The organism is Pseudomonas sp. 9.2(2024), from assembly GCF_039695385.1.
Lineage (GTDB): Bacteria > Pseudomonadota > Gammaproteobacteria > Pseudomonadales > Pseudomonadaceae > Aquipseudomonas > Aquipseudomonas paraglycinae.
In genome coordinates this window covers 5904837-6270960 of sequence record NZ_CP155585.1, presented here as the reverse complement: position 1 = coordinate 6270960, position 366124 = coordinate 5904837, and the positions used below count along the sequence as shown (strand labels likewise).

Annotated in this window: 341 protein-coding genes, 1 other RNA gene and 1 riboswitch (1 of these 343 running past the window's edge); of the genes, 187 read left to right on the top strand and 155 right to left on the bottom strand. The window is 61.6% G+C overall.

Annotation, left to right across the window (positions count from 1 at the left end; all coding sequences use genetic code 11):
• Positions 1-264: 264 nt before the first annotated feature.
• Positions 265-1935, top strand: coding sequence for a bifunctional diguanylate cyclase/phosphodiesterase (locus tag ABFB52_RS28465; RefSeq protein ID WP_085746792.1), 1671 nt, complete (start codon positions 265-267; stop codon positions 1933-1935).
• Positions 1936-1975: 40 nt separating this feature from the next.
• On the opposite strand, the gene ABFB52_RS28460 is transcribed toward ABFB52_RS28465, so the two are convergent.
• A complete protein-coding gene (locus ABFB52_RS28460; RefSeq protein WP_085746791.1) occupies positions 1976-3370 on the bottom strand; it encodes a NorM family multidrug efflux MATE transporter in 1395 nt (464 codons plus the stop codon).
• 157 nt (positions 3371-3527) lie between these two features.
• Between ABFB52_RS28460 and ABFB52_RS28455 the strand changes: the two genes are divergently transcribed.
• Both ABFB52_RS28455 and ABFB52_RS28450 read left to right on the top strand, forming a co-directional pair.
• On the top strand, positions 3528-4448 hold the full coding sequence (locus ABFB52_RS28455; protein ID WP_085746790.1) for a LysR substrate-binding domain-containing protein: 921 nt from the start codon (positions 3528-3530) through the stop codon (positions 4446-4448).
• A gap of 180 nt (positions 4449-4628) precedes the next feature.
• On the top strand, positions 4629-6605 hold the full coding sequence (locus ABFB52_RS28450) for a methyl-accepting chemotaxis protein (protein ID WP_102717317.1): 1977 nt from the start codon (positions 4629-4631) through the stop codon (positions 6603-6605).
• A 105-nt stretch (positions 6606-6710) separates the two neighbouring features.
• Here ABFB52_RS28450 and ABFB52_RS28445 read toward each other — a convergent pair whose 3' ends face one another.
• The 3 genes from ABFB52_RS28445 to ABFB52_RS28435 form a co-directional block, all read right to left on the bottom strand.
• Entirely contained in the window at positions 6711-8204 is a 1494-nt protein-coding gene (locus ABFB52_RS28445; protein ID WP_085746788.1) for a YifB family Mg chelatase-like AAA ATPase, read from the bottom strand.
• Between the two features lie 192 nt (positions 8205-8396).
• Positions 8397-10013, bottom strand: a complete 1617-nt coding sequence (locus ABFB52_RS28440) for an anti-phage dCTP deaminase (RefSeq protein ID WP_129973028.1) — start codon at positions 10011-10013, stop codon at positions 8397-8399.
• 41 nt (positions 10014-10054) lie between these two features.
• On the bottom strand, positions 10055-10228 hold the full coding sequence (locus ABFB52_RS28435) for a hypothetical protein (RefSeq protein ID WP_165369534.1): 174 nt from the start codon (positions 10226-10228) through the stop codon (positions 10055-10057).
• 419 nt (positions 10229-10647) lie between these two features.
• On the opposite strand from ABFB52_RS28435, the gene ABFB52_RS28430 reads away from it, so the two are divergent.
• The gene (locus ABFB52_RS28430; RefSeq protein WP_305955791.1) at positions 10648-10860 is read left to right on the top strand and encodes a HigA family addiction module antitoxin; all 213 of its coding nucleotides are present in this window, start codon (positions 10648-10650) and stop codon (positions 10858-10860) included.
• A 50-nt stretch (positions 10861-10910) separates the two neighbouring features.
• On the opposite strand, the gene ABFB52_RS28425 is transcribed toward ABFB52_RS28430, so the two are convergent.
• Positions 10911-11438, bottom strand: coding sequence for a Bro-N domain-containing protein (locus ABFB52_RS28425; RefSeq protein ID WP_085746784.1), 528 nt, complete (start codon positions 11436-11438; stop codon positions 10911-10913).
• A gap of 395 nt (positions 11439-11833) precedes the next feature.
• Positions 11834-12094 carry an accessory factor UbiK family protein gene (locus ABFB52_RS28420; RefSeq protein ID WP_007920416.1) on the bottom strand — a complete coding sequence of 87 codons (261 nt, stop codon included), beginning with the start codon at positions 12092-12094 and terminating at the stop codon, positions 11834-11836.
• Positions 12095-12492: 398 nt separating this feature from the next.
• On the opposite strand from ABFB52_RS28420, the gene glnK reads away from it, so the two are divergent.
• The 4 genes from glnK to sutA all read left to right on the top strand — a co-directional run bounded on the left by glnK (position 12493) and on the right by sutA (position 15276).
• The gene (gene glnK / locus ABFB52_RS28415; protein ID WP_002555808.1) at positions 12493-12831 is read left to right on the top strand and encodes a P-II family nitrogen regulator; all 339 of its coding nucleotides are present in this window, start codon (positions 12493-12495) and stop codon (positions 12829-12831) included.
• A gap of 37 nt (positions 12832-12868) precedes the next feature.
• Complete coding sequence (locus ABFB52_RS28410; protein ID WP_007951904.1) at positions 12869-14206, top strand: ammonium transporter; 1338 nt, start codon at positions 12869-12871, stop codon at positions 14204-14206.
• A gap of 215 nt (positions 14207-14421) precedes the next feature.
• Positions 14422-14847 carry a secondary thiamine-phosphate synthase enzyme YjbQ gene (locus tag ABFB52_RS28405; RefSeq protein WP_011336526.1) on the top strand — a complete coding sequence of 142 codons (426 nt, stop codon included), beginning with the start codon at positions 14422-14424 and terminating at the stop codon, positions 14845-14847.
• A 102-nt stretch (positions 14848-14949) separates the two neighbouring features.
• Positions 14950-15276 carry a transcriptional regulator SutA gene (gene sutA, locus ABFB52_RS28400; protein ID WP_007951900.1) on the top strand — a complete coding sequence of 109 codons (327 nt, stop codon included), beginning with the start codon at positions 14950-14952 and terminating at the stop codon, positions 15274-15276.
• A gap of 65 nt (positions 15277-15341) precedes the next feature.
• On the opposite strand, the gene ABFB52_RS28395 is transcribed toward sutA, so the two are convergent.
• From ABFB52_RS28395 to ABFB52_RS28370, 6 genes are read right to left on the bottom strand one after another with little or no spacing between them, the layout of a single operon-like run.
• On the bottom strand, positions 15342-16046 hold the full coding sequence (locus tag ABFB52_RS28395; protein ID WP_085746783.1) for an HAD-IA family hydrolase: 705 nt from the start codon (positions 16044-16046) through the stop codon (positions 15342-15344).
• Positions 16043-16942 carry a tyrosine recombinase XerC gene (gene xerC, locus ABFB52_RS28390; RefSeq protein ID WP_129973027.1) on the bottom strand — a complete coding sequence of 300 codons (900 nt, stop codon included), beginning with the start codon at positions 16940-16942 and terminating at the stop codon, positions 16043-16045. Before xerC ends, ABFB52_RS28395 begins: the two co-directional genes overlap by 4 nt.
• A gap of 2 nt (positions 16943-16944) precedes the next feature.
• Entirely contained in the window at positions 16945-17670 is a 726-nt protein-coding gene (locus ABFB52_RS28385) for a DUF484 family protein (RefSeq protein WP_007951894.1), read from the bottom strand.
• A 13-nt stretch (positions 17671-17683) separates the two neighbouring features.
• Positions 17684-18514 carry a diaminopimelate epimerase gene (gene dapF, locus ABFB52_RS28380; RefSeq protein ID WP_011336523.1) on the bottom strand — a complete coding sequence of 277 codons (831 nt, stop codon included), beginning with the start codon at positions 18512-18514 and terminating at the stop codon, positions 17684-17686.
• Positions 18515-18518: 4 nt separating this feature from the next.
• Entirely contained in the window at positions 18519-19766 is a 1248-nt protein-coding gene (gene lysA / locus ABFB52_RS28375; protein WP_007951889.1) for a diaminopimelate decarboxylase, read from the bottom strand.
• 9 nt (positions 19767-19775) lie between these two features.
• Positions 19776-19949: a lipoprotein gene (locus ABFB52_RS28370; RefSeq protein ID WP_007951888.1), complete on the bottom strand. Its 174-nt coding sequence runs from the start codon at positions 19947-19949 to the stop codon at positions 19776-19778.
• Between the two features lie 239 nt (positions 19950-20188).
• Between ABFB52_RS28370 and cyaY the strand changes: the two genes are divergently transcribed.
• From cyaY to rnk, 3 genes are all read left to right on the top strand, one after another.
• Positions 20189-20521, top strand: coding sequence for an iron donor protein CyaY (cyaY, locus tag ABFB52_RS28365; protein WP_007951887.1), 333 nt, complete (start codon positions 20189-20191; stop codon positions 20519-20521).
• 4 nt (positions 20522-20525) lie between these two features.
• Positions 20526-20750, top strand: a complete 225-nt coding sequence (locus tag ABFB52_RS28360) for a DUF1289 domain-containing protein (RefSeq protein WP_045121669.1) — start codon at positions 20526-20528, stop codon at positions 20748-20750.
• A gap of 128 nt (positions 20751-20878) precedes the next feature.
• Complete coding sequence (gene rnk / locus ABFB52_RS28355; RefSeq protein ID WP_102685857.1) at positions 20879-21289, top strand: nucleoside diphosphate kinase regulator; 411 nt, start codon at positions 20879-20881, stop codon at positions 21287-21289.
• A gap of 6 nt (positions 21290-21295) precedes the next feature.
• On the opposite strand, the gene ABFB52_RS28350 is transcribed toward rnk, so the two are convergent.
• The 3 genes from ABFB52_RS28350 to ABFB52_RS28340 all read right to left on the bottom strand — a co-directional run bounded on the left by ABFB52_RS28350 (position 21296) and on the right by ABFB52_RS28340 (position 25055).
• The gene (locus ABFB52_RS28350; protein WP_129973026.1) at positions 21296-24139 is read right to left on the bottom strand and encodes a class I adenylate cyclase; all 2844 of its coding nucleotides are present in this window, start codon (positions 24137-24139) and stop codon (positions 21296-21298) included.
• 194 nt (positions 24140-24333) lie between these two features.
• Positions 24334-24579, bottom strand: coding sequence for a TIGR02647 family protein (locus ABFB52_RS28345; protein ID WP_007951883.1), 246 nt, complete (start codon positions 24577-24579; stop codon positions 24334-24336).
• Between the two features lie 191 nt (positions 24580-24770).
• Positions 24771-25055: a hypothetical protein gene (locus ABFB52_RS28340; RefSeq protein ID WP_007951881.1), complete on the bottom strand. Its 285-nt coding sequence runs from the start codon at positions 25053-25055 to the stop codon at positions 24771-24773.
• Between the two features lie 123 nt (positions 25056-25178).
• Between ABFB52_RS28340 and ABFB52_RS28335 the strand changes: the two genes are divergently transcribed.
• Positions 25179-25838 carry a glutathione S-transferase gene (locus tag ABFB52_RS28335; RefSeq protein WP_102685855.1) on the top strand — a complete coding sequence of 220 codons (660 nt, stop codon included), beginning with the start codon at positions 25179-25181 and terminating at the stop codon, positions 25836-25838.
• A gap of 127 nt (positions 25839-25965) precedes the next feature.
• On the opposite strand, the gene argH is transcribed toward ABFB52_RS28335, so the two are convergent.
• Complete coding sequence (gene argH, locus ABFB52_RS28330) at positions 25966-27360, bottom strand: argininosuccinate lyase (protein WP_011336517.1); 1395 nt, start codon at positions 27358-27360, stop codon at positions 25966-25968.
• Positions 27361-27834: 474 nt separating this feature from the next.
• Between argH and ABFB52_RS28325 the strand changes: the two genes are divergently transcribed.
• The 7 genes from ABFB52_RS28325 (at position 27835) to rsd (ending at position 34234) form a co-directional block, all read left to right on the top strand.
• The gene (locus ABFB52_RS28325) at positions 27835-28581 is read left to right on the top strand and encodes a LytTR family DNA-binding domain-containing protein (protein ID WP_007951875.1); all 747 of its coding nucleotides are present in this window, start codon (positions 27835-27837) and stop codon (positions 28579-28581) included.
• 138 nt (positions 28582-28719) lie between these two features.
• Complete coding sequence (gene hemC, locus ABFB52_RS28320) at positions 28720-29661, top strand: hydroxymethylbilane synthase (protein WP_129973025.1); 942 nt, start codon at positions 28720-28722, stop codon at positions 29659-29661.
• Positions 29658-30425 carry a uroporphyrinogen-III synthase gene (locus ABFB52_RS28315; RefSeq protein WP_129973024.1) on the top strand — a complete coding sequence of 256 codons (768 nt, stop codon included), beginning with the start codon at positions 29658-29660 and terminating at the stop codon, positions 30423-30425. Before hemC ends, ABFB52_RS28315 begins: the two co-directional genes overlap by 4 nt.
• Before the next feature lie 16 nt (positions 30426-30441).
• Entirely contained in the window at positions 30442-31584 is a 1143-nt protein-coding gene (locus tag ABFB52_RS28310; RefSeq protein ID WP_102717325.1) for a uroporphyrinogen-III C-methyltransferase, read from the top strand.
• On the top strand, positions 31581-32819 hold the full coding sequence (locus tag ABFB52_RS28305) for a heme biosynthesis protein HemY (RefSeq protein ID WP_102685852.1): 1239 nt from the start codon (positions 31581-31583) through the stop codon (positions 32817-32819). Before ABFB52_RS28310 ends, ABFB52_RS28305 begins: the two co-directional genes overlap by 4 nt.
• A gap of 219 nt (positions 32820-33038) precedes the next feature.
• Positions 33039-33590, top strand: coding sequence for a disulfide bond formation protein B (locus ABFB52_RS28300; RefSeq protein ID WP_085746773.1), 552 nt, complete (start codon positions 33039-33041; stop codon positions 33588-33590).
• Between the two features lie 185 nt (positions 33591-33775).
• Positions 33776-34234, top strand: a complete 459-nt coding sequence (gene rsd, locus ABFB52_RS28295) for a sigma D regulator (protein ID WP_102685851.1) — start codon at positions 33776-33778, stop codon at positions 34232-34234.
• A gap of 60 nt (positions 34235-34294) precedes the next feature.
• Here the strand turns inward: rsd and ABFB52_RS28290 are convergent, their stop codons facing one another.
• The gene (locus tag ABFB52_RS28290) at positions 34295-34960 is read right to left on the bottom strand and encodes an FKBP-type peptidyl-prolyl cis-trans isomerase (RefSeq protein WP_085746772.1); all 666 of its coding nucleotides are present in this window, start codon (positions 34958-34960) and stop codon (positions 34295-34297) included.
• 192 nt (positions 34961-35152) lie between these two features.
• On the opposite strand from ABFB52_RS28290, the gene ABFB52_RS28285 reads away from it, so the two are divergent.
• Entirely contained in the window at positions 35153-36349 is a 1197-nt protein-coding gene (locus ABFB52_RS28285) for an AlgP family protein (protein WP_129973023.1), read from the top strand.
• On the opposite strand, the gene ABFB52_RS28280 is transcribed toward ABFB52_RS28285, so the two are convergent.
• On the bottom strand, positions 36346-36807 hold the full coding sequence (locus ABFB52_RS28280; protein ID WP_129973022.1) for a TIGR02444 family protein: 462 nt from the start codon (positions 36805-36807) through the stop codon (positions 36346-36348). The genes ABFB52_RS28285 and ABFB52_RS28280 overlap by 4 nt on opposite strands.
• A gap of 50 nt (positions 36808-36857) precedes the next feature.
• Here ABFB52_RS28280 and ABFB52_RS28275 point away from each other — a divergent pair, with 50 nt between their 5' ends.
• From ABFB52_RS28275 to ABFB52_RS28265, 3 genes are all read left to right on the top strand, one after another.
• A complete protein-coding gene (locus tag ABFB52_RS28275; protein WP_129973021.1) occupies positions 36858-38768 on the top strand; it encodes an ATP-binding cassette domain-containing protein in 1911 nt (636 codons plus the stop codon).
• The gene (locus tag ABFB52_RS28270; RefSeq protein ID WP_007951853.1) at positions 38768-39349 is read left to right on the top strand and encodes a mechanosensitive ion channel family protein; all 582 of its coding nucleotides are present in this window, start codon (positions 38768-38770) and stop codon (positions 39347-39349) included. Before ABFB52_RS28275 ends, ABFB52_RS28270 begins: the two co-directional genes overlap by 1 nt.
• Before the next feature lie 115 nt (positions 39350-39464).
• A complete protein-coding gene (locus tag ABFB52_RS28265) occupies positions 39465-40097 on the top strand; it encodes a LysE family transporter (protein WP_102685847.1) in 633 nt (210 codons plus the stop codon).
• Positions 40098-40157: 60 nt separating this feature from the next.
• Here ABFB52_RS28265 and ABFB52_RS28260 read toward each other — a convergent pair whose 3' ends face one another.
• The 5 genes from ABFB52_RS28260 to ABFB52_RS28240 form a co-directional block, all read right to left on the bottom strand.
• Positions 40158-40901, bottom strand: a complete 744-nt coding sequence (locus ABFB52_RS28260) for a penicillin-binding protein activator LpoB (protein WP_102685846.1) — start codon at positions 40899-40901, stop codon at positions 40158-40160.
• 3 nt (positions 40902-40904) lie between these two features.
• A complete protein-coding gene (lpoB, locus tag ABFB52_RS28255) occupies positions 40905-41492 on the bottom strand; it encodes a penicillin-binding protein activator LpoB (protein WP_007951848.1) in 588 nt (195 codons plus the stop codon).
• A gap of 36 nt (positions 41493-41528) precedes the next feature.
• Positions 41529-41903: a YcfL family protein gene (locus ABFB52_RS28250; RefSeq protein WP_011336502.1), complete on the bottom strand. Its 375-nt coding sequence runs from the start codon at positions 41901-41903 to the stop codon at positions 41529-41531.
• Positions 41904-41918: 15 nt separating this feature from the next.
• Positions 41919-43313, bottom strand: a complete 1395-nt coding sequence (locus ABFB52_RS28245; protein ID WP_007951845.1) for a hypothetical protein — start codon at positions 43311-43313, stop codon at positions 41919-41921.
• 206 nt (positions 43314-43519) lie between these two features.
• Positions 43520-44920, bottom strand: coding sequence for a hypothetical protein (locus ABFB52_RS28240; RefSeq protein WP_129973020.1), 1401 nt, complete (start codon positions 44918-44920; stop codon positions 43520-43522).
• Between the two features lie 199 nt (positions 44921-45119).
• On the opposite strand from ABFB52_RS28240, the gene ABFB52_RS28235 reads away from it, so the two are divergent.
• The 4 genes from ABFB52_RS28235 (at position 45120) to ABFB52_RS28220 (ending at position 49183) form a co-directional block, all read left to right on the top strand.
• Complete coding sequence (locus tag ABFB52_RS28235; protein WP_236188245.1) at positions 45120-45833, top strand: isochorismatase family protein; 714 nt, start codon at positions 45120-45122, stop codon at positions 45831-45833.
• 8 nt (positions 45834-45841) lie between these two features.
• Complete coding sequence (locus ABFB52_RS28230) at positions 45842-46741, top strand: LysR family transcriptional regulator (RefSeq protein WP_129973019.1); 900 nt, start codon at positions 45842-45844, stop codon at positions 46739-46741.
• 86 nt (positions 46742-46827) lie between these two features.
• On the top strand, positions 46828-48723 hold the full coding sequence (locus tag ABFB52_RS28225) for an FTR1 family protein (RefSeq protein WP_129973018.1): 1896 nt from the start codon (positions 46828-46830) through the stop codon (positions 48721-48723).
• Positions 48724-48727: 4 nt separating this feature from the next.
• Positions 48728-49183, top strand: coding sequence for a YaiI/YqxD family protein (locus ABFB52_RS28220; protein WP_085654031.1), 456 nt, complete (start codon positions 48728-48730; stop codon positions 49181-49183).
• 139 nt (positions 49184-49322) lie between these two features.
• Here ABFB52_RS28220 and elbB read toward each other — a convergent pair whose 3' ends face one another.
• Positions 49323-49991, bottom strand: a complete 669-nt coding sequence (elbB, locus tag ABFB52_RS28215; protein ID WP_102685843.1) for an isoprenoid biosynthesis glyoxalase ElbB — start codon at positions 49989-49991, stop codon at positions 49323-49325.
• 115 nt (positions 49992-50106) lie between these two features.
• On the opposite strand from elbB, the gene ABFB52_RS28210 reads away from it, so the two are divergent.
• Entirely contained in the window at positions 50107-51342 is a 1236-nt protein-coding gene (locus tag ABFB52_RS28210; RefSeq protein WP_129973017.1) for a sterol desaturase family protein, read from the top strand.
• On the opposite strand, the gene ABFB52_RS28205 is transcribed toward ABFB52_RS28210, so the two are convergent.
• Positions 51323-51979, bottom strand: a complete 657-nt coding sequence (locus ABFB52_RS28205; protein ID WP_085746760.1) for a DedA family protein — start codon at positions 51977-51979, stop codon at positions 51323-51325. The genes ABFB52_RS28210 and ABFB52_RS28205 overlap by 20 nt on opposite strands.
• A gap of 207 nt (positions 51980-52186) precedes the next feature.
• Between ABFB52_RS28205 and hemB the strand changes: the two genes are divergently transcribed.
• Together hemB and ppk1 are read left to right on the top strand one after the other, a co-directional pair.
• A complete protein-coding gene (gene hemB, locus ABFB52_RS28200) occupies positions 52187-53200 on the top strand; it encodes a porphobilinogen synthase (RefSeq protein ID WP_007951836.1) in 1014 nt (337 codons plus the stop codon).
• Between the two features lie 18 nt (positions 53201-53218).
• Positions 53219-55444, top strand: coding sequence for a polyphosphate kinase 1 (gene ppk1 / locus ABFB52_RS28195; RefSeq protein WP_085746759.1), 2226 nt, complete (start codon positions 53219-53221; stop codon positions 55442-55444).
• A 67-nt stretch (positions 55445-55511) separates the two neighbouring features.
• Here the strand turns inward: ppk1 and ppx are convergent, their stop codons facing one another.
• From ppx to ABFB52_RS28170, 5 genes are all read right to left on the bottom strand, one after another.
• Positions 55512-57014, bottom strand: coding sequence for an exopolyphosphatase (ppx, locus tag ABFB52_RS28190; protein WP_129973016.1), 1503 nt, complete (start codon positions 57012-57014; stop codon positions 55512-55514).
• Positions 57015-57248: 234 nt separating this feature from the next.
• Positions 57249-57986 (bottom strand): amino acid ABC transporter ATP-binding protein, encoded by a 738-nt coding sequence (locus tag ABFB52_RS28185; RefSeq protein ID WP_129973015.1) that lies wholly within the window; start codon positions 57984-57986, stop codon positions 57249-57251.
• Positions 57973-58623 carry an amino acid ABC transporter permease gene (locus ABFB52_RS28180; protein ID WP_007951832.1) on the bottom strand — a complete coding sequence of 217 codons (651 nt, stop codon included), beginning with the start codon at positions 58621-58623 and terminating at the stop codon, positions 57973-57975. The genes ABFB52_RS28185 and ABFB52_RS28180 overlap by 14 nt, the downstream gene beginning before the upstream one ends.
• A complete protein-coding gene (locus tag ABFB52_RS28175; RefSeq protein ID WP_085606035.1) occupies positions 58620-59300 on the bottom strand; it encodes an amino acid ABC transporter permease in 681 nt (226 codons plus the stop codon). The genes ABFB52_RS28180 and ABFB52_RS28175 overlap by 4 nt, the downstream gene beginning before the upstream one ends.
• Positions 59301-59321: 21 nt before the next feature.
• Entirely contained in the window at positions 59322-60107 is a 786-nt protein-coding gene (locus tag ABFB52_RS28170) for a transporter substrate-binding domain-containing protein (protein ID WP_102685837.1), read from the bottom strand.
• Positions 60108-60363: 256 nt separating this feature from the next.
• Between ABFB52_RS28170 and ABFB52_RS28165 the strand changes: the two genes are divergently transcribed.
• The 6 genes from ABFB52_RS28165 (at position 60364) to ABFB52_RS28140 (ending at position 66504) form a co-directional block, all read left to right on the top strand.
• On the top strand, positions 60364-61071 hold the full coding sequence (locus ABFB52_RS28165) for an FCD domain-containing protein (protein ID WP_007951828.1): 708 nt from the start codon (positions 60364-60366) through the stop codon (positions 61069-61071).
• Between the two features lie 120 nt (positions 61072-61191).
• Positions 61192-61521, top strand: a complete 330-nt coding sequence (trxA, locus tag ABFB52_RS28160) for a thioredoxin TrxA (RefSeq protein ID WP_003206727.1) — start codon at positions 61192-61194, stop codon at positions 61519-61521.
• Positions 61522-61770: 249 nt separating this feature from the next.
• A complete protein-coding gene (rho, locus tag ABFB52_RS28155) occupies positions 61771-63030 on the top strand; it encodes a transcription termination factor Rho (RefSeq protein ID WP_011336486.1) in 1260 nt (419 codons plus the stop codon).
• A 173-nt stretch (positions 63031-63203) separates the two neighbouring features.
• On the top strand, positions 63204-64670 hold the full coding sequence (gene ubiD, locus ABFB52_RS28150) for a 4-hydroxy-3-polyprenylbenzoate decarboxylase (RefSeq protein ID WP_007951823.1): 1467 nt from the start codon (positions 63204-63206) through the stop codon (positions 64668-64670).
• Positions 64670-65638, top strand: a complete 969-nt coding sequence (locus ABFB52_RS28145) for a CDP-6-deoxy-delta-3,4-glucoseen reductase (protein WP_085746755.1) — start codon at positions 64670-64672, stop codon at positions 65636-65638. Before ubiD ends, ABFB52_RS28145 begins: the two co-directional genes overlap by 1 nt.
• A 197-nt stretch (positions 65639-65835) precedes the next feature.
• On the top strand, positions 65836-66504 hold the full coding sequence (locus ABFB52_RS28140; RefSeq protein WP_085746754.1) for a gamma-glutamylcyclotransferase: 669 nt from the start codon (positions 65836-65838) through the stop codon (positions 66502-66504).
• Here ABFB52_RS28140 and glpT read toward each other — a convergent pair.
• Entirely contained in the window at positions 66480-67829 is a 1350-nt protein-coding gene (gene glpT, locus ABFB52_RS28135) for a glycerol-3-phosphate transporter (protein WP_007951819.1), read from the bottom strand. The two genes, ABFB52_RS28140 and glpT, sit on opposite strands and share 25 nt — an antisense overlap.
• A gap of 326 nt (positions 67830-68155) precedes the next feature.
• Between glpT and ABFB52_RS28130 the strand changes: the two genes are divergently transcribed.
• Positions 68156-68770, top strand: coding sequence for an energy transducer TonB (locus ABFB52_RS28130; RefSeq protein WP_129973041.1), 615 nt, complete (start codon positions 68156-68158; stop codon positions 68768-68770).
• Between the two features lie 61 nt (positions 68771-68831).
• Here ABFB52_RS28130 and ABFB52_RS28125 read toward each other — a convergent pair whose 3' ends face one another.
• Positions 68832-69809 (bottom strand): NADPH:quinone oxidoreductase family protein, encoded by a 978-nt coding sequence (locus tag ABFB52_RS28125; RefSeq protein ID WP_085746752.1) that lies wholly within the window; start codon positions 69807-69809, stop codon positions 68832-68834.
• A gap of 150 nt (positions 69810-69959) precedes the next feature.
• Between ABFB52_RS28125 and ABFB52_RS28120 the strand changes: the two genes are divergently transcribed.
• Positions 69960-70367, top strand: a complete 408-nt coding sequence (locus ABFB52_RS28120) for a flagellar basal body-associated protein FliL (RefSeq protein ID WP_007951814.1) — start codon at positions 69960-69962, stop codon at positions 70365-70367.
• 70 nt (positions 70368-70437) lie between these two features.
• On the opposite strand, the gene ABFB52_RS28115 is transcribed toward ABFB52_RS28120, so the two are convergent.
• On the bottom strand, positions 70438-70890 hold the full coding sequence (locus tag ABFB52_RS28115; RefSeq protein ID WP_085746751.1) for an EVE domain-containing protein: 453 nt from the start codon (positions 70888-70890) through the stop codon (positions 70438-70440).
• A gap of 197 nt (positions 70891-71087) precedes the next feature.
• Between ABFB52_RS28115 and ABFB52_RS28110 the strand changes: the two genes are divergently transcribed.
• Positions 71088-71243 (top strand): hypothetical protein, encoded by a 156-nt coding sequence (locus tag ABFB52_RS28110; protein WP_007911192.1) that lies wholly within the window; start codon positions 71088-71090, stop codon positions 71241-71243.
• Positions 71244-71278: 35 nt separating this feature from the next.
• Here the strand turns inward: ABFB52_RS28110 and ABFB52_RS28105 are convergent, their stop codons facing one another.
• The 4 genes from ABFB52_RS28105 to ABFB52_RS28090 all read right to left on the bottom strand — a co-directional run bounded on the left by ABFB52_RS28105 (position 71279) and on the right by ABFB52_RS28090 (position 72697).
• Positions 71279-71884: a 5-formyltetrahydrofolate cyclo-ligase gene (locus ABFB52_RS28105; RefSeq protein ID WP_129973014.1), complete on the bottom strand. Its 606-nt coding sequence runs from the start codon at positions 71882-71884 to the stop codon at positions 71279-71281.
• 80 nt (positions 71885-71964) lie between these two features.
• Positions 71965-72143: non-coding RNA, 6S RNA (ssrS, locus tag ABFB52_RS28100), on the bottom strand.
• A gap of 30 nt (positions 72144-72173) precedes the next feature.
• Complete coding sequence (locus ABFB52_RS28095; protein WP_007967943.1) at positions 72174-72491, bottom strand: cell division protein ZapA; 318 nt, start codon at positions 72489-72491, stop codon at positions 72174-72176.
• Positions 72488-72697: a TIGR02449 family protein gene (locus ABFB52_RS28090; RefSeq protein ID WP_007940359.1), complete on the bottom strand. Its 210-nt coding sequence runs from the start codon at positions 72695-72697 to the stop codon at positions 72488-72490. The genes ABFB52_RS28095 and ABFB52_RS28090 overlap by 4 nt, the downstream gene beginning before the upstream one ends.
• 125 nt (positions 72698-72822) lie before the next feature.
• Here ABFB52_RS28090 and ABFB52_RS28085 point away from each other — a divergent pair, with 125 nt between their 5' ends.
• From ABFB52_RS28085 to gcvP, 10 genes are all read left to right on the top strand, one after another.
• Entirely contained in the window at positions 72823-73383 is a 561-nt protein-coding gene (locus ABFB52_RS28085) for a YecA family protein (RefSeq protein WP_085746749.1), read from the top strand.
• A 27-nt stretch (positions 73384-73410) separates the two neighbouring features.
• On the top strand, positions 73411-74745 hold the full coding sequence (pepP, locus tag ABFB52_RS28080) for a Xaa-Pro aminopeptidase (RefSeq protein ID WP_039765352.1): 1335 nt from the start codon (positions 73411-73413) through the stop codon (positions 74743-74745).
• Complete coding sequence (gene ubiH / locus ABFB52_RS28075; RefSeq protein WP_129973013.1) at positions 74742-75929, top strand: 2-octaprenyl-6-methoxyphenyl hydroxylase; 1188 nt, start codon at positions 74742-74744, stop codon at positions 75927-75929. The genes pepP and ubiH overlap by 4 nt, the downstream gene beginning before the upstream one ends.
• Positions 75922-76407, top strand: a complete 486-nt coding sequence (locus ABFB52_RS28070) for a DUF4442 domain-containing protein (RefSeq protein ID WP_129973012.1) — start codon at positions 75922-75924, stop codon at positions 76405-76407. Before ubiH ends, ABFB52_RS28070 begins: the two co-directional genes overlap by 8 nt.
• Positions 76408-76416: 9 nt before the next feature.
• Complete coding sequence (locus tag ABFB52_RS28065) at positions 76417-77634, top strand: 2-octaprenyl-3-methyl-6-methoxy-1,4-benzoquinol hydroxylase (RefSeq protein WP_165369535.1); 1218 nt, start codon at positions 76417-76419, stop codon at positions 77632-77634.
• Positions 77635-77741: 107 nt separating this feature from the next.
• Positions 77742-78746, top strand: a complete 1005-nt coding sequence (locus tag ABFB52_RS28060) for an extracellular solute-binding protein (protein ID WP_102717343.1) — start codon at positions 77742-77744, stop codon at positions 78744-78746.
• A gap of 156 nt (positions 78747-78902) precedes the next feature.
• Positions 78903-80519 (top strand): iron ABC transporter permease, encoded by a 1617-nt coding sequence (locus tag ABFB52_RS28055; protein ID WP_085746744.1) that lies wholly within the window; start codon positions 78903-78905, stop codon positions 80517-80519.
• A 157-nt stretch (positions 80520-80676) separates the two neighbouring features.
• On the top strand, positions 80677-81759 hold the full coding sequence (gcvT, locus tag ABFB52_RS28050; protein WP_102685829.1) for a glycine cleavage system aminomethyltransferase GcvT: 1083 nt from the start codon (positions 80677-80679) through the stop codon (positions 81757-81759).
• 49 nt (positions 81760-81808) lie between these two features.
• Positions 81809-82192, top strand: a complete 384-nt coding sequence (gene gcvH / locus ABFB52_RS28045; protein ID WP_085746742.1) for a glycine cleavage system protein GcvH — start codon at positions 81809-81811, stop codon at positions 82190-82192.
• A 134-nt stretch (positions 82193-82326) separates the two neighbouring features.
• Entirely contained in the window at positions 82327-85200 is a 2874-nt protein-coding gene (gene gcvP, locus ABFB52_RS28040; RefSeq protein WP_129973010.1) for an aminomethyl-transferring glycine dehydrogenase, read from the top strand.
• A 55-nt stretch (positions 85201-85255) separates the two neighbouring features.
• Here gcvP and ABFB52_RS28035 read toward each other — a convergent pair whose 3' ends face one another.
• From ABFB52_RS28035 to ABFB52_RS28025, 3 genes are all read right to left on the bottom strand, one after another.
• On the bottom strand, positions 85256-85573 hold the full coding sequence (locus ABFB52_RS28035; RefSeq protein ID WP_007951791.1) for a DUF2388 domain-containing protein: 318 nt from the start codon (positions 85571-85573) through the stop codon (positions 85256-85258).
• A 69-nt stretch (positions 85574-85642) separates the two neighbouring features.
• On the bottom strand, positions 85643-87427 hold the full coding sequence (locus ABFB52_RS28030) for a GspE/PulE family protein (RefSeq protein WP_129973009.1): 1785 nt from the start codon (positions 87425-87427) through the stop codon (positions 85643-85645).
• Between the two features lie 90 nt (positions 87428-87517).
• A complete protein-coding gene (locus tag ABFB52_RS28025) occupies positions 87518-87856 on the bottom strand; it encodes a hypothetical protein (RefSeq protein WP_129973008.1) in 339 nt (112 codons plus the stop codon).
• Between the two features lie 126 nt (positions 87857-87982).
• On the opposite strand from ABFB52_RS28025, the gene ABFB52_RS28020 reads away from it, so the two are divergent.
• On the top strand, positions 87983-88453 hold the full coding sequence (locus ABFB52_RS28020) for an Lrp/AsnC family transcriptional regulator (RefSeq protein ID WP_007951785.1): 471 nt from the start codon (positions 87983-87985) through the stop codon (positions 88451-88453).
• 145 nt (positions 88454-88598) lie between these two features.
• Here ABFB52_RS28020 and ABFB52_RS28015 read toward each other — a convergent pair whose 3' ends face one another.
• Positions 88599-89969 carry a CYTH domain-containing protein gene (locus ABFB52_RS28015; RefSeq protein WP_129972269.1) on the bottom strand — a complete coding sequence of 457 codons (1371 nt, stop codon included), beginning with the start codon at positions 89967-89969 and terminating at the stop codon, positions 88599-88601.
• A gap of 156 nt (positions 89970-90125) precedes the next feature.
• Between ABFB52_RS28015 and argE the strand changes: the two genes are divergently transcribed.
• On the top strand, positions 90126-91274 hold the full coding sequence (gene argE / locus ABFB52_RS28010; protein ID WP_129972268.1) for an acetylornithine deacetylase: 1149 nt from the start codon (positions 90126-90128) through the stop codon (positions 91272-91274).
• Positions 91275-91409: 135 nt separating this feature from the next.
• Positions 91410-92708, top strand: coding sequence for an amino-acid N-acetyltransferase (gene argA, locus ABFB52_RS28005; protein WP_007951778.1), 1299 nt, complete (start codon positions 91410-91412; stop codon positions 92706-92708).
• A gap of 82 nt (positions 92709-92790) precedes the next feature.
• On the opposite strand, the gene tauA is transcribed toward argA, so the two are convergent.
• Positions 92791-93777 (bottom strand): taurine ABC transporter substrate-binding protein, encoded by a 987-nt coding sequence (gene tauA / locus ABFB52_RS28000; protein ID WP_165369519.1) that lies wholly within the window; start codon positions 93775-93777, stop codon positions 92791-92793.
• A 367-nt stretch (positions 93778-94144) separates the two neighbouring features.
• Between tauA and ABFB52_RS27995 the strand changes: the two genes are divergently transcribed.
• The 8 genes from ABFB52_RS27995 to ABFB52_RS27960 all read left to right on the top strand — a co-directional run bounded on the left by ABFB52_RS27995 (position 94145) and on the right by ABFB52_RS27960 (position 101406).
• The gene (locus ABFB52_RS27995; protein ID WP_085746735.1) at positions 94145-95500 is read left to right on the top strand and encodes an OprD family porin; all 1356 of its coding nucleotides are present in this window, start codon (positions 94145-94147) and stop codon (positions 95498-95500) included.
• 295 nt (positions 95501-95795) lie between these two features.
• A complete protein-coding gene (locus tag ABFB52_RS27990) occupies positions 95796-96434 on the top strand; it encodes a peroxiredoxin (protein ID WP_085746734.1) in 639 nt (212 codons plus the stop codon).
• Between the two features lie 296 nt (positions 96435-96730).
• Positions 96731-97324, top strand: coding sequence for an NADPH-dependent FMN reductase (gene ssuE / locus ABFB52_RS27985; protein ID WP_011336454.1), 594 nt, complete (start codon positions 96731-96733; stop codon positions 97322-97324).
• An 89-nt stretch (positions 97325-97413) separates the two neighbouring features.
• A complete protein-coding gene (locus ABFB52_RS27980) occupies positions 97414-98394 on the top strand; it encodes a sulfonate ABC transporter substrate-binding protein (protein WP_007953529.1) in 981 nt (326 codons plus the stop codon).
• 25 nt (positions 98395-98419) lie between these two features.
• On the top strand, positions 98420-99568 hold the full coding sequence (ssuD, locus tag ABFB52_RS27975; protein WP_011336452.1) for an FMNH2-dependent alkanesulfonate monooxygenase: 1149 nt from the start codon (positions 98420-98422) through the stop codon (positions 99566-99568).
• Positions 99569-99577: 9 nt separating this feature from the next.
• Positions 99578-100360 (top strand): aliphatic sulfonate ABC transporter permease SsuC, encoded by a 783-nt coding sequence (ssuC, locus tag ABFB52_RS27970; RefSeq protein ID WP_011336451.1) that lies wholly within the window; start codon positions 99578-99580, stop codon positions 100358-100360.
• Positions 100357-101163: an aliphatic sulfonates ABC transporter ATP-binding protein gene (gene ssuB / locus ABFB52_RS27965; protein WP_102685820.1), complete on the top strand. Its 807-nt coding sequence runs from the start codon at positions 100357-100359 to the stop codon at positions 101161-101163. The genes ssuC and ssuB overlap by 4 nt, the downstream gene beginning before the upstream one ends.
• Before the next feature lie 27 nt (positions 101164-101190).
• Positions 101191-101406, top strand: coding sequence for a TOBE domain-containing protein (locus tag ABFB52_RS27960; RefSeq protein WP_007953520.1), 216 nt, complete (start codon positions 101191-101193; stop codon positions 101404-101406).
• 70 nt (positions 101407-101476) lie between these two features.
• Here the strand turns inward: ABFB52_RS27960 and ABFB52_RS27955 are convergent, their stop codons facing one another.
• Both ABFB52_RS27955 and ABFB52_RS27950 read right to left on the bottom strand, forming a co-directional pair.
• On the bottom strand, positions 101477-102109 hold the full coding sequence (locus ABFB52_RS27955; RefSeq protein ID WP_085746732.1) for a TetR/AcrR family transcriptional regulator: 633 nt from the start codon (positions 102107-102109) through the stop codon (positions 101477-101479).
• 227 nt (positions 102110-102336) lie between these two features.
• A complete protein-coding gene (locus ABFB52_RS27950; protein WP_011336449.1) occupies positions 102337-103713 on the bottom strand; it encodes a glutamine synthetase family protein in 1377 nt (458 codons plus the stop codon).
• Between the two features lie 278 nt (positions 103714-103991).
• Here ABFB52_RS27950 and ABFB52_RS27945 point away from each other — a divergent pair, with 278 nt between their 5' ends.
• The 8 genes from ABFB52_RS27945 (at position 103992) to ABFB52_RS27910 (ending at position 112812) form a co-directional block, all read left to right on the top strand.
• Positions 103992-104348: a gamma-glutamyl-gamma-aminobutyrate hydrolase family protein gene (locus tag ABFB52_RS27945; RefSeq protein WP_129972266.1), complete on the top strand. Its 357-nt coding sequence runs from the start codon at positions 103992-103994 to the stop codon at positions 104346-104348.
• Between the two features lie 94 nt (positions 104349-104442).
• Entirely contained in the window at positions 104443-105801 is a 1359-nt protein-coding gene (locus ABFB52_RS27940; protein ID WP_011336448.1) for a glutamine synthetase family protein, read from the top strand.
• 56 nt (positions 105802-105857) lie between these two features.
• Positions 105858-107222, top strand: coding sequence for an aspartate aminotransferase family protein (locus tag ABFB52_RS27935; protein ID WP_011336447.1), 1365 nt, complete (start codon positions 105858-105860; stop codon positions 107220-107222).
• Positions 107223-107394: 172 nt separating this feature from the next.
• Positions 107395-108507 carry a polyamine ABC transporter substrate-binding protein gene (locus ABFB52_RS27930; protein ID WP_011336446.1) on the top strand — a complete coding sequence of 371 codons (1113 nt, stop codon included), beginning with the start codon at positions 107395-107397 and terminating at the stop codon, positions 108505-108507.
• Between the two features lie 187 nt (positions 108508-108694).
• Positions 108695-109792, top strand: a complete 1098-nt coding sequence (locus ABFB52_RS27925) for a polyamine ABC transporter substrate-binding protein (protein WP_129972265.1) — start codon at positions 108695-108697, stop codon at positions 109790-109792.
• Between the two features lie 73 nt (positions 109793-109865).
• Positions 109866-111008: a polyamine ABC transporter ATP-binding protein gene (potA, locus tag ABFB52_RS27920; protein WP_007953506.1), complete on the top strand. Its 1143-nt coding sequence runs from the start codon at positions 109866-109868 to the stop codon at positions 111006-111008.
• A 35-nt stretch (positions 111009-111043) separates the two neighbouring features.
• On the top strand, positions 111044-111925 hold the full coding sequence (locus ABFB52_RS27915) for an ABC transporter permease subunit (RefSeq protein ID WP_170844921.1): 882 nt from the start codon (positions 111044-111046) through the stop codon (positions 111923-111925).
• On the top strand, positions 111922-112812 hold the full coding sequence (locus ABFB52_RS27910) for an ABC transporter permease subunit (protein WP_007953503.1): 891 nt from the start codon (positions 111922-111924) through the stop codon (positions 112810-112812). The genes ABFB52_RS27915 and ABFB52_RS27910 overlap by 4 nt, the downstream gene beginning before the upstream one ends.
• A 59-nt stretch (positions 112813-112871) precedes the next feature.
• Here ABFB52_RS27910 and ABFB52_RS27905 read toward each other — a convergent pair whose 3' ends face one another.
• Positions 112872-113513: an HD domain-containing protein gene (locus ABFB52_RS27905; protein ID WP_129972264.1), complete on the bottom strand. Its 642-nt coding sequence runs from the start codon at positions 113511-113513 to the stop codon at positions 112872-112874.
• A gap of 190 nt (positions 113514-113703) precedes the next feature.
• Between ABFB52_RS27905 and ABFB52_RS27900 the strand changes: the two genes are divergently transcribed.
• On the top strand, positions 113704-114669 hold the full coding sequence (locus ABFB52_RS27900; RefSeq protein ID WP_085746827.1) for a DJ-1/PfpI family protein: 966 nt from the start codon (positions 113704-113706) through the stop codon (positions 114667-114669).
• 7 nt (positions 114670-114676) lie between these two features.
• On the opposite strand, the gene ABFB52_RS27895 is transcribed toward ABFB52_RS27900, so the two are convergent.
• Positions 114677-117088: a penicillin acylase family protein gene (locus ABFB52_RS27895; protein ID WP_129972263.1), complete on the bottom strand. Its 2412-nt coding sequence runs from the start codon at positions 117086-117088 to the stop codon at positions 114677-114679.
• Positions 117089-117191: 103 nt separating this feature from the next.
• Positions 117192-117770: a DUF6436 domain-containing protein gene (locus ABFB52_RS27890; RefSeq protein WP_129972262.1), complete on the bottom strand. Its 579-nt coding sequence runs from the start codon at positions 117768-117770 to the stop codon at positions 117192-117194.
• A 97-nt stretch (positions 117771-117867) separates the two neighbouring features.
• Between ABFB52_RS27890 and ABFB52_RS27885 the strand changes: the two genes are divergently transcribed.
• Positions 117868-118818, top strand: coding sequence for an alpha/beta hydrolase (locus ABFB52_RS27885; protein WP_085746728.1), 951 nt, complete (start codon positions 117868-117870; stop codon positions 118816-118818).
• Between the two features lies 1 nt (position 118819).
• On the opposite strand, the gene ABFB52_RS27880 is transcribed toward ABFB52_RS27885, so the two are convergent.
• Complete coding sequence (locus ABFB52_RS27880) at positions 118820-119572, bottom strand: DUF2059 domain-containing protein (protein ID WP_011336435.1); 753 nt, start codon at positions 119570-119572, stop codon at positions 118820-118822.
• Between the two features lie 108 nt (positions 119573-119680).
• Here ABFB52_RS27880 and ABFB52_RS27875 point away from each other — a divergent pair, with 108 nt between their 5' ends.
• The gene (locus ABFB52_RS27875; protein WP_085746727.1) at positions 119681-120313 is read left to right on the top strand and encodes a 2OG-Fe(II) oxygenase; all 633 of its coding nucleotides are present in this window, start codon (positions 119681-119683) and stop codon (positions 120311-120313) included.
• Position 120314: 1 nt separating this feature from the next.
• Entirely contained in the window at positions 120315-120800 is a 486-nt protein-coding gene (locus ABFB52_RS27870) for a DUF523 domain-containing protein (protein ID WP_085746726.1), read from the top strand.
• Between the two features lie 11 nt (positions 120801-120811).
• On the opposite strand, the gene ABFB52_RS27865 is transcribed toward ABFB52_RS27870, so the two are convergent.
• Positions 120812-121390 carry a transporter substrate-binding domain-containing protein gene (locus ABFB52_RS27865; RefSeq protein ID WP_085647003.1) on the bottom strand — a complete coding sequence of 193 codons (579 nt, stop codon included), beginning with the start codon at positions 121388-121390 and terminating at the stop codon, positions 120812-120814.
• A gap of 132 nt (positions 121391-121522) precedes the next feature.
• Between ABFB52_RS27865 and ABFB52_RS27860 the strand changes: the two genes are divergently transcribed.
• Complete coding sequence (locus tag ABFB52_RS27860) at positions 121523-121948, top strand: DUF4399 domain-containing protein (protein WP_085647002.1); 426 nt, start codon at positions 121523-121525, stop codon at positions 121946-121948.
• Between the two features lie 61 nt (positions 121949-122009).
• Here ABFB52_RS27860 and serA read toward each other — a convergent pair whose 3' ends face one another.
• Entirely contained in the window at positions 122010-123239 is a 1230-nt protein-coding gene (gene serA / locus ABFB52_RS27855) for a phosphoglycerate dehydrogenase (protein ID WP_007953487.1), read from the bottom strand.
• A gap of 204 nt (positions 123240-123443) precedes the next feature.
• Here serA and ABFB52_RS27850 point away from each other — a divergent pair, with 204 nt between their 5' ends.
• The 4 genes from ABFB52_RS27850 to ABFB52_RS27835 all read left to right on the top strand — a co-directional run bounded on the left by ABFB52_RS27850 (position 123444) and on the right by ABFB52_RS27835 (position 127726).
• The gene (locus tag ABFB52_RS27850; protein ID WP_085746725.1) at positions 123444-124838 is read left to right on the top strand and encodes an FAD-binding oxidoreductase; all 1395 of its coding nucleotides are present in this window, start codon (positions 123444-123446) and stop codon (positions 124836-124838) included.
• A 40-nt stretch (positions 124839-124878) separates the two neighbouring features.
• Positions 124879-125544, top strand: a complete 666-nt coding sequence (locus tag ABFB52_RS27845) for a fumarylacetoacetate hydrolase family protein (RefSeq protein ID WP_085746724.1) — start codon at positions 124879-124881, stop codon at positions 125542-125544.
• Positions 125545-125767: 223 nt separating this feature from the next.
• Positions 125768-126691, top strand: a complete 924-nt coding sequence (locus ABFB52_RS27840; RefSeq protein ID WP_085746723.1) for an SdiA-regulated domain-containing protein — start codon at positions 125768-125770, stop codon at positions 126689-126691.
• Between the two features lie 117 nt (positions 126692-126808).
• Positions 126809-127726: an SdiA-regulated domain-containing protein gene (locus ABFB52_RS27835; RefSeq protein WP_085746722.1), complete on the top strand. Its 918-nt coding sequence runs from the start codon at positions 126809-126811 to the stop codon at positions 127724-127726.
• An 83-nt stretch (positions 127727-127809) separates the two neighbouring features.
• Here the strand turns inward: ABFB52_RS27835 and rpiA are convergent, their stop codons facing one another.
• The gene (rpiA, locus tag ABFB52_RS27830; protein WP_007953476.1) at positions 127810-128484 is read right to left on the bottom strand and encodes a ribose-5-phosphate isomerase RpiA; all 675 of its coding nucleotides are present in this window, start codon (positions 128482-128484) and stop codon (positions 127810-127812) included.
• 146 nt (positions 128485-128630) lie between these two features.
• On the opposite strand from rpiA, the gene ilvA reads away from it, so the two are divergent.
• Both ilvA and ABFB52_RS27820 read left to right on the top strand, forming a co-directional pair.
• Positions 128631-130145, top strand: coding sequence for a threonine ammonia-lyase, biosynthetic (ilvA, locus tag ABFB52_RS27825; protein ID WP_011336426.1), 1515 nt, complete (start codon positions 128631-128633; stop codon positions 130143-130145).
• A 41-nt stretch (positions 130146-130186) separates the two neighbouring features.
• Entirely contained in the window at positions 130187-130600 is a 414-nt protein-coding gene (locus ABFB52_RS27820) for a DUF2269 family protein (protein ID WP_011336425.1), read from the top strand.
• A gap of 105 nt (positions 130601-130705) precedes the next feature.
• Here ABFB52_RS27820 and ABFB52_RS27815 read toward each other — a convergent pair whose 3' ends face one another.
• A complete protein-coding gene (locus ABFB52_RS27815) occupies positions 130706-131362 on the bottom strand; it encodes an HAD family hydrolase (protein ID WP_085605945.1) in 657 nt (218 codons plus the stop codon).
• A gap of 143 nt (positions 131363-131505) precedes the next feature.
• On the opposite strand from ABFB52_RS27815, the gene ABFB52_RS27810 reads away from it, so the two are divergent.
• Together ABFB52_RS27810 and ptsP are read left to right on the top strand one after the other, a co-directional pair.
• Complete coding sequence (locus ABFB52_RS27810) at positions 131506-131985, top strand: RNA pyrophosphohydrolase (protein WP_003229203.1); 480 nt, start codon at positions 131506-131508, stop codon at positions 131983-131985.
• Positions 131986-132007: 22 nt separating this feature from the next.
• Complete coding sequence (gene ptsP / locus ABFB52_RS27805; RefSeq protein ID WP_064600191.1) at positions 132008-134287, top strand: phosphoenolpyruvate--protein phosphotransferase; 2280 nt, start codon at positions 132008-132010, stop codon at positions 134285-134287.
• A 204-nt stretch (positions 134288-134491) separates the two neighbouring features.
• Here ptsP and ABFB52_RS27800 read toward each other — a convergent pair whose 3' ends face one another.
• Positions 134492-135238 carry an NRDE family protein gene (locus ABFB52_RS27800; RefSeq protein WP_085746721.1) on the bottom strand — a complete coding sequence of 249 codons (747 nt, stop codon included), beginning with the start codon at positions 135236-135238 and terminating at the stop codon, positions 134492-134494.
• A 131-nt stretch (positions 135239-135369) separates the two neighbouring features.
• On the opposite strand from ABFB52_RS27800, the gene ABFB52_RS27795 reads away from it, so the two are divergent.
• From ABFB52_RS27795 to ABFB52_RS27785, 3 genes are all read left to right on the top strand, one after another.
• Positions 135370-136152 carry a sulfite exporter TauE/SafE family protein gene (locus ABFB52_RS27795; RefSeq protein WP_085746720.1) on the top strand — a complete coding sequence of 261 codons (783 nt, stop codon included), beginning with the start codon at positions 135370-135372 and terminating at the stop codon, positions 136150-136152.
• Between the two features lie 96 nt (positions 136153-136248).
• A complete protein-coding gene (gene lgt, locus ABFB52_RS27790) occupies positions 136249-137064 on the top strand; it encodes a prolipoprotein diacylglyceryl transferase (protein ID WP_007953463.1) in 816 nt (271 codons plus the stop codon).
• A gap of 50 nt (positions 137065-137114) precedes the next feature.
• Positions 137115-138086: a thymidylate synthase gene (locus tag ABFB52_RS27785; RefSeq protein WP_011336420.1), complete on the top strand. Its 972-nt coding sequence runs from the start codon at positions 137115-137117 to the stop codon at positions 138084-138086.
• 119 nt (positions 138087-138205) lie between these two features.
• Here ABFB52_RS27785 and cadR read toward each other — a convergent pair whose 3' ends face one another.
• Entirely contained in the window at positions 138206-138655 is a 450-nt protein-coding gene (gene cadR, locus ABFB52_RS27780; RefSeq protein ID WP_129972261.1) for a Cd(II)/Pb(II)-responsive transcriptional regulator, read from the bottom strand.
• A gap of 84 nt (positions 138656-138739) precedes the next feature.
• Between cadR and ABFB52_RS27775 the strand changes: the two genes are divergently transcribed.
• From ABFB52_RS27775 to ABFB52_RS27745, 7 genes are all read left to right on the top strand, one after another.
• The gene (locus ABFB52_RS27775; RefSeq protein ID WP_129972260.1) at positions 138740-141049 is read left to right on the top strand and encodes a heavy metal translocating P-type ATPase; all 2310 of its coding nucleotides are present in this window, start codon (positions 138740-138742) and stop codon (positions 141047-141049) included.
• Positions 141050-141065: 16 nt separating this feature from the next.
• Positions 141066-141929, top strand: a complete 864-nt coding sequence (locus ABFB52_RS27770; RefSeq protein WP_085646996.1) for a LysR family transcriptional regulator — start codon at positions 141066-141068, stop codon at positions 141927-141929.
• A gap of 135 nt (positions 141930-142064) precedes the next feature.
• Positions 142065-143141, top strand: a complete 1077-nt coding sequence (locus ABFB52_RS27765; RefSeq protein WP_129972259.1) for a putative 2-aminoethylphosphonate ABC transporter ATP-binding protein — start codon at positions 142065-142067, stop codon at positions 143139-143141.
• Entirely contained in the window at positions 143141-144865 is a 1725-nt protein-coding gene (locus ABFB52_RS27760) for a putative 2-aminoethylphosphonate ABC transporter permease subunit (RefSeq protein WP_129972258.1), read from the top strand. The genes ABFB52_RS27765 and ABFB52_RS27760 overlap by 1 nt, the downstream gene beginning before the upstream one ends.
• Positions 144866-144912: 47 nt before the next feature.
• Positions 144913-145938, top strand: a complete 1026-nt coding sequence (locus ABFB52_RS27755; RefSeq protein ID WP_085746716.1) for a putative 2-aminoethylphosphonate ABC transporter substrate-binding protein — start codon at positions 144913-144915, stop codon at positions 145936-145938.
• Positions 145939-146063: 125 nt separating this feature from the next.
• Positions 146064-147197 carry a TIGR03364 family FAD-dependent oxidoreductase gene (locus tag ABFB52_RS27750; RefSeq protein WP_129972257.1) on the top strand — a complete coding sequence of 378 codons (1134 nt, stop codon included), beginning with the start codon at positions 146064-146066 and terminating at the stop codon, positions 147195-147197.
• Positions 147197-147757, top strand: coding sequence for a phosphonate degradation HD-domain oxygenase (locus tag ABFB52_RS27745; RefSeq protein WP_129972256.1), 561 nt, complete (start codon positions 147197-147199; stop codon positions 147755-147757). Before ABFB52_RS27750 ends, ABFB52_RS27745 begins: the two co-directional genes overlap by 1 nt.
• A gap of 10 nt (positions 147758-147767) precedes the next feature.
• On the opposite strand, the gene ABFB52_RS27740 is transcribed toward ABFB52_RS27745, so the two are convergent.
• A complete protein-coding gene (locus ABFB52_RS27740) occupies positions 147768-149153 on the bottom strand; it encodes a GTPase/DUF3482 domain-containing protein (protein ID WP_102685798.1) in 1386 nt (461 codons plus the stop codon).
• Complete coding sequence (locus tag ABFB52_RS27735) at positions 149146-150519, bottom strand: DUF2868 domain-containing protein (protein WP_129972255.1); 1374 nt, start codon at positions 150517-150519, stop codon at positions 149146-149148. The genes ABFB52_RS27740 and ABFB52_RS27735 overlap by 8 nt, the downstream gene beginning before the upstream one ends.
• An 85-nt stretch (positions 150520-150604) precedes the next feature.
• Here ABFB52_RS27735 and ABFB52_RS27730 point away from each other — a divergent pair, with 85 nt between their 5' ends.
• Positions 150605-151117: a dihydrofolate reductase gene (locus tag ABFB52_RS27730; protein ID WP_039767902.1), complete on the top strand. Its 513-nt coding sequence runs from the start codon at positions 150605-150607 to the stop codon at positions 151115-151117.
• 86 nt (positions 151118-151203) lie between these two features.
• On the opposite strand, the gene ABFB52_RS27725 is transcribed toward ABFB52_RS27730, so the two are convergent.
• Positions 151204-152592 carry an L-cystine transporter gene (locus ABFB52_RS27725; RefSeq protein WP_129972254.1) on the bottom strand — a complete coding sequence of 463 codons (1389 nt, stop codon included), beginning with the start codon at positions 152590-152592 and terminating at the stop codon, positions 151204-151206.
• A gap of 240 nt (positions 152593-152832) precedes the next feature.
• Here ABFB52_RS27725 and ABFB52_RS27720 point away from each other — a divergent pair, with 240 nt between their 5' ends.
• Positions 152833-153894: a phosphorylcholine phosphatase gene (locus tag ABFB52_RS27720; RefSeq protein ID WP_085605918.1), complete on the top strand. Its 1062-nt coding sequence runs from the start codon at positions 152833-152835 to the stop codon at positions 153892-153894.
• Between the two features lie 201 nt (positions 153895-154095).
• Here ABFB52_RS27720 and ilvD read toward each other — a convergent pair whose 3' ends face one another.
• From ilvD to ABFB52_RS27690, 6 genes are all read right to left on the bottom strand, one after another.
• Positions 154096-155937 (bottom strand): dihydroxy-acid dehydratase, encoded by a 1842-nt coding sequence (ilvD, locus tag ABFB52_RS27715; RefSeq protein ID WP_085746710.1) that lies wholly within the window; start codon positions 155935-155937, stop codon positions 154096-154098.
• Positions 155938-156192: 255 nt separating this feature from the next.
• Positions 156193-157410 carry a multidrug effflux MFS transporter gene (locus ABFB52_RS27710; protein ID WP_102716705.1) on the bottom strand — a complete coding sequence of 406 codons (1218 nt, stop codon included), beginning with the start codon at positions 157408-157410 and terminating at the stop codon, positions 156193-156195.
• Positions 157403-158359: a diiron oxygenase gene (locus tag ABFB52_RS27705; RefSeq protein WP_129972253.1), complete on the bottom strand. Its 957-nt coding sequence runs from the start codon at positions 158357-158359 to the stop codon at positions 157403-157405. Before ABFB52_RS27705 ends, ABFB52_RS27710 begins: the two co-directional genes overlap by 8 nt.
• On the bottom strand, positions 158356-159429 hold the full coding sequence (locus ABFB52_RS27700) for a SagB family peptide dehydrogenase (protein ID WP_129972252.1): 1074 nt from the start codon (positions 159427-159429) through the stop codon (positions 158356-158358). The genes ABFB52_RS27705 and ABFB52_RS27700 overlap by 4 nt, the downstream gene beginning before the upstream one ends.
• A 439-nt stretch (positions 159430-159868) precedes the next feature.
• Positions 159869-161065, bottom strand: a complete 1197-nt coding sequence (locus tag ABFB52_RS27695; protein ID WP_129972251.1) for a class I SAM-dependent rRNA methyltransferase — start codon at positions 161063-161065, stop codon at positions 159869-159871.
• Between the two features lie 123 nt (positions 161066-161188).
• A complete protein-coding gene (locus tag ABFB52_RS27690) occupies positions 161189-161728 on the bottom strand; it encodes a type 1 glutamine amidotransferase domain-containing protein (protein ID WP_085746705.1) in 540 nt (179 codons plus the stop codon).
• 227 nt (positions 161729-161955) lie between these two features.
• Here ABFB52_RS27690 and ABFB52_RS27685 point away from each other — a divergent pair, with 227 nt between their 5' ends.
• The 3 genes from ABFB52_RS27685 (at position 161956) to ABFB52_RS27675 (ending at position 164003) form a co-directional block, all read left to right on the top strand.
• Positions 161956-162768 carry an HDOD domain-containing protein gene (locus ABFB52_RS27685; protein ID WP_165369518.1) on the top strand — a complete coding sequence of 271 codons (813 nt, stop codon included), beginning with the start codon at positions 161956-161958 and terminating at the stop codon, positions 162766-162768.
• 29 nt (positions 162769-162797) lie between these two features.
• Positions 162798-163610: a bifunctional DNA-formamidopyrimidine glycosylase/DNA-(apurinic or apyrimidinic site) lyase gene (gene mutM / locus ABFB52_RS27680; protein WP_007953423.1), complete on the top strand. Its 813-nt coding sequence runs from the start codon at positions 162798-162800 to the stop codon at positions 163608-163610.
• 69 nt (positions 163611-163679) lie between these two features.
• A complete protein-coding gene (locus ABFB52_RS27675) occupies positions 163680-164003 on the top strand; it encodes a hypothetical protein (protein WP_007953415.1) in 324 nt (107 codons plus the stop codon).
• Positions 164004-164041: 38 nt separating this feature from the next.
• Here ABFB52_RS27675 and ABFB52_RS27670 read toward each other — a convergent pair whose 3' ends face one another.
• From ABFB52_RS27670 to ABFB52_RS27650, 5 genes are all read right to left on the bottom strand, one after another.
• Positions 164042-164293, bottom strand: coding sequence for a YfhL family 4Fe-4S dicluster ferredoxin (locus tag ABFB52_RS27670; protein ID WP_003195146.1), 252 nt, complete (start codon positions 164291-164293; stop codon positions 164042-164044).
• Positions 164294-164395: 102 nt separating this feature from the next.
• A complete protein-coding gene (gene coaD, locus ABFB52_RS27665; RefSeq protein WP_007953414.1) occupies positions 164396-164875 on the bottom strand; it encodes a pantetheine-phosphate adenylyltransferase in 480 nt (159 codons plus the stop codon).
• A gap of 115 nt (positions 164876-164990) precedes the next feature.
• The gene (locus ABFB52_RS27660) at positions 164991-166586 is read right to left on the bottom strand and encodes a GMC family oxidoreductase (protein WP_129972250.1); all 1596 of its coding nucleotides are present in this window, start codon (positions 166584-166586) and stop codon (positions 164991-164993) included.
• A 42-nt stretch (positions 166587-166628) separates the two neighbouring features.
• On the bottom strand, positions 166629-167174 hold the full coding sequence (locus ABFB52_RS27655; protein WP_085746703.1) for a twin-arginine translocation pathway signal protein: 546 nt from the start codon (positions 167172-167174) through the stop codon (positions 166629-166631).
• Positions 167175-167198: 24 nt separating this feature from the next.
• On the bottom strand, positions 167199-168629 hold the full coding sequence (locus tag ABFB52_RS27650; RefSeq protein WP_129972249.1) for a coniferyl aldehyde dehydrogenase: 1431 nt from the start codon (positions 168627-168629) through the stop codon (positions 167199-167201).
• A gap of 146 nt (positions 168630-168775) precedes the next feature.
• Here ABFB52_RS27650 and ABFB52_RS27645 point away from each other — a divergent pair, with 146 nt between their 5' ends.
• Positions 168776-169447 carry a TetR/AcrR family transcriptional regulator gene (locus tag ABFB52_RS27645; RefSeq protein WP_007953407.1) on the top strand — a complete coding sequence of 224 codons (672 nt, stop codon included), beginning with the start codon at positions 168776-168778 and terminating at the stop codon, positions 169445-169447.
• Between the two features lie 28 nt (positions 169448-169475).
• Positions 169476-170330, top strand: coding sequence for a sulfurtransferase (locus tag ABFB52_RS27640; protein WP_085746701.1), 855 nt, complete (start codon positions 169476-169478; stop codon positions 170328-170330).
• A gap of 4 nt (positions 170331-170334) precedes the next feature.
• On the opposite strand, the gene ABFB52_RS27635 is transcribed toward ABFB52_RS27640, so the two are convergent.
• The 5 genes from ABFB52_RS27635 to ABFB52_RS27615 form a co-directional block, all read right to left on the bottom strand.
• The gene (locus ABFB52_RS27635; protein WP_102716712.1) at positions 170335-171165 is read right to left on the bottom strand and encodes an AraC family transcriptional regulator; all 831 of its coding nucleotides are present in this window, start codon (positions 171163-171165) and stop codon (positions 170335-170337) included.
• A 4-nt stretch (positions 171166-171169) separates the two neighbouring features.
• Positions 171170-172168, bottom strand: coding sequence for a hydrolase (locus ABFB52_RS27630; protein ID WP_085746699.1), 999 nt, complete (start codon positions 172166-172168; stop codon positions 171170-171172).
• Positions 172169-172231: 63 nt separating this feature from the next.
• Positions 172232-172840 (bottom strand): 16S rRNA (guanine(966)-N(2))-methyltransferase RsmD, encoded by a 609-nt coding sequence (rsmD, locus tag ABFB52_RS27625; RefSeq protein WP_007953401.1) that lies wholly within the window; start codon positions 172838-172840, stop codon positions 172232-172234.
• On the bottom strand, positions 172840-174327 hold the full coding sequence (locus ABFB52_RS27620) for a pitrilysin family protein (RefSeq protein ID WP_085746698.1): 1488 nt from the start codon (positions 174325-174327) through the stop codon (positions 172840-172842). Before ABFB52_RS27620 ends, rsmD begins: the two co-directional genes overlap by 1 nt.
• A complete protein-coding gene (locus ABFB52_RS27615) occupies positions 174320-175675 on the bottom strand; it encodes a pitrilysin family protein (protein WP_102685784.1) in 1356 nt (451 codons plus the stop codon). The genes ABFB52_RS27620 and ABFB52_RS27615 overlap by 8 nt, the downstream gene beginning before the upstream one ends.
• 345 nt (positions 175676-176020) lie before the next feature.
• On the opposite strand from ABFB52_RS27615, the gene ftsY reads away from it, so the two are divergent.
• From ftsY to rpoH, 4 genes are all read left to right on the top strand, one after another.
• Positions 176021-177565: a signal recognition particle-docking protein FtsY gene (ftsY, locus tag ABFB52_RS27610; RefSeq protein ID WP_346836111.1), complete on the top strand. Its 1545-nt coding sequence runs from the start codon at positions 176021-176023 to the stop codon at positions 177563-177565.
• The gene (gene ftsE, locus ABFB52_RS27605) at positions 177562-178233 is read left to right on the top strand and encodes a cell division ATP-binding protein FtsE (protein ID WP_007953396.1); all 672 of its coding nucleotides are present in this window, start codon (positions 177562-177564) and stop codon (positions 178231-178233) included. The genes ftsY and ftsE overlap by 4 nt, the downstream gene beginning before the upstream one ends.
• Entirely contained in the window at positions 178230-179255 is a 1026-nt protein-coding gene (gene ftsX / locus ABFB52_RS27600) for a permease-like cell division protein FtsX (RefSeq protein WP_085746696.1), read from the top strand. The genes ftsE and ftsX overlap by 4 nt, the downstream gene beginning before the upstream one ends.
• Before the next feature lie 115 nt (positions 179256-179370).
• A complete protein-coding gene (rpoH, locus tag ABFB52_RS27595; protein ID WP_007953393.1) occupies positions 179371-180225 on the top strand; it encodes an RNA polymerase sigma factor RpoH in 855 nt (284 codons plus the stop codon).
• Between the two features lie 70 nt (positions 180226-180295).
• On the opposite strand, the gene mtgA is transcribed toward rpoH, so the two are convergent.
• Entirely contained in the window at positions 180296-181018 is a 723-nt protein-coding gene (mtgA, locus tag ABFB52_RS27590; protein ID WP_085611980.1) for a monofunctional biosynthetic peptidoglycan transglycosylase, read from the bottom strand.
• Between the two features lie 74 nt (positions 181019-181092).
• Between mtgA and ABFB52_RS27585 the strand changes: the two genes are divergently transcribed.
• From ABFB52_RS27585 to trmB, 4 genes are all read left to right on the top strand, one after another.
• Entirely contained in the window at positions 181093-181473 is a 381-nt protein-coding gene (locus ABFB52_RS27585) for a DUF423 domain-containing protein (protein ID WP_129972247.1), read from the top strand.
• A 72-nt stretch (positions 181474-181545) separates the two neighbouring features.
• Positions 181546-181746: a sulfur carrier protein ThiS gene (gene thiS, locus ABFB52_RS27580; RefSeq protein ID WP_007953386.1), complete on the top strand. Its 201-nt coding sequence runs from the start codon at positions 181546-181548 to the stop codon at positions 181744-181746.
• A 60-nt stretch (positions 181747-181806) separates the two neighbouring features.
• Positions 181807-182601: a thiazole synthase gene (locus tag ABFB52_RS27575; RefSeq protein WP_007953385.1), complete on the top strand. Its 795-nt coding sequence runs from the start codon at positions 181807-181809 to the stop codon at positions 182599-182601.
• Between the two features lie 9 nt (positions 182602-182610).
• A complete protein-coding gene (trmB, locus tag ABFB52_RS27570; protein WP_039767926.1) occupies positions 182611-183336 on the top strand; it encodes a tRNA (guanosine(46)-N7)-methyltransferase TrmB in 726 nt (241 codons plus the stop codon).
• Between the two features lie 143 nt (positions 183337-183479).
• Here the strand turns inward: trmB and ABFB52_RS27565 are convergent, their stop codons facing one another.
• From ABFB52_RS27565 to ABFB52_RS27520, 10 genes are all read right to left on the bottom strand, one after another.
• The gene (locus ABFB52_RS27565) at positions 183480-183803 is read right to left on the bottom strand and encodes a DUF3392 domain-containing protein (RefSeq protein ID WP_074690154.1); all 324 of its coding nucleotides are present in this window, start codon (positions 183801-183803) and stop codon (positions 183480-183482) included.
• Between the two features lie 19 nt (positions 183804-183822).
• Positions 183823-185028, bottom strand: a complete 1206-nt coding sequence (gene hemW / locus ABFB52_RS27560) for a radical SAM family heme chaperone HemW (protein ID WP_102685780.1) — start codon at positions 185026-185028, stop codon at positions 183823-183825.
• A complete protein-coding gene (rdgB, locus tag ABFB52_RS27555; RefSeq protein ID WP_129972245.1) occupies positions 185025-185621 on the bottom strand; it encodes an RdgB/HAM1 family non-canonical purine NTP pyrophosphatase in 597 nt (198 codons plus the stop codon). The genes hemW and rdgB overlap by 4 nt, the downstream gene beginning before the upstream one ends.
• Positions 185618-186052 (bottom strand): DUF4426 domain-containing protein, encoded by a 435-nt coding sequence (locus ABFB52_RS27550; protein ID WP_011336378.1) that lies wholly within the window; start codon positions 186050-186052, stop codon positions 185618-185620. The genes rdgB and ABFB52_RS27550 overlap by 4 nt, the downstream gene beginning before the upstream one ends.
• 26 nt (positions 186053-186078) lie before the next feature.
• Positions 186079-186699 (bottom strand): methionine biosynthesis protein MetW, encoded by a 621-nt coding sequence (metW, locus tag ABFB52_RS27545; protein ID WP_007953362.1) that lies wholly within the window; start codon positions 186697-186699, stop codon positions 186079-186081.
• A gap of 7 nt (positions 186700-186706) precedes the next feature.
• Positions 186707-187846: a homoserine O-acetyltransferase gene (locus ABFB52_RS27540; RefSeq protein WP_007953360.1), complete on the bottom strand. Its 1140-nt coding sequence runs from the start codon at positions 187844-187846 to the stop codon at positions 186707-186709.
• Between the two features lie 189 nt (positions 187847-188035).
• Positions 188036-188323 (bottom strand): DUF167 domain-containing protein, encoded by a 288-nt coding sequence (locus ABFB52_RS27535; protein ID WP_039767931.1) that lies wholly within the window; start codon positions 188321-188323, stop codon positions 188036-188038.
• A complete protein-coding gene (locus tag ABFB52_RS27530; protein WP_011336374.1) occupies positions 188320-188910 on the bottom strand; it encodes a YggT family protein in 591 nt (196 codons plus the stop codon). The genes ABFB52_RS27535 and ABFB52_RS27530 overlap by 4 nt, the downstream gene beginning before the upstream one ends.
• A 10-nt stretch (positions 188911-188920) precedes the next feature.
• Positions 188921-189739: a pyrroline-5-carboxylate reductase gene (gene proC / locus ABFB52_RS27525; RefSeq protein WP_129972244.1), complete on the bottom strand. Its 819-nt coding sequence runs from the start codon at positions 189737-189739 to the stop codon at positions 188921-188923.
• Between the two features lie 23 nt (positions 189740-189762).
• Positions 189763-190449, bottom strand: coding sequence for a YggS family pyridoxal phosphate-dependent enzyme (locus tag ABFB52_RS27520; RefSeq protein ID WP_129972243.1), 687 nt, complete (start codon positions 190447-190449; stop codon positions 189763-189765).
• 56 nt (positions 190450-190505) lie between these two features.
• On the opposite strand from ABFB52_RS27520, the gene ABFB52_RS27515 reads away from it, so the two are divergent.
• The gene (locus ABFB52_RS27515; RefSeq protein WP_039767934.1) at positions 190506-191540 is read left to right on the top strand and encodes a type IV pilus twitching motility protein PilT; all 1035 of its coding nucleotides are present in this window, start codon (positions 190506-190508) and stop codon (positions 191538-191540) included.
• A 116-nt stretch (positions 191541-191656) separates the two neighbouring features.
• On the opposite strand, the gene ABFB52_RS27510 is transcribed toward ABFB52_RS27515, so the two are convergent.
• A complete protein-coding gene (locus tag ABFB52_RS27510) occupies positions 191657-192274 on the bottom strand; it encodes a C40 family peptidase (RefSeq protein WP_007953345.1) in 618 nt (205 codons plus the stop codon).
• A gap of 249 nt (positions 192275-192523) precedes the next feature.
• Between ABFB52_RS27510 and ABFB52_RS27505 the strand changes: the two genes are divergently transcribed.
• Complete coding sequence (locus ABFB52_RS27505; protein ID WP_102716719.1) at positions 192524-192958, top strand: TM2 domain-containing protein; 435 nt, start codon at positions 192524-192526, stop codon at positions 192956-192958.
• A gap of 36 nt (positions 192959-192994) precedes the next feature.
• Here the strand turns inward: ABFB52_RS27505 and ABFB52_RS27500 are convergent, their stop codons facing one another.
• The 7 genes from ABFB52_RS27500 to gshB form a co-directional block, all read right to left on the bottom strand.
• Positions 192995-194266 (bottom strand): dihydroorotase, encoded by a 1272-nt coding sequence (locus ABFB52_RS27500; protein ID WP_085746690.1) that lies wholly within the window; start codon positions 194264-194266, stop codon positions 192995-192997.
• On the bottom strand, positions 194263-195267 hold the full coding sequence (locus ABFB52_RS27495) for an aspartate carbamoyltransferase catalytic subunit (RefSeq protein ID WP_007913665.1): 1005 nt from the start codon (positions 195265-195267) through the stop codon (positions 194263-194265). Before ABFB52_RS27495 ends, ABFB52_RS27500 begins: the two co-directional genes overlap by 4 nt.
• Before the next feature lie 27 nt (positions 195268-195294).
• On the bottom strand, positions 195295-195798 hold the full coding sequence (pyrR, locus tag ABFB52_RS27490) for a bifunctional pyr operon transcriptional regulator/uracil phosphoribosyltransferase PyrR (protein WP_039767937.1): 504 nt from the start codon (positions 195796-195798) through the stop codon (positions 195295-195297).
• 81 nt (positions 195799-195879) lie between these two features.
• The gene (gene ruvX, locus ABFB52_RS27485) at positions 195880-196317 is read right to left on the bottom strand and encodes a Holliday junction resolvase RuvX (protein WP_007953334.1); all 438 of its coding nucleotides are present in this window, start codon (positions 196315-196317) and stop codon (positions 195880-195882) included.
• Positions 196317-196889, bottom strand: coding sequence for a YqgE/AlgH family protein (locus ABFB52_RS27480; protein WP_039767938.1), 573 nt, complete (start codon positions 196887-196889; stop codon positions 196317-196319). The genes ruvX and ABFB52_RS27480 overlap by 1 nt, the downstream gene beginning before the upstream one ends.
• 59 nt (positions 196890-196948) lie before the next feature.
• The gene (locus ABFB52_RS27475; protein WP_039767939.1) at positions 196949-197848 is read right to left on the bottom strand and encodes an energy transducer TonB; all 900 of its coding nucleotides are present in this window, start codon (positions 197846-197848) and stop codon (positions 196949-196951) included.
• A gap of 106 nt (positions 197849-197954) precedes the next feature.
• Positions 197955-198926, bottom strand: a complete 972-nt coding sequence (gene gshB / locus ABFB52_RS27470; RefSeq protein WP_129972241.1) for a glutathione synthase — start codon at positions 198924-198926, stop codon at positions 197955-197957.
• Between the two features lie 224 nt (positions 198927-199150).
• Here gshB and pilG point away from each other — a divergent pair, with 224 nt between their 5' ends.
• The 15 genes from pilG to madM all read left to right on the top strand — a co-directional run bounded on the left by pilG (position 199151) and on the right by madM (position 216496).
• Entirely contained in the window at positions 199151-199555 is a 405-nt protein-coding gene (pilG, locus tag ABFB52_RS27465; protein WP_007953330.1) for a twitching motility response regulator PilG, read from the top strand.
• A 60-nt stretch (positions 199556-199615) separates the two neighbouring features.
• A complete protein-coding gene (pilH, locus tag ABFB52_RS27460; RefSeq protein ID WP_011336365.1) occupies positions 199616-199981 on the top strand; it encodes a twitching motility response regulator PilH in 366 nt (121 codons plus the stop codon).
• Positions 199982-199991: 10 nt separating this feature from the next.
• The gene (locus ABFB52_RS27455; protein ID WP_007953327.1) at positions 199992-200531 is read left to right on the top strand and encodes a chemotaxis protein CheW; all 540 of its coding nucleotides are present in this window, start codon (positions 199992-199994) and stop codon (positions 200529-200531) included.
• 13 nt (positions 200532-200544) lie between these two features.
• Positions 200545-202605 carry a methyl-accepting chemotaxis protein gene (locus ABFB52_RS27450; protein WP_102685771.1) on the top strand — a complete coding sequence of 687 codons (2061 nt, stop codon included), beginning with the start codon at positions 200545-200547 and terminating at the stop codon, positions 202603-202605.
• 35 nt (positions 202606-202640) lie between these two features.
• Positions 202641-208556: an Hpt domain-containing protein gene (locus ABFB52_RS27445; RefSeq protein ID WP_129972240.1), complete on the top strand. Its 5916-nt coding sequence runs from the start codon at positions 202641-202643 to the stop codon at positions 208554-208556.
• Positions 208549-209022 (top strand): chemotaxis protein CheW, encoded by a 474-nt coding sequence (locus ABFB52_RS27440; RefSeq protein ID WP_129972239.1) that lies wholly within the window; start codon positions 208549-208551, stop codon positions 209020-209022. The genes ABFB52_RS27445 and ABFB52_RS27440 overlap by 8 nt, the downstream gene beginning before the upstream one ends.
• Positions 209023-209252: 230 nt before the next feature.
• A complete protein-coding gene (gene mdcA / locus ABFB52_RS27435) occupies positions 209253-210923 on the top strand; it encodes a malonate decarboxylase subunit alpha (RefSeq protein WP_129972238.1) in 1671 nt (556 codons plus the stop codon).
• Positions 210923-211795 carry a triphosphoribosyl-dephospho-CoA synthase gene (locus ABFB52_RS27430; protein ID WP_129972237.1) on the top strand — a complete coding sequence of 291 codons (873 nt, stop codon included), beginning with the start codon at positions 210923-210925 and terminating at the stop codon, positions 211793-211795. The genes mdcA and ABFB52_RS27430 overlap by 1 nt, the downstream gene beginning before the upstream one ends.
• Positions 211795-212094 carry a malonate decarboxylase subunit delta gene (locus ABFB52_RS27425; RefSeq protein ID WP_102716724.1) on the top strand — a complete coding sequence of 100 codons (300 nt, stop codon included), beginning with the start codon at positions 211795-211797 and terminating at the stop codon, positions 212092-212094. The genes ABFB52_RS27430 and ABFB52_RS27425 overlap by 1 nt, the downstream gene beginning before the upstream one ends.
• Positions 212087-212938: a biotin-independent malonate decarboxylase subunit beta gene (locus ABFB52_RS27420; RefSeq protein WP_102716725.1), complete on the top strand. Its 852-nt coding sequence runs from the start codon at positions 212087-212089 to the stop codon at positions 212936-212938. The genes ABFB52_RS27425 and ABFB52_RS27420 overlap by 8 nt, the downstream gene beginning before the upstream one ends.
• Positions 212935-213720, top strand: coding sequence for a biotin-independent malonate decarboxylase subunit gamma (gene mdcE / locus ABFB52_RS27415; RefSeq protein ID WP_102716726.1), 786 nt, complete (start codon positions 212935-212937; stop codon positions 213718-213720). The genes ABFB52_RS27420 and mdcE overlap by 4 nt, the downstream gene beginning before the upstream one ends.
• Positions 213714-214334, top strand: coding sequence for a malonate decarboxylase holo-ACP synthase (locus ABFB52_RS27410; protein ID WP_102716727.1), 621 nt, complete (start codon positions 213714-213716; stop codon positions 214332-214334). The genes mdcE and ABFB52_RS27410 overlap by 7 nt, the downstream gene beginning before the upstream one ends.
• Entirely contained in the window at positions 214331-215251 is a 921-nt protein-coding gene (mdcH, locus tag ABFB52_RS27405) for a malonate decarboxylase subunit epsilon (RefSeq protein ID WP_129972236.1), read from the top strand. The genes ABFB52_RS27410 and mdcH overlap by 4 nt, the downstream gene beginning before the upstream one ends.
• 62 nt (positions 215252-215313) lie before the next feature.
• A complete protein-coding gene (gene madL, locus ABFB52_RS27400; protein WP_007953315.1) occupies positions 215314-215730 on the top strand; it encodes a malonate transporter subunit MadL in 417 nt (138 codons plus the stop codon).
• Between the two features lies 1 nt (position 215731).
• Positions 215732-216496, top strand: a complete 765-nt coding sequence (madM, locus tag ABFB52_RS27395; RefSeq protein WP_007953314.1) for a malonate transporter subunit MadM — start codon at positions 215732-215734, stop codon at positions 216494-216496.
• Positions 216497-216691: 195 nt separating this feature from the next.
• On the opposite strand, the gene ABFB52_RS27390 is transcribed toward madM, so the two are convergent.
• Positions 216692-217612 carry a LysR substrate-binding domain-containing protein gene (locus ABFB52_RS27390; protein ID WP_129972235.1) on the bottom strand — a complete coding sequence of 307 codons (921 nt, stop codon included), beginning with the start codon at positions 217610-217612 and terminating at the stop codon, positions 216692-216694.
• 142 nt (positions 217613-217754) lie between these two features.
• On the opposite strand from ABFB52_RS27390, the gene ABFB52_RS27385 reads away from it, so the two are divergent.
• On the top strand, positions 217755-218372 hold the full coding sequence (locus ABFB52_RS27385) for a hemolysin III family protein (RefSeq protein WP_011336351.1): 618 nt from the start codon (positions 217755-217757) through the stop codon (positions 218370-218372).
• On the opposite strand, the gene ABFB52_RS27380 is transcribed toward ABFB52_RS27385, so the two are convergent.
• Positions 218369-219280 carry a LysR family transcriptional regulator gene (locus tag ABFB52_RS27380; RefSeq protein ID WP_129972234.1) on the bottom strand — a complete coding sequence of 304 codons (912 nt, stop codon included), beginning with the start codon at positions 219278-219280 and terminating at the stop codon, positions 218369-218371. The genes ABFB52_RS27385 and ABFB52_RS27380 overlap by 4 nt on opposite strands.
• 93 nt (positions 219281-219373) lie before the next feature.
• Here ABFB52_RS27380 and ABFB52_RS27375 point away from each other — a divergent pair, with 93 nt between their 5' ends.
• Complete coding sequence (locus ABFB52_RS27375; RefSeq protein WP_346836141.1) at positions 219374-220630, top strand: D-amino acid dehydrogenase; 1257 nt, start codon at positions 219374-219376, stop codon at positions 220628-220630.
• 41 nt (positions 220631-220671) lie between these two features.
• Positions 220672-221574 carry a transporter substrate-binding domain-containing protein gene (locus ABFB52_RS27370; protein WP_129972232.1) on the top strand — a complete coding sequence of 301 codons (903 nt, stop codon included), beginning with the start codon at positions 220672-220674 and terminating at the stop codon, positions 221572-221574.
• Positions 221575-221578: 4 nt separating this feature from the next.
• Here the strand turns inward: ABFB52_RS27370 and ABFB52_RS27365 are convergent, their stop codons facing one another.
• The gene (locus ABFB52_RS27365; RefSeq protein WP_129972231.1) at positions 221579-222298 is read right to left on the bottom strand and encodes a 16S rRNA (uracil(1498)-N(3))-methyltransferase; all 720 of its coding nucleotides are present in this window, start codon (positions 222296-222298) and stop codon (positions 221579-221581) included.
• 151 nt (positions 222299-222449) lie between these two features.
• Entirely contained in the window at positions 222450-223856 is a 1407-nt protein-coding gene (locus ABFB52_RS27360; protein ID WP_129972230.1) for an adenosylmethionine--8-amino-7-oxononanoate transaminase, read from the bottom strand.
• 223 nt (positions 223857-224079) lie between these two features.
• On the opposite strand from ABFB52_RS27360, the gene ABFB52_RS27355 reads away from it, so the two are divergent.
• From ABFB52_RS27355 to ABFB52_RS27345, 3 genes are all read left to right on the top strand, one after another.
• Positions 224080-225861, top strand: a complete 1782-nt coding sequence (locus ABFB52_RS27355) for a flavin monoamine oxidase family protein (protein WP_129972229.1) — start codon at positions 224080-224082, stop codon at positions 225859-225861.
• A 215-nt stretch (positions 225862-226076) separates the two neighbouring features.
• A complete protein-coding gene (locus tag ABFB52_RS27350) occupies positions 226077-226628 on the top strand; it encodes a cytochrome b (protein WP_074692051.1) in 552 nt (183 codons plus the stop codon).
• 32 nt (positions 226629-226660) lie between these two features.
• A complete protein-coding gene (locus tag ABFB52_RS27345; RefSeq protein ID WP_045121911.1) occupies positions 226661-227239 on the top strand; it encodes a YceI family protein in 579 nt (192 codons plus the stop codon).
• Positions 227240-227378: 139 nt separating this feature from the next.
• Here ABFB52_RS27345 and ABFB52_RS27340 read toward each other — a convergent pair whose 3' ends face one another.
• The 5 genes from ABFB52_RS27340 to ahcY form a co-directional block, all read right to left on the bottom strand.
• The gene (locus ABFB52_RS27340) at positions 227379-229253 is read right to left on the bottom strand and encodes a DEAD/DEAH box helicase (protein WP_129972228.1); all 1875 of its coding nucleotides are present in this window, start codon (positions 229251-229253) and stop codon (positions 227379-227381) included.
• Between the two features lie 222 nt (positions 229254-229475).
• Positions 229476-230288, bottom strand: coding sequence for a transporter substrate-binding domain-containing protein (locus ABFB52_RS27335; RefSeq protein WP_102685758.1), 813 nt, complete (start codon positions 230286-230288; stop codon positions 229476-229478).
• An 87-nt stretch (positions 230289-230375) separates the two neighbouring features.
• Complete coding sequence (locus ABFB52_RS27330; RefSeq protein ID WP_129972227.1) at positions 230376-231458, bottom strand: hypothetical protein; 1083 nt, start codon at positions 231456-231458, stop codon at positions 230376-230378.
• A gap of 77 nt (positions 231459-231535) precedes the next feature.
• A complete protein-coding gene (gene metF, locus ABFB52_RS27325; RefSeq protein WP_129972226.1) occupies positions 231536-232381 on the bottom strand; it encodes a methylenetetrahydrofolate reductase [NAD(P)H] in 846 nt (281 codons plus the stop codon).
• A 187-nt stretch (positions 232382-232568) separates the two neighbouring features.
• A complete protein-coding gene (gene ahcY, locus ABFB52_RS27320) occupies positions 232569-233978 on the bottom strand; it encodes an adenosylhomocysteinase (protein ID WP_129972225.1) in 1410 nt (469 codons plus the stop codon).
• 23 nt (positions 233979-234001) lie between these two features.
• A riboswitch (S-adenosyl-L-homocysteine riboswitch) is annotated at positions 234002-234100 on the bottom strand.
• Positions 234101-234297: 197 nt separating this feature from the next.
• Here ahcY and ABFB52_RS27315 point away from each other — a divergent pair.
• On the top strand, positions 234298-234705 hold the full coding sequence (locus tag ABFB52_RS27315; RefSeq protein WP_007959686.1) for a hotdog domain-containing protein: 408 nt from the start codon (positions 234298-234300) through the stop codon (positions 234703-234705).
• 73 nt (positions 234706-234778) lie between these two features.
• On the top strand, positions 234779-235684 hold the full coding sequence (locus ABFB52_RS27310; protein ID WP_129972224.1) for a formate/nitrite transporter family protein: 906 nt from the start codon (positions 234779-234781) through the stop codon (positions 235682-235684).
• On the opposite strand, the gene ABFB52_RS27305 is transcribed toward ABFB52_RS27310, so the two are convergent.
• Together ABFB52_RS27305 and ABFB52_RS27300 are read right to left on the bottom strand one after the other, a co-directional pair.
• The gene (locus ABFB52_RS27305) at positions 235685-236950 is read right to left on the bottom strand and encodes a sodium:proton antiporter (RefSeq protein WP_129972223.1); all 1266 of its coding nucleotides are present in this window, start codon (positions 236948-236950) and stop codon (positions 235685-235687) included. It abuts the gene before it with no gap.
• Between the two features lie 105 nt (positions 236951-237055).
• Positions 237056-238225, bottom strand: a complete 1170-nt coding sequence (locus ABFB52_RS27300; RefSeq protein WP_129972222.1) for an MFS transporter — start codon at positions 238223-238225, stop codon at positions 237056-237058.
• Positions 238226-238444: 219 nt separating this feature from the next.
• Between ABFB52_RS27300 and ABFB52_RS27295 the strand changes: the two genes are divergently transcribed.
• Together ABFB52_RS27295 and ABFB52_RS27290 are read left to right on the top strand one after the other, a co-directional pair.
• Entirely contained in the window at positions 238445-239278 is an 834-nt protein-coding gene (locus ABFB52_RS27295; RefSeq protein ID WP_085746666.1) for an EamA family transporter, read from the top strand.
• A gap of 39 nt (positions 239279-239317) precedes the next feature.
• A complete protein-coding gene (locus ABFB52_RS27290) occupies positions 239318-239701 on the top strand; it encodes an MAPEG family protein (protein WP_085746665.1) in 384 nt (127 codons plus the stop codon).
• Positions 239702-239750: 49 nt separating this feature from the next.
• Here ABFB52_RS27290 and ABFB52_RS27285 read toward each other — a convergent pair whose 3' ends face one another.
• A complete protein-coding gene (locus ABFB52_RS27285) occupies positions 239751-240923 on the bottom strand; it encodes a murein transglycosylase A (protein WP_129972221.1) in 1173 nt (390 codons plus the stop codon).
• A 128-nt stretch (positions 240924-241051) separates the two neighbouring features.
• Here ABFB52_RS27285 and ABFB52_RS27280 point away from each other — a divergent pair, with 128 nt between their 5' ends.
• The gene (locus ABFB52_RS27280) at positions 241052-241501 is read left to right on the top strand and encodes a cytochrome c (RefSeq protein ID WP_007959696.1); all 450 of its coding nucleotides are present in this window, start codon (positions 241052-241054) and stop codon (positions 241499-241501) included.
• Between the two features lie 42 nt (positions 241502-241543).
• Here the strand turns inward: ABFB52_RS27280 and ABFB52_RS27275 are convergent, their stop codons facing one another.
• From ABFB52_RS27275 to ABFB52_RS27260, 4 genes are all read right to left on the bottom strand, one after another.
• Positions 241544-241939, bottom strand: coding sequence for a DUF1090 domain-containing protein (locus ABFB52_RS27275; protein WP_007959697.1), 396 nt, complete (start codon positions 241937-241939; stop codon positions 241544-241546).
• A gap of 98 nt (positions 241940-242037) precedes the next feature.
• Positions 242038-243714, bottom strand: coding sequence for an NAD-dependent DNA ligase LigB (ligB, locus tag ABFB52_RS27270; RefSeq protein WP_129972220.1), 1677 nt, complete (start codon positions 243712-243714; stop codon positions 242038-242040).
• Positions 243715-243857: 143 nt separating this feature from the next.
• On the bottom strand, positions 243858-245048 hold the full coding sequence (metK, locus tag ABFB52_RS27265) for a methionine adenosyltransferase (RefSeq protein WP_027610621.1): 1191 nt from the start codon (positions 245046-245048) through the stop codon (positions 243858-243860).
• Between the two features lie 18 nt (positions 245049-245066).
• Entirely contained in the window at positions 245067-246062 is a 996-nt protein-coding gene (locus ABFB52_RS27260) for a metalloregulator ArsR/SmtB family transcription factor (protein ID WP_129972219.1), read from the bottom strand.
• A 271-nt stretch (positions 246063-246333) separates the two neighbouring features.
• On the opposite strand from ABFB52_RS27260, the gene tkt reads away from it, so the two are divergent.
• The 8 genes from tkt to ABFB52_RS27220 all read left to right on the top strand — a co-directional run bounded on the left by tkt (position 246334) and on the right by ABFB52_RS27220 (position 254222).
• Positions 246334-248331, top strand: a complete 1998-nt coding sequence (gene tkt, locus ABFB52_RS27255) for a transketolase (RefSeq protein ID WP_129972218.1) — start codon at positions 246334-246336, stop codon at positions 248329-248331.
• A gap of 151 nt (positions 248332-248482) precedes the next feature.
• Positions 248483-249535: an erythrose-4-phosphate dehydrogenase gene (gene epd, locus ABFB52_RS27250; RefSeq protein WP_039767974.1), complete on the top strand. Its 1053-nt coding sequence runs from the start codon at positions 248483-248485 to the stop codon at positions 249533-249535.
• Between the two features lie 12 nt (positions 249536-249547).
• The gene (locus ABFB52_RS27245; RefSeq protein WP_011336326.1) at positions 249548-250711 is read left to right on the top strand and encodes a phosphoglycerate kinase; all 1164 of its coding nucleotides are present in this window, start codon (positions 249548-249550) and stop codon (positions 250709-250711) included.
• Positions 250712-250745: 34 nt separating this feature from the next.
• The gene (locus ABFB52_RS27240) at positions 250746-250967 is read left to right on the top strand and encodes a hypothetical protein (RefSeq protein WP_085697808.1); all 222 of its coding nucleotides are present in this window, start codon (positions 250746-250748) and stop codon (positions 250965-250967) included.
• A 57-nt stretch (positions 250968-251024) separates the two neighbouring features.
• Entirely contained in the window at positions 251025-251357 is a 333-nt protein-coding gene (locus ABFB52_RS27235; RefSeq protein ID WP_129972217.1) for an MliC family protein, read from the top strand.
• A 125-nt stretch (positions 251358-251482) separates the two neighbouring features.
• On the top strand, positions 251483-252547 hold the full coding sequence (gene fba / locus ABFB52_RS27230) for a class II fructose-bisphosphate aldolase (RefSeq protein ID WP_007959708.1): 1065 nt from the start codon (positions 251483-251485) through the stop codon (positions 252545-252547).
• 159 nt (positions 252548-252706) lie between these two features.
• A complete protein-coding gene (locus ABFB52_RS27225) occupies positions 252707-252958 on the top strand; it encodes a helix-turn-helix transcriptional regulator (protein ID WP_085746662.1) in 252 nt (83 codons plus the stop codon).
• Complete coding sequence (locus tag ABFB52_RS27220) at positions 252951-254222, top strand: type II toxin-antitoxin system HipA family toxin (protein ID WP_129972216.1); 1272 nt, start codon at positions 252951-252953, stop codon at positions 254220-254222. The genes ABFB52_RS27225 and ABFB52_RS27220 overlap by 8 nt, the downstream gene beginning before the upstream one ends.
• Positions 254223-254323: 101 nt before the next feature.
• Here ABFB52_RS27220 and ABFB52_RS27215 read toward each other — a convergent pair whose 3' ends face one another.
• From ABFB52_RS27215 to ABFB52_RS27205, 3 genes are all read right to left on the bottom strand, one after another.
• Positions 254324-255148: a hypothetical protein gene (locus tag ABFB52_RS27215; protein WP_129972215.1), complete on the bottom strand. Its 825-nt coding sequence runs from the start codon at positions 255146-255148 to the stop codon at positions 254324-254326.
• A gap of 325 nt (positions 255149-255473) precedes the next feature.
• Positions 255474-255836: a DUF6124 family protein gene (locus ABFB52_RS27210; protein ID WP_129972214.1), complete on the bottom strand. Its 363-nt coding sequence runs from the start codon at positions 255834-255836 to the stop codon at positions 255474-255476.
• Between the two features lie 364 nt (positions 255837-256200).
• On the bottom strand, positions 256201-256869 hold the full coding sequence (locus ABFB52_RS27205; protein WP_007959711.1) for a polysaccharide lyase family 7 protein: 669 nt from the start codon (positions 256867-256869) through the stop codon (positions 256201-256203).
• 351 nt (positions 256870-257220) lie between these two features.
• Between ABFB52_RS27205 and ABFB52_RS27200 the strand changes: the two genes are divergently transcribed.
• The 3 genes from ABFB52_RS27200 to ABFB52_RS27190 are packed head-to-tail and all read left to right on the top strand — an operon-like array spanning position 257221 to position 260198.
• Positions 257221-259344, top strand: a complete 2124-nt coding sequence (locus tag ABFB52_RS27200; protein WP_085746658.1) for an EAL domain-containing protein — start codon at positions 257221-257223, stop codon at positions 259342-259344.
• A gap of 41 nt (positions 259345-259385) precedes the next feature.
• Positions 259386-259877, top strand: coding sequence for a M48 family metallopeptidase (locus tag ABFB52_RS27195; protein ID WP_085746657.1), 492 nt, complete (start codon positions 259386-259388; stop codon positions 259875-259877).
• Positions 259878-259901: 24 nt separating this feature from the next.
• Complete coding sequence (locus ABFB52_RS27190; protein WP_007894945.1) at positions 259902-260198, top strand: winged helix-turn-helix domain-containing protein; 297 nt, start codon at positions 259902-259904, stop codon at positions 260196-260198.
• A 209-nt stretch (positions 260199-260407) separates the two neighbouring features.
• Here the strand turns inward: ABFB52_RS27190 and ABFB52_RS27185 are convergent, their stop codons facing one another.
• Positions 260408-260860 (bottom strand): GNAT family N-acetyltransferase, encoded by a 453-nt coding sequence (locus ABFB52_RS27185; RefSeq protein WP_085746656.1) that lies wholly within the window; start codon positions 260858-260860, stop codon positions 260408-260410.
• Between the two features lie 256 nt (positions 260861-261116).
• Between ABFB52_RS27185 and ABFB52_RS27180 the strand changes: the two genes are divergently transcribed.
• Positions 261117-261854: a transporter substrate-binding domain-containing protein gene (locus tag ABFB52_RS27180; protein WP_085746655.1), complete on the top strand. Its 738-nt coding sequence runs from the start codon at positions 261117-261119 to the stop codon at positions 261852-261854.
• A 6-nt stretch (positions 261855-261860) separates the two neighbouring features.
• Here the strand turns inward: ABFB52_RS27180 and yccS are convergent, their stop codons facing one another.
• The 9 genes from yccS to betI all read right to left on the bottom strand — a co-directional run bounded on the left by yccS (position 261861) and on the right by betI (position 275664).
• Positions 261861-264044: a YccS family putative transporter gene (yccS, locus tag ABFB52_RS27175; protein ID WP_074692097.1), complete on the bottom strand. Its 2184-nt coding sequence runs from the start codon at positions 264042-264044 to the stop codon at positions 261861-261863.
• A gap of 265 nt (positions 264045-264309) precedes the next feature.
• On the bottom strand, positions 264310-265488 hold the full coding sequence (locus tag ABFB52_RS27170) for an NAD(P)/FAD-dependent oxidoreductase (protein WP_007959730.1): 1179 nt from the start codon (positions 265486-265488) through the stop codon (positions 264310-264312).
• A 148-nt stretch (positions 265489-265636) separates the two neighbouring features.
• Positions 265637-267022 carry an ATP-dependent RNA helicase DbpA gene (gene dbpA / locus ABFB52_RS27165; protein ID WP_007959732.1) on the bottom strand — a complete coding sequence of 462 codons (1386 nt, stop codon included), beginning with the start codon at positions 267020-267022 and terminating at the stop codon, positions 265637-265639.
• A gap of 57 nt (positions 267023-267079) precedes the next feature.
• Positions 267080-268507, bottom strand: coding sequence for a multidrug transporter subunit MdtD (mdtD, locus tag ABFB52_RS27160; protein ID WP_007959733.1), 1428 nt, complete (start codon positions 268505-268507; stop codon positions 267080-267082).
• A 108-nt stretch (positions 268508-268615) separates the two neighbouring features.
• Entirely contained in the window at positions 268616-269953 is a 1338-nt protein-coding gene (locus ABFB52_RS27155) for a TldD/PmbA family protein (RefSeq protein WP_129972213.1), read from the bottom strand.
• On the bottom strand, positions 269953-271395 hold the full coding sequence (locus tag ABFB52_RS27150; protein ID WP_129972212.1) for a TldD/PmbA family protein: 1443 nt from the start codon (positions 271393-271395) through the stop codon (positions 269953-269955). Before ABFB52_RS27150 ends, ABFB52_RS27155 begins: the two co-directional genes overlap by 1 nt.
• Positions 271396-271678: 283 nt before the next feature.
• A complete protein-coding gene (gene betA, locus ABFB52_RS27145; protein WP_102716751.1) occupies positions 271679-273382 on the bottom strand; it encodes a choline dehydrogenase in 1704 nt (567 codons plus the stop codon).
• A gap of 107 nt (positions 273383-273489) precedes the next feature.
• A complete protein-coding gene (betB, locus tag ABFB52_RS27140) occupies positions 273490-274962 on the bottom strand; it encodes a betaine-aldehyde dehydrogenase (RefSeq protein ID WP_085746649.1) in 1473 nt (490 codons plus the stop codon).
• 108 nt (positions 274963-275070) lie between these two features.
• On the bottom strand, positions 275071-275664 hold the full coding sequence (betI, locus tag ABFB52_RS27135; protein WP_102716752.1) for a transcriptional regulator BetI: 594 nt from the start codon (positions 275662-275664) through the stop codon (positions 275071-275073).
• 483 nt (positions 275665-276147) lie between these two features.
• Here betI and ABFB52_RS27130 point away from each other — a divergent pair, with 483 nt between their 5' ends.
• A complete protein-coding gene (locus tag ABFB52_RS27130) occupies positions 276148-278088 on the top strand; it encodes a BCCT family transporter (protein WP_256656662.1) in 1941 nt (646 codons plus the stop codon).
• 248 nt (positions 278089-278336) lie between these two features.
• On the opposite strand, the gene choV is transcribed toward ABFB52_RS27130, so the two are convergent.
• The 3 genes from choV to ABFB52_RS27115 form a co-directional block, all read right to left on the bottom strand.
• Positions 278337-279515 (bottom strand): choline ABC transporter ATP-binding protein, encoded by a 1179-nt coding sequence (gene choV, locus ABFB52_RS27125; RefSeq protein ID WP_085746648.1) that lies wholly within the window; start codon positions 279513-279515, stop codon positions 278337-278339.
• Positions 279512-280357 (bottom strand): choline ABC transporter permease subunit, encoded by an 846-nt coding sequence (choW, locus tag ABFB52_RS27120; protein ID WP_007959749.1) that lies wholly within the window; start codon positions 280355-280357, stop codon positions 279512-279514. The genes choV and choW overlap by 4 nt, the downstream gene beginning before the upstream one ends.
• A gap of 67 nt (positions 280358-280424) precedes the next feature.
• The gene (locus ABFB52_RS27115; protein WP_085746647.1) at positions 280425-281372 is read right to left on the bottom strand and encodes a choline ABC transporter substrate-binding protein; all 948 of its coding nucleotides are present in this window, start codon (positions 281370-281372) and stop codon (positions 280425-280427) included.
• A 434-nt stretch (positions 281373-281806) separates the two neighbouring features.
• On the opposite strand from ABFB52_RS27115, the gene ABFB52_RS27110 reads away from it, so the two are divergent.
• Together ABFB52_RS27110 and ABFB52_RS27105 are read left to right on the top strand one after the other, a co-directional pair.
• Complete coding sequence (locus ABFB52_RS27110; protein WP_102685741.1) at positions 281807-283183, top strand: L-serine ammonia-lyase; 1377 nt, start codon at positions 281807-281809, stop codon at positions 283181-283183.
• Positions 283184-283628: 445 nt separating this feature from the next.
• Entirely contained in the window at positions 283629-284732 is a 1104-nt protein-coding gene (locus ABFB52_RS27105; protein ID WP_011336300.1) for a GlxA family transcriptional regulator, read from the top strand.
• Positions 284733-284810: 78 nt separating this feature from the next.
• Here the strand turns inward: ABFB52_RS27105 and ABFB52_RS27100 are convergent, their stop codons facing one another.
• The 6 genes from ABFB52_RS27100 to choX form a co-directional block, all read right to left on the bottom strand.
• On the bottom strand, positions 284811-285071 hold the full coding sequence (locus ABFB52_RS27100) for a hypothetical protein (protein ID WP_007959758.1): 261 nt from the start codon (positions 285069-285071) through the stop codon (positions 284811-284813).
• Positions 285072-285344: 273 nt separating this feature from the next.
• Complete coding sequence (locus ABFB52_RS27095; protein ID WP_129972210.1) at positions 285345-286508, bottom strand: gamma-butyrobetaine dioxygenase; 1164 nt, start codon at positions 286506-286508, stop codon at positions 285345-285347.
• 24 nt (positions 286509-286532) lie between these two features.
• A complete protein-coding gene (locus ABFB52_RS27090; RefSeq protein WP_064380221.1) occupies positions 286533-287009 on the bottom strand; it encodes a thioesterase family protein in 477 nt (158 codons plus the stop codon).
• Positions 287010-287247: 238 nt separating this feature from the next.
• A complete protein-coding gene (locus ABFB52_RS27085) occupies positions 287248-288213 on the bottom strand; it encodes an L-carnitine dehydrogenase (RefSeq protein ID WP_102685738.1) in 966 nt (321 codons plus the stop codon).
• Between the two features lie 70 nt (positions 288214-288283).
• Positions 288284-289171 carry a 3-keto-5-aminohexanoate cleavage protein gene (locus ABFB52_RS27080; protein ID WP_064380223.1) on the bottom strand — a complete coding sequence of 296 codons (888 nt, stop codon included), beginning with the start codon at positions 289169-289171 and terminating at the stop codon, positions 288284-288286.
• Positions 289172-289246: 75 nt separating this feature from the next.
• Positions 289247-290191: a choline ABC transporter substrate-binding protein gene (gene choX / locus ABFB52_RS27075; RefSeq protein WP_007959767.1), complete on the bottom strand. Its 945-nt coding sequence runs from the start codon at positions 290189-290191 to the stop codon at positions 289247-289249.
• A gap of 192 nt (positions 290192-290383) precedes the next feature.
• Between choX and ABFB52_RS27070 the strand changes: the two genes are divergently transcribed.
• The gene (locus tag ABFB52_RS27070) at positions 290384-291328 is read left to right on the top strand and encodes a GlxA family transcriptional regulator (RefSeq protein ID WP_011336294.1); all 945 of its coding nucleotides are present in this window, start codon (positions 290384-290386) and stop codon (positions 291326-291328) included.
• Between the two features lie 68 nt (positions 291329-291396).
• Positions 291397-292569, top strand: a complete 1173-nt coding sequence (locus tag ABFB52_RS27065; RefSeq protein ID WP_129972209.1) for a hypothetical protein — start codon at positions 291397-291399, stop codon at positions 292567-292569.
• Here the strand turns inward: ABFB52_RS27065 and ABFB52_RS27060 are convergent, their stop codons facing one another.
• From ABFB52_RS27060 to ABFB52_RS27045, 4 genes are all read right to left on the bottom strand, one after another.
• Positions 292570-292986, bottom strand: a complete 417-nt coding sequence (locus ABFB52_RS27060; RefSeq protein WP_007959772.1) for a DUF3010 family protein — start codon at positions 292984-292986, stop codon at positions 292570-292572.
• 32 nt (positions 292987-293018) lie between these two features.
• Positions 293019-293342 (bottom strand): helix-turn-helix transcriptional regulator, encoded by a 324-nt coding sequence (locus ABFB52_RS27055; protein ID WP_129972208.1) that lies wholly within the window; start codon positions 293340-293342, stop codon positions 293019-293021.
• Complete coding sequence (locus tag ABFB52_RS27050) at positions 293326-293580, bottom strand: type II toxin-antitoxin system RelE/ParE family toxin (RefSeq protein WP_129972207.1); 255 nt, start codon at positions 293578-293580, stop codon at positions 293326-293328. The genes ABFB52_RS27055 and ABFB52_RS27050 overlap by 17 nt, the downstream gene beginning before the upstream one ends.
• A gap of 212 nt (positions 293581-293792) precedes the next feature.
• Positions 293793-294194 (bottom strand): lysozyme inhibitor LprI family protein, encoded by a 402-nt coding sequence (locus tag ABFB52_RS27045; protein ID WP_007959774.1) that lies wholly within the window; start codon positions 294192-294194, stop codon positions 293793-293795.
• Between the two features lie 234 nt (positions 294195-294428).
• Here ABFB52_RS27045 and ABFB52_RS27040 point away from each other — a divergent pair, with 234 nt between their 5' ends.
• From ABFB52_RS27040 to ABFB52_RS27000, 9 genes are all read left to right on the top strand, one after another.
• Positions 294429-295406: a dipeptidase gene (locus ABFB52_RS27040; RefSeq protein ID WP_007959776.1), complete on the top strand. Its 978-nt coding sequence runs from the start codon at positions 294429-294431 to the stop codon at positions 295404-295406.
• 77 nt (positions 295407-295483) lie between these two features.
• Positions 295484-296014 (top strand): DUF5943 domain-containing protein, encoded by a 531-nt coding sequence (locus ABFB52_RS27035; RefSeq protein WP_007926354.1) that lies wholly within the window; start codon positions 295484-295486, stop codon positions 296012-296014.
• A gap of 15 nt (positions 296015-296029) precedes the next feature.
• Positions 296030-298090, top strand: coding sequence for a dimethylglycine demethylation protein DgcA (gene dgcA, locus ABFB52_RS27030; RefSeq protein ID WP_011336289.1), 2061 nt, complete (start codon positions 296030-296032; stop codon positions 298088-298090).
• 111 nt (positions 298091-298201) lie between these two features.
• A complete protein-coding gene (gene dgcB / locus ABFB52_RS27025; RefSeq protein ID WP_129972206.1) occupies positions 298202-300151 on the top strand; it encodes a dimethylglycine demethylation protein DgcB in 1950 nt (649 codons plus the stop codon).
• Entirely contained in the window at positions 300151-301371 is a 1221-nt protein-coding gene (locus ABFB52_RS27020; RefSeq protein WP_007959785.1) for an electron transfer flavoprotein subunit alpha/FixB family protein, read from the top strand. Before dgcB ends, ABFB52_RS27020 begins: the two co-directional genes overlap by 1 nt.
• 9 nt (positions 301372-301380) lie before the next feature.
• Entirely contained in the window at positions 301381-302151 is a 771-nt protein-coding gene (locus tag ABFB52_RS27015) for an electron transfer flavoprotein subunit beta (RefSeq protein ID WP_102716762.1), read from the top strand.
• 1216 nt (positions 302152-303367) lie between these two features.
• Positions 303368-306820, top strand: a complete 3453-nt coding sequence (locus tag ABFB52_RS27010; protein ID WP_129972205.1) for a GMC oxidoreductase — start codon at positions 303368-303370, stop codon at positions 306818-306820.
• Between the two features lie 147 nt (positions 306821-306967).
• Entirely contained in the window at positions 306968-308836 is a 1869-nt protein-coding gene (locus ABFB52_RS27005; protein ID WP_129972204.1) for a hypothetical protein, read from the top strand.
• 26 nt (positions 308837-308862) lie between these two features.
• The gene (locus tag ABFB52_RS27000) at positions 308863-310107 is read left to right on the top strand and encodes a metallophosphoesterase (protein WP_129972203.1); all 1245 of its coding nucleotides are present in this window, start codon (positions 308863-308865) and stop codon (positions 310105-310107) included.
• A 157-nt stretch (positions 310108-310264) separates the two neighbouring features.
• Here the strand turns inward: ABFB52_RS27000 and gbcA are convergent, their stop codons facing one another.
• A complete protein-coding gene (gene gbcA / locus ABFB52_RS26995) occupies positions 310265-311557 on the bottom strand; it encodes a glycine-betaine demethylase subunit GbcA (RefSeq protein ID WP_085746637.1) in 1293 nt (430 codons plus the stop codon).
• Positions 311558-311850: 293 nt separating this feature from the next.
• On the opposite strand from gbcA, the gene gbcB reads away from it, so the two are divergent.
• On the top strand, positions 311851-312951 hold the full coding sequence (gbcB, locus tag ABFB52_RS26990) for a glycine-betaine demethylase subunit GbcB (RefSeq protein WP_011336281.1): 1101 nt from the start codon (positions 311851-311853) through the stop codon (positions 312949-312951).
• Between the two features lie 67 nt (positions 312952-313018).
• Here gbcB and ABFB52_RS26985 read toward each other — a convergent pair whose 3' ends face one another.
• The 5 genes from ABFB52_RS26985 to ABFB52_RS26965 all read right to left on the bottom strand — a co-directional run bounded on the left by ABFB52_RS26985 (position 313019) and on the right by ABFB52_RS26965 (position 317532).
• Complete coding sequence (locus tag ABFB52_RS26985) at positions 313019-313405, bottom strand: hypothetical protein (protein ID WP_085746636.1); 387 nt, start codon at positions 313403-313405, stop codon at positions 313019-313021.
• Positions 313402-314799 (bottom strand): hypothetical protein, encoded by a 1398-nt coding sequence (locus ABFB52_RS26980; protein ID WP_256656661.1) that lies wholly within the window; start codon positions 314797-314799, stop codon positions 313402-313404. Before ABFB52_RS26980 ends, ABFB52_RS26985 begins: the two co-directional genes overlap by 4 nt.
• Before the next feature lie 47 nt (positions 314800-314846).
• Positions 314847-315332, bottom strand: coding sequence for an Hcp family type VI secretion system effector (locus tag ABFB52_RS26975; protein WP_011336278.1), 486 nt, complete (start codon positions 315330-315332; stop codon positions 314847-314849).
• Between the two features lie 90 nt (positions 315333-315422).
• Complete coding sequence (locus ABFB52_RS26970) at positions 315423-316247, bottom strand: NAD(P)-dependent oxidoreductase (protein WP_129972201.1); 825 nt, start codon at positions 316245-316247, stop codon at positions 315423-315425.
• Between the two features lie 244 nt (positions 316248-316491).
• Positions 316492-317532: a low specificity L-threonine aldolase gene (locus ABFB52_RS26965; RefSeq protein WP_007959802.1), complete on the bottom strand. Its 1041-nt coding sequence runs from the start codon at positions 317530-317532 to the stop codon at positions 316492-316494.
• 128 nt (positions 317533-317660) lie between these two features.
• On the opposite strand from ABFB52_RS26965, the gene ABFB52_RS26960 reads away from it, so the two are divergent.
• From ABFB52_RS26960 to ABFB52_RS26920, 9 genes are all read left to right on the top strand, one after another.
• Positions 317661-318371 carry a TraX family protein gene (locus ABFB52_RS26960; RefSeq protein ID WP_129972200.1) on the top strand — a complete coding sequence of 237 codons (711 nt, stop codon included), beginning with the start codon at positions 317661-317663 and terminating at the stop codon, positions 318369-318371.
• Between the two features lie 156 nt (positions 318372-318527).
• Positions 318528-319781 (top strand): serine hydroxymethyltransferase, encoded by a 1254-nt coding sequence (gene glyA, locus ABFB52_RS26955; RefSeq protein ID WP_102685725.1) that lies wholly within the window; start codon positions 318528-318530, stop codon positions 319779-319781.
• A gap of 20 nt (positions 319782-319801) precedes the next feature.
• Positions 319802-321052 (top strand): sarcosine oxidase subunit beta, encoded by a 1251-nt coding sequence (locus tag ABFB52_RS26950; protein ID WP_003206307.1) that lies wholly within the window; start codon positions 319802-319804, stop codon positions 321050-321052.
• Positions 321053-321066: 14 nt separating this feature from the next.
• Complete coding sequence (locus ABFB52_RS26945) at positions 321067-321396, top strand: sarcosine oxidase subunit delta (RefSeq protein WP_011336273.1); 330 nt, start codon at positions 321067-321069, stop codon at positions 321394-321396.
• Positions 321393-324410, top strand: coding sequence for a sarcosine oxidase subunit alpha (locus ABFB52_RS26940; RefSeq protein ID WP_129972199.1), 3018 nt, complete (start codon positions 321393-321395; stop codon positions 324408-324410). Before ABFB52_RS26945 ends, ABFB52_RS26940 begins: the two co-directional genes overlap by 4 nt.
• Positions 324411-324465: 55 nt before the next feature.
• On the top strand, positions 324466-325098 hold the full coding sequence (gene soxG, locus ABFB52_RS26935; protein ID WP_064599941.1) for a sarcosine oxidase subunit gamma family protein: 633 nt from the start codon (positions 324466-324468) through the stop codon (positions 325096-325098).
• A 252-nt stretch (positions 325099-325350) separates the two neighbouring features.
• On the top strand, positions 325351-326208 hold the full coding sequence (gene purU / locus ABFB52_RS26930) for a formyltetrahydrofolate deformylase (protein WP_129972198.1): 858 nt from the start codon (positions 325351-325353) through the stop codon (positions 326206-326208).
• Positions 326209-326306: 98 nt separating this feature from the next.
• On the top strand, positions 326307-327506 hold the full coding sequence (gene fdhA, locus ABFB52_RS26925) for a formaldehyde dehydrogenase, glutathione-independent (RefSeq protein WP_085746628.1): 1200 nt from the start codon (positions 326307-326309) through the stop codon (positions 327504-327506).
• 248 nt (positions 327507-327754) lie between these two features.
• Positions 327755-328312, top strand: a complete 558-nt coding sequence (locus tag ABFB52_RS26920; RefSeq protein WP_129972197.1) for a DUF2780 domain-containing protein — start codon at positions 327755-327757, stop codon at positions 328310-328312.
• Between the two features lies 1 nt (position 328313).
• On the opposite strand, the gene ABFB52_RS26915 is transcribed toward ABFB52_RS26920, so the two are convergent.
• Positions 328314-329201 (bottom strand): acyltransferase, encoded by an 888-nt coding sequence (locus ABFB52_RS26915; RefSeq protein ID WP_129972196.1) that lies wholly within the window; start codon positions 329199-329201, stop codon positions 328314-328316.
• A 193-nt stretch (positions 329202-329394) separates the two neighbouring features.
• Between ABFB52_RS26915 and ABFB52_RS26910 the strand changes: the two genes are divergently transcribed.
• From ABFB52_RS26910 to creD, 4 genes are all read left to right on the top strand, one after another.
• On the top strand, positions 329395-329898 hold the full coding sequence (locus ABFB52_RS26910; protein ID WP_007959815.1) for an ATP-dependent zinc protease: 504 nt from the start codon (positions 329395-329397) through the stop codon (positions 329896-329898).
• Between the two features lie 73 nt (positions 329899-329971).
• A complete protein-coding gene (gene creB, locus ABFB52_RS26905) occupies positions 329972-330652 on the top strand; it encodes a two-component system response regulator CreB (RefSeq protein ID WP_129972195.1) in 681 nt (226 codons plus the stop codon).
• Complete coding sequence (creC, locus tag ABFB52_RS26900) at positions 330652-332067, top strand: two-component system sensor histidine kinase CreC (RefSeq protein ID WP_085746624.1); 1416 nt, start codon at positions 330652-330654, stop codon at positions 332065-332067. Before creB ends, creC begins: the two co-directional genes overlap by 1 nt.
• Before the next feature lie 82 nt (positions 332068-332149).
• The gene (gene creD / locus ABFB52_RS26895; RefSeq protein WP_085746623.1) at positions 332150-333520 is read left to right on the top strand and encodes a cell envelope integrity protein CreD; all 1371 of its coding nucleotides are present in this window, start codon (positions 332150-332152) and stop codon (positions 333518-333520) included.
• A gap of 87 nt (positions 333521-333607) precedes the next feature.
• Here the strand turns inward: creD and ABFB52_RS26890 are convergent, their stop codons facing one another.
• The 8 genes from ABFB52_RS26890 to ABFB52_RS26855 form a co-directional block, all read right to left on the bottom strand.
• Positions 333608-334237, bottom strand: a complete 630-nt coding sequence (locus ABFB52_RS26890; protein WP_085746824.1) for a glutathione S-transferase — start codon at positions 334235-334237, stop codon at positions 333608-333610.
• A 64-nt stretch (positions 334238-334301) separates the two neighbouring features.
• Positions 334302-334481, bottom strand: coding sequence for a hypothetical protein (locus ABFB52_RS26885; protein ID WP_085697754.1), 180 nt, complete (start codon positions 334479-334481; stop codon positions 334302-334304).
• Entirely contained in the window at positions 334478-335608 is a 1131-nt protein-coding gene (locus ABFB52_RS26880) for a PepSY domain-containing protein (RefSeq protein WP_129972194.1), read from the bottom strand. The genes ABFB52_RS26885 and ABFB52_RS26880 overlap by 4 nt, the downstream gene beginning before the upstream one ends.
• Before the next feature lie 74 nt (positions 335609-335682).
• Positions 335683-338121 (bottom strand): TonB-dependent siderophore receptor, encoded by a 2439-nt coding sequence (locus ABFB52_RS26875; protein ID WP_085746621.1) that lies wholly within the window; start codon positions 338119-338121, stop codon positions 335683-335685.
• Positions 338122-338321: 200 nt separating this feature from the next.
• Positions 338322-339293 (bottom strand): FecR family protein, encoded by a 972-nt coding sequence (locus ABFB52_RS26870; RefSeq protein WP_102718887.1) that lies wholly within the window; start codon positions 339291-339293, stop codon positions 338322-338324.
• Entirely contained in the window at positions 339290-339808 is a 519-nt protein-coding gene (locus ABFB52_RS26865; RefSeq protein WP_129972193.1) for an RNA polymerase sigma factor, read from the bottom strand. Before ABFB52_RS26865 ends, ABFB52_RS26870 begins: the two co-directional genes overlap by 4 nt.
• A gap of 110 nt (positions 339809-339918) precedes the next feature.
• Positions 339919-340626: a 3'-5' exonuclease gene (locus ABFB52_RS26860; RefSeq protein ID WP_102685713.1), complete on the bottom strand. Its 708-nt coding sequence runs from the start codon at positions 340624-340626 to the stop codon at positions 339919-339921.
• Entirely contained in the window at positions 340623-342563 is a 1941-nt protein-coding gene (locus ABFB52_RS26855; protein ID WP_129972192.1) for a putative nucleotidyltransferase substrate binding domain-containing protein, read from the bottom strand. The genes ABFB52_RS26860 and ABFB52_RS26855 overlap by 4 nt, the downstream gene beginning before the upstream one ends.
• Positions 342564-342816: 253 nt before the next feature.
• Between ABFB52_RS26855 and ABFB52_RS26850 the strand changes: the two genes are divergently transcribed.
• Positions 342817-343263, top strand: coding sequence for a response regulator (locus ABFB52_RS26850; protein ID WP_108563414.1), 447 nt, complete (start codon positions 342817-342819; stop codon positions 343261-343263).
• A 263-nt stretch (positions 343264-343526) separates the two neighbouring features.
• Here the strand turns inward: ABFB52_RS26850 and ABFB52_RS26845 are convergent, their stop codons facing one another.
• Positions 343527-345704 carry a malate synthase G gene (locus ABFB52_RS26845; protein ID WP_129972191.1) on the bottom strand — a complete coding sequence of 726 codons (2178 nt, stop codon included), beginning with the start codon at positions 345702-345704 and terminating at the stop codon, positions 343527-343529.
• A gap of 454 nt (positions 345705-346158) precedes the next feature.
• Here ABFB52_RS26845 and ABFB52_RS26840 point away from each other — a divergent pair, with 454 nt between their 5' ends.
• Positions 346159-346677 carry a glycine cleavage system protein R gene (locus tag ABFB52_RS26840; protein WP_011336250.1) on the top strand — a complete coding sequence of 173 codons (519 nt, stop codon included), beginning with the start codon at positions 346159-346161 and terminating at the stop codon, positions 346675-346677.
• A 223-nt stretch (positions 346678-346900) separates the two neighbouring features.
• Here ABFB52_RS26840 and rarD read toward each other — a convergent pair whose 3' ends face one another.
• From rarD to ABFB52_RS26815, 5 genes are all read right to left on the bottom strand, one after another.
• Positions 346901-347788 (bottom strand): EamA family transporter RarD, encoded by an 888-nt coding sequence (gene rarD / locus ABFB52_RS26835; protein WP_007959831.1) that lies wholly within the window; start codon positions 347786-347788, stop codon positions 346901-346903.
• A gap of 66 nt (positions 347789-347854) precedes the next feature.
• On the bottom strand, positions 347855-348829 hold the full coding sequence (locus ABFB52_RS26830; RefSeq protein WP_102685708.1) for a serine/threonine protein kinase: 975 nt from the start codon (positions 348827-348829) through the stop codon (positions 347855-347857).
• Between the two features lie 116 nt (positions 348830-348945).
• Positions 348946-350847: a PhoX family phosphatase gene (locus tag ABFB52_RS26825; RefSeq protein WP_129972190.1), complete on the bottom strand. Its 1902-nt coding sequence runs from the start codon at positions 350845-350847 to the stop codon at positions 348946-348948.
• 69 nt (positions 350848-350916) lie between these two features.
• Positions 350917-351681, bottom strand: a complete 765-nt coding sequence (locus tag ABFB52_RS26820) for a TOBE domain-containing protein (RefSeq protein ID WP_085746615.1) — start codon at positions 351679-351681, stop codon at positions 350917-350919.
• Between the two features lie 58 nt (positions 351682-351739).
• Positions 351740-352480, bottom strand: a complete 741-nt coding sequence (locus ABFB52_RS26815) for a ComF family protein (protein WP_085746614.1) — start codon at positions 352478-352480, stop codon at positions 351740-351742.
• Positions 352481-352571: 91 nt separating this feature from the next.
• Between ABFB52_RS26815 and bioB the strand changes: the two genes are divergently transcribed.
• From bioB to ABFB52_RS26760, 11 genes are all read left to right on the top strand, one after another.
• Positions 352572-353627, top strand: a complete 1056-nt coding sequence (gene bioB, locus ABFB52_RS26810; RefSeq protein WP_085746613.1) for a biotin synthase BioB — start codon at positions 352572-352574, stop codon at positions 353625-353627.
• 171 nt (positions 353628-353798) lie between these two features.
• Positions 353799-354977 carry an 8-amino-7-oxononanoate synthase gene (gene bioF, locus ABFB52_RS26805; protein ID WP_129972189.1) on the top strand — a complete coding sequence of 393 codons (1179 nt, stop codon included), beginning with the start codon at positions 353799-353801 and terminating at the stop codon, positions 354975-354977.
• A complete protein-coding gene (locus ABFB52_RS26800; RefSeq protein WP_129972188.1) occupies positions 354970-355701 on the top strand; it encodes an alpha/beta fold hydrolase in 732 nt (243 codons plus the stop codon). Before bioF ends, ABFB52_RS26800 begins: the two co-directional genes overlap by 8 nt.
• The gene (bioC, locus tag ABFB52_RS26795) at positions 355694-356500 is read left to right on the top strand and encodes a malonyl-ACP O-methyltransferase BioC (RefSeq protein WP_102685702.1); all 807 of its coding nucleotides are present in this window, start codon (positions 355694-355696) and stop codon (positions 356498-356500) included. Before ABFB52_RS26800 ends, bioC begins: the two co-directional genes overlap by 8 nt.
• The gene (gene bioD, locus ABFB52_RS26790; RefSeq protein ID WP_007959854.1) at positions 356497-357177 is read left to right on the top strand and encodes a dethiobiotin synthase; all 681 of its coding nucleotides are present in this window, start codon (positions 356497-356499) and stop codon (positions 357175-357177) included. The genes bioC and bioD overlap by 4 nt, the downstream gene beginning before the upstream one ends.
• 106 nt (positions 357178-357283) lie before the next feature.
• Entirely contained in the window at positions 357284-357580 is a 297-nt protein-coding gene (locus ABFB52_RS26785; protein ID WP_007959856.1) for a hypothetical protein, read from the top strand.
• Between the two features lie 275 nt (positions 357581-357855).
• Entirely contained in the window at positions 357856-359661 is a 1806-nt protein-coding gene (locus ABFB52_RS26780; protein ID WP_129972187.1) for a phenylacyl-CoA dehydrogenase, read from the top strand.
• Between the two features lie 261 nt (positions 359662-359922).
• The gene (locus tag ABFB52_RS26775) at positions 359923-362037 is read left to right on the top strand and encodes a cytochrome c peroxidase (protein ID WP_085746608.1); all 2115 of its coding nucleotides are present in this window, start codon (positions 359923-359925) and stop codon (positions 362035-362037) included.
• A 210-nt stretch (positions 362038-362247) separates the two neighbouring features.
• On the top strand, positions 362248-363537 hold the full coding sequence (locus tag ABFB52_RS26770; RefSeq protein WP_007959861.1) for a GGDEF domain-containing protein: 1290 nt from the start codon (positions 362248-362250) through the stop codon (positions 363535-363537).
• Positions 363538-363627: 90 nt separating this feature from the next.
• On the top strand, positions 363628-365424 hold the full coding sequence (locus tag ABFB52_RS26765; RefSeq protein WP_129972186.1) for an acyl-CoA dehydrogenase C-terminal domain-containing protein: 1797 nt from the start codon (positions 363628-363630) through the stop codon (positions 365422-365424).
• Positions 365425-365608: 184 nt separating this feature from the next.
• A protein-coding gene (locus ABFB52_RS26760) for an acyl-CoA dehydrogenase C-terminal domain-containing protein (RefSeq protein ID WP_102685698.1) crosses the window boundary here: on the top strand, positions 365609-366124 show its start. It continues 1263 nt past the right edge of the window; only the first 516 of its 1779 coding nucleotides appear in the window; the start codon lies at positions 365609-365611; its stop codon lies off the right edge, out of view.

The following is a 366124-nucleotide window of genomic DNA, read 5'->3' as shown; positions in this document are numbered from 1 at the left end:
ACGAAAATTCGGGAGTCGTTGACGAAATGGGCCGGCATTTTAACAGGCTCAGCGATTTGTGCTGCTCTCTCCGACTTGTGACGCAACACGCGATTCAAATTTGCCGGTTTTGTTACTTTCACGCAGGATGCGCGGTGATTTTGCGGCTAATGTTCTCATTCGTGACACAAAATAACGTTTTGATAACCGTTGTCGTTTGGTCATTGGTAGCCGCAACGGCATAATGCCCGCCGCCCACATCATTGCAGAGTCTAGGGAGTCAGCTTGACTACGCCTGTCGAACCCTTGCGTTTGCTGCTACTGGCCGAAGAGCCAGCGTGGACAGCGTTATTGCGCGAGTGTCTGGCTCCGTTGGGGAGTGCGGCGGTGCTGATCAGCGCGCCGAGCTGGGAGTCGGTCAGCAGTCTGTTCGAAGACAACCGCCACGCGGTGTTGTTGACCGTTCCCGCGTTGCAGCCGGCGCCCGGCCGTTGCAGCCTGCCGACGGTATTGCTTCTGGAACACGAACCGGCGACCGCGCCCGACGGCGTCAGCGACTGGCTGGTATTCGATGCCCTCGATGCCGGCATGCTACGGCGTTGCCTGCGGCATGTGCGCGAACGCGGCGTGCTGGAAAACACCCTGCAACGCCTGGCCGAGCAGGATCCGCTGACCGGCATCGCCAACCGTCAGGGTTTCCAGACTCTTCTGACGGCGCGCCTCGCCGAAAATGACGGCCGCGGCCTGGCCCTCGGGCATCTTGATCTCGACAACTTCCGCCATGCCAACGACGCCCTCGGCCACCAGGCCGGCGACCGCCTGATCCTGCAAGTCGTCGCACGGCTGAAAAGTCAGCTGGAAGTCGGCGATCAACTGGCGCGCCTCGGCAGCGATGAATTCGCCTTGCTGATCGATACCCGCCGCGCCCCGCAACGGGCGGAATGGATGGCCGAACGCATCACCGAAGCCCTGGCCGAACCTTACTGGGTCGATGGCGAAAGCCTGCTGATCGGTTCCAGCCTCGGTATTGCTCATGCCCGCGCCCAGGGCGGTGCCGATCCGCTGATGTGGCACGCGCACATCGCCATGCAGCAGGCCAAGAGCACGCAAGGCTGCACCTTTCACATCTTCAACGAACGAATCAACCGCAACGCGCGAAGCATGGCCGACCTCGAAAGCGAGCTGCGCCGGGCCTTGCGTCGCGACGAGCTGGAGCTGCACTACCAGCCGCGCCTGAACCTGCAGGACGGCCAGATCGTCGGCCTCGAAGCGCTGGTGCGCTGGCGCCACAGCGAACGCGGCCTGCTACCACCGAGCGAATTCGTGCCGCTGGCGGAGCAGAGCGGTCTGATCGTGCCGCTGGGTTACTGGGTGATTTCCCGGGCCCTGCGCGATATGCAGGCGTTGCGCGAACGCGGATTGCCGGCGCTGCATATGGCGATCAACCTGTCGTTCCGCCAGTTTCAGGACAGCCAGTTGCTGCCGACGCTCAGCCGTCTGATCGCCGAGCGCGGAGTCGAAGCGCAGTGGCTGGAATTCGAACTCACCGAAACCGCTGTGATGCGCCGCAGCGATCTGGTCAAGCAGACCATGGACGCTCTCGGTCGCCTCGGCGTGCGTTTCTCGCTGGATGATTTCGGCACCGGGTTCTCGTCGTTCGTGCACCTCAACAGCCTGCCGATCACCTTGCTGAAGATCGACAAGAGTTTCGTCGGCGGCATGGAGCAGCGCGAAGAGAACCGCAAACTGGTGCACGCGATGATCAACCTTGCGCACAACCTGCACCTGGAAGTGGTTGCCGAAGGGGTGGAAACCCGCGAGCAACTGGATCTGTTGCGCGGGTTCGGTTGCGATCAGGTGCAGGGTTACCTGATCAGCAAGCCGTTGCCGTTGACGGAACTGGTTGATTACCTGGTGGCTGATGCCAGTCAGCCGCCGCTGGGCATTGTGGTCTGACGAACCAGTAAGCGGGAGCAAGGTTGCTCCCGCCGACCTGTCATTCCGGCTGAGCGATCTTGAAGCCTTGAGCTTGCGGTTCGAGCCGAATCATCCGCTTCATCTTCCATTCGAACGCCAGCGTCAGGCTCACCGCCGCACACGCCAGCCCCAGCGCCAGACCCCACCAGACGCCGGTCGGCCCCCAGTGCAAATGGAACGCCATCAGCCACGCCGCCGGCGCGCCGATCAGCCAGTAGCAACCGAGCCCGACCAGAAACGTGGTCTTGGCATCCTTGAGCCCGCGAATGCAGCCCATGGCAATCGTCTGCGTGCCGTCGAACAGCTCGAACCACGCTGCCACGGCGAGCAGGCTCACCGCCAGACGAATCACCTCGGCAAACGCCGGATCGTTATGGTCGAGGAACAAGCCGACCAACTGATTCGGCAGCAGCCAGAACACCATCGCAAACCCCAGCATTACCACTGCTCCGAAGACGATGCCGACCCGCCCGGACATCCGCGCATCGCTCAATTGCCCGGCGCCGTAATGCTGGCCGACGCGCATGGTGATCGCATACGACATCCCCGCCGGAACCATGAACGCCACCGAGACGATTTGCAGAGCGATCTGGTGCGCCGCCAGTTGCGTGCTGCCCATGGTGCCCATGCACAGCGCCGCGAAGGCGAACAGCCCGACTTCCACCGCGTAGGTCCCGCCGATCGGCAGACCCAAGCGCCAGAGCTCTTTGAGGTACTGCCGGTTCGGCCGCGACAGGCCTTCACGCAGCGGGTAAGCGTCGTAGGCCGGATGCCGGCGAATGTGCCAGGCCAGTGCGAGAGCCATGCAGTTGGCGACAATCGCCGTGACCAGGCCGATACCGGTCAGCCCGAGCTGCGGCAGGCCGAACATGCCGGTGATCAGCGCGTAATTGAGCAGGAAGTTGGCCACCGTGCCGGCGAGGCTGATGACCATCACCGGCGTTGCCCGGCCGATGGCGCTGGTGAAACCGCGTAAGGCCATGAAACTCAGGTAGCCGGGCAGGGCGAACGGCAGGGCGACCAGAAATTGCCCGGCGGCGTTGACGTTGGTCTCGGTCTGGCCGAACAGCAACAGCACCGGTTTCAGATTCCACAACAGCAGCCCGGCACCGAGTGCCATCAGCCACGCCAGCCATAGCCCGGCCTGGGTCAGGCGGGCGGCGCCGATGATGTCGCCGGCGCCCTGACGAATCGCCACCAGAGTGCCGACCGCCGCGATCACGCCGATGCAGAAGATCGACACGAACGAATAGCTCGCCGCGCCCAGACCGCCACCGGCCAGCGCTTCGGGACTGAGGCGCGCCATCATCAGGGTGTCGGTCAGCACCATCAGCATGTGCGCCAACTGCGAGGCGATCAACGGCCCCGCCAGCCGCAGGATGGCCCAGAGTTCGGTACGCACAGGACGCTGCATGTTTTCACATCCTTATAAAAGAGGGAGCAAGAAACCGTCGATTCTCAGGGTTTGGCGCGGGTTGCACAAAGGGATAAAAAGGATGGGTAGCATGATTAAAACTCATCCTGTCGCGATTCTGCTAAGTTGGCGCAATCCCCCCATTGGAGCGTTGTGCATGTCCCGTCGTCTTCCACCCTTGTATGCCCTGCGCGCATTCGAAGCGGCGGCCCGCCACAGTTCGTTCACCCGGGCAGCCGAAGAGTTGTCGATCACTCAAAGTGCGGTGAGCCGGCACATCCGCACGCTCGAAGAGCACTTCGCCTGCCGCTTGTTCCACCGCAGCGGGCGCAATCTGCAACTGACCGAGTCGGCACGCCTGCTGCTGCCGGGCATCCGTGATGGCTTTGCCGCGCTGGAACGTGCCTGCAATACCTTGCGCGCCGAAGATGACATCCTGCGCATGAAAGCCCCGTCGACCCTGACCATGCGCTGGTTGCTGGCGCGGCTCAGTCGCTTTCGTCATCTGCAGCCAGGTAACGAGGTGCAACTGACCAGCGCGTGGATGGACGTGGATTCGGTGGACTTCAATAACGAGCCCTTCGATTGCGCGGTGTTGTTGAGTGACGGGCATTTCCCGCCGGACTGGGAAGCCAGCCTGCTGTTTCCGGAGGAGCTGATTCCGGTCGGCGCGCCGAATCTGCTCAACGATCAGCCGTGGGACGTGGCGCGGCTGGCCAGCGCCGAATTGCTGCACCCGACGCCGGACCGCCGCGACTGGCGCAGTTGGCTGGAGCACATGGGGCTGTCGGATCAGGTGTCGCTCAAGGGCGGACAGGTGTTCGATACTCTGGAACTCGGGATGATTGCGGCGGCTCGGGGCTATGGGGTTTCCATGGGCGATCTGCTGATGGTGGCCGAGGATGTCGCGCAAGGACGCTTGAGTCTGCCGTGGCCGACGGCGGTCGCCAGCGGCCTGAATTATTACCTGGTGTGGCCAAAGACTCGTCCGGGAGGTGAACGTTTGCGCCGTCTGAGCGACTTCCTGCAAGGCGAAGTCCGCGCCATGGCGCTGCCGGCGGTCACGCGCTTGAGCTGAAACGTTCGAGCCTGCACAATGCCGGCCTTTCGCCATAACCCTGCTGTTCGCTCAAGTATTCGGTTTTACCGCCGAATACGTGCATGTGGAACCGTCGTGCCGGTGGCCACGATTTACCCCCATTAGAAAATTACCCGAGCTGCGATCAAGGAGGATCGGAAGTTCGGCCAGGAGCTGTCCATGTCTCAACCTCGCGCTCGGATCGCCTCGCAGCTGGGCCTCGCGCTCGCCGTGATACTGGCGATAGTCATCAGCGGCAGTACGGTGTTCGCCCTGCGTTCGCTGGACACCGCCAACCTCGCCACCCGTGAAGAACACCTGGCCAGCGAGGCACGCCTGCTCGCCGACCAGCTGAGCACTTTTCACGGCACGCTGCGCGAAAGCACCCAGCGCCTGAGCGGGTTGTTCGAGAAGCGCTTCATCGCGGGCCTGAGCATTCACCCGAGCGAGCCGGTCAATGTTGCGGGCACCCAGACCCCGGGCCTGCACTTGGGCAGCGAGGTGTTGAACAACAACTTCAAGGAAGTCGACGAGTTCAAGCAGATGACGGCGGGCGTTGCCACGCTGTTCGTGCGCAGCGGCGAAGACTTCATTCGCGTCAGCACCTCTCTGAGCAAACAAGACGGCACCCGCGCCATCGGCACCGTGCTCGACCACGCTCACCCGGCCTATGCGAAATTGATGGCGGGGCAGGGTTACGTCGGTCGCGCCTTGCTGTTCGATCGCTCCTACATGACTCAGTACACCCCGGTGCGTGACAGCAGCGGCAAGGTAATCGCGGTGTTGTTCGTCGGCTTCGATTACACCGACGCGCAGAACGCCCAGTTCGCCAATCTCAAGCGCTTCCGTATCGGCCAGACCGGCTCGCTGGCGCTGCTGGACGAGAAGAACCAGTGGCTGGTGGCGCCGGCCGGTGTGCAGGCGCTGGATCAAGCGGTTCCTGTAATCAACGGTCTGGCGAAAACGCCGGGTAAAGGACAGTTCTGGAGCGACAAGTCCGAAGACTTCTACAGCATCGCCGTGCCGTTCGAGGGTGGCCCGTGGTCGGTGGTGGCGAGCATGCCGAAAGCCGAGATCCGCGCGGTGACCTGGAGCGTCGGCACTCAGCTGGCCATCGGCAGTCTGCTGGCGATGCTGCTGGCGGTCGGCTCCGTGGTCTGGTTGCTGCGCAGCAAACTGGCACCGCTGGGCGATCTGGTCCGCCAGGCTGAAGCCCTGGGCGCCGGCGATCTGAGCGTGCGCCTGAGTGTGTCGAGCAACGACGAGATTGGCCAGTTGGCCCGCGCGTTCAACCAGATGAGCCAGGCCCTGTCGACCATGGTCGAGCACATCCGCCGCGCCTCGGAAGAGGTCAACCGTCGGGCTCAAGCGCTGTCCGGTCTGTCTGGCGGCGCCTATGAAGGCATGGAGCAACAGTCTGGCGAAATCACCAGCATGGCCGGCGCCGTTGAAGAGTTCTCCGCCACGTCGCTGAACATTGCCGACAACATGGGCAACACCCAGCGTCTGGCCCAGGAAAACGCCCAGCAGACCCAGATCGGTCGCACGTCGATGGAAGAAGCGTCTTCCTCGCTGGAGCAGATTGCCGGCGCACTGAACACCACCGCGACCGTGATCAACACGCTCGGTCAGCGCTCCCAGGAAATCGGCGGCATCGTCAGCGTGATCACCTCGATTGCCGAACAGACCAACCTGCTGGCACTCAACGCTGCCATCGAAGCGGCCCGTGCCGGTGAACAAGGTCGCGGGTTTGCCGTGGTGGCCGACGAAGTGCGCAGCCTCGCCTCGCGTACCCGTCAGGCGACGGATGAAATTTCCAGCATGATTCACAGCATTCAGCAGGAAACCGGCAACGCCATCAGCAACATGGAGCAGGGCAACCTGCTGATGCAGGAAGGCCTGTCGCGCAATGCCAATGTGGCGTCGGCGCTGGCGCGCATTGACGAGCAAAGCCGCTCGGCGGGTGAGCAGTTTGCCGCGATCACCACCGCGACTCAGGAGCAGAGCAGCACCGCGACTTTGCTCAGCAGCAACTTGCAGAGCATCGCGATGGCCAACAGCGAGCAGCGCGAAGTGGTATCGAACCTGGCCATCACCGCCAAGGAACTGGAAGGCCTCGCAGCCGACCTGCGCCAGGAAGTCGACCGCTTCCGGTGAGGCGTCTCTGAAATAGCTATCGCGAGCAGGCTCGCTCCCACAGGTTTTTTGTTGGACCTGTGAGAGCGAGCCTGCTTGCGTTTGGGCCCGCCACGACCTCGACACTTACTGAGTCGCCGGCCGATACTGCAACGCTTCGGCCAGATGTTCGCGACTGATATCCGCGCACTTCTCCAGATCCGCCAGCGTCCGCGCGACCTTGAGCAGCCGATGCGCCGAGCGCAGCGACAAGGTCAGTCTTTCGCACGCCGTCTCCAGCCAGGTTTCATCGGCTGTGGATAACTTGCAGTGCTTCTTCAGCCCCGGCAAATCGAGAAATGCATTGGCACAGCCCTGGCGTTTTTGCTGACGATCGCGGGCCTCTGCGACCAATGTGGCCGCGCTGGCGCTGTCCTCTCCCGGTTTCACCGCAGGGTTCAACGCTGTCGCCTCCCGCGCCACCGTCAGGTGCAAATCGATCCGGTCCAGCAACGGCCCCGACAGTTTGTTGCGATAGCGCTGCACCATGTCCGGCGTGCACGAACACTTGCCGCTCGGTTCGCCAAGATATCCACAGGGACAGGGATTCATCGCCGCCACCAGCTGGAATCTCGCGGGAAACCGCACCCTTTCCTTGGCCCGTGCGATGACGATGCAGCCGGATTCCAGCGGTTCGCGCAGAACCTCCAGCACCTTGCGATCAAACTCTGGCAGTTCATCGAGAAACAGCACGCCGTGATGGGCGAGGGTGATTTCGCCGGGTTGCGGTTTTGAGCTGCCACCGACCAGTGCCGGCCCGGAGGCCGAGTGATGCGGCTGGCGAAACGGGCGCTGCGGCCAGTGGGTCAACGGTGCGCCGCTGGCGACGGATTGAATCGCCGCCACCTCCAGCGCCTCACTCTCGGCCAGCGGTGGCAGCAACCCCGGTAAACGACTGGCGAGCAACGTCTTGCCCGTGCCCGGCGGCCCGCTGAACAGCAGGTTGTGCGCGCCGGCGGCGGCAATCAGCAGCGCCCGCTTGGCGGCCAGTTGGCCCTGTACTTCATTCAGGTCGGGATAGGGTTTCGCGGCATGGATCAGCCCATCCGAGACATAAGGCTCGACCGGCGTATGCCCGTTGAAATGCGCCACGGCCTCCAGCAAATGATCCACCGCGATCACCCTCAGCCCAGATGCCAGACAAGCCTCCTCGGCATTCGCCCGTGGCACCACCAGCGTCCGCCCGGCCTTGCGCGCTGCCAGTGCCGCCGGCAACACCCCGCGCACCGCCCGCACGGCACCGGACAACGCCAGTTCGCCAAGGCACTCCACGTCATCCAGCGTCAACGTCGGCACCTGCACACTCGCCGACAGAATCCCCAGCGCAATCGCCAGATCGAACCGCCCGCCATCCTTGGGCAAATCAGCCGGCGCCAGATTCAGCGTGATCCGCCGCGCCGGAAACTGCAGCCCGGAATTGATGATCGCACTGCGCACCCTGTCCTTGCTCTCCTTCACCGCCGCTTCGGGCAGGCCGACCATGGTCAGCGAGGGCAAGCCATTGGCGAGGTGAACTTCAACGGTGACAGCGGGGGCATCCACGCCAATCTGGGCGCGGCTATGGACGATGGCGAGGGACATGGTCGTTCCTTGAGTTGAATCGAGGGGCCGCTTCCTGCGGGTTTTTTAAGGGTAGTAGGGGGCGTGGAGTTTTGCGGGAGATTACGAGGACAAATATAAACCAAATATTACTTGGATTTACTTTATGGAAAAAACGACAAGCGTTTAAGTTTTAAGTAGAAGATGGAGAGATATTCTCACCATCTTCATTTTTTAAGCCGCTCTTGGCGGTGTAGGAGAGGACGGCGGTGGAGGAACATCTATAGGGGGAGTTGGTTGTGTAGAGGGAGATACCTTGGACATTAGGTCTTGAACAACCTTTCCTTCGATTGTTTGATAGGGGTCAAGATACTCTGTTCCAATATGCGTTGCGTCAGTTTTAATTATATCAATTGCCGAACCTGAGCTATCCTTTCTGTTGCCGCGAGCTATGAAGAATGATGCATATTTGCTCGGCGCTACTCCTGAAAATGTTTCAAACAAGGTTTTTCCGACATGGTTTTCATCGGTTGTAATTGCATCTTCATGAAGGTCTAATGCGAGACTTTTTTCGTAAGGCTCAATGTAAACTACACGCTTGATTCCCGCAGCGATGATATGTCTGGCGCAATTGTGGCATGGAAATGTTGTTGTATATAGTACGCAGGAGTCAGTAGAGTTTCCTTGCGAGCGCGCGAGTCCTAATATAGCCTCCATTTCCGCATGAATAGCTCTGGAAAACTCAATGATTGATCCTGCTCTGGTTTCTTTCTGAATGAGTTTTGCTAGCTCGTCTTTTACGTCGTCGGTTACAGTTATTTTTTGGCTAACAATTTTTACAATGTCTTGAATGAGTGCTGACTTATGAATGTCGTTATAGCATTTTCCGCCATGGTAAATACATCTTTGATCGTTTTTAGAGTCTGAAGTGTAGAGCCCTCCTCCAAACTTTGGTACGTCATTCCATCCCAAAGAAATTATGTTGCCCTCTTTGTTCGCTATTGCAGCCCCCACTTGCCTGCTTAAGCAAGCGGACTTCAACGAGGCGGAGTAGGCAGCATACATTCCTGATTCGTCCTTGGTAGGAGTTACACCATTTTTTCCATGGACTAGAGCTACGAAACGTTGGCAGGGATGTAGCAGATTTGAAATAGAGTCCTGATTGTTTCGGATGAAATAATCGGCAAGTTGGACAGTTTTTTCTAATTTTTGCCCATATGAAGTTCTTAACTCGTCCCTGTCCCGATCTATCAGGAACTGTGCGTCGTGACCAGGTATGCGTTCAGTTCTTGTTAAGTAATTGAACCTGACATTCTGCGGGCTCAAAACACCAATAAGATAAAATATGTTTCCATAAACGAGTTTGAATAGTTCAGCTTCTTCGGGGTGTTTTAGCTGGTCAACTATATAGACCGTTTTGGGCGGTTTTTCTATATCATTTTTTCGCATGGCGATGTCGCGGTTTGCGGCTACTTTTGCCATGGCGAGTGCAGCTAATATCTGGGAGTCAAAGCGTTGACGTAAATCATTTCCAAGGTCTTGCAGTGTTGTATACCGCTCTTTACCCGGCGAGGGGTTCAACGACAATTTTGAGAGTCTCGGAGGTAGTCCATTTTCTCTGTAATAGTCTTTAATTATATCGCTGATCTTAATGTGTTCGGTTAGGTACCCGTACTCTTCGAACTGAGCTCGAATAGTTCGTATTACATCGGCAAGGTTACAGCCTACGGGACCGCAGAACGCAATAACTATTTCGTCGCTGCGGCGACCTTCTATGCGCTCCCCAATTGTTCGAATATTTGAATGGCTGTCATTATTTTTAGGATGACTTTCCTTGGGGACTGCTGACATTTTTCGCGCCTTTCCCTGCGCGAGCTAAAGGAGCTGGTGTGTTACCAGTCAACTTTTTGCGCGCGAGCCAAAATGTTATTTATTGCTTTTTTATATTCTTCATCGGCTTTTTTTTCTTTGAAAGCGGCGAAGCCGATAATGTTGGAGCTCTGATTGTTGTCCAGACGTGACGATTTATCATTTTGATAAATTTTTGTGTCATCAGATCTCTTCATTTCGTTTCCCTTCCTCTCAATGCATACGAGGTTTGACTTTAAAAATCGGAGCATTCTACAGTCAATAATCACGAAATCAACGGCTTTGCAAGCCATAGATTAGCTTGTGATGGAGTGATGGCAAGCTGATTGGAAAAATTGACATTTGCATGGTGAAGCTCCACGAGATTTGAAGGCCGCTGGCTTTAAGCAATGCTCGAATCTGATCTGAGGCGTTCTGAGGAGCTCATTTTGAGATTTGCTGCCAGACGGCCGAATCATAGGTTAAAGAGAGAAGAGCTAGAATCAGGCGCGAGAGCTAATCCTTGTAGGACCATGCCCAAATTGCTGAAGGACGTCGGCGAAAGGGTTCGGAGGTCTTGAATAGCTGGATTGGATGTTCCAGTTTGGCCGCTCAATGCAGCTGCTGGAGGCAAAAAATGGACCGCAATGGTATGCGCCCGATTCATCCGGGCGAGGTGCTGAATAAGGAATTCATGGAGCCGTTGGGCATGACTGTCATGGACTTGGCCATGCCCACGAACTGGCCTGAAACCGAGATCGAAAAACTTGTAAAATGCCAGCTCAGGATCTGCGCCGATTTGGCAATCAGGCTGGCCTCCACCTCAACACCACACCTGAGTTCTGGATGAATCTTCAGTCGACTTACGATTTACGCAGGGCTCAGCTCCGGCATGCGGGCCTATAGCGATTGCAGCATCCGCGAAGCCCTCTTCCACCAAGTGCCCGGTTCTGGGCGCTTTAGCTTTTCCCGTTCTACCACCATCAATGGCACATCCTGCAACCGAATCCACGGCTGGTTATTCCAGTGCAGCAAACTCAACGACATCTCGGGCCAATTCAGCAGGCTTAGCTGTGGGCGTTCGTTTGTGGTGGGGTGCTGGGCGTCGCGCAGGGTGGGGATGACTTGATGGGTGAGCCATTCGCGTAGCGCTCGGTATTCGGGGCAGTAGTGGTAGACGAGGAGGGCGTAGATGCCGGATTCGCTGATCAGGAGGGTGTTTTCGATCTGGTTGTGGATCAGGGTTTTGCGGGTTTGGTATTGGTCGGGGTCGAGTTTTCGCAGCATGCGTTCGTTGAGGTAAATGTGCAGCAGGCGGCCCAGGTCGCGGGCAGAGAACCAGGGTTGGTTCTGGATGAGCAGGGCGTGGAGGGGGAGTTTGTGGCGGATGAAAACCTGAGGAGTGAGATACGTATCTTCGTTATTCATTGAACAGCTCCTTTTGCTTTAGGGCTGCCCTCAATTGTCGCCAAACAATTGGGTGGCAGTCGTACGCGGGTTGGCGAACCGGAGCAAAAGGAACCCGGCAGACCCGAAGGTCTCCCACGCACAACCGCCATGACTCGATGTGGCGGTAAACATAGCCGCCATCATGGTTTTCGTGCGCCTTAAGCTTTTCGGGTCGCCAAACCCAGTGCTGAACATTCAGCATTGGGTGAGCTTAGGAATCAGGGCTTCACGGCGCAATCGGACGGCGGGGTTGCAATCTGTAGGATTCTGCCGGGAGTCGATAGCGAATCCTGAATCGCGGGAAGGTCGTTCCGACCTTCATTCGCGGGCAAGCCCGCTCCCACAAGGGACCGCATTCACAAAGACACGAGGTGTTACTCAGCCGGCGGCGTCAGCTTCGCCTCCATCTCCGCCACCTTCGCCTCAAGGCTCTCGAGCCGGGCGCGAGTGCGCGCCAGTACCACCATCTGACTGTCAAACTCTTCGCGGCTCACCAGGTCCAGTTTGCTGAAGGCGCTTTGCAGCAGCATCTTGAACTGGCTTTCTATTTCGGCTTTCGGCAAGGGCGTGTCGCCGCTGAACAGGCGGGAGGCGGTGCCGCTCAGGGCGTCGAGGAAGTCTTTGGGCGCGAGCATGGGATATGTCCTGGAAACAATGGCCGGCAGTGTATCACGCAGTGTCTATAGTCATTGGCGCAGGCACGGATGCACGCTTTTCGCGCAACTGGATGCACGGCCGCGCACCGTTGTTGTGCGTATCCCGAGTGCCATTTGGGTGATGGCATCTGCCGCAGCGGCCAAGGGATTGAAATCAGTGGTTTTTGGCGAGATGGCAAGCTTTCTGCTTAGTCACCTTCGACCCATGCACTGATGCAGTCGCTGTGACGAATGCAGTGCGGCAGACGGAGCGGGGAGTTTCGTCTGGAGCGGTTAGCTGGCGTCGACAACGAAGCGTTACAAAGCCAGGCACTGCGCTTAGACTTGAGTCGGGTTTGTTTTCCTGGGGCAAGTCCACCAATTCGGGAGAGAGTTTCATGAAGCTAGTCACTGCCATCATCAAGCCGTTCAAGTTGGACGACGTGCGCGAGTCGCTGTCCGAAATCGGCGTGCAGGGCATTACCGTTACTGAAGTCAAAGGCTTCGGTCGGCAGAAGGGTCACACCGAGCTGTATCGCGGCGCGGAGTATGTGGTCGATTTTCTGCCCAAGGTGAAAATCGACGTGGCCATCGACGACAAGGATCTGGATCGGGTTATCGAGGCGATAACCAAGGCTGCCAACACCGGCAAGATCGGTGACGGCAAGATCTTCGTGGTCAATCTGGAACAGGCGATCCGCATCCGTACCGGCGAAACCGATACCGACGCGATCTAAACGCCGCCACAAACCCAACGCCCCAGGAGAAAACAATATGACTCTGCGTAAATTCGCAGGGCTAGGAGCCCTGTTGTCTATCGTAATGCCCGGCCTGGCCATGGCGGCAGACGAAGTGGCAGCTCCAGTCCTGAACTCCGGCGACACCGCCTGGATGCTCACCTCCACAGCCCTCGTGCTGTTCATGACCATTCCTGGCCTCGCGCTGTTCTACGGCGGCATGGTTCGGTCGAAAAACATTCTTTCCGTGATGATGCAGTGCTTCGCCATTACCGGTCTGATCAGCGTCCTGTGGGTCATTTATGGCTACAGCATCGCGTTCGACACCACCGGCATGGAGCAGGGCGTCGTCAACTTCAACTCATTCGTGGGCGGTTTCGGCAAGGCGTTCCTGGCCGGCGTCACCCCAGCGAGCCTGACCGGCCCGGCGGCGCTGTTCCCCGAGGCGGTCTTCATCACCTTCCAGATGACCTTCGCGATCATCACCCCGGCGCTGATCGTCGGTGCGTTCGCCGAGCGGATGAAGTTCTCCGCGATGCTGATCTTCATGGGCATCTGGTTCACCCTGGTCTACGCACCGATCGCGCACATGGTCTGGTCCGGCAACGGCGGCCTGATGTGGGACTGGGGCGTACTCGACTTCGCCGGCGGCACCGTGGTGCACATCAACGCCGGTGTGGCCGGTCTGATTGCCTGCCTGGTACTGGGTAAACGCAAAGGCTTCCCGACCACCCCGATGGCGCCACACAATCTGGGTTACACCCTGATGGGCGCAGCGATGCTGTGGGTTGGCTGGTTCGGCTTCAACGCCGGTTCCGCTGCGGCCGCCAACGGCACCGCCGGCATGGCGATGCTGGTGACCCAGATTGCGACCGCCGCTGCGGCACTGGGCTGGATGTTCGCCGAGTGGATCACCCACGGCAAACCAAGCGCACTGGGTATCGCATCCGGCGTCGTTGCAGGTCTGGTCGCGATCACTCCGGCCGCTGGCACCGTGGGCCCGATGGGCGCCCTGGTCATCGGTCTGGCGGCAGGCGTGGTGTGCTTCTTCTGCGCCACCACCCTGAAACGCAAACTCGGTTATGACGACTCCCTGGACGCCTTCGGCGTGCACGGTATCGGCGGTATCCTCGGCGCGATCCTGACCGGTGTGTTCGCTGCACCGTCGCTGGGTGGCTTCGGCACCGTCACCGACATCGCCGCACAAGTCTGGATTCAGTGCAAAGGCGTCGGCTTCACCGTGATCTACACCGCCATCGTCACCTTCATCATCCTCAAGGTGCTGGATGCCGTGATGGGTCTGCGCGTGACCGAGGAAGAAGAATCGGTCGGCCTGGATCTGGCACAACACAACGAGCGCGGCTACAACCTGTAAGCACGCGCCACAAAAAACTTGCCCGGCTCGCCGGGCATTTTTTTGTCTGGAATTTGTCTTCCCTGATACAGCTGAAAGGATTTTTCGTACTGCTTTGGTCGTGTTTACGACGAGTGTTTTTCTGCGGCCAAAGGCTTACATCATTGAAGGAATATTAGGGCCTTTGTTTTTTTCCAGAGCGCGCTAGAATGCGCCCCGAACGTGCGGAGAACTGTATGTGGCAACAGACTCTGATAACCCTGCGGGCACGGCCCCGGGGCTTTCATCTGGTGACGGACGAGTTGCTCGCCGGCCTGCCTGAACTCAAGGCATGCCGGGTCGGTCTGTTGCATTTGTGGCTGCAGCATACCTCGGCGTCGTTGACCATCAACGAGAACGCCGATCCGGCGGTACGTCGCGACTTCGAACGATTTTTCAATCGTCTGATCCCACAAGGAGCAGACGGCTATGAGCATAACGACGAAGGCCTGGACGACCTCCCGGCGCACTTCAAGGCCAGCGTGCTGGGCTGCCAGATCAGTTTGCCGGTAACGGCGGGCCGACTGGCACTGGGCACCTGGCAAGGCGTTTACCTGGGCGAGCACCGTGATCATGGCGGTGCCCGTAAAGTCCTCGCCACCTTGCACGGTGAAGGGGCATAAACCGTTGGTCACCAATGGTTAGCGATTTTTTTCCGGCGACTTTCGACAGTCGCCAAAGCTGGTCTATAACTAATCTGCTTTTCGCAAGTCATGAGGTAGAACATGAGCGACGATGATCTGGAAAACGACGACCTCGAAGTAGGCGACGAAGACGAGGCCGAAGACGGTCTGGAAGCAGCAGCGGAAGACGTTGCTGAAGACGATGGCGGTGACGATACGCCGGCCCCGGCTGCCAAAGGCAAGGCCAAGGCTGCGGTGTCGGTCGACGAGTTGCCGAGCATCGAAGCCAAGAACAAGGAGCGCGATGCCCTGGCCAAGGCCATGGAAGAGTTCCTTGCGCGCGGCGGCAAGGTGCAGGAAGTGGAGGCCAACGTGGTCGCCGATCCGCCCAAGAAGCCGGACAACAAGTACGGCAGCCGCCCTATCTGAGGCGTGTCGCTTGCTTGCTGAAAAAGCCCGCCGTCGCTGCGGGCTTTTTCATGGGCGAAAGAAATCTAGCCGCGGCTGTTCCAGCGAGCGAGTACCGCAGGCAGATCGTTCAGGCTGCGAATCTCGGCATCCGGCAGGCGCTCCGCTTCCCAGTCCTTGCCGGCCGGGTTGAACCAGATCGCTCGCAGACCGGCTTGCTGCGCCCCGGCGATGTCATCCCCCGGGTGATCGCCGATATGCACAGCGGCTTCGGCGCTCACGCCGCCGCGCTGCAACGCTTCATGGAACAGTCGAGCATCCGGCTTGGCTATGCCGATGTCTTCGGCACACAACGCAAACTTGAAGTAATCCGCCAGCCCGAGACGACGGACATCGGCGTTGCCGTTGGTGACCACCCCGAGGGCGTAATGCTTGGCGAGGGTTTCCAGGATCGGCTCCACCTCCGGGAACACTTCGATCTGATGCCGCGCATGCAGAAACACTTCAAAACTCTTGTCCGCCAGATCCGACGCTTCGCCGTGGGCGTACCCGGCTTCTTCCAGCGCATGGAACAGCACGCGCCGGCGCAACGCGCTGATGCGGTGCTTCAGGCCCGGTTCGTTGGCCAGCACCCGCTCGCGGATCGACCACAGATGCTCGACCGGCACCGCGCCCAGATTCGGCGCATGTTCGCTCAGCCATTCGCGCAAAACCGCTTCGGCGCTGACGATCACCGGGGCGGTGTCCCACAAGGTGTCGTCGAGGTCGAAGGTGATCAACTGGATGCTCATGAATCGTCGCCTTTCATGCGTTTGGCCCGTGGGTGGGCGCTGTCGTAGACCGCCGCCAGGTGCTGGAAGTCCAGGTGGGTATAGATCTGGGTGGTCTTGATGTCCGAGTGGCCGAGCAGTTCCTGCACCGCGCGCAAGTCCTGGGAGGACTCAAGCAAATGGCTGGCGAAGGAGTGTCGCAGCATGTGCGGGTGCAGGTTCTGCCCCAGTTCGCGCTCGCCGGCGAGTTTGACCCGAACCTGAATCGCGCGCGGGCCGAGGCGTCGGCCTTGCTGGCTGACGAATACCGCGTCGTCCGCCGGATTGGTCAGCGCCCGCAGCGGCAGCCATTGCTCCAGTGCTTCCCGGGCCTTTTTGCCGACGGGCAACAGACGCGTCTTGCTGCCCTTGCCGAGCACCTGAACCATGCCGTCGGCCAGATCGAGCTGATCGAGATTGAGCCCGGTCAGCTCCGACAGACGCAGTCCGGAGGAATAGAAGAACTCCAGAATCGCCTGATCGCGCCGCGCGAGGAAATCGTCCTCCACGGCACCTTCAAGCAGTTGCAGGGCGCGATCGGTGTCGAGGGTTTTCGGCAGCCGACGTTCGCCTTTGGGCGGTGCCAGGCCGGTGGCCGGATCGTGATCGCAGAGACCTTCACGATTCAGATAGTGATAGAGCCCGCGCACCGCTGAGAGCAGGCGCGCCAGACTGCGTGAGGACTGGCCCTGGGCATGCAGGCGGGCGATCAGGCTGCGCAGGCGCTGGATGTCCAGCGCCTGCCAGCTACCGATGTTCTGTTTGTTGCACCAGCCGAGGACTTTGTCGAGGTCGCGTCGGTAGGCCGACAGCGTGTGCGGCGACACCTGCCGCTCACTGCGCAGGTGTTCGCAGTAAGCGTCCAGTTGTCGTTCCATGCTCAGCGTACCGAGCGCAGGGAGCTGTTGACCCGTGGCAGCACGCGACCCATGACTTCGGCGATGTAGCTGAGGAACAGCGTGCCGACCGAGCTCTTGTAGTGCTGCGGATCACGGCTGGCGATGGCCAGGATTCCGTGGATGCCCTGATGGCTGACGGCGACCACGGCGGTGGAGCCGATCTGCTTGCGCTGTTCTTCGCCGAACAGGAAGTCCAGCTCATGCTCACGCAGGCTGCCGCTGACGCTCTTGCCTTCGGTGAGCAATCCGCCGATGGCGGTTTGCGCGTCGGCGTGGGTCACCCAGCGGCCGACCGGGGCCGGGTTGTCGCCCAGCAGGATCAGGCTGACGAAGGGCACCTGAAAATCCTGACGCAGGCTGTCTTCGACGCTGATCACCACGTCTTCCAGAGTGGCAGCGTCCATCAGCGCGAGGATCAGGCGACGGGTCTTGTCGAACAGGCGATCGTTGTCCCGGGCGACGTCCATCAAGTGCGAGAGACGATGACGCATCTCGATGTTGCGGTCGCGCAGGATGGCCATCTGGCGCTCGACCAGCGAGACGGTATCGCCGCGCTGATGGGGGATGCGCAGGGACGGCAGCAGTTCTTCATGCTCGACGAAGAAGTCCGGATGAGCCTCCAGGTACGCGGCAACCGCTGCCGCCTCCAGGCTCTCGGACGCTGATTCACCGGACTGTCGGGCGGGTACCTGAGGCTTATCGGTCATGGCTTCTGCTCACTCAAAGACGCACTTGTCCTTCGTATACGCGCACTGCCGGGCCGGTCATCAAGACCGGTTGGCCGGGCCCTGCCCACTCAATGGACAGGCGCCCGCCCGGCAGGTCGATCAGCAGGGGCGAATCCATCCACCCCTGACTGATCGCCGCTACAGCAGCAGCGCAGGCACCGGTGCCGCAGGCCTGGGTTTCCCCGGCGCCGCGTTCCCAGACGCGCAGTTGTGCGCGATGGCGGTCGATGACCTGGAGAAAACCGACGTTGACCCGCGCCGGAAAGCGCGGATGGTGTTCGATTTTCGGCCCCAGTTCATGCACCGGTGCGGTGTTGATATCGCTGACCCGCAGCACCGCATGGGGGTTGCCCATGGACACCGCCGCCAGATCGACCGGCGTACCGTCGACATCGACCTGATAACTCAGGGCCTGCTCCGGCGCCTGGAACGGAATGTCCGCCGGCACCAGGCGTGGGGCGCCCATGTTCACGCCGATCTGGCCGTCGTTACGCACGTCGAGTTCGATGATGCCGCCCTTGGTCTCGACGCGGATCTGCCGTTTGGCGGTCAGGCGCTTGTCGAGCACGAAGCGGGCGAAGCAGCGCGCACCGTTGCCGCACTGCTCCACTTCGGAACCGTCGGAGTTGAAGATCCGGTAACGGAAGTCCACATCCGGATTGCTCGGCGCTTCGACGATCAGCAACTGGTCGAAACCGATGCCGGTGTGCCGGTCGCCCCACATTTTTGCGTGCTTGGGCTGAATATGCGCGTGCTGGCTGACCAGGTCGAGAACCATGAAGTCGTTGCCCAGGCCGTGCATCTTGGTAAAACGCAGCAGCATGGGGTTACTCCGGCAGCAGGCTTTCGCCGGCAAACAGCTCGGCCACGGTCTCGCGGCGACGCACTTCAAATGCCTGATCACCATCCACCAGCACTTCGGCGGCACGGCCGCGAGTGTTGTAGTTGGAGCTCATCACGAAACCGTAGGCACCGGCCGAATGCACGGCCAGCAGATCGCCTTCTTCCAGCGCCAGTTCGCGTTCCTTGGCGAGGAAGTCGCCGGTTTCGCAGATCGGGCCGACGACGTCGTAGGTACGCGCAGCGGTCTCGCGTGGCTTGACCGGAGTCACGTCCATCCAGGCCTGGTACAGCGCCGGGCGGATCAGGTCGTTCATGGCCGCGTCGACGATGGCGAAGTCTTTGTGCTCGGTGTGCTTGAGGTACTCGACCTGCGTCAGCAGCACGCCGGCGTTGGCGACGATGAAGCGGCCCGGCTCGAACACCAGCGCCAGATCACGACCGACCAGACGCTCGCGCACAGCCTTGATGTAGTCGGCAGCCAATGGCGGCTCTTCATCGCGATAACGCACACCCAGGCCGCCACCGAGATCGATGTGGCGCAGGTGGATGCCGCAATCGCCGAGACGATCGACCAGATCCAGCAGACGGTCGAGGGCATCGAGGAACGGCGGCAGAGTGGTCAGTTGCGAACCGATGTGGCAGTCGACGCCGACCACTTCCAGGTTCGGCAGGTGCGCGGCACGCACGTACACGTCTTCGGCGTCGGCGATGGCGATGCCGAACTTGTTCTCTTTGAGACCGGTGGAAATGTACGGGTGGGTGCCAGCATCTACGTCCGGGTTCACGCGCAGCGAGATCGGCGCACGAACGCCCAGCTCGGCGGCGACCACTTGCAGGCGCTCGAGCTCGTCGGTGGATTCGACGTTGAAGCAATGCACGCCGACTTCCAGCGCACGGCGCATGTCGTCACGGGTCTTGCCGACGCCGGAGAACACGATCTTGTCCGGGCTGCCGCCGGCGGCCAGAACGCGTTCCAGCTCGCCACGGGAGACGATGTCGAAACCGGCGCCGATACGGGCCAGGACATTCAGGACGCCGAGGTTGGAGTTGGCCTTGACCGCGAAGCAGACCAGGTGCGGCATGCCGGCCAGCGCATCGGCGTAGGCCAGATACTGGGCCTCGATGTGCGCGCGGGAGTAGACGTAGGTGGGAGTGCCGAAGCGATCGGCGATGGCGGACAGCGCCACACCTTCCGCGAACAGTTCCCCGCCACGGTAGTTAAAAGCGTCCATGGCGATCCCTTAGTAAACGTCGTGCTTGTGTGCCTTGGAGACAGGCTGCTTTTGCGAAGACTGGGCTTGCTCGGCCGGGTCCTGATCTTCATCGGGCAGGTACAGCGGGCCTTTCTGACCGCAGGCCGAAACGAGACAGGCAACCGCGACGAGCGCAGCAAGGGAAGAGATCAGGCGCTTCATGGCGAAATCCTTGAAAATGCGTTAATTGCGCCGGAGTATACCGGCCACCCGGCAGCTTGCCTATGCGACGGAACTCCCGTCCGGCGGGGCTCGGGCTGCGGCGCGGAAACTTTTCCCGCGTGGCGGGTGGATATTTCGTCGCCTGGCAGGGCGCTTGGTCGTTATCCTTTGCAATCGGCTGGCAGCGTCCGTATCTTGCGGCGCTTGAGCCTGATCAGACATTTTTTGAGGTTGCCGCAATGAGTTTGTCCGAAGCCCGTTTCCACGATCTGGTCGATGAAACCCAGGAAAAACTGGAAGACATCTTCGACGACAGCGACCTGGACATCGACATGGAGAACTCGGCCGGTGTGCTGACCGTCAAGTTCGAGAACGGCACCCAGCTGATCTTCAGTCGTCAGGAACCGTTGCGTCAGCTGTGGCTGGCCGCGGTGTCCGGCGGTTTCCACTTCGACTACGACGAAGAAAGCGAACGCTGGATGTGCGACAAGAGCGAAGAACAGCTGGGCGAAATGCTCGAGCGCATCGTCAAGCAACAGGCCGGCACCGAATTCGATTTCGAAGGCCTGTGATTTCGTGACTGATACTGCACCCGTCCGTCCGCCGAAGCCGCTTTACAGCAACGTCAGCCCGGCCGTCCCTTCGCCGTGCACCGGAGTGTGCCGGCTGGATGAGCAGAAGGTCTGCCTCGGTTGCATGCGCCATGTCGAAGACATCCGCGAGTGGCGTTCGGCCGATGACGAGCGCCGCCGGGTGATTTGTGCGCAGGCCGCTCAGCGCCGGCAGCTCGCCGGAGCGTAGCTTGTATATTTTTTGAGCTGTGATAGTGTCCGGAAACGCCTCAACCCATCGAGGCCTGGTGAAAACCCCGTCTTTTTTGGCGGGGTTTTGCTTTTTTTGTGTGCAGAAGAAAGGAGTCTGCCCGGATCATGACCGCACCTTCCATCACCCTTACCCGTCTGGACGTGCAACGTCTGGAGCGCCTGATCGACAGCCTGGATGACACGCTGCCGGGCGTGATCGCGCTGCAAACCGAACTGGACCGCGCCGATACCCTGGTCGGTCACGATGAAGTGCCTGCCGATGTCGTGACGATGAATTCCCGTGTGCACTGCCGCGAAGAGAGCAGTGGCAAGGACTACCACCTGACCCTGGTCTACCCGAAGCACGCCAACGCCGACGAAGGCAAAGTCTCGATCCTGGCCCCGGTCGGCAGTGCGCTGCTGGGCTTGAAGGTTGGTCAGCACATCGACTGGCCGGCTCCGGGTGGCAAGATCCTGAAACTGACTTTGCTCGAAGTCGAATCGCAGCCGGCCAACGGCGGTGATTTCCCGGAGTAACCCGCCTCAGACCTGCTCGAGCGCCTCGTTCAGAGAGCGTTCCAGGTCGGCCTTGTAACGCAGATACAGATTGCTCGAACTCTGCCCGTCACCGATCACACCCGACAGGTCCAGGTCGGTGATGTAGCAGCGGTAGCGCTCGCTTTCCCGGCGCTGCCCGACGATCTCCCGGGCGACCACGCTGAACAGCTGGTCGCCATGTTCCAGCTCGCTGAATTCCCGTTGATTGCAATACAGCGTGACCTGCACTTCGCCGGGTGCGGCTTTGCCGACGATCGCCTGCACGTCGTAGAACGGTTTGTTGACCGGCGTCTGCGGCGCCGGGCGCATTTCGACCCGTCGTGCGCGTCCCGGCCCTGATGGCAATAACTGGTAATACAAGATTTCAAGGCTGGCGGCATGGCCCGCATCCATCGGCAGCAGCGCTTCGCGGCGGAACTGGATCGATTGCAGGAACCGCTGCAGCGGCACCAACAGGCTTTGCTCGTCGTGATAGGGCAAGTGCTGTTGCCACAGCGCATTGAACTCGTCGAGTACGTACAGCTCGGCGGTTCGCTCGGTGATCCGGTAGAACACCTGAATGCATTCGGGCTGGCCCATCGGCAGGATCAACGCCAGGTCGTGGTCTTCCAGCGCCATCGGGTCCAGGTGCAGCGGGCTGTAGCGCGGCTGTTCCTCGCCCAGGTAATCGAGCAGCGCCGGCAGGGTGGCGAGGGCGACATGGCTGACCTGGCCCGGCACCAGCTCCAGCACGTGATAGTGCTGCTGCACCTGGATCAGGTAGCGGTGATTCAGATCACTGAGCAACAGGGTCTGCGCGGTGTCGACGATTTCTTCCACCCGGCGGGCGATGAACTGCGCGCGGTTGTGACAGAAACAGCGCACCCGCAGCGACGGCTGCTGCGATCCACGCGGCAGGTTGTTGAGGTAATCGCGCAGGCAGTCCATCAAGGCATGCGGGCCGTCGAAGCGATTGACCAGCACTTCGTTCCAGCTGTTGAGCGTGACCTGATCCAGGGTCAGCACCAGGTTTTCGCGTACGCCGGCGTAGCTCAGGGAGTCCGTGCGTTCGGTGGTCATCAGGATGTTGAGGTCGCGGTGATGTTTGAGCGGGTCGACCCCGACATTCACCAGCATCAGCACTTCGCTCGGCACGGCGGCGCGCAGCAGCGGTTCTTCGGCGACGGTCGACAAGGGCAGGGCGATGCTTTGTTGCAGGCTGCCGAGCAGGTTGAACAGCTCGAACTCGCTCAAATCGCTGGTGCCGGGGTGCAGGGCCAGTCGGGTGCTGCTGTCGATCACGCCGTTGCGGTGGCACCAGGTCAGCAGTTCGAGCAACTCGCGGCTGCGCTTGATCGGCGCGAAGTGTTCCCACTCCAGCGCCGTCAGGCTGCCGTTGTACAGGCCCCACTGGGTTTGTCCCGGTTCCTTTTTGTTCGGCGATTGCACCAGGGTCAGGGTGTCTTCGGCCAGGTCCGGGGCGATGCCGGGGTTGATGAACTCGACCTTGTCGGCCTTGCGTTCGAATGCTGCATACAGGCGCCGGCCTAGAACGTTGAGGTCGCGCTTGTTGATCAGGCTGACAGTCTGTTCGGTGCGGGCGAACTGGGTCAGGAAGCGGTAGCTGTAATTCAGTTCGTTGACCAGCGCCCGGCGCTCGGCGCTGACCTGGCGGACTTTCCACTGGCTGCGGCTGTCGAGCAGCGCCAGTTGCCGCTGATCCCAGTGCCATTCGCTGGCCAGTCTTTCCAGCAGTGAACGCTGCCAGCTCTGGGTGCGGGTGTTGCCGGTGAGCTTGCGGTTGACCTTGAGGTACAGCGCGCGGCGTACCAGCTCCAGGCGCTCCGGCTCGTTGCGCGCAGTGAGGTATTCCTCGATCCGCCGGTAGACCACCATGTACGGGTCCAGCTCGTCGAGATCCAGCCGGTTGGCGAACACCGCCTGCTTGAAGCGCAGGCTCAGACATTGCACCTGCGGATGTTCGCTGGCGTAAACCTCGGTCAGCAGCAGCTTGAGCACCGATTTGTAAGGTGACTCGATGCCTTTGAACAGTTGCCACAGCCCGGCGCCGACGAACTCGCCCGGCGGAATGTGCGCCATCGGCCCCAGGTCGAGGGTTTCATCATTGCGGATGAAACGTTTGGAAATCAGCGTGTGGGTGTACGCGTCGTAGGCACGTTCTTCGTAGACCGGCACCAGCCACCAGATCGGCGTGCGCCCGGCGAGCCAGATCGCGGTGCGGTAGAACTCGTCCAGCAGCAGGTAATGCTGGGTGGTGCCGCAATCTTCGGAGCTGAGCTGGGTGTCGCGTTCGCCTTTGACGAAACGCACCGGGTCGATCAGGAAAAAGTGCGCCTCGGCCCCCTGGCTGGCGGCCCAGGTTTCGAGCACCTGGCATTTCTTGCGCAGCTCGGCCAGTTCACTGTCGCTCAGGTCGGGGGCGTGGCAGACCCACACATCCATGTCGCTCTGGTCGGCCTGGGCCAGCGTGCCGAGGCTGCCCATCAGGAACAGTCCGTGAATCGGCCGTGGCGGGTTGCTGCCGTGACGCGGCTTATAGGAGAACGAGCGCGTCAGGCGCTGAGCTTCGGCCAGCACATCGGCGTCGGGTTCGTAATTCGACAGCCCGGCCGGCGTACTGCCCGAGACATAGCCGGGCAGCAGCGGATGATTGACGTGGAAAAACAGTGGCAGCAGCGTGAGCACGCTTTGCTGGCGCGTCGACAGACCTTCCAGCGCCCGGTTCAGGCGGCCTTCATTGAGTTTCAGAAAACGTGCACGTAGCTGGCTGAGTACCTTGCGGTCGATGCCTTCGTCCAGGTCGGGGCGGATTTCATGGGTGCGGGTCATGTCGGCTCAAACCGGCGCGCAGGGCTCGGAGGCAAATGGTCTCGGGTGTCCGGGAGTTTAGCGCCTGAGCGACAGGAGTTTTAAGCTGAATTTGTTTTTTGACGTCAGATTTCTATCGCGCGGCGATGGTCGACGTTCATGGCTGGCCCGCGGAAATCCCGTGGCAGGGGTTTCCGTGGGCAAAGTCGGGAGGATCAGGCGGTTTGTTGCTCTTTGAGAATCGTCAGTACGGTTTGCACGTTCTGTGCGGCATCGCGACCGAGGCTGGTCAGGTAACCGCCATCAGGCTGGTCTGTCAGTTCTTTTTCGAACAGGCGTTGTGCGGCGGCAATGTGCTTCGGGGCAGCGGTCTGATGAATTTTCAGACCTTCCTGGGAACTGTCCAGGTTGAAGAGTGCGAGGACTTCCAGTTCGGCAACCAACTCAGGGGTAAGCGACATAAGGACTCCAGACTTTCTAGGAATTGGACGACAGCGCCCCTAAGGTGAACCTGCCGGCGCGGCCTGTCCAGTGCGCGTGTCAGGGTTTTTATCCCGGGGTGGATTCCAGTGTAGTCAGGGGGCGGCAGAAGGCCGCGAAGATGGGTGACAAATTGTGTGGGAGCAGGTCTGCTCCCACAGCGAGGGGCCGTTTACTGCTTTTCCGGTGGCAACTCGGGCAGTGCGCGCAGCGCGGTTTCGTACCACTCGGTATCGAAAGCACGGTCTTCGTCGAGCATCGCGTCGATTTCACAGGCCAGCACGTGGGCCATCAGATTCAGGATGTCATCACGCTCGTAACCGACCAGCGTCAGCTTGTTGAAGGTTGCCTTGGCCGCTGGCGGGTTGTCGCTTTCGATCTGGTTCTCGATCGCTTCGATCAGCGTCGATTCGGTGAACTCTTCTTCATCATTGTCGATGTCAGTCGGCTCGCTCATGGCAGGCTCCTCAAGGAAAGGCGCCAGTTTACCCGCATTCAGCAGCGTGATGCTGCTGGCGCGAATCCCTGGTGCGATCTATAAACAGGCACTGCCCACCCCGCACGGCCTGGAGGCTATGTGATGTTCAAGCTCTATGGATTCTCCGTCAGCAACTACTACAACATGGTCAAACTGGCGCTGCTGGAAAAAGGCCTGCCGTTCGAGGAGGTCACGTTCTACCCGACGCCTACGCCTGAGTCTCTGGCCATCAGCCCGCGTGGCAAGGTGCCGGTGCTGGGGGCCGAAGGTGGTTACATCAACGAAACGATGGTGATGCTCGAATACCTCGAAAGCAGTCAAAAGGGTGTCCCGCTGCTGCCGACCGAGCCGTTTGCCCGCGCTCAGGTGCTGGCAGTGGCCAAGGAAATCGAGCTGTATATCGAGCTGCCGGCCCGAGCCTGTTACGGCGAAGCGTTTTTCGGTACGGCGCTGCCGGAGGCGATCAAGGAAAAAACCAAGGCTGAATTGCTGCTGGGTTTTGCGGCGCTGGGGCGCCACGGCAAGTTCGCTCCGTATGTGGCGGGCGACAGCTTGAGCATTGCGGATTTGTACTTCCTCTACAGCGTGCCGTTGGCAGTTGCGGTGGGGCACAAGCTGTTCGGTCTGGATTTGCTGGCGCAGATGCCGAAGGCCAAGGCACTGCTGGAGCGACTTGAGCAGAATCCAAATGTGCAGAAGATTGCGGCGGACAAGGATGCGGCGATGCCGGCGTTTTTGGCGATGATCGCAGCCAAAAAGTAGCATTTTGTAGCGTTTTGAAATCAGTCATCGCGGGCAAGCCCGCTCCCACAGGGTTTTCGGTTGAAACACAATTGCATGTTCGACACTGAACCTGTGGGAGCTGGCTTGCCAGCGATGTTTTTGGCTTTTAGCGGCTGGCGATCAGCGCCTGACCACGAACCACGGCAGCCTTGACCTGCGCCGGCGCAGTGCCGCCGATGTGGTCACGGGCATTCACCGAGCCTTCCAGGGTCAGCACGGCAAACACGTCCTGCTCGATCTGGTCGCTGAACTGGCGCAGTTCTTCCAGGCTCATTTCCGCCAGATCCTTGCCGGTGTCGACGCCGTACTTCACGGCATGACCGACGATCTCGTGGCAATCACGGAACGGCAGGCCACGGCGTACCAGGTAGTCGGCCAGGTCAGTGGCGGTGGAGAAGCCGCGCAGCGCCGCTTCACGCATGATCGCGTGTTTCGGCTTGATCGCCGGGATCATGTCGGCAAAGGCGCGCAACGAGTCGCGCAGGGTGTCGGCGGCGTCGAACAGCGGTTCCTTGTCTTCCTGGTTGTCCTTGTTGTAGGCCAGCGGCTGGCCTTTCATCAGGGTCAGCAGGCCCATCAGCGCACCGAACACTCGGCCGGTCTTGCCGCGTACCAGCTCTGGCACGTCGGGGTTTTTCTTTTGCGGCATGATCGAGCTGCCGGTGCAGAAACGGTCCGGCAGATCGATGAACTGGAACTGCGCGCTGGTCCACAGTACCAGCTCTTCGGAGAAGCGCGACAGGTGCATCATCGCGATGCTGGCGGCCGAGCAGAATTCGATGGCGAAGTCGCGGTCGGACACGTTGTCCAGCGAGTTGCCGCCGACGGCGTCGAAGCCCAGCAGTTGCGCGGTGTATTCGCGGTCGATCGGGTAAGTGGTGCCGGCCAGCGCGGCGCTGCCCAGCGGCATGCGGTTGGTGCGCTTGCGGCAGTCGACCAGACGCTCGTAGTCGCGGCTGAGCATTTCGAACCAGGCCAGCATGTGGTGCCCGAAGGTCACTGGCTGAGCGGTCTGCAGGTGGGTGAAGCCCGGCATGATGCTGGCGGCTTCACGCTCGGCCTGCTCCAGCAGGCCTTTTTGCAGGCGGGTGATTTCGCTCAGGATCAGGTCGATCTCGTCACGCAGCCACAGGCGGATGTCGGTGGCGACCTGGTCGTTGCGGCTGCGGCCGGTGTGCAGCTTCTTGCCGGTGACGCCGATGCGGTCGGTCAGGCGTGCTTCGATGTTCATGTGCACGTCTTCGAGGTCGACGCGCCAGTCGAACTGGCCGGCCTCGATTTCGCCCTGGATGGTCTTCAGGCCATCGATGATGCTGTCGCGCTCGGCATCCGTCAGCACGCCGACCTTGGCCAGCATGGTGGCGTGGGCGATCGAGCCCATGATGTCGTGGCGATACAGGCGCTGGTCGAAAGTGACGGAGGCGGTGAAGCGGGCGACGAAGGCGTCGACGGGTTCACTGAAGCGGCCGCCCCAGGACTGATTGGTCTTGTCAGTGCTCATGAATTCGCTCGTATCGGCTTGAAGAAAGAAGGCGTGAAACGCTGGCGCGGATAATAACAGGGTTGCCAATCCTGTCGCTGACACTGGTCGATACGTTTTTTTCTCATGGCCTGATCCATAGTCGCCGGTGTCGCCGGGGGATTTGCGCAAGGATATTTTTCGTTTGAGCAATATCGGCCCGACGAGCGTCTACAGTAGGACATAGGGGTCGACGTGGCGGCGGATCGCGCAAAGGTCCGGCCACCGACTATAAGAAGAGAGAGGGGTGGGTGTATTGGCCATTGGCATACCCTGCGTAAAACGCAGTCGGCGACGGGCGTCAGGCGGTACGTTGCAGGTGTCGGCAAATATTGCCGGCCGACGTACGGCACTTTTTGGCGCTCGCGCTAGTCTTAGCGTGGATCGCGGTGACGGACGTCACTCCACTTGTCTACGCTATCCTTGTGCGAGACTCACGCAGGAATCCAGCGCAATATGAATGTCCTGATCGTTGATGACGAACCACTGGCCCGCGAGCGACTCAGCCGAATGGTGAGCGAGCTCGAGGGCTACACAGTCCTGGAGCCCAGCGCCACCAATGGCGAAGAGGCGTTGGCGCTGATCGACAGCCACAAGCCGGATATCGTGCTGCTCGATATCCGCATGCCGGGCCTCGATGGCCTGCAGGTGGCTGCCCGTCTGTGCGAACGCGAAACCCCGCCAGCCGTGGTGTTTTGCGCAGGTCCCGATGAATTTGCCGTGGAAGCCCTGCAGGCCAGCGCCGTGGGCTATGTGGTGAAACCCGTGCGAACCGAACATCTGCATGACGCCCTGAAACGGGCTGAACGTCCCAACCGGGCCCAACTCTCGGCCCTGACCCGTCCTGCCGCCGAAAGCGGTAACGGCCCGCGCAGCCACATCAGCGCCCGGACCCGCAAAGGCATCGAATTGATCCCGCTGGATCAGGTGGTGTACTTCATTGCCGACCACAAATACGTGACCTTGCGCCACGAAGGTGGCGAAGTCCTTCTGGATGAACCGCTCAAGGCGCTGGAAGACGAATTCGGCGAGCGCTTCGTGCGGATCCACCGCAACGCGCTGGTCGCCCGCGACCGCATCGAGCGATTGCAGCGCACACCGCTGGGCCACTTCCAGTTGTTCCTCAAGGGCCTCAACGGAGATGCGCTGATCGTCAGCCGCCGGCATGTGGCGGGCGTGCGCAAAATGATGCAGGGGCTTTAGTCCGCAGGCTCCGGGCGGTTCTTCGTTTCATTCACCAGGCATCGCAGGCCAGGGAGGCCACGCCGTTTCTGATTCAGGTCAAAGTGGATTTGGCTGAGCTGTTATTATCCGCCGTATCTATTCAGTACGGATTGATCCATGTCCTCTCGCGAAATCCGCATCGCCACCCGCAAAAGTGCTCTGGCCCTCTGGCAGGCCGAATACGTCAAAGCCCGTCTGGAAGCAGCCCACCCGGGCCTGCTGGTGACGCTGGTGCCCATGGTCAGTCGCGGCGACAAGCTGCTTGATTCGCCCCTGTCGAAAATCGGCGGCAAGGGCCTGTTCGTCAAGGAACTGGAAACCGCGCTGCTGGAAAACGAAGCAGACATCGCCGTGCATTCGATGAAGGACGTGCCGATGGATTTCCCCGAAGGCCTCGGTCTGTTCTGCATCTGCGAGCGCGAAGATCCCCGTGACGCGTTTGTCTCCAATACGTATTCCAGCCTCGATGCGTTGGCAGCCGGCAGCATCGTCGGCACCTCCAGCCTGCGTCGCCAGGCACAGTTGCTGACGCGCCGTCCGGATCTCGAGATCCGTTTCCTGCGCGGTAACGTCAACACCCGTCTGGCCAAGCTCGACGCCGGCGAGTACGACGCGATCATCCTCGCGGCAGCCGGTCTGATCCGCCTCGGTTTCGAAGACCGCATCACCTCGGCCATCAGCGTCGACGACAGCCTGCCGGCCGGTGGCCAGGGCGCCGTCGGTATCGAATGCCGCAGCGCCGACGCTGAGATTCATGCCTTGCTCGCGCCCCTGCATCACGCCGACACCGCCGACCGTGTCACCGCCGAGCGTGCCCTCAACAAACATCTGAATGGCGGCTGCCAGGTGCCGATCGCCTGCTACGCCGTACTCGAAGGCGATCAGTTGTGGCTGCGCGGTCTGGTGGGCGAGCCGAGCGGCGGCAAGCTGCTCAGCGCACAGGCTCGTGCACCGCGTGCCGCAGCCGAGACGCTGGGTGTGCAGGTGGCCGAAGACCTGCTCAGCCAGGGCGCCGACGATATTCTCAAGGCAGTCTACGGCGAGGCAGGTCACGAGTGACCGCCTGGCGCCTGCTGCTGACGCGCCCGGCGGAGGACTGTTCGGCGCTCGCCGCCGTGCTGGCCGAGCAAGGGTTTTTCAGCAGCTGTCTGCCGCTTTTGGAAATCGCGCCCCTGCCGGTCTCTGACACAATGCGCCGCACGATCACGCAACTGCCGCGTTACAGCGCGGTGATCGTGGTCAGCAAACCGGCGGCGCGGATCGCGGTGGATCTGCTCGACTCTTTGGGTCTGGCGACTCCGACGATGCCGTGGTTCAGCGTGGGTGCAGCGACCGCCGCTATCCTTCGGGATCGGGGGCTGGATGTGAGCTTCCCGGACGCGGGCGACGACAGCGAAGCCTTGCTGCAATTGCCGCGTCTGCTGGCGGCGGTGGCAGAGCCCGGCTCGCAGGTGTTGATCCTGCGCGGGGAGGGCGGACGCGAGCTGCTGGCCGAGCGCCTGCGCGCGCTTGGTGCTAGTGTCGAATACTTGGAGTTGTACCGTCGCGACCTGCCGGACTATCCGCCGCAGGAGCTGCCCCGCAGGATTGCAGCGGAACGCCTGAACGGGCTGGTGGTCAGCAGTGGACAGGGTTTCGAGCACCTGCGCCAACTGGCTGGCGACAGCTGGCCTGTACTTGCGCAGTTGCCGTTGTTTGTTCCAAGCCCAAGGGTTGCCGAGCAGGCCAGTGCCGCCGGGGCCCGAACAGTTGTGGATTGTCGCGGCGCGAGTGCCGCGGCCTTGCTGACGGCGTTACGGGAGCATCCCGTGCCCGTTCTCTAATGCAAAGGATGGATACGTGAGCGAAACAGCCTTGCCTAAAGATGACGTTCAACCTGTGATCGATGCACCGGTTGATGCACCGCCACCGGCCGCGGAACCGCGCCGAGGCAACGGATTGGCCATTCTCGCGCTGCTGCTCGGCGCCGCCGGTGTTGCGGTGGGTGGCTGGGGTGTCTGGCAGGTGCGACACCTGCAGACCAGCACTCAGAATCAGTTGAGCCAGGTCCAGGCGTTGAACGATCAGGCCCAGACCCTGAAGCTCAATGAGCAACGACTGACCGAGCGCCTCGCGCAATTGCCCGGCGCCGATGAACTTGCCGATCGCCAGCGTCTGGTGTCGCAACTTCAGGGCGATCAGCAGCGCCTCAATCAACGTCTGGAAACCGTCCTTGGCGCCAGCCGCAAGGACTGGCGTCTGGCCGAGGCCGAGCACTTGCTGCGTCTGGCCAGCCTGCGTCTTTCCGCCCTCCAGGACATCAGCAGCGCCCAGGCGCTGGTGCAGGGTGCCGATGAAATCCTGCGCGAGCAGAATGATCCCGGCTCGTTCGCCGCTCGTGAGCAAGTGGCGAAAACCCTGGTGGCGCTGCGCAGCACCGAGCAACCGGATCGCACCGGGCTGTTCCTGCGCCTGGGCGCCTTGCGTGATCAGGTCGTCGGCCTCACCGAGCTGGCGCCGGAATACAAGGATCGCGGCGATTCGCTGCTGGGCCTGACCTCCGATGGCGACGGCGCCAGTCGCTGGGCGCAGTGGTGGGATCAGATCTCGCGCTACATCCGCATCGATTTCAACGCTGACAAAAATGTTCGGCCGCTGCTTGCTGGCCAGAGTCTGAGCCAGGTGCGTCTGGCCCTGAGCCTTTCGCTCGAACAGGCGCAATGGGCCGCGCTCAACGGTCAGGCGCCGGTGTACACCCAGGCCCTTGCAGAAGCGCGTGACGTCCTCACGGGCAACTTCAATCCGGACAACCCGCAGAGCAAGATCATGCTCGAGCAGGTCGCGGAATTGAGCAAGCAACCGGTTACCGTCAACACGCCGGATCTCGCTGGAACCTTGAGTGCGGTTCAGGCGTATCTGGAGCGCCGTAACGTCAACGCCGAAGACTCGGTGAAACCCTTCGCCAAACCAGCCGCCAGCACCGCGCAGGAGGCGACACCATGAAGCGCCTGTATGTGATCGTGTTTCTGGTGATCGCGGCAACGGCGGCGCTGGGCCTGGCGATTGCCGAGCATTCCGGATACGTGCTGGTCGCCTACAAAAGCTTTCGTTATGAATCGAGCCTGTGGGCGACCCTGGCGGTGGTGGCGGTGCTGTGGCTGCTGGTCTGGGGTATCAAGGCGCTGGTCGAACTGGTGCTGACCTCGGGCGGCGTGGTCAATCCCTGGTCGCGTCGCAACCGCAGCCGTCGCGTGCAAGTGGCGATCGAGCACGGTCAGCTCGATCTGGCCGAAGGTCGCTGGGCCAGTGCCCAACGTCACCTTTACCGGGCCGCCGAAGCCGAGCGTCAGCCGTTGCTCTATTACCTGGGTGCCGCCCGCGCCGCCAACGAACAAGGCAACTACGAGGAAAGCGATCGCCTGCTGGAACGCGCCCTCGAGCGTCAGCCGCAGGCCGAGCTGGCGATCGCCCTCAGCCATGCGCAGTTGCAGACCGATCGTGGTGATACCGATGGGGCGCTGGTCACCTTGCAGGCGATGCACGAGCGCCATCCGCACAATGTCCAGACCTTGCGTCAATTGCAGCGTCTGCATCAGCAGCGCGGTGACTGGTCGTCGGTGATCCGGCTGTTGCCGGAGCTGCGCAAAGACAAAGTCCTGCCACCGGCCGAACTGTCCGAGCTCGAGCGTCGTGCCTGGGGGGAAAACCTTTCCCTGGCGGCCCAGCGTGAAGAGGATGGAGCCGTCGGTTTGCAGTCGCTCAACCGCGCCTGGCAGCAACTGACTTCTGCCCAGCGCCAGGAGCCGGCGCTGGTGTTGGCCTATGCCGAGCAATTGCGTCAGTTGGGCGCTCAGGTCGAAGCGGAAGAAGTGCTGCGCACGGCGCTCAAGCGCAAGTACGACAGCCATCTGGCGCGCCTTTACGGTCTGGTGCGCGGCAGCGATCCGGCGCGTCAGTTGCAGACGGCCGAAGGCTGGCTCAAGGATCATCCGGGTGATGCCAGCCTGCTGCTGACGCTGGGGCGCCTGTGCCTGCAAGCCAGCCTGTGGGGCAAGGCACGGGACTATCTGGAAAGCAGCCTGCGAGTACAGCGCAATCCGGAAGCGTGCGCCGAATTGGCGCGCCTGCTGGCCCGGCTGGGTGACACCGAGCGCAGCAACCTGCTGTTCCAGGAAGGACTCGGTATGCTGGATGAACGACTTTTGGCTTCGCCATTGCCCGTAGCCGTTCGGGCGTGATCAGAAAGGAGGAGCGTGCTCCTCCTTTTCTTTCCGATGACGGAATAGTTACCGTTAAATCTCCTCCAGAGCAACGTCCTACAGAGGGCTACACCGAATCCTTCGGTGCCTGTCGGGATTTCCCTACACTTCTGCTGAAGTGTCGCCAGTGACCTGCCTTGAAAGCCCGAGGCCCTTTCCTCTACCGTAACTGCCTGTCTTTATTGTTACGGATAAGCCATGTCGTTGGCCTGCTCACGCTCCCTGTTCTTTATGGCTTTTACTGCGGGGATTCTGGCCCTGGGAGCTTCCTATTACCTTGAATATGCGGTCGGTCTGGTGCCTTGCAGTCTGTGTCTGGTCCAGCGTCTGTTCATGAGCGTCCTCACCCTTTGTTGTGGTGTGGCTGCGATCCATGGGCCGCAACGTGTCGGTCTGTCGCTTTACTGGATGATGGCGTTGCTCACCAGTCTTGGCGGGACGACAGCGGCGTGGCGGCAAGTGCTGCTGCAAGGTGATTCCCTGCAAAGGTTGGCGCATTGCGCGCCGGGTCCGGAAGAAATGTTCAGCAGCCTGCCGTGGTTATGCGCGCTGATGCGGATGTTCAACGATACGGCCGATTGCGCGGAATTGTCCTGGACGCTGTTCGATCTGAGCATTCCGGAGTGGAGCCTGCTGTTTTTTGTGGGGATGTCGATCCTGGCCGTTTACCAGTTGCTGCGGCAGGTCTGGATGGCGTTGCAGCAACCGCTCAGCGGCCAACCGTCGCACCCGGTGCTGGTCAGGGATTAAACACTTGTATGAACTTTCTCTCCTGCGTACCTTGAAGCCATAGGCGTGCGGGCATAATCTGGCCCGCACGTGTCATTGGAATTGTGTTGCTCGATGACGCTCTGCCTGGCCGCCTCTCAAAGCAATATTCACAAGAAGGGGCGCGGGTGTAGAGCAGCATGACCCACAAGGGAAGAGAGATCGCCATGCTCGAAAGTTGTCAGAATGCTCAGGAACGTTGGGGTGGAGTTCATCTGCTGATCGACCGCTGGCTGCAGGAGCGTGAGGAATTGATCGCGGCCTATGACAAGCTGGGCGCCAAACCTCAGGCACTGTCCGAGGATCGAAAGCCCTTGCAGGAATTCTGCGGCGTGCTGGTCGATTACGTCTCGGCCGGCCACTTCGAGATCTACGAACAGCTGACGGGCGAGGCCAAGGCCTTCAACGACAAGCGCGGCCTGGAACTGGCCGAGACGATCTATCCGCGGATCGATGTCATCACCGAAAAACTGCTCGCGTTCAACGACCTTTGCGATGAAGGCAGATGCGTTGCGGAGAAATTCAAGGAGCTGGGCGGCCTGCTCCACGAGCGCTTCGAACTGGAAGACTGCCTGATCGAAGTGCTGCATACCGCACACAAGGAAGAGGATTCGGTTCAGGCCTGAATCGGACTTCGCAAGACACAGAAACGGTGCGCCCACAGCGCACCGTTTTTTATTGGGCGATCAACTGGTCGCGCCGCGCAATTCCACTTCGAACACCAGCGGTGTGAACGGCGCGATCAAGTCGCCGGCACCGTCGGCGCCGTACGCTTGATCCGATGGAATCACCAGACGCCACTTCGCGCCGACCGGCATGTTCTGCAACGCGGTGCGCCAGCCGGCGATCACGCTGTCGAGATTGAACCACTGCGGCTGGCTGTTCTGATCGAACACGGTGCCGTCGGGCAATCGACCGATGTACAGCACCTGCACTTTTCCATCCGGACCGGCCTTCGTGCCATTCCCCGGCGCCAGCTCGGTCAGCAGGATGCCGTCGGCCAACTCCTTCACACCCGGTTTGGCTTTTTCGGCGGTGAGAAAACGTCGCTCGCTTTCCATCGCCGCTTCAGTCGAAGGCATCGCCGCCTGCTCGGCTGTCTGCGATTCGTGATCGGCGAGGATCTGCTCGATGCGTGCTTCGCTCAATGCCAGCGGCTTGCCTTGATAGGCCTGTTGCAGGCCTTCGATCAACGCCTGAATCTGGAGCTGCGGCACTTCCTGACGCAGCCGTTCGCCGAGGCTGGCACCAAGGCTGTAAGCCAGATCGTGAGCGTCATTCGCGGTGGTTTTTTCGTCGGCCTGAGCCACGGAAAAAATCATGCAGAGGGATAAAAAAAGGTAGCGCGACATGGGCACTCTCCGTCCTGAATTGCGGTGGATTATGCCAGCGCGAACGTCTGCAACGGTGAACTGCTTTTGCCAATGCGCAGAAGTTTTTCGCAAGCCTGCAACCGAGTGCTTTCGATACTGTCAACATGCCCTAGCGGCGGTAGCAGCAGAGGTCTAGTATGAGCCGCACTCACGTCAGCCAGGAGGTAAACCATGTCGGCCACCAAGAAGCCTGTAAACACTCCGTTGCATTTACTCCAACAACTCTCGGGCAGCCTGCTCGAGCATCTGGAAAACGCTTGCTCCCAAGCCTTGGCTGATGCTGAAAAACTGCTCGCCAAACTGGAAAAGCAACGCGGCAAGGCGCAAGAAAAACTGCACAAATCCCGCACCAAATTGCAGGACGCAGCAGCAGCCGGTAAAGCCAAGGCGCAGACCAAGGCCAAGGCTGCCGTGAAGGAACTCGAAGACCTGCTCGATGCGCTGAAGGATCGTCAGTCCGATACCCGCAGCTACATTCTGCAACTCAAACGCGATGCCCAGGAAAGCCTGAAACTGGCCCAGGGTGTCGGTCGTGTTCAAGAGGCTGTCGGCAAGGCGCTGTCCCTGCGTTCGGCTAAACCTGCAGCGGCACCTGCGAAAAAAGCGGCCGCCAAACCTGCTGCAAAAGCACCGGCCAAATCGCCTGCCAAAGCGCCAGTGAAAGTCGCTGCAAAACCAGCCGCGAAGAAACCCGCAGCCGCCAGCGCTGCCAAACCTGCGGCTAAAACCACAGCGGCCAAACCAGCTGCCGCCAAGCCGGCTGCTGCAAAACCAGCTGCCAAGCCTGCGGCGAAAACCGCTGCTGCGAAAGCGGCTCCGGCAAGAACTGCCGCTGCAAAACCAGCTGCCAAGCCAGCCACCAAAGCAGCCGCCAAGCCGGCAGCAAAACCAGCCGTTAAAGCCGCCGCTAAACCAGCCGCTAAAACTGCTGCTGCCAAGCCTGCGGCGAAAACCGCTGCCAAGCCGGTTGCTGCCAAACCTGCAGCCAAAGCGGCGGCTAAACCAGCGGCCAAGCCTGCGGCAAAACCCGCTGCAAAACCAGCGGCCAAACCGGCTGCTGCAGCGAAGCCTGCAACGACCGCCGCCAAGCCAGCGGCCGCTGCAAAACCGGCCGCCAAGCCAGCCGCGAAACCTGCTGCAAAACCAGCAGTGAAAAAACCTGCCGTTGCCAAGCCAGCTGCCGCCAAGCCAGCAGCAAAACCAGCTGCAGCAAAACCGGCCACTGCACCTGCTGCCAAACCTGCCGCACCGGCAACCCCGGCTCCGACCGCAGCACCGGCATCCGCCGCCACTACCTCGACCACCGCAACCACGCCATCGTCGGCGCCGGTGTCGAGCGTCACCAGCAACCCGTCCAGCGCTTCCTAAGTGTCGGTCGCCGCGACGCGCAGCACTTGCAGCGCGTCGCGGTTCAGGTTGGCCGCAGGGCCGGCCAGCACTTCCAGCCAGTCACTCGATTCCTTCGAATGACGCTTCCAGCCTTGCGCGGCACCTTCCAGTCGTGACAGCAGCGCACGCTCCGCCTCCAGCTCCAATCCCTTGATCTGCTCGCGCATCCCCTTGAGCAACGGATCGGTTTCGGCCAGGGCTTTCCACTGCATGCGCAATGTGCGCAACGGTTGCACCACCTCCCGGTCCCAAGGCTCTGTCAGTTCCAGAAGCTGTCGCGCACGCGCCTCGTCACAGGTGGCATCGCGTTGTTCCAGCCATAAACCGCACAGCATCAGGCACACGTTGGCCCCCGCCGATTGCAGGCGCAGGCAGGCATCCTCCACGCCGGGACGGGCGTAGACGGCAAGGGCAAAGCTCCACAGGTCAGAGGACATCGTGCTACTCGCGCCAGTTGCGGGGGAAGCTGGTAGACTCCGCCGCCATTATGATCCGACTTCAGAACCTGACTTTACAGCGTGGTCCGCAACGTCTGCTAGAAGACGCCGAGCTGACCCTGCACGCCGGCCACAAAGCCGGCCTCATCGGTGCCAACGGCGCCGGCAAATCCAGCCTGTTCGCCTTGCTCCGCGGTGAGTTGCACCCGGACTCGGGCGACTGCCTGTTGCCGGCCGACTGGCGTATCGCCCACATGCGCCAGGAGGTCGACACGCTCGAACGCCTGGCGGTCGACTATGTGCTCGACGGCGATCTGCGCCTGCGCGAAGTGCAGCGTGAGCTCGCGGCAGCCGAAGAGGCCCACGACGGCACCGCGCTGGCCCGCCTGCACGCCGAACTCGACAGCGCCGACGGCTACACCGCCGACGCGCGGGCGCGCAAGTTGCTGGCCGGCCTCGGTTTCACCAACGAGCAGATGGATCGTCAGGTAGGAGATTTCTCCGGTGGCTGGCGGATGCGTCTGAACCTTGCACAGGCTTTGATGTGCCCATCAGACCTGTTGCTGCTCGACGAACCGACCAACCACCTGGACCTCGATGCCATCATCTGGCTCGAAGAGTGGCTGAAAAGTTACCCCGGCACCTTGCTGCTGATTTCTCACGACCGAGACTTCCTCGATGAAGTGGTCGACCACGTGGCCCACGTCGATCAGCGCAAGTTGACGCTCTACCGTGGCGGCTACACCGCGTTCGAACGCGCCCGTGCTGAACGTCTGGCCCAGCAGCAACAGGCCTACGAAAAGCAGCAGGCGCAGCGTGCGCACATGGAAAGCTACATCGCCCGCTTCAAGGCCCAGGCCACCAAGGCCCGTCAGGCCCAGAGCCGGATCAAGGCCCTCGAGCGCATGGAAGAACTGTCGGCGGCCCACGTCGATTCGCCGTTCGACTTCGTGTTCCGCGAGTCGACCAAGATCTCCAGCCCGCTGATCGACCTATCTGATGCGCGTCTGGGTTATGGCGAGAAAACCGTGCTGGAGAAGGTCAAGCTGCAACTGACCCCCGGCGCGCGGATTGGCTTGCTCGGCCCCAACGGCGCGGGTAAATCGACCCTGATCAAGAACCTCGCCGGCGAGCTCGAACCGCTGGCCGGGCGCCTGACTCGCGGTGAGAACACCGTGGTCGGTTACTTCGCCCAGCATCAGCTTGATTCGCTGGATGCCAAGGCCAGTCCGTTGCTGCACTTGCAGCGTCTGGCGCCGACCGAGCGCGAGCAGACCCTGCGCGATTTCCTCGGTGGTTTCGACTTCCGTGGCGCACGCATCGATGAGCCGGTACTGAATTTTTCCGGTGGCGAAAAGGCCCGTCTGGCCCTGGCGTTGATCGCCTGGGAACGGCCGAACCTGCTGCTGCTCGACGAACCGACCAACCACCTCGACCTGGAAATGCGCCTGGCGCTGACCATGGCGTTACAGGAATTCAGCGGCGCAGTGCTGGTGGTTTCTCACGATCGGCACCTGCTCAAGAGCACCACCGACAACTTCTTCCTGGTCGCGGACGGCAAGGTCGAGGAGTTCGATGGCGACCTCGAAGACTACGCCCGTTGGCTGGTCGAGTACCGTCAGCGCAATGCCCCGGTCAGCAACACACCGGTCAATCCGGACAAGACTGACAAGAAGGCCCAGCGTCAGGCTGCCGCTGCGTTGCGGCAGCAACTGGCGCCGCACAAGCGCGAGGCTGACAAGCTCGAAGCCGAGCTCGGCAAGCTGCACGAGAAACTGGCGAAGGTCGATGCCAGCCTTGGCGACAGCGACCTCTACGAGCCGGCGCGCAAGAACGAACTGCGTGACCTGCTGGCCGAACAGGCCAAGCTGAAAGTTCGCGAAGGCGAACTTGAAGAAGCGTGGATGGAAGCCCTGGAAACGCTGGAAAGCATGCAGGCGGAGCTGGAGGCGTTGTCCTGATGGACGCCTTCAAACTTCCATTGCCGGCGATGTGGGTCGAGCCGATCTGGCTCGGCGTGCAGATTCTGCTGATCCTGCTGGCCGGCTACTTCGCCCAGCGCGTCGTCGCCCGATTCCTGACCCGCCTGGGCGAGAAGTATCCGTTTCCGCCGCAGCTGCTGATGCCGCTGCGCGGCGGACTGCGCTGGCTGATCATGGGCAGTGCGCTGATCTTCGTGCTGGAACGCCTCGGGGTCTCGGCCACAGTGCTGTGGACTGCGTTGTCGGGCTTCGTCGCGGTGGCGGCGGTGGCGTTCTTCGCCATGTGGAGCGTGCTGTCGAACCTGCTCTGCGCGATTCTGATCTTCACCGTCGGCCCGTTCCGTCTCGGCGACGTGGTCGAACTGGTCGACACCACCGACAAGCCCGGCGTCAAAGGCCGGGTGGTGGCGATCAATCTGCTCTACACCACGTTGATCGAGGCTGAAGAACTCGGCACCGGCAGCGCCATGGTGCAAGTGCCCAACAGCCTGTTCTTCCAGCGCTCGGTGCGCCGCTGGCGCGGCACGGATATCTTCCCTTCCAGCGGTTTCGAAAAGTGATCGGACGCCGGCCACGTTGGTCGGCGGCCGCAACATCCTGCAAAAAATCGGTAGTCATCCAGCCAAATCCGCATTAGCTTTGAGGATTGTCACGAGTCCGAAGTCGAGGTGTGCGATGGAGCTTCAAACATGGCTGGCGTTTTTTGCCGCTTGCTGGGTGATCAGTCTTTCTCCGGGTGCCGGCGCCATTGCGTCGATGTCCAGCGGCCTGCAATACGGTTTCTGGCGCGGCTACTGGAATGCCCTGGGCCTGCAGATCGGGCTGGCTGTGCAGATTGCCATCGTCGGCGCCGGTGTCGGCGCGATCCTCACGGCTTCGGCCACCGCGTTCCATGCGATCAAATGGTTCGGTGTCGCCTACCTGGTTTATCTCGCGATCAAGCAGTGGCGCGCATTACCTATGGACATGAGCGATGACGCAGCGGTACGCCCGATCGGCAAACCGCTGGCTCTGGTGTTCCGTGGCTTTCTGGTGAACATCAGCAACCCCAAGGCGCTGGTGTTCATGCTCGCGGTGCTGCCGCAATTCATCAATCCGCATGCGCCGCTGCTGATCCAGTACGTGGTGATCGGCGTGACCATGATCGCGGTCGACCTGATCGTCATGGCCGGCTACACCGGTCTGGCGTCGAAGGTGCTGCGCCTGTTGCGCACACCGACACAGCAGCGACGCATGAACCGCACGTTTGCCGGACTGTTCATTGGCGCCGCGGCGTTCATGGCGACGTTGCGCAAAGCCGCCGTGTAAAGCGTACAGGCACAAAAAAGGCGACCTTCTCAGGTCGCCTTTTTCGTTTCCGGCAGTCGGTCAGTGAAGAATCACTGGCGCCGTATCACGCGGCAGATTGTTGCGCTGCTGCGGTTCGCGCGGCTGCTCGTAACCGCCACCACCGAGCTGCATGCTCAGCTGTCCGGCCACGTCTTCGCCCAGTGCCTTCGAGACTTCACGCACTACCCGCGGGCGGTTGAGTGAGATCTTGATGTCGCGGTGGTTCACCAGTTTGGTGTCCTGCGCTTCACCCATCGCCGTGAAGGCCGAGGTGATTTCGTAGGTCTTGGTATTGATCAGGCTGAAGTCGGCCACCAGCGTCAGGCCCAGCACGGCCGAATAGCTGTCGGTGTGCGCCAGCTCGTTCATGTCCTGAGTGAAGTCGATGTCCGACACGGTGCCGAACAGCACGTAGTCGGCACCCTTGAAGTTGCCGGCCTTGATCCGCTTGATCACATCGTAGATGTCACCCTTGGATGACGCTGTGTACGGCGTGCCCTGCACCAGCTGGAACATGCCGGTACGCAGGATTTCACCCTTGATGTCGCCGGTGAACTTACGCAGTTCGGTCTGTTCGATGTAGCTGGTGTTGGCTTCGAATTCGTCGTAGCTCGAAGAACCGCTGGAGCTGTAGTAGCCCTCGCGGTAGTTGTTCTTCGACGAAACGATGTGGATGTATTGCTCCACACGTTCCTGGTACGCCAGATCCGTTACCGCGACTTTCGGGGCCGCTTGCACGCTGAACGCGCAAGCCAGGGCCATCATGCCAATCCATGTGCGCATCGATTAACGCTCCGTGGTTTTGCGGATCTCTTTCTCGTCCATCCACTCGGCCAGACCGCTTTCAACGTCGATCAGTTGCAGGCTGAATTTGTAGAAGACGTCCTTGTAGTCGCTGCTGCGCTTGACGATCGAGCTGATCGAACCTTCAAGACGGTATTTGGCAGCGATCATGTTGCCAGTCTTGGCCACGGTGCTCTTCTTGTACAGGCCGCTCTGGTTTTGCAGTTTGAGCTGGTCGACCTGGCTCTGCATCGCGGTGTTGTCGCTGGCGAAACGGGCGGTACCGGACTTCATCAGCTGGGTCTTGATGCTGGTGGTGATTTCGCGGGTGTCGATGTATTCGCTGGTCTTGTTCTTCACGTCGTAGACCTGGACCACAGGGCGACCCTGCAGAATGCCGGACTGGGCCAGGGAACGGGTCATCGACTCGGCGATCATCTGCAGGTCGGTCGAACCGAACTCGTTGGTCACGGTTTCAACGGCCTTGGTGTCGCCGTAGCTGATGTTCTTGCTGCCCAGGGTCGGCGAAGTGTTGGCGCAACCGGAGGCCAGCAGGGCGAGGACGGCGATGAAGGAAAAGCGTGCAAACATGGGAATGCTCTCTGAATCGGGAATAGGGTGTCGGGCTTAAGGCGTCTTGAGTTCCAGACGGAAATCCACGGCTTTCGGCGTCGGGGCGATGCCCTGGATGAAGCTGGTCTGGGCGCCGTACATCATCTGGCTCTTCCAGACTTCTTCTTCGGCGATCGGGAAACCTTCCGGCCCGAGCCAGGCGAAGCGGTAGTAGAACGTCTTGTTGCTGTTGAGGGTGTTGCTCAACTGCACGTTGACGGTCATGAAGCCGTTTTCGCGGGCCACGCGCATCGCGCCGACCACGATGTGTTTCTGCGGGCCCATGGCCACGACCTTGCTCGCGGCACTGCCCGGCTCCGGTGGTGGCGGGGTGGCGCAACCGCTCGCCAACAGGGCGAGGGCGGCGACGGCGATGAGTTTGAAGCGCATGCAAAGACTCCGTTCTTAAGGTTGTTTGAGGCTGGCCACGGCGGTGGCGCCAGCGCTCGGGGTCACGTGGGCGGCGAGGCCTGCGGCGAACACCTGATTGCCGACGGCGCGCAGGGTGATCACCTGATAACGCTGATCGACGGTCACCTTGACCTGAGAGCCACCGACGGCGCTCGGCAGAGTGACTTGGTGCTCACCTTTCTTCAAGCGCAGACGTACCACTTGAGTGGTGTCCGGCAGGGTGCGCCACGTACGGGTATCGGCACCTTCGAGCACAGCTGAAGAAATACCGACCGCCAGACCGGCCAGCGGGTTGGTTTCGTTGATCTTCTTCTGGGCCACACCTTTGGTGATTGCGCGCACGGTGGTGCGCAGGATGATCCCCGGCATGTCATCGCGCAGGGCGCGGCGGGACATGGCGGTGGTGCTGTTCAGCGCGGTCAGGTCGACCTGTTGGCCATCGACACCGATCTGCGCGAATGGCGCGGTGGAGGTGTCAGGTTTGATGATCGGGAACGACAGCGGAGTGATCACTACGTTGTTGGAGATTGGCAGCGGCAGCGGCACGCGGATCGAATCGCGGGCCGGCGCCAGACCGCTTTGCACCACGATCAGGATGTCGCTGTCGTCGCTCTTGACCGGCTTGTCGAGGTTGACCAGCGCCTGCTCCAGCAGCGGCGTGTTCGGGCGCAGTTCGGCAGCCTTGCGATAGCCCGGCGCAGCGAGGTCTTTCTCGCCCAGGGCTTCATAAACGAAACCGGCCAGGTAATGGCTGAACGCACTCTGGTAGCTGTTTTTCAGGCCGACCACTTCCGGCGCGTCGAGGCTGGCGACCGGGTAGCCCTGCAAGTCCTTGTATTCGGTCTTGATGCCTTCTTTCTCGGCTTCCTCTTCGCTCTTGAGGTATTCCTTGTCGCGCAGGTCGGCGATCACCGCTTCACGTTCGTGCGTCTTCTTGATCGCGGTACGGGCGCCGTCGAAATCGTTGACCGCCAGCAGGTTCAGGGCCATCTGCGTGGTCAGCATGACTTTTTCGTAGTCGTAGCCTTCGTAGCGGCGCACCTTGTCGTTGACCAGGAAGCTGCCGAACTGGGCCAGGTATTTGTCGGTGTCGAGCTTGACCGAATCTTCCCACTTGCCCACCACCTGGTCGGCGCTGGTCCAGGCATTCTGGCTGCCGGACAAATCGCCCTTGGCGCGCAGCAGCTCACCCTTCTCGAAGTAATAGAGCAGGTCCTTGTCCGGGCCGGTGTTGTTCTTTTCGAGCAAGGTCAGGGCGGCGTCGACGTTGCCGGTGGCCAGTTGCTGGTTGGTCTGGGCCAGTTCGGAATCGTAGTTGCGAAACGCCGAACAGCCGGACAGCAGGGTGACAGCGCTGAGCGCGATCAGAGTGGGAGCGCGGAATGCCATGGGGTACTTCTTCCATGAGTAGCGACAGCCTCGGGTGCGGGTCGGGCTGCTGGGACCGATCGACAGTGGCGCTGGCCTCCTGCCAATTCCTCATAACAAGAGGAGCTTTAATGCCGCAACGCGATAGCGCGGGCGCGGCATTATAAGCGGGCGGTGCTGGCTATGTAATAGCTTTTTAATTGCACCGGTTGGTAAGGTGCCATTACTTATTTCAGGCCGGATACCACGCGGCTTTCCGGCGATGTGGAGGCCTGGAAAGCGCTGCCGTTGGCATAGATTCTGTCGCCCAGGGCGCGCAGGCCGATGATCTGACGATCCTGATCGATGCGGATTTTAAGCGGTGCGACACCGGGTGCGGTAGGCAGATTGATCATGTGCTCGCCTTTCTTCAGCCGTAGGCGCAGTACCTGGGTGAGGTTGGGCAGGGTGCGCCAGGTGCGGGTGTCTGCGTGCTCGAATCCATCGTAATGGGTCACATAGGACGCCTTGGCCGGGTTGCGCCGATTGTCGGTGCCCTGGACGTCTGCCGCCAGGAACGCGCGATACTTGGTGCGCTGGATGATCCCGGGCATGTCGTCACGCAGAGTGCGCAAGGACATGTCGGTAATGTTGTTGACCGTGATCAGCTTCTTTGGACGACCGTCGAGGCTGATCTGATCGAAGGGTGGGGTGGACGTGTCGGGCACCATCACCGGAAACGACACATTGGCCACGATCACCTGACCGTCCTCAAGCTTCACCGGATACGGCACTCGCACCGAACTGCGAGTCGGCGCCAGCCCGCTTTGCACGATGATCAGCACATCGCTTTCGCCCGCCTTGAGCCCGGGGCTGTCGAGGTCATGCAATGCCTGTTGGAAGAACGGCATGTCAGGACGCAGTTCTATGGCCTGACGGTAACCGGGTGCGGCCAGATCCTTTTCACCCAGGGCTTCATAAGTGAAGCCGGCCAGATAGTGGCTGAACGCACTTTGATAGCCGTTCTTCAGAGCGATGACCGCCGGCGAGTCCAGCATGACCACCGGGTAACCTTGCAGATCCTTGTAATGCACACGCGCGCCTTGGGCCTTGGCGGCGTTTTCAATGCGCTCGTATTCCAGCTCCCGTTGCCGGGCGATCATTGTTTCGCGTTCGTGGGTTTTCTTGATGTCCGCACGGGCACCGTCGAAGTCATTCACGGCCAACTGATTCAAGGCCATTTGCGTGGTCAGCATGACCTTTTCATAGTCGTAACCATCGTAGCGACGAATCTTGTCGTTGATGATGCTGCCCCATTGATTGCCCAGGGCGGACAGCAACTTGTCGCCGGCGGTTTCTATGGTGTCCTGACGCTGGATCACCATCTGTTCGGCGCTGCGCCAGGCGACCTGACTTTGCGGCAACTCCCCGGCAGCGCTGAGTACCGCGCCTTTCTCGAAGTAATACAGCAGGTCTTTTTCTTCATCCGGGTTATGCGCCTCGATCAGGGCCAGCGCACCGTTGGTGTCGCCCGCTTTCAACTGATCGGTGGTCTGTTGCAGTTCCAGGTCGTAATTGCGGTAGGCCCCGCAACCGCTCAACTGCAAGACGATGCTGAACAACAAGGAAAACAGCAGGCAATGGCGCATGGCGAGGGGTTCTTCCTTGAACAGAAGGGCGGCTGAAGTGGCGCATTATAGTGGGAGATGATGGCTAATTGCCGGGCAGATTTTTTGACATGGTCTGTGCAAAAGTTGCACAGATCATGTGCCAATACTGCCGTGGTCAGGCCGTTTGCGGATTTCTAGACTTGGCCCGACTTATACGCCTCTCTACAGGAACCGCGTCATGACTCTCTCGCAAACGTATCGCTGCAGCTCAGTTTTCAGAATCCTGTTCGCCAGTCTTGGTCTCGCTGCGGTCAGCAGTGCGATGGCCAGTACTGCACCGGATGCTCATCCAACCCTTCGTGCAATATCCGGCGCGGCGCCGATCGAACGCCTCGACCCGAAGACCACCGCGCTGGTGGTGATCGATTTCCAGAACGAGTACTTCAGCGGACGCCTGCCGATTCCCGACGGCATCGCAGCCATGAACAAGGCCCGTGAGCTGATCCGCTTTGCCGATCAGGCGAAGATTCCAGTGTTCCAGGTCCAGCACGTCGCGCCCGCCGGTTCGCCAGTGTTCGCACAGGGCGGCGAGACCGTGAAGTTTCATCCGCTGATGCAGCCGAGGGCGCAGGATCACGTGCTGCAAAAGACAACGGTCAGCGTGTTCGCCAGCACCGACCTCGATCGGCAGCTCAAGCAGGCCGGCATCAAGACCGTGATTTTCGCCGGGCTGATGACCCACGCCTGCGTTGCCGGCGGTGCCCGGGACGCTGCGCCGTTGGGCTATCAGGTCGTGGTAGCATCCGATGCTTCGGCGACCCGGGCGATCACCCGCGTCAACGGCGACACCGTCGACAAGGACAGCCTGCACCGCGCGGCGCTGGCCGAAATCGAAGACACCTTCGGTGACGTCATGACCACGCAGCAGATCGTTCGCCTGCCACTCGACTGAGGGCTTCGATGAATCAGCTGTTGGCCATGCGCGCGTTCCGTTGCATCGTCGAGTGTCGCGGCTTCACTGCCGCCGCCGAGCGGCTCGACACCACGCATTCGACGATCTCCCGCCAGCTCCAGCAACTGGAGGCGGAGCTCGGCACGCGCCTGATCAACCGCAACACCCGGCGCTTCAGCCTGACCACGGCCGGGCAGCAGTATTACGCCGCGTGCGTGGACATTCTCGATCGCCTCGATCAGGCCGCACTGGCGGTCGGGCAGGCCCGTGAGACACCCAGTGGGCTTTTGCGCATCAGCGCGCCGGTGGTGATCGGCACGCTGGAGCTGGCGTGCTGGTTGCCGGCGTTTCAGCAGCGATATCCGGAGGTTGAGGTCGATCTGTCCTGCGATGACCGTTTTGTCGACCTGATCGCCGAAGGCTTCGATGTCGCGCTGCGCATCTGCGGGCTGCTGGCGGATTCATCCCTGGTGGCGCGGCTGCTGACGGTGTCCGAGCTGGTGCTGGTGGCCTCGCCGACCTACGTCGCGCGACACGGTCTGGTGCGCCAGGTCAGTGAGCTGGCCGAACATCAATTGCTCGCGTTCGCCGGCGGTGGCGACTGGTCGCTGACCGATGCGCGCGGGCTGACGACAGCGGTGCGGGCTCAGGGGCGGTTCAAGGCGGACTCGATCAGCTCGCTGCATGCGGCGGCGCTGGCCGGTGTGGGGATTGCCGCGTTCACCCGGGCCACGGTGCAGGACGATCTGTTGCGTGGCCGGCTGGTGCAGATCCTGCCCAACTACAGCCTCGGTCAGCGGCATTACTACGCGCTCTATCCTCACGCCCGGCATGTGGCGCTGAAGGTGCAGGTGTTCGTCGAATTCATGGCCGAACACTACCGCAAGGCGGGTGCACCCTTGCGCTAAAAGCCGTCGGGCCGCCAAGAAAGCTTGAGGGAAACGCGCTCGACGTGAACAATATGTAACTTCGCATTTCCACTTGAGACTCATTCATGACTGCCGCGTCCCGATTTCTGGCCTGGCTGGTGTTCCCGTTGTGCGCCCTGAGCAGCTTCAATCTGCTGGCCGACACCGTGGAAGGCGCGCCGCAAGCGCTGCACCTGCTCGATTACATCAGCGCCGATTACCCGCCGACGGTACAGGCAGGCAAGGTCATCGACGACGGCGAGTACCGCGAGCAGCTGGAGTTCACCCAGGTGCTGCAAGGGCTGATCGCCGGCCTGCCAGCCAAGCCGGAAAAAGCGGCGCTGGAACAAGGCGTGACTGCCTTGCACGCCGCGATCACGGCGAAACAGGACGGCGCGGACGTCGCCCGTCAGGCCCGGCAACTGGGGGCGAAACTGGCGGTGGCTTATGAAGTCAGCCAGGCCCCGATCATCACCCCTGATCCGACCCGTGGTGCGCCGTTGTACGCGCAAAACTGCTCGGTGTGTCACGGCGACACCGGTGCCGGCGACGGCCCGGCGGGTCTCGGCATGACGCCGACGCCGGCCAATCTGCGCGACGCTGCGCGGATGGATCACCTGAGCCTGTACGCGATCTACAGCACCCTCGGCCAGGGCGTCGAAGGCACTGACATGCCGGCGTTCGCCGATCAACTGGATGACCGTCAGCGTTGGGACCTGGCGACCTACATCGCACAGTTCAGCGCCGATCCGGCCACGGCCAAATCCGACAAGACCTACAACATCGCCGACCTGGCCCGCCAGACCCCGGCCGAAGTGCAGGCTGCCGAAGGCGCTGAAGCCGCCGCGATCTTCCGTGTACAACGGGCGCAGCCGCCGCAGGTCAAGCGCGGCCCGGCGCAGTTGCTCGACTACACCGCCGCGACGCTGGACAAGAGCCTGGCGGCGTACCGCGCCGGTGAGCACGATCAGGCCTATGACCTGTCGGTGGCGGCGTATCTGGAAGGCTTCGAACTGGTCGAAAGCTCGCTGGACAACGTCGACGCCAACGTGCGCAAGGACACCGAAAAATCCCTGATGGCTTACCGGCAATCGCTGCAGGATGGTTTGCCGGTGGAGCAGGCCGAGCAGCGTCTGGACGCGGCCAAGGCCAAACTCAAGGAATCCGCCGGCCTGTTGGGCAGCGATGGTCTGAGCTGGTCGCTGAGCTACATCTCCGGTCTGCTGATTCTGCTGCGCGAAGGTCTGGAAGCGATTCTGGTGCTGGCAGCGATCCTCGCGTTCCTGCGCAACACCGGCCAGCAATCGGCGGTGCGCAGCGTCAACGTCGGTTGGGGGCTGGCGCTGCTGGCCGGCCTCGGCACCTGGGCACTGGCGGCGTATGTGATCGACGTCAGCGGTTCCCAGCGTGAACTGCTCGAAGGCGCCACGGCGCTGTTCGCCAGCGTCATGGTGTTGTGGCTCGGGGTGTGGATGCACGACCGTCGGCACGCGGCGGCCTGGCAGGATTACATCAAGCAGAGCCTGGTTGGCGGAGGCGGGCGTTTCGGTTTCGCGATCCTGGCGTTCTTCTCGGTGTACCGCGAACTGTTCGAAGTGATCCTGTTCTACGAAACCCTTTGGCTGCAGGCCGGCCCTGCCGGGCATAACGCGGTACTCGCCGGCGGCGCGACGGCGCTGGTGCTGCTGTTCGGTCTGGCGTGGGTGATTCTGCGCGGCTCGGCGAAACTGCCGCTGACGCTGTTCTTCAGCATCAACGCAGCGCTGCTCTGTGCGTTGTCGGTGGTATTCGCCGGCCACGGCGTGAAGGCGTTGCAGGAAGCCGGGATCTTCGGCACCCGGCCGGTGGCGTTCTTCGATTTCGACTGGCTGGGCATTCATGCCGATGCCTATTCGCTGACGGCGCAGGCCGTGGCGATTGCGGCGATTATCGTGCTGTACGGTCGCAGTTGGGTGGCTGAAAAGCGCCGCATGGCGGCTTGAGATGATGCGCGTATGGATCGATGCCGACGCCTGCCCGAAGATGGCCAAGGAGCTGGTGGTCAAGTTCGCCCTCAAGCGTCGCTTCGAAGTGGTGCTGGTGGCGGGGCAGCCGCAGAGCAAACCGGCGCTGGCGATCGTCAAGCTGATCGTGGTGCCGAGCGGCCCGGATGCGGCGGATGATTATCTGGTGGAACACGCGGTGCCGGGTGAACTGGTGATCTGCAGTGACATCCCGCTGGCCGACCGGCTGGTGAAGAAGGGCGTGGCGGCGCTGGACCCGCGAGGCAAGGAGTTCGACGCGCAAAACATGGGTGAGCGGCTGGCGACACGCAACCTGTTCACCGACCTGCGTGAACAGGGCCAGGTCACTGGCGGCCCGGCACCATTCGGTGACCGCGAGAAGCAGGCGTTCGCCAATGCGCTGGACCGGATCCTCACCAGGCTCACCCGCAAAACCTGAACATTGATCGTTCCCACGCTCTGCGTGGGAATGCCTCTCGGGACGCTCCGCGTCCCAGCCTCACCGCCGATGCAAGGCAGACGCGGAGCGTCCAAGGCTGCATTCCCACGCGGAGCGTGGGAACGATCACTATCGCCGGTCAGGCGTCGTTTTCGTGGGTCAGTTCCAACACCCGATCCACCAGCTTGTTGATCCCCGAAGCCGCCTCGCTGATCGACTGCGCCAGCATATACGCTGGGGTGGTCACCAGTTTGCGCGCCTTGTCTTCGACGATATCGGTCACCGCGCAGTCCTCGTGGGTGGCGCCCATCTTGTTCATGGCGGCGGCCGTGTCGGCATCGTTGCCGATGGTGCAGGTCACGCCCGGGCCGTAGATCTTCGCGGCCAGTGCCGGCGAGATGCAGATCAGGCCAACAGGCTTGCCCGCTTCGGCAAAGGCTTCGGCCAGCGCCAGCACTTGCGGCTGTACGGTGCAGCCGGCGCCTTCGATGGCGAAGTTCGACAGATTCTTCGCCGCACCGAAACCGCCTGGCACGATCAGCGCATCGAAGTCCTCGACATCGGCCTCACGCAGATCCTTGACGTTACCCCGGGCGATGCGTGCCGATTCCACCAGCACGTTGCGCGATTCGGGCATTTCTTCACCGGTCAGGTGGTTGATCACATGCAATTGCGCGATGTTCGGGGCGAAGCACTGCACCTGTGCGCCGCGCTGGTCAAGGCGTAACAGGGTAATGACGCTTTCGTAGATCTCGGCGCCGTCGTACACGCCGCAACCGGACAGGATCACTGCAACTTTTTTGCTCATGGGTTTCTCTCCAGATTCATGGCGCTAAATGTCCTCTAATTTGTCGTTCGTTGCCATAGGATCAAGCCGCGGCTACACCTAGGATCTGTGCTACAGATTCCGACCAGGGCGCGACATGAACTTCATTCTGTATGCGGTGCCGTTTTTCTTCGTATTGATGGCGGCGGAGCTCATCGCCGACCGCTGGCGCGGGGTGAGCAACTATCGCCTGGCCGATGCGGTGAACAGCATTAGCACCGGGGTGTTGTCGACCACCACCGGCCTGTTGACCAAGGGCGTGGGCCTGGTGACCTATGCGTTTGCCCTTGAGCATCTGGCGCTGGTCAGGTTGCCTGCGGACAGCGTCTGGGTCTGGGTGTTTGCCTTTGTCTGCTATGACTTCTGCTATTACTGGCTGCATCGCATGGGCCATGAACGTAACATCCTCTGGGCCGCGCATTCGGTGCATCATCAGAGCGAGGACTACAACCTTTCCACGGCCTTGCGCCAGACCAGCACCGGGTTCCTGCTGAGCTGGATCTTCTACCTGCCGATGGCCGTGCTCGGGGTGCCGCTGCTGGTGTTTGTCAGCGTTGCGGCGCTGAATCTGCTGTATCAGTTCTGGGTCCACACCCGGCACATTCCCAAGCTCGGCTGGTTCGAGTGGTGCTTCGTCACGCCATCCAATCATCGGGCCCACCATGCACAGAACGCTCTCTACATGGATCGCAACTACGGCGGGGTGTTCATTATTTGGGACCGTCTGTTCGGCTCGTTTCAGGAAGAGGATGACAACGAACCGGTGATTTTCGGCGTGACCACGCCGCTGGCGAGCTGGAATCCGTTATGGGCCAACCTGCAGTTCTACGCGCAGCTGTGGGGCGACGCGCGCCGGGCCGAGCGTACGTGGGACAAGATCCGGATCTGGTTCATGCGCACCGGCTGGCGTCCGGCGGACGTCGCGGCGAAGTACCCGATGAGCAAGCCGGACCTGAGTCAGTTCCGCAAGTTCGAGGTGCCGCTGGACTGCCGTCAGCAGTGGTACGTGGGGTTGCAGTTCGGCGTCTATGTCGCGCTGGGCAGTTATCTGATGAATCTGGAACACAGCCTGCCCACCGGCGCATTACTGCTCGGCTGGGGCGCGGTGGCCTTCGGTTTGTTCGTGTTGGGCGTGGCCCTTGAGAATCGCCCGTGGGCGGGGAGGCTGGAAGTGCTGCGGCTGGCATCGAATCTGCCGCTGGTGTGGCTGGCGCCGCTGGTCGGACTCTGGCCGGCCAGCCCGGGAATGTGGGTCGGCCTGCTCAGTTACAGCCTGCTCAGCGGCATCGGGCTGTATTGCTGCCGCCAGCGACTTACTCGGCTGGCGTCTTAGGGTCGGCGGTCTTGGCCATTTCGGCTTTGTGCCGTTCGGCCTTGGCCAATTGCTCGGCCTGTTCTTCTTCGTAGACCTTTTTCGCCAGCCGGGCATTCTTGAACCGGCGGCGCAGCCACAGGCCCAGGCCAAGCACCAGCAGCGCGCCCAGTACCCACAACTCATACTTCTTGATGCTGCCGAGCATGCCTTCGAGCACGGCGCCGAAGTGGTAGGCGGCAGCGGCCAGGGCGGTGGCCCAGATCGCAGCGCCGATACCGTTGAGCAGCAGATAACGTCCCGGCGGATAGCCCGACAGGCCGATCGCCACCGGCATCACCGTGCGCAGGCCGTACACGAAGCGAAAGCTCAGGACCCAGATGTCCGGGTGCTTGCGGATGTGTTCCAGCGCGCGGTCGCCCATCATCTGCCAGCGCGGTTTGCGCGCCAGCAATTTGCGCCCGTGTTTGCGGCCCAGGAAGTACCACAGCTGATCGCCGGCATAGCTGCCGAAGAACGCCACGACCACCACCAGTTTGATGTCCATGTATTCACGGAACGCGAGGAAGCCCGCGAGCACCAGGATGGTTTCGCCTTCGAAAAACGTCCCGAGAAACAGGGCAAAGTAGCCGAAGTCATGCAGAAATTGTTGGAGCATTGTCTGGGTGCTGGCGAAATGAACGCGCAGCCTAACCCTTCGGACACATTCAGGAAAGTGTCGAAATGTGTCTCGACGTGAACATTTCCTACGCTGAGAATGGAATGCGGCTACACGTCACAGGTCTCACACAACTGTCATCTGTTCGTCATAATGGCCGTCTATAACTGTCACGCTCGCCCGTTTGCGCGGGCTCAGGAGTCTGCCGTGAGCTTTACCCCAGCCAACCGTCTGTTCCCTGCCACCCGCCTGCGTCGCAATCGCCGTGATGATTTTTCCCGTCGGCTGGTGCGTGAGAATGTGTTGACGGTCGATGACCTGATCCTGCCGGTGTTCGTGCTCGACGGTGAAAACCGCCGCGAAGCCGTGGCCTCGATGCCGGGTGTCGAGCGCCTGACCATCGACCTGCTGCTTGAAGAAGCCGCCAAATGGGTCGAACTGGGAATTCCGGCGCTGGCGCTGTTCCCGGTCACGCCACCTGAACTCAAATCCCTCGATGCCGCCGAAGCCTGGAATCCCGAAGGCATCGCCCAGCGCGCCACCCGTGCCCTGCGTGACCGATTCCCCGAGCTGGGCGTGATCACCGACGTCGCCCTCGACCCGTTCACCACTCACGGTCAGGACGGCATTCTCGATGAAGAAGGCTACGTGCAGAACGACATCACCGTCGATGCACTGGTCAAGCAAGCCTTGTCTCACGCCGCTGCCGGCGCCCAGGTGGTTGCCCCGTCGGACATGATGGACGGCCGCATTCAGGCGATCCGCGAAGCTTTGGAGCTGGCCGGGCACGTCAACGTGCGGATCATGGCCTACTCGGCCAAGTACGCCAGCGCCTATTACGGCCCGTTCCGCGATGCCGTGGGTTCGGCCGCGAACCTGGGCAAGGCGAACAAGGCGTCCTATCAGATGGACCCGGCCAACAGCGACGAAGCGCTGCACGAAGTGGGCGCGGACTTGTCTGAAGGCGCGGACATGGTCATGGTCAAACCCGGCATGCCGTATCTGGACATTTTGTTCCGGGTAAAAGATGCCTTCAAAGTGCCGACCTTCGTCTATCAGGTCAGCGGCGAATACGCCATGCACATGGCGGCGATCCAGAATGGCTGGTTGAGCGAAGGCGTGATCCTCGAATCCCTGACCGCCTTTAAACGTGCCGGCGCTGATGGCATCCTGACTTACTTTGCTGTCCGTGCCGCTCAATTGTTACGAGAGCAGAAATAGCCCTCCCAGGAACATTCGATGAATACCGAAGGACTCACTGAAGTTGCCGTAAAAGAAGCTCAACCCGTGGTCGAGCAGATTACCGAAACCCCGCCGGAACTGGAGCCTGCGCCACCCGCGCCGGCAACCGAGCCTGCCACGGCGGTTCCGGCGATCGCGATTCCCGGCCTGGATGACAGCAGCCTGTACATCCACCGTGAGTTGTCGCAACTGCAGTTCAACATCCGCGTGCTGGAACAGGCGCTGGACGAGTCCTACCCGTTGCTGGAGCGGCTGAAGTTCCTGCTGATCTTCTCCAGCAACCTCGACGAATTCTTCGAAATCCGCGTCGCCGGCCTCAAGAAACAAATCACCTTCGCCCGTGAACAGGCCGGCGCCGACGGCCTGCAACCGCATCAGGCCCTGGCCCGCATCAGCGAGCTGGTGCACGGTCACGTAGACCGTCAGTACGCAATCCTCAACGACATCCTGCTGCCGGAGCTGGAAAAGCATCAGGTGCGCTTCATCCGTCGCCGTAACTGGACGACCAAGCTCAAGACCTGGGTGCGCCGCTATTTCCGCGACGAGATCGCACCGATCATCACCCCGATCGGTCTCGACCCGACGCACCCGTTCCCGTTGCTGGTGAACAAGAGCCTGAACTTCATCGTCGAGCTCGAAGGTATCGACGCCTTCGGCCGCGACTCCGGTCTGGCGATCATCCCGGCGCCGCGTCTGCTGCCGCGGATCATCAAGGTGCCGGAAGAAGTCGGCGGCCCTGGCGACAACTATGTGTTCCTTTCGTCGATGATCCACGCCCACGCCGATGACCTGTTCCAGGGCATGAAGGTGAAGGGCTGCTACCAGTTTCGTCTGACCCGGAACGCCGACCTTGCGCTCGACTCCGAAGACGTCGAAGACCTGGCCCGCGCCCTGCGTGGCGAGTTGTTCTCCCGTCGTTACGGTGACGCCGTGCGCCTGGAAGTCGCCGACACCTGTCCGAAACACCTGTCGGACTACCTGCTCAAGCAGTTCAACCTGAGCGAGACCGAGCTGTATCAGGTCAACGGCCCGGTGAACCTGACGCGTCTGTTCAGCATCACCGGTCTGGACAGCCATCCGGAGTTGCAATACACGCCGTTCACGCCGCAGATTCCGAAACTGCTGCAAAACAGCGAAAACATTTTCAGCGTGATCAGCAAGCAGGACATCCTGCTGCTGCACCCGTTCGAGTCGTTTACCCCGGTGGTCGACCTGCTGCGCCAGGCCGCGAAAGACCCACACGTTCTGGCCGTGCGCCAGACCCTGTACCGTTCCGGCGCCAACTCGGAAATCGTCGATGCGCTGGTGGACGCCGCGCGTAACGGCAAGGAAGTGACGGCGGTCATCGAGCTGCGTGCGCGCTTCGACGAAGAATCCAACCTGCAGCTGGCCAGCCGTCTGCAAGCGGCCGGTGCGGTGGTGATCTACGGCGTGGTCGGCTTCAAGACCCACGCCAAGATGATGCTGATCCTGCGCCGCGAGGCCGGCGAGATCGTGCGTTACGCGCACCTCGGCACCGGTAACTACCACGCCGGCAACGCCCGTCTGTACACCGACTACAGCCTGCTGACCTCCGACGACGCCTTGTGCGAAGACGTCGGCAAACTGTTCAGCCAGTTGATCGGCATGGGTAAAACGTTGCGCATGAAGAAGCTGCTGCATGCGCCGTTCACCCTGAAGAAGGGCATGCTCGACATGATCCTGCGCGAGACGCAATTCGCGCTCGACGGCAAACCGGCGCACATCATCGCCAAGTTCAACTCGCTGACCGATCCGAAGATCATCCGCGCGCTGTACAAGGCCAGCCAGTCCGGCGTGCGCATCGATCTGGTGGTGCGCGGCATGTGCTGCCTGCGTCCGGGCATCGCCGGGGTTTCGCACAACATCCACGTGCGCTCGATCATCGGCCGCTTCCTTGAACACACTCGGGTTTTCTACTTCCTGAACGGCGGCGAGGAGCAGATGTTCCTGTCCAGCGCCGACTGGATGGAGCGCAACCTCGACAAGCGCGTCGAGACCTGCTTCCCGGTGGAAGGCAAGAAGCTGCTGACCCGGGTCAAGAAAGAGCTGGAGCTGTACCTGACCGACAACACCCACAGCTGGAGCCTGCAATCGGACGGCCGCTACATCCGCAATACGCCGACCGGCAACCAGAACCCGCGCAGTGCCCAGGCGACGTTGCTGGAGCGATTGGGCAGCCCGATTCTGCCGGTGAGCAGCTGACCGCAGATTTCATAGCCATAAAAAAGGCGATCCACCCGGATCGCCTTTTTTTGTGCCTGCCCGTTACTCAATGCACGGTCAGAACAACCCCCACCCGAGTCAGCCACTCCGCCTCAAGCCCGAAATCCGCCTGGGTCAGCTGGTTTTCATCCAGCCAGTTCTCCGGGAATTCCACGTCGAGGTTGTTGCCGTTGGCATGCAGTGTCACTTGCGGCATCGCCTGGGTACCACGGATGTGGTGGAACAGGATGGCGAAACGCAGCAGCACGCACAGGCGGATCAGCTTGTCGCCGTCGTCGCCGAACTCGGCAAACTTGTCCTTGGGGATGTTGCGGCGGTGGCCACGCACCAGCAGGGCGAGCATTTGCTGATCTTCGCGGGAGAACCCGGCGAGGTCCGAGTGCTCGATCAGGTAAGCGCCGTGCTTGTGGTAGTGATAGTGAGCGATGTCGAGCCCGACTTCGTGCACTTTCGCCGCCCAGCCCAGCAGTTCGCGCCAGATGCCGTCGTCCAGCTCCCAGTCCACGGCCACTTGATCAAACGCGTGCAAGGCTTTGCGCTCGACGCGCGCGGCCTGTTCCAGGTCGACGTGGTAGCGCTCCATCAGCGAGGTCAGGGTGCGTTCGCGCACGTCTTCGTGGTGATGGCGGCCGAGCAGGTCATACAGCACGCCTTCACGCAGCGCGCCTTCGCAGTGATCCATGCGTTGCAGTTCTAGGGCGTCGAAGATCGCTTCGAGAATCGCCAGACCTGCCGGGAAGATCGCCCGACGATCCGGCTTGATGCCTTCGAAATCGATCTTGTCGACATCGCCGAGCTTGAAGAGGCGGCGCTTGAGCCACGCCAGACCTTCGGCATTCACTTCGCCGGTGCCGTGACCGCCGGCCTTCAGCGCCAGGCCGATGGCGCGGATGGTGCCCGAGGAGCCGATGGCTTCATCCCAGGTCAGGCGGTGCAGGGCGTGTTCGATGCTCATGATTTCCAGACGCGCCGCCGTGTACGCCTGGGCGTAGCGCGCCGGGGTGATCTTGCCGTCCTTGAAATAGCGCTGGGTGAAGCTCACGCAGCCCATTTGCAGGCTTTCGCGCAGCAGCGGTTCGAAACGCTGGCCGATGATGAATTCGGTACTGCCGCCGCCGATGTCGGCGACCAGGCGTTTGCCCGGGGTGTCGGCGAGGGTGTGGGACACGCCAAGGTAGATCAGGCGGGCTTCTTCACGGCCGGAGATGACTTCCACCGGATGGCCGAGGATTTCTTCGGCGCGGCGGATGAATTCGCCACGGTTGCGCGCCTCGCGCAGGGCGTTGGTGCCGACGATCCTCACGGCGCCCAGTGGCATGCCGTTGATCAGTTGAGCAAAGCGCTTGAGACAGTCGAGGCCGCGCTGCATGGATTCTTCGTTGAGCTGACGCTCATCGTCGATGCCGGCGGCCAGCTGAACCTTTTCACCGAGCCGTTCGAGAATACGGATTTCGCCGTTCTGGGCCTTGGCCACGACCATATGGAAGCTGTTGGAGCCCAGGTCGATCGCGGCGATCAGGGACAGATTCTTGGCTTGGGATTGCGGCATGGTGTGGGGGTCTCGGTCGATAACCCCGACATCGTGCCACGATCAAACGCTGCCGCCAACGCGCATGGTTCAAACCCTTGATTCAGCGCATAAAGTCTCAAGACCGCGGCGCGGCCATTCGCGGGCAAGCCCGCTCCCACAGGTTTTGTGTCGAACACAAAACCGTATCCCGCTAGAGAACCCTGTGGGAGCGGGCTCGCCCGCGATGAGGCCAGAAAAGTCTCTGAAAATCCTTCAGGCTGTCGCTTCGACGCTGCCAATAAAATTCGCCAGCTCCGGAGTCTGCGGATCGGCAAACAGCACTTTCGGATCCCCCACCTCGTGAACCTTGCCTTGGTGCATGAACACCAGCTTGTCCCCAACCTCGCGGGCGAAGCGCATTTCGTGGGTGACCATGATCAGCGTCATGCCTTCTTTCGCGAGCTGGCGGACCACGCTGAGCACTTCGTTGACCAGCTCCGGGTCCAGCGCCGAGGTGATCTCGTCGCACAGCAGCACCTTGGGCGACATCGCCAGCGCCCGGGCAATCGCCACCCGTTGCTGCTGACCACCCGAGAGGCGTTCCGGGAAGGCATCGAATTTCTCGTCAAGACCGACGCGCTCGAGCATCTGCCGCGCCAGTTCTTGCGCCTTGGCCTTGGGTACTTTCTGCACCACCTGCGGCGCGAGCATCACGTTTTCGCCCACCGTCAGGTGCGGAAACAGGTTGAACTGTTGAAACACCATCCCGACTTTCTGCCGCAGGCTGCGCAGATCGGCGCGGGCGGCGTCGAGGTATTCGCCGTCGACTTCGATCACGCCGTCGTTGATCGACTCCAGGCCGTTGAGGGTGCGCAGCAGGGTGGACTTGCCCGAGCCGCTGCGGCCGATGATCGCCACCACCTGGCCTTCCTCGACGCTCAGGTCGATGCCTTTGAGCACGTGGTGATCGCCGTAGTATTTATGCAGGGCGGAAATTCTAAGCAGAGGCATGCAGTCTCCTTTCCAGATAGCGCGCACTGAGGGACAGGGGGTAACAGAGCAGGAAGTAGCCCAGGGCAACGAGGCCGTAGACCATGAACGGTTCGAAGGTGGCGTTGGCGAGCATGCCGCCGGTCTTGGTCAGTTCGGTGAAGCCGATGATCGAGGTCACCGCGGTGCCCTTGACGACTTGCACCGAGAAACCCACGGTCGGCGCTACGGCGATGCGCAGCGCTTGCGGCAGGATCACGTAGCGCAGTTGCTCCAGCGGATTCAGCGCCAGGCTCGACGAAGCTTCCCACTGACCATTGGGAATCGCCTCGACGCAGCCGCGCCAGATCTCCGCCAGATAGGCGCTGGTGAATAGCGTCAGGGCAATCGCCGCCGCCATCCACGGCGAAATCTCCACCCCGGCCAGCGCAACGCCGAAAAACACCAGAAACAGCTGCATCAACAGCGGTGTGCCCTGAAACAGTTCGATCCAGGTGCGTGCGATGCTGCTGGGCAGCGGGTTTTTCGAGATGCGCATGATCAGGATCAGCAACCCGACGATACCGCCGCCGATGAACGCCACCAGCGACAGCGCCAGCGTCCATTGCAGGCCGGTCAGCAGATTGCGCAGGATGTCCCAGAACGTGAAGTCGCTCATTGGCTGCTCCTTGCGCTGCTTTTAGACAGATAACGCCGACCGAGCCAGTTCAGCAACTGGCGGATCAGCAGCGCCATGCACAGATAGATGAGAGTGGTCAGTGCATAGGTTTCAAACGCGCGAAAGTTGCGCGACTGAATGAAGTTGGCGGCGAAGCTCAACTCCTCGGTGGCAATCTGCGAACACACCGCCGAACCGAGCATGACGATGATGATCTGGCTGCTCAGAGCCGGCCAGACCTTGCCCAGCGCCGGTAGCAGCACCACGTGGCGAAACGCTTCGAACCGGCTCATCGCCAGCGCAGCAGCGGCCTCCAGCTGCCCACGCGGAATCGCCTGGATGCCGGCGCGGATGATCTCGGTCGAATACGCACCGAGGTTGATCACCATCGCCAGCACCGCCGCTTGCCACTCGGAAATCTGCACGCCGAGGGACGGCAGGCCGAAGAAGATGAAGAACAGTTGCACCAGAAATGGCGTGTTGCGGATCAACTCCACATAAACGCCGAAGATCGTCGAGAACGGGCGGATGTTCCACGCCCGCACCAGCGCTCCGACGATGCCCACGCCAACCCCGAGCAGCGCGCCGATGGCCGTCAGCTCAAGGGTAAACAACGCCCCACGCAACAGCAGGTCGGTGTTTTCCACCACCGGCAAGAAATCGAACTGATAGGCCATGAAAGTCTCCCGCGTCGCCGGTCAGAGGTCGGCCGGCAGCGGCTCTTTAAGCCACGTCTGCGCGTTCTTTTCCAGCGCGCCGTCAGCCTTGGCGGTGGCCAGGATCTCGTTGACCTTGCCCAGCAGCGCCGGCTCGTTCTTGTTCACGCCGACGTAGACCGGCGAATCCTTGAGCTTCACTTTCAGCGCGGGTACGCGTTTCGGGTTCTTTTCGCTGATTGCGACCATTACCACGTTGCCGCTGGCGATCAGGTCGACCTGGCCTGCGAGGTAGGCGGCGATAGTCGAGTTGTTGTCTTCGAAGCGTTTGATGGTCACGCCTTCAGGGGCGACCTTGGTCAGCTCGATGTCTTCGATGGCGCCCCGGGTGACGCTGATGGTCTTGCCCTTGAGGTCGTCGAGGGTGCTGACGGCTGCGTCCGGCGGGCCGAACACGGCGAGGTAGAACGGCGCGTAGGCGCGGGAGAAATCGATGACCTTCTCGCGCTCGGGATTCTTGCCGAGGCTGGAAATCACCAGATCGACCTTGCCGGTGGTGAGGAACGGAATGCGGTTGGTGCTGTTGACCGGGGTCAGTTCGAGTTTGACCTTGAGCTGCTCGGCCAGCAGTTTCGCCGTATCGATATCGAGGCCGCGCGGCTTCATGTCCGGGCCGACCGAGCCGAACGGCGGGAAGTCCTGAGGCACCGCGACTTTCAAGGTGCCGCGTTTGACCACGTCATCCAGACCGTCGGCATGGGCAGGGGCCTGGTTCAGCATCAAACCGGCAAACAGGGCGGCGAGGAGGGCGCTGTAACGCTTCGTCATGGACAATCTCCGGATCGGCGGGAAGTGAATTCTGCGATCGGACAGAGCATGGGCCGTGCCAAGACTGAGGTTCGGCCCCGCAAAGCCACGGGTTTAGCGGGTTTGTTCGGTCTTACTGGTCTGAACAGTCGGTTCGGGTTTCGCACTGCGATAGCGCATCGACGCGCACCGTCGAACCCCGCTGGGGCACGACTTGCCTGATGCCTCGAATAGCATTACAACTGGCCGCACCTTGGCCTGGTCCGTCTGGAAAACCATGAACTCGATCTCCCGCGCCGTACCCGAAGTGGCGCTGCAAGCGATCCGCAAACTGATTACCGAGCAGGGCTTCGGCCCCGGCGATGCGCTGCCTTCGCAACGGGATCTGGCGGTTCAGCTGGGTGTCAGCCGCGCGTCGTTGCGTGAGGCGTTGTCGTCCTTAAGCGCGCTGGGTGTGGTCAGCATTCAGCCGGGCAAGGGCGTGTTCGTGCAGGCGCCGGTGGAATTGCCGCGCGGCGAGGGCGCTCCGGCCTGGCCGTTTGCAGCCCAGGCTTCGCCGCTGGAAATCTTTCAGTTGCGCTATGCGCTGGAAGGGTTCGCGGCCGGTCTGGCGGCGGTGACGCTGAGCACCTTTGATCTGGACGAACTGGAAGACAATGTCGCCGCCATGCGCGAACAACTGCGCGCCGGCGACTTCGAGGCCGCGGCGAAACTGGATTTCGAATTCCACCGGCGGATCCTGCTGGCCAGCGGCAATCAGGCGATGCTGAGCATCCTCACCGCCAGCGCCGACATCTTTCTGGAGAGCCAGAAACTACCGTTCATCCGCGCCGAGCGGGCCATGGAAACCTGGCAAGAGCATCGCAAGATCCTTCGCGCACTGGCCCGTCGGGCGTCAGCCGCTGCACAGAAAGCCATGCAGGAGCACGTGCGCAACGCGGCCCTGCGCACCGGAATTTCCTTCATCGCCCCCGCCAGCGCGTGACTTGAGCTATACCCAAACTCATGGAGTGCCATAGCAAGACTCAATCATCTGCGGCTTCCTGAACAAGGGAAGGGCGGCTATGATGGGCCACGTTTTTTTGCTTACAACCTGGAGAATTCCATGAGCAGCGATCTGATCAAACACGTTAGCGACGCTAGCTTCGAAGCCGACGTACTCAAGGCCGAAGGCGCTGTCCTGGTCGACTACTGGGCTGAATGGTGCGGCCCTTGCAAAATGATCGCTCCGGTTCTGGACGAGATTGCAGAGACTTACAAAGGCAAGCTGACCGTCGCCAAGCTGAACATCGACGAAAACCAGGAAACCCCTGCCAAGCACGGCGTACGTGGTATTCCGACCCTGATGCTGTTCAAGAACGGCAACGTTGAAGCGACCAAGGTCGGCGCTCTGTCGAAGTCGCAACTGGCTGCTTTCCTCGACGCCAACATCTAAGCGTCGCTGTAAAGATTGTCCTCAAAAAGCCCCGCAAATTGCGGGGCTTTTTGCGTATTCAGGGCTAGACGCTCCGAAACTCAGGTGATACATTCGGCCCCGCACTGGTTTCTCCACTGCCCCCTGCTAGCCGTCGCCGACGCACTCCTTTTCGAATAAGTACGCGATCCTGTCGCCTTCTCCGCGGCGCGGCCTCATTAAGCCAAAAGCTTAATTTCCCCCCTCCATAAATGATTACGTCATTCCTATATGAATCTGACTGAACTCAAGCAAAAGCCGATTACCGAACTGCTCGAATTGGCCGAACAGATGGGCATAGAAAATATGGCCCGTTCGCGCAAGCAGGACGTGATTTTCTCCCTGCTGAAAAAGCACGCTAAAAGCGGTGAGGAAATCTCCGGTGATGGCGTGCTGGAGATTCTCCAGGACGGCTTCGGCTTCCTGCGCTCCGCTGACGCTTCCTACCTCGCCGGCCCTGACGACATCTACGTCTCGCCGAGCCAGATCCGCCGTTTCAACTTGCGCACCGGTGACACCATCGTTGGCAAGATCCGCCCGCCGAAGGAAGGCGAGCGTTATTTCGCCCTGCTCAAGGTCGACACGATCAACTTTGATCGTCCTGAGAACGCGAAGAACAAGATTCTCTTCGAGAACCTGACCCCGCTGTTCCCGACCGTGCGCATGAAGATGGAAGCCGGCAACGGTTCCACCGAAGACCTGACCGGTCGTGTGATCGACCTGTGCGCCCCGATCGGCAAAGGCCAGCGCGGTCTGATCGTTGCACCGCCGAAAGCCGGTAAAACGATCATGCTGCAGAACATCGCAGCGAACATCGCCCGTAACAACCCTGAAGTTCACCTGATCGTGCTGTTGATCGACGAACGTCCGGAAGAAGTGACCGAAATGCAGCGCACCGTGCGCGGCGAAGTGGTTGCCTCGACCTTCGACGAGCCGCCGACCCGTCACGTGCAAGTGGCTGAAATGGTGATCGAGAAGGCCAAGCGCCTGGTCGAACACAAGAAGGACGTGGTGATCCTGCTCGACTCCATCACCCGTCTGGCCCGTGCCTACAACACCGTGATCCCGAGCTCCGGCAAGGTGCTGACCGGTGGTGTCGATGCCCACGCCCTGGAGAAACCGAAGCGTTTCTTCGGCGCTGCGCGCAACATCGAAGAAGGCGGCTCGCTGACCATCATCGCCACCGCGCTGGTTGAAACCGGCTCGAAGATGGACGAAGTGATCTACGAAGAGTTCAAGGGCACCGGCAACATGGAGCTGCCACTGGACCGTCGTATCGCCGAGAAGCGTGTGTTCCCGGCCATCAACATCAACAAGTCCGGTACCCGTCGCGAAGAGCTGCTGACCGCCGACGACGAACTGCAGCGTATGTGGATCCTGCGCAAACTGCTGCACCCGATGGATGAAGTTGCCGCCATCGAGTTCCTGGTCGACAAGCTGAAAACGACCAAGACCAACGACGAATTCTTCCTGTCGATGAAACGCAAGTAATATCGCTGGTCGGTTCAGAAAAATGGCGCCCCTGGAGGGCGCCATTTTTTTTGCCACGGTTCGGCTGCCCCGACCTTCCGGGAGACACTGATTGCTGTTTGCAGAGCCACGATAGCTGCCAGCGGCCGACAGAGCAGGTAGGATGTACGCCTATTTTGAGGGTGCCATCGTCAATGAAATTCAAGGATCTTCGGGATTTCGTGCAGCAGCTTGAGCAGCGCGGAGAGTTGAAACGCATCCAGATTCCCGTCTCGCCGGTGCTGGAAATGACCGAGGTGTGCGACCGCACGCTGCGGGCCAAGGGCCCGGCGCTGCTGTTCGAGAAACCGACCGGTTATGACATCCCGGTGCTCGGCAACCTGTTCGGTACTCCCGAGCGGGTGGCCATGGGCATGGGCGCCGAGTCGGTCAGCGAACTGCGCGAAATCGGCAAGCTGCTGGCGTTTCTCAAGGAACCGGAGCCGCCGAAGGGCTTGAAGGACGCGTGGTCGAAGCTGCCGATCTTCCGCAAGATCATCGCGATGGCGCCGAAAGTCGTCAAAGACGCGCCGTGCCAGGAAGTGGTCATCGAAGGCGACGACGTCGATCTGGCGATGCTGCCGGTACAGACCTGCTGGCCGGGCGACGTGGCGCCGCTGATCACCTGGGGCCTGACCGTCACCAAGGGCCCGAATAAGGACCGGCAGAATCTCGGCATCTACCGCCAGCAAGTGATCGGTCGCAACAAGGTCATCATGCGCTGGCTCAGCCACCGTGGCGGCGCGCTGGACTTTCGAGAGTGGTGCGAGAAGCATCCGGGTCAGCCGTTCCCGGTGTCCGTGGCCCTTGGTGCGGATCCGGCGACCATTCTCGGCGCCGTTACTCCGGTGCCGGACAGCCTCTCCGAATACGCCTTCGCCGGTCTGCTGCGCGACAGCCGCACGGAACTGGTGAAGTGCCGTGGCAACGACCTGCAAGTGCCGGCCACGGCAGAAATCATCCTTGAAGGCGTGATCCATCCGGGCGAAATGGCCGATGAAGGCCCGTACGGCGACCACACCGGTTATTACAACGAAGTCGACAGCTTCCCGGTGTTCACCGTCGAGCGCATCACCCACCGGATCAAGCCGATCTACCACAGCACCTACACTGGCCGTCCGCCGGATGAGCCGGCGATTCTTGGCGTGGCGCTGAACGAAGTGTTCGTACCGATCCTGCAGAAGCAGTTCCCGGAGATCACCGACTTCTACCTGCCGCCGGAAGGCTGCTCGTACCGCATGGCCGTGGTGACGATGAAGAAGTCGTATCCGGGGCATGCCAAGCGCGTGATGCTGGGTGTCTGGTCGTTTTTGCGACAGTTCATGTACACCAAGTTCGTTATCGTCACCGACGACGACATCAACGCGCGGGACTGGAACGACGTGATCTGGGCCATCACCACGCGCATGGACCCCAAGCGCGACACGGTGATGATCGACAACACGCCGATCGACTACCTCGACTTCGCCTCGCCGGTGTCGGGGCTCGGCTCGAAGATGGGCCTGGACGCCACCCATAAGTGGCCGGGCGAAACCACTCGCGAGTGGGGCCGCGTCATCGTCAAGGATGACGCCGTCACCCAACGGATCGATGCCATCTGGAATCAGTTAGGAATAGATTGATGCGTGTAACCCTGCAGCCCTCCGGAGCGGTACTCGAGATACGGCCCGGAGAGCGGATTCTCGATGGTGCGCGGCGCCTGGGCTACGAATGCCCGCAAAGCTGCCGCAACGGCAATTGCCATGTGTGTGCGGCGCTGCTGGTGGAAGGCCGGGTCGAACAGGCCGGCAAGGTGCACGACCACGGTGAGTTCTACACTTGCATAGCGGAGCCGCTGGAAGACTGCATCGTGCTGTGGGATGGCGTGCTCGCGCTGGGAGAACTGCCTGTGCGCAGCGTGTCGTGTCAGGTCATCGAATGCCGGGACGTCGGTGGCGATACCTTTCGTGTGCGCCTGCGGGCACCAGCCGGCAAGCCGCCGCGCTACCACGCTGGCCAGTATCTGATGATCGAGCGCGAGAACGGCGAGAAGTCGGCGTTCTCCATGGCCTCGGCGCCCCACGGCGGGCGCGATCTGGAAATCCATGTGCTGGCGCGCGAATCCAGTGCGCTGAACCTGATCGATCAGCTCACGCGCAACCCGATGGTGCGGGTCGAACTGCCATTCGGCGATACCCACCTGGCGGAACTGCCGGACGGGCCGCTGGTGCTGATCGCCGCCGGCACCGGCATGGGCCAGATCCATAGCCTGATCGAACATTGCCGGGCCAGCGGCTTCAAGCATCCGGTGCACTTGTACTGGGGCGTGCGTCGTCCGGAAGATTTCTACGAAATCGAACATTGGGACGAATGGCTGAAGTTGCCCAATCTGTTCCTGCACAAGGTCGTCAGTGACCAGTGCGGCTGGGAAGGGCGCTGTGGCATGTTGCATGAGGCGGTGTGCGAGGATTTCCCTGATCTGAAACCGCTGCACGTCTATGCCAGCGGCTCGCCGGCCATGGTCTACGGCACGCTGGATGCGCTGGTGGAAGCAGGGATGGATGCCCATCAGATGCGTGCGGATGTGTTTGCTTACGCACCCCGCGCCTGAGTTCGTTATAACTCGTCATATAGCCGATCGGTATTTATGTAATTGCATAAATGCCGGTAGGTTATATATCCATCAGGCAATCAATTAAGAACTGTGCCATGGCACTCAAATTGCCTTAAAACATATGTGCCTTATTGTTACAGCGGTGCGTTCTATTAAGTAATTCTTCACCCGCGGGGAGCTGAACGCTATTCGCCATGAGCGCCATTGAAAACGCTTTTCTGAACCTGGCTTACCCTCCGCGGCTCGATCTTGGGCCGCAGCTGACGCACGAACAACTTCTCGCTTCCATGCAATCGACCATGGCGCGCCACAAGGGCGGGCCGGTGTGGCTGTTCGCCTACGGTTCGCTGATCTGGCGGCCGGAATGCACAGCCGTGGAGCGGGTGCGTGGGCGCGTGCATGGCTATCACCGTGGCTTGTACTTGTGGTCCCACGAGCATCGCGGCACGCCGGAAATGCCGGGACTGGTCTTTGGTCTGGATCGTGGCGGCTCGTGCAGCGGCTTCGCCTACCGGTTGCCGGAAGACAATCTGGACAGCGCGCTGTATGCGTTATGGAAGCGCGAGATGCCGTTCCCGTCCTATCGGCCACACTGGCTCAACTGCCGACTCGAAGATGGCAGCCAGGTTCAGGCCTTGGGATTCGTATTGGAGCGACACCTGCCCAGCTATGCCGGCAACTTGCCGGATCATGTGCTGAGCCAGGTGTTCGAAAGCGCTTGCGGGCGTTACGGCACCACTCGCGATTATGTCGAGCAGACCGCCCACGCCCTGCGCAGCCACGCCATGCCAGACCGGAATCTGGAGGCGCGGCTCAAGCGCTGTAAGTCAAAGACCGATCAGGCGACTGCTTCGCGGCTCTGACTGGCGACTTGCTTGTGCCACAGGGTCGGGGCCAGGAAGGCCATCGACAGCAGGCAAGCGCCCACCAGCAGCACGAAACCGCCATCCCAGCCGAAGTGGTCCACGGTGTAGCCCATCGCTGCACTGGCCGCGACCGAACCACCCAGATACCCGAACAGACCGGTGAAGCCTGCGGCAGTGCCGGCGGCTTTCTTCGGCGCCAGTTCCAGCGCCTGCAGGCCGATCAGCATCACCGGGCCGTAGATCAGGAAGCCGATGGAGAACAGCGCGATCATGTCGACGGTCGGGTTGCCGGCCGGGTTCAGCCAGTACACCAGCGTCGCCACGGTCACCAGTGCCATGAACACCATGCCGGTCAGGCCACGGTTGCCACGGAAGATCTTGTCCGACATCCAGCCGCACAGCAGCGTGCCCGGAATCCCCGCCCACTCGTAGAAGAAATAGGCCCACGAGGTTTTATCCACGGTGAAACCCTTGGCTTCCTTCAGGTAGGTCGGCGCCCAGTCCAGCACGCCGTAGCGCAACAGGTAAACGAAGACGTTGGCCATGGCGATGTACCAGAGCATTTTGTTGCGCAGCACGTATTTGACGAAGATTTCCTTGGCACTGAATTCGTCTTCGTGGCTGGCGTCGTAGCCTTCCGGGTAGTCGTTCTTGTACTTCTCGATCGGCGGCAGGCCGACCGATTGCGGGGTATCGCGCATGGTCACGAAGGCGAACACCGCTACCGCCAGGGCCACGGCAGCCGGGACGTAGAACGCCGCGTGCCAGTCGTTGAACAGGCCCATGCCGATCAGGAACAGCGGGCCGATCAAACCACCACCGACGTTATGCGCCACGTTCCACACCGATACCACGCCGCCACGTTCCTTCTGCGACCACCAGTGCACCATCGTGCGTCCGCTCGGCGGCCAGCCCATGCCCTGGGCCCAACCGTTGATGAACAGCAAGATAAACATCATGGTCACGCTGGAGGTTGCCCAAGGCGCGAAACCGAAAATGAACATCACCCCGGCCGATACCAGCAGGCCGAATGGCAGGAAGTAACGCGGGTTGGAGCGGTCGGACACCAGGCCCATGAGGAACTTGGACAGACCGTAGGCAATGGCGATGGCCGACATCGCCAGACCCAGATCACCACGGCTATAGCCTTCGTCGATCAGGTACGGCATGGCCAGCGAGAAGTTCTTGCGCAGCAGGTAGTAACCCGCGTAGCCAAAGAAGATGCCGGCGAAGATCTGCCAACGCAGGCGTCGGTAGGTGCTGTCGATTTTTTCTTCAGGCAATGGAGCCTGATGTGCGGCAGGACGAAAGAAAGCAAACATTCAAGAGCTCCAGATTTCTTGTTTTGACTGCGGATGCGAATGTTACAGTTTCGTTACCGAAAATAGCACCGCTTCCCATCGGCAAAACAGCGGAAATGTTGGAAGTCGCGCGTTCCTTTATGAACATGTCGCTCAGATATAAGTGCGGGGCGTTGTGGGAAAGGTTACTTCGGCGTCTTCCTGCCGGGTTTCAGGGCTTTGTAGGGCGCAGGTTTGGGAAATGTCCTGCGAACAATGCAGAAGGCGCGGCGTTCTGTTTCAGGCTGCCGGGCTCTACCCTTTTGATGGTGCCAATCGGGCATTCGAGCGGTAAAGGGGGAGGGCTCATGCGGTGGTGTGTGTTGCTGTTTTTGCTGATGGCATCGGGAGGTGCGTGGGCGTCAGAGGTGCTGCTGATTCCGGAAAACAACCCGAGGCCGGTCTATCCGCGAGGGCTTTTCAGGGCTGGCGTGGTCGGTGAAGTGGGCGCCGAGTTCACCGTCCATGCCGACGGTTCAGTCGACCGGATCAGCTTTGCGCCAAGCAGCCATCCGGAGCTGATCGAAGCGGTCAGGGCGGCTGTCGAGCAATGGCGTTTCAAACCGTGTATCGTCGAGGGCGACAAACCGGCACAGACGCGGGTCTTCGCACCGATGGTATTCAGGCTGGATCTGGATCAACCCATCCACATCAACCAGCAACTGAAAGCCTTGAAGTGCCGCACCTTGAACGAATACCTCGGCAACATTGCGGAGCAATCATGGATCGATACCAAGGTGTTCGTTTACACCAGGGCCTACCTTTCCAATGTGTTCCACAAAGCGCAGCTGCCGGACGAACAGCGGCTGGCGATGATCGCCAGACTGAACAAGCGGATTCCATCGATTGTAAGGAGTTGCCGTAGTAGCCCGGTCCGGACGTACATGAGCCTGTTGCCGGAGGATATTCGCAGTTTGATGTAGGGCTGGAGTGCTCTGAAGAGCGATCCGGAAGTGGCCATCAATTCCGGATCGCCCGATCAGCTCAGCGCACTTGCACTACGACTTTCCCGACAGCCTTGCGCTGCCCGAGATCATTGATCGCCTGCGCGGCATTGCCCAGCGGATAGACCTGTGACACCAGCGGCTTCAGCTTGCCCTCGGCAAACCAGCCGAACAGTTGCTGGAAGTTCGCCGCGTTGTCCTGCGGCTGGCGCTGGGCGAAGGAGCCCCAGAACACGCCGAGTACCGCGGCGCCCTTGAGCAGGGCGAGGTTGACCGGCAGTTCGGGAATGCGGCCGCTGGCGAAACCGACCACCAGCAGGCGGCCGTTCCAGGCGATGGCGCGGATGGCTTGATCGAACAGGTCGCCGCCGACCGGGTCGTAGATCACGTCGGCGCCCTGGCCGTCGGTCAGGCGCTTGATCTCGTCCTTGAGGCTGGTTTCGCTGTAGTTGATCAGTTCGTCGGCACCGGCAGCCTTGGCCACGGCGAGTTTTTCCGCGCTGCTGGCAGCGGCGATCACCCGGGCGCCCATGGCTTTGCCGATTTCCACGGCGGCCAGGCCAACACCGCCAGAAGCACCGAGCACCAGCAGGGTTTCACCCGGTTGCAGGTTGCCGCGCTGTTTGAGGGCGTGCATCGACGTGCCGTAGGTCATGCTGAAGGCGGCGGCGGTGTTGAAATCCATCGACGGCGGGATCGGCAGCACGTTATAGCCCGGAACCGCGACCTGCTCGGCGAAGCTGCCCCAGCCGGTCAGGGCCATGACCCGGTCGCCGACCTTCAGGTGACTGACTTTTTCACCCACCGCGCTGACCACGCCGGAGGCTTCGCCACCCGGGGAGAACGGGAAGGGCGGCTTGAACTGGTATTTGCCCTCGATGATCAGCGTGTCCGGGAAGTTGACCCCGGCGGCGTGCACGTCCAGCAGGATTTCGTTCTTTTTGGCGACAGGACTGGCGACGTCTTCCAGCACCAGCGATTCGGCAGGGCCGAAGGCTTTGCACAGCACGGCTTTCATCAGGGCTATTCCTTTGGGAGTGATGGCCGATAAGTGTAGGTGTGGCAGTCAACGGGTCAACGAGCATGCCCGGCCCTGATAGTCCGCCATAAGCTTGTGCTTGCGCGGCGGGTCGTTATGCTAGGCCGCAAACCGGATAAGGAGCGAATTGTGAAAGCGTGGATCATGTTGTTGCTGGCCCTGTCTCTGCCTGTGGCAGCGCTGGCCGAAGAAGCCAAAGAAGGCGAGGCGCCGAAGGTCAACTACATCACCCTGAGCCCGCCGTTTGTGGGCAACTACGGGCTCGATGGCACCCCGAAGCTCAAGGTCTACAAGGCCGACGTGGCACTGCGGGTGACCGGTGAAGAGGCGACCAAACTGGTCAAGGCCAACGAGCCGCTGATCCGCAATCAACTGGTGGCGCTGTTCACCCAGCAGACCACCGATGCGATGGGCAGCATCGAAGGCAAGGAAAAACTGCGTCAGGAAGCCTTGAAGCAGACCCAGCAAGTGATGAATGACGAGACCGGCAAGCCGGTGGTTGAAGATCTGTTGTTCAACAACCTGATCATTCAATAAGACATTCGTTGTCCGGGCGGTCCCCATCGCTGGCTTGCCAGCGATGGCATTTTGTCAGGCGACAAATGACTCAGGGTTTGAGCGCGATCACCGCCGCCCACTGCTCGGCCGTCACCGGCATCACCGACAGTCGCGAACCCTTTTGCACCAGCGGCATCTCGGCCAGCGCGGTCTGCTGTTTCAGGTAATCCAGCTTCAAGACCCGGCTGAAAGTTTCGACGTGGGCGACATCAATCGCGCTCCAGGCGTTCTTCTCCGGCGTGGCTTTCGGATCGAAGTAATGGCTTTCCGGTTCCAGTGCGGTGGGATCCGGGTACGCGGCTTCGATTATTTTGCCGATTCCGGCAATCCCCGGCTCCGGGCAGCTGGAATGGTAGAAAAAGAACTGGTCCCCAACTGCCATGGCCCGCAGGAAATTGCGTGCCTGATAGTTGCGAACCCCGTCCCAGCGCGCTTTGCCGAGCTTTTCCAGGCCCTTGATCGAGAGTTCGTCGGGCTCGGATTTCATCAGCCAGTAGGCCATGGTTTTTGCTCCTCAAGCGGTCATTGGGCAGGTTGTCCGGCAATTTTATGACAAACCGACGGTCGGTTGACGCCAGCATTTGCGCAGAGGTTCACGTTGTCGCAAAATGCCGGCCTTTAAAGCTTGACGCTGCTGCACGGCCTACGAATGGAAACCGCTGCTGTCATCGTGATGATGTGCCTTGAGGGGGGCAATCGATGAAACGCAAACCGGATTTGCTGTGGACTTTGGTGATTTTGTTCGGTCTGGGCGTCGTGACCACCGGTTATGCGCAAAGTCTGTGGGCCAACAAGGCCGATGCACCGATTGAAGTAGCGCAACAAGTACAACAGTCGACAGCCTTCAAACGCTGAAACTGCCTTCTCGACGCCGCTGATCCGCGCGGCGTCTATCCCGCGAAATACCACGCCTTGTCTGTCACCGTTCCCTGCAACGGTACATCCCAGCTCGCTTGCGCGAGACGTTCGACTTTCTGACATTCATGGGCCAGCCCCAACAGCGTCGGCTTGCGCCAGTTCTGGCGTCGGGCCAGATACGCCAGACTGCGATCGTAGAATCCGCCGCCCATGCCCAGGCGTCCGCCGACATCGTCGAATCCCACCAGTGGCAACAGCACCAGATCCAGCGCCCAGACCTTGCGTTGACGGGCCATATTGGCGCGCGGCTCAAGGATGCGGAAGCGGTTGGGTTTGAGTTTTTCGCCGGGACGGATCTGCTGAAAGACCATTTTGGTCCGCGGCCAGGCACTGAGCACCGGCAGGTAGGTTTTCTTGCCCCGACGCTGGGCCGCGCGCAGCAACAGGCGCGGGTCGATTTCACCGTCGGTGGGCAGGTACAGGGAAATGTGTTTCGCCCGGCGAAAGTGCGGGTCTTGTGCCAGTTGCTTGTACAGACCTTCGGCGGCCTGGCGTTGTTCGCTTCGCGTCAGCGAGCGGCGGGCCTTGCGCAGCAGGCGGCGCAGTTGGGGACGGGGCAGCAACGCGGGTTCGGTCATGGTTCGGCTTCGGCAGGGTGGGGCGAAAACGTACGCATAAAAAATCCGATGCCGGCATGCACCGGCATCGGATTCGAATCAGGCTCCCCGGATGAGCCGCTGTCGACTTAGCCCTTGAACCCGAGAGTTCAAGGTGGAGGATGCAGTAGGCTTTAAGGCTTTCCGTCTGGCGGACATGCACACCAGCCCAACGTGCAACCCCCAGGGTAGTGCAAATCGGCTCAGGGACATCGTCAACTGGCAAGCACCCCAGGGAGTGCGGCGAGTATAACTCAAGCGGCCTGGCGAATCAGCCCTTGCTGATGTCCGGATCGTCGGCCAGCACCAGATCGACACGATCGAGCAAGTCACGCACCTGTTCACGGGTCGAGCCGCTTGCCTGGATGTCCGGACGCTCTTCTTTGTGCAAGAGATCGTGGGTGATGTTCAGCGCGGCCATCACGGCGATGCGGTCGGCGCCGATGACTTTGCCGCTGCTGCGGATTTCGCGCATCTTGCCGTCCAGGTAACGCGCGGCACTGACCAGATTGCTGCGTTCTTCCTGGGGACAGATGATCGAATATTCTTTGTCGAGGATCTGCACGGTAACGCTATTGCTTGAACTCATGAGTCTTGCTCCAGGGCCTTGAGGCGCGAAATCATCGATTCGACCTTACGCCGGGCGATTTCGTTTTTTTCAATGAGGTGCGCGCGTTCCTCGCGCCAGGTCTTTTCCTGAGCAAGTAAGAGTGCATTTTGACTCTTTAGTTGCTCGACTCGGGTAATCAGCAGTTCGAGTCTGGCCATCAGCGCTTGCAGGTCGGTGTCTTCCATTGTGTCCACTGATTCGGTCTGATGGGTTTGGCTGGCGGACAGCCTTTAATGGTCTTGGCGAGTCTGTCGATGTAGGATACAAGGCCTTCATTCTAGACATAGCGCCGTCTGGCGCCTAGCTGCCCATGCCCATTCAGAATTCCCCGTACCAAGGCTTTGCCACCCTGCTGAACTCCAGCGGTCACTCCGTTTCGCCTGCCGAACTGCACGGCCTGTTGCTGGGCCGCAGTTGCGCTGGCGCCGGCTTCACTGCCGAAGAATGGCTGATCGATGCCGCCGAGCTGCTCGAAAGCGAGCCGCAGGACAACGTCCGCAACGCGCTGATCGGTCTGCAGGAGATGGTCAAGAGCGAACTCACCGGCGATGACGTCACCGTGGTTCTGCTACTGCCGAACGATGACGCGCCACTGGCCGAGCGCGCCGCCGCACTGGGCGAATGGTGCCAGGGCTTCCTTACCGGTTTCGGCCTGAACTGCCGCGACAGCAGCATGCTGAGCACCGAAGCCACCGAAGTGTTGCAGGATTTGGCAGCGATCTCCCAGGTGCAAGACGCACTGGAAGAATCCGAAGACGGCGAAAGCGACTATATGGAAGTCATGGAGTACCTGCGTGTCGCTCCGCTGCTGCTGTTCTCCGAAACCAAAAAGGCCGACGTGCCGCCAGCGGCCAAGCCGTCGCTGCACTGATCGCGTGCCAGGGAAAGCCATCTGCCCATGATCCATATCCCGAAAGCGGAATACGCCCGGCGCCGCAAGGCGCTGATGGCGCAGATGGAACCCAACAGCATCGCGATCCTGCCTGCCGCCGCGGTCGCCATCCGCAACCGTGACGTCGAGCATGTCTATCGCCAGGACAGCGATTTCCAGTACCTGAGCGGTTTCCCCGAGCCACAGGCGGTCATCGTCCTGATGCCCGGTCGCGAACACGGCGAGTACGTGCTGTTCTGCCGTGAACGCAACGCCGAGCGCGAACTCTGGGACGGCCTGCGCGCCGGCCAGGAAGGCGCGATCCGCGATTTCGGCGCCGACGACGCCTTCCCGATTACCGACATCGACGACATTCTGCCGGGCCTGATCGAAGGCCGCGACCGGGTGTATTCGGCGATGGGCAGCAACCCGGAATTCGACCGCCACCTGATGGACTGGATCAACGTGATCCGCTCCAAGGCGCACCTCGGCGCCCAGCCGCCGAACGAATTCGTTGCCCTGGATCACCTGCTGCACGACATGCGCCTGTATAAATCGGCGGCAGAAGTGAAGGTGATGCGCGAGGCCGCGCGGATTTCCGCCCAGGCCCACATCCGGGCGATGCAGGCCAGCCGTGCCGGGCTGTACGAGTACAGCCTCGAAGCCGAACTGGATTACGAATTCCGCAAGGGCGGGGCGAAAATGCCCGCCTACGGTTCGATCGTCGCCGCTGGGCGCAACAGCTGCATCCTGCATTACCAGCAGAATGACGCGCTGCTCAAGGACGGCGATCTGGTGCTGATCGACGCTGGTTGCGAGATCGACTGCTACGCCAGTGACATCACCCGCACCTGGCCGGTCAACGGCAAGTTTTCCGCTGAACAGAAAGCGATCTACGAACTGGTGCTGGCTTCGCAGGAAGCCGCGTTCGCCGAAATCGCCCCGAACAAACACTGGAACCAGGCGCATGAAGCCACGGTTCGGGTGATCACCACCGGGCTGGTGAAGCTGGGGCTGTTGCAGGGCGAAGTGGACGAGTTGATCGCCTCCGAAGCCTACAAGGCGTTTTACATGCATCGCGCCGGGCACTGGCTCGGGATGGATGTGCATGACGTCGGCGAATACAAGGTCGGCGGTGAATGGCGAGTGCTGGAAGTCGGCATGGCGCTGACCGTGGAGCCGGGCATCTACATCGCCCCGGACAATCAGAACGTAGCGAAGAAATGGCGCGGCATTGGCGTGCGCATCGAGGATGACGTGGTAGTGACCAAAAGCGGTTGTGAAATCCTGACCGGCGGCGTGCCGAAAACCGTCGCCGAGATCGAAGCGCTGATGGCGCAAGCACGGACCTGCGCGGCATGAGTCGGGTCAATCTGGCAATCATCGGTGGCGGTCTGGTCGGCGCCAGTCTGGCGTTGGTCTTGCAGGCCGGCGCCAGGGCCCGTGGCTGGAAGATCGTGCTGATCGAACCGTTCGCCCCCGGTGACACCTGGCAACCAAGCTACGACGCGCGCTCCTCGGCGCTGTCCTTCGGCTCGCGGCAGATTTATCAGCGGTTGGGCGTGTGGCAGGAAATCTCCCGCCGCGCCGAACCGATCAAGCAGATTCATGTATCCGACCGTGGTCGCTTTTCCACTGCTCGCCTGTCGGCGATGGAAGAGGGCGTCCCGGCGCTCGGCTATGTGGTGGAAAACGCCTGGCTCGGCCAGTGCCTGTGGCAGCACCTCGACAAAGACGTGATCAGTTGGCGCTGCCCGGCGGAAGTTTCCCGCATGGAGCCGCTGCCCGACGGCTATCGGCTGACCCTCAACGATGAAATCACGGTCGAATGCGATCTGGCGGTGCTCGCCGATGGCGGCCGTTCCGGTCTGCGCGAGCAACTGGGCATCAACGTGCGCAAGCGCCCGTACAACCAGAGCGCGCTGATCGCCAACATCACCCCGAGCGAAGCGCACAATGGCATGGCCTTCGAGCGCTTCACCGACGAAGGCCCGATGGCGCTGCTGCCGCTGCCGGAAAACCGCTGCGCGCTGGTCTGGACCCGTCTGGGCATGGACGCGCAACGTCTGGCCGACCTGAGCGAACGTGATTTCCTCAGCGAGCTGCAAGGTGTGTTCGGCTACCGTCTCGGTACGTTGAAACAAGTTGGCGCGCGGCATCTGTATCCGCTGTCGCTGGTGGAAGCCGAAGAGCAGGTGCGCTCGCATCTGGCCGTTCTCGGCAACGCCGCCCACAGCCTGCATCCGATTGCCGGGCAGGGTTTCAACCTGTCCCTGCGCGATGCCGATGCCTTGGCCGCCGCGCTGCTGGCCAGCGACAAACCGCTGGGGGATTTCGCCACGTTGCAGGCCTATCGCGAGCGTCAGCGTCTCGATCAGGATCTCACCGTGGGTTTCTCCGATCAGGTCACGCGCCTGTTCGGTAGCACTCAGCCGCTGGTGTCGCTGGGGCGCAACATCGGCCTGCTCGGCCTCGATCTGCTGCCGCCGGCCAAGCGCTGGTTCGCCCGTCAGGCCATGGGGCTGGGGACGCGACCGGATGCGTGAGTGGCTGATCAAAAGGTTTGGCAAGGCGCGGCTGATGCGCTGGATCATGACGTTCTACCCGCCGTACTTCGGCGCCGGTGTCCGGGTGCAGCACATCAGCGATGACTTTCGTGACATTCAGGTCTCGATGGGCCTGGGCTGGTACAACCGCAATTACGTCGGCACCCAGTTCGGCGGCAGTCTGTATTCGATGGTCGATCCGTTCTTCATGTTGATGCTCATGGAGAACCTCGGCTCGCGGTACATCGTCTGGGACAAGGCCGCCGACATTGATTTCATATCGCCGGGCAAAGGCCCGGTGTTCGCCCGGTTCAACATCGACGACACCCTGCTCGACGAGATCCGTCGGCAGACCGCCAATGGCGAGAAGTACCTGCCGCAGTTGCAGGTCGACATTCATGACGGCGCCGGCAATCTGGTGGCGCGGGTCGGTAAAACCCTTTACGTGCGGCTCAAGCCGCCAGCGAGACAGGCTTAAAGCATGGAAATGCGCGCGGATGTGCTGATTGTCGGAGCCGGAATGGTCGGCAGCGCCCTGGCGCTGGCGTTGCAGGGCAGCGGGCTGGAAGTCCTGCTGCTCGACGGCAGTCCGTTGAGCGTCAAACCCTTCAATGGCGACGCACCGTTCGAGCCACGGGTGAGCGCACTGTCGGCGGCCAGCCAGCGGATCCTCGATCGCCTCGGCGTGTGGGATGGCATCGTCAACCGACGCAGCAGCCCTTACACCGACATGCACGTCTGGGACGGCAGCGGCACCGGCCAGATCCATTTCTCGGCCAGCAGCGTGCACGCCGATGTGCTCGGCCATATCGTCGAAAACCGCGTGGTGCAGGATGCCTTGCTCGACCGTCTGCACGATTGCGATATGGGTCTGCTGGCCAACGCGCGACTGGAGCAGATGCGCCGTTCCGGTGACGACTGGCTGCTGACCCTGGCCGATGGCCGCACCTTGCGTGCGCCGCTGGTGATCGCGGCGGACGGTGCCAACTCCGCTGTGCGCCGTCTGACCGGCGTTGCCACTCGCGAGTGGGATTATCTGCATCACGCCATCGTCACCAGCGTGCGCAGCAGCAAACCGCACCGCATGACCGCGTGGCAGCGCTTCACCGATCACGGGCCGCTGGCGTTTTTGCCGCTGGAGCGTGACGGTCAGCAGGACTGGTGCTCGATCGTCTGGTCGACCACACCAAGCGAAGCCGAACGGCTGATGGCGCTGGATGAAGCGGACTTCTGCCGGGAACTGGAGCGCGCTTTCGAAGGTTGCCTCGGCGACGTCATCAGCGCCGACCCGCGCCTGTGCGTGCCGCTGCGTCAACGCCACGCCAAACGCTACGTGGCCGAAGGGCTGGCGCTGATCGGCGATGCCGCGCACACCATCCATCCGTTGGCGGGGCAGGGCGTGAACCTCGGCTTTCTCGACGCCGCGGTGCTGGCCGAAGTGCTGTTGCAAGCGCACGAACGCGGCGAACGCCTGGCGGACGTGAAAGTCCTGAGCCGCTACGAGCGTCGACGCATGCCGCACAACCTGGCGCTGATGGCCGCGATGGAAGGCTTTGAGCGGTTGTTCCAGGCTGACCCGCTGCCGCTGCGCTGGTTGCGCAACACCGGGCTGAAAATCGTCGAGCAGATGCCCGAGGCCAAGGCGCTGTTTGTGCGTGAAGCATTGGGGCTGACCGGGGACTTGCCGGCCCTGGCCAAGGCCTGACGACGGTCGTGCAACATCTGGTAACTCCTTGGGAAAGTGATCGATTGAGCTGGTAAATGTGAGTCCTTATCATTTGGGCCACTTTTCCCGACCGAGAGACCGCTCCCATGTTGGCATCCAAGCGTGTTCTGACCGCACTGGCCCTGACCCTGATCGGCAACACTGCCGCCCAGGCCGCCGACGAGGTGGTGGTCTACTCCTCGCGTATCGATGAGCTGATCAAGCCAGTGTTCGATGCCTACACCGCCAAGACCGGGGTGAAGATCAAGTTCATCACCGACAAGGAAGCGCCGCTGATGCAGCGGATCAAGGCCGAGGGCGAGAACGCTACCGCCGACCTGCTGCTGACCGTCGATGCCGGCAACCTCTGGCAGGCCGAGCAGATGGGCATTCTTCAGCCGTTCACCTCGAAAACCATCGACGCCAACATTCCTCTGCAATATCGCTCGTCCAGCCACGCCTGGACCGGCCTGAGCCTGCGCGCGCGGACCATCGCCTATTCCACCGAACGAGTAAAACCGGGCGAACTGACCACCTACGAAGCACTGGCCGACAAGAACTGGGAAGGCCGCCTGTGCCTGCGCACGGCGAAGAAGGTCTACAACCAGTCGCTGACCGCCACCATGATCGAAGTGCATGGCGCCGAGAAGACCGAGCAGATCCTCAAGGGCTGGGTCAACAACCTGTCCACCGACGTGTTCTCCGACGACGTCGCGGTGCTGGAAGCGATCAATGCCGGCCAGTGTGACGTCGGCATCGTCAACACCTACTATTACGGCCGCCTGCACAAGCAGAAGCCGGAACTGCCGGTAAAACTGTTCTGGCCGAATCAGGCGGATCGTGGCGTACACGTCAATCTGTCGGGCATCGGCCTGACCAAACATGCACCGCATCCGGAAGCCGCCAAGGCACTGGTGGAGTGGATGACCACGCCTGAAGCGCAGAAGATCTTTGCTGACGTGAACCAGGAGTTCCCGGCGAATCCGGCGGTGAAGCCTTCGGAAGAAGTGGCGGCGTGGGGGCAGTTCGTGGCTGATACGTTGCCGGTTGAAGTGGCGGGCAAGCGCCAGGCTGAAGCGATCCGGATGATGGATCGGGCGGGTTGGAATTGAGTCTTTCCTGACAGCACTGTTTGATCGTTCCCACGCTCTGCGGGGGAATGCAGCCCTCGACGCTCTGCGTCGCATCATCGACAGCGTGACGCGGAGCGTCACAGAATGTGTGCCCACGCAGAGCGTGGGCACAATCATTTGAACGAGACTGTTTCCTTGGCCCACCCCGCCCAACGCCGCTGGTACCCCATCGTCTTCGCCATCGCCGCGTTGGTGCTGCTCCCCCTCAGCGTGCTCCTGCTCTCATGGCAAACCATCGACCACCAGATCTGGTCGCACCTGTGGGAAACCCAGATGCCGCGTCTGCTGGGCAACACACTGACGCTGGTCCTCGGCGTAGGCATCGGTGTAACGCTGATCGGCGTAAGCCTCGCCTGGCTCACCAGCCTCTGCGAATTCCCCGGCCGCCGCTGGCTCGACTGGGCGCTGATGCTGCCATTCGCAATCCCGGCCTACGTGCTGGCGTTCGTGTTCGTCGGCCTGCTGGACTTCGCGGGCCCCGTGCAAACCCTGCTGCGCGAATGGTTCGGCACCGGCCTGCGCCTGCCGCGAGTGCGCTCCACCGGCGGGGTGATTCTGGTGCTGGTGCTGGTGTTTTATCCCTACGTCTACCTGCTGGCGCGCACCGCGTTCCTGGCCCAGGGCAAAGGACTGATGGAAGCCGCGCGGGTGCTCGGGCAGTCGCCGTGGCAAGCGTTCTGGCGCGTGGCACTGCCGATGGCGCGGCCGGCCATCGGTGCCGGCGTGGCGCTGGCGCTTATGGAAACCCTGGCGGATTTCGGCGCGGTGTCGGTGTTCAACTTCGACACCTTCACCACCGCGATCTACAAGACCTGGTACGGCTTCTTCAGCCTGCCCAGCGCCGCACAACTGGCCAGCCTGTTGCTGCTGGTGGTGATGCTGGTGCTGTACGGCGAACGTCGCGCGCGTGGCGCGAATCGGGCAAGTAATGAACGGCCACGGGTCAAGGCGCTGTATCACCTGCGCGGGCCCAAGGCCTGGGCGGCGACCGGCTGGTGCAGTCTGGTGTTCGCCTGCGCGTTTGTCATTCCTGTGCTGCAACTGGTGGTGTGGTTCTGGCAGCGCGGGCGATTCGATCTGGATGAGCGCTACGCCGGGCTGATTCTCCACACGTTGTATCTGGGCGGCATGGCGGCGTTGATCACGGTCAGCGTGGCGATGTTGCTGGCCTTCGCCCGGCGTCTGGCGCCTACCCGGGCGATCAATTCTGCGGTCGGTCTGGCCAATCTCGGTTATGCCTTGCCGGGTTCGGTGCTGGCGGTGTCGATCATGCTCGCGTTCAGTTATCTGGATCGGGAGCTGGTGATTCCGCTGTCCGGCTGGCTTGGCGGTGCGGGCAAACCGCTGCTGCTGGGCAGTCTGGCGGCGTTGCTGTTGGCGTATCTGGTGCGGTTCGTGGCGGTGACCTATGGGCCGCTGGAAAGCAGTCTGGCGCGTATACGGCCCTCTTTGCCTGAAGCGGCACGTAGCCTGGGCGTCAGCGGGCCGCGACTGTTTTTCAAAGTGTATCTGCCGCTGTTGCTGCCCGGCACGCTCAGCGCCGCGTTGCTGGTGTTCGTCGATGTGCTCAAGGAAATGCCCGCAACCCTGCTGATGCGCCCGTTTGGCTGGGACACGCTGGCGGTGCGGATCTTCGAAATGACCAGCGAAGGCGAATGGGCGAGGGCGTCGTTGCCGGCGCTGACCCTGGTGCTGGTCGGCTTGTTGCCGGTCATCGGACTTATTCGCCGTTCGGCGCATCGAAACACTTAGTCGTCAGTCCTGAATCATGCGGCTACAATGCGCGGCATTCGGTGCGGTCCGTCTGACAGACCCTGTCGCTGAAATCGGCTGAAAGCCCTTTTTTACAGGGCTTTCCGATCCGTGCAGCAGCGCTCCGCACCTTCGCCACGCCCGGAAGGAGAAACCCATGGGACAGCGTACGCCTCTGTATGACCTGCATCTCGCCCTCGGCGCGAAGATGGTCGATTTTGGCGGTTGGGACATGCCCCTGCATTACGGCTCGCAGGTCGAGGAACACCATCAGGTGCGCCGCGATTGCGGGGTGTTCGATGTTTCCCACATGACCGTGATCGATGTCACCGGCCCCCAGGCCAAGGCCTGGCTCCAGCATCTGCTGGCCAATGATGTCGAACGCCTGCACAGCCCAGGCCGTGCGTTGTACAGCACCATGCTCAACGAGCGCGGCGGCATCGTCGACGACATGATCGTCTACCGCCTCGAAGACGGTTATCGTCTGGTGGTCAACGCCTCCACCCGCGATCAGGACCTGGCCTGGATGCAGGCACAGCTGGGCAGCTTCGATGTGCATATGCACGAACGCTCCGAGCTGGCGATGCTCGCCATTCAAGGCCCCCATGCCCGGCACAAGATTGCCGAACTGGTGACCCAGTCCCGCGCCAACCTGATCCAGATGCTCAAGCCTTTCGAAGGTCACATCGACGGCGACTGGTTCATCGCGCGCACGGGTTACACCGGTGAGGACGGTCTGGAAATCGCCCTGCCAGCCGATCAGGCCCCCGGCTTCTTCAACGATCTGGTGGGCGCCGGCATTTCCCCCATCGGCCTCGGTGCCCGCGACACACTGCGGGTCGAAGCCGGCATGAACCTCTACGGTCAGGACATCCACCAGGACGTTTCGCCACTGGCCTCGAACATGGCCTGGAGTATCGCCTGGGAACCGGCCACGCGCCGCTTCATCGGTCGCGACGCGCTGGAAGCGGAAAAAACCGCCGGCGTGCAGCACAAACTGGTCGGCCTGGTGCTTGAGGAACGCGGGGTTTTGCGGGCCCATCAGGTGGTTCGTATCGCTGATGTTGGCGAAGGGGAGATCACCAGTGGTAGTTTCTCTCCTACGCTTAGCAAGTCGATTGCCCTGGCGCGTGTACCGATGGCGACTGCCGACCGCGCCGAAGTGGAAATCCGTGGCAAGTGGTATCCGGTACGCGTGGTCAAACCGACCTTTGTCCGTCACGGCAAAACCTTGATCTAAACCTTTTCCGGCGGGCACGACCGCTGACAATTTCTTGAGGACACCGAGCATGAGCAACATCCCAGCTGAACTGCGTTTTGCCGAAAGTCATGAATGGGCGCGTCTGGAAGCCGACGGCACCGTCACCGTGGGCATCAGCGATCACGCCCAGGAAGCGTTGGGTGATGTGGTGTTTGTCGAGCTGGCAGAAGTGGGCAAGGTGTTCGCCGCCGGTGATGCTGCCGGTGTCGTCGAGTCGGTAAAGGCTGCTTCCGACATCTATTCCCCGGTCGGTGGCGAAGTGATTGCCGTCAACGAAGACCTGGCCAACGCGCCGGAAGAGCTGAACAACGATCCGTACGCCGCGTGGATCTTCAAGCTCAAGCCAAGCGACAAGGCCGAGCTGGACAAGCTGCTCGACGCTGCCGGCTACAAGGCTGCCATCGGCGAATAAGCTGCAGGCCAGACCCCAAAGCCCCGACCCGTCGGGGCTTTTTTCTGCCCGGGACTTTTGCCGTCGGGGTGGCTGCTATGCTGGTTTGACCGTGTTGCATTGACGCCGAGCCGCCAGCCAAGAGAGAGCCCGTCATGTCCCAGTTGCCATCCCTCAGCCAGTTACGCGACCCCCATGCCTTTCTGCGCCGCCACCTCGGCCCCGATGCCGCCGAGCAGCAGGCGATGCTCGACAGCCTCGGCCTCGGCAGCCGGGTCGAGCTGATCGAACAGACCGTGCCGCCGGGCATTCGCCTCAACCGCGAGCTGGACCTGCCGCCGGCGCTGGACGAACAGGCGGCGCTGGCAAAGCTGCGCGGTTATGCCGAGCAGAACCAGGTCTGGACCAGCCTGATCGGCATGGGCTACCACGGCACCCTGACCCCGACCGTCATCCTGCGCAACGTGCTGGAAAATCCCGGCTGGTACACCGCCTACACGCCTTACCAACCGGAAATCGCCCAAGGCCGGCTCGAAGCGTTGCTCAACTTTCAGCAACTGACCATCGACCTCACTGGCCTTGAACTGGCCAATGCTTCGCTGCTCGATGAAGCCACCGCTGCGGCGGAAGCCATGGCCCTGGCCAAGCGCGTGGCGAAGTCGAAAAGCAATCTGTTCTTCGTCGACGAAAACTGTCATCCCCAGACCATTTCCGTGGTGCAGACCCGTGCCGAAGGTTTCGGCTTCGAGCTGATCGTCGACGCTGTGGACAACTTGAAGCAGCACCAGGTGTTCGGCGCACTGCTGCAATACCCCGACACCCACGGCGAAGTCCGCGACCTGCGGCCACTGATCGATCACCTGCACGCGCAGCAGGCGCTGGCCTGCGTGGCGGCCGATCTGCTCAGTCTGTTGCTGCTGACCCCGCCGGGCGAACTGGGTGCCGACGTGGTGTTCGGTTCATCCCAGCGCTTCGGCGTGCCGATGGGTTACGGCGGCCCGCACGCGGCGTTTTTCGCCAGTCGCGAGGAATACAAACGGGCGATACCGGGGCGGATCATCGGCGTGTCGAAAGATGCCCGCGGCAACGTCGCGCTGCGTATGGCCCTGCAAACCCGCGAACAGCACATTCGCCGGGAGAAGGCCAATTCGAACATCTGCACCGCCCAGGTGTTGCTGGCCAACATCGCCAGTTTCTATGCGGTCTATCACGGCCCGGAAGGTCTGAAACGAATCGCCCAGCGGGTGCACCGGCTGACCTGCATTCTCGCCGTCGGGCTCGAACGCCATGGCATCAAGCGCCTCAACCAACATTTCTTCGACACCCTCACGCTGGACGTGGGCGGCGCGCAAACCGCGATCATCGAAAGTGCCCAGTCCGCGCAGATCAACCTGCGCATCCTCGGTCGTGGCCAACTCGGTCTGAGCCTCGACGAGGCCTGTGATGAAAACACCGTGGCCAGACTGTTCGATGTGCTGCTGGGCGCCGATCACGGGTTGAGCGTCGATGAGCTCGACGCCGAGACGCTGGCTTCCGGCATTCCCGACACGCTGCAGCGCAGCACGCCTTACCTGCGTCACCCGGTGTTCAACGCCCACCACAGCGAAACCGAGATGCTGCGCTACCTCAAACAACTGGAGAGCAAGGATCTGGCGCTCAACCAGTCGATGATCCCGCTGGGCTCCTGCACCATGAAACTCAACGCCACCAGCGAGATGATCCCGATCACCTGGCCGCAATTCGCCAACCTGCACCCGTTCGTGCCCCGGGAGCAGGCTGTCGGTTACACGCTGATGATCGAGGAGCTGGAGCGCTGGCTGTGCGCGATTACCGGGTTCGATGCAATCTGCATGCAGCCCAACTCCGGCGCCCAGGGCGAGTACGCCGGGTTGCTGGCGATCCGCAAATACCACGAGAGCCGCCAGCAGGGCGGGCGGGATATCTGCCTGATTCCTTCTTCGGCCCACGGCACCAACCCGGCCTCGGCGCAGATGGCCGGGATGCGCGTGGTGATCGTCGAGTGCGATGAGGCGGGCAACGTTGATCTGGAGGATTTGAAAGCCAAGGCGTCCGAGGCCGGGGCCAAGCTGTCGTGCCTGATGGCGACCTATCCGTCGACCCACGGCGTGTACGAGGAAGGCATCAGCGAAATCTGCGAAGTTATCCACCAGCACGGCGGCCAGGTGTACATGGACGGCGCCAACCTCAATGCTCAGGTCGGGCTGGCGCGGCCGGCGGACATCGGCGCCGACGTGTCGCACATGAACCTGCACAAGACCTTCTGCATTCCCCACGGCGGAGGCGGGCCGGGTATGGGGCCGATTGGCGTGCGTGCGCACCTGGCGCCGTTCGTCGCCAATCATCCGGTGGTGCCGATCGAAGGGCCGCAACCGCAGAACGGTGCGGTCAGTGCCGCGCCGTGGGGCAGCGCAAGCATTCTGCCGATCAGCTGGATGTACATCGCGATGATGGGGCCGCAATTGGCGGATGCCAGTGAGGTGGCGATCCTTGCTGCGAATTACCTGGCACAGCATCTGTCCGGTGCTTTCCCCGTTCTGTACACCGGTCGCAACGAGCGGGTCGCCCACGAATGCATTCTGGATCTGCGGCCACTCAAGGCTGCCACCGGCATCAGCGAGGAAGACGTCGCCAAGCGCCTGATGGATTACGGCTTCCACGCGCCGACCATGTCGTTCCCGGTGCCGGGCACTTTGATGGTCGAGCCGACCGAAAGCGAGTCCAAGGCCGAACTGGATCGTTTCATCGGCGCGATGCTGAGCATTCGTGCAGAAATCACTGAGGTGCAAAACGGCAACTGGCCGGCCGAGGACAACCCGCTCAAACGGGCGCCGCATACCCTGGCCGATATCACCGGCGTGTGGGAGCGGCCGTACAGCATCGAGCAGGGCATCACGCCGGATGCGCACACCAAAGCGCACAAATATTGGCCGGCAGTGAACCGGGTCGATAACGTCTACGGCGACCGCAACCTGTTCTGCGCCTGCGTGCCAGTGGACGATTACCGCTGAACAGCGGGCAAAAAAATGCCGCTCGTGTGAGCGGCATTTTTGTCTGTCCGGAAGGTTATTCCGACGCCACGGCGTTCTTCGCCAGAATCGCGTTCGCCAGTTCCATGTCCGTTGCCTGCAGGCCCGGGTTGTCGGCGCGGACTTTCTGCATCGCGGCTTCCAGGTACGGGCCACGGATACCGCCGTCGCTGGCGACGAAGCTGCCGGCATCGTCCTGGGCGGCAACGATCAGTTTGTGATCCTTGAAGGTCAGGTAGGTCGAGCCGGTGGTGGCACCGGACGAAATGACGTTACGCCAAAAGCTGTCGGCCATTGCCGAACCGACGGGCAGAGACAGCAGGGCAAGGGTGGCGACAGCAAGTTTGAGACGCATGTTGGGTGACTCCACTGGTGTTGAATAACCGGTTGGATCGCCGTTTCCCCGATCCGGTTCCGTGAGCGGCTATTTCTGCTCGCTCTGTGGCGTCACCCGCAGCACTTCCTCAAGGGTTGTCAGCCCCGCAGCAACTTTCTGCGCGCCGGACAATCGCAGGCTGCGCATGCCTTCCTTGAACGCCTGTCGGCGGATCGCGGTGAGATCGGTGTCGGAGCTGATCAAGGCCTTGAGGCTGTCGCTCAGTTGCATGATTTCGTAGACCCCGGCGCGCCCGTGATAACCGGTGTCGCGACACTCCAGGCAACCGATGGCCCGTTGCGCATTACCGGGCAGCGGCGCCTGCCACGGTCGGGTCAGGGTTTGCCAGTCTTCTTCATCAAGAGTCAGCGGCGCCTTGCAGTGCGGGCACAGGGTTCGCACCAATCGTTGCGCCATCACGCCGAGCACGGTGGCCTTGATCAGGTAATGAGGCACGCCGAGTTCCAGCAGACGGCTGATGGCGCTCGGCGCATCGTTGGTGTGCAGGGTCGAGAGCACCAGGTGCCCGGTCAACGCCGCCTGGATCGCCATTTCGGCGGTCTCCAGGTCACGGATCTCGCCGATCATGATGATGTCCGGATCCTGCCGCATCAGCGCGCGCACACCGGCGGCGAACGTCAGGTCGATGTTGTGCTGGACCTGCATCTGGTTGAAGGCCGGCTCGACCATCTCGATCGGGTCCTCGATGGTGCAGAGGTTGACCTCCGGAGTCGCCAGTTTTTTCAGTGTGGTGTACAGCGTGGTGGTCTTGCCGGAACCGGTCGGGCCGGTGACCAGGATGATGCCGTTGGGCTGACGGGTCATGTCCTGCCAGCGCCTCAGGTCGTCGGTGGAAAACCCCAGCTGATCGAAATCCTTGAGCAGCACTTCCGGGTCGAAGATCCGCATCACCATTTTTTCGCCGAACGCGGTGGGCAGGGTCGACAGGCGCAACTCGACTTCGCCGCCGTCCGGGGTCTTGGTCTTGACCCGGCCGTCCTGGGGTTTGCGCTTCTCGGCGACGTTCATCCGGCCAAGGCTTTTCAGGCGGCTGACGATGGCCATCGTCACCTGGGGTGGAAATTGATAGACGTTGTGCAGCACGCCGTCGATGCGAAAGCGAACGGTGCCTTGATCGCGCCGGGGTTCGATGTGGATGTCGCTCGCCCGCTGCTGGAAGGCGTACTGGAACAGCCAGTCGACGATGTTGACGATGTGCGCGTCGTTGGCGTCCGGTTCCTGATCGCTGGCGCCGAGGTTGAGCAGTTGTTCGAAGTTGCCGAGGTTGCCGCTCTGCGCATCGGCATTGCTGGCGCCGCTGACCGATTTGGCGAGGCGGAAGAATTCGACGCTGAAACGCTGGATGTCCGCCGGGTTGGCCACCACCCGTTTGATCGGCAGTTTCAGGACGTGAGTCAGGTCCGCCTCCCAGCCGCTGACATAGGGCTGGGCGCTGGCCACGGTCACCGCGTCGCGGTCGACCGACACCGCGAGAATCTTGTGGCGCTGGGCAAAGGCATAGGACATCAGCGGCGTGATGGCCGCGACGTTGATCTTCAGCGGATCGATCCGCAGGTACGGCTGGCCGGCCTGCTGCGCCAGCCACAGGGTCAGGCTTTCCAGGTCGAGGTGTTTGCCCGGACGGCTGAGGTCGTCCAGTTGCTGGCTGGCGATGAATTCCAGCGGATGCTTCTGGCCGTGGGCGGCATGTCGGCGCCGGGCATTCAGCGCTTGCTCGGCCGAGTCCTGGCAGATGAAACCCTGGGCGACCAGTTCACGCAGTACCTCATTGAGATCCAGCCAGCGGTCCTGAGTGGCGAGTTGAACGGACATGCGGGCTCCTTTTGAACGACAGTGCGCAAAGGATAGTCGTGGCCCCGCCGACCGTTGGGCCACTACCCGACGAAGACGTTTCGGTTCTTGTCAGCCGGCCGCCTGCGCCGGTGCATCCCACGCCGCGTCGGGGTTTTGCAGGTTCACCGAGCAGACGCTGATCAGGTTACGAAGTTTTTCCGCGATCACTTGGGCGCGGTGCCAGCTCAGGCCGCTCATGACGATGTCGATCGACAGCAGATCGTCCAGCCGCTGGACATTCACCTGTTCCGGGGTGAGGCACTGCAAGGCGAACAGGTTCAGGACACGCACCAGCAAATCCGGCTCGGCCTCGGCCAGGATCTGATACTGCGCAAGGCAATGGGCGTTGCTGGCGTTCCACACATCGGCACGGGGCGCAGGGGTGTTGACGGCTTCGAGGTGTGGCATGGGAGGTCTCCGGAATCAGTGGGGGAATTTTTACATCCGATGCCGGGCATTTCTTGTCTAAGATGAGCTGATCAGGCGGTTGATTGGTGGAATCAATTCGCTATTGGCTTCTTTTGAGGATTATTTATGCACAGCGAGCTGGACAGCTACGACCGGCGCATTCTCGCCCTGCTGCAAGAGGACGCTTCCTTGTCCAGCGCACAGATCGCCGAGCAGGTGGGGCTGTCGCAATCGCCGTGCTGGCGACGGATTCAGCGGATGAAGGAGGAGGGGATCATTCGTGGCCAGGTGACTTTGCTCGATCGCAAGAAGATCGGTCTGAACACGCAGATTTTTGCCGAGATCAAACTCAACGCCCACGGCCGTTCGAACTTCACCGAATTCACCGAGGCGATTCGCGGTTTTCCCGAAGTTCTGGAGTGTTACGTGCTGATGGGAGCGGTGGATTTTCTGTTGCGGATTGTCGCGGCGGACATCGAGGCGTATGAGCGGTTCTTCTTCGAGAAGCTGTCGCTGGTGCCGGGGATTCAGGAAGTGAACTCGATTGTGGCGCTGTCGGAGATCAAGTCCACGACCAGTTTGCCGGTACTGCGCTGATCACGCGGGGGATGATCGTTCCCACGCTCCGCGTGGGAATGCCTCAATGGACGCTCTGCGTCCGCTTTGGGACGCGGAGCGTCCCGGGCTGCATTCCCACGCAGACGGTTCGACGCCTCGACGTGGGAACGATCTTTCGCCGGTGTTACATGCGCAGCAGCATTTTCCAGGCGCGATTCTGGTACACCGCAATCGCCTGATGCTTGCGCGCATCGAGCAGTTCATCGGTGATGGTCGGCTCGTTGGCCAGTTGCGCCAGTTTGTTCAGCTCGCCATACAGACGATCCATTTCCGGGATCTCCAGCACGTTGCGCGCGTGGTGCAACCAGACCTGGATGCGCTCGATGCGCGGCAGTTGCTCGGCCAGATCTTCCGGCTGCTGCTGATAGCGCTGCAATTGCAGCGAAGTGGCTTCTTCGCCCAGCAGGCGCGGCAGCCAGCTTTGCAACTGCGCGGCACCCTGGCGATTGCCACGGGTGTTGCGGTCGGCAGCCCAGGTGCGGGCCAGCAACCAGCGCGAAGCGTTCAGCGAGAACAGGCCCCAGCGCGGGTCTTCCAGCTCTTCGAGGAACTGTTCCGGCGCGGCTTTGCGCACGTCTTCGTCTTCGATGCCGACCTGTACCAGCGGACGCCAGTCTTCCAGCAGGGCATCGAGGGCAACACGCAGGTCATGGGTCGACGGACGTGGTGCGGCCTGGCCGAGGCTGCTGAGCAGGGCACGCATTTCCGCGAGGTTCTCGACCCAGTCCTGCAGCAGGCGCCAGTGGCCGTTGAAGCGATACTGTTCGGCCAGACGCTGGCTGCTGCCGAGCAAGTGCCAGGCCAGGGCGGCGAAGGCGTCGTCCAGCGGGGTTTCGGCGGTGATGGCCGGCGCCGGCAGGCTCAGCGAGTAGCTGTTGGCGTCGTATAGACGATAGCCGCGCTCGGCCTTGCTGATGTCGCACGGCATCAGGGCCAGGGTTTCGGCCAGTTCGGCGGCCAGTTCCAGCAGCGCGGCAGGCTCGCCTTCGCGCAGTTCCAGTTCCAGCTCGCAGATTTCTTCTTTCTGTTTGCCGACTACCACGTGGCCCAGATCCAGCGCGGCTTCGATGACCACTTTGGTCTTGCCACGGCCCCACGCGATTTCGGCGCGTTCGCGGACGAAATCGGTGGTGAAGATCGGCTTCAGGGTTTTCTTGTCCAGCTCGGCGAGGGACTCGGGCCAGCATTCGCCGTCGAGTTTCTTCACGTCGAGCTTGGCTTTGGGCAGGTTCCAGTCGTACTCGTTACGCTCGGACAGACCGGCGACGCTCTGGCCACGGGTCTTGAGGGTCTGAATCACCTCTTCGCCGTCCTTGCGCAGGCGCAGGGCAACCTTGGCCCGGGCCAGGTCACGCTCGGGCGTGTCGAAGTACTGATTCATCAACTCACGGCGTTCCCAGCCACTTTTGTTGCGTTTTTTCAGGAGAGGGTGCTCGCGCAGGGCGGCGAGGGTTTCGCGGCTGACGCGGAGTTTGATTTCGGTTTCTTTCTGCATGGCCGGAAAATCCAGGATCGGGAGCGCAGCCGGGGGAATGTGTGGCTGCCAAGGCCGTGCAGTGTACAGGACTGAACCTTCCTACGCTTTGCGGCGGTTTATTCTCGGCGCCGGATGGTTCTATGATGAACCTCAATCCGGGAGTTGGAGTCAGCGATGCCTTTGCCGTCCATGCAAGACCAGTTCGCTGCACTGATCGCCGCGCCGTCGGTCAGTTGCACTCAGCCGCGGCTCGATCAGTCCAACCGGGCGGTGATCGATCTGCTCGCGGGCTGGCTCGGCGACCTCGGTTTCAGCTGCGACATCCAGCAGGTCAGCTCCGGAAAATTCAACCTGCTCGCCAGTTTCGGCAGCGGACCCGGCGGGCTGGTGCTGGCCGGGCACAGCGACACGGTGCCGTACGACGATGCGCTGTGGAAAACCGATCCGCTGAAACTCACCGAAGTCGACGGCCGCTGGGTCGGCCTCGGCAGCTGCGACATGAAGGGCTTTTTCGCCCTGATCATCGAAGCCGTGCAACCGCTGCTCGATCAGCCGTTCAAACAACCGCTGCTGATCCTCGCCACCTGCGATGAAGAAAGCTCGATGTCCGGTGCCCGTGCGCTGGCCGAAGCGGGGCGACCGCTGGGCCGGGCTGCGGTGATCGGCGAGCCGACCGGGCTCAAACCAATCCGCATGCACAAAGGCATCATGATGGAGCGCATCGATATCCTTGGGCAGAGCGGCCATTCGTCGGATCCGCGCCTGGGGCACAGCGCCCTCGAAGCGATGCACGATGCCATCGGCGAACTGCGCGGCCTGCGCCTGCTGTGGCAGCGCGAATTCAACAACCCGCAGTTCAGCGTGCCGCAGCCGACCATGAACTTCGGCTGCATCCACGGTGGCGACAACCCCAACCGCATCTGCGGTCAGTGTTCGCTGGAGTTCGACCTGCGGCCGTTGCCGGGAATGGACCCCAAGCTCTTGCGCAGCGAGATTCTGCGCAGGCTCAACCCGGTCGCCGAACGCCATCAGGTGAAAATCGATTACGCGCCGCTGTTTCCCGAAGTGCCGCCGTTCGAGCAGGCCGAAGACGCGGAACTGGTGCGAATTGCCGAAAAACTCACCGGCCATACGGCCGAAGCGGTAGCGTTCGGCACCGAAGCGCCTTATCTTCAGCGCCTTGGCTGCGAAACCATCGTGCTCGGCCCCGGCGACATCGCCTGTGCGCATCAACCGGGCGAGTACCTCGAAATGTCACGTTTGCAGCCTACCGTGCATCTATTGCGGCAGTTGATCGAACATTACTGTCTCAAAGCTGTATAAATTGCCCAAACACCCACCCGTATTCATGAGGAGAGCGCGCGTGTCGCCAAGCCTGTTCCGACGATAACCATCAGCCCGCTGTGCGTTTTCCGTTCTGCCCTTTTTCCGGCTGCTATTTATTACAGGCCCAGGTTCATGCCCGAATACGTCAATTGGCTTCGCCACGCGTCTCCTTATATCAATGCTCACCGCGATTGCACCTTCGTTGTCATGCTTCCGGGCGACGGCGTGGAGCATCCGAATTTCGGCAACATCGTCCATGACATCGTGCTGCTGCACAGCCTCGGCGTGCGGCTGGTACTGGTTCATGGTTCCCGTCCGCAGATTGAAACCCGTCTTGCCGCCCGCGGCCTGACCCCGCATTACCACCACGGCATGCGCATCACCGATGCCGCGACGCTGGAGTGCGTGATCGATGCGGTCGGCCAGTTGCGCATCGCCATCGAAGCGCGGCTGTCGATGGACATGGCCTCGTCGCCGATGCAGGGCTCGCGTCTGCGGGTGGCCAGCGGCAACCTCGTGACGGCCCGGCCGATCGGTGTGCTGGAAGGTGTCGACTATCACCACACCGGCGAAGTGCGCCGGGTCGACCGCAAAGGCATCAACCGTCTGCTCGACGAGCGCTCCATCGTGCTGCTGTCGCCGCTGGGTTATTCGCCTACCGGCGAGATCTTCAACCTCGCCTGCGAAGACGTCGCCACCCGCGCCGCCATCGATCTGGGCGCCGACAAGCTGCTGCTGTTCGGCGCCGACCTCGGTCTGATCGACGAAAACGGCAAACTGGTGCGCGAACTGCGTCCGCAACAGGTGCCGGCACATCTGCAGCGTCTGGGCAGCAACTATCAGGCGGAACTGCTGGATGCCGCCGCCGAAGCCTGTCGTGGCGGCGTGGCACGCAGCCATATCGTCAGTTATGCCGAGGATGGTGCGCTGCTGACCGAACTGTTCACCCGTGACGGTGGCGGTACGCTGGTGGCCCAGGAGCAATTCGAACTGGTGCGCGAGGCGGCGATTGAAGACGTCGGTGGCTTGCTTGACCTGATCAGCCCGCTGGAAGAGCAGGGGATTCTGGTGCGTCGCTCGCGCGAAGTGCTGGAGCGTGAGATCGAGCAGTTCAGTGTGGTCGAGCGTGAAGGGATGATCATCGCCTGCGCGGCGCTGTATCAGATTGCCGATTCGGATGCCGGTGAACTGGCGTGCCTGGCGGTGAATCCCGAGTATCGCCATGGCGGTCGCGGCGACGAATTGCTCGAGCGCATCGAGACCCGTGCCCGGGCGCAGGGCCTGAAGACTTTGTTCGTCCTCACCACCCGCACTGCCCACTGGTTCCGCGAGCGCGGTTTCGAACCGAGCAGCGTCGAGCGCCTGCCGGCAGCTCGGGCTTCTCTTTATAACTATCAGCGCAATTCGAAGATCTTCGAAAAGTCTCTGTGATGTGACGCCCTCATCGCGAGCAGGGCCGCTCCCACAAAGGTTCACTGAGCCTGTGAGGGAGCGAGCTTGCTCGCGATAGCGTTTATTCGGCTACAAACTTCGCACTGACATACGGCGAGTAGTCAGGCAGAACACTTTCGACCTTGCCCTGTTCCTTCAAGAATTTCGCCGTCTCACCAATCGCCCTCGCCGTGCCGCCGTCCAGCAGCGCCGTGGTCTGTTGTGCCTTGGCGTCCGGGAATGCCGAACCCGCGAGCAATTCCGGAACGTCGGCAGCATTGGCACCGGTCAGTTTGGCGATTTTCTGTACAGGTACGGAATCGGCCGTCCAGCTGTCTTTATGGGCGGCGTAATCGGCGAACGAGTCCAGAGTCACCTTGGCGAACTTGGCCACGACCTCAGGATGCTTCTCGGCAAAGTCCTTGCGCGCGACCCAGACTTCGAAGGTCGGCGCGCCCCACTGGCCGACCTGCGCGGCATCCGTCAGGGTCTTGCCGGTCTTGCGGATTTCACCCAGCGCCGGCGACCAGACAAAGGCACCGTCGATGTCGCCACGCTTCCAGGCCGCCGCGATTTCTGCGGGTTGCAGGTTCACCACTTTGACTTTCGAGGTGTCCAGGCCCCAGTGCTTGAGCGCACCGAGCAGGCTGTAGTGGGAGGTGGAAACGAACGGGGTGGCGATGGTCTTGCCGATCAGGTCTTCGGGCTTGTTGATACCGCTGCCGTTACGCACCACCAGTGCTTCGGCGGCATTGATCTGCGCCGAGACGATAAAGGCCACGATCGGCAGATTGCGCGAAGCAGCGGCCGCCAGCGGGCTGGAGCCGAGGTTGCCGATCTGCACATCGCCGGAGGCGATGGCTGTCACAACTTCCGGGCCGCTGTTGAACCGACGCCAGTCGATTTTCTCGCCGATGGCCTTCTCGTACACGCCGTCGGCCTGGGGGACTTTGCTCGGGTCAATACCGGTCTGGTAGCCGACGGTGAGGTTGGCGGCATGGGCTGAAAAAGAAATCAGCGCCGACACACAAACTGTAACAAATTGACTAGATAGTGCGCGTTTGGCCATCATGGCGTCGCCTTTTCGATAGGGTTTGACGAATCGGGGTTGCGTCAAAGCTAATCGATCTAAAAAAAGGCTAACAAATACCATTTAGTAATGAGCTTAGTCGCCGATACGCTGTATCCGGTAAGGATGGCAAATGGCTGGCCATATAGCTGAAAGGTATCAAAAAGAATTAATAAATTCTTTTTGGGTTTATCAGGAAGTCTTTACCCTGCAGGGACCAAATCACTGCGATTAGACCTTGGTCGTAGACATACAAGGTTACGATTGACTTGTCAGTCACGGTCTGGCGCTAATCGCGCATCTTAGGATCCAGGGGCATCAGACCCCGGACCAGGAACACAAGAATTAGAAACGAGAGGAGCGAAACATGAACAAGTCCACCTTGGCCCTGGCCGTGGCCGTAGGGGTTTTGGCGCAGCAGGCAGGCGCCGCCGGTTTCATCGAAGACAGCAAGGCCACCTTGGGGCTGCGTAACTTCTACATCAACACTGACAACCGTAGCGGCACTGCCGAACCAAGCCGCAACGAAGAGTGGGGCCAAGGCTTCGATCTGCGTTTCATCTCCGGCTACACCCAAGGCACCGTAGGCTTCGGTATCGACGCCATCGGCCTGCTGGGCGTACGTCTGGATTCGGGCGGCGGCACCAACGGCAACGTTGCTGCTAACGGTAATCCTGGCACCGCTTACGGCGGCACTGTTTTCCCAAGCGAATCCAATGGTCAAGCGGTTGATAACTTCTCCAGCCTGGGCCTGACTGCCAAAGCCAAGATTTCCCAGACTGAACTGAAGCTGGGTACCCTGCAGCCGAAGAACCCGGTCATCGTGACCAACGACGGTCGCCTGCTGCCACAAACCTGGCAGGGTGGCCAGATCACTTCCGGCGAAATCAAGGACCTGACCCTGGTCGGTGGTCAGATCGAGCACGCGAAGGGTCGTAACTCCAGCAACAATGAGCAGCTGTCTATCAACGGCGCGGCACCGCGTACCGTTAACAGCAACAAGTTCATTTACGCCGGTGGTGACTACAAGATCACCAAAGACCTGACTGCCCAGTACTACTACGGCAACCTGGAAGATTTCTACAAGCAACACTTCCTGGGTCTGGTCCACAACTGGGCAATCGGCCCGGGCGTATTGAAGTCTGACTTCCGTTACTTCAACAGCTCTGACGACGGCCGCAACGGCAACACGCCTGCTTACTTCAGCAGCGGTAACTACTCCGGTGTTGCCAGCGGTCGCGGTAAAGTCGACAACAACCTCTACAGCGGTCTGTTCCTGTACACCGTTGAAGGTCACACTTTCGGTGGCGGCTACCAGGTTTCCAACGGCAGCAGCGACTTCCCTTGGCTGAACCAGGGCGACGGTTCGTCGAACTACACCATTACCGACATGCAGATCCAGAAGTTCGGCCGTGCCGGCGAACGTACCTGGCAAGCTCGCTACTCGTATGACTTCGCCAAGGTTGGCGTACCGGGCCTGACCGCCGGTATGGTTTACCTGCGTGGCGATAACATCGACACCGTAACTTCCACCGGTCGTGAAAACGGCAACGGCGACACCGAGTGGGAACGCGACCTGACCATCGGTTACGTCGTGCCGGAAGGCCCGCTGAAAAACGTCGGCTTCATGTGGAAAAACGCTACCTGGCGTACCAACATCGCCGGTGTTCGCGACCAGGACGAAAACCGTCTGATCCTCAGCTACTCGATCCCGCTGCTGTAATAGCGCGCTCAGGTAACTGACGAAAAAAAGCCCCGTCCGGCATCGCGCCGGACGGGGCTTTTGCGTTTTCGGGTCCGGCTCACCCCCGTAAGCCTTTCCCGATGTTCCCCTCTTTACAGCAACTCAAGGCCTTCTCGAACCTTGAGGGCGATGTTCGTCGCGATGCTGCGGGACGTCCAGTGAACAGATGTTTAATATTCAATAAAGATATAAATATCTAGTTATTTATTCTTTTTAAGAAGATCGAATCCCGAGCTACAGTTGAGGTCTCCAACCACTCATCAGGAGCCGCACCATGAGCCTCAGACTTGGCGATATCGCCCCCGATTTCGAACAGGATTCCAGCGCCGGCAAGATTCGTTTCCACGAATGGCTGGGCGATAGCTGGGGCGTGCTGTTTTCCCACCCGGCGGACTTTACCCCGGTCTGCACCACCGAGCTGGGCTTCACTGCCAAGCTCAAGGACGAGTTCAACAAGCGCGGCGTGAAAGCCATTGCCCTGTCGGTCGACCCGGTGGACTCGCACCACAAGTGGATCGAGGACATCAACGAAACCCAGAACACCATCGTCAACTTCCCGATCCTGGCCGATGCCGATCGCAGGGTGTCCGATCTGTACGATCTGATCCACCCGAACGCCAACGACACCCTGACCGTGCGTTCGCTGTTCGTGATCGATCCGAACAAGAAGATCCGCCTGACCATCACCTACCCGGCGAGCACCGGGCGCAACTTCCACGAGATCTTGCGGGTGATCGATTCGCTGCAGCTCACCGACAACTACAAGGTGGCCACCCCGGCCAACTGGCAGGACGGTGAAGAAGTGGTGATCGTGCCGTCGCTCAAGGACGAAGACGAAATCAAGCAACGCTTTCCGAAGGGCTATCGCGCGGTGAAGCCGTACCTGCGCCTCACCCCACAGCCGAACAAATAAAGTCCAATCGCCAGCAGGCTGGCTCCCACAAGTGGGCATTCCATGTGGGAGCCAGCCTGCTGGCGATGGCGGCGTCGAATGCGCCGCGCGCATCCAATTTGTAACCACGATGCAGGGTTTCAGGCCGCTTTGACGGCCTGTTTTTTTGCCGCAAGAAAATGAAATACATATCTCCATAAAGAATAACCAAATGAATAAATATGATTTATGGATATATGAATCAACTGGTAAGGTCACTGACATCGAAGCGAGATCGCAACCCGCGAATCGCCTGTAACGCGCAAGGAATCGTCTGAATGCTGGTCGTCTCACTCGGTGGCAGTCCCAGTCAACGTTCCCGCTCCGGGGTGTTGCTGGAGCGCTCGCAACGCTGGTTGCAGCAGCAAGGGGTGGAAGTGGTGAGTTATCAGGTGCGGGACTTCCCGGCCGAAGACCTGCTCCACGCCCGCTTCGACAGCCCGAAGGTGCTCGACCTGCTGCAACAGATTGAAAACGCCGATGGCCTGCTGATCGCCACGCCGGTGTACAAGGCGTCGTTTTCCGGCGCCCTGAAGACCGTGCTGGATCTGCTGCCCGAGCGTGCGCTGAACCACAAGATCGTTTTGCCGATGGCCACCGGCGGCAGCATCGCCCACATGCTGGTGGTCGATTACGCCCTCAAGCCTGTGCTGTCGGCGTTGAAGGCCCAGGAAATGCTGCAAGGGATTTTTGCCGAGGACAGCCAGATCGCCTACGGCGAAGGCAGTGCCCAGGCGCAGTTGGCGCCGGCGTTGGAGCAGCGGTTGCATGAAGCGCTGGACCAGTTTGTCAGCGCCATGGCCCGCCGGCCGAAGCCGCTGGAGCCGGGGCTGTTGAACGAACGTTTGTTGAGTGCTCGCTGGAGCATTTGAACCACACCGAAACTTGAAGTACTCACCTTACTCAGCCGCCAACGGCCAAGCAGGTGCAGCCAAAACCCAACAGCAAAAAGGAGAGCGCTATGCGCACTGTATTTTTGCGTCGTGGTCTGGTCGCTCTGTTTGCTGCGGCTGTGTCCTTCGGCGCCATCACTCAAGCTCAAGCCGAAACCCTGCGTATCGGTTATCAGAAATACGGCACGCTGGTGCTGCTCAAAGCCAAAGGCACGCTGGAAAAGCGTCTCGCTGCTCAAGGCGTCGACGTGCAATGGACTGAATTCCCCGGCGGCCCGCAACTGCTGGAAGGCCTGAACGTCGGCTCGATCGACTTCGGTGTCACCGGCGAAACCCCGCCGGTCTTCGCCCAGGCTGCCGGTGCCGATCTGCTCTACGTGGCTTACGAGCCACCAGCGCCGAACAGCGAAGCGATCCTCGTGCCGAAAGACTCGCCGATCAAATCGGTGGCGGATCTCAAGGGCAAGAAAGTCGCCCTGAACAAAGGCTCCAACGTCCACTATTTGCTGGTGCGTGCGCTGGAAGACGCCGGCCTCAAGTACACCGACATTCAAACCGTATTCCTGCCGCCGGCCGATGCCCGCGCCGCGTTCGAACGTGGCAGCGTCGACGCCTGGGTCATCTGGGACCCGTACCAGGCCGCCGCCGAGAAACAGCTGCAAGCGCACACGCTGCGTGACGGCAAAGGCATCGTCGACAACCACCAGTTCTACCTGGCGACCAAACCCTACGCACAGAAAAATCCAGAGGTGATCAAGACCCTCGTGGAAGAAGTGCGCGCCGTCGGCGAGTGGTCCAAGGCCAACCCGGAAGACGTGACCCAACAGGTGTCGCCGCTGCTCGGCCTGCCGGCAGACATCACCCTGACCTCGGTGAAACGCCAGGGCTACGGCGCGCTGTTCCTGACCCCGGAAGTGGTCGCCGCACAACAGAAAATCGCCGACACCTTCTACCAGCTCAAGCTGATTCCCAAGCCGTTGAGCATCAAGGATGTGATCTGGACCCCACCGGCCGCTGTGGCCCAAAGCTCGGTCACCCAAGCCCAGTAAACCGAATCCCCAAGGAGACCACTCCATGAGCCTCAACATTTTCTGGTTCCTGCCAACCCACGGCGACGGCCATTACCTTGGCACCGCCGAAGGCGCTCGCGCCGTCGACCACGGCTATCTGCAACAGGTCGCGCAAGCGGCGGATCGACTGGGTTTTGGCGGCGTGCTGATTCCCACCGGCCGCTCCTGCGAGGACTCGTGGCTGGTGGCGGCCTCGCTGATCCCGGTGACCCAGCGTCTGAAATTCCTTGTCGCCCTGCGCCCCGGGATCATTTCCCCGACGGTGGCGGCGCGTCAGGCGGCGACTCTGGATCGCCTGTCCGGCGGTCGTGCGCTGTTCAACCTGGTGACCGGTGGCGATCCGGAAGAGTTGGCCGGCGACGGTCTGTTCCTCGATCACGAAGCGCGCTATCAGGCCTCGGTGGAATTCACCCGGATCTGGCGTCGGGTGCTGGAAGGCGAAACCGTGGATTACGACGGCGAGCACATCAGTGTGAAGGGCGCCAAATTGCTCTATCCGCCGATCCAGCAGCCGCGTCCGCCGCTGTATTTCGGCGGTTCGTCGGAAGCGGCGCAGGATCTGGCCGCCGAACAAGTGGAAATGGTCTTGACCTGGGGCGAGCCGCCGGCGGCAGTGGCGGAAAAGATCGAACAGGTTCGCGCCAAAGCAGCCAAGCTCGGGCGCACCGTACGCTTCGGCATTCGTCTGCATGTGATCGTGCGGGAAACCAACGCTGAAGCCTGGCAGGCGGCGGATCGCCTGATCTCGCATCTGGACGACGACACCATCAAACGTGCCCAGGCTTCGCTGGCGCGGTTCGATTCGGTCGGCCAGCAACGCATGGCTGCGCTGCACGGTGGCAGCCGCGACAACCTCGAAGTCAGCCCGAACCTGTGGGCCGGCGTCGGCCTGGTGCGCGGCGGTGCCGGTACGGCGCTGGTCGGCGATGGCCCGACCGTGGCGGCGCGCGTGAAGGAATACGCGGATCTGGGCATCGATACCTTCATCTTCTCCGGTTATCCACACCTCGAAGAATCGTATCGGGTGGCCGAGCTGCTGTTCCCGCACCTTGACGTCGAGCGTCCGGAACTGCCGAAAAGCGCAGGTTACGTCAGCCCGTTCGGCGAGATGGTGGCCAACGACATTCTTCCCAAAGCCGCGTCCCAGAGCTGAGGCGCCGCCATGAAGAAATTTATCCACAGCCTCGCGCCCTGGGCGTTGCCGGTGTTGTTGCTGGCGGTGTGGCAGTTGTCGGTGTCGGCGGGTTGGTTGTCGACGCGGATTCTGCCGGCGCCGGTGGCGGTGATCGAAGCCGGCGTGAGCCTGGTGCGCAGCGGCGAAATCTGGACGCACCTGGCGATCAGCGGCTGGCGCGCCGCGCTGGGCTTCACCATCGGTGGCAGCATCGGTCTGGTGCTGGGCTTCATCACCGGCCTGTCGAAGTGGGGCGAACGCCTGCTCGACAGCTCGGTGCAGATGATCCGCAACGTGCCGCACCTGGCGCTGATTCCGCTGGTGATCCTGTGGTTCGGCATCGATGAGTCGGCGAAGATTTTCCTGGTGGCATTGGGCACGCTGTTCCCGATCTACCTCAACACCTATCACGGCATCCGCAACGTCGACCCGGCGTTGGTTGAGATGGCGCGTAGTTATGGCCTGTCCGGTTTCAGCCTGTTCTGGCAGGTGATTCTGCCGGGTGCGTTGCCTTCGATTCTGGTCGGCGTGCGTTTCGCTCTGGGCTTCATGTGGCTGACCCTGATCGTGGCGGAAACCATCTCTGCCAGCTCCGGCATCGGTTACCTGGCGATGAACGCCCGCGAGTTCCTGCAGACCGACGTGGTGGTGCTGGCGATTCTGCTGTACGCGGTGCTCGGCAAGCTGGCCGACCTCGCGGCCCGTGGCCTTGAGCGTGTGTGGCTGCGCTGGCATCCGGCGTATCAAGTGGCGAAAGGAGGTGCGGCATGACCGCTCAACAACCTCCACGCCTGCTGCGCGGGATTCCGCTGGCGGTGCGCAACCTGCAAAAGACCTTCGGCTCGCGGCAAGTGCTGCGTGACATCGATCTGCACATTCCGGCGGGGCAATTCGTCGCTGTGGTCGGGCGCAGCGGATGCGGCAAAAGTACTTTGCTGCGCCTGCTCGCCGGTCTCGATCAACCCACCGGCGGCGATTTGCTGGCCGGGGCTGCACCGCTTAGCGATGCGCGGGATGACACCCGGTTGATGTTCCAGGAAGCGCGGCTGCTGCCGTGGAAAAAGATCATCGACAACGTCGGTCTCGGTCTCAAGGGCGACTGGCGTCCGCAAGCTTTGCAGGCGCTGGATGCGGTCGGTCTGGCCGATCGCGCCAATGAATGGCCGGCGGCGCTGTCCGGCGGGCAGAAGCAGCGTGTGGCGCTGGCCCGGGCGCTGATCCATCAACCGCGTCTGTTGCTGCTCGACGAGCCGCTGGGCGCGCTGGATGCGCTGACCCGGATCGAGATGCAGCAACTGATCGAGCGTCTCTGGCAACAGCATGGTTTCACCGTGCTGCTGGTGACCCACGACGTCAGCGAAGCGGTGGCGATTGCCGACCGGGTGATTCTGATCGAGGACGGCGAAGTCGGCCTCGACCTGCAAGTGGAGCTGCCGCGCCCTCGGGTGCGTGGCTCCCATCGCCTGGCGGCGCTGGAAACCGAAGTGCTCAACCGTGTGTTGTCCCTGCCCGGCGAACCGCCGGCGCCGGAACCCGTTTCACCCTTGCCTACGCAACTGCGTTGGGCTCAATAACTCAAGCAAACGACAGGAATCAATGCCATGACTATCAAAGCCATCAACGTACGCAACCAGTTCAAAGGCGCGATCAAGGAGATCGTTCTCGGCGACGTGCTGTCGGAAATCGACGTGCAGACCGCTTCCGGCATCGTCACGTCGGTGATCACTACCCGTTCGGTCAAGGAGCTGGAACTGGAGGTCGGCAGCGAAGTGATCGCCTTCGTGAAATCCACCGAGGTGTCCATCGCCAAGTTGTAAGGGCGTGGGACAAAAACAACCCCGAAGGGTGTGAGCCCTTCGGGGTTTTTTGTGCCTGTCGCGTGCCGCGCTAGAGAACCCGCTTGGGCAGATAGGGCGGCAGATACAGCCCGATATAGGCATCGAACACCCGCATGCCTTCCTCGGCCATGCGCGGTGTGATCTGTCCATGCTGCTGCACCGAGCGGGCGTAGACGCGGTCGCCCAGCTCCATGGCCAGCGCGAACACGTCCACATCGTCCGGCAGGCGCGGCAGCTCGAAGTGATGATCGAACAACTTGTGCATCAGGTCGCCGAGTTCGAGGTCGTGCTGGCGGTCGGCCTGGGTGACTTCGGTGAGGCCGTGCTGCGCGAGGATCAGCTGGCGGGCGGCGGCATCCTCGCCGTAGATCTCCAGCATCCGCTCCTCGACCAGTCGCGACAGGTCACGCCAGTCGCGCAGGGCATCGTGATCGATCGGCGCTTGCAGGCAGGCACGGAAGGCCGCGTGCACATCGGCGGTCAGCGCTTCGAGCAGCGCCGGGACGCTGGCGAAGAAGTGGTAGACCGAGGAGGGCGGAATCTGCGCGCGCTCGGCCACGCTGTAGATCGACAGGCTCGCCACGCCCTCGGCGGCCAGCAGCGTGCGCGCGGCGTCGAGTATCGAATCGATCCGTGCCTGACTGCGGGCACGGGGTTTGCGGACGGGGGCGGGACGCGTCATGAAAGTCTCCTGCGGGGCAGCGGGCATTGTACGAGCCGGCTCTTGCGTTGTCTTGTCGGCCGCCATCGCTGGCAAGCCAGCTCCCACAGGTATCTGTGTCGAACACAAGATTTGAGTACACAACAGAACCCTGTGGGAGCTGGCTTGCCAGCGATCCGCCGCAGGCGGCCATAAAAAAACGCTGCGGGCTGATGAAGCCGGCAGCGCTTTTTATTCCTGCAATCCGCTTAAACGGTGTGCAGGTACCAGTTGTACTCGAGGTCGGAGATGGAGTGTTCGAACTCCTCCAGCTCGCTCTCTTTGCAGGCGACGAAGATATCGATGTATTTCGGATCGATGTACTTGGCCATCACTTCGCTGTCGTCCAGCTCGCGCAGGGCATCGCGCAGGTTGTTCGGCAGGCTCTGCTCGTTCTGCTCGTAGCTGTTGCCTTCGGTCGGAGCCGGTGGCTCGATCTTGTTGGTCAGGCCGTGGTGCACGCCCGCCAGGACCGAAGCCATCAGCAGGTACGGGTTGGCGTCGGCGCCGGCAACGCGGTGTTCCAGGCGGACCGCGTCGGCGGAGCCGGTCGGTACGCGCAGGGCCACGGTGCGGTTGTCCAGGCCCCAGCTCGGCGAGTTCGGCACGTAGAACTGTGCGCCGAAACGACGGTAGGAGTTGACGTTCGGGCAGAGGAAAGCCATCTGCGCGGGCAGGGTCTCGAGCACACCGCCGATCGCGTGACGCAGCGCGGCGTTCTGCTCGGGATCCTCGCTGGCAAAAATGTTTTTGCCTTCTTTGTCGAGAACCGAAATGTGGACGTGCAGACCGTTGCCTGCCTGGCCCGGGTACGGCTTGGCCATGAAAGTGGTGTCCATTTCATGGTCGTAGGCGATGTTCTTGATCAGACGCTTGAGCAGGACCGCGTAGTCGCACGCCTTGATCGGGTCGGCGACGTGGTGCAGGTTCACTTCGAACTGCGCCGGGGCACTTTCCTTGACGATGGCGTCGGCCGGGATGCCTTGCTCTTTGGCGCCTTCCAGAATGTCCTGGAGGCAGTCGACGTATTCGTCGAGGTCGTCGATCAGGTAGACCTGGGTCGAATGCGGGCGTTTGCCGGAGATCGGCGAGCGTGGCGGCTGAGGGCGGCCGTTCACGTTTTCCTGGTCGATCAGGTAGAACTCGAGTTCGAATGCGGCGCAGATGGTCAAGCCCAGCTCGTCAAACTTTGCAACAACTTGACGGAGCACTTCGCGCGGGTCGGCGAAGAAAGGGTCACCTTCGAGTTCGTGCATGGTCATCAACAGTTGCGCGGTCGGGCGCTTCTGCCATGGCTCGTTGCACAGGGTATCGGGGATTGGATAGCAGATACGGTCGGCGTCGCCGATGTCCAGGCCCAGGCCGGTGCTTTCCACCGTGGAGCCATTGATATCCAGAGCAAATAGAGAGGCCGGCAGGTTGATGCCTTTCTCGTAAACCTTGTGGAGGCTGGTGCGTTCGATGCGCTTGCCGCGCACCACACCATTCATATCCGCAATCAGAAGGTCAACGTACAGAACCTCAGGATGTTCCTTAAGGAACGCGTTCGCTTCGTTAAGCTGAACGGCACGCGGGGGTACCGACATGATGCAACACCTTTGTTGTTAAAAATATCAATCATTGATCTTTTCTGGTTTCAGTCAACCCGAACGGCCTGCCGAAGTCAAGCGAGGCCTTTTCTGCCCTGAAAAAGCGCCACGAGGGCATTTATGGGGCACTTTGGGGCATTTTTTTATCCGTGAAGGACGCGCCACCCGCAGGCTTGAGCAGGCCGTGTTGTATTTTTTACGGGGGTGTTGTGTAAAAAAATGAACAAGGCTAAGCTCGGATCAAACCCATAACAGCAATAATACCGGGGTGCTTCATGTCTCGCCTGCCGTTAATCGGCGTCACCGACTGCTCTTTGCAGTCCGGTCTGCATGCTTATCACATCAGTGGCGACACGTCCGTCCGCAGCGCGGCCAGCAAGGCCTGCAACGTGCCAGCGATCTCCCAGCCCATGGCAGATCGAGCGCCAGCGTCCGATATTCTGGACGTGTGCGAGGGCATCCTCTTTAGCGGTTCTCCTTTCAATATAGATCTCTTTCCTGCTCCCGGCCTGCACCGCGTCCGTCGCCGTGCCCGTGATTCTGCACGCCCGGGATGTGCACAGGAAATGCAACGCCAGCGTAAAGGGCAGGTAAGCTCCTCCTTCATTGTCTATGCGCGGTGCCGGGCGTAAGCCGGCACTGCGCGCAAGCAAGGCCCTTTAACGCGACGCCTGGTGCGTCAAACATTGCCTGACATCTGTCAGGAGACTCAGCCCAGAGGCATTTATGAGTAACAACCTCGACCAGCTCACCGATTGGTTGAAAGACCACAAGATCACAGAAGTCGAATGCATGATCGGCGACTTGACCGGTATCACCCGGGGCAAGATCTCGCCGACCAACAAGTTCATCGCCGAAAAAGGCATGCGCCTGCCAGAGAGCGTTCTGTTGCAGACCGTGACCGGCGACTACGTCGAAGACGACATCTATTACGAACTGCTCGACCCGGCCGACATCGACATGATCTGCCGTCCCGACCAGAACGCCGTGTACCTGGTGCCATGGGCCATCGAGCCGACCGCCCAGGTGATCCACGACACCTACGACAAGCAAGGCAACCCGATCGAGCTGTCGCCGCGCAACGTCCTCAAGAAAGTCCTGAAACTCTATGCCGACAAGGGCTGGCAGCCGATCGTGGCGCCGGAAATGGAGTTCTACCTGACCAAGCGCAGCGACGACCCTGACTATCCGTTGCAGCCGCCGGTCGGCCGTTCCGGGCGTCCGGAGATCGGTCGCCAGTCGTTCTCCATCGAAGCGGCGAACGAATTCGATCCGCTGTTCGAAGACGTCTACGACTGGTGCGAATTGCAGGAGCTGGACCTCGACACGCTGATCCATGAGGACGGCACGGCGCAGATGGAAATCAACTTCCGTCACGGCGATGCCCTGTCGCTGGCCGACCAGATTCTGGTGTTCAAACGCACCATGCGCGAGGCCGCCCTCAAGCACAACGTGGCCGCGACCTTCATGGCCAAGCCGATGACCGGTGAGCCGGGCAGTGCGATGCACTTGCACCAGAGCATCATCGACATCGAGACCGGCAAGAACGTGTTCTCCAATGACGACGGGACCATGAGCCAGCTGTTCCTGCACCACATCGGTGGCCTGCAGAAACTGATCCCTGAGTTGTTGCCGCTGTTCGCACCGAACGTCAACTCGTTCCGCCGCTTCCTGCCGGATACCTCGGCACCGGTGAACGTTGAGTGGGGCGAAGAAAACCGCACCGTGGGCCTGCGCGTCCCGGATGCCGGCCCGCAGAACCGTCGGGTGGAAAACCGTTTGCCGGGCGCCGACGCCAACCCGTACCTGGCGATTGCCGCGAGCCTGCTCTGCGGCTACATCGGCATGGTCGAAGGCATCAACCCGAGCGCACCGGTTGTGGGCCGTGGCTACGAGCGCCGCAACCTGCGCCTGCCGCTGACCATCGAGGACGCGCTGGAGCGCATGGAAAACAGCGCGACCATCGAGAAATACCTGGGCAAGACCTTCATCACCGGCTACGTCGCGGTGAAGCGGGCCGAGCATGAAAACTTCAAGCGCGTGATCAGTTCCTGGGAGCGTGAGTACCTGCTCTTCGCCGTCTGATACGCCGGGCGCGGTGGCCAGCCGCCGCGCCTTCACTGATAACAAGGAGAATTGGCATGACCAGCAACAACCCGCAAACCCGTGAGTGGCAAGCCCTCAGCAGCGATCACCACCTGGCCCCGTTCAGCGACTTCAAGCAGCTGAAAGAAAAGGGTCCACGGATCATCACCAACGCCAAGGGCGTGTACCTGTGGGACAGCGAGGGCAACAAGATCCTCGACGGCATGGCGGGTCTGTGGTGTGTGGCGATCGGTTATGGACGCGATGAGCTGGCGGATGCTGCCGCCAAACAGATGCGCGAACTGCCTTACTACAACCTGTTCTTCCAGACCGCGCACCCGCCGGCGCTGGAACTGGCCAAGGCCATCGCCGACGTGGCGCCAGAAGGCATGAACCACGTGTTCTTCACCGGCTCCGGTTCCGAAGGCAACGACACCATGCTGCGCATGGTTCGCCACTACTGGGCGATCAAGGGCCAGCCGAACAAGAAAGTCATCATCAGCCGCAAGAACGGCTACCACGGTTCCACCGTGGCCGGCGCAAGCCTGGGCGGCATGACCTACATGCACGAACAGGGCGACCTGCCGATTCCGGGCATCGTCCACATCGCCCAGCCGTACTGGTTCGCCGAAGGCGGCGACATGACCCCGGAAGAGTTCGGGATCTGGGCGGCCAATCAGCTGGAAGAAAAGATTCTGGAAGTCGGCGTGGACAACGTCGGTGCCTTTATTGCCGAGCCGATCCAGGGCGCCGGCGGCGTGATCATTCCGCCAGACACCTACTGGCCGCGCATCAAGGAAATCCTCGCCAAGTACGACATCCTGTTCGTGGCCGATGAAGTGATCTGCGGTTTCGGCCGTACCGGCCAGTGGTTCGGCAGCGATTTCTACGACCTCAAGCCACACATGATGACCATCGCCAAAGGCCTGACGTCCGGCTACATCCCGATGGGTGGCCTGATCGTGCGCGACGAAGTGGTGGCGGTGCTCAACGAGGGCGGCGATTTCAACCACGGCTTCACCTACTCCGGTCACCCAGTGGCGGCGGCGGTGGGGCTGGAAAACATCCGGATTCTGCGCGAAGAAAAAATCATCGAACGCGCCCATGAAGAAACGGCACCGTATTTGCAGAAACGTCTGCGCGAACTGAACGATCACCCGTTGGTGGGTGAAGTGCGCGGAGTCGGTCTGCTGGGGGCCATCGAGCTGGTGCAGGACAAGGCCACTCGCAAGCGTTACGAAGGCAAGGGTGTGGGCATGATCTGCCGCCAGTTCTGCTTCGACAACGGGCTGATCATGCGTGCCGTGGGCGACACCATGATCATCGCGCCGCCGCTGGTGATCAGCAAGGCGGAGATCGACGAGCTGGTGACAAAGGCACGCAAGTGCCTGGACCTGACCCTGAGTGCGTTGCAGGGCTAAGTGCTAGGCTCTGAGCGATGGAGCTGTTGCGCTGTCGCTCGGAGCTGTCAGAAAGGCTGGTCTTTTCTTGAAAGACCGCCTCGGATCTTGCCAGACTAGCCGCGGTTCCAGTTGTCCGGGTTCGGCCGCTGAACAAAGTGGTTCAAAAAAGAAAAATTTGGAGCATTAACGCATGAAGGCATTAGGCAAAAAGCTCGCTGGCAAGACTCTGCTCGCCATGTCCCTGATGGGCGTGATGGCGGGTGCGGTTCAGGCGGACGACAAGGTGTTGCACGTTTACAACTGGTCCGACTACATCGCGCCGGACACGGTTGCCAATTTCGAAAAAGAGACGGGCATCAAGGTCGTCTATGACGTTTTCGACAGCAACGAAACCCTGGAAGCCAAGCTGCTGGCCGGCAAATCCGGTTACGACATCGTGGTGCCTTCCAACAACTTCCTGGCCAAGCAGATCAAGGCCGGCGTTTATCAGGAACTGGACAAGTCCAAGCTGACGAACTGGAAGAACCTCGACGAAGACCTGCTCAAGGCCGTTGGCGACGCCAGCGACCCGGGCAACAAGCACGCGTTCCCGTACATGTGGGGTTCGATCGGCATCGGCTACAACCCGGCCAAGGTCAAGGCTGCACTGGGCATCGACAAGATCGATTCCTGGGACATCGTGTTCAAGCCTGAAAACATCGAGAAGCTGAAAAGCTGCGGCGTGAGCTTCCTCGATGCGCCGACCGAAATGATTCCCGCGGCTCTGCACTATCTGGGCAAGCCGACCAACAGCAAGGACAAGGCTGACCTGAAAGCCGCCGAAGACCTGTTCCTCAAGATCCGTCCTTCGGTGGCTTACTTCCACTCCTCGAAGTACATCTCGGACCTGGCCAACGGCAACATCTGCGTGGCGGTCGGCTACTCGGGTGACCTGGAACAATCCAAGACCCGCGCCAAGGAAGCCGGTGACAAGGTCAAACTGGCCTACACCATTCCGAAAGAAGGTGCCGGTACTTTCTACGACATGGTCGCCATTCCCAAGGATGCCGAAAACGTCGAAGCCGCCTACAAGTTCATGAACTACCTGCTCGAGCCGAAAGTGATGGCCGAAATCACCAACGCCGTGCGTTTCCCGAACGGCAACAAGGCGGCCACCGCCTTGGTGGACAAGGAAATCACCAGCGATCCGAGCATCTACCCTTCGGCTGAAGTGAAGAAGCAGCTCTATGCGATCAGCGATCTGGACGCGGCCACCCTACGCCTGATCACTCGCAGCTGGACCAAGATCAAATCCGGTAAATAAGCCGGTTTGAAGCAGTCACCGCTGGCCGTCGCCTTCATCTGGGCGGTCAGCGGTGCAATTAAATGACAGAAAGTTTTGCTGGAACGGTTTTTCGAAGGTAAGTTGCGCGCCGGTTTTGTTGCCGGGCAACCGTGACTGTCATGCAGCACGGGGCAACTTGGGCCCAACTAAATTAGAGGACCTCCACTTGCCTATTTTTTCTTCTTTGCGCAATGCCCTGCTGGCCGCTGCCGGCCTGACGTTCGCTGTCGGTGCCCAAGCCGCCGGTACTGTGCATATTTATAACTGGTCGGATTACATCGGCGAGACCACCCTGGCCGATTTCCAGAAAGAAACCGGGATCAAACCGGTCTACGACGTGTTCGATTCCAACGAAACCCTGGAAGGCAAACTGCTCGCCGGGCGTACCGGTTACGACGTGGTCGTGCCGTCGAACCACTTCCTCGGCAAGCAGATCAAGGCGGGCGCGTTCCAGAAGCTCGACAAGGCGCAACTGCCGAACTATTCCAACCTCGATCCGGTGCTGCTCAAGCGCCTGGAACAGAACGATCCGGGCAACCTGTACGCCGTGCCGTACCTGTGGGGCACCAACGGCATCGGCTACAACGTCGATAAAGTGAAGGCCGTGCTCGGCGTCGACAAGATCGATTCCTGGAGCGTGCTGTTCGAGCCGGAGAACATCAAGAAGCTGCACAGCTGCGGCGTGGCGTTCCTCGATTCGGCCGATGAAATGATGCCGACCGTGCTCAACTACATGGGCCTGAACGCCAACAGCACCAATCCCAAGGATTACGAGAAGGCCACGACCAAGTTGCTGGCGGTGCGTCCTTACGTGACCTACTTCCATTCGTCGAAATACATCGGTGATCTGGCCAACGGCGACATCTGCGTGGCCATCGGTTTCTCCGGCGACATCTTCCAGGCCAAGAATCGCGCCGAAGAAGCCAAGAAGGGCGTGAACATCGCCTACTCGATCCCGAAAGAGGGTGGCGCGCTGTGGTTCGACATGCTGGCGATTCCGAAGGATTCGGCCAACGTCAAAGAGGCCCACGCCTTCATCAACTATTTGCTGAAACCTGAGGTGATCGCCCAGGTCAGTGATTACGTCGGTTACGCCAACCCCAACCCGGGTTCGGACAAGCTGATGGAGCAGTCCATCCGCACCGACGAGTCGGTTTATCCACCGCAGGCCGTGCTCGACAAGACCTATGTGTCGATCGAGTTGCCGCCGAACATTCAGCGTTTGATGACCCGCAGCTGGACCAAGGTCAAGTCGGGTAAATAGCTTCAACGTACAAACTATCCTGGGTTCGTCTTGCGTGGGCGAACTGCACTCTTTTTTTCTGGGAGTTTTGTAAATGGCAGTTGCCTCCGGCGCCTATAAGAAAGCCCTCGAGGGCGACCAGACACCGAAACAGGTGCTGGTCAAAATCGACCGGGTCACGAAGAAGTTCGACGAGACGGTTGCCGTGGACGATGTGTCCCTGGAAATCAAGAAGGGCGAGATCTTCGCCCTGCTCGGCGGTTCGGGATCGGGCAAATCCACTCTGTTGCGGATGCTGGCAGGGTTTGAACGGCCCACGGAGGGGCGCATTTTCCTCGACGGCGTCGACATCACCGACATGCCGCCGTACGAGCGACCGATCAACATGATGTTCCAGTCCTACGCCCTGTTCCCGCACATGACCGTGGCGCAGAACATCGCGTTCGGCCTGCAACAGGACAAGATTCCCAAGGCCGAGATCGACGCCCGTGTGGCCGAGATGCTCAAGCTGGTGCAGATGAGCCAGTACGCCAAGCGCAAGCCGCACCAATTGTCCGGCGGCCAGCGTCAGCGTGTGGCGCTGGCGCGTTCTCTGGCCAAGCGGCCGAAGCTGTTGCTGCTCGACGAGCCGATGGGCGCACTGGACAAGAAACTGCGTTCGCAGATGCAGCTCGAGCTGGTTGAGATCATCGAGCGCGTAGGCGTGACCTGCGTGATGGTGACCCACGACCAGGAAGAGGCCATGACCATGGCCGAGCGCATCGCGATCATGCACCTGGGCTGGATCGCCCAGATCGGCAGCCCGATCGACATCTACGAAACCCCGACCAGCCGTCTGGTCTGCGAATTCATCGGCAACGTGAACATCTTCGAAGGCGAAGTGATCGACGACGCCGAAGGCCACGCGACCATCACCTGCAAGGACCTCGACCGGCAGATCTACGTCGGCCACGGCATCAGCACCTCGGTGCAGGACAAGTCCGTGACCTACGCGATCCGTCCGGAAAAACTGCTGGTCACCGCCGACCAGCCGACCTGCGAATACAACTGGTCGAGCGGCAAGGTGCATGACATCGCCTACCTCGGCGGTCACTCGGTGTTCTACGTCGAATTGCCGAGCGGCAAGCTGGTGCAGTCGTTCGTGGCCAACGCCGAACGCCGTGGCGCACGTCCGACCTGGGGCGATCAGGTTTACGTGTGGTGGGAAGACGACAGCGGCGTGGTACTTCGCTCATGAACATGCGCAAATTCAAACGCCGGCTCAATCGAATAATTCCCGGTGGCCGCCAGTTGGTCATCGGGGTTCCGTTCATCTGGCTGTTCCTGTTCTTCATGCTGCCGTTCTTCATCGTTTTGAAGATCAGCTTCGCCGAAGCGGACGTGGCCATCCCGCCGTACACCGAGATCTACACCTACGCCGAGCAGAAGCTGCAACTGCTGCTGAACCTGGGCAACTACGCAATGCTCGGCGACGACGAACTGTACATCGCCGCCTACCTCGGCTCGCTGAAGATGGCGTTTTTCAGCACGCTGCTGTGCCTGTTGATCGGTTACCCGATGGCCTACGCCATCGCCAGCGCCCGCAAAGAGCTGCAAACGGTGCTGGTGCTGCTGATCATGATGCCGACCTGGACCGCGATCCTGATCCGCGTCTATGCCTGGATGGGCATCCTCAGCAACAACGGCCTGCTCAACGGTTTCCTGATGAGCATGGGCTTGATCGACGAGCCGCTGCAGATCCTCAACACCAACCTGGCGGTGTACATCGGCGTCGTCTACTCGTACCTGCCGTTCATGATTCTGCCGCTGTACGCCAACCTGGTGAAGCATGACACCAGCCTGCTGGAGGCCGCTTCCGACCTGGGTTCGAGCACCTTCAACAGCTTCTGGAAAATCACCGTGCCGCTGTCCAAGAACGGCATCATCGCCGGCTGCATGCTGGTGTTCATCCCGGTGGTGGGCGAGTTCGTGATCCCGGAACTGCTGGGCGGTCCGGAAACCCTGATGATCGGTAAAGTGCTCTGGCAAGAGTTCTTCAACAACCGTGACTGGCCGGTGGCGTCCGCCCTGGCGGTGGTGATGCTGGCTATCCTGATCGTGCCGATCATCCTGTTCAACCGCAGTCAGGCCAAGGAAATGGAGGGTAAAGAATGAAGCGCTTCCGTTTCTCCAGCCTGATGCTGGTGCTCGGCCTGTTGTTCATCTATCTGCCGATGCTGATTCTGGTGATCTACTCGTTCAACGCCTCGAAACTGGTGACGGTGTGGGGCGGCTGGTCGGTGAAGTGGTACGTCGGCCTGCTCGACAACTCGCAACTGATGGGCTCGGTGGTGCGCTCGCTGGAAATCGCCTGCTACACCGCGATTGCCGCCGTGGCGCTGGGTACGCTGGCAGCCTTCGTGCTGACCCGTATCACCCGCTTCAAGGGCCGCACGCTGTTCGGTGGCCTGGTCACCGCGCCGCTGGTAATGCCTGAAGTGATTACCGGTCTGTCGCTGTTGCTGCTGTTCGTGGCGATGGCGCAGATGATCGGCTGGCCACAGGAGCGGGGCATCGTCACCATCTGGATCGCTCACACCACGTTCTGTGCGGCGTATGTGGCGGTGGTGGTGTCGGCGCGTCTGCGCGAGCTGGACCTGTCGATCGAAGAAGCGGCGATGGACCTCGGCGCGCGTCCGTGGAAGGTGTTCTTCCTGATCACCATCCCGATGATCGCGCCGTCGCTGGCAGCGGGCGGCATGATGTCGTTCGCGCTGTCGCTGGACGACCTGGTATTGGCGAGCTTCGTGTCGGGGCCGGGTTCGACGACCCTGCCGATGGAAGTGTTCTCGGCGGTGCGTCTGGGCGTGAAGCCTGAGATCAACGCCGTGGCCAGTCTGATTCTGCTGGCGGTGTCGCTGGTGACCTTCCTGGTCTGGTTCTTCAGCCGCCGTGCCGAAGAAGCTCGCAAGAAAGCGATTCAGCAGGCCATCGAAGAAGGCGCTGCGGATTCGTGGAAGCAACCGGACGTGCGCCGGGCGCCGACGCCGGAAGCGGCGTAAGCCTCCCGGTACAAAAAAACCTCGCGACCGATAACGGTCGCGAGGTTTTTTTATGCCGGTCAGGAAACCCAGGGCGACTGGCGAATCACTTCGACGAAGTTCATCGGCTTGAATCCCGGCGCTTGATCCTTCAACACATCGGTCTTCACATTGCCGAACGTCGTCTGCGGACGATGACGCAAGCCATCAGCGAACGCGCAGATGATGCACTCCTTGAAACCTTCGCCCCGTGGATGCGCATGCACCACCGCCTCGCGCTGCACCGTGGTGAACGCCGCGTAGTCCATGCCCAGCACGTCCATCTCGACACCTGCGGTCACCAGCGCCACGGTCGGACGCAGATGCTTCGGTATGCCCGGCGTGGTGTGCAGGGCGATCGACAGCCAGACCTGCTCGATGTCGTCATCGCTCAACCCGTACGGCTTGAGAAACGCGGCGGCTGCGTTGGCGCCATCGACTTCGAAGCGCTCGTCATCGCTGCGGTGACCTTCGACCAGACCCAGGTCGTGGAACATCGCGCCGACGTACAGCAGTTCCGGATCGTAGGCCAGTTGCTGGCGCTCACCGCTCAAGGCGCCGAACAGAAATACCCGGCGCGAGTGGTGGTAAAGCAGGTCGGATTCGATGTCGCGGATGTACTCGGTGGTGGCCCGGGCGAGGGCGCTGTCGGGGATCCGGATACCGGCGATGGTCGTGGTCATGTTGAGCTTCCTCGTCGAAAACGCCGTCGCGGCGCTGATGGGGAAAGTCTGTTCCCGGGGGCAAAACCGGACAATCGATCCATGGCTGCGATCCTTGCCATTCCACCTGCAAATCGTGCCAGCTCGCTTCTGCGGCGAGGATTGGCTAGGGTTGGCGCTGATCCGCCATTCCCCGGGAGCCGAGATTGCCATGAACAGAACCGTCGCCATCGTGGTGTTCCCCGGCGTGCAGGCGCTGGACGTCAGCGGGCCCATGGATGTGTTCGCCGAGGCCAACCGCTTCCTGGCGCCGGAGGATCATTACCGGCTCGACGTGATCGGTGTCGAGCGCGGGTCGATGGCGTGTTCCAACGGGCTGACCCTGAGTGCTCACCAGTATTTCAGCGAAGCGCAGGAGGCTTATGACTTGCTGCTGGTGGCGGGTGGGCCGCAATTGCCGTTTCTGGATTTCGGCGAGACGTTTGATGCCTGGCTGTGTGAGGCCTGTGGGAGGGCGCGGCGATTCGGCTCGATCTGCAACGGCGCGTTCATGCTCGCCCGTGCAGGATTGCTGGACGGGCGTACGGTCACCACCCACTGGAACGACGCCGAAGCGCTGGCGCAGTTGTGCCCGTCGAGCCGGGTCGAGGCCGATCGGTTGTACGTCGAGGATGGCCAGCTCTACACCTCGGCGGGGGTGACGGCGGGGATCGATCTGTCGCTGTACCTGCTGGCGCGAGATTACGGGGCCGAGGTGGCGCTGAGCGTGGCCAAGCGGCTGGTGGTGTTCACCCAGCGCTCGGGCGGGCAGTCGCAGTTCAGCCCGTTCCTTACGTCTCATGCCGAACCGACGTCAGCGGTGGCGATGGTGCAGCTGTATGTGCTGGCCAATCTCACGGGCGACCTGACCATCGCCGATCTGGCGAACGCGGCGAACATGAGTGCGCGAAATTTCTCTCGGGTGTTTGCCCGCGAAGCGAAAGTCACCCCGGCGGAATTCGTCGAGCGGGCGCGGGTGGATGCGGCACGGGTGATGCTCGAAAGCACCACGGCGCCGCTGAAGACTGTGGCGTATCAGTGCGGGTTTCGCGATGCGCAACACATGCGCAGCGTGTTCAACCGGCGGCTGGGGGTGACGCCGCAGCAGTTTCGGTTGAATTTTGCGGCAATGGTTTGAGCGGCGCCTATTGAGCCGCTCGCGCCGGCAACAGCTTCAGCGTACTCCGCGTATTCGCCGTCACCTCTTCCTCACTGAAATGCGCCTGCACATACATCCCGTCCACATACGCTTCCGCCTGATCGTCATAGTGACTGTCGAACGGCACGCCGCTCTGGCCGACCGGGTTGATGGTCAGGCTGTGAGCCGGGTCGACGAAGTCCACCAAGCGCCGGGTCGACGGGCCGTAGGTCACCGGCCACGGCGCGGGGCCGATCTTCGCCGAGAGGTTGTTCGGCACTTCATGAGAGCCCGGTGCGGCGAACGGGCCGACGTTGAAAATGCGATCCAGCGGTTTCTGCTGACCCAGTGGATGACCATGGGTCAGCGTATGCGCCTTGCCCCATTGCCAGCCGGAAGCGTCGTCGCCGAGGCTCGATTTCAGGTGCGCCATGCTCGCTTGCCACGCTGTGCGCACAGTGTCGGCGCGGGTTTCCTTGTTCGGCGTGCTGCGGTTGTCCCACCACGGTGAATCGGCATTCGCCGCGAGCCGGGGCAGGGCCGCATCGATGACCCGGGTCGACAGCAAAGTGTCGAAGAAATCATTGCCCAGTTCATCGCGCATCGCCGCGTCGGCGAAGTTGAACAGGAACTGGTTGAACACCGTCGCACTGACCGAGTCCAGCGGATAGTCGCCTTGCCATTGGGCCAATTGTTCGATCAGCTTCTGCTCGGCGGGATTGCCCGCCACTTCACGCAGCACCGGCAGCAACGGCGCCAGCAGACGCGGGCCATAACCGGTGGTGGTGCCCAGTTGCAGTTTCTGGTTGGCCTCGTTGTCCCACTTCACGTTTTTGTCGGCGAGCTGGCGGTTGAGCTGTTGGCCACGGTCAGCGAGGTTGTAGTAACCGGGAATCTCCATGCCGGTCGGCGACACGGGCTGGAAGTTGGCCGAGACGATATAGCCCCGCGCCGGGTTCTCTTCCTGCGGGTTGGCGCTGAACGGGAAGTAGCCGTCCTTGTCCGCCTGATTGCTGCTGCCGTCGAGAATGAAGCCAGGCTTCACCCCGGCCGGCCGCTTGGGCAATAGCGCCGAGGCCCACCAGGCGATATCGCCCTTGGCGTTGGCATAAACGATGTTCAGCCCCGGCGCCTGCACCTTGGCGGCTGCGGCACGAGCCTTGGCCAGGGTGTCGGCGCGGTTGAGCTGGTAGAAACCTTCGAGGATCGGGTTCGGTGTTTCGAGGAACGCCCACCACATCGCAATCGGGGTTTTCCCGGCGGCGCTGCCGAGGGCGTCGTTGACGATCGGGCCGTGGGGCGACTGGCGCAGGGTTATGGTCACCGGCGTCTGGCCTTTCACCGCGATCTGTTGCTCGGTCTTGACCATGTCGGTCCACTGGCCGCGATACCAGACCTGATCCGGGTTATCCGGATTGACCTTCTCGGCGATCAGGTCCAGATCATCGTTCTGAAACATGGTCAGGCTCCAGCCGAAGTCCAGGTTGTGCCCCAGGAACGCAAATGGCACCAGCGCCTGATGATGGCCGTAGAGTTCAAAACCCGGCGCCGACAGCTGCGCCTCGTACCACACCGACGGCACCGAAAAACGAATGTGCGGATCGCCCGCCAGCAACGGCTTGGTGCTCTTGCTGTGGCTGCCGGCGATCACCCAGGCGTTGCTGCCTTCGAACTGCGGCAGACCGTTGTCGATCAATGCCTGTTCGCTGACGCGGGCGAGGGTGTTCAGGTCTTTCCAGTCTTCGGCGGCGAGGGCCGGTGCGGTGCCGGCGTGGCCTTTGGCGAGCACGCCCTTGGGTTGCCAGTCGAGGTCGAAGACGTTGAGGTAATCGGCGCCCAGTTGATCGCGCACGTAGGTCAGCAACGGTTCGGTGCGAAACGCGGCGGCAAAGCTGTAGGCCATGTAGCCGGCGACGCTGATGCTGTCTTCGGCGGTGAACGGCCGCTTGGGGATGCCCAGCACGTCGAACTCGACAGGGGTGGCGTGCGAGTCCTGATATTGATTGATGCCGTCCAGATAGGCTTGCAGGGCCTTCCACGCCGGTGACTGCTTGTCGAGGCCGGCCACGTAACTGGCGGCCCGCTCGCGGATGCGCAGGCTGCGGAACAGCTTGTCGGTGTCGAGCAGTTTCGGCCCGAGCACTTCGGCCAGTTCGCCCCGGGCCAGACGGCGCATGGCTTCCATCTGAAACAGGCGATCCTGGGCGTGCACATAGCCGAGGGCGCGGTAGAGGTCGGTCTCGTTTTCGGCACGGATGTGCGGCACACCGCGCTCGTCATAACGCACGGTCACCGAGCCTTGCAGGTTGCGCAGTTCTACCTGGCCCTGACGCGTCGGTTGCTTGCTGTAGACATACCACCCGCCGGCGGCGAGCAGGACAACGATGAGCAAGGCAAGAACGGTGAAGACGCGTTTCATGGTGACTCCTTGTGCATTCGGGGTTGCCGCCCGTGCGGGCTGCAAACAATTAGCACACGCCTCGTGTGCTGCGCATCGCCGTCCTTGAAATGTCCGGAATGCCTTACTTCGTCTCGGCCGGCCACGGGCAGTAACAACCGACCGCCAACGTATGAGTCGCATTGACCGGACGATCATCACTCAAGGCTTGCAGGATCGGTTCGATAAAACTGTTGCTGGAGTTGCACGTCAGGCCTTCGCTGTAGGGGCCGAAGTACGCCAGTCTGCCGCTGCGGTCCCAGATCGCCACGGCCGGGCTGGCGGGAATCTGTTCGGAGCCGGGCAGGACCGCGATGGTTTTGAGATTGCTGAGGGTTGCCGGCAACTGGCCGTGGCTGCCGGCCTTCTGCACCGCAAAGAACTCCACGCCCTTGGGGCCGAACTGTTCGACCATCTCGCTCAGGTGCTGTTGATTGCCGACGTTGCACGGGCAGGCGGGATCCCAAAAGTGCACCAGACGGATATTGCCGGGGCCGGCGAGGTCGTCGGGCAGGCGCAACGGGTCGCCGGAAAACACAGCGGTGTGTTCGCTGAACGCCCGCAGGTAGCGGCCCTGAAACCAGTCGTACGCGGCCCACAGCACGCCGGCACACACGATGGCGAGCAGGCTGGCAAACAGTGCGGTGCGGTAGGGCGAACGCATGGTTTTGATTCCTTGAGAGCGCGCTAGCTTGCCATGCTTGCCGCGACAGATGAATATCGCAGGCCGATAAAGTCCGTTTACCGTTCTGGAATTGCCCATGTCTGTTGCCTTCGATCCCGATCATCTGCGTGCGAGCCTCAAGCCTCTGGCCGAGTGGCAGCCGTTGTCCGAGGAGGCGAAGGCGTATCAGCGGTTCTACAAGACTGACTTTCCGGAGCGCGATGTCTGGCGTGGGATGGGCCGGTTCGACATCGATGGCTATCAACTGGTCAGTCATTGCTGGTGGCCGGCAGAAACCGCCAGGGCCACGCTGTTTCTGGTGCACGGTTTTTATGATCACACCGGTCTTTACCGGCATGTGATCGAGTGGGCGCTGGATCAGGGCTTCGCGGTGATTGCCTGCGATCTGCCGGGGCATGGTCTGTCCAGCGGCGAGCGGGCGAGCATCCGCGACTTCTCCGAGTATCAGGATGCGCTGCAAGGCCTGTTCGCCGAGGCGCGCTCGATTGCCCTGCCGCAGCCGTGGCACTTGTGCGGGCAAAGCACCGGCGGGGCGATCATTGTCGATCACGTGCTCAACCATGGTGAAAACAGCCCGGCGCAGGGACAGTTGATTCTGCTGGCGCCGTTGGTGCGTCCGCGTGCCTGGGGCTGGTCGCAGTTCAGTTATTACCTGCTGCGGCCCTTTGTCAGGGGCATCGCCCGACGTTTCAGCGAGAACTCCAACGATCCGGATTTCCTGCCGTTCCTGCAGGCCGATCCGTTGCAGCCCAAACGCTTGCCGACTGCCTGGGTCGGGGCGTTGTCACGCTGGATCAACCGGGTCGAATACGCGAAGAAAAGTTCACGCCGGCCACTGATCGTTCAGGGCCAGGCGGACATGACCGTGGACTGGCAGCACAACCTGCAAGTGATGAAGTGGAAGTTCGACCGGCCGCAGATTCTGTTGCTGGCCGAGGCGCGGCATCACCTGGCCAACGAGACGGCGGAAATGCGCGAGGAGTATTTCGAGTTCCTGAGCAAGCGGATCAAGGGCCGCAACCCCTAGATCACTGACTGAGGTTCGAGGTGCTCTGGCCGACGGCCAGCCCTGCGCGAATCGCGGCCAGCGCGGCCTGATAGTAGGCTTTGCCTTCGGTGGATTCGGCAAAGGTCGCGAACTCTTCCAGTTCTTCATCCGACAGATCGCGATAAACGTACAGCAGCGTGTTGTTCAGGTCGGCACCGATCTGATCCATCAGGCGCTGGCGTTGACCATTCAACATGCCTTGGGCCTGACCGCCGCCGAGCAGGCCGGGGATCATCGAGCTCAGGCTGTCCGCCGCCACGCCGGCAATCGCCAGGCTGACTTCGGCACCGGCTTCACGGGCGGGCAGGGCCTGGGCGAGGTGGCCGATGATCAGCAAACGACTGTCGCTGGCCGGCATCTTCGGCAGGCCCTTGGCGTTCTTTGCCAATTGATCGCGACGGGTCGCCAGCAGTTCGGCGGCGACGATCTTCTTGCCCAGCGGTGACTGAAAGAACGACAGGGCCGGTTGCGGATCGGCGAGGTTCTTGCGCAGCTGCGCTTCGGCGCGTTGATCCACGGCCTGGGGGGCGAAGCGCTGGTTGCTGTTATTCACCAGCGCCTGAAACACCGCCGGCGGCAGGCTGTTCTGGTAACGCTGCTGCGCGGCACTCAGGGCGTCGTTGAAATGCGCGCGTTGTTCTGGCCAGCCGGCGACCTTGTACAACTGGTCATGGCCGTCCGCCCAGGCGGGCAAAACGCAGAACATCAACAGTGAAAAAAGCAAACGGCGCATAAGGACTCCTGTCGGCAGCCGACTATTCTCCGTGCGGTGCCAGTACTTGTCGAGAATTCGTATCAAGCCGCCGCGTGGCTCTGTCGGATTTCTTGCCGCAGGCATACTATGCGCGCCATGCAAATATCCTCTGATCACCCGCTGCTGTTACGTATCGTCGACGACCTGGCCGAGCGCGGCTGGTCGCAGCAGAACATTTTCCTGCCTGCGGATTTGACCCGCGCACTGGCGGCCGAGTGCCGCAAACGTGACGCCGAAGGTGAACTGGCGCCGGCGGGGGTCGGACGTGGCCCGTTTTCGGAGATCCGCGAGGGGATTCGTGGCGACCATATTCAGTGGATCGACCCCGGTCAGGCCGAGGCCAGTGACCGCTACCTGAACCTGATGGACAGCTTGCGCGAAGCGCTCAACCGGGGCCTGTTCCTCGGGCTTGAAGACTTCGAGTGCCACTTCGCCCTGTACCCGCCGGGTGCGTTCTACCGCAAGCACGTCGACCGTTTCCGCGACGATGACCGGCGCATGGTCTCGGCGGTGATCTACCTCAATGACGGCTGGCTGCCGGAGGATGGCGGGCAACTGCGCATGTACCTGGAGAATGAGCGTGTTCACGACGTACAGCCTACAGGCGGGTGTCTGGTGGTGTTTCTCTCCGGCGAAGTCCCTCATGAAGTGTTGCCGGCCAATCGCGAGCGGCTGTCGCTGACAGGCTGGTTCCGCCGCCGTGGCAACGAGCCGTTCTGAGATGCACAGGATTCTTGTGAGCCGCTGCCTGCTTGGCCATCGCGTGCGTTATGACGGTGGAGCCAGCGGGCCGTTCGATCTGCTGGAGCAGTGGATCAGCGAAGGCCGGGTAGTGCCGCTGTGCCCGGAAGTCGCCGGTGGTTTGCCGACGCCACGGGCAGCGGCAGAGATTCCGGGCGGGCAGGGCAGCGAAGTGCTGGACGGACTCTCCTCGGTGATCACTACCGAGGGCGAAGACGTCAGTGCGCAGTTTCTGGATGGTGCGCGGCAGGCGCTGGCGCTTGTGCAGAAGCACGGGATTCGGGTGGCGGTGCTCAAGGCCAACAGCCCTTCGTGCGGGAATCTGTTGACCTATGACGGCACGTTCAGTGGGGTGAAGGTGAGTGGCGAGGGCGTTACCGCCGCGTTGCTGAAGCGCCATGGGGTGCAGGTCTTCAGCGAACTCGAACTGCCGCAAGCCGCACAGGCCCTCAGCTTGCTCGACTAGTCACGTTCACTTCAGTTTTCCGTAGCCTGCACACTCAACCACTTCTTCGACAACGCCTCCAGCCGCCCATCCGCCCTGATCCGCTGCAAGGCATTTTCCAGACTCGCGTGAAACGCCGGGTTGCCCTTCTGAAACGGAATCGCCAGATCCACCGGCGGCCCGACCTTCGGTTTCTCCTCGGTCAGCGTCTGCACCAGCACCATCGGCCGAGGTTGCTCGTCCTTTTTCGCCAGCAACTGCGCATTGACCTGCGTGTAAGGCTCGCTCACGTCGAAACGATCCTTGAGCTCGGGTGTCAGTGCTATGTGGTTGAGCGCGACGTCGTACTTGCCGCTTTCAACGCCCTGGAGCAGATCGGCTTCGTCAGTGACGATGAAGTCGGCGCGCACATCCAGTTCGTTGGCCAGCAGTTGCCCAAGCTCGACCTCGAACCCCGTGAGCGTGTCGCCGTCCTTGAAATTGAAGGGCGGTGTATTAGCCTCAAGGGCTATGCGCAACTCGCCACGGTCGTAGACGTCATCAATCAGTTCGGCGTGAGCCAGAGGGCTCAGAAGGGGAAGCAGGCAGATCAGGCCAGGCAGAAAACGCATGGTCACTCCTTTGAAATCGATATCGGCCTGTTTTCCAGGCTCGCTTTGCTATGGTTGTCGAGTGCCTTCGACAACGAATGGTCATGAAGTTGTCATGACCGTGCGGATTTTACGGAAAAACTGGAGAAGAAAATGAAAAGCTTTATGTCACGTGCAGCGTTGGCCGGTGTGCTGATGGGTGTTTCGGTACTGGCCAGTGCGGCCACACCGGCACCGAAGGGCGCCGAAGTGTTCATCGTTTCTCCCGAGGACGGAGCCACGGTTTCGCAGACCTTCACGGTCAAGTTCGGTGTAAAGGACATCGCGCTGGCACCGGCCGGTGATGTCACCAAGAACACCGGTCATCACCATCTGCTGATCGATGCCAAGGAAATCGTTCCGGCCGGCTCCGTCGTGCCGACCGACGCCAACCACATGCACTTCGGCAAGGCGCAGACCCAGGCCGACATCAAGCTCGCGCCGGGCAAGCACACCCTGCAGCTGGAGCTGGGTGACAGCGGCCACATGGCGTTCGATCCGCCGATCGTGTCGAAGAAGATCACCGTCAACGTCGAATGATGTTTTCGCGTGCATGAAAAAGGGAGCCCGAAGGCTCCCTTTTTTGTCGCTCAGCGTCGGATCAGAACAACACGCGGCTACGGATGGTGCCGTTGACGTGTTGCAGCTTCTCTTGCGCCAGCTCCGAGTACTCGGCGTCGACGTCGATCACCACGTAGCCGACCTTCTCGTTGGTCTGCAGGAACTGACCGGAGATGTTGATGCCGTTTTCGGCGAAGACCTTGTTGATCTCGCTCATCACACCCGGGATGTTCTCGTGGATGTGCAGCAGGCGGTGCTTGCCAGGGTGAGCCGGCAGGGCCACTTCCGGGAAGTTCACCGACGATACCGAAGTACCGTTGTCGCTGTACTTGACCAGTTTTTCTGCCACTTCCAGACCAATGTTGGCCTGCGCTTCAGCGGTGGAACCGCCGATGTGCGGGGTCAGGATCACGTTATCCAGGCCACGCAGCGGGCTTTCGAACTCTTCGTCGTTGGAGCGCGGCTCGACCGGGAACACGTCGATGGCGGCGCCGATCAGGTGCTTGTCCTTGATCGCAGCAGCCAGGTGATCCAGCTCGACCACGGTGCCGCGTGCAGCGTTGATCAGGATGCCGCCCTTCTTGATGGCACGGATTTCCTTCTCGCCGATCATCCACTGGGTCGCAGCGGTTTCCGGAACGTGCAGGGTGACGATGTCGGACATGCCCAGCAGCTCGTGCAGGTTGCCGACCTGGGTCGCGTTGCCCAGTGGCAGCTTGGTCACGGTGTCGTAGAAGAACACCTGCATGCCCAGACCTTCAGCCAGGACCGACAGCTGAGTACCGATGGAGCCGTAGCCGACGATGCCCAGTTTCTTGCCACGGATCTCGAAAGAGTTGGCTGCGGACTTGATCCAGCCGCCACGGTGGCAGGAAGCGTTTTTCTCAGGGATGCCGCGCAGCAGCAGGATCGCTTCGGCCAGCACCAGCTCGGCCACGGAGCGGGTATTGGAGTACGGCGCGTTGAACACGGCGATGCCGCGCTCGCGGGCCGCTTCCAGGTCAACCTGGTTGGTGCCGATGCAGAAACAGCCGACCGCGACCAGCTTCTTCGCGTGATCGAAGATCTCTTCGGTCAGCTGGGTGCGCGAACGAATGCCGATGAAGTGAGCGTCAGCGATCTTTTCCTTGAGCTGGGCTTCCGGCAGGGAGCCTGTCAGGTATTCGATGCTGGTGTAGCCCGCCGCCTTGAGGACGTCGACAGCCGATTGGTGGACGCCTTCGAGAAGAAGGAACTTGATCTTGCTCTTATCGAGAGAAGTCTTGCTCATCTGCGTAAACCTGTATCCCGGAGAAAAATGGCAGGAAATGGTCAACAGACATTGACCTGGACGACAAGAAAGCCGTCACCGCAGAACCGGCCTTGGGCACTGGCCTGCGGGGTCGGTATGCTAGCATAGCCACCCCGCTAAACACTCATTCCTGCGACGTGAAGCGTTCTCAGGATGACCATGAATTGTTCGAGAGTTCCGTCGATGACCAATCCTGCCCTGATTGATGAACTGAAGACCCTGGTCGAGCCTGGCAAGGTCCTGACCGATGCCGACTCCCTGAACGCTTACGGCAAGGACTGGACCAAGCACTTCGCCCCGGCGCCCAGCGCCATCGTGTTCCCCAAGACCATCGAGCAGGTGCAGGCCGTCGTCCGCTGGGCCAACGAACATAAAGTGGCGCTGGTGCCGTCGGGCGGGCGTACCGGACTTTCCGCCGCGGCCGTGGCCGCCAATGGCGAAGTGGTTGTGTCGTTCGACTACATGAATCAGATTCTCGACATCAACCTGACCGACCGCACCGCCGTCTGTCAGCCGGGCGTGGTCACCGAACAATTGCAGAACGCCGCCGAAGAACATGACTTGTACTACCCGGTGGACTTCGCTTCGGCAGGTTCCAGTCAGATTGGCGGCAACATCGGCACCAATGCCGGCGGGATCAAGGTCATTCGCTACGGCATGACCCGCAACTGGGTGGCGGGCATGAAAGTGGTGACCGGCAAGGGCGACGTGCTGGAACTGAACAAGGACCTGATCAAGAACGCCACCGGTTATGACCTGCGCCAGCTGTTCATCGGCGCCGAAGGCACCCTGGGTTTTGTGGTCGAGGCCACCATGCGCCTGGATCGCTCGCCGAAAAACCTGACCGCGATGGTCCTCGGCACCGCCGATTTCGATTCGATCATGCCGGTGCTGCACGCCTTTCAGGGCCGACTCGACCTGACCGCGTTCGAGTTTTTCTCCGACAAGGCCCTGGCCAAGGTCATGGGCCGTGGCGATGTGCCGGCGCCGTTCGACACCGACTGCCCGTTCTATGCCTTGCTGGAATTCGAGGCGACCACCGAAGAAGTGGCCAACACCGCCCTGGAAACCTTCGAGCACTGCGTGGAGCAGGGTTGGGTACTGGACGGTGTCATGAGCCAGAGCGAAACCCAGTTGCAGAACCTGTGGAAGCTGCGCGAGTACATCTCCGAAACCATCTCCCACTGGACACCGTACAAGAACGACATCTCGGTCACTGTCTCGAAAGTCCCGGCGTTCCTGCGGGAAATCGACGCGATCGTCGGCAAACACTATCCGGATTTCGAAATCGTCTGGTTCGGCCACATCGGCGACGGCAACCTGCACCTGAACATTCTCAAGCCGGACAACCTGAGCAAGGACGATTTTTTCGCCAAGTGCGCCACCGTCAACAAGTGGGTGTTCGAAACCGTCGAGAAGTACAACGGTTCGATTTCCGCCGAACACGGTGTGGGCATGACCAAACGCGATTACTTGACCTACAGCCGCTCGCCGGTGGAAATCGAATACATGAAAGCGGTCAAGGCGGTGTTCGACCCGAACGGCATCATGAACCCGGGCAAGATCTTCGCGGTTTGATTGGCAATCCCTGATGAATCAATGAAGGCAGGAGTCGGTAATGAGCTATCAGCACCAGTATGTCGACGGTACGCGGATTCATTTTCCGCTGGGGAAAGTGGTGTGCATCGGGCGTAACTACGCCGAACACGCCAAGGAACTGGACAACCCGGTGCCTACCGAGCCGTTGCTGTTCATCAAGCCGGGCAGTTGCGTGGTGCCGCTGGAAGGCGGTTTCAGCATTCCGACCGAGCGTGGCTCCGTACATTACGAGGCGGAAATCGCCGTGTTGATCGGCAAGCCGCTGTCGACCAACCCGAGCCGCGAAGAAGTGCTGGACGCGATCTCCGGTTTCGCCCCGGCGCTGGACCTGACCCTGCGCGACAAGCAGGCCGAGCTCAAGTCCAAGGGCCTGCCGTGGGAAATCGCCAAGTCGTTCGACGGCGCGGCGGTGATTGCGCCGTTCGTGGTCGGCAGCACTTTCGCCGACCTGACCGACATCGGCATCCGCCTGACCATCAACGGCGAAGTGCGCCAGGACGGCAACAGCAGCGCGATGCTCAATCCGATCGTGCCGATGATCCAGCACATGGCCGGCTGCTTTTCGCTGCAGGCCGGTGACGTGATCCTGACCGGCACGCCGGTGGGCGTCGGCCCGCTGAACGTTGGTGATGAGATCGTGCTGGAGCTGCCGGGCGCCAGTCGCTTCACCAGCAGCGTTCGCTGATCCGTACATCGCGTTCCCGAGCGGGAGATTGCAGATTTGAGCTCAGCCCTCAAGTCTGCAATCTCCCGTTTTCGTTTTGTGATGCGACCTGCAAAGACGCAGGGCATTCCGGCCATTTGCCGTTTTTTTCACATTCTGTCCGGATAATTCCGGTCATTCTGGCGTCTGAGCCGGCCTCTTTGTGCTATTACCCGTAGCCTGAATTTTCGGAACGCGTCCTTTGATGTCATCTCAAACTCAGCTCAAACCCGCCCGCCGTTCGCGCTTCGCCCTGCGCTGGTATTCCTGGATTGTGTTGGCAGCCGTCGCTGCGTACGGGCTGGCGTTTGCCATGCATTGGGATGACCGTGGCCTGTTGTGGGTGCTGGAGCGTTTTGAAAGCCCGGCCGAGAAACAGGAAAGCGTCTGGCTTCCGGACTACCGCGTGGTGATCGACGCCAAGCTGCTGCCGGGGATGGAAAAGGACGAAGCTTCGGACCTGTCCTATAACCCGCAGACCAAAACCCTGTTTTCGGTGATGGGCAAGAATCCGTTCCTGGTCGAGCTGACCCTGCAGGGTGACGTGCTGCGCAAGATGCCGCTGGTGGGCTGGAGCAATCCCGAAGGCCTGACGGTGATGGAAAACGGCTTGATGGCGATTGTCGATGAGCGCGAGCACCTGCTCTCCATCGTCAAGGTCGATGCCGAGACCCGCGAACTCAAGCGCGACGATTTCCCGAAATACGACTTGGGGCCGTCGAAAGACCAGAACAAGGCTTTTGAAGCCATCACCTGGGACGCCCGCAACCAGCAACTGCTGCTGGGCGAAGAGCGTCCGCCTGCGCTGTTCACCTGGAAAAGCGACGGCAGCCAGACGCTCAAGGGCGACAAGCAGAAACTCGACAGCGACGAACTGGACCTGCGCAACCTCTCGGCCCTGGCAATTGACCCGCGCACCGGCCACACCCTGGTGTTGTCCGCCGATTCGCATTTGCTGCTGGAGCTGGACGAGAAGGGCGAGCAGGTCAGCTTCATGACCCTGCTTGGTGGTTTCAACGGCTTGAAGAAAACCATTCCCCGCGCCGAAGGCGTGACCATGGACGAGGCGGGCACGCTGTACATGGTCAGCGAGCCGAACCTGTTCTACCGCTTCGAAAAGCAGAAGTAACGACTCCTACAGCAATTGCAGATCTGTGCAGTTGTGGCCTGAGGCAAGTGGCCATTAAGCTTCAGTTCAGACAGGCGTGATATTTCATCCGCCTGTTTTGACTCCGAGCCTGCCCGAATGCGTCGACTTGCCCGTCCCAAGCCTCTGTTCATCATCCTGTCGGTGATTGCCCTGATCGCGTTGATTGCGATCGGCCAATACATGCGCCTGTTCGAGCGTGCCTGGTTCAACCTGCATACGCTATGGCAGCCGATGAGCAGCGAGGCGATCGGGCTGGATCAATACCGGGTGGAGATTGAAGCGAAGGTCATCGACGGGCTGAACGACGATGTCTCGGCGCTGACCTACGATCCGGTGCGCAAGAGCCTGTTCACCGTGACCAACAAGAATGCCGAACTGGTCGAGCTGTCGCTGGACGGCACGATCCTGCGCCGTGTCGCCTTGATCGGCTTCGGTGATCCGGAGGCGGTGGAGTTCATCAGCGCCGACACCTACGTGATCACCGATGAACGCCAGCAACGCCTGATCAAGATCCATCTGGAACACGGCACCACGTTCCTCGATGCAGCGGACGCCGAGCAAATGACCCTCGGTGTGCACATGAGCGGCAACAAGGGCTTTGAAGGCCTGGCTTACGACTCGGTGGGCAAGCGCCTGTTCGTGGCCAAAGAACGGGATCCGATGCTGATCTATGAAGTGCACGGGTTTCCGCACTTCAATCCGGAAAAATCCTACGCGGTACACGTGATCAACAATCCCAAGCGCGATGCCGGGATGTTCGTGCGCGATCTGTCGAGCCTGCAATACGACGAGCGCAGCGGCCATTTACTGGCGCTGTCCGACGAGTCACGGCTGATTCTGGAACTGGATGTGGACGGGCGCCCGTTGAGCACCATGTCATTGAGCGGTGGCCGGCAGGGCCTGAAGAAAACCGTGCCGCAGGCGGAAGGTATCGCGATGGATGACGACGGGACGTTGTATCTGGTGAGCGAGCCGAATCTGTTTTATGTCTTCAGGAAGCCTGCGCAGAATTAACCAACACCACAAAACACTGTGGGAGCGAGCAAGCTAGCTCCCACAGGTTTTTCATCTGCCCACAAATATGTGGGCAGCCTGGTTTATTCAGCTTTGAGGGTCTTCACACCTTCGCTGGTACCCAGCAACAGCAGATCCGCCGGACGCGCCGCGAACAAACCGTTGGTGACCACGCCGACGATCGCGTTGATCTGCGCTTCCAGCTCCACCGGATTGGTGATCTGCAGGTTGTGCACGTCGAGGATGATGTTGCCGTTGTCGGTCAGCACGCCTTCGCGGTAGACCGGGTCGCCGCCCAGCTTCACCAGCTGGCGGGCGACGTGGCTGCGAGCCATCGGAATCACTTCCACCGGCAGCGGGAACGCGCCCAGCACCGGCACCAGTTTGCTGGCGTCGGCGATGCAGATGAATGTCTGGGCCACAGCCGCGACGATCTTCTCGCGGGTCAGGGCTGCGCCGCCGCCCTTGATCAGGTTCAGGTGCTCGTCGCTTTCATCGGCGCCGTCGACGTAGAACTCCAGGTTGCTCACGGTGTTCAGCTCATACACCGGAATCCCGTGGCCCTTGAGGCGCGCAGCGGTGGCTTCGGAGCTCGCGACCGCGCCATCGAACGCGCCCTTGTGCTGGGCGAGGGCGTCGATGAAGCAGTTGGCGGTGGAGCCGGTGCCGACGCCGACGATGCTCTTGTCGTCGAGTTTCGGAAGGATGAAGTCGACGGCGGCCTGGGCAACGGCCTGTTTGAGTTGATCCTGGGTCATGCGGGCTCCGGAAGCGGGCAAGGTAAGAACGGAAAGGCCGGCATTATAGCCTCAAGCCGGGCTAAAACCTCTGGATTCGTGTGGTCGTGCGCCCAAAAGGCGGGTTAGACTCGCTGGTCCCGCCCAACCGCCAGTGATGCTTTCCGATGCTCGAACAGTACGTCAAGAAGATCCTCACCTCGCGCGTTTATGACGTTGCCGTAGAAACCCCGCTGCAGAACGCCCGCCAGCTCTCCGAGCGGCTGGGCAACGACATCTGGCTCAAGCGCGAAGACTTGCAGCCGGTGTTCTCGTTCAAAATTCGCGGCGCCTACAACAAGCTGACCCAGTTGAGCGACGAAGAGCGCGCTCGCGGCGTGGTCACCGCGTCGGCGGGCAACCATGCGCAAGGCCTGGCCCTGGCGGCGAAAGTGCTGGGCGTGAAAGCGACCATCGTGATGCCCAAGACCACCCCGGAGATCAAGGTCGAAGGCGTGCGCTCCCGTGGCGGCAAGGTGGTGCTGCACGGCGATTCCTTCCCGGAAGCCCTGGCCTACTCGCTGAAACTGGTCGATGAAAAAGGCTACGTCTACATCCACCCGTACGACGATCCGCACACCATTGCCGGGCAGGGCACCGTGGCGATGGAAATCCTGCGCCAGCATCCGCAGCCGCTGGATGCGATTTTCGTTCCGGTGGGCGGCGGCGGTCTGATCGCCGGTATCGCGGCGTACGTGAAATACCTGCGGCCGGACATCAAGGTCATCGGCGTCGAGCCCGATGACTCCAACTGCCTGCAAGCGGCGATGGCGGCGGGCGAACGCGTGGTGCTGCCGACTGTAGGCATCTTCGCCGACGGCGTGGCGGTGGCGCAGATCGGCCAGCACACCTTCGACATCTGCAAGGATTACGTCGATGAAGTGATCACCGTCAGCACCGACGAAATCTGCGCGGCGATCAAGGACATCTACGACGATACCCGCTCGATCACCGAACCGGCCGGCGCGCTGGGCGTGGCCGGGATCAAGAAGTACGTCGAGCAGCGCGGCGTCAGCGGCCAGACCTTCGTGGCCATCGACTCCGGGGCCAACGTCAACTTCGACCGCTTGCGCCACGTCGCCGAGCGCGCCGAGCTGGGTGAAGGCCGCGAAGCGATCATCGCCGTGACCATCCCCGAGAAGGCCGGCAGCTTCAAGGCCTTCTGCGAGGCCATCGGCAAGCGCCAGATCACTGAATTCAACTACCGCTACAACAATGGCAGCGAAGCGCACATCTTTGTCGGCGTGCAGACCCACCCGGACAACGACCCGCGTAGCGCACTGCTGGCGAGCCTGACCGAACAGGGGTTCCCGGTGCTCGACCTGACCGACAACGAACTGGCCAAGCTGCACATCCGTCACATGGTCGGCGGTCGCGCGGCGCACGTGGTCGATGAAGTGGTGCTGCGCTTCGAGTTCCCGGAGCGTCCGGGCGCGCTGTTCAACTTTCTCAACAAGCTCGGCGGTCGCTGGAACATTTCGATGTTCCACTACCGCAACCACGGCGCAGCGGACGGCCGCGTAGTGGCGGGCCTGCAAGTGCCCCACGACGAACGTCATCTGGTGCCCGCAGCCCTTGAGGAAATCGGCTACCCGTACTGGGACGAAAGCGACAACCCGGCCTATCAGCTGTTTCTTGGCTGAACGGCTACGCTGATGGGTATGGCCCAAGGAAAGAGAAATTCATGGAAACCCTGACCACCCTGAAAGTCCTTCACGTCGCGGCGACCGTGGTGATACTGGCGAGCGGGCTGGGGCTCGCCGCTGTTTCCTGGCGTAATCGCAGCGAGGGGCCGGCCAGCACGATGCAGCGACCCTGGTTGTTCGTCTGGTGTCTGATGCTGATCGGCGTGCTCAGCATGCCTTTCACCGGCTGGTGGTTGGTGCACCTGATTGGCTGGCCGTTGGGACAGTTTTGGATTCTGGGGTCCAGCGTGATCTATGCCGTGGCCACATTCAGCGCGGTCTGGCTGCTTGTTCGGCTTAATCGGCTATGGACCAGCGGGGTCGGCAACCGGAAATTCAATCTGGCGCTGGCCATTGTCAGCGGCGTCGGATTTCTGGCCATTGCGGCGTTGATGGGGGCGAAGCCGGTTTAAGGCTTGGGACCGCTTCGACCCCGTTCGCGAGCAGGCTCGCTCCCACATTGATCTGACGCGTTCACAAATTCTTTGTGGGAGCTGGCCTTGCCAGCGATGGCAGTATCAGTCGCGAAGGCTTATGACGGGCCAGCCACGTTTCTCGGCTTCGGCCCGCAGGTTCGGATCCGGGTCGACCGCCACCGGATTCGCCACCTGTTCCAGCAGCGGCAGGTCATTCATCGAGTCGCTGTAGAAATAGCTGCCTTCCAGCGAATGCCCGGTTTCTTCCAGCCAGCGGTTCAGGCGCGTCACCTTGCCTTCGCGGAAGCACGGCACATCGGTGCTGCGCCCGGTGTAGCGACCGTCCTGCATCTCGCACTCGGTAGCGATCAGGGTTTCGACGCCCAGGCGCACGGCGATCGGTGCGGTGACGAAGCGGTTGGTGGCGGTGATGATCACCAGTTTGTCGCCGGCGTCGCGGTGCTTTTTCAGCAACTCAAGCGCTTTCGGCAGCATGATCGGCTCGATGCAGTCGCGCATGTAATCGTTGTGCCACTGCTCAAGCACGGCCATCTCGGTGCGGCCGAGGATTTCCAGGCAGAAGTTCAGGTAGGCAGCGTTATCCAGTTTGCCGGCCAGGTAATCCTGATAGAACTCGTCGTTGCGCGCCTTGTAGGCGACCGGGTCGAGGAAGCCGCGTTCGCACAGATAATCGCCCCAGGCGTGATCGCTGTCGCCGCCCAGAAGGGTGTTGTCCAAATCGAATAAAGCCAGGCGCATTGCAGTTACCCGCTGAAAAGTCAGTAAAAAGGCCACAAGAATACGGTCTTTTCACAAGAGTGCACATAAGCTCGGAACCCTCGTTGCCGCCTTCACAACCTTTGTGGAACAATGCGGCGACATGCGTTTGCGAGGTTGTTGCCGTGATCGACCCCGATGGTTTCCGCCCTAATGTCGGGATCATTCTGACGAATGACGCCGGCCAGGTGCTATGGGCTCGCCGTATCAATCAAGATGCCTGGCAGTTTCCACAAGGGGGAATCAATCCCGAGGAGACGCCGGAAGACGCCTTGTACCGCGAGCTGAACGAAGAAGTTGGCCTGGAACGCGAAGATGTTGAAATACTGGCCTGCACCCGGGGCTGGTTGCGCTATCGTTTGCCGCAACGTCTGGTGCGAACCCACAGCCAACCGCTGTGCATCGGCCAGAAACAGAAATGGTTTCTCCTGCGCCTGATCTCCAACGAGCAGCGGGTGCGGATGGATTTGACCGGTAAACCGGAGTTCGATGGCTGGCGCTGGGTCAGTTATTGGTATCCGTTGGGCCAGGTGGTGACATTCAAGCGCGAAGTGTATCGCCGCGCTCTCAAAGAGCTTGCCCCGCGCCTTTTAGCGCGCGACTGACGACGGAGTTCGACCCCGAGCCATGCTCAATACGCTGCGCAAGATCGTCCAGGAAGTTAACTCCGCCAAGGATCTCAAGGCGGCGTTGGGGATTATTGTGTTGCGCGTCAAAGAGGCCATGGGCAGCCAGGTCTGCTCGGTCTACCTGCTTGATCCGGAGACCAACCGCTTCGTGCTGATGGCCACCGAGGGCTTGAACAAGCGCTCGATCGGCAAGGTCAGCATGGCACCCAACGAAGGTCTGGTCGGCCTGGTCGGCACGCGTGAAGAACCCCTGAACCTCGAAAACGCCGCGGATCACCCGCGCTACCGCTACTTTGCCGAAACCGGCGAGGAGCGCTACGCCTCGTTCCTCGGGGCGCCGATCATTCACCACCGCCGCGTCGTCGGCGTGTTGGTCATCCAGCAGAAAGAACGCCGCCAGTTCGATGAAGGTGAAGAAGCCTTCCTCGTGACCATGAGCGCGCAGCTCGCGGGCGTAATCGCCCACGCCGAGGCCACAGGTTCCATCCGTGGCCTCGGCCGTCAGGGCAAGGGCATCCAGGAAGCCAAGTTCGTCGGCGTACCGGGTTCGCCGGGCGCGGCGGTCGGTACCGCGGTGGTCATGCTGCCACCGGCGGATCTGGACGTGGTGCCGGACAAGACCATCACCGACATCGACGCGGAACTGGCGCTGTTCAAGACCGCCATCGAAGGCGTGCGCGCCGACATGCGCGCGTTGTCGGCCAAACTGGCGACCCAGTTGCGTCCGGAAGAGCGCGCGCTGTTCGACGTCTACCTGATGATGCTCGACGATGCCTCGTTGGGCAGTGAAATCACCAACGTGATCAAGACCGGTCAATGGGCCCAGGGCGCGCTGCGCCAGGTCGTGACCGATCACGTCAACCGTTTCGATCTGATGGACGACGAGTACCTGCGGGAGCGGGCGTCGGACGTCAAGGACCTGGGCCGACGCCTGCTCGCCTATTTGCAGGAAGAGCGTCAGCAGAACCTGGTCTACCCGGAAAAAACCATTCTGGTCAGCGAAGAACTGACGCCGGCGATGCTCGGCGAGGTGCCGGAAGGCACGCTGGTCGGTCTGGTGTCGGTACTCGGTTCGGGCAACTCCCACGTCGCGATCCTGGCCCGGGCCATGGGTATCCCGACTGTAATGGGTCTGGTCGATCTGCCGTACGCCAAGGTCGACGGCATCGAAATGATCGTCGACGGCACACGGGGCGAGGTTTACACCAACCCCAGCGAAGTGCTGCGCAAGCAGTTCACCGAGGTGGTGGAGGAAGAGAAGCAACTGGCGCTGGGGCTCGATACCCTGCGCGACCTGCCGTGTGTGACCCTGGACGGCCACCGCATGCCACTGTGGGTCAACACCGGCCTGCTGGCGGACGTGGCGCGAGCGCAGAAGCGCGGCGCCGAAGGTGTCGGTCTGTACCGCACCGAAGTGCCGTTCATGATCAACCAGCGCTTCCCGAGCGAGAAGGAACAACTGGCGATCTACCGCGAGCAGCTCGCCGCGTTCCATCCGCAACCGGTGACCATGCGCAGCCTGGACATCGGCGGCGACAAGTCGCTGTCGTACTTCCCGATCAAGGAAGACAACCCGTTCCTCGGCTGGCGCGGGATCCGCGTCACTCTCGACCACCCGGAAATATTCCTGGTGCAGACCCGTGCGATGCTCAAGGCCAGCGAAGGCCTGAACAACCTGCGGATCCTGCTGCCGATGATCTCCGGCATCCACGAGCTCGAAGAGGCGCTGCACCTGATTCACCGGGCCTGGGGCGAAGTGCGCGACGAAGGCACCGACGTGCCGATGCCGCCGGTGGGCGTGATGATCGAAATTCCTGCGGCGGTTTACCAGACCAAGGAACTGGCGCGGATGGTGGACTTCCTGTCGGTCGGCTCCAACGACCTGACCCAGTACCTGCTGGCGGTGGACCGCAACAACCCACGGGTGGCAGATCTTTACGACTACCTGCACCCCGCGGTGCTGCAAGCCCTGCAAACCGTAGTGCGCGACGCCCATGCCGAAGGCAAGCCGGTGAGTATCTGCGGCGAGATGGCTGGTGACCCGGCGGCAGCGGTGCTGTTGATGGCGATGGGTTTCGACAGCCTGTCGATGAACGCCACCAACCTGCCGAAGGTGAAATGGATGCTGCGCCAGATCAACCTGAGCAAGGCCAAGGATCTGCTGGCGGAACTGATGACCATCGACAACCCGCAGGTCATCCACAGCTCGCTGCAACTGGCGTTGAAGAATCTTGGGTTGGCGAAGATGGTCAATCCGGCGGCGGTCAAACCCCTCTAGATTAGTGGCGATCCCGAAAAGCCCCTCACCCTAACCCTCTCCCAAAGGGAGAGGGGACTGATCGCGGGATGCTGCAGATATGCATCGACCTGAACGAGTTGTATTGAATCCATAATCGACTCGATCTTTCAGGTCGATGTAAGGCTCAAGACACCTCGGTCGGCTCCCTCTCCCTCCGGGAGAGGGCTGGGGTGAGGGTGGCTTTTAAATTTTGATCTCCACTTCCCCCAAATGCCCGCCATACGGCCCGAAACTGCGCTCGACCATCCGCCGCGTCCCGTCCGCCTGCACGATCAACGCCGTACTCGCCCGCGTCCCGTAACTCTGGCTGGCAATAAACACACTCGACAACAACGACTCGGTCGCCAGCCCCACGCCGGTGTCCGGCAGCTCGGCAAACGGTGCCGTTTGCGCATCGCTCAATAAAGCCAACAACCGCTCGGGCTGCGGATCATCCAGCACGGCACTCAATGCCGCCTTGGCCTTGAGCAGTTTCGGCCACGGCGTATCCAGCCCGGCGTTGGACAGACCATAGACGCCGGGCTGCAACATCACCGGTTCCGAAGACCGCGCATTGAAGTGCCACAGCTCGTTGGCATTGCCCAGCAGCAGATTGAACCCGGCATATTCCGGCGAACGGGCGACAACGTCAGACAAATAGTCATCGATCGACAGGTTTCCGGTCAGAAAACCCGCCACCAGTTCACCCCGGGAGCGCCGGGCCGGCGGCTGATGCGGATCGCGAATGTTGGTCAGCGCCGCAAAACGACCGTTGGCGCCCAAGCCGAGCCAGGTTCCCCCGGCCTCAAGATCACGGCCGGCGTGAACATGCGGCGACTCGGGCCACTGGGCCAGCGGCAGGCTCGGCCGGGCGTAGAATTCGTCACGGTTGGCCGCGACGATCAGCGGCTGGGCATGCCCCGGTCGCCAGGCGAAAACAATCAGGCACATAAGGTGGTCCTTGTGTGTTTTTTGCCCACTCTACGCAGACATCGTCCGTGCATCCATCGCCAGTGGAGCCGAAGGGTATCCATCCGTTACCATGCCGCTCCGGTTTTGGGGACGTGCCTTGGGAGGCAGTCATGGAATTTCTGCTCTATCTGGCGCTGGGCGCCTGTGCGGGCGTACTGGCCGGGCTGTTCGGGGTGGGCGGCGGGATCATCATCGTCCCGGTGCTGGTGTTCAGTTTCACCTTGCAGGGCTTCGATCCGTCGATCCTGACCCATCTGGCGGTCGGCACGTCCCTGGCGACGATCATCTTCACGTCGGTCAACGCGGTGCGCGAGCATCATCGACGCGGCGCGGTGCGCTGGCCGATCTTCAAGTGGATGACCGTCGGCATCCTGCTCGGCGCCGGTTTCGGAGCGCTGACCGCCGAAGCGATCTCCGGGCCCAACCTGCAAAAGATCATCGGTGTGTTCGCCCTGGTGATCGCGGCGCAGCTGGCGCTGGACGTCAAACCCAAGGCCAGCCGAACGGTGCCGGGTAAACTCGGTCTGACCGTGGCCGGCAGTGTGATCGGCTGGGCATCGGCGATTTTCGGGATTGGCGGCGGCTCGCTGACCGTGCCGTTCCTGACCTGGCGCAGCGTGCCGATGCAGCAGGCGGTGGCGACCTCGTCGGCCTGCGGTCTGCCGATTGCTGTGGCCAGTGCAATAAGTTTCATGATTCTGGGCTGGCATGATCCGTTGCTGCCGGCCCATAGTCTCGGTTTTGTGTATTTGCCGGCGCTGCTTGGCATTGCGCTGACCAGCATGGTGTTCGCCCGTCTCGGCGCGCGGCTGGCGCACAAGTTGTCGCCGAAGTTGCTGAAACGGCTGTTCGCGGCTTTGCTGTTTTGCGTGGGCCTGAGCTTTCTGTTCTGAGCCGTGTGTTTTGGCAGGTCGCAATCCTGGCTTAATCCTGAGGTGACAGCGTCGCCCGGGAATTTTTGAAGATTTGAATGCTAACGAGGAGTCGCAATGCTGCCTTACCCGCAGATCGATCCGGTGGCCCTGGCCATCGGTCCGCTGAAAATCCACTGGTACGGCCTGATGTACCTGGTCGGCATCGGCGGCGCGTGGCTGCTGGCATCGCGCCGGCTCAACCGTTTCGACCCGACCTGGACCAAGGAAAAACTCTCCGACCTGGTGTTCTGGCTGTCGATGGGTGTGATTGTCGGCGGGCGTCTGGGCTATGTGCTGTTCTACGACCTGAGCGCCTACATCGCCAACCCGACGCTGATTTTCGAAGTGTGGAAGGGCGGCATGTCGTTCCACGGCGGTTTCATCGGCGTGATGCTGGCCGCGTTGTGGTTCGGCAAGCGTAACGGCAAGTCGTTCTTCCAACTGATGGACTTCGTGGCGCCGATGGTGCCGATCGGTCTGGGCGCCGGACGCATCGGCAACTTCATCAACGCCGAGCTGTGGGGCAAGGCCACCGACGTGCCGTGGGCCATGGTGTTCCCGCCGTTCAGCGACCCGGCGCAACTGCCGCGTCACCCGTCGCAGCTGTATCAGTTCGCTCTGGAAGGCGTGGCGCTGTTCCTGATCCTCTGGCTGTTCTCGCGCAAGCCGCGGCCGACCATGGCGGTCTCGGGCATGTTCGCGCTGTTCTATGGCATCTTCCGTTTCATCGTCGAATTCGTCCGCGTGCCGGACGCGCAACTGGGCTATCTGGCCTGGAACTGGCTGACCATGGGTCAGGTACTCTGCGTACCGATGATCATCGGCGGGCTGTTCCTGATCTGGCTGGCCTACCACCGCGCCCCGGCGGCGCCGGTTGCACCGACAGCTTAAATATTCGAACCCCGGCGACGTTTGCCGGGGCTCAAGGACACAGGTAACTCATGAAGCAATATCTCGATCTGGTGTCGCACGTCATCAACAACGGCACCAAACAGGCCAACCGTACCGGCGTGAACACCATCAGCTTTCCGGGCGCCATGCTGCGCTTCGATCTGCAGGAAGGATTCCCGGCGATCACCACCCGCAAGATGGCCTTCAAATCGGCCATCGGCGAGATGTGCGGCTTTCTGCGTGGTGTGAACAACGCTGCGGAATTCCGTGCGCTGGGCTGCAAGGTCTGGGATCAGAACGCCAACGAAAACGCCCAGTGGCTGGCCAATCCGTTCCGTCAGGGCGAAGACGACCTCGGCGAAATCTACGGCGTGCAATGGCGCAAATGGCCGGCGTACAAGCAGATCCCGTTGAGCAACACCGCCGCCATCGAACAAACCCTGAGCAACGGCTACAAGCAGATTGCACAGGGCGAAGAAGACGGCCAGGCCTATGTGGTCTTGTACAAAGCCATCGATCAGGTGCGCCAGTGCGTCGACACGATCATCAAGGACCCGGGCAGCCGCCGCATCCTGTTCCACGGCTGGAACTGCGCCCAGCTCGATGAAATGGCCCTGCCGCCGTGCCATCTGCTGTACCAGTTCCACCCGAATGTCGAGACCAAGGAAATTTCCCTGACCCTCTACATCCGCTCCAACGACCTGGGTCTGGGCACGCCGTTCAACCTCACCGAAGGCGCCGCGCTGCTGAGCCTGATCGGTCGCCTGACCGGCTACACGCCGCGCTGGTTCACCTATTTCATCGGTGACGCCCACGTCTACGAAAACCACCTGGACATGCTCAACGAACAGCTCAAGCGCGAGCCGTTCGCCATGCCGAAACTGAAGATTTCGGACCGCGTGCCGGAGTTTGCCAAGACCGGTGTTTATCAGCCGGAGTGGCTGGAGCTGGTGGAGCCGAGCGACTTCTCGCTGGAAGGCTACGAGCACCATGCGCCGATGACCGCGCCGATGGCGGTCTAGTCGGCAGGATCGTTCCCACGCTCTGCGTGGGAATGAATCCCGTGACGCTCCGCGTCACTTTGGACGCGGAGCGTCCATGGCGACATTCCCACGCGGAGCATGGGAACGAGCGTCAATCGTTAGTGGCCGTGGCTTCTGCCCACATGGGAATGTTCGACTTCGGTTGCCACAACCCCGCCAGTGACTTCCAGCCTCTGCAAAATCCCGCACTGATCCGCTTCCGGCCCTTCGCCACAGCGCTGGCGCAGCTCGAGCAGTTGCGTCTGCAGCGCCAGTAGCCCGTCGATCCGCGCCTTGACGTGCTGGATGTGCTCGTCGATCAGCGCATTCACGCTTTCGCACTGATCCTGCGGGCTGTCGCGCAAGGCGAGCAGGCTGCGGATTTCTTCGAGGGTCATGTCGAGGGTGCGGCAGTTGCGGATGAAGGTCAGGCGCTCGGCGTGGGCCTGAGTGTAGACGCGGTAGTTGCCGTCGCTGCGGGCCGGTTCCGGCAGCAGGTTTTCGCGTTCGTAGTAGCGAATGGTTTCCACGGCGCAATCGGTTTGTTTCGCCAGTTCTCCGATCTTCATGACGGCAATCTCCAAAAGGGTGCTTGACCCTATAGTGGCTACAGGGTCTTTACTTGGCAACAGGCACCTTCATGGACGCGACCAATGAGCGATTCCCTGCACACCCACAAGCCCGGCGACGGGCACGATCACAGTCACAAACTGCAGCCTGTGCATAAACATGCCCACGCCGGCGACTCCTGCTGCGGGTCGAAAACCGTTGCGCCTGCGCCGGTTCATTCGAGTGAAGACTCGTGCTGCTCGTCGAAAGCCACCGCGCCGTCACTGGTGAAACTGAGCGAGGCAAAAAGCGCTGACGCCCGGCTGAGCAGCTTCCGCATCGAGGCGATGGACTGCCCGACGGAGCAGACGCTGATCCAGAACAAGCTCGGCAAACTGGCCGGGATCCAGCAACTGGAATTCAACCTGATCAACCGCGTGCTCGGTGTGACACACAATCTGCCGGACACCGCGCCGATCATCGACGCGATCAAATCCCTGGGCATGCAGGCCGAGCCGCTGGAGGCGGGCGTCGAAGCGCCAACGACGGCGCCGGTGAAAAAACACTGGTGGCCGCTGGCGCTGTCCGGCGTCGGTGCGCTCGCTGCCGAAGTGATCCACTTCACCAGCGCCGCCCCGACCTGGGTGGTGGCGATCATTGCGCTGATTTCCATCCTCAGCGGCGGCCTCACCACCTACAAGAAGGGCTGGATCGCCCTGAAGAACCGCAACCTCAACATCAACGCCCTGATGAGCATCGCCGTGACCGGCGCCGTGTTGATCGGCCAGTGGCCGGAAGCGGCGATGGTGATGTTCCTGTTCACCGTGGCCGAGCTGATCGAAGCGCGCTCGCTGGACCGCGCACGCAACGCCATCAGCGGCCTGATGCAGATGACGCCGGAGCAGGCGACGGTGTTGCAGGCGGACGGTAACTGGGTCGAACTGGACGTCAAAAGCATCGATCTCGGCGCCCGCGTGCGGGTTAAACCCGGTGAGCGCATTGCGCTGGACGGTGAAGTCGTCAGTGGCAGTTCGACTATCGATCAAGCGCCGATTACCGGTGAGAGCCTGCCGGTGGAGAAAACCGTCGGCGACAAGGTCTTTGCGGGCACCATCAACCAGGCCGGTTCGCTGGAATACGCGGTAACGGCAGCGGCGAACAATTCGACTCTGGCGCGGATCATCCACGCCGTGGAACAGGCGCAAGGCGCGCGAGCGCCGACTCAGCGCTTCGTCGATCAGTTTTCGAAAATCTACACCCCGGTGGTCTTCGTCCTGGCGCTGGCCGTGGCGATCATCCCGCCGCTGTTCATGGGCGCCGCGTGGTTCGACTGGATCTACCGCGCCTTGGTGCTGCTAGTGGTCGCGTGCCCTTGCGCACTGGTGATTTCCACCCCGGTGACCATCGTCAGCGGCCTCGCGGCTGCGGCGCGCAAAGGCATTCTGGTCAAGGGCGGCGTGTACCTGGAGGGCGGTTTCAAGCTCGACTATCTGGCCCTCGACAAGACCGGCACCCTCACCCACGGCAAACCGGTACAGACCGATTACCTGTCCCTCGACCCGACCGCCGACGCCACGGCCCCGGCGATTGCCGCCGCGCTGGCCGGTCGCTCCGATCACCCCGTATCGCTGGCCATCGCCAATGCGGCTGTGGATAAAGGGTTCGCGGCTCTGCTTGTGGATAACTTCGAAGCGCTGGCCGGCCGTGGGGTAAAGGGCGAGGTCAACGGTCAGGTCTACCACTTGGGCAACCACCGTCTGGTGGAAGAACTGGGCCTGTGCTCGCCGCAACTGGAAGAAAAGCTGTTCGCGCTGGAGAAACAGGGCAAGTCCGTGGTGTTGCTGCTCGACCGTTCCGGCCCGCTGGCATTGTTCGCCGTGGCCGACACGGTCAAGGAAACCAGCCGCGAAGCGATCCGCCAACTGCACGAACTGGGCGTGAAAACCCTGATGCTCACCGGCGACAACGTCCACACCGCGCAGGCGATTGCGGCGCAGGTCGGGATCGACCAGGCCAAGGGCGACTTGCTGCCAACCGACAAACTGCAAGCCATCGAAGAACTGTACGCGCAGGGCCGTCGAGTCGGCATGGTCGGCGACGGCATCAACGACGCACCGGCACTGGCTCGGGCCGAGATCGGCTTTGCGATGGCGGCGGCCGGCACCGACACCGCGATCGAAACCGCCGATGTCGCCCTGATGGACGACGATCTGCGCAAGATTCCGGCCTTCATCAGCCTGTCGCGCCATACCGCCACTATCCTCAAACAGAACATCGCGCTGGCGCTGGTGATCAAAGCGATCTTTCTTGGGGTAACCTTCGCCGGGCTCGCCACCATGTGGATGGCGGTGTTTGCCGACATGGGCGTGAGCCTGCTGGTGGTGTTCAACGGTTTGCGCCTGCTGCGCAAATAGAGGAAGAGGGGCGGTTGTGCTGAGTGCCGAGCTGAAAGCGTTTTACATGGTGGCCCGTCTGGGCAGCATCACGCTGGCGGCGAAAAAGCTCGGCCTCAGCCAACCGACCGTGACCACCCAGATCCGCAATCTGGAAAGCCAGTATTCGGTGGAGTTGTTCTACCGTGGCGGCCGGCGCTTGAGTGTCAGCGACGAAGGTGCGCGACTGTTGCCGATGGTCAAAGCCTTGTTGCAGCAGGAAGCCGATATCGAGTTCTTCCTGCGTAACAGCGGCCAGGTGCAGGGCACCCTGCGCATCGCCGCCACCGCGCCGTATTACATCCTTGATCTGGTTAAGACCTTCCGCGAGCGTTTGCCACAGGTAGAAGTGTCGGTGGAAATCGGCAACTCGCAGCAGGTGCTCGAAGCGCTGGAGGATTATCGGGTGGATGTCGCGGCCTCGTCGCAATTGCTCGACGATGCGCGGCTGATCCGTAGAGTGCTAGGCAGCGATCCGCTGGTGCTGGCGGTGCATCGCAATCATCCGCTGGCGGCGCACGAGCATGTGACGCTGAGTGCGCTGGCCGGGCATACCTTGTTGATGCGTGAATCCGGCTCAACTACCCGTCGCCTCACCGAAGAATTGCTGGCCAGCGCCGGCGTCAGTTTCGGCCCGTTGCTGGAGATCGGCAGCCGCGAATCGATTCGCGAGGCGGTGCTGCGCAACATCGGCATCAGCATCATTGCACGTCAGGAAGTGCCGCACGATCCGCAGTTGCGGGTGCTGACCCTCGAAAATGCGCCGCAGATTCCCGAATACCTCTACTGCCTCAAGGAACGCAAGAACGCCCGCTTGCCGGCAGCGTTTCTCGGACTGGCGCAGGAAATGTCCCCGGCCTGATCGTAATGATCGTTCCCACGCTCTGCGGGGAACCAAAATCCCTGAATACCACTATCGGTCGATTTTGCCTTGTTGCCATATGACCGACGCATTACAACTCTAGGATTCGTCTCATCTGCTTGATGAGGCCTGTCCATGATCCCTGCAATTGCAACTGCCCTGACCAACCCCGGCGCACCGATGAAAGTGCGCGGCGTGCAGAAGCGCTTCGGCGCATTCACTGCGCTGGATAACGTCTCCCTCGATGTCGCGGCCGGTGAACTGGTGTGCCTGCTCGGCCCGTCGGGCTGCGGCAAGACCACGTTGCTGCGTTGCATCGCCGGTCTGGAGAAGCAGGACAGCGGCGAGCTTTACCTCGGCGAGCGCGATGTTTCCCACCTCGCGCCGCAGGCCCGCGACTACGGCATCCTGTTCCAGTCCTACGCGCTGTTCCCCAATCTGACCGTCAAAGCGAACATTGCCTACGGCCTCGCCGGCAGCGGTCGCGATGAAGTGCGCCGTCGCGTCGGTCAGATGCTGGAACTGGTCGGCCTCACCGGCAGTGAGAAGAAGTACCCCGGCCAATTGTCCGGCGGCCAGCAGCAACGGGTGGCACTGGCCCGGGCTCTGGCACCGGCGCCGTCGCTGCTGTTGCTCGACGAACCGATGTCGGCCCTCGATGCCCGGGTTCGCGAGCATCTGTGCACCGAGCTGCGTCAACTGCAACGCAACCTCGGCATCACCACCCTGATGGTCACCCACAATCAGGATGAAGCCATGCTGATGGCCGACCGCATTGCCGTGATGAACAACGGCAAGGTCGAGCAGTACGCCACCCCGCAGGAAATCTACAACCGCCCGGCCACGCCGTTCGTGGCCGAGTTTGTCGGCCAGGGCAACTGGCTGCCGTTCCAGCGCAGCAGCGACAGCCACGCCAAGGTCGGCGGGATGAACCTGCGCCTGGCCGACGGCAGCGTCCACAGCCCGTCGGGCCGGCTGTTCTGCCGCCCGGAGGCGATCAACGTCAATCCGCTGGTGCACGAAGAAAACCTGTTCCCGGCCAAAGTCCGCGAGATCACTTTCCTCGGCAACCGCTGCCGCATGAGCTTCGAGCTCGATCAATTGCCTGGCCACGCTTTGCTCGCCGAACTGGCACCGGAAGCCATGCCGCGCCTCGGCGCCCAGCAGATCATGGTCGCCTTGCCGCCACGCAGCCTGCAGGTGTTTGCCTGATGAACAGCAACCTCGCACTGCCGCTGCCGCAAAAGCAAGCGCGGCAGGTGTCCGGGGCCGAGGTCGGCGACCGGATCTTCGTCCTCGGCGGCAAACTCCTGCTGCTGGTGCTGCTCGGTGTGGCGGTGCTGTTGCCATTGCTGGCGATCTTCTGGCGCGGCTTCAGCAGCGAAGCCGGGCAGGGCGGTGGCTGGCTCGCTGCGAAGGAACTGGTGACCAGCGACAATTTCCACTGGCTGCTCGGTAACAGCCTGAAAGTTTCCCTCAGCGTCGCGGCGATCGTCGTACCGCTGGCCTACCTGTTTGCCTACGCCTTGCAGCGCACGTTGATTTCCGGCAAAGGCATCTGGCGTGGGATTTCCCTGCTGCCGCTGATGGCGCCGTCGATGCTGCCGGGGATCGCGCTGGTCTATCTGTTCGGCAATCAGGGGATGTTGCGCGGGCTGCTGTCCGACAACATCTACGGTTTCTGGGGGATTGTTCTGGGTGAGGTGATCTACACCTTCCCACACGCCTTGATGATTTTGCTGTCAGCCCTGTCGCTGGCGGATGCGCGATTGTTCGACGCTGCGTCGAGCATGGGCGCGGGGCCAGGGAAAGCCTTCCGCAGCATCACCTGGCCGGCGACCCGTCAGGCCGTGTTTGCCGCATTCTGTCTGGTGTTCACCCTGACCATCACCGATTTCGGTGTGCCGGTGGTGGTCGGTGGCGACTATCAAGTGCTGGCGCTGGAAGCCTACAAAGCGGTGGTCGGCCAGCAGCAATTCGGTCGCGGCGCGTTGATCGGCATGGTTCTGCTGCTGCCGGCGCTGTTCAGTTTTGGCGTCGATGCCTGGCTGCGTCGGCGTCACGGCGACTCCATGAGCGGTCGCGCCCAGGTGTTCAAACCGGCGCCGTCGAAGAAGCGCGATGCCTTTTATCTCAGCGTGGTCCTGCTGATCAGCGCCGCGTTGCTGCTGGTGTTCGGCATGGCGGTATTCTCGTCGCTGGTGAAGTTCTGGCCGTACAACCTGTCGCTGTCGCTCAACCACTATCAGTTCAACGAAACCGCCGGCGGTGGCTGGCTGGCCTACGGCAACAGTTTGAAGATGGCGCTGGGCACGGCGCTGATTGGCAGTGTGCTGATCTTCACGGGCGCCTACCTGATGGAAAAGACCCGCAACCAGCGCGGGCTGAATCTGACACTGCGCATGCTCAGTTTCGTACCGATGGCGGTGCCGGGGCTGGTGCTGGGTCTGGGTTACGTCTTCTTTTTCAACCTGACCGGCAACCCGCTGCACGTGCTGTACGGGACCATGACCCTGCTGATCGTCTGCACCATTGCTCACTATCTGACCACCGCGCAGATGACCGCCACCACCGCGCTGCGCCAGCTCGACGCCGAGTTCGAAGCCGCCGCGCTGTCGCTCAAGGCGCCGCTGTACCGGCATTACCTGCGGGTCACCGTGCCGATCTGCCTGCCGGCGCTGCTGGACATCGTGCGCTACCTGTTTGTCTCGGCCATGACCACCGTGTCCGCCGCGATCTTCCTCTACAGCCCCGACACCCTCCTCGCGGCGGTGGCGGTGCTGAACATGGATGACGCCGGCAACGTCGGCGGCGCGGCGGCGATGTCGACCCTGATTCTGTTCACCTCGGCGGGCGTGTCCTTGCTGCTGGCGTGGGCTTCGCGCGGCTTGCTGCGCCGTTCCCAGGCCTGGCGGCAAACCGCGCCCGGTCACTGATCCACGACTTATCCCTTCAGCCTCAACTCACCGACAGGAAAACGATCATGTTCAAGCCTATGGCCCTGGCCGCTGCTGTGCTCGCTACTTTCAGCCTGAATGCCTTCGCGGCAAAAACCGAGTTGACGGTGTACACCGCCCTCGAAGCCGAGCAGTTGAAGTCCTACAAAGAGGCCTTCGAAAAGGCCAACCCGGACGTCGAGATCAAGTGGGTGCGCGACTCCACCGGGATCATCACCGCCAAACTGCTGGCCGAAAAGGATCGCCCGCAGGCTGACGCGGTCTGGGGCCTGGCGGCGTCGAGCCTGGCGATCCTCGATCAGCAAGGCATGCTGCAAAGCTATGCGCCGAAGGATCTGGGCAAGATCGGCGCGAACTACCGCGACGCCGCCAACCCGCCAGCCTGGGTCGGCATGGACGTCTGGGCCGCGACGATTTGCTTCAACACCGTCGAAGCCGAAAAGCAGGGCCTGAGCAAACCGGTGAGCTGGCAGGACCTGACCAAGCCTGAGTACAAGGGCAAGATCGTGATGCCGAACCCGGCCTCGTCCGGCACCGGTTTCCTCGACGTCAGCGCCTGGCTGCAAACCTTCGGCGAGAAACAGGGCTGGGCCTACATGGACGGTCTGCACCAGAACATCGGCCAGTACGTTCACTCCGGTTCCAAGCCTTGCAAACTGGCGGCAGCGGGCGAATTCCCGATCGGGATTTCCTTCGAATACCCGGCCGTTCAGCTGAAGCGTCAGGGCGCGCCGCTGGACATCATCCTGCCGAAGGAAGGCCTCGGCTGGGAGATCGAAGCCACCGCCGTGATCAAAGGCACGCCGCACGAAGAAGCTGCGAAGAAACTGGCCGACTTCTCCGCCAGCGCCCCGGCGATGGATCTGTACAAGGAAAACTTCGCTGTCCTCGCCCAACCGGGCATCGCCAAGCCGCAGACCGAACTGCCGGCCGACTACGAGCAGCGCCTGATCAAGAACGACTTCGCCTGGGCCTCGAAGAACCGCGACGAGATCCTGACCGAATGGCGCAAGCGTTATGACGGCAAGTCCGAGAAAGTCGCTGCCAAGTAAATCTTCTTACCCGATCGTTCCCTGACGGAGCATTGATCGTTCCCACGCTCCGCGTGGGAATGCAGCCAAGGACGCTCCGCGTCCTCTGTGACGCAGAGCGTGGGAACGATCATTGAGGTAGCTGCATGACACAACACAAAGACTTGCTGATCGTCGGCGCCGGCATCCTGGGTCTGTCCCACGCCTGGGCCGCCGCCCGGCGCGGTCTCAAGGTCACGGTTTTCGAGCGCACCGCCACGCCCATTGGCGCCTCGGTACGCAACTTCGGCCAGGCCCTGGTCACCGGCCAGCCACCAGGCCCGATGCTCGAACTGGCCAAAGCCAGCCGCGACATCTGGGGCCAGTGGGCGCAGCTCGCCGGCCTGCAACTCAAGCGCAACGGCTCGTACCTGTTCGCCCGCACCGAAGCCGAAGAGCACTTGCTCGAAGCCTTCTGCGCCGGACGCGCCGTCGAGCACGACTACCGCGTCGAACTGCTGCGCGGTGCCGCGCTGCGCGATCTGTACGGCGGCCAGTTCAGCCATCACCGCGCCGCGCTGCACGGTATGGACGACCAACAGCTGTATTCCCGGGAAGCGATTCCGGCGCTGATCGAATACCTGCGCCGCGAGCTCGACGTCGAGTTTCACTTCTCGACGCTGGTTCGCGACGTCGAGCCTGGGCGCCTGCAAAGTACTGCCGGCACATTCTCCGCCAAGCAGATCATCGTCTGCTCCGGCCACGATTATCAGACCTTGCTGGCCGAGCCGATTGCCGCCCTCGACCCGCAAATCTGCCGACTGCAAATGCTCCGCGCCCGGCCGCAGATCGACCTGAACCTGCAACACGCCTTGCTCACCGGCCTCAGCTGCGTGCATTACGGCGCCTTCGCCGATCTGCCGGAAGCGGCCGCAGTGCAGGCGCAAATCCTGCGCGAGCAACCGCACCTGCAGGAAAACGGCATTCACCTGCTGATCAGCCCGACGCCGTATGGCGAACTGATCATCGGCGACTCGCACCATTACGGCAGCGATCCATCACCGTTCAACGCCGAGCAGGTCGACAACTGGATGCTCGAACTGGCCGAACAGACTCTCGGTTGCAAGGTGCAGGTGGTCGAGCGCTGGCAGGGCGTCTATGGTTCCCGGGGTCCGGGGCCGTTTTCGTTCCTGCGTCCGGCGCCGGGGCTGAGTGTGGCGCTGATGCACAGCGGCGTCGGCATGAGCGTCGGCCCGGCCATGGCCGAGCGCAATGTTGCACAGCTTTTTGGAGAGCACTGATGTTGAGTCACGAGCAAGTCATCGACCGGGTGTTCGGCCTCTATGAGCGCTTCGGCGCCAGCGACTACATCGGCGAACCGGTGTCGCAGATCGAGCACATGTCCCAGGCGGCGCAACTGGCCATCGCCGAAGGCTTCGACGACGAAGTGGTGCTTGCCGCGTTCTTCCACGACATCGGCCACTTGTGTGCCGAAGGCGCAGAGAACATGGGCGGTTACGGCGTGGTCAGCCACGAACGCCTCGGCGCGGATTACTTGCGTGAGGCCGGCTTCAGCGAACGCCTGGCGCGACTGGTGGAATATCACGTCCAGGCCAAGCGCTATCTGACGCTCAGGGAATCGGGCTATTACGACCGCTTGAGCGAAGCCAGCCGCCGCACCCTGGAATATCAGGGCGGGGTGATGACCGAGGCTGAAGCGGATGCGTTCGAGCAGGATCCGTTGTGCGCCGTCAGCCTGCGAATGCGCCAGTGGGATGAACTGGCGAAGGAAATGGCGGTGCCGGTGATGGATCTTGCCGTTCTCAAGCGCAAGGCTGAAGTTTTGTTGTCGACCGGGTGAGGGCGCGGATCTAAAGCTCAAGCACCTTCCCGACCAACGACTCAATCTGCTCCTGCCGCTCCGCCTGATTCAGCTTCGGATGCGGATTCAGCGAAGACCATTGCGGATGCGCCCGCGCCTTGTTCAGTGCTTCCGGCAACTTGCCCTCGCGCCAGGTCTTGTCCTGCGGCGTCGCCACCTGAACGGCATCCATCGCCGCATGGCCGCGGGCATTCAGCGCTTGCAACAGTTGCCGCTGACGCAGGGCCAACAGGCGCAACACGTTGTCGTCGACCGTCAGCTCCCGCTGCCCCTTGATCTTGCCGATCAAGCGGTTGCCATAGCTGCGGGCGGTTTGCAGGGCGCCGCCGGCAATGGCGCCGGCCAGCGCGGCGGCGCCTAGGGTGATGCCGCCGACCAGCAAATCCACACCCGCACCGGCCGCTGCACCGGCCGCAATCCCGCCGCCGACCCGCACGCCGAGTTGCTTGAGGGTTTCCGGGTTGAACAGGTCATCGCCCCAACGTCCGTCGAGCAACGGTAGATCGCTGGCGGCGGCGTCCTGCGGGCGGAAGGCGTAGAGCTTCAGCAGCGCCTCGACGCACTTCTGTTCGCGTTGACGCACGGCTTTGCGCAGTTCGCTGATGGCCTGTTGTTCCTGCTCGGCGTTGCTCGCCACACTGCGTCGGCACGCAGCGCAGTCGATCAGCAATTCGGCAATCAGGCGTGCGGCGCTTTGCTCGCGGGCGAGGCGCTGGGCCTGTTGATCGGCGATCAGGCGTTCAAGTTGTGGGCGGGCGTTTTCCAGCAACAGTGCGAGGCTTTCATACAGCCGCCGCTCACCGTCCTCGGGCGGGGCGACGCTGTCGAAACGCACCAATGCATGCAGGCCGAGACGCGCCAGTGCTTCGCGCCAGTCCGGCTCGCGGTGGTTGGCGCTGCTGACGAAATTCAGCACCGGCAGCAGCGGCTTGCCGCAACTGGCCAACACTTCCAGTTCATCGCGGTACTTGGCCAGCACCGGTTCGCGGGCGTCGATCACGTACAGGCCGGCATCGGAATCGAGCAGTTGCCGCAGGACTTTGGCTTCCTGTTCGAAACGCTGGCGCGCTTCGCTGCCGTCGAGAAACCGCGCCAGCCGTGCCGGGCCGTCGAGGCGTTCGCCGGGGCGCTCCAGACGTTCCAGAAAATCCAGCAGGGCGATGGCGTCTTCCAGACCGGGCGTGTCGTAGAGGTCGAGCAACGGCTCGCCATCCACCGACAACCGCGCGCCTTCGACATGCCGCGTGGTACTCGGTCGATGGGAGACTTCGCCGAAGCCGACGTCGCGGGTCAGGGTGCGCAACAGCGAAGTCTTGCCGACGTTGGTGTGGCCGACCACCGCCAGTTTCAGCGGCGCTTTCCAGGCATCAGTCATGTCCGTGCTCCAGCCAGTTCAACGGGGCGCAATCGGCGAACGGCAGTTCCAGCTGTTGCAACGCCACATGCCAGTCACCGAGGCGTTCGGCATCCAGCGCTTGTCCTTGCGGCGCCTGCAACAACCAGACACGGGTCGCAGTGGCATTGCGCGCCAGCTCGGCGATCAGCGCCAGGCTGCCGCGATCCGGCGAACGTCGTGGGTCGCAGGCAATCGCGAGGCGCGCCGGCGGGAAGCGGCTGAGCTGTTCGAGCAGTTTGTTGCGCGATTCACGGCTGTCGAGGATGCCGGCGTTGCTGACGTTTTTCGGCAGCGTCGGCGGCCATGAGTGTTGATCGTCGAGTTCGATCGCCACCAGCAACGCGCCATCGCTGGCGTGTTCGCCGACGGTGCTTTCGACGCGGTGCAATTGCGCAGGTTCTGGATCGGTGATGCCGAGGCGTTCGCTGGTCGGCATCAGGCGCTCGCGCAGTTGGGCGTAACCGGGCAGGTTCAGGTCCAGACGCAATGCGGCTTTGCCGCTGTTCCAGCGCCAGAAGCAAAACAGCGCCAACAGCAGACGCGGCAGCACGCCGTACACCACCAGCACGCCGACCAGCCAGGTTGCCCAGGCCTGACGGGCGCTTTCGATGTTCAGCGCGGTGTCGCCGCTGGCGCGGATCATGTCCACGGTCGGCACGTTGAAGCCCAGCAGCGCCGGCAATGCGCCGAGGGCCTGGGTCATGTTGATGAATGTGTCGGCGCTGAGAATCGTGGTTTCCCAGACGAAGCCGTAGCGCCGGGTCGCCATCAGCGTCAGCAGCAAAACCAGCGCGCTGAACATCGCCAGCAACCACAGGCCGTTGACCAGCGTGCCGAGCGCCCAGCGATTGAGTTTCTGGCGTTGCAGCATCAGCAGCAGCGCCGGTGCGAGTTGAGCAGCCTTGGCGTCGCGGGCGAGTTTTTCACTGAGCCACAGCCACAAGCGGCCGAGTGTAGCGTCGTGTTCGCCAGCGAAGATCAGCCCCAGCGCCCAGCTCAACAGCAGAATCAGATTCAACCCCAGCAGACTGCCCAGGGCCCAGAACACATTGACCGGCGTCTGGCCCAGTGCGGCGAAAGCCAGACCGGCACCGCTTAGTACCGCGAAGATCGCCAGCAGCACCAGCGCCAGGCGTGCGCCTTGCAGCCAGTGCTTGAGCGCAGAGGTCAGACCATCGCGCTCGGCCAGCCACAGGGCGCGGCGTTGAATGCGTCCCGGCAGATCGCCGCCGGCCGCGCGGGCCAGGCGATTGGCTTCCAGATCCTCCAGCGGGCCTGCGTGTTCTTCGCGCAGGCGCACGGTTTCGGTGAGCCAGAGGTTTTGCAGTGGAGTCAGTTCAGTCACGCGGCATCCCGTTGCTTGATTGAGCCGTGAGCATAACCGCTGTGGCGCTTATCGGGGTAAGGGCGGCTCTGGTATCCTCGCCGGCATGACTAAATCACTCCCCCTCAGCCTGATCGCAGCCCTCGGTGAAAACCGCGTGATCGGCGTCGACAACAGCATGCCCTGGCACCTGCCGGGGGACTTCAAATACTTCAAGGCCACGACGCTCGGCAAGCCGATCATCATGGGCCGCAAGACCTGGGATTCGCTGGGTCGTCCGTTGCCGGGCCGTCTGAATATCGTGGTCAGCCGTCAGGCCGGTCTGGTGCTGGAGGGCGCGGAAGTCTATCCGTCGCTGGAAGCCGCCGTGGTTCGCGCCGAAGCGTGGGCGAAAGAGCAGGGCGTCGACGAGTTGATGCTGATTGGCGGGGCGCAATTGTATGCGCAGGGGCTGGCGCAGGCGGATCGTTTGTATCTGACCCGTGTGGCGTTGAGCCCGGAAGGGGATGCGTGGTTTCCGGAGTTCGATCTGAACCAGTGGACACTGGTGTCGAACGTGCCGAATCCGGCTGAAGGCGACAAACCGGCTTACAACTTCGAAGTCTGGGAAAGAAGATAGCTACAAGCTTCGAGCTGCAAGCCGCAAGTAAAAGCTGGAATGCTCTTCTTGCAGCTTGCAGCTTGCAGCTTGCAGCTTGCAGCTGGCTAGCTCGCTAGCTGCGCATGCTCATCGGCATCCAGCAGTGCCTTGTCGGTCTGCTGCATCACCTGGCTGGTAATCGCGCCAGCGGTGATCGAACCGCTCACGTTCAGCGCTGTGCGACCCATGTCGATCAGCGGCTCGACCGAAATCAGCAACGCCACCAGCGAAACCGGCAAGCCCATGGCCGGCAGCACGATCAGCGCGGCGAAGGTCGCACCGCCACCCACGCCGGCCACACCGGCCGAACTCAGGGTCACAATCGCCACCAGCGTCGCGATCCACAGCGGATCCAGCGGGTTGATGCCGACGGTTGGCGCAACCATCACCGCCAACATCGCCGGGTACAGACCGGCGCAGCCGTTCTGGCCGATGGTCGCGCCGAACGAAGCAGCGAAGCTTGCCACCGATTGCGGAATGCCCAGACGACGGGTCTGCGCTTCGATGCTCAGCGGAATGCTCGCGGCGCTGGAGCGGCTGGTGAACGCAAATGTCAGCACCGGCCAGATCTTGCGGAAGAAACGCAGCGGGTTGATCCCGGCCGCCGACACCAGCAGACCGTGTACCAAGAACATCAGGCCCAGACCGAGGTACGACACCACCACGAAACTGCCGAGCTTGATGATGTCCTGCAGGTTGGAACCGGCCACCACTTTGGTCATCAGCGCCAGCACGCCGTACGGGGTCAGCTTCATCACCAGACGCACCAGACGCATCACCCAGGCTTGCAGGGTGTCGATGGCGTTGATCACTTTCTGACCTTTCTCGACGTCATCCTTGAGCAGTTGCAGCGCGGCAACCCCCAGGAACGCAGCGAAAATCACCACGCTGATGATCGAGGTCGGCTTGGCCCGCGCCAGGTCGGCGAACGGGTTCTGCGGGATGAACGACAGCAGCAGTTGCGGCACATTCAGGTCGGCGACCTTGCCGGCGTAGTCGGTCTGAATGGTTTGCAGACGGGCCATTTCCTGCGTGCCGGCGACCAGACCTTCGGCGGTCAGGCCGAACAGGTTGGTCAGGCCGATGCCGATCAGCGCCGCAATTGCGGTGGTAAACAGCAGCGTGCCGATGGTCAGGAAGCTGATCTTGCCCAGCGACGATGCGTTGTGCAGACGGGCCACGGCGCTGAGGATCGAGGCGAACACCAGCGGGATCACGATCATTTGCAGCAGTTGCACGTAACCGTTGCCGACCAGATCGAACCAGCCGATCGAGGCTTTCAGCACCGGGTTGCCGGCACCGTAAATCGTGTGCAGCGCGACGCCGAACGCCACGCCCAGCACCAGCGCGAGCAGGACTTTTTTCGCCAGGCTCCACGAGGTATGACGGGTTTGCGCCAGGCCGAAGAGCAGGGCGAGGAACACCAGCAAGTTGAGAATCAGGGGCAGATTCATGAGGACTCCAGAAAAGACTGTGCCAACAACCTTCCGGGGCTGTTGCGAACCGGCAAGCCTAACAGTTTGATTTCCAATGATTTAATACCGAAATCAAAGGTCGTCCGTCGTTTTTGGAATAAGCGGGTGTCGTTCTCGGGGATGCAACTGGCGCGAAACGGACGTGGACGGTCGCTGACAGACGGGGACTGTCACATTTATTTGTTAGCGTCGATTTCTTTGACCCAGGGAGAAGCGCCAATGAAGTTTGCACCGAAATTTCTGGCTGTCGCACTGACTGTGGGGATGGGCTTGGCCACTCAGGCGTTCGCCACCGACCTGAAACACTGGCCCGCGGATCAGGCCAAGGCACTGGACGCGATGATCGCCGCCAACGCCAACAAAGGTAACTACGCGGTGTTCGACATGGACAACACCAGTTACCGCTACGACCTCGAAGAGTCGTTGCTGCCGTTCATGGAAAACAAGGGCCTGATCACCCGGGACAAGCTCGACCCCTCCCTGAAACTGATGCCGTTCAAGGACACCGCCGACCACAAGGAAAGCCTGTTCAGTTACTACTACCGCCTCTGCGAAGTCGACGACATGGTCTGCTACCCATGGGTGGCGCAGGTGTTTTCCGGCTTCACCCTCAAGGAACTCAAGGGCTACGTCGATGAGCTGATGGCCTCGGGCAAACCGGTGCCGGCGACTTATTACGAAGGTGACGTGGTCAAGAATCTGGATGTGAATCCGCCGAAGATCTTCACTGGCCAGAAAGAGCTGTACAACAAACTGATGGAGAACGGCATCGAGGTCTACGTGATGACCGCCGCCTCCGAAGAACTGGTGCGCATGGTCGCGGCCGATCCGAAGTATGGCTACAACGTCAAACCGCAGAACGTGATCGGCGTGACCACGTTGTTGAAGAACCGCGAGACTGGCGAACTGACCACCGCGCGCAAGCAGATCACCGCCGGCAAATATGACGAGAAGGCCAACCTCGGCCTCGAGTTGACTCCGTACCTGTGGACCCCGGCGACCTGGATGGCCGGCAAGCACGCGGCGATCCTGACCTACATCGACGAATGGAAAAAACCGGTACTGGTGGGTGGCGACACGCCGACCAGCGACGGCTACATGCTGTTCCACGATGTGGACGTGGCCAAGGGCGGCATTCACCTGTGGGTCAACCGCAAGGACAAGTACATGACCCAGATTCAGGGCATGATGGCCAAGCACGCGGCGGCCCAGGCGAAAGAAGGTCTGCCGGTGACGGCGGACAAGAACTGGGTGATCGTCAAACCTGAAGAAATCCAGTAATTGCTACGGTGATTGCTCCCGAGCAGAGCGCGATGATCGTTCCCACGCTCTGCGTGGGAATGCAGCCCGTGACGCTCCGCGTCACTGGACGCAGAGCGTCCCTTGAGGCATTCCCACGCGGGAGCGTGGGAACGATCAAAACCTGAAGGCAAAAAAATGCCCCGCACTTGGCGGGGCATTTTTATGCGCGACGGTTAAGCATTACAGCCCGTCGAGCATCGCCTTGTTGCGCACGGCACCCTTGTCGGCGCTGGTCGCCAGCAGGGCGTAGGCCTTGAGGGCGGTGGTCACTTTGCGTGGACGCTGTTCGACCGGTTTCCAGCCTTTCTTGTCCTGCTCGACCCGGCGTGCCGCCAGTTCTTCATCGCTGATCAACAGGTTGATCGAGCGGTTCGGAATGTCGATCAGCACCTTGTCGCCGTCCTGTACCAGACCGATCGCGCCGCCGGCCGCAGCCTCTGGCGAAGCGTGGCCGATGGACAGACCGGAAGTGCCGCCGGAGAAACGGCCATCGGTCAGCAGGGCGCAGGCTTTGCCCAGGCCTTTGGATTTCAGGTACGAGGTCGGGTAGAGCATTTCCTGCATGCCCGGGCCGCCTTTCGGGCCTTCGTAGCGAATGATGACGATGTCGCCTTCCTTCACTTCGTCGGCGAGGATGCCGCGCACGGCGCTGTCCTGGCTTTCGAAGATCTTGGCGTTGCCTTCGAACACGTGGATCGACTCGTCAACACCGGCGGTTTTCACCACGCAGCCGTCCAGGGCGATGTTGCCGTACAGCACGGCCAGGCCGCCTTCTTTCGAATAGGCGTGTTCAAAGCTGCGGATGCAACCGTTTTCACGGTCGTCGTCCAGGGTTTCCCAACGGGTCGACTGGCTGAACGCGGTTTGCGTCGGAATGCCGGCCGGGCCTGCCTTGAAGAAATGGTGCACGGCTTCATCGTCGGTCTGGGTGATGTCCCACTTGGCGATGGCTTCTTCCATGCTGCGGCTGTGCACGGTCGGCAGGTCGGTGTGCAGCAGGCCGCCACGGGCCAGCGAACCGAGGATGCTGAAGATGCCGCCGGCGCGGTGCACGTCTTCCATGTGGTACTTCTGGATGTTCGGCGCGACCTTGCACAGCTGCGGCACCTTGCGCGACAGACGATCGATGTCGCGCAGGTCGAAGTTGATCTCGGCTTCCTGGGCCGCGGCCAGCAAGTGCAGGATGGTGTTGGTCGAACCGCCCATGGCGATGTCGAGCATCATCGCGTTCTCGAACGCCTTGAAGTTGGCGATGTTGCGCGGCAGTACCGACTCGTCGTTCTCGCCGTAGTAGCGTTTGCACAGTTCGACGATGGTGCGGCCGGCCTGCAGGAACAGCTGCTCGCGATCGCTGTGGGTGGCCAGGGTCGAACCGTTGCCCGGCAGTGCGAGGCCCAGGGCTTCGGTCAGGCAGTTCATCGAGTTGGCGGTGAACATGCCGGAGCACGAACCGCAGGTCGGGCAGGCGCTGCGCTCGTACTCGGCAACCTTCTCGTCAGAAGCGCTGGAGTCGGCGGCGATCACCATGGCGTCGACGAGGTCGAGACCGTGGCTGGCCAGTTTGGTCTTGCCGGCTTCCATCGGGCCGCCGGAGACGAAGATCACCGGGATGTTCAGGCGCAGGGCGGCCATCAGCATGCCGGGGGTGATCTTGTCGCAGTTCGAGATGCAGACGATGGCGTCGGCGCAGTGGGCGTTGACCATGTACTCGACGGAGTCGGCGATGATCTCGCGGCTCGGCAGCGAATAGAGCATGCCGTCGTGGCCCATGGCGATGCCGTCGTCAACGGCGATGGTGTTGAATTCTTTTGCAACGCCGCCAGCGCGTTCGATCTCACGGGCAACCAGTTGGCCCAGGTCCTTCAGGTGAACGTGGCCCGGTACGAACTGGGTGAAGGAGTTGGCAATGGCGATGATCGGCTTCTTGAAGTCGTCATCTTTCATCCCGGTGGCGCGCCACAGTGCGCGGGCGCCGGCCATGTTGCGGCCGTGGGTGGATGTTTTCGAGCGGTAATCTGGCATGGAGCACTCCGGGCGGCTAATCAGGTATCAAAAGGGAGTGAGCTTCTATTGACGTCTGGAACACTCAGAAATGGCCGTGTGTCCTGATGTTGCCGATGACGTTGCGGGATCGCCGCTGGTCTCAGCCTGAGCTCATAAACCCGCCGGGGATGAATGGCGATGAATCTCGCGATTCTACACCGCTGGCGTCAGGAGGGAATGGCGCAAAGCGTTGTTCCAGTGCTGACGAAGCGTGCGGGATGACGACCGGCAGGATTAATCGCTGTCCGGTTGCCCCACGAGATCGCTGCGGCGACTGATCCGCGCGTTCAACGCCAGTGCCACCCCGCTGAGTATCACGAAGCTGTAGCCCAGCGTGGATTGCAGATTGGTCGGGCTCAGGCTGATCAAGGCACTGATCAAGCCGCCGCAGATGAAAATGATCGTGCTGCCGGCCGAGGCCGACGTGCCGGCGTTTTCCGGAAACAGACTCATGGCCCGGGACGTGGCGGCCGGCCGGGCAATGGTGGTGCCGGCGGTGCAGATCAGCATCGGGATCAGCACGGTCGCCGGAGCCAGTGCAAAGTTCGACGACAGGTACAGCATGGTCACGCCGGCGAACAGGATCAGGCTCAGGCCGACGACCATCTGCTGGCCGCTGTTGATGCGCCTGCTCAGCACGCTGGCGAGGATCCCCCCGGTGACGTAGGCCGCACCGTAGATCAGCAGGATCAACGAAAATTCGTAAGCGGACAGTTGCAGCCGATCCATGAAGATCAGCGGCGAGATCACGATGAATGAGAAATGGCAGGCGAATGCAAACGCTGAAATCAGCCAGTAACCGACGAAGTCGAAATCTCCCAGAACCCGTCGATAGGCCGTGAGGAAGTTCGTACGTGTGCCAGTGGCGGTAGGTCGGGTGTTCTCCAGAAACAGCCAGGCCTTGAGCAGCACTGCGGCTGATAATGCGATGAACACCCAGAAGCTGCCGCGCCAGCCCAATGTCGCCTGAAGAAAGGTGCCAGCCAGCGGCGATATCGAGATGAAAATCCCGCCGGCGGTGACCATTAAAATCCGTAGGCGGTCACGTTCTTCGCCTTCGAACAGGTCCTGCACCAGCGCCTGTGACAGCACGAAGCAACCGCAGCCCAGCGCCTGCAACACCCGGAACATCAGAAACAGCGAATAGTCCGAGGTCATCACGCAACCGAGGGCGCCGAGTATGGAAACGCTCATGCCGGCGAGCAGCAGCCCCTTGCGTCCGATCACATCCGACAGCGGCCCGATCAGCAACTGGGCGAAGGCAATTCCGACCGCAAACAGGCTGATCGACAGGGCGATGTCCGCCGGGGTGCGGCGAAAGTGTTCGGCCAGTGCCGGGAACGAAGGCAGCAGGACATCCAGTGGAAAGACGCCGAGCAACACCATTGCCAGCAAAAGACTGACAGCCCCGCGCCGCTGTCGTCGGGTCACCACAGATTGTCCGTCATCCATCGATCAGTCCCGCCCTGGCAAATAGTGTCTGGTTTTGAGGTTCGGCGAAAAATCCGGCTTTCTTCAATGCGTTCAACGTAGCGAGGCTGCCGGCGCGTGCCCGCCGTCGACTGGCCTGGGTCGATGTCATCGTGCCGAGAATGTCCGTCACCGTCGTATTTGCAATGCCCGCGCCACAGAGGCTTTCCTGCAGCCAGTGCTCATCCACTTCGAAGAAGATTTCCAGAATGTCGAGCAAGGTCGTCGCGGTGAACGTTCGCTGTCGCGGGTTCAGGTGCAACCAGAGGTAGTGGAACACTTCGGTGAAATAGCGGCTGTGGCGCGCTTCGTCGGTGAGGTGATCGCGCAACATGTCGTTGACGCCGGACACCAGGCTGTCGCGGCAGACATCCAGCAGTTCACGGGCAATGATGGTTTCCGAGACGAAGCCCAGAAGAAAGCACGCCAGCGGCCGTTGCTCCTGCCTTGTGCGTGCGACCAGCAGGTTCATCCGGGTGATGCGTCTGGGCATCACGGGTCGCCCGGTGATGGCGTAGAGGCTGGCGATCTGCTCTGCCACCTGACTGGAAAACAGGGCGTGATAGCCCTCGTCGGTGTAGAGCTGGAGCGCGGCGGTTTTCATCGACGTCGGTACCTCGACCGGCAGTTCGCCATGCACGATGGTTTCGACGGAGCGATTGACGATCCGGTGTTCGAGCAGCGTGGTGTAGTCGAGAAAGTGCACCAGATGCCGGGCCGTAAGCCGGTGCAGCATCGAACGGCCCGCTGCTTCAATCGCCGGGTGGGTTAGATAAGGTAGGAATGCCGGCGGAAACCAGTGCCGGGTCTCCAGTTGTTCCTGCACGTTTTCCGGCAAGCGGTAATCGTGGGGGCTGGCGCGAACGGAGGCGCGGCTGTTCCAGTCGCTCAGGGTGAACTGAAAGACCGGTTCCGGGGCCAGGGCGCTCATGGTTGTGCCTCACGCAGCAGGTCACGCATTTCCTGACACATCGCCTGACCGTCGCTTTCCCCGCAACCGACAAAGAACAAGGGTTGTTCCGCACTGTTTTCGAGCTTCAGCAACGCTTCGACCTGCTCATCGGAAAACGCGCCTGTGAGCCAGGTGTTCATGCCGAGCGCTGTCGCCACCAGTTGAAACGTTTGCGAAAGGTGCCCGGCTTCGATGAACGCCATTCGATAGGCGCGCGAGTGCGGGTATTTCCACCAGAGCCGGTCGAAGCGGGCGGTGATGAACAGCCCCAATGGCAGGTTGTTGATGAAATGCTGCCCCCCCAGCAGATTGCCGGGCGCGGTGTCGGGCAAAGGGTTGATGAAGCTCAGGGCGTGATCGGCGGGGTGGTAGGCATACACGCCGGGTGCCAGTCCGTCGACGTTCTGTACAAACACGAACCCGGCGCAGGCATTAAGGCCACCGCCGGAAGGGCTGCTGCGCCGCGCGCCCAGTCCTTCGGCGATGCTGTCGTCGCAGTCGGTTTCGCGTTCTCCCAGGTAACCGAGTGAAAGGTAAAGCGAGGTGCCCACATCATCCAGCGGCACGGCAGCGCCAGTGAAGGATCGGCAGGTCTTTCGCCGGGTCAGTGAATTCGACAGGCTGTCGTCATTCAGTGCCAGCGGCTTGGGCAGGGCGATGAGTGCGTTCGGACGGGTATCCACAGGGATGTCGGCTGGCGGGGGAGTGGCAAGCACTTTGTTGCAGTGTTCGAGATATTGCCTGGACCATTCCTGAATGTTTCGGGGAGTGTGTTCGCAAGGAATGTCCCGAGTCCCGATATGGTAGATCCTGGACAGTTCATCCCAGCCCCAGGCAGGCGCCGGGATTTTATAAGAAGTCAGTATTCCTGCATTTAAAAGCTGTGTATCTATTATGTTGCTGTTGTCGTATAAGTCAGGGTTGTGGACAAGTTGCGCCAGTCGGGAGGAATATTCAAGATCAAGTTCATGTTGAGTATGGTCTTTGTAGTTCCAGACTATCTGGCCGGGCGTTCGTGGCAGTATGAATAAATAAGGATTTATATGCATGTTGGGGCACGCTGCTCTGGATAGGTGCTTTGTCAGAGGCGCTGGGTAGCCGGCTATACCCAGCGCCCACCTTACTTAACGGGCTTTAGGTGCGACCAGAAAAGCCAGATTTGCGAGGGTGCGGGATTCCAGAGTAATTGCTTTCATGATTGAACTCCTTGTTCGTTGCTGCTTCGTGGTTAGTTGGTGTCACCTCCGTGGCGACGACTTAATAATAGTTTGTAATGGATTAATCGCAAGCAAATATTAAGTAGGAATAATCCAGTAATTTTGTCGGAGTGATCTTTGGCTGGAAATGGGTGTGTAAGTTAAATTTCAGTAAATAAAGTATTCGCGGAAATATCCTGCAAGTCTGCAGGACAATAAGTGTAGGAAAGCAACGTTAAAGGCAAAAAGAAGGGGAGCCCCAGGCTCCCCTTCTTTATACGCATCGATACCGTTAGCTGTTCGGCAGCAGGCGGCAGGTGATGCTCTTGATGTAGCGGGTTTCCGGGATGGCCGGGTGTACCGGGTGATCCGGACCCTGACCGCCACGCTCCAGCAGCTGGATATTGCGGTCCAGGTGACGGGCGCTGGTCAGCAGGATGTTCTGCAGGTCGTCTTCCGGCAGGTGCATCGAGCACGAAGCGCTGAACAGGATGCCGTCCTTGGTGAGCAGGCGCATGGCTTGCTCGTTCAGGCGACGGTAGGCGCCTTCACCGTTCTTCAGGTCTTTCTTGCGCTTGATGAACGCAGGCGGGTCGGCAACGATCACGTCGAAGCGCTCTTCGCTGGCCTTGAGTTCTTTCAGGGCTTCGAACACGTCGCCTTCGATACAGGTCATCTTGTCGGCGAAGCCGTTCAGTGCGGCGTTACGCTCAACGCCGTCGAGGGCGAAGCCCGATGCGTCGACGCAGAACACTTCGCTGGCGCCGAATGCGGCCGCTTGCACACCCCAGCCACCGATGTAGCTGTAGAGGTCCAGTACGCGTTTGCCTTTGGCGTAAGGGGCCAGGCGGGCGCGGTTCATGCGGTGGTCGTAGAACCAGCCGGTTTTCTGACCTTGAACCACTGGCGCTTCGAACTTCACGCCGTTCTCTTCCAGCGCTACCCACTCCGGCACCACGCCGAACACGGTTTCGGTGTAACGCTCGAGGCCTTCGGCATCGCGCGCGGCGGAGTCGTTCTTGAACAGGATGCCGCTTGGCTTGAGCACCTGGGTCAGTGCCGCGATCACGTCATCTTTATGGGCTTCCATGGTCGCCGAGGCGATCTGCACCACGAGGATGTCGCCGAAACGGTCGACCACCAGACCCGGCAGCAGGTCGGAATCGCCGTAGACCAGACGATAGAACGGCTTGTCGAACAGGCGCTCGCGCAGCGACAGGGCTACGTTCAGGCGATGCACCAGCAGCGACTTGTCCAGCGGCAGCTTGATGTCGCGCGACAGCAGACGCGCGCAGATCAGGTTGTTCGGGCTCATGGCGACGATGCCCAGCGGCTTGCCGCTGGCGGCTTCGAGGATCGCCTGGTCGCCGGCCTTGAAGCCGTGCAACGGGGTCGCGGCCACGTCGATTTCGTTGCTGTAGATCCACAGGTGACCGGCGCGCAGGCGACGGTCGGCGTTGGCTTTGAGGCGCAAGCTAGGCAGGGACATGACGTCGCTCCGGAAAAAAGAGCGGGAGTATACCGTGTTGCGCCTTATGCCGGGTTTGGCGTGCGATGAAACGCGGCTGACCTCATCACGAGCAGGCCCGCCCCGTATCCATACGCTTATGCTCTATGCCGACAGCGCGTCGATCAGCGCATTGCTGAACGCCGGAATATCGTCCGGCTGGCGGCTGCTGATCAGGTGGCCGTCTTTTACTACCTCCTGATCAACCCAGTTCGCCCCCGCATTCACCAGATCGTCCTTGACGGTCTTGTAGCTGGTCATGGTCTTGCCATTGACCAGCCCTGCCGAAATCAGCAGCCAGCTGCCATGACAGATCACTGCGATCGGCTTGCCGGCGGACGCACCGGTCTTGACCAGGTGCTGGGCGTCCTGGTCGATGCGGATGGTGTCAGAGTTCTGCACACCGCCCGGGAGCACCACGGCATCGTATTGATCGATGCTTGCGCCCTGGAAGGTCTGGTCGACCTTGAAGTCGTCCGCAGGTTTATCGTGATTCCAGCCTTTGACGCTGCCGGCTTCGGCGGAGAGGATGTCAACCTGCGCTCCCGCCTGCTCCAGTGCCTTTTTGGGGCCAGTCAGTTCAACCTGCTCGAAACCGTCGGTTACCAGAAAAGCGACGCGCTTGCCGCTGAGAGAAGTGGCCATCGTTAAGCTCCTGAGTCTGTTGGAATTACTGCCCGCGACAGATGGGGAACTGCTCCGGGCACTACAGATTCCGAAGGCTGGTGGAAAGTGAAAGTTCCTGCGAATTGCCCACTGGTGTGTCGTCCGTCGGTTTTTAGAGGTTAGAATCGCGGCCTGTCCCAGAGTGTGTACTTATGTCCCAAGAGCTGACCACCGAACAGATTCAACAGTCCCTGCAAGGCATCAGCGTGCCCGCGCAGCCGCAGATCATGGTGGATCTGCAAATGGAGCAGTACATGCCCGACCCCGACCTGGAGACGATCGCCAAGCTGATCTCCCAGGATCCTGGCCTGTCCGGCTCGCTGCTGAAAATCGTCAATTCGCCCTATTACGGCCTGAGCAACAAGATCACCTCGATCAAGCGCGCGGTGAATCTGTTGGGCAGTCGCTCGATCATCAATCTGATCAACGCGATGTCGATCAAGGGCGAAATGAACGATGACACCATCGTCACCCTCAACCGTTTCTGGGACACCGCCCAGGACGTGGCCATGACCTGCCTGACCCTGGCCAAGCGCGTTGGCACCGAGGCGAGCGACGAGGCTTATGCCTTGGGTCTTTTCCATGATTGCGGCGTGCCGCTGATGCTTCAGCGTTTCCCCGACTACATGACCACGCTGGAGACGGCCTATGCCAATGCGAGTGCCGAGCGCCGGGTCGTGGACACCGAGAACGACGTCTACAACACCAATCACTCGGTGGTCGGTTACTACACCGCCAAGTCGTGGCGCCTCCCGGAACACGTCAGCGCTGCGATCGCCAACCATCACAATGCCTTGGCGATCTTCAACGACGAGACCTCGCGCAACAGCCAGATGAAAAACCTGCTGGCGATCCTGAAAATGGCCGAGCACATCTGCGCGTCCTACCGGGTGTTGGGCAACCAGACCGAAGATTTCGAATGGCAGGCCGTCGGGCCGCTGGTACTGGAATACATCGGCCTCTCGGATTACGACTTTGAAACGTTGAAGCAGACTATCCGCGAACTTGGCGCGCACTGATTTAAAAAGACCCTTGATTCGAGACACTCATGCCTGAATTGCCGGAAGTCGAAACCACCCGCCGCGGTATTGCCCCGCACCTGGAAGGCCAGCGTGTCAGCCGGGTGATCGTGCGTGACCGGCGTTTGCGCTGGCCGATTCCCGAAGACCTTGATGTGCGGCTGTCCGGGCAGCGCATTGTGCTGGTCGAGCGGCGCGCCAAGTATCTGCTGATCAACGCCGAGGTCGGCACGCTGATCAGCCACTTGGGCATGTCGGGAAACCTGCGGCTGGTTGAGGTCGGGATGCCGGCGGCCAAGCATGAGCATGTCGATATCGAACTGGAGTCGGGCCTGGCCCTGCGCTACACCGATCCGCGGCGTTTCGGGGCGATGCTCTGGAGCACCGACCCGCTCAATCACGAATTGCTGATTCGCCTGGGCCCGGAGCCGTTGACCGATCTGTTCGATGGCGAGCGCTTGTATCAGCTGTCGCGCGGGCGTTCGATGGCGGTCAAGCCGTTCATCATGGACAACGCGGTGGTGGTGGGGGTCGGCAATATCTACGCGACCGAAGCACTGTTCGCCGCCGGTATCGATCCGCGTCGCGAAGCCAAAGGCATTTCCCGGGCGCGCTATTTGAAGCTGGCGATCGAGATCAAACGCATCCTCGCTGCCGCCATCGAGCGCGGCGGCACCACGTTGCGTGATTTCATCGGTGGCGACGGGCAGCCGGGGTATTTCCAGCAGGAACTGTTTGTCTACGGTCGCGGCGGCGAGCACTGCAAGGTCTGCGGAACGGGCCTGCGGGAAATGAAGCTCGGTCAGCGCGCGAGCGTCTGGTGCCCGCGCTGCCAGAGCTGAGCAAAGACTCCGAAAAAGTCCTACGGTCTATAGTGAGTTGTCTCACTGTTCAGCTCGAAGGATCGTGCCATGAAGTCCTTGCAAACCCTCATCGTCGCCCTGCTGCTGTGCTTCAGCCTGACCGTTCAGGCCACGGAAGGCGGCAGCGGTGATCCGCGTTACGCCATCCAGAATCCGCCGGCCTACGCCATGCTCGGCGATCTGCTGATTGCCCGACCATTGCTGGTGGTGGCAACGGTGATCGGTGCCGGGGCGTTCGTGGTGTCGTTGCCGTTCACCGCGCTGGGTGGCGGGATTGGCGATGCGGGGGAGGCGCTGGTGGTGGCGCCGGCGAAAGCGGCGTTCGTGCGATGCCTGGGCTGCACAGGGGAGGGATTCGAGCAGCGCGAATGACGCGATCGCAGCCGGGAGCTGCGATCGTATTCAGTGGCTCAAGCCTTGCCGGTGATCTTGCGGTACTTCTCCATCAACTGTTCTTCAGTCTCCGGATGAGCTTCGTCCAGTGGAATGCAATCCACCGGGCAGACCTGCTGGCACTGCGGCTCGTCGTAGTGGCCGACGCACTGGGTGCACAGGTTCGGGTCGATCACGTAGATCTCTTCGCCTTGGGAAATGGCGGCGTTCGGGCACTCGGGTTCGCAGACGTCGCAGTTGATGCAATCGTCGGTGATGATCAGGGACATGCTAACTCCAGCCGGGGCGGGGAGCCCGGGCGCTATGAATCAATGCGCGCAATTGTGCCGCATTGGCGCCCGTAGTGCACGCGGGCGCCGTTTGAACGGTCGTTACTTCTTGAAGCGCAGGGTCAGGGCTTCGGCCACCGCCGGGTGGACGAACTTGCTGATATCGCCGCCCAGGGCCGCGATTTCCCGCACCAGGGTCGAGGAAATGAACGAATAACGCTCGGACGGGGTGAGAAACAGGCTCTCCACATCCGGGGCCAACTGGCGGTTCATGTTGGCCAGCTGGAATTCGTATTCGAAGTCCGACACCGCGCGCAGGCCACGCAGGAACACGTTGGCGTTCTGCTCTTTGGCGAAATGCGCCAGCAGCGTCGAGAAGCCGACCACTTCCACGTTCGGCAGGTGTTTGGTGACCTCGCGGGCCAGCTCGACCCGTTGTTCCAGCGGGAACAGCGGATTCTTCTTGGGGCTGGCGGCGACGGCGATGATCACGTGGTCGAACAGGCGCGAGGCGCGTTCGACCAGATCGCCATGGCCCTTGGTAATAGGGTCGAAGGTACCTGGGTACAACACTCGGTTCATCGCGTCGTCCTGGCGGGAATCCGTTGGGGAGTCGGATGGTATCGCAGCCGTCCCGGTCGGGAAAGTCGCCTGTTGGGTAAGAAAGCACTATAGACGATCGGAATTTTCGCCTTTTTCACGGGTTTCTCAACCGTTCGCCGAGAGATGTCGCCAGTTGCGCCGTCAGACCATACACCGACAACTGCGGGTTGGCGCCGATGCTGGTGGGGAACAAAGAGCCGTCATGAATCGACAGATTGCTCAGTTGATGATGGCGGCCGAGGCTGTCGGTGACGGCTGTTTTCGGGTCCTCGCCCATGGCGCAACCGCCCATGACGTGAGCGCTGCCCAGGCGGGTGCGATACAGCTCCAGACTCAGGCTGTCGATCAACGAGCGGGCCTCGGCCAGGCTGTTCACGTAGCGGGCATCGGCGTGCATCGGCATCACCGCTTTGGCGCCGCCGGCGAACTGGATCTCGGCCATGCTGTGGAAAGACCGGCGCAAACCCTCCCAGGTGTAAGGCGACACCTGATAGTCGAGCACCGGCGAGCCGTCACCGCGCAATTCGACGCTGCCGCCCTGGCTATCCGGGTGAAAACCGTCGCGCAGCAGGGCGAGCATCGCGTGGGTATGCGGCAGGTTCGCCATGTGTTGCGCGCTTTCCTGACCGAAACCACCGAGCAACGTGGCGGCCAGCGCCGGGTGCAGCGGCGGTACTTCGAGTTTGTAGGCCATCGGGCCGGTAGTGCCGTCCTTCCACTGGAAATGGTCCGAGTAGATCGACTGCGGCGCACCGTAGAACGGGTTGATCACCTCGTCGAAACGCCCTGCGGACATGTTCACCAGATGCAGGAAAGTGCGCTTGCCCAGCCGTTTGTGCGGATCCGGTGCATCCGAACGCATCAGCAGCGCCGGGCTGTTGATCCCGCCGCCGGCCAGCACGTAATGCCGCGCCTTGACGGTGATCGTGCGTCCAGTCGGCTCGACGCAACGTTCGTCCATCGCCATGCATTGCAGGCCGGTGACCTTTTCGCCGCTGATCAACAGCTTTTCGGCCCGGGCCAGATAAAGCAGCTCACCACCCTTTTCCAACGTTGCCGGAATGGTCGTGACCATCATCGATTGCTTGGCGTTGGTCGGGCAGCCCATGCCACAGTAGCCGAGATTCCAGCAGCCGCGCACGTTGCGCGGGATCACGTGCCAGCTGTAGCCGAGCTGTTCGCAGCCTTTGCGGATCACGTCGTTGTTGGCGTTGGGCGGCACCATCCACGGGGCGACGCCGAGACGCTGCTCCATTTTTTCGAACCACGGCGCCATGTCGGCGGGGCTGTGGCCTTTGACGTTGTGTTCTTTGGCCCAGTGTTCGAGGGTCGGCTCGGGCGTGCGAAAACTCGATGTCCAGTTGATCAGCGTGGTGCCGCCGACCGCGCGGCCCTGAAGGATGGTGATCGCGCCATCCTTGCTCATGCGGCCGATACCTTCCTGATAGAGGCTGCTGTAGGCCTGGTCTTCCAGCAGTTTGAAATCGCTGCTGGTCTTGAGCGGGCCTTCTTCGATCAGCAGCACTTTATAGCCGGCGGCGCTGAGGATTTCCGCGGTGGTGCCACCACCGGCGCCGCTGCCGATAATGGCGACGTCGGCTTCCAGGGTCAGGTCATCGGTGAGTTGCGCGCCGTTGTAGGTTTTCCAGCCACGGGCAAGGCCTTCGCGAAACGGGTCGGGTACGGGCATCGATCAGGTTCTCTTATTATTGTTTTGCGTGGGTCGCCAGGCTCAAACGGCGGGCGGGCCGGGGTAACCGCAATGGGCCCAGGATTCGGCGCGGGTGTACCAGGCCATCATCACCATTTGCAGCAATGAGCTGTGGCCCATGCGCAGCAGGCTCAGCGAGCTGTTTTCCCAGCGTTCTAGAAAGTGACGGATCGCCTCGGGGCTGGCGTTTTCCCAACTGCCCCAGATTCCGGTCAATGGCCCGCGCGTCACCGCCATGCCCAGCACATCGAACAGTTGCCGGGTGAGCTTGAGCATTTCCGGCGACAGGTGATCGAGGCTGTAATCCAGCGACTTCAGGGTTCCATCGACAGCGGCGGGCAGCTTTTCCGCAGCAACGGCGCCATCCAGCATCACCGGAATCAGCGCGCGCAGAAACAGCAGATCACCGCTGCGCAACGTGGTGAATCCGTTGGCCGATACGCTCGACGAACAGCCACTCAGGCTGGCACCAAGGCCGGCGGTGGCGAGAAAAGCCGTGGCGCCCAGGCTGAATTTCAGCAGGCCACGGCGCGACAGGGCAGGTGTTTCGGTCAGGCTTGGGTGCATTGTTGTTATTACCCGGCGGTGACGTTAGCGAATGAACAGTTTCTGGATCAGTTTCTGAATCGATTTGCCGTACGGCGGGTAGATCAGCTTCGCCGCGTTGAAGCGCTGTTTGACCAGCACGCCCTTGGCCTTGCTGAACGTCAGGAAACCTTCGTGCCCGTGATAATGGCCCATGCCAGACGGGCCGATGCCGCCGAACGGCATGTCGTCCTGCGCCACGTGCAGCAGCGTGTCGTTGAGGCAGACGCCACCGGAATGCGTTTCGCTGAGTACGCGCTTCTGTTCGCGCTTGTCGTAGCCGAAGTAGTAAAGAGCCAGAGGACGTGGCCGCTGATTGATGTAAGCAAATGCCTGATCCAGATCCTGATACGGCATGATCGGCAGCAGCGGGCCGAAGATTTCGTCCTGCATCACCGTCATCTCGTCGCTGACATTCAGCAACAGGCTGTGTGGCATGCGCCGGCCCTGGCCCTGGTCGAACAGCGGAATCAGCAGCGCGCCCTTGCTGGTGGCGTCGCTGAGGTAGCTGTTGAGCCGCGCCAGTTGGCGCTCGTTGATGATGGCGGTGTAGTCCGGGTTGTCGGCAAGCGTCGGATAAAACCCGCGCACCGCCTGGCGATAGGCTTCGACGAAACCGCCGATGCGCTCCTCCGGTACAAGCACGTAGTCCGGAGCCACGCAGGTCTGGCCGGCGTTGAGGGTCTTGCCGAAAGCGATGCGTTCGGCGGCGTCCTTGAGCGGTACGTCGTGGGAAACGATGGCCGGGGATTTGCCGCCCAGTTCCAGGGTCACCGGTGTCAGGTTTTCTGCCGCTGCGCGCATCACATGCTTGCCGACGCTGGTGGAGCCGGTGAACAGCAGGTGGTCGAAGCGCATCTTGGAAAACGCCACGCCGACATCGGCCTCGCCGAGCACCACGCACACCAGATCTTCGGGGAAGATCCGCGCCAGCAGTTCCTTGAGCAGCAGGCCGGTGGCCGGGGTCGATTCGCTGAGTTTCAGCATCACCCGGTTGCCGGCCGCGAGCGCGCCGGTCAACGGGCCGATGGCCAGGAACAGCGGGTAGTTCCACGGCACGATGACGCCGACAACGCCCAGCGGCTGATACACGACTTTCGCCGATGCCGGCTGGAAAGCCACACCCACTTTGCGCCGCGAAGGTTTCATCCACTGGCTGATGTGCCGGCTGGCGTAGTGAATGCCGTGCAGGCTCGGCATCAGTTCGGCGAGCAGGGTTTCATCGGCGCTGCGGTGGCTGAAGTCGGAGCTGATGGCGTCGATCAGGGCCTGCCGTTCGCTGCTCAGCAAATCGCACAGGGCCTTGAGCCATTGCTGGCGCTGGGCTGCAGGTGGCATCGGGTTGGCGGCGTAGGCGGCACGCTGCGCGTTGAACAGCCGGTTGAGCTCTTCCAGCGGCTGTTGCAGCGTTTGCAGGTAGGCAATATCGGCAGTCATTGTCAGCTCCGGAGATGTTGTTTTGAGGAACTTTTTAGAGTCTATGCTCTAGAAAGTCAAATGGCTTCCTTGCGCATCCTGGTTTTATCCCGTTCCGGATAGGTCGTAAGATGCCCCCCAACGCACTCTGAATTAAAGCTCAAGCCATGGCCCCACGGATCAAAACCAGCGAGCGCATCGTGCAGAACAGCCTCGAGCTGTTCAATCAGCAGGGCGAGCGCAGCATCAGCACCAATCACATCGCCGCCCATATGGAGATTTCTCCGGGCAATCTGTACTACCACTTCCCCAACAAGCAGGCGATCATCGCCGTATTGTTCAGTGAGTACGAAAGCCTGGTGGACAGCTTCCTGCGTCCGCCCCAGGGCCGTGCCGCGACGGTCGAAGACAAGCGTTTCTATCTCAAGGAACTGCTGTCGGCGATGTGGCGCTACCGTTTCCTGCACCGCGATCTCGAGCACCTGCTCGACAGCGATCCGGACCTGGCCGGGCGTTATCGGCGCTTCTCCCAGCGCTGCGTGATCCAGGGCGCGGCGATCTACGAAGGCTTTGTTGCCGCCGGGATCCTGAAGATGGACCGCGTGCAGATCGAATCCCTCACCCTCAACGCGTGGATCATCCTCACCTCTTGGGTGCGCTTCCTGTGCACGACCCGGGAGAATTCCAATCACCTCAGCGAGCAGGCCATCAAGCGTGGCGTGTATCAGGTGCTGGTGCTGGAAGCAGGGTTCGTCACCGAGCAGGCCCGCGATGAAGTCAACGCCTTGTTCGAAGAGTTCTACGTGCCGCTGGCCCAGGCCCTCGAAGAAAGACCGTAATTCCATTTCCTCACTGGAGTCGTTCGCTATGCCGATTGCGCAACTGATCAGCCCGACCGCACTGGATGCCCGCAAGGCGCAACCGGGGCTGGTGATTCTCGATTGCCGTTTTGCCCTCGAAGACCCGGATTACGGCCAGCGCAGCTACGCCGAGGGGCACATTGCCGGGGCACATTTCGCCGATCTTGAACGCGACCTCAGCGGCCCGGTGACCAAGGGTGTGACCGGTCGCCATCCGCTGCCGGAGCCGGCGGCGCTGATCGAACGCCTGCAAGCCTTCGGCATCAATAACGACAGCGACGTGGTTTTGTATGACGACGGCCCGGGCGCCTATGCGGCGCGGGCATGGTGGTTGCTGGCGTGGCTGGGCAAGCGCGACGGCGTGTTCATTCTCGATGGCGGGCTCAAGGCCTGGCATGCGGCGGGGCTGCCGTTGAGTCTTGATCCACCGTCAGCGGCCCGGGGTAATTTCAGCGGCCAGCCGGACATGAGCCTGCTGCTCAGCGCCGAGCAATTGCAGCAGCGCCTCGGCCAGCCGGCCCTGACCCTGCTCGATGCTCGCGCCTTGCCGCGCTTCAAGGGTGAAGTGGAACCGATCGACCCGATCGCCGGGCACATTCCCGGCGCACAATGCGCGGCGTTCACCGACAACCTGGGCAGCGACGGGCGTTTCCTGCCGGCCGATCAGCTCAAGCAGCGTTTCGCCGCGAAACTCGGCGAGCGTTCCCCGAACGATCTGGTGGCTTACTGCGGCTCCGGGGTGACGGCGTGTCACAACCTGTTCGCCCTGTGCCTGGCGGGTTATCCGTTGGGTTCGCTGTATGCCGGATCGTGGAGCGAGTGGATCAACGATCCTGCGCGCGGTATCGCTACGGGCGAATAAGCGCTCAGCGATCCAGCCGCGCGCTGCGATAGGCCGCCGGCCCCACGCCGTAAACCTGTTTGAATTGCCGGCTCAGATGGCTCTGGTCGGCAAATCCCAGCTGCGTGGCGACCTCCACCGGCAGGCAGCCGCTCTGCAACAAGCCACGCGCGCAGGCGATCCGCTGCTGCATCAGCCAGCTGTGCGGCGGCATGCCGGTGGCGCGACGGAACACCCGGGCAAAGTGGAAGGGCGAGAGGTTCACGGCCGCCGCCAGTTCTTCCAGCGAGGGCGGCGCCGCCAGTTGCGCGTGCAGCAACTCCTTGGCCATCGCCACCGCGCGGTGCTCTTTGCCGGGATTGCCGTTGATCTGCACCGCTGCGTGACGCTGTAACAGCAACATCATCATTTCGCGCCACACCGTTTGCTGTTGCAGCGCGGTGGCGGGGCTTTCCAGCAAGCGATGCAACTGACAGAAACCGTTGACCAGGTCCGGATCGCGATACAGCGTCGCGCCGAAAGCCGGCATCGGTGCGGTCGGCAGTTCCAGCTCATTCAGCAGCGCGACGATCTGCCCTGTGTCGGGATAAAACGCCCGGTACAGCCAGCCGTCCTCCGTGCCTTTGTGGCCGTTATGCACTTCGTCCGGATTGATCAGCACCAGCGTGCCGCTGCCCGCCAGGTGTTCGGCGCCGCGATAACGGTAGCGCTGGGCGCCGGCCATGATCATGCCGATCACATAACCGTCGTGGACGTGCGGGGCGAAACGATGCTCGATGTAGCGCGCGGTCAACAGCTCGACCCCGGCCAGAGGCGCGGCCTGCCAGAAACGGATCGACTCGCCCTGATCGCTCATGACTTCACCCGCGCCCCGCGTCGGCCAGCCACTGCGGAATCCGTCGCTCCAGGTAATAACCCGGTTGGCGGAGCGTGCCGTCAACGAAACCGACGTGTCCGCCCTTGTTCTGCAATTCGAATTGCGTCGTGGCCGACAGCTCACTGGCCTGCGGCAGGCTGTGGGGAAACACGAACGGGTCGTCCGCCGCCTGAATGATCAGGGTCGGCGTGCGGATCTCACCGAGAAAATAGCGGCTCGATGCCCGGCGATAGTAATCCTCGGCATCGGCGAAACCGTGCAGCGGCGCGGTCACCCGGCCATCGAAATCCCAGAACGTGCGCATGTTTTCCAGCGAGCCGAGAGCAGCCAGTGCGGCGAGACCGTCCTCGCGCCCATCGTGCTGGAACTGGCGCTGCTTGTTCTTGATGTAAGCGACCATCTCGCGCATGAAGTGCGCCTGATAGACCTTCGAGAAACCCTGGCCGATACGGTCGGCACATTGATCGAGGCGAAACGGCACCGACACCGCCACTGCACCGAGCACGCCGCTGGCGCTGCCGGTTTCCCCCAGATGCTTGAGCAGCACATTACCGCCCAGGGAATAGCCGACCGCATACAACGGCGCCAGTGGCCGCTTGGCTTTCAGGTGGCGAATGGTTTCGGCGAGGTCTTCGCTGGCGCCGGAATGGTAGCTGCGCGGCAACAGGTTCGGTTCGCCGGAGCAACCGCGCCAGTTCAGCGCAACACTGGCCCAGCCTTGCGCGGCGAGCGCTGCCTGGATTCCCGCGACGTAAGGTGAATTGGAAGAACCGGTCAGCCCGTGCAGTACCAACACCAATGGCGCCTCGGCGCTGTGCGGGCCGTGCCAGTCGAGGTCGAGGAAGTCGCCGTCGTCCAGCCACAGGCGTTCGCGCTGGCGATCAAGGTGCACGGTTTTGCGCCACAGCGGCCCCCACAAGGTTTGCAGGTGCGGATTGCCGAGGCCGAAGGCGGGGATGAACGGTTTAGACGAAGGGGACACGATTGCTCTCGATGCAGCGCAGCGAGCCTCGGCTGAGACTCGCCGCTTTTTCAGGCCGGTCGGTTAACCGGCGATCACTGCCATACGTTGCCACAACGCGTAGTACACCCGCCCGGATTTCTGCTCGCGGTGCAGGCGCCAGTTGCCTGGCAGGCCGAGGGTCGATGGCGCGGTTTCGCTTTCAGTGTAGATCCACGAATCATCGGCCAGCCATTGGCGCTCTTCCAGCAGCGTGCACACGGCGGGCAGCAGGTTCTGGTTGAACGGCGGGTCGAGGAACACCAGGTCGAACGCGGTCGCGGTCTGGGTTTCCAGATAGCGCAGCGCGTCGGCGGTTTGCACGTGGCCGTTGGTGCAGCGCAGGGTGCCGAGGTGTTCTTTCAGGCTGGAGACCGCGACATGGCTGGCATCCAGCGCCTGACCCATTGCCGCGCCACGGGACAGCGCTTCCAGAAACAGTGCGCCGCTGCCGGCGAACGGATCGAGCACCTTGGCCCCGGCGACGTATGGCGCGAGCCAGTTGAACAGGGTTTCGCGCACCCGGTCTGGCGTCGGGCGCAGACCCGGCGCATCAGGAAAGCTCAGCTTTCGGCTGCGCCATTCGCCGCCGATGATGCGCAACTGGTTCACACCGTTGTGCAGTTTTTGTACAGGTTTCTTTGGACTGGCCATTAATGCTCCGGAACCCCGAGCGGCTGCTCGGCAGGTTTATCAGATGGGGCCGGTAACGGCTTTTGCGGCACGGTCGGGCCAGCGCTGACGATGACCAGTTTGTCCGTGCTCAAGTGTTTGTTCAGGACGTCGCGAACCTGCTCGACTGTCAGGCTCTGGGACTGACGCATGAAGTCATCGAGATAGCTCAGCGGCAGGTTGTAGAAACCCATGGCGCCGAGCTGGCCGACGATATCGGCATTGCTCGCGGTGGACAGCGGGAAGCTGCCGGCCAGTTCGCGCTTGGCGTCGTCGAGTTCTTTCTGGGTCGGGCCGGTCTTGAGGTAGTCGGCGAGCACGTCCTGCACCAGTTTCAGGGTGCCTTCGCTCATTTCCGCGCGGGTCTGCAGGTTGATCATGAACGGGCCGCGAGCCTGCATCGGGCTGAAGGCCGAATACACGCCGTAGGTCAAGCCGCGCTTCTCGCGGACTTCGCTCATCAGCCGGGTGCCGAAACCGCCACCGCCGAGGATCTGGTTGCCCATCGATAGCGCGGCGTAGTCCGGGTCATCACGGTCGATGCCCAGTTGCGCGATCATCAGGTTGGTCTGCTTGGACGGGAACTCGATGTGACCGACGCTGGCCTTCGGTTCCTGCGGCTGGGCGATCTTCGCCAGCGCCGGGCCTTTTGGCAGCGCAGCGGACACCTGATTGGCAATCGCCTCGGCTTCACTGCGGGACAGATCGCCCACCAGCGCGATCACCACGTTGCCGGCCGCATAGGCCTTGGCGTGGAACTCACGCAGTTGCGCCAGCGTGATCTTCGGCACGCTTTGCGCGTTGCCGTCGCTGGAATGGGCGTACGGGTGATCGCCGTACAGGCGCTTCATCAGTTCCAGGCTGGCGAGCTTGCCGGGGTTCTGTTTCTGGTACTCGAAACCGGCGAGCATCTGGTTCTTTATGCGCGCGAAGGAGTCGGCCGGGAAGGTCGGTTTACCCACCACTTCCGAGAACAGCTTCAGCGCTGGCTCGCGTTTGTCGGCAGCACTGAGGCTGCGCAGCGACGCGATGGCCATGTCTTTATAGGCGCCGTTGCCGAAATCAGCACCCAGGCCTTCGAAACCTTGGGCGATGGCGCCGACATCCTTGCCCGCCACACCTTCGTTGAGCATGGCGTTGGTCAGCAGGGCCAGCCCCGGCGCGTTGCCGTCCTGGCTGCTGCCGGCGGAGAAGATCAGGCGCATGTCGAACATCGGCAGTTCGCGGGCTTCGACGAACAGCACCTTGGCGCCTTCGGCGGTGTTCCAGGTCTGCACGTCGAGCTTGCGACTGGCCGGGGCCTTGCCGTCGAGTTCGGCCAGCGATTGCAGCTTCTGGCTGGACTTGGCGTTATCCAGCGCTTCGCTGGCCTTGGTGTTGTCGCTCGGCACCAGATAGAACGCGGCGGAGCCGATGATGGCCACGGCGATCAGGCCGAGCAGCAGGCGTGGGGTTTTGCGCTCACTCATGAGTCGTCTCCAGTGGCAGGACGTGGGCGACGCTGAGACGTTCGCGGGTGAAATACAGCTTGGCGGCGTTCTGGATGTCTTGCGGGGTGACGCTTTCCAGATCGGCCAGTTCGGTGTCCATCAGTTTCCACGACAGACCGACGGTCTCCAGCTGGCCGATGGCAGTGGCCTGGCTGGTGATCGAGTCGCGCTCGAAGACCAGACCGGCGATGACCTGCGCACGCACGCGCTCCAGTTCTTCGGCGGACGGTGCGGTGGTTTTCAGCTGTTCCAGCAGTTTCCACAAGCCGGCTTCCGCCTGGGCCATGGTTTTTTTCTTCTGGGTGTTCGGTGTGGCCGACAGGGTGAACAGGCTGTCGCCGCGGGTGTAGGCGTCGTAGCTCGACGAGCCGCCGGATACCAGCTCTTCACCGCGCTCCAGTTGGGTCGGGATGCGACCGCTGTAGCCGCCGTCCAGCAATGCCGAAATCAGGCGCAAGGCGTTGACCGAACGTTTGTCTTCGGCGGTGGCGATACTCGGGACGTTGAAGCCGAGCATCAGGCTCGGCAGTTGGGTCTGCACGTGCAGGGTGATCTGGCGCTCGCCGGGTTCGGCCAGTTCCAGCGGCGTTTTCGCCGGCGGCACGTCGCGTTTCGGGATCGGCCCGAAGTAGCGCTGGGCGAGGGTCTTCACCTCGTCCGGAGTCACGTCGCCGACCACCACCAGCGTGGCGTTGTTCGGCACGTACCAGGACTGATACCAGTGACGCAGTTCTTCGACCTTCATCCGCTCGAGGTCTGCCATCCAGCCGATGGTCGGCGTGTGATATCCGCTGGCCGGGTAGGCCATGGCCTTGTAGCGCTCGTAGGCCTTGGACATCGGCTTGTCGTCGGTGCGCAGACGGCGCTCTTCCTTGATGACTTCGATTTCCTTGGCGAACTCGTCAGCCGGCAGGCGCAGGTTGGCCATGCGGTCGGCTTCCAGTTCGAAGGCCACGCCCAGACGGTCGCGGGCCAGCACCTGGTAATAAGCAGTGAAGTCGTCGCTGGTGAACGCGTTCTCTTCGGCGCCGAGGTCGCGCAGGATCAGCGAGGCTTCGCCGGGACCGACTTTCTCGCTGCCCTTGAACATCATGTGCTCGAGGGCGTGGGACAGACCGGTCTGGCCCGGGGTTTCGTAGCTGGAACCGACCTTGTACCAGACCTGCGACACCACCACCGGCGCGCGATGGTCTTCGCGCACGACGACCTTCAAGCCGTTGTCGAGGGTGAATTCGTGGGTCGGTTGCGGGTCGGCCGCCAGGGCCGAAAGGGGCAGGCAGACTGTGCTGAGCAGCAGGCCTGCGGCGCGGCGGGCTAGAGCATTCATTCGTTTTTAAACCTGTTGGGCTGCCCGCTTGGTCTTAGCGTCGGCGGGCGAGAGGGTGCTAGGATACTGATCCGTTTTACTGGCGGCCACGCCTATCAGGCCACTGATCGGTCTATAGGTTGTACGGGTTACCGGCAGAAGCTTTGAGTTTCTCAGCTAAACTCTGCGTTTTCGCCGACGATGCCGTTCCAGTCCTTCGTATTTAATGACCTTTGAGGTGCTTTTGGCGCCTCGACAAAATGTTGCGCGTGAACAAGCTGGGTGAAACACAGTCTGTTCTGCATCGAATATTTATTTGCCGGGGCGCCCCTGTGGCGCGTCGCTACCGTGAGATAGCCGTCCTCCATGTTTGGTTCCAACGACGACAAGAAGACCCCAGCTGCGGCTGGCGAGAAGAAAAGCCTGTTCGGATGGCTGCGCAAGAAACCGCAGGAACCCGTCGTCGAACAGCCGACTGCCATTCCTGAGCCGGCCCCCGCGCCCGCTCCGGTAATAGAAGAAGCGCCGGCACCGGTTGTGCTGCCGATCGCCGAGCCGGTGCTGCAACCAGTGGTCGAGGCCGAGCCTGAAGCGCCGGCTGCCGCTGAGTTGCCGCTGACCCCGGCCAGCGAGCCGTGGCTGACCTTGCCAGTGGCGGAAGAGCCGGTGGCGCTGGTTGAAGAGGCTGCGCCGCACGTTACGCCGCTGATTCCTGCGCCGGTTGCGTTCGCCCCCGAGCCTGTTCAGGCGCCGGTGGTGGAAGCTGCTCCGGTCATTCCAGAACCTGTGGTTGCTCCGGTTGCCCCGATTGTCGAAGCGCCCGAGCCTGCACCTGCACCTGCACCTGCACCTGCACCTGCACCTGCACCTGCACCTGCACCTGCACCTGCACCGGTCGCCGTAGCGCCAGTCGCGCCAGTCGCTCCTGTGGAAATCCAGGTTGAAACCCCGGTCGAGGCCCCGCGCACCGAAGAAACCAAGGCCGGCTTCTTTGCCCGTCTCAAGCAAGGCCTGTCCAAGACCAGTGCCAGCATCGGCGAGGGCATGGCCAGCCTGTTCCTCGGCAAGAAAGCCATCGATGACGATCTGCTCGACGACCTCGAAACCCGCCTGCTGACGGCCGACGTCGGCGTCGAGGCGACTTCGGTGATCATCCAGCGTCTGACCCAGAAGGTCGCACGTAAAGAGCTGGCCGATTCCGACGCCCTGTACAAATCCCTGCAGGCCGAGCTGGCCGCAATGCTCAAACCGGTCGAGCGGCCGCTGAAGATCGCTTCCCAGAACAAGCCGTTCGTGATTCTGGTGGTCGGCGTCAACGGCGCCGGCAAGACCACCACCATCGGCAAACTGGCGAAAAAACTGCAGCTGGAAGGCAAGAAAGTCATGCTCGCTGCCGGTGACACCTTCCGTGCCGCGGCTGTCGAGCAGTTGCAGGTCTGGGGCGAGCGCAACAAGATTCCGGTGATTGCCCAGCACACGGGCGCGGACTCGGCTTCAGTGATCTTCGACGCCGTGCAGGCCGCCAAGGCCCGTGGCATCGACGTGCTGATCGCCGACACCGCCGGTCGTCTGCACACCAAAGACAACCTGATGGAAGAGCTGAAGAAGGTTCGCCGGGTGATCGGCAAGCTCGACGCCGATGCGCCGCACGAAGTGCTGCTGGTACTCGACGCCGGCACCGGCCAGAACGCCATCAACCAGGCCAAGCAATTCAACCAGACCGTCGAACTGACCGGCCTGGCGCTGACCAAGCTCGACGGCACCGCCAAGGGCGGGGTGATTTTCGCCCTGGCCAAGCAGTTCGGCCTGCCGATCCGCTACATCGGCGTCGGTGAAGGCATCGACGATCTGCGTACCTTTGAAGCCGAACCCTTTGTCCAGGCACTGTTTGCCGAGCGGGAGCGTTCATGATTCGTTTCGAACAGGTCGGTAAGCGCTACCCGAACGGTCACGTCGGCTTGCATGAGCTGAGCTTTCGAGTCCGTCGCGGCGAGTTCCTGTTTGTCACCGGCCACTCCGGTGCCGGTAAATCCACGTTGTTGCGCCTGTTGCTGGCGATGGAGCGTCCGACCAGCGGCAAACTGCTGCTGGCCGGGCAGGACCTGAGCACCATCAGCAATGCGCAGATTCCGTTCCTGCGTCGGCAGATCGGGGTGGTGTTCCAGAACCATCAACTGCTGTTCGATCGCACGGTGTTCAACAACGTCGCGCTGCCGTTGCAGATTCTCGGGCTGTCCAAGGTCGAGATCGCCAAGCGCGTCGACTCGGCGCTGGAGCGCGTGGCGCTGTCGGACAAGGCCGAGCTGTATCCGGGCGACCTGTCCACCGGTCAGCAACAGCGCGTCGGCATTGCCCGGGCCATCGTTCACCGTCCGGCCCTGCTGCTGGCGGACGAACCGACCGGTAACCTCGACCCGCGTCTGGCGGCCGAGATCATGGGCGTGTTCGAAGACATCAACCGTCTGGGCACCAGCGTGCTGATCGCCAGTCACGACCTGGCGCTGATCGCGCGCATGCGCCATCGCATGCTGACCCTGCAACGCGGCCGATTGATCGGCGACGGGGAGGCCGGCGTATGAGTGCAACACGCAGTCCGAAGGTTTCCGAGCGCGTGGCCCCGAAGGCCGCCGATCCGCAACCGCCAAAGAAGAAAAAGCACGACGATGACGACGGCCCGGATTTCGCCACGTTGTTCCGTGCCTGGATCGAAAGCCATCGCGCCAGCTGGATCGACAGCCTGCGCCGTCTCGGCAAGCAGCCGATCGGCAGCTTCTTCACCTGCATGGTGATGGCAGTTGCGCTGAGTCTGCCGATGGGCCTTTCGTTGTTGCTGAACAATGTCGAGCGCCTGGGCGGCTCGTGGCAGCGCGCGGCGCAGATCTCGCTGTACCTGGAGCTCGAGGCCAGTCCGGCTCAGGGCGAAGCGTTACGTGATCAGATCAAAGGCATGCCGGGCGTAGCTGATGCTGAATATGTCGGCCGCGACCAGGCGCTGGAAGAGTTCCAGCAGCAGTCCGGCTTGGGCGAAGCCCTGCGCGAGCTGCCGGAAAACCCGCTGCCGGGCGTGGTACTGGTGACGCCGAACGAGGTCGACAAGTCGACCCTGGAAGCATTAAGACAAAAACTTTCCGAGCTGCCCAAGGTACAACAGGCGCAACTTGATCTAGTCTGGGTCGAGCGTCTGGCCGCCATCCTCAAGCTCGGCGACCGTTTCGTGTTCGGTCTGACGGTGTTGCTGGTTTCCGCATTACTTCTGGTGATAGGCAATACCATTCGTCTTCATATTGAAAACCGCCGCACCGAGATAGAAGTGATTAAACTCGTCGGCGGCACCGACAGCTATGTGCGTCGTCCCTTTCTTTATATGGGCGCGCTGTATGGCTTCGGTGCGGGTCTGCTGTCCTGGGGTGTTTTGGCGTTCGGCCTGAATTGGCTGAACGACGCGGTGGTCGGGCTGGCCGGCTTGTACGGCAGTGATTTCGCACTGGCTGGAGTGCCAGTTGCCGATGGTCTGTCGCTCTTGCTTGGCGCGGTGCTGTTGGGTTATATCGGTGCATGGATTGCAGTCGCACGTCATCTCAGGGAGCTGGCGCCGAAGTAGAATCTTTTTTGCGCGTGATTGACCTTTCAGTGGTTAAGGAAACTTTCATTTGAGTTTCCGGTCAATTTTTCGCAATGCTGAAAAGCATGAGTATGTAAGTCGGAGGTTTTTCCGTATGTCCAATTCTTTGCAACCTGCGTATGCATTGGTTCCAGGCGCAAACCTGGAAGCCTACGTGCACACCGTCAACAGCATTCCATTGCTGACGCCGGAGCAGGAGCGTGAACTGGCCGAGAGTCTCTACTATGAGCAGGATCTGGGGGCGGCTCGGCAGATGGTGCTCGCCCACCTGCGGTTTGTCGTACACATCGCCCGTAGCTATTCCGGCTACGGTCTGGCTCAGGCTGACCTGATCCAGGAAGGTAACGTCGGCCTGATGAAGGCCGTGAAGCGTTTCAACCCGGAAATGGGCGTGCGTCTGGTGTCCTTTGCGGTGCACTGGATCAAGGCCGAGATTCACGAGTTCATCCTGCGCAACTGGCGGATCGTGAAGGTCGCGACCACCAAGGCCCAGCGCAAGCTGTTCTTCAACCTGCGCAGCCAGAAGAAACGTCTTGCCTGGCTGAACAACGAGGAAGTCCACCGTGTGGCGGAAAGCCTCGGCGTCGAGCCGCGTGAAGTGCGTGAGATGGAAAGTCGCCTGACCGGCCATGACATGGCCTTCGACCCGGCTGCGGAAGCAGACGACGACAGCGCTTTCCAGTCGCCGGCCAACTACCTGGAAGACCACCGGTACGACCCGGCCCGTCAACTGGAAGATGCCGACTGGAGCGACAACTCCAATCACAACCTGCACGAAGCGCTGGAAGTGCTGGACGAACGCAGTCGCGACATCCTCTACCAGCGCTGGCTGGCAGAAGAGAAAGCCACGCTGCACGACCTGGCGCAGAAGTACAACGTGTCGGCCGAGCGGATCCGTCAGCTCGAGAAGAGCGCGATGAACAAGCTCAAGTTGTCGATTGCCGCATAACCGGCAGTCCGGCAATAAAAAACGCCCCGATCAGTGATGATCGGGGCGTTTTTGTTTGCCTGTCAGGCAGTCATTGGGCCCAGGGCGCGCGGCGCGAATCATTGAGTGTCAACAAATAGCTGTCGCCACCCAGCTGGCTCATTTGCTGGCGAATCCAGCCGGCCCGACGCGACACATAAGCGGTCGGATGACTGGCGCTCCAGACCCGCGGATTCGGCAGCACAGCCGCCAGATAGCTCGCCTGTTGCCGGGACAGCGACCTGGCGCCTACGCCAAAGTGATGCCTTGCCGCCGCTTCGGCACCAAACACGCCGTCATCCCACTCGACGCTGTTCAGGTACACCTCGAGAATCCGCTGCTTGGGCCAGAACACTTCGATCAGCGCGGTAAACCACGCTTCCAGCCCTTTGCGCAGATAACTGCGGCCAGACCACAAAAACAGGTTCTTCGACACTTGCTGGCTCAAAGTGCTGGCGCCGCGAATCGAACCGCCGAGTTCGTTGTGGGCCAGTGCGGCCTTGATCGCACTCAGGTCAAAACCCCAGTGCTCGGGGAATTTCTGGTCTTCGCCGGCAATCACCGCGACCTTCAGGTCATCGGAGATCTCGTCCCACGGTTTCCAGGTGCGTTGCAGATCGATCGGCTCGCCGTCGACCCAGGATTCGATCTTGCGCTCGACCATCAGCGCCGTGAACGGTGGCGGCACAAAGCGAAACACCAACACCAGCAATACGCTGCCGCCCGCGAACCAGAGCAGGGCCTTCGTGAAACGACGGAGAAATAAACGCAGCATAGAGATGGCTTGGCCGAACCGTTTGAGCGGGCCATTATACAGACCCTGCCGATCGAGTCTGACTGGAGTTCTACATGCTGCGTAGCTTTCTGATGCTGGCCGCCTTCTTTGGTTTCACCGGTGTCGGCCTCGGCGCATTCGCCGCCCATGGCCTGAAAAACCGCCTGACCCCGGAGTATCTGGCGATCTTCCACACCGGCGTCACCTATCAACTGGTGCACGCGCTGGCGCTGTTCGGCGTGGCGCTGCTGGCGACGCAGCTTCAGGGGCGTCTGGTCGCCTGGGCCGGCATCTCGTTCACCGTCGGTATTCTGCTGTTCTCCGGCAGTCTGTACCTGCTGACCACCCTCGGCATCAGCAAGCTCGGCATCATCACCCCGTTCGGCGGCCTGGCGTTCCTGATCGGCTGGCTATGCCTCGGACTCGCCGCCTGGCGCCTGCACCCAACCGCTTGACGCTTGGTGCTGACCTTTAGGTCATGATCGGGCTAGAATGCCACCCCCTAAAAAGTGATGGCGGCGTTGCGCATGCGCATTCAGTTGAACGGTGAATCCTTTGAACTGCCCGACGGTGAAACCGTTGCGGCCCTGCTGACGCGTCTGGATCTGACCGGACGCCGCGTCGCGGTCGAACTCAATCTGGATATCGTCCCGCGCAGCCAGCATGCCGACACCACTTTGAACGACGGCGACAATGTCGAAGTCGTGCACGCGATCGGCGGCGGCTGATCGCCAGGCCTGCATGGGCCGAGAATTCTGCAAGACCCTCACCCCAACAGAGGATTCCCCATGAGCATCGTTCGTAGCGACAAGCCTTTCGTTCTGGCCGGTCGTACTTACCAGTCGCGTTTGCTGGTCGGTACCGGCAAGTACCGTGACATGGAAGAAACCCGCCTGGCCATCGAAGCCTCGGGTGCCGAGATCGTCACCTTCGCCGTGCGCCGCACCAATCTGGGCCAGATCGAAGGCGAGCCGAACCTGCTCGAAGTGCTGTCGCCGGATCGCTACACCTTCCTGCCGAACACCGCCGGTTGCTACGACGCGGTCGAAGCCGTGCGCACCTGCCGCCTGGCCCGTGAGCTGCTCGACGGCCACAATCTGGTGAAGCTGGAAGTGCTGGCCGACCAGAAAACCCTGTTCCCCAACGTGATCGAAACCCTCAAGGCCGCCGAAGTGCTGGTCAAGGAAGGCTTCGACGTGATGGTTTACACCAGTGATGACCCGATCATCGCCCGGCAACTGGCGGAAATCGGCTGCATCGCGGTCATGCCGCTGGCCGGTCTGATCGGTTCGGGCCTGGGGATCTGCAATCCGTACAACCTGCAGATCATCCTCGAAGAAGCCAAGATCCCGGTGCTGGTGGATGCCGGTGTCGGCACCGCTTCCGACGCGACCATCTCGATGGAACTGGGCTGTGACGCCGTGCTGATGAACTCGGCCATCGCCCACGCCCAGCAGCCGATCATGATGGCCGAAGCCATGAAACACGCGATCGTCGCGGGCCGCCTGGCCTACCTCGCCGGCCGCATGCCGAAAAAACTCTATGCCAGCGCCTCTTCGCCGCTGGATGGTCTGATCAAGTAAGAGCTATTGATGACTGAATCGAACGACACGCCAATCCAGACGGAAGAAGGCGACGAGCGCCAACACCGCCGCATCAAGAGTTTCGTGATGCGCGCCGGGCGCATGACCGAAGGCCAGCAGCGCGGCCTGGATCAGGGCGCGCCGAAGTTCGTCCTGCCGCTGGCCGATGCGCCGGTGGATTACGACCAGGTGTTCGGCCGTTCCGCGCCGCGTTCGCTGGAGATCGGTTTCGGCATGGGCCACTCGCTGCTGGAAATGGCCGCCGCTGCGCCGGAACAGGATTTCATCGGTGTCGAGGTTCACCGTCCGGGTGTCGGCGCGCTGCTCAACGGCGTGCTGACTCAGGGCCTGACCAACCTGCGGGTCTACGACTGCGACGCGATCGAAGTGCTCAACCGCTGCATCGCCGACAACAGCCTCGATCGCCTGATGCTGTTCTTCCCGGATCCGTGGCACAAGAGCCGCCACCACAAGCGCCGCATCGTTCAGGCGTCCTTCGCTGAACTGGTGCGCAGCAAGCTGAAAGTCGGCGGCATTCTGCACATGGCCACCGACTGGGAGCCGTACGCCGAATACATGCTGGAAGTGATGAACGTCGCCCCGGGCTATCGCAACCTCGCCGAAGACGGCAAGTGCGTACCGCGTCCGGCCGAACGCCCGATCACCAAGTTCGAACGCCGCGGCGAACGTCTTGGGCATGGCGTGTGGGATCTGAAGTTCGAAAAACAGTCGTAAGTACTGCGCAGTGATCGTTCCCACGTCGAGGCGTCGAACCGTCTGCGTGGGAATGCCTCAATGGACGCTCCGCGTCCGCTTCAGGGACGCAGAGCGTCCCGGGCTGCATTCCCACGCGGAGCGTGGGAACGAGCACTTGGAGATCAGCGGCGGTCGGCGACCACGCCAATCAACACCAGCACCACCAACAACACCGGCGCCAGGCTGTAGTTGTTGAACTGGCTCAGCCCCTTCACTACCCACGGCGTCGCGTAGATCAGTGCTGCGCCGCTGCCGATCAGGCACAGCAGGGCCATCAGCGGCACGCGCAGAGCGCCGGCGATGCTGCCCAGGCGTTGCTCGACCCAGCCTTTGAAGTCAGCGCCGAACAGCACCAGCAGGCAACCCACCAGGGCCAGAGCGATTTCCGAGAGGTTGCTGCGACTCCAGCGGGACACGGTGGCGAGCAGGTCGAGTATCAAATCCATGCGGTTTCCTTAAGAGCGGTCAGCTCAGAAATTTCTGCAGCAAGTCGTTGAGGAACAGTTGTCCGCGCTCGGTGGCCGCCAGACGTGACGGTTCGACCTGCAACAGACCGCTTTGTTCGGCCTCGCGCCGGTGTTCGTCGAGGCTCTCCAGCGGCAGGCCGGTGCGCTCCGGGTACAGGCGCGATTCGACGCCGGCGGTCAGGCGCAGGGCGTTCATCAGGAATTCGAACGGCATCTCGTCGTTGGTCAGGGCTTTCTCGCCGGCCTGGAAGCTTTTGGCCGGGTTGAGGTAGTCCTTCGGCAGGCGCGTCTTCCAGGTGCGCACGATGCGCCCGTCCGGATGGCTGAGCTTGCCGTGGGCGCCGGCGCCGATGCCGATGAAGTCGCCGAAGCTCCAGTAATTCAGGTTGTGCCGCGCCGGGCGACCCGGTTGCGCGTAGGCCGAAACTTCGTACTGCGCGTAACCGTGCTCGGCCAGCAGCGCCTGTCCGGCCTCTTGAATGTCCCACAGCGTGTCGTCTTCCGGCAGCACCGGCGGCTGGTTCCAGAACACGGTGTTCGGCTCCAGTGTCAGCTGATACCAGGAAATGTGCGTCGGCTTCAGCTCGATCGCCTGGCGCAGATCGCTCAGGGCATCTTCCAGCGACTGGTCCGGCAAGCCGTGCATCAAGTCGAGGTTGAAGTTATCGAACCCGGCCTGGCGCGCCATGCCTGCCGCCCGCACGGCTTCATCGCCATTGTGGATACGGCCGAGAGCCTTGAGCTTTTCCTGCTGGAAGCTCTGGATGCCGATCGACAGGCGATTGATCCCCAGTTTGCGGTAGGCGACGAACTTTTCTTGCTCGAAAGTTCCGGGGTTGGCTTCCAGGGTGATTTCGATGTCATCGGCAAACGGGATGCGTTGTTTGACGCCTTCCAGCAAGCGACCAAGGGCTTCGGCACTGAACAGGCTCGGCGTGCCGCCGCCAAAGAAGATCGAACTCAACTCACGGCCGTACACCGCGTGCAGATCCTGATCAAGGTCGGCCAGCATCGCGTCGACGTATTCCTGCTCCGGCAGCACCGGGCTGGCGGTGTGGGAGTTGAAGTCGCAATAGGGGCATTTGCGCACACACCACGGGATGTGGATGTACAGCGCCAAGGGCGGCAGCGTCGGCAACGGCGCCCGAGGCGAGGAGGCGGCGCCGCCGATAATCAGCGACGACGCGCAGGAGCTATCGGTCATTTCAAGCCCAGACGCTGGCGCAGCAGATCCATTGCACGGGCGCGGTGGCTGATCTGGTTCTTGTCGCTCGGGCTCAGCTCGGCGCTGGACACGTTACGCTCCGGCACCCAGAACAGTGGGTCGTAGCCGAAACCGTGCTCACCGCTGGCAGCGGTCAGTATGCGCCCGTGCCACAGACCTTCGCAGAGGATCGGCAGCGGATCGTCGGCGTGACGCACCAGCGCCAGCACGCAGACGAACTGCGCGCCGCGCTCGGTTTCAGGCACATCCTTCAAGGCGTCTAGCAGTTTGGCGTTGTTCGCCGCGTCGCCCTTGCCGTCGGCGTAGCGCGCCGAGTAGATGCCCGGCGCACCGCCGAGGAAATCCACCGCCAGCCCCGAATCGTCGGCCAGCGCCGGCAGCCCGGAAATGCGAGCGGCATTGCGCGCCTTGAGGATCGCGTTCTCGACGAACGACAGACCGGTTTCTTCCGGCTCCACACTGCTGAATTCGCCGATCGAGCGCAGTTGCACCGAATCGCCGAGCATGGCCTGGAGTTCCTTGAGTTTGCCGGCGTTATGGCTGGCCAGTACGAGTTGCTTGAGATTGATCATTGGCCAGGGAAAAGCTCTTGGTTGAAATTGAGGGTGTTGATCTTGTCGCCGGTCTGCACCTTGATTTCAAAGGTGCGGGTTTCCTGCTGCTCCACCGGGTATTGGGCGATGTAGTAGATCGCGCCCTGTTCGGTGATCTGGCGGAAAGTCAGCGGCACGCTCTGACTGGTCAGATCCTTGACGGTGCCGGTGACCTGGGCGATCAGCGGTTTGCCGTCCTTGATCACCGAGACATTGATCACGCCCTGGTTCTTGCTGCGGATCAGCTCGGCAGCCTTGGCGATGTCCGGCGTCAGGAAGGTCGAGTTGAAGGTGTTGTAATGCACGGTGACATCACCGAACACTTCCTTGCGTTCGCCCTTGATGGCATCGGCGGCCACGGCCGACAGGCTCAGGCAGGCGGCCAATAGCGCGGTAATCAAGCGTCCCATGTTCGTTCTCCTCGCAATGTCGTGGTTCAGACCGCGATTCTGTGATCCGCAAGCCCTGGGCTGCTGACGCGGTAGATACCGATCTCACCTAACAGATTAGGCCATAGCTTACTGGCCCACCCGTGGCGGTGCTGTTGATCCACGGCAAGCCGATCAATGACCTTCGCCTCACGTTCGCGACAAAGTTCTTCAAAGTCTTCGAAGGTGCAGAAGTGGATGTTCGGCGTGTTGTACCAGGTGTACGGCAGAAATTCCGACACCGGCATCCGGCCTTTGCTCGCCAGGTACCAGCGGCAGCGCCAGTGACCGAAATTCGGGAAGGTGATGATGCACTGGCGACCGACCCGCAGCATTTCGTCGAGGATCTTGTCCGGGTAGTGCACGGCTTGCAGGGCCTGGGTCATCACCACGATGTCGAAGCTGTTGCTGGCGAAGTTGCCCAGGCCCTTGTCCAGATCCTGCTCGATGACGTTGACGCCCTTGGCCACGCACTGCGCGATGTTGTCGGCGTCGTTTTCCAAGCCGTAGCCGGTGACCTGCTTGTGGTCGCGCAGCCAGGTCAGCAACTCGCCGTCACCGCAGCCGAGGTCGAGCACGCGGCTGCCGGCGGGGATCCATTCCTGGATGATTTCCAGATCAGCTCTCATGGCTTTCTCACAACGTAATGCGGTTCATGTAATTGCCGAACGCCTGCAAATAACGCGGGATCGGAATCAGGAAGGCGTCGTGGCCCTGCGGCGCGTCGATTTCCAGGTAGCTGACGTCCTTGCGCGCAGCCATAAGCGCATCCACCAGTTCCCGCGAGCGGGCCGGGGAGAAACGCCAGTCGGTGGTAAACGACATCACGCAGAACCTGGCTTTTGCACCTTCGAAGGTTTTCGCCAGGTTATCGTTGAAGTTCGCTGCCGGATCGAAGTAGTCCAGCGCCTTGGTCATCAACAGATAAGTGTTGGCATCGAAGCGCCCGGAGAACTCTTCGCCCTGATAGCGCAGGTAGCTTTCGACCTGGAACTCGACACTGTGGAAGTCGTAGTTGAGCTTTTCGCTCTTCAGGCCACGGCCGAATTTCTCGCCCATGGAGTCGTCGGACAGATACGTGATGTGTCCGACCATCCGCGCTAGCATCAGGCCGCGTTTGGGGATCACGCCCTGTTCCTGGAACGAGCCGCCGTGGAATTCCGGGTCGGTGAGGATCGCCTGGCGCGCCACTTCGTTGAAGGCGATGTTCTGCGCCGACAGCTTCGGGGCCGAGGCGATGGCCAGGCAGTGGCGAACGCGATCCGGATACGTGATGGTCCATTGCAGCGCCTGCATGCCGCCCAGGCTGCCGCCGATCACCGCGGCCCACTGGCCGATGCCGAGCAGGTCGGCCAGGCGTGCCTGGCTGTGCACCCAGTCTTCCACGGTCAGCACCGGGAAGTCGGCGCCGAACGGCTTGCCGGTTTCCGGATTGAGGCTGCTCGGGCCGGTGGAGCCGTTGCAACCGCCGAGGTTGTTCAGGCTGACCACGAAGAACTTGTTGGTGTCGATCGGTTTGCCGGGGCCGATGCAGCTGTCCCACCAACCGGGCTTGCGGTCGTCGACGCTGTGATAACCCGCAGCGTGGTGGTGGCCGGACAAGGCGTGGCAGATCAGCACGGCGTTGCTCGCTTGCGCGTTCAGCGTGCCGTAGGTTTCGTAGATCAGGTCATAATCGGCCAGCGAACGGCCGCAGGCCAGGGCCAGCGGTTCGCTGAAGTGCGCCGTTTGCGGCGTCACCAGACCAACAGAATCGGGGGGAAAGGCAGCTGGCATCGACCCTGCTCTCGTTGAAATGAGGCGTAAGTCTAAAGACCGGTGGGGTTAGCGGCAAGCAACGATCAGGCCTGATTTGCGCTCGTTCCCACGCTCCGCGTGGGAACGCCTCATTGGACGCTCCGCGTCCGCTTCGGCGGGGGACGCGGAGCGTCCCGGCATGCATTCCCACGCAGAGCGTGGGAACGATCAGCTGACTAGTCCGGGCAGATCCGGCAACTTCTTCGGCGAGCAGATCTTCACCCGCTTCTGCCGGTTCAACTCGCCGCTGAGCAAACTGACCTGGCTTTTGGAAACCCCAAAAGCCTTGGCCAGAAACCCCATCAGATAGGCATTGGCCTTGCCCTCGACCGGCGGCGCGGTCAGGCGGATCTTCAGGCGATCACCGTGCAGCCCGCAGAAATCATCGCTGCGGGCGGCCGGTTGCAGGTGACATTCCAGAATCAGGTCGTCACCGTCCCAGCGAAACCAGCTCACATCAGCAGGCGCAGGATTTCCGGCATCATCGTCATCGCCGCGAGGTTGTTGATCACCAGCATGTCGATCAGCTTCAGCACGAGGAAGGCGAAGATCGGCGACAGGTCCAGACCACCGAGGTTCGGCAGGATGCGGCGGAACGGCGCCAGGGCCGGTTCGCAGATCTGGTTCACCAGTTCGGCGCCCGGATTGTGGCTGCCCGGTGCGACCCAGGACAGGATGATGCTGATGATCATGGCCCAGAAGAAAATCTTCAGGAACAGCGCCGTCACGCCGATCAGCGACCAGATCAGCAGTTGCAGCGGGTTACCGGTAGTGCCATAGGTCAGCAGCAGGGTCAGCGCCATCAGCGCCAGTTGCACGAGAATCGCCAATACCAGCGACGACATGTCGAGGCCGAACAGGCTCGGGATGATCCGGCGCAGTGGCTTGAGCAGCGGCTGCGTGGCCTTGACCACAAACTGGCACAGCGGGTTGTAGAAGTTCGCCCGCACCAGTTGCAGGACGAAGCGCAGCAGCACGATCAGCAGGTACAGGCTGCCAAGGGTTTGCAGCACGTAGACCGCTGCGGTGTTCAATCCAATCATGTAAGGCTCCTTATATGCCCAGTTGTTCGGCCATTTCGGCCGAGCGGTGCGCGGCGGCGCCGAGTGCTTTTTCCACCAGGGCTTCGAAGCCTCCGGCCTGGAACGATTTGATCGCAGCTTCCGTGGTGCCCGCTGGCGAGGTCACGCGGCGGCGCAGTTCGGCGGCGTCGACGTCGCTGGACACCGCCATGTGCGCGGCGCCCAGAGCGGTCTGCAAAGTCAGCTGCTCGGCGGTTTCCTTCGGCAGGCCGAGTTTGACGCCGGCGGCGGTCATGGCTTCGATAAGCAGGAAGAAGTACGCCGGGCCGGAACCGGAAACGGCGGTGACCGCGTCCAGTTGCTGCTCTTCGTTCAGCCACAGGGCGATGCCCACAGCGGACAGCAGTTCTTCAGCCTGTTGGCGTTGTTCGGCGCTCACTGCGCTGGTGGCATACAGGCCGCTCACGCCCTGACGCAGCAGTGCCGGGGTGTTCGGCATGCAGCGCACGATCGGCTGCTCACCCAGCCATGCAGTCATGCTGGCGCAGGTGATGCCAGCGGCAATAGAGACCACCAGTTGATTCGGTTTCAGGCTTGGGCGAATCGCTTCGCACACAAGCTTCATGGCTTGTGGCTTGACCGCCAGCACGACAACGTCGGCACCGTCGATGGCCTGGGCGTTGTCGGCGAAGGTTTCGATGCCGTGTTCGGCGCTGACTTTGGCGCGGGTTTCTTCACCCGGATCGCTGGCGCGAATGTGTGCAGCTTCCAGACCCTTGGCCCGCAGGCCGCCGATCAGGCTGGCGGCCATGTTGCCGGCACCGATAAAGGCAATACGTGTGTTGCTCATGTCAGGTCCTTATCTGGAAATGTTCAAGATTGGGAATAGTCGCGGGCGCCGAACAGGGCCGTACCGATACGGACCCAGGTCGCGCCCTGGGCAATGGCCGACTCGAGGTCGTGGCTCATGCCCATGGAAAGTGTGTCGAGCGGCAGATCGAGGCTGGCCTGCAACTTCTGAACGGCGGCGAATGCAGCATCCTGCTCGGCGCGATCTTCAGTCGGTTCGGGAATCGCCATCAACCCGCGCAGCTTCAGGCGTGGCAGGGCGCTGATGGCCTGGGCCAGCGCCGGCAGGTCTTGCGGCGTGCAGCCGGACTTGCTGGCCTCACCGCTGACGTTGACCTGAATGCAGATGTTCAGTGGCGGCAGATGCGCCGGGCGTTGTTCGGACAGGCGTTGGGCGATTTTCAGACGATCCACGGAGTGCACCCAGGCGAAATGCTCGGCGATCGAGCGGGTCTTGTTCGACTGAATGGGGCCGATGAAGTGCCAGATCAAGGGCAGGTCGGCCAGTTCGAGCTGTTTGCCCAAGGCCTCTTGCAGGTAGTTCTCGCCAAAGTCGCGCAGGCCGGCGGCGTACGCTTCGCGCAGGGCTTCGGCCGGTTTGGTCTTGCTCACGGCCAGCAGCTGGACGCTGTTTTCATCGCGTCCGGCGGCAGCGGTGGCGGCATGAATACGCGAACTAACCTGGAGAATGTTGTCTGCTATCGTGGACATCAAGAGGCGCCAGCGGTCTGAAGGTTCGCGGCATTCTACTGGAATTGAGGGACGCTATGGATATCACTGAACTGCTGGCCTTCAGCGCCAAACAGGGCGCTTCCGACCTGCACCTGTCGGCCGGTCTGCCGCCGATGATCCGCGTGGATGGCGATGTACGGCGGATCAATCTGCCGGCGCTGGATCACAAACAGGTGCACGAGCTGATCTACGACATCATGAACGACACCCAGCGGGTGGACTTCGAGAAACATCTGGAGACCGACTTTTCCTTCGAAGTCCCCGGCGTGGCGCGCTTTCGGGTCAATGCCTTCAACCAGAACCGGGGCGCCGGGGCGGTGTTCCGGACCATCCCGTCAAAAGTGCTGACCATGGAAGACCTGGCCATGGGCGACGTCTTTCGCAAGATCACCGATGCGCCGCGCGGGCTGGTGCTGGTGACCGGGCCGACCGGCTCCGGCAAGTCGACGACGCTGGCGGCAATGATCGATTACCTCAACACCCATCGTCATCACCACATCCTGACCATCGAAGATCCGATCGAATTCGTCCACGAATCGCGCAAATGCCTGATCAATCAGCGCGAAGTCCATCGCGATACCCGCAGTTTCGCCACCGCATTGCGTTCAGCGCTACGCGAAGACCCGGACGTGATCCTCGTGGGCGAGATGCGTGATCTGGAAACCATCCGCTTGGCACTCACCGCCGCCGAAACCGGGCACCTGGTGTTCGGCACCTTGCACACCACGTCGGCAGCCAAGACCATCGACCGGGTGGTGGACGTGTTCCCCGGGGACGAAAAATCCATGGTGCGCTCGATGCTTTCGGAGTCCTTGCTGGCGGTGGTGTCGCAGACGCTGATCAAGAAGATCGGCGGTGGCCGGGTGGCGGCGCATGAGATCATGCTGGGGACGTCGGCGATCCGTAACCTGATCCGTGAGGACAAGGTGGCGCAGATGTACTCGGCGATACAGACCGGCGGGTCGCTGGGGATGCAGACACTCGACATGTGCCTGAAGGATCTGGTGACCAAGGGCTTGATCAGCCGCGAGCATGCGCGGGAAAAGGCGCGTACGCCGGATAACTTCTAGGCAAAAAAAATCGCAGCCCGTGGGCTGCGATTTTGATCGTTCCCACGCTCTGCGTGGGAATGCCTCAATGGACGCTCTGCGTCCGCTTTGAGACGCGGAGCGTCAAACGAACTAGCTCAGCGCTGAACGACGCGCATCTGCCCCTGTTCTTTCGGCAATACGCGTTTGGCCACCACGTAATGCTTTTCCCAGTACGGCTTGTTCAGTGTGTCGATGCTCACCGACTTGCCGCGCCGTGGCGCATGGATGAAACGGTCGTTGCCCAGGTAGATGGCAACGTGATTGACCCGACGGCTCTTGATGTTGAAGAAAATCAGGTCGCCCGGCTTCAGGTCCTTGCGTTCGACTTTCTCGCCGTGACCGCTGGCCATGGCGTTCGAGGTGCGTGGCAGGTCGAACGTGGCGTCGTTGAACGCGTACTTCACCAGACCGCTGCAGTCGAAGCCTTTACTCGGGCTGCTGCCGCCCCAACGGTAGGGTGTACCGAGGACGTTTACCGCGCGACTCAGGACGTTGCTGCTTTCCTTGGTCGCCATCGGTGGCACCAGCTTGCTGCGGCCGTTGCTGCTCAGCGTGGTGTGTTTGACCTGTTTGCCTTTGTTCGAAGGAGCAGAGGCATGGGATTTAGGGGTGAAACCGTTAACGTTTGGAAGACGTTGCTCACGATTGGTGGCGTGGGCGGCCAGTGGCATTAATAGGCAAATGGTTAGCCATGTCTTGAAAAATGGACGCATTAGGCAGGGCTCTTGGTGTGTTAGCGCGCAACTTTATAACAGCTTTTTTGTCACTTCCGAGGCCGTTGGTCGATTCAATCGGGTGCCAACGGAACCAAATAAGCGGCAAAAAGACGCAATTGTCGGACAGAACTCCGGTGCTATAAGGCTTTGACGGGAGACACGGTAGCATTTGCCATACGTCGGCTACCTGTAAAAAAGTCACAAAGAATTAAAGAATATTTATCTATCGCGTGAATCGAGGTCTTAATGAACGGCTATCAACTGCCCCGTGTGAAGGAAAAAGACACCCATAGCAAGGTGATCGGCTACCTGTTGTGGATTTTCGGTTTCACAGGCTCACACCGTTTCTATTACGGCAAGCCGGTGACCGGCACGATCTGGTTTTTCACCTTCGGGTTGCTGGGGATCGGCTGGCTGATCGACGTGTTCCTGATCCCGGCGATGGATCGAGAAGCCGACCTGCGTTTCGTGGCGGGCCCTATTGAATACAACGTGGCGTGGATTCTGCTGACCTTCCTCGGCGCGTTCGGCGTGCACCGGATGTATCAGGGCAAGTGGATCACAGGTTTGCTGTACCTGCTGACCGGCGGGTTGTTCTTTCTGGGGGTGCTGTATGACTTCTGGACGCTGAACGATCAGGTGTCGGTGCGTAACGCCGAAGGTCGGGGCGCCTTTCAGTAAGTGATGGCGAGGGAGCTGGCTCCCTCGCCATTTTTGTTACGCCTGGTGGCTGATCCGGCCATCCACCAGCGTGTAACGCACCACGCCCGGCAGGCTATGGCCGAGGAACGGGCAGTTCTCGCCCTTCGACAGCCAGGTTTCGCCGGCAACGGTCGAAGCCTTCGGATCGAACAGCACGATATCTGCCGCGCCACCCACCGCCAGTTTACCCGCCGGCAGGCGCAGGGCCTCGGCCGGGCCGGCGCTCAGGCGGGCCAGCAGGGTCGGCAGATCCAGCAGACCATCCTCGACCAGCGTCATCGCCAGCGGCAGCAACAGCTCGACGCTGCTGATGCCGGGCTCGGTCGCGCCGAACGGTGCCAGTTTGGCATCGCGTTCATGGGGCTGGTGATGGCTGGAAATCGCCGAGACCACGCCGGACTTCACCGCCTCGCGCAGACCATCGCGGTCGGCGCGGGTGCGCAGCGGCGGTTGCACGTGATACAGGCTGCTGAAGTCGATCAGCGCTTCGTCCGTCAGGATCAGCTGATACAGGGCGACATCTGCCGTGACTTTCAAGCCACGGGCCTGGGCCTGAGCGATCAGGGCCACGCCGCGAGCGCTGGTCAGCTGGCTGAAGTGCGCACGCACGCCGGTCTGCTCGACCAGCAGCAGATCCCGGGCCAGCGCCACGGTTTCAGCGGTTTCCGGGATGCCCGGCAGGCCGAGGAAGCTGGCGGTGGCGCCTTCGTGGGCCAGGCCGCCGTCGGCCAGGTCGTGATCCTGCGAGTTGAAGATCACCGTCAGGTCGAAGGTCGCCGCGTAATCCAGCGCCCGGCACAGGGTGCGGGTGTTGCGGAAACTCTCCAGACCGTTGCCGAACGCTACGCAACCGGCGTCGCGCAGGGCGACCAGCTCGGCCAGTTGTTCACCATCCAGACCTTTGCTCAGCGCGCCGATCGGGAACACCTTGGTGTTGCCGGCCTCGCGGGCGCGGTCGAGGATCAGTTCGGCCACGGCCGAGGTGTCGAGTACCGGTCTGGTTTTCGGCGGGCAGCACAGGCTGGTCACGCCGCCGGCCGCAGCCGCGCGGGTTTCGCTGGCGATGGTGCCTTTGCGGCTGTAGCCCGGCTCGCGCAGGGCGACGTTCAGGTCTACGAGGCCTGGAGCGGCGACAAGACCTTGGGCATCAATGGTTTCGACGGCGGTGAAACCGGCCGGTGCGGCGCCGAGGGCGACGATCTTGCAGGCTTCAACGTGAATATCAGTGATTTGATCCAGGCCGCTGCTTGGATCAATGACGCGGGCGCCGAGAATGCTGAGCTTCACTGGGCGTTCTCCTGCTCGAATTGACGCTGCGCTGTTTGTCCGCTCATGGCCATCGACAGCACGGCCATACGGATCGCGATGCCGTAAGTGACTTGATTGAGAATCACCGAGTGCGGGCCGTCGGCCACCGCCGACTCGATTTCCACACCACGGTTGATCGGCCCCGGGTGCATGACGATGCAATCGGGCTTGGCGCCTGCCAGGCGCGCGGTGGTCAGGCCGAACAGGCGGTAGAACTCGCCTTCGCTCGGCAGCAGACCGCCAGTCATGCGCTCACGCTGCAGGCGCAGCATGATCACCACGTCGACGTCTTTCAGGCCTTCGGTCATGTCGGTGTAGACCTTCACGCCGTATTGCTCGATGCCGATCGGCAGCAGGGTTTTCGGTGCGATCACGCGGATGTCCGGGCAACCGAGGGTCTTCAGGGCGAGCATGTTCGAGCGCGCCACCCGCGAGTGCAGGATGTCGCCGACGATGGCCACCGAGAGGTTCTCGAAACCGCCCTTGTGACGGCGGATGGTCAGCATGTCGAGCATGCCTTGGGTCGGGTGCGCGTGCCGGCCGTCGCCGCCGTTGATGATCGCCACTTGCGGGCAGACATGCTCGGCGATGAAGTGCGCGGCGCCCGAGTCACCGTGGCGCACGACGAACATGTCGGCGGCCATGGCTTCCAGGTTGCGCAGGGTGTCGAGCAGGGTTTCGCCCTTGCTGGCCGACGAAGTCGACACGTTCAGGGTGATCACGTCCGCCGACAGTCGCTGGGCCGCCAGTTCGAAGGTGGTGCGGGTGCGGGTCGAGTTTTCGAAGAACACGTTGCACACGGTCTTGCCGCGCAGCAACGGGACCTTCTTCACGGCCCGGGCGCCGACTTCGAGGAACGAGTCGGCGGTGTCGAGGATTTCCGTCAGCAACTCGCGGCGCAGGCCGTCGAGCGAGAGGAAGTGGCGCAGCTGGCCCTGATCATTGAGCTGCAGCGGGCGCTTGGTATCTAGAGGCGTCATCGCGAGGGGGACTCTCAATAGGGCGGATTAAAGGGCAAGGTCTTGCAGTTCGAGGGCCAGCTCCGGCCCGGACAGCTTGACCCGCTCGTGGGCGGCCAGCGACAGGGTCGCGCCGACCACGTTCGGGCGGATCGGCAATTCGCCGGCGTCCAGGTCCAGCAGGCAGACCAGCGTCACGCTGGCCGGGCGGCCGTAGTCGAACAGTTCGTTCATGGCGGCGCGGATGGTCCGGCCGCTCATCAGTACGTCGTCGATCAGCACCAGATGCTGGCCTTCGATTTCGAAGGGCAGGGCGGACGGGCGCACCTGCGGGTGCAGGCCGTTCTGGCTGAAGTCGTCGCGGTAGAAGGAAACATCCAGCGTGCCCAATGGCGCGTCGCTGCCCAGCTCTTTGAGCAGGGCCTGGGCGACCCAGACGCCGCCGGTGCGGATGCCGATGTAACGCGGTTCGCTGATATCACGCTGGGCAAGGTGCGCCTTGAGGCGGGTCGCCATCTGGCTGATAAGATCGGCGGGATTGGGCAGGCTCATGGTTGCTCCTTCTTGGGGTCGAGCCGGTTCTCGCGAACCGGAGCTCGGGTTGTAACCAAAAGAAAAGCGCCGTAGCGCTTGTCAGGATTCAAATAGTGCGGTGTTTTCGTCGAGCCAGCCTTGCAGCAGCAGGGCGGCGGCGATGGCGTCCACCGGGTTGTCGCGGTAGCTGCCTTTCTGCCCACCGCGCACCAGTCGCTCGCCCTTGGCTTCGAAGGTCGTCAGGCGTTCGTCGTGGGTATAGAAAGGCAGGTTGAAGCGGCCGTTGAGGCGGCGGGCGAATTTCTCGGCGCGGGCGCACATCTCGCTGGGCGTACCGTCCATGTTCAGCGGCAGGCCGACCACCACGGCGTCGGGCTTCCATTCCTTTATCAGGGCTTCGACCTGATTCCAGTCCGGCACACCGTTTTGCGCCTTCAAGGTGCACAGTTCGCGGGCCTGGCCGGTAATCACCTGGCCGACCGCCACGCCGATCTGTTTGGTGCCGTAGTCGAAGCCGAGGATCAGGCGCAGGGCCATCAGGCGTGTCCTGCCTGGCTGGTCAGCAGGCTGAGGTTGATTCCCAGATGCTTGGCCGCCGCTTCCAGGCGCAGTTCACTGCTGGTGTTGAACAGGATGTCGGCGTCGTACGGGCAGGTCAGCCAGGCGTTGTCGGCCAGTTCGGCCTCCAGCTGACCGGCTTCCCAACCGGCATAACCGAGGGTGATGACGCTTTTGGCCGGGCCCACGCCGTCGGCGATGGCGAACAGCACATCCTGCGAGGTGGACAGGGCCAGATCGCCCTCCAGCTCAACGGTAGCCTGGAACGTCTTGCCCGCCGGGTGCAGGACAAAACCGCGATCGGTCTGCACCGGGCCGCCGATGAAGATCGGCACATGCTGGCACAGCGCCGGCGGATCGATGTCCGGGCGCAGTTGTTCGAGGATGTCGGCCAGATTCAGCTCTTGCGGTCGGTTGACCACCAGCCCCATGGCGCCATTGGCCGTGTGCTCGACGATGTAGGTCAAGGTGTGGGCAAAGTTCGGGTCGGCCATGTGTGGCATGGCGATCAGGAAGTGATGCTTGAGGTAGCTGGGGCTGACGTTTTTCATGTGCGCTAGTGTGGCGTTCGGGGGGCGAACTGACAAGCTGGAGCGGGCAAAAGATCGACTCAGTTACTGGACAACCGGTCGCCCCGGGCGAATTTCCAGGTGCGGATGATTTCCAGTCGGTCGATGTCCGACAGGTCCCCGGTAAACGGTGCAAACGGTGCCGCCAGACGCACGATCCGCTGCGCCGCCTGATCCAGCAGTGGCTGGCCGGAAGACTCCAGCACCAGCACTTCATACAGCGAGCCGTCGCGGTTGATCGACACCATCAGGCGCAGATTGCCGTAGATCTGCTTGCGCCGGGCTTCGTCGGGGTAATTGAGGTTGCCGATGCGCTCGACCTTCTTGCGCCACTCGTCCTTGTACCAGGCGCCCTTGTCGCGCATGGTCGAGGCGGCGCTGAGGCGGTGGATACGCGGGCGCTTGGCGTACAGCTGTTGTTCGTTGGCCAGTTCGGCTTCAAGGCTGGCGATGTCGCTGGAGAGCTGCGAACTGTCGAAGGTCGGGGCGTCGACCGTCGGTTTGGTCTCGGTCCTGGCTTCTTCTTTCTTGGTCGGCGCCTTTTTCGGTTTCGGCGCCACGGTGGTCACGGCCGCCTTGGGCGCGGCTTCCTGCACTTCCGGCTTGGCGGCGGGCGGCGGGGTGACTTTCTTGACTTCGTTTGCCTGAAACGGCGCGACCTCGGTGGTCTTGGGGATCGCCTTCTTGTCGAGGGTGCCGCTGCCTTCCTGGTTTTCCTGGGCGAGGAAATCGGCCTTCGCCGGCTTCTTTTCGCTCTTGAAGGTAGCGAGGGTGATTTCCAGGGTTTTGCTGATCTGCTTGGGCTCCACCATGGTGAAACCCACGCCGAGCAGCAGCGCCAGATGGATCAGCGCCGCGAGAAACAGGGTAAATCCGAGGCGATCGACCGGGCGCACGCCTTTATGGGCGAGTTCAGCGGGCAGATCGGACGGAAGTGTCATTCGAGAAAAACCAACATCGCGTTTTTACGGGCTCGGCATGATAACGCAATGTTGGTTTTTAGCTGCAAGCTTGAAGTCTCAAGCGACAAGCTGCACACCACTGGCTTTAAGCTTGCGGCTTGCGGCTCGACGCTTGCAGCTTGCCTTCGATCGCATCCATCAGCATCCTGCCGATGTCGGTGCCGAAGGCATTGTCGATTTCGCGGATGCAGGTCGGGCTGGTGACGTTGATTTCGGTCAGGTGCTCGCCGATCACGTCCAGGCCGACGAACAGCAGGCCCTTCGCGCGCAAGGTCGGGCCGACCTGGGCGGCGATCCAGCGATCCTTGTCGGTCAACGGACGAGCTTCGCCACGACCACCGGCCGCGAGGTTGCCACGGGTTTCGCCCTGGGCCGGAATCCGCGCCAGGCAGTAATCCACCGGCTCGCCGTCGATCATCAGGATGCGCTTGTCGCCGTCCTTGATCGCCGGCAGGTAGGCCTGACCCATGATCTGCTGGGCGCCGAGGGCGGTCAGGGTTTCCAGGATCACCGACAGGTTCGGATCGCCGGCGCGATGACGGAAGATCGAGGTGCCACCCATGCCGTCCAGCGGCTTGAGGATCACGTCGCCATGTTTGGCGGCGAATTCACGCAGCACGTCGGCGCGGCGGCTGACTACGGTCGGCGGCGTGCACTGCGGGAACAGGGTGGCGAACAGTTTTTCGTTGCAGTCGCGCAGGCTCTGCGGCTTGTTGACCACCAGCACCCCGGCGGCTTCGGCCTGTTCGAGCAGGTAGGTGGAGTAGACGAACTCCATGTCGAACGGCGGATCCTTGCGCATCAGGATCACGTTCAGGTCGCTCAGCAGCGAATCCTGCTCGGTGCCCAGTTCGAACCATTTTTCCGGGTTGGCGAAGACTTTCAGCGGCTTCATCCGCGCCCGTGCCTGGCCTTCACCCTGATAAAGGTCTTTCTGTTCCATATAGAACAGTTCCCAGCCGCGCTTTTGCGCCGCCAGCAGCATGGCCAGCGAGCTATCCTTTTTATAGGAAATGCTGGCGATAGGGTCCATGACAATCCCGACGCGAACGCTCATTGGGTTTTCCTCGAAAATTGGCTACCGGATCGGTATGAAAAAAGTGCCGCCAGAGTGGCGCCGGGCGGGTTTTCGGTCAAGGAAAAACCCGTCGATAGATTGCGTCTGGAGACTGTGCTAAAAAGGCTCCCAGCCGTGCTGGCCCTTGAGCATCAAGGGTTTCCAGCCATCAGTCATCGCAAAACGGACAAATTGATTCGCAAAGGCGACGGTAGAGCCCCCTTATGGAACAGCAGTCCAGCGCCTTGAAGGTCATGGTGATCGACGACTCGAAAACGATTCGTCGCACCGCCGAGACCCTGTTGAAAAATGCAGGGTGCGAAGTCATCACCGCGATCGACGGTTTTGACGCCCTGGCGAAGATCGCCGACCACCACCCCGGGATCATCTTTGTCGACATCATGATGCCGCGTCTGGATGGTTATCAGACCTGCGCTTTAATCAAGAACAACAATGCGTTCAAGGGCACGCCGGTGATCATGCTGTCGTCCCGGGACGGGCTGTTCGACAAGGCCAAGGGGCGGATTGTCGGTTCCGATCAATTTTTGACCAAGCCTTTCAGCAAGGAAGAACTGCTCGACGCGATTTCGGCCCATGTTCCGGGCTTCGCTGCCGCTTTGCCGCAGTAAGACACGCACAGAGACGCTCGGCCAGCGGGCCCGGTGTCGACAAGAAAAATGGGGAAGACCATGGCACGTATCCTGATCGTCGATGATTCGCCGACCGAAATGTACAAACTCACCGGCATGCTGGAAAAGCACGGGCACGAAGTGCTGAAAGCCGAAAACGGCGCCGACGGCGTGGCCCTGGCCCGCCAGGAAAAACCCGATGCGGTGCTGATGGACATCGTCATGCCCGGCCTCAACGGCTTTCAGGCTACCCGTCAGCTGACCAAGGATGCGGAAACCAGCCACATCCCGGTGATCATCATCACCACCAAGGATCAGGAGACCGACAAGGTCTGGGGCACCCGCCAGGGCGCCAGGGACTACCTGACCAAACCGGTCGACGAAGACACGCTGATCAAGACCCTGAACAACGTGCTGGCCGGTTGATCGCGCCGCCATGAGCGAGTCGCTGACCGCGTTCGAACTGTTGTGGCAGATCGACCAGCGCTGTCGCCTGCTGGCGGCGGACCTGCCGTCGCAACCGGCGCGCCAGGATCGCTGGAGCGGCATCGGCTTTCGTCTGGGCGAGCACTGGTACGTCACGCCGATGGGCGAAGTCAGCGAAGTGCTGCCTGAACTGCGCGTCACCCAGCTGCCGGGCGTCAAACCGTGGGTCAAGGGCGTGGCCAACCTGCGTGGGCGGCTGCTGCCGGTCATGGACCTGTGCGGATTCTTCGGCCATGAGCTGTCACCGATGCGCAAACAGCGGCGGGTACTGGTGGTAGAGCATCAGGACGTGTTTGCCGGGTTGCTGGTCGATGAAGTCTTCGGCCTGCAGCACTTCGAGCAGGACAGCTTCGAATCCGTCTCGATCAGTAAACGGCAAGGCTCCAAGGGCGAGTTCATCAAGGGCTATTTCCGGCGCGAGCAGAACTGGCGGGTGTTCAGCCTGTTTGCGCTGGCGCAGTCACCGAGTTTCATGCACGTCGCGGTTTAACAGGCGAGGACCGATGATCAAAGCAAAAACAGGCAAGCCCGCAGAAGGCTCGCGCAGCCGCTCACAGATCATCGTGCTGTTCATCGCACTGATCGTGTTCATCATGCTGCTGTTCGCCAACTTCGCTTACCTCAACACCCAGGCCAACTACGACAAGCAGTACATCGGCCACGCCGGCGAGCTGCGGGTGCTGTCGCAGCGGATCGCCAAGAACGCCACCGAAGCCGCCGCCGGCAAGGCCGCCGCGTTCAAGCTGTTGAGCGATGCGCGCAACGATTTTGCCCAGCGCTGGGGTTACCTGAAGAAAGGCGACCCGGCCACCGGCCTGCCGCCGGCTCCATCCGTCGTGCGCCCGGAAATGCGCGCCGTGCAGCTGGACTGGGAACGCCTGCTGAAAAACACCGACGCGATTCTCTCCAGCGAACAGACCGTGCTGTCGCTGCATCAGGTGGCCGCGACCCTGGCTGAAACCGTGCCGCAATTGCAGATCGAATACGAAAAGGTCGTGGAAATCCTCCTGCAACGCGGTGCGCCGGCGGCGCAGGTGGCGATGGCTCAGCGTCAGTCGCTGCTGGCCGAGCGGATTCTCGGCGCGGTGAACACCGTGCTGTCGGGCGATGAAAACTCCCAGCAGGCCGCCGACGCGTTTGGTCGCGATGCCGCGCGCTTCGGTCAGGTGCTCAATGGCATGTTGCAAGGCAACCCGGCGCTGAAGATCAGCCAGGTCGAAGACCGCGACGCCCGCGCTCGCTTGAGCGAAATTTCCGAACTGTTCCAGTTCGTCTCGGGTTCGGTGGATGAAATCCTCGAAACCTCGCCGGAGCTGTTCAAGGTCCGTGAATCGGCCACCAATATCTTCAGCCTGTCGCAAACCCTGCTCGACGAGGCCTCGCACCTGGCCACCGGTTTCGAAAACCTCGCCGGCGGGCGCAATACCGACACCATCGGCGGCTACGTGCTGGGCCTGCTGGCGCTGGCCTCGATCATCCTGATCGGCATGGTCATGGTCCGGGAAACCAACCGTCAGTTGCGCGAAACCGCCGAGAAGAACGAGCGCAACCAGAACGCGATCATGCGCCTGCTCGACGAGATCGAAGACCTCGCCGACGGTGACCTGACCGTGACCGCCTCGGTGACCGAAGACTTCACCGGCACCATCGCCGACTCGATCAACTATTCCGTCGACCAGTTGCGCGATCTGGTCGCCACCATCAACCTCACCGCCGGCCAGGTCGCCGCTGCGGTGCAGGAAACCCAGGCCACCGCCATGCACCTGGCCCAGGCCTCGGAGCATCAGGCCCAGCAGATTTCCGAAGCCTCGACCGCGATCAGCGACATGGCCCAGTCCATCGATCAGGTGTCGGCCAACGCCGCTGAATCCTCGGCGGTTGCCGAGCGGTCGGTGGAGATCGCCAACAAGGGCAACGAGGTGGTGCACAACACCATCCACGGCATGGACAACATCCGCGAACAGATCCAGGACACCGCCAAGCGCATCAAGCGTCTGGGCGAGTCGTCCCAGGAAATCGGCGACATTGTCAGCCTGATCGATGACATTGCCGACCAGACCAACATCCTCGCCCTCAACGCGGCAATTCAGGCCTCGATGGCCGGTGACGCCGGGCGCGGTTTTGCCGTGGTTGCCGACGAAGTGCAGCGGCTGGCCGAGCGTTCGTCCGCCGCGACCCGGCAGATCGAAACGCTGGTGCGGGCGATCCAGACCGACACCAACGAAGCCGTGATTTCCATGGAGCAGACCACCACTGAAGTGGTGCGCGGCGCGCGGCTGGCGCAGGATGCCGGTGTGGCCCTGGAAGAAATCGAAGGCGTGTCCAAGACCCTTGCGGCGCTGATCCAGAGCATTTCCAACGCGGCGCAGCAGCAGACGTCTTCGGCCGGGCAGATTTCCCTGACGATGAACGTGATCCAGCAGATCACCTCGCAGACCTCGTCCGGCTCCACGGCCACCGCCGAGAGCATCGGCAACCTGGCGAAAATGGCCAGCCAGTTGCGTCGCTCGGTGTCCGGGTTCACCTTGCCGGCGGCGCCTGCGCCCGTCGCGGACAAGGCGTGAGGCCTGCGGGCGAGTCCATGTCGAGCGGAGTGGTTATGGGTGACCGGCACGACTACGTGGCCCTCGAATGGGTCAAGGGTGAAATAGCCGAGACGCTGAGGCAGGCGCATCAGGCCATCGAAGCCGTGCTCGACGATCCGCAGTCGGTGCCGGGGCTGGACGAATGCCTGGCCTGCATCCATCAGGTGCACGGCAGTCTGCAGATGGTCGAGTTCTACGGCGCGGCACTGCTCGCCGAAGAGATGGAACACCTGGTCGAAGCGCTGCAGAACGAGCGCGTCAGCCACCGCGACGAAGCGCTGCACTTGCTGTTGCAGGCGCTGGGTCAGTTGCCGATTTACCTGGACCGCGTGCAGGGCGCCCGCCGTGACCTGCCGCTGGTGGTGCTGCCGCTGATCAACGATTTACGCAGCGCCCGGGGCGAAAGCCTGTTGTCGGAAACCAGCCTGTTCAGCCCGCAGTTGCCTGAACTGGCGCCGTTGGGCGAGGAAACCCTGGCGCTGCTGGAACCGGCGGAGCTGCCGAATGTGCTGCGCAAGTTGCGTCAGATGCTGCAAATGGCGTTGGTCGGATTGCTCCGCGAACAGGACGATCAGACGCACCTCGGTTATCTCGCCAAAGTCTTTACCCGGCTTGAAGCACTCAGCGGTAACTCGCCGCTGAGCCCGTTGTGGCAGGTCGCCTCGGCACTCGTCGAGGGCATGCGCGAAGGGCGGATCGCCAACAGCCCGGCTCTGCGCAGCCTGTTCAAGGATGCCGACAAGGAACTCAAGCGCCTGCTCGAACAGGGCATGCCCGGCCTCAACCAGCCGCCACCGCCTGAACTGCTGAAAAGCCTGCTGTTTTATATCGCCAAAGCCGAACATCCCACCGGGCAGATGCTGACCATGAAAGATCGCTACTCCCTGGACGACGCGCTGCCCGACAGCGCGATGGTCGACGAAGAACGCGCGCGCCTGGCCGGCCCCGATCGCGATGCCATGCGCTCGGTGCTCGCGGCGCTGTGCGAAGAACTGGTGCGGGTCAAGGAACGCCTCGACCTGTTCGTGCGCAGCGACCGCCAGCACGCTTCGGATCTGGACAGCCTGCTGGCGCCGCTGCGGCAGATCGCCGACACCCTCGCGGTGCTTGGTTTCGGCCAGCCGCGCAAGGTGATCATCGATCAACTGGCGGTGGTGCTCAGCCTCGCGCAGGGCCAGCGCGAACCGAACGACGCCACGCTGATGGACGTCGCCGGCGCCTTGCTCTACGTCGAAGCGACCCTGGCCGGGATGGTCGGCACCGTCGAGCCGGAGAGCCCGGAAGACTCGCGCCTGCCGACCACCGACCTGACGCAGATCCATCAGATCGTGATCAAGGAAGCACGCATCTGCCTGCAACAGGCCAAGGACATGATCGTCGACTACATCGACGCCGACTGGGATCGCCAGCAACTGCAAAGCCTGCCGGCACTGCTGACCCAAGTTCGGGGCGCGCTGGCGATGATTCCGCTGGCGCGCGCGGCAAGTCTGCTCGAAGCCTGCAACGGATTTATCCGCGAGCATCTGTTGCTCGACCCTCACGAGCCGGGCTGGCAGCAACTCGACAGCCTCGCCGACGCCATCACCAGCCTTGAGTACTACCTCGAACGCCTGACCGACGACCCGCAGGCACCCAGCGAACACTTGCTGGATATCGCGCAGAAAAGCCTCGCCAGTCTCGGCTTCTTTCCTGACGAACAGCCCGGCGAGCCGCACGTGCCGGTGCTCGATGATGTGCTCAGCCCCAGCGAAGCACTGGTGATGCAGGATTTGCAGGAGCTGGACGATCCGCAGATCGTGCAGTCGTTGGCCGAAGTACTGGCCAGTCCGGTGTCGGCGGTCAACCCGCCGGCGCTGACCACGCCGGGCAGCCTGCTGCCGCCACCGGCCGATGAAGAACCGGTGGATGACGAGCTGCGCGAAGTGTTCCTCGAAGAGACCGGGGAAGTGCTCGAAGTGCTGAGCGAATACCTGCCGCGCTGGTCTGCCGAGCCCAATGACCGCGCCGCCCTGAGTGAACTGCGCCGCGCCTTCCACACCCTCAAGGGCAGTGGTCGGATGGTGCGGGCGCTGGTCCTCGGCGAGCTGGCTTGGGCGGTGGAAAACCTGCTCAACCGCGTGCTGGAACACAGCGTTGAACCCGGCCCGGCGGTGCGCCAGTTGCTGGCCGACACACTGCTGCTGTTGCCGGACCTGATCGCCGAATTCGCCACCAACGGTCAGCGTCAGCGCCACGATGTCGATCAACTGGCGGCTCGCGCCCACGCGCTGGCCAAGGGCGACACGCCGCTGCCGGCCGAAGACGTGGAAGACGTCGCGGCCCTCGATCCGCTGTTGCTGGAGATTTTCCGCAACGAAGCCGAAACCCACCTCGCCAGTCTCAACCGTTTTCTCGATCAGGCTGCCGAGCATGTGCCGTTACAGGCCAGCGACGAATTGCAGCGAGCGCTGCACACCCTCAAGGGCAGCGCCTCGATGGCGGGGGTGTCGCCGATTGCCGAACTGGCGGCGCCGCTCGATAAGCTGGCCCGGGAATTCAAGGCCCATCAGCTGGCGCTGGATCTGGACGAAGTGGAACTGCTGCTCGAAGCCGAGGGCCTGTTCCGCGTCGGTCTGCGTCAGCTCAAACACGATCCACTGGCGCCGATTGTCGGTGCGCAGTCACTGATCAAACGCACCGAAACCCTGCTCGGCGAGCGTCTGGAATTGATCCTCAATGCCCCGAGCAGTGCGGTGCGGGTCAAGCGCGATCCGCAACTGATCAACAACTTCCTGGCCCAGGGCATGGACATCCTGCTCGACGCCGAAAACCTCTTGCAGCGCTGGCAGCAGCACCCCGGTGAACGTCAGGAACTCAGTGCATTGCTGGATGAGCTGACCACCCTGGGCGAAGGCGCGCACCTCGCCGATCTGCTGCCGGTGGATGTGTTGTGTGAAGCCTTGCTCGACCTGTACGGCGCCGTCGAAGAGAGCAGCCTGGCGGTCAGCGAGCGGTTTTTCCATGAGGCGCAGCAGGCCCACGAAGCGCTGATCAACATGCTCGACGAACTGGCCGCCGGCCAGGAAATCACCCCGCAACCGCAACTCATCCGCGCCTTGCACGAACTGCTCGACGAGAGCCTCGATCCGTCGGCCATGGGCCTGATCCGCAGCGACGGCAGCCGCACCCTGAGCATCCGCGAACTGGGCAGCGCCACCGCCGAACTGCAACAACACAGCGTCGACAGCGGGCCGGACGACGAGATCGTCGAGATCTTCCTCGAAGAGGCGGTGGACATTCTCGACAGCGCCGGCCAAGCCTTGCAGCGCTGGCTGAAGGATCCGGAAAACGGCGCACCGCTGTCGTCGCTGCAACGGGATTTGCACACGCTCAAGGGCGGTGCGCGAATGGCCGAGGTTGCAGCGGTCGGCGATCTGGCCCATGAGTTGGAAGGCCTTTACGAAGGGCTGGTGGATCGTCGTTACAGCCACAGCGAAGCCCTCGACCGATTGCTGCGTCAAAGCCACGAGCGTCTGGCACAGTTCCTCGAACAGTTGCACCGGCACCAGCCGCTGGATCCGGCGCAGGATCTGATCGAGGCGATCCGCCGTTTCCGTCAGGGCTCGGCCGCCAACCCTGAAACGCCACCAACCAGCGTCACGCAGGACGGCCCCGGACACGATCCGGAGCTGCTGGAAATCTTCCTCGAAGAAGGTTTCGACATCATTGAAAACTCCGGCGCCGCGCTGCTGCGCTGGCAGGCCGAGCCCGGCAATCGCCAGGAAGTGGAAACCCTGCTGCGCGACCTGCACACCCTCAAGGGCGGCGCGCGGATGGTGGAAATCGGCCCGATTGGCGACCTCGCTCATGAGCTGGAAAACCTTTACGAAAGCTTGTCCGCCGGCACCCTGCAAGGCAGCGCCGAACTGTTCGCGCTGTTGCAGCGCGGCCAGGACCGCTTGGCGCAGATGCTCGACGCGGTGCGCGCCGGCCAGCCGTGCCCACCGGCAGACCGGTTGATCAGCGCGATCCAGAATTTCAGCCATCCGCTGGTCGTGCAAACCCCGGCGCCCGTGCCGTCGGTGGCGGTCAAGGCCGAGCCTGCTGCCCCGGCGCCCGAGGCCGGGGCAGACATGGTCAAGGTCTCCGCCGAGTTGCTGGATGACCTGGTCAATCTCGCCGGCGAAACCTCGATTTTCCGTGGGCGTATCGAACAGCAAGTCAGCGATGCGCAGACCGCCCTGCACGAGATGGAAACCACCATCGAACGCATGCGCGATCAGTTGCGCCGGCTCGACACCGAAACCCAGGGGCGGATCCTCAGCCGTCAGCAAGTGGATGCCGAGCGCCTCGGCTACGAAGATTTCGACCCGCTGGAAATGGACCGTCATTCCCAGTTGCAGCAACTGTCACGGGCGCTGTTCGAGTCCGCTTCCGACTTGCTGGACTTGAAGGAAACCCTCGACCGGCGCACGCACGACGCCGAGAACCTGTTGCAGCAGCAGGGGCGGATCAACACCGAGTTGCAGGAAGGCCTGATGCGCACGCGCATGGTGCCGTTCGAGCGCATGTTGCCGCGTCTGAAACGCATCGTCCGCCAGGTCGCCGAAGAGCTGGGCAAGGACGTGGCGTTCAGCGTCGGCAACGCCGAAGGCGAGATGGACCGCAACGTCCTCGAACGCATGGCCGCACCGCTGGAACACATGCTGCGCAATGCCGTCGACCATGGTCTGGAGTCCGCCGAAGTCCGGCTGGCGGCGGGCAAACCGGCACAAGGGCAGATCAGCCTCGACCTGTCCCGCGAGGGCGGCGACATTGTGTTCGACATCCGCGACGATGGCGCCGGTGTGCCGCTGGACGCCGTGCGGCGCAAGGCGATCAAGCGTGGCCTGCTGGCGCCGGACGCCGACATCAGCGACCGCGAAGTGTTGCAGTTCATCCTCCAGCCAGGTTTTTCCACCGCCGAGAAAATCACCCAGATTTCCGGGCGCGGCGTGGGCATGGATGTGGTGCATGAAGAAGTCCGGCAACTGGGCGGCACCATGAGTATCGATTCGGTGCCGGGGCAGGGCGTGCATTTTCGCATTCGCCTGCCGTTCACCGTGTCGGTCAACCGTGCGCTGATGGTGCAGTGTGGCGAGGATCAATACGCGATTCCGCTGGACACCATCGACGGCATCGTCCGCGTACTGCCGAATGAACTGGACGGGCATTTCCGTCTCGACCCGCCGACTTATCAGTATGGCGGCCAGTGTTATGAGCTGTGCTATCTGGGCGAGCTGCTGAAAACCGTGCCACGGCCGAAACTGTCCGGCCAGAGCCTGCCGGTGCCGGTCTTGCTGGTGCAGTGCAACGACCGGCACATCGCGGTGCAGGTCGACACGATGGCCGGCACCCGCGAGATTGTGGTCAAGAGCCTCGGCCCGCAGTTCGCCTCGGTGCAGGGCGTTTCCGGGGCGACGATTCTCGGCGATGGCCGGGTGGTGCTGATTCTCGACCTGCTGGCGCCGATCCGCGCGATGCAGGCGCGGTTGCCGCAGCGTCCGGCCGGCCATGAAATCGAGAGCGAACCGCACAAGCCGTTGCTGGTGATGGTGGTCGACGACTCGGTGACGGTACGCAAGGTCACCAGCCGTCTGCTCGAACGCCACGGTATGAACGTGCTGACCGCCAAGGACGGGGTCGATGCCATGCTGCTGCTGGAAGAACACATGCCGGACCTGATGCTGCTCGACATCGAAATGCCGCGTATGGATGGCTTCGAAGTGGCGACCCAGGTACGCCGCGACGAACGCCTGCAACACCTGCCGATCATCATGATCACCTCGCGCACCGGCCAGAAACACCGCGACCGCGCGATGGCCATCGGCGTCAACGACTACCTCGGCAAGCCGTACCAGGAATCGGTGCTGCTCGAAAGCATCGCCCTGTGGAGCAAAAAACATGCATGAGCGCCAGCACAATCAACGCGCCAGTCAGCTCACCGGGCTGCTGCTGCCGCTGGCGGATCGCAACCTGATCCTGCCCAACGTCGCCGTCGCCGAGCTGATCGACTACCAGTCCAGCGCCTTCGATCTCGACACACCGCCGTGGTATCTCGGTCGGGTGACCTGGCGTGAGCGGCAGATTCCGTTGCTGAGCTTCGAGTCGGCGTGCGGCAACAAAAAAATCGTCATCGGCGAACGGGCACGGATCGTCATCCTCAATGCCCTCGGCGGGCGGCCGGAGTTGAAGTTCATCGCGCTGCTGGTGCAGGGGATTCCGCGCTCGTACAAGCTCGACAGCCAGTTGAGTTATGTTGACGTACCGCTGTGTGCGCTGGAGCAGGCGGCGGTGCAGGTGGGGGAGCAGGTGGCGAAGGTGCCGGATTTGTTGGCATTGGAGAAATTGTTGGTGGATGCCGGACTGGTTCACTGAACCAGGGTCTGCGGCGATCTCACTGGCCTCATCGCTGGCAAGCCAGCTCCCACAAAGTTCTAGGTCGTTCACAAAAGCTTGGATCACCACACTCACTGTGGGAGCTGGCTTGCCAGCGATGAGGCCAGCATTCATTACGCTCACCGTAACGGTTCGCCACCGCGCTTGATTGATGCCCCTCGATCACACTCCTAAGGTAGCTCCACGACAGCGAACCCCGTGGAGTGAGCATGACAATAACCAATTCCCCCGACTCGCGCTGGACGCGGCGGCGTGACGAGAAGCAGCGGCGCCTCGACAAGGTGCGCGGGCTGGCCGACGGTGCGGTGTTGCCCACCGACAAAATCGTCGCGGCACTGGAAGCGCTGATTCATCCGGGCGACCGTGTGGTGCTGGAGGGCAACAACCAGAAGCAGGCGGATTTTCTTTCCCGTGCGCTGGCCAAGGCCGATCCGGAAAAGCTCCACGACCTGCACATGATCATGCCCAGTGTCGGTCGCTCCGAGCATCTGGACCTGTTCGAACGCGGCATCGCCCGCAAGCTCGATTTCTCCTTCGCCGGTACACAGAGCCTGCGCATCAGCCAGTTGCTCGAAGACGGTCTGCTGGAAGTCGGTGCGATCCACACCTACATCGAGCTTTACGCCCGGCTGGTGGTGGACCTGATCCCCAACGTCGTGCTCTCGGCCGGGTTCATGGCCGACCGTGCCGGCAACATCTACACCGGCCCGAGCACCGAAGACACCCCGGCGCTGATCGAACCGGCTGCCTTCAGCGACGGCATCGTCATCGTCCAGGTCAATCAGCTGGTGGACGACGTCAGCGAACTGCCTCGCGTGGACATCCCCGCATCGTGGGTGGATTTCGTGGTGGTGGCGGACAAGCCGTTTTACATCGAGCCGCTGTTTACTCGCGACCCGCGTCACATCAAGCCTGTGCACGTGCTGATGGCGATGATGGCGATCCGCGGGATCTACGAAAAACACAACGTGCAGTCGCTGAACCACGGCATTGGTTTCAACACCGCCGCCATCGAACTGATCCTGCCGACCTACGGTGAATCACTCGGCCTCAAGGGCAAGATCTGCCGTAACTGGACGCTCAATCCGCACCCGACCCTGATCCCGGCGATTGAAAGCGGCTGGGTCGAAAGTGTGCATTGCTTCGGCACCGAACTGGGCATGGAAAACTACATCGCCGCCCGCCCTGATGTGTTCTTCACCGGGCGTGACGGCTCGCTGCGTTCCAACCGGATGTTCTGCCAACTGGCCGGGCAATACGCGGTGGACCTGTTCATCGGCGCGACCCTGCAAGTCGATGGCGATGGTCATTCTTCAACCGTAACCCGAGGCCGCCTCGCTGGTTTCGGCGGCGCACCAAACATGGGCCACGACCCGCGAGGACGCCGTCACGGCACCCCGGCCTGGCTCGATATGCGCCACGACGACTCGCAGCAACCGATGCTCGAACGCGGCAAGAAGCTCGTGGTGCAAATGGTCGAGACCTTCCAGGAGGGCGGCAAACCGACCTTCGTCGAAATCCTCGACGCAGTAGAGGTGGCAAAGAAAAGCGGGATGCCGCTGGCGCCGATCATGATCTACGGCGACGACGTCACCCACTTGCTCACCGAAGAAGGCATCGCCTACCTGTACAAGGCGCGCTCGCTGGAAGAGCGTCAGGCGATGATCGCTGCGGTCGCCGGCGTCACCGCCATCGGCCTGCGCCACAACCCGAAAGACACCGAACGCATGCGCCGTGAAGGCCTGATCGCCTTGCCCGAAGACCTCGGCATCCGTCGCACCGACGCCACCCGTGAATTGCTCGCGGCGAAAAGCGTGGCCGATCTGGTCGAGTGGTCCGGCGGCCTCTACAACCCGCCCGCCAAGTTCAGGAGCTGGTAATGCACGCACTCAACCTGCAACCGAAAACCATCACCCTCGCCGAACGGCTGGCGGATCTGGCCGTGGACGCGCTGATCGACGAAGCCGACCTGTCGCCGAAACCGGCGCTGGTCGACCGGCGCGGCAACGGTGCGCACACCGATCTGCATTTGGGATTGATGCACGCCTCGGCGCTGGCGCTGTGGCCGGCGTTCAAGGAAATAGCCGAAGCCGCGCTCGAGTTCGGCGAGATCGGCTTGCCGCTGCGCGAAGCGATCGGCCGCATCGGCCGGGAAGGCGAGCAAGCGATGCTCGCCACCACCCACGGTGTGAACACCCATCGCGGGGCGATCTGGGCGTTGGGCCTGTTGGTCACAGCTGCTGCGCTGGATATGAAGTCCACCAGCGCTGGCGCCGTCACCCTGCGCGCTGCGCGTCTGGCGTTGCTCGATGACCGTTATGCGCCGCGCCCGCTGAGCCACGGCGCACAGGTCGCTCAACGCTACGGCGCTCGCGGTGCTCGGGAAGAAGCGCAACTCGGCTTCCCGTCGGTGATGCAACGCGGCCTGCCGCAGCTCAAACGCAGCCGCGCCACCGGTCATGGCGAACAGAACGCTAGGCTCGACGCCTTGCTCGCAATCATGACCGACCTCGCCGACACCTGCGTGCTGTACCGCGCCGGCGAACCGGGCCTGCACGCCATGCAGCACGGCGCCCAGGCAGTGCTCGACGCCGGTGGCAGCGCCAGCCTTACCGGTCGCCGCCGCCTGCACGAACTGGATCAACAACTCATCGCATTGAATGCCTCGCCCGGTGGCGCCGCCGACTTGCTCGCCGCCACTCTGCTGCTTGATCGAATCGAGCGCGACGGCATCCTTCAGGGAGCGTTTTGATGGAAACCTTATCCTTTGAATTCCCCGCCGGGCAGCCGCCGCGTGGTCGGGCTCTGGTCGGTTGTGTCGGCTCGGGCGATCTGGAAGTGCTGATCGAACCGGGCCTGGCCGGCAAGCTGACGATCAATGTGCAGACCTCGGTCAATGGCGCCGAGCAGCGCTGGCAGCATCTGTTTGCGCGGATGTTCGACGGCACCACACCGCCAGCGATGGCTATCGATATCCACGACTTCGGCGCGACCCCGGGCGTGGTGCGTCTGCGTCTGGAGCAAGGCTTCGAGGAGCTCGGCCATGACTGACACCTCGGCACTTTTGCACAAACATTCGTTCGTCGAACTCGGCGCACGGCAGCGGGCGAAAGCCTTGCTCGACGCCGGCACCTTCCGCGAACTGCTCGACCCGTTTCAACGCGTCATGTCGCCGTGGCTGGAACGTCAGGGCGTGGTGCCGCAGGCCGATGACGGCGTGGTGATCGCCAAGGGCCGCCTCGATGGTTTGCCGGTGGTGATCGCGGCGATTGAAGGCGCGTTTCAGGGCGGCAGCCTCGGTGAAGTCGGCGGCGCGAAGATAGCCGGCGCACTGGAACTGGCCGCCGAGGACAACCGCAAAGGCATCCCGACCCGCGCCATCCTGCTGCTGGAAACCGGCGGCGTGCGCTTGCAGGAAGCCAACCTCGGGCTGGCGGCGATTGCCGATATCCACGCGGCGATTGTCGATCTGCAGCAGTACCAACCGGTGGTCGGCGTGGTGGCCGGCAGCGTCGGTTGCTTTGGCGGGATGTCGATTGCCGCCGCGCTATGCAGCTATTTGCTGGTGACCCAGGAAGCGCGCCTCGGCCTGAACGGTCCGCAGGTGATCGAGCAGGAAGCCGGGATCGAGGAATACGACTCCCGCGACCGGCCCTTCATCTGGAGCCTGACCGGTGGCGAGCAGCGTTTCTCCAGTGGTCTGGTGGACCGTTATGTCGCCGATGACGCGGCGCAGATTCGCCAGCAGGTCGGCGAGTTGCTGCAACAAGGCCTGCCGGCGCAACCGCGCAGTCAACGGGCCGAGTGGTTCCTGCAACGCCTGACGAGCCTGGACACTGACAAGCAAATCGAGCCTTCGGTGGTTCGCGATCTGTATCAAGGAGAGCGCTCATGAGTGGTTATTCCGTGCGCGGTTTGAACTGGTTCAACGCCTTGAGTGCTGGCGCGAATGCGGTTGAAGGTTTGCCGCCCTCGCTGAAGGTCGCCGACGGGCCACTCGGGCGTTTTATCGCGGTGGTCGCCGATCCGCAAAACCGTTTCCCTCGCGCTCGCAATGGCGAAGTCGGTTTGCTCGAAGGCTGGGGTCTGGCCAAGGCGGTGGATGATGCGATCACCGCCGACCGAGACAAAACGCAAAAACGCCCATTGATTGCCATCGTCGATGTGCCGAGCCAGGCCTATGGTCGTCGCGAAGAAGCCCTCGGCATTCATCAGGCCCTGGCCGGCGCGGCGGACGCTTATGCCCGCGCGCGTCTGGCCGGGCATCCGGTGATTGCGCTACTGGTGGGCAAGGCCATGTCCGGGGCGTTTCTCGCTCACGGATATCAGGCCAATCGCTTGATCGCCCTGCGTGATCCGGGGGTGATGGTGCATGCGATGGGCAAGGCTTCGGCGGCGCGGGTGACCTTGCGCAGCGTCGAAGAACTGGAAGCCCTGGCGTCCAGCGTGCCGCCGATGGCCTATGACATCGACAGCTATGCCAGCCTTGGATTGCTTTGGGAAACCCTGTCGGTGCAGCAGATCGAACAGCCGACGGCGGAGGATCTGGCGCGGGTGACCGAGTGCCTGACCCAGGCCATCGGCGATGTTGGCGCGACGGATTTGAGCAATCGTCTCGGCGCGAAAAATCGCGAAGCCTCCAGCCGTGTACGTGAACTGCTGAGGGCGCAGTGGTGAACAGCGTTCTCGCCCACGACTTGCTGTGGGGCATGACGCCTGAGCAATTGCCGGCGGATGCGTCGCAGTGGGCGATTGATTCGCTCGCTGCCGGGCAACCGGTGGTGGTGCGGCGGGCGTTGAGTGAAGACGGATTCGTGGCGGTGGGCGTGCGCGGTCTGTTGCGCGAGCAGCGGCTGGCGGCGTTCATGGCGATCGATTCGATTGCCTGTCGGGTCAGCCCGGAAGCGCTTTGTCAGGTCGAGAGCGAGCGTGATTTGCCGGTCATGCAGGCGCTGCGGCAATTGCGGCCGGTGCTCGATGATTGCGGCTGGATCTGGGGTGTCAGTGGCAGTGCCGGGTTTGAATTGGCGAGCGGGTTTGCAGCCATGCACGAGGCCAGTGATCTCGATTTGATCCTGCGTACGCCACAACTCATCACCCGTAATCAGGCACGTAAATTGATCGCGGTTTTCGATCAGGCAATCTGCCGGGTCGACCTGCAATTGCAGACACCATTCGGTGCCGTCGCTCTGCGCGAATGGGCCGGAAATGCTTCGAGGGTGCTGCTGAAAAACGCCCATGAAGCCTGTCTGGTGTCTGATCCGTGGAACCCGCAGGAGCAGGCAGCGTGAGCAGCCTGCTGGTGTTTCCCGGTCAGGGCGCGCAGCAGCCCGGCATGCTCCAGCGCTTGCCCCGGGAAACGCTGATCGAGGCCAGCGATAGCCTCGGTGAAGATGTCTTGCGGCTGGATTCCAGCGAAGCGTTGCGCAGCACCCGGGCGGTTCAGCTGTGTCTGCTGATCGCCGGCGTTGCAGCCTCGCGACAGTTGTTGCAGGACGGACTTACCGCAGATTACGTCGCCGGCCTGTCCATCGGTGCCTACCCGGCAGCGGTGGTCGCCGGAGCGTTGAGCTTCAGCGATGCGCTGCATCTGGTCAGCCTGCGCGGTGAGTTGATGCAGCAGGCTTATCCACAGGGCTTCGGCATGACCGCGATCATCGGCCTGCAATTATCCACAGTCGAAACGCTGCTGGCACAGGTGCACGGCGCAGAAACACCGGTGTACCTGGCCAACATCAACGCCGATAACCAGGTGGTGATTGCCGGCAGTGACCAGGCGATGCAAGCGGTCGCCGAGCTGGCGCGCGGTCGTGGCGCCGGTCTGGCAAAACGTCTGGCGGTCAGCGTGCCGTCGCACTGCCCGTTACTGGATGAGCCTGCGCAAACCCTCGCCGAAGCGTTCGCCAGGGTAGAACTGAAAACACCGAAAATCGCTTACCTGAGCGGCAGCCGCGCAAGGCCTGTGACCCAGGTAGAAGCGTTGCGCGACGACCTCGCCTTCAACATGTGCCGCGTGGTGGACTGGCGCGGCACCGTGCAAAGCGCTTACGAGCGCGGCGTACGTCTACAGATCGAACTGTCGCCCGGTGCGGTGCTGACCGGGCTGGCGCGCCGGGTGTTCGAACAGGGGACTGTCACTGCCTTCGACAGTGCCCGGCTCGACACCTTGCAGGCGCTGTTGCGTGAAGAGGAGGGCCGACGACCCTAAATCACCGACTCAGGCTTCGAACAACAAAAACAATTCGACGATGCACTTTGAGGACTACAACAATGATTATTTACGGTGTGGCGCTGCTGGCGATCTGTACGCTGGCAGGGGTGATCATGGGTGACCTGCTCGGCGTGCTGCTGGGGGTCAAATCCAACGTCGGCGGGGTCGGCATCGCCATGATCCTGTTGATCTGCGCGCGGTTGTGGATGCAGAAACGCGGCGGCATGACCAAGGATTGCGAGATGGGCGTCGGCTTCTGGGGCGCCATGTACATTCCGGTGGTGGTGGCTATGGCCGCGCAACAGAACGTCGTCACCGCCCTGCACGGCGGCCCGGTGGCGGTGCTGGCGGCGATCGGTTCGGTGGTGGTCTGTGGCTGCACGATTGCCTTGATCAGCCGCACCCACAAGGGCGAGCCATTGCCCGACGAACCGGCGGAAATCTCCCCGGTCGGCACACCGGTAGGAGGTCGCTGATATGTGGGATCTCATTGAAAAAGGTCTGGAACACAACGGTCTGATCACCGCGTTCGCCTTCGTCGGCGTGATCATGTGGGTCTCGGTGATTCTCTCCAAGCGGTTGACGTTCGGGCGGATTCACGGCTCGGCGATTGCCATCGTCATCGGCCTGGTGCTGGCCTGGGTCGGCGGGACGATGACGGGCGGGCAGAAGGGGCTGGCGGATCTGACGCTGTTCTCCGGCATCGGTCTGATGGGCGGCGCGATGCTGCGGGATTTCGCCATCGTTGCCACGGCGTTTGAAGTGCAGGCGACCGAGGCGAAGAAGGCCGGGATGATCGGCGTGATTGCGCTGCTGCTGGGCACGATCCTGCCGTTCATTGTCGGCGCGTGCATGGCTTACGCGTTCGGTTATCGCGATGCGGTGAGCATGACCACCATCGGCGCGGGTGCGGTGACTTACATCGTCGGGCCGGTGACCGGTGCGGCGATTGGCGCGACGTCGGATGTGATGGCGCTGTCGATTGCCACCGGGTTGATCAAGGCGATTCTGGTGATGGTCGGCACGCCGGTGGCGGCGCGCTGGATGGGCCTGGATAACCCGCGCTCGGCGATGGTGTTTGGCGGGCTGGCCGGGACGGTGAGCGGCGTGACGGCGGGGCTGGCGGCGACGGATCGGCGGTTGGTGCCTTATGGCGCTTTGACCGCGACCTTCCACACCGGGCTTGGGTGCCTGCTTGGGCCATCGCTGCTGTTCTTCATCGTTCGCGGGATTGTTGGCTGAACGTCAAAAGCCCCTCACCCTAACCCTCTCCCCGAGGGAGAGGGGACCGACCGAGTTGGATGGGTCAGCTTTATCGACCTGAAATTTCCGTGTCGAACTCAGGACTCGAAACCGATGGAGATCTGCTCCCTTTCCCCCTCGCCCCCTTGGGGGAGAGGGCTGGGGTGAGGGGGTAAGCTTTTGATCTGCTTTTAATCACACCGCCAACTGGCGATTCGCATACATCCGACACTCCGCCAACAACGCCAGCAAATTCGGATCCCGCTCCTTGGCCTTCAAAAACACCACCCCGATGTGCTGCTGCAACCGGTACTTCTCCTGCAACGGAATCAGCTTCACCCGGTTCTCGTACACCACCGCAATCCTCCCCGGCAGCAACGCGTAACCGACCCCGGAACTGACCATGCTCAGCAGGGTGAAGATGTCGTTGACCTGCATCGCCACCTTCGGCTCGAACCCCGCCTGCCTGAACACCCGGATACCGTCCTGATGGGTGGCGAAGCCTTGGGTGAGGGTGATGAAGGTTTCGTCGCGCACCTCCGCCAAGTCCACTTCGCTGCGCTGGGCGAAGCGTGAGTCCGCCGGGGTGGCGAGGAAGATGTCGTCGGAAAACAGCGGAATCTGCTCGCAGTCCGGGTCGTTGACGGTGTCGTCCAGCGACACCAGGATTGCATCGACTTCCATGTTTTTCAGCTTGTAGAGCAGGTCGATGTTCGAGCCGAGGATCAGGTCGATGTTGAGTTCGCTGCGGCGGATTTTCAATCCCATGATCAGCTGCGGCACGGTTTTCACCGTCAGCGAATACAGCGAGCCAAGCTTGAAGCGCTCGGCCGAGAACCCGGCGGCTTCGCGGGTCAGGCGCACGCTTTCGACCACGTCCTGAATCAGCTTCTGCGCCCGCTCTTCGAGCACGTAGGCGCTTTCCAGCGGCGTCAGGTTGCGCCCTTCGTGTTTGAATAACGGGCAGCGCAGGGCGCTTTCCAGCGAATGGATCGCGCGGTGCACGCTGACGTTGCTGGTCTGCAACTCGGCGGCGGCGCGGGCGAGGTTGCCGGTGCGCATGAAGGCGAGGAACACCTCGAGTTTCTTCAGGGTCAATTCTTCGTCGATCAGCATGGCGCGGACTCTTCTTGGTATCGCTCGATTGTGCCCAAATATCAGGACAGGTGCCTGCCTGCGTTGAACGGAAACATTGCGCTTTTACGCTCAAGGCCCGAGCCTTGCGCGCTGCGGTAAATGAAATCGAGGTGTGCGACACATGTATCACGGAGAAAAACTGAACGCCTGGACGCATCTGGTCGGGGCGGTAGCGGCGTTTGTCGGGGGCGTCTGGATGCTGGTGATTGCCAGCCTCGACGGCAGCCCCTGGAAGATCGTCAGCGTGGCGATTTACGCCTTCACCTTGCTGGTGCTCTACAGCGCGTCCACCGTTTACCACAGCGTGCGGGGGCGCAAGAAAGCGATCATGAAGAAAGTCGATCACTTTTCGATCTACTTGCTGATCGCCGGCAGTTACACGCCGTTCTGCCTGGTGACTTTGCGCGGGCCGTGGGGCTGGACGTTGTTCGGGATTGTCTGGGGGCTGGCGCTGATAGGCATTCTGCAAGAGATCAAGCCGCGCTCGGAGGCGCGGATCCTGTCGATCGTGATCTACGCGGTGATGGGCTGGATCGTGCTGGTGGCGGTCAAGCCGCTGATAGCAGCGCTCGGGACGGCGGGGTTTGCCTGGCTGGCGTCGGGCGGCGTGCTTTACACCGTGGGGATCATCTTTTTTGCCCTCGACCATCGGTTGCGGCATGCCCACGGGATCTGGCATCTGTTCGTGATCGCCGGGAGCCTGCTGCATTTTGTGGCGATTCTGTTTTACGTCCTTTAAGCGCCCATCAGGCGACCGAGTTGTTCGCCGGCGCGCTGACTGAAGATCTGCAGCAAATCATGCAGCGTATGCGGCGGTGGCTCGGTGGCGCGGGTCACGGCGTACAGCGTGATCGGCAGCGGCGGGGCGAGTGGGCGGATTACGGTGCTGGTCGGCGAGGCACCGAGGGCGGTGAACGGATCGATCACGGCCACCCCGGCGCCGGACTCCACCATCGCTCGCGCCAGTGAATACGTCTGCACGGCGATCCGCACCCGAGGCGGCGGTTCGACCGCTTCGAGATAACTATCGAGTCGCGCTGCCAGTGGATCGGCGCTGGACAGCCCGATCAGCGGCGCTCCGGCCAACGCCATCAGCGGCAACGGCTGACCGGCATCTTCCTCCGGCCAATAACCTTTCGGCGCCAGCGCCACCAAAACCCCCGAGGCCAAAGCCTGGGCCTTCAGCCCCGGATGGTCCGGCAACTGCAACGTCAGCGCCACGTCCACTTCGCGCATCAGCAGGTTCTGCATCAGCTCGCGGCTGTGGGCGCTCGACAGTTCGCAGGCGATGTCCGGGAATTGCGCCGTCCATTGCTGGATCGCCGGCGGCAGCAACGACAGCGCCAGCGCCGGAGTCGCGCCGATCCGCAGGCTGCGGCCGGGTTCGCGGCGCAGGCTCTGGGCCAGACGCCGCACGCCTTGCAGGCTTTCGGTGACCTTGTCGACTTCGCGTTCCAGCTCCAGCGCTTCCGGGGTCGCCTGCAACTTGCCGCGCACCCGCAGAAACAGTGGAAAGCCCAATTGCTGCTCGGCGTGCTGCAGCACCTTGGTCACCGCCGGTTGTGAGACGTGCAGCAATTGCGCAGCGGCGCTGACCGAGCCGGTCTGGCGAATGGCCTGGAAAATCTCGATGTGACGAAGGCGCATGACGATCCCATAACCTTTGTTTATAGGTTTGACATCTTTATTCATTGTTCGGCGCCTGTCACCTCACCCTAACCTCGGCCTCGTCTTCAAGAACTGTTAAGGACGGACATGGCTCAGCGTGTGTGCATCATTGGCGGCGGCGTGATCGGGTTGGCAACGGCCTGGGCGCTGGTGCGCGACGGTTTCGAAGTGACAGTGGTCGAGGCGCGGCAGTCGCTGGGCAGCGAAACCAGCTTCGCCAACGGCGGCCAGTTGTCCTACCGCTATGTTGCGCCGTTGGCCGATGCCGGCGTGCCGTTGCAGGCGATCGGCTGGATGCTGCGCGGCGATTCACCGCTCATGCTGCGCCCGCGCCTGGACCCGGCGCAATGGCGCTGGATGGCCTCGTTTCTCGCCGCGTGCCGCACCTCGGTCAACCGCGAAAACGCCGCGCATCTTTTGCGTCTGGCGCTGTTCAGCCAGAGCACGCTGAAACGCTGGCGCGAGGACGACGGACTGGTCGGTTTCAACTGGCGGCGCAACGGCAAACTGGTGACCTTCCGCAACGCCGCCAGCTTCGAGCATGCACGCAAAGGCCTGGCCGATCCGCAGCAACAGCAGGTTTTGTCCGCCACCGAATGTGCGCAACTGGAACCGGCACTGGCCGATGCGCCGTTTGTAGGCGCGATCTACACGCCGGATGAAGAAGTCGGCGATTGTCACGGCTTCTGCCAGCAGTTGGCGGCGCGATTGAAGGCGTCGGGTCGCTGCGAGTTTCGCCTTGGTCAGGCAGTCACCGGCATTCGTCACAGCCACGGCGTCGTCACGGCGATTGAGCTTGACGACGAAACCCTGCCGGTCGAACAACTGGTAATCGCCGCCGGCCATCGCAGCCCGTTGCTGGCGCTTCCCGGCCTGCGCCTGCCGTTGTACCCGCTGAAGGGCTACAGCCTGACCGTGCCGATCGGCGACGAGCATCGAGCACCGGACGTGAGCATCACCGACTACGACCGCAAGATCGTCTACGCGCGTATCGGCGAACAACTGCGCGTAGCGGCGATGGTCGACATCGTCGGTTTCGACCCGGCGGTGGATCCTGAGCGGCTGGCGCTGATCAAACGTCAGGCGCGCGACACCTTTCCCGACGCCGGCAACTACGACGCGGCCGTGGAGTGGGCCGGCATGCGCCCGGCCACCCCCACCGGCGTTCCGCTGCTGGGCGCCACGGCGTATCGCAATCTGTGGCTCAACCTCGGCCACGGCGCGCTGGGTTTCACCCTGGCCTGCGGCAGCGGGCAGTTGCTCAGCGAACTGATCGGCCAGCAGCGCACATCCATTGATCTGCACGGGTTCAATCCCCGTGCGGCGTGACGGTTTCTGCTAAAACACCCCACCCACAACGGAGAATAACAATGCAAAAAATCACGTTGCTCGGCTGCACTCTGGCGCTGGTTTTCGGCGCTCAGGCGCAGGCCAATGAAGTGCCGCTGACCGGTACGCTCGGCAAGATCGCCAGCGCCAACAGCATCACCCTGGGTTATCGCGATGCGTCGGTGCCGTTCTCATATGTGGGCGATCACACCGGGCAGCCGATGGGGTATTCGGTGGCGCTGGCGGACAAGATCGTCGAGCGCATCCAGCAGCAACTGGCGTTGCCGGAGCTGAAGGTGAAGTACAACCTGGTGACCTCCCAGACGCGGATTCCGCTGGTGCAGAACGGCACGGTCGACCTTGAATGCGGCTCCACTGGAGTGACCGCCGAACGGCAGAAACAGGTCGCGTTTTCCTACGGTTTCATCTACGTCAAAGGGCAGCTGCTGACCGCCAGGGACAGCGGCATCCACAGCTTCGATGACCTGCGCGGCAAGAACGTGGTGACCACCGCCGGCACCACCAACGAGCGTTATCTGAAGAGCTACAACCTCGACCACAAACTGAACATGTTCGTGATTAGCGCCAAGGATCACGGCGAGGCGTTCCAGATGCTGCAATCGGGACGCGCGGCGGCGTTCTACATGGACGATGCGCTGCTCTACGGCGAGCGGGCCAAGGCGCGCGACCCGCATAACTGGGTCGTGGTGGGGGAGGAGCAATCGCGGGAAATCTACAGCTGCATGGTGCGCAAGGATGATCCGCAATTTCTCGCGCTGGTCAACGGTGTGCTGGCCGACCTGTACAGCTCGGGGGAGATCAACGGCATCTACCGCAAGTGGTTCGAACAACCGATCCCGCCGAAGGGCCTGAACCTTGAGTTCCCGATGACCAGCGAACTCAAGGCAATCATCGCCAGACCAACCAGTGATCCGGTGCAGTGACAGGTTAGAAATCACCCCACAGTTGCTGCGCCACCGCCAGCGCCACAACCGGCGCAGTCTCGGTGCGCAGCACGCGCGGGCCGAGGCGGGCGGCGTGGAAGCCGCCGGCCTTGGCTTGCTCGACTTCGGCGTCGGACAAACCGCCTTCCGGGCCGATCAGGAACGCCAGGGTCAATGGTTTTGCATGGCTGACCAGCGGCTCGGCCACCGGGTGCAGCACCAGTTTCAGTTCGGCTTCGGTCTGTTTCAGCCAGTCGGCCAGCAGCACCGGCGGATGGATCACCGGTACTCGCGAACGACCGCATTGCTCGCAAGCGCTGATCGCCACCTGACGCCAGTGCAGCAGGCGTTTGTCGGCGCGTTCGTCCTTGAGGCGGACTTCGCAGCGCTCGCTGAAGATCGGGGTGATTTCGGTCACGCCCAGTTCGGTGGCTTTCTGGATTGCCCAGTCCATCCGCTCGCCCCGGGACAGGCCCTGGCCGAGGTGGATTTGCAGCGGTGATTCGACCTGACCGGCGAACTGCTCGTCGATCTGCACCACCACGCGTTTCTTGCCGACTTCCACCAGCGATCCGCGAAACTCGTGGCCGGAACCGTCGAACAACTGCACCGCATCGCCCTCGGCCATGCGCAGCACGCGGCTGATGTAATGCGCCTGGGCTTCCGGCAGTTCGTGTTCGCCGGTGCTGAGCGGGGCGTCGATAAAGAAGCGGGACAGTCTCATGGTGGTTCTCTTTAAGTAGATCGTTCCCACGCTCTGCGTGGGAATGCCTCGTTGGACGCTCTGCGTCCGCTTTTGGGACGCGGAGCGTCCCGGGCTGCATTCCCACGCAGACGGTTCGACGCCTCGACGTGGGAACGAGTACGAGTCGTGCTTAGCCCGGATCACGGAACCCGGGATGGAAATCCTTCGGCACCGCCACACTGACGCTGTCACGGGTGGCGATGTCGATGCCTTCGCTGGCGACTTCGGCGAGGAAGTCGATCTGCTCCGGGGTGATCACGTACGGCGGCAGGAAATACACCACGCTGCCCAGCGGACGCAGCAACGCGCCACGCTCCAGCGCATGCTGGAACACCTTCAGACCGCGACGTTCCTGCCACGGATAAGCCTCTTTCGTGGCTTTGTCCTTGACCATCTCGATCGCCAGCACCATGCCGGTCTGACGCACTTCCGAAACATTCGGATGATCCACCAGATGCGCTGTCGCCGACGCCATGCGCTGGGCCAGCGCCCGGTTGTTCTCGATCACGTTGTCCTGCTCGAAAATATCCAGGGTCGCCAATGCCGCCGCACAGGCCAGCGGGTTGCCGGTGTAGCTGTGCGAATGCAGGAAGGCGCGCAGGGTCGGGTAATCGTCGTAGAACGCGCTGTACACCTCGTCGGTGGTCAGGCACGCCGCCAACGGCAGATAACCGCCGGTCAGGGCTTTCGACAGGCACAGGAAATCCGGGCGGATGCCGGCCTGTTCGCAGGCGAACATCGTCCCGGTGCGGCCGAAGCCGACGGCGATTTCGTCGTGAATCAGATGCACGCCGTAGCGGTCGCAGGCCTCACGCAGCAACTTGAGGTACACCGGGTGATACATGCGCATGCCGCCGGCGCCCTGGATCAGCGGCTCGACGATCACGGCCGCGACGCTGTCATGGTTCTCGGCCAGGGTCTGCTCCATCGCCGCGAACATATTGCGCGAGTGTTCTTCCCAGCTCATGCCCTGCGGGCGCAGGTAGCAATCCGGGCTCGGCACCTTGATGGTGTCCATCAGCAGGGCTTTGTAGGTTTCGGTGAACAACGGCACGTCACCGACTGACATCGCCGCCATGGTTTCGCCGTGGTAGCTGTTGGTCAGCGTGACGAAGCGCTTCTTGTTCGGCAGGCCGCGGTTGAGCCAGTAGTGAAAGCTCATTTTCAGCGCGACTTCGATGCAGGACGAACCGTTATCGGCGTAGAACACCCGGTTCAGACCTTCCGGCGTCATCTTCACCAGACGCTCGGACAGCTCGATCACCGGCTGATGGCTGAAACCGGCCAGAATCACGTGTTCCAGCTGATCGACCTGATCCTTGATGCGCTGGTTGATGCGCGGGTTGGCGTGGCCGAACACGTTGACCCACCAGGAGCTGACCGCATCCAGATAACGCTTGCCTTCGAAGTCTTCCAGCCAGACGCCTTCACCGCGCTTGATCGGGATCAGCGGCAGCTGTTCGTGGTCTTTCATCTGGGTGCAGGGATGCCACAGCACCGCGAGATCGCGTTGCATCCACTGGTTGTTCAGGCCCATGTTCAGTCTCCTCGAGGCGGCTCGCGTCAGGCGCGGGCAAACAATCGCGCAAGCCTATGCAATGCGTCGCGGCGGGACAACCCATTGTGTCGATTGAGCTACTTTGTATGGGCCGATAGACGTCGCTGGCGGCGTTTTGATGGCTGACGTATTCTTCGCGGTTCTTTGGGTCGTCTGACCCGCAAAACTGCATTTTCCTACGTGTTTATCCGGAGTTCGCTGAATGTCTGTCGGTTGGCTGCGCGCCTGTGCGCTAGTGGTGTTGGGGCTGTTTAGCGTTACGGCGCTGGCCAAGGATAAAACCGCAATCGTGATCGGCGGCGGCCTGTCGGGCCTGACGGCGGCTTACGAACTGCAGAACAAGGGCTGGCAGGTCACGCTGCTCGAAGCCAAACCGAGCCTGGGCGGTCGCTCGGGCATGGCCACCAGCGAGTGGATCGGCAACGACAAGACTCAACCGGTGCTGAACAAATACGTATCGACCTTCAAGCTGAACACCACGCCGGCGCCTGAATTCGTACGGACTCCGGGTTACCTGATCGACGGCGAGTATTTTTCCGCCGCCGACCTGACCGCCAAACAGCCTGCCACGGCCGAAGCGCTCAAGCGCTACGAGAAAACCCGTGACGATCTGGCGCGCTCGATCGACGATCCGCAGAACCCGGCGGCGACCAACACCCTGCACGCTCTGGATCAGATCAACGTCTCGAGCTGGCTCGACAAGCAGAACCTGCCGGCCACCGCACGTCAGCTGATCAACCAGGACATCCGCACCCACTACGACGAGCCTTCGCGCCTGTCGCTGCTGTACTTCGCACAGCAGAGCCGGGTGTATCGCGGCGTGTCCGACCGTGACCTGCGCGCTTCGCGTCTGGTCGGTGGCAGCCCGGTGCTGGCCCAGGCCTTCGTCAAACAGCTGAAAACCATCAAGACCAACTCGCCAGTATCTGCCATCACCCAGGACAAGGACGGCGTGACCGTCAAGGTCGGCAGCGTTGGCTACCAGGCCGATTACGTTGTGCTGGCGGTGCCGTTGCGCGCCCTCAACAAGATCCAGCTGACTCCGGCGCTGGACGCCCAGCACCTGGCCGCGATCAAAGGCACCAACTACGGCTGGCGCGACCAGATCATGCTGAAGTTCAAGACGCCGGTATGGGAAAGCAAGGCGCGGATGTCCGGCGAGATCTATAGCAACACCGGCCTGGGTATGTTGTGGATCGAGCCAGCCCTGAAGGGCGGCGCGAACGTGGTGATCAACCTGTCCGGCGACAACGCCCGCGTCATGCAGGCCTTCGGCGACAAGCAGATGGTCGATCAGGTGCTGATTCGTCTGCACACGTTTTATCCACAGGCCCGTGGCTCGTTCACCGGTTATGAAATCCGTCGCTACAGCACCGATCCATCGACCGGTGGTTCCTACCTGGCCTTCGGCCCTGGCCAGATCAGCAAATTCTGGCGCCTGTGGGAGCGTCCGCTGCAGCGCGTAGCGTTTGCCGGCGAACACACCGACACCTTGTACCCGGGCACCCTGGAGGGCGCACTGCGCACCGGTCAGCGCGCGGCCAGTCAGGTTGAAGACCTGGCGGCGGGCAAATCCTTCGAACCGGCCAAAGTCGGCCCGGCAGCAGCCACCGCCGCAGCGGCAGGTGCAGCGGGTGCGGCAGTGGCGGCGAAGAAAGGCAACTTCTTCACCAACCTGTTCGGCGGTTCGGACGACGATAAGAAGCCAGAGCCAGTGAAAGCGCCAGAGCCGGCACCTGCTCCAGCCGCTCCAGCGCCTGCACCGACCCCGGCTCCTGCGCCAGCCCCGGTGGAAGCACCGAAGCCAGCAGTTCCGGTAAAAGCCGAGCCAGCCAAGAAAGCGGCAGCCAAGCCAGCAGCGAAGAAACCGGCGGCGAAGACCGAAGCGAAAAAAGCTCCGGCCAAACCAGCGGCGAAAAAAGCTGAACCGGCGAAGAAGCCAGCGGCTAAACCGGCGGCAACCACCGAGACCAAAGCGCAGTAAGGCTTTGCGGTAAATGAAAAAGCGCGGCTTTCAGGCCGCGCTTTTTTTTGCCCGTGATTCACAACATCCCGCCACACTTTTGTCTTTAATCTTTCCTTAACTCCCCTGTTCAAGACTCTTGATCGTATTTCTCGATATTTCAAAGCAAAATTTTCCGCTTTAATTCGATAGATAACTCGCTAGTCTTGGTTTGCAGTTCTCACAGGATTTGGGCAATGCAGCTACGTAACTCTTCTTCGCGCTACGGTTGGGTCAGCATCTTCATGCACTGGGGTGTGGCGCTGGCGGTCTTCGGGCTGTTCGCGCTGGGTCTGTGGATGGTGGGGCTGGATTACTACAGCACCTGGCGCAAAGACGCGCCGGATCTGCACAAGAGCATCGGTCTGGTGCTGCTGGGTGTGATGGTGTTGCGGGTGTTGTGGCGCTTTGTCAGTCCACCGCCGCCAACGTTGCAAAGCTACAGCCGCATGACCCGCATCGGTGCGAAGTTTGGCCATGGGTTTCTGTACCTTGCGCTGTTCGCCGTGATGATTGCCGGTTACCTGATTTCCACCGCAGACGGTGTCGGGATCCCGGTGTTTGGCCTGTTTGAAGTTCCTGCACTGGTTTCCGGACTACCGGATCAGGCAGATACCGCCGGTGTGATTCATCTCTGGCTGGCATGGGCGCTGGTAATTTTTTCCGGCCTTCATGCGTTGGCAGCATTGAAGCACCACTTTATCGATCGTGATGCGACCCTGACACGAATGCTGGGACGCAAAGCCTGATGTTCAACCTCGACTCCAAAGGAAAACAAAGCATGTTGAAAAAGACTCTGGCCGCTCTGGCAATCGGCTCTGCCGTCCTGTCCGCCAACGTGATGGCCGCTGACTACGTGGTTGACAAAGAAGGCCAGCACGCCTTCGTCGACTTCAAGATCAGCCACCTGGGCTACAGCTTCATCACCGGTACCTTCAAGGACATCGATGGCAAGTTCAGCTTCGACGCTGCCAAGCCTGAAGACAGCAAGATCGAGTTCAACGTGAACACCGCCAGCGTGTTCACCAACCACGCCGAGCGCGACAAGCACATCGCCAGCGCTGACTTCCTGAACGCCAGCAAGTTTGCCAAGGCGACCTTCGTCTCCACCAGCGTCAAGTCCACCGGTGCCAACACCGCTGACGTGACCGGCGACCTGACCATCCTGGGCGTCACCAAGCCAGTGGTCGTGAAGGCGACCTTCCTGGGCGAAGGCAAGGATCCATGGGGTGGCTACCGTGCCGGCTTCGAAGGCACCACCACCATCAAGCGTTCCGATTTCGGCAAGCAGAAAGACCTGGGTCCGAAGTCCGACGCGGTCGAGCTGTACGTTTCGTTTGAAGGTGTGAAAGCGAAGTAATTTTCGCCGGCCACACAAAAACGCCCCCGGTCTTGCGACCGGGGGCGTTTTTTATTGCTTGTCGTAAATCTCGTCTGAGCAACGCGCAAAAAAATGCCCCGGTTTTCAGGCCGGGGCATTTTTCATTGCGGTGGAAAACTCAGCGATTGCGGGTCAGCAAGGCCGGTTTTTCACCGCGTGGGCGGCTTGGCAGTTGATCCAGCTGCTCAGGCGTCGGGAAGCGGTCGGCTTTCGATTCCTTGTGCATGATCTTCGGCCCGCTGCTGCGCGGGTTCTGCACGGCCGGTTCAGCGCGTTGCTGATCGTCACGGGCCGGGCGGCGGTTGCGCGGGTTTTCATCGCGACGACCCTGACCGTCACGCGGAGCACCGTTGCGTGGGCCGCTGCGCTTGCCTGGCGGAGTGCCGGTGCTCGAACCGTTGCTGTTGCGTGGGCCGTTCTGGCGACCTTGTGGCTGACCGCCGCGGGGTGCGCCCGAACCTGCGCCTTGCGCCGGAGCGCCTGGACGACGGTTGCGACCACCGGCCGGAGCCTGCTTCGGCACGTAATCGACGCGGTTACCGAAGTTATCGATATCGTCGTCGAGGAATTCGTCCGGAGCACGGTCAGCAGCGGCGCGTGGCGGCTGGCTTGGCTGGCGCTGTTCGCGGGCCGGGGTGCCTTCACGCGGCTTTTGTTGACGGGCTGGACGCTCGCCACGCTCACCGCGTTCGCCGGCCGGTTTTTCCTTGCCCTTGTCTTTGCCTTTGTCTTTACGACCGCCACCGCCGCCGCCATTCGGGCCGTCGCCGCGTGGGCCACGGGCATTGCGCGGGTTGCGCATGTCCGGACGCTCACGGGCTTCGGGCTTCTCGGCCTCGATGGTGCTGGCATCGAAGCCCATCAGGTCGCCGTCGGCGATTTTCTGCTTGGTCATGCGTTCGATGCTTTTCAGCAGTTTTTCTTCGTCCGGTGCGACCAGCGAGATCGCCTCGCCCGAACGACCGGCACGGCCAGTACGGCCGATACGGTGCACGTAGTCTTCATCGACGTTCGGCAGTTCGAAGTTGACCACGTGTGGCAACTGGTCGATGTCCAGACCGCGCGCCGCGATGTCGGTGGCAACCAGGATGCGCACTTCACCGGCCTTGAAGTCGGCCAGAGCTTTGGTGCGGGCGTTCTGGCTCTTGTTGCCGTGGATCGCCACAGCCGGCAGGCCGTGCTTGTCCAGGTACTCGGCCAGACGGTTGGCGCCGTGCTTGGTGCGGGTGAACACCAGCACCTGTTCCCACGCGCCGGCGGTGATCAGGTGGGCCAGCAGCGCACGCTTGTGGCTGGCTGGCAGGCGGAATACGCGTTGTTCGATGCGCTCGACCGTGGTGTTCGGCGGCGTCACTTCGATGCGTTCCGGGTTGTGCAGCAGCTTGCCGGCAAGATCCGTGATGTCTTTGGAGAAGGTCGCCGAAAACAGCAGGTTCTGACGCTTGGCCGGCAGACGCGCGAGGACTTTCTTCACGTCGTGGACGAAGCCCATGTCGAGCATGCGGTCGGCTTCGTCGAGCACGAGGATTTCCACGTGGGACAGATCGACGCTGCCCTGGCCGCACAGGTCGAGCAGACGACCCGGGCAGGCAACGAGGACGTCCACGCCACGGGACATGGCCTGAACCTGCGGGTTCATGCCGACGCCGCCGAAGATGCAGGCACTGACGAATTTCAGGTCACGGGCATAGATCTTGAAGCTGTCGTGAACCTGGGCCGCGAGTTCGCGGGTCGGGGTCAGGACCAGCACGCGCGGTTGGCGCGGGCCGTGACGCTGGGATTTGTCCGGGTGGCCGTTGGGGAACAGCCGCTCCAGGATCGGAAGGGCGAAACCGCCGGTTTTACCGGTACCTGTCTGTGCCGCAACCATCAGGTCGCGACCTTGCAACACGGCGGGAATGGCCCGCTGTTGCACCGGAGTAGGCTCGGTATAGCCCGCATCTTCGATAGCGCGGACCAAAGCCTCGGAGAGACCGAGGGAAGCAAAGGACATGAGTAATCCTGTTTCAGTTAGGGCTTGGCCCAATGGGAGTCTTGCCTGGCGCGAATGGCGTTTAAGAGGACGCAATCCCGTCCGGTCCTGCTGCGGTTCCGAAGGCACGTCCGGAGCGCTCGCGCGGGCTGAAAAGCTGCGCTGTAGCGGGTCGGGAGGCCTGTTACGGTTCCGGGCGTCCGGGCGTGAGCCTGGCGGGAACGCCGGAGTATAACAGAGCAATCACTGCGCGCCGCTTTCCTGCTGCTCAACGGTTTTGCCGCTGGCGGTGGCGTTGCCCAGTGGCGCCGTCAGGGCGGGGGCCGCGCCGTAGCGGGCGCTGAGCTCGGCATAGGCCGGTTCGCGCTTGAAACGCTTGAGTTCGGCGCCGAAGCGCTGCACCAGCAAATCCATCCCGGCATTGCGCCGCACGGCCAGAAACTGGCTCTGGCGGCTGATGACCGTGGGGTTTTCCGTGATCTTGTCGCGAATGCCCAGTTCATCGAGCAAATGCTGACCCACGCGGCGATCAGTGATCAGCAGGTCGATGCGCCCGCGCACCAGTTTGCCGAAATTGGCTTCGTGGGTCGGGGCCGGCTCGCGGGTGAACAGGGTCGATTCGCGAAAGTCGGGGCTGTACAGATAGCCCGGCGAGGTGCCGACCGTCAGGCCTTTGAGGTCTTCAAGGCTGTGAAAAGGGTGCGGACGCTCGTTGGCGTAGAACATCACGAACTCGACGTCCGACAGCGGTTCGCTAGGGTAGAGCAGGGTGGCGTCGCGTTCGTCGCTGTGGAAGATGTCCAGCGCGCCGTCGGCCTGGCCGGTTTCGAGCATCGACAGGCAGCGTTTCCAGGGCAAAAACTGCCATTCGACTTCGATGCCCAAGCGCTTGAATACGATGGCAGTGGTTTCGTAGTCCAGCCCGAGATTCTTGCCGCCTTGTTCATAGACATACGGCGCCCATGGCTCGGTGACAATGCGCAACTTCTCGCCCCGAGCAGCGAAGCTCAGGCAAGTAAACAGCAAAACGCTCAGCAACTGGACAATGACAGGCATGGCCTGAGGTTAGTACGCGAATCGCCTGATGAGAAGCTCTGGCATGCATGTTTAACGCTGCAAGCGAAGAGTTTCGATGCGATGCCGCTATTTGCCGGATGAATTGAGCAGGTGCTGATGAATTGTCGTGTAGCGCGAGCCCAGAACCAGTCTGACCAGTCTTCTGCTGAACCATTCTTCCAGCAAATGCTGACAAACTTTCTTGCCAATCCTTTCCTGCTGGTTTTTCAGTGCCTTTTCCCACCACACCGGTGCGCAGGCCTGGTCGAATTCGTTGGGGTGCTTATAGCAACCGTAGAGAATTTCGCGAATGAACTGGCGAAGGTGCGCGGGCAGCATCAGGGTGATGACTTTGTAAAGCATGCGCTGCATACGTGGCGGACGTGGCAGTCGCGCGGAAACGAGACGGGTGTCATCCAGTGCAGCCTGACAGGTCGGGTTGTCGCCATGCTTGGCGACCCAGGCCTGAACCTTGGCCCTGAACAGCTGCTTGCGGCTCCAGTAGTGATGAATCAGGTCCGGACACTTCTTGATGTCCAGTGTGCGATAGGCTGCCACTGACAGGCAGAACTCTTCCAGGGTGTAGGCACCCTGGGCGAGCGGGAACAGCTCGTCGATCAGCGCAATCGAGCGATCAAGCACTTGCGCATCCTGGCGATGCAGGCCGATGACGCCAGAGTTGAGCAGCATCATTTGATCGTCAGCCAGGCCTCTCTCCAGCAGGGTTTTCGACAGAGCGCTATAGAGCAGGTTTTCCTTGTTGGTGCCGTATTGCGAGTAGTAGTCATTGCACAGCAGCGTGCCGGGTTGCACCCGTTCGAACAGTTTGACTGGCGAGCAATGAAAAAAAGTGTCGGTGTCGATCAGCAAGGCTGTCTCGGACTCTTCGAGCACCGTTCGCAAGGCAACGTGTTTGGTGCGGAAGTGGTAGCCGTGAGGTTCGCTCCAGCGCTGACGGGTAGCAGCATCGAGGGGACGCACTCGTACCGGGAGTTTTTCGTAAGGCTGCGGATTGTCACTGAACACCTGGATATCAATCGTCACATCCGGTGATTCACGAAGCCAGGCCAGGGCACTCGCGATGCTGAACACGGCTTCCTGGTGATAGGTTTCAGAGCCAAAAACCAGGTAGACGAGTTGAGGGCGTGGGTTCGAAGAATCGCAGATCATTGACGACAACATTCCATTGGTACTTTTAAATGTAAAAAGGCCCTCTGAAGAGGGCACTTTTTACTGTCTTGAATCGTTTAGCGCGGCAACTTCAGATTATTCCAGATCGCCAGGCTCGGTTCCGCCTGGTTCATGGAATAGAAGTGCAGGCCAGGCGCGCCGCCTTGCAGCAGGCGTTCGCACATCTCGCTGACGACCTGTTCACCAAAGCGCTGAATGCTCTGGCTGTCATCGCCGTAGGCTTCCAGTTGCTTGCGGATCCAGCGCGGGATTTCCGCACCGCAGGCATCGGAGAAGCGTGCGAGTTTGCTGTAGTTGGTGATTGGCATGATGCCCGGAACGACCGGAATGTCCACGCCCAGCGCCTGCAACCGGTCGACAAAGTAGAAGTAGCTGTCGGCGTTGAAGAAGTACTGGGTGATCGCGCTGTCGGCGCCGGCACGGGCCTTGCGCACGAAGTTGTCGAGATCGTCCTCGTAGTTGCGCGCTTGCGGATGCATCTCCGGGTAGGCGGCGACTTCGATGTGGAAATGATTGCCGGTTTCTTCACGAATGAATTCAACCAGTTCATTGGCGTGACGCAGCTCGCCGCTGGTCATGCCCATGCCGGACGGCAGATCACCGCGCAGGGCGACGATGCGCTTGATGCCGGCAGCCTTGTACTCGTTCAGCAGGCCGCGCAGGTCGTCCTTGCTGTCGCCGACGCACGACAGGTGCGGGGCGGCGGGGATTTTGACTTCGCTTTCCAGCTGCAACACGGTGTTCAGCGTGCGGTCACGGGTCGAGCCGCCAGCGCCGTAGGTGCAGGAAAAGAAGTCGGGGTTGTAGGTGGCCAGCTGACGGGCAGTGGCGAGCAGTTTTTCATGCCCAGCATCGGTCTTGGTCGGGAAGAACTCGAAGCTGTAGCGACGGTCTTGGGACATGGAGGAAGCCTCCAGTTACGAGCGGCAAGCTACAAGCTGCGAGAGAAGCGGTGGTGCGCTGATCTATCGAGCGTGAAACCTGCTGCCTGAAACTGTTCTGAAATAGGGGCAGAGCTCTCAAGCTTCGTACGGCAAGTCCGGCTTTTGACCTTGCTTGCCGCTTGAAGCTTGAAGCTCGCAGCTGCTCTTAGTAGCGGTAAGCGTGCGGCTTGAACGGGCCTTCGACGGTCACGCCGATGTAGTCAGCCTGTTGCTTGGTCAGTTGAGTGACCACGCCGCCGAAGCCGCGAACCATTTCCAGGGCCACTTCTTCGTCGAGTTTCTTCGGCAGTACTTCAACGGTCAGGCGCTCGGCTTTCTGGGCTGGCGACAGGTCGGCGTACTTCTGGCCGAACAGGAAGATCTGCGCCAGAACCTGGTTGGCGAACGAACCGTCCATGATGCGGCTTGGGTGACCGGTAGCGTTGCCCAGGTTCACCAGACGGCCTTCGGCCAGCAGGATCAGGTAGTCGTCGTTCTGAGCGTCGAAAGCGCCCGGGCCGGTACGGTGGATCTTGTGTACCTGTGGCTTCACTTCTTCCCATGCCCAGTTCTTGCGCATGAAAGCGGTGTCGATTTCGTTGTCGAAGTGACCGATGTTGCAGACAACGGCGCGCTTCTTCAGGGCTTTGAGCATGTTTGCGTCGCAAACGTTGACGTTACCGGTGGTGGTCACGATCAGATCGATCTTGCCCAGCAGCGCTTTGTCGATGCTCGCTTCAGTGCCGTCGTTGATACCGTCGATGAACGGCGAAACCATTTCGAAACCGTCCATGCAGGCTTGCATGGCGCAGATCGGGTCGACTTCGGAGACTTTGACGATCATGCCTTCCTGACGCAGGGACTGGGCCGAGCCCTTGCCCACGTCACCGTAACCGATGACCAGCGCTTGCTTGCCGGACAGCAGGTGGTCGGTACCACGCTTGATCGCATCGTTCAGGCTGTGACGGCAGCCGTACTTGTTGTCGTTCTTGGACTTGGTCACCGAGTCGTTGACGTTGATGGCCGGGATTTTCAGCTCGCCCTTGGCCAGCATGTCCAGCAGACGGTGTACGCCGGTGGTGGTTTCTTCGGTCACGCCGTGAACGCGGTCCAGAACCTGTGGGTACTTGTCGTGCAGCAGCTGGGTCAGGTCGCCGCCGTCGTCGAGGATCATGTTGGCGTCCCATGGCTGGCCATCTTTCAGGATGGTCTGCTCCAGGCACCACTCGTACTCTTCTTCAGTTTCGCCTTTCCAGGCGAAAACCGGGATGCCGGCAGCAGCGATGGAAGCAGCGGCCTGATCCTGAGTCGAGAAGATGTTGCAGGACGACCAGCGCACTTCGGCACCCAGGGCAACCAGGGTTTCGATCAGCACGGCGGTCTGAATGGTCATGTGGATGCAACCGAGGATTTTTGCGCCTTTCAGAGGCTGCTCGGAAGCGTACTTGCGACGCAGACCCATCAGGGCCGGCATTTCCGACTCGGCGATGATGGTTTCGCGACGGCCCCAGGCAGCCAGGGACATGTCGGCAACTTTGTAATCGTTAAAATCTGCAGGCGTGATAACAGCGCTCATGAAGAGCCTCCATTCGTAATGTATGCGAATGGGCGCCGTTGTGCGTTTAGTGTCCGGCCTGGGCCGGTCAACGCCCCATCCGAGCCTGACAGGTTGAACCTGCTGCAGCGCCCCTCGGACAGGTGGCGGGAAAACGGTAGCAAGTGAAGGTTACCGTTTTGAAACGGGGGCGATTATAGCCGTCTAGACTGATCTTCCAAAGGGTTTCTGTCGGCCAGATGAAGATCGCTAATCGCGACCATAGTAGAAGCCTCATGGAGAGTGACCGCTCAGTCTGCCAAGATGGCGCCATCATTCGGCAAGACGCTCAGGAGTGAAGATGAATTTCCACACCCGCAAGTGGGTAAAACCCGAAGACCTCAACCCTAACGGCACTCTGTTCGGCGGCAGCCTGCTGCGCTGGATCGACGAAGAAGCCGCGATATACGCCATCGTTCAACTGGGCAACCAGCGCGTGGTGACCAAGTACATTTCCGAGATCAACTTCGTCAGCGCCTCGCGCCAGGGCGACATCATCGAACTGGGCATCACCGCCACCGAGTTTGGCCGCACCTCGATCACCCTGACCTGCGAAGTGCGCAACAAGATCACCCGCAAGAGCATCCTGACCGTCGAGAAGATGGTCTTCGTCAACCTCGGCGAAGACGGCCTGCCGGCGCCGCACGGGCGGACCGAGATCAAGTACGTCAAAGACCAGTTCAAGGATGAAACACCCGTTACCGAGTAATCGCACCACCCCGGCGAACGGAAGCCGAGCGGCGCGTGTCGTAGCCTTATGACCCCGCCACCGGTTTCCCGCCATGACCACCCCAACAGACGGCAAGACCCCCGACCTCTCGGCCAAGGAACAACACGAAGTCGAGAAAAACCAGCCGCCCCGGGCGGCAGTCCTGCATGAAATCATCCGCAAACAGGGCGACCAGGAACTGGAGCGCAGCATCGCCGCGCTGTGGTGGTCGGCGCTGGCTGCCGGGCTGACCATGGGCCTGTCGCTGATGGGCATGGGCCTGCTCAACTCGCGTCTGCCCGAGGGCGACGAATTCAAGGTGATCGCCAGCTTCGGCTACTGCGCGGGTTTTCTCGCGGTGATCCTCGCCCGCCAGCAACTGTTCACCGAAAACACCCTGACTGCCGTGCTGCCGGTGATGACCAAACCGACCCTGGCCAATTTCGGACGGTTGATCCGGCTCTGGACCGTGGTGCTGTTCGGCAACCTGTGCGGGACGATTCTGGTGGCGTACGTGATGCTCGAACTGCCGATCTTCGACAGCAAGACCGACGAGGCCTTCCTCGAAATCGGCCGCAAGGTCATGGAGAACCATGCGAGTCAGATGTTCGCCAAGGGCATCGTCTCGGGCTGGATGATTGCCACCATGGTCTGGATGATCCCGTCCATGGAGAGTGCGAAGATGTGGATCATCATCCTCATCACCTATCTGATGGCGCTGGGCGATTTCACGCACATCGTGGTGGGGTCGGCGGAGGTGTCGTATCTGGTGTTTGCGGGCGAGCTGCCGTGGAGTGATTTCTGGGCGGTGTTTGCCGGGCCGACCCTGGCGGGGAACATCATCGGCGGCAGTTTCATCTTCGCCCTGATCAGTCATGCGCAGATCCGCAGTGAAAGCGGCGCGCCGAAAGAAACGGACGGGCCGAAAGAGTCTGCGGATCAGGCCGAAAAGCCCGATCCGCAGCAGATCAAAAAATGATCAGTGCTGCACGGGCTCGGCAGCGGTTGCTGGCTCGTCGCGCGTTGCGTGCTTGACCAGTTTGCCGATGGTCAGGCCCTGCAACAGGATCGATGACAGCACCACGATGTAAGTGATGCTCAGCAGCAGATCGCGCTCTGGGCCCAGCGGCAGGGCCAGTGCCAGTGCCACCGAAACTCCGCCGCGCAAACCACCCCAGGTCAGGATCCGGATAGTGCCGCGAGGCACGGTGCGCCAGCGGCGCAACAGGACGATGGCCGGGGCCACGGTGAGCAGGCGCGACAGCAGAATCGCCAGCGCCAGCAGACTTGCTGCCGCCACGTGCAACCAGTTGAACGGCAGCAGCAACAGCTCCATCCCGATCAGCGCGAACAGCAGCGCGTTGAGCATGTCGTCGAGCAATTCCCAGAAACCGTCCAGGTATTTGCGCGTCATGTCGTTCATCGCCAGGTTGCGACCGAGGTTACCGATGATCAGACCGGCGACCACCATCGCAATCGGTGCCGAGACGTGCAGCTCGGTGGCCATCGCTGAACCGCCAATCACCAGCGCCAAAGTCAGCATGACTTCGATCTGGTGCTGCTCGATGCTTTTGATCATCAGGTACACCAGATAACCGATCAGCCCGCCGAACAGCACGCCGCCGATGGCTTCGTGGGCAAACAGCATGGCCGTGGCGCCGACGGTCGGGGTTTCGCCCAGTTGCGCGATGCCAAGCAGCACGGTGAACACCACCACGGCGGTGCCGTCGTTGAAAAGACTTTCGCCAACGATGGTGGTCTTCAGCGGCTTCGAGGCGTTGGCCGTACGCAGCACGCCGAGTACCGCGATCGGGTCGGTCGGGGAAATCAGCGCGCCGAACAACAGGCAGTAGAGGAAGCTCACGTGCCAGCCGAACAGGGCAAAGATGTAATAGGCGAGGCTGCCGATCACGGCGGTGGCGATCAGTACGCCAAAGGTCGCCAGCAGGCCGATGGGCCAGCGGTAGCTTCGCAGGTCGTTGAGGTTCACGTGCAAGGCACCGGCGAACAGCAGGAACGAGAGCATCCAGTTCATCAGCAGATCGCCGAAGTCGATCTGGCCGATCAATTGCTGCACGCGCTCTTCGAGGCCGGGGTAGCCGAGCAGGCTCAGGCCTTGCAGCAACAGGGAAAACATCAGTGCGGTAACCATCACGCCGATGGTCGGAGGCAGGCCGATGAAGCGGAAATTCACAAAGGTGAGGAGGGTGGTGAGGCAGATGAAAGCGGCGACGAGTTCAAGCATCCGGGGTCCTTTGGATGGGGGTGGAAAGACAGCGCGCCCGTTCATGGACGCAAGGGTTGGATGGGCTGACGCCGGGTGGGGACACAATTGTGTCCCCCGGGAAAATCAGCCGGACACATTGACCGCAGCGACACCCCGACGTTGCAGGTAGATGAAAAACAACGCCGTCAGCACGGTCAGCACACCCACCAGCGCGCCCGTCCAAGGCAAGTCCGCCAGGTCCGCGCCGCTGGCCACCACCAGCCCGCCAATCCAAGCACCGGCGGCATTGCCGAGGTTGAACGCGCTCTGGTTCAGGGTCGAGCCGAGGTTCGGTGCTTCGTGCGCCTGATCGATGATCAGCAGTTGCAGGATCGGGCACAAGGCGAAGGCAAAAATCCCCCACAGCACCAGCGTGATCGCCGCCGGAACCACCGAGCGACTGGTCTGGCTGAATGCCGCCAGAATCACTACCACCGCCAGTGCGACACCCACCAGCGACGGCAACAGACGGCTGTCGGCCAGGCGTCCGCCGAGCATGCTGCCGCCGGTCAGACCGACGCCGAACAACAGCAGCATCACCGTCACGCCGTGAGGGCTGACGCCGGTGATGTCCTGCAGAATCGGCGCGATGTAGGTGAACACGCTGAACAGGCTGGTGGAGGCCAGCACACTCATGCCCAGCGCCAGCAACACGTTGACCTTGCCCAGCACCTTGAATTCGCTGACGAGGTTGGCCTTGTCCATCGGGATATGTTTCGGCAACCACAGCCATTGGGCGAGGGCGGCGATCACACCGATCACCGAGACTGCCCAGAAGGTCGAGCGCCAGCCAGCGTACTGGCCGAGCGCGGTGCCCAGCGGTACGCCGAGAACGTTGGCCAGGGTCAGACCGGTGAACATCATCGCAATCGCCTGCGCCCGTTTGTTCGGCGCGACCAGCCCGGCGGCCACCACCGAACCGATGCCGAAGAACGCGCCGTGGCACAGCGCGGTGACCACTCGCGCGGCCATCAGCGTCGCGTAGTTCGGCGCCAGTGCGCACAGCACGTTGCCGAGGATGAACATCAGCGTCATGCCCAGCAGCGTGGCCTTGCGCGGCATGTTGGCGGTGCCGATCGCCAGGATCGGCGCACCGAACACCACGCCCAGGGCGTAGCCGGTGATCAACAGGCCAGCGTGGGGAATGCTCACGGCGAGGTCGCGGGCGACATCGGGCAGCAGGCCCATGATGACGAATTCAGTGGTGCCGATGCCGAAAGCGGCAACAGCGAGTGCAAGCAAGGCGAGTGGCATGCGCAAGGTCTCTGTCGGTAGTCTTGACGCTTTGATCAGGCATACGCAGGCCGGCGACCGGTCTCGGACGAGAACGGGGCAGGCAGGAATTATTGGAATTTATCTGTGCGCAACTGAGTGCGGCGTGGTCGCTTGCAGTATAAACAGCTGCTGACACATCGCGAATCAATAATCTGACTAATTGGCTCAGGTTCAACAACAAGAATCAGGGAGTGGCACGTGCTGGCGACAGCTCTGGTGTTGGTGGCGGCGCTGTTGCACGCAGCGTGGAATACGTTAATCAAGTTCAGCGCCGAACGGCTGCTGGTGGTGGCCTGCATGGACACCGTGGCGCTGTTGTTCGTCGCGCTGGCGTTCCCTTTCATCAGCCTGCCGCCGCCGGAAATCTGGCCTTGGATTCTGGCGTCGGCGGCGTTCGAGCTGCTCTATCGTTATCTGCTCATCCAGGCCTATCGGGTCGGCGATCTGGGGCTGGTCTATCCGTTGATGCGCGGATTGTCGCCGCTGGTGGTGCTGGCGCTGACCCTGATCTTCGCCGGTGAAGTGCTGACCACCCAGCAGATCTTCGGGATCCTGCTGATCCCGCTGGGCATGGCTTGCCTGCTCTGGCAGGGCGGCGGCGGGAAACACTTGCCGTGGTCGATGCTGCCGGTGGTGGCGCTGATCGGCTTGTGCATCGGTTGCTACACCTACATCGATGGCCAGGCGCTGCGGCGCTGGTCGCATCCGCTGGATTACCTGGTCTGGGTTACGCTGCTCAGTGCCTGGCCTTTCCCGATGCTGGCGTGGGTGGCCAAGCGTCCGGCGTTCAAGCTGTTCTGGCGCGAGCAATGGAAGCTGGGACTGGCGGTCGGGTTCTGCGTGTTGTTCAGCTACGCTCTGGTGCTGTGGGCGATGCAGTTGGGCTCGATTGCCGAAGCGGCGGCGTTGCGTGAAATCAGCGTGATTCTGGTGGTGCTGTTCGGTATGCGTTACCTGAAAGAACCTTTCGGCCGGCCGCGGCTCTTAGCCTGTGGGCTGGTGCTGATCGGCATGTTGGTGATGAAGTTCTGAGCGCCCGGCAACTCTAAAACTCGAAAGAAGGACGGTGTTATGACGGTGGCTTTGTGGTGTGTGTTGATCGCGATCTTTCTGCCCTATCTGTGCACCGTCGTGGCCAAGGCCTCGGGTGGTTTCAGACTGCGGGACAATCATGATCCCCGGGACTTTCTGGACAGCGTGGATGGCGTGGCGCGCCGTGCCCATGCGGCGCAACTGAACAGTTTTGAAGTGACCCCGGCGTTTGCGGCGGCGGTGATCGTCGCGCACCTGGTGGGCACGGCAGAGCTGGTGACGGTCAATGTGCTGGCGGTGCTGTTCATCACCAGTCGTCTGCTTTACATCATTTGCTATCTGGCGGACTGGGCGGCTTTGCGCTCGTTGGTCTGGTTTGTCGGGATGGTGCTGATTGCCAGCTTCTTCTTCGTTTCGGTCTGAACCTGAAAAGATCGCAGGCTGACGAGGCCTGCGATCTTTTGCATTGTACTTACGGCTTGTCGGCCACCTGCGGTACTTGCGGCAGTGCCGCGCCTTTCGGCCAGAGCATCCAGATCTGCCCTTGCTGCTTCATGTCGCCGGCCAGTTGTCCGGCGGCATCGCCGGTGCCCCAGAACAGATCCGCACGAACCTCACCGGCAATCGCGCCGCCAGTGTCCTGCGCAGCCACCGGGCGTACCAGCGGCGTGCCGTCGGGGCGAGTGGTCGACAGCCACAACAGGCTGCCCAGCGGAATCACCTTGCGGTCCACAGCCGCGCTGTAACCGGCGGTCAACGGCACGTTGAGCGAGCCGCGCGGCCCTTCGTTGCTGTCCGGGTTGCGGGTGAAAAACACGTAGCTCGGATTGCTCGCCAGCAGTTCCGGAATGCGCGACGGGTTGGCCTTGGCCCAGTTGCTGATCGCGCCCATGGTCACTTCTTCTTTTTTCAGCTCGCCCTGTTCCACCAGCCAGCGGCCGATCGGCCGGTACGGATGACCGTTCTGGTCGGCGTAGGCGATGCGCAGCTGGCGACCGTCATCGGTCTGGATCCGCCCCGAACCCTGAATCTGCAGGAATTGCAGGTTCATCGGGTCGGTCAGCCACGCCACGACCGGCGCCTTGACGCCCTGGCTCTCGATGGTCGCCGCGTCGTCATAAGGCTTCAGCACACGACCTTCGAGGCGGCCGCGCAGGCGCTTGCCTTTCAGTTCCGGGTAAATGCTGTCCAGCGACACAATGATCATGTCTTCGGGCACGCCATACACCGGCACGTTGGCGCTGGCGGTTTGCGTCAGGCTGCCGGGATAGACCGGTTCGTAATAGCCGGTGATCAGACCGTTGGGGTTGTCGTTCTCGGCGCGAAGGCCGAAGACGTCGAGGTTCTGCTTGAGGAACGTGCGAATGTCGCCGGCTTTTTGCGGCACGTTGGCGGCTGCCGCACAGGTCGCGCCCCAGACCGGGTCAGCCTTGAGCCGGGTGCAGGCGCTGCGCCACGAACCGAAACCGGCCACCAGGTCGCTATCGGACACCGCAGGCAATGCTTCCCAGGTGGCGCTGGAATACGTGGCCAGGGCGTGGGTTTTCGGCTTGGCGCTGTCGCCACCGGTGCAGCCGGCGAGTATCGCCAGCAGCGGGAGGGTCGCGATGAGCGGATGACGCCAGGCCTTGAAACGGCTGTTCATGGAGAATTTCCTGTGCCGGTTGCAGAAGTGCTCCATGCGCTCAAGCAACCCTTATTGTTAATAGGGCTATTGGTGTTTGGCGGTGACCCGAGGATACTGGCCGCCGATTTCCGTGACCTGAAGCCACCATGACTCTTAAAAGAATTTCTGTTGTATTGCTGGCCTGTCTGACCTTGTCCGCCTGTGGCGGTGTCGACCCGAATTCCCCGCTGGGTCAGCGCAAGGCGATCTTCAAGCAGATGCTCAAGACCGGCGAAGACCTGGGCGGCATGCTGCGCGGACGCATCGCCTTCGACGGGCCGAAATTTGCGGAAGGTGCGGTCAAGCTCGATGCGTTGTCCCATGAGCCGTGGAAACATTTCCCGCAGGTGCGTGAGGAAGATCACACCAGCGCCAAGGACGATGTCTGGCAGAAACAGGCCCGCTTCCAGGAAATGGCCCGCACCCTTGAAGCGGCCACCGGTGAACTGGTGATCGCCAGCAAGGTTCAACCTTACAAGGCCAGCAACCTGGGGCCGGCCGTGCAGAAAGTCGAAGATGCCTGCAGTGCCTGCCATAAAGAGTTTCGCGACCACTGATGTTCAAGGGATCACGGTTTTTGGCTGTGATCCCCGGCTTTCTTACTTGTCGAGTTCGTCCAGCGCGTCCTGCAATTCCTTGCGCGATTCGGCGAGCTTGTTCTTGCGCTTGTCGATCTTCTCCGGATCGCCTTTCTTCATGGCCTTGTCCAGATCAGCCTGACGCTTGCTCACTTCGTGCTTGGCGTCGAGCACCTTGTTTTCGCGTTCTTTCTTCAGGCCGGCGTCGGTGCAGTGCTCGGTGACTTCGCGCAGGGCGGTTTCGAGGCCGGCCTGCTGGTCGGCGTTGCCGCGGGACTTGGCCTGTTCGATCTGGTTGATGATGCCCTGCTTCTTGGCGGCACAACCGGTCAGGCCCGGCGCGTCTTCGTCGGCCATCACGGGGGCGGCGAGGACTGCGCAGAATGAAAGCAGGGCGAGCGGTGCGAGAAATTTCATAAAAGCTCCATGTGCAAAGGCAATCGGGTCGGTGAAGCACTGCGCTGTTGGAGCGCTCCGGCGGACATTGGGTTCCCGGCGGGCCGGGGATTGCGTGTTCAGAAGCCGTCGACGCCGGCGGCTTGCAGGGTTTCACTCAGGGCCAGTACCTGCGGGTCGCGAAAAAAGGCGCTCAATTGCGCCGCGCGACCCGGGCCGATTCCGGCTTCTGCCTGCCATTGTTCGGTGTTGCGTTGTGCCAGTGCCTGCCATGAATCGGCGAGTGTTGCCTGACCGGTCGGTGGCAGCCCCAGGGCTTTGAGCCACTGCAGGAACGGCCGTTGGCGGGCGCTGTGAAAACTGTGCAGCAGGCGGGCACTGCTGCGCTCGCCGAGACCGGCAATGTTAGCAAGCTCCGGCCCGTCGAGGGTCAACCAATCCAGCAGGCTGTTCAGGCGGCCTGTTTCCAGAAGTTTCTCCCAGGTGCCGCGACCGACATGCGGTAGGGCGAGACCTTGCTTGCCGCTCAGCCAGGTGAGGCGTGCGAGGAACTGGCTTTCGCAGCCTGGCGTCGGTTGCCAGCAGCTCAGGGCGTGAAAGTCGCTGGCGAGCGGAATGGTCAAATCGGCGCGTTCGGTACTCCGCAGTACCACGCTGTCGAGGCGCGGGATCGTCAGCCCGGCCAGGCTGATTGCGACCTGATCGCCGGGGCGAATGTCCAGTTCCTGCCAGCGTCTGAGCGAACTGACGCTGACCCGTTTGATCTGCCGGTCATCGAGCATAACCGGCGACAGTTCAAGCACCGGCGTGATGCGCCCGGTGCGGCCGATCTTGAAGTTCACCTTGCGCACATCGGCCAGCGCCTGGGCGAAAGGGTACTTCCAGGCGACGGCCCAGTAGGGCGGACGAGCCTGCCAGCGTTCGGCGGGCGGTCGCAGGCTCTGGCGCAGAACCACTCCGTCCGTGGCGAATGGCAATGGCGAGCGATACCAGTGATCGCGCCAGTGTTGCGCTTCGTTCAGGCTGGCGACGGCCTGGCTGTAGGGCTCGGTGGTGGGAAAACCGAACTGCGTCAGCGCCGCGATTCGCTCCGGCAAGTCCTTCGGCCCTTGCGGCCAGTCCCAGACAAACAGCCCGATGCCGGCAGCGTGTTCCGCGTCGAGATCCTTGCGCCCCAGCAGCCCGGCCACGGTGGCTCGAGCATTGGCGCTGCCGGCACGTGCCTGCATGTGTCCGTTCAAGCGCCAGTAGAGTTCGCCTTGCACCAGCAGATCCTGCGGTTGCGTCAGCTGTTGCGGAATGGCTCCGATCTTTTTTGCCGACGCGGTCCAGTCCTGCCCGCGAACGCCGTCCCCGCGACTGATCGCCTGATGCAGTCGGCCGTTGCGATAGATCAACGTCACCGCCACGCCATCGACCTTGGGTTGTACCCAGACATCCTTTCGGTCGCGCAGCCAGGTCGCGATGTCCGCCGCGTCATGAAGTTTGTCCAGGCCAGTGTGAGCGACCGGGTGCGCAACCGGGCCTGATGCGGTGCGCAACGGCTCGGGCGGTGAGGGAAGTTTGAAGCACCGGCGCCATTGGTTCAGACGCAAGCGGGACTGATCGTAGAGCTCATCGGCGATCACCGAGCGGCCTTCGCGATGATAGGCGTCGTCCCAGCGGTCGATCTGTTGCTGCAGGGCGACGACTTCGCTCGAAGCCCGGGCGGCGGTCCAGTCGGGGCAGTCGGCAGCGAAGGTGTTGAGGTGGAAAAACGGCAGGAAAAACAGAAACAGGCGCAGTGTGGCAAGCATTGTGAGCGTCCTTGCTCAGAGAGATACCTGAAGGCTAGCCGGGATTTTGAAGTGGGCCGGGCGGCTGTTTTGCCGGTTGTTTCGCGGCCATGAAAAAGCCCCGCACGGCGAACCGTGCGGGGCTTCTCGTACCGCCAGGAAAATTACAGGCCGGCGGCGGAACGCAGAGCGTCGGCGCGGTCGGTTTTTTCCCAGGTGAACGTGGAGAAGGTGTCTTCGCCAACAGTCTTGGTCTGCGGAGCACGGCCGAAGTGGCCGTAGGCTGCGGTTTCCTGGTACATCGGGTGCAGCAGGTCCAGCATGGTGGTGATCGCGTATGGACGCAGGTCGAACACTTCGCGGACCAGTTTGATGATCTTGTCATCGCTGATCTTGCCGGTGCCGAAGGTGTTCAGCGAGATCGAAGTAGGCTGGGCCACACCGATCGCGTAGGAAACCTGGATCTCGCAACGCTCGGCCAGGCCGGCAGCCACGATGTTCTTGGCAACATAACGGCCAGCGTAGGCAGCCGAACGGTCAACCTTGGATGGATCTTTACCGGAGAACGCGCCACCGCCGTGACGGGCCATGCCGCCGTAGCTGTCGACGATGATCTTGCGACCGGTCAGACCGCAGTCACCTACCGGGCCGCCAATGATGAACTGGCCGGTCGGGTTGATGTGGAACTGGGTGTCCTTGCTCAGCAGTTCGGCAGGCAGCACGTGCTTGACGATCAGCTCCATCACGCCTTCGCGCAGGTCCTTGTACGACACTTCAGGGTTGTGCTGGGTCGACAGAACAACAGCGTCGATACCCACAACCTTGCCGCCTTCGTAACGGCAGGTCACTTGGGACTTGGCGTCCGGACGCAGCCAAGGCAGCAGACCCGATTTACGGGCTTCGGCCTGACGCTGAACCAGTTGGTGCGAGAAGGTGATCGGTGCCGGCATCAGCACGTCGGTTTCGTTGCTGGCGTAACCGAACATCAGGCCCTGGTCGCCGGCGCCCTGATCTTCAGGCTTGGCACGGTCAACGCCCTGGTTGATGTCAGGGGACTGCTTGCCGATGATGTTCATCACGCCGCAGGTAGCGCCGTCGAAGCCGACTTCGGAGCTGGTGTAACCGATGTCGCAGATCACGTCACGAACGATCTGCTCCAGGTCGACCCAGGCGCTGGTGGTCACTTCACCGGCAACGATGGCCACGCCAGTCTTGACCAGGGTTTCCACGGCAACGCGTGCGTGCTTGTCCTGGGCGATGATGGCGTCCAGCACTGCATCGGAAATCTGGTCGGCGATTTTGTCCGGATGTCCTTCAGACACGGACTCGGAGGTGAAGAGGGAGTATTCGCTCATCTCGATGTTTTCCTGAATTTACCGATGGTGAGTGTCGCCAGCCGGTCGCTGAAAATGGCGAACCTGGATCTGGAAACCATTACGTAAGCCTACATAGAGGCTTTCCCCGGGAACGAGTCCCGCAGCGGTGGCCCAACGGGCCAGATCGTCCTGTTCAAACCCCAACCACAGATCACCGCAGGCCTCCCTGGCCCAACTCTGGTTGTGGCTACATAACTCTGTCACGAGCAGGCTACCGCCCGGTTGCAGCAGGCTGGCCATGTGCTTGAGCGCTTCGGCCGGCGCGGCGAAATGGTGCAACACCATGTTCAACACCACGCAATCGGCCTGAAGGCTCACGCCATTCAATGCATCGGCCAATTGCAGGCTGACGTTAGCCAGCTGTTCACGTTCACATACCTGACGGGCCAGTTCGAGCATCGCCGCGCTGTTGTCCAGTGCGGTTACGGTGCCGAAGCGACGCGCCAGTTCCGGCAGGAAAGCTCCATCGCCGGGGCCGACTTCAATGGCCGTGGCAGCGCCATTGAAGTTCAGTTTGTCGAGCAGGGCCAGCACGCTTTCACGGTACTGCGGCAGGCCGGCAATCAAATCCTGCTGGGCGCGGAATTTCTCTGCGATCCGGGCGAAAAAGTCCTGGCTGTTGGCCGCACGTTGCCCGTGAACCTGTGCGATCCGGGTTTCCACGTCAGCCGGCAGCGCCAGATTGTCGACTTCTTCTAACAATGCCGCGTGCAACTTGCCGCCCAGCAACTCGGTGTGGGGCAGGGCGCGGCGATAGAACACCGCATTGCCTTCGCGGCGAGTCGCCACCAGATCCGCCTGCGCCAGCACTTTAAGGTGATGGCTCATGCCGGACTGGCCGATATCGAAAATCTGCGCCAGTTCCAGTACGCCGAACGAGTCGTTGGCCAGGGCGCGCAATACATTCAGCCGCAGCGGATCGCCGCCGGCCTTGCACAGGGCCGCCAGCTCGTCGCAATCGTCATGGCGAATGGAAGGCACGCGTAAGTTCATAGGGCTGGCAGTCTAGTGACGGCCTGAAGGCATCGCAAGGTCTATATCAAAAAGTTTTGATATTGCTCGATGGATGGCGCATTCGATTGCACTTCTCACCGCCCGGTTAACTCTACAAACGAACAGCGGAAAGGTTTCACCAACCGAAACCGGTGTTATCCATTGGAAAAACGCCTCCGGATGACTATCTGTCATTGCCCCGAGGCGCTCGGGTGAGGGAAAATGCCCTCCTTTTTTCCGTTTCAATCTATTCACACCCAGGAGATCAGCGATGCCTAGCCGTCGTGAGCGTGCCAACGCCATTCGTGCCCTCAGCATGGATGCCGTGCAAAAAGCCAACAGCGGCCATCCCGGTGCCCCTATGGGTATGGCAGATATCGCCGAAGTGCTTTGGCGCGACTACCTCAAGCACAACCCGAGCAATCCATCGTTCGCCGACCGTGACCGCTTCGTGCTGTCCAACGGCCACGGCTCGATGTTGATCTACTCGCTGCTGCACCTGACCGGCTACGACCTGTCGATCGACGACCTGAAGCAATTCCGTCAACTGCACAGCCGTACCCCGGGCCACCCGGAATTCGGTTACACCCCGGGCGTTGAAACCACCACCGGCCCGCTGGGTCAGGGCCTGGCCAACGCCGTGGGCTTCGCCCTGGCAGAAAAAGTACTGGGCGCGCAGTTCAACCGTCCTGGCCACAACATCGTCGACCACCACACCTACGTGTTCCTGGGTGATGGCTGCATGATGGAAGGCATTTCCCACGAAGTCGCTTCCCTGGCCGGCACTCTGGGCCTGGGCAAGCTGATCGCCTTCTACGATGACAACGGCATTTCCATCGACGGCGAAGTCGAAGGCTGGTTCACCGACGACACGCCGAAGCGTTTCGAATCGTACAACTGGCAAGTGATCCGCAACGTTGACGGTCACGACCCGGAAGAGATCAAGACCGCCATCGAGACCGCTCGCAAGAGCCCGTTGCCGACCCTGATCTGCTGCAAGACCACCATCGGTTTCGGTTCGCCGAACAAGCAAGGCAAGGAAGATTGCCACGGCGCCCCGCTGGGTGACGCGGAAATCGCCCTGACCCGTCAGGCGCTGAACTGGAACCACGGTCCGTTCGAAATCCCGGCCGACATCTATGCCGAGTGGGATGCCAAGGAAAAAGGCCGCGCCGCCGAAGCCGAGTGGGATCAGCGTTTCGCTGCCTACTCCGCCGCGTTCCCGGCCGAAGCCAACGAACTGATCCGTCGCCTGAGCGGCGAACTGCCGGCCGACTTCTCCGAGAAGGCCGATGCCTACATCGCCGACGTTGCCGCCAAAGGCGAAACCATCGCCAGCCGTAAAGCCAGCCAGAACGCCCTGAACGCGTTCGGCCCGCTGCTGCCGGAAGTGCTGGGCGGTTCGGCTGACCTGGCCGGTTCCAACCTGACCCTGTGGAAAGGCTGCAAAGGCGTCAGCGCCGAAGACGCCAGCGGCAACTACATGTACTACGGCGTGCGCGAGTTCGGCATGACCGCCATCATGAACGGCGTTGCCCTGCACGGCGGTCTGGTGCCTTACGGCGCGACCTTCCTGATGTTCATGGAATACGCCCGCAACGCAGTGCGCATGTCCGCTCTGATGAAGCAGCGTGTGATCCACGTCTACACCCACGACTCCATCGGTCTGGGCGAAGACGGCCCGACGCACCAGCCGATCGAGCAACTGACCAGCCTGCGCAGCACGCCGAACCTCGACACCTGGCGTCCAGCCGATGCCGTTGAATCGGCCGTGGCCTGGAAAAACGCTCTGGAGCGCAAGGACGGCCCGTCGGCGCTGATCTTCTCGCGTCAGAACCTGCAGCACCAAACCCGTGATGCCGGCCAGATCGCCGACATCCGTCGTGGTGGTTACGTGCTGAAGGACTGCGCAGGCGAGCCTGAGCTGATCCTGATCGCGACCGGTTCGGAAGTCGGTCTGGCCGTTCAGGCCTACGACAAACTCACCGAGCAGGGCCGCAAGGTGCGCGTGGTTTCCATGCCATGCACCAGCGCGTTCGACGCTCAGGACGCCAGCTACAAGCAATCGGTCCTGCCGTTGCAGGTTGGCGCACGTATCGCGATCGAAGCGGCCCACGCCGACTTCTGGTTCAAGTACGTGGGTCTGGAAGGTCGCGTGATCGGCATGACCACCTACGGCGAATCGGCTCCGGCTTCGGCACTGTTCGAAGAGTTCGGCTTCACCCTGGAAAACATCCTGGGTCAGGCTGAAGAGCTGCTGGAAGACTGATCCAGATCAGGTGTCGTCTTAACTGACGCCATCGCGGGCAAGCCCGCTCCCACATGGGCGATGTAGATCCCTGTGGGAGCGGGCTTGCCCGCGATGGCGGTCGGTCAGGCAACATCGCTTTGACTGATACACCACGGTAATCGAGAACCCCATGCCTCAACCGCGTCCCTACAAAGTTGCACTCAACGGCTACGGCCGGATTGGTCGTTGCGTCTTGCGTGCGTTGTTCGAGCGAGGCGAGAAGGCCGGGTTTGAGATTGTCGCGATCAACGATCTGGCCGACATGGCCAGCATCGAATACCTGACACGCTTCGACTCCACTCACGGCCGGTTTCCGGGCGAGGTGAAGGTCGACGGCGATTGTCTGCATATTAATGGCGACTGCGTGAAGGTCCTGCGCAGTGCCACTCCCGAAGGCATCGATTGGGCGTCGCTGGGCGTCGATCTGGTGCTCGAATGCTCCGGCGCCTGGCACACCCGCGCAGACGGCCAGCGTTTCCTCGACGCCGGCGCGCCGCGTGTGCTGTTTTCGCAGCCGATGGCCAGCGAGGCGGATGTCGACGCCACCATCGTTTACGGCGTCAATCAGGATTGCCTGACCGGCGACGAACTGCTGGTGTCCAACGCCTCCTGCACCACCAACTGCGGCGTGCCGCTGTTGCGTCTGCTGGATCAGGCGGTCGGCCTGGATTACGTGTCGATCACCACGATTCACTCGGCGATGAACGATCAGCCGGTGATCGACGCCTATCACCACGAAGACCTGCGCCGCACCCGTTCGGCGTTCCAGTCGGTGATCCCGGTGTCCACCGGTCTGGCGCGTGGTATCGAGCGCCTGCTGCCGGAACTTGCCGGGCGAATTCAGGCCAAAGCCGTACGCGTGCCGACGGTCAACGTGTCCTGCCTCGACATCACGATGCAGACCGCGAGCGACACCGACGCCGGCGAGGTCAACCGGATCCTGCGCGACGCCGCCACCAGCGGCCCGCTCAAAGGTCTGTTGGCCTACACCGAATTGCCTCACGCAAGCTGTGATTTCAACCATGACCCACATTCGGCCATCGTCGATGCCAGTCAGACCCGCGTTTCCGGCCCACGGCTGGTGAACATCCTGGCCTGGTTCGACAACGAATGGGGTTTTGCCAACCGAATGCTGGATGTTGCAGAGCACTATCTGCAAACAGCGACTTCAAAAAAACCGTAGGAAGTGCGACCCATGACCGTGTTGAAGATGTCCGACCTCGATCTGCAAGGTAAGCGCGTATTGATCCGCGAAGACCTCAACGTCCCAGTCAAGGACGGTGTTGTCACCAGCGATGCGCGTATCCTGGCTTCGCTGCCGACCATCAAGCTGGCCCTGGAAAAAGGCGCGGCCGTGATGGTCTGCTCGCACCTGGGTCGTCCGACCGAAGGCGAATTCTCCGCCGAGAACAGCCTCAAGCCTGTCGCCGACTACCTGAGCAAGGCCCTGGGCCGCGAAGTGCCGCTGGTGGCCGACTACCTTGGCGGCGTTGACGTCAAGGCCGGCGACATCGTGCTGTTCGAAAACGTGCGCTTCAACAAGGGCGAGAAAAAGAACGCCGACGAACTGGCCCAGCAATATGCCGCCCTGTGCGACGTGTTCGTGATGGACGCTTTCGGCACCGCTCACCGCGCCGAAGGTTCGACCCACGGCGTCGCCAAGTTCGCCAAAGTCGCCGCGGCCGGCCCGCTGCTGGCCGCTGAACTCGACGCACTGGGCAAAGCCCTGGGCGCCCCGGCCAAGCCGATGGCGGCCATCGTTGCCGGTTCCAAGGTCTCGACCAAACTCGACGTCCTGAACAGCCTGAGCCAGATCTGCGATCAACTGATCGTCGGCGGCGGCATCGCCAACACCTTCCTCGCGGCGGCCGGTCACCCGGTCGGCAAGTCGCTGTACGAGCCGGACCTGCTGGACACCGCGCGCGCCATCGCCGCCAAGGTCAGCGTGCCGCTGCCGGTCGACGTGGTGGTTGCCAAGGAATTCGCTGAAAGCGCTGAAGCGACCGTGAAGCTGATCGCTGACGTGGCTGCCGACGACATGATCCTCGACATCGGCCCGCAAACCGCGGCCAACTTCGCCGAACTGCTGAAGTCGTCGAAAACCATCCTGTGGAACGGCCCGGTCGGCGTGTTCGAATTCGACCAGTTCGGCAACGGCACCAAAGTGCTGGCCGAAGCCATCGCCGAAAGCGCGGCGTTCTCGATTGCCGGTGGTGGCGACACCCTGGCGGCCATCGATAAATATGGCGTGGCGGAAAAGATCTCCTACATTTCCACCGGCGGTGGCGCGTTCCTCGAATTCGTCGAGGGCAAGGTGCTGCCGGCCGTTGAAGTCCTGGAAAGCCGGGCCAAGGCCTGAGGCCGCCCGATTGGCCAGGCAAAGGAGTGTTCAGATGGTCAAGTCGTTAGCGCTGTTGTTGCTGACCGGTACATTGGCAGCCTGCGGGAGTAACCCGAAGGCTGCGCCGGAGCCGGCACCCGGCGAGGCACAGAAAGGCTGCTACCAGGCCGACTGGCAGGCCGAAACCAACCCGGTGCTGAACAAGCGCTCGGGCCCGGACGGTCTGGACAAATACGAGACGCAAACCCCGGCCAAGGAACATGGTTGTCCTTGACCGGTCTGACTCTTTAACTCAGGGCCGGCGGCTTGCGCTGCCGGTCGAGGAACACGGATGAAAGGCTTGATCGCCGTTGCGGCACTGGGATTGTTGGGTGGTTGCGCGCAGTGGAACCCGTTCCAGTCATCCGCACCTGTGGATAACTGGACCACCTGGACCTGCGACAGCCAGGCCAAGGTGCTGTGGCGCTACACCGATGCCGCCCGCAACGAAGTCGATGTGCGACTGGGCGGCGGCGATCAGGTCTATCGCCTGAAAGAAGAGCCGGGCGCCTCGGGCGCGCTGTACAGCGACGACATGCTGGCGTTTCACATCAAAGGTGAGGAGGGCCTGGTCTACTGGGTCGCCACCAATGATCTGATCGGTCGGGGCTGCAAAGCCGAATAAAACAGAATTTGCTTTATCGAATCACCAGGCCGGGCCTCAACCCCCGATCTGCAATCACTTGAATAGCCGCCGCCGCTCCGGCAGGCTGGCACGATTAACGACCCAAACCGGGAGAGACACACACAATGGCACTTATCAGCATGCGCCAGATGCTGGACCACGCAGCCGAGTTCGGCTACGGCGTTCCAGCCTTCAACGTCAACAACCTTGAGCAGATGCGCGCCATCATGGAAGCCGCTGACAAGACTGACTCCCCGGTGATCGTTCAGGCTTCGGCCGGTGCCCGCAAATACGCCGGCGCCCCGTTCCTGCGTCACCTGATCCTGGCGGCGATCGAAGAATTCCCGCACATCCCGGTGTGCATGCACCAGGACCACGGCACCAGCCCTGACGTCTGCCAGCGCTCGATCCAGCTGGGCTTCAGCTCGGTCATGATGGACGGCTCCCTCGGCGAAGACGGCAAGACCCCGACCGACTACGAATACAACGTCCGCGTGACCCAACAAACCGTCGCCATGGCTCACGCCTGCGGCGTTTCGGTTGAAGGCGAGCTGGGCTGCCTGGGTTCGCTGGAAACCGGCATGGCCGGTGAAGAAGACGGCATCGGCGCCGAAGGCGTTCTGGATCACAGCCAGATGCTGACCGACCCGGAAGAAGCCGCTGACTTCGTCAAGAAGACCCAGGTTGATGCCCTGGCCATCGCCATCGGCACCAGCCACGGCGCCTACAAGTTCACCAAGCCACCTACCGGTGACGTGCTGGCGATCGACCGCATCAAGGAAATCCACAAACGCATCCCGAACACCCACCTGGTGATGCACGGCTCTTCCTCGGTCCCGCAAGAATGGCTGGCGATCATCAACCAGTACGGCGGCGACATCAAAGAAACCTACGGCGTACCGGTTGAAGAAATCGTCGAAGGCATCAAGCACGGCGTGCGCAAGGTCAACATCGACACCGACCTGCGTCTGGCATCCACTGGCGCCATGCGTCGTCTGATGGCCACCAACCCGAGCGAATTCGACCCACGTAAATTCTTCGGCGAAACCGTCAAGGCGATGCGCGATGTATGTATCGCTCGTTACGAGGCTTTCGGTACTGCCGGCAACGCTTCGAAGATCAAGCCGATCTCGCTGGAAAGCATGTATCAGCGTTATCTGAAGGGTGAGTTGAACGCCAAGGTCAATTGAGACTGGGTGTTGAACTGATTTGAAAGAAACCCGCCGTGAGGCGGGTTTTTTTTGCCTGGAGTTTTATCAAGCAGTCGACTGACGTAAGGCGCTTGAAATGTCACCCATAACGGACATAATCGATTCCAGATTATAAAAAGTCCCATATGGGTGACATTTATGCTGCTCCCCAATCCCGCTGTTTTCGGTGAAAGAATTCGGCAATTGCGTCGGGCCAAAGGCTACAGCCAAGCGATATTGGCCCACAGAGCCAAATGCAGCCGCAAAACCATCATTGACCTTGAGGCCGGCGAGAATGTCGCGCTCTACACCGCGTTCAGGGTGCTGGCAGCGCTGGGCATGGCGCTGGAAATTGTTGATAACCGCATTGACCTCAAATCCCTGGCCGATCTGGTAGAGCACGATGAGTAAAGTCAAAAGGCTCAACGTCACCACGCCGCAAGGCTTCGCTGGTGCGCTGTCCAAGGGATCGCAGTTTTCCTTTGTTTATGAAACCGCCGATGCAACAAGGGAAGTCTCACTTGTCATGCCCTATGACCCGACGCCCTCGGTGAGCAACGTGCTGCATCCGATCTTCGATATGAATGTGCCTGAAGGGTTTCTGGCGGATCAGATCAAGCGCCGGATGGCCAAGCACATGCAAGTCGATGAGATGCGCCTGTTATCGGTCATCGGCGGGAACCAGATCGGACGCCTCACCTACCAGAATCCGATAGAAACTCCGGTATCCGTGCGTGCGCAAGTTGGATTGCAGGAGATCCTGTCCGCCGATGTTTCGCAGGGCGTTTTCGAGTTTCTGGTCGACACCTATTTCGAGTCGGGCATTTCAGGTGTACAGCCCAAGGTGCTGGTTCCGGACCTGGACAAGCTCACCGGCAATCGAAAAACCATGCTCAGCTCCGACCTGATCGTCAAATCAGGCGCGGATGAGTACGCACATCTGGCTCAGAACGAGTTTCTCTGCTTGGAAGCGGCTCGCATCGCCGGACTTGAAACACCGCCGTTCTGGTTGTCCGAAAACGGCGATTTGTTTGTGATGGAGCGTTTTGACCTGACCGAGGCCGGTCGCCTCGGGTTCGAAGACATGGCGGTTCTGTTGGGACTAAACAAGGATCCCCATGACAACTACAAGTATTCGCAGAGCTACGAAACTCTCGCGGCCGTGATTGGCCAGGTCTGTCGGCATGGTGATGCGCTTCGGGAGTTGGAGCGTTTTTTCGCTTCGGTCTGCCTTTCGGTCATGGTTCGAAACGGCGATGCGCATCTGAAGAACTTCGGCGTGATTTATACCCATCCAGAAGCTCTGGAAACTGTGCAATTGGCTCCCGTTTTTGATGTCACCACCACAACGGTCTACGAAAACTACAATCCCAAATCAGGCCGCTCCTTGGTTGATCGCACGTTGGCAATCAAGATGAACAAGGTGAAAACCTATCCGGATCGCCAGCAACTGATCGAGTTTGGTCGCAAGCATTGTTCAGTGGAGAAGCCAGCCTTGATCATCGAGCGTATTGCTGAGGCGATGACTCAAGCGTTGGCGAATCATCAGGCGCGAGTGAACGGCGAGTTGTTTGCTGATATGCAGCGGGAATGGGATGCGGGGCGGGTAGTGGCGTTGAATGACTCCGTCGGCTCAGGAATGAAGCGAAAGCCAGTCGGCACGACCCGTATTTGATATACGTAGGTCGAGTTGAAAATAAAGGAAAGCGGGGGCAGATTGATTTAATCGAGCAGCAGATAAATAAATCTGTCCCTCTGATTGATGTCGGAGTGGAATCAGCTTGCGCGGCGCACTGGCTTTATCGCAGTCAAAAAATCATTGATCACTTTTAAAACCCACTCTTTGGCCTTTTGAGTATTTGCCAACGGCGCTTCGCCTGCGCCCTCGATAAAGCCCGGAATATGTTCGGGAGCAAGTTTGACGATAAATGCAGCGGCGTCATCTGCTGCAGATTTATTATTGAACTCGTTCTCCAAACGACTCATTGACGCTGCGAATATTGAGCTCTTCATCAATTGCTTACTGTGTTCCGTCAGTTCAGTGATGTTGTTCGACTGATTGATGACGAGGAATATATCGAAGGCATCCCGCAAGCGTTTCCCAAAACCAACCGAGCGCCCCTTGGCAGAAAGGAAGCCAGCTTCGGTGGCGAAGGGGATCTTCAGCGAGGTCTCCGTACCGTCCATGGCCTGCCCCGATATCAACTGATGCCTGGCTTCCTTTTCAGTGAAGATCACGTCCGTTCCCGGGGTCGCGATGGACTCATAACGCCCCCACTGCATAATCAGGTCGGCTGAATCATCTGCATATTTCCTGTGCAGGAAATCCACATGAAAAATCATTGGTTCATCATTGACCACCAGCTTTCTGTACACCTGGAACGCATTCTTTGGCGCCCGCATGTACCCCGAGTCCTTAACCATTGAGTCCAGAGCCCGAATAACATGCTCTTTACTCAGCGCCGCATTCAGAATGATGTCGACGTCATAGGTGCCCGTGTGGGGAATGGGCTTGGAGTTAAACAGGTAAGGAATCCATCCACCAATCACCGCGTAGTCGATAGTTTGACGATTTAGTAACCCGGCTACTTCCAGCAGCATGGCCCGTGCTGCTTCTTGTTCGCTTGCAAAGCTTTAAGTCATGTTCAGTCGTTCCTTCTTTTACTTGGTAGGTGTTATTTCTGAGGGGCCTGCGCCAAGCGCGGGGCGCCTCAATGTCTCAGGCCGGGCATCGGCGCTGCAGTAGTCGGCTTTTCTAGCTCCACCTCTTCCCTGCAAAGTCAATTGATCCGAGTGTAACTCGTTCATTTAAGAAACCCGCTATGGCGCGGATTTCTTGTAGGCGATGGTCTATCGGTAAGGGGCAAGAACGTCGCCAATTGCGGACATTTCTGAGATTCCGCGATGAGCGAGCCGTTATGGGTGGCTATTCCTTTAACTCGACGTGATCCAGCGCCTGATTCACCGCCAGTTCCCCCAGCATCACCAACTGCGCGATGCCTATCGCGGTTTTGCGGTCGGCGGGGGCGAGGGTGGCGGCGAAGTTGTTGAGCATTTCGCTGGCGGAGCCGAGGGTTTCGCTGGCGTTGGCCAGCAGGGATTCGGTGTTGTAGGCGGGATTGGCGAAGTACATGCGGTCGGGTTCGTTGACCGTGGCCATGATGCGGGCGCCGGGGCAGAGGTAGTGGTCTAGGGCGCGTTCGGCGGCTTCGTTGAGTTTTTTGGGGTCGATGGAATCGTAGGGAGAGGCCGGGTCTGTGACCGGCGGATGAGGCGTAGATTTAATCATTTGCTCGAAACCTGAATGGAGTGCCCCCGCTCTGGCTACTAATCAAAGTGGAGGCAACTGTACGCAGGTTAGTAGACCGGGGTTTCGAGCAAGCCGGCGCACCCGAAGATGCCCTGCGCACAGTCGCCATCAGGTGCAGGAATCGAAATTCCTGACTGACAGATGCTTGTGCACAAGCTCGAACCCTCGGGCTACTAAACCCGATCACTGCGAATCAGTGACCCGAATCAAGTTACCGATGGCCCTCCAGGCGCACAAGCTGGCGGATTCTGGCGTAGTGGTAGGCAGCGACGCAAGCCGTTGTAGGCTTCGGGACGTTACGCGCACTGCCTTTAAACAGCAGCCTTAAACGAACGCATCGCGGCTATTTATCGTGATCAATATCCAGCTTGCTGAACGTCACCTGCCCACCCTCACTGGTGTACCCGGTGTTGTCCTGCACATACACGCCAGCCTTGAAATACAGCGGTTTGTTGCGCCACGTCGCGCTGATCTGCGAATCCCACTGATACCCGGCCGCACTCACACCCAGCGCACCGCCGGGGCTCAGGTGAATGAGGTAGTTGAATTCGCGATTGAGTTTGATCCCGGTGGCGAGGGTGATGACGCGGCTTTCGTCCTGATCCGGATGGGTGCGCAGTTTGATCACCAGGTTGCCGGTCTCGGTTTTGTCTTTGTACTGGTACTCAAGCTTGAGCATCGGCTTCTGGCTTTCATAGGCGTGGATCTGGCCGATGACGATCTTGCCGGAGCTGGGCACCTTGTTGACCGAAAGGGTCGCGCGCAGCAGGTTGTCGGCGTCCGGGTAATACCAGTTGCGCAATGTTCCGTTGCTGTAGGTCTCACGCAGTTCGGTGCGCGGGTAGATGGCGTTTTCGGTTTTCGAGCCGGTCACCGGGGACCAGAAGAACAGGGTGCCGGTGTCGGAATGGAAGTACTGATCCTTGAAGCCGTTCACCAGTTTGGAGGTTTCGACGGTGTAGGGCGGGCTGCCAACGGGAACGCTGAGGTTCCAGGTTGCGAGATCAATCATGTCGGTTCTTCCACTCTATTTCTCTTGCACGCGCGTGCCAGAAGCTCTAGCCCGCGCCTCTTGGGGGCGGCCTTTATAAGCGTAGAGGGATTTTTTGTTAACGGCCGTCTGGCGGATGATTGGCGTCAACATCCTGTCGAAATGCCACCTTTCCCGGTTTTCGGGGGCTTCAGCGGTGACCGTTAGTCGGCTGCCTATCGGTTTGGTTAAATGATGGCTGGATGACAGCTATTGCTTTTACAGATCCCGGACTAGAGTGAAGACTCGGTGACTGTATGGTTTTCACGAGAAGCCGCCCGGAACACTGACCCGAGATGCCCCGACACGAGTTGTCCCGACAAGAGAAGCAGCATGGAATGCGCGCAACCCCAGCCAGGTGAAGGCAGCTCAGTCCTTTTGATCGTTGATGATTACCCTGAAAACCTGATCAGCATGCGCGCGTTGCTGCAGCGCCAGGACTGGCAGGTATTGACCGCCGCTTCCGGTTACGAAGCCCTCAACCTGTTGCTCGAACACGACATCGACCTGGTGCTGCTGGATGTGCAGATGCCGGGCATGGACGGTTTCGAAGTCGCGCGGCTGATGCGCGGCAGCCAGCGCACGCGCCTGACCCCGATCATTTTCCTCACTGCCAACGAGCAGTCCCAGGACGCCGTGATCAAGGGTTATGCCAGCGGTGCGGTGGATTACCTGTTCAAACCGTTCGATCCGCAGATTCTCAAGCCGAAAGTCCAGGCGTTGCTGGAGCACCAGCGCAATCGCCGGGCCTTGCAGCGTTTGAGTCAGGATCTGGAATCGGCGCGGGCCTTCAATGCCTCGGTGCTGGATAACGCGGCCGAAGGCATTCTGGTGTTGGGCGAGGATGGTTTGATCCGCTTTGCCAACCCGGCGATTTCCCGGTTGCTCAATGCGCCGGTGAAGGAGCTGGAAGGGCAGGAGTTTCTCGATTACCTGCAGAAACCGCACATTCCGCTGTGGGCCGATTCCGAGTTTTACGCCGGGTACAAACGTGGCGAGACGCTGCGTCTACACGATGCGTCGCTGCGCACCGCACCGGGGCAGCAGGTGCCAGTGGCCTTGTCCTGCGCGCCGCTGCCGAGTGAACAACATGCGATGGTGGTGACGGTGCTGGACATGTCGGTGGTGCGTCATCTGCATCAGCAGCTGGAATTTCAGGCTGTCACCGACCCGCTGACCGGGCTGCTCAATCGCCGGGGTTTTTACCAGACTGTGGAAAACCTGCTGTTGCGCGGCGAGCGCACGGATAGCAGTTGGGTGTTGATGTATCTCGATCTCGACGGTTTCAAGAGGGTCAATGATTCCCTCGGCCATGATGCCGGGGACCGGGTGTTGCGCTGGGTCTCCGAACAATTGAAAGCGTGCCTGCGGCCATTCGACATTCTGGCGCGGATGGGCGGCGATGAATTCACCGCGCTGCTGGATCTGGAATTCCCCGAACAAGCGGCGAAGATTGCTGAAAAACTCATCGAGCGGGTGTCGATCTGTCAGCAGATCGAAGGCCTCGATATTGCTCTGGGCGCGAGTATCGGCATTGCCACCTACCCCGACTGCGGCAACAACCTCGACGGTCTGCTGCGCGCCTCGGACATCGCCATGTACGAGGCCAAGCGTGCCGGGCGTCAGCAATATCGTTTCTACGATCATGAAATGAACGGCCGTGCGCGGTCGCGGCTGATGCTGGAAGAAAGCGTGCGTAATGCCATCGAGAACCGCGATTTCAATCTGGTGTATCAGCCGCAGGTGGCCATTGGCGATGGTCGCGTTCGTGGTTTCGAGGCGTTGCTGCGCTGGCAGCACCCGAGCGTCGGCGATGTGCCGCCGGGGTTGTTCCTGCCGTTGCTGGAGGAGGCGACGCTGATCAGCCGGCTCGGCAGCTGGATCTATCATCGCAGCGCCGGGCAGCGTAAGGCTTGGGAGTCCGAGTTCTCCAGGGATCTGGTGATCGGCGTGAGCCTGAGCAACACCCAGTTCGGCCTGCCGAATCTGGTCACTGAATTGCGCCAAGTGCTGGAGCGCCATGGTTTGCAGCCACACCAGATGGAAGTGGAAGTCACCGAAGAGGCGCTGACGATCAACCCGGACGAGACCCGCAAGCAGCTGAAGCTGCTGCGCAATCTCGGGGTGCGGGTGGCGCTGGACGATTTCGGTTCCGGGGCCTGCTCGCTGGCGCATTTGCGCGATCTGGAACTGGATACCCTCAAACTCGATCGCCACCTGATTGCCCGATTGCCGGACTCGTCCCGCGACGCTTCGCTAGTGCGCACGGTCATCGACTTATGCAAGGAATACGGCTTGCTGGTGATTGCCGAAGGCGTGGAAACCGTCGAGCAATACCAGTGGCTGCAAGCCCATGGTTGCGAGTACGTGCAAGGCTTCCTGGTGGCGCGGCCGTTGGTCGCCGAGGACACCGCACGCTTTACCGAGCCGTTCGACTGGAGCGCGTTGGCCGGTTGAATTCGCTACACTGGCGGCCTTTTCATGACCTGTGCCGCCCCATGACTGCGTTGAAATACCTCCAGGCCTATCCCGCGCAATTGCAGGATCAGGTGCGCCAATTGATCGCCGACAACCGCCTCGGTGATTACCTGAGCCAACGCTATCCGGGCCGCCACGATGTGCAGAGCGACAAGGCGTTGTACGGCTACGCGCTGGACTTGAAGCAGGAATACCTGCGCAACGCCCCGGCCATCGACAAGGTCCTGTTCGACAACCGTCTCGATCTGACCCACCGCGCCCTCGGCCTGCACACCACGGTGTCGCGGGTGCAGGGCGGCAAGCTCAAGGCCAAGAAAGAAATCCGCATCGCCTCGCTGTTCAAGGACGCCGCGCCGGAGTTTCTGAAGATGATCGTCGTGCACGAGCTGGCGCACTTCAAGGAGTCGGATCACAACAAGGCGTTCTATAAGTTATGTGAGCACATGCTGCCGGGCTACCACCAGGTCGAGTTCGACCTGCGGGTGTACCTGACGTGGCGCGACATGCAATAAGACATCAAACAACGGAGCGCATGCATGGACGTGAGCAAGACCAAGAGCAGTTTCTACCGGCGCTTGTACGTGGCGTACCTGATCGACAGCGGCCTGGCCAGCAGCGTGCCGGCGCTGACCGAGGTCACCGGCATGCCCCGGCGTACGGCGCAGGACACGATTGCGGCGCTGGCGGATCTGGATATCGTCTGCGAGTTCGAACAGGAAGAAGGCGCGCGCAATCATGCGGGGCGCTATCGGATTCGTGAGTGGGGGGCGATTGATCGGGGGTGGATCGAGCGGAATTTGCGGCAGATCAAGGCTGTTCTCGAATATCCCTGAGTTTGGGTGTTCGCCTTTAGATTGTTGCCCTCACCCCAGCCCTCTCCCGGAGGGAGAGGGAGCTGACCGAGGTGTCTTGCGTCATACATCGACCTGATCAAGTGTGGCGATTATGGATTCAACAACGCTCGTTCAGGTCGTTGTATCTCCCGAATATTCCCCAATCAGTCCCCTCTCCCTCCGGGAGAGGGTTAGGGTGAGGGGGCTTTTCAGGAACGCCGCATCCCGATGTGCGGAATGTCATCCTCCAGATATTCCTCACCCGCCACCACAAACCCATACCGCCCGTAATACCCCTGCAAATGCGCCTGGGCCGACAGATAGATCGGCACTTCCGGCCAACGCCTCTCGGCCTGTTTCAGCGCCTGCTCCATCATTTCATGCCCCAGTCCTTTGCCACGCCCGGCCGGTGCGGTCAGCACGCGGCCGATCACCACGTCGCCACCCTGGGATTCCGGGTCCAGCAGGCGCAGGTACGCCACCAGCTGATCATCGTCCCAACCCATCAAATGGCAGGTGTCACCGTCCAGATCCTGGCCGTCCGGATCCAGGTAAGCGCAGCGCTGTTCGACCACGAACACTTCCGAGCGCAATTTCAAAATGGCGTACAGCTGCTCCAGTCCCAGATCGCTGTGATGTTTGCAGACCCACTCGATTGTCATCTTCCGATTCCTTGAACAACGTCGCCCGATACTAAGCGCCCCGCCGAAATATGTCTGTATGGCTGAGAAATCTGTGACAAAGGCCAAAATGCCATCATTCCAATATCGCGGCCCGCCGTACTTTGTGTAATCTGCTGGGAAGCGCTGTGCAATGGCTTCAATGAGCTAAGGTTAGGGCCTGGGATTCGCCGGTAAGGGGCCTTGGGGTTTTGACTGAAAACACGCCGGGCGGCCCGCCCGCTAAGGATTTTCAAGCATGCCGCGATTGCATCGAGCCTTTGCTTTGATCGGATTGCTGTTGCTGGGTCAAAGCGCGGCAGCGGAGAAATTGCGTCTGGTGTTCGACGTCTGGCCGCCCTTTACCGATGACACACTGGTCAACGGTGGGCTGGCGACCGACATCGTCAGCACGGCCCTGGCCCGTGCCGGTTATGCCAGCGGTTATGAGCAGGTGCCGTGGGCGCGGGCGTTGATGGGGGTTGGCGAAGGACGTTACGACGTGCTGGTCAACGCCTGGTACAACGACGAGCGCACGAAGATCGGGCAGTTTTCCGCTGAGTACCTGCTCAATCGCGTGCGCTTCCTCAAGCGCAAAGACGCGCCCATCGAATACAACAACCTGCAGGAACTGCACACCTATCCGGTTGCGGTCGTGCGCGGCTACGCCTATTCGGCGCCGTTCGATGCCGACACCGCGTTGCAGAAAGTCCCTGTGCATAACTTCGCCATGGCCGTGCGCATGCTCGCGGCGGACCGGGTCAAGCTGACCCTGGAAGACGAATACGTGGCCCGCTATTACCTGGCCCGGGAATCACCGAAGGTACGCAACGCAGTGGAGTTTCTGCCCAAGCCGCTGAGCGAGAACAGCCTGCATATTCTGGTCAGCCTGAAGAACCCGCAGCACGAACAGATCGTGGCCGGGTTCGACAAGGCGATTGCATCGATGAAGGCCGATGGCAGCTATGACAAGCTGCTCAGGCAGCATGGAATGTGAGGCGGCTCAGTCTTCGGCTGTGTCTTTGATCAGATGCGCCGCGAGCGTGCGCAACGGCCCGAGTTGACGGCAGATCAACGCCAGTTGCGTCTGCACCAGCCGCTGGCCTTCGTCGATTTCGTCCGGCATCTGCTCAAGCTCGTTGGCCAGCGCTTCTTCCTCATCGCTCTGAATCGCAATCGGCTGTTTGCTCGCCAGCCCCTGGGCGATTTCATCGATGCTCGCCGCCAGACTCACGCCGGCGCCGTCGATCAGGTGTTCGCGCACCTCGGCCGGCAGCTGGGTTTCCCGGTGCGCGCCAAGCCCTGACAGATAGCTGAGCAAGGTGTGCGACAGCACCAGGAAGCGAAAGCCCACGTCGGCTTCCTTCCGGAAATGCCCCGGCTCCATCAGCATGTTCGCCAGCGTCGTGGAGAGTGCGGCGTCAGCGTTGTGCGCGTTGCGCCGGGCCAGGCGATAGGCGAGGTCGTCGCTCTTGCCGGCGGCGTATTGCTGCATGATCTGGCGCAGGTAAATGCTGTTGCAGGTGAGAGTGTTGGCCAGCACTTTGTTCAGGCGTCGGCCCTGCCAGTCCGGCAGGAACAGGAACACCGCCAGCCCGGCAATCAGGCTGCCGAGCAAGGTATCGAACAGCCTCGGCACAAACAGCCCGTAGCCGTCACCGACCTGGTTGAAGCAGAACAGCACCATGATCGTGATCGCGGCGGTGGCCACGGTGTAGCGGGTGGTGCGGTTGGTAAAGAACACCACGCCGGCGGCGATGGCGAAGCACGACTGCACCAGCGGGCTTGGGAACAGATCGAACAGCGCCCACGCAATCGTCAGGCCGATCGCCGTGCCGAAAATCCGCTGGCCGAGTTTGCGCCGGGTCGCGCCGTAGTTCGGCTGGCAGACGAACAGTGTGGTGAGGATGATCCAGTAACCCTGCGACGGGTGAATCAGGTGCACCATGCCGTAGCCGATGCTCAACGCCAGCGGCAAACGCAGGGCGTGACGGAACAGCAGCGAGGTCGGCGTCAGCTGCGTGCGCAGACGAATCCACACGTCCTTGAAGTTGCGCGGCGAGCGGTCGAGCAGGCTGCTGTCGGTGGCATCGGCCAGGGCGTCAGGGTTGCTGGCGTCACTGAGCAAACGGTCGAGGGTGCCGAGGTTGGCCGCCAGTGCGCGCAATGAACGCAGCAGCCCGCGCCAGGCCGGGTTGCTCTGGATGCGCAGGTGTTCGAGGGAGGCGTGCAGGTCGCTCAGGGCTTCGGCGAAACTCGCGTCGTAGATGAACGGCTGACGCATCTGGATCGATTCGGCCAGCGCCCGACAGGCCTTGCCTTGCTGGCGCAGCAGGCGCTGGCAGCGGAACAAGACATCGCTGTGGAAAAACGCATCGGCCAGGGCGTTGTAGGGGTAGTGGGAAGAACTGGCGCGTTCGTGGATGTCTTGCGCCAGGAAGTACAGCTTCAGGTAACGGCTGACTTTCGAGCCAGGACGACCGTTGCCGACCCGGTGCAGGATGATTTCCTTGGCGCTGTTCAGGGCTGCGACGACCCGGCCGTTTTGCTGGGCCAGTTCCAGTCGCCGGGCTTCGACGTCCATCTGACGGATCGGCTCGAACAGCGAGGATTTCAGCTTCAGGTAATAGCCGAGTTCGCGGAACAGCCGCGCCAGACTCTGCTGCACCGGCTGATTGGAAAACATCGCCTGCCACAGCACCGACAGCAGGCCGTACCACGCGGCACCGGCCACCAGCAGCATCGGCTCATGCCAGAAATCCGTGACCGCGCCACCGCGCTGATCCACGCCGATCATGGTGTAGACGGAAAGAATCAGGGTCGCCGAAGCAATCGCGCCATACCGTTCGCCCAGCGCACCGAGCATGGTCAGGCCGAAACTGGCCAGTGCCAGGGCGATGACGAACACGATGGGGTAGGGGAATAACAATTCCACCGACAGCGCCGCGACGCTGAAACACACCAGCGTCACCGCCAGTGCGTTGAGGCGGCCCTGCCAACTGTCATCGGTCTCGGCCAGGGCGCTGGCGATGATCCCGAGGAACAGCGGGATCAGCAGCCCCATTTCATCCTGATACCAGCACAGCGCCATGCTGCCGGTCAGGGCGATGAACACCCGCACGCTGTAGCTGAATTTATCCAGCGCCCACAGGCGCCGCAAAGACTGACGAAACGAGGTCGAGGACATGAAGTGCGAAGGCCTTCCGAGGCGATGCCGCTAAATTGAGCCAGTAATGACGCCGACGCAATGGCGCCGATCACATCTGACAGCAAAAAGTGTTCCTTTGGGTTCCTGCGCCGACTTCAAATTTTGAATCTTGCACACAAACCTGTGGGAGCTGGCTTGCCAGCGATGAGGCCAGTACACCCAACATCATTGCTGACTGTCAGGCCGCCATCGCTGGCAAGCCAGCTCCCACAGGGATTGCATTTCAAATCTAAAAAAACCTGGGTCAGACGTACTGCGCGGCAGCGTAACCAGAGGCCCACGCCCACTGGAAGTTGAATCCGCCCAGATGTCCGGTGACGTCGAGCACTTCGCCGACAAAGTAGAGGCCCGGGCTTTTCAGCGATTCCATGGTCTTGGACGACACTTCACGAGTGTCGACGCCACCGAGGGTGACTTCGGCGGTGCGATAGCCCTCGGTGCCGGCCGGGACGACTTTCCAGCTGCCGAGCTTTTCGGCGATGTCCGCCAGTTCGGCGTGGGTGTACTGCTTCATCGGTTTGGAGACGAACCAGTTGTCCGCCAGCAGGTTGGCCATCTTCTTGGTGAAGATTTCGCCGAGCAGGGTTTTCAGTTCGCTGTTCGGACGTTCGGCGGTTTGCTGTTGCAGCCAGCTCGCGGCGTCGTGATCCGGCAGCAGGTTGATCTCGACCGTGTCGCCCGGCTCCCAGAACGAGGAAATCTGCAGAATCGCCGGGCCACTGAGGCCACGGTGAGTGAACAGGATGTTCTCGCGAAAACTCTGGTCGTTGCAGCTGACCAGACAATCCACCGAGGTGCCGGACAGTTCGGTGCACAGCTCCTTGAGCTGATCGGTGATGGTGAACGGCACCAACCCGGCGCGTGTTGGCAGCAGGTCGTGGCCGAACTGCTTGGCGACTTGATAACCGAAACCGGTCGCGCCGAGGGTCGGGATCGACAGACCGCCGGTGGCGATCACCAGCGACTGGCACTGGATCTGGCCGAGAGTCGTGTCGAGCAGGTAACCGCCCTCGACCTTCTCGATGGTCTGGATCGACGTGTCGAGGTGCAGGTTGACGCCGACCTGATCGCACTCGTCCAGCAGCATGCCGAGGATGTCGCTGGATTTGTTATCGCAGAACAGTTGGCCGAGCTTTTTCTCGTGGTACGGCACGCCGTGCTTGGCGACCATGCCGATGAAGTCCCACTGGGTGTAGCGGGCCAGCGCGGATTTGCAGAAGTGCGCATTCTGCGAGAGAAAATTGCTCGGTTCGGTGTACATGTTGGTGAAGTTGCAGCGCCCACCGCCGGACATCAGGATTTTCTTGCCGGCCTTGTTCGCGTGGTCGAGCAGCATCACCTGACGCCCGCGCCCGGCGGCGGTCAGTGCACACATCAACCCTGCGGCGCCAGCGCCAATGATCACGACTTCGGTAGAGCGCAAAACGGTGTCCTCACACAATCATCACGTAGATCGTTCCCACGCTCTGCGTGGGAATGCCGCCATGGACGCTCTGCGTCCGCTTTTGAATCGTGACGCGGAGCGTCACAGGATGCATTCCCACGCAGAGCGTGGGAACGATCAAGCGTTCTTACAAAACGCGAACGCGCAGCGAACGACCCTTGATCTTGCCGTTGTTCAAACGCTGCAGCGCCTGCATGACCACGGTACGTTCAACCGCCACATAGGACTGGAAGTCGAAGATCGCGATCTTGCCGACCTGGGCGCCCGGAATGCCGGCCTCACCGGTCAGTGCGCCCAGAATGTCGCCCGGACGCACCTTGTCCTTGCGCCCGCCAGCGATGCACAGCGTGCTCATCGGCGGTTGAAGCGGGGCACCGCCCTGGGACTTGAGGTTGTCCACCTGATCCCAGTTCAGCGGGGTTTTCTGCAGTTGCTCGATGGCTTGCGCGCGGTGCGCTTCGGACGGCGCAACGAGGCTGACCGCGATGCCTTTCTCGCCGGCACGACCGGTGCGGCCGACGCGGTGAATGTGGATTTCCGAGTCGCGGGCCAGTTCGACGTTGATCACCATGTCCAGTGCATCGATGTCCAGACCACGGGCGGCAACGTCGGTGGCAACCAGTACCGAAGTACTGCGGTTGGCGAACATCGCCAACACCTGATCGCGGTCACGCTGCTCCAGATCGCCGTGCAGGCCGACGGCGGAAATGCCTTTGGAGGTCAGGTGATCGACGGTTTCCTGCACTTGCTGCTTAGTGAAGCAGAAGGCCACGGTGGAGGCCGGACGGAAGTGGTGCAGGACCTTGGTCACCGCGCTCATGCGCTCTTCCGGGGAAATCTCGTAGAAGCGCTGTTCGATCTGGGTGTCGTCGTGGAACGCTTCGGCCTTGACCGTTTGCGGGTCGCGCATGAACTTCGACGCCAGTTGCTTGATGCCCACCGGATAAGTAGCGGAGAACAGCAGGGTCTGACGACGGGCCGGGGTCTGCTCGATGATGTCTTCGATGGCGTCGTAGAAACCCATGTCGAGCATGCGATCGGCTTCGTCGAGGATCAGCGTGTTCAGGCCGTCGAGGACCAGCGAACCCTTGCGCAGGTGCTGCTGGATGCGGCCCGGGGTGCCGACGATGATGTGCGCGCCGTGCTCCAGCGAGCCGATCTGCGGGCCGAAGGACACGCCGCCGCACAGGGTCAGGACCTTGATGTTGTCTTCGGCACGGGCCAGACGACGGATTTCCTTGGCGACCTGGTCAGCCAGCTCACGGGTCGGGCAAATCACCAGCGCCTGGCAACCGAAGTAGCGCGGATTGATCGGGTTCAGCAGGCCGATGCCGAACGCGGCGGTCTTGCCGCTGCCGGTCTTGGCCTGGGCAATCAGGTCCATCCCCTTGAGGATCACCGGCAAGCTCTGCGCCTGGATCGGCGTCATCTGGGCATAACCGAGGGAGTCGAGGTTAGCCAGCATGGCGGCGGACAGCGGCAAAGTATTAAAAGCGGTGGCGATGGTGGTCACGGGACTGGCCTGCAAAACAAAATGTCGCGCAGTGTACCAGCCCGGTGGCCAATAGCCCTAAGACTCGATGTGCTCTTCCGGACGTCTGACTCGCCGTCCGTCATTCTTTGAAAGTTGAGAAAAAATGGTTGCGGCCAACATGGCCATGATCCCAACAGTCACGAACGTGAGCTGAAACGCGCCCAACACGGTCTCAACGCCGTCATTGCCGATCTCCGCCGTAAAGCCACCGAGCAGCGCACCGGCGCACGCCACGCCAAGGCTCAGCGACAACTGCGCCACCACCGACAGCAAACTGTTGCCGCTGCTGGCGCTGGCGTCGTCGAGGTCGATCAGGGTCACGGTGTTCATCGCGGTGAATTGCAGCGAGTTGATCGCCCCGAGAATCGCCAGCAGGCACAGCAGCAGCCAGTATGGCGTCTGCTCGCTGACCAGGCCCATGCTCGCCAGCATGATCCCTAGAAACAGGGTGTTGCCGGTCAGCACGATGCGATAGCCCAGACGCTCGATCAGTGGCCGCGCGCCCCACTTGGCGACCATCGCGGCTGCGGCCAGCGGCAGCATGCTCATCCCGGCCTGGGACGGCGAATACCCCAGCGCCACTTGCAGCAGCAGCGGCACCAGAAACGGCAGGGCGCCGCTGCCCAGACGGGCGAACAGGTTGCCGAGAATGCCGACCGCGAAGGTGCGGGTCTTGAACAGCGACGGCGCGAACAGCGGGTTTTCAATGTGCCCGGCGCGCAGCCAGTACGCCGCCAGACACGCCATGCCGCCGAACAGCAACAGCATCACCCGCAGGTGCGGCAGGTGCAGTTCGCCGAGGCCTTCCATGGCGATAGTGATCAGCACCATCGCCGCGCCGAACAGCAGGAAACCCAGGCTATCGAAACGCGTGCGCTCGGTGCCGCGCAGGTCGGGGATGAATTTCCACACCGCGTAGCAACCGATGACGCCGACCGGCAGGTTGATCAGGAAGATCCAGTGCCACGTCAGGTATTCCACCATCCAGCCGCCCATGGTCGGGCCGATCAGCGGGCCGAGCAGGCCGGGAATGGTGATGAAACCCATGATCCGCACCAGTTCCGAGCGCGGGTAGGCGCGCAGCACCACCAAACGCCCGACCGGCAGCATCAGCGCACCGCCGAGGCCCTGGATCACGCGCGCGCCGATCAGCATGCTCAGGCTGCTCGACAAGGCACAGAGCAGCGAGCCAAGGCTGAACAGCAGGATCGCACCGAAGAAGATTTTCTTGGTGCCGAAGCGGTCGGCGATCCAGCCTGAGGCGGGAATCAGCAGGGCCACGGTGAGCATGTAGGCGATGATCACGCCCTGCATGCGCAGCGGGTCTTCGGCCAGATCCCTGGCCATGGCCGGCAGGGCGGTGTTGAGGATGGTCCCGTCGAGGGACTGCATGAAGAAAGCGATGGCGACGACCCATGGCAACCAGCGGGCGGTGATGGCGTCGAGAGGCGGGCGGTTGGGCATGGAACCTCTGGTGATGGGCGCAGTAAATCCGGGGTGACTTCATCGCGAGCAGGCTCGTTTCCACATGGACTGCGCGAACCTGTGGGAGCGAGCCTGCTCGCGATGCTTTTACAAGGTCAAGGTCAATCGGCTCACCAATGCCCCCGGCAGCAATGCCGACGAGGTATTGCGCTGGCTGTAAGTGCTCGCCGACAGCAGCAATTCCCGTTCGGCGGTCAACGCTTCCAGATGCGAACCCAGCAGGCTGTAGGCACTGTCGTCGAAACGCATGGTGCTGACCGGCGCCTGAATCTCGCCATTCTCGACCCAGAACGTGGCAAACCGGGTCATGCCGGTAAGGCGTGCCGCTGGTTGATCGGAGAAGTTCAGGTACCACAGGTTGCTTATGTACAGGCCGGTGCCCAACTGTTTGAGGATCTCGGCCTGCGGCAGATCACCGGCGCCCATGTTCAGCGCGCTCGGCGATTCGCCACCGCCGGCGCCGTTGGCCGTCAGACCGTACTCGGCGGCACTGCGCGAACCCACCAACTGATCACCCGCTTTGCCTTCGATGATCAACCGCAGATCGCTGCGCGGGTAACCTTCGCCGGAGAATGCCGGGCTCAGCGAGTCGCTGACTTTCTCGTCGAGGGACACCAGCGGACTGAATGCCTGATCGCCGGCATACAGCTTCTGCAGCGGGCTGCTTTTGCTGGCAATCGACTGCGCCGAGAAACCGCCCCAGCACAGCATGCCCATGATTTCCTCCAGCGCCGCCGGCGCCAGATAGGCGCGGTATTGGCCGGGCGGCAGGGTGCGCAGTGGGCGACCGAGAAACTCGAGTTGTTCGCGGGCCTGCTGGATGCGTTTGGCGAAGTCTTCGCTGTTCCAGTCATGCCCGGCGTAGCTGGCCTTCACCGCTTCGCCGTTCTCGTGGAACAGGCTGAAATCGAAGTTGAAGCTGTTGGCCTGATGCCAGCCGAATGCGCCGGAAGAGCTGGCGAAACCACGGCTGATCGGGCCGGCAGCGTAGAAACCGACCAGATCCAGACCTTCGGCCGCCTGGGCGATTTGCGCCACGACCTGCTCGGTGTCCGGCAGCGGATGCTCCTGCACACTCTGGCTCTGCCAGCCGTTGTGGTTGAGCAACAGGTACGGATCCTGCGGCAGCAGCGGCAGGGTTTCGCGCAGTTGCTGCAAGCCTTCGGCAAGACGTTGCAGGTCGGTGGCCTGCTCGCCGGACAGGGTGATGTGCAGGTCGGCATGGCGACCGTCGTCGATCAGTTTCAGACCAATACCGGCTTGCTGCACCTGCCCGGCCTGACGCACCTTGGCGTGGTTGAAACGGACGAAGGCCGACGATTCGGCGTCGTAACTCAGGGTGAACTGTTCCGGCTCGCGCACGGCATCGTGCAGCCAGTTGACCAGCAGCTTGAACGCCTCGGACTGGCTCTTGGAAATACTCATCAGGCGTCTCCCCCAAACACATCAACATTGCTGAACACGCAGGCCGGTGAAGCGTGGCCGACGCGGATCACCTGGTTCGGTTCGCCCTTGCCGCAGTTCGGCGTGCCCAGCACCTGAGTGGTGCCGGCGTTGCCGACGGCGCGCAGACTCTTCCAGAAGTGCGCGGAAATGCCCCGGTAGTTCGGGTTTTTCACCACGCCCTTGAGTTCGCCGTTTTCGATCAACTGGCCCCATTCGCAGCCGAACTGGAATTTGTTGCGGGCATCGTCGATCGACCATGAGCGGTTGGTGCTCATCAGAATGCCGTTTTCGATGCCGCCGATCAGTTGCTCCAGCGGCTGGTCGCCCGGCTCGATGTTGAGGTTGGCCATGCGGTCGATCGGCGGGCGGTTCCAGCCGCAGGCGCGGCTGTTGGCGACGCCGTCCAGCCCCGCGCGGAACTGCGACAGTGCACCGCCCAACGGACGGACCAGCAGGCCTTCGTGAATCAAAAATTGCTTGCTGGCCTTGGAACCGTCGTCATCGTGACCGTAACTCGCCAGTTCTTCGGGAATGCCCGGATCGAACGTCACGTTGAGCAGTTTCGAACCGTATTGCAGGCTGCCGAAATCCGAGGCTTTGACGAAGCTTGTGCCGGCGTAATTGCGCTCGTCGCCGAGGATCCGGTCGAGCTCCAGCGGGTGGCCGATGGATTCGTGGATCTGCAACATCATCTGGTCGGGCATCAGCAGCAAATCACGCGGGCCTTGCGGGGTGTTCGGTGCGAGCAGCAGTTGCAGCGCCTGATCGGCGACTTGCGGGCCAGCACCGATCAAACCGCAGCGGCTGATCACGTCGGCGCCGCCCTGCTGGCCGAAGTTCTCGCGGCCGAGGCTGCGGGTCTGGCTGTCGTTGCCGTCGTAGGCGGTGACGCTCAGGCCCGGATAGACGAAACGCTGGGCCTGGCGCAATTCGGCGCCGGCGCTGCTCAAATAGATCTGTTCGACGTGGGTGATGCCGATGCTCACTTCCCAGTTCACCAGGCGCTCATCCTTTGGCACCGAGGCGGATTCCGCGCCGAGCAGCTCGAAGCATTCGCTCAGGGACGGAAAGGGTTGTTCCAGATTGGGTGAAAAGTAGTCGGCGCGGTCGCTGGACACCGGCTGCTGGCTCAGGTCAAGCAGGGCGTGGGGTTTGATCCGCCGGGCCTGCTGCTCGGCGCGCTCGAGGGCGGCTTGCAGGCCTTGTTGCGACAGGTCATTGGTCGCGGCGTAGGCTTCGACGCCGTTGACCCGGACGGTGAGCATCGCGCCTTCGTCGCGGCTCAGGCTCGGCGGTTCGGCGACGTTCTTGCGCACCGACAGGTACTGGCCGGACTCGCGCACATACCGCAAGGAAAAAAATTCGGCGCCCGTGCGCAAGGCAGCGAAGCGCTGCTTGAGCTGGGAGTGGAAATCGAACATCAGGGAAACCTCCTTGTTATGGGAGAAACGGCGAAGCGGATTCGGCGGGAGGGGGTGAAACGATTGGGCGAGGACTAGAGTAGGCCTGCGTGGGGTGTAGGATCAAGTGAAGAGGGGGTGTCGGAGGATTTACTGTGAAGCAGGAGAATTTGCGGTGAATTGCATGGCCTCATCGCGGGCAAGCCCGCTCCCACAGGTTTTTTGGTGGTCACAGAATCTGTGAACGACGCAAAACCTGTGGGAGCTGGCTTGCCAGCGATTAGCCGTGACGCGGTATTACGGTTTACTGAGCAACAGCACTCACATCACGCAGTGCCTTGCCTTTCACCGGCGCATCGCCAGCGACGTAGTAAGGTGCGTTGCTGCGCGGCAATGGCTGGCGGCCACGGATCTTGTCGGCGATTTTCTCGGCGATCATGATCGTCGGCGCGTTCAGGTTGCCGGTGGTGATGATCGGCATGATCGAGGCATCGACCACACGCAGACCCTGCATGCCATGCACGCGGCCTTCGCCATCCACTACCGCCATGTCGTCGGTGCCCATCTTGCACGAGCAGGACGGGTGGAACGCGGTTTCGGCGTGCTCGCGGATGAACTTGTCCAGCTGCTCATCGGTTTGCACTTCGATGCCCGGGCTGATTTCACGGCCACGGAAAGCGTCCAGTGCAGGCTGTTGCATGATTTCACGGGTCAGGCGGATGCCGTCGCGGAATTCCTGCCAGTCCTGCTCGGTGGCCATGTAGTTGAACAGGATGCTCGGGTGCTGGCGCGGATCCTTGGATTTGACCTGGATGCGACCGCGGCTCGGCGAACGCATGGAACCCATGTGCGCCTGGAAGCCGTGCTCTTTCACACCGTTGCTGCCGTTGTAGTTAATCGCGACCGGCAGGAAGTGGTACTGAATGTTCGGCCATTCGAACTCTTCGCGAGTACGGATGAAACCGCCGGCTTCGAACTGGTTGCTGGCGCCGATGCCGGTGCCGTTGAACAGCCACTCGGCACCGATGGCCGGCTGGTTGTACCAGAGCAGCGACGGGTACAGCGAGACCGGTTGGGTGCAAGCGTATTGCAGGTACAGCTCGAGGTGATCCTGCAGGTTTTCACCGACGCCCGGCAGATCGTGAACGACCGGGATGTCGAGGCTTTCCAGCAGTTTTGCCGGGCCGACGCCGGAGCGTTGCAGCAGTTGCGGCGAAGCGATCGCGCCGGAGCAGACGATGACTTCTTTACGGGCGCGGGCTTCAACGCGTTCTTCAGCGGCGCCGACCAGGTAACGCACGCCAACGGCACGCTTGCCTTCGAACAGAACCTTGTCGGTCAGGGCGTGGGTGACGATGGTCAGGGTCGAACGCTTCTTGGCCACGTCCAGGTAACCACGGGCGGTGGAAGCACGACGGCCGTTCGGCGTCACGGTGCGGTCCATCGGGCCGAAGCCTTCCTGCTGGTAGCCGTTCAAGTCTTCGGTACGCGGGTAACCGGCCTGCACGCCAGCTTCAACCATGGCGTGGAACAGCGGGTTGTTGCCCGCTTTCGGAGTGGTCACGCTGACCGGACCGTCGCCGCCGTGGTAGTCGTTCGGGCCGATGTCGCGGGTTTCCGCTTTGCGGAAATACGGCAGGCAATCGAGGTAGGACCAGTCTTCCAGGCCTGGCAGTTTCGCCCAGCCGTCGTAGTCCATTGCGTTGCCGCGGATGTAGCACATGCCGTTGATCAGCGAGGAACCGCCGAGGCCCTTGCCGCGACCGCATTCCATCCGGCGACCGTCCATGTGTGGCTCCGGATCGGTTTCATAGGCCCAGTTGTAGCGGCGGCCTTGCAGCGGGAATGCCAGGGCTGCCGGCATCTGCGTGCGGAAGTCGAGACGGTAGTCCGGGCCACCGGCTTCGAGCAGCAGGACGGTGACGCCTTCGTCTTCAGTCAGACGGGTCGCCAGGGTGTTACCGGCAGAGCCGGCACCGACGATGATGTAATCGAATTCTTGGGACATTGAATGCACCCTCTTTGAAGTTGGTCAGGTCAGACAGCCAGCGCTTCCCTTGTGGGAGCGGGCTTGCCCGCGAAGGCGGCTCCGCGGGCAGCACACGATGGCGGGTCTTAGAACACCGAGACGTAATCGCCCAGCTCGACCTGTACCGATTTGATGCGAGTGAAGTTGTTCAGCGAGCTGATGCCGTTCTCACGGCCGACGCCCGACTGCTTGTAACCGCCAACCGGCATTTTTGCGTCGGACTCGCCCCAGGCGTTGATCCAGCAGATACCGGCTTCCAGTTGATGAATCACGCGGTGGGCGCGGTTCAGGTCGCGGGTGACGATACCGGCGGCCAGGCCGAAGTCGGTGTCGTTGGCGCGACGGATCACTTCTTCTTCGGTTTCGTAGGTCAGGATCGCCATTACCGGGCCGAAGATTTCTTCACGGACGATGGTCATGTCGTCGGTGCAGTCGGTGAACACGGTCGGAGCCACGAACGCGCCCTTGGCGAATTCGCCGTCGGTCAAACGTTCGCCACCGCACAGAACGCGGGCGCCTTCTTCTTTACCTTTGGCGATGTAGCCCAGCACGCTTTCCATGTGCGGGAAGCTGACCAGCGGGCCGAAGTTGGTGTTTTCGTCTTCCGGGTTGCCAACGCGGATGCGCGCAACGCGCTCGACGATCTTGGCTTCGAAAGCGGCTTTCAGGTGGCTCGGCACGAACACGCGAGTGCCGTTGGTGCAGACCTGACCGGAGCTGTAGAAGTTGGCCATCATGGCGGTGTCGGCGGCGCGATCCAGGTCGGCGTCGTCGCAGATGATCAGCGGGGACTTGCCGCCCAGTTCCATGGTCACGTCTTTGAGCGACGAAGCCGAAGCGCTGGCCATGACCTTCTTGCCGGTGTCGGTGCCGCCGGTGAAAGAGATCTTCTCGATGCGCGGGTGCTCGGTCAGCCAGGTGCCGACTTCACGGCCGCTGCCGGTCAGTACGTTGAACACGCCGTTCGGAACGCCGGCTTCGGTGTAGATTTCGGCCAGTTTCAGGGTGGTCAGCGAGGTGACTTCGCTTGGCTTGAAGATCATCGCGTTACCGGCCGCCAGGGCTGGAGCGGATTTCCACAGAGCGATCTGAATCGGGTAGTTCCACGCGCCGATACCGGCGACAACGCCCAGCGGCTCGCGACGGGTGTAGACGAAGGAAGTGTCACGCAGCGGGATCTGCTCGCCTTCGATGGCGGGCACCAGGCCTGCGTAGTATTCCAGCACGTCGGCGCCAGTGACGATGTCGACGTACTTGGTTTCGGAGAAGGCTTTACCGGTGTCCAGGGTTTCCAGGGCAGCCAGTTCATCGTTGCGCTCGCGCAGGATGTCGACGGCACGACGCAGGATGCGCGAACGCTCCATGGCGGTCATCGCGGCCCAGATTTTCTGGCCCTTTTCGGCGCTGACCACAGCACGCTCGACGTCTTCCTTGGTCGCACGTTGCACTTGTGCGAGGACTTCACCGTTAGCCGGGTTGATGGCTTCGAAGGTGGCATCGCTGCCGGCGTCGGAGTACGCGCCATCGATGTAGAGTTTTTGCAGTTCGAAACGGGCCATAGTGTCCTCGCAAGTGCATTAGTGGTTGGCGTTGGTCACCGGGTGAGCCATGTAGCTGTGGCATCACTGGTCAGTGACAGTTCAGGGGCCGAGCGTTTTCTCTGTGCTCTAGCTCACCTGCTTGGCCAATTGGAAATCCATGTATTCGTAAGCGATCTGTTGCGCCTGCGCAGTGTCGAAAGCGTCTCCCGACAGCGCGCCGCGCAACCACAAACCGTCGATCAGAGCTGCCAGTCCACGGGCGGCGGTGCGCGCATCTTCGAGCGGCAACACACGGCGGAACTCGCAGCACAGGTTGGAATACAGACGGTGATCGTTGATCCGCTGCAACCTGTGCAAAGACGGCTGGTGCATGCTGGTGGCCCAGAAGGCCAGCCAGGTTTTCATTGCCGGGCCATTGACCTGGCTGGCGTCGAAGTTTCCTTCGATGATCACCTGCAGATGCGCCCGGGGGCTGTTGTCTGCCAGCGCCTGACGGCGCGCGGTGACGCTCTCGCTGAGGGCGGTCATCAGATACCGCATCGTGGCGGCGATCAGGCCATTCTTGTCCTGAAAATAGTGACTGATGATGCCATTCGAGACACCGGCCAAACGGGCGATCAGCGCAATGCTGGCGTCCCCCATTCCGACCTGATCAACCGCCTGCAAAGTGGCTTCGATCAGTTGTTGGCGGCGGATGGGTTGCATACCGACCTTGGGCATCTTGCACATCTCCTTAGGCCTTCCGACGGGCGAATGACGCCTATCGGATTGAGGGCCAGTCTATTTTGTTTTGATTGAACGTTCAATCAACAAAGAATAAGATCTGCGACAAATCGTCGCTGCCTACAGATTTTTCCTACGTGTAAGTGGCGATAAAACCGACATCCGAAAAGGCTCGAAACCTGCGCGGGGCAAGGCGCGGTTCGATGTTCGATGGACGTGTTGAATGGGCAAGACGCTCAAGGCCAGGTTTCGGATGAACGTCCATGCCTCGGCCACGACGGCGATTCGCGATGCCATCTCTGCAGGTTCGGGCTTTTTTCGGGGTGTCTTTATATCACCCGCCGGTCGGCTGCCAACTAACCGATTGGTCGGGTTCCGTGTTGCCTTGTGTTCTTCTCTCGCACTGCCTGGAGCATTTGTGCCATGAGTTCTGCCTCGCTTATAAAGACCCCGCCCGAGAAGGTGACGGTCAACGGTTGGGTGTTCTACACCTCTACCGCGCTGATTCTGTTGTTGACCGCCATTCTGATCATCGCCCCGCAAGAGGCCGGCAGAATGCTGGGAGTGGCTCAGGCCTGGTTGTCCCGCAGCTTCGGCTGGTACTACATGGTGGTGATCGCCGCTTACCTGGTTTTCGTGGTCGGCCTGGCGTTTTCCTCCTACGGCAAACTCAAACTGGGTAGCAAGGACGACACCCCGGATTTCAGCTACGGTGCCTGGGCGGGGATGCTGTTCTCGTCGGGTATCGGTATTTCGCTGCTGTACTTCGGCGCCTCCGAGCCGCTGGATCACTACTTCAATCCGCCGGAAGGTGCGTCCGCGACCAACATGGCGGCACGTCAGGCCGTTCAGCTGACTTTCCTGCACTGGGGCCTGCACGGCTGGGCGATCTATGCGCTGGTCGGTCTGGCCGTGGCTTATTTCGCTTATCGTCATAACCAGCCGCTGGCCCTGCGTTCGGCGCTGTACCCGCTGGTGGGCGAGCGTTGGGTCAAAGGCGCTGCCGGTCATGCGGTGGACGGCTTCGGCATGTTCGTGACCCTGCTGGGTCTGGTGACCAACCTGGGGATCGGCTCGCTGCAAGTGTCTTCTGGTCTGGAAAACCTGTTCGGCATGGAACACAGCAACACCAACCTGTTGATCGTGATCATCGTGATGAGCACCGTGGCGACTATCGCTGCCGTGTCCGGCGTGGAAAACGGCATCCGTCGTCTGTCCAACCTCAACATCATCCTGTTCAGCGGCCTGTTGATTTTCGTCCTGCTGTTCGGCCCGACCCTGCACCTGCTCAACGGCTTCGTGCAGAACATCGGCGACTACCTCAACGGCGTTGTGCTGAAGACTTTCGACCTGTACGTCTATGAAGGCGACAGCGAGAAGTCCGACCGCTGGCTGGGCCTGTGGACTCTGTTCTACTGGGCGTGGTGGATTTCCTGGGCCCCATTCGTCGGCATGTTCATCGCGCGTATTTCCCGTGGTCGTACAGTGCGTGAACTGGTGGCTGGCGTGCTGCTGATTCCGCTGGGTTTCACCCTGGCGTGGCTGTCGATCTTCGGTAACTCGGCGCTGGATCTGGTGATGAACCAGGGCGCGGTGGAGCTCGGCAAGACGGCGCTGGAACAGCCGTCGATGGCGATCTATCAGTTGCTGGAACACTACCCGGCGTCGAAAGTCGTGATCGGCGTGTCGATCTTTGTTGGTTTCGTGCTGTTCCTGACCCCGGCCGACTCCGGTGCGGTGATGATGGCGAACCTGTCCTGCAAGGGCGGCAACGTCGACGAAGACGCCCCGCACTGGCTGCGGATCTTCTGGTCGGTCGTGATCACCCTGGTGACCATCGGCCTGCTGTTCGCCGGTAACTTCGAAGCCATGCAGACCATGGTGGTGCTGGCCGGTCTGCCGTTCTCGGTGGTGCTGGTGTGCTTCATGTTCGGCCTGCACAAGGCGATGCGCCAGGACATGCAGATCGAACAGGAGCAGGCGCAACTGGCTGAACGCGGTCGTCGTGGTTTCAGCGAGCGCCTGACCCAGCTGGATCTGCAACCGAGCCAGTCGGTGGTTCAGCGCTTCATGGACAGACACGTCAGCCCGGCGCTGGAAGATGCCGCTGCGCAGATGCGTGCACAGGGTCTGGAAGTGCAGACGCTGCTGGGCAAATCCAAGCGCTGCATGGGCGTGCGGGTCGAGATGGAAGAGGGCAACCCTTTTGTCTACGAAGTGAGCCTGGACGGCTACCTGGCGACCCCGAGCGAGTCGGTTCAGTCTGATGAAGCGCGCCAGCGTTTCTACCGCGCCGAGGTGTACCTGCACAACGGCAGCCAGGACTACGACCTGATGGGCTTCACACAGGATCAGATCACACGCGATGTGCTCGATCAGTTTGAAAGCCATCGGCAGCTCCTTGGCCGGGTGTATAGCTAAAGTCAAAAGCTCCCTCACCCCCGCCCTCTCCCGGGGGGAGAGGGAGCCGACCGAGGTGTCTTGCGTTGTACATCGACCTGAAAAATCGAGTCGATTATGGATTCGGTGAAGCAAGATCAGGTCGACGTATATCTGCAGCATCCCCCAATCAGTTCCCTCTCCCTCTGGGAGAGGGTTAGGGTGAGGGGACTTTCCCTGACCCAATAAAAAAGGGATCGCTCACCGCGATCCCTTTTTTTCATCCCGCCTTACCCCAGGTTCTTGCCGAGCAGTGCGTGATACAGCTCGCTGTCCCCGAGGATCCCCACCACATGGTTGTTGTCGTGCAGCACCAGTTTGTTGCCGGTCTGGTAACGGATCTGCAAGGCGTCGCGCATGCCGATGTTCGAGTCCACCAGCGTCGGTTTGCGCTCCAGCCCTTCCACGGCTTGCCCCGGTGCCCAGTTCTGCAGGTTCAGCACCGAACCGTTCTGCCGCGCACCCTTGATGGTGTTGCCTTCGGCCAGGTCCAGCCACGAATCGCCACCCGGATCCAGGCACACTGAACCGTTGATGCGTTTGCAGTTGTCGAGGGTGCGCATCAGGCTGCGACCGCACAGCACGTTCAGCGGGTTGGTGTGGGCGACGAAGGTGCGCACGTAATCGTCCGCCGGGTTGAGCACGATCTCTTCCGGCACGCTGTACTGGATGATCCGGCCGTCTTTCATGATCGCGATGCGGCTGCCGAGTTTCAGCGCCTCGTCGAGGTCGTGGCTCACGAATACGATGGTCTTGCTCAGCTTGCGTTGCAGTTCCAGCAGTTCATCCTGCAGACCCTGACGGATCAGCGGGTCGAGGGCCGAGAACGGTTCGTCCATCAGCAGAATGTCGGCGTCCATCGCCAGCGCGCGGGCCAGGCCGACACGCTGCTGCATGCCGCCGGACAGCTCGTCGGGCTTCTTGTTGCGCCATTGGGTCAGGCCCACCAGTTCGAGTTTTTCATCGACCAGCTTGCGCCGTTCCTTCTCCGGACGACCCTGCATTTCCAGACCGAAACTGATGTTCTCGCGCACCGTCAGCCACGGCATCAGAGCGAACTTCTGGAACACCATGGCGATGCGTTTGGTGCGCATCATTTTCAGCTCGGCCGGGGTGCAGGAGGCGATGTCGATCTGCTTGCCTTCGTGTTCGACGAACAGCTTGCCGCGGCTCACGGTGTTGAGGCCGTTGATGCAGCGCAGCAGGCTCGACTTGCCGGAGCCGGACAGGCCCATCAGCACGCAGATTTCGCCTTTGTTGATGTCCAGGCTGGCCTTTTCAACGCCAACGATCTGCCCGGTCTTTTTCAGGATCTCACTGCGGGTCAGGCCTTGATCGAGAAGTTTCAGTGCTTCGCGCGGATCCCTGGTGAAGATCACGTCAACGTTATCGAAGCGAATTATGCTCATGCGTCACCCCCTACTTTGGCGTCGGGTTGTTTGCAGATACGGTCGAGCATGATCGCCAGCAGTACGATCGCCAGGCCCGCTTCGAAGCCCAGGGCGATATCAGCAGTGTTCAGTGCGTTGACCACCGGTTTGCCGAGTCCGTCGGCGCCCACCAGTGCCGCGATCACCACCATCGACAGCGACAGCATGATGCACTGGGTGATGCCGGCCGCGATGCTCGGCATGGCGTGAGGCAGTTCGATCCGTGAAAGCAGTTGGCGACGCGAGCAGCCGAAGGCCTTGCCGGCGTCCATCAGTTCTTGCGGGACATCGCGGATGCCCAGGTAGGTCAGGCGGATCGGCGCGGCGATGGCGAACACCACCGTCGAGATCAGGCCCGGCACCACACCCAGCCCGAAGAGGGTCAGGGTAGGAATGAGGTAAACGAAGGTCGGTACGGTCTGCATCAGATCGAGTACCGGCCTCATCAAAGTGTAGAACATCGGTTTGTGCGCGGCGACGATGCCCAGCGGCACGCCAATGACCACGCAGACCAGGGTCGCGAACATGACCTGGGCGAGGGTTTCCATGGTTTCCTGCCAGTACCCCAGGTTGAGGATCAGCAGAAAGGAGGCTACCACGAACGCGGTCAGGCCCCATTTGCGTTGAATGAAGTGGGCCAGCAGGGCGATGAGGCCGATCAGCACCAGCGGGTTGAACCAGGTCAGCGCAAACGTCACGCCGTGGATCATCGTTTCCAGTGTCACGGCGATTGCGTCGAAGGTGTTGGCGCCGTGTTGCGTCAACCATTCAACGAAGCCCGCGATGTACTGGCCTAAAGGGATTTTCTGATCAATCAGCATGGTAGTGAACGTCCGCATGCAAGGAAATAAACAGCCCGGACGGGACTAGCCCGCCCGGCATAAGCGATTACTGGGCAATCTTGGCTTTCACGGCCTCCAGGCCAGGTTTACCGTCAATGGTGGTCACGCCAGCGAGCCAGGTATCGAGCACCTGTGGATTCTTTTTCAGCCAGGCCTTGGCGGCCGCGTCAGGCTTCATCTTGTCGTCCAGGATGTTGCCCATCAGTTCGCTTTCCATGTCGACGGTGAACTCCAGGTTTTTCAGCAGCTGGCCTACGTTGCTGCATTCCTCGGCGTAGCCCTTGCGGGTGTTGGTCGCCACGGTGGCGGCGCCGAAATCCGGGCCGAAGAAGTCATCGCCGCCGGTCAGGTACTGAATCTTGAAGCGCTTGTTCATCGGGTGCGGCGCCCAGCCGAGGAACACCACGGCGGTGTCGCGTTTCTGCGCGCGGTCGACCTGCGACAGCATGCCCGCCTCGCTGGATTCGACGACCTTGAAGCCGGCGTCTTTCAGGCCGAAGGCGTTCTTGTCGATCATGCTCTGGATCAGACGGTTGCCGTCGTTGCCCGGCTCGATCCCGTAGATCTTGCCGTCGAGTTCTTTCTTGAATTTGGCGATGTCGGCGAAGTCGTGCAGACCCTTGTCATACAAGGCTTGCGGAACGGCGAGGGTGTACTTGGCGCCCTTGAGGTTGGTGCGCACGGTTTCCACGGTGCCGGCGTCGCGGTAGGCCTTGATGTCGTTTTCCATGGTCGGCATCCAGTTGCCGAGGAACACGTCCATGTTCTTGCCGTCGGCCAGCGACTTGTAGGTCACGGGGACGGAAATCATGGTGGTCTTGGTCTTGTAGCCGAGGGCCTGAAGCACGACGGAGGTGGTGGCGGTTGTTGCGGTGATGTCGGTCCAGCCGACATCGGAGAAGTTCACGGTACTGCACTGCGCCGGTTCTGCGGCTTGAGCCAGTAACGGCAGACTCAGCATGGCGGCCAACAACAACGACGGGGAACCTTTCATGAATGGACTCCTTGGTGTTTTTTTTGGCAGTGTTCCGATTGGACCACCGCACTTATGGGTTGCGGTTGGATGGCGTTCTGGAGACAGCTCTACCGCAGCGCCTTGCAATCGAGTCGATACGATCATGTACCAGTGAAAATCTGACGCCTACAGGGTGCGTCGTATCCAGTACAGGGATGGTCGCATCCAGTGTCAGTGACGTCGTTTACAGCTTTTTTCTGCCCTGTCTGGCCATCTGAACCGCATAAAAACGGCGAAAACACGGGCTGAAACCGGCACGGCGTTAGTGGGCATGAGTACGTCGGTGTCAGACGCCGAACGACCCGGGAAAAGCCCGATGATGCGGGCATTCCGGCGGATCGCAGCTTGAGCGTAGCAGCTCCGCCAGCGGGCGCTTCACGCCCCGGACCGGCACTCTCAGGAGCTCTGCAGCAATGGCTATCAGCGTTTTCGACCTGTTCAAAATCGGCATTGGCCCTTCCAGTTCCCACACCGTCGGGCCCATGCGCGCCGCCGCCCTGTTCGTCGAGTCGTTGCGCGACAAACATCTACTGGAGCAGGTGCGCCGCATCGAGGTGCAGCTGTTCGGTTCGCTGTCGGCCACCGGTGTCGGTCACGGCAGCGACAACGCGGTGATCATGGGGCTGATGGGCGAGTGGCCGGACGCGATCGACCCGTCGCAGATCGGCCCGCGGATCCAGGCCTTGCGTGAAACCCACACGCTGTTGCTCGACGGTCGTTTGTCGGTGCCCTTTATATGGGGCCGCGACATGCGCCTGATCGACGAGAACCTGCCGTTCCACCCCAACGCCATGACCCTGGTTGCCGAAGGCGATCACGGCGAGCTGCATCGCGACACCTACTATTCGGTCGGCGGCGGTTTTGTGGTGGACGAGGCGCAAGCCTCCAGCGGTGTGGTGGATCTGGATCGCACCGAGTTGCCTTACGACTTTTCCAGCGCGGTGGAACTGCTGGAACTGTGCAAGATCCACAACCTGCGCGTGGCCGAACTGATGATGGCCAACGAGAAGGTCTGGCGCAGCGAAGAAGAAATCCGCGCCGGCCTGATGAAGCTCTGGCGGGCGATGCAGGATTGCGTCGAGCAGGGCCTCAAGCACGAAGGCATCCTGCCCGGCGGCCTCAACGTGCGCCGCCGCGCGGCGAAGTTGCACCGCAGTCTTCAGGAATTGAACAAGCCCAATGTGATCGGCTCGACCCTCAGCGCGATGGAGTGGGTCAACCTGTTCGCCCTCGCGGTGAACGAGGAAAACGCTGCTGGCGGACGCATGGTAACGGCGCCCACCAATGGCGCGGCGGGGATCATTCCGGCGGTGCTGCATTACTTCATGAAATTCAGCGAGGCAGTGACCGACGCCAACGTGGTCGATTACTTCCTCGGGGCGGCGGCGGTGGGGATTCTGTGCAAGAAGAACGCTTCGATTTCCGGCGCTGAAGTCGGCTGTCAGGGTGAAGTCGGTTCGGCCTGCGCAATGGCGGCGGCAGGGCTGGCGGAAATCCTCGGTGCGAGCCCTGAGCAGTTGTGCAACGCGGCGGAAATCGGCCTGGAACACAACCTCGGTCTGACCTGCGATCCGGTGGGTGGCCTGGTGCAAGTGCCGTGCATCGAGCGCAATGCGATTGCGGCGGTGAAGGCGATCAACGCGGCGCAGATGGCCTTGCGTGGGGACGGTCAGCATTTTATTTCGCTGGACCGGGTGATCCGCACCATGCGCGATACCGGCGCCGACATGCATGACAAATATAAAGAGACATCGCGGGGCGGGTTGGCGGTCAGCGCGGTTGAATGCTGATTCCTTCGATAACCTCGGACCAGTCAAAACTGCGCACCAAGTGAGCATCGGTAATAAAACGCGCCACCTTTTGGCGCGTCGCTATCAGATAAGAGTCTTTCCCACCTCCAGCGCCTGATTTGCAGGCGCTACCGTCCGTCACCCGTGCCTGCGGTGACACTGTAGGACAATCGTGCGCAGGCCAGTTCCCACAAGTGCTACCGATTTGCTCACACGCTCCGGGGCAGGGCTTTTGCGGCCGCTGATGGCACTTCGAATTACCCTCCGTTGGAGCGCTTGTATAGACGCGTCGCGACGTCGTTTTCAGGAGTTATTGAACAGCCATTCAATTTTAGGCATGGCAATTGCTCTGTCATAACAAAGCCCGTCTCACGCAAGAGAACGATGGCAATAACAAGAGCCTCCGCCTGAGGCCATCACCCGCTTTGTGTGAGGAGATACCGCGATGACGTCGTTCAACTCCGGGGCTCAACCCCAGAACCGTGCGCCTCAATCCATCGGCTTTCTGCTGCTGGACAATTTCACGCTGATTTCCCTGGCATCCGCAGTCGAACCCCTGCGCATGGCCAACCAGTTGTCCGGTCGCGAGCTGTATCGCTGGACCACCCTCACTGTCGATGGCGGCCAGGTCTGGGCCAGTGACGGTCTGCAGATCACCCCCGACGCCTCCATGCACAAAGCCCCGGCCCTCGACACCGTTATCGTGTGCGGCGGGATCGGCATTCAGCGCACCGTTACCCGTGAACACGTCTCGTGGCTGCAAAGCCAGGCGCGTCAGTCCCGTCGCCTCGGCGCCGTGTGCACCGGCAGCTGGGCCCTGGCCTGCGCCGGCCTGCTCGACGGCTTCGATTGCAGCGTGCACTGGGAGTGTCTGGCGGCGATGCAGGAAGCTTTCCCGCGCGTTGCGATGAGCACCCGGCTGTTCACCCTCGACCGTAACCGTTTCACCAGCTCCGGCGGCACCGCGCCGCTGGACATGATGCTGCACCTGATCAGCCGCGATCACGGCCGTGAACTGTCCGCCGCGATCTCGGAAATGTTCGTCTACGAACGTATCCGCAACGAGCAGGATCACCAGCGTGTGCCGCTCAAGCACATGCTCGGCACCAACCAGCCGAAACTGCAGGAAATCGTCGCGCTGATGGAAGCCAACCTGGAAGAGCCGATCGACCTCGACGAACTGGCGGTGTACGTCGCCGTGTCCCGTCGCCAGCTCGAGCGCCTGTTCCAGAAATACCTGCATTGCTCGCCGTCGCGCTACTACCTCAAGCTGCGCCTGATCCGCGCGCGGCAACTGCTGAAGCAGACGCCGATGTCGATCATCGAAGTGGCGTCGGTCTGCGGGTTCGTGTCGACACCGCACTTCTCCAAGTGCTACCGCGAATACTTCGGCATTCCGCCGCGTGACGAGCGCGTCGGCTCCAACACCACCCAGCAGGTGGCGATGATGCCGCTGCCGCAGGCCATCGTGATGTCGCCGTTGTCCGGGCCGATGTCGGCGTTGAGCCAGGCACGCAACGAGTCGACCTTCGCCAGCGTGCGCCTCTAAAACGAAAGATCGCAGCCTGCGACAGCGCCTTCAGGAAGGGCACTGTCGCAGGCTGCGATCTTTTTTTTCGGTCAGATGTCAGGCGCGGGTTTGCTGATACTGCGCCAGGGCCGGCAGCAACTGCTTGTCGATGGCTTCGCGCACGGTCGGCTGAATGCTCGCGCTGCTGGTGTACATCTGCTTGACCATGGTGCGCAGCGTGTTGGCCCGCACATCGTCCAGACCCCGCACCGCGCACTCGCAGGCCTGCTGGGCAGTGGAGCCCGACGGTACTTCGAATCCCAACGACTTGAGCTGGCCCAACAGGTCTTCCTGATCGATCAAATCGGCATACATCATGACGCGAATCCTTCTTCGGCAACGGAGGTCGTGGCTCGATTCTGGTAGGCCTGCCCAGGCACGGCAAGGGCGATTTGTCGCAGTGTCCACATTGGCTATGAGCATGTCGTTTTCGGCTAACTTGCCGGCAAGGGGAGTGGGCACACTGGCCTCAGCTCGCTTCACGAAGGTTTGGTCACCCTCGCCACGGCAGCTCCTCAACAGTACCCTCGCCCCGATCCTGTCACGGCTTGTATCGGGGCTTTTTTTACCTGCGAATTACGATGATGCGGTCTAGCGTTGCAACACCAGAATCCGCGACAGCAACTCGTCTCGATCGATGTAGCAGCCCTGAAAATGCCGGGCCCCGGTGGTCGGGTCGAACGCATTGCGCGCGTGCAGGGTACGCCGGTTATCGAAGCACCACAGCTCGCCCGGATTGAGTCGTTGCATGACCCGGAAACGTGGCTCGCGCGTCATGGCGATGAAGCGCCGGTAAGCGCGATACAGCAAGGGCATTTGCTCCACAGACGTGTCGAACGCCCCGCGCAGAAAGTTGGCCATGCGGATTTCCGCGACCCGGCCCAACGCGTCCAGGGCGATGATCGGCGCCAGGCAGCGATAATCGCTGTGGCGGTCCTTGTTGCGAAACTCCACCGGGATCTCGCACAGCGCCTGAAACGACGCGGGGTCTTCCTGACGCAACGCTTCGGCAATCGCAAAACCGTCGACGAAAATGCTCTCGCCACCCTCGGCGTCGTTCACCAGACAATGCAGAAATTGCAGCCCCGGTTGCAGCTCGCGGGTCGGCAGATCCGTGTGCAATGGCAGGTTGAAAGCGGTGTAGGCATTGCTGTCGGCATCGGCCTTGGATTGAACGTTGAACAGCACACCGAAGTTGCTCTCGCGGATGAACGAAATGCGCTGGGCGATCAGCTTCAGCGAGCCGGGTTCGGTGGGCACGCCGCGCACCTGGGTCAAGCCGATGTCGCGTACCGCCAGCAACCATTGCAGCAATGCGGCGTTGTCGTTCATCAGGGCTGAATAGTCGAACACCGGCAATTGCAAATCGCTGCGCCACAGGAAGGGTTTAGGTTTGGCGGCGAGGCGTTCAGCGCGGGATTCGTCGTCATAGGCGTGGGCCCGCAGCCAGCCGGCATCGAAGCGGCTGAGGTGGCCGTCCTGCCAGTCGATACGCAGGCAGCCATCGGTGTCGATGTGCGCGGCGGAGGGCGACAGATCCTGCGCCGCATCGACGATCTCGAACACCTGCTCGCGGGTGACGCTGTAGACGCAGTGCGGACACGGACAGTTGTCCCGCAGCCACACGTAGTGGAACGGGCTGACGCGCCCGTCAGCCCATTCGATCAGGACGCGATCCGCCAGGTTCTGCACGCCGTTCAGCGCGCTGATCAACGGATAAGTACGAAAATCGGCAACTGCAGCGGCGGTGTGCATAGTGGCTCCTTGCGATGGATGAGTTTACCGGGCTGGGGGCAGGGCGATGACCCGGCCGATGTAAGCCGGGGCGGGCAGGTCGGCCTGCTCGGCGACGATGGCTTGCAGACGGCCCAGGGTGTCCGGGGTAAATGGTGCGGAGCGCGGCCCGGCGAGGTCGACGTGCAACAGCATCTGTTCGTTGCCGGCCAGCTCCTTGTCACCGCCGGCCAGGTGCAGGCTGTGATAGAGGTGCAGGCGTTTCTGATCGTGGCCGATGATCTGCGTGCGCACTTCGACTTCGGCGTCGAGCTTCACTTCGTGCAGGTAGTTGAGGTGCAGTTCGAGGGTGAACAACGAGTGACCGCTGGCTTCGCGGTTGTTGCTGTCCATGCCGAGACGATCCATCAGAGCGTCGGTGGCGTAGCTGAAAATCAGCAGATAGAAGGCGTCGCGCAGGTGGCCGTTGTAGTCGACCCAGTCGGGGATGATGCGGGTCTGGTAGGTGGTGAGGGTGGGCATGATTGGGTTCCGCTGGAAGTTGGTGTTCAAGATCAAAAGCTACCCCCTCACCCCAGCCCTCTCCCTCAGGGAGAGGGGGAAAGGGAGCCGATCTTCAAGCTTTTCGAGAGCTGAGTTCGACTTGGGATTTTCAGGTCGGCGTAGCTCGTACATTCACCGCGGTCAGTCCCCTCTCCCCTTGGGCGGTCCGACGTTTCGGGAGGGTTAGGGTGAGGGCAGCGGTTTCAAGCCAGACACATCACTCGCTGAAACTCATTCCATGCTTTTCTTTGGTGGTCTTCACCGCCTCAAGCACCGCCAGCAAGCAATCATCACGATAGCGCTCCAGCGCCGAAATACTGTGCCGGCCCAGTTGATCGCTGGTGCCGTCCACCACATCGTCGATCAACTTGTCGGTCAGTTCCGGTGCCGGCAGGTACGTCCACGGCAACTGCAACGCCGGGCCGAACTGCGACATGAAGTGGCGCATACCGGCATCGCCACCGGCCAGGGTGTAAGTCAAAAACGTACCCATGAACGACCAACGCAGACCGGCGCCAAAGCGGATCGCATCGTCGATTTCACCGGTGGTCGCCACCCCGTCGTTGACCAGATGCAGCGCCTCGCGCCACAGCGCTTCGAGCAGGCGGTCGGCGATGAAGCCCGGCACTTCCTTGCGCACATGCAGCGGGCGCATGCCAAGGGATTCGTAGACTTTCAATGCCGCTTGAACCGCTTCCGGCGCGGTGTTTTTGCCGCCGACCACTTCCACCAGCGGCAGCAGGTAAACCGGGTTGAACGGGTGACCGACCACGCAACGTTCCGGGTGGGTCGAGCTCTCGTAGAACTCGCTTGGCAACAGACCCGAGGTGCTGGACCCGATCAGGGCATTCGGCTTGGCTGCCGCACTGATTTTGCTGTGCAGATCCAGTTTCAGTTCGAGGCGTTCCGGGGCGCTTTCCTGGATGAAGTCCGCATCGCGCACGCATTCTTCAATGGTCGCGACAAAGCGCAGGCGATCCTGCGACGCGCCCGGCGCCAGACCGTTTTTCTCCAGCGCCCCCCAGGCGTTGGCCACGCGTTTGCGCAGCGCCGCTTCGGCACCCGGCGCCGGGTCCCAGGCCACCACGTCGAGGCCGTGGGCGAGGGCGCGGGCGACCCAGCCGCTGCCGATGACGCCGCTGCCCAGTGCTGCGAAGGTTTTGATTTCGGTGATAAAGCTCATGGTCACTTCCTGGAATGAGGCAAAAAAACGGTGGGCGTCAATGGCCCGCCCACCGGGGGAAAGGGTGATTTCAGCCGCGCTGGGTCAGGCCCATCTTCTTGCGACCTTCAGCCGGGGTCAGCACGCGGGCGCCGAGGCGGCTGAGAATTTCAGTGGCGCGTTCGACCAGTTGGCCGTTGGTCGCCAGCACACCTTTGTCCAGCCACAGGTTGTCTTCCAGACCGACCCGCACGTTGCCGCCAAGCAGCACCGCTTGCGCGGCCATCGGCATCTGCATCCGGCCGATGCCGAACCCGGCCCACACCGCGTCGGCAGGCAGGTTGTCGACCATAGCTTTCATGGTGGTGGTGTCGGCTGGCGCACCCCACGGGATGCCCAGGCACAGCTGGAACAGTGGATTGTCGAGCAGGCCTTCCTTGATCATCTGTTTGGCGAACCACAGGTGGCCGGTGTCGAAAATCTCCAGCTCCGCCTTCACGCCCAGCTCGGTGATGCGCTTGGCGCCAGCCCGCAGCTGGGCCGGGGTGGAGACGTAAATGGTGTCGCCGTCGCCGAAGTTCAGGGTGCCGCAATCCAGGGTGCAGATTTCCGGCAGCAGTTCTTCGACGTGGGCGAGACGGGTCAGCGGGCCGACCAGATCGGTGTTCGGGCCGAACTCCATCGGGTTCTCGCCGGGGCCGATTTCCAGGTCACCGCCCATGCCGGCGGTGAGGTTGACGATGATGTCGACGTCGGCTTCGCGGATGCGCTCCATGACTTCGCGGTACAGCGCCACGTCACGGCTGAACTTGCCGGTCTGCGGGTCGCGGACGTGGCAGTGCACGACCGTGGCGCCGGCCTTGGCCGCTTCTACAGCGGCTGCGGCGATCTGTTTCGGGGTGACCGGCACGTGAGGGCTCTTGGCGGTCGTGTCGCCAGCACCGGTGAGTGCGCAGGTGATGATGACGTCGTGATTCATGGTGCGTTTTCCTTCAGGCGTGATGGGTCTGTTCGCAGCCCGTGGCGGGCTGCGAAGTGGTTCATTCGTTGCGGTTTATTTGCTGGTGAGCTGGAGGTTTTCAGCCGCCGGTTTGCCATCGAAAGTGGTAACGCCTTCGAGCCAGCGCTGTTTGTCCTGCGGGTGATCCTTGAGCCATTGTTTGGCCGATTCGAAAGCGTCCTTGTGATCGAGCAGCGGCTGCATCATCCGGCTCTCGTCTTCGGCGGTGAACGTCAGGTTGCTCAGCAGGCGGCTGACGTTCGGGCATTGTTCGGCGTATTTCGGCGCGGTGACGGTCCACACGGTGGCCATGCCTTCGTTCGGGCCGAGGGCATCGTCGCTGCCGGTCAGATAGGTCATCTGCACGTTGACGTTCATCGGGTGCGGCGCCCAGCCGAAGAACACCACGGCTTCCTTGCGGCGCACGGCGCGATCGACGGCGGCGAGCATGCCGGCCTCGCTGGATTCCACGAGCTGGAACTTGCCGAGGCCAAACTGGTTCTTGGCGATCATTGCCTTGATCTGGGTGTTGGCGCCCGAGCCTGGCTCGATGCCGTAGATCTTGCCGCCCAGCTCCTTCTCGAATTTGGCGATGTCGGCGAAGGTTTTCAGGCCCTTGTCCGCCAGGTAGGTCGGCACGGCGAGAGTGGCGCGGGCGTCCTTGAGGCTTGGCGCTTCAAGCACCTTGACCTGATTGGCGTCGACGAACGGGGTGATGGTCTGGGTCATCAGCGGGTTCCAGTAGCCGAGGAACAGATCCAGGCGCTGGTCGCGTATACCGGCGAAGACGATTTGCTGAGAGGCGCTGGTCTGTTTGGTGCTGTAGCCGAGGCCGTCGAGCAGAACCTGGGCCATGGCGCTGGTGGCGATCACGTCGGTCCAGTTCACCACGCCCATGCGCACGTTCTGACACGATGCGGAATCGGCCGCCATGACACTGGCGCTTAAAAACGCGGTACCGCTGAGTGCGAGAACACAGCTGCTGATCAGTCGTTTCATGTCGGGTTCCTCGGCAGGTCGTTATTGTGGGTTCCGGCGTCTGTGCGCCGGTGATGCTCAAATTACGCAGCAATGCCCCCGCAAAAACGCACTGCGGCGACCAGCTCTTGCACTGCAGCGACCTGTGCTCTTGAATGCCGCTCGCAACTGGCGTATCAACGTTGCACGCTACCCGCTGACCGAGTGCGCGCCATGTCCCAGGATTTCTACTTTCTGTTGATGCCGGGTTTTTCCGCCATCGGTTTCATCTCGGCAATCGAACCGCTGCGGGTGGCCAACCGCTTTCGCGGCGAGCTGTATCGCTGGCACGTCTTGAGCGCCGATGGCGGGGCGGTGCTGGCGAGTAACGGGATGTCGGTCAACGCCGATGCGGCGCTGGAACCGCTGAAGAAAGGGGCGACGCTGCTGGTGGTCGCCGGTTTCGAACCGTTGAAATTCGCCACACCGGCGCTGGAGCACTGGCTGCGACGGCTGGACAACGAAGGCGTGACCCTCGGCGCCATCGATACCGGCAGCTTCGTCCTTGCCGAGGCGGGCCTGCTCGATGGTCATCGCCTGACCCTGCACTGGGAAGCCATCGACGCCTTCAAGGAATCTTATCCACAGCTCAGCGTCACCCAGGAGCTGTTCGAGATCGACCGTCGGCGCATCACTTCTGCCGGCGGTACCGCGTCCATCGACCTGATGCTCGACCTGATCGCCCAGGCCCACGGCCCGCAACTGGCGATCCAGGTCAGCGAGCAGTTTGTATTGGGGCGGATTCGTCCGCGCAAGGACCACCAGCGCATGGAGGTCGCCACGCGCTACGGCATCAGCAACAAGAAGCTGGTGCATGTCATCGGCGAGATGGAGCAGCACAGCGAACCTCCGCTGACCACTCTGGAACTGGCGGAATCGATCAAGGTGACGCGTCGGCAACTGGAGCGCCTGTTTCGCCTGCACCTGAACGACACGCCGAGCAATTTCTATCTGCGCTTGAGACTGGAAAAGGCCCGACAGCTGTTGCGCCAGACCGACATGAGCGTGCTGGAAGTCAGCATCGCCTGCGGGTTTGAATCACCGTCGTATTTCACCCGCAGCTACAGGGCGAAGTTTGCCCGGTGTCCGCGGGAGGATCGGCGACGGGAGGCCGTTTGACGGACGATTATAGTTAATTATACTTTCAGGTATAAATTACAGTCGTTTGAATAATTGAGTGTAAAACCATGTCCCGAAACAACGGCTTCGTTTTCCGCCGCCCCGCTCTGGCCCGCAGCGTTGCCGATGGTCTGGTGGGTGCAGGTCTGCAGGATTTCACCTCCGGCCTTTTTTTGGCAGCGCCGCGTCGCACAGGCAAAAGCACCTTCCTGCGCGAGGACCTGATCCCGGAATGCCAGGCCCGAGGCTGGTTGACGGTTTACGTCGACCTGTGGGCCGACAAGGAAAAAGACCCTGCTGACTTGATTGCCAGTGCCATTGCAGGCGCGTTGGTCCCCTTTGAAAAGGGCATCCGCAAACTGGCGAAGAATATCGGCATCGAAAAACTCAGCTTTCTGCGCACCTTGTCCTGGGATTTCACCAAGCCGCAACTGCCTTCGGGCGCGACCCTGACTCAAGCGCTGGAACTGCTCCACAGTGCCGCCGAAAAATCCGTAGTGCTGGTGATCGATGAGGCTCAGCACGCGCTCACCACCGCCGCGGGCATCAACGCGATGTTTGCCCTGAAGGCTGCGCGGGATCAGCTCAACCAGGGACGGGAAGGCGAGGGCAGCGGTTTGCATCTGGTGTTCACCGGTTCCAATCGCGACAAACTCGCCCATCTGGTGCTGGGCAAGAGCCAACCGTTTTTCGGCTCGAGCATCACGCCCTTTCCGCTGCTGGGAAAAGAGTTCACCCAAGCGTACACCTTGCACCTCAACGCCCATCTGGCCGAGACCAACCAGTTCAGTGCGGCCGATATCGATGACGCCTTTGAATTGGTGGGGCGACGCCCGGAAATGTTGCGCACCATCATCGGCGAAGTCGCGCTGGAGTTGGGCGAGGCCAGCAATCTGGGGCAGTTGCTGCAAAGCCGTGCCGAATTGTTGCGCGCAGGCGTGTGGACCGAGTTCGAAAGCGCCTGGAACGCGCTGACCATCCCTCAGCGCGCCGTGCTGGAGGTGATGGTGGAGCGCTCACAGAACAACGAGCCTTTTGCACCGTTCACTGACAGCACACTCATGGCAGTCGGCAAGGCACTGGAAAACATGGGCAGCGACGTGGTGCCGGGCACCCAGACCATTCAGGCCTGCATCGATGCCCTGCGCGACAAGGAGCTGGTGTGGAAGTCGAGCCGTGGGGGCTATGCGCTGGAGGATAAGTCCTTCGGTGATTGGCTGAGCGCACGTAAAGCGCGCTAGCTACTTCTTCACCAATGCCGAGCACGCTGCCTTGTAGGCTTCATGCTGATACTTGTTCAGCGTCCCCGGCAGCTCGAAATTGTGCTTCTTGGCCTGGGCATTGATCGTCTGCGGCGACAGCAGCGTCACCTCGCAACCGTCCAGCAACTGAAACACGCCCTCGATCTTGAACGTGGTCGGCCCACCGGCAAACTCGCCCTTCTTGCTGCGCTTCTTGATCGCGATGCGATCTATCGAGTTCTCGCGCACGAACGACGCCACCTGAGCGGCGAACAGCTTCACGTTGGCCGCCTCGTCGTCATCGTCCAGCGCGATTTTCTTGGTGTTCAGCGCGACATGGCTCAACACCGAACCGTCGAGGGACGCCACGGCGATGATCGCTTCACTGCCTTTGATTTCGATACCGCAGATGTTCATGTAAATCCCTTGATTGGCTGAAGAGGTGCAGCTTACAGCTCAAGCTGGTTGGCGGTGATGCCAAATGCCGCTGCAATCTTCTCGCGAGTGGCCTTGCGCGGCTTTGCAACGGTTTCCTGCTGGGCAAAAGCCGGCTGTGAAATGCCCATGCGCCGAGCTACTTCTTCCTGGGTCAGGTTGAGATGTTCGCGCCAGGCCCTGATCGGAGTTGCCCCGTCGACAATGCGACTGACCACATCATGGGGAATCAGGTCAGGCTCCATTTTCTGCGCCACATATTGCGCGTACGGAATGACTACGAAAGCGGGTTTGCCCTCGGAATCATTGATGATTTGGATGTCAGTAAGTGCGTTCATCGCGTTTTTTTACCTCTTGAATACTGACCACTTTGATCGCGCCATCCCAGTCAAACATGACTCGGTAACTACCGACGCGCAGCCGATAGGCGTAGTCATGACCAACCAGTGCTTTCACATTGCCCACATCAGGCATATCACCGAGCACCGTGATGGCATCTCTGACCTGACGCTGATGAGCGGAATGCAATTTCAGGAGTTGCTTAACGGCCTTTCGAGTCCAGTGGATGCTGTTCATGGCAGAATATAAGTCTTTTATAAGATTTGCGAATCTTTGCTTATATTTTTCAGGTGGCCAATAAACAAAACTTGACGCTATGTTTCATGAATAGCCCCGAGAACAGAGGCTTCAGACAGGATTTGTAGGGCAAATCTGATCGCTTTGTGGGAAAAGGTTCTTTTGCATCAGAAAGCTGAAAATACTTCCAGCTTTCTCCGGTGAATAAGCGATTACTCTTGTCCGATCGACTCCAAAAACTCCGACCGCTCGTCACTCATCCGCGCCACACAATCATTCTGCGCAATCTTGAACGCTTTGCTGCCGTCCGTCGCCGGGAAGGCTTCAACGGCGCAGTCGGCGTCGCGGGTTTTCAGCCATTGTTGCTGGGCGGCCTTGAGTTTGGCGGTGATGTCGGCCAGTTGCGCCGGGTTCTTGCCGTAGGTGGTCTGCATGCGCTCGTTCAGGCTGGCGTAGTTGTCCTTGAGCAGGTCCTCGGCGGTGGTGCGGCTGTAGGTCGAGCATTCCAGGGTCTGGATGTCGTTTTCCACCGCGTCGCACGGGTTGTTGTCGGACTCTTCGGCGGCGTGTACGCCGGTCGCAATCAGGGCCAGGGCCAGGAAGATCGATTTCATTGATGTCGCCGCTCTAATCCAGTGGTGTTTCCGGGATGCGGCAGATTCTGGCTCAAGCTCGCGGGGTTGAACAGGTGGCCGGTCGGACCGGTTGGCGACCCTTTGTCGCGGATTGACGCTTTCGGCAATTCCCCTGTCGTTTTTGCACCCGGCTGGTCGCGCACCGAGGCATATGCTGGCCCCAAAGCGCCGGCAGACGATTCGGCGCATGAATCGCCAATAAGGGGACGCCTGATGAGCCCAGCCGAATTACACGCCGACAGCATCGTTATCGACGGTCTGATCATTGCCAAATGGAACCGCGAGCTGTTCGAAGACATGCGCAAGGGCGGTCTGACGGCGGCCAACTGCACCGTGTCGGTGTGGGAGGGCTTTCAGGCCACGGTCAACAACATCGCTGCCAGCCAGAAACTGATTCGCGAAAACAGCGACCTGGTGATCCCCGTCCGCACCACCGCCGACATCCGCAAGGCCAAGGAGCAGGGCAAGACCGGCATCCTCTTCGGCTTCCAGAACGCCCATGCGTTCGAAGACCAGATCGGCTATGTCGAGGTGTTCAAGCAGCTCGGCGTCGGCATCGTGCAGATGTGCTACAACACCCAGAACCTGGTGGGCACCGGTTGCTACGAACGTGACGGCGGCCTGTCGGGCTTCGGTCGCGAAATCGTCGCCGAGATGAACCGTGTCGGCGTCATGTGCGACCTGTCCCACGTCGGCTCCAAGACCTCTGAGGAAGTCATCCTCGAATCGAAAAAACCGGTCTGCTATTCCCACTGCCTGCCGTCGGGGCTGAAAGAGCACCCGCGCAACAAATCCGATGAAGAGCTCAAGTTTATTGCTGACCACGGCGGTTTCGTCGGCGTGACCATGTTCGCGCCGTTCCTGGCCAAGGGCATCGATTCGACCATCGACGACTACGCCGAAGCCATCGAATACACCATGAACATCGTCGGCGAAGACGCCATCGGCATCGGCACCGACTTCACCCAGGGTCACGGTCAGGACTTCTTCGAATACCTGACCCACGACAAGGGCTACGCCCGCCGTCTGACCAACTTCGGCAAGATCATCAACCCGCTGGGCATCCGCACCGTCGGCGAGTTCCCGAACCTGACCGAAACCCTGCTCAAGCGCGGCCACTCTGAACGAGTCGTGCGCAAGATCATGGGCGAAAACTGGGTGAACGTCCTGAAAGACGTCTGGGGCGAATAAGCCGCCGCTTCCCGAATACTTCCCCCCGGCCGTCCGCGCCGGGGGCAACACCAAAATTTTTCTGGAGTTAAGTTTCCATGGCCAAGATCGCCCCGCAATTGCCAATCGAAGTCGACAGCGAGACCGGTGTCTGGACCTCCGACGCCCTGCCGATGCTGTACGTGCCACGGCATTTCTTCGTCAACAACCACATGGGCATCGAGGAAGTACTGGGCGCTGACGCCTATGCCGAAATCCTCTACAAGGCCGGCTACAAATCCGCCTGGCACTGGTGTGAAAAAGAAGCCGAGTGCCACGGCCTGGAAGGCGTCGCAGTGTTCGAGCACTACATGAAGCGCCTGTCGCAGCGCGGCTGGGGCCTGTTCAAGATCCAGGACATCGACCTCGACAAAGGCACCGCCAGCGTCAAGCTCGAACACTCGGCGTTCGTCTACGTCTACGGCAAGGTCGGGCGCAAGGTCGACTACATGTTCACCGGCTGGTTTGCCGGTGCCATGGACCAGATCCTCGCCGCTCGCGGCAGCAAGATCCGCACCGTGGCCGAGCAGGTCTACGGTGGCTCCGAAGAAGGCCACGACGACGGCCTGTTCACCGTCAAGCCGTTGTAAGTCGAGGAACCCGCCATGGCTTTCGAAGCAATGTTCCAGCCGATCCAGATCGGCAAACTGACCATCCGCAACCGCGTGCTCAGCACCGCGCACGCCGAGGTCTACGCGACCGACGGCGGCATGACCACCGAGCGGTACGTCAAATATTACGAAGAGAAAGCCAAGGGCGGCATCGGCCTGGCGATCTGTGGCGGTTCGTCCGTGGTGGCGATCGACAGCCCGCAGCAATGGTGGAGTTCGGTGAACCTGTCCACCGACCGGATCATCCCGCACTTCCAGAATCTCGCCGACGCCATGCACAAGCATGGCGCCAAGATCATGATCCAGATTACCCACATGGGCCGTCGCTCCCGTTGGGACGGTTTCCACTGGCCGACCCTGATGTCGCCGTCGGGTATCCGCGAACCGGTGCACCGCGCCACCTGCAAGACCATCGAGCCGGAAGAAATCTGGCGGGTGATCGGCAACTACGCGCAAGCCGCGCGCCGCGCCAAGGCCGGTGGCCTGGACGGCGTCGAACTGTCGGCCGTGCACCAGCACATGATCGACCAGTTCTGGAGCCCGCGCGTCAACAAGCGTACCGACGAATGGGGCGGCACTTTCGAGGGCCGGATGAAGTTCGGTCTGGAAGTCCTGAAAGCCGTGCGTGCCGAGGTCGGTGACGACTTCTGCGTCGGCATGCGCATCTGCGGTGACGAGTTCCACCCGGACGGTCTGTCTCACGAAGACATGAAACAGATCGCCAAATATTACGACGACACCGGCATGCTCGATTTCATCGGCGTCGTCGGCTCGGGTTGTGACACCCACAACACCCTGGCCAACGTGATTCCGAACATGAGTTATCCACCGGAGCCGTTCCTGCACCTGGCGGCCGGGATCAAGGAAGTGGTCAAGGTTCCGGTGCTGCACGCGCAGAACATCAAGGACCCGAACCAGGCCACGCGGATTCTTGAGGGCGGTTACGTCGACATGGTCGGTATGACCCGCGCCCACATCGCCGACCCGCACCTGATCGCCAAGATCAAGATGGGCCAGATCGACCAGATCAAGCAGTGCGTCGGCGCCAACTACTGCATCGACCGTCAGTATCAAGGTCTGGACGTGCTGTGCATCCAGAATGCTGCGACTTCCCGTGAATACATGGGCGTGCCGCACATCATCGAGAAATCCACCGGGCCGAAACGCAAGGTGGTGATCGTCGGTGCCGGCCCGGCGGGGATGGAAGCTGCCCGTGTGGCGGCCGAGCGTGGCCACGACGTGACCCTGTTCGAGAAGAAGGAATTCATCGGCGGCCAGATCACTACGGCCTCGAAAGCGCCGCAGCGTGACCAGATCGCCGGCATCACCCGCTGGTTCCAGCTGGAACTGGCGCGGCTGAAAGTCGACCTGCGCCTGGGCACTGCCGCAGATGCCGACACCATCATGGATCTGCGTCCGGACATCGTGGTGCTGGCCGTTGGCGGGCATCCGTACCTGGAGCAGAACGAACACTGGGGCGCCGCCGAAGGGCTGGTGGTCAGCAGCTGGGACGTGCTCGACGGCAAGGTCGCGCCGGGCAAGAACGTGCTGGTCTACGACACCATTTGCGAGTTCACCGGGATGTCGGTGGCCGACTTCCTCGCCGACAAGGGCAGCCAGGTCGAGATCGTCACCGACGACATCAAGCCGGGCGTGGCCATCGGCGGTACGTCGTTCCCGACCTACTACCGCAGCATGTACCCGAAAGAAGTGATCATGACCGGCGACATGATGCTGGAGAAGGTCTACCGCGAAGGCGACAAGCTCGTCGCGGTGCTGGAGAACGAATACACCGGCGCCAAAGAGGAGCGGGTGGTGGATCAGGTGGTCGTCGAGAACGGCGTGCGCCCGGACGAAGAAATCTACTACGCCCTCAAGGACGGCTCGCGCAACAAGGGCCAGATCGATGTCGAGGCACTGTTTGCGATCCAGCCACAACCTTCGTTGAGCAGCACCGGCGACGGTTACTTGCTGTTCCGCATCGGTGACTGCGTGGCGCAGCGTAATACCCACGCCGCCATCTACGACGCACTCCGGCTCTGTAAGGATTTTTGACGGCTCAGCTGCGAGCCCAAGCTGCAAGCCGCAAGTAAAAGCACTGCAGTTTCCACTGCTCTTTCTTGCAGCTTGTAGCTTGTAGCTTGCACCTCGCCAGAGGTGACTCTGATGTTGAACACCCTTCTTCCAATCCTGTTGTTCGCAGCCCTGGCCCTCGCGGTGCTGGGTGCGTTGCGGCGGGTGGCCATGTGGCGCCGGGGCCGGGCCTCGAAGGTCGATCTGATTGGCGGCCTGTTCGCCATGCCCAAGCGTTACATGGTCGATCTGCACCACGTGGTGGCGCGGGACAAATACATCGCCAACACCCACGTCGCCACGGCGGGCGGTGCGGTGGCGTCGATCGTGCTGGCGATTCTGGTGCACGGTTTCGGTTTGCATAACCGCATTCTCGGCTACGCGTTGCTGCTGATGACGGCGGTGATGTTCGTCGGGGCGATCTTCGTTTACCGGCGTCGGCTCAACCCGCCGTCGCGGCTGTCGAAAGGCCCGTGGATGCGCCTGCCGAAAAGCCTGCTGGCGTTCTCGGCCTCGTTCTTCCTGGTGACCTTGCCGGTGGCCGGGATCCTGCCGGAGAACTTCGGCGGCTGGGTGCTGGCGGCGATTCTCGGGGTTGGTGTGCTGTGGGGCGTGTCGGAACTGTTCTTCGGCATGACCTGGGGCGGGCCGATGAAACACGCCTTCGCCGGGGCCCTGCACCTGGCCTGGCACCGTCGCGCCGAACGTTTTGGTGGTGGTCGTTCCACCGGTTTGAAACCGCTGGACCTGAACGATCCGACCGCGCCACTGGGCGTGGAGAAACCCAAGGATTTCACCTGGAACCAGTTGCTCGGTTTCGACGCCTGCGTGCAGTGCGGCAAGTGCGAAGCCGCGTGCCCGGCGTTCGCCGCCGGCCAGCCGTTGAACCCGAAAAAGCTGATTCAGGACATGGTCGTCGGCCTCGCTGGCGGCACCGATGCTAAATTCGCCGGCAGCCCGTACCCCGGCAAACCGGTGGGCGAACACGGCGGCAATCCACATCAACCGATCGTCAACGGTCTGGTCGATGCCGAAACCCTGTGGTCTTGCACCACCTGCCGCGCCTGCGTCGAGGAGTGCCCGATGATGATCGAGCACGTCGACGCCATCGTCGACATGCGCCGCCACCTGACTCTGGAAAAAGGCGCGACCCCGAACAAGGGCGCCGAAGTCCTGGAAAACCTGATTGCCACCGACAACCCCGGCGGTTTCGCCCCGGGCGGACGGATGAACTGGGCGGCGGACCTGAACCTCAACCTGCTCAGCGAGAAGAAGTCCACCGACGTGCTGTTCTGGGTCGGCGATGGAGCCTTCGACATGCGCAACCAGCGCACCTTGCGTGCGTTCGTCAAAGTGCTGAAAGCGGCCAAGGTCGACTTCGCGGTGCTCGGTCTGGAAGAGCGCGACAGCGGCGACGTGGCCCGACGTCTGGGTGACGAAGCGACCTTCCAGTTGCTCGCCAAACGCAATATCCAGACCCTGGCCAAATACAGCTTCAACCGCATCGTCACCTGCGATCCGCACAGCTTCCATGTGCTGAAAAACGAGTACGGCGCGTTCGATGGCAACTACCTCGTGCAGCACCACAGCACTTATCTGGCGGAAATCATCCAGGCCGGCGCGCTGAACCTCGGTCAGCACAAAGGCAACAGCGTGACCTATCACGACCCGTGCTACCTCGGCCGCTACAACGGCGAGTACGAGGCGCCGCGCGAAGTGCTGCGCGCTCTCGGCATCGAGATCAAGGAAATGCAACGTTCCGGCTTCCGTTCGCGCTGCTGCGGCGGCGGTGGCGGGGCGCCGATCACCGACATTCCGGGCAAGCAGCGGATCCCCGACATGCGCATGGAAGACATCCGCGAGACCGGCGCCGAGCTGGTGGCCGTGGGTTGTCCACAGTGCACGGCGATGCTCGAAGGCGTGGTCGAACCGCGTCCGCTGATCAAGGACATCGCCGAACTGGTGGCCGACGCGCTGCTCGAAGACGCCGCGCCGAACAAGCCCGCCACCCCGGCCAAACGTGAACCTGCGGAGGCCCACTGATGAGCGACATTATCCGCCGTGACCCCCGCGCCGAATGGATCGCACGCAACCGCCTGCACCCGCTGCACGCGGCCATGCAACCGGCGCAACACAGCTGGATGGGGCCCAACGGGATCATCCGCAAGAACCTGCACGGCATCGGCTTCATCGGGCCGAACGGCATCAAGCGCATCGACCGCAGCGGCGCTCAACAGGGCGGGGCGGTCAAACGTTCGGCCGCGGTCGAAGTGCAATTGCCGCTGCATCAGGTGCCGGCCCCGGCGTTCTACATCAGCGTGGTGCCGGACATGGTCGGCGGCCGCTTGAGCAGCCACGACCGTGATTTGCTCGGCCTGGCCCATCAACTGGCCGGCAGCGACGGCGCGGTACTGGCCGTGGTGTTCGGCGAGCACAAGGAAAACGCTTTCGCCACCGCAGGCGTTGACCGCTTGCTGGTGCTGGAAGGCGAAGAATTCAGCGGTTATGCACCGGAACAACGGATCCAGGGCCTGCGGGCTGTGGATAACCAGTTCAACCCGCGTCACTGGCTGCTGCCGGACAGTCGCAGCGGTGGCGGCGAACTCGGTCGGCGCTTTGCCGCTGCACTGGGTGAGCGCCCGGCCACACGGGTCTGGCAGGTCAAGGATCAGGAGTGCATCGGCCGCGCCGGTGCGGGGTTACAGGATCTGGCCCGCCCGGTGGCGCGTTTGATTCTGGCGTCCGCCGAATGTGCAGAACCGGTCAGCGAAACCCGTCACGAAGCGCTGCCGGTTGAGTTATCCACACCCGTCGCGCGCAGCCTGTCGCGGATTGAGGATCTGGGTGCGGTAGCGGTGGATCCGGCAGCGATTCCGATGGCCGAAGCCGAGTTCATCTTCTCCGGCGGCAACGGAGTCAAGGACTGGGAGCTTTTCCACAGGACTGCCGCCGCCCTCGGCGCCACCGAAGGTGCTTCGCGGGTGGCGGTGGACGATGGCTTCATGGCTCGTGATCGTCAGGTCGGCGCGTCCGGCACCTGGGTTACGGCGCGGGTTTACGTGGCCGTGGGGATTTCCGGGGCGATCCAGCACCTGCAGGGCATCGGTGCCTGCGACAAGGTGGTGGCGATCAACCTCGATCCGGGTTGCGACATGATCAAGCGTGCCGACCTGTCGGTGATCGGCGAGAGCGCGGAAATTCTTCAGGCCTTGATCGCGGCGGTAGAGGCTTACCGCAACGAAGCCAAGCGCGATGCGGCTTAAGGAACGGTTATGAGCACAAAGATCATCAGTCTGGTTTCAATCGGCGCCCACCCGACCTCCGGCCGTCCACGCCGCGCCGATCAGGACGCCCGCGCGGTGGAACTCGGCCTGCAACTGGCAGGGGATAACCTGCAAGTGCTGCACGCCGGTGACATCGCCGAACCAGCGCTGCGCGCCTATCTGGGCATGGGACTTGCGCAGATGCATGTGCTGGAACAACCGGCGGGCGCCGATGCGCTGCCGGCGTTGACCGAGTATCTGCGTGATGCCGGTGCACAAGTCGTGTTGACCGGCAGCCAGGCGGAAACCGGCGAAGGCTCGGGGATGCTGCCGTTCCTGCTGGCCGAAGGGCTGGGCTGGCCGCTGGTGGTGGGGTTGGCTCAGGTTGAGTCGATCAACGACGGTTCGGCACTGGTGCTGCAAGCGTTGCCCCGTGGGCAGCGGCGCCGGCTGAAGGTGCGCCTGCCGTTTCTGGCGACTGTGGATAACGCTGCGCCCAAGCCTCGGCAGAGTGCTTATGGCCCGGCGCGACGTGGCGTTCTCCAGGCTGAGGACGTGGAAGTGGTGGACGACGAATTGCTGGCGGTGGCGACCCTGCAACCGGCGAAGCCCCGACCGAAACGGTTGAAGGTGATCAAGGCCAAGAGCGGGGCGGACCGGATGAAGGCGGCGACGGCCAAGGCCAGTGGGGGTGGTGGGCAAGTACTAAAAGGTGTGACGGCGCAGGCCGGTGCTGAAGCGATTTTGAAGTTGTTGATCGAAGAAGGTGTTGTCCGCTAGAAGCCCCCTCACCCTAGCCCTCTCCCGGGGGGAGAGGGGACTGACCGAGTTGGGCCGGCCACTTACATCGACCTGCGACTCCGGTGGTGACCTTGGTTCGCCAAGACTCGATCACTCTCTCGCCAGATTTGAGAAAACCTGAGGTCACGATAAACGCTCAGGTCGATGTACCTCGCGAGATCACCACCGTAGGCTCCCTCTCCCCCCGGGAGAGGGCTGGGGTGAGGGCAGCGGTCACAAGCCATCCACTCCTCAGAATTTACACACAATCCCTGTTAACCACTCTGTGGATAACATGTTCGCCCCTCTCCCAACCCCATACAAACCAAGTCCTTCAGCCCTCAGATCAAAAAACAACCAGCCTAACTCGCGGTTTTTTCTGAGTTTTTCCCCAGAACAACTCTCAGACTTGCCCCCAATCTCTGTTGGCGCTTCTGTGGATAAGATGTTCGCTGTACGCTGCAAGCCATATAAACCGTGGCTTACAAAGATCTGATCAAAAAACGCTCAATTCAGTCTTTTAACCCGCCAATCACCACGCAAACCCCTATTTATCAACGCCTCCAGCGCTTTTCCACAGCACCCGACAAGTTACCCCCGAACTCTGTTGGCGCTTCTGTGGATAAGGTGTTCGCCATCCTCTACAAGCCACGTAATCCTTGACATGTAGACGATTGATCAAAAAACAATCAATCGCCAATGGAAACCCTGCTTCTGGATAAGTCACGAATTTTCTTCACAAAATCCCGATTTTTTTTCCAGGTCATCCACAGTTGTCCCCATTAGCTGTGGGTGTCTATGTGGATAACTTGTTCGCCAAACCCTGCAACCCCCGGCGGGCTTAGTCCAAAAGGCAATTGATCAGATTTCATACAGTTCTAAGAGGCTGCCTTGACTTCGATCCGGTGCCTGTCTTCACTGCAATGGCACAAGGACAGCCTTCACTTATCCACATCTGGTTCAGGGAGAACGCGTGATGGATACCCGGCCCCACCGCTTACCCCTCAATCCCTGCACGCTCCGTGCTCTGCCGGCAGCTTCGCCACGCAAGCGCACGTTGCGTCGTGCCGCCAATCAGCACGCCCGTCTGTAGCGCCTGATTCCTGCCCAAACCGTTGTACTGCCGTCGGGATTTCCCGGAGGCCAGGTGCCCGTTCGCCCATTGATTGCAGGCAACCGCAGAGTTGCCCCATCTGCCTGAGAGAGGAACCACCTCATGACACGGATCGCAACGCCCATCAGCGAAATCAAGGAACACTACGACGTCATCGTCATTGGCTCCGGGTACGGCGGCGGCATTGCCGCGTCGCGCCTGTCCCGGGCCGGTAAAAAGGTCTGTCTGCTGGAACGCGGTCGGGAGATCCAGCCCGGCGAATACCCCAACACCATGATCGCCGCGACCGAGGAATTGCAGGTGCACGATCCGGACGGCCACATCGGCTCGCGCACCGGGTTGTTCGACTTGCACGTCAACGCGCAGCAGAACGTGGTGGTCGGTTGCGGCCTCGGCGGCACGTCGCTGATCAATGCCAACGTTTCCCTGGAGCCGACCGTCGATGTTTTCCAGGATCCGCGCTGGCCACTGGCGGTACGTGAGGACCACGACGGCTTGCTCAAGGAGGGTTACGCCAAGGCCCGGGAGATGCTCAAGCCCAATCCCTACCCGAGCACCTCGCCGAACCTGCCGAAGCTTGATGCCAACAAAAAATCCGCAGATTTCCTCAAGCAAGGCGCGCACTTCTACAAGCCGCCGATCAACGTGACCTTCGACAAACTGCCCAACAACCTCAACCACGTCGGCGTCGAGCAACTGCCGTGCAACCACTGCGGCGACTGCGTTTCGGGCTGTAACAACAAGGCCAAGAACACCACGCTGATGAACTACCTGCCGGACGCCACCAATCATGGCGCGGAGATTTTCTGCCAGGCCCAGGTGCGGCATCTGGAGCGCGACGGCAATGGCTGGATCGTGCACTTCCAGTACCTCGACAGCGGCCGCGAGAAATTCGACGCGCCGACCTTGTTCGTGAAGGCCGACATCGTCGTGGTCTCCGCCGGCACCCTCGGCTCCACCGAGATTCTGCTGCGCTCGCGGGACAAAGGCCTGGTGATGTCCGGGCAGCTCGGCGAGAACATGAGCGGCAACGGCGACATCCTCGGCTTCGGCCATAACTGCGAGCAGACCATCAACGGCATCGGCTTCGGCGCGCACTCGGCCAAGGAACTGCAACCGGTCGGCCCGTGCATCACCTCGATCATCGACATGCGCACCGAGGGTGACCGCAGCAGTCGCATGGTCATCGAGGAAGGTTCGATCCCGGGCGCCCTTGGCCGGCCGATGGTGCCGGCAATGGCCGGGTTCGCCGAGATGATCGGCAAGCCCACCGACGACAGCTTCAGCGGCAAAGTGAAGTACAAGGAGCGTGAAGCCGAAAGCTTCCTGCGTGGCCCGTATCACGGCGCGCTGCACAACATGCAGACCTACCTGATCATGAGCCACGATAGCGGCCAGGGACGCATGGTCCTCGACAGCAAGGATCAACTGCGCATCGACTGGCCGGGCGTCGGCGAGCAGGAAAACTTCAAGATCGGCAACGAGCGGCTGTACCAGAGCACCAAGGCCCTGGGCGGGATCTGGGTCGAGAATCCGATCTGGACCAAGCTGCTCAAGCACAGCATCGTCTCGGTGCATCCGCTGGGCGGTTGCGTGATGGGCGAAGACGCCGCGCAAGGCGTGGTCAACCACAAGGGCCAGGTGTTCAGTGGCGCCAGTGGCACCGATGTCTACGCCAACCTGTACGTGACCGACGGCGCGGTGATCCCGACCTCACTGGCAGTCAATCCGCTGCTGACCATCTCCGCCGTGAGCGAGCGCAACATGGGCCTGCTGGCCGCCGATCGTGGCTGGACGATCGACTACACGCTGCCGTCGGCGCCGCGCAAACAGACCGCGCCGCCGACCCTTGGCGTGCAGTTCACTGAAACCATGAAGGGCTACTTCTCCCGCGCCTTCACCGCCGCGCAAAGCACCGACCTCAAGGTTTATGAGGCGGCCGCCAAACGCGGCGAGGCGGACAACTCGCCGATCGACTTCACCCTGACCATCACCGCCAACGACCTCAACCGGATGATCAAGGAGCCGGAACACGCCGCGACCATCGTCGGCACGGTGATCGCCCCGGCGCTGTCGCCGGAACCGCTGACCGCCAGCAACGGTGTGTTCAACCTGTTCGAGCAGTTCGAGCAGCAGGTCGACACGCGCCACATGAAGTACGACATGAAGCTGACCGCCGAGGACGGCCACGACTATTTCTTCAGCGCCTTCAAGACCGTGCCGGAAGACAACGGCGTGCTGAATATCTGGCACGACACCAGCACCCTCTACGTGACGCTGTATCGCGGGCCGGACAAGTCCGGTGAGGTGATCGGCTCCGGGGTGATGCACATCAAACCGACCGATTTCGCCAAGCAGATGACCACCATGAAAGTCCTCAATGCGCGCAACGAGCGTGAGCGCATCGAAGGGCTGGCGCGGTTCGGCAAGTTCTTCGCCGGGATTCTCTGGGAGAGTTATGGCGGGGTGTTTGCCGGTGACAAATACTTCAATCCCGACGCGCCGCCACGGCTGAAACGGCCACTGGATGCACCGACGCCGGCCGTGCATTTCTTCCCTACTGAAGACGGCGTGCAGTTGCGCCTGACCCGCTATCAGGCTGGCAGCAAAGGCCCGGTGATGCTGGTGCATGGTCTGGGTGTGGGCTCAAATATCTTCTCGACCGATACGATCCAGACCAACCTGCTGGAGTTTCTGTGCAAGCACGACTACGACGTGTGGCTGCTGGATTTCCGGGTGAGCATCCTGCTGCCGGCAAGCAAGAAGGAATGGAACGGCGACCAGATCGCCCAGTACGACTTCAAGGCCGCCATCGCACAGATCCAGCAGGAAACCAGAGCCAGGGACGTGCAGTGCGTGGTGCATTGCTACGGCGCGACCACGTTCTTCATGTCGCTGCTCGCCGGTTTGCAGGGCGTGCGTTCGGTGGTCTGCTCGCAGATTGCCGCCGACACGGTGGTCGCGACCGCAACGGGATTGAAGGCCGGTCTGCACTTGCCGGGAATGCTCGACGCGATCGGTATCAAATCCATGACCGCCTACGCCGACAGCAAGGAGAACTGGTTCAACCGGCTCTACGACAAGGCGCTCAACGGCTACGCGCGGATCGAAGCCCAGGGCTATTGCACCAACCCGGTGTGCCACCGCATCACCTTCATGTACGCCTCGCTGTATCGCCACGACACCCTCAACGAAACCCTGCACGACAACCTGCACGAGCTGTTCGGCGAGTCGAACATCGAGACCTTCGAGCACCTGGCGCTGATCGTGCGCAAAGGGCATCTGGTGGATTTCAAAGGGCGCGACGTGTACATGCCGCACTTTGATCGGCTGACCATGCCGATCTGCTTCATCAGCGGCGCCGACAACCAGTGTTATTTGCCGGAGAGCACGCTCAAGACCTATCAGCGGGTTTGTGAGAAGTACGGGCCGGAGCGTTACAGCCGGCATGTGGTGCCGGGTTACGGCCATATCGATTGCATGTTCGGCAAGAACGCGGTGGTCGATGTGTATCCGATCATCCTTGAACACCTGGAGAAAACAGCCCTCGGATAGCCCCGATCGTGTCGATCGTTCCCACGCTCTGCGTGGGAACGCCGCCATGGACGCTCTGCGTCCGCTTTTGTGACGCGGAGCGTCACGAGATGCATTCCCTCGCGGACGGTTCGACGCTTCGACGGGGGAACGATCTGGGGAACTGATATGGACAGCTACATCCGCTGGTTTCAACGCTTCATCTGGCTCGGCATTGCGATGAACATGGTGTTCGCGATCCCGGCGCTGTTCGCGCCGGGGTTGCTGACATCGGTGGTCGGCCTGCCGCCGCAACTCTCCGACCCGTGGCTGGAAAACGCCGGGATGCTGCTGGTGTGCATCAGCGTGTTCTACATGCCGTCGGGCTTCAACGCGCCGCGCTACGTGGTGCATTCCTGGCTGTGCGTGCTGACACGGCTGATCGCCGTGGCGTTCTGGATCTACCTGATCAACACCAGCAGCCAGGGTTCGGTGTTCGTACCGATGTTGATGGGCGACCTGAGTTTCCTCCTGATCCTCGGCATCCTGCTGTACCTCGGCACCACCCCTGAAAACCGACCGCTGACGCTGCTCTGTGACGGCTGGCGCGAATGGCGCGCAGCGTGGGCGCGGCAGTGGCAGAGTCACGCGTTCAAGGTCGGCACGCTGGTCGTGGTGGCGCTGCTGGCGTTCATCGGTTACCAGACCTGGTATCAGATGCTGCGCGTGGTGCCGGAGCAGGATTACGCCTCCGACGAAGATCACTATAAATACGCCGCCATCGGTCTCGGTATCGAAGCGCGAATTCCGTATTACCTGTTCTCCGTGCTGCCGCAGATGTGCCCGGAAAAACTGCCGAAACCCGGTGGCTGGGAAGTCTTCGGTTTCCTGTTCGAGAACGGCAAGGACCTGCCGATCGGCATGGCCAAACGACAGATCGGCTACCCGACCGTCGAGCCGAACTGCGCGCTGTGCCACACCGGCTCCTACCGGGCGAATGCCAGCGACGTTGCCGTCAATGTGCCGAGTGCACCGGCCAACACCCTGCAACTGCAAGCCTTCCAGTGGTTCGCCTACGATTGCGCCAGCGATCCGAAATTCACCACCGACGCAGTGATGGCGGCAATCAACAGCAAATTCCAGCTGGGCTTCTTCGAGAAGATCTACAACCGTTACCTGATCATCCCGATGGCCAAGACCGCGCTGCTCGAACAGAAGCAGGCCTACGCCTGGCAGAAACTGCGCCCGCAACAGGGACCGGGGCGCACCGACACCTTCAACCCGACGAAAATGGTGGTGTTCGGCTTCCCGGATGACTCGACCATCGGCACCGTCGACCTGCCGCAAGTGTGGAATCAGAAACCCCGGGAATCGATGTACCTGCACTGGGACGGCAATAACAACAAGATCCACGAGCGCAACTACGCGGCTGCGATGGCCGTGGGCGCGACGCCGGAATCGGTGCTGCCGCCGAGTTTCAACCGGGTGACCAACTGGCTGCTTGGGCACAAGGCGCCGGCGTGGCCGTGGGCACTGGATCAGGCCAAGGTAGCTCAGGGCAAACCGGTGTGGGAGGCTAACTGCGCGGGTTGTCACGATTTCGGTCGCGTCGACACCGGGCAGGTCACCACCAACATCGACCAGCTCGGCACCGATCCGCACCGGCTGAACTCGTTCACCACCGGGCTGGTGGCGGCCTTCCACACCTTCAAGAAACCGCCGTTCGATTTCGGCGCCTACCGCAAGACCCAGAGCTACAGCAACACGCCCACCGACGGCATCTGGTTGCGCGCGCCGTACCTGCACAACGGTTCGGTACCGACCTTGTGGGACTTGCTGCAACCGCCGGAAAAACGTCCGCAGGTGTTCATCACCGGCTCCGATGTCTACGACCCGGTCAACGTCGGCTTCGTGACCAGCGGCGCCCAGGCCAAGGCCTCGGCTGACTTCACCTACGACACGCGTCTGGAAGGCAACCACAACAGCGGTCACCTGTACGGCACGACGCTGTCGGACGACGACAAGCGTGCGCTGATCGAATTCATGAAAACCCTGTGAACCCCCTACGGATAGAGGATTACGCCATGTCAGCGGTCGGTCATCTGAAACACGAATACGACAAGGTCAAGGTGCGCCTGCACGGCTTGTTCACGCGCATCGAAATGGCCTGGATGAAGCTCATCAGCGAGCTGGAGCCGCAGGAGTTTCAAGCCATCATCAAGTTGCTCCAGCGCGGTCACGATCAGGCGCAATACGTGCTCAAGCACGGCGAGTTGCCGACCGACGAGCCGGCCGTGCCGTGGGAGTTGGCCCACGGTTTGTCGATCCTGCGTATCGGCAACGCGACGCCGCTGCCGCAATCGCCCGATCAACTACAAACCAAGGTACTCAAGGACGGCACGCTGCTGGGCTGTCGCAAATGGGAGCTGCTGGATCTGCTGTGGAGCGAGGCGCTGCTCAAGTGGATCGAAAACCTGCGCCATCACGCGACCTTCGGCACCGATCCGGCGCTGGTGACAATGGATCGCGAAGTGACGCTGGCAATTGCCGGCGACTGGGGCACCGGGCCGTTCAACAGCCATGCGCCGGCGGTATCGGTGGCCAACCAGATGCAACTGGCCAATGCCGATTTCACCATTCACCTGGGGGACGTTTATTACGCCGGCACCCACTCCCAGGAAGACACCGACATGGCCGGCTGGCCGATGGGCACCCATGGTTCGTTCACCCTCAATTCCAACCACGAGATGTACAGCGGCGCCCACGGCTATTTCAAGGAACTGGCCGCGCGTTTTCCGGGGCAGCAGGGCACCAGCTACTTTGCCCTGATCAACGACGACTGGCTGATTGTCGGACTGGACACGGCGTACGCCTCGGACGTCATGAACCTGTACATGGATGGCACCCTGAACAAGCCGCAGATCGAGTGGATGAAAGGTCTGCCCAAACGCAACAAACTCATGGTGCTCAGCCACCATCAGGGCTTCGACATCACCGGGCACAACAAGACCGCGCTGTATCAACCGGTGTGCGATGCGCTGGGGCGTGAGCCGGATTACTGGTATTGGGGGCATCTGCACAATGGCATCGTCTATGCGCCGCAGGGTGGGCTGCATGCGCGCTGTGCCGGGCATGGAGCGATTCCCTATGGCACCACCAGCGAACTGAACGGGCATTCGCGGGTGCTGTTTTCGGAGACGCAGGATGCCAACGATCCGGACTATCCGCTGCGGGTGTTGAATGGGTACGCGAAGATCAGGTTGGTGGGGGAGGAGATTTTCGAGGAGTTTATCGGGGAGGATGGCTCGGTAAGGTGGTCATCGCAATGATGCGGTTGCTATAAGGACGCCATGATCGTTCCCACGTCGAGGCGTCGAACCGTCCGCGTGGGAATGCCTCAATGGACGCTCTGCGTCCGCTTTTGGGACGCAGAGCGTCCCCGGCTGCATTCCCACGCAGAGCGTGGGAACGATCGGTCAGATGCAATCAGCCTTGGACCGGCACGCCTTTGAGGTACGGTGCAGGCTCGGCGCCGAGATTGCTCAGCATCCGCTCGCTGTACCAATCCACGAAATTGACCACGCCGAACTCATAGGTCTTGGAGTACGGGCCCGGCTGGTACGCGGTGGAGTTGATCCCGCGCTGGTTCTCTTCGGCCAGACGACGGTCCTGATCGTTGGTCGCGTCCCACACCTTGCGCATGCGTTCGACGTCGTAATCCACGCCTTCGACCGCATCCTTGTGCACCAGCCATTTGGTGGTGACCATGGTTTCCTGAGCGCTGATCGGCCACACGGTGAATACGATGATGTGGTCGCCCATGCAGTGGTTCCACGAGTGCGGCAAGTGCAGGATGCGCATCGAGCCCAGGTCCGGGTTCTTGATCCGGCCCATCAGTTTGGCGCAGCCCTGTTTGCCGTCCATGGTCATCGACACGGTGCCCTTGAGCAGCGGCATGCGCACGATGCGGTTGCGCAGGCCGAAACTGGCGTGGGCGTAAGGGATCTTCTCGGCTTCCCAGGCAGCGGCGGAGGCGGCGACGTGATCCTTGAACGCCTGATCGGCACGCGGGTCGGTGACGTCGTCCCATTCCAGCAGGGTTTTCAACAGTTCCGGGTGAGAGCCGCTGCAGTGGTAGCACTCGCGGTTGTTTTCCAGCACCAGTTTCCAGTTGGCCTTTTCCATCAAGGTGGTGGTAATCGCCACCTTGGTGTTCTCCATGTCGTACGGTTCCATGTAGTGGTTCAGGGTCGACAGGAAGTCATCGATGGCCGGCGGGTTCTCCGCCAGGCTGATGAAGATGTAGCCGCCGGCAGTCTTCACGTTCACCGGTTTGAGGCCGTACTGCTTCATGTCGAAGTCGGCGCCCATTTCGGTGCCGGCGAACAGCAGGCGACCGTCCAGCTCATACGTCCACTGGTGATAGTGGCAGACCAGTTTGGCGACCTTGCCCTTGTCGCTGGTGCACAGGCGCGAGCCTCGGTGGCGGCAGACGTTGTGGAACGCGTGCACCACGCCTTCGGCGCCGCGAATCACGATGATCGGGTTCTTGCCGATCTGCAGGGTGATGTAGTTGCCCTTGGCCGGGATTTCGCAGGTCATGCCGGCGATCAACCACTCTTTCTGGAAGATCTCCTGCATGTCGATATCGAACAGCCGCTCGTCGCTGTAGAACGGCTGCGGCAGGGAGTAGGTGCGCTCGCGTTCCTGCAGCATTTGTGCGGTGGCCTTGCGTGCGGGTTCCAGCGGGTCGCCCAGGCTGATTTTTGCGGTGTCCATCGATGTAATCCTCAAGGCCATCTGCGTGGCCGCGAAAGTGGCTGATCGGGTGTGCGGCTAAGGGGTGCTACGCAAGGTGTAAAGAATCTGTTTGTGTTGGGGCGAGTGTGGGGCCGCCGCTGCCCGGAACCTTATCCATGGGCGACATGGTGCAATCTGTTCCCGACGCGCAACCCCCGGTGGTTGGGGGCTGGTCGCGATAAGTATGTCAATGTCGCGGATAGGTAAACGGGGCGTTCGCGCTATACGCAGAATCGCCACATGAAGGCCGACAGTCGGCCGTGGAGAACAGCATGTCGAACAGCTTCCTGAATCCGGTCACCACCCAGACCTGGGCCAATGGCCGACACATCGTCCGTTGCGTCAAAGTCATCCAGGAAACCTGGGATGTGCGCACCTTCTGCTTCATGGCCGACCAGCCGATCCTGTTCTTCTTCAAGCCCGGACAGTTCGTGACCCTGGAGCTGGAGATCGAAGGCCAGCCGATCATGCGTTCGTACACCATCTCCAGCTCGCCGTCGGTGCCGTACAGCTTTTCGGTGACCATCAAGCGCGTGCCGGGGGGCAAGGTGTCCAACTGGCTGCACGACACGCTGCATGAAGGCCAGGAGCTGGCGGTACACGGCCCGGTCGGGCTGTTCAACGCCATCGATTTCCCGAGCCCGAAAGTGCTGTACCTGAGCGGTGGTGTCGGCATCACACCAGTGATGTCCATGGCGCGCTGGTTCTACGACACCAACGGCAACGTCGACATGACGTTCATTCACAGCGCTCGCTCACCGAAAGACATCATTTACCACCGCGAGCTGGAACACATGGCGTCGCGGATCGACAACTTCAGCCTGCACCTGATCTGCGAAAAGCATGGGCTGGGCGAGCCGTGGGCCGGCTATCGCGGCTACCTCAACCACAAGATGCTGGAACTGATGGTGCCGGACTTCCTCGAGCGCGAAGTCTTCTGCTGCGGCCCGACGCCGTACATGACGGCGGTCAAACGCCTGCTGGAAAACGCCGGCTACGACATGAAGCGCTATCACGAGGAATCCTTCGGCGCCACGCCACCGGAAGCCCGCGCCGATGCGGTGGAGCAGGCGGAACAGGCGGCGGAAGCACCGGAAGTCCCGGCGGCGGATCTGCACCTGGTGGAATTCACCTCTTCGGACAAGAGCATCCGTGTGGCCCCGGGCGAGACCGTGCATGCGGCGGCTGCGAAGGTCGGCCTGATGATCCCGAAAGCCTGCGGCATGGGGATCTGCGGGACGTGCAAGGTGCTCAAGCTGGGCGGCGAGGTGGAGATGGATCACAACGGTGGGATCACCGAGGACGACGAGGCGGAGGGGTACATTCTTTCTTGCTGCAGTGTGCCGAAGGGGGATGTTCGGATCGAATATTGAATTCAGTTTGCAGGCTTGGGGGCGATCTCTCGTAGGGGAGATCGTATGAAGTCATTAGTTGCTGTTTTTAAATAATTTCTAATGCGGCGAGAAGTCCAAAGAGCAAAAAAGTTAAGCCGGAAATTCTCTGATATTTATATAGTGTAAGTAGCGTGCGTTTGAAGTCTGGCGGAAAATTTTTAATATCTTTTGCGCTCAGTTTCCCTTGGTAAAGGTAGATTTCTGGACGTTTCAGGAAGCTAAAAATTTCCCCCATCATGTAGATCCGCCCCCGCACGCCTCCATGCCATAGCATCATAAGGCCTCCGGCGATCGAACTGTTTTGAAGGCTGTTCATTATTAGTTCTATTTTTGTTTTTGCGATATATAAAACGATGCAGTTGATTATTATGAGTGCGGCGACGTTTATGATGTTTAGAATGATAAAGGCATCTCTTGCAGTTTCATAACTCATCGGGTTTTCTCGTAAATCAATTCACCGGCGATTTCGCCGCCTTTTTCGCCCATATAGCCGACCGTAAAGGATCCGGCTCCCGCAACCACGATCCCGCACAGTGCCCCACCGATTCCTGCACTGGATACCCCGAGTGCTACGCAAATGGTGGAGGCCGTGCTTGCACCTACAGCAGAACCGACAGCTCCACCCAGAAAACTTCCGGTTTCGGTGAATTTAATCTTTTCGCACTCCTCGGCGTTCTCGTTCGTACAGACATCCTGAACCTTCATTGCCGAGGCTCCGCCAGCCACGGCCGTACCAATCCATCCGCCATATTTTACGTATTGCGAGGCTTTCACCACGCCTTGAATGTGAGTGGCGTACCCGGGCGGCTGGCCGATGCCGCCAGCCTTCCTCCAGCGGTGCACCAGGTGCGGATGCTCGATTCCTAGAGCGATCTTGAGGTTTGGGTGATCAGGGAGGCCAATGACTTTCTTCGTCAATCCGGTTAGCTGTCCGTCCAGCCGTTGAAGTAATTCGGCGCGCCGCTTTTTGAATGCTTTTGAGTTCAGGCTGCCATTGGTCTCGATAGTGCTGATATGCAATGCCTCAATGTCTTTCAAAGCGGCTTTTATGCCATCCAGATGATTAGCCGCCATGGCAGTACCAACCCCAATAACTTTTGACCCATCTGAAAGCGTCCTTCTGATGACCTCATAGTGCTGGGCAAAAAAGTCCGCCTCTTCCACCGTCAACGGCGCCAGCGCCATGCTGACGATGTGCGCGGTTTCCATCAGCAGTGATTCTTCATAAGTGCATTGCTGATTGTCTGGATCACTCAGAACAATCATCGATCCGGCCTTCACCACGTCCTCCAGTGGATTCAGGCTTTTGAATTTGGCGATGACACTCGGGTTTGGCGACGCAAACAGCTGCGCCTGAAGTTTCTCGGCGGACACGCTTTTCGGCACGATGTAGAACCCCGGCTCTTCGGGCGCCGGCAGCTCCTGCGGCCAATGCTCGCGGGGAACCATTCGCAAGTCGTTGACCGGACGCGGAGAGGAGGGCGGGGCTGAGTTCGGGCGTGTCACTTTCAGGTTCTGCTGGTGAGCGGCCCGCAGCAGACGTTCCGGATCGGGAGTTGCTGCAGGCTGTGGGAGCATCGACAAGCGTCGTGCCTTGGCCGTGCCGGTGATCGCTCCGTGCCTGTTTTGCTGCAGGATCCGAGACTGGTTCAGCAGGTTGTGTTGTTCCTGCACAAGCGCAAGGATTCCCTGCTCCGGAGTCAGGCGTCCGGCGGCAACCTCATCGGTGATGTGCTTGGCGAAATATGCGACTTGTTGATTGAACTGCACCCGCGCGATGCCGAACGCCAGATGGCGAGCACTGGCGGTCAGCGCCTGGCTGAGCAAGTTGCCTGCGGCATCCTCAACGCCGCAGGGATCATGTGATCGAGGGTTCAATCCTGGCTGCCCCACGAGGTATGGCCGGTGGTGCCCGCAATGTGGTGTACCCAACTGATGCCGCGGTAACGAATGGCCAGTTGTTCTTGAGGTTGAGCGTCGTTTTGCAGAATGACGTGGGGCACTTCCTGCGAGAGTTCAGCCAGAACGGCCCCATCGAGGGAAATTGAATAAAACTTCTCCTGCTGACCTTGAGGCGAGGTTCGGTAAAGGCTGATCGTGCATTCGAGTTCTTCGCTGTTCGAATGCGCCTGGGCCAGCAAGGGGGAAGATTTGTCGACCGCTTTGGTGATGATGACCGGTTGGTGGACGGCTTTGCCGAGGTTGTTGTCGCGGCGCATTTCATGGCTCAAGGCGAACACCATGATTTCATCGGTATGGGCTTTCTGGTATTTGTTGCCGACCGATTCCGGGGTCGAACACCCGGCTGAAATAAGGCCTTGAGTCTTGCCGGTAATGGTCATGTAGGCAGGGTTCGCCATAGTCAGCACTCCTCGAAAAAGGAGCAGGCAGTCTATGGCGAAGCCTGTTTGGTTTATGTAGGTCCTGGTGTAGGTCTATTCTGAAAATGCTCAGTCGATAAACAGATCCGTCATCAACTTCGCGTCACTCTTCGGCTCAAACCGATAGTGGTCGAATTCGCTCACGCCGCTTTCGCGCAAGATCTCTTCATCAATCAACAACCGCCCGGTAATCCGCCGCCCGCTGCTGCTCAGAATCACATGCGCCGCATCCGCCATGATCGCTGGCGTGCGCGCATGCTTGAACGACTCCCGATTGCCCAGCTGAAACTCGATGGCCGCCGTGGCAATCATGGTCTGCGGCCACAGCGAATTGACGCTGATGCCGTAGTTGGCAAACTCCTCGCTCATCCCGACCGTCAGCATGCTCATGCCGTATTTGGTCACGGTGTAGGGGCTGTACTGGGCGAACCATTTACTGGCCAGATTCAGCGGCGGTGAAAGGTTGAGGATGTGGCCGGAGGACTTCTTCAAATAGGGCAGGGCGGCCTGGCTGCACAACAACACCGCGCGGGTGTTGATCTGGTGCATCAGATCGAAACGCTTGAGCTCGATGTGCTGCACGCCGGTCAGTTTGATCGCCCCGGCGTTGTTCACCAGCGCATCGATCCCGCCAAAATGTTGATTGGCCTGGGCCAGCGCCTGTCGCACCGCCTCCTCATCCCGCACATCCAGTTGCAGCGCCAGGGCCTTGCCGCCGGCCGCTTCGACTTCAGCGGCGACGCTGTGGATGGTGCCGGGCAACTTGGCGTGCGGCTCGGCGCTCTTGGCCGCGATCACGATATTGGCCCCGTCCTGTGCAGCCCGCAGCGCAATCTCGCGCCCGATGCCACGGCTGGCGCCAGTGATGAACAAGGTTTTGCCTTTAAGCGACATGCGCAAGCTCCTGCTTATTGTTATGTGAGTGATGGCTCGACAGACAATGTAGACGATGGAGCTGAAACAGGAGGGGGAGGAGCTGTGGCGTGAGATCGTTCCCATGCTCCGCGTGGGAATGCAGCCTTTGACGCTCCGCGTCATGACGATGCCTGGCGTTGCATCGGCGGTGCGGCAGGAACGCGGAGCGTCCCGGGAGGCATTCCCACGCAGAGCGTGGGAACGATCAGGAGGAGGGGATAAATCAGGCCGACATGACTTCGCGGATGTCGCGCGCCAGTTCGCGTACGCGTTCCTCTTCGGTGTCCCACGAGCACATGAAGCGCGCGCCGCCCTTGCCGATGAAGGTGTAGAAGCGCCAGCCGCGCGCGGTCAGGGCGGCGATGGCCGGTTCCGAGAGTTGCAGGAACACGCCGTTGGCCTGGACCGGGAACATCAGTTCCACGCCCGGGATGTCGCTGACCAGTTCGGCCAGCAGTTGCGCGCAGTGGTTGGCGTGGCGGGCGTATTTGAGCCAGGCGTCGTTTTCCAGGATGCCGACCCACGGCGCCGACAGAAAGCGCATTTTCGAGGCCAGTTGCCCGGCCTGTTTGCAGCGGTAATCGAAGTCTTCGGCCAGTTTGTGGTTGAAGAACAGGATCGCCTCACCCACCGCCATGCCGTTCTTCGTGCCGCCGAAGCACAGCACGTCGACGCCGGCCTTCCAGGTCAGGTCCGCCGGCGAGCAGCCGAGGAATGCGCAGGCGTTGGAGAAACGCGCGCCGTCCATGTGCAGGTTCAGGCCCAGTTCCTTGCAGGTATCGCTGATGGCGCGGACTTCTTCCGGGGTGTAGACGCTGCCGACTTCGGTGGCCTGGGTCAGGGTCACGACGCGCGGTTTCGGGTAGTGGATGTCCTGGCGCTTGAGCGCGACTTCGCGGATCGAAGCCGGGGTGATCTTGCCGTTTTCAGTCCCGGCGATCAGCAGTTTCGAACCGTTGGAGAAGAATTCCGGAGCGCCGCATTCGTCGGTTTCGACGTGGGCGGTTTCCGAGCAGATCACGCTGTGGTAACTCTGGCACAGCGACGACAGCGCGAGGGAGTTGGCGGCGGTGCCGTTGAAGGCGAAGAACACTTCGCAGTCGGTCTCGAACAGCTTGCGGAAATAATCGGAGGCGCGTGCTGTCCACTCATCGTCGCCATAGGCGCGCTGGTGGCCGTGGTTGGCCTGTTCCATGGCAGCCCAGGCTTCAGGGCAGATACCGGAATAGTTGTCGCTGGCGAATTGTTGGCTCTTGTCGGTCATGGCCGGCTTCCGTGATCGAGGCGCTTGTGGCGCTTCGTGGGGTCAATGATGGTGCGCACTGTACCGAAGATCATCCGGGGAGCACACGGGATGTCGCTGTCAGAACTTTACAAGGATGCGAGCCGATTATGCACCTGAGCCGGCGCGACGGCGCACTCGATCTGCTCAAGTGGCTGGCGCTGCTGAGCATGCTGCTCGATCACTTGCGATATGTCGGGATCAGCGCCGATTGGCTGTATGTGCCGGGACGGCTGGCGTTCCCGTGGTTCTGCCTGGCGATGGCGGCGAACCTGGCCCGTGACGGCGCGCGCAAGACCGAATGGCGTTATCTGGGCTGGTTGTTGCTGTTCAGCGCCGTGAGTGAAATTCCCTACCGTTTGTACATTCCAGAGCCCGACACGTTGAACGTGATGCCGACGCTGGCGCTGGGCCTGCTGGTGGCGCGGGGCTGGCAGGCGCGAGCGCTGATTTCGCGATTGCTGGCCGTCGGCGCGCTGCTGTTGGCGGCGATGTTCCCGGAGCGACTGATGTTCGGTCTGTTCGGCGTCCTGCTGCCGCTGGCGATGTTGCTGGTGTTTCGTCGGCCCTGGTATTTCAGCTTGCTGCCGGGCCTGCTGTGTCTGGCCGCGAATCAATGGCGGACGCTCTACGAATCCGCGCAGTTCGGCAACATTGTCGCCATCCTCGGGATTGTGACTTGCCTGATCGCGCCACTGCTCGGAATGTTCCTGTTGCGACAAGCCACTTACCTCCACGCGCCACCCATGCGGCGCTGGGCGTATGCGCTCTATCCCGCGCATTTCATGGTTCTTCTGGCCTTGCGCCAGCTACTTGTTTGAGTCCGTCGCCGCCGCCATGTCGTAAACGCACCTTTGCGTGGCGTCCGTAGGCATTTGACCTCCCTGCGCCGGCCATACCATCGCATCAAAGGGCATTGGCTGAACGCCGTGCCTTACCGAGACGAATGGCGCACAGATGCCGCTGGGAGAGACGCGATGTTCAGCAAGCAAGACCAGATCCAGGGTTACGACGATGCACTGCTGGCGGCGATGAATGCCGAGGAGCAACGTCAGGAAGATCACATCGAGCTGATCGCGTCGGAGAACTACACCAGCAAGCGCGTGATGGAAGCGCAAGGCAGCGGCCTGACCAACAAATACGCCGAAGGCTATCCGGGCAAGCGCTACTACGGAGGCTGCGAGCACGTCGACAAGGTCGAAGCCCTGGCCATCGAGCGCGCCAAGCAGCTGTTCGGCGCCGATTACGCCAACGTCCAGCCGCACTCCGGTTCCTCGGCCAACAGCGCCGTGTACCTGGCCCTGTTGCAAGCGGGCGACACCATTCTGGGCATGAGCCTGGCCCACGGCGGTCACCTGACCCACGGCGCCAAGGTTTCGTCTTCGGGCAAACTGTACAACGCCGTGCAGTACGGCATCGACACCAAGACCGGCCTGATCGATTACGACGAAGTCGAGCGTCTGGCCGTCGAGTGCAAACCGAAAATGATCGTCGCCGGTTTCTCGGCCTACTCGAAAACCCTCGACTTCCCGCGCTTCCGTCAGATCGCCGACAAGGTCGGTGCGCTGCTGTTCGTCGACATGGCTCACGTCGCCGGTCTGGTGGCTGCCGGTCTGTACCCGAACCCGCTGCCGTACGCCGACGTGGTCACCACCACCACTCACAAGACCCTGCGCGGTCCGCGTGGCGGGCTGATCCTGGCCAAGGCCAACGAAGAAATCGAGAAGAAGCTCAACGCGGCGGTATTCCCCGGCGCCCAGGGCGGCCCGCTGATGCACGTCATCGCCGGCAAGGCCGTGTGCTTCAAGGAAGCACTGGAGCCTGGCTTCAAGGCCTATCAGCAACAAGTGATCGACAACGCCCAGGCGATGGCGAGCGTCTTTATCAAACGTGGCTACGATGTAGTGTCCGGCGGCACCGACAACCACCTGTTCCTGGTCAGCCTGATCCGTCAGGGCCTCACCGGTAAGGACGCCGACGCCGCCCTCGGTCGCGCGCACATCACCGTCAACAAGAACGCCGTACCGAACGACCCGCAGTCGCCGTTCGTGACCTCCGGCCTGCGCATCGGCACCCCGGCGGTGACCACCCGCGGCTTCAAGGTGACCCAGTGCGTGACGCTGGCCGGCTGGATCTGCGACATCCTCGACAACCTCGGCGATGCCGATGTCGAGGCCAACGTCGCCCAGCAGGTTTCGGCCCTGTGCGCTGACTTCCCGGTTTATCGCTGAGCGTTCTGGAGTACATGACTATGCAACGCTATTCGGGCTTCGGCCTCTTCAAACACTCCCTCAGCCACCACGAAAACTGGCAGCGCATGTGGCGCACGCCTACCCCGAAAAAGGTCTACGACGTGGTCATCGTCGGTGGCGGCGGGCATGGTCTGGCGACCGCCTACTATCTGGCCAAGGAGCACGGCATCACCAACGTGGCCGTGGTCGAAAAGGGCTGGCTGGGCGGCGGTAACACCGCGCGCAACACCACCATCGTTCGCTCCAACTACCTGTGGGACGAGTCGGCGCACCTGTACGAACACGCGATGAAACTGTGGGAAGGCCTGTCTCAGGACCTGAACTACAACGTGATGTTCTCCCAGCGCGGCGTCTACAACCTGTGCCACACCCTGCAGGACATCCGTGATTCCGAGCGTCGGGTCAGCGCCAACCGCCTCAACGGCGTCGACGGCGAACTGCTCAACGCCAAGCAGGTCGCGGACGAAATTCCGTACCTCGACTGCTCGAAAAACACCCGCTACCCGGTGATGGGCGCGACCGTTCAGCGTCGCGGCGGCGTGGCCCGTCACGATGCCGTGGCCTGGGGCTTTGCCCGTGCCGCCGACGCCCTCGGTGTGGACTTGATCCAGCAGACCGAAGTAATCGGTTTCCGCAAGGAAAACGGCGTGTGCATCGGTGTTGAAACCAACAAGGGCTTCATCGGCGCCAAACGCGTCGGTGTGGTCACCGCCGGTAACTCCGGGCACATGGCCAAGCTCGCCGGTTTCCGTCTGCCGATCGAATCCCACCCGCTGCAAGCGCTGGTGTCCGAGCCGATCAAACCGATTATCGACAGCGTGATCATGTCCAATGCCGTGCACGGTTACATCAGCCAGTCCGACAAGGGCGACCTGGTGATCGGCGCCGGTATCGACGGCTACAACGGCTACGGCCAGCGCGGTTCGTACCCGGTGATCGAGCACACCATCCAGGCCATCGTCGAGATGTTCCCGGTGCTGTCGCGAGTGCGCATGAACCGTCAGTGGGGCGGCATCGTCGACACCACGCCGGACGCCTGCCCGATCATTTCGAAAACCCCGGTACCGAACATGTTCTTCAACTGCGGTTGGGGCACCGGCGGCTTCAAGGCCACACCTGGCTCGGGCAACGTGTTTGCCGCGAGTCTGGCCAAGGGTGAAATGCACCCGCTGGCCGCACCTTTCTCCATCGACCGTTTCCACAACGGTGCGTTGATCGACGAACACGGCGCTGCGGCTGTCGCCCACTAACAGGAGAAATCCCCATGTTGCATATCTTCTGTCCTCACTGCGGCGAACTGCGCTCCGAAGAGGAATTCCATGCATCCGGTCAGGCGCACATTCCGCGTCCGCTGGATCCGAACAGCTGCACCGACGAGGAGTGGGGCGACTACATGTTCTTCCGCGACAACCCGCGCGGTCTGCACCACGAGTTGTGGGATCACGTCGCCGGTTGCCGCCAGTACTTCAACGTCACCCGCGACACCGTGACCTACGAGATTCTCGAAACCTACAAGATCGGCACCAAGCCGCAATTCACCGACAAGGCTGACACTGCGAAAACAGCCACGACGGCGCTGGGAGAGAAGGTATGAGCCAGACCAATCGCCTGTCCAACGGTGGACGGATCGACCGCAACAAAGTGCTGAGCTTCACCTTCAACGGCCAGACCTACAAAGGTTTTGAAGGCGACTCGCTGGCCGCAGCCCTGCTGGCCAACGGCGTCGACATCATTGGCCGCAGCTTCAAGTATTCGCGTCCGCGCGGCATCTTCGCCGCCGGTGCCGAAGAGCCGAACGCGGTGCTGCAGATCGGTGCTACCGAAGCCACCCAGATTCCTAACGTGCGCGCCACGCAACAGGCGTTGTACCAGGGCCTGGTCGCCACCAGCACCAACGGCTGGCCGAGCGTCAACAACGACATGATGGGGATTCTCGGCAAGGTCGGCGGCAAGCTGATGCCGCCGGGTTTCTACTACAAAACCTTCATGTACCCGCAATCGTTCTGGATGACTTACGAGAAATACATTCGCAAGGCCGCAGGTCTTGGTCGTTCGCCGACCGAAGTCGATCCGGACACCTACGACTACATGAACCAGCACTGCGACGTGCTGATCGTCGGCGCCGGCCCGGCCGGTCTGGCCGCAGCACTGGCTGCTGCCCGCAGTGGTGCGCGGGTGATCATCGCCGATGAACAGGAAGAGTTCGGCGGCAGCCTGCTCGATTCTCGCGAAAGCCTCGACGGCAAACCGGCGATGGAATGGGTGGCCGGCGTCATCGCTGAATTGAAGAGTACTCCGGACGTGCTGCTGTTGCCGCGCGCCACGGTCAACGGCTACCACGACCACAACTTCCTGACCATTCATGAACGCCTCACCGATCACCTCGGTGACCGCGCGCCGATCGGCCAAGTGCGTCAGCGCATCCACCGCGTCCGCGCCAAGCGTGTGGTGCTGGCAACCGGCGCTCACGAGCGTCCGCTGGTCTACGGCAACAACGACGTGCCGGGCAACATGCTCGCCGGCGCGGTGTCGACTTACGTGCGCCGTTACGGCGTGGCACCGGGCAAGAAGCTGGTGCTGTCGACCAACAACGATCACGCCTACCGCGTGGCGCTGGACTGGCTCGATGCCAGCCTGCAAGTGGTCGCCATCGCCGACGCCCGCAGCAATCCGCGTGGCGCATTGGTCGAAGAAGCGCGCGCCAAAGGCATTCGCATCCTCACCGGCAGCGCCGTGATCGAGGCCCGTGGCAGCAAGCACGTCACCGCTGCCCGCGTGGCGGCGATCGATGTCAAAGGCCATAAGGTCACCAGCCCCGGCGAATGGCTCGACTGCGACCTGATCGCCAGCTCCGGCGGTTACAGCCCGGTGGTTCACCTGGCGTCGCACCTCGGCGGCAAGCCGATCTGGCGCGAAGACATCCTCGGCTTCGTACCGGGCGAAGCACCGCAGAAACGCGTGTGCGTCGGTGGCATCAATGGCGTCTACGGTCTTGGCGATTCTCTGGCTGACGGTTTTGAAGGCGGAGTGCGCGCTGCGTCCGAAGCCGGTTTCCAGACCGTTGAAGCCGTGTTGCCGAAAGCCCTGAGCCGTCTGGAAGAGCCGACGTTGGCGCTGTTCCAGGTGCCGCACGAGAAGGGCACTTCGCGGGCGCCGAAGCAATTCGTCGACCTGCAGAACGACGTGACCGCCGCGGCCATCGAGCTGGCGACCCGCGAAGGTTTCGAGTCGGTCGAGCACGTCAAACGCTACACCGCGCTGGGCTTCGGCACCGATCAGGGCAAGCTCGGCAACGTCAACGGCCTGGCGATTGCCGCCCGCTCGCTGAACGTGACCATCCCGCAGATGGGCACCACGATGTTCCGTCCGAACTACACGCCGGTCACTTTCGGCGCGGTAGCCGGTCGTCACTGCGGGCACATCTTCGAACCTGTGCGTTACACGGCACTGCATCAATGGCACCTGAAAAACGGCGCCGAGTTCGAAGACGTCGGTCAGTGGAAACGTCCGTGGTACTTCCCGAAAAACGGCGAAGACATGCATGCCGCCGTCAAACGCGAATGCAAGGCTGTGCGCGACAGCGTCGGTCTGCTGGACGCTTCGACCCTGGGCAAGATCGACATCCAGGGCCCGGACGCCCGCGAGTTCCTCAATCGCGTGTACACCAACGCCTGGACCAAGCTCGACGTGGGCAAGGCCCGTTATGGCCTGATGTGCAAGGAAGACGGCATGGTCTTCGACGACGGTGTGACGGCGTGTCTGGCCGACAACCATTTCGTCATGACCACAACCACCGGCGGCGCGGCTCGCGTCCTGCAGTGGCTGGAGCTGTACCACCAGACCGAATGGCCGGACCTGAAGGTGTACTTCACCTCCGTCACCGATCACTGGGCGACCATGACCCTGTCCGGCCCGAACAGCCGCAAGCTGCTCAGCGCCGTGACCGACATCGACCTGGCCAACGAAGCGTTTCCGTTCATGACCTGGAAAGAAGGTCTGGTCGGCGGTGTACCGGCACGGGTGTTCCGCATCTCGTTCACCGGTGAGCTGTCGTACGAAGTCAACGTCCAGGCCGACTACGCGATGGGCGTGCTGGAAAAAATCGTCGAGGCGGGCAAGCAGTACAACCTGACCCCGTACGGCACTGAAACCATGCACGTCTTGAGGGCGGAGAAGGGCTTCATCATCGTCGGCCAGGACACCGACGGCTCGATGACCCCGGACGACCTGAACATGGGCTGGTGCGTCGGTCGCACCAAACCGTTCTCGTGGATCGGCCAGCGCGGCATGAACCGTGAAGACTGCGTGCGTGACCAGCGTAAACAGCTGGTGGGCCTGAAGCCGATCGATCCGAACGTATGGCTGCCGGAAGGTGCACAGCTGGTGTTCAACACCAAGCAGTCGATCCCGATGACCATGGTCGGCCACGTGACCTCCAGCTACGCGCACAACTCCCTCGGCTATTCGTTTGCCATGGGCGTGGTGAAGGGCGGTCTCAAGCGCATGGGCGAGCGGGTGTTCGCACCGCTGGCGGATGGCAGCGTGATCGAGGCGGAAATCGTTTCTTCGGTGTTCTTCGATCCGAAAGGCGATCGCCAGAACATCTAATTGATCGCTCCCGCGCCTGGCGCGGGAGCGACACCGAATTCAGGAAGGGTGCTTTATGACCGCAGCCAACGTTTACCAACAACGCCCGACCACCGGGGCCAAGGCCGAGTCGTCGCTGCATCACGCCGACCTCGCCAGCCTGGTCGGCAAGGGCCGCAAGACCGCCGGCGTGACCGTGCGCGAGAAGAAACTCCTCGGCCATCTGACCATCCGTGGCGATGGCCACGATGCCGCGTTCGCCGCCGGTGTGCACAAGGCGCTGGGCATTGAATTGCCGGGCGCCCTGAGTGTGATCGTCAAAGGCGAAACCAGCCTGCAATGGATGGGCCCGGATGAGTGGCTGCTGATTGTGCCGAGCGGTGAAGAGTTCGCCGCCGAGCAGAAACTGCGCGAAGCGCTGGGCGATCTGCACATCGCCATCGTCAACGTCAGCGGCGGCCAGCAAGTGCTTGAATTGAGCGGCCCGAACGTGCGTCAGGTACTGATGAAATCCACCAGCTACGACGTGCACCCGAACAACTTCCCGGTCGGCAAGGCGGTCGGCACGGTGTTCGCCAAGTCGCAGCTGATGATCCGCCACACCGCTGAGGACACCTGGGAACTGCTGATCCGTCGCAGCTTCTCGGATTACTGGTGGTTGTGGTTGCAGGATGCGTCCGCAGAATACGGCCTTAGCGTTCAGGCTTGAGGTGAATTGCGTCGATCTTGCTTGCGTGTAGGGCCTGAGATTTTTGCCCCCTCACCCCAACCCTCTCCCCCAAGGGGGCGAGGGGGAAAGGGAGCTGATCTCGGTTGGTTTCAAAGCCTGAGTTCGGCTCGGTATTTCACGTCGGCGTAGCTCGAAAGAACAACCCGGTCAGTCCCCTCTCCCTCCGGGAGAGGGCTAGGGTGAGGGGAAAACTCCCTGACACCCCGCACAAAGAACAGGAGTCACCGCACCATGAGCCGCGCCCCAGACACATGGATTCTGACCGCCGACTGCCCCAGCGTTCTCGGCACCGTGGACGCGGTGACGCGTTTTCTGTTCGAGCAGGGCTGTTACGTCACCGAACACCACTCGTTCGATGACCGCCTCTCGGGGCGTTTCTTTATTCGTGTGGAATTCCGTCAGCCCGACGGTTTCGACGAGCAATCCTTCCGCGCCGGCCTCGCCGAACGCGGTCAGGCGTTCGGCATGATCTTCGAGCTGACCGCGCCGAACTACCGGCCAAAAGTCTTGATAATGGTCTCCAAGGCCGATCACTGCCTCAACGACTTGCTCTACCGCCAGCGCATCGGCCAGCTGTCGATGGACGTGGCGGCGGTGGTGTCGAACCACCCGGACCTCAAGCCGCTGGCCGACTGGCACCAGATTCCCTACTACCATTTCCCCCTCGACCCGAACGACAAACCGGCCCAGGAGCGGCAGGTGTGGCAGGTGATCGAGGAGGCTGGCGCCGAACTGGTGATCCTCGCCCGCTACATGCAGGTGCTGTCGCCGGAGCTGTGCCGCAAGCTCGATGGCAAGGCGATCAACATTCATCACTCGCTGCTGCCGGGCTTCAAGGGCGCCAAGCCGTATCACCAGGCCTACAACAAGGGCGTGAAACTGGTGGGCGCCACCGCGCACTACATCAACAACGACCTCGACGAGGGGCCGATCATCGCCCAGGGCGTCGAGGCCGTGGATCACAGTCATTACCCCGAAGACCTGATCGCCAAGGGCCGCGACATCGAAGGCCTGACCCTGGCCCGGGCCGTGGGGTATCACATTGAGCGGAGGGTGTTCCTGAACGCCAATCGCACCGTCGTTCTTTAAGTCATAACAACGCAAAACCAACAAGCAATAACCCGAGCACTTAACGTGCTGCCTGCCTGGGCGGCGCGGTTCCATAAAAACAACAGCGAGGTGAAAGCATGTCTGGCAATCGTGGTGTGGTGTATCTCGGCGCTGGCAAGGTCGAAGTACAGAAAATCGACTATCCGAAAATGCAGGATCCGCGCGGCAGGAAGATCGAGCACGGTGTCATCCTGCGTGTGGTTTCAACCAACATTTGCGGCTCCGACCAGCACATGGTGCGCGGCCGTACCACCGCTCAGGTCGGTCTGGTGCTGGGACACGAGATCACCGGTGAAGTGATCGAGAAGGGCAGCGACGTCGAAAGCCTGAAAATCGGCGATCTGGTGTCCGTTCCGTTCAACGTGGCTTGCGGGCGCTGCCGTTCCTGCAAGGAGCAACACACCGGCGTCTGCCTGACCGTCAACCCGGCCCGCGCCGGCGGTGCCTACGGTTACGTCGACATGGGCGACTGGACCGGCGGCCAGGCCGAATACGTGCTGGTGCCGTACGCCGACTTCAACCTGCTGAAACTGCCGGACCGCGACAAGGCCATGGAGAAAATCCGTGACCTGACCTGCCTCTCCGACATTCTGCCGACCGGTTACCACGGCGCCGTCACCGCTGGCGTTGGTCCGGGCAGCACCGTTTACATCGCGGGCGCAGGCCCGGTCGGCCTGGCCGCTGCTGCTTCGGCCCGTCTGCTGGGCGCGGCGGTGGTGATCATCGGCGACGTCAACACCATCCGCCTGGCCCACGCCAAGGCTCAGGGTTTTGAAGTGGTCGACCTGTCGAAAGACACCCCGCTGCACGAACAGATCGCCGCGCTGCTGGGCGAACCTGAAGTGGATTGCGCGGTGGACTGCGTGGGCTTCGAAGCCCGTGGTCATGGTCACGACGGCGTCAAATCCGAAGCTCCGGCCACCGTACTCAACTCGCTGATGGGCGTGGTGCGCGTAGCTGGCAAGATCGGCATTCCGGGCCTGTACGTGACCGAAGATCCGGGTGCCGTGGACGCTGCCGCGAAAATGGGCAGCCTGAGCATTCGCTTCGGCCTCGGCTGGGCCAAATCCCACAGCTTCCACACCGGCCAGACCCCGGTGATGAAGTACAACCGCCAGCTGATGCAGGCGATCATGTGGGACCGCATCAACATCGCCGAAGTGGTGGGCGTGCAGGTCATCAGCCTCGACCAGGCGCCGGAAGGCTACGGCGAGTTCGATGCCGGCGTGCCGAAGAAGTTTGTGATTGATCCGCACAAGTTGTTCAGTGCGGCGTAAGCGGTGAGGCAATAAAAAAACGGCGACCCTGGGTCGCCGTTTTTTATGAGGTTTATATAACTGTCCCTCGCGTTCTAAAACCGCGGATGTGCCATTCATCGCCCGGCGTTCGGACTTTCACGTTTCATGCACGCCTTCGGTATGAAAATGGCTGGCCCGCGCCGGAACATGCCGGCGGATGCCCGGTCAAACCGGGCAGTTTGACCCTCCCTTGACGGAAGGTCTTCACGCCACAAGAGGATGTCTGAATGAAGATTTCACGCGGTTTTGCCCTGGCATCGCTCCTGACCCTGGCGGCAGGGCCGGTGTTTGCCGGTTTCAGTTTGAATGACGTGGCCGGTGCAGTAGCGGGCATGCAGGGCGGGGACAAGGCCGCCGCCGCGGCGCCGACGTCGGAAACCGCCGGTCTGTTGAGTGCCTTGAGCGCGCTGAACGTCACGCCGCAGCAAGCGGTCGGCGGTACCAGTGCCATGCTGGGCCTGGCGAAGAACCAACTGAGCAACACGGACTATTCCGAGCTGGCCAAGGAAGTGCCGGGCATCGACAAGCTGTCGGGCGGCAGCGGTAATCTGGCGGCGTTGAGCGGCTTGCTCGGCTCGTCGGGCAAGTCCGCCGGGCTGGAAAATGCGCTGGGCAACGTCAAGGACACCAATGACCTGAACAACGCCTTCGGTGCGTTGGGCATGGACAGCGGGATGGTCGGCCAGTTTGCCCCGATCCTCCTGCAATACCTCGGTCAGCAGGGTGTCGGCGGTTCGTTGCTGCAAAGCCTGGGCAGCATCTGGGGCACCGGCACCAACGGGTGACTCAGCGGCGCTCGCCCTTGAGTTCGGCGATGCGCTGATCCTTGAGGGTCCAGAGCTGGTTGACCCAGTTCTGGACCTTCTCGCGAAACGCCGGATCGTTTTCGTAATCGCCCTGCCACAGGGCCGGATCCAGCTCGCGGGTCTGGATGTCGATGATCACGCGCGGCACGTTGCCGCTGATCAGGTCCCAGAACCCCGGAATCTTCTGCTGTGGATAAACCACGGTCACGTCGAGAATCGCGTCCAGCTGTTCGCCCATCGCCGCCAGTACAAACGCCACGCCGCCCGCCTTGGGTTTGAGCAGGTGACTGAACGGCGATTGCTGCTGAGTGCTTTTGGCAGCGGTGTAACGCGTGCCTTCCAGATAGTTCACCACCGTCACCGGCTGGCGCTTGAACAGCTCGCAGGCGGCCTTGGTGATTTCCAGATCCTTGCCGGCCAGTTCCGGGTTCTTCGCCAGAAACGCCTTGGTGTAACGCTTCATGAACGGGTAATCCAGCGCCCACCAGGCCAGGCCCAGGAACGGCACCCAGATCAGCTCTTTCTTGAGGAAGAACTTGAAGAACGGCGTGCGCCGGTTGAGGGTCTGGATCAGCGCCGGGATATCGACCCAGGACTGATGGTTGCTGATCACCAGGTAAGACGTGTCGCTGCGCAGGTCTTCGCCGCCGCGAATGTCCCATTGGGTGGGGATGCACAGGCGAAAGATCAGCTTGTCGATTTCCGCCCAGGTTTCGGCGATCCACATCACCGCCCACGAGGCGTAGTCGCGAAAGCGCCCCGGCAGGATCAGCTTGAGCAGGGCGAACACCATCAGCGGTCCGAACAGCACGAGGGTATTGGACAACAGCAGCAGGGTGACGAAACAGCCGGTGAGCAGGCGGCGCATAAGCAACTCTTGGAAAACGGATGGGCGCGCCATGATAAGTGGCTTCGGCCGACAGGCCAAATCCGCCGGTGACGAATGTTTCACCTGTGGCGCGTTAGTCTGATCGTTCCCACGCGGAGCGTGGGAACGATCAAGTAAACAACGGTCTAAAATCTCGCGTCTGACGCCCCCATTTCCCAAGGAAGCCCTTTACGTGAAATCCCTCCTTGCACTGCTTTCCCTCGTCGCCCTGCCGGTGCTCGCCGCCGAACCGACCCTGTACGGTCGTTACGAATACATCGCGCTGCCGGAAATCGGCGGCGAAGTGCTCAAGGCCAAGATGGACACCGGCGCGCTGACCGCCTCGTTGTCGGCCAAGGACATCGAGACGTTCAAACGCGACGGCGAAGACTGGGTGCGTTTCCGTCTGGCCACCAAGGACGCCAGCAACAAGGTGTACGAGCACAAGGTCGCGCGGATCAGCAAGATCAAGAGTCGCTCGGATGAAGAAGACGAGGGCGAAAGCACCGAAGTGGCCAAGCGTCCGGTGGTCGATCTGGAGCTGTGCCTGGGCGACGTCAAGCGTACCGTGGAGGTCAACCTGACTGACCGCAGCAACTTCAACTACCCGTTGCTGATCGGGGCCAAGGCCCTGCGCGAGTTCGGCGCGGCGGTGAACCCGGCGCGACGCTTCACGGCGGACAAGCCGGACTGCTAAACCAAGTGGTCTCATTGACGTAACGCCGGGCTTGGGGCACCGTTCGCGCACTTAACCCACAGGCTCGGACGCCATGCCTCATATCCTGATTGTCGAAGACGAAGCGGCGATTGCCGACACGCTGATTTTTGCCTTGCAGGGCGAGGGCTTCACCACGACCTGGCTGAGCCTGGGCGCGGCGGCGCTGGAGCATCAGCGCCAGACCCCGGCGGATCTGATCATCCTCGACATCGGCCTGCCGGACATCAGCGGCTTCGAGACCTGCAAACAGCTGCGTCGCTTCAGTGAAGTGCCGGTGCTGTTCCTCAGCGCGCGCAATGCCGAAATCGACCGCGTGGTGGGCCTGGAAATCGGCGCCGATGATTACGTGGTCAAGCCGTTCAGCCCGCGCGAAGTGGCGGCACGAGTCCGGGCGATTCTCAAGCGCATGGCGCCACGTCCGGTCATCGAGGCGTCCTCGGCGCTGTTTCGCGTCGATCCCGAACGTGTGCAGATCAGCTATCGCGGCCAACCACTGAGCCTCACCCGCCACGAATTCCGTCTGCTGCAATGCCTGCTCGAACAACCCGAGCGGGTGTTCAGCCGCGAGCAACTGCTCGATGCGCTGGGCGTGGCGGCGGATGCCGGTTACGAGCGCAGCATCGACAGCCATATCAAAAGCGTGCGCGCCAAATTGCGTCTGGTGCGCGCCGAGGCCGAGCCGATCCAGACCCATCGCGGCCTTGGCTACAGCTACAGCCCGGGGCACAGCTGATGTCGCTGGGGCTGCGGATTTTCCTGGTGTATGTGCTGTTCATCGGCCTCACCGGTTACTTCGTACTCAACACAGTGATGGAAGAAATCCGCCCCGGCGTGCGCCAGTCCACCGAAGAAACCCTGGTCGACACCGCCAACCTGATGGCGGAAATCCTGCGGGATGATTTCAAGGCCGGCACCCTCAACCAGAATCGCTGGCCGGAGCTGCTCCGCGCCTATGGCGATCGCCAGCCGAAGGCGACGATCTGGGGACTGGCGAAAAACCAGGTCAACCACCGCATCTACGTCACCGACGCCAAGGGCATCGTGGTCCTGGACTCCAGTGGTCTGGCCGTCGGTCAGGACTACTCGCGCTGGAACGACGTCTACCTGACCCTGCGCGGTGAATACGGCGCACGTTCCAGCCGCAGTGACCCGAATGATCCGAATTCTTCAGTGATGCACGTCGGCGCGCCGATCCGCGACAACGGCGCGATCATTGGCGTGGTCACCGTGGCCAAGCCCAACAGTTCACTGCAACCCTACGTCGATCGCACCGAACGCCGTTTGCTCGGTTACGGCGCCGGATTGATCGGCCTCGGCCTGCTGCTCGGCGCCGTGCTGTCGTGGTGGCTGAGCCGCGCGTTGCACCGCTTGACCGTGTACGCCCAGGCGGTGAGCGAGGGCCGTCGGGTGGCGGTGCCGCACTATCGCGGCGGCGAGCTGGAACAGTTGGCCACTGCCGTGGAACAGATGCGCACCCAGCTCGAAGGCAAGGCCTACGTCGAGCGTTATGTGCACACCCTGACCCATGAATTGAAGAGCCCGCTGGCGGCGATTCGCGGTGCCGCCGAGTTGTTGCAGGGCGAGATGCCGGCGGATCAGCGATTGCGCTTTGTCGGCAACATCGACAGTGAAAGTGCCCGGATGCAACAGTTGATCGAGCGCCTGCTGAACCTTGCGCAGGTCGAACAGCGGCAGGGTCTTGAGGAACGCGTCGCAGTGCCATTGGCGGCGCTGGTGGATGAGCTGTTACAGGCTCAAATGGCACGCATCGAAGGCCGGCAACTGCGTATCGAGCAAACCATCGCGGCGGATCTGGCGTTGATCGGCGAGCCATTTCTGCTGCGACAGGCGCTGGGCAATCTGCTGGAGAACGCACTGGATTTCACGCCGTCACACGGTCTGCTGCGCTTTGGTGCCGAGAGAATCGGCGAGCAGGTCGAGCTTCGCCTGTTCAACGAAACCACGCCGATTCCCGACTATGCCTTGCCCCGTTTGAGCGAGCGTTTCTACTCCTTGCCACGCCCGGACAGCGGACGTAAAAGCACCGGACTCGGGCTGAACTTCGTCGAGGAGGTGGTCAAGTTGCACGGTGGATCAATGCGCATCGGCAACGTTGAAGGTGGGGTGGAAGTCGTTCTGCAGTTGTAGTTTCCACACAAACTCCACATTCCTCCCATAAAACCCCCACATCCCCTTTGCAGACTCTGCCCATCGAAACAGGGAGAGTCCCATGAACAAAAGTCTGACGATAAAACTCGGGGCCATTGCCCTGCTGATCCTGGTATTGCTGGTGCCGCTGCTGATGATCGACGGCATCATCGACGATCGCCAGCAACTGCGTGACGGTGTGCTGGAAGACATTGCCAGAAGCTCAAGCTACAGCCAGCAACTCAGCGGGCCGGTGATGGTTGTGCCGTATCGCAAAGTGGTGCGCACCTGGAAAACCAAGGAGAAGAGCGACGAGCGCTACCAGGAAATCGGCGAAGAGCGCGGGCGCCTGTATTTTCTGCCGGAGCGTTTTGAACTCGACGGCCAGGTGCAGACCGAACTGCGCGCCCGTGGCATTTACGAGGCGCGGCTGTTCCATGCCGATAACCGTATCAGCGGGCATTTCTCGCTGCCGGCGCAGTTGGGGATCAAGGAGGATTTTGCCGATTACACCTTCGATGCGCCGTTCCTGGCGGTCGGCATCAGTGATATTCGCGGTATCGAAAATGCGCTGAAGCTGGAGCTTGGCGCGCAACGCCTGGACTTCGTTCCGGGTACTCAGGTCGGCTGGCTGGGCGAGGGTGTGCGAGTGACGCTGCCGGCGCTGGACACCAGCAAGACCACGGAACTGGCCTTCGGCTTCGACCTGCGCCTGCAAGGCACCGGCTCGTTGCAGGTGCTGCCGGTGGGCAAGACCAGCCGCGTGAACCTCGCTGCCAACTGGCCGCACCCAAGCTTCATCGGTAACTTCCTGCCGGCCAAACGCGAGATCACCGATCAGGGTTTCACCGCCGATTGGCAGACCTCGTTTTTCTCCACCAATTTGCAAGAGGCGATGAGCCGCTGCGTGTCGGGCAATGATTGCGAGACGTTCAACGGGCGCAGTTTCGGCGTGAGCTTCATCGATCCGGTGGATCAGTACCTGAAGAGCGATCGGGCGATCAAATATGCGTTGTTGTTCATCGTCCTGACGTTCGCCGGTTTCTTCCTGTTCGAAGTACTGAAAAGCCTGGCAGTGCACCCGGTGCAATACGCGCTGGTAGGTGTGGCGCTGGCGTTCTTTTATCTGTTGCTGCTGTCGTTGTCGGAGCACATCGGTTTTGCCCTGGCGTATCTGTTGTCGGCCAGCGGTTGTGTGTTGTTGATCGGGTTCTACGTCTGCCATGTGCTGCGCAGCGTGCGGCATGGCTTGAGTTTTTCGGCGGGGCTGGCGGCGTTGTACGGTTTGCTCTACGGCTTGCTGAGCGCCGAGGATTACGCGCTGCTGATGGGCTCGCTGCTGCTGTTCGGTCTGCTGGGTGTGTTCATGGTGCTGACCCGCAATCTGGACTGGTACGGGATCGGGCAGAAACCGGCCAAACCGCTGGAGTTCGATATCGGAGCGGTGCAATGAGCCGGTTTGTGGGGTTGCGTGAGGAGCAGCGGGAGGCCGAAGTGTTGATGACGCTGATCTTTGCGTCGTTGCCTCCCGCCCGGTGCGTCAAGCCTTCGGCATCGTCGCAATCATCGACGGCCGCTGGCTCACTTCAAAGAACCAGTTGGCCAGTTGCGGGTTGGCGTCACGCCAGCCCAGATCCGGGAAGCGCAGATCCAGATAACCCAGCGCACAGGCCACGCTGATCGAAGCGACGTCGAAGTGGCAGGTCAGTTCGGCAATCGCGTCGCGCTCCAGCAGGGCGAGGGCGCGGCGGATCTTCTCGCGCTGGGCCTCGAGCCATTCGTCCCAGTGCTTTTCCGGGGCACGCAGCACTTGCTCGTAACGCACCATGACCGAGGCGTCCATGATCCCGTCGGCCATCGAGGCCAGGGTCAGGCGCCGCCAGCGGGCCGCGCCGTCGCGAGGGATCAGCGGGTTGCCGACGTGCTGGTGGTCGAGGTAATCAAGGATCACCCGGCTGTCATGGATGACATTGCCGTCGGCCAGGCGCAGGGCCGGGATCTTGCCCAGCGGGTTGTCTTCGTTGAGGGCGGCGTCCGGGCTGACAGGGCTGAGTACGCAGTCCTGCAGCGCGACGCGATCCTGCTGGCCGGTCTCGTGCAGCAGCACCATGACTTTGCGCACGAACGGGGACAGGGTGTTGTGAAACAGGGTCATGCTGGGAGCGGACATTGGCAGGGTCTCGGTCAAGGGCAAGACGGGCAGCATAGCGCGTTGCCCGTCAGGCTCAAGCCGTTCAGCGACGTTGCAGCAGTCCACGCAGGGCAATGGCGGCCGGAACGCCCAGACCAATCCAGCTCAAGCCATCCCAGATCCCGTCGCCCAGCAGCGCGGCGAACAGGCCCGCCGCACTCAGCAGCGCGATCACCAGCGGTGTGCTGAAGACCTTCCAGAAATTCGACTGACGCGGCTTCATGCTGCGGCCTCCGCCGGTTCCAGTACCGGTTTCGCGGCCTTGCGCCTTACCACCCACAAGTACACGCCGCTGGCGAGGACGATGATGGTCAGCACGTCCAGCGTGGCCCAGAGGATTTTCATCGGCATGCCGCCGTAGTCACCGAAGTGCAGCGGCTGAGACATGCCCATGGCGTCCATGTACCACGGTCGTTCTGCCACCGCCGTGACCTGCAGGGTGCTGGCGTCGATCAGCACCGGGGTCAGCAGGTGCGAGGTCAGGTGGGTGCCGCCCTTCATGAACACCGAGTAATGGTGCTCGCTGGAGAAACGGGTGCCGGGGAAGGCGATGAAGTCCGGTTTCATCCCCGGTGTGACGCTGCCGGCGATGTCCAGCACCCGGGTGGCCGGGGCCAGTTGCGTCAGCGGCGGGGCATCGCGATAGGGCGCGATCATGGCGTTGAGCGAATCGCTGCGCCAGGCGGCGATGATCAGGTCGGCACAGGCGCTGATCACTCCCGTAACGCCGACCACCAGTGCCCAGGTCAGGGTGACCACGCCGATCAGGTTATGCAGGTCGAGCCAGCGCAGGCGGGTGGATTTGTCCTGGCGCACGGTGCCGAACTTCAAGCGGCGCATGAACGGCAGGTACAACACCGTGCCGGACACGATCGCGACCACGAACAGCAAACCCATGAACGCCAGCAGCAACTTGCCCGGCAGGTCGGCGAACATGTCGACGTGCAGGCGCAGGATGAACAGCATCAGCCCACCGTTGGCCGAAGGCATTTCCAGGGCTTCGCCGGTGCGCGCATCGAGCATGAAGGTGTGCGAGGAGTTGGGCTCGGTGCCGGCGGTCTTGGCCATGATCGTCAGCACGGCATTCGGTTCGTCGTCTTCGAAGCCGAAGTACTGCACGACTTCACCGGGCCGATGCTTCTCCGCCGCTTCGACCAGTTGCGCCAGGTTCAGATGCGGCGTATCCGCCGGCATCACCCGCAACTCGGGCGCATCGCCCAGCAGGTGGTCGATCTCGTGATGGAAAATCAGCGGCAGGCCGGTCAGGGCCAGCAGCAGCAAAAACACGGTGCAGATCAGGCTGGTCCAGGTGTGGACGAAGGACCAGCGGCGAATTGTTTTACTTTTCATTTCATGACCTTCAAAAACACCAAAGCCGTCCACGAGGGACGGCCTGGTTGCAGGGCCTGTTTCAGCTCAGGCGCTTACCACTTGTAGGTGGCGCTGGCGATGACGCTGCGCTGGTCGCCGTAGTAGCAGTAGAAACCGTCGCAGGTGGAAATGTAGTCCTTGTCGAACAGGTTGGTCGCGTTGAGTGCCAGCGACGCCCCTTTGAGGCTGTTGTCCAGACGGCCGAGGTCGTAATGCACGGCGGCGTCAAACACGGTGTAGGCGTCCGCCTTGCCCAGCCAGGTGTTGGCCTTGTCGCCGTAGGTGTTGCCGGTGTAGCGCACGCCGCCGCCGATGCCGAAGCCGTCGAGCACGCCGCTGTGCCAGGTGTAATCGGTCCACAGCGAGGCTTGCTGGTTCGGCATCAGTTGCAGACGGTTGCCCTTGTCGACGCCTTTCTGCACTTCGGACTTGGCCAGGGTGTAGGCGGCGATGACTTTCAGGTTGTCGGTAACGTCGGAGACGGCTTCCAGCTCCAGGCCTTTGACTTTCACTTCGCCGGTCTGGCTGGTGATGGTCACGTTGTTGACGATGGAGTTGACCGAGACGTTCTTCTGGGTCAGGTCATACACCGCTGCGCTGAGCAGGGTCTTGCTGCCCGGTGGCTGGTACTTGATGCCCAGTTCCCATTGCTTGCCCTCGGTCGGTTTGAACGAGTCGGTGGCAGTGGCATCGGCGCCGCTGGTTGGCTGGAAGGATTCGGCGTACGACAGGTACGGCACGAAACCCGAGTCGAACACGTAGCTGATCGCCGCGTTACCGCTGAACGCCTTGTCACGCTGGGTGTTGGTGGCGTCGCCCTTGTTGAAGAACTTGGTGCTGGTGTGCACCCAGTCTTCACGACCGCCCAGGGTCAGACGCCATTGGTCCAGGGCCATCTGGTCCTGCACGTAGAGGCCGCTCTGGTAGGTTTTCTGGTTGTAGTCATAGAACGCCGAGGAACGAGGTGGACGAATGATCGTCTGGCCGTAGACCGGGTTATTGACGTTGATGTCCGGTGCGGAGCCGAAGATCGAGGTGTAGTTGTCGTTGCTGCGCTGATGATCGAGACCGAGCAACAGGGTGTGACGGATATCGCCGGTGGCGAAGTCCGCCTGGAAGTTGTTGTCCACGGCGAACTGGCTGATGTCCTCATCGACGTTGGTGGTGCCGCGGCCGACATTACCCTGATCATCGACGGTGAAGCCGGCGAAGGATGGGTTGTAGCTGTTGACGGTCACCGTCTGGAACGACAGATCAGACTTGGTGTAACGCAGATTCTGTTTGAACTGCCACACGTCGTTGATGCGATGTTCGAAGGCATAGCCGAGCGCGTAGTAGGTACGGTCGTAGAAGTCGTAGTCAGGATCGCCCAGGTTCTTGTGATGGGAAATCTTGCCGAACGGCATGTCGATCCTGGTGCCCTGGATCGGGTAGAACTGGCTGGTGACACCGGTATCGTCGCGGGTGAACTGCGAGAGCAAGGTCAGCTTGGTGTCTTCGTCGATGTTCCAGGTCAGGCTCGGGGCGATGTTGTAGCGCTTGTTTTCGATGTGGTCGATCTGCGTGTCGCTGTCACGCACCACGCCGCTGATGCCATACAAAAACTGACCCGCTTCATCGATCTTGCCGGTGCTGGCGAAGTTGATCTGGCGGTGATTGTCGCTGCCGTACTGCAACTGGATTTCGCTGCTTTGCACATCGCTCGGGCGACGGCTGACCATGTCCAGCAGGCCGCCCGGCGGGGTCTGGCCGTACACCGAAGAAGCCGGGCCGCGCAGCAGGGCGAGGCGATCGAGGTTCCAGGTTTCCGGTTTCGGGTTGGCGTAGATGCCGCGTGGCAACGGCAGGCCGTCGAGGAATTGGGTCGGTTCGAAACCGCGCACGCGCAGCCAGTCGATACGGGTGTCGCTGCCGTAGCTGCTGGCGGTGATGCCAGGCATGTAGCGCACGGCGTCATCGAGGCTGTGCACGCCACGGTCGTCCATTTGCTGGCGAGTGGCGACCGAAATCGAACGCGGCGCTTCGACCAGCGCGGTGTCGGTCTTGGTGCCGGCGGCGGTGCGGGTGGCGGTGTAGCCTTCGACCGGGCCCCAGGCGCTTTCATAGTTTTCCACGCCGATCACCGAAGTTTCCGGCAGGGCCATCACGCCTTCCGGTACGGCGACCAGGGTGTAAGTGCCGGCGCTGCTCTGTTCCAGTTGCAGACCGGTGCCACGCAGGGCCGCGCGCAGGGCGCCGGCCGCGTCATATTGGCCGTTGACCGGCGCCGAAGTCTTGCCCGCCGCCAGCGACGGGTTCAGCGACAGCGTGAGGCCGCCCTGGCTGGCGATCTGGTTCAGGGTGGTCGACAACGGAGCCGCCGGCAGGTTGTAGGCGCGTACGCTCGACGCCTGTTCAGCGGCGATCAGTTGGCTGCTGGCCAGCGGGGTGCAGAGGGCAATGGCGACCGCCAGCAAACTGGGGCGCAACAAGGTGTCTAGCGAACGGGACATACGGCGGCTCCTGAATGGAAATATTTCTCAATTGCCTGTGTGCCGGACGAGATTCGAAAAGTGATAGGGCTGGATGAAAATAATTTCGATTAACGAACGACAACGCTGCACAAGTCAGCAGAAAGTCCGTTTTCATGGGGTGTGATGGGGGGGCTGTCGCGACCTGCTCGCGACAGCGATTGCTCAGGAAGCGCTGAATGTCAGGGCTTCGGATCAGCCTTGGCCACGGTCACCCACCATGGCGTGTGCTGTTCGATCTGCACCGGCAGGGTCGGCAGCAGGGCGTTCAGCGCCTTGTCGGTGTCGTGCAGCGGGAAGCTGCCGGTGATGCGCAGGTCGGCGACTTCCGGCGCAATGCCCAGATGGCCGCGACGATAGCGACCGAGTTCATGCACCAGGTCTTCCAGGCGCGCGTTGTCCACCACCAACATGCCGCGGGTCCAGGCATCGGCGCCGGGGTTGAGCGCCACTACCGAATCCAGACCGTTGTGGCGGATCAGCACTTGCTGGCCTTCGCGCAGGATCTGTTCCTGCGGATCGGATTGCGGATGCGCCGCCACCGCCGACTGCAACACGCTAAGGCGCGTGCCGGCGTCTTCGCGCTTGACCAGGAACCGCGTACCCAGGGCGCGCATGCTGCCCTCGGCGGTTTCGACGATGAACGGCCGCGCATCGCCGTGACCGGTTTCGACGAGGATTTCGCCTTCCTGCAACACGATCAGCCGCTGCTTCTCATCGAAGCGGACATCCACCGCGCTATGGGTATTCAGATTGAGTACGGTGCCGTCGGCCAGGCGCACGGTGCGCTGTTCGCCGGTGGCGGTGCGTTGGTCGGCGAGCCAGTAATCCAGCGGCAGATAACGTTCGCCGGCAAACAGCGCCAGACCGACCACCGCCACGACACTGGCCAGCCCGCTGCCGAGCTTGCGCACGCGGCGGCGGATGCCTTCGCGCGATTGCAGCAATGCGGTGCGTGCCGGGCCGTTGGCCACGCTGAAACGCTGGTCGAGCATGCCCAACTGGCGCCAGGCGCGAGCATGTTCTTCGTTGGCCGCGTGCCATTTGGCGAACTCTTCGCGCTCCAGCGGCGTGCTGGAATCGAGGGTCAATTGCCAGGCAATCGCCGCGTCCAGTACATGGGCCGGGACCGGTCGGGAACTGGCCGGGCTCATGTGGGCTCACCGTACAGTGCGATGTAGCACTGGCGGATGCCCTGGGCCAGGTACTGGCGCACGCGCGGGACAGACACGCCGAGTTTGTCGGCGATCTCGGCGTGGGTCAGGCCGTCGAGGCGGTTATAGAGGAAAGCGGCGCGGGCCTTGGTCGACAGCTTGCCGAGCATGCGGTCGATGGCCTTGAGGTCTTCGAGGATCAGTTGCTGTTCTTCGACCGAGGGCTGTTCGCCCTCGGGGACCAGCATCAGTTCGGTCAGATACGCCTGTTCCAGCGCCGCCCGGCGGAAGTAGTCGAACAACAAGCCTTTGGCGATCGCCACCAGAAACGCCCGGGGTTCGCGCGGGGTCAGCAGTTCGTCGCGGCCGAGCAGGCGGACGAAGGTGTCCTGGCTCAGGTCTTCGGCGCGTTGCGGGCAAGCCACGTTGCGGCGCAGCCAGGTCAGCAGCCAGCCGCGGTGGTCGCGATACAACGCACCGACGAGCTCACTGTGAGGGCTTTGGGCTGAAGACACGACGACACCGACTGGGAAGTGTTAACTAACGAGAATTGTTCGCGATTGTGGCAGAGGTGGGAATGGTTAGCAATTGGCCACCGGTCGGGTTGTCGGGCGACAACCCGGATTCAGAACGAATGCGTCTGCTGGCGGCGTTTCCACTGACTCAGGCGTTGCTGCAGATTCAGCGGGCTCTGGATCTGCTGCTGGCGTGCCCGGCTGAACAGGATCAGCGCCAGTTCCGCCGTGGCCAGAGCATCGGCGCTCGCGTGGTGGCGTTCGAACACTTCGAGCTTGAACCAGTCGATCCACTCGTCCAGCCCCGCTTCGCGAATGTGCGCCTGCGGGCAAACCAGCGGGGCGATCTGCGCCACATCGAGAAACACCGTCTGCAACTTGTGCCCGAGATGTTCCTTCAGTGCGCGGCCGAGCATGTGCTGGTCGAACGAAGCGTGAAACGCCAGCACCGGACTGTCGCCGATAAACTCCAGCAGCTCGACCAGCGCTTCCGTGGGCTCGCTGCCGGCGGCAATCGCGCTCGGGGCCAAGCCGTGAATCAACACGCTCGGACCGAGTTTCAACTCGTGACATTGCAGGGTGCGTTCGAACTGCTGACTGAAGTCGATCGCACCGTCCTCGATCGCCACCGCACCAATCGACAGCACCCGATCCTTGTTCAGGTTCAGCCCGGTGGTTTCCAGATCCAGTACCACCCAACGCTGTTCGCGGAGGCTGCATTCACGCAGCTCACCGATGGCCGGCAGTTTCGCCAGGCGCTGTTGCAGATCGTCCGGCACGACGGGACTGGCCGGACGCAGCCACGAAAACAGGCTCATAGCTGATACCGCAGGGTCAGGCTGCTTTGCAGGCGCTGGGCCTGGCGCAGGGATTCACGCAGGATGCGCCGGTCCAGATGATTGAGGCTGTCGGGATCGACCCGGTTCGAATACGGCAGGTTTTCCCGGGTCTGCAGTTGATGCTGCTGCATGCGCGTCTGCTGAATGAAGTGGTAAGCCTCTTCGTACGCGGCGCCATCCAGGCGGTCGATGACTTCTTTATCCACAAGCTGGCGGAAGCGTTCGAGGGTGTTGTTGGCATCGACGCCATGGGCCAGCGCGAGCAGGCGGGCACCGTCGACAAACGGGGTCAGGCCCTGAATTTTCAGGTCCAGCGTGGCTTTCTCGCCGTTCTTTTTCGTCAGCACGAACTCACGGAAACGCCCCACTGGCGGGCGATTGCGCAAGGCGTTCTCGGCCATCATTCGCTGGAACAGTCGGTTATCAGCGACCTGATCGAGAATTCCCCGGCGCAGTTGCTCGCATCCCTGTTCATCGCCCCAGACCACCCGCAGGTCGAAATAAATGCTTGAGCCCAACAGGTTCTCCGGCGTCGCCTCGCGAATGAACGCGGCAAAGCGTCGGGCCCATTCGGCGCGGGACAGGCACAGCTGCGGATTGCCGGCCATGACGTTGCCCTTGCACAGGGTGAAGCCGCATTGCGCCAGACTGTTATTGATCTGCTGGGCGATGGGCAGCAGCTTGCCGCGAATCTCCGCCGCGTGGGCCGCATCCCGCGCGTCGAACAGAATGCCGTTGTCCTGATCGGTGTGCAGGGTCTGCTCGCGTCGGCCTTCGCTGCCGAAGCACAGCCAGCTGAATGGCACACCAGGATCGCCTTTTTCGGCGAGGGTCAGTTCGATCACCCGGCACACGGTGTGATCGTTAAGCAGGGTGATGATGTGGGTGATCTGGGTCGACGATGCGCCGTGAGCGAGCATGCGCTCCACCAGTTGGCCGATCTCGCCGCGCAGGGTCACCAGTTGTTCGACCCGCTGGGCACTGCGAATGGTCCGCGCCAGGTGCACCAGATCGACCCGTTGCAGCGAGAACAGATCGCGCTCGGAAACCACGCCGCACAGGCGTCGATCCTTGACCAGACACACATGGGCGATGTGCCGTTCGGTCATGGCAATCGCGGCGTCGAAGGCGCTGTGATCCGGCGACAGATGGAACGGCGAGTGCGTCATGTGCCGTTCGATCGGCTCGCTGAAATCGCCAACCCCTTCAGCCACTACATGGCGCAGGTCGCGCAGGGTGAAAATCCCCAGCGGCGCCTTGTGTTCGTCCACCGCGACGATGCTGCCGACCTGTTGTTCGTGCATCAGCTTCACCGCTTCGCGCAGTGGGGTGGAAGGGCTGCAGGTCACGGGATGGCGCATGGCCAATTCGCCGAGGCGGGTGTTCAGCGAGTATTGGGTGCCGAGGGTTTCCACGGCTTTCTGCTGGACTTGCTGATTGACCTGATCGAGCAGGCTGCTGACCCCGCGCAGGGCGAAATCGCGGAAGGTGTTGGAGAGGGCGAACAGCTTGATGAACGCCAGTTTGTTCAGTTGCAGGCAGAAGGTGTCTTCGCCGGCCAGATGCTCGGTGCGGGTCGCCCGTTCGCCGAGCAGCGCAGCGAGGGGAAAACACTCGCCGGTGGTGATTTCAAACGTGGTTTCGGTGCCGCCCTTGGCCGTGTGCGGACGCTCGCCGACCACCCGGCCCTGCTTGACGATGTAGAAGTGTTCGACCGGCCCGTCGGCGGGTTTGATGATGCTTTCGCCCTGACCGTAGAAGCGCAGCTGGCATTGTTCCACCAGGTACGCCAGGTGGGCGTGTTCCATTTGATTGAAAGGGGGGAAGCGCTGGAGGAATTGCAAAGTGCCCTGAATGTTCTGCAACACCGCGGTTTTCCCTGCCTGGGTGAAGGCGTCCGCTTTACTCATAACCATTACCGCAGTCTTTTTCGAATTGTTGTTGTCGGATCGTTGCAGCCATGGTCGGCCCCATCGCGCGGGGTGCCCATTGGACGTAAGTCTAGGTTGGGCATGCCGTTGGGTAGTTTTCGGATATGCCCTACAAAATCAGTCGGAAATTCTTCGGTTCGCCCCTTGGAAAAAAATCCGACGAAGTGCACATTGAAGCTCTGCCCAGCGATGTCTGACCACTGTGCCAGGGGATCGAATTGAAAACGTAGAGAACGCCATGTCCGACCACGATATTTTGAGCGACGCCGAGCGGGAAGCGCTCAGCGCTGTAATGCTCGAACCCGATCTGCCACCGCAGCGTGTATTGATCGTCGATGACGACAAGGACGCCCGGGAGCTGTTGTCGGAGATTCTGGGATTGGACGGTATCCGTTGCATGACCGCCGCCAGCGGCGAAACCGCGCTGAAAATGCTCGCGGAAAAACCTTCGATCGGGTTGGTGATCACCGATCTGCGCATGGGCAACGTCGATGGCCTGGAGCTGATCCGCCAGGTGCGCGAGTCAGTGCGGGCGGCAATGCCGATCATCATCGTTTCGGGCGATGCCGACGTGAAGGATGCGATTGCGGCGATGCATTTGAGCGTGGTGGATTTTTTGCTCAAGCCGATTGATACCGCCAAATTGCTTGGACTGGTCAAGCATGAGCTGGGCATCGAGCCTTAACGCCAAAGCCCCCTCACCCTAACCCTCTCCCGAAGGGAGAGGGGACTGACCGAGGTGAATGTTAGAGATACGCCGACCTGAAATATTGAGTCGAACTCAGGTTCTGAAAAGCCCCCTATTTGCTCCCTTTCCCCCTCTACCCCTTGGGGAGAGGGTTGGGGTGAGGGGGCGATCCAAAGCCCTTCACCAATCTCAAATTCACGAGCACAAAAAAAGCCCTGATCAAAAGATCAGGGCTTTTTCATGTCCGGCATCAGCGCAGGTTAAAGGCCGTTGGCAGCCTTGAACTCGCGGCGACGACGGTGCAGGACCGGCTCGGTGTAGCCGTTCGGCTGTTTGGTGCCCTCGATCACCAGTTCGACCGCCGCCTGGAAGGCAATGTTGCTGTCGAAGTTCGGGGCCAGCGGACGGTACAGCGGGTCGTTGGCGTTCTGACGGTCAACCACCGGCGCCATGCGCTTGAGGCTTTCCATCACTTGCGCTTCGGTCACCACGCCGTGGCGCAGCCAGTTGGCGATGTGCTGGCTGGAGATACGCAGCGTCGCACGGTCTTCCATCAGGCCGACGTCGTTGATGTCCGGCACCTTCGAGCAACCCACGCCCTGGTCGATCCAGCGCACCACGTAACCGAGAATGCCCTGGGCGTTGTTGTCCAGTTCGTTCTTGATCTGCTCCGGGGTCCAGTTCGGGTTGACCGCCAGCGGGATGGTCAGGATGTCATCGACCGAAGCGCGGGCACGTTTGGCCAGCTCGGCCTGACGGGCGAACACGTCGACCTTGTGGTAGTGCAGCGCGTGCAGCGCAGCGGCGGTTGGCGACGGAACCCAGGCAGTGTTGGCGCCGGCCAGCGGGTGAGCGATTTTCTGTTCGAGCATCGCCGCCATCAGGTCGGGCATCGCCCACATGCCTTTACCGATTTGCGCACGACCTTGCAGGCCGGTGCTCAGACCGATATCGACGTTCCAGTTCTCGTAGGCGCCGATCCATTTCTCGGCCTTCATGTCCGCCTTGCGCACCATCGGGCCGGCTTCCATGGAGGTGTGGATTTCGTCGCCGGTGCGGTCGAGGAAACCGGTGTTGATGAACACCACGCGCTCGCTCGCTGCCTTGATGCACGCTTTGAGGTTGACCGTGGTACGGCGTTCCTCGTCCATGATCCCGACTTTCAGGGTGTTGCGCTTGAGGCCCAGCGCGTCTTCGATGCGACCGAACAGCTCGTTGGTGAACGCCGCTTCTTCCGGGCCGTGCATCTTCGGTTTGACGATGTAGACGGAGCCGGTGCGGGTGTTCTTGCGCGAAGTGTTGCCGTTCAGGTTGTGCATCGCCGCCAGGCAAGTCACCAGACCGTCGAGGATGCCTTCCGGCACTTCGTTGCCGTGCTTGTCGAGGATCGCGTCGATGGTCATCAGGTGACCGACGTTACGCACGAACAACAGCGAGCGGCCGTGCAGGGTCAGTTCGCTGCCGTCGACCTTGGTGTAGGTGCGATCCGGGTTCATGGTACGGGTGAAGGTCTGGCCGCCCTTGGACACGGATTCCGCCAGATCGCCCTTCATCAGGCCGAGCCAGTTGCGGTAGATCACAACCTTGTCGTCGGCATCGACGGCAGCGACGGAGTCTTCGCAGTCCATGATGGTGGTCAGCGCCGCTTCCATCAGGATGTCTTTGACGCCAGCGGCATCGGTCTGGCCGACCGGGGTGCTGGCATCGATCTGGATTTCGAAATGCAGGCCGTTGTTCTTCAGCAGGATTGCTATCGGAGCCGACGCATCGCCCTGGAAGCCGATCAGCTGAGCTTCGTTGCGCAGGCCGCTGGTGCTGCCGCCCTTGAGGGTGACCACCAGTTTGCCGTCAGCAATCTTGTAGCCGGTGGAATCGACGTGGGAGCCGGTCGCCAGTGGCGCGGCTTCGTCGAGGAACGCACGGGCGAAGGCGATGACTTTGTCGCCACGCACCTTGTTGTAGCCTTTGCCTTTTTCCGCGCCGCCGGCTTCGCTGATGGCGTCGGTGCCGTACAGGGCGTCGTACAGCGAACCCCAGCGGGCGTTCGAGGCGTTGAGGGCGAAGCGGGCGTTCATCACCGGAACCACGAGTTGCGGGCCGGCGGTACGGGCGATTTCGTCATCGACATTTTGCGTCGTTGCCTGGAAATCAGCCGCTTCTGGCAGCAGATAACCGATCTCTTGCAGGAAGGCTTTATAGGCCACGGCGTCGTGCGGCTGACCGGCACGGCTCTGGTGCCAGCCATCGATACGAGCCTGGAAGTCATCGCGTTTGGCGAGTAGGGCTTTGTTCTTTGGCGCCAGGTCGTGAATGACCTTGTCGGCACCTTCCCAGAATTTGTCGGCGGTGAGGCCGGTACCGGGAATGGCTTCGTTGTTCACGAAGTCGAACAGGACTTTGGCGACCTGCAGGCCACCGACTTGAACGTGTTCAGTCATTGCTTGCCTCACTCTGCTCAGCTATTTCGCTTTTCAGCTCTTCAATTTAACAATGAAGCCTCTGGCCATTTAAACCACAAACCCCTCGACCAGTACATGCCATCGCTGGCGGCTGGGCTGGGACCAATCAACGGCTTGGGGGCCTTGCTGACGGGGCTTTCAGGGTTGCGAACGTGCCTTGGGCAGACATCGATCCAGCGTTATGTAGTGCGCGCTGCGGCATACTACATGATGAGTTGCGGTTGTGAAAATCAGACTAATTACGTCGTTCTGCGACCCCATGACGCATTGCGGTCACGGCGCGGAACGGGATGTTCTCAAAAAACCAATGGATTGTTCCAGTTAAATATAAAAAGTTGTACACGATTTGTGATTTCGAGCGTCTGAGGCGTCTGTCGAACGCTTGCCTATACTTGCTTTTCTATAACAAAAGTCATGACAAGAGGGCTGCGCCATGGATCACCTCGTACTCACCGTCTTCGCACCGGACAAGCCCGGGCAGGTCGAGCGCATCGCCCAATGTATCGCCGAACACGGCGGCAACTGGCTGGAAAGCCGCATGTCACGCATGGCCGGGCAGTTCGCCGGGATCCTGCGGGTCGGCGTGCCAGCGGAGGCTTACGACGAATTAGTCGATGCCCTACAAGCTTTGTCGGCACAGGGCATCCGCGTGCTGGTGGCCGAAAGCGGTATCGAGCAGGCCTGCACGTGGAAGCCGATCGCCATGGAGCTGGTGGGCAATGATCGTCCGGGCATCGTGCGTGACATCACCCGGTTGCTGAGCGAGCAGGGCGTAAACCTGGAGCGGCTGGTGACCGAGGTGCGCCCGGCACCGATGAGCAGCGAGCCGCTGTTCCACGCCGAGGCGATTCTGGCGGTGCCGCTGACCCTGTCGCTGGACGTGCTGCAATCGCGCCTGGAAACCTTGGCCGATGACTTGATGGTGGAATTGGTGCTGCGCACCGACCTGTGAAGAGGGATCGGGTTATCCAGTTTAAACGTGCACCTGCCTGTGGATAACCTGTAGAGACTGACCGCCAGGCCACGTCCGCCGTGGCTTGGCGAAGATTGATCAAAAAAACGCCAGCATTCAGTGACTTGCGCACAAACGGCGGGGATCACGCTGTGGATAACCTTGGGAAGGAACGATACAGGCCACGAGAACCGTGGCCTGTGGAGGTTTGTGCGTTTTTTGATCAGCTGCGCCGGCGCAGACTCAGCCACGCATCGACGCTGTAGACCGCCAGACCGGCCCAGATAAACATGAAGGCGATCAGCGTGCTGGACGACAAGTGCTCGCCGAACAGCAGCACGGCTTGCAGCAGCACCAGCGTCGGCGCCAGGTATTGCAGGAAACCGAGGGTGGTGTAGGGCAGGTGCCGTGCCGCCGCGTTGAAGCAGACCAGCGGCACCAGCGTCACCGGACCGGCCGCCACCAGCCACCAGGCTTCGGAGGTGGTCCAGAACTCGGCCTGAGCACTGGTCGCGGTCGGATTGAACAGCAGCCACGCAAGGGCGATCGGCACCAGCATCCAGGTTTCCACCACCAGCCCCGGCAACGCCTTGACCGGTGCCTGCTTGCGGATCAGCCCGTAGAAACCGAAGGTCAGCGCCAGCACCAGCGACACCCACGGCAGGCTGCCGACCTGCCACACCTGCTGCGCCACGCCGACCGCCGCCAGACCGACCGCCAGCCACTGCATGCGCCGCAGGCGTTCGCCAAGGATCAGCATGCCCAGCAGCACGTTCACCAGCGGGTTGATGTAGTAACCGAGGCTCGCTTCCAGCATCCGGCCGTTATTCACCGACCACACGTAAGTCAGCCAGTTGGCCGCGATCAAGGTGCCGCTAAGCGCAAGAATCGCCAGGCGTTTCGGGTTGTCGCGCAGTTCCTGCCACCAGCCGGGATGCTTCCACACCATCAACAGCAGCGCGCCGAACAGCGCTGACCACAGCACCCGGTGGATGATGATTTCCACCGCCGGCACTTCGGCGATGGCTTTGAAGTAGAGCGGGAACAGTCCCCAGATAATGTAGGCGCTAAGGCCCAGAATGTACCCGCGACGCGGGTTGGCGGCTTGCATGCAGAATCCTTGCTTAGGCAGCTAACAAAGCAGCGATTGTACGGGCAGTTGTATAGACGTGTCGTGTCAGAAAAGCTTCAACGGCTCTTCGTTCAGCGCCGACAGTTGCTCACGCAACGCCAGCACCTGATCGCCCCAATACCGCTCGCTGCCGAACCACGGAAAGCTGCGGGGGAACGCCGGATCGTCCCAGCGTCGGGCCAGCCACGCGCTGTAATGCATCAGGCGCAGGGCGCGCAGCGGTTCGATCAGCGCCAGTTCACGCGGGTCGAAGTCATGGAATTCGTTGTAGCCGTCCATCAATTCCGACAACTGTCCCAGACAATCCTGACGATCGCCGGCGAGCATCATCCAGATGTCCTGTACCGCCGGCCCCATGCGGCAGTCGTCGAGGTCGACGATGTGGAACATCTCGTCGCGGCACATCATGTTGCCGGGGTGGCAGTCGCCATGCATGCGGATGTTCTGGTGCGGCGTGTTGGCGTAGACGTCTTCCACACGCTTGAGCAGATCGCGGGCGACAGACTCGTAGGCCGGCAGCAGGCTCTTGGGAATGAAGTTGCCTTCCAGCAAAGTGGCCAGCGAGTCATGGCCGAAGTTCTTCACCGCCAGCGCTTCGCGGTGCTCGAACGGTTTGGTCCCGCCGACCGCGTGCATGCGCCCGAGCAATTGGCCGAGGCGATACAACTGGTCGAGATTGCCCGGCTCCGGCGCCCGGCCACCGCGACGGGGAAACAGGGTGAAACGAAAACCGGCGTGTTCGTGCAGGGTTTCGCCGTTGTGGATCAATGGCGCCACCACCGGGATTTCGACGTCGGCCAGTTCGAAGGTGAACTGGTGTTCTTCGAGAATGGCTTCGTTGGTCCAGCGCTGCGGGCGATAGAACTTGGCGATCAGCGGTTCCGAGTCTTCGATGCCGACCTGATAGACGCGGTTTTCGTAACTGTTGAGCGCCAGAATGCGCGCGTCGCTCAGGAAGCCGATGCTTTCGACGGCATCGAGCACGAGGTCTGGGGTGAGGGTTTCAAACGGGTGGGCCATGCTGACTCCTGCGCGCAGCAGGCTGCCGCGTCCGGCTCAGCATGGTAGCGCAGACGGGCTGTCTTGAGTGGGATCGTTCCCGTGCAGCGCACGGGAACGATCAGAGCGTCGCCCGATCAGGCGCCGACGATCCCGCCATCCTCACGGGTAATCGCCATCACCGATGACCGCGGCTTGCCGTTCGGCAGGTGCTCGGGGAAGGTCGAACCGCCGTTCTCGCCCGGGTGCTGAATCCCGACGAACAGGGTTTTCTGATCCGGCGAGAAACTGATCCCGGTGACTTCACACCCGATCGGCCCGACCATGAACCGGCGAATCTCACCGGTCGCAGGATCGGCGCAGAGCATCTGGTTGTTGCCCATCCCGGCGAAATCACCGGCGTTGCTCGAGTCGCCGTCGGTGAGAATCCACAACCGTCCGGCCTTGTCGAAACCGAGGCCGTCCGGGCTGTTGAACATGTTCTGCGGCGTGATATTCGACGAACCGCCCTTCGGCGTACCGGCGTGGACGCCCGGGTTGCCGGCGACCACGAACAGATCCCAGGCGAAAGTCTTCGACGCGTGATCGTCGCGGTCGGTGCGCCAGCGCAGGATCTGACCGTAGACGTTCTTCTCGCGCGGGTTCGGCCCGCCCACCGGTTGGCCGTCTTCGCCCCGCTTGGCGTTGTTGGTCAGGGTGCAATAAACCTGGCCGTCTTTCGGGCTGACCACGATCCATTCCGGACGGTCCATGCGCGTGGCGCCGACCACACTGGCTGCCAGACGCGCGTGAATCAGCACTTCGGCCTGATCGGCGAAACCGCTGCTGGCGTCGATGCCGTTCTTGCCGTGGGTCAGTTCGATCCACTGGCCCTGGCCTTTCGGGTGATCCGGATTGCCGTCGCCGGCATCGAACTTGGCCACGTACAGCGTGCCGTGATCGAGGATGTCGCGGTTGGCCTTGGCGTTGCGGTGGTTGATCTTGTCGCGGCTGACGAATTTGTAGATGAACTCGCCGCGTTCGTCGTCGCCCATGTACACCACGGCGCGACCGTCGTCGGTCTCGGCCAGTGCGGCGTTTTCATGTTTGAAGCGGCCCAGCGCGGTGCGTTTGACCGGGGTTGATTGCGGGTCGAACGGATCGATTTCCACGACCCAGCCGTGACGGTTGAGTTCGTTCGGGTTCTTCGCCATGTCGAAGCGCGGATCGAACGGATGCCAGTTGATCTCGCGGCTGGCGGCCGACACGCCGTAGCGTTTCTGCGCCGGGTCGAACTGTTGCTGGGCGTTGCTGCTGCCGAAGCAGTCGGTGAAGTTTTCTTCGCAGGTCAGATAGGTGCCCCACGGCGTCTTGCCGTTGGCGCAGTTCTGGAAGGTGCCGAGAACTTTCTTGCCGTGCTTGTCGGCGCTGGTTTTCATCAGCTCGTGGCCGGCAGCCGGGCCGCTGAGGCGGATCGGCGTGTTGCCGTGGATGCGCCGGTTGTAGCGCGAGCCCTGGACGAACTGCCACTGGCCGTTCTTGCGCTGCACCTCAATCACCGACACGCCTTCGCAGGCCAGGGCCTTGCGCACGTCCTCGGCCGATTGCGGCATGCCGCCGTGCGGATAGAGGTAGCGGTAGTTGGTGTATTCGTTGTTGATCGCCATCAACGCACGGTTTTTCTCGCCCGGGAATTCAAACAGGCTCATCCCGTCGTTGTTGTCGCCAAACTGCACTTCCTGCGCAGCCGCTGTGCCGTTGCCGCTCGGGTCGAAGGCCGGGCCGTTCTTTTGCAGCGGCTGGCCCCAGCTGATCAGCACCGACGACTTGTAGCCCTTGGGCAGGCTGATGGTGTCGGTGGTGGCCGCCGGAATGCTGTCGAAGCCGAGCAGACGGCTGTTGCCGGCGCTGACACTGGCGGCCAGTACGCTGCGGCTCAGCAGGTTGCCGCCGAGGAACATCGCCGCGCCGCACAGCGCGCCGGCGCTGATGAAACCGCGACGGCCCAGGCCGACTATTTTTTCCAGGTCTGTGGATTGGTTTTCTTCTAATAGGCTCACATCAGGCTCCCTGCATGGTTTTGGCAGCCACCTTAATGCGGGTCGATGACGCTTTCGTTGCAGCGCTGTTTAGAGCGGTGTTCCGAGCAGCACATTGGACGGGGAAAACTGCACCTGCACCGCTTGCTCGACCGTCAGGCCACGGGTGCGCAAGTCCAGCGGTTCGGCCAGCGCACACAAGGTCTGGCCGTTGGGCAGGGCGATGCGCACTTCGCTCGGGCCGTCCTCGGCGTCGAGAATCGCATCGATCCGACCGCTCAAAAGGTTGTGGCCGACGGCAGGCGTGGCCTCTGGCGCGAGCAGTTCGAGCCAGCCGGCCTTGATCAGCGCCACCACTTCGGTGCCCGGTTGCAGCTCCAGATGCACGGTGCTGTCGTGGGTGATCTGCGCATCGATCGACAGACCTTCGGCGAGTTCGAGGCGGATCAGGTCGTTGCGGCCCTGACCTTCGATCAGCACGACTTTGCCGTGCAGTTGATTGCGCGCGCTGGTCCTGAGCATCAGCCGACCGAGCAGGTCCAGATCGCTGGCGTCCTCGGCCGCTTCCAGCACCTGGGCCTGCAAGGCTTGCAGCTTTTGATAGAGGCGTAGCACCCGCTCGCCCTCGCTCGACAGTTTGGCGCCACCGCCACCCTTGCCGCCGACCGCGCGCTCGACCAGAGGCTTTTGCGCGAGGTTGTTCAGCTCATCGATGGCATCCCACGCCGCCTTGTAACTCAGACCGGCGCTTTTTGCGGCGCGGGTGATCGAACCCTGTTCGGCGATGTGTTGCAGCAAGGCGATGCGCTGCGGACGGCGGACGATGTGCTGGGACAACAGAGAGGGCAGGGACATGGCGGACGCTTTGTGCTGAAAGGTTGAGGGAGGACGTTGGCGGCTCGAGGCGTATCCGTCAAGCCGCGTCGCCGGGTTTTGGCGTGCGGGCCAGGCAGTAAACATCCACCCGCGCGGCGCCGGCGTCCATCAGCAACCGGGCCAGCGCCTGGGCGGTGGCGCCGGTGGTCAGCACGTCGTCGACCAGGGCCAGGTGCCGGCCTTTCACCTGGGCATCGGGGCTCAAGGCGAAGGCGTGACGCAGATTGCGTTTACGCGCCTTGGCGTTCAGGGCCTGCTGGGCGTCGGTATCCTGCACGCGCAAAAGGCTGTGTTCCTCGCAAGGCAGGTCGAGTGACTTGCCCAGCCACTGCGCCAGCATCGCCGCTTGATTGAAGCCGCGCTGGCGCAGGCGTTTTGGTGCGAGCGGCACTGGCAGCAATGCGTCCGGGCGAGGCAGGTCTTCTTCGAAGCGATGTTGCAGGAACTCGCCGAGAACGTCGGCGAGCAAGTGGCCAAGCGGCCATTTGGCGTTGTGCTTGAAGCGGGTGATCAGCGTGTCCACCGGAAAGCTGTAAGTCCATGGCACGGCCACCTGTTCAAAGGCCGGTGGATCGTTCAGGCAGCCCCCACAGGTCAGGCCGCCAGCTGGCAAGGGCAGGGCGCAGGTCAGGCATTGATCGCCCAGCCACGGCAGATCGGTTTCGCAGGCGGTGCAGATCGGGATTTGCGCGTCTGCCGGTTCATCGCACAATAAACAGTTCTGTTTGTTTTTTAACCAGATGTAAACCGGCCTTTCGTAGTGTGGTTGACAGCGCATGACTCTTCCTTAAATATGCCGAACATCCGTGTCGTGCCTGTGGGTATTCCGTTTCCCCAGGCGCCAGCCAAGCATAACCAAGGAAACGCCCATGAGCGCCAGCACCACTGCCACCCTGCGTCACGACTGGACTTTGGCCGAAGTCAAAGCACTCTTCGTTCAGCCATTCAACGACTTGCTGTTCCAGGCGCAGACGGTGCACCGCGCGCATTTCGACGCCAACCGCGTCCAGGTTTCCACCCTGCTGTCGATCAAGACCGGTGCCTGCCCGGAAGATTGCAAATATTGTCCGCAGTCCGGTCACTACAACACCGGGCTGGAAAAAGAAAAGCTGATGGAAGTGCAGAAGGTCCTCGAAGAGGCTGCCCGCGCCAAGGCCATCGGTTCGACCCGTTTCTGCATGGGCGCGGCGTGGAAGCACCCGTCGGCCAAGGACATGCCGTACGTGCTGAAGATGGTCGAAGGCGTGAAGGCCATGGGCCTGGAAACCTGCATGACCCTCGGTCGTCTCGATCAGGATCAGACCGAAGCGCTGGCCAAGGCCGGGCTCGACTACTACAACCACAACCTCGACACCTCGCCGGAGTTCTACGGCAGCATCATCACCACCCGCACCTATGCCGAGCGTCTGCAGACCCTGGCCTACGTGCGCGACGCGGGGATGAAGATCTGCTCCGGCGGCATCCTCGGCATGGGCGAGTCCCTCGATGACCGCGCCAACCTGCTGATCCAGCTGGCCAACCTGCCGGAGCATCCGGAGTCGGTGCCGATCAACATGCTGGTGAAAGTCGCCGGTACGCCGCTGGAAAATGCCGACGACATCGATCCGTTCGACTTCATCCGCATGCTCGCCGTGGCGCGCATCCTCATGCCGCAATCCCACGTGCGCCTGTCTGCCGGCCGCGAAGCGATGAACGAGCAGATGCAGGCCCTGGCGTTCTTCGCCGGCGCCAACTCGATCTTCTACGGCGACAAACTGCTGACCACCGCCAACCCGCAGGCCGACAAGGACATGCAGCTGTTCGCACGTCTGGGCATTCAGCCGGAAGCCCGCGAAGAGCATGCCGACGAAGTGCATCAGGCTGCCATCGAGCAGGCGCTGGTGGAGCAGAAGAGCAGCGAGCAGTTCTACAACGCGGCGGTCTGAAACTCGCCCCGATTTGCTGAAGGAACACTCCCCTGTGGGAGCTGGCTTGCCAGCGATAGCGGACTGACAGTCGACACTGATGTTGAATGTGGCGCCGCCATCGCTGGCAAGCCAGCTCCCACAAGGTCGGTGCCCATCCTGATTCATGTGATTTGACTGTTCGAGGCTTGCATGTCTTTCGATCTCGCCGCACGCCTTGCTGCCCGTCGTGCCGACAATCTCTATCGCCAGCGACCGCTGCTTGAAAGCCCACAAGGGCCGCAAGTGGTGGTCGACGGTCAGCCGTTGCTGGCGTTCTGCAACAACGATTACCTGGGCCTGGCCAATCATCCGCAAGTGATCGAAGCCTGGCGCGCCGGTGCGTCGAAGTGGGGCGTCGGCGGCGGTGCCTCGCATCTGGTGATCGGCCACAGCGGCCCGCATCACGCGCTTGAAGAGGCTTTGGCGGATCTCACCGGACGGCCGCGTGCGCTGTTGTTCACCACCGGTTACATGGCCAACCTCGGCGCGGTCACCGCATTGGTCGGGCAGGGCGATACGGTGCTGGAAGACCGGCTCAATCATGCGTCGTTGCTGGATGCCGGATTGTTGTCCGGCGCGCGCTTCAATCGTTATCTGCACAACGACGCCGACAGCCTCGCCAAGCGTCTGGAGAAAGCCACCGGCAATACGCTGGTGGTCACTGACGGCGTGTTCAGCATGGACGGCGACCTCGCCGATCTGCCGGCGCTGGCCCGGGAAACTAAAGCGAAAGGCGCCTGGCTGATGGTCGACGACGCCCACGGTTTCGGCCCGCTGGGGGCGAACGGTGGCGGCATCGTCGAACATTTCGGTTTGAGCCAGGAGGATGTGCCGGTGCTGGTCGGCACGCTCGGCAAAGCGTTCGGTACGGCGGGTGCGTTCGTCGCCGGCAGTGAAGAGCTGATCGAAAGTTTGATCCAGTTCGCCCGTCCGTACATCTACACCACCAGCCAGCCGCCGGCGCTGGCCTGTGCGACCTTGAAGAGCCTCGAACTGCTGCGCAGCGAGCGCTGGCGTCGCGAGCATTTGCAGACGCTGATCCGCCAGTTCCGCCACGGCGCTGAGCAGATCGGTCTGGAGCTGATGGACAGCTTCACGCCGATCCAGCCGATCCTGATCGGCGATGCCGGTCGCGCTGTGCGTCTGTCGCAGATGCTGCGCGAGCGTGGGCTGATGGTCACCGCGATCCGTCCGCCGACCGTGCCTGCCGGCAGCGCGCGGTTGCGGGTGACGCTGACCGCCGCCCACAGCGAGGCGCAGGTGCAGCTATTGTTAGAAGGACTGGCCGATTGCTTTGCGCAACTCAAGTCGGAGCCAAGCCATGCGTGATCGCCTGATTCTGCTACCGGGCTGGGGCCTCGGCGTTTCGCCGCTGGAGCCGCTGGCCGCTGCGTTGCGCGGACTCGACGAACACCTGCAGGTCGACATCGAGCCGTTGCCGGAGCTGGACTCCAGCGATCTGCAAGACTGGCTCGACGAGCTCGATGAGCGCATCTCCGAAGATACCTGGCTCGGTGGCTGGTCACTGGGAGGCATGCTCGCGTCCGAGCTGGCGGCGCGGCGTGGCGAACATTGCTGCGGCTTGCTGACCCTGGCGAGCAATCCTTCGTTTGTCGCCCATGAACAGTGGCCGAGCGCGATGCCCGGCGAGACCTTCGATGCGTTTCTGGCCGGCTGCAGCGTCGATCCGCGCACGACCCTCAAACGATTCTCTCTGCTGTGCGCCCAGGGCGCGCAAGACGCGCGCGGCTTGTCGCGGCTGTTGCTCGGCGGCGCGCCGAATACCTCGCCGGCCGCGTTGATGGCCGGTCTGGAATTGTTGGCGCAGATCGATACGCGCGAAGCCTTGCAGGCGTTTCGTGGCCCGCAATTGCATCTGTTCGGCGGGCTGGACGGGTTGGTGCCGGCGGAGGCCGCGGGTGAGCTGTTCGCGTTGCTGGCAGATGTCGAGGTCGGTCTGATCGAGCAGGCCAGCCATGCGTTTCTTCTGGAAGATCCCCACGGTGTAGCGGGTGCGATCCAGGCGTTTTTAAGTGAGTGCGGTGATGACTGATTTGTCTGTTGCGGCGTTGCCCGGCGGCTTGCCTGACAAGCGCCAGGTCGCGGCTTCTTTTTCTCGTGCAGCGGCCAGCTATGACAGCGTCGCCGAGTTGCAGCGTGATGTCGGTACGCAGTTGATGAATCGCTTGCCGGCGGATTTTCGGCCGGCACGCTGGCTGGATCTGGGTTGCGGCACCGGGTATTTCACTCGGGCACTGGCCGAGCGATTTGGTGAGGGGCTGGCGCTGGATATCGCTGAGGGCATGCTCAATCACGCGCGGCCGTTGGGCGGGGCCACGCACTTCATTGCTGGCGATGCCGAACGTTTACCGTTGCAGGATTCTACGTGTGATCTGATCTTCTCCAGCCTCGCCGTGCAGTGGTGCGCGGACTTTGAAGCTGTGCTCGGCGAAGCGTTTCGGGTGCTGAAACCGGGGGGGATTTTCGCGTTTGCTAGTCTTTGTGCAGGGACGCTGTACGAATTGCGCGACAGCTGGCGTCAGGTCGATGGTCTGGTGCACGTCAACCGCTTCCGCGAGTTCGCCCGCTACGAGCAATTGTGCGCGGCCAGTGGTTTGCGCAGTGTTTGTCTGGAGAACCGGCCGCATGTGCTGCATTACCCGGATGTGCGCAGCCTGACCCATGAACTCAAGGCCCTGGGTGCGCATAACCTGAACCCCGGCCGGCCGGGCGGATTGACCGGTCGGGCGCGGATTCTGGGGCTGGTCGAAGCCTATGAGCAGTTCCGTCAGCCGCAGGGCTTGCCGGCGACTTATCAGGTGGTCTACGCCGTGTTGGAGAAACCCTTATGAGCGCAGCCTATTTCATCACCGGAACCGACACTGACGTTGGCAAGACCACCGTCGCCGCCGGGTTGCTGCACGCTGCGCGGTCGGCGGGGCTGAGTACGGCGGCGGGCAAACCGGTGGCGTCCGGTTGTGTGGTGACGCCCAGAGGTTTGCGCAATTCCGATGCGCTGGCGTTGCAGGCCGAATGCTCGTTGCCGCTGACGTATCAACAGGTCAACCCGGTGGCGTTCGAGCCGGCGATCGCGCCGCATCTGGCAGCGCGCGAGGCGGGTGTGGCGCTGACCGTGCAATCGTTGCTGGCGCCGATGCGCGAGATTCTGGCCATGAATGCCGACTTCACGCTGATCGAAGGCGCGGGCGGCTGGCGGGTGCCGTTGGCGGATCAGGACAATCTGTCGGATCTGGCGATTGCGCTGAAGCTGCCTGTGATTCTGGTGGTCGGCGTGCGTCTGGGTTGCATCAGCCATGCGTTGCTGACGGCCGAGGCGATTGCCCGGGACGGGCTGCAACTGGCGGGATGGGTGGCGAATATCATTGATCCGAAGACGTCGCGGCTGGAGGAAAACCTGGCGACACTGGCCGAGCGGATTCCGGCGCCGTGCCTGGGCCGGGTGCCGAAGCTGAAGGCGGTCAGCGCCGAAGCGGTCGCCGATCACTTGCAACTGGATCTGCTCGACTGATTTTGGCTATGACAAGGCACTGTGCCATTAGTGTTTTTGACGGGTGTTTTTCTGATGCCTCTGGTTCAATGGCACCCATTGATCCCTCCCAAGGATGAGAGCTCCCATGGAAATCTCCGGAAACACAGCTTTTTATGCAGGTCTGAGTACCATTCAGACCGGGCAGAACCGCGTCGATCAGGCCGCCAGCCAGATTGCCAGCAGCACCATCGAGCGTTCGGTCACCAGCCAATCTTCGGAAGTACAGGTCGATCGTCTGCGTTCCGTGGATCGCGCCCAGCAATCGGATCTGGCAAGCAACATGGTCGAGATGGCTCAAGGCAAGTTTCAGGCGGAACTGGGCGTGAAAGTCGCCAAGGCTTCCGATGAAATGCTCGGTACGATCATCGATACCTTCGCCTGATTTTTTGATCTGCGCTTTGCCAGACGCCGCGACTGTTCGCGGCGTTTTTCGTTGTAAGTCCTTCTCCCTCAACTAATCTTTTTTCAGTGCACATGGCTCGGTCGGGCGTATGTCGTGTTGCTGTGTCCGGCGTTCGGAAAATGTGATGACGAATGGCAAAAGAACGACGCTTGACAAGATTTCGGCGTAAACGTATGTTTCAAACAACTGTTTGACCGTCACAACAAATCAACGCGGTCGTTCATTCCCGGTTACATCAGCAGAGGTTTATCGCTATGCCTGACTACAAGGCCCCCTTGCGTGATATTCGCTTCGTTCGTGACGAACTGCTCGGCTACGAAGCGCACTATCAGAGCCTTCCAGCGTGTGCAGAAGCAACGCCGGACATGGTTGACGCCATTCTCGAAGAGGGCGCCAAGTTTTGTGAGCAGGTGCTGGCACCGCTGAACCGCGTGGGTGACACCGAAGGCTGCACCTGGAGCGAGTCCGGCGTGAAAACCCCGACCGGCTTCAAAGAGGCCTACAAGCAATTCGTCGAAGGCGGCTGGCCAAGCCTGGCCCATGACGTCGAGCACGGCGGTCAGGGCCTGCCTGAGTCGCTGGGTCTGGCAGTCAGCGAAATGGTCGGCGAAGCCAACTGGTCCTGGGGCATGTACCCAGGCCTGTCGCACGGCGCGATGAACACCATCTCCGAGCACGGCACCCCAGAACAACAAGAAGCCTATCTGACCAAACTGGTCTCCGGTGAGTGGACCGGCACCATGTGCCTGACCGAGCCGCACTGCGGCACCGACCTGGGCATGCTGCGCACCAAGGCCGAACCTCAGGCCGACGGTTCCTACAAAGTTTCCGGCACCAAGATCTTCATCTCGGCCGGTGAACACGACATGGCCGACAACATCGTCCACATCGTGCTGGCCCGCCTGCCGGACGCACCGGCCGGCACCAAAGGCATTTCCCTGTTCATCGTTCCGAAGTTCATGCCAAACGCTGACGGTACTGTTGGTGCACGCAACGCCGTGACCTGCGGTTCGATCGAACACAAGATGGGCATCCACGGCAACGCGACCTGCGTGATGAACTTCGACGGCGCGACCGGTTTCCTGATCGGCCCGGCGAACAAAGGCCTGAACTGCATGTTCACCTTCATGAACACCGCACGTCTGGGTACCGCGCTGCAAGGTCTGGCCCACGCCGAAATCGGCTTCCAGGGCGGCCTGAAGTACGCTCGCGATCGCCTGCAAATGCGTTCCCTGACTGGCCCGAAAGCGCCGGACAAGGCCGCTGACCCGATCATCGTTCACCCAGACGTACGCCGCATGCTGTTGACCATGAAAGCATTCGCCGAAGGCAACCGTGCGATGGTGTACTTCACCGCCAAGCAGGTCGACATCGTCAAATACGGCGTGGACGAAGAAGAAAAGAAGAAAGCCGACGCACTGCTGGCCTTCATGACTCCGATCGCCAAAGCGTTCATGACCGAAGTCGGTTTCGAATCCGCCAACCACGGCGTGCAGATCTACGGCGGCCACGGCTTCATCGCCGAGTGGGGCATGGAGCAGAACGTTCGCGACAGCCGCATCTCGATGCTGTACGAAGGCACCACCGGCATCCAGGCACTCGACCTGCTGGGCCGTAAAGTGCTGATGACTCAAGGCGAGGCTCTGAAAGGCTTCACCAAGATCGTCCACAAGTTCTGCCAGAACAACGAAGGCAACGAAGCCGTTAAGGAATTCGTCACCCCGTTGGCTGCACTGAACAAAGAGTGGGGCGAGCTGACCATGAAGGTCGGTATGGCGGCCATGAAAGATCGCGAAGAAGTCGGCGCGGCCTCCGTGGATTACCTGATGTACTCCGGTTACGCCTGCCTGGCCTACTTCTGGGCTGACATGGCGCGTCTGGCTGCTGAAAAACTGGCTGCCGGCACCACCGATGAGGCGTTCTACACCGCCAAGCTGCAAACCGCGCGCTTCTACTTCCAGCGCATCCTGCCGCGTACCCGTACGCACGTGGCAACCATGCTGTCGGGCGCCAACAACCTGATGGACATGAAAGAAGAAGACTTCGCACTGGGCTACTAAGCCTTAACGCAGTCTTTCAAAAAAACCGCTGCTCTTCGGGGGCAGCGGTTTTTTTTGTGCCCGGATTTCCCCAATCCCGGGGCTGATTCCCCAGCATTGATGAGGGCGCTGCTCAGCCGACCCCTTGCGGTTATTGATTCAAAATGTTTCCAGAAGAGTGGCCAATTAATTGCACTGCCCGATTTACCGGTGCTAACCAGAACTGCCTGCTCAAAGAAGCAAGACGCCCGGCACTTAACAACAACAGTCAGGGTGAAGCCTATGAACATCAGTCGACTCGCTCGTTTGACCTTCTGGTTACCTGTTGCGCTATCAGTCCAAAGCGCATGGGCCGCCGACCCCGCCGAAGTCGATCCTCCCGTGCCGGAGGTTCCCTCGCTGCAATCGTTGCGCGGGATGGTGCCCCCCGATCCGTCCGGGACAGAAGGAGGTCGAAAGGTCGACTTGATGACCGACTACGTGCTCAATCGCCAGGCTGCGATTTTGCTGGGCAAGGCGTTGTTCTGGGACATGGAGATCGGCAGCGACGGCTCCACGGCATGCGCTTCCTGCCACTACCACGCCGGCGTCGACCACCGCATCACCAACCAGCTCAACCCCGGCCAGGCCCATACCAACGCCAATGTCGCGTCGATCTTCAACAAGCCGTTTGTAGCCTCGGACATTCCCGGTGATGTGGCGTCCTACGCGACGTTGTCCGGAGGCAAGGGCGGCCCGAACTACACGCTGAAGAAAACTGACTTCCCGACCCACGTGCTGAGCAATCCGCTGGAGCGCAACTCGCCCATCGTGTACTCGACGGACGATGTGGTCGGCTCGCAAGGCGTGTTCGACGCCAACTTCGTCAAACCCAATCAGGCGCGTTTCGACAAATGTACTCAGCAGCCGGACGGTATTTTCCAGGTCGGTGGCATCAACGTGCGTCGCAGCACCGGGCGCAACGCGCCGTCGGTAATCAATGCCGCGTTCAACGTGCGCAACTTCTGGGACGGTCGGGCCAACAACGTGTTCAACGGCTTCTCGCCGTTCGGTAATCGCGATCCGGATGCCGGGATCTACGTGACCAGCGAACGCAGCACGGTTGCGACCAAAGTGCGGCTGGCGCTCAACGACGCCTCTGCCGCCTCGCAAGCCGTCGGCCCGCCCGGCAGCCCGGTGGAAATGTCCTGCGGTGGCCGTACCTTTGCCGACATCGGCCGCAGGATGCTCGACACGTTGATGCTCAAGCAGCAACGAATTTCGTCTACCGACTCGGTGCTGGCTCCAGTATCCGGCGCGCGGCGGCCAACCTACCGCGAGCTGATCAAGAACGCCTTCCAGCCCCGGCTGTGGAACGCCACGCAAAACGTTCTGGTGGGCGGTGCGCCGTACACCCAGATGGAGGCCAACTTCCCGCTGTTCTTCGGCCTGGCGATCCAGATGTATGAGGCCACGCTGGTGTCCGATCAGGCGCCGATCGATGCTTACCTGCAGGGCGATCACACGGCAATGAACGCGCAACAGGTGGAGGGCATGAACCTGTTTCTCGGCAAGGGCAAATGCGTCAATTGCCACGGCGGGCCGGAGTTGACTAACGCCGCCAGCCGCCTGCTGATGCATCCGCGCGAACGCATCGAACGGATGGTGATGGCCGACAACCTGACCACTCTTTACGACAACGGCTTCTACAACACCGGTGTGCGTCCGACCTCGGAAGATCTGGCACTTGGCGGCGCGGATGCGTGGGGCAATCCTTGGTCGTTCACCCGGCAGTACAACAGCGTGCTGCAGGGCGGCCGGTCGGTGGATCCGCTGGACGTCGATGTCTGCACGTTCGAGGCGCCGTTGAGCGCGGCGATTCCGTGCGATGCCACGCTCAAGCCGAATGTCGGGTTCCGCGATTCGGTCGATGGCGCGTTCAAGACGCCGACCCTGCGCAACATCGCCCTGACCGGCCCGTATTTCCACAACGGCAGCCGCTCGACGCTTAAACAGGTGATGGAGTTCTACAACCGTGGCGGTGACCGGCGCGGCGAAGACGCCAACAACACCAGCGGCTTCGAGCATCCGGCGGTGAACCAGCACAACACGTCCAACCTCGATCCGGACATGACGGCGCTGAACCTGACGCCTGCCGAAATCGATGCCGTGGTGAAATTCATGGAAGTCGGCCTGACCGATCCGCGCGTGGCCTGGGAACGCGCACCGTTCGATCATCCATCGCTGGTGATCCCGCAGGGCCATATCGGCGACGAGAATGCCGTGACCCAGCGCCCGGCCAGTCCGAAAGTCACGACCCGTCAGGCGATGGACGCATCGCTCAATCTCAAGCCTTACGGTGCTGAAGGCCGGCCGGCGGCAGAGGGGCCATTGCAGCCGTTCTACAACGATCTCTGAGCAGAAAAACGCACCATGGCTATCAAAGATGATGGCCATGGTGGCCGTCTAGCGACCATTGCATAAAAAACCTGACTAAATCCCTCAGCAACCGCAGATTTCGGCCGTTAAAGAGACAGCCTGTGATCTGGATCACATTGTGTGTGCTTAACTGGCCACATTGCAGGCACAATGCCATCTCTTTGCCATGACGGGTCGGAGCTTTTACCCTTGCCGCGTTCTTCCGCTGTACGTTTCAGTCATTTCCTACCTTCACTGCTGTTGTTGCTCGCGGGGTTGGCGGCTGCGTACGTCAAAGACCTCAACGTGTTCTTCACCTCGCTGTTTAACGTGTTGCCGACCTTGGTGCTGCTGTTGGGCGGTTCGTACTGTGCGGTTTACCGACGCCAGCGCGAGCTGTTTCTGATGGTCACGGTGTACATCGCCTACTTCCTGCTCGACACCCAGACCGACTATTACCGCGACAACGGCAAGGTGCGTGAAGACGCGGCCGTGGTGTTCCACCTGGTCTGTCTGCTGTTGCCGCTGTTGTTCGGACTATTCGCCGCGTGGCAGGAACGCACGCACCTGTTTCAGGACATGGTTGCGCGCTTCGCCGTGCTGCTGGCCTTTGGCAGCGTGGCGCTGGGGCTTGAGCAAAGTTACCCGCAGGCGTTGCTGATGTGGCTTTCCGAGATCCGCTGGCCGGCGCTGCACGGCGCTTGGATGAGCCTGATCCAGTTGTCGTATCCGGTGTTCATCTCGGCGTTCCTGCTGCTGGCCTGGCAATACTGGCGCAACCCGCGTCCGCTGCACGCGGCGCAACTGGTGGGGTTGCTCGGGGTGTTCTGGATGCTGCCGAAAACCTTCATCCTGCCGTTTACCCTGAACATCATGTGCAGCCAGGTCATGCTGATGATTGCGGCGGCGGTAGCGCACGAGGCTTATCAAATGGCCTTCCGCGACGAACTCACCGGCCTGCCGGGCCGCCGTGCACTCAACGAGCGCATGCAGCGTCTGGGGCGCAACTATGTGCTGGCGATGAGCGACGTCGATCACTTCAAGAAATTCAACGACACCCACGGCCACGACGTGGGGGATCAGGTCCTGCGGCTGGTCGCCAGCAAGCTGTCCAAAATCAGCGGCGGCGGTAGGGCTTATCGCTATGGCGGTGAGGAATTCGCCTTGGTGTTTGCGGGCAAGACTCTTGAAGAGTGCATGCCGCACCTGGAAGTCATCCGTGAGTCGATTGCGTCCTACAACATTCAGCTGCGAAATCAGGAAAGCCGCCCGCAGGATGATCAGCAGGGCCGTCAGCGTCGCTCGGGGTCGGGCGCGTCCAGCGTGTCGGTCACCGTCAGCATCGGCGTGGCCGAACGCCTGGAACAGCGCACCCCGGAAGAGGTGCTGAAATCCGCCGACCAGGCCCTCTACAGCGCCAAGGGCGCAGGCCGTAACTGCGTGATGGCGTTCGGTCAGAACCGCCGTGGCGCGGTGCGCATGGACAACGCCGCAGGTTGAGTGATGACGGCGCATTCAGCGTCTGGACAGTGATTGTGGGGCAGGGTGGCCGGCAGTAGGTTGAAGCAATCTGCTGAAGGAGAAGCCACCATGCCCGAGTACAAAGCTCCCCTGCGCGACATGCGCTTTCTGATCGACCACGTCTTTGACTTTCACACTCAGTACGCGGCCCTCGGCGCCCACGACGCCAGCCCGGACATGATCAACGCGATCCTCGACGAGGGCGCAAAGTTCTGTGAGAACGTTCTGGCACCGCTCAATCGCAGCGGCGACGAAGAGGGCTGCCATTTCGACAATGGTGTAGTGACAACGCCTACAGGCTTCAAGCAAGCCTTCGCACAATACGTGGAAGGTGGCTGGCACGGTCTGGCGGCAGATCCGACCTACGGCGGCCAGGGCCTGCCGAGTTCACTGGGACTGGTGATCAGCGAAATGGTCGCCTCCAGCAACACCTCCTGGGGCATGTACCCGGGCCTGACCCACGGCGCCATGTCGGCGATCCACGCCCACGGCACCGAAGAACAGAAAAACACCTATCTGCGCAAACTTACTGCGGGCCAGTGGACCGGCACCATGTGCCTGACCGAAGCCCATTGCGGCACCGATCTGGGCATCATCAAGACCCGCGCCGTGCCTCAGGCCGACGGCAGTTATGCAGTGACCGGCAGCAAGATTTTCATCTCCGCCGGCGAGCACGACATGAGTGACAACATCATTCATCTGGTGCTGGCCAAACTGCCGGACGCACCGGCCGGGACCAAGGGGATTTCGCTGTTCATCGTGCCGAAATTTCTCCCGGACACATCCGGTGAGGCGGGCGAGCGCAACGGCGTTTCCTGCGGTTCGATCGAACACAAGATGGGCATCAAGGCTTCGGCCACCTGTGTGTTGAACTTCGACGACGCCAAAGGCTTCCTGATCGGCGAGCCGAACAAGGGCCTGAACTGCATGTTCACCATGATGAACCACGCGCGTCTCGGCACCGGGATGCAGGGCCTGTGTCTGGGCGAAGCGAGTTTCCAGGGCGCAATCAAATACGCCAACGATCGCCTGCAGATGCGCGCCCTGACCGGCGCCAAAGCACCGGAAAAACCGGCGGATCCGATCATCGTCCACCCGGACGTGCGGCGCATGTTGCTGACCATGAAAGCCTTCAACGAAGGCAATCGTGCGCTGACCTATTTCACCGCGCAGATGCTCGATGTCGCGCACCTGAGCCTGGACGCTGAGGCGCGTCAGGAGGCCGAAGACCTGTTGGCGTTCCTGACGCCGATCTGCAAGGCGTTCATGACCGACACCGGGCTGGAAGTGACCAACCACGGCATGCAGGTGTTCGGTGGCCACGGATTTATCCGCGAGTGGGGCATGGAACAACTGGTTCGCGATTGCCGGATCGCGCCGATCTATGAGGGAACCAACGGCATTCAGGCGCTGGATCTGCTCGGGCGCAAAGTGCTGGGCAGTCAGGGCAAGCTGCTGCGCAACTTCACCAAGATCGTCCACAAATTCTGCGCGGCCAACGCCGGGCATCCGCAACTTGGCGAGTTTGTCGCGCAGCTCGATGGCCTCAATCAGCAGTGGGGCGAGCTGACCATGAAGGTCGGCATGGCCGCGATGAAGAACCCGGATGAAGTCGGCGCCGCGTCGGTGGATTACCTGATGTACAGCGGTTACATCGTTCTCGGTTACCTGTGGCTGCGCATGGCGCTGGTCGCCCGGACGCAGCTGGAGTCGGGCGAGGGGGACGGCGATTTCTGCCAGGGCAAACTGGCGACGTGCGAGTTTTACTTCAAGCGTCTGTTGCCGCGCACCGCGGCGCATCGTTCGGCGATCGAGGCGGGCAGCGATTGCCTGATGAAACTGCCGGCCCAGTTGTTCTCCCTGTAACACGCCACTGTTAAACAAAAGAGCCCGCAGATTGCGGGCTTCTTTATGGTTGATTGTCAGTGACTAAAAATAACAAAACAGTCACTGCCTGACCCTATGTGTCGCAAAAGTTGTTGGGTTACACTCCAGCTCAACGAAAACACCCTTCCACGAATCACCTGTTTAGATCTTTGCGAGGTTTGCCATGGCTGACTACAAAGCGCCGCTGCGCGATATGCGCTTCGTCCTCAATGAAGTGTTCGAAGTCGCCAAACTCTGGGCCGAACTGCCGGCCCTGGCCGAGACCGTGGACGCGGAAACCGTTGAAGCCATTCTCGAAGAGGCCGGCAAGGTCACCAGCAAAAGCATCGCGCCCCTGAGCCGTGCCGCCGACGAAGAAGGCTGCCACTGGGCCGACGGTGCCGTCACCACGCCGGCCGGTTTCCCACAGGCCTATCAGACTTATGCCGAAGGCGGCTGGGTCGGTGTTGGCGGTGATCCGGCCTACGGCGGCATGGGCATGCCAAAAGCTGTTTCCGCTCAAGTTGAAGAAATGGTCAACTCCGCCAGCCTGTCCTTCGGTCTGTATCCGATGCTGACCGCCGGCGCGTGCCTGTCGATCAATGCCCACGCCAGCGAAGAGCTGAAAGCCGCTTACCTGCCGAACATGTACGCCGGTGTCTGGGCCGGCTCCATGTGCCTGACCGAGCCGCATGCCGGC

Bases quoted from the DNA above. Each gene is read 5' to 3' on its own strand.
- ABFB52_RS28460 (WP_085746791.1), bottom strand. From the start codon at position 3,370: ATGCAGCGTCCTGTGCGTACCGAACTCTGGGCCATCCTGCGGCTGGCG.
- ABFB52_RS28455 (WP_085746790.1), top strand. From the start codon at position 3,528: ATGTCCCGTCGTCTTCCACCCTTGTATGCCCTGCGCGCATTCGAAGCG.
- ABFB52_RS28450 (WP_102717317.1), top strand. From the start codon at position 4,629: ATGTCTCAACCTCGCGCTCGGATCGCCTCGCAGCTGGGCCTCGCGCTC.
- ABFB52_RS28445 (WP_085746788.1), bottom strand. From the start codon at position 8,204: ATGTCCCTCGCCATCGTCCATAGCCGCGCCCAGATTGGCGTGGATGCC.
- ABFB52_RS28440 (WP_129973028.1), bottom strand. From the start codon at position 10,013: ATGTCAGCAGTCCCCAAGGAAAGTCATCCTAAAAATAATGACAGCCAT.
- ABFB52_RS28435 (WP_165369534.1), bottom strand. From the start codon at position 10,228: ATGAAGAGATCTGATGACACAAAAATTTATCAAAATGATAAATCGTCA.
- ABFB52_RS28430 (WP_305955791.1), top strand. From the start codon at position 10,648: ATGGACCGCAATGGTATGCGCCCGATTCATCCGGGCGAGGTGCTGAAT.
- ABFB52_RS28425 (WP_085746784.1), bottom strand. From the start codon at position 11,438: ATGAATAACGAAGATACGTATCTCACTCCTCAGGTTTTCATCCGCCAC.
- ABFB52_RS28420 (WP_007920416.1), bottom strand. From the start codon at position 12,094: ATGCTCGCGCCCAAAGACTTCCTCGACGCCCTGAGCGGCACCGCCTCC.
- glnK (WP_002555808.1), top strand. From the start codon at position 12,493: ATGAAGCTAGTCACTGCCATCATCAAGCCGTTCAAGTTGGACGACGTG.
- ABFB52_RS28410 (WP_007951904.1), top strand. From the start codon at position 12,869: ATGACTCTGCGTAAATTCGCAGGGCTAGGAGCCCTGTTGTCTATCGTA.
- ABFB52_RS28405 (WP_011336526.1), top strand. From the start codon at position 14,422: ATGTGGCAACAGACTCTGATAACCCTGCGGGCACGGCCCCGGGGCTTT.
- sutA (WP_007951900.1), top strand. From the start codon at position 14,950: ATGAGCGACGATGATCTGGAAAACGACGACCTCGAAGTAGGCGACGAA.
- ABFB52_RS28395 (WP_085746783.1), bottom strand. From the start codon at position 16,046: ATGAGCATCCAGTTGATCACCTTCGACCTCGACGACACCTTGTGGGAC.
- xerC (WP_129973027.1), bottom strand. From the start codon at position 16,942: ATGGAACGACAACTGGACGCTTACTGCGAACACCTGCGCAGTGAGCGG.
- ABFB52_RS28385 (WP_007951894.1), bottom strand. From the start codon at position 17,670: ATGACCGATAAGCCTCAGGTACCCGCCCGACAGTCCGGTGAATCAGCG.
- dapF (WP_011336523.1), bottom strand. From the start codon at position 18,514: ATGCTGCTGCGTTTTACCAAGATGCACGGCCTGGGCAACGACTTCATG.
- lysA (WP_007951889.1), bottom strand. From the start codon at position 19,766: ATGGACGCTTTTAACTACCGTGGCGGGGAACTGTTCGCGGAAGGTGTG.
- ABFB52_RS28370 (WP_007951888.1), bottom strand. From the start codon at position 19,949: ATGAAGCGCCTGATCTCTTCCCTTGCTGCGCTCGTCGCGGTTGCCTGT.
- cyaY (WP_007951887.1), top strand. From the start codon at position 20,189: ATGAGTTTGTCCGAAGCCCGTTTCCACGATCTGGTCGATGAAACCCAG.
- rnk (WP_102685857.1), top strand. From the start codon at position 20,879: ATGACCGCACCTTCCATCACCCTTACCCGTCTGGACGTGCAACGTCTG.
- ABFB52_RS28350 (WP_129973026.1), bottom strand. From the start codon at position 24,139: ATGACCCGCACCCATGAAATCCGCCCCGACCTGGACGAAGGCATCGAC.
- ABFB52_RS28345 (WP_007951883.1), bottom strand. From the start codon at position 24,579: ATGTCGCTTACCCCTGAGTTGGTTGCCGAACTGGAAGTCCTCGCACTC.
- ABFB52_RS28340 (WP_007951881.1), bottom strand. From the start codon at position 25,055: ATGAGCGAGCCGACTGACATCGACAATGATGAAGAAGAGTTCACCGAA.
- ABFB52_RS28335 (WP_102685855.1), top strand. From the start codon at position 25,179: ATGTTCAAGCTCTATGGATTCTCCGTCAGCAACTACTACAACATGGTC.
- argH (WP_011336517.1), bottom strand. From the start codon at position 27,360: ATGAGCACTGACAAGACCAATCAGTCCTGGGGCGGCCGCTTCAGTGAA.
- ABFB52_RS28325 (WP_007951875.1), top strand. From the start codon at position 27,835: ATGAATGTCCTGATCGTTGATGACGAACCACTGGCCCGCGAGCGACTC.
- hemC (WP_129973025.1), top strand. From the start codon at position 28,720: ATGTCCTCTCGCGAAATCCGCATCGCCACCCGCAAAAGTGCTCTGGCC.
- ABFB52_RS28305 (WP_102685852.1), top strand. From the start codon at position 31,581: ATGAAGCGCCTGTATGTGATCGTGTTTCTGGTGATCGCGGCAACGGCG.
- ABFB52_RS28300 (WP_085746773.1), top strand. From the start codon at position 33,039: ATGTCGTTGGCCTGCTCACGCTCCCTGTTCTTTATGGCTTTTACTGCG.
- rsd (WP_102685851.1), top strand. From the start codon at position 33,776: ATGCTCGAAAGTTGTCAGAATGCTCAGGAACGTTGGGGTGGAGTTCAT.
- ABFB52_RS28290 (WP_085746772.1), bottom strand. From the start codon at position 34,960: ATGTCGCGCTACCTTTTTTTATCCCTCTGCATGATTTTTTCCGTGGCT.
- ABFB52_RS28285 (WP_129973023.1), top strand. From the start codon at position 35,153: ATGTCGGCCACCAAGAAGCCTGTAAACACTCCGTTGCATTTACTCCAA.
- ABFB52_RS28280 (WP_129973022.1), bottom strand. From the start codon at position 36,807: ATGTCCTCTGACCTGTGGAGCTTTGCCCTTGCCGTCTACGCCCGTCCC.
- ABFB52_RS28275 (WP_129973021.1), top strand. From the start codon at position 36,858: ATGATCCGACTTCAGAACCTGACTTTACAGCGTGGTCCGCAACGTCTG.
- ABFB52_RS28270 (WP_007951853.1), top strand. From the start codon at position 38,768: ATGGACGCCTTCAAACTTCCATTGCCGGCGATGTGGGTCGAGCCGATC.
- ABFB52_RS28265 (WP_102685847.1), top strand. From the start codon at position 39,465: ATGGAGCTTCAAACATGGCTGGCGTTTTTTGCCGCTTGCTGGGTGATC.
- ABFB52_RS28260 (WP_102685846.1), bottom strand. From the start codon at position 40,901: ATGCGCACATGGATTGGCATGATGGCCCTGGCTTGCGCGTTCAGCGTG.
- lpoB (WP_007951848.1), bottom strand. From the start codon at position 41,492: ATGTTTGCACGCTTTTCCTTCATCGCCGTCCTCGCCCTGCTGGCCTCC.
- ABFB52_RS28250 (WP_011336502.1), bottom strand. From the start codon at position 41,903: ATGCGCTTCAAACTCATCGCCGTCGCCGCCCTCGCCCTGTTGGCGAGC.
- ABFB52_RS28245 (WP_007951845.1), bottom strand. From the start codon at position 43,313: ATGGCATTCCGCGCTCCCACTCTGATCGCGCTCAGCGCTGTCACCCTG.
- ABFB52_RS28240 (WP_129973020.1), bottom strand. From the start codon at position 44,920: ATGCGCCATTGCCTGCTGTTTTCCTTGTTGTTCAGCATCGTCTTGCAG.
- ABFB52_RS28235 (WP_236188245.1), top strand. From the start codon at position 45,120: ATGACTCTCTCGCAAACGTATCGCTGCAGCTCAGTTTTCAGAATCCTG.
- ABFB52_RS28230 (WP_129973019.1), top strand. From the start codon at position 45,842: ATGAATCAGCTGTTGGCCATGCGCGCGTTCCGTTGCATCGTCGAGTGT.
- ABFB52_RS28225 (WP_129973018.1), top strand. From the start codon at position 46,828: ATGACTGCCGCGTCCCGATTTCTGGCCTGGCTGGTGTTCCCGTTGTGC.
- ABFB52_RS28220 (WP_085654031.1), top strand. From the start codon at position 48,728: ATGCGCGTATGGATCGATGCCGACGCCTGCCCGAAGATGGCCAAGGAG.
- elbB (WP_102685843.1), bottom strand. From the start codon at position 49,991: ATGAGCAAAAAAGTTGCAGTGATCCTGTCCGGTTGCGGCGTGTACGAC.
- ABFB52_RS28210 (WP_129973017.1), top strand. From the start codon at position 50,107: ATGAACTTCATTCTGTATGCGGTGCCGTTTTTCTTCGTATTGATGGCG.
- ABFB52_RS28205 (WP_085746760.1), bottom strand. From the start codon at position 51,979: ATGCTCCAACAATTTCTGCATGACTTCGGCTACTTTGCCCTGTTTCTC.
- ppk1 (WP_085746759.1), top strand. From the start codon at position 53,219: ATGAATACCGAAGGACTCACTGAAGTTGCCGTAAAAGAAGCTCAACCC.
- ppx (WP_129973016.1), bottom strand. From the start codon at position 57,014: ATGCCGCAATCCCAAGCCAAGAATCTGTCCCTGATCGCCGCGATCGAC.
- ABFB52_RS28185 (WP_129973015.1), bottom strand. From the start codon at position 57,986: ATGCCTCTGCTTAGAATTTCCGCCCTGCATAAATACTACGGCGATCAC.
- ABFB52_RS28180 (WP_007951832.1), bottom strand. From the start codon at position 58,623: ATGAGCGACTTCACGTTCTGGGACATCCTGCGCAATCTGCTGACCGGC.
- ABFB52_RS28175 (WP_085606035.1), bottom strand. From the start codon at position 59,300: ATGGCCTATCAGTTCGATTTCTTGCCGGTGGTGGAAAACACCGACCTG.
- ABFB52_RS28170 (WP_102685837.1), bottom strand. From the start codon at position 60,107: ATGACGAAGCGTTACAGCGCCCTCCTCGCCGCCCTGTTTGCCGGTTTG.
- ABFB52_RS28165 (WP_007951828.1), top strand. From the start codon at position 60,364: ATGAACTCGATCTCCCGCGCCGTACCCGAAGTGGCGCTGCAAGCGATC.
- trxA (WP_003206727.1), top strand. From the start codon at position 61,192: ATGAGCAGCGATCTGATCAAACACGTTAGCGACGCTAGCTTCGAAGCC.
- rho (WP_011336486.1), top strand. From the start codon at position 61,771: ATGAATCTGACTGAACTCAAGCAAAAGCCGATTACCGAACTGCTCGAA.
- ubiD (WP_007951823.1), top strand. From the start codon at position 63,204: ATGAAATTCAAGGATCTTCGGGATTTCGTGCAGCAGCTTGAGCAGCGC.
- ABFB52_RS28145 (WP_085746755.1), top strand. From the start codon at position 64,670: ATGCGTGTAACCCTGCAGCCCTCCGGAGCGGTACTCGAGATACGGCCC.
- ABFB52_RS28140 (WP_085746754.1), top strand. From the start codon at position 65,836: ATGAGCGCCATTGAAAACGCTTTTCTGAACCTGGCTTACCCTCCGCGG.
- glpT (WP_007951819.1), bottom strand. From the start codon at position 67,829: ATGTTTGCTTTCTTTCGTCCTGCCGCACATCAGGCTCCATTGCCTGAA.
- ABFB52_RS28130 (WP_129973041.1), top strand. From the start codon at position 68,156: ATGCGGTGGTGTGTGTTGCTGTTTTTGCTGATGGCATCGGGAGGTGCG.
- ABFB52_RS28125 (WP_085746752.1), bottom strand. From the start codon at position 69,809: ATGAAAGCCGTGCTGTGCAAAGCCTTCGGCCCTGCCGAATCGCTGGTG.
- ABFB52_RS28115 (WP_085746751.1), bottom strand. From the start codon at position 70,890: ATGGCCTACTGGCTGATGAAATCCGAGCCCGACGAACTCTCGATCAAG.
- ABFB52_RS28110 (WP_007911192.1), top strand. From the start codon at position 71,088: ATGAAACGCAAACCGGATTTGCTGTGGACTTTGGTGATTTTGTTCGGT.
- ABFB52_RS28105 (WP_129973014.1), bottom strand. From the start codon at position 71,884: ATGACCGAACCCGCGTTGCTGCCCCGTCCCCAACTGCGCCGCCTGCTG.
- ABFB52_RS28095 (WP_007967943.1), bottom strand. From the start codon at position 72,491: ATGAGTTCAAGCAATAGCGTTACCGTGCAGATCCTCGACAAAGAATAT.
- ABFB52_RS28090 (WP_007940359.1), bottom strand. From the start codon at position 72,697: ATGGAAGACACCGACCTGCAAGCGCTGATGGCCAGACTCGAACTGCTG.
- ABFB52_RS28085 (WP_085746749.1), top strand. From the start codon at position 72,823: ATGCCCATTCAGAATTCCCCGTACCAAGGCTTTGCCACCCTGCTGAAC.
- pepP (WP_039765352.1), top strand. From the start codon at position 73,411: ATGATCCATATCCCGAAAGCGGAATACGCCCGGCGCCGCAAGGCGCTG.
- ubiH (WP_129973013.1), top strand. From the start codon at position 74,742: ATGAGTCGGGTCAATCTGGCAATCATCGGTGGCGGTCTGGTCGGCGCC.
- ABFB52_RS28070 (WP_129973012.1), top strand. From the start codon at position 75,922: ATGCGTGAGTGGCTGATCAAAAGGTTTGGCAAGGCGCGGCTGATGCGC.
- ABFB52_RS28065 (WP_165369535.1), top strand. From the start codon at position 76,417: ATGCGCGCGGATGTGCTGATTGTCGGAGCCGGAATGGTCGGCAGCGCC.
- ABFB52_RS28060 (WP_102717343.1), top strand. From the start codon at position 77,742: ATGTTGGCATCCAAGCGTGTTCTGACCGCACTGGCCCTGACCCTGATC.
- gcvT (WP_102685829.1), top strand. From the start codon at position 80,677: ATGGGACAGCGTACGCCTCTGTATGACCTGCATCTCGCCCTCGGCGCG.
- gcvH (WP_085746742.1), top strand. From the start codon at position 81,809: ATGAGCAACATCCCAGCTGAACTGCGTTTTGCCGAAAGTCATGAATGG.
- gcvP (WP_129973010.1), top strand. From the start codon at position 82,327: ATGTCCCAGTTGCCATCCCTCAGCCAGTTACGCGACCCCCATGCCTTT.
- ABFB52_RS28035 (WP_007951791.1), bottom strand. From the start codon at position 85,573: ATGCGTCTCAAACTTGCTGTCGCCACCCTTGCCCTGCTGTCTCTGCCC.
- ABFB52_RS28030 (WP_129973009.1), bottom strand. From the start codon at position 87,427: ATGTCCGTTCAACTCGCCACTCAGGACCGCTGGCTGGATCTCAATGAG.
- ABFB52_RS28025 (WP_129973008.1), bottom strand. From the start codon at position 87,856: ATGCCACACCTCGAAGCCGTCAACACCCCTGCGCCCCGTGCCGATGTG.
- ABFB52_RS28020 (WP_007951785.1), top strand. From the start codon at position 87,983: ATGCACAGCGAGCTGGACAGCTACGACCGGCGCATTCTCGCCCTGCTG.
- ABFB52_RS28015 (WP_129972269.1), bottom strand. From the start codon at position 89,969: ATGCAGAAAGAAACCGAAATCAAACTCCGCGTCAGCCGCGAAACCCTC.
- argE (WP_129972268.1), top strand. From the start codon at position 90,126: ATGCCTTTGCCGTCCATGCAAGACCAGTTCGCTGCACTGATCGCCGCG.
- argA (WP_007951778.1), top strand. From the start codon at position 91,410: ATGCCCGAATACGTCAATTGGCTTCGCCACGCGTCTCCTTATATCAAT.
- tauA (WP_165369519.1), bottom strand. From the start codon at position 93,777: ATGGCCAAACGCGCACTATCTAGTCAATTTGTTACAGTTTGTGTGTCG.
- ABFB52_RS27995 (WP_085746735.1), top strand. From the start codon at position 94,145: ATGAACAAGTCCACCTTGGCCCTGGCCGTGGCCGTAGGGGTTTTGGCG.
- ABFB52_RS27990 (WP_085746734.1), top strand. From the start codon at position 95,796: ATGAGCCTCAGACTTGGCGATATCGCCCCCGATTTCGAACAGGATTCC.
- ssuE (WP_011336454.1), top strand. From the start codon at position 96,731: ATGCTGGTCGTCTCACTCGGTGGCAGTCCCAGTCAACGTTCCCGCTCC.
- ABFB52_RS27980 (WP_007953529.1), top strand. From the start codon at position 97,414: ATGCGCACTGTATTTTTGCGTCGTGGTCTGGTCGCTCTGTTTGCTGCG.
- ssuD (WP_011336452.1), top strand. From the start codon at position 98,420: ATGAGCCTCAACATTTTCTGGTTCCTGCCAACCCACGGCGACGGCCAT.
- ssuC (WP_011336451.1), top strand. From the start codon at position 99,578: ATGAAGAAATTTATCCACAGCCTCGCGCCCTGGGCGTTGCCGGTGTTG.
- ssuB (WP_102685820.1), top strand. From the start codon at position 100,357: ATGACCGCTCAACAACCTCCACGCCTGCTGCGCGGGATTCCGCTGGCG.
- ABFB52_RS27960 (WP_007953520.1), top strand. From the start codon at position 101,191: ATGACTATCAAAGCCATCAACGTACGCAACCAGTTCAAAGGCGCGATC.
- ABFB52_RS27955 (WP_085746732.1), bottom strand. From the start codon at position 102,109: ATGACGCGTCCCGCCCCCGTCCGCAAACCCCGTGCCCGCAGTCAGGCA.
- ABFB52_RS27950 (WP_011336449.1), bottom strand. From the start codon at position 103,713: ATGTCGGTACCCCCGCGTGCCGTTCAGCTTAACGAAGCGAACGCGTTC.
- ABFB52_RS27945 (WP_129972266.1), top strand. From the start codon at position 103,992: ATGTCTCGCCTGCCGTTAATCGGCGTCACCGACTGCTCTTTGCAGTCC.
- ABFB52_RS27940 (WP_011336448.1), top strand. From the start codon at position 104,443: ATGAGTAACAACCTCGACCAGCTCACCGATTGGTTGAAAGACCACAAG.
- ABFB52_RS27935 (WP_011336447.1), top strand. From the start codon at position 105,858: ATGACCAGCAACAACCCGCAAACCCGTGAGTGGCAAGCCCTCAGCAGC.
- ABFB52_RS27930 (WP_011336446.1), top strand. From the start codon at position 107,395: ATGAAGGCATTAGGCAAAAAGCTCGCTGGCAAGACTCTGCTCGCCATG.
- potA (WP_007953506.1), top strand. From the start codon at position 109,866: ATGGCAGTTGCCTCCGGCGCCTATAAGAAAGCCCTCGAGGGCGACCAG.
- ABFB52_RS27910 (WP_007953503.1), top strand. From the start codon at position 111,922: ATGAAGCGCTTCCGTTTCTCCAGCCTGATGCTGGTGCTCGGCCTGTTG.
- ABFB52_RS27905 (WP_129972264.1), bottom strand. From the start codon at position 113,513: ATGACCACGACCATCGCCGGTATCCGGATCCCCGACAGCGCCCTCGCC.
- ABFB52_RS27900 (WP_085746827.1), top strand. From the start codon at position 113,704: ATGAACAGAACCGTCGCCATCGTGGTGTTCCCCGGCGTGCAGGCGCTG.
- ABFB52_RS27895 (WP_129972263.1), bottom strand. From the start codon at position 117,088: ATGAAACGCGTCTTCACCGTTCTTGCCTTGCTCATCGTTGTCCTGCTC.
- ABFB52_RS27890 (WP_129972262.1), bottom strand. From the start codon at position 117,770: ATGCGTTCGCCCTACCGCACCGCACTGTTTGCCAGCCTGCTCGCCATC.
- ABFB52_RS27885 (WP_085746728.1), top strand. From the start codon at position 117,868: ATGTCTGTTGCCTTCGATCCCGATCATCTGCGTGCGAGCCTCAAGCCT.
- ABFB52_RS27880 (WP_011336435.1), bottom strand. From the start codon at position 119,572: ATGCGCCGTTTGCTTTTTTCACTGTTGATGTTCTGCGTTTTGCCCGCC.
- ABFB52_RS27875 (WP_085746727.1), top strand. From the start codon at position 119,681: ATGCGCGCCATGCAAATATCCTCTGATCACCCGCTGCTGTTACGTATC.
- ABFB52_RS27870 (WP_085746726.1), top strand. From the start codon at position 120,315: ATGCACAGGATTCTTGTGAGCCGCTGCCTGCTTGGCCATCGCGTGCGT.
- ABFB52_RS27865 (WP_085647003.1), bottom strand. From the start codon at position 121,390: ATGCGTTTTCTGCCTGGCCTGATCTGCCTGCTTCCCCTTCTGAGCCCT.
- ABFB52_RS27860 (WP_085647002.1), top strand. From the start codon at position 121,523: ATGAAAAGCTTTATGTCACGTGCAGCGTTGGCCGGTGTGCTGATGGGT.
- serA (WP_007953487.1), bottom strand. From the start codon at position 123,239: ATGAGCAAGACTTCTCTCGATAAGAGCAAGATCAAGTTCCTTCTTCTC.
- ABFB52_RS27850 (WP_085746725.1), top strand. From the start codon at position 123,444: ATGACCAATCCTGCCCTGATTGATGAACTGAAGACCCTGGTCGAGCCT.
- ABFB52_RS27845 (WP_085746724.1), top strand. From the start codon at position 124,879: ATGAGCTATCAGCACCAGTATGTCGACGGTACGCGGATTCATTTTCCG.
- ABFB52_RS27840 (WP_085746723.1), top strand. From the start codon at position 125,768: ATGTCATCTCAAACTCAGCTCAAACCCGCCCGCCGTTCGCGCTTCGCC.
- ABFB52_RS27835 (WP_085746722.1), top strand. From the start codon at position 126,809: ATGCGTCGACTTGCCCGTCCCAAGCCTCTGTTCATCATCCTGTCGGTG.
- rpiA (WP_007953476.1), bottom strand. From the start codon at position 128,484: ATGACCCAGGATCAACTCAAACAGGCCGTTGCCCAGGCCGCCGTCGAC.
- ilvA (WP_011336426.1), top strand. From the start codon at position 128,631: ATGCTCGAACAGTACGTCAAGAAGATCCTCACCTCGCGCGTTTATGAC.
- ABFB52_RS27820 (WP_011336425.1), top strand. From the start codon at position 130,187: ATGGAAACCCTGACCACCCTGAAAGTCCTTCACGTCGCGGCGACCGTG.
- ABFB52_RS27815 (WP_085605945.1), bottom strand. From the start codon at position 131,362: ATGCGCCTGGCTTTATTCGATTTGGACAACACCCTTCTGGGCGGCGAC.
- ptsP (WP_064600191.1), top strand. From the start codon at position 132,008: ATGCTCAATACGCTGCGCAAGATCGTCCAGGAAGTTAACTCCGCCAAG.
- ABFB52_RS27800 (WP_085746721.1), bottom strand. From the start codon at position 135,238: ATGTGCCTGATTGTTTTCGCCTGGCGACCGGGGCATGCCCAGCCGCTG.
- ABFB52_RS27795 (WP_085746720.1), top strand. From the start codon at position 135,370: ATGGAATTTCTGCTCTATCTGGCGCTGGGCGCCTGTGCGGGCGTACTG.
- lgt (WP_007953463.1), top strand. From the start codon at position 136,249: ATGCTGCCTTACCCGCAGATCGATCCGGTGGCCCTGGCCATCGGTCCG.
- ABFB52_RS27785 (WP_011336420.1), top strand. From the start codon at position 137,115: ATGAAGCAATATCTCGATCTGGTGTCGCACGTCATCAACAACGGCACC.
- cadR (WP_129972261.1), bottom strand. From the start codon at position 138,655: ATGAAGATCGGAGAACTGGCGAAACAAACCGATTGCGCCGTGGAAACC.
- ABFB52_RS27775 (WP_129972260.1), top strand. From the start codon at position 138,740: ATGAGCGATTCCCTGCACACCCACAAGCCCGGCGACGGGCACGATCAC.
- ABFB52_RS27765 (WP_129972259.1), top strand. From the start codon at position 142,065: ATGATCCCTGCAATTGCAACTGCCCTGACCAACCCCGGCGCACCGATG.
- ABFB52_RS27760 (WP_129972258.1), top strand. From the start codon at position 143,141: ATGAACAGCAACCTCGCACTGCCGCTGCCGCAAAAGCAAGCGCGGCAG.
- ABFB52_RS27755 (WP_085746716.1), top strand. From the start codon at position 144,913: ATGTTCAAGCCTATGGCCCTGGCCGCTGCTGTGCTCGCTACTTTCAGC.
- ABFB52_RS27750 (WP_129972257.1), top strand. From the start codon at position 146,064: ATGACACAACACAAAGACTTGCTGATCGTCGGCGCCGGCATCCTGGGT.
- ABFB52_RS27745 (WP_129972256.1), top strand. From the start codon at position 147,197: ATGTTGAGTCACGAGCAAGTCATCGACCGGGTGTTCGGCCTCTATGAG.
- ABFB52_RS27740 (WP_102685798.1), bottom strand. From the start codon at position 149,153: ATGACTGATGCCTGGAAAGCGCCGCTGAAACTGGCGGTGGTCGGCCAC.
- ABFB52_RS27730 (WP_039767902.1), top strand. From the start codon at position 150,605: ATGACTAAATCACTCCCCCTCAGCCTGATCGCAGCCCTCGGTGAAAAC.
- ABFB52_RS27725 (WP_129972254.1), bottom strand. From the start codon at position 152,592: ATGAATCTGCCCCTGATTCTCAACTTGCTGGTGTTCCTCGCCCTGCTC.
- ABFB52_RS27720 (WP_085605918.1), top strand. From the start codon at position 152,833: ATGAAGTTTGCACCGAAATTTCTGGCTGTCGCACTGACTGTGGGGATG.
- ilvD (WP_085746710.1), bottom strand. From the start codon at position 155,937: ATGCCAGATTACCGCTCGAAAACATCCACCCACGGCCGCAACATGGCC.
- ABFB52_RS27710 (WP_102716705.1), bottom strand. From the start codon at position 157,410: ATGGATGACGGACAATCTGTGGTGACCCGACGACAGCGGCGCGGGGCT.
- ABFB52_RS27705 (WP_129972253.1), bottom strand. From the start codon at position 158,359: ATGAGCGCCCTGGCCCCGGAACCGGTCTTTCAGTTCACCCTGAGCGAC.
- ABFB52_RS27700 (WP_129972252.1), bottom strand. From the start codon at position 159,429: ATGCATATAAATCCTTATTTATTCATACTGCCACGAACGCCCGGCCAG.
- ABFB52_RS27695 (WP_129972251.1), bottom strand. From the start codon at position 161,065: ATGTCCCTGCCTAGCTTGCGCCTCAAAGCCAACGCCGACCGTCGCCTG.
- ABFB52_RS27690 (WP_085746705.1), bottom strand. From the start codon at position 161,728: ATGGCCACTTCTCTCAGCGGCAAGCGCGTCGCTTTTCTGGTAACCGAC.
- mutM (WP_007953423.1), top strand. From the start codon at position 162,798: ATGCCTGAATTGCCGGAAGTCGAAACCACCCGCCGCGGTATTGCCCCG.
- ABFB52_RS27675 (WP_007953415.1), top strand. From the start codon at position 163,680: ATGAAGTCCTTGCAAACCCTCATCGTCGCCCTGCTGCTGTGCTTCAGC.
- ABFB52_RS27670 (WP_003195146.1), bottom strand. From the start codon at position 164,293: ATGTCCCTGATCATCACCGACGATTGCATCAACTGCGACGTCTGCGAA.
- coaD (WP_007953414.1), bottom strand. From the start codon at position 164,875: ATGAACCGAGTGTTGTACCCAGGTACCTTCGACCCTATTACCAAGGGC.
- ABFB52_RS27660 (WP_129972250.1), bottom strand. From the start codon at position 166,586: ATGCCCGTACCCGACCCGTTTCGCGAAGGCCTTGCCCGTGGCTGGAAA.
- ABFB52_RS27655 (WP_085746703.1), bottom strand. From the start codon at position 167,174: ATGCACCCAAGCCTGACCGAAACACCTGCCCTGTCGCGCCGTGGCCTG.
- ABFB52_RS27650 (WP_129972249.1), bottom strand. From the start codon at position 168,629: ATGACTGCCGATATTGCCTACCTGCAAACGCTGCAACAGCCGCTGGAA.
- ABFB52_RS27645 (WP_007953407.1), top strand. From the start codon at position 168,776: ATGGCCCCACGGATCAAAACCAGCGAGCGCATCGTGCAGAACAGCCTC.
- ABFB52_RS27640 (WP_085746701.1), top strand. From the start codon at position 169,476: ATGCCGATTGCGCAACTGATCAGCCCGACCGCACTGGATGCCCGCAAG.
- ABFB52_RS27635 (WP_102716712.1), bottom strand. From the start codon at position 171,165: ATGAGCGATCAGGGCGAGTCGATCCGTTTCTGGCAGGCCGCGCCTCTG.
- rsmD (WP_007953401.1), bottom strand. From the start codon at position 172,840: ATGGCCAGTCCAAAGAAACCTGTACAAAAACTGCACAACGGTGTGAAC.
- ABFB52_RS27620 (WP_085746698.1), bottom strand. From the start codon at position 174,327: ATGAGTGAGCGCAAAACCCCACGCCTGCTGCTCGGCCTGATCGCCGTG.
- ABFB52_RS27615 (WP_102685784.1), bottom strand. From the start codon at position 175,675: ATGAATGCTCTAGCCCGCCGCGCCGCAGGCCTGCTGCTCAGCACAGTC.
- ftsY (WP_346836111.1), top strand. From the start codon at position 176,021: ATGTTTGGTTCCAACGACGACAAGAAGACCCCAGCTGCGGCTGGCGAG.
- ftsE (WP_007953396.1), top strand. From the start codon at position 177,562: ATGATTCGTTTCGAACAGGTCGGTAAGCGCTACCCGAACGGTCACGTC.
- ftsX (WP_085746696.1), top strand. From the start codon at position 178,230: ATGAGTGCAACACGCAGTCCGAAGGTTTCCGAGCGCGTGGCCCCGAAG.
- rpoH (WP_007953393.1), top strand. From the start codon at position 179,371: ATGTCCAATTCTTTGCAACCTGCGTATGCATTGGTTCCAGGCGCAAAC.
- mtgA (WP_085611980.1), bottom strand. From the start codon at position 181,018: ATGCTGCGTTTATTTCTCCGTCGTTTCACGAAGGCCCTGCTCTGGTTC.
- ABFB52_RS27585 (WP_129972247.1), top strand. From the start codon at position 181,093: ATGCTGCGTAGCTTTCTGATGCTGGCCGCCTTCTTTGGTTTCACCGGT.
- thiS (WP_007953386.1), top strand. From the start codon at position 181,546: ATGCGCATTCAGTTGAACGGTGAATCCTTTGAACTGCCCGACGGTGAA.
- ABFB52_RS27575 (WP_007953385.1), top strand. From the start codon at position 181,807: ATGAGCATCGTTCGTAGCGACAAGCCTTTCGTTCTGGCCGGTCGTACT.
- trmB (WP_039767926.1), top strand. From the start codon at position 182,611: ATGACTGAATCGAACGACACGCCAATCCAGACGGAAGAAGGCGACGAG.
- ABFB52_RS27565 (WP_074690154.1), bottom strand. From the start codon at position 183,803: ATGGATTTGATACTCGACCTGCTCGCCACCGTGTCCCGCTGGAGTCGC.
- hemW (WP_102685780.1), bottom strand. From the start codon at position 185,028: ATGACCGATAGCTCCTGCGCGTCGTCGCTGATTATCGGCGGCGCCGCC.
- rdgB (WP_129972245.1), bottom strand. From the start codon at position 185,621: ATGATCAATCTCAAGCAACTCGTACTGGCCAGCCATAACGCCGGCAAA.
- ABFB52_RS27550 (WP_011336378.1), bottom strand. From the start codon at position 186,052: ATGGGACGCTTGATTACCGCGCTATTGGCCGCCTGCCTGAGCCTGTCG.
- metW (WP_007953362.1), bottom strand. From the start codon at position 186,699: ATGAGAGCTGATCTGGAAATCATCCAGGAATGGATCCCCGCCGGCAGC.
- ABFB52_RS27540 (WP_007953360.1), bottom strand. From the start codon at position 187,846: ATGCCAGCTGCCTTTCCCCCCGATTCTGTTGGTCTGGTGACGCCGCAA.
- ABFB52_RS27530 (WP_011336374.1), bottom strand. From the start codon at position 188,910: ATGATTGGATTGAACACCGCAGCGGTCTACGTGCTGCAAACCCTTGGC.
- proC (WP_129972244.1), bottom strand. From the start codon at position 189,739: ATGAGCAACACACGTATTGCCTTTATCGGTGCCGGCAACATGGCCGCC.
- ABFB52_RS27520 (WP_129972243.1), bottom strand. From the start codon at position 190,449: ATGTCCACGATAGCAGACAACATTCTCCAGGTTAGTTCGCGTATTCAT.
- ABFB52_RS27515 (WP_039767934.1), top strand. From the start codon at position 190,506: ATGGATATCACTGAACTGCTGGCCTTCAGCGCCAAACAGGGCGCTTCC.
- ABFB52_RS27510 (WP_007953345.1), bottom strand. From the start codon at position 192,274: ATGCGTCCATTTTTCAAGACATGGCTAACCATTTGCCTATTAATGCCA.
- ABFB52_RS27505 (WP_102716719.1), top strand. From the start codon at position 192,524: ATGAACGGCTATCAACTGCCCCGTGTGAAGGAAAAAGACACCCATAGC.
- ABFB52_RS27495 (WP_007913665.1), bottom strand. From the start codon at position 195,267: ATGACGCCTCTAGATACCAAGCGCCCGCTGCAGCTCAATGATCAGGGC.
- pyrR (WP_039767937.1), bottom strand. From the start codon at position 195,798: ATGAGCCTGCCCAATCCCGCCGATCTTATCAGCCAGATGGCGACCCGC.
- ruvX (WP_007953334.1), bottom strand. From the start codon at position 196,317: ATGGCCCTGCGCCTGATCCTCGGCTTCGACTACGGCACCAAACAGATC.
- ABFB52_RS27480 (WP_039767938.1), bottom strand. From the start codon at position 196,889: ATGAAAAACGTCAGCCCCAGCTACCTCAAGCATCACTTCCTGATCGCC.
- ABFB52_RS27475 (WP_039767939.1), bottom strand. From the start codon at position 197,848: ATGACACTTCCGTCCGATCTGCCCGCTGAACTCGCCCATAAAGGCGTG.
- gshB (WP_129972241.1), bottom strand. From the start codon at position 198,926: ATGAGCGTTCGCGTCGGGATTGTCATGGACCCTATCGCCAGCATTTCC.
- pilG (WP_007953330.1), top strand. From the start codon at position 199,151: ATGGAACAGCAGTCCAGCGCCTTGAAGGTCATGGTGATCGACGACTCG.
- pilH (WP_011336365.1), top strand. From the start codon at position 199,616: ATGGCACGTATCCTGATCGTCGATGATTCGCCGACCGAAATGTACAAA.
- ABFB52_RS27455 (WP_007953327.1), top strand. From the start codon at position 199,992: ATGAGCGAGTCGCTGACCGCGTTCGAACTGTTGTGGCAGATCGACCAG.
- ABFB52_RS27450 (WP_102685771.1), top strand. From the start codon at position 200,545: ATGATCAAAGCAAAAACAGGCAAGCCCGCAGAAGGCTCGCGCAGCCGC.
- ABFB52_RS27445 (WP_129972240.1), top strand. From the start codon at position 202,641: ATGGGTGACCGGCACGACTACGTGGCCCTCGAATGGGTCAAGGGTGAA.
- ABFB52_RS27440 (WP_129972239.1), top strand. From the start codon at position 208,549: ATGCATGAGCGCCAGCACAATCAACGCGCCAGTCAGCTCACCGGGCTG.
- mdcA (WP_129972238.1), top strand. From the start codon at position 209,253: ATGACAATAACCAATTCCCCCGACTCGCGCTGGACGCGGCGGCGTGAC.
- ABFB52_RS27430 (WP_129972237.1), top strand. From the start codon at position 210,923: ATGCACGCACTCAACCTGCAACCGAAAACCATCACCCTCGCCGAACGG.
- ABFB52_RS27425 (WP_102716724.1), top strand. From the start codon at position 211,795: ATGGAAACCTTATCCTTTGAATTCCCCGCCGGGCAGCCGCCGCGTGGT.
- ABFB52_RS27420 (WP_102716725.1), top strand. From the start codon at position 212,087: ATGACTGACACCTCGGCACTTTTGCACAAACATTCGTTCGTCGAACTC.
- mdcE (WP_102716726.1), top strand. From the start codon at position 212,935: ATGAGTGGTTATTCCGTGCGCGGTTTGAACTGGTTCAACGCCTTGAGT.
- madL (WP_007953315.1), top strand. From the start codon at position 215,314: ATGATTATTTACGGTGTGGCGCTGCTGGCGATCTGTACGCTGGCAGGG.
- madM (WP_007953314.1), top strand. From the start codon at position 215,732: ATGTGGGATCTCATTGAAAAAGGTCTGGAACACAACGGTCTGATCACC.
- ABFB52_RS27390 (WP_129972235.1), bottom strand. From the start codon at position 217,612: ATGCTGATCGACGAAGAATTGACCCTGAAGAAACTCGAGGTGTTCCTC.
- ABFB52_RS27385 (WP_011336351.1), top strand. From the start codon at position 217,755: ATGTATCACGGAGAAAAACTGAACGCCTGGACGCATCTGGTCGGGGCG.
- ABFB52_RS27380 (WP_129972234.1), bottom strand. From the start codon at position 219,280: ATGCGCCTTCGTCACATCGAGATTTTCCAGGCCATTCGCCAGACCGGC.
- ABFB52_RS27370 (WP_129972232.1), top strand. From the start codon at position 220,672: ATGCAAAAAATCACGTTGCTCGGCTGCACTCTGGCGCTGGTTTTCGGC.
- ABFB52_RS27365 (WP_129972231.1), bottom strand. From the start codon at position 222,298: ATGAGACTGTCCCGCTTCTTTATCGACGCCCCGCTCAGCACCGGCGAA.
- ABFB52_RS27360 (WP_129972230.1), bottom strand. From the start codon at position 223,856: ATGGGCCTGAACAACCAGTGGATGCAACGCGATCTCGCGGTGCTGTGG.
- ABFB52_RS27355 (WP_129972229.1), top strand. From the start codon at position 224,080: ATGTCTGTCGGTTGGCTGCGCGCCTGTGCGCTAGTGGTGTTGGGGCTG.
- ABFB52_RS27350 (WP_074692051.1), top strand. From the start codon at position 226,077: ATGCAGCTACGTAACTCTTCTTCGCGCTACGGTTGGGTCAGCATCTTC.
- ABFB52_RS27345 (WP_045121911.1), top strand. From the start codon at position 226,661: ATGTTGAAAAAGACTCTGGCCGCTCTGGCAATCGGCTCTGCCGTCCTG.
- ABFB52_RS27340 (WP_129972228.1), bottom strand. From the start codon at position 229,253: ATGTCCTTTGCTTCCCTCGGTCTCTCCGAGGCTTTGGTCCGCGCTATC.
- ABFB52_RS27335 (WP_102685758.1), bottom strand. From the start codon at position 230,288: ATGCCTGTCATTGTCCAGTTGCTGAGCGTTTTGCTGTTTACTTGCCTG.
- ABFB52_RS27330 (WP_129972227.1), bottom strand. From the start codon at position 231,458: ATGATCTGCGATTCTTCGAACCCACGCCCTCAACTCGTCTACCTGGTT.
- metF (WP_129972226.1), bottom strand. From the start codon at position 232,381: ATGTCCCAAGACCGTCGCTACAGCTTCGAGTTCTTCCCGACCAAGACC.
- ahcY (WP_129972225.1), bottom strand. From the start codon at position 233,978: ATGAGCGCTGTTATCACGCCTGCAGATTTTAACGATTACAAAGTTGCC.
- ABFB52_RS27315 (WP_007959686.1), top strand. From the start codon at position 234,298: ATGAATTTCCACACCCGCAAGTGGGTAAAACCCGAAGACCTCAACCCT.
- ABFB52_RS27310 (WP_129972224.1), top strand. From the start codon at position 234,779: ATGACCACCCCAACAGACGGCAAGACCCCCGACCTCTCGGCCAAGGAA.
- ABFB52_RS27305 (WP_129972223.1), bottom strand. From the start codon at position 236,950: ATGCTTGAACTCGTCGCCGCTTTCATCTGCCTCACCACCCTCCTCACC.
- ABFB52_RS27300 (WP_129972222.1), bottom strand. From the start codon at position 238,225: ATGCCACTCGCCTTGCTTGCACTCGCTGTTGCCGCTTTCGGCATCGGC.
- ABFB52_RS27290 (WP_085746665.1), top strand. From the start codon at position 239,318: ATGACGGTGGCTTTGTGGTGTGTGTTGATCGCGATCTTTCTGCCCTAT.
- ABFB52_RS27285 (WP_129972221.1), bottom strand. From the start codon at position 240,923: ATGAACAGCCGTTTCAAGGCCTGGCGTCATCCGCTCATCGCGACCCTC.
- ABFB52_RS27280 (WP_007959696.1), top strand. From the start codon at position 241,052: ATGACTCTTAAAAGAATTTCTGTTGTATTGCTGGCCTGTCTGACCTTG.
- ABFB52_RS27275 (WP_007959697.1), bottom strand. From the start codon at position 241,939: ATGAAATTTCTCGCACCGCTCGCCCTGCTTTCATTCTGCGCAGTCCTC.
- ligB (WP_129972220.1), bottom strand. From the start codon at position 243,714: ATGCTTGCCACACTGCGCCTGTTTCTGTTTTTCCTGCCGTTTTTCCAC.
- metK (WP_027610621.1), bottom strand. From the start codon at position 245,048: ATGAGCGAATACTCCCTCTTCACCTCCGAGTCCGTGTCTGAAGGACAT.
- ABFB52_RS27260 (WP_129972219.1), bottom strand. From the start codon at position 246,062: ATGAACTTACGCGTGCCTTCCATTCGCCATGACGATTGCGACGAGCTG.
- tkt (WP_129972218.1), top strand. From the start codon at position 246,334: ATGCCTAGCCGTCGTGAGCGTGCCAACGCCATTCGTGCCCTCAGCATG.
- epd (WP_039767974.1), top strand. From the start codon at position 248,483: ATGCCTCAACCGCGTCCCTACAAAGTTGCACTCAACGGCTACGGCCGG.
- ABFB52_RS27245 (WP_011336326.1), top strand. From the start codon at position 249,548: ATGACCGTGTTGAAGATGTCCGACCTCGATCTGCAAGGTAAGCGCGTA.
- ABFB52_RS27240 (WP_085697808.1), top strand. From the start codon at position 250,746: ATGGTCAAGTCGTTAGCGCTGTTGTTGCTGACCGGTACATTGGCAGCC.
- ABFB52_RS27235 (WP_129972217.1), top strand. From the start codon at position 251,025: ATGAAAGGCTTGATCGCCGTTGCGGCACTGGGATTGTTGGGTGGTTGC.
- fba (WP_007959708.1), top strand. From the start codon at position 251,483: ATGGCACTTATCAGCATGCGCCAGATGCTGGACCACGCAGCCGAGTTC.
- ABFB52_RS27225 (WP_085746662.1), top strand. From the start codon at position 252,707: ATGCTGCTCCCCAATCCCGCTGTTTTCGGTGAAAGAATTCGGCAATTG.
- ABFB52_RS27220 (WP_129972216.1), top strand. From the start codon at position 252,951: ATGAGTAAAGTCAAAAGGCTCAACGTCACCACGCCGCAAGGCTTCGCT.
- ABFB52_RS27215 (WP_129972215.1), bottom strand. From the start codon at position 255,148: ATGCTGCTGGAAGTAGCCGGGTTACTAAATCGTCAAACTATCGACTAC.
- ABFB52_RS27210 (WP_129972214.1), bottom strand. From the start codon at position 255,836: ATGATTAAATCTACGCCTCATCCGCCGGTCACAGACCCGGCCTCTCCC.
- ABFB52_RS27205 (WP_007959711.1), bottom strand. From the start codon at position 256,869: ATGATTGATCTCGCAACCTGGAACCTCAGCGTTCCCGTTGGCAGCCCG.
- ABFB52_RS27200 (WP_085746658.1), top strand. From the start codon at position 257,221: ATGGAATGCGCGCAACCCCAGCCAGGTGAAGGCAGCTCAGTCCTTTTG.
- ABFB52_RS27195 (WP_085746657.1), top strand. From the start codon at position 259,386: ATGACTGCGTTGAAATACCTCCAGGCCTATCCCGCGCAATTGCAGGAT.
- ABFB52_RS27190 (WP_007894945.1), top strand. From the start codon at position 259,902: ATGGACGTGAGCAAGACCAAGAGCAGTTTCTACCGGCGCTTGTACGTG.
- ABFB52_RS27185 (WP_085746656.1), bottom strand. From the start codon at position 260,860: ATGACAATCGAGTGGGTCTGCAAACATCACAGCGATCTGGGACTGGAG.
- ABFB52_RS27180 (WP_085746655.1), top strand. From the start codon at position 261,117: ATGCCGCGATTGCATCGAGCCTTTGCTTTGATCGGATTGCTGTTGCTG.
- yccS (WP_074692097.1), bottom strand. From the start codon at position 264,044: ATGTCCTCGACCTCGTTTCGTCAGTCTTTGCGGCGCCTGTGGGCGCTG.
- mdtD (WP_007959733.1), bottom strand. From the start codon at position 268,507: ATGCCCAACCGCCCGCCTCTCGACGCCATCACCGCCCGCTGGTTGCCA.
- ABFB52_RS27155 (WP_129972213.1), bottom strand. From the start codon at position 269,953: ATGAGTATTTCCAAGAGCCAGTCCGAGGCGTTCAAGCTGCTGGTCAAC.
- ABFB52_RS27150 (WP_129972212.1), bottom strand. From the start codon at position 271,395: ATGTTCGATTTCCACTCCCAGCTCAAGCAGCGCTTCGCTGCCTTGCGC.
- betA (WP_102716751.1), bottom strand. From the start codon at position 273,382: ATGTCCCAAGAATTCGATTACATCATCGTCGGTGCCGGCTCTGCCGGT.
- betB (WP_085746649.1), bottom strand. From the start codon at position 274,962: ATGGCCCGTTTCGAACTGCAAAAACTCTACATCGATGGCGCGTACTCC.
- betI (WP_102716752.1), bottom strand. From the start codon at position 275,664: ATGCCCAAGGTCGGTATGCAACCCATCCGCCGCCAACAACTGATCGAA.
- choV (WP_085746648.1), bottom strand. From the start codon at position 279,515: ATGAGCATAATTCGCTTCGATAACGTTGACGTGATCTTCACCAGGGAT.
- choW (WP_007959749.1), bottom strand. From the start codon at position 280,357: ATGCTGATTGATCAGAAAATCCCTTTAGGCCAGTACATCGCGGGCTTC.
- ABFB52_RS27115 (WP_085746647.1), bottom strand. From the start codon at position 281,372: ATGAAAGGTTCCCCGTCGTTGTTGTTGGCCGCCATGCTGAGTCTGCCG.
- ABFB52_RS27110 (WP_102685741.1), top strand. From the start codon at position 281,807: ATGGCTATCAGCGTTTTCGACCTGTTCAAAATCGGCATTGGCCCTTCC.
- ABFB52_RS27105 (WP_011336300.1), top strand. From the start codon at position 283,629: ATGACGTCGTTCAACTCCGGGGCTCAACCCCAGAACCGTGCGCCTCAA.
- ABFB52_RS27100 (WP_007959758.1), bottom strand. From the start codon at position 285,071: ATGATGTATGCCGATTTGATCGATCAGGAAGACCTGTTGGGCCAGCTC.
- ABFB52_RS27095 (WP_129972210.1), bottom strand. From the start codon at position 286,508: ATGCACACCGCCGCTGCAGTTGCCGATTTTCGTACTTATCCGTTGATC.
- ABFB52_RS27090 (WP_064380221.1), bottom strand. From the start codon at position 287,009: ATGCCCACCCTCACCACCTACCAGACCCGCATCATCCCCGACTGGGTC.
- ABFB52_RS27085 (WP_102685738.1), bottom strand. From the start codon at position 288,213: ATGAGCTTTATCACCGAAATCAAAACCTTCGCAGCACTGGGCAGCGGC.
- ABFB52_RS27080 (WP_064380223.1), bottom strand. From the start codon at position 289,171: ATGAATCACGACGTCATCATCACCTGCGCACTCACCGGTGCTGGCGAC.
- choX (WP_007959767.1), bottom strand. From the start codon at position 290,191: ATGAAACGACTGATCAGCAGCTGTGTTCTCGCACTCAGCGGTACCGCG.
- ABFB52_RS27070 (WP_011336294.1), top strand. From the start codon at position 290,384: ATGTCCCAGGATTTCTACTTTCTGTTGATGCCGGGTTTTTCCGCCATC.
- ABFB52_RS27065 (WP_129972209.1), top strand. From the start codon at position 291,397: ATGTCCCGAAACAACGGCTTCGTTTTCCGCCGCCCCGCTCTGGCCCGC.
- ABFB52_RS27060 (WP_007959772.1), bottom strand. From the start codon at position 292,986: ATGAACATCTGCGGTATCGAAATCAAAGGCAGTGAAGCGATCATCGCC.
- ABFB52_RS27055 (WP_129972208.1), bottom strand. From the start codon at position 293,342: ATGAACGCACTTACTGACATCCAAATCATCAATGATTCCGAGGGCAAA.
- ABFB52_RS27050 (WP_129972207.1), bottom strand. From the start codon at position 293,580: ATGAACAGCATCCACTGGACTCGAAAGGCCGTTAAGCAACTCCTGAAA.
- ABFB52_RS27045 (WP_007959774.1), bottom strand. From the start codon at position 294,194: ATGAAATCGATCTTCCTGGCCCTGGCCCTGATTGCGACCGGCGTACAC.
- ABFB52_RS27040 (WP_007959776.1), top strand. From the start codon at position 294,429: ATGAGCCCAGCCGAATTACACGCCGACAGCATCGTTATCGACGGTCTG.
- ABFB52_RS27035 (WP_007926354.1), top strand. From the start codon at position 295,484: ATGGCCAAGATCGCCCCGCAATTGCCAATCGAAGTCGACAGCGAGACC.
- dgcA (WP_011336289.1), top strand. From the start codon at position 296,030: ATGGCTTTCGAAGCAATGTTCCAGCCGATCCAGATCGGCAAACTGACC.
- dgcB (WP_129972206.1), top strand. From the start codon at position 298,202: ATGTTGAACACCCTTCTTCCAATCCTGTTGTTCGCAGCCCTGGCCCTC.
- ABFB52_RS27020 (WP_007959785.1), top strand. From the start codon at position 300,151: ATGAGCGACATTATCCGCCGTGACCCCCGCGCCGAATGGATCGCACGC.
- ABFB52_RS27015 (WP_102716762.1), top strand. From the start codon at position 301,381: ATGAGCACAAAGATCATCAGTCTGGTTTCAATCGGCGCCCACCCGACC.
- ABFB52_RS27010 (WP_129972205.1), top strand. From the start codon at position 303,368: ATGACACGGATCGCAACGCCCATCAGCGAAATCAAGGAACACTACGAC.
- ABFB52_RS27005 (WP_129972204.1), top strand. From the start codon at position 306,968: ATGGACAGCTACATCCGCTGGTTTCAACGCTTCATCTGGCTCGGCATT.
- ABFB52_RS27000 (WP_129972203.1), top strand. From the start codon at position 308,863: ATGTCAGCGGTCGGTCATCTGAAACACGAATACGACAAGGTCAAGGTG.
- gbcA (WP_085746637.1), bottom strand. From the start codon at position 311,557: ATGGACACCGCAAAAATCAGCCTGGGCGACCCGCTGGAACCCGCACGC.
- gbcB (WP_011336281.1), top strand. From the start codon at position 311,851: ATGTCGAACAGCTTCCTGAATCCGGTCACCACCCAGACCTGGGCCAAT.
- ABFB52_RS26985 (WP_085746636.1), bottom strand. From the start codon at position 313,405: ATGAGTTATGAAACTGCAAGAGATGCCTTTATCATTCTAAACATCATA.
- ABFB52_RS26975 (WP_011336278.1), bottom strand. From the start codon at position 315,332: ATGGCGAACCCTGCCTACATGACCATTACCGGCAAGACTCAAGGCCTT.
- ABFB52_RS26970 (WP_129972201.1), bottom strand. From the start codon at position 316,247: ATGTCGCTTAAAGGCAAAACCTTGTTCATCACTGGCGCCAGCCGTGGC.
- ABFB52_RS26965 (WP_007959802.1), bottom strand. From the start codon at position 317,532: ATGACCGACAAGAGCCAACAATTCGCCAGCGACAACTATTCCGGTATC.
- ABFB52_RS26960 (WP_129972200.1), top strand. From the start codon at position 317,661: ATGCACCTGAGCCGGCGCGACGGCGCACTCGATCTGCTCAAGTGGCTG.
- glyA (WP_102685725.1), top strand. From the start codon at position 318,528: ATGTTCAGCAAGCAAGACCAGATCCAGGGTTACGACGATGCACTGCTG.
- ABFB52_RS26950 (WP_003206307.1), top strand. From the start codon at position 319,802: ATGCAACGCTATTCGGGCTTCGGCCTCTTCAAACACTCCCTCAGCCAC.
- ABFB52_RS26945 (WP_011336273.1), top strand. From the start codon at position 321,067: ATGTTGCATATCTTCTGTCCTCACTGCGGCGAACTGCGCTCCGAAGAG.
- ABFB52_RS26940 (WP_129972199.1), top strand. From the start codon at position 321,393: ATGAGCCAGACCAATCGCCTGTCCAACGGTGGACGGATCGACCGCAAC.
- soxG (WP_064599941.1), top strand. From the start codon at position 324,466: ATGACCGCAGCCAACGTTTACCAACAACGCCCGACCACCGGGGCCAAG.
- purU (WP_129972198.1), top strand. From the start codon at position 325,351: ATGAGCCGCGCCCCAGACACATGGATTCTGACCGCCGACTGCCCCAGC.
- fdhA (WP_085746628.1), top strand. From the start codon at position 326,307: ATGTCTGGCAATCGTGGTGTGGTGTATCTCGGCGCTGGCAAGGTCGAA.
- ABFB52_RS26920 (WP_129972197.1), top strand. From the start codon at position 327,755: ATGAAGATTTCACGCGGTTTTGCCCTGGCATCGCTCCTGACCCTGGCG.
- ABFB52_RS26915 (WP_129972196.1), bottom strand. From the start codon at position 329,201: ATGCGCCGCCTGCTCACCGGCTGTTTCGTCACCCTGCTGCTGTTGTCC.
- creB (WP_129972195.1), top strand. From the start codon at position 329,972: ATGCCTCATATCCTGATTGTCGAAGACGAAGCGGCGATTGCCGACACG.
- creC (WP_085746624.1), top strand. From the start codon at position 330,652: ATGTCGCTGGGGCTGCGGATTTTCCTGGTGTATGTGCTGTTCATCGGC.
- creD (WP_085746623.1), top strand. From the start codon at position 332,150: ATGAACAAAAGTCTGACGATAAAACTCGGGGCCATTGCCCTGCTGATC.
- ABFB52_RS26890 (WP_085746824.1), bottom strand. From the start codon at position 334,237: ATGTCCGCTCCCAGCATGACCCTGTTTCACAACACCCTGTCCCCGTTC.
- ABFB52_RS26885 (WP_085697754.1), bottom strand. From the start codon at position 334,481: ATGAAGCCGCGTCAGTCGAATTTCTGGAAGGTCTTCAGCACACCGCTG.
- ABFB52_RS26880 (WP_129972194.1), bottom strand. From the start codon at position 335,608: ATGAAAAGTAAAACAATTCGCCGCTGGTCCTTCGTCCACACCTGGACC.
- ABFB52_RS26875 (WP_085746621.1), bottom strand. From the start codon at position 338,121: ATGTCCCGTTCGCTAGACACCTTGTTGCGCCCCAGTTTGCTGGCGGTC.
- ABFB52_RS26870 (WP_102718887.1), bottom strand. From the start codon at position 339,293: ATGAGCCCGGCCAGTTCCCGACCGGTCCCGGCCCATGTACTGGACGCG.
- ABFB52_RS26860 (WP_102685713.1), bottom strand. From the start codon at position 340,626: ATGAGCCTGTTTTCGTGGCTGCGTCCGGCCAGTCCCGTCGTGCCGGAC.
- ABFB52_RS26855 (WP_129972192.1), bottom strand. From the start codon at position 342,563: ATGGTTATGAGTAAAGCGGACGCCTTCACCCAGGCAGGGAAAACCGCG.
- ABFB52_RS26850 (WP_108563414.1), top strand. From the start codon at position 342,817: ATGTCCGACCACGATATTTTGAGCGACGCCGAGCGGGAAGCGCTCAGC.
- ABFB52_RS26845 (WP_129972191.1), bottom strand. From the start codon at position 345,704: ATGACTGAACACGTTCAAGTCGGTGGCCTGCAGGTCGCCAAAGTCCTG.
- ABFB52_RS26840 (WP_011336250.1), top strand. From the start codon at position 346,159: ATGGATCACCTCGTACTCACCGTCTTCGCACCGGACAAGCCCGGGCAG.
- rarD (WP_007959831.1), bottom strand. From the start codon at position 347,788: ATGCAAGCCGCCAACCCGCGTCGCGGGTACATTCTGGGCCTTAGCGCC.
- ABFB52_RS26830 (WP_102685708.1), bottom strand. From the start codon at position 348,829: ATGGCCCACCCGTTTGAAACCCTCACCCCAGACCTCGTGCTCGATGCC.
- ABFB52_RS26820 (WP_085746615.1), bottom strand. From the start codon at position 351,681: ATGTCCCTGCCCTCTCTGTTGTCCCAGCACATCGTCCGCCGTCCGCAG.
- ABFB52_RS26815 (WP_085746614.1), bottom strand. From the start codon at position 352,480: ATGCGCTGTCAACCACACTACGAAAGGCCGGTTTACATCTGGTTAAAA.
- bioB (WP_085746613.1), top strand. From the start codon at position 352,572: ATGAGCGCCAGCACCACTGCCACCCTGCGTCACGACTGGACTTTGGCC.
- bioF (WP_129972189.1), top strand. From the start codon at position 353,799: ATGTCTTTCGATCTCGCCGCACGCCTTGCTGCCCGTCGTGCCGACAAT.
- ABFB52_RS26800 (WP_129972188.1), top strand. From the start codon at position 354,970: ATGCGTGATCGCCTGATTCTGCTACCGGGCTGGGGCCTCGGCGTTTCG.
- bioC (WP_102685702.1), top strand. From the start codon at position 355,694: ATGACTGATTTGTCTGTTGCGGCGTTGCCCGGCGGCTTGCCTGACAAG.
- bioD (WP_007959854.1), top strand. From the start codon at position 356,497: ATGAGCGCAGCCTATTTCATCACCGGAACCGACACTGACGTTGGCAAG.
- ABFB52_RS26785 (WP_007959856.1), top strand. From the start codon at position 357,284: ATGGAAATCTCCGGAAACACAGCTTTTTATGCAGGTCTGAGTACCATT.
- ABFB52_RS26780 (WP_129972187.1), top strand. From the start codon at position 357,856: ATGCCTGACTACAAGGCCCCCTTGCGTGATATTCGCTTCGTTCGTGAC.
- ABFB52_RS26775 (WP_085746608.1), top strand. From the start codon at position 359,923: ATGAACATCAGTCGACTCGCTCGTTTGACCTTCTGGTTACCTGTTGCG.
- ABFB52_RS26765 (WP_129972186.1), top strand. From the start codon at position 363,628: ATGCCCGAGTACAAAGCTCCCCTGCGCGACATGCGCTTTCTGATCGAC.